Here is a 388,164-nt window from a genome sequence, read left to right as displayed (position 1 = left end):
GGCTCAGAAGTTTCCCGAGGCGGCCTCCTTCAGAATCAGCTTCTCCAAGGTCAGATCCGAGATTGCCCTACGAAGACGTTGGTTCTCGGTCTCCAGAGATTTCAGCCGCTCGACCTGATCACCCTTCAAGCCGCCGTACTCGGACCGCCAGCGGTAGTATGTGACCTCGGTCACCTCGATTGACCGGATTGCTTCGGCAACCTTGCGACCCTGCGAGATCAAGACATCGACCTGCCGCAGCTTAGCAACGATCTCTTCAGCCGTATGCTTCTTCCGTCCCATGACGACATCCTCCACATGGCTCAAAGCCATACCTCAGGGAGGACCACTTTTCAGGGGGCAGGCCAAGAGCGAAATCTGCAAAAATCGCTCTGAGATGCAAGTATCGTTGATTCCTCGATTTCAGTGGTGGGTTTCGGCGGCGGACTGACGAGCCCCTGGACCAAGAGAAGACATGGAGGACGCCAGACCGGCGTCCCCCCCGGTGTATGGAGAACAAATCGCGTACATGTTACTGTGACGCGACAGTGGTATCTGTCGCCCGTGATCGAGGTCGGATTTCGGGAGTGACATCATGAAGGTGACGACGACCCGTCTTCAGGTCGGCAACGGCGCCATGACCCTCATCACGTGGGAGAGTGGCCGCCGCATCGTCATCGCCCGCAAGATCGCGCTGTGTGCGGAATATCCCAACGACAAGACGGCCGATCTCCGCACCTCAACCTCAACGACGTTGGGACAGAGACTTCAGTCGCACAACGAGTTGCCCTTCGAGGAGCAGAGCCGACCCGTGATGAAATTCGGGGTCGAACCCATGTTTTGCGTTCATCACCGACGATGCGCTCTGCATCGCGATCAGGCGACCGGCCTCGTCGAACAGACCTGAACCGGAGCCGCCATAACCATCATTGCAATCGTGGCGAGCGCGGCGGATCGCGTCCTCGCTCGGAGGGTCGATCCGCCGGATCGTGCAATGCTCCAGGCTGCTGGGCCCGCGGTAATTTGCGTGTCCCGCCGGTGAGACCATCGTCACCCGCACGGAGACCTCCCCGGTTGGCAGGTCCGGCGGCTCGGGCAACGATTGCGGGACGGCATCGGCCGGACTCGTCAGGCGCAGGATCGCCCAATCATCGGTGATGTGCAGGGCCTCGGCGTCGGGGGCCGTCCCGAGTTGAAGGCTGTCCGGCGCGAACGCGTAGTTGCGGCCAGCAATCTGAAAATAGCAGTCGGAGACCGGTCGTGTCTGCTCCAGGCGCCGATCGCGGAAGTTGTGCGCGTTGAGCACGACCAGGGTCGGATCCGCCACCAGCCACGCGGCCGCCGCCTTTTGCGGAACGCCGTCCGGCCGGCGGCACCAGAGCACGCCCGCCCCCTTGTAACGGCCGAGGTCGGCGCCGGTCAGGTCCCGGCGCCCATCCTGGGGATAGAGCGCGGCTGTCGCAACGGCAGCTCCGCCGAAGAGCGGCACGGCCAGCAGGCATAGGTGCCACGCCCATCCGCGTCCCATCCCACCTCCCTCTCGATCTGCGTTGATCTTGCCACCATGAGTGAGCGCGCTCGCCAACCCCGTCAAGCAGTACGAGCACATTCCACACTATCCGTCGCCGCTTGCCACTTCATCCCGGTAACAAATAACCAAGATCCTGGAGACATCCGTGGTTGTATCTTTGTAGAAACGGGAGGCGATAGCGGTCGTAATAAGTCTTTCATAAGAGATCAACAGCGTAGATATCTTACGATCGACGAATGATCATCGAGATCGACTGACGGTTTATCTTGCGTCGCACAATCATCAGCCGCGAGGCCACAGGGCGCGGCGGCCCGGCGAGGAGATGCACAATGAGAGTCGGACAATTCGCGCGCTCGGTGTCGATGCTGGCCATAGTCGCGGTCGCACCGCTCGGCCTGGCCGGGACCACCTTCGCCAACGACAAGCTCGGCGACCTGGCCAAGAGCGACGACAATTGGGTGATGCCCGGCAAGAACTACGATTCCAACAACTTCAGCGACCTGACGCAGATCAACAAATCGAACGTCAAGCAGCTGAAACCGGCCTGGACCTTCTCAACCGGTTTGCTCAACGGCCATGAGGGTGCGCCGCTGGTCGTAGACGGCAAGATGTTCGTCCACACCTCGTTCCCGAACTACACCTTCGCCCTCGATCTCGACGATCCGGGCCACATCCTGTGGCAGGACAAGCCGAAGCAGAACCCGGCCGCGCGTTCGGTCGCCTGCTGCGATCTCGTCAACCGCGGGCTCGCCTACTGGCCGGGTGATGGCAAGACGCCGCCACTGATTCTGAAGACCCAGCTCGACGGCCACGTCGCGGCACTCAACGCCAATACGGGCGAGACCGTGTGGAAGATCGAGAATTCCGATATCAAAGTCGGTTCGACACTGACCATCGCCCCCTACGTGGTGAAGGACAAGGTGATCGTCGGCTCCTCAGGCGCCGAACTCGGTGTGCGCGGCTACCTGACCGCCTACGACGTGAAGACCGGCGCGCAGGTCTGGCGGGCCTATGCCACCGGCCCGGACCAGGACCTGCTGCTCGCCGACGACTTCAACATCAAGAACGCCCATTACGGCCGGAAGGGCCTCGGCACGGCCACCTGGGAGGGCGATGCCTGGAAGATCGGCGGCGGCACCAACTGGGGCTGGTACGCCTACGACCCCGGCACGAACATGATCTACTTCGGCACCGGCAACCCGGCGCCGTGGAACGAGACCATGCGGCCGGGCGACAACAAGTGGACCATGACCATCTTCGGCCGCGACGCCGATACCGGCCAAGCCCATTTCGGCTACCAGAAGACGCCGCACGACGAGTGGGACTATGCCGGCGTCAACGTGATGATGCTGTCCGAGCAGAAGGACAAGGACGGGAAGCTGAGGAAGCTCCTCACCCACCCGGACCGCAACGGCATCGTCTACACCCTCGACCGGACCGACGGCTCGCTGGTCTCGGCCAACAAGATCGACGACACGGTGAACGTGTTCAAGTCGGTGGACCTGAAGTCCGGCACCCCGGTCCGCGATCCGGAATACGGCACCCGGATGGACCACCTCGCGAAGGACATCTGTCCCTCGGCGATGGGCTACCACAACCAGGGCCACGATTCGTACGATCCGAAGCGTCAGGCCTTCTTCATGGGCATCAACCACATCTGCATGGATTGGGAGCCCTTCATGCTGCCCTACCGGGCGGGCCAGTTCTTCGTCGGTGCGACGCTGAACATGTATCCTGGCCCGAAGGGTGATCGGCAGAACTACGAAGGTCTTGGCCAGATCAAGAGCTACAACGCCATCACCGGCAAGTTCAACTGGGAGAAGATGGAGCGCTTCGCGGTCTGGGGCGGCACTACCGCCACCGCCGGGAACATCGTGCTCTACGGGACGCTCGACGGCTTCATCAAGGCGCGGGACTCCGACAACGGTGACCTGCTCTGGAAGTTCAAGCTGCCGTCGGGTGCGATCGGCTACCCGATCACCTACACCCACAAGGGCACGCAATACATCGCCATCAACTATGGCGTCGGCGGGTGGCCGGGTGTGGGCCTCGTCTTCGACCTTCAGGATCCGACGGCCGGCCTCGGCGCGGTGGGCGCGTTCAAGAAGCTCGCCAACTACACCCAGATGGGCGGCGGCGTGATCGTGTTCTCGCTGGACGGCAAGGGCCCCTACGACGATCCGAATGTCGGCGAGTACCAGCAGGCGGCCGTGAAGTAACCACGACGAACGCCCCCGCCGGCCCCCGGGCCGGCGGGGGCTACGGGGCGGGGCCTGCCCCGGGGGACATGACCTGTCACGGGCGACGCGCCGACCATCAGAACAGTTCAGGGATCAACGCACATGCCGCTCCTCGGCGGATCCATTCGTGCGGCCACCTGCGCCGCCGCCCTCCTCGCCCTGCTGCCCTTCGGCGGGCAGGCGCGGGCTCAGGAATCTGAGGCCCAGGCCGTCCAGTCGGATGCCGCGAAAGCTCCCGTGGCGCCGGCCGCCGATCCCTCGACGCTCCGGATCTGCGCGTCCGAGAAGCAGCCGCCCCTGTCGATGAAGGACGGGTCGGGTCTGGAGAACCGCATCGCGGTGGCGGTGGCCGAGGCGATGGGTCGGAAGCCGGTCTTCGTCTGGCTGGCCAAGCCGGCGATCTACCTCGTCCGGGACGGGCTGGAGAAGCGCCTCTGCGACGTGGTGGTCGGCCTCGACAGCGACGACCCGCGGGTACTGACCACCAAGCCCTATTACCGTGCCGGCTACGTCTTCCTCACGAAGGCCGACAGCACCCTCGACATCACCTCCTGGAAGGACCCCCGTCTCAAGACCATCGACCACATGGTGGTGCCCTTCGGCTCCCCCGGCGAGGCGATGCTCAAGGATATCGGCCGCTACGAGGAGGACATGGCCTACCTCTATTCGCTGGTCGGCTTCCGCGCTCCGCGCAACCAGTACACGCAGATCGACCCCGACCGCCTCGTGAGCGAGGTCGCGCAGGGCAAGGCGGCGGTGGGTGTCGCCTTCGCTCCCGACATTGCCCGCTACGTGAAGGACTCGACTGTGCCCCTGCGCATGGCCCCGGTCCCGAACGACACGGTGACCAGCGACGGCCGCAGGATGCCGCAGGATTTCGACCAGTCCATGGGCGTGCGCAAGGACGATGCCGCCCTGAAGGATGCCCTCGACGCGGCGATCACGACGGCCAAGCCGCGGATCGATGCCATCCTGAAGCACGACGGCGTGCCGGTCATCGCCACCAACTGAACGCTCGTCACAGATCTCTCAAGAGAATTGCGAAGTCTTCGTATGACCGTTTCCAAGCGCATCCTGAGCCTGTCAGCCGTTCTGGCGCTGGGCTCCGCGGCCCTGGCGGGGGCGGTGCGGGCCCAACCGCAAGCCGGTCCGCAAGAGACCGGCATCGTCTTCCGCAACACCATCACGGGCGAGGCGATGGACCTCAACGAGGGCAAGCCCGGCGGGCGGGATACCCCGGCGGTGAAGACGTTCTTCCAGACCGGCAAGAACATCTACATCGACGACAAGTCCTGCCTGCGCAACGGTGAGAGCCTGTTCCTCACCTCCTGCTCGGGCTGCCATGGGCACCTCGCAGAAGGCAAGGTCGGGCCGGGCCTCAACGACAATTACTGGACCTATCCGGCCAACACCGAAGATGTCGGGCTGTTCTCGACCCTCTGGGGCGGTGCCAACGGCATGATGGGCCCGCACAACGAAGACCTGAACCCGGACGAGATGCTGCAGGTGATCGCCTGGATCCGGCATCTCTACACGGGCCCGGTCAAGGATGCCCTCTGGCTGAACGACGCGCAGAAGAAGACCTACACGCCGTTCAAGGAAGGCGAGCACTTCGCCAAGGACACGCCCGGCCAGTGCAAGCCCCTGGCGGAGTGAGCGGTCCAGCGAGGAAAGGCCCCGGCTAAGGGGGCGAAGAAGCGAGGAGACGGCAGATGCGCAAGACGATTGGTGTGGCCATGCTGTTCGCGGCGGCCTTCGCGGGCCCGGCGCTCGCCTATGACGGGCAGACCTGCAAGGCGCCCGGCAATTGCTGGGAGCCGAAACCGGGCTTCCCGGAGAAGGTTGCGGGCACGAAGTACGACCCGAAGCACGACCCGAGGGAAATCTCCAAGCAGGCCGAATCCATCAAGCAGATGGAGGAGCGCAACAGGAAGCGCGTCGAGAACTTCAAGAAGACCGGCAAGTTCGAATACGACGTCGCCAAGATCTCGAACTGAGCGTCACGGGACGCCGGGGCACCGCCGCGGCGTCCCTGCGAACCCGCACCGTCATGGCGCGCGCGAAGCGACTTGGGGCAGCCGGCAGGCGACCTACCCTCGCAGGTCCCTGGATGCGGCACATCGTTCGAGATGACCGCGGCGCTCGATGCACTGAACCGAACCCTCTGAGCACCCCATGAACCCTCCGCGCCCCGGCGACGCGATGCTGACCGACTGGCGCGATGCGGCCGGCCGGTTCGAGGCCGAGATCGCCAAGGCGGTGGTGGGTCAGGGCCGCGCCATCCGCCTCGTCACCATCGCGATCTTCGCCCGTGGTCACGTGATGTTGGAGGGTGATGTCGGGACCGGCAAGACGACCCTGCTGCGGGCCGTCGCCCGCGCCCTCGGGGGCGCCTACGAGCGGATCGAAGGCACGGTCGACCTGATGCCGACCGACCTGATCTACCACACCTTCCTCGGGGCCGACGGCCGCCCCCGGGTCGAGCCCGGCCCGGTGCTGCGGCAGGCGGACGACCTGTCGGTGTTCTTCTTCAACGAGATCAACCGCGCCCGACCACAAGTCCATGCGCTGCTGCTGCGCTTGATGGCCGAGCGGACGGTGACCGCCTTCGAGCGGGAATGGCGCTTCCCGAACCTGCAGGTCTTCGCCGATCGCAACCGGGTCGAGCGCGAGGAGACGTTCGAACTACCCGCCGCCGCCCGCGATCGCTTCCTGATGGAAATCGGCATGGAGGCGCCCCGCGATGCGGAAACCCGGCGCGCGCTCGCCTTCGATCCGCGCTTCCACGACACAGACCGGCTGATCGCCGAAGTGGCGCCGGCGGTGCTCGACCATCGAAGCATCGGCGGGATCAGTAACGCGATCCAGCGCGCGGTCGCGGCGGCCCCGGAGATCGAAACCTACGTCGTCGCCCTGTGGGACGCACTGCTGCGCCCGGCGGAGGCCGGCATCCGCCTGCCCGGAATCGACATGGGCCACCTCGTCCAGGGGGGCGCCTCGCCGCGCGGCCTCGCCTTCCTCGTCCGCGCCGCCCGCGTCCGGGCGTGGCTCGAGGGGCGCGACTGGCTCGTGCCGGAGGATATCCGCGCGATCTTTCCCGACGTGATGGCCCACCGGATCTTCCTCGAACCGGTCCACGAGATGCGCCGGGCCGAGATCGTTCCGGCCCTCTGCCGGGCGGTGTTCGATACGGTGCCGGCCCCATGACGGGTGGCCCGCCTTCCGCCGAGATCGTCTACCTGCCGCGCTGGCGTCCACGCGGGAGCCGCCCCGGCGCCCATCGCGGGCGGGATGCGGGCGGGCTCGGCACCTTTCGCGCGTCCGTGCCCTTCCTGAGCCTGCCGGATGCGCGGCGGATCGACCTACGCGCCACCCTGCGCGACCCGTTCGAGGGTGTCCATGTCCGCCGCTTCGAAACCCGCGTGCCGGTCGAGATCTACGCCCTCGTGGATCTCTCGGCCTCCATGCGCTACCGGGGCGAGGCCGACCGTATGGCGCTGGCCGCCGAACTCTGCGCCGGGCTCGCGGCGTCCGCGACGCGGATCGGCGACGGGTTCGGGCTGATCGCGGCCGACCGGGCGATCCGCGGCGACTTGACCCTGCTGGCGACCCGCCATCGAAGCGCGGCCCTGACCCTCGCGGGCAAGCTTGCGGGCGCCTCCTGCCGTGAGGGCAGCGCCGAGGGGATGATCGAGGGGGCGCATCGCCTCCTCGGGCGGCCCAAGATGGTCTTCGTCGTCTCGGATTTCCGCTGGCCGGCGGATCTCATCCGCCGGGTGTTCGACGCCCTGGCGCTGCACGACACCGTGCCGGTGCTCCTCGCCGACAGTGCAGAGGACGTGGGCCTGCCGGATTGGGGCCTCGCCGAGCTGGAGGATCTCGAAGGGGCCGGGCGCCGGCTCGTGTTCCTACGGCCGTCCCTGCGCCGCCGCTGGATCGCCCGCGAGCGGGAGCGGCGCGAGGCGCTCGCCACGGCTGCCGCCGCGTCAGGGGCGCGCCGACCCTTCGCCCTCATCGACCGGTTCGATGCGCAGGCGCTGAGCCGTCACCTGTTGACGGGTTGAGATGCGCATCCTCGCGATCCTGTTCCTCATCCTTCCGGCCGGCGTGGCCACCGCGCAGGTACGCTCGGTCGAGCTGCGCGTGCCGAGGAGCTTCGGCTATTTCCTCGGAGACCTGCTGCACGTCCGCGCCGACATCGCCCTGGAACCCGGTCTCACCGTGCAACGAGCCTCCCTGCCGAAGCCGGGCCCCATCACCTACTGGCTCGACCTGCGTGACGTCGCCGTCGAGCCCGTTCCCAGCGGCCTCCGTCTGCGCCTGACCTATCAGAGCTTCTACGCTGCCCTCGACCCGCGGCGGCTCGAGGTGCCGGGCTTCACGATCGCCCTCGCGGACAAGAGCCCCGGCGGCACCACCACCGCTCAGGCCGAGATCCCGCCCTGGTCCTTCGGCGTGTCGCCCCTGCGTGAAATCCAGCCGGAGAAGCGGGACGATCCGGCCGATTACCTCCAGCCGGATGGCCGCATCCGGCGGCTCGATCCGGCGCCGGCGGCGACGACAGCGCTCACCCTGGCGGGGTTCGGCCTCCTGGCGTTCGGCCTCCTCGCCTATGATCGCGCGTGGTTCGGGCGCCGCAGGGGGCGCCCCTTCGCCACCGCCGCGAAGCGCCTGCGCCACCTCGTCGGGACCGAACCGGACGGCTACCGGGAGGCGCTGCGCCTGATCCACCGCAGCCTCGACGAGACGGACGGGCGACGGCTCCTGGCCGACGATCTCCCCGCCTTCCTCGACCGCCACCCGGCCTTCCGGCGAGAGAGCGAGGCCTTGAGTCGCTTCTTCGAGGCGTCCCGCCGGACCTTCTTCGGCCGCGAGGTGCAGGCGGCGCGGGAGTTCTGGCCCTGGCCCGACGTGCAGGCGGCCTTGCGCCGCCTCGCCGCCGCCGAGAGGGCCGCCTGACATGCCGGGCTTTCTCGCCTCCTACGGCGTCGCGAGCCCCGGGGTGCTGTGGCTCCTGCCCCTCGCCCTCCTGCCGCTGGTCGCCTCCGGGCGGCGGCGCAAAGCCGTGCCGGCCATCGCGGCGGCGCCTGACGATCCGCTCTCCCGCTGGATCGGCCTCGTTCTGACGCTTGCCGGCATCGCCGCCCTCGGCGGGCTTCTGGTCGGGCTGTCCGGTCCCTACCGGGTGGGGGAGCGGATCACGCGGATCGGCATCGGCGCGCAAGTGTCGATGCTCATCGATCGGTCGGGCAGTATGAACGAGACCTTCGCCGGCAAGCAGCCTTCGGGCGCGGAGGAATCGAAGGCGGCGGCCTCCCGGCGCCTGCTCTCGGGCTTCGTCGGCGAGCGGGCGCACGATCTCTTTGCCGTGACGGCCTTCTCGACCGCGCCGATGCTCGTCCTGCCGATGACCGACCGGCACGACGCCGTGCGCGCGGCCATCGCGGCCATCGATCGGCCCGGCCTCGACTACACCAACGTGGCCCGCGGCCTCGCCATGGCGCTGTCGCAGTTCGGGTCGGACCAGGGCATCTCGCGGGTGCTGCTTTTCATCTCCGACGGGGCGGCGGTGATCGACCCGCGGGTGCAGGACCAACTCCGCGCCGCGTTCGCCAAGGTGCGGCCGAACCTCTACTGGCTGTTCCTGCGCACCAAGGGCTCGCCCTCGATCCACGACCGGCCCGAGGGCGAAGATACGCCCCAGGCCGCGCCGGAGCGCCATCTCGACCTGTTCTTCAAGAGCCTGACCATTCCCTACCGCGCCTTCGAGGCCGAGGGGCCGCAGGCCGTGGCCGACGCCATCGCGCAGATCGAGGCACTGGAACGCGATCCCATCCCCTACACGGAAATCCGCCCCCGCCACGATCTTGGCGGATGGGCCTACGGCGTGGCGGCCCTCGGCCTCCTCCTGCTGGCGCTCGCGGCGCTTGCCGAGGCGGATGTCTCCGCCCGCCGGGCCGCGCGGCGGGTTGCGGCAGCTGAGCCCCTGCGGAGGGCGGCATGAGGCGCTTGTGGGGCCGTCTGCGCCCGAGCCTGATCGTGGCGCTGCCCGTCCTTCTGCTCGCGACGGCGGCCGCCTTCGGCATCGAGGCGTGGCGCATGGAGCGGGCGAACCGGACCATCGCCGCCCTGGAAGCCGGAACCGATGCGGCGGTCTCCCCCGGCGCGCCGCCTCCGGTCCTGGCCGCGCGGGTGGCCTTCCTCGCCAAGCGCGGACGGTTGGATGAGGCCGAGCCGCTGCTCTCGGTCCTTGAGGCCGGCGACGACCGGGGGGACCTTGCCCGTGCCCGCTACGCCCTCGCCAACGCCCGGATGCGCGAGGCCTTCGGCCTCCTCGCCCGGGGCGAGTTGGACAAGGCCGGGCCGCTCGTGACCCTCTCCCGCCAGGACTACCGCCGGGCGCTGCGCGAACGCCCGGACTTCTGGGACGCCAAGTTCAACCTCGACGTCGCCTCGCGGCTGATCCGCGACTATCCGGAACTCGACCGCACGGATGGCGACGAACTCCGAGCGGAGCCGAAGAAGATCTGGACCGACATTCCCGGCCAGCCGCGGGGCGGGCCGTGAGCGCCGCCTTGCCTATTCCCTTGCCCGTCGCCCGAAACCTGCGGGGCTGGCGCTTCCTCGCCCTCGCCCTGGCGCTCGCCCTGACGCTCGCCGCCCTCGTCGTGCCGGCGCTGCCGGTCACGCGGACCGGCGCCGAGATCCTGTTGGTGGTGGACATCACCGGCTCGATGAACGTCCGCGACTACGCGCAGGAGGGCAAGCCGGCGAGCCGCCTCGACATGGCGAAGGCGGCGCTGCGCCGGCTCGTGGCCGACCTCCCCTGCGGCTCGCGGGTGGCGCTTGCCTTGTTCACCGAGCGGCGGCCCTTCCTGCTGTTCGCCCCCATCGAGGTCTGCGCCGACTTCGCCCCGCTCGACGGGGCGCTTGCCGCCCTCGATTGGCGCATGGCCTGGGAGGGCGACAGCCGCATCGCCGCTGGCCTCCATCGCGCGATCGCGATGGCGGCGGGGCTCGGCACCGATCTCGTCTTCGTCACCGATGGCCAGGAAACCCCGCCCTTGTCGGGGGGCGAACCCCCGGCCTTCGACGGCCGGCCCGGCGCTGTGCGTGGGCTCGTCGTCGGCGCGGGCGGCTACGCCCTGTCGCCGATCCCGCGCTACGACGAACGCGGCCGGGAGAAGGGCTTCTACGGCGAGGCCGACGTGGCGCAGGAGAACCGCTTCGGCCCGCCGCCGAGCGATGCCGAGAGCCGCGAGGGCTACAACCCGCGCAACGCCCCCTTCGGCGCCGCCGCTGCGCAGGGCACCGAGCACCTGTCCTCCGTGCGCGAGCCCTATCTGAAGCGCCTCGCGGGGGCGACGGGCCTCGCCTACGCCCATCTCGACGGGCCGGGCGGGCTCGACGATCCCGTCCGCGCGGCGGTGACGCCCCGCGCCTTGAAGGGCTCCCTCGATCCGCGGCCGATCCTCGGCGCCCTGGCCTTCGCCCTGGTACTCGCCACCCTGTGCGCGGGCCTGCCGCTCTCCCTCACCCCCTCAGCGAGATTGCGATGATCCGTACCCTGGCCACCCTGGCCCTGTTCCTCACTGCGGGCACGGCCCTGGCCCACGGCCCGACGCCGCAGAAGGTCGTGCAGACCGTGACGATCAAGGCGAAGCCCGACGCCGTCTGGAAGGTCGTGGGCGATTTCGGCGGCATCGCCGCCTGGCACCCGGATGTGGCCAAGGCCGCGTGGACGGGCGGCAATACCGCGGGCGCCACCCGCGCATTGACGCTCAAGTCCGGCGGCACCCTGGTCGAGGGGCTCGACGAGTGGAAGGGGCCGGAGCACACCTATTCCTACCGGATGTCCGACCCGGACCTGACGGCGCTGCCGGTCTCCTCCTACTCCGCGACGCTGACCGTCACCCCGGACGGGGACGGCTCCAAGGTCGAGTGGATGGGCCGCTTCTACCGGGGCGATACGGGCAACGAGCCACCGGAGAACCTGAGCGACGAAGCCGGGCGCGAGGCGATGAACCGCTATCTCGGCGACGGCCTCAAAGGGCTGAAGGCCAAGGTGGAGGGCGGGCCGACGCAATGACGGGATGCGTGCGCCTGATGGGGCTCCTCGTCCTGCTGGCGGCGTGGCCGGCGGCGGGCGGGGGCCTGTTCGTCGTGAGCCAGCAGGGCGCGAAGGTCACGCGGATCGAGGCGGGTGGGGTGGCCGGCGCCATTGCGGTGCTGCCAGCGCCGGCCGTAGTCGCGGCGGATGCGGGTGGGCGTCTCTACCTCAGCCATCCCGATGGGAAGGCCGTATCGGTGGTAGCTCCGGGCGGGGCCGTGCGCAGCCTGTCCCTCAAGGCCCAGCCCTTCGGCCTCGCCGTCGAGCCGGATGGCGGGCGGATCTATGTCGGCGACTGGTCGGGCAACCGGGTGCTCGCCCTCTCGGCCGAGGGTGCGGTCGCGGGCGCGGCCGAGACCGGCCCCGACCCGGCGCATCTCGTCCTCGGGCCGCCCGGACGGCTCTACGTCGCCGAGCGAGAGGGCCACTCGGTCGGGGTGATCGACACGGGCGCGATGCGGCGCGTCGGCAGCTTCCCCGTGGGCGATGGGCCCTTCGCCCTGGCCTATGATCCGGCCCGCGGCCGCCTCTATGTGGCGAACGTCCGCAGCAACGACATGACGGTGATCGACACCCAGGCTGGCCGCGTGGTGGCGACGGTTCCGGCGGGCGCGAGCCCCTACGGCATCGCGGTCACTGCGGACGGGCGGCGCGTGGTCGTCAGCGACCAGCACGCGGCCAAGGTCTCGGTGATCGACGCGGACACCCTCGCGGTGACGGCGACGGTGACAGTCGGCCCCTATCCGGAGGGGGTGGCGATCCTTGGCGGCTTCGCCTACGTCGCCAACTGGTTCTCGGATAACGTATCCGTGATCGACCTCGCCACCTTACGGGAGGTGAACCGCATTCCCGTCGCAGAGGGGCCGCGCAGCCTCGCCGTGGCGCCCGACGCACCGGAGGCGTCACGATGAGGAGGCGTGTCGTTCTGCCCGCTCTGGCCCTGCTGATGCCGCTCGCCGCGTGCGATCGCGGCGAAGACGACGCGAAGACGGAGGACACGGTGGTGTCCCGCACCGCCGAAACGGAGTTGGCTCCCTGGCTTTCCCCCAAGGATGGGACCGATCCGGCACGCTGGCTCGCCGGCCGTGAAGCGGGGCATCCGCTCGCCAACGACGCGCCGCCCGTCCAGGCAATGCGCACGAGCCTCGCCCGCGCCGCCGAGGGCTTCATCGAGGACCGGCGGATGATCGCCAACCGCACGGTCCAGCTCGGCCAGATGCTGGCCGAGAGCGGCAAGGCCGAGGGCTACCGCGACCTCCTCGACGGGCTCGGGCGGATCGCCGCCGCGCGGGGCCGGCACAAGAGCCTCTACGGCGAGATGTGCCAGCATTACGTCAATATCCGCAACCGGGGCCTCGGCCACGAGGCGGCGCTCGCCGAACTCTCCGAGAACGAGGTGAGGCCGCTCACCCGGAGCGCTCCGTGAGCGCGGGCCTGGCCATCACGCAGCGCCGCGCAGCAGCCTCGGCCAGGGGCGGGATCCTGATCGTCGACGACCATCCGGTCGTGCTGCAGGGCTTCCGGCAGCTCGTGGAGGTGGAAGGCGTCGCCGAGGTCTTCGAGGCAGGCGACATCGTGTCGGGTTACCGGGTGTTCCACCGCCACCGGCCGGGCGTCGTGGTGACGGATCTCTCCTTCGGGGAGGACGGGCTGTCGGGCCTGTCGCTGATCCGACGGGTCCGGGCGCTGGAGCCCGCGACCCGCATCCTGGCCTTCAGCATGTATGACGATCCCGTCATCGCTGCCCGCGTCCTCGAGGCCGGGGCTTTGGGCTTCGTGATGAAGGACACCTCCGTGTCGGTGTTCCTCGAAGCCCTCGAGGCGGTGCGTGCAGGCCGTGGCTACCTGCCCCACGCGATCGCGACCAACATCGCGATCCTCGACCTCGTCGCCGACCGTTCGCCGCTGTCGCGCCTGAACGCGCGGGAGCTTCAGATTCTGGCGCTGCTCGGCAAGGGCAAGACCTATACCGAGATCGCGCGCATCCTGACGCTGAACTACCGCAGTGTCGTGAGTACCACATCGGCCATGCGGCTTAAGCTCGGTGTCGGGAGTCTTGCGGAACTGATCCACATCGCCCTGTCCCAGCCGGGGGATCGCTCCGGGCTCCCAGACGGCTCTAAGCCTTTGTTTTGACGCGGGCTCTTGCGCCGAACCGGTGCCCTCTTCGGCAGAGTGCGCACTCGCGACGGAACGGGGAAGCGGGAGCGCTCCCTGACTTGGCCTTCGGCGCCAATGGCGAGGCGCGGGGAGAAGCGGCGCCGGGACCCATCCCTTTACCGACGCAGGCGTCAACGCCAGGAAGCCACCAGGATGAGACGTGATCCAGGGTACCGGGTACGCAGGCCCGTTTTGGTACTGATCGCCTCGCTGGCGATCGCGAACGGATCCGCACGGTGTCAAACCGTCGAAGATGGATCCGAAGCGACGATCGGCGCGCCCGACACAAGAATCGTCCTGGACCTGATCCGGCAGGATCTCGACAGTCCGGACGCTAAAGTCACGGCGCTGCGCCGGAGCGGACGTACGCACATCTGCGGATCCGTGAACGTCAAGAACCGCGACGGCCTCTATACCGGCGAGCGGGGCTTCGTGATCGATCTGGACGCCCGGCGGTTCGGCCGGGTCCCGGATGGACCAGAGCTTCTCAACCCGCGCTCGGTCGGTTTCGAGGAGAAGGAGGCCATTCGGCGGAGCTACTTCCGCCTCTGTCTCGACGACTGAGGCCGAGACAGAGGCGACATCCCCGGCCTCGGCCGTCTTGGCGCTTGCAGGTCACCGGGCGAGGAACACACCGGGGATGATCCTGCCGCTCCGGCCGAACAACTCATCCGCCTTCTGGCAACTGCCGGGTACATCCTTCTGATACGCAGCCAGATAGGATTGAGCCTGCAGCAGCAGAGCATCGCGGTCCAATTCGTCAGGGTCCACGCCCATCGATCGAATGACGCTTTTGAAGCGATCCTGATCGGTGCGCAGCTTGTCGCAATTGATGTTCACGAAGCCCACCAACCCTGCCAGCTTGGCGGCATTCCGCTTCGGTGCCGGAACGTCCGGAGCCTCTTGGCCCTGGGCGGTCGCTGCGACCAGAACGATCACGGCTGCCGCCCAGAGGCTCGCTGCGTGCCGCGTCGTGACATTCCGTCGATGGTGCATCGGCTTACTTCTCCGCACAGGTCTCGTTGAAGAGCGCCCTGGTGTGCTCCACGCCATTGTCACCCGCGACGCTCGCCGGATCACGCAAGTCCGGGCCTTCGGGCAGCCGCCCGAGGAAACCTGTGCCCGGGTCGAACAGCCCTGTAAACGCGGGCCTGTAAACAAGGTAGCCGAGCGACATCGTCAAACATTGTCTCTCAGACGTGTTTAAGTCATCTAAGATCGCTCTGATCCTGGGCATACCGGAGAACGCCCCACCAGCGTTCAAGATGGCGCAGCCACGCTTGCGGCCGCGCTCGCCGGGGATACCTTGTTTCCCCCACACAGATACGCACACGCTGCCATAGCCGATACGCCAACGGATGAAGCCAACCATCCCCCAGCATTGGCTGGCGCGTCAGGTGCGGCTGAGCGCTGGCTCTTGCAGGAGCAGCGCCCGCGAGGGGTGGGATGCTGACGCAGTCCATCATGGGGATGTTACGGCGGCCCGAGTGGAAAGACCGCTTGGGATGGCTTTCCGCCGCTCGCTTTGATTTTGGCGATGGGTTTTGCCAGCCCGGCCCTGGCTAAAAAAGGACAAGCCGGGGGCAGACTGGATCCCGGCTGAGCAGGTGAAGCAGACATTGATAATGCCGGCTACTCCAGCATCACCGAACTTGAGGCCGATGATGGGCACTGGGAGGGCGAGGGATTGAAGAACGGCGTGAAGATGGAATTCCACGTGGATCCCAAGACGGGCGCCATCACCAAGGAAAAGCCCGATCAGGACTGATGGCCAAGGCCGCGTTATTCGCCTCTGCGCAGGCGCCGATCGCGCCGACGAGGGTCTCGGCCTGCCGCGTCTTGCCAGTCTCCGTGACGGCGCGACCGGCGACCTCGACCGTACCGTGCCGATCGCCGGCCGTCTTTTTGGTGATGTGGTGCATCGTCGGATCTCCTGCTGTCAGGGACCCGGATGTCGTGCGGCCTGTCTCCGGAGTGCGCTCAGGACGACACCAACCATGTGAGGGCGGAGCGTTGGCCCGCATCGCAGGTGAACAGGGCGCTGCAACCACAACCCGCCACTCACTTTCGTGATCCGGCCGCAGGTCAAGCCTCACCATCAACGGTGTGCGGCACCGCCCGGGGCGGCGACCTCCGCGGCAGCGCGCGCGTAATCCGCTTGAAAGCGCGGGTCCTTGAACAGCGTCTCCGCGATCACGGCCGCTGCGATTTTGCCGGCTTCGAGGTCGGACGGGAAATGCGTCCCGGCGATCATGCGGTTGGCCCCGTAGGAGGCCGCGAACGCATACAGCGCCCGGCGCTTGTCCGGCACGAGCTGCCCCAGCACCGCCGCCGCGAGATATCCGAACGTGGCGTGACCGCTCGGGTAGGACGCGCTGGCGGATCGATGCCCGAACGTAGCGAGGTCGGGCTTGAGCGTGTAGGGGCGCGGTCGATCGATCACGGCCTTGGCGGCCAGCACGGCAAGTTCGCCGTCTTGGAACACACGCGCGATCAAGGCGGCGGTGACCGGCATGGCCTCCACGGTGAAGCGCGGACCAAGGACCTCGGTGAACCGGTCGAGGGTGCAGGGCAGGTTCGCGGTGATGCGCTGCTGATCCTCGGGGGTGCGCGCATGGACGGCGGTTTCTACCGCTCGCATGTCCGCTCCGGCCGCCTCCGAACCAGGTGCCGGCGGCGGTGGCAGGACGCGTTGCAGCGCCATCGCGGACGGATCGATATAGGTGCTGTGCAGCGTGCCGGCGGCGGCCGGCAGGGCAGCGAACAATAGCATGGCCAGCGGTGCGGCCCGCCAGCGGCGGCCCATGCCTGATACGGGATGTTCCACGCTTCCTCCTTACGCTGCGGCCGGCCGTAGCGCCCGGAACCAGGCCCATGGGCCACCGCGCGGTTTCTCGGGCGCCGTCTCCGGCATCAGCGTCACGAGCACCCCGAGCGCAGCGACGGCCACGGCCGCGCAGGCGAGATAGGCCGCATCGAACCCCACCAACTGGACCAGGGTTCCGGCGATGACGAAAGACAGGGATGCGCCCGCGCCCTGCACGGTTCCGATCAGGCCATGGGCCGCGTTGTAGCGGCCGGTCCCCCGGGTGATGTCGGCAAGCACCAGAGGCTTGACCGCACTGAGCAGGCCGGCGCCGATGCCGTCGAGGCACTGGACCGCGATCAACCAGAAGGGGTCCCGCCAGACGAGGTAGAGCAGGGCCCGCACCGGCAGTGCGGCGAAGCCGATCACGAGGAGCGGCTTTCGACCCCAGCGCTCGGCCCGGCGGCCGACGATGAGCCCCATCGGCACCATCACCGCCTGCGCACCGATAATGCAGACGGACACGATGATGGACGACCAATCCGGTCGCGCCTTCCCGATCTCCTGCGCGACCAGGGTCAGCAGCGGTGCGTTGGCGAAGTGGAAGAGCGCCACGCAGGCGGCGAAGACCATGAGCGGGCGGCACGTCAGCAGCGTCCGCCACTTGGCGGGGGCCTGATCGCCGTCGCCGTCGCCGCCGCCGCGGGCCCGACGCGCATCGATGGCGCGGCGCGGGATGGCGTAGAGGGCCGCCGCCGAGACGATGGCGCAGACCGGGACCAGTAGGAAGACCGCACGGTCCGGGAACAGCCAACCGACGAGGCCGATCAGAGCCGCGATGGCGACGTTCCCGGTCCGCTCCAGCGCGGCATTGCGCCCGAACCGGCGGGCGAGGCTTTCGGCGGGAAACAGGCCAAGCGTCAACGTTGCGATCGCCGGGCTGAGCATGCCGCCAACGGCGGCCAGCACGCAGGAGGCGATGAGCACGGGCCAGAACTGCGGAAACAGTGCGATCAGGAGGGTCGCCAGCGACAGCGCGATCAGGGCGCCGAGCAGGATCACGCGCTTATCGCGAACCGCGTCGATGGCGGTGCCGATGGGCGTCTGTGCCGCGATGCCGACGATGCCCGACACCGTGCTGACGAGACCGACGGAGGCATCATCCCATCCGCGATGCACATAGAGGTAGACGTTGAGATAGGGCTTGATCGCCCCGTTCACGTCGATCAGCAGAACATTCAAAAGGTCGAGCGGTTTGGAAAACGACCTCTGCCTCGCAGCAGACGACCCCTCGTCTCTTTCTCCGATGTCCTGATCAGCGCGCTCGGTTCCCATAACGGGTAACCTAGGGCGCTGGTGGGCAGAGCCGAAGCCGGCCAAGCTACATTGGCCATGACGGTTTTGGGCAACGCCTCGCCGCTGGGCCGTATGACCGGTTTGGGGCGGTCGCAGGTGGTCCGCTTCTGCGGCTGCCCTCCCCAAAGCGGACCATCTGCTTACGGCCGAATTCGGTCGTCCAGAAAGCTACGTCAGTGAATTTAGAAAAATACCTATGAGATCGGCAATATTTTTGCTATAAATTGTCAATTATTTAAATGTTAGTAAATTATTGGTTATGAAATCGGTGTTTTTTAGCAAGAGCCTGCCAGCTTGTGGGTTCGCTGATCGATGCAACTAATAAAATTATACTGGAAGATTCTTCTCACCGTAGATGATACGAGGGGCAAGACCGGCACGGCTCGTCAAAGCGAGCGCCAGCGCAGCTGAATTGACAGAGATGATCCGCCAGTCTTCCACCTAATCATTGCAGCACATAACCGTTGGTGGACTCAAATCGATCGCATTTCACATCGTCCGACAAGCCAGATTGCGCCGTTCGAGATTATACCTTTCCAACAGTCCGATACGGCCACAGATCGCCCGATCCCGATTTGGGTTTTGGCAATCGGGGGCCTGCGCGCCCAACCAGCTCGCCACAGCCAATCAGTGGCCTTTCCTGATCCCGGACGGCGGCGATCCGGTCCAGCTCTTGTAGGCGCGCCAGAACACTGTCGCGTCTGCATAGCCGAGGGCGTGAGCGATCGCCGCGTGCGAATGGGTCCGCTCTTCAAGCATCGCCTGTGCGACTCGGTGCCGATGCTGCTGCACCAAAGTGCGTAGCGACGTCCCCTCGTCCGTCAGGGCGCGTTGCAGTGAGCGCGCGCTCCAGCCGATCTCCCCGGCGACCCGGGCCAGCGTCGGAACGCCGTGAGGCAGCAGCAGAGCGATCACGGCATCGACCCGCTCGGCGGTGGACCGGTGGGAGCCCTTCTCCTGGATCAAGTCCAGCACGTGGCGCTCCAGAAACGTTCGTAGGTCCGGCTGCGCGTTCAGCGGCGCGAGCGCGAGGTCGGCGGAGCGGAGAACGATGCTGTTCAGTGAGTTCCCGAAGACCACCGGAGCGCCGATGGTCTGCTGCGCAATCGCGGTGGTCTGAGGTGCCGGGTGACGGAGATGAAGCTCGATGGGCGACCAGTGCGAACCGATGAGACTGCGGATGACGTTGCAGGTTGCAGATAGGGTGAACTCGGCATCCTGGATCGCCGGCCCGACAGTCGGATCGGTGATCCTGTAGGTGAGATGTGTTTGCGCCCCCCGGCGGTGGATAGAGAACGCTGTCGCACTCTGCAGAGCCTCGATATGGCGGCAGAGATCGTCGAGGCCTTGTGAAAGCGTGGAGGCATTCGACATCAATGCCCCGATCGGACCGAGGTCGACCGGCCGGATCTCCGTGCCGAGCCGAAGGCCGAACCAGCGGTCGCCGAGTTCGGCGGCCGCGCGATCGAAGAAGCGCGCATAGCTTTTCAGCGATACGAGAGAATAGTCGTCGCTGATCAGGCCGCGATTGAGGCCTACCTCGTGAAGCAAAGCGTCCGCTTGGCCGGAGCGCGCGTCGAGGTTCCGAACGACGCGTGCAAGCACGGTTGCCCGGATGGTCCCGACCGTCATCGCCCTTCGCAGCGCCTCCGGCATCGACTGTCAAAAGCTGAGTATGATGTCCATCGCAGCGGTGAGCGCATTGCGGTCGCGCTGCCGATTGAACGCCCGGGCGCCATCGACATGATCATAGCGCAGTTCCGGACGAACCGCGAAGGCGACTGGCCCCTCAACCTTGGGCTTGTAGGTCACGCCGACGGTGACCTCGCTATAGGTGACCGGTCCGGGCGCATCAAGGACGAAGGCCGTATTCGGCAGCCCGACGAGGGCCCGGAGCGGATCGAGGCTATTCGGGAACCCAGCCACGAAGTAACCCTTCTCATCGCGCCAGACTTCACCGCGCAGGTTGAACGTAACGTCCGGATTGATCACCCAGGACATGTAGTTGGCGATGCCATAGGCCTGGGCGTTGATCGCGGTATCGCGCACGTAGTTGAGCTCACTGACGAAACTCAAGGTGTCGCTGGCTTTGTAGCTCAGCACGAGGTCGTTGTAGTAGCGCGTATCCCGGTCGGCCGTGACACTGAACCGGGTCGGCGTCTCCGAGCCGATATGGCTGATCGCCAGCACCGTCAGCTTGCCGTCGAGCAGGCCGTTCAGGCCGATGCCGACGACGCCGGCGCCCGACCGGTTGTTGTCGCCGAGCCTATAGCCCAGGCCCGTATTGGCGCCGGTATCGACCCCCGCCCAGAAATCGAGCGTCGCGTTGACGTGGAGGGTGCTGAGAAGACCTGTATGGAACCCTGGCACACCCCAGGCAAAGATGTAGGAGTGGGAGAAGAACGGGCTGAGCGCCGGATCGTAGGCCTCGTAGCCGACCGGGGACCCGTATTCGCCCGCCTTCACGTCCAGGCCCCCGTCGGTGAGCCAGGGCAGATGAGCCGACACGGTGGCGGTTCGGACCACCAGCTGGTTCCGGTCTCCGAGAAGGCGATCGAACTGCCCCGGATAGTGCAGGTAGCGGGCATCGCTGCCGTACAGGGCCTGGAAGCTGAAGCCGAAATCGTAGTCGGTCTGCGCGGGATCGATCACCCGCTCGACCGTCACTTGGAGCTGATTCAACAGCGGGATGTTGGCGCGGTCTGTCATCAACTGACCGAACTGCAGAGAATTTCCAGATTGCTGGGGATTCAGGACGAAGCCACCGACAACCTGCGTCCCGAAATGAATCGTGTCGTACCACGCCGCGCTGAACGGTGCCGGCAGGGTTGGCACCGGTGTCGTGGCGCTCGGTGTCGGGCCGGGCGGATTGCTCTTCTGCCCGCCGACCGGCAGATCCGGGGCGCTGCTGGGCGGATCGGCCTTGGCAATTTGCGGACAGGCGCCGATCAACAGTGCAAGGCCAAGCGCGGACAGTCGAGACCCGGTGCGACAATGAATATGACGGAAGAGCATGGGACTTTCCGGTTGGAAATACAGACGACAGCTTGGTCAGATGGACGAGCGCCGGCCCACGCCATGGCCGCAGGGCATCGCGTGTTGGTCGCCGGACGTGGGGCTTCCGGGCACTGGCTTGCCCGAGGGGCCGCAGAGCGTCTGGGTGGCCGGAGCGCTCGTGAGCGCGAGGGTCACCGTGATCCAGGGCAGAAGGAAGCAGCAGGCAGGTTGAAGAAAAGGACGCCTGATGTCCTTCCGCGTTTCGCGATGATCGGCCATGAGAATGTTCCGGCAAGATGAATTCCCCGGATACGGCGTGCGTCTCCGAAGCATGGCTTGGCTAAAGGTGCTCAGGCGGTCGTGCCGCAGCAGCCGGATTTAGCTTTTTCGACCTTGCCGTCGTGACGGCAGCTCGCGGCATTGCTTTTGCCCGGCAGATCCATGGCCGGGTTGCCGGAGAAGAAGTTATTCGGCTTCAGGATGAACCCGGCATATTCGACCGGCATGACCGGCATGTCCTCCGGTTTACAGACATGCGTGTGACCGAAGGTGTGCCAGAGGACGAGATCGGTGTTGTCGATGGAGCGGTTCTGCTGGATGTAGGCCGGCAATCCGCCGCCGCCCGCATGCTGGTTCGGGTAGTCTCCGCTGGCGTAACGCTCCCGCGGGTCGAACGGCGTCACCCAGACGTGCTTGGTGGCGAAACCACCGCGCTGACGCACGAAGCTGTCGGGCTGCGCCAGCATCAGCGGGCTCGGATTCACCACCAGCTTGTAGCCGGGATGTGCGCCGAGTGCGTTTTTCGTGTTGGGATTAAACACCTTCCAGTAGCGGCCGGTGGCCCCGTCGGCCTCCCGCGCGGCCTCGCTCTCGTTCATGAGCTGCCGCGTGCGAATGTCGAATACGTTGCCATAGGGATTGTCCGCACCGACGGGACGCGGGTGGAATTCGCTCTCGGAGATTGAATTACACTCGCCGTCCACCATCATGTGCAGGCGAACATTGAAGAAGTGCTGGTGGGTCGGTCCGCCCAGGCCCTCCGAGACCATCCCACCCCAGGGATAGGATTCGCCCGGCATGATCGCTGAGGTCTGGATGATGCCGGTCAGCTTGGTTTCGAGCTGGATCGTCCCGTCTTGGTAGAGATACCAGTAAAACCCGTAATCGTAATTCCCCACTGTCGCGAAGAAGCTGATCACCAGCCGCCGCGACCGCCGCATCTCGAACACCCCGGTTCGGATCTCGTAGTGTTTCCAGAGCGTGCCGTAATCCTCCTCGTGCATGCAGATTGCGTTCTTCATCAGGAACGGCGCGCCGAAATCGTCGAGGCTTGGGACGTCGAAGTAATGGATCAGGCCGAGACAGTCGCATCCAAGTTCGAGCGTATTGGCGAGGCGGCCGAGGCCGTACTCACCCGCATCGAAGGCACTCTTCCAGTAATGGTTTGTGCTTGGATCGGCGTAGGGGACGACCATCTCGGTGACGCTCGCCCGGTAGAGGATCGGCCGGCTGCCCGTGCCGTCGTCCCAGCCGAGGCGGTGGAGCACCAGCCCCTCGCGCGGGGTGAAGCCGATGCGGAACGTCCAGTTCTGCCAGCGCACGTGCCAGCCCTCGACGGTGAAGCTCGGCCCCTCGGGCTGTACGATGTCGAGCGGCTTCAGGGTCTGCCGGGCTGGGCCGAGGCTCGGTGTGTCGTAGTTCAGCTTGCGGCGGGGCACCGGGATGATGCGGCCGTCGTCGATCAGTTCGAGAACCACCTGGGCCGTCAGATCGACCACCGCAACGACGCCCTCGATCGGGTGCGCGTAGGCGTTGTCGGTGAGCGCCTCGCGCCAGTAACTCACGGCACGCACGAGGCGTCGGCCCTTTTCGCCATCCCGGTCGAAATACCCCGCCGAGAACGGATCGACCTGGACGCGTTCGATCTCCGCATCCGTCAAACCGCGCCGCCGGATCGCCGCGCGCCAAGCCGAATCAGCCTTCACGACGCGCTCGGCGGTCAGGAAGTCGTCGAACAGGATCGGCGCTTGACCGTAGGGCGTCTCACCGAACGGCATCGTCTGCCAAGTCAGGACACGTTCCCCGACGAGATCGACCGTCGCCTCGCAGACCTCGCCACGCGGTCCATCGATCACCACCAGGAAGGCCACGCGGGGGAAGGTCGCTGGCGGCGTACTGCCGGTCCAGACGGACTCGTCGAAATCCAGGACGACGGATTTGTCCGGCTCGCGCAGTTCGGCGATGGCGAACCGGGCCTGGGCGTCGAGGGCCTTTTCGCGAACCAGGATGTCCCGGGCGCGCGTCAGTTCGGCGAGGCTCAGCGGATCGAGCGGATGTAGGGGAAGCTCAGACATGGCGAACACGTTGCGAGGGTGAACCGGGGGGTGACGAAGGTCCGGGCGGGCCGGCGGTGCGTCGTCAGGAGGTCGCGCCGCCGAGGCCGACCGGGGCGGCCCGAAGGCGGCTGGCGACGATGCCGATGAGCAGAAGGGCCAGCATCGCGACCGGCAGGAGGTTGAGATACGGGCTGTCGGAGCCGCTGAGCGCCGGCAGGTTGGCGATCAGCAGGCAGAGCACACCGAACAGGCCCACCCCGCTCAGGAGCGGCGCGACCACGGTCGTCCAGATCGGCTTCGGCCCCGCGGCGCGGCGGAAGTACAGGAGCACGCTGAGGCTCACGAGCAGCTGGAGGCCGAGGATGCCGAGTGTCGCGAACGCCGACATCCACGAGAACACGACCGCGTAGGGATCGCATCCGCTCACCGCGAACAGGAGGATGCCGAGCAGGGCCGATCCGGTTTGCGTGAAGCTGGCGTTGCGCGGCGCGCGGTACGTCGGATCGATCTCGGCCAGGACTGGGGGCAGCCAGCCGTCCCGGCCGAGGGCGACGAAGTAACGGCTGAGCGCGTTATGGAAGGCCAGGATGCTGGCGAAGATGCTCGACAGCAGCAGCACGCTCATCGTGAGCGTCGCGGACGGTCCGAGATGAATCGCGGCCTGCTTGAACCAGAAGTTCGCCGGATCGTTGGTCGCCTCCGCAACGGCGGCTTCGGATCCGTAGGCGCAGACGATGCTCCAAGTGACGAACGTGAAGAAGACCGCGATCAGGATCACCGCTGTGTAGGTGGCCCGCGGGATGGTCCGCTCCGGGTCCCGACAATCCTGCGCGTAGATGGCCGTCGCCTCGAAGCCGAGGAAGCTCGCCATCGCGAACATGACGGCGATACCGAGATGGCCGCCGAACACCTCGGACGGCAGGAACGGCTTGAGGGTGAGCCCCTCCGGGCCGCCGCCATGGAGAACGACCGCACCGGCCAGGACGACGAGGATGCCCATTTCCAGGGTCATCAGGATGCCGAGCAGCCGACTGTTGAGGTCGAGGTTGCGCAATCCCAGGAACTGGACGACGGCGAGCGCCGCGAGCGCATACACGAACCACGGGACGGCATCGCTGATGACGCTGCCGCAGAAGAAGCCGAACAGCGCGTAAAGAGCGATCTGCACGGCCGTGTACGAGGCGAGCGCGACCAGCGCCGATCCGAAGCCCATCGACGCGCCGAAGCCCTTGCCGATATAGGCGTAGAATGCCCCGGCCTCGACCACGTGCCGGCTCATCGCGGTGAAGCCGGCGCTGAACAGAAGCAGGATGATGCCTGCCAGCAGGTAGGCGCCGGGCAGACCCGCGCCGTTTCCCATCGTGATGGCAGCCGGAACCGCGCCGAGCATCCCCGTCAGCGGCGCGGCCGCCGAAACAACCAGGAAGACAACGCGCCAGGAACCAAGCATCCGGTTCCGACTTTGGTCAGAAAGGTTCGTCATGTCGGTGCCCTCTTCAAGACCACCGCAGTTCATGTCGGAGCGCCGAAGCCATCAACGGCAGAATGCGCCACGATTCGATGATACGCGCCAGTTGCTGCCAGATTGCGCAGGTTGACGATATTTTTCCTTCGCCTTGCTCTTTACAAGGACACTGATTTTCCTTTCACACACGAGGTGGAAGCGTTTCCCGCACGGACCGGATCGCGCCGCACGACCTGATCTGTTCTTACAGGCGTGGACACCCCTGCGCGACGGATGCGATCGAGGGACCGCGGCGTGCCCTGAAATCAGCTTCGAATGAAAGCTGGCTCCGCGTCCGCACAGAGTTCGGGACAATCGACGTGGCGTCCGGCGAGATCGTGGCGATCCCCCGGGGTGTGAAGATCGCGGTCGAACTGCTCGACGGCCCGGCCCGGGGCTGTTGCTGCGAGAATTACGGCGGCGCCTTCACGCGGCCGGAACGTGGGCCGATCGGCGCTAACTGCCTCGCCAACCAAAGCAACTTCCTGACCCCTGTGGCGGCTTACGTCGACCCCGAGGACGAATCCCTGGTCAGCCGTGACGAGATCTTCGGCCCCGTCCTGAAGATCCACGCCATCGAAGAGGCTGAGGAGGCCGTGCGGCGGGCGAACGGCACGGATTTCGGTCTCGGCGCCAGTCTCTGGACGCGCGACCTCGACCACGGGATGAACCTGTCCCGCCGGATCAAGGCGGGAACCGTCTGGATCAACGCCCACGTGGTGATTGATCTGGCGATGCCGTTCGGGGCGTCAAGCAATCCGGGATCGGCCGCGACTTCGGCATCGTTTGGCTCGATGCCTATACGGAAACCAAGTCCGTCTGCATCAGTCACTGACGCACGGTGAGACGACGGGGCGTCCGACCGTCAAAGCCGGTTGCGGTAGGCCAGTGGCGTCATCCCGGTTCGCGCCTTAAAGGCGCGCCAGAATGCGGTGCCGTCGGAATAGCCCAGATTTCGCGCGACATCGGCGATCGCCAGATTGCCTTCGCTGAGAAGGGCGCGGGATGCCTCGAGGCGAACGCCGATGACCAATTCGCGGAGCGACGTGTTTCGCTCCGCGAGCCGGCGCTGCAGCGTGCGCGGCGTCATGCCGAGCTTGGCGGCGACATCCTCCAGCGTCGTGCGGTGCGTCGGCAGGGCGGCGCAGACGGCGTTCCGCACCCGCATGATCAGATCGTCGGCCTCCGTACGCGCCTTCGCGAGGTCGCGAATGTGCCGCTCCAGCATCGCGGTCAGGTTACCGTCCTCGATCCGGACGACGCGATCCGCCGCATCCGCCGCGAAGAACAACCGGTTGGCCGATTGGCCAAAAAGCGGGCGCATACCGAAATAGCGGGCGTAGAACGCAGCATCGCCTCGGGCCGGATGGGCGAAGTGCACCTCGACCGGCCGCCCGCCGGTCCCGAACGTCGCCTTGGCGATGGCCGCGGTGGCGAAGATCGCGCTCTCATCGTCCTGGCGATGCGGGCCGATCCCGGCATCCACGAGGCGGTAGCTCCAGGAAAGGCGCCCGGCCTCGTCTTCGCGCAGGTCGATGTGTGTTGCGTCCTGCCAGACTGCGAGCGTGCGCGCCAAACGGTTGAGGCCGGCGCGCAGCGTCCCGGACGCTGCGAACAGCATGCCGACGGGTCCCAGATCGGATGGGCGAGTGCCCATTCCGATCTTCGCACCGAGCATCGGATCAGCGGCGAACCGCGCGGCATACTCCAGGATACCGACATAGTCGGAAACCGGAATGCGTCGGTAGGGGTCGTCGAGATCGTGGACCTGCAGGCCATGCCGCGCCAGCAGTTGATCAGGGGACAATCCGGTTCGGGTGAATTCCCGAACCAATGCACAGAGCGAGGACACGCAGACGAAAGACGAGACGCGCGCCATCGCTTCGTGATGCCCCCACCGTCAAATCACTCCGTCCCGGATTTGTCGTGAAATATCGGTTCCTGGCATCTGGCGCAATCGCGCCGCGGCTTTCTCCTTCGTAAGATCGACCCGTCGCTGCAGATCACAGGGACCAAGCCGGCGCTCTACGGTTCGCGCGGCCGAACTCGCAACGAAGTCTGATCGCGACTGGCCGATTTCCGCACAGCGCGATGTCGACCGGCTCCGATCGATCGGAGCTGTCCAGCAGGCGATCTCCGCATCGCCTAGGGAGAACTCGGATGGCCTACGACATCCAGGCACACATTACCTCGCAGACCTATATTCCCGCGAGTGACTGGCCGAGCCTGACGGAAATGGCGGCTGGCTTCGGCGAACACAGCTATCCCCGGTCGGACGCGCTGGCCGGTCGGACCCTGCCCGTCCGTTTCTCCAACGGCTCGATCATCGAGCATCGCTTTCACGACGGCGAGCGGCTGACTTGGACCGTCCGCGAAGGGCAGGATGCCGGCCGGACCGGGAACGGGGCCTATCACGCCGTCGAGGCGCGTCCGGGACTTCTGTTCGTGGACTTCTTCAAGCAAGATGACGAAGCGGTCGTAACTTTGGTCATCCGGGAGGAAACGGGCGATCTCTTCGCGGCAATCTCCTCCTATCATGAAGTGAACGGGGCACGCCGGACCCGCACGCAATTCGTCAACGGCCTCATCGACGGCGCGCCCGGGGGCCGCCCGATCGCGCAATCCTCATCGCTCGTCGGCAAGCGGATCCTGTATCGGTACAGTTCGGACGACTGGTACGAGCACGTCTACTTTAACCGCGAATGCATGGCCTGGCACTGTGTAAACGGCGCCGAGAAGGGCATCGCCGACGTGGAACGATGCGCCTATTTCGATGTCGAGGATGATCTTCACATCCTGTTCTGGACAGAGACAGTGCTGCCCCTGGAATCGATCGTACTGATCGATCTGGCGAAGATGCGGTCGACCGGGCGCTTCTTCGGCTGGGATCCGAAGCCGCAAACGATGATTCATCTGACTTTCGGCTCGTTCGCGACGCAGTTGAATGAAACCACATTCCCGACACTTTGAGAGGGACGGTTTGACGGCGGAAGCGCCCCGCATCCTCGACGGTCGGGTCGCCCTTGCCGGACACGCACCGTGACTTCCGGTCGGCGCCGGATCAGACCATTCCGGACGGGTCGTGCGCCGGGAACCAGTTGCCGTGAAAGCCCGGCGGGATCCGGTGCCCGAGGTGGACCGCGGCGACGGGTGGCGCCTCGAACGCGCGCGCGTCGAGGACGGTGAAGTCCGTCGTGTCCCGCGCGGTGTCGATCACGAGCCCGACGAGCCAGCCTTCGTCCTCATCGGCCCCGGCCTGTGCCGGCACGAAGCCGAACTCCCCGGGGATGCGGTCGGGACCGAAGTCGTGCACGTGGCGCGCACCCGTCTCCATGTCGTGCTTGTAGAGCTGTGTCGCACCGGCAAGCTGCGTGTTGCCGTCGGCCGGGACGCTCACCGTGTAGAGGTAGCGGTGGCGTTGCCCGAGGCACCGCTCATCGATGCGGGGGAACTCCTGCGCCGCGGGATCGAGCACCCGTCGCGCGACACGCCCCGTCGTGGGATCGACCGTCCAGCGTTCGAGGCGGCCCGGCTTGTCGAGCCCGCCCCGATAGCGGTGAATACCGTCGCGTAGGCGATCACGTCGAGGATCACCCGCCCGTCCGCGTCCTCGTAGGCGTTGGCTATGTGGAACACGAAGCAGGGATCGACCTCGCACCAGAGGATGTCGGCGCCGTCGCCTTGCCGAGGCAGGAGGCCCACCCGGGCCCCGTGGCGGGGGTTCCATCGGAACGGGAAGCGGTACCCGGCTAGCAGGGCCCGGAACGAGAAGGTGACGGGCAGATCGAGCACGATCACGAAACGCGCCGTGAACGCGCAGTCATGGATGCAGGGGCCATGCGCGACCGGGATCGCCACGTCCCGCACGACCTGCCCGGTCGGCGCGACGACGACGTGGCGGACGCTGTCCCAGACGCGGCCGTCGTAGGCGATCGCGTGGGTCTCGCCGGTCCGCGGGTCGCGATGCGGGTGCCCGGTGAAGGACCCGGTCAGGGTGCCGTCGAACGGATTGTAGCGCTGCGCCTCAAGGTCCCAGGCAAGTTCGACGGGGAAGCTGCCGGCCTCCACGACGGCGAAGATCCGGCCGCCGATCGCGACGACGTTGGTGTTGACGGTGTCGTTGCCGCCCCGCCGCGGCCCGGGCGCCGCAGGCCGCTTGAGCGCTGCGGCGGCCGTGCGTGAACCGATCCAACGGTTGCGGTACCACAGCGCCTTGCCGGCCTCGATCGCGAGGCCGTGCACCATGCCGTCGCCGAGGAACCAGTCATGGCCCCGCGTCGCGGCGCGGACGGGGTTGGCCCCCATCTTGAGGTAGAGGCCGTCGAGGCCCGGCGGGATCGCCCCGGTGACCGGCAGGTTTTCCAGCGTCAGCTCCGCGCGCATCGGTTCGTGGACACCGACGACGAAGGGATTTGCCGTTCCGGGCAGGCGCAGCCGGTTGCAGGCCGCCCAGAAGCCGACGCCGGCCTCGGCAGCGGCGCGGAAGGCGGCCTGGATTCGGTTCGGCATCGGTTCTCCGATCAGGTCGCGGGCTGGGCCATCATCGTGGCGCAAACGCCCCGATCCCGGCTGCGGATGGCGGTTGCGGGAGCAACGATCTGCTGCTTCGACGGACCGTGTGCGCGAAGGCGTGCGGCGCTGCGCTCACGAAAGGACGGTCTGGCCCGACCTGGCATCGCGCATCGAACCTATGGCTCCACGGTGTCCCCGGCGAACTCGGGATCGATGATGCGCAGGAACCGGGGTCTCTCATCGCGATTGGCTTGCCGAACCGGCGACCACGCCGGCCGGGAGATTGACATGTCCGAGGATACCGAAAAGCACCGGGCGTTGCTCAGTGCTCTCAAGGCCGCACAGGGGATGGGCGATGGCTCCTTCGAGCAGGCTGTCACGGAGGCCTTCGAGCACGTCTTCAACCATCTCGGACGCCTCAACGATCACGTCTCCCTCGGTGGCCCCGATGGCGAAGACCGCCATCTGAAACCCGGCGAGTCGCCGACCCTGCGATAGGCACGGGAGGGCCCGTCCTGGCACTCTGATGAGGTGCGCGCGACGATCACGCCGTCTGCGAGGCCGATCGGCGGACAGCTGGCCGATGCGGCCGGTACAAGCCCCGGTTCGGTCGCGGGTGACGCGCCTGCCCACCCGGTGCCGTCAGGTGCAGACGTCGCCCGTGTGAAGCCAGACATCGTCGGGCCGCGCCGCCTGGGTCTCGCCGGCCGTGTTTTAGGTCCGGACGGCGAAGTCCTGCTGCTTGGCGGACGGTGCAGATTGGAGGTTCACGCGAACGGCGCGTCGGGCTCAAGCGTCGGCTGGATCCAGTTCCGCCCGCCATTGCCTGAGGCATCGATGCGGATGACGGCCCCGCCGCCCGCGATTGCGTGCCCGGCCCGCTCCGGCCGCTATTCGGATGAGGCGATCCGGCGCGACGAATGGACGAGCGCAGCGCGCGGCCAGCGAGGCTTTCTGGCCGGACCGTTCGACGCGCGTGGGTCTGGAGGCACCAGTGCGATTACCGTCGTCACCTTCCTATAGTGCCGTTTAGACGTTCCGAGCAGGCGGACGACCGCGCAATCGTCGGCGGAGTCCGTGCCATCGATCCGTGTGGCGCTCAGGTCCGCGCGAAGGCGTTGTCGTCGGCCGCTCGGGCGGACAGGTTGGATCGAGGGTACTGTCCGCTTCTCCACGAGCTGATTTGGGAGACCGACGGGCTGCTTACCGCCAGCACCGGTCGCATCCGCCGGCTCTGAGCCTTTGTATTCTCGCGCGCTCTTTGGCCGAACGAGTATCCACTTCAGCGGAAAGCGCTGTGATAACGTCTGGCTGGGGTGGATTTCTGCTGTTCCGGTTCCCGGCATGGGTCCGAAGATAGCGGACGCTCGGCGATTGGCCTGAACGGGTTGACTATGGCCTGTCGGTTCGGAGCAAGACCGTAGAACAGCGGACCACCTATCCTCGCCGTCATGCAATCAGGACACGTCGTCTCGCGCGAAGCGGAGGCGGACAATGTCTGGGATGAACACCATCGCCGACGCAACGCAGGGGCGAAGGCCCGGTGGTCGGACGTTACGCCTGTAACCCGATCGCCCACAGGCGAAACGCTGCGGTCATGCGCGGGGGCCAAACACCCGGTCAGGGGCAGAGACGGTCCTTCACCGCCGAGCACGGAACAGTGCAGCGCGTGTGACCGACCAGACGCTGTTCCGTTGCCGTCACGGGGCCCGCATGAAGATCCTCTTTGCCGCTACACCGGCCGCCGGTCATCTGAATCCGCTGCTGGCCATCGCGCGCATGGCCTTGGCCCGCGGCGACGAAGCGCTGGTGGCCACGGCCGGGCATCTCCGCCCGTCCGTCGAAAGATCCGGTGCCCGCTTCCTGCCCCTCGCCCCCGGCGCTGACATCGACTTCAGGCGGATCGAGGACGTGATGCCTGAGCGCGCGAGCCTCCCCCCGGGCCCGGAGCAGCTGCGCTACAATTTCGAGCGTATCTTCCTCGACCCGATGCCAGCGCAGGCTGAGACCCTGCGCGGGATCCTGGCGTCCGAACGTCCCGACATCATCGTCGTCGACGATCTGTTCTTCGGCGCGACGGCCCTGTTCCTAGACGAGGCGACGCCCCGGCCACCCATCGTCGCCTGCAGCATCACGATCATGGTGGCCGACAGGCCGGACGGCGCTCCGACCATGATCGGGTTGCCCCCGGCACGCGACGAGGCCGCCCGCGCGATGTACGCGGCCATCGCGCTCGAAGCCGAACGGGCGTTCGGTGCGCCGGTCCGCGCTTACGCGGATGCCAAACTCGCCGCGATGGGACTGCCGCCGTTGCCGTGTGCGGTGCTGCATTCGCGCCATCTCATGGCCGACGCCTTTCTCCAGACGACCGTGCCGGCGTTCGAGTACGATTTCGGTGGCCTGCCCGACCACGTCCGTTTCGTCGGCGCGCTGCCCCCTCCTCCTCAGCGGGACGCCGCCCTGCCGGACTGGTGGGGCGACCTCGACGGGTCCAAACGGGTCGTGCTGGTAACCCAGGGAACAGTCGCCAACGCCGATCTGGGCGAACTGATCGAGCCGACCCTATCGGCGCTCGGCACGCGCGACGACCTCCTGGTGCTCGTCACCACCGGCCTTCGGCCGATCGGGAACGTGCGCGGACCGATCCCGAAGAACGCGCGTCTTGCCGAGTTCCTCGATTTTGCGGCGCTCCTGCCCAAGGTCGATGTGCTGGTCACCAACGGTGGCTACGGGACTGTGCAGCTGGCTCTGCAAGCCGGCATACCGATCGTGGCGGCTGGACGCACCGAGGACAAGGCCGAGGTCGGCGCCCGTGTGGCATGGTCGGGCGTAGGCATCGAGATCCCATCGCAGAGGCCAGAGGTTCAAGCCCTGCGCGCGGCGGTGGATCGGGTCCTGAGCGAGCCGTCCTTCGGCGAGCGCGCGTGCTCGATCGCGGCGGATATGGCGGCGATCGACACGCCCGCGGCGATCCTTGGAACGCTCGACCGTCTCGTCGCTCAAGCCCGCGCGGCCTGATCCGGTCCAGGATTCCGGGCATCGCGCGAGATCTGCCCGCGGTCCGACGGAGGCGTACCCAGCATCGCGGTATGCAGCCTGCCCCACAACCCGAGGATGCGACGGCAGCCCCGGTTGGCGACGGGTAGCCCCGTTTCCGGTTTCGCATCGTCGGCCGCCTCGGCCGAGACGACGCGCCTGCTCCAGGGCGGGGCGCTGCTGGACCGCCATGACGCGCCGGGCCGACGAGCCGTGGCACGTTTTCGGCTATGCGGAAGATCGGGTCTTCCGACTTCCATCGGGGAGGCCTCGCCCGTATCGGCCAATGGGACGCTCTGGGCGTTGTCTCAACGCCCAGAGCGTACCGGCGTCGATCGGCCTGCGCAGTGCCCGGCGATGGCTCAACGGAAAGCCCGATGTTCCTGAGTATCTTCGATATCTTCAAGATCGGCGTCGGACCGTCGAGCTCGCACACCATGGGGCCGATGCTTGCCTCTGCGCGCTTCCTGGATGCTCTGCGCCAGCGGATCCTCCGCGCAGGCAATACGATTGCGCTGCTGCGCATCGAGGCCGTCCTGCACGGAAGCCTGGCCTTTACCGGCCGCGGACACGCCACCGACCGGGCGGTGATTCTCGGCCTGCTCGGTTTCCGGCCGGATACGCTTGATCCCGACGCGGCCGTGCGTCGCGAGACCGAGCTGCGGGAGAAGGGGCGGATCGACGTCGCTGGGCTACCTCCGATCGCCTTCGATACCGAAGCCGGAGTGGTCTTCGATTACGGGCCGCCCCTGCCGGGCCACGCCAACGGGCTCATCTTCCGCGCGTTCGACGCGACGGGGGATCTGTATCTTTCGGAAACCTACTATTCGGTCGGCGGCGGCTTCGTTCTGACCGCGGACGAGCTGTCGGGGGGCGACATCAAGGCCGTCGATGCCTCCGTGCTGCGCCCCTATCCCTTCGGAAGTGCCGCCGAGATGCTCGCGATGGGCGCGGCGGCGCGGCGCAGCATCGCGGCCATGAAGCGGGCGAACGAAACGGTCAGTCGCAGCGACGCGGAACTCGACGCCGGGCTCGATCGCATATGGGCCGTCATGGACACATGCATCGATCGCGGTCTGTTGAGGGATGGAACTCTGCCGGGTGGCCTGAACGTCCGCCGTCGCGCCCGGCACATCCATCAGGCCCTCCTGTCGGAACGTGGCAGCAACCGCGTCCAGCCGCACGTCGCCAACGATTGGCTGTCGGTCTACGCGATGGCGATCAACGAGGAGAATGCCGGCGGGGGACAGGTCGTGACCGCACCCACGAACGGGGCCGCCGGAGTTGTCCCCGCGGTCATGCGCTACTATCGCGACCACTGCATCGGCGCGAACCAAGCCGGCATCCGCGATTTTCTCCTGGTGGCCGCAGCGATCGGCGGCCTCATCAAGACCAACGCCTCGATCTCCGGTGCCGAAGTCGGGTGTCAGGGCGAGGTTGGCTCCGCCGCCGCGATGGCGGCGGCCGGCTTTTGTGCCGCGCTCGGCGGCACCAACGCGCAGGTCGAGAACGCCGCGGAGATCGCCCTGGAGCATCATCTCGGCCTCACCTGTGATCCGATCCGCGGACTGGTGCAGGTGCCGTGCATCGAGCGGAACGGCCTCGGAGCGATCAAGGCCGTCGCCGCCGCGTCGCTGGCGTTGCGCGGCGACGGCAGTCACATCATGCCGCTCGACAATTGCATCGAGGCCATGAAGCAAACGGGTCGCGACATGAGCGTCCGGTACAAGGAAACCTCGACAGGCGGTCTCGCCGTGAATCTTCCGGAATGCTGACGGGTCGCGCCTGAAGGCGACCGCGCGGTATCCTTCGATGGGCGCCTGTCGACGGTCCCAGCGCTGGCTCTGGGCAATCGATTTGACGCTGGCGCTCGAACGGTCAGTCTCTGCCTTCACGGGCGGCCCGCAATGACAATCAGCAACCCGCGCACCTTGCCGGAGGTACGGTCGCGCGTGGCGACGTCAGTGCGCCGGCCGCTATAGAGGCAGAGGGATGGCGAACAGGCGCAGGACGGCACGCGCCCCGCGTACGGGCTGAACGGCAACGATCCGCGCCGCGCCGGACGTCGCAGACCGCACCACGGCTTCCGAAGCGATGCAGTCGCAGGATGTTGAGCGGGTCATCTGCTCCAGCCGCCGGGCCACGTTGACGGTGTCGCCCACCGCGGTGAACTCGAGGCGTTCCGCCCCGATGGCGCCGACGAAGACCGGGCCGCGATGGAGGCCGATGCCGATCCGGACCGGCGGCAGACCCGCCCGCGCCCGCTCGAGACTCCAAGCCAGCATCGCGGCTGCCAGAGCGCGGGCCGCCGCGACGGCGCGATCCGTATCGTCCGGTGCCGCGCGCGGCACGCCGAAGACGGCCATGACCTCGTCGCCGACGAACTTGTCGACGAGGCCGCCCGCGGCCTCGATCGCCCCCGCGGCGCGGCGGCGGAATTCAGCGAGGAACGCCGCCACATGGCCCGGCGCCAGGGTTTCACAGAGTCCGGTGAAGTCGCGGATGTCAGCGAACAGCACCGTCGCCTGCTGCTCCCAGCCCGCGCGCAGGGTGACGGCATCGGTTTCCGCAACCAACCGGGCCACCTCCGGCGCCGCCAGACGCGCGAGGTTGTCCCGATGTCGGGCCGCGATCCGCGCGGCGGACCGCAGGCGCCGCACCTGCAGCGCGAGCGCCGTAAGGGCAAGCCCGGCGAGGCCGAGGGTGATGGGCTCCGACCCGCTCGCGGATGCGAATCCCATCAGCAGCGGCGCCGGCGCCGCGGCGAGGAGCGCGTTGCCGCAGGCCCCGGTTGCGCGACGGCGGACAGCCTGCGCCAGTTCCGCCGCACGGCGCGGGCGGTTGAGCCAGAACGCCGGGGCTGCCACCGCGGCGGCGACCTCGGGGCGTATCGTCGACATTAGCAGCCCGAGCAGACACGGCCGATGATGCGTTGCGCCCGGAGGTGCTCGCGCTCGACCGTGGGCGAGCGGACGTCCCGGAACGTCCGGTATGGGAGTTGGCGCGACCCTCCGGCGAGGCTCGGCACATCTGGCTGCGCGAAGCGCGGAACCGGTTGTGACCGCACGACGGTCGTGCCCGTGAGGGTCATGAGAAGGGCTACCGCCGCCGCGCCTGCAAGAGGTTTTGTCCGTTTGTAGATCATGATCGTCTGCTCCGGTGCGTGGAGCTTCAGGTTTGAGTTTCCGCAATTGCAAGGTGATTTCAGAAAGACGAAACCCGATGACAGTGGACATGTGGTCTTCTGGTCCGATCACTTGCCGTTCCCGACAGAAAACCTGATTTTCCGTCGGAAGCGATGCGCAGCTGTTCGAGCGGCGCCCGGTCGTTGGGGGCCGAGTGCTACCAGATGAGCTGTGAAGCGGCGGGTCCTGGGTAGATCCGGCGCCCGATCAGGCGGCGACCTGCAGCGGACCGATGCGCCGGATGCAGGCGTGGCCGTGGAGGACCGGCATCGCCCCCGTCAGGCGCAGTCCCGGAGCGAGGCGCATCAGGGCGCCGAGCCCCTCCTCCAGCTCGATCCGGGCCAGGGCCTCGCCGATGCACCGGTGGGCGCCGCCGCCGAAGATCGGCTGCAGGCGTGGAAGATCGGCGCGGCGGATGTCGAACGTGTCGGCATCCCGAAAGGCCGCCTCGTCCCGCAGCGCCGACAGCGTCGAGAGCATGATCATGCTTCCAGCCGGTATGACGATCCCGTCGAGGTCGATCGCCTCCCGGGCGACCCGCCCCGCGGAGCCGACGCTCGGCTCGTAGCGGAGGGATTCTGCCACGGCGGCCGGGATCAGGCCCGGCTCGCAGCGCACCGCGGCCCATTGCTCCGGATGCTGCAGCAGCAGCGCCGCCTGCATGGCGCCGGCGACCCGGGTCGTGTCCGTGCCGCCGATGATCATCTGAACGAGTTGAACAACCACCTCCTCGGCGGTGAGATCGCCCGCCGCCTCGGCCTCCGCGAGGAAGCGCGTCAGGAAATCGTCGCGCGGCGCCGCCCGGCGCAATTCGAGGCCCGTGACGACGTAATCCTGCAGCGCGCTGGCCGCCGCTTCGAGACCGGGGATGTCCTCCGGTTCGAAGGTGAAGCTCAGCACGCGGGAAACCTCGTAGGCGAGGCGCGTGAAGAGGGGGATGTCGTCGTGCGGCAAGCCGAGGATGTCGGCGATGGTCTGGGCCGGGATCAGCGCAGTGTAGCGCGCGACGAGGTCGACCTCCCGGTCTGGCAGCCAGTCCCGGACGAGGCTCTCCGCGGCCGCGCGGATCCGGGGGCGCAGGCCTTCGATCATCCGGGCCGCGAAGGTCCGGGTGAAGGGCGAGCGGCGTCGGCGATGGACCGCGCCGTTGGCGGTGAGCATCCCGTGCGCGAAGATGTCGAACAGCCGCCCCACCGGGATCCCGCGCATCTCGGGGTAGAGCGTCTCCGTCGCCTGCACGCGCGGATCGCGCATCAGCCGGTCGACGTCCCCGGCCCGCAGGACGACGCAGCCCGCGACCTCGTGGCCGACGACGGGCCATTGGCGCCGCCAGGTGCGGAATGTCCCGTGCGGATCGGCCTCCAGTTCGGCCACCGTCAAGGTCGGGACCCCGTCCGGCCACCGGGGCATGCCGGCGCGTTGCGTCGTCTCGTCGGTTCCGTCCATGGACAAGCCTCGCTGCTGTGATGCGCGAGGAGTCTCGGGCGCCCGGGCTACAGGCTGATTTCGTCAGCCCGGCCTATGGTTACAGGCATAATATTCGGCGCGTCCGCGCGTCCGATGTGTGTGCAAGGACACGTCCAAAGCGCCCTGTCGCTCGCCTCGGGCGTCCTGAAATCATGCCGTAACCTGCCCCTCCGAGAACCGCCCCGTGTCACGGGAGACATCCTCATGTGGGCCGAACGAGCGGACGATGACATCTTCGAGGCGTTGCTGAGGCGCACGATCACCGAGACGGTGCTCGCTGGCCTGGATCACGAGAGCCCCGGCGCGACGGACCTCATCACGCGCCTGCGGCACTACGCGTGGCGGGCCTCCCAGGAGCAGCTGAGCCCCCAGACCCTTCAGGTCATCGCGTCGGCCAGACGCCTCCTCGGCGACCGGCCGGGGGCGCGGCTCGACGCGTGACGCGGCGCCGGGCGGCCCCGATACGGGAGGCCGCCCCGGACCCATCCGGCCCGTTCGGACCGCGTGCGCGTCCTAGCGGCCCCGGGCCCTCAGACCCACGGCCAGGAACCGCTCGATCATGGCGTTGACCTGATCGGCCACCTCGATCGTGTTGAAATGCCCCGCGAGCAGCGTCTTGGCGGTGACGAGCTGCGGGCAGAGCGCGCGCAACCGGTCGAGATCCCGCGCCATCTCCACCAGGGGCACGTCCGCCGAGATGTACGCAATGGGGATCCGGCAGGCGCGCGCGGCCGGGACGGGGTCGTGCTGCCGCACCATGCTGCGCAACGCCGCGTGGGCCACGTGCTGCGGCGTCCGCTCGGCCGGGCCGCGGATGAAGGTGTCGAAGAGCGCCTGCCGCCGCGCCGGATGGTCGTAGTCGCACCCGATCGCCCAGGCCGCATCGCGCACCACGGTCCGGTAGTCCGGGCCGCCCACGCCCGCCAGCAGAGCCTCGATCGCCGCGCTGCCCGCCGCGTCGGGCGAGGGCAGGACGATCGTGTCGATCATGACGAGACCGGCGGCGAGCCCGGAATGGCGACCGCACAGCTCCAGGGCCACCGCGCCGCCGAGGCTGTGACCGATGACGACCGGCTTCGCCAGGCCCAGGGTCCGGCACTGCCACGCGATGTCGTCGGCGAAGCCTTCCATCGTGTAGTCCCCCTCGGGCGCATCGCTGGCGCCATGGCCGCGCAGGTTGACCGCCACGACGCGCCGCGTCCGGGCGAAATGCGCGATCTGCGGCGTGAAGACGCCGTGATCGCCGGTCCAGCCGTTGATCAGGAGCAGGGGATGCCCCTCCGGCGTAATTGGACCGGCCTCGATATGGGCGAGCCGGGTGCCGTCGCGGGTGAGGTGGACGGGCTGCCACGGGGGTGGGTTGAAGGCCATGCGGCTTCTCCATGTCGCTGGGAGGGGGAGCGGGACGAGGACGGTCGGACGGCCGGGCGGGCGAGGCCGGCGAAGGCCGCGACCGCCGCGAGGCAGCCGCCGAGCATCACGGCGGCCATCGACTGAGCGGAGCGCCCGTCGAAGAATTGGGCGACGCTATCGCTGGCGACGGCCGCCCCGGCCATCTGCAGGCCGATCGCGACGGCACCGGCGGTGCCGGCGGCCTCAGGCGCCGCCTCCGTGGTGCCGTGGAGGGCGTTCGGCGAGACGAGGCCGAAGGCCAGGCCCATGCCGGCCATGGCGGCGATCACCGGTGCCGCCGCGGGCGGACAGGCCAGCGTATCGGCGAGGAGCAGCGCCGCCAGGAGGGTCGCTCCGGCGAGCCCGGCGCCGATCACCCGGCCGGGGCCGATGCCCCGGGCGGCGAGGCGGCCGTTCAGGGCGGCGCCGGCCATCACAGACAGGGAACTCGCCCCGAAGACGAGCCCGTAGGCCGACGGGCTGAAGCCGAGGGTGCCGATGAACACCAGCGCGGAGCCCGTGATGTATGCGAAGACCGCGCCCGCCGCCGCGGCGTTGCAGAGGGCGTGGCCGAGGAAGGCGCGGCGCGCCAGGATTTCGCGGTACGGGCGCAGGATCCCGACTGGTGCAGGGCCGGACGCGGGGGGCAGGGTTTCCGCGATATGCGGGATCAGCGCCAGGACCGTCAGGGCCGCCACGAGCGGCGCGGCGTGGATCAGGCGCCAGCCGCCGAGATCCATCAGGCCGGCCCCCAGCGTCGGCGCCACCATCGGCACGATGTTGATGGTCAGGACGACGAACGACATCCGGGCGCGTGCCGCCTCCCCGGCGAACACGTCGCGCACCATCGCCAGGGCCGCCATGCCGGGACCGGCCGCCCCGATCCCCTGGACGGCCCGGAACAGCAGGAACTGCGGCAGCGTCCGCGCCGCGGCGCAGCCGATGCTGCCGCCGATCAGGAGGAGGCAGCCGAAGACGATGGCCGGCCGGCGTCCGAGACGGTCCGAGACCGGCCCGTAGACCAGCAGCGCGGCCCCGAGGCCGAGCAGGTAGACCGCCATGGCCGTGCCCATCACGGCGACCGGAACGTGCAGCGCGGCCGCCGTCGCCGACAGGCTCGGCAGGATCATGTCGATCCCGAAGGTCGGGAGTGCCGCGAGCAGCCCGAGCAGCACCGAGAAGGCGCGCGAGTCGGGGCGGATGCGGGGCCGCGCCGGCACGGCGGCTACGCGCGTCACGCCCAAAGCCGGCCTCCGTCGCGGGACGCGGCAACCCGATGCGCGGCGACCATCGCGGCGACCTCGCGGACGAGGCCGCCCGCGTCGAGGTCGGCCCGCACGGCGGCGCCGAGGGTCCCGGCAGCCGTGCGGAAGCCCGGTTCCGCCAGGAGACGGTGGACCGACGCCGCGATCGCGTCCGCGCCAGCCGTCGCGGGCAGGCGCAGGCCGGCGCCGCGCAGCGCGATCCGGGCGGCGTTGTCGGCCTGGTCGCGGGCGAGCGGGATCACCAGCAGCGGCACGCCGTGCAGCAGCGCGCGGCTGACTGTACCGTGACCACCCTGGCAAATCACCAAGTCGGCCTCGGTCATGAGGGCCTCGTGGGAGGCGGTCGCCACCACGCGGAGGGTGTCGGGGGCGTCCAGGGCGTCGGCCTCGACGTTCGGGCCGGTGGTCACGATGGTCTCGGCCTCGACCATACCGACGGCGCGCACGATCCGCCGGAGGAGGTCGGTCTGGTTCTGGGCGCCGGTGCTGCCGGCGACGAGGATGCGCGGCTGGCCTGTTCCGGACCATGTTGTCCGGGCGCCCTGCGACCAGACCGGCTCGTCGAGCAACGGGCCGATGTAGCGGTAATTGGCCGGGAGCATCGCCGTATCGAAATCGAAGGCTTGGCTGATCGCCAGCAGGACCCGCTCGGCCCGCTCGAAATGCGCGAAGGCGCTGGCGACCGGCGGCAGCCCGAAAGCGCGCCGGGCGGCGTTGAGCGCCGGCCGGCCGCTCTCCATCGCCGAGACGATCGCGTCGGTCGCCGCCTGCACTGCGACCCGCTCCGCCTCGGTCCGCGGCGGCGTCAGGCCACTCGCGGCGGGGGGCATGCCGGGCAGCGGACGGATGCTGATATGCGGCGACAGGATCGCATGCGGAAGACCGGCCGCCTCGGCGGCGAGGGCGCAGCCGACCAGCAGGTCGATGCTGAGGACCGCGTCGGTCGGCAGCCGCCGGATCTCGTCGAGCGTGTCCGCGGCGTAGGCGCCCGCCGGGGCGAACATGGCTTGGCGCAGCCAGTCGGCGAGATCCGAGAAGTCGACCGGATCGGCCGCGATCCCGGTCGGAGCCCGGCGCCATCCGACGAAGGGGAAGCGGGCGGCCTCGACCTCGCCGCTCATGGCGGGATCGGCCATGATGCGCGGACGGTGCCCCGCCCGGCGCAGCTGCCGGGCCGCGGTGAGCACGGGACTGAGATTGCCCGTGGTTCCCCACGAGATACATAAGATGTCGAGCGACATGTTCGTGTGTCCTGATCGGTGCGTGCGAGCCGGGCCGGGACGTCAGCCCCGAAGTTCAGCCGCGGATGGACGGATATTCTTGATGTTTACTGCGTCGATCTGCCTTAAAAGACCGTGCGGTCGCTCTGAAGAGTGTGCTAGCGCGAATTTTTTTCGTTGAGATCGCGCAATAAATCGACATAATCCGGATGAATATTGTGAATGCAGCCGCCATGGGCGAAACTGATCACCAGGACATCGAGCAGCCATCGCAGTAAGCTGACGGGCGCCGATCGACGGACTGCGCCCGGCGATGAGGCCAAGCCATCCAGCGCCAGAGACTGGCGCGATCGGTGCCCGATCGGCTTGCCACCGCCCCCCACGTTCGGCCCGTATCGCGACGCAGGCTCCTGCGCCGAACCGGCATCCGCCGCGGCGGAGCGCGCGCGGAGCCGCAACCCGGCAAGGTCAGCGACAGAATCCCTGAGATCAGACCCGGATATGCGGGACTGTATCCGCCTGGATGTGCGGATCTCCGAAATCTTGGCGTCCATCACGATCAGCCCTCCGATGGGAGGAGTTGATCGTGGTATTTGCCAGTTACATCGCCATGTCGGTCCATAAGCGATCTTGTTACACTTGTAACACGGCCGATATTCGCGCGAGAGATACAGCTATGTCCGGCGCGAATGCTCAGGTTGTGCTGCCACGCACATTATGAAGGGCGCAATCTTTTAGGGCTCATGCTATCAACTCAGCCGTGCAGGACCCGATATCTGGACGCGCTCTGATAGGCCGCCGGACAGGGTCGGCGGCGGACGCGACGGGCTCCCGATCCGGGCGGCTGTCCCGATTTCCGGCCGGCCCGTCGAGACCGCGCCAGGGCGGCAGGCTGCCGCGGGATGGAGTTGGCAATGATCGAACCCAGTCTGGGCCGGGGTCAGGGTCGAAGCGCGCGGGCCGGAACGACGCGCATCCTGCTCATCGAGGACGATGCCGGCATGCAGCGTATCGTCTCCGAGCATTTCGCCGACCACGATGTCGACGTCACACCGGCGACCGACCGGAGGGAGGCGGAGCGACGGCTCGCGGAGGACGCGTTCGACCTCGTGGTGCTCGACCTGCGCCTGGGGTCGGAGAACGGCCTCGACCTGCTGCGCGATCTGCGCGCCAAGAGCGACCTGCCGGTGATCATTACCACCGGCCATCGCCGGGATGAGATCGACCGGGTGATCGGCCTGGAACTCGGGGCCGACGATTACATCGTCAAACCCTACGGCCTGCGCGAGCTGCTGGCGCGGGTGCGCGTCATCCTGCGACGGGCCGAAGTCGCACCGGCTCCGGCGCGGGTTCAGGAGTCCCATCGCAGCGGCTTCGTCGGCTGGGTGCTCGACCGCCGCCGCCGGCGCCTGACCGATCCCGCCGGGGCGGACGTCGCCCTCAGCAAGGGCGAGTACGCGCTGCTGGTGGCCTTCCTCGATGCCCCCCAGCGCCCGCTGAGCCGCGAACAGCTCCTGCAGGCCACGCGCGTCCACGAGGACGTGTTCGACCGTAGCATCGACGTGCAGATCCTGCGGCTGCGCCGGAAACTGGAGGCGGATCCGAGCGCGCCGCGCCTGATCGTGACCGAGCGCGGCATCGGCTACGTCTTCGCCGTACCCGTCGAGAAGCTGTGAGCGTGGCGCCGCTGCGCCTAGTCCGGGTCCGTTTGGCTCGGTCCCATTTGGCAGCCCCCGCGATCGCCCTGATCGGCGGTGCGCTCGCCATCCTGCCGCCGGCTGCCGGCGAAGGCCCGCCCAGCCACGGCCCCCTGCCGGCCGAGGCCGTGGATGCCCAGGACGTCATCACGCCGGTCCCGAGCAGCCTGGGGGCCGATCCGGATCGGGTCGCCCTTGGCCGGATGCTGTTTTCCGACCCAAGGCTGTCGCGTGGGGGCGACCGGGCCTGCATCACCTGCCACGACATCCGCACGAATGGCGCCAGCGCGGTCGCCCGGAATCTCACTGCCGACGGCACGCCGGCGCCGCGCAACACCCCCACCGCCTTCAACGCGGCGCTGAGCTTCCGCCTGGGCTGGGCGGGCGACATCCCGAGCCTGCCGGCCCAGGCCGAGATCGCCCTGACGAAAGCGGAGTTCCTGGGCGGATCCTGGCCCAGCATCCTCGCCGTCGTCCGAGGCGATCCGGCGCTCGCCGGCCCGTTCCAGGCGGCCTACGGTCGGGAGGCCGACCAAGCGGCGGTCATCGACGCGATCAACAGCTTCGAGCGCAGCCTTCTTACCCCCGACAGCCGCTTCGATCGTTGGCTGCGCGGCGACGTCCGGGCGCTCACCGAGGCCGAGCGGGCCGGCTACGCCCTGTTCCAGGGCATCGGCTGCGCGGCCTGCCACCAGGGCGTCAACGTCGGTGGGAACCTGTTCGAGAAGGTCGGGATCTTCGTCACCCTCCCGAATAAGACCGCCGCGGTGCTCCGGGTGCCGAGCCTGCGCAACGTCTCGGTCACGGCCCCCTACTTCGATGACGGCAGCGTCGCGACGCTCCCCGAGGCGGTGCGCCTCATGGCCCGGGCGCAGCTCGGCCGGGAGCTGACGGACCCGCAGACCGCCGCGATCGTGGCGTTCCTCGGCACGCTGACCGGCACCTACGAGGGGCGGCCCCTGACGCCGGCCGCCGCCGCGCCGCAGCCATGAGGCAGCCATGAGGTTGACCGCACAGGCCGCCATCCTCGGCGCGTTACTGGCCGCGCTGCTCACGTGGCTGATGATCAACGGCAAGGGCGAGATGGATGCCGCCTACGCGCAGACCCAGCGCACCGTCGATGCCATCGCCCTCGCCGAGTCGCGGATGCAGCACGACGTGCTCCGGGCGCGGACCGGGCTCCTGCGCAACTACGATCCGATCGTCGCCCACCTCCGGGAGATGCAGGCGGCGCTGGCCGGGTTGCAGGCGGCAAGCGGACCGGACGCCGACGAGATGCGCAACCTGGCCGTGGTGATAACCCGGGAGGCGCAGATGGTCGAACGCTTCAAGACCGGCAATGCCCTCGTCCAGAACTCGATCGCGTATTTCGACTCCCTGAGCGACCGCCTGTCCGAACCCGATATCGATCCCAACCTCGCCCGCGCGATCGCCGCGCTACAGATCCGGGTCTCCGAACTCGCCCGGGACGCGAGTCCGAAGCACCTGGACGACATCCGCGCCCGGCTCGACGCCCTGGCGGGCGCACCTTCGAACCGCAGGGCGGATATCGCGGCCATCGTCCTGCACGGGCACCAGCTTCTGGAGCTGCTGCCGCAGGTCGATACCGTCACGCGCTCCCTCCCGAGCGCGTCGAGCGATGCGGCGCGCCAAGCCCTGTTGGAGGCTCGCCGTGCCCTACGGGATCAGCGGCAGGCCCGCGCGGACGGCTTCCGTCTGGCCCTCTATGCGGCTGCCTTGTGCTTGGTGGCCCTGGTGGTGCGCGTGGGCCTGCTGATGCGGGCGGGGACCCTCGTCCTGCGCCGGACGATCGCCTTCCAATCCGTCGTGGCCCAGGCTGCCAACCACTTCTCAGCAAGCCAGCCCGACGAGATCGCAGCGCGCATCGTCGACGTCATGGCGATGGTGGGTACGGGTGCCTGCACCGACCATTGCTATATCCTGATGCTTGATGGTTCCGATGCGGTGCATCTGTGGAACCGGCCGGGGCTGCTGGAGCCCCGCGGGTGGCCGCTCGCGCAACGCGTCCTGGTGCCCGACATCGTCGCCGCGGCGGAAGACTACATCTTCGTCGAGACGGCGGACGCCATCGGGCCCTCGGCCCTGGTTCGCCCCCTGGCGGAGCGGGGAGTCGCGACGTTCACCTGTGCGCGGCTGCGGCGCGGGGGGCGGATTGTCGGCGTGCTATGCTTCGAACGCACCGTCAGCGTCCTGCCGCCGTGGATGCGACACTCGCGCGGGCTCCTGCACGTCGTGGCGGAAAGCTTCGGCGCGGCGCTGGAGCGCCAGCACGTCTGGGAGGAGCGCCGCGAGATCGAGGCGACCCTCCGGCGCGCGCAGCGGCTCGAAGCGATCGGCATCTTCGCCAGCGGCGTGGCCCACAACATCAACAACGTGCTCAACGTGATGCTCGGGCATGCCGAGATCGCCGCCGATGCCCTGCCGGCCGATCCGAACCGGGCGGGCGAGCATATCGGGCTGCTGGTCCAGGCGGGCGGCCGGGCTCACGAGATTGCGGGGCAGATCCTCGATTACGGGCGGCGGGGCTGCGCAACGCAGGCCACGAGCGCCGTCGACGCGATCGTGGCCGAGACGGTGGACCTGATCCGCACATCGACCGCCGACCCGACCGCAATCCGCCTGACCGGGACCGCCGACGGCGCGGTCGTCGACGGCGAGCCGGCGCAACTGCAGCAGGTGATCCACAACCTGATCCGCAATGCCATCCAGGCCTCCGAGCCGGGCGCGGCGGTCGACGTGCAGCTCGAACGCGTCTGGGTCTCGGCGCGACAGACCCTCTCGCACGGCGAGCTGCCCTCCGGCGTCTATGCCCGCATCCGCGTGTCCGATACGGGCCGCGGGATGGACGAGGCCACGCGCGCCCGGATCTTCGAGCCGTTCTTCACCACCCGCCCGGCGGGAACCGGCCTCGGGCTTGCTACGGCCTTCGAATTTGTACAGGAACAGGCCGGCGCCTTCGATGTCCTGAGTGCGGCGGGCGTCGGCAGCACGTTCGAGGTGTGGCTGCCCGCACGCCCGGAGGCTGAGCCCGGCATCATTTCCGCCAGCGGCACCGTGATGATCGTCGGAGCCGCCCGCTCCGCACTGCACGACGATGAGGAGATCCTCGCGGCCCTGGGTTACGAGCCGATCGGCTACACAGACCCGGACGTGGCGCTGACTGCCCTGCGGGCCGAGTCGGAGCGCTTTGACCTGCTGATCGTCGAAAACCGGCCGTCGGATAGCCTCGGCCTCGCCTTCGCCCGCCGCGCCGCGCGGATCGTGGATCGTCCCATCGTGCTCTCGCTCTCGACGACGGACACGGTGCGACCGGACGTTCTCTCGGCGATTCCGATCGTCGACGTCGTGCACCGGCCCTGGCGTTCGAACGCGCTCGCGCTCACGCTGCGACGCCACCTCGGGTCGGAAACCCGGAGCGCGCCGCCCCGGCGCAGGGTCGTCGGGGAACGGATGGCGGCGAAGTAGCCCGTCATCGCGAAGCCCGCGACATGCAGCGGTCGCTTCGGACCCTGCGCGAAACCTCGGCCGATCGGTATCACTGGGACGAGCGCCGCATGGCCGCCATCGACCACGATGTAGACGATCCGGGGGAGGCCATCGCCGCGGCGAACGATACACGCAGGCCAGCCGCCTTCATGCCGCCTGTCTGGTACAGGAGGAACGGCTACAAGCCAGACTTTGCCGGGCAAGCCGCGCGCATCGCGGGGCAACTGACGACGAAGCGCATCGACCGTTTCGTCAGCTGATCGGGCGCGAAAGAAGCGGGATCGGGCCCGCTTCGCTCGCCCGGGTTCCGTTTTGCCTCCGCGCGCGGACGGCGTTTCAGTCGCTCGCGATTAAATCCCGGCCAATCTTGATGTTTGTTGGTTTCCACGCGGGCAACAAGCGCATGCCCTATCGCAACGGATCGGATCGAGGCCGATAGCAGCGCGAAGCAACGATCGTCAGAACGGCCGCTTCAATGGACGTCACCGAAACGAACTGCGTTCGTACTGAGCGGCATCAAACCCGCATCTCTACTTTACAATCTCGTCATAAAACGTTGTTGTCTGTCATCAAAGGTAATCTCGCGTCAATGCGCGGGGCATCTCATGCCACAGGGTCGTTGAGGTTGATCCTGGAAAAATTTGATGCTGCGGCCGATCCAGATACTGATGCCGAACAGGTATTGCGTGTATGCGAAAGTCTGCCGAGCATCATGGAAGAGCTCGCGCACCAAGCTTGCATAGCGGGGATTTCTTGGGAGGAGGATCACATCACGTTTTGCGATGTGACCGCTCGCGTTGCACATTTGCAGATGATCACGCGTCAGGTGTCCTCGAAACTGGAGCACACGTTTCGCCAAACCGGGCCTAGTATTCTGCTCACGCCATGCCCTCATGAAACGCATCTCTTCGGCTTGCAACTTCTGGATCTGGCCTTCCGCGAGGCAGGCTGGGCGGTCACGAGGTCCGGTTCGAAGGGCGAATGGCCGGGCGACCTCCTCGCGCAGGCTCATTATGATGTCGTCGGTCTGTCTCTGAGCAGCGACGGCCTTGTTCCTCATCTGCGCGACGAGATCACCCGTCTGCGCCGCGTGTCGCGCAACCAATCCTTGCGCGTGCTGGTTGGCGGACCGTGCTTTGATCGGGGTGATGCGGACATAGGGTCCGTGGGGGCGGACGCGTACGCTCCGGATGCCTGGAGTGCCCCGACGGTCGCCGAGGAGATCGTCCATGAGGAAAAGTTAATTTGCGCCGGGATCTCGATCTCGTAGAACCTCGAATGGGCGAGCGATATGCAAAGGTTCTATTTTGACGTTCAGAATGGTCAGGCCGAGACTGATCATGTTGGCGTATTGTGTCGTGATATCGAAGAGGTTCATGCCTGTGCAGTTCGCACGGCGGCGAGCATCGCCGTGGAAGAGGCTGTGATCCGGGATCCCTACGACATCATCATTATAGCCCGAAATGAAGACGGTCAGACAGTTCTGAAGACATCACTTCACATCGCGAGCATGTGATCAATCGACGGCAGGGGGACCGCGTGAAATCCGATGACACGTCTGTCATGGAAATGTTTCTTGGCAAACTGGAGCGCGTTTCGGATCTCGGCGAAGAGGATCGGGCAGCGCTCCTCGCGTTGCCCTACACGATACGACGCTTCGGTGCCCGGGAAGATATCTTCAGTTATGGGGAGAAACCGGCCTATTGCTGCCTTGTCCTCGATGGGTGGGTCCACCGGTACGGTATTATCGGCGATGGCGATCGGCAGATTCTGCTGTTCTACATCCCCGGAGATGTTCCAGACCTGCAGCACCTGTTCCTGCCCATGCTCGATCATACGCTCGCGAGCATCACGGCGAGCACGCTGGCCTTCATTCCGCACCGCGCCCTCTACGGGCTGGTCGAGCGGCGCCCCCGCGTGATGGCGGCCCTATGGCGGGACACGCTCATCGACACGTCGATGTACCGCGAGCGTGTGATGTGTCTCGGGCGCAGATCGTCGATCGGCCGCACCGCGCACTTCTTCTGCGAGATGTATCTCCGGCAGGAGCTGGCCGGCCTCGCCGGCGACTTACGCTGCTCCATCCCCATCACGCAGGGTGAGATCGCGGATGTTCTCGGCATCACGCCGGTCCATCTCAACCGCTCCCTGCGCGCGCTGCGGTCGCGCCAGGTGATCGATTTGAACGGTGGATACCTGACGATTCTGGATCGGGCAGCGCTCATCAAGACGGCGGAATTCGATCCTACCTATCTTCACATGGGCGCTGACCTGAAATCCGACCTGATCTCCACGCGCAAGGTCTTGGTAAGTTGAGGGCAGCAGGACGTAGCCCCTGTCGCTGCACGCCGAGCTTGCCGCTCGGTTCGAGAATCGGTGTTTCTGCCATCCCGACATTTTTCGGGTTGGGTTGCCGCAAGGCTTCACCAGATCCGACGCGGTGACACCGTGATGGAGGCGCGGCCCTCGCGGACCGCCCCATCCCGTACGATGACGGCGGGACGGCCTTCGAAGTGGCGCGCCAAGCGCGGCGATCGCGCTGCGGCCTCAGCGGCAAGCCAGCGCAACGGCAGCAGGACGGTGCAGGCCGGCAATGCGCCGGTGAACGCCCCCGGTCAGCACCCGGCTCGGGGATGAGCAGAGGATGCCCGAGACCACGATGTCGAGGGCCGATGAATTGCCGAAGGTCCTTCGCCCCGACATCCGCACCCGCCCCAGCCCGTTGGCGAAGATCAGGGCGGCGCGGGCGGATTGATGCTTAACGCTCAGGTCGCGCCCGGCGCCAAAGACGGCCGCGAGCTCAGTCATCCGCCCCCGTCACGCGGCGCGCGCCGCCGCGATCGGCACATCCGCCTGCATCGTCGTGTCGATTTGCATGTCGTGGAAGCGGCTCAGCTGCCGGCTGAGCCGCGAGCCGAGGACCGCGGCGTCGCTCAGTCCGCGCAACATCGGGATCGGGTGGGCGAGGTTCGCACCGCGGACATGAGGCCAGAGCTTGGCGAAGCCGATCCCGCCGCCATCTCGGATCTCGAGGGCGATGTCGCCCGAGCCGTCCGCCCGGTGCCGCACGGCAACGCTCCGCAGGGCGCGCAGGGGTATGTCGACCGTCCCCTGCAAGGCAATGCCGTGGTGTATGACGAGGCGCAGGCTGGTCAGCGTGTAGGTCGTGTTACGGGCGAGCGCCCAGGCGAAGTAGGTCAGGATCAGGCCGAGGGCGGTCCCCTGGATGACGAGGGCCGCGACATCGGAGACTTCCTGCGGGCGCAGGCCACGGACCCACACGATCAAGGCGAGTTTCCAGGCGATCAGGCCACAGACATACGCCATGACCCATCGCACCTTCAGGAGGTGCCGCCGGAGGGCCTGCGCCTGAGGTCGGCCCTGCCACAGGATCTGCTCACCGGGTTCGAGGGTGAAGCCGACCGCGCCGGGTTCGTCCATCCGTGTCGTGATCTCGCTCATGCGGACCTCCTGATGAAGAGTCGCTTCACGCCCCCTGCGCCGTCGCCGCGCCGCAGGTCCTCCGGCGGCTGGCCGTACCGCCCCCGGCGAACACCCTCGGCGAACATCTTGCCGCCGGCAAAGTAGGCGCAGATCCGGTCCTCCTCCCGGGCCGTGATCTGGTCCGGATGACGCGTCTCGGGGACCGCCGCGAACTGCTCGCTGAAGATCGACCGGGTTTTCACCCGCCGGAACTTCGGGTTCACATCGGCGAAGAAGATCGGCATCAGCCGTCGCCCCCCGCCGGTCAGCTCGATTTCCAGGTAGCGCAGCAGCTTCGTGCCTCGATCGACCCAGAGGTCGCGCACATGCCCGGCGACTCCGTCGTCGCGCCCGACCACCGGCATCCCGACCGGGTCGGAATCACCCCCCTGGACGTGCCACGCGTCGCCGACCACGCGCAGGGGGACGAGCTGCAGCCTCTCGCCCTCCTGCAGGAGGGGCTCGTCCTCGCGCAGCGCGTAGGCGGCGGGCCCGACCGGATCGCGCATCGGGTTGGCGCCGGTCGGCACCCAGGCCGAGCCGGGAAACGGATGTAGGTGGCGCGCCGGCACCTCGGGAGGCGAGTTGAAGTGCGGCATCGTGGCCGTCCCGCCCTTCATCAGCGTGTAGGTCTTCGGCGGCGGCGGTGGGGGGAACCCGAGTAGCGGGTGCGCGCGCTCGGGTTGCGTCGGGTCCTCCATCGGATAGCCCTCGCGCTTGTCCTCGGCCCGCAGGTACCAGACCAGCGTGCCGAAGAAGAGCGCGAAGGCCCAGAACAGCACGACCACGCCATCGACGTGCTGCGTGATCGCGCCGAGATGGAAGCCCCAAGCCCCGACCGTTTCGCTCGCGGTCGTGCTTCCGACCATCCCGGTGGCGGGATCGATGCCGTGCCCGGCCGCGCGCGCAGCCTGGCCGGCGATCTGACTCACTCCCTCATTCACCGCTGATCTCCCTGGCTCGCAGCCGTGAGGCCTCCGGATGTGCCGGTCGTGGGGCCGGCATCGGCGTGCGCGCGGCCGGGTCCCTTCAGCCCTGGAAAGTCCTTCAGCAGGTCCGCGGCGTGGTCGTCGGGCTTGGGTAGACCGTAGTGGCAGCTGGCGCAGAGGACGAAGCCGTTGCCCTGCTGCGGGCCGCGCATGCGCTCGGGCAGGACGATGTCGTGGGGGGTGTCCGCGGTGTCCCGGATCTGCGGCATGCGCGCCGCCAGTGGCAGCAGCACGTTGCGGTTGATGTCGCGGGTCATCTGGATGCCGGAATAGCCGGTCCAGCGCGCCGGCAGGCTCTGGCCCCAGTCGAAGAAGGCGCGCGAGTTGTGGCAGTAGGTGCAGTTGACGCCGATGCCGGACGTCATCTGCATCATGTACTCGTACAGACGCTTGACCACGACCTGATCAGCAGCCTGGCCACTGGGCAAGGCCGTGTAGGACTGGGCGAGACCCGGCGTATCCTGCAGGATGTACAGCTCGTAGCCGTCGTTGGGGAAGAACTGGCGCACGCTGTCGCCGGCCTCGTTCCAGTTCTCCGGCTTGTCCATATGGGCACCCTCCGGATGGGGTGGGCGCGTGAACCAGACCTCCGCCGGGACCGGCTGGCCCCGGTGGCAGGACCAGCAGGTCACGCCGGCCTCGCCGACATGCTCCTTCCAGTCGGCATTGAGGTGGCGGACCATGCGCATCATGTCGCGCGCGGCCCCCTTGGTGGGCTTCGCGTCCGAGGCGAAGTCGGCGCCTGCATGGCAGAAGTTGCAGCCCTGCTGCGGGGCGACCCAGTTGGTGATCGCCTGCTGCAACTGCATGAACTGGCCGGCATTCAGGTCGGTCAGCACCGTGACGTTCTTGTAGACCTCCGTGGCTGGACGCGTGTCGGCGATCAGCGGCGGGTTCGCCGGCGGCGGGCCATTCCGGGTCTGGAAGATCGGGCTGCCGGTCGGGGCGTACTGCACCAGGGAGGGGCCGTTCGGACCGAGCTGGGTACCCTTCGTGGGCAGGTTCCAGGTCGGCACGAACACAGCGAACAGTCCGGCGCAGGCCGCACCGACGGCGAGCAGGGGAGGCCCGATCCTCATCGTCCGAGCACCTTGTCCTGCATGTGCTTCAGGGCTTCGGGCGGCGGCGCGGCGGGCAGGCCCGGCGCGGGCCGATATTGCGGCGCGAGCCCGTTCTTGACGCCCCAGAGGTACCAGTTGTCGACGAGGGTGCCGGTGGCCAGGATGCCGATGCCGCCGGTCAGCGTGACCAGGGTGGCGAACCAGTACAGCCAGCGGTGGATCGACTCGTAGGTGGCGTTGAAGCCCATGGTCCAGCGCCAGAACAGCGCCGCGCGCTCGGCCGCCGTGCCGCGATCGACGATCTGGTGTGTCTCCCGCTCGCCGCCGAGCGGCGTCACCGCCAGGATCGTGCCGGCATGCATCGCAAACAGCATCGTCGATCCATAGAGGAACGAGATCGAGAGCATGTGGAACGGGTTGTAGAAGAGGTTGCCGTACCGGACCGACAGCGTCGCCGTCCAGTTGAGGTGCGGGATGACCCCGAACGGCACCGCCTCCGACCACGAGCCCATGGCGATCGGCCGGAAGAAGCCGAGGACGAGGTAGAGCCAGATCGCGCTCGCGAAGCACCACGGGATGTGGGTGCCCATGCCGAGCGCCCGGGCGCGGCGGTACATCTTCACCCACCACAGCAGGATCGCGGCGGTGAGGAAGAACCCGGCCATCAGCCACCAGCCGCCCTCGCGCAGGGGCGGGAACGGATCGAGCCCGTATTTGGCCGGGGGTGGGCGGAGGGACAGGAACGGCAGCAGGCGGATGAACCGGATCGGATTCCAATCCACCGAGGCCAGCATGTTCAGGCCGATGATCTCGATGGCGATGAAGCCGCAGAGGAGCGAGGCGACGCCTGTCGGCCCGAGATGGGTCGGCAGCACCTGCATCTCGCCGATGCGGCCGAGCCATTGCGAGTGGAACGGCTTCCCGATCCGGCCGGGGGAACCGATCTGCAGCGGGGGGCCCGCCTCATCGGGACCGCGCAGCTCGATATGCGTCCACAGAGTGTGGAACTGCGGCATCCAAGTGGTCTCCGAAGGGGTGTCGTGCGGGCGAGGCTGGGCGGCGTCCGGCGCGGCTAGAGCTGGCCGCCGGTGCTCCAGATCGGCAGGTTCAGGTACCAATCCCACCAGTAGGGCCAGCCCTGGGTCCAGAACGGCCCCGAGATGATCATGCAGATCGCACTCCACAGCCCGGCATTCAGGGCGAGGAAGTAGCCGAGCCGGTGGATGCCGATCTCGCCGATCGAGTACGTGATCGTATCGCGGAAGTAGGCGCTCTCGTACGCGCCGTATTTGACGGGCTTTCCCTTGCCGGGATTGGCCGCCGACAGGATCTCGCCGGCATGAAGGCCGAGCGCGAAGGTCGTGGTGAAGAAGCAGGTCACCGCGATCATGTGCGCGGGATTGTAGTGGAAATGGAGGTGCTGGTAGCCGACGTTCGAAACCCAATCGAGATGGCTCATGATCCCGTACGGGAAACCGTAACCCCAGGCGCCGAGCAGAATCGGCCGGAAGACGTTGAGCGCCGCGTAGGCGAGGATCGCGAAGGAGAAGGCTGCCGGCACGTGGTAGCCGATGCCGAGTTTCCGGCAGATCTCGACCTGTCGGAGCGCCCAGGAGATGAACGCCCCCAGCGCGCAGATCGTGATGATCTGCCAGAGGCCGCCATGCTTCAGCGGTGCGAAGGCGAGCCCGTCGGCGATCGGCGGCGGATCGATGCTGATCTGGAACAGCGCCCAGGTCGGACCGATGGCGGCCCCGTAGATGATGAGCAACGTGCCGAGGAGGGCGAAGATCGCCGTCGTGACGCCGAAAAAGCCGACATAGAACGGCCCGACCCAGAAATCGAACAGGCTGCCGCCCACCAGCGTACCGCCGGCGATCCGGTATTTTCGCTCGAACGAGAGCATCGCCATGCAGCCATCCCCAGCCACCGATGTGTCAATCCAAATTGACGCTTTGATCTGCCAACGAGCATTAACAATTATCAATGCCGCAGTGGCGAGGCGCGCTATCTTGGTTCAGGCGCAACACTTCCCAGCACCGCGGATCGAGTCATCGCATGACGCTCTGTCAAAAAGGGCTCGTTTCCTTCGCCCTTCTGGTAAGCCTCATGGATTCGACTTGCGCGGAGCCGGCAAAGGCCAGGTTCGACACGTATTTCTATCAGGCCCCTCGGTATACGGCCCGCGTTCTCGATGAGGTGCAGACTCAGGCGAGTCTCGACGTGCTCTCGTGCGACGGACAATGGTGTCGGGTCCGCTACAGCGGTGCCGAGGGTTACGTGCGGGACTTGGTCGTTCACGGTCCTCAGATCGACATCTCGCATAAGGACAGGCCCAAACTCACGGATTGCTTCAGGGCCGACCAGCCCGGGGGGATCGGTTGGCAAGTCGAACGCTTCTGCCACTGAACGCAGCAGATCTTTGACCGCATCGGTGTTGGACACCTGAACCCTCACGCCACGCTCGTGTGCGTGAATCTCAGCGGAGTGCCCAATCGGGCGGCGCGCTGCACGCCTTCCCCGCGGACAGGCTGATCACGGCATCCATGTCGCGCAAAGCCGCTCGCCGATGCGTAATCAGCACCGTCGTCCGCCCGACCATCAGCGCGCGAAGCCCGTCGAGAACGGCCTGCTCGGAATCCGCATCGAGACCCTCGGTCGGTTCGTCGAGGAGCAGGATGGGCGCGTCCCTCAGGAAGGCGCGGGCGATCGCGAGGCGCCGGGCTTGGCCGCCCGACAGGCGTGCGCCGTTCTCGCCGACCATCGTGTCGAGGTCGTCGTCGAACGCCGCGACCGTGTCGGCGAGATGGGCCCGACGGAGCGCCGCGTGGAGTTCGGCGGGGCTCGCCTCCGGGCGGGCGATCCGGAGGTTGTCGCGGATGCTGGCGTTGAACAGGTGGGTGTGCTGGGCGACGACGCTGTAGAGCCCGCGCGCCGTGTCGCCGTCGAGGTCCCGCAGCGGCACGCCGCCGATCGTGACGTTGCCCGCCTGATAGTCCCAGAACCGGAGCAGCACGTTGAACAGGCTCGTCTTGCCGGCGCCGCTCGCCCCGACGATGCCCAGCCGGCCGCCCTCCGGCACGTCGAGGTCGAGGCCGTCAAGCGCCCAGGGCGCCGTCTCGGCGTACCGCAGCCGGAGTCCGCGGATGGCGATGTCGAAGCGCGACGGCAGCGGCGCGCCCTGCCGCGGCTCGGTGACGGCGGGCGCCGCATCGACCAGCGCGAAGATGCGCCGGGCGGCCGCCAGCGTCTCGCCGAGGGCTTGGAACGCCGCCGGCAGGGGCGCCACCGCCTCGAAGGCGGCGAGCACGAGGAAGGCCGCCATGGCCAGTTCCGGGCCGGTGAGCGTCGCCGCGCGCAGGGCCGGCACCATGAGGCACAGCGCCCCCGCCAGCGTCAGCGTCGCGGTCGCGCCCGACAGGCCGCCGCCGAGGATGCCGAGCCGGGCCTGGCGGCGCTGGGCGGCGGTCAGAGCCTGCCCGCGCGCGCGGATCGCGGCGGCGCGGTCCTCCACGCCGCCGCAGACCGTGAGATCGCCGAGGCCGCGGAGCAGGTCGGTCATGTCGCTGCGCAGGTCGGCGCGGACCGCGACGGCCCGGCGTCCAGGGGCGCGGCCCATGCGCTCGGACGCCACCGGGATGCAGAGGCCGGCGATGGTCAAGCCGAGTGCCAGCGCGACGGCGGCCGGGGGATCGTACAGGGCGAGGAACGCGACCAGGAGCAGCCCGCTCAGCACGGCCGCGACGGTCGGCGCCAGTACGCGCAGGTAGAAGTTCTCGAGGCTGTCGACGTCGCTGCGGAGCCGGCTCAGGAGGTCGCCGCCGCGATGCGTCTGCAGCCGGGCCGGCGCCAGCGGCTCCAGGCGCCGGTAGAGCCAGACCCGCAGGGTCGCCAGCAGGTGGAACGTCGCCTCGTGCGTCACCAGGCGCTCGAGATACCGGCCGCCGGTCCGCAGCAGGGCGAGGCCGCGGATCGCCGCCGCGGGCGCGAAATACTCGATCGGGGCGAGTCCCTGGCCGGCCAGCGCCATCGCCGTGATGAACCAGCCGGCCAGGGCCAAGAGCCCGACATTGGCCAGGACCACGCCGACGTTCAGCGCGATGCCCGCCAGGAGCAGGGGGAGGTGCGGCCGGCAGAGCGCGAGCAGGCGCCACGCGGTCCTCATGGCAGCGCCGCCGCGTGGTGTGCGGGGGTCGGCGGAGCCGCGGCGCCCGTCGCGTCACCGGGGCGAGTGACCGGCACGAGACGGCCATCCGTCAACCGGAAGACGGCGTCGGCGCCGCGTACCGACAGGGTGTCGTGCGCGATCACCAGCACGGCGCAGTCTGCGCAGAGCGCCCGGACGCTCGCGGCGATCAGGGCCGCGTTGGCGGCGTCGAGACCGGTGGCCGGCTCGTCGAGCACGAGGAGGTCCGCCCCGCGCAGGAAGGCCCGCGCCAGGGCGACCCGCTGGATCTCCCCGCCGGAGAGATCCTGCCCCCGATCGCCCACGACGGTGTCGTACCCGTCGGGAAGTTCTGCGATCAGCCCCTCGGCGCCGGCCCGCGCGACGGCCTGCCGGAGGGCCGCCTCGTCCGCATCGGGTCGGCCGAGCCGGATGTTGTCGCGGATCGTGCCGTGGAACAGAACCGGTCGCTGCGGCAGCCACGCGATCCGCGCCCGCCAGGATTCCGGGCGGATGGCGGCGAGGTCGAGGCCATCGACGGTGATGCGCCCCGAATCGGGGGCGAGGAAGCCGAGCAGGAGATCGGCCATCGTCGTCTTGCCCGCGCCCGAGGCGCCGACGATGGCGACGCAGCGCCCGCGCGCCAGAGCAAGGTCGACGCCGCGCAGGACCGGCGCTGCCCCGTGGCCGAACCAGACCTGCTCGAACCGTACCGTGCGGACCGGCCCCGGCAGGTCCCGCGTGCCGGCGGGGGCCGGTGGCGGCGGCGTCTCCAGCAGCGCCAGGATCGCCTCCCCGGCGGCGACCGCCTCCATGCGCGCATGGTATTGCGACCCCAGGGCGCGCAGCACGCGAAAGAATTCCGGCGCGATCATCAGCACCGCCAAGCCAGGAAGCAGGTGCATCGCGCCGTAATAGAGCCGGAAGCCGATATAGACGGCGACCATGGCGATCGAGAGCGTCGCGAGGAATTCCAGCACCAGCGAGGAGAGGAAGGCGACGCGCAGCACCGCCATCGTGGCGCGCCGGTAGGTGTCGGAAAGAGTCGCCACCGCGTCCGCCTCGGCGCGGCTCGCACCGAACAGCTTGAGCGTCGTCAGCCCCTCGACGGCGTCGAACAGGTGGCCGCCGAGATGCGCGAGTCGCCGCCACTGCGCCTGGTTCAGGGCCTCCGTCCCCTTGCCGATCAGGATCATGAACAGCGGCACGAGCGGCGCCGACAGCGCCATGATCAGGCCCGACACCCAGTCGGTCGGGATGACGAAGGCCAGGATGGCCAGCGGGATCAGGGCGGCGAGCGCCGCCTGGGGCAGGTAGCCTGAGCAATACCGTCCGACGCTCTCCGTGGCGTCGAGCCAGGTCCCCACGACCTCCCCGGCGCGGTGCGTGCGCGCCCAGGTAGGACCCAGTGTGGCGGCGTGCGCGACGAGCCGCTCGCGCAACGAGTCCCGCATCCGAGCGCCGGCCTCGAAGGCGGCTCGCTCCGCCACGACGGTCGCGGCCACGCGGAGCCCGACGGTGAGCAGCAACAGGTATAGGCACGGAGCAATCTCGGAGAGCCCGCCGTGGTCGAGCGCCAGCGCATCCACGATCCGCGCGAGCAGCCAGCATTGCCCGATCAGCGCGACACCGCCTGCCAGACCCGCGGCGACCGAGACGCGGAGCGGGACGCGGGCACAGCGCGATTCCCCCCGCAGCCAGCCATCGAGCCGCCGCCGCATTGCCGGCCGGATGGGGGCGGCGCGCTTCATGCCCGGTGTCGCCCCGCCGCGGCGGACAGGCGGCGCCACTCCCCTCGCGCCAGCAGGGCGAACAGGGCGAGGGTGAGCCCGAACATTCCTGCAGCCGCCCCGTAGAGGTGCGGCGCGAGGCCGAAGATCGCGTCGACGAGGGCGACGCCGAGCCCGGGACCGACGAGGAACAGGCCGAGCATCCGGAGATTCCAGAGGACCCGCCCCAGGATCCGCAGCCGGTCGGCACCATGCGGATCGGTCGAGCCCGGCGGCCGCTCACCCATGGTAGGAGGCGAGCTTCGCGACGCGCGCCCGGAAGACCCAGATCTGGTACCAATTGTACATCAGGGTCACGGGGAACAGGAACGCCAGCGTCAGGTAGAAGCGCAGGAGCGTGATCTCCCGGCTCGCCCCGGAGTCGATCGTCCAGGTGCCCGGCACGATGGCGGGCCAGAGGGTGGCGATCAGGCCGGCGGCCATGATCACGATGGTCGCGTCGAGCCACAGCAGGGCGGCGAGGTTCCGGTCGCGCCGGTTGGCCCGGCGCATCAGGAAGGTCGTGCCGATCGCGGCGAGCGGGATCAGCGCCCAGAGCCAGATATCGGGCCCGAACCACGTCTGCCGCGCCCAGGGGAAGGTCACCATCATGAGGACCACCGAGATCGGCACCGCGCCCAGCGCGAGGTAGAAGACGATCTCGGTCCAGGCCTCGGCGCGCTGGCGCACGCGCTCGCGGGGCTCGAAGCGGGCCCGCACGAACAGCCCGCCGGCGAGCGACACGACGATCACCGCGGCGATGCCGGTCCACACGCTGAAGGGACTGATGAACCGGAAGGCGCCGCCGACATAGGTCGGCACGGTGTTGGGGGTGTCGGTGAGCGGGAAGCCGTGCAGCACGGCACCGACCGCGACGCCGCCGAAGAACGTGACCACGAGGCTCGACAGGCCAAAGGCCCGGTCGGTGAGCGGCTTCCAGCGCGGCTCGGCGAGGTGGCGGAACTCGAGCGCCACCGCGCGGGTCAGGATGCCCCATAGGATGAAGACGAACGGGATCAGCAGGTAGCTCAGCACCGAACCGTAGATGAACGGGAAGGACCCGAACAGGACGCCGCCGGCGACCACGAGCCAGGTCTCGTTCGCGTCCCAGGTCCCGGCCATGGCCTGCATGATCGCACCGCGCTCATCGGGATCGGGGATGAACAGGGAGAAGATCCCGGCCCCAAGATCCGCGCCGTCGAGGACGACGTAGAGCACGAGGCAGAAGGCGGCGGCGACCCACCAGCCCGTGGCGAGGACGTGCTGGATGTGCGTCAGCGGACCCATGGTCTTACCTCGCCCCTGACGCGTGGATGCCGCCGGGCGGGGCCGGCCATTCGGCCTTGGGCGTCTCCCGCACACCGCCAGCGCCGGCCCGCTCGGGCTCCGGATCCACCCCGCCGAAGACCGGGATCGGCGCGTCCAGGTCCGGCCCCTGGCGGACGAGCTTGGCGAGGTACCACCAGACGGCGCCCCACACCGTCAGCTCGAACGCCATGTAGCCGCCGAGCCAGAGGACCTCCTCGATGACGCTCATGTGGCTCACGCCCTCAGCGGTGCGCATGATCTTGAACACCACCCACGGTTGGCGTCCGACCTCCCGCGTCCACCAGCCGACCCAGATGCCGAGATACGGCAGGGCGGCCGCCGCGACGGCGGCGCGCAGGAACCAGACGGTGCCCCCGGCGCGCGCGTCGAGCTTGCGGCGATAGACCAGCCAAGCCCCCCAGAACGCGACCAGGACCATCCCGAGACCGCAGGCGACCATGACGCGGAAGCCGTAGAAGGGGATCAGCATCGGCGGCCGCTCGTCGGCGGGGAATTCGTTCAGCCCGATAACCTTGCCGCTCCACGTGTGGGTCTCGAGCAGGCTCAGCATGTGCGGGATCGAGATCGACCAGACGGTGCCGTCATTCTGCGCGTTGGGCCAGGCGAGCAGCTTCCAACTGGTGTTGACGCTGCCGTCCGGGTTGTAGGTGTCGTAATGGCCCTCCATCGCGGCGAGCACGGTGGGCTGGTGCCGGGCTACCGTGAGGCCGAGCGAGTCGCCGAGCCAGACCTGCAGCGGCGCCACGAAGACGAGCGCGAGGATCACCAGGCGCAGGGAGCGCCGGAACATCGCGACGTGGCGTCCCTTGAGGATGTACCAGGCCGAGATCGCGCCCACGAGGGCCAGCGCCAGCTCGTAGGAGGCCACGAGCATGTGCGGGAAGGCGTAGAGCACGTCGGGGTTGAGCAGCGCCTTCGCGAGGCTCGTGATGTGGAAGACGCCGTTGCGCAATTCGACGCCGGTCGGCGTCTGCATCCACGAATTCGCGTCGAGGATCCACATCGCCGACAGGGCCGACGACAGCGCGACGTTGAAGGTCGCGAACAGGTGCATCTTGCGGCCGATCTTGCCCCAGCCGAAGATCATCAGCCCGATGAATCCCGCCTCGTACATGAACGCGGTGATGGTCTCGTAGCCGAGAACCTGACCGAAGAACGGGCCGGCCGCCTGCGAGAACGGCCCGTACAGGATGCCGAACGCCATCTCCATGGTGACGCCGGTCGCCACGCCCGCCGCGAAGTTGACGATCAGCAGCCGCTCGAAGAATCGCGTGAGCCGGTACCAGTATTCGTCATCGGTGCGCATCCACAGCGCCTCGCCGACGAACAGCATGCCGGCCAGCCCGATCGTGAGGGGCGGGTACAGGATGTGGAACGTCGTGATCCAGGCGAAATCCAGCCGGGCGAGCAGGACGGGGAGCGTATTCTCAAGCATCGGACGTCCTGTATCCCCACCTCATCGTCTTTTGCCGACCGTCCTTCGATAGGAAACCGCGGCGGGTTCACGCGCCTCGAACCCTGGAGCGCGCCGGACAATACTGTTCTGGACGAACAGCCCGCCGCGCCGGCATCCCGCCCGGCCGTCAGAGAAACGGCGATCCCGCCGCGCCTTCGAGCGCGTCGGCAATCCATGTCAGAAGGCCGCGCCGGACGCCGAGCACCTCGAACTGGTGCCGCCGGTACAGCAGGGCGTGCAGCACGCGGGCCGTGAGCCCGCGCATGGCGCCGCCGAACTGGTAACGCCCGAGCGTGCCCCAGCCGTTGTAATCGCCAAGCGCGACGATCGCGCCCCTGTCGCGGTACCGGAAGGCCGGCACACGCTCTCCCGCCAACGCGCCGTCGAGGTGGCGCGCGAGGTAGATCGCCTGCTCCCGCGCGGCCTGCGCGGTCGCCGGGACGGCGTGGCCCGCCCCGTCCGTGCAGCGCGCGCAATCGCCGAGGGCGAAGATCGCGGGATCACCGGTCGCGCGCAGGTCGGAGCCGACCTCGATCTGGCCCGTCTTCGAGTGCGGGAGCCCGAGGCCGTCCAAGACACCGGGGGCCTTCACCCCCGCCGCCCAGACCGGCAGGGTCGCGTCGATCCGGTCGCCGCCCTCGATCGTGAAGCTCTGCGCGTCCGCCGAGACGACCTTCGTCTTCGTGCGGACCGCGACGCCGAGGGCGGTCAGCGTCCGCGTCGCCGAGGTCGAGATCGATGCGGGGAAGTGCGGCAGCAGGCGGTCACCGGTCTCGATCAGCGACAGCGTGACCGGGGCGCCCTGGCGCAGGGCCGAGAGGCGGTCGGCCGCCCGCTTGATCTCGGCCGCCAGCTCCACGCCGGTCGCACCGCCGCCCACGATGGCGACATGCACCGGCTTGCCGGTCGCGTGCGCCTCGATGAGCGTGTCGCGGAACCGGACGTGGAACGCCTCCGCGTCCGCGAGGTCGTCGATCGTGGCGCAGTATCGGGCGACGCCGGGCGTCCCGAAATCGTTGACCCGGCTGCCGACGGCGAGCACCAGCGTGTCGTAGGCGATCGCGACCCGCTCCGGCCGGCCGGCAAGGGGCGCCAGCGTGGCTTCCCGCGCCGTGCGATCGAGCGCAACCAACGCGCCCGGCACGAAGCGATAGCCGTTCTCCGCCGCATGCGCGCGGAAGCCGACCTCCTGCCGGCCGAGGCGGGCCATGCCGGTGGCGAAGGTGTGCAGCATCGGTTTCCAGATGTGCACGAGGTTGCGGTCGGCGAGCGTCACGTCGAGCGCGTTGCGCCGACGCGCCCGGCCGAGCCGCGTGGCCAGCTCGAGGCCGGCGATCCCCCCGCCGAGGATGAGGATGCGGTGTCGCCGGTCGCTCATCCGCCGGTCGCGAAGCCGGGGTAGAGGGTCATGCCGCCATCCACGAACAGGGTGGCGCCGGTCACGTAGTCGGCGGCGTCGGAGGCCAGCCAGACGGCGGCCTGGGCGATGTCGTCCGGCTCGCCGATGCGCTTGTAGGGGACGAGGGTCATCAGCGCCCTGTAGGCGTCCGGGGTGTTCCAGGCCGCGGTGTTGATCGGCGTGCGGATGGCGCCGGGGCCGATCGCGTTGACGCGCACGAAGTGCGGCCCGAGTTCCTGGGCCATGCTCTCCATCAGCATCTTGATGCCGCCTTTGGACGACGCATAGTTCACGTGGCCCGCCCAGGGTACTTCCTGGTGGACGGAGCTCATGCAGATGATCTTGCCGGCCGCCTTGGAGACCGACGGGACGACGCCGCGCTTCAGGAATTCGCGCGCCGCCGCGCGCTGGCAGAGGAACTGGCCGGTGAGATTGACGCCGATGACCGTGTTCCACTGCTCCAGGGTCATGTCGACGAAGGCCGAATCCCGCTGCAGGCCCGCGTTGCTCACCGAGATGTGGAGCGTGCCGAACTCGGTGATGGCCTTGGCGTACATCGCCTCGACCTCGTCCTCCCGGCTCACATCCGCCTTCAGGGTGATGGCCCGGCGCCCGAGCTTGGTGATCGTGTGGGCGACCTCCTCGGCGACCTCGGGGTGGGTCACGTAGTTGATCGCGACGTCGGCACCGGCCTTGGCGAGGCCGATCGCCACCGCCTCGCCGATCCCGGAATTGGCGCCGGTGACGAGGGCGGGCTGCCCCGCCAGGACCGGATGATAGGGCGCATTCGGCAACCGCGCCGCGTCGGGCAGGGCCTCGCCATCCGGTTCGGTCGTCTGTTTGTCGGCCATCGGCTCGCGCCTCCTTGATTGCACGTCGCGACGTGCGCGCTCGAAAAAACGTGAAGACCTCGCGGCGGTCGGCCGCTCAGGCGCCCCGCTGCAGGACGGGGCCGGACAGGGACAGGGCGGTGTTGACGAGCCCGAGATGCGTCAGCGCCTGGGGCGTGTTGCCGATCAGGCGGCGCGAGGGCACGTGGTACTCCTCGCTCAGCAGGCCGACATCGTTCGAGAGCGCGATCACCCGTTCGAGGAGCGCCCGCGACTCCGCCGCGCGGCCCTGCAGCTTCATGCAGTCCGCCAGCCAGAACGAGCAGGCGAGGAAGGCGCCCTCGTCGCGTCCGTCACCCTTGGCCGGCATGCGGCGGACGAGGCCGCCCTCCATGAGCTGCGTCTCGACCGCCCGGATCGTCCCGGCCATGCGGGGGTCGTCCGCGGGCAGGAAGCCGACGAGCGGCAGGATCAGGAGCGAGGCGTCGAGCGCGCTGCCACCGAAGTCGCGCACGAAATGCCCGTGCTCCGCGTCGTAGCCACGGGCGCAGATCGCGTCGTGCATCGTCTGGCGCAGGGGGCCGAGGCGCTGCACCAGGGCGGGGTCGGCGTGCCCGTGCTTCCTGGCGGCCGCCAGGAACCGGTCGATGCCGACCCAGGCCATGACCTGCGAGTAGACGTAGCGCTTCGGGTCGCCGCGCGTCTCCCAGATGTCGGCGGAGGGCTTGTCCCAGATCCCCTCGAGGTATTCGATGAGCGCCGTCTCGACCTCGATGCAGCGCGGCTCGCGGTCGATGCCGGCGCGATCCGCTACGTGGAAGCCGTCGAGCAGCTCGCCGTAGACGTCGAGTTGGATCTGGTTTGAGGCGGCATTGCCGACCAGGACGGGCCGCGCGCCCTCGTAGCCGGGCAGCCACGTTGCCTCGTATTCCGGCAGGCGGCGCGTGCCGTCGAGCCGGTACATGATTTGCATCCGCTCCGGGCTGCCGGCGATCGCCCGGAGGATCCAGTCCCGCCACTTGCGGGCCTCCTCGGTGTAGCCGGCATTCAGGAGCGCGGTCAGCGTGAAGGTGGCATCACGCAGCCAGCAATAGCGATAGTCCCAGTTCATGCTGCCGCCGGGCTGCTCCGGCAGGCCGAGCGTCGCGGCGGCGAGCAGGCCGCCGGTATGCTTGTGGATCAGGGCGCGCAGGGTGATCAGCGAGCGCTTGACCGGCCCCGGCCAGTGGCACGGCTTGTCGAACCGGCCGATCCAATCGGACCATTCGCGCTCGGTCTCGGCGAGCGCCCGCTCCGCATCGGGCTCCGCGCGCAGCGGGTCCGTCGCGTCGGTGTAGACCAGCGCGAAGGGAAGACGTTGCCCGGCGGCGACCTCGAACCGCGCGGTGCCGGAGGCCCTCTCATGCGCGACCGGAATGGGGGCAAAGAGCGCGACGCGGTCGGGCCCCACCTCGGCGAGAAAGCCGTTGCCCTGCTGTTGCGACCAGGGCGGCATGTCGCCGTAGTCGAAGCGCAGGCGGATCGTGCAGTCCATCCGGACGGTGCCGCGAACACCTTCGACGATCCGGATCAGCGCGGAGCCCGGCATGTCGTCGCGCGGCATGAAGTCGATGACGCGGACCGCGCCGTGCTCGGTCGTGAATTCGGTTTCCAGCACCAGGGTGTCGCCGCGGTAGCGCCGGGTCGTCGCCGTGACGAAGCCCTCTGGCGCGAGGCGCCAGTGCCCATGGCTGTCGTCGCCCAGCATGGCGGCGAAGCACGCGCCGCTGTCGAAGCGCGGCCAACATAGGAAATCGACAGATCCCGTGCGCGCTATCAACGCACAAGTCTTTCCGTCGCCTACTAAAGCGTAGTCAGCGATCGACGCGGGCATTCCGAATTCGTTTGATCGAGGTTCTCGAGTGCCGATTTAGAAACAATCTGTCTGCAGGCAACTGAATTTTTGGTAATACAAGTTTTTGTGATCGATCGTGAGAGCTCTGCGGCATTTTCTCTACGATCGGATATCCTAGATTTCAGAGGCATGAAGCAGACGCGTGGGCGCCCGTTGTCGGACGTCCCACCGGGCGCATCGCCCAATTCGGCGCCCCCACCTACCACGCGGGCTTACCGCCGCTCCGCACCCAGGACGGCTCAGCTCTTCGAGTTTTCATAACGCGCGGCAATTCGGAAACTATTATCGATGGCCAACTTTGTCTGATCTACTCCAGCTAGAAACGATGTTCTCGCGGTCGTAATACAAATGTTGCTGAGTATGGCGATACATCTTTTCGTTACGCGGGAACTTCGCGGTGTCGATCCTGTTGGAGGGCGGTCAGACGCTCCGGAGACTGCCACGTGACCTCTGCCGGCATCGCCACCCTGATCGTCCGCTACGGTCTCGTCGTTCTCTTCTTTCCGGCGAGTGCGCTCGATAAGACCCTCAATTTCAAGGGTGCCGTCGCGCAGGCGCGCGAGGTGTTTCCCGGCGTGTTCGGCACGCTCACGATCCTCGCAGGCCTCTTTATCGAGATCGTGATGCCCCTGGGCATCTTGACCGGCACTGCGGATCGCCTCGCGGCCCTGATCATGGCCGGATACTGTGCGGCCACGGCGGTGCTGTTCAAGCGCTTCTGGCAGCCTGGAGACTTCTTCAAATCCGGTGACAGCAAAGCGCGGACCCTGTTCTGGGATTTCCTGAAGAACCTGTCGCTCGCCTCAGGCTTCCTCCTGATCACGGTCGGCTTGGCCGGGCACGGGCTCGACGCCTTCCTGGCGCAGCCGTTCGGATCCTCGCATCCCTACGGCGGCTGAGCCTCGCCCTGCCCGTGTTTTCGTTGCCCTTTGCCGCCGTGGGCCGAGCGATGAGCCCGCGCAGAGGTGTCCGGGAGGGCGGTCGCGTCGCCTGCTTACCCCGAAGGATGCGCAGGCCGGTTCCGTCCGCGCCGAGGACTTGTTCGGCCAATCGGGCCGGATCATCCCGGGCATCGTCTGTCGGCGATGACGGCGGAGGCCTAGGCATTGTCCGCTGACCCATACAAGAGGCCGACCGGCACGGCGTGACAGGCTGGTGATACGGACTGAGCGAGGATCAGCGGGGCGGTCCGGCCTCCGTATGCGATGCGAAGATCCGGTTCTCGGCCGCTGCGTTAAGGATGACCGCGACATCCTCGGGCAGCAGGAAGCCGTCCGCCTCCAAAGTCCGCGCGGCAATGCCGACCCGGTTCACGTAATCCTGTTGATCCTTGTATCGCTCCGCGAGAGAAGGTCTGCCGCCCTTCGCTTCGTCGGGGGTGCGTGGGAAGGGCCGGTAGGTCCCCACCAGCGAGCACGTGAAGGTCGTCAACGGCGCGTTCTGGCCGCCATGCACCCCAAGCGGCACCGCGATATCCGGTAGTCTGACGCCGCCGATCGGATTGCCGTCGGCATCACGCTGCGGCACCTGGACGATCGCCTCCGGAAGCGCCTTGGGCGCCTGCAGAACGGTCGGGTCGTCGGGGGCCGGCTGGAGCGGCATCAACCGGGTTGCGGGAGGCGCAGCGTTGCGCACCACCCAGCCATCCAGACGCTGCAGCGTGGCGCGGGCCACCGGCGCCCAGTCGAGCCGCCCCGGCGCACTTTGACAGGCTGGCGCCTTGATGACTGTGACATGCGAGGCCCCGGCGACGTCGTACATCCGCACGGTGCTAGGCAGCGGCAAGTCGATGGTGCCGTGCGCACCCGTCCGCCCCAGAGAGGCGCGCAGCGAGGCGTAATCGACCGTCGCGTTGAGCAGCATCATCTTGGGCGGCACTTCCCCCCTCGCCTCAACCCTGGCGACGATCTCGCCGATCGTGAGCGGCCCGTCATTGACGCCCGGGAAGTCCGGATCCGCGAAATTAGGCGTCTTGTCGCCGCTCGAATGCGGTCCGGTGCCCGATTGCAGGATCGGCAGCAGCCCGGCCCCGGAGACGAAGACGTGCATGCCGTCGAAAACGCGCCGACCCTGCGCGACGTTGAATCCCTGCAGCAGAAACGTCTTGAGGAACCGGCCATCCTGCGATTTGCCGGTGGCGATGGTCCGGCTGATGGTTCCGGCCAGGGGGTTCGGTGTTCCGCCGGCATCGGCTGCCGCATGCGCCAGGAAGTCCGCCGTGTCGCGCACGATGGCAAAGCCGACGCCCTCGACGAAGCGCTGCCGACCGTCTGCGTCGGTGAAGCTGGGCAAGTCCGCGCCGCGGCCGAGCTCCCAGTACACCTCCGCCACCGCGTATCCGCGATCTTCCAGGAAGCCCGTCCCGGGCTCGGTGTTCCCCGAAGCCATCGGGAGGGAGCGGGGGCTGTTGTAGAGGGCGTTCGCGTAGGCGTTACCCCGGTTTGGGACATCGACGAGAAGCGCTCCGTTGCCAGCCGTAGGATCGGCCGGGATGAACAGGATGACGCGCGCGCTGTAGGTGACTTTCCCTTGAGCATCGCGCACCGCCCGGGCGAGGTCTGGAATACCGGGCTCGTCCGGCGCGAGCCGTCCGGTGACGCGGCCCTCCAGGCGGACATACGCGCCGGCCCTGAACGATCCGTAGGCCTGCCGGTCCGCGATCTCCAACCGCGTGACTTCGGCCTGGGCAGCACGTCCGGTTAAGGCGATGAGGAGCAGCGCAGCCGCCCGCAGCATGTGTCGCATAGCGTTTCCTCTGCCGGCGCGGCCGAATGCGGGCCTGGGCAAGCGAGACAATCGCTTTCCACCGGCACCCGCACAAGCTGTTAGACGCGCCATCGAGGTTGTTGCCGCGAGGCCGCCCCGGGCTCCATCACATGGCCCGACCGACGAGGCTACCGATCCCGGCCGTCGCCGCCATGGCGAGGGCGCCCCAGAACGTCACGCGGGCCGTGGCGCGAAAGAGCGGTGCGCCCCCTGCCCTCGCGCCGAGTGCGCCGAGGCCGGCCAGGAACACGAGCGATGTACCCGACACCGTTGCGACCGCGATCGCGCCCGGCGAGAGTACCGCCACGAGCAACGGCAGTGCGGCACCGGCCGAAAAGGTGGCCGCCGAGGTCAGCGCTGCCTGGACGGGGCGCGCCGACGTGACCTCCGAGATACCAAGCTCGTCGCGCGCATGGGCGCCGAGCGCGTCCCGGGCCATGAGCTGCTCGGCGACCTGCAGGGCCAGCGCGTCATCAAGGCCGCGTTCGACGTAGATACGCGCAAGTTCCTCCTGCTCCGCCTTGGGATCGGCCTGCAACTCGGCCCGCTCGCGGGCAAGGTCGGCATGTTCGGTATCGGCCTGCGAACTGACCGAGACATACTCGCCGGCCGCCATGGACATGGCTCCCGCAACCAGCCCGGCGCACCCGGCAACAAGTACCTCGCCAGCGCCGGCCGCGGAGGCCGCGACGCCCACGATGAGGCTGGCGGTCGAGACCAGACCGTCATTGGCTCCCAGCACGGCTGCCCGGAGCCAACCGATCCGGTCGATGAGGTGACGTTCGACGTGGACGAGGCGCATGGCGGTCAGAAGCTCCGGGCTGGCGCAGGCTGCGGAATCTGGTCCGACGCCCCGGTTTGGGCTGTATCGGGCTCGCGCGGCACGAGCCGGCTCCCCTTCGCCGTCAGGAACCAGAGGCCAGCGCTCGTGCTGCCGGGCACCCTCGGTTTGACGAGCCCGCGGGCGAGCAGGGATCGTACAGTCCGCATTTCCCACGGTTTGGGCGCCTGAAGCGCCCCATCCCGATGGAGACGGCGCATCATGATCTGCTGGCCCGGCGTGAGGGCGCGCCATGCGGGCAGCGTTTCGCGGTCGGTCGTCACAGATTAGAGCTAATCCAAACTGCGACGGCGACGCAAGCGATCGAGGGTTCACATTGCGGTTCATCCGCTGCGTGGCGCGGCTCGGTCCGCGACATCGGCGCCGAGCCGTATCCTCGGCACCGGGGCGACCGGTCAGTTGGCGTAGAGGCTCAGGGCAGCTCAGGCGTGCGCCGATACGAGGCAGGTCACCACGACACCGCGCCTTCCGGCATGCCGGCATCGGCCAGGATGCTGGAGTTCATGACAACGTTACAGACCGTCGTCGGGGCGGTCGCCGAGTCGGTCATCACGTGGGTACACGCGTCGGTGCAACGCTCCGCGATCTAAGCGATAAGCTCAAGGCCGCCATGCGCGATGGCGGCACCACGGCAACGTATTTCGCATCCATCAGGGATGATCGTCCGGGCTGGCGGCGACGGCCCGATAGATTCTGTCCGGCGCGAACGGTGTCGCGGTCAGCCGGACCCCCGTCGCGTCCCGGATCGCGTTGCCGAGCGCCGCGGCGACCGGATTGTAGGGCGATTCGCTCATCGATTTCGCACCGAGCGGCCCGACACGGTCATGTGTTTCCGCGAACAGGACCTCGGTGTCCGGCACGTCGGCGCAGGTGGGGATGTGATAGTTGCGGAACGTCTGCGTGGCGACCCGGCCGTCGGCCTCGATGCGGAAATCCTCGTAGAGCGCGGCGCCGATCGCCTGCGCGACCCCACCTTCGATCTGCCCCCGGCACTGCATCGGGTTGATCACCCGGCCGGCATCGGCAGCGTGGACGCTGCGCAGGATGCGCACCTCGCCCGTCACGGGATGCACCGCGACCCGGAACGCATGGACGTTGAACGACACTGAGCGCGGGCTGCCGTCCGCGCGCCCGCCTGCCTCCAGGGGGCCGAGTGCAACGAGCGCGAGCGGACCGTACGGGGTCTCGACTACGTCGCCTGCGAGTCGACACACCTCGGCCGCCGAGCCGGACAATTCGGCTGCCCGTGCGCGGATCCGCTCGGCGAGCGCTTCGGCGGCACGCAGCACCGCCAGGCCTCCCACCACCGTTCCGGTGCTGCCATAGGCACCGGTATCGTGGCCGACCGAATCCGTATCGGCGCCAACGATCTCCACCTGCGCAGGGTTGGCCCGCAACGCGGACGCCGCAATCTGGCGATGCACCGTACTGGTGCCGTTGCCGAACTCGGCCGTGCCGACCCGGACACTGTATCGGCCGTCCGCCTCCAGGCATACCTGGGCGTCGGCATGATGGCCGCGGGGTGGGATCGTGTCGATCATCGCCATCGCCATGCCGGTGCCGGCGCGCCAACCGGGCTCCGGTTCCGCCCCCGGATCGGCTTCGAGCGCCGCTTCCACCCGATCCAGGCACTGGTCGAGCCCATAGCTGCCGAACACCACGTCGTGCGGCTCCAGGCTGTTCGACACCATGGCGTCGCCTGGTCTCACGGCGTTGCTGCGGCGCAGGTCGAACGGATCGAGGCCGAGGCGCCGCGCGACCTCGTCCAGGGCGGATTCGAGGGCGAAGATCGTCTGGCTGAGGCCGTAGCCCCGAAAGGCGCCGGCCGGGACCGTATGTGTGTAGACCGCGTGGCCCGCGACTCGCTTGTTCGGGCAGGTGTAGGCCGCCAGCACCTCGTTGCAGCCGTGGTGGATCACACCACCCGCATGATTGCCATACGCACCCGTGTCCGACAGGACATCGAGGCCGATCGCCGTGAGCGTGCCGTCCCGGCGGGCGCCGACTGTCACGGCGACGCGCATCGCGTGGCGGGTCGTGGTCGCGACGAACTGCTCCTGCCGTGTGAGTTCCCAGCGCACCGGGCGGCCGGTGCGCTGCACGGCCAGGGCGATGAGATCCTCGGTCAGCATCTCCTGCTTGCCGCCGAAGCCGCCGCCGACCCGACCGCAGATCACCCGGACCTCATCCCGCTCCAGACCGAACAGGTCGCACAGGGCGTCACGGGTGAGGAACGGCACTTGGCTGCTGGTGCGCAGCGTCAGGCGGCCGTCCGAAGCGCGCCAGCCGGTACAACCATGGGTTTCCAGGGCCGCATGTTGAACCCGCTGGGACAGGAAGGTCTCCGTATAGACGAGGTCGGCCTCTGCGAGCCCCGCTGCGACGTCGCCGACCTCACCATGGACCTCGGCGGCGAGATTCGGATGGCCATCGAGCGGCGGGGCATCCCAGCCGGGCTCATCACGCGAATCGTGGACCCGCGGGGCGTCGGGTTCGAGGGCCCGTTCCGGATCAAGGAGGGCCGGGCGAACCTCGTAGGTCACGCGCAGCGCCCGGCAGCCGGCCTCTGCGGCGACCTCGGTCTCCGCCACCACGGCGGCGACCCGCTGGCCAATGAAGCGCAGGATCGGATCGAGCACGCGGGTGTCGGCGGCATCGTCCCTCGGGTCTTCGTGGCGGCCGGTGGAGAAGCGGCGCCTCGGTGCATCCACGTGGGTCAGGATCGCGACGACGCCCGGGATCGCGCGTGCAGCCGCATCGTCGATCGCGACGATGCGGGCATGGGCGTGCGGTGAACGCAGGACCTTGAGGTGAAGCGCGTCGCCGGGTGGGACGTCGAGGGTGAACCGGGCTCGGCCCGATACAACCAGCGGCGCGGACGGCGCGGGACAGTTCCGACCCACCGGATCGCCGCCGCCCTCATCGGCTGTGTGGCCGATGCCCGCGATGGCGTCCCGGATGGCGCGATAGCCGGTGCAGCGGCAGAGATTGCCCTTCAGCGCCGTACCGAGGTCCTGCCGTTGCCCCTGGTTGAGGGCGGCCGCCGTCATGATCATGCCCGGCGTGCAGAAGCCGCACTGGAAGCCCTGGGCGGCCAGGAACGCGGCCTGCATCGGATGGACGTGCTTCGGCCCCGGGTCGTCCTCACGGCAGGGGCCGGCCAGACCCTCGATGGTGGTCACGCTGCGACCTTCGGCACGGAATGCGGGGATCAGGCAGCTATGCACCGGCTCACCGTCGAGATGGACCGTGCAGGCGCCGCAATCGCCCGCATCGCAGCCCTTCTTGACGCCGAACCAGCCGGCTTCGCGCAGAAGCGTGCGTAGGCACTGGCCCGGCCGCGCCTCGACCTCGTGCGGCGTGTCGTTGACCGTCAGCCGCATCGGCTGCCCTCCCCCGCCAGGACGTCGCGGACCTCCCCGGCGAGGTAACGCGTGACGTGACGGCGCCAGTCGGGCCGGCCATGGACGTCGTCGTAGTAGAGCGTTTCGGGAATCGCGTCGTCGATGGCCGCGATGAGCGTTGTGCGGCTGGGCAACGTCGCGAAGGCCAGGCGCCGGGGGCGTTGCAGGGACGCCGTCACGGTCAACGCAAAACCGCCTTGTGGATCGCGCGACCCGATCACCAGCGCGCCGGATCGGCCGTTCGGGCTCAGGCTGATACGCCGGAACGCGGTCCGGTACGCCAGGGCGGCGGCCGGAAACCACAAGCTGCGCAGAATCTCACCCGGACGCAGGGCGTTGCGCTGCGGTCCGAGCACGAAGTCCGCCGCGCGCAAGCGCCGCTCGGTGCCATCGGTCGACCAGATCGTGCACCGGGCGTCCAGCGCGGTGGCCAGGGCAATCAGCGGGCCAGCCGGGAGGGCGAGGCAGAGATTGCCGCCGACGGTGGCGGTGTTCCAGATCTTGAATGAGCCGAGCAGGGCACGGCAGCATTGGCCGATCAGGGGGGCTGCGCTCCAGGATGGTGGGAGGTCGAGGCGGTCGAGTTGCGCGATGGTGCAGGTGGCCGCGAGGGTCAGACCATCGGATCCAACATGATGCGGGGGCCAGCCGAGCGCCGCCAGATCGACCAAGCGTCGCGTGTCAGGCTGAGGCTCGGAGAACAGCCATGTTCCCCCGGCGAGGCAGGCGTCGCCGTCCTGCCAGGCTGGCAAGTCTGACCGGCTGTGCGGCCGGATCACCGTATCGATGGTGTTAAGGTCCATACCGGCTCGTTGCCCGGCCACGGGAAGACCCCGGCCTTGCACACTGCGTGCCGGCCCAGGGTTCCGGTCAAGTGACAAGGTTCTTGCGCGCGTCCGCGCAACTGTCCGCCTCAAGCTTCGTGCGCGGCTGCCTATCTCGAGGACCGGCATGCCCCCGACCGCCACGCGTTACGCATGGGATGGGCACGGTCGACCGGATTGCCCCCACTAGAATGAACGCACTGTGGTTCAAATCTGCGCTGCTGCCGAGGACGGTCTCGTGAATGCCGCAAGCGCGGCGATCCTGCCAAGCGTCTTAGCAAAGACGGTCAGCCGGGAAATTCCGGCCGGCCTGTACAGGGAAGGGCGAAGCCGCGGTCGCGGGCTTCGCAGACCACGCCGATTTTTCGTCGCGGTGTCGAACAAACAGGCTCCGCCCGTTGACCGGAAGCCGCTCGCGCCGGACGCTGCAGACACGGTCTCCTCACGCCCAAGTAGCAAATGACGGTATCATGCAATCTGTGTGCGAATTACTCGGTGTGATATTGTCTCCGATACAGATTAGTCGTTAAATTTCGCCCTTTAACCGTCAGGTCATATTTGTTCGACCATATCAATGAGCTGAAAAAATCTGTTCTCGGCCCGAATGCGCCGGTCCGGCGCGCGCCGCTTCCTGACAGTGAGAGACAACCATGTTTGCGCGGCTGCAGGGTCGACGGGAGCAGTCTGCCAAGCTCGCAGCGCTGAGCCGCGCGCTGGCCACGATCGAGTTCGCGCTCGACGGCACCATTCTGGATGCCAATTCGAACTTCCTCGCCGCCATGGGTTACACGCTCGCGGAGATCCAGGGCCGCCACCACAGCCTCTTCGTGGATCAGGCGCATCGGGACAGCCCGACCTACCGCCAATTCTGGGAGCAACTCCGGCGCGGCGAGTTCCAGACCGCGGAATACAGGCGCATCGCGAAGGGCGGCCGCGAGGTCTGGATCCAGGCGACCTACAATCCCGTGTTCAATACTGCGGGCAAGCCGACCAAGATCGTCAAGTTCGCCACCGAGATCACCGCCGACAAGCTGCGCACTCTTGATCTCGAAGGGCAGATCAAGGCGCTGCACCGTTCCCAAGCGGTGATCGCCTTCTCCCTCGACGGGACGATCCTGAGCGCCAACCAGAACTTCCTGGACGCAGTCGGCTACCGGCTGGACGAGATCGTCGGCCGTCACCACAGCCTGTTCGTCAGCGAACCCGAGCGTTCGGGGGAGGCCTACCGCACCTTCTGGGCGGCGTTGGCCCGCGGTGAGTACCAGTCCGGCGCGTTCAAGCGCACCGCCAAGGGCGGCCGCGCGATCTGGATTCAGGCGACCTACAACCCGATCACTGACGCGGACGGGCGCCTGGTGCGGGTCGTCAAGTTCGCCACCGACATCACCGCGCAGATGGACGCGCGCGAGCGTCGGGCCGAGGTCCAGAAGACCGTCGGCGAAGAACTCGACGCGATCAGCGACGCCGTGGCCGACGTGACCCGTCAGACCGGTGAGGCTGCAGGGACGGTGGGCCGGGTCTCGGAGGACATCGCCACGTTGTCGACCGGCGCGGAGCAACTGTCCCTCTCGGTCAACGAGATCAGCGAGCAGGTGACACAGGCTGCCGGAATCGCCGGACAAGCCGTGGAGCAAGCCCAGCACACCGGCCGGATCGTCGCCGGCCTGAGCGAGCAGGCGACGCAGATCGGCGATGTCGTCGGCCTCATCTCCGGGATCGCCGCCCAGACCAACCTGCTCGCCCTGAATGCCACGATCGAGGCCGCCCGCGCCGGTGAGGCCGGACGCGGTTTCGCGGTCGTCGCCAGCGAGGTGAAGACGCTTGCCCTGCAGACGGCGCGCGCGACCGACCAGATTCGAACTCAGATCGCCGCGACCCAGGCGACCACGCGCACGGCAGTGGATGCGATCGGGGCGATTCGGGATACGATCGGCACCTTGAGCGCCGTCTCCTCCACCATTGCTTCGGCCGTCGAGGAGCAATCCGTCGTGACGCGTGAGATGTCGGGAAGCCTCAGGACCGCGTCCGGCGGCGTCTCGGCGATCGCATCCGGTATGGACACGATCGCCCAGGCCAGCACACGGCTCGACGCGGCGACCCGTCAGGTGCGGGAAGCCTCCCGGTCCATGGGTTGATTCAACGCCAGGCCCTTCCTTCAAGCCGGCTCGCCGACCTCTTCGGATCCGGCCTCGTCGACGACGTGCCCGACCCGCGGCGCCAGCGGCCATCGTATCGTGCAGCGCAGGCCATCGGCCTCGAAAGCAAGATCGATGTGGGCGTTGAGCTCGTAGCGCAGCATCTCGGTCAGGACCTGCATGCCGAACCCCCGCCGCGTCGGGGCGGCGACGTCTGAGCCGCCCGTTTCCTTCCAGACCAAGGTGAGCGTGTCCGGCGCCGCCCCGACGCGATCGTCGATCGACCAGATCACGGCCACCTTACCCCGGGATAGCCCAAGTACGCCGTGCTCGATGGCGTTGCTACAGAGCTCATGCACCGCGAGCGCCATCACCTGAGCGGCCTTCGGCCGGAGCCTGACCGCCGGGCCGGCGAGTTCCGCCTGATCGCCCTCGCGGATCAGGTGGATCATCAGTTCGTCCGAGATCAGGCTGTGCAGGCTGATCTCGCCGAACATATCGACGCTGACGCGCACCCGGGCGATCGCGTCGAGCCGGCCTTCGAGATGCGTGGCATAGCTTTCGACGCTTTCGGCGGTGTCGGCCGAGAGACGCAGCACCGCGCGAAGCATCGCCATGGTGTCGCGCAGGCCGTGACGCAGCCCGTCCGGGACGCCACCCGCATCCAGGAGCCGCCGCAGCCTGGCATTGTCCGCCTCCAGTTTTGCCAGACGCGGGTCAGTCTCGTGGTCCTGTGCCATGCAGGCCCTCTCCGCGCGAAAAGCCTCGATGATGCGTTGGGCTCGGATCACGGGCGCTTTGCCTTGCGCGACCATCATGCGTTCAAAATTGGCGGTCAACCACTGCAGCCAGATCTAGTGTCGCCCCCGGATGCGGAAGCGGTGCGACCTTTTTGACCGCATCGTCAGGTTCTCGCTGCCCTCCTCAGAGACAAGCGCCGCCGTCGTTCGGTACCGGCCCCATCATCCTGAGCTACAGCCAGCGGCAGCGCAGCCGAACCGGTATCGCTGAGCTGTTTGCGGGCTTCATGTTACAAGAGGATCAACACGGCAGTTTGGGATGGTAAATAATTCGATATTATAAGTAATCATCAATATTATTCTGCTAAAGCTTTACATATGATAAGAAATTCATGTCATCGTTTGTGAGAAAAAAATAAATTTATTCCGCCTTAGCGCAAACAACTCAAGCGAAGCGTCTTTGCCAAACATACATTTGCGCGTTATGGGACGCCTGCGGGCGATGGTTCTCGTGAAGGCCATGGCAAGAGGCGTTTGATCATGAAATCGTCAAACCAGACGATATGTCTTTCGATGATCGTCAAGAACGAGGCGCACGTTATACGCCGATGCTTGAATTCGGTGAGACCGATTATTGATCACTGGATCATCGTCGATACGGGATCGACGGACGGCACTCAGGACGTCATCCGTGCCGCGATGGCGGATATGCCGGGTAAGCTGGTGGAGCGCCCATGGGTCGATTTCGCCCATAACCGCAGTGAGGCCCGGCGTCTGGCCCGCCCGCATGGGAACTATTCGTTGATCATCGACGCGGATGACGAATTGGTGATCCCGGCGGGCTTCACAATGCCAAAGCTCGAAGCCTCGGCCTACTATTTCACAATTCTGGATACCACTACCCGATACGACCGCTTGCAATTGGTCAGCAACGCCTTCCCCTGGCGCTATCGAGGTGTGGTGCACGAATTTCTGGCGTGCGATGGCGCGCCTTGGCGCGAGTCGCTGCCGCTGGCGATGCGTCGCGGCGAGGACGGCGCCCGGCATCAGGACAAGGATACCTATAAGCGTGATGCTATTCTTCTGGAAAAGGCCCTGAAGAAAGAAAAAGATCCGTTCTTGATTTCACGATATATATTCTATCTGGCGCAGAGTTACCGAGACGCCGGGGATATCTTAAAGGCTCTCGAATACTACCGCAAACGCGCTGAGCTCGGATTCTGGGAGGAGGAGGTCTATGTCAGCCTTCTGAGCATCGCCTATATCATGGAAGCTTTCGGCGAACCCTTTGACACGGTGCTCGCCGTATATGACCGCGCGATCGCCCTCGTTCCTGGACGTGCGGAGGCACGCCATGGCGCCAGCCGCTTGTGCAGACGGAAGGGCAAGTACGTCGAAGGATACTACTACGCCGAGGCCGCACTTCCTCTGTCCATGCCCAGCGGTGCCCTGTTCATTCAGCCGTGGATATATCAGTACGCATTACGGCACGAGTTTGCCGTGAATGCTTATAATACGGGGCAGTACCGGGCATGCTTGTCGAGTTGCATCGATATCCTCGAAAAGTCGGACCTGCCCGCCACGACGCGCGAGACCGTCACGAAGCTGTCGCGGGAAGCGCTCCTTAAAATGCTCGATCCGGTCTGGGGGTGCGCGCCTTCACCCTACCGAACCGAATTCATGCCGCACTGGCAGATGTGAACCCGCGGGCCTGACAGCCTGCCGTTCCCGCTCGGGCCCACGACGATCTGCTCATCGCGTCGGCCCGCACAGGATCAGCCGCGATCTTCTTAAGACGCAACGCTGCTTTTCTGCCGAGAAAGCAGCGTTTAGCTCAACGAAGATCTTGGCCTGTTCGCTGCGCAGGGCGATCGAAAAAGTATAGAAAAACTGTCTCGCGATGTTTCCGGCCATGTGGGCTGGCTCGGGTCATCAAATTGCCCTATTGGGAGATGCATTCATAATACGAAACGCCGGTTGCGAAACCCGCTCCGCCGGCATCCCCAGATCGCGACGCGGACAAATCTCCGACGATGGCCGCAATCGTACGCCTCGCTCTCCTGCGTCCCTATACCTTCGTCGTGATGTCGATCCTGATCCTGATCTTCGGGATCCTGTCGATCTTCAGAACACCGACCGACATCTTTCCCAGTATCGGCATCCCGGTCATCAGCGTTGTTTGGCAGTATACCGGTCTGCCGCCCGAGGACATGTCGGGCCGCATCGTCTCGGTGTTCGAGCGCTCGCTGACGACGACGGTCAACGACATCGAGCATATCGAGTCGCAGTCGGTGCCGGGCTACGGGATCATCAAGATCTTCTTCCAGCCGAGCGTCAACATTACCGCGGCGCAGGCGCAGGTCACTGCCATCGCGCAGACGCAGCTCAAGCAGCTGCCACCGGGCATCACCCCGCCGCTGATGCTCGCCTACAACGCGTCGAGCGTGCCGATCATCCAGCTCGCGCTGTCGAGCGATACGCTCTCCCAGACGGCCCTCAACGACCTGGCCATGAATTTCATCCGGCCCCAGCTGGCAACGGTGCCGGGGGCCCAGCTCCCCTACGCCTATGGCGGCGCCGCCCGTCAGGTTCAGATCGATCTCGATCAATCGGCGCTTCATGCGCACGGTCTCTCGGCGGCCGATGTCGGCGCGGCGCTCGCCCGGCAGAACCTGATCACGCCGGTCGGGACCCAGAAAATCGGTTCCTATGAGTGGATCGTCGATCTGAACGATTCGCCGAAGACCGTGGACGCGTTCAACGACCTGCCCGTGAAGGTCGTCAACGGAGCGGTCGTGTTCATGCGCGATGTCGCCCATGTCCATGCCGGCTCGCCGCCCCAGACCAACGTCGTCCAGCTCGACGGCAAGAAGGGCGTGCTGATGTCGGTCCTCAAGATCGGCAATGCCTCGACGCTGGACATCATCGCCGGCGTGAAGGCGCGGCTGCCGGCGATCCAGGCCACACTCCCCCCTGGGGTCGATCTGAAATATGTGGCCGATCAATCCGGCTTCGTGAAGGATTCGGTGGTCGCGGTGGTGCGCGAGGGCGTCATCGCGGCCGCACTGACCGGGTTCATGATCCTGGTCTTCCTCGGCAGCTGGCGCTCGACGCTGATCATCACCGTGTCGATCCCCCTGGCGGTCCTGTGTTCGCTGATCGCTCTGTCGGCGCTCGGCCAGACCATCAACGTCATGACGCTCGGCGGCCTCGCGCTGGCCGTGGGCATCTTGGTCGATGATGCGACCGTGACCATCGAGAACATCAACCGGCACATGGAGGAGTTCGGCGAGGATATCGTCACCGCCATCACCCTCGGGGCGCAGGAGATCATGCCACCGGCAACGATCGCGCTGTTCTGCATCTGCATCGCCTTCGCGCCGCTGCTGGCGCTCGGCGGTGTCGCGGGCTTCCTGTTCCGGCCGCTCGCCATGGCGGTGGTGTTCGCCATGATCGCGTCCTACGTGCTGACCTACACGGTAGTGCCAACGCTGGCGCGCTACCTGCTGGCCAACCATGACAACGTGCATGGGGACGGTCACGGGGTGCAGGTTGCCACCGGTTTCTTCGGCCGGTTCCAGCGAGGTTTCGAACGGCGCTTCGAGAACCTGCGGCGCGGCTACCTCGGGCTGCTCGCGCTCGCCCTGGCGTACCGGCGGGTGTTTGCCGGCGGCTTCCTCCTTGCTATCGGCCTGTCCTTCGGGCTGCTCCCCTATCTCGGCCGGGATTTCTTCCCGTCGATCGAATCCGACGCCCTCCGTCTCCACGTCCGCGCTCCGACCGGCACGCGCATCGAGGAGATAACGGCCCTGACAGGGCGGATCGAGACGCGCATCCGCAGCCTGATGCCGCCCGGCCGCGTCTTGAGCGTCGTCAACAACATCGGCCTGCCGATCAGCGGCATCAACATCTCGTACGGCAACAGCGGAACGATCGGAACGTTCGACGCCGACATGCTGGTGACCCTGGCCGAGGGTGAAGGCTCGCCCGCGGATTTCACCCGTGAGCTGCGCGCACGCCTGCCGCAGGATTTCCCCGGCGTGACCTTCTCGTTCCTGCCGGCCGACATCGTCAGCCAGATACTCAATTTCGGCTCGCCCGCGGCCCTGGACGTCCAAATCGCCGGCCCCAACATCGAGGCCAGCCGCGCCTACGCCTACACGTTGCTATCGCGGATCCGGCGTGTGGCCGGCGTGGCCGATGCCCGGATCCAGGAGCAGTCCCGGAATCCCGCCCTGCGGGTCGACTTCAACCGGGCACTCGCCGGCGTTGTCGGTCTGACCGAGGGCGACGCGGCGACCAGCATCCAGGCGAGCCTCTCGGGCAGCACCCAGACGGCGCCGACCTACTGGCTCGACCCGAACAACGGCGTCTCCTATCCGGTCTCGGTTCAGACGCCCCAATACGCCATCGACACGCTCGGCGACCTGAACAACCTGCCGATCACGGCCGCACGCTCGACGCAGCTCCTCGGCGGCCTGTCGACGATCGCCCCCGAACCCCTCAGCGCCGTGGTGACCCACTACAACGTCAGGAGTACGGTCAACATCCTGGCCGCCGCGCAGAGCCGCGACCTCGGCGGCACCGCCGCCGACATCCAGGCGATCATCGACGCGACCAAGGACGCGCTGCCGAAGGGCACCATTGTGTCGGTCCGCGGCCAGGTGGTCACGATGGAGAACGCCTATCGGGATCTGCTGATCGGGCTCGGATTCTCGATCGTGCTGATCTACCTGCTGATCGTCATCAACTTCCAATCCTGGGTCGATCCGTTCGTGATCATCATGGCGCTGCCCGCGGCGCTCGCCGGGATCGTCTGGATGCTGTTCGTGACGCAGACGCATGTCTCCGTTCCAGCGCTGACCGGCGCGATCATGTGCATGGGCGTGGCGACCGCCAACTCGATCCTCGTGATCAGCTTCGCCCGCGAGCAGCTCGCCGCAGGTCTGGACGCGCGCGAAGCCGCCCTGGCCGCGGGGGCGACCCGGCTGCGGCCGGTCATCATGACGGCGCTCGCCATGGTGATCGGCATGTTGCCCATGGCGATCGAGCCGGGCCAGAACGCGCCGCTCGGCCGCGCCGTGATCGGTGGCCTGCTCTTTGCCACGACGGCGACGCTGTTCTTCGTCCCCGTGGTCTTCAGCCTCGTGCATGGCCGCGCCCGCGCCCGGTCCGACGACCCTCTCTCCGGTGCGCTCCCCTCTCCGTCCGTCTGAGCTGGATCACCCATGGACCCCGTTGAGAAGCCTGAAGCGCGCTCCGCCGCGGCGGATGCCGGCTCGGCGCCTGAGAGCATGTCACGAGAAGAGCTGGCGGCCATGCCCGATCGCGCCGCGACCGGGCGCGGCCAGAAACCCGCCACAGCCAAGGTCGTCGTGGTCCTGTTCGGCGTCGTGGCGGGAGCCGCAGCTTTGGCCGGTCTCGGTATCACCGAGCGCGCGAAGGGAATGCAGGAGATCGCGGACTGGACCGAGAAGCAGGCTGTCCCGACGGTTCGAACCGTCCAGGCGCAACGGGGTCCCCAGGACCAGGATCTGACGCTGCCCGGCACGCTCAACGCGTTCTACACCGGCTCGCTCTATGCGCGGGCCAGCGGTTACGTGACGGCCTGGCACAGGGATATCGGCGCGCGGGTGCGCAAGGATGAGGTTCTCGTCGAGATTTCGGCCCCCGACCTCGACCAGCAACTCTTGGAAGCCCGGGCCACGCTGGTGCAGCTTCAGGCTGGGGTGCAGCAGGCCCAGGCGAATGCCGATCTCGGCGAGGCCACGAATAAGCGCACCGCCCGGCTCGTGACCCAGGGATGGTCCAGCGAGGAGCGGGGCGACACCGACCGGTTCACCGCGGCCTCGCGGACAGCGGCCCTGGCGGTCGCAAAGGCCAACCTCGTGGCCCAGCAGGCGGTGGTCAGCCGCCTGGAGGAGCTGACCCGCTTCAAGCAGATCAAGGCGCCCTTCGACGGGGTGGTCACCGCCCGCGCGGTGGATCTCGGCGACCTGCTGACCGCCGGCGGAACTGCGGGCCGGCCGCTCTACCGGGTCTCGGACATCCACCGGATGCGCGTCTTCGTGAACGTGCCGCAGGCGTTTCTGGCCGTGATGAAGCCCGGCCTGAAGGCCTCCCTGCACGTTCCCGGGCAGGAGGCCTCATTCACCGCCGAACTCACCGCGACCGCGAATGCCGTAACGGAGGAATCGCGGCAGGGTCTGGTTGAGCTGCAGGCCGAGAATCCCGACGGCGCCCTCTGGCCCGGCGCCTTCGTCGAGGTTCAGTTCCACATCCCCTCCAACCCCGACACCTTGCGGATCCCCGCCACGGCGCTGCTCTTCAATCGGGACGGGACGCAGGTGGCGGAGGTTCAGGGGGACCACACGATCGTCTTGCGCACGGTCAAGCTCGGGCGGAATCTCGGCAACGATGTCGAGATCCGGAGCGGCGTGACCCTCGCTCAGCGGCTGGTCGACAACCCGTTGGAGTTCCTGAAATCAGGCGATGTCGTCCGGATCGCAGGCGAGTCCACCGTGCCGCACACCGCCTCCGCGGAGTGAGGCGGCATCGCGGCCCGCCGGCCCGCCGGCAGCCTGTGCGTGCAGTCCGACCGGGTTGACCGCTTCGCCCTTTGGGCCGGCGCTGCGGCAACCGGCCCTCAGGCCGAGCACCCCAGCCGCCCAGGGGCGGATGCAGACCGCTGGCGCCGGCATGACCGGATTTCTGTCCCGGATCCTCTCACCGGACCTGCCGCCCTCGCTTGCCCGTGGGCGTGCATCGTTCGGGGAGGGACAGGCGTTGCGGATCGAACCCTACGGGAGGCCGGACGCCTGAGCAGGCTTTGGCCGGTTCGGGCTGCAGCACGTCCACTGGCACCGCACTCCCTCCAGCCAACGACGCGGTGGCGCCGTTGCCGTCGCGCGGTCTCACAGTGCGCGAGCGGATCGCCATGGCGCGGCAGGCCCGGGTGGCCTTTAAGCTTCGGGATCCGCCGCAGCCGACCGACGTTTCCAAACGGATACGCGCTTTGCCGGGAGCTTGGTTGTGGGGCTACTCGCGTTCATCCTGTTCGTCTGCCCGTGGATGGGGCTCGCGGGCCTGCTGTGGCTGAAGGAGCGGCGGTCGCGGCCGCTCTGACCTGACGGCACCTGATATCCGTCCAGCACCGGCGAAACGCGGACTGCTCGACACGCATGTCGGGACGATCGGCATACCTGTCGCATGGCATCGACGTACGGGCAGCGGCGATCACGGCCTGCCTGGCCGCTGGCTCGACGCATTCGCCATATTAGGCTGCGTCGTCGTGGCAAGCCGTTGTCAATACTGATGCAGCCGAGTCAAACCTTCAGCCTGAGCGATCGTTTTGATCCGTAGTTGTTCTTTTACTCAAGTCGTTAGGCGGCGCATTTGAGTAAAGGTGATGACCATTTGATTTCCTGGCATCATCGCGCTAAGCGAAGACATGACGATTTTCGGAAAATAGGTGGATGGTGTCTTCCGAGCGCAGTCGCGCGAAACAATCTCCGATCAATCTACGGTCGATCATCATTGGTTCAGCGGTTGTGCTGTTCCTGATTGCGATCGGAATAGGGGGTTTCTCCGTGTTCCGCATCGGCCTCATCAACGAGGCCAATCGCTCGATTGCCGGCGAGATTCGGGCCGTGACGATCCTCGGGACGATGAAACAGGTCTCCCAGGAGCTGCGCGCCCTCGACGTTCTGGCTCACAACGCGCAGTCCGACGCGGCGCGGAGCGACTATCTCGCCCGGGTCGCCAAGGCACAGGAGGCGTTCTCCAGCGCCTGGAGCGCCTATGCGCCGACCATCGCCGGAGCGGACGAACAACGCCTCGCCCATGCCCTGCGGGAGGCGTGGCAGCACTTTCTGGCGGTCGAGTCCGAGGCGACGGCGCTTGAGAGGGCCGGCGAACGCGAACTGGCCGATACGGTGTTCGCAGTCGCCCTTCAGAGCGAGGCAGCGACCTTCGCGCAGGCGGTCGATACGGTGCTCAATTACCGCCAGGATCGGGCCTTCGCGCAGACGGCGGCGGCTGATTCGGTCGGAAGCGCCTCGCGTACGGCGGTGACCGTCGCGGTCGCCCTGGCCGCGATCCTGACGATCGGCATCATCTGGTTCATCCTGCGCCGGGTCGCGGCGCCGATCGCGGGGATGACCCGTGCCATGGAGCTGCTCGCCGAAGACGATCTCACCGTCGCGGTTCCGTCGGTTGAGCGGAATGACGAACTTGGCGCCATGGCGGCTGCCCTGCAGGTGTTCAAGGACAACATGGAGCGTGCCAAGGCCATCGAGTCGGAGGCCGCACAGGTGCGGGCCGAGGCGGAACAGCAGCGGCGCACGGCCATGCAGGAGATGGCGCGCGGTTTCGAGGCCTCCGTCGGCGGCATCGTCGGCACAGTGGCGACGGCGGCCATCGAACTCCGTGGCACCGCTGACTTGATGAGCAGGGTTGCCGGAGAGACGGCAGATCAATCGACCACGGTGGCCGCAGCGGCCGAGCAGGCCCGCTCCAACGTCCAGTCGATCGCGGCGGCGGCCGACGAACTTGGGACGTCCATCCAGGAGGTCGGGCGTCAGGCCGAGGTGACAGCCGAGAAGGCGAGCGGCGCCGCCGCGGAGGCCGCGCAGACGGCGGCCCTGGTCAAGGCGCTCACCGGCGCGGCCGATCAGATCGGCGACGTGGTGGGCTTGATCGCCAAGATCGCCGCACAGACGAACCTGCTCGCGCTCAACGCCACCATCGAGGCGGCCCGGGCTGGAGATGCGGGGCGCGGCTTCGCCGTGGTCGCCGCCGAGGTGAAGGTGCTGGCGGGCCAGACCAAGCAGGCGACCGACGATATCGCGCGCCACGTCGGAGTCATCCAAGGCTCCACCAATGAGGCTGTCGCCGCGATCACAGGTATCACCAACCGCGTCGAGGACATGAGTCGCGCGGTGGCCTCCATCGCGGCGGCCGTCGAGGAGCAGGGGGCCGCCACGCAGGAGATCGTGCAGAGCATCACGCGGGCCGTCGACGGGACGAGCGACGTCAGCGCACACATCGCGGGCGTCGCCGGCACCGCCGAGAAGACGGGCGCGACGGCAGGTGGCGTGCTGAATGCCGCGAGCGCGCTCTCGCGCGACGCCGAGCGCCTGGGTGCCGAAGTCGCTCGCTTCCTTCACGAGATCCGCGCGGCGTAAGGCCGTGTCGGATCGCATATGCCGGACCCCAGCCATGGACCGATCATCCTGCGCGCATGCCATGACGCGCATGTGCCAAGTTTCAATCGCCGGGCTGCGCGGCAGCTGGCGGCGGGTCGCTGGGGGCGTCGCCGTCATGCTCGTCGCCCTTTCGGCGAGCGCCACGGTGTCCTGCGCGGCGACCATTGGGATCTCGATGATCCCCCCGGTGGCGTTCACGCAGATGCTGCACGACCGGATCGCGGAGCACGCCAAGTCGCGCGGCGTCGATACGCAATTCGTCTACGCGCCCGAGGGAGCCGGCGCGCAGCAGGTCGCACAGATCCGCGCCTTCATCGCCGCGAAGGTCGATGCGCTTCTGGTGATGCCGGTCGATGCGGCGGCGAACGCCACCATCACCCGCCTCGCCCAGGAGGCCGACATCCCCCTGGTCTACATCAATTCCGGCCCGCGGGAGGATTGGTTTGCCGGGCGCGTCGCCTTCGTCCTGCCCAACGATCTCGTCGCGGGACGGCTGCAGATGCGAAAGCTCGCCCAGATGCTGGACGGGACCGGCTCGGTCGCGATCGTGTCGGGCCACCCCACGCATGACGGATCCATACTCCGCACGCAGGGCGTGAAGGAGGTCATGAAGGAGTTTCCGGACCTGCGCATCGTCGCGGAGGGCAACGCGGACTGGGACCGGGTGAAGGCCCGCAACCTGGTCGCCGGGTGGCTCGCCCAGGGGCTATCGATCACGGCCATCGCGGCCAACAACGACGAGATGGCGATCGGAGCCGCAGAGGCGGTGGAGGCAGCTGGCATTCCGGCGGGACGCATCCTCATCGGCGGCGTCGACGCCACTGCGGATGGGATCGAGGCGATGCAGCGGAAACGCCTGGCCGTGACCATCCACCAGGATGCAGCGATCCAGGGCCGTCGGGCAGTGGATGACGCCCTGGCGCTGGCAAGGCACGAAGCCGTGACGCAATACGACTGGGCGCCGTTCGAACTGGTCACCGACCGCATGTCCACCGCGCACTTCGCGCGATAGTTCCTCAGGCGTCCCGCCAACAATCCGACGGCGGCGGGACGCCTGTTCGCCGGACTGGGCCCGCGCATGACGAACGGGTTTTCGGACGCGTCGCGATGCGTCGAGGTCCGAACGCTCTTGGTCTCCAGGCACTCGCGGATCGCTTCGATAACGCTCTCCCGGCCGATGCCGGACCGCTTCATGCCCCCGAACGGGATCATGTAGCGCCCGGCCCGATCGGTGTTCACCGAGACGGTGCCGGCCCGCAGCCTGATCGACAGGCGCATGGCCCGCCCTGCGCGGGGATTCCGGGCCCAGGGCTCACCTCGATAGGGATCGATCGACCCCAACCACGAGCCCTCGACCGGGTCGACATCCTGACCGTCGATGTAGAGCTGTCAGGTCTCCACGGCGCGCTTCTTCCGGTGGGATGCGCGCCCTATGGACCTGCGGGGGCCTGACGGCGGGCCCGGTTCACACGCCGGTCCGGGCGTGTCCCTACGGAAAACACCTCTACATTATCGGTGTGAGGTGGTGAAGTTCAATGACGGCAGGCATGCATCTGCGGTCTCGGCAAGTTTTGTGGCAGTTACGGTTGCGCCAACCAAGACTTGACGCCATCGATCGACCGGAACTCCTCCAATGCGTGAACCCGGGCCTCCGGGAGCGCGGAGCGGGCCATCGTGGCGAGGGCGTGGCCGGGGCCGAGTTCCAGGACCCGGTCGGCACCGTACTCACGGCAGGCCTCCAGGCAGGCGGCCCAGTCGAGGGTGCGCGCGATCTGCCCCGCCAGCTTCTCAAGCCCGTCCTTGCTGCGGAAGACGGTCGTGCCGTCCAGCCCGCTCACGAGGCGCGGCGCCCCGGGCGGCGGGTGATGCGCCGTCGTCTGGTCTAGGGCCGACCGGAACGCCTCCGCGGCCGCCGTAAGCAGGGGCGTGTGCGACGGCGTATGGACGGGCAGGATCACCGCACGCTGCGCACCGCGCTCAAGGGCCTCGCGACACAGGGCTTCGAGGCCGTCGCGGGCGCCTCCGACCACCCCGCTATCAGCGGCGTTGCGGATCGCGAGATGGCATCCGTGCCGGGCCGCCAGAGCGGCGAGCGCGTCGAGACTGAGGCCCCGGATGCCGGCCAGCCCGAACCCAGCGCCCGTGGCGGCATCCATGGCCTCGGCCCGGCATGCGGCGAGCTTCAAGACATCCTCGGGTGGGAACCGCCCGGCGACCCCCCAGGCCGCGAGGTCGCCGATGCTGTAACCCGCCACGATGGAACGGCCCACGCCGCTGAGCGTCCGCCACGCGGCCAGCGCCGCCACGCAGCACAGGATCTGGCCTGTGCGGTTCCCGTGCAGGTTCTCGCCGCCCGCGCGGACCAGATCGCGCGGGTCGCAACCCTGCAGGAGCGGCTTGGCGGCGGCGAAGATGGGCTGCGCCTCCGGGTGGTCGGCCGTCATGGCGAACATCGCGGGATGTTGTCCGCCTTGACCGGACAGGAGGATGGCCAGGGTCATGCGGTCGCCGGTTCGCGCAGGGCGGCCACGAACCGGAGCGTCACCTCGTCCAGGCTCTTGGCGAGGACCGAGCCACCCTCCGGCGCGTCGCGCAGCTCGCGCCAGTGCAAGCCGGTACCGTCGGCAAGCAGGATCTCACCGTCGAGGCGCATCGGTGCCGTTCGCGCGACGGCATCGAGCCCGGCAAGCAGTCCGGCAGGGACCGGCGTGGGGCACGGCCACAGCAGATCGAGATCGGAGGTCGCGGTGAGATAGGTGAGGCCAGTCACGGCCTCCCAGAGCAGGCTGCCGAACGGCCGCGGAGCGGCGCCGTGATCGCGTCCGAGGGCGACCAGGGCAGCGATGGTCGGGTGCCACGCTGAAGGGGCGCGATCGGCTGCCTCCGCCAAGCCGGGCGCTGCCATCCGTGCGAGAGCAGCGCCCGGCAGGGCGAGACCGATCCGCCGCTTGCCGTCGACGGGCGGCAGCGGCAGCCCGAGTGGGATCGCCTCGCCGCCCTCCCCCGGTACCCGCCGCCGCACGATCAGCGGGCGGCCCATCTCGGCCCATCGGGCGAGATGCCGGACATCCCTGAGATCCGGCCGGGTCTCAAGCCATGCCGCCCAGGCCGCCGGCTCGACGCGAACGAGATCGTGGCGGCGGAAGGACTGTGCCAAGGCCTGCCTCAGCCGCTTCGCGCCTGATCGATGACCGCGTCCGCAATCGCTTGCGCCATCGGTCGGCCGCCGCGCTCGGCGCCGAGGCGGTCGCGCGCATCGCCGGGTTCCAACCCGGCGATCAGATCGCGGATCTGCCCATGCAGGGGTTGTTCCGGGTCAAGGACCGCGTGGACCGCACCGGTCGCCACCATGTTGTCGAGGCCGGGCGCGAAGACCGGCGTCGACCGCGCCATCTCCGTGAGCCGGTCGAGGGGCAGCTTCGTCACCCGGGCAACCGAGGGCAGATCCATCACGCTCGGGTCGGCCCCGGGCAGAGCCGCGAGAACCCGGGTCGCCAGCGCCGTCGCGATGAAAGCACCAGCCGCCGAGTGGCCGTAGATCAATCCGATGGTCGGATGGCCCGAACGATCCGCCAGCAACAGAGCCTTGGCGAGGTGAGCCAGGCCCTCGTTCAGCCCGAGCAACTCGTCCCGGCGGCTCATGCGCTGGCTGTCGGAGTCGACCACCACCAGGATCGGCGTCCGACCGCCCGCCCGCACGGTGTCGAGCACCGAGCGGGCCAGGGTGAGTGCCCCGTCGATCCCGAGCGGGGTGTCGCCATCGACGCCGACGATCGCCAAGCTATTCCCTGCAAACGGCCCCGACCCGCCCACCAGCCCTTCGCGGACCGTGACGGAATGACCATCGGGAAACAGAGAGCCGAGAATCTCAGCGAGCGTCATGGTCGGCCTCCCTGACCCGGGCGACGGTCGCCGTGAAGGCATCCGTGTCCATCGCCGGCACCGTCTCCGGATCGTTGACGCCGAGTCGCCTCCAAACATCGGTCGCATCGCGGCAATCGCCGAAGCGCGCGACGCGGGCTTCGAGGCGCGCCTGCTCGGCCTCGAGCGTTTCGAGATCGAAGGACGGTGCCCGCCCGATCAGATCCAGGGCCGCCCGCCGGAACGCCGAGACCGTGTCGGCGCAGAACGCGTCGGCGCCCCCGGTCAGGCGACGGTGCTTCCCGCCCATGGTGCGCCAGACCAATGCCCGGTCGCGGGAGTCGAATTCTTCTGCGCCTTTGTTGGTCTCGATCACCTCCGGCCCCGACACCGAGATGCGGCCCCCCTCGGAGACGGCGAGACGCGAGCAGGTGCCGGCGATGAGGCCGCCGCCGCCGTAGCAGCCGGCCCGGCCACCGATCAGCCCGATGACCGGGATGCCGGCCGCGCGGACATCGACGATGGCCCGCATGGTCTCGGCGATGGCGGTCTCGCCGGCATTGGCTTCCTGCAGGCGGACGCCGCCGGTATCGAACAGGATGAGCACGGCCCTCGGCGTCAGCTCCAGGGCTGCCCGGAGCAGGCCGACCAGCTTGGCCCCGTGCACTTCCCCGAAGGCGCCACCCATGAAGCGACCCTCCTGGGCAGCGATCAGAATCGGGCTTCCGTCGAGCGTCGCGCGGCCGACCACGATGCCGTCATCGAAGGCGCGCGGGAGATCGAACAGCGGCAGATGCGGACTCATCCGACGCTCGGTCGGCGGCAGGAATTCGCGGAAACTGCCCGGATCGGCGAGCGCCACTACGCGCTGACGGGCGGTCGCCTCGTACCAGCTCAGGGCGTCCGGATCGGTGCTCGCGGCGCGCTCGCCAGCCATCGTCAGACCTCCATCAGCCGGGCGCCCTGAAGCAGGCGCAGCGATACGGTATCGGGGCGGGCGCCGCCGTCGTTGATGCTGATCCGGAGGCCTCCGGGCTGCGCCCGGGCAACGAAATCCGCCACCACCGCCTCCCAGACATCGCCGTAGCCGGCGATCGGCGTCTCGATGGCCACCTCGCAGGCATCCGGGGGCAGTACACGCTCCAGCAGGATCTCAAGGTTGCCGGAGGCCACCACGCCGGTAATCGCGTTCGGCAGCGAGCCGGCCAGCGGCTTTTTTGTGGTGTGGCGGAAGGTCAGGGATTCCATGGCCGGGTTCCGTGCAAGAGGATCCTTGATCCAAACCGGACACCTCGTCCTGAGACGCCGGAGCGAAGCGGAGGGTTCGAAGGAGCCCTCCTCACGAGGCCCGCTCACGCGGGTGCCTCAAGACGAGGGCGGGCATTGGCGCAGCGTGTACGGCTTCTCGTTTACCAGTTCCGGAACTTGGCCGGCGGCTCGTAGAGACCGCCGGACCAGTGGACCAAATCCTTGATCGACTTCGCCGCGAGCAACGCCCGGTCGGCGTCCAGCGGCTCGATGCCGAGATCCTCCGGCCGGCGGATGACGCCCCGGGCGCGCAGCTCTTCGACCTTCGCCCGATCGCGCCCCCGGCCGACCGCCGTGTAGCCGGCAACGCCGCGAATGGCCTGCTCGCGCTCGTCCGCATCCCGGCAGAGCAGGAGGTTGGCGATGCCCTCCTCGGTGACGATGTGGGTCACGTCGTCGGCGTAGATCATGACCGGCGCCAGTTCGAGACCGATCTTCTTGGCCAGATCGAGCGCGTCGAGCTTCTCCACGAAGGTCGGGACCAACTTGTCGCCGAAGGTCTCGACCAATTGTACCACGAGCTTGCGCCCGCGCATCAGCGCCGGGTCGCCGACGATCTGGCCCTCGCGGCCCGCCTTCATCCAGGCATCCGAGGGGTGACGGCGACCGTGTGGGTCCGAGCCCATGTTGGGGGCGCCACCGAAGCCCGCGACCCGCGACTGGGTGATCGTGGAGGAATGGCCCATCAGGTCGATTTGGAGCGTCGCCCCGATGAACATGTCGCAGGCGTAGAGACCGGCTGTCTGGCAGAAGGCCCGGTTCGAGCGCAGGCTTCCGTCCGCGCCGGTAAAGAAGATGTCGGGCCGCGCACGGATATAGCGATCCATACCGACCTCCGAGCCGAAGCAGTGGATCTGCTTCACCCAACCGGATTCGATCGCCGGGATCAGGGTCGGGTGCGGGTTGAGCGCCCAATGGGTCGCGATCCGGCCCTTGAGGCCGAGCTTCTCGCCGTAGGTCGGCAGGAGCAGCTCGATCGCCGCCGTTCCGAACCCAATACCGTGGTTCAGGCGCTTGATGCCGTATTCAGCGTAGATCCCCTTGATCGCCATCATGGCGATCAGGATCTGCGTCTCGGTCATGGCGGCCGGGTCGCGGGTGAACAGCGGCTCGACGTAGAACGGCGTGTCGGCCTCGACCACGAAGTCCACGCAATCGCCGGGGATGTCGACCCGCGGGACGGTGTCGACGATCTCGTTCACCTGTGCGACCACGACCCCGTTCTTGAAGGCGGTCGCCTCCACGACGGTGGGCGTGTCCTCGGTGTTGGGCCCGGTATAGAGGTTCCCCGCCCGGTCGGCCGAGACGCCCGCGATCAGCGCAACGTTGGGCGTCAGATCGACGAAATAGCGGGCGAACAGCTCCAGATAGGTGTGGACCGCCCCGAGCTCGATCTGGCCGCCATAGAGCATCTTGGCGATGCGTGCGCCCTGCGGTCCGGAGTAGGAATAGTCGAGTCGTTTGGCGATCCCGGTCTCGAACACGTCGAGATGCTCGGGCAGCACGATGCCGGACTGCACCATGTGGAGATCATGCACCTTGCCGGGATCGCAGGCGCTGAGACCGCGGGCCAGGCAATCGGCCTGCTTTTGGTTGTCGCCTTCCAGGCAAACGCGATCCCCGGGGCGCAAGATCGCTTCGAGCAGGTCGATCACTGCGGCGGCGGGTACGACCTTGCCGTCGGCATGGGCGCGCCCGGCTTCGATACGGGCGTCGCGGAGCTGCCGCTCACCGCGCCATTCGGTCATCTGCGCGCTCCCACTCGATATACGTCAGCCGACATAGCCTGCCACGTTGCATTTTCAAACCGGTCTTTATCACGGTTTCGTATACCGCATTGTTAATCTGTCAGCATTCTGCATATTTGCGCAAACGGCCAACGAGTCGGAACGGGAAGGTTCGCCCCATGCGGGACGCGTCGAGAGGGTCGCTGGGGGGCGGACGGTTTCCGGCCGGTCTGAAGGGTCAACGCCGATGATCGTGCTCGGTGTCGCCCTTCTGGCTGCCTGTACGCTGATCGGCGTCTATCTCGGTGACCTGCTCGGTCTCCTGCTTGGCGTGAAGGCCAATGTCGGTGGCGTCGGCATCGCGATGATCCTGCTCATCGCGGCGCGTCTTTGGTTGTCCCGGCGCGGAAGCTTGACCAAGGGCATTCAGTTCGGCGTCGAGTTCTGGGCCGGCATGTACATCCCGATCGTGGTCGCCATGGCGGCCCAACAGAACGTGGTCGCCGCCATGAGCGGCGGGCCGATCGTGCTGATCGCCGCGACGGGCTCCCTGGCCCTGTGCTTCGGCGCCGTGGCGCTCCTCAGCCGGATCGGCCGTCGCGACCCGGGCAGCGCCACGGTGGAGCATGGCGGATCGGTCATCGATGGCGGGACCGACCCGGTCGCGTCCGGCTCCGTCGCCCGGAAGGACTGACCGCTATGGAACACGCGATCTGGCACGGTCTCGAGCATGTCTTCGTCGAGCAGAGCCTCGTGGCCGCCTTCGCGGTGGTCGGCGCACTGATCCTCGTGTCGAACTTTGCAGCCAAGCACCTCACCAACGGGCGGGTCCACGGCTCGGCCATCGCCATCGTCCTGGGTCTGGTGCTGGCCTATGTCGGCGGCCTCTATACCGGTGGGAAGAAGGGCCTTGCGGACATCCCGGTCCTGGCCGGCATCGGTCTCATGGGCGGGGCGATGCTGCGCGACTTCGCCATCGTCGCCACCGCCTTCGAGGTGGACGTGATCGAGGCGCGCCGCGCCGGCCTGCTCGGCGTGCTGGCCCTCGCCCTCGGCACGATCCTGCCCTTCATCGTCGGCACCCTGACGGCCGTCGCCTTCGGCTATCACGACGCGGTCTCGATCACGACGATCGGTGCTGGCGCGATCACCTATATCGTGGGCCCCGTCACCGGCGCCGCGATCGGCGCGGATTCGACCGTGATGGCGCTTTCCATCGCCACGGGGGTGACCAAGGCCGTGATGGTGATGGTCGGAACCCCGTTGGTGGCGCGGCTGATCGGCCTCGACAACCCGCGCTCGGCCATGGCGTATGGCGGCCTGATGGGGACGGTTAGCGGCGTCGCCGGGGGGCTGGCCGCGACCGATCCCAAGCTGGTGCCCTACGGGGCGCTGACGGCCACGTTTCACACCGGCATCGGCTGCTTGGTCGGCCCGTCGATCCTGTTCCTGGCCGTGCGCGCCCTCGTCGGATGAGCGATCTACCGAGCGTTTCGGCCGCATTCATCACTGTGGATGAAGAGTCAGGACTTCGTCGTTTGCCCTAGGGACTGGAAGCCGCAGCAGGCAGATTGGTCTAGGATCAAAGGATGCACGGCGAATTTCAGAAAATCGATTCCGGGTTGCTGTCGGACCGGATTCGCGACGCGCTGACGGACGCCATCGCGTCAGGGTCGATCGCGGCGGGCACCGCGCTTGACGAGCAGAATCTCGCGCAGCGCTACGGGGCGTCGCGTACGCCCGTCCGGGAGGCTTTGCGGCAACTCGCGGCCTCGGGGCTCGTGGAGATACGGCCGCGCCGGGGCGTCGTCGTCGCCCGTCTGACGCCTCAGCGCATCGCCGACATGTTCGAGACCACCGCCGAGATCGAGGCGATGTGCGCCCGGCTTGCCACCTACCGGATGACACCGCTCGAACGGGGTCAGCTGATGGAGTTGCACGCGGATTCGGCCATGGCCGTATCGAGCGGCGACATCGATGCGTATGACCGATTCAACAGAGCCTTCCATGAAGCGCTCTACACCGCGACCCATAACGGCTACATGGCCGAGCAGGCGCTGGCGATCCGGGAGCGTCTCGCGGCCTTCCGGCGAACGCAGCTGCGCCATGCCGACCGGATCCGCCACTCCCACGACGAGCACGGCGAGATCCTCGCCGCCATCGCGGAAGGCGACGGCGAGACGGCGGCCCGGCGAATGCGGGCGCACATGCTGCGCGCGGCGGCGGCTTTGGGCCGCTACATTGCCGAGACCGGATGACTGAGGTTGCGCGCGGTCCGGGTGTCAGCCTCATCCCCGCGTGGCGGATCCCCCGAGGGCCTCGGCGAGCCTGCTGATCCGCTCGGCCGCGCGGCCGATTCCGGCCGCAGCCCGCTCCGCATCATCGTTCCGCCCCCGCTCGGCCGCTTCGGTGGCGCTGCGCAGCGCAGCGACCTCCGCTTCCAGGGTCTTGAACCGCCCGCGCAGCTCCGCCAGCTCGTCCGCGATCGTCAACGCCGCCATCACCTGCAGGCGCATGTCGCCGATCTCGCCGAAGCTCTTGCGCATCTCGCCGATGCGGCCATCAAGGCTCGCGGCGAGATCGGTCAGATGCGCCTCCTCGCCCTCCCCGCAAGCCATGCGGTAGTTGCGGCCATCGATGGTCACGTTGATCTGCGGCAAGGGTGGCTCCGGTAGACACGCCTGATGGCGCGGAGATCGGTCTCAGCGACGGCCGAGCACATCCTGGACGGTCTCGATCGCCCGGTCGAGCCGGTGCCCGACTTGGCCGGTCGTGGCGGTGACCTCCGCCAGCCGGGCGCTCGCCGCGTCCAGGGCGGCGGCGAGGCGGGCGCGGTCTTCGTCCATCAGCGCCAGCTCGGCATCCCGGTCGTCGGGCTCGGCGGCAGTCTCAAGGCGGTGCTGGACGACGGCGTCGATGCGGTTCACGGCCGCTTCCAGCCGGGCGAGTGCGGCGTCGATCACGCTGATCTCGGTCTCTTCCATGGTGTTTGGTCCGTCCCGGGCGGAAGCTTTCCGTCGAATGCAGTGGGAATTCCAGCGCAAAATAACCTCCGAACCCGGCATCCCCCGGCCCGGCCAATCGAACGCACGCATCGCTGCTTATTCGTCGGTGAATCCAAGGTCTTTGTCACGGCTTCGCGTTTGACAGGTCGGGGCGCCATGCTAGACAGCCGCGCGCTCCCGTGAGGGATTGCGCCCGACAGGCCGGATGGCCGGTTCGTGACAGTTCCGAGGCCTCCGCCGGGACCGTACGCTGCGACGGTCACAGGTGGCGAAGCCCGGCCTCTCCCGGCTCGGTTCATCGCCGGTTCAAGCCCGCCCGCCCAGATCCGCCCGGCCCGGACGGCAGAGAGGCGGGACGCCGAGATTCCCCGCGGGCCACCCCCACGGGCGGTGACGCGCGGCGGGAGCCGCATCAGGTAAGGAGTGACGCCGTGACGAAGGTTGCCATCAACGGGTTCGGACGCATCGGCCGCAACGTCCTGCGCGCGATCGCGGAAGCCGGCCGCAGCGACATCGAGGTCGTGGCGATCAACGATCTCGGCCCGGTGGAGACCAATGCCCACCTGCTCCGCTACGATTCCGTGCATGGCCGCTTCCCCGGCGAGGTCGCCGTCGATGGCGAGTTCTTGGTGGTAAACGGCAAGCGCATCAAGGTCACGGCCGTGCGCAACCCGGCCGAGCTGCCCCACCGGGACCTCGGCGTCGACATCGCGCTCGAGTGCACCGGGATCTTCACCTCGAAGGACAAGGCCAAGGCCCATCTCGACGCCGGCGCCAAGCGCGTCCTCGTCTCGGCGCCCGCCGACGGCGCCGACCTGACGGTGGTTTACGGTGTGAACCACGACAAGCTCACGCGCGAACACGTCGTGGTCTCGAACGCCTCTTGCACCACGAACTGCCTCGCGCCGGTGGCCCAGGTGCTGGACGCGGCGGTGGGCATCGAGCGTGGCTTCATGACCACGATCCACTCCTACACCAACGACCAGCCGTCGCTGGACCAGATGCACAAGGATCTCTACCGGGCCCGCGCCGCAGCCCTCTCGATGATCCCGACCTCGACCGGCGCCGCCAAGGCGGTCGGCCTCGTGCTGCCGGAGCTGAAGGGTAAGCTCGACGGCACCGCGATCCGCGTGCCGACCCCGAACGTCTCGGCGGTGGACCTCGTCTTCACGGCCAAGCGTGCCACCTCGGTCCAGGAGATCAACGACGCGATCAAGGCCGCCGCCGCTGGCCCGCTCAAGGGCGTGCTCGGCGTCACCGACCGGCCGAACGTGTCGATCGACTTTAACCACGACCCGCATTCCTCGACCTTCCACCTCGACCAGACCAAGGTGATGGACGGCGTGCTGGTGCGGATCCTGACGTGGTACGACAACGAGTGGGGCTTCTCGAACCGCATGGCCGACACGGCCGTGGCGATGGCCAAGCTCATCTGAGCTGCGCATCGGCGGCCGCCGCGTCCTGACGGGCCGGCGGCCGTTCCACTCTTCGGACGGCCTCTCTTCGAACCAGGGACTCTCCAGGGATGACCGACGCTTCGCAGGGCTCGTCGAGCGGGCCGGCTACCGTGCCGCCCGCCCCCAGGCCAGTGTCGCCTCCGCCTGTGGCGGCCGGCGCACCCACCGCCGCCGCCGGGCCTTCACACGCGCTTCCGGCGAACCAACTTTTCGATCAGCTCGCGCGGATCGAAGACAAATGCTCGCGTATCGAGGACAAGTACGCTCGTTCGGAGTCTTTGTTGTCCCGCGTCGAGGACAAGGTCGAGAACGCGGCGAACCGGATGAACGAATCCGCGCGCCAGTCCGACCTCGCGGCGCTCCGGACCGAGATGCGCGGTCTCGCCGAGCGGACCCGGCGCCTGCCCGGGACCGGCGCTCTGGTCCTGACGGCAGTCATCACGGCGATCCTCACCGTGGTCCTGATGGTCGCCGTCCAGCGCCTCAACCTCGACCGCCTGCTGCCGCAGCGGACCACCATCGGAACCACCGTCCAGTAAGCCCCCTCTCCTGCACAGGACCTCACCAGACCGCATGAGCGCCTTCCGCACCCTCGACGATGCCGGCTCCCTGACGGGCAAGCGGGTCCTCATGCGCGTCGATCTGAACGTGCCCATGGAGAACGGGCGCGTCACGGACGCGACCCGCATCGAGCGCGTTGCCCCGACAATCCGTGAGGTCGCGGAGCGCGGCGCCAAGGTGATCCTGCTCGCCCATTTCGGCCGGCCGAAGGGCAAGCGGGAGCCGAAGGATTCCCTGGAGCCGGTGGTGCCGGCGCTCGGGACCGCCCTGGGGCGGAACGTAGCCTTCGCGCCCGACTGCATCGGCGAGGAGGCCGCCAAGGCGGTGGCGGCGCTCAAAGACGGCGACGTGCTGCTCCTCGAGAACACCCGCTATCACGCGGGCGAGGAAAAGAATGACTCGGCCTTCGCCGATGCGCTCGCGGCCAACGGCGATGTCTACGTCAACGAGGCGTTCTCGGCGGCCCACCGGGCCCATGCCTCCACGGAGGGGCTGGCGCACCGGCTGCCGGCCTATGCCGGCCGCGAGATGCAGGCCGAGCTCGACGCTTTGACCAAGGGCCTGGAATCGCCACAGCGCCCGGTGATCGCGCTCGTCGGCGGCGCCAAGGTCTCGTCCAAGATTGACCTCCTCGAAAACCTCGTCGCCAAGGTCGACATGCTGGTGATCGGCGGCGGCATGGCCAATACGTTCCTGCACGCGCAGGGCAAGGCGGTCGGCAAGTCGCTCTGCGAGAAGGACCTCGCCGAAACCGCCACCCGGATCCTGGCGGCGGCCGAGAAGGCCGGTTGCCGGATCATTCTGCCGGTGGACGCAGTCGCCGCCTCGGAGTTCAAGGCTCAGGCGCCGCATGAGACCGTGCCGGTCGACGCCGTGCCCGAGGCGAGCATGATCCTCGATGCCGGCCCGCGCTCGGTGGCCGAGATCAACGCTGCCATCGACGATGCGAAGACCCTGGTGTGGAACGGCCCGCTGGGCGCGTTCGAATTGGCCCCCTTCGACGCCGCCACCGTTGCCGCCGCCAAACACGCGGCCGCGCGGACGAAGGACGGGCACCTCGTCTCGGTGGCGGGTGGCGGCGATACCGTGGCCGCCCTCAATCACGCGGGTGTGGCGCAGGCCTTCACCTACGTCTCGACAGCGGGCGGTGCCTTTCTCGAATGGTTGGAAGGCAAGGCGCTGCCGGGCGTCGAGGCTCTGCGCGCCGGGAACTGAGCTGGCGCCTTGCTCCCTCCCCCGGTCGACGCTGACCCCATCTGCACGACCGATCGGTGCCAGCCGGGCGGCGAGGCGATGGGACACGACCTCGAAAACGCGACTGACGAGATCCTGAACCGCATCCAGGCAACCCTTGCAGAGCTCGGGGTGCGGGCGATCTCGCATGTCGAGAGGCTTGACGGTCGGATCGATCGTCTCGATCTCAAGAGGCGCTGAGATTCAGGATTGGCGCCAGGTCGCGGGCATGCTGAAGATGCCCGGCAGGGCGGGCGGTTTCGACGCACGGGTCAACGCAGTCGGGCAACGCGTTGCGGCTCTAGAGAGCTGGGCAGGTGAGATTTATCCGGTGTGAAATGCTCAGTTCGGCTGCGGAGATTGACCGAAAGCGAAGCTCTCGGCAGACCGGGGCGATACAGCTCAGCTGAGAGCTCCGCGCCACGACCGGCGATCGGGCAGACGGCCACACGGAAACGGGAAGACAGGCACGATGGCACGCATCACCCTCCGGCAACTCCTCGATCACGCCGCTGAGCACGAGTACGGCGTGCCCGCCTTCAACCTGAACAACATGGAGCAGGGGCTCGCCATCATGGCGGCCGCCGATGCTACCGATTCGCCGGTGATCCTTCAGGCAAGCCGCGGCGCCCGCGCCTACGCCAACGACGTCGTGCTGGCCAAGCTGATCGACGGCCTCGTCGAGATCTACCCGCACATCCCGGTCTGCATGCACCTCGACCACGGCAACAACGAAGCGACCTGCGCCACGGCGATCCAGTACGGATTTACCTCGGTGATGATGGACGGCTCGCTGAAGGCCGACGGCAAGACCCCGGCTGACTACAACTACAACGTCGAGATCACCCGCAACGTCACCAAGATGGCCCATTGGGCCGGCGTTTCGGTGGAGGGCGAGTTGGGCGTGCTCGGCTCGCTGGAGAGCGGCCAGGGCGAGGCTGAGGATGGTCATGGCGCCGAGGGCACCTTGAGCCACGATCAGCTCCTGACCGACCCGGACGAGGCGGTGAAGTTCGTCGAGGCCACCAAGGTCGATGCGCTCGCGGTGGCGATGGGCACAAGCCACGGCGCCTACAAGTTCACGCGCAAGCCCGACGGCGAGGTGCTGGCGATGAACGTGATCGAGGAGATCCACCGCCGCCTGCCGACGACCCACCTCGTGATGCACGGCTCCTCCTCGGTGCCGCAGGATCTGCAGGACATCATCAACCAGTATGGCGGCCAGATGAAGCCGACCTGGGGTGTGCCGGTCGAGGAGATCCAGCGCGGCATCAAGCACGGTGTGCGGAAGATCAACATCGACACCGACAACCGCATGGCGATGACCGGTCAGATCCGGAAGGTCCTCACCGAGAACCCGTCCGAGTTCGATCCGCGCAAGTATCTCAAGCCCGCCATGGAAGCGATGACGAAGCTGTGCAAGCAGCGCTTCGAGGAGTTCGGCACGGCCGGCAAGGGGTCGAAGATCCGGCCGATCTCGGTGGCCGAGATGGCCAAGCGCTATGCGAGCGGCGCCCTCGATCCGAAGATCGGCGCTCGCTGAGCAGGCGTTCCCGTCGCGATGAGTAACAGAGCTCGCCTCGCCCTGATCGGGCCCCACGGCCTCGATGCGGAGGGCATGGACGGTTTCGTCACGGCCCTTAGGGCTGCCTGCGGCATCGGGGATGTCGCGGCCGTCATCCTGCGCCTTGCGGCCACCGACGAGCGCGGGCTGACTGCGCGCGTCAAGCAGGTCGCGCCGGTGGCGCAGGAGCATGGGGCGGCGCTGGTTGTGGCCTGCCCGGGCTTCACCGGCGATCTGGCTGCGGTGGCGATCCGCGGGGGCGCCGACGGCGTCCACATCGATAAGCCCCGCGATCTGAAAGACATGCGGGAGCGGCTGCGTGATGGCCGTATCCTGGGCGCGGGGGGCGTGGAGACGAAGCACGCCGCCATGGAGGCCGGCGAGGCGGGCATCGACTACCTGATGTTCGGCGGCCTCTATCCGGACGGCGTCGCGCCCGAGGCCGACACGGTTTTGGCGCGTGTCTCGTGGTGGGTCGAGATCTTCGAGACTCCCTGCATCGCCGTCGCGACGAGCGCCGAAGCGGTCGAGCCTCTGGTTGCGACGGGGGCGGAATTCATCGGCCTCGAGAGCACGCTGTGGCTGGCCGATAGTGCGGCCGTCGAGCAGGTGCAGAAGGCCCTCCAGCAGGCGCCGGTGCGATGAAGCGGATCGCCTACCCGGCCCTCGCTTTCGCGCTCCTGGCGCTGCCGGCCTGGGGGGCGGCGGGACCGTTCGATCCCGCCAAAAGCCCTGTGCCACCGTCCGACGGAACCAGCACCACGCCCGGCAAGAAGCCGATGCCGGAGCTGCCGAGCCCGTATACCAAGAACTACACACGCGGCGCCGTACCGCCGGCCAACGGGCAACCGGTCGATCTCGCCTACGGTGCCTATCAGCGGGGCCAATACGTCACGGCCTTCCGGGAGGCGACCAAACGCATCGAGGCGAACCCGAAGGACGCCGCCGCAATGACGCTCCTCGGTGAACTCTATAACCAGGGCCTCGGCGTCAAACAGGACCCGGTTAAGGCCGCCGAGTGGTACCGGCTGGCCGCGGCCCAGAACGACGCCGCCGCCATGTCGTCCCTGGGCCTCATGGCCCTCGACGGCCGCGGCGTGCCGAAGGATGCGAAGGCGGGCCGACGCTGGCTGGAGCAGGCCACGGCCCACGGCTCGCCGACGGCCGCCTACAATCTCGGCCTGATCCTGATCGGCACCGGCAACGCGGCCGACGAGGCGGCAGCCGCCGCGCAGTTCCGCAAGGCCGCCGATGCCGAGATCGGGCCGGCCCAGCATGACCTCGGCGTGCTCTACCTTCAGGGGCGCGGCGTACCCAAGGATCCGTCCAAGGCCGCGGAACTGTTCCGCCGCGGCGCCGACAACGGCGATCTCGCCAGCGAGGTCGAGTACGCGATCCTGCTGTTCAACGGCATTGGCGTGACCAAGGACGAGCGCTCGGCGGCCCGCTACTTCCTGCACTCGGCGTCGCGGGGTAACGCGATCGCACAGAATCGGATCGCGCGGCTCTACGCGGTCGGCCGCGGCGTTGCGAAGAACCCGGTGGAGGCCGCGGCCTGGAATCTTGCTGCCGCCGGCCAGGGCCTGTCGGATGCGTGGCTCGACCAGACACTCTCCGGCCTCTCCGCCGACGAACGGACCCGTGCCGAACGATTGGCCAACGAACGGATCGAGCAGCGCTGAGTCGCTAGCCCTCGGCCTTCGACCAATCGACTCCGGCTTCCAGCTCCGGCAGGAGGACGACGCTCTCCTGCTCGTTCGGGTCGGTGCGGGCGATGACCGCGGTGACCGGCTCCGTGCGGCTGCGGTTATAGGGCAGGTGCGGCACGTCGGCGGCGATGTAGACGAACTCGCCGGCACCCGCGATGGCGTGGTGTTCCAGGCGCTCGCCCCAGAAGCAGCCCGACACGCCCGACAGGACATAGATCGCCGTCTCGTGCGATTCGTGCTTGTGCGCGTGGGCCCGCTCGCCGGGCGGGATTTCCAGAAGTTGCATGTGCAGGGCCTTGGCGCCGACGGCCTCGGCCGAGATCGCCGGGCGGTAGAGGTGCCCCTGCTTGCCGCGGAACGGTGCACTCTCGTGCACCACCCGCAGACCGGGTTTCTGCATCTCGGATCCGGAGCTCATGAACCCTCCTCCACTCTGAAGGCCGGATCGACGGGGATCTGCATGCCGTTGACCAGCGCGTTCGTCTGGTTCGCCATGCCGACGATCGCCAGGAACTCGCCATGCTGTTCCGGCGTCAAGCCCTTCGCCCGCGCCGCGGCCGTGTGCGAGTGAATGCAGTAAGGGCAGCCGTTGGCGATCGAAACCGCGATGTAGACCAGTTCCTTGGTCAGCGGATCGAGCGTGCCCGGCCCCATGACGACCTTGAGACTGCTCCAAGTCCGCTCCAACAGGGTGGGATCGTTGGCGAGTCCGCGCCAGAAGTTGTTGATGAAGTCCGAGCCGCGGGTCGCCCGGATATCCGCGAAGACCGCCCGCACCCGCGGATCCGCCTCGGCCTCGGCATCGCTCCAGAGCCTCACGGTCGCCATGGCGGAGTGTCCCTCAGAGTTTGCAGGCGCCGTCGAGGGCGCGATTCTCGGCATCCGAGAAGAGCCGGGAGCGGATGTGGAAGCGCTTCTCGCGGCCGTTCTCCAGTGAGAACATGCCGCCGCGCCCCGGCACCACATCGAGGATCAGGTGAGTGTGCTTCCAAACCGCGAATTGCGATCGGCTGATGAAGAAATCCGCGCCGCCGACCGTGCCCAGGTGGACGTCGCCGTCGCTCACCAGGAAATCACCGACGGGATAGCACATCGGCGAGGAGCCGTCGCAGCAGCCGCCCGACTGGTGGAACATGACGGGGCCGTATTCCGATCGAAGCTCCTCGATGAGTTCCAGGGCCTTCGGCGTCGCGGTCACCCGCAGCGGCGTGCCGTCAGCGCCGACCTGCTCCGCAGTCGACACTTCAACCATCGCGTCCAAGCTCATGCTGCCCTCCCGTTCTTTGAAGGGATATGCTGTTCCCCCGTGGGATTTCCACATTCACGCCCGGCTACCGGCCAAGCTGGTGCCGGATCGCCCTCTGCCGCGTTGCTCGCCCAGAACGCCCCTCTCGGGCGAAACGGAGAGCCCACTGGGCTGATCGACGCCATGATCTCACGCAGAACCTTACCCTGCCTCGCCCTCTTGCTGGCCACCTTCGCGGCGAGCCCGGCCGGGGCCGACCCGCTGACGCTGCGGGTGCAGCCGCACAACCAGCCACTGTTCATGCAGCATGCCTGGCGCGTGGCCGGCAATCCGAACGTCACCCCCGACAACCCGATGGGCGTCGTCGGCTGGGACGGGCCGCCCGACGATATCCCGTCCGTCAGCGCCGATGCTGGCCCCATGCCACCCGGCTCCATCGCGAACGTGCCCTACGAGGGTTTCGGGTACGGCGTCTATTGAGCCGCCGGTTCGTCGTCCTGCTGCTCGCCATCATGGCGAGCGCCCCTGTTGTGGCGCGTGAGGATGTCAACGCGCCGGCGCGGGAGGCTGAGCTGCGCACCTGCCTGAACCACACCGACTGGATCGCTCCGCCCGATGCCACGATCGCGGATAAGGCCGCGTTCTGTAACTGCTACGCCGACGGAGCTGTGAAAGACCGGCTCTGGGAACTCGAAAGGGCGGAAGCCAACGAGGGCGAGGAGGTTCGGCGGAGCGTGGCGGACCGCACCATCAGCCTCCACGACCGGAAATCCGCTGCGATCGCCGCGTCCTGCCTGAAGCACTGACCCCGATATCCAAAAAGCCCCGGCCGTGAGGCCGGGGCTAAGTTGTCTCGGGGGGTTTAACCCGGGCAGAAGCTCAGAAGAAACCGAGCTTCTTGGCCGAGTAGCTGACCAGCATGTTCTTGGTCTGCTGGTAGTGATCGAGCATCATCTTGTGCGTCTCGCGGCCGATGCCGGACTGCTTGTAGCCGCCGAAGGCCGCGTGGGCCGGATAGGCGTGGTAGCAGTTCGTCCAGACGCGGCCGGCCTGGATCGCCCGGCCGAAGCGGTAGGCGCGGGTCCCGTCACGGGTCCAGACGCCGGCGCCGAGGCCGTAGAGCGTGTCGTTGGCGATCGAGAGCGCCTCGGCATCGTCCTTGAAGGTCGTGACCGACAGGACCGGCCCGAAGATCTCTTCCTGGAAGATACGCATCTTGTTGTGGCCGCGGAACACCGTCGGCTTCACGTAGAAGCCCTCGGCGAACTCGCCGTCCTTCACGTTCCGCTCACCACCGGTGAGCAGCTGTGCACCCTCCTGCCGGCCGATGTCGATGTAGGAGAGGATCTTCTCCATCTGCTCGCCCGAGGCCTGGGCGCCGATCATCGTGGCCGGATCCAGCGGCGAGCCCTGTGTGATCGCCTCGACGCGCTTCACCGCGCGCTCCATGAAGCGATCGTAGATCGACTCGTGAACCAGTGCCCGGCTCGGGCAGGTGCAGACCTCGCCCTGGTTCAGGGCGAACATCGTGAAGCCTTCAAGCGCCTTATCGAAGAAGTCGTCGTCCTCGTTGGCGACGTCGGCGAAGAAGATGTTCGGCGACTTGCCGCCGAGCTCCAGCGTCACCGGGATCAGGTTCTGCGATGCGTACTGCATGATCAGGCGGCCGGTGGTCGTCTCACCCGTGAAGGCGATCTTGGCGATCCGCGGCGACGACGCCAGCGGCTTGCCGGCCTCCAGGCCGAAGCCGTTGACAACGTTGAGGACGCCCGGGGGCAGCAGGTCGCCGATGATCTCCATCAGCACCAGCACGGAGGCCGGGGTCTGCTCGGCGGGCTTCAGCACCACGCAATTGCCGGCGGCGAGCGCGGGCGCCAGCTTCCACACCGCCATCAGGATCGGGAAGTTCCACGGGATGATCTGGCCGACGACGCCCAGCGGCTCGTGGAAGTGGTAGGCGACCGTGTCGTGGTCGATCTCGGAGATCGAGCCTTCCTGCGCGCGCACGCAGCCGGCGAAGTAGCGGAAATGATCGATGGCGAGGGGGATGTCGGCGTGGGTCGTCTCGCGGATCGGCTTGCCGTTGTCCCAGGTCTCGGCGAGGGCGATGAGATCGAGGTTTTCCTCCATCCGGTCGGCCATCTTGAGGAGGATCCGGGCGCGCTCGGCCGGTGCGGTGCGGCCCCAGGCTTCCTTGGCGGCGTGGGCGGCGTCGAGCGCCTTCTCGACGTCCTGCGCGTCGGAGCGGGCGACCTCGCACACCACCTTGCCGGTGATCGGCGAGGTGTTCTCGAAGTAGCGACCGGCCACGGGGGCGACCCACTGGCCGCCGATGAAGTTCTCGTAGCGGGCCGAGAAGGGCGACCGGATCTTGGAGTCGCCGAGGAATTCCGGCTTGTTCATCGCTCTGTTCCCTCCATTGGCCCCGGCCTCGCGAACCGCGGCTCTTGGGCGTTAGCCGGGAGCGCGACCGCCCGGCGCATTGGGGGCCCTCGCTTCCGCTCTGTTCACAGCCAATGGCTTTTGGCCCGTCGAATCAAGGTGGACTTTTGGCCAGTGCGCGAGAGGCCTGATCCTACGCCCTTCCGGTTTCGACCGCGAGGGGGACAATGCTGGCGCAGTAAAATAGTCCGTATCAGCCGGATTTCGCAAGCTGTGCAGGGTGATTTAGAGCCAAGACATCACGTTCAGTGCGCCGGGTGACCGATCGAACGAGGGCTGCACGTCTCCGGCGGCCTTCCTATCCCGGGAGAGCAAGCGGCAGGGTCAGGGCGGCGAGAGGAAGGGCCGCCAGGGCGGCCGTCCGAAGCCAGGTCGGCCGGTAGGCGATCAGGCCGACCACAGCGAGGGCCGAGCCGGTGAGCGAGCCGACCCACTGAACCGGGCCGAAACTCCATCCGGCGCAGGCGACGGCGGCGGCGAACGAGAGGGCTAGCCCCGCCGAGCCAACGGCGCGCAGTCCCCCGCGCCGTGATCGGGGGACGGGGCTACGGAACACCGCGCGGTGGTGTCGTTCCAGACTCAGGGCCAGGGCGGAGAAGCCCGAGAAGGCCAGGAGCAGGCTCAAGGCGAGGGCTGGAACGGTCACGCTTGCGCAGTCCTGTGGAGGATCGTCTCGGCCCGCTGCTGGACCTGCCTGCGCCGGCTCGCCAACCGGGCCCCGACGAGGAGCAGCCCGCCCAGGAGTGCCATCGCCGCATCAAAGCCCAGGAACCGAGCCTCGCCGACAGTCACCGCATCGACCACGGGGATCGCAAGGAAGGCGATTCCAGGGATCGCGAGGGCGAGCGGCCAAGCCCGGTTGCGCCGAGAGAGTGCTGCGGCGAGGGCTGCCGCGACCCAGGCGATGAAGAACGTGCGCACCTCCCAGTCCGCGCGGCCGGGGAGATCCACCGGCAACAGCCGGTTGGCGAGGAAATAGGCGGCCAAGCCGGCGGGAAGGCCGCCGATCGTGCCGAGATTCAGGAGCCGGACGAGACGCAGGCCGACGCCCTCGGGATCGGCACCCTTTGGCGTCCGGGCGACGGTCCAGAGAACGAGGCCGCTCGCCACCGTGGCGGCACCAAGAAAGCCACACAGGAAGAACAGGAGCCGCAGGGGCGCCGCCGCGAAATGCGCTTCGTGGATGCCGACCATCACGGCCCCGGTCCGAGTCGCGGGCCCGGCTTCGCCAACACGACCGATCTCTGCGCCCGTCGAGGCGTCGTAGGCGATCTGCGGGTGAAGGTGGGCAAGGCCCGGCGGCTCCTCGAAATAGGTATTGACCGTCGCCGCCGCGTCCCCGGGATTGGAGACCACCACCAATTCGGGCGTCTGACCCTGCGCGGCGATCGCCCGCGTCACGATCTCACCGAGGGGCAAGGCCTCGCCCGGTCGGCCCGCCGGGGGGCGGCCGGGTATCGTGATCCCGGCTTCAGCATAGTAGCGCAGAAGCTCACCGCGATACGCCGTCATCTCTGCCCACGGCATCAGCATCGACGACAGGGTCACGAGGCCCGTGTAGACGATCATCAGGTGGAACGGCAGCGCCAGCACGCCGGCCACGTTGTGCGCGTCAAGCCAGCCGCGCTGCGCCGAGCGGTCCCGCCGGAAGGTGAAGAAGTCGACGAAGATTCGCCGATGCGTGACGATGCCGGAGATCAGGGCGATCAACAGGATCATGGCGCAGGCGGAGACGATCCATCGCCCCCAGATCGGCGGCAAATTCAACTCGAAATGGAACCGGTAGAGAAAGTCGCCGCCCTGCGTGTCCCGGACCTTCGCGGGTTCGCCGGTGGCGGGATCGAGCAGAGCGTGGTGATACGGGCCGCCGGGATTGCGCCACCAATAGACCTCGACCTCCGGATCCTTCGTGCTCGGCAGCCTGATGGACCAGGCCATGGCATTGGGCATCGTCGTCTGCAGGAACGCCCCGGCATGGGTGGCTGTGGCGGCTGGGTCGAAGGCCGAATCCGTCAGTTCAGGGCGCATCCAGCGCGAGATCTCGGAGCGGTAGTAGCTGGCGGTCCCGGTCACGAACACCGCGAACAGCACCCAGCCGACCACGAGGCCGGACCATGTGTGCAGCCATGCCATCGATTGTCGGAAGCCCTTGGGCCGGCTCACGCCGCGGCTCCAGGCTGGAAGGCCCCGGCCAGCCATAGGCCGACGGTGAGCAGGGCTGCGACGAGGCTCAGACCCAGCACGGCGCGGCTGAGTGTCCGCGCCGCGAAGACCCAGACCGCTGCCGCTGCCATGATGGCGAAGCTCGCGATCGTCGCCGCCGACACGGCTTCTGCCCTGGCGCCGGGCAGGACGAGGGCGAGCCATCCGCTGGCTAGGGCGGCGACCGTGTAGCCCCCGGCCGCTGCCAGAATCACCCGGGTTGCGACCGCCAGTCGATAGGTTTGCGCCGCCCATCCTCGGGCGCTCTCCACGCGCGCGCTCATGGTGCGACCTCTCGTACCCGTGATCTCATGCCGGGAGCTAACCGCGGCCACCGGGTGGACGCAACGGCTATGTTCCGGAACGATTCTAGCGAGCGGAGAGAGACTTAGAACGTGTCTTAACAAGCGAAGCGGCGCGGCCACATTCTGCGATGGCCGTCGGGCGATACGCGGGGTGCAGGTCTCAGACTTGCGCGCAGACTGTCCCTAGCCGGATGTCGCGAATCGACGAACGAACAGGCAGCTCACCGGCCCGCTGGCACGCCGGAACCATGCGAGTCGAGCCGGCGCAGTGTCAGCGCAGCGTCCCGGGCGCTGGGCGGTAGGTCCGCCCCGGGCTTCGCGACGGGCGACAGCGTCCCGTCTGCGGCGGTCGTCCGCTCATCCGCGTGACCCCGCGCATAGCCGGCATTGATGCCGGCATAGAAGCCGGTGAAATCTTCCGCGTGAGCGCTGCCGGCAAAGAGGAGAACGACGGTCGGGAGCAGGACGCAACGCATGACGGACCCGGAACGAGAAAGGCGGCGGCTCCGCTCGGAACCGCCGCCTTCCAATAACTCCGAAGATCACGGCGGCAAAGCGGCCGCCGCGGAACCCTCAATCCTCGACGTTGATGCTCTGGGCCTCGCGACCCTTCTGGCCTTCGACCACACCCAGGGTGACCTGCTGGCCCTCGGCGAGCGAATCGAGGCCGGCGCGGGACAATGCCGAGCGGTGGACGAACACGTCCTTGCCGCCATCATTGACCGAAACGAAGCCGAAGCCCTTGGCTGGGTCATACCACTTCACGGTGCCGCTCATCTCCACGGAGGGGCCACCAGCGAATCGGCCGCCACCGCCGCCACCGCCGCCAGCGCCGTAACCACCGCCGCCGCCTGCACCGTAACCGCCGCCGCCATAGCCGCCGCCAGCACCACCGGCGCCACCGTAGCCGCCGGTGCGCGGGCGCAGCTCGCGCCGGGGCGCAGGTGCTTCAGCCGTGGACGTGTCGACGCTGGTCACGCTGGTGACCTGCGGGCCCTTCTGACCCTGAGCCGTGGTCACCGTCAGGCGGGTACCCGGCATAAGGTCAGCATGGCCCGCCGCCTCGACGGCGCGGATGTGGAGGAAGGCATCGCCCGAGCCATCGCCCAGCTCGACGAAACCGAAGCCCTTCTCCTTGTTGAACCACTTGACCGTAGCGTCACGCTCCGGCCCGGTCGCGACCGGGGCCGCGCCGCGGGCCGGGCCGCGGTCGAAGCCGCCGCCACCGCCGCCGTAGCCGCCACCACCGCCACCGAACCCGCCGCCGCCACCGCCGTAGCCGCCGCCGTATCCGCCGCTCGGGGGAGCTTGGTCAGGCCATCTCGGCTCGCCACCCTCGTCAAAGCCGCGCTTCTGCGGCCCCCTGAAATCACGACCACGTCCCATCGAAAGCTCGCAAAAACCGTCCGCCGCCCTTGTCTCGAATACCGCGTGCGCGCCATCCCAGACAGCCCACGCCCCGCACTATCATTACCCCAGGTCGCGGTAACCAAGAATAACGCCCCAGTCCTGACGCAATCGGGCCTTGACCGCAAGGACCTTCTTGGCTCAGACGCGCCCGTTTCGTTACTTTCTTGCGGCAAACAACGCAGACGTGCGGGGCATCCGGCTGAACCCTTCACATCCGCGGGATCGCGTTAGCGAAACGCAAACGCTGCCCGGCTAAGGTCGCTGCTGCGCCCCGCATCGACCCGGCCATGATCGCGACTCCGACCTTTCCCGATCTCTCGGCCCTCGTCGTGGACGAGAGCCTCTACATCCGTCGAATCGTGCGCGACATGCTGATGCGCGTCGGCATCAAGCGGGTCCTCGAGGCACCGGACGGCGCGGAGGCCCTGGGCGTCCTGGCCGAGAGCAAGCCCGATATCAGCATCATCGACTGGGACCTGTCGATCCTGTCGGGTGAGGAGTTCATCCGGCTCGCCCGCACGCCGACGACTTCGCCCTGCCCGACCATCCCGATCATCCTGATGCTGGCCCAGCCGCGCCGGAACGTGGTGGACCGTGCGGTGGCGCTCGGCGTCAACGAGATCATCGCCAAACCCTTCTCGCCGAAGACCCTGTGGTCCCGCCTCGACGAGGTCATCAACCGCCCCCGGCCCTACTCGCAGGTGAAGAGCTTGTTGCGGCCGATCCCCCGCCGGGCCGGCATGTTGAAGGCCGTCGCCTGATCACGGCGGCGATCGGACGTTGCAGTTCCCCGCCGAGCCTGTAGGGTCGCAGTTCAGTTGAGGCCGGGTGCAACGCTCCCGGCCGACCCGAAGGATCGACGGCCGCGCCGATGAGGGACGAGACCGCCGCGGCCGCGCCGTCCCGAATCCAGATCGGCGCAGCGCCGCACCAGCCGCCGACGCCGCTGCCGGGCCGCGAGCGCCGTCGCCCCGCCTACGCGGCGCTGGATCTCGGCACCAACAATTGCCGCCTGCTGATCGCTGAGCCGACCTTCAACGGCTTCCGGGTGATCGACGCGTTCTCGCGCATCGTCCGGCTCGGCGAGGGTCTCGGGACGTCCGACCGGCTCAACGAGGCTGCGATCGAGCGGACCGTGGAGGCGCTGCGCATCTGCCGCACCAAGATGCAGACCCGTGGCGTCCAGCGCGCCAAGATCATCGCCACGGAGGCGTGCCGGCTGGCGGTGAACGGGGCCGCCTTCGTCGAGCGCGTCCGCCGGGGCGTGGGCCTCGACCTCGAGATCGTCGACCGCCAGACCGAGGCCTATCTGGCCGTGACCGGTTGCGCGGCCCTGGCGGATCCGCTGGCGGAATCGGTCGTGATCTTCGATATCGGCGGCGGCTCGACCGAGATCGCCTGGTTGGACGGCGCGGCCGCGAACCCCTCCACCGATCCGACGTTGCGGATCCGCGCCTGGGATTCCCTGCCGGTGGGCGTCGTGACCCTCGCCGAGCGGCATGGCGGTGCCGAAGTGACCCGCCGCATGTTCGAGGGCATGGTCGAGGAGGTGGCCGCGAAGCTCGCGCCCTTCGCGCTCCGGGCCGCCGCCGCCGCGACGGCACCCCATTTCCACCTGCTCGGCACCTCGGGCACGGTCACGACCATCGCGGCGATGCATCTGCGACTTGCGCGCTACGAGCGGCGGCGTGTCGATGGTCTGTGGATGGCCGATGCCGCGGTCACCACCGCCATCGACGACCTGCTCGACACGCGGCTGGAGCAGCGGGCCGACAACCCTTGCATCGGCCGGGACCGGGCCGATCTGGTTCTGGCCGGCTGCGCCATCCTGGAGGCGATCCGCCGGGCCTTCCCATCCGAGCGCCTGCGCATCGCCGACCGGGGCCTGCGCGAAGGGTTGCTCATGAACATGATGCGGGAGGACGGGGTCTGGACCCGGAAAGCGGTCCGATGAGGAACATGCGATGAGTGACCGGCGCGGCGGCGCGAGTTCGGGCGGCGGCGTGCGCGGGGATCTGAAGCAGCGGGTGAAGACCGGCCGCGGACGGACCCTGTCGCAGAAGCGCTGGCTGGAGCGCCAACTCAACGACCCCTACGTGGCCCGGGCCAAGCGCGAGGGCTATCGCTCGCGGGCGGCCTACAAGCTCATCGAGATCGACGAGCGCTACAAGCTTCTGCGGCCCGGCCAGAAGATCGTCGATCTCGGTGCCGCGCCCGGCGGCTGGTCCCAGGTCGCGGCCCGGGTGGTCGGCCCCTCCGGCCGGATCGTCGGCATCGATCTCCTGGAGATCGAGCCGATGGCCGGCGTCGATTTCATCACCCTGGACTTCCTCGATCCCGAGGCGCCATCCAAGCTCACCTCTATGCTGGGCGGGCCGGCCGACCTCGTGATGTCGGACATGGCGGCCAACGCCACCGGCCACAAGAAGACCGATCACCTGCGCATCATCGGCTTGGCCGAGACCGCCGCCGAGTTCGCCCGGGAAGTCCTGGGTCCGGGTGGAGCTTATCTCGCCAAGGTGCTCCAGGGCGGCACCGAGGGAGCGCTGCTCACCGACCTGAAGCGCGACTTCGCGGCTGTCCGCCATGTGAAGCCGGCGGCGAGCCGGGCTGATTCGAGCGAGCTCTACGTGCTGGCGACCGGGTATCGCGGCGCGCCGGGTGCTGCCGTCGCGGCCGACGGGGACTGAGCGGACGGCGATGCTGTTCGCCCAGGCGCTCGAGCCCGTGGCGCTGCGCCGGCGCCGGCTCGGCTTTGTCCGACAGAGCGGACTGCTCCAGGCGCGGTCGCGGCCCGGCCGCTCCACCTGGACACCGCACGGAAACGCGCCCGCAGATCCATCGTGCCCTTCGGCGAGTTCGGCCGGTCTCGTCGCCTAGCCTCGGACATGGAAAAGGCCGCTCCGGTTCCCCGGAGCGGACCCTTTCAAATCAGCGCGCGCGCGATCTCACTCGGTCGGCGCGTCCTCGGTCGGCGTGCGGGTCTCGCCCTCTTCCGCGACGCTTTCGAAGCGCGGGCGGCGGCGGCGGCGCGGCTTGGCTGGCACCTCCTCGGCAACAGCGTCCGGTTCCGGGATGGCCGGGGCCTCGACCGGAGCCGGAGCCGGCCGTGCAGGGGCCATCAGGAAGGCCGGCAGACCGGCCGGATCCTCGGCGGCGGCGACGGGCGCGGCCTCGCGACGGCGCTCGCGCCGCGGCGCGGTCTCACTGCGCGGCGCACGCTCCTGCCGAACCTCGGTCCGGGGTTCCTGGCGGCTCTCGGACCGTGGCTCCGACCGTGTCTCGGCCCGAGCCGCGTCGCCGCGGCCGTTGTCGTACCGGTTCTGATCGGCGCGGGCATCCTGCCGGGGCTCTTGGTAACCCTCTTGCCGGTTGTCCTGACGATTATCCTGCCGATCCTGGCGGAAGTCCTGCCGGCCGTAATCCTGGCGGTCCTGCCGGTTGGCCTGACGGTCCTGCCGGTAATCCGGACGCTGGTAATCCTGCCGCTGATAGTCTTGCCGGGGCTGATCCTGCCGCTGCTGGTCCTGCCGCCGATAATCCTGCCGGCCGTTGTTATCGAAGCGGCGCTGATCCCGGTTCTGAAACCGGTCCCGGTTCTGGCGACCGTCCTGATTCAGATCGGTTCGGCTTTCATAGGGCTGCGGCTGCTGGCCGGGATCGCCGTCGTCGTAGCCGTTATAGGCGTGGCCGTTCTGCGAGGCGCCGTTCCCCTGCCCGTCCTCGTCGCCCTCGTCCATCTCGTCGTCGTAGGGGCGACTCGCATAGCCACCAGTATTGACTGGACGGTTCTGCTCTTGAGCGCCGGATACGATCCGGAAATAGTGCTCGCCATGCTGGAAATAGTTTTCTGCAGCGACCGGATCGCCAGCGGCCAGCGCGTCTCGCGCGAGCTGGGCGTATTTGTCGGCGATGTGCTGCGCGGTGCCGCGAATTTTGACGTCGGGACCGTTGGATTCGTACGAGCGCGTCAGTGGATTCGGACCTTTCGGCCGATTCCGGCCGCGCATCCGTCGATTCTGGTTTGGTCTCATCGGTCTATAATGACCCTCGTTCACGCAAACGACTGTCTTCGGGAGCGCCCGACGCAGTTATGCAGTTGTTAGGACGCAGACCGGTCAAGCGCACCCGGCGGCGCCGCGCGTACGGTCGCGTCGCGACCTTCGCGTCTATCTGACCATCTCTCGCACCGTGCGCCCGGGCCAGGCACCGGAAACCAGCTGATTGTCAGGTTCGAGCGCTGCCGGACCGCCGCGCTGTCGCACGCGCGTTCTGGTTCAGCGTTTGTTGGGGATCAGCGAACCCTCGGCGACCTTAGGTCGTCGCCGACCTTATCGGAGTCCGTCTTAACGAACCGTTCGCGATCTTCAAGCCGACACTAGCGTTCCCCAGCTGAGGCAACAAGCATTTTTTCTATGGAGCAGCGTCGCCCCTGATTTAGACACCCCCATGGCCATTGTGAAGACCAAAGCACAGAACCCGATCGTGACCCGCAAGATCACGGGTCAGGCCCCGATGGCTGAAGCCGGCCGCTTTGGCCAGATCGCTCACGGTGTCAGCCTGATCGTAGCCGATTTCGAGGGCGAGCGTCCCACCGGCAGCCAACAGGCCGCGGCTGCGGACGCCGTCGAAGATGCGCCTGTAAGCGTCCAGGCCGTCGATGCCGCCGTCGAGAGCCCTCACCGGATCGTGCACGCGCACCTCGCGATCGAGGGTCGGGATGACGGCGCGCGCAATGTAGGGCGGGTTCGACACGATCAGATCGAAGTGTCCGCGGAGCGCATCGCACCAATCCGAGATCACGACAGCCGCCCGCCCGCCAAAGCCATTGGCGACGAGGTTGTGGCGCGCCATCGCGAGGGCGGCGGTCGAGCGGTCGAGGCCGATTCCGAATGCCCGTGGAAGCTCACTCAGCAGCGCCGCCAGGATGCAGCCCGACCCCGTTCCGAGATCGAGGCAGCGCAGGATCGCGTTCCGGTTCGGCAGGGCCGCAAGTGCGGCTTCGACCAGGATCTCGGTATCCGGCCGCGGGACGAGGGTCTCGGCCGTCAGCCGGATGGGCAGCCCCCAGAACTCCCAGGCCCCGAGGATGCGGGCCACGGGCTCGCCGGATAGCCGCCGGGCCAGGGCTGCATCGAGGGACGCAGCCTCTTCCGGACTAAGCGGCATCTCCCCCGCGAGCAGGAGGTCGCTCGCCTCCAGCCCAAGGGTTCCAAGTAGGAGGAAGCGGGCATCGCCGGCGGCTCCGTTGAAGCCGGCGGCCTCGAGCGCACCCGAGCAATGCCGCAGGGCGGCGCGGCGGGACAAGCCGTGGCTCGATCCGGGTGCCATGGTCCTGCTCAGGCCATGCCCTCGGCGGCGAGGAGTTCCGCCTGATGCTCGGTGATGAGGGCATCCACGACCTCATCAAGGGCTGTGCCGGCCATCACCTCTTCCAGCTTGTAGAGCGTCAGGTTGATCCGGTGATCGGTCACACGGCCTTGTGGGAAATTGTAAGTCCGGATCCGCTCGCTGCGGTCACCGGACCCGACCTGCGCCTTGCGGTCGGCGGCGCGGGCGGAATCCTTGGCAGTTCGCTCGGCCTCGTAGAGGCGGGCGCGCAGGAGTGCCATGGCGCGAGCCCGATTCTTGTGCTGCGACCGCTCCTCCTGAACGAACACGACGATGCCGGTTGGCAGATGGGTGATGCGGATCGCCGACTCCGTCTTGTTGACGTGCTGGCCGCCTGCGCCCTGGGCCCGCATCGTGTCGATCTTCAGATCCGCGTCGTTGACGTGGATATCGACCTCCTCGGCCTCTGGCAGCACAGCCACGGTGGCGGCGGAGGTGTGGATGCGTCCCTGGGTCTCGGTGTCGGGCACGCGCTGCACCCGATGAGCGCCGCTCTCGAATTTGAGGCGCGCGAACACCCCCCGGCCCTTCACCTCGGCCACGATTTCGCGAAAGCCGCCGACCGTGCCCTCGCTCTCGGAGATCACCTCCACGCGCCAGCCTTTCGACTCGGCGTATTTGGCATACATCCGGAACAGGTCGCCCGCGAACAGGGCCGCTTCGTCGCCGCCGGTACCGGCGCGGACTTCGAGGATGGCGCTCTTCTCGTCGGCCGCGTCCTTGGGCAGCAGCAGGAGCTGGAGGTCGCGATGCGCGGCCTCCAGCTGAGCCTGCGCTTCCGGTTTCTCCTCGGCGGCGAGCGCCCGCATGTCGGGGTCGGTGCCGGGCTCATCGATCAAGGCCTCGACACCGGCGAGGTTCGCGAGAGCCGCCCGGTACAGGCGGATCGCCGCCACGACGGGATCGAGGTCGGACAGCTCCCGCGAGAGCTGGACCACGGTGTCGGGATCGCCCTCGCCGGAGGCGAGCTGTGCGGTGACGATATCGTGCCGCGCCAAGATGGCGTCGAGGCGCTCGGTGGGAAAGGGGATCATCGCCCGTGTTTCTGCAGGTCTGTGCGCGGCGTTCCGGCCGGGGCGCGAATCACGCTTCGGGCGTGAGAGGGCTTGGCCCGCAGGGTCTTCGACCCGGCGCGATGTCCTCCCTTCCCACACCTCTCCCGTTCGAGAGCGGAAGCCGCGGCGCGTCGCCCGAAAGCGTCGTGGCGTTGCCGTACAACCCCGGCCGAATGTTCGGCAAGGGTTGAAGCCCTAGATAGGGACGCCGTGGGCGTGCGCGAAGGCGGTGAGCGCCGGGCGCAGGGAATCGCCGTCGTGCATCCGTGCCATCTCGGCATCGATCAACTCGGCGATAGCCTTGGCGTCGAGGCTCAGCACCATCGCCTTAACCGGGCCGATGGCCGCCGGCGACATCGACAGGTTGCGATATCCGAGGCCGATCAACGCCATGGCGTCTAGGGGGCGGCCACCGATCTCACCACAGACCGTCACCGGGCAGGCAGCCGCGTTGGCCCGGTCGGCAATCAGCCGGAAGGCGCGGAGCGCCGCGACGCTCAGCGGATCGAACCGGTCGGCGACCCGGCGGTTCTCCCGGTCCACCGCGAAGAGGAACTGCATCAGGTCGTTCGAGCCCACCGACAGGAAGTCGGCCTCCTGGGCGATCTCGTCGATCTGGAACAGCAGCGAGGGCACCTCGATCATCGCGCCGAGCCGGCAATCGGCGGGCAATCGGTAGCCGTGGCGCTTCAGATAAGCCTTCTCGCGCTCGACGATCCCGCGGGCGCGGACGAATTCGTCCACCGTCGCGACCATCGGAAACATGATCTTCAGCGGATCGCCGTCGGCGGCCTTCAGGAGCGCGCGCAGCTGCATGCGCAGCAGGGCCGGCCGGTCGAGACCGATGCGGATCGCCCGCCAGCCCAGCGCCGGGTTCTCCTCCTCGAGCTTGGCCATGTAGGGCAGGATCTTGTCGCCACCGATATCGAGGGTGCGCACGGTGACGGATTTGCCCGCCGATGCAGCGAACACCTTGCGATAGAGTTCCTCCTGCTCGGCCGCCGACGGCATGCGCTGAGCGACCATGAATTGCAGCTCGGTGCGGAACAGGCCGACGCCTTCGGCGCCGGTCTCGTGCAGATGGCTGAAATCCACCAGCAGCCCGGCATTGAGGTGCAGGCCGACCCGCACGCCGTCGCGGGTCTGGGCCGGCACGTCGCGCAGCGCCCGGTACTGCTCCTGCCGGCGCGCGCGCAGCCGCACCATCTCGGCATAGGCGGCCTCGACCTCGGGGCCGGGCCGGACATGGATCTCGCCCGCGACACCGTCGACGATGATGGCATCGCCCGCGTCACACAGTGCCGTGGCGTTCTCCACTTCGCCCACGGCCGGGATTCCCAGCGCCCGGGCGACGATCGCCACGTGGCTGGTGGGGCCGCCCTCCTCCAGCACGATGCCGCGCAGCGTCGAAGCCTCGTAGTCGAGGAGCGCGGCGGGACCCATGGTCCGCGCCACCAGGATGGCGTTCTCCGGCAGCACGACCACCCCGGCGGCCTCAGGGCCGATCAGGGCGCGCAGAAGGCGGTTGGCGAGGTCGTCGAGATCGTGCAGCCGCTCGCGCAGATACGGGTCGGACTGGCGGATCATCTTCGCGCGGTTGTCCGACTGGACACGCTCGACGGCCGCTTCGGCGGTCAGGCCGGAGGCTACCGCCTCGCGCATGCGCCGGAGCCAGCCCTTGTCGTGGGCGAACATCCGGACGGTCTCAAGGACCTCGCGGGATTCTGCCGTGCCGATCCGGTCGCCCCGCTCCACCAGGGCGTCGATCGCCGAGCGTACCTCCTCGATCGCCGCGTCGAGGCGGCCGACCTCGCGCTCGACGTTTTCGGCGATCAGCGTCTTCACGACCACGCGGGGCTCGTGCAGGACCACGTAGCCGAGACCGATCCCATCGGCGAGGGCGATGCCCCGGGCCAGGACCGGCCGGCGCGCGGCCGTGCCGGCATCGGGCGCCAGACCCTCCAGCTCGCCCGAGGCGATCATCTCCGAGAGCACCATGGCGGTGGTCTGGAGTGCCTCGATCTCCTCCTCGGAATAGACCCGGTAGGTCTTGTTCTGGACGGTCAGGACGCCAAGCGTGTTGCCCGCACGCAGGAGCGGCACCCCGAGGAAGGCATGATAGGCCTCCTCCCCCGTCTCGGGGCGATACGAGAAGGCTGGATGATTCTGCGCGTCGGACAGCGAGAGGGGTTCGGCCGTGCGGGCGATGAGGCCCACGAGACCCTCATCGGTGCGCATCCGGGTCTGGTGGACCGCCTCGCGGTTCAGGCCCTCGGTGGCGAACAACTCCAAGGTGTTGTCATCGCGCAGCACGTAGACCGAGCAGACCTCGGCCACCACGTTGGCGGCAATCAGAACGACGATGCGGTCGAGGCGTGCCTGGGGGCTGACCGGCTCCGCCATCGCTTCGCGGAGGCGGCGCAGCAGCAGGCGCGGGCCTCCGGGCGCAGCGGGCATCGGTTCGTCGTTCCAGTGTCGGTGAGCGGCCTTGGCGTCGACCACCCTGCAACCTTGGCGCCAAGCACGCGACGGCCGGCACCGGATGGATCGTACCGCTCTCCAGACGTGATCTGGGATCAGCGAAACGGCCCGCGACTGTTCAGCTCACACCACGCGCCTTGATCGAAACCGCGTCGTCCCAGGCTCAGGCCTGATCCAGGCCGTATAGCGAGTGGAGCGTGCGCACGGCAAGCTCTGTGTAGGCGGCTTCGATCAGCACGGAGAACTTGATCTCTGACGTGGTGATCGCGCGGATGTTGATTCCCTTCTCGGCGAGCGCCCGGAAGGCCTTGGCGGCGACGCCCGCGTGGCTGCGCATACCGACGCCGATCGCGGAGACCTTCACCACATCGGTCGCGCCCTCGATCTGAGCGTATCCGATCTGCGTCCGCGCCTCGTCGAGGATTGCGCGCGAGCGCTCGTAATCCGAAGCCGGCACCGTGAACGTCATGTCGGTGGTCGACTGGTCGCCCGACACGGTCTGGATGATCATGTCGACGTTGATGTTGGCGTCGGCCAGCGGTCCGAAGATCGCGGCGGCGACGCCGGGGCTGTCCTTGACCTGGCGCAGGGTGATCTGCGCCTCGTCCCGGGAGAAGGCGATCCCGGTGATGATCTGCTGTTCCACGATGTCGTCCTCGTCGCAGATGAGGGTGCCGGGGCGCGCGGCGTCCGGCGGATCGAAGGAGGAGCGGACCGTGGTCGGCACCCGGTGGACCATGGCGAGTTCCACCGAGCGGACCTGCAGCACCTTGGCGCCCAGCGAGGCCATCTCCAGCATTTCCTCGAAGGTCACGCGCTCCATGCGGCGGGCCTTCGGCACGATGCGGGGATCGGTGGTGTAGACCCCGTCCACATCCGTGTAGATGTCGCAGCGCTCAGCCCCGATGGCGGCCGCCACCGCCACCGCCGAGGTGTCGGAGCCGCCGCGGCCCAGCGTCGTCACCCGGCCGGTCTCGGCATGGACGCCCTGGAAGCCCGCGATCACCGCGACCTCGCCCTTGGCGAAGCCGGCTTCGAGGTTCTTCGGGTCGATCTCGGCGATGCGTGCCGAGCCGTGGGCGTCCGAGGTCACGACGGGGATCTGCCACCCCTGCCAGGAGCGCGCCTTGATCCCGTCCTTCTGGAGCGCGATCGCCAGGAGGCCGGCGGTCACGAGCTCGCCCGAAGCGACCACCGCGTCGTACTCCCGGGGATCGTAGAGCGGGTTGGCATCCTTGACCCAGTCGACCAATTCATTGGTCTTGCCCGACATGGCCGAGACGATGACGGCGACGTCGTAGCCGGCCGCCACCTCGCGGGCGACGTGGCGCGCCACATTCCGGATGCGATCGACGGTAGCGACGGAGGTGCCGCCGAATTTCATCACCAGACGGGGCATGGTCTCTCGATCGCGGGTTCCCGATGGCGCGGGTTTTCGTTAGCGACGGGGCAGGACCGAAGCAGGCCGGTCCGAAGGGTGCCCGGCGGGTACAAGCGGCCCGGTTGGGTGTCAACAACCGGCCAAGCATGGCCCGAGCATGGCCCCGGCATGGCGCCCCCGCGCCGCGGCGACTTTCCGGGCCGCCGCGTGTTAAGGCGCGGGCCCAGATTTCTCGGACGGATCGCGGATGGACAGGGCAGCCAAGGAAGCAGCCAAGGACGACGGCTCGCAGGGCTTCGTCGACCGCGGCGAGGTCGCCCGCTTCGACGCGCTCGCCGCCACGTGGTGGGACGAGACCGGACCGATGCGGGTTCTGCACCGGTTCAACCCGGTGCGGCTCGCCTATATCCGCGATGCCCTGTGCCGCCATCACGGGCGCGATCCGAACGCGCCTTTCCCCCTCGATGGCCTCACGATCTGCGATGTCGGCTGCGGCGGCGGCGTCCTGTCGGAGCCGTTGGCCCGGCTCGGCGCCAGGGTGACGGGAATCGACCCGGCCGAGCAGAACATCGCGGTCGCCCGGGCCCATGCGCAGGCCGCGGGCGTGCCGGTGGATTTCCGCGGCGAAACGATCGAGGCGGTCGTGGCCGCCGGGCAGCGCTTCGATGCCGTGCTGATCATGGAGGTGGTCGAGCACGTCTCGGACATGCCGGCCTTCGTGCGCACGGCCTGCGCGGCCGTGAAACCGGACGGGATGCTGTTCGCCGCGACCCTCAATCGGACGCTGCGCTCCTTCGCCCTTGCCATCGTCGGGGCCGAGTACGTGCTGGGCTGGCTGCCGCGGGGCACCCACGACTGGGAGAAATTCGTGAGGCCGGACGAACTCGGTCGGGCGATCCAGGCGGGTGGCCTGTCGGTGACCGACACGATTGGCGTTGTCTATAACCCGCTCACCGATGGCTGGCGTACCGGCCGGGACACGGCGGTGAACTACATGGTCGCGGCCGAGCGTCGAAACTGAACCCGCCGGCCCCTTCGCCGTTGGGATCGCAGCGGAGATGGTGGCGATGCTCGAAAAGATACCCAGTGCGGTGGGCGCGGCCCTGTCAGGGCTTAAGGCTGGCACCGAGAAGACGGCGTGTCACACGGCGTTTCGGGACATCCCGGCGTCCCTGACGCTGACCAGCCCCGCCTTCGCCGACGGGGCTGATATGCCGGCCCGCTTTACCGCGGATGGCGAAGGGCTCTCGCCGCCTCTGGCCTGGGGCAGCCTGCCCCCCGGAACCGCGTCCTTAGTCGTTCTCGTCGAAGATGCCGGCAGCCCGACGCCGCAGCCATTGGTTCACCTCATCGCCTGGAATCTACCGTCGGATCGGACTGGGCTTCAGGAGGGTGAGGTCTCGAACCCCGAGGCCGGTCAGGGTCTGCCGCTCGGCCGGAACAGCTTCCTGCATGCCGGCTGGCTGCCGCCGGATCCGCCGAGCGGCCATGGGCGACACGATTACGTCTTCCAGGTCTATGCCCTCAAGCACCCCCTCGAGCTTCCCGAAACTCCCGGCCGGAGTGCGCTCCTCAAGGCGATGGAGGGGCTGGTGCTCGGCAAGGGCGTTCTCGTCGGCGGCTACACCCGTCGTTGAAGGCCACGTGAGAGGACGGGCGGTCGCGTTGTGCCGTATCGAGCGCCGCATTAAGACGCCTCGCACCCTCCCCGTGCCGGGCAGCACCTCTGACGTTTGACTGGAGAGCGGTCCTGTGGGGGTCGACGCGCGAACGAAGCGGCGGGGCAGCGAGAGCATGGCGCGCGCCCTCGCCGCGTCGGATGTCGGCACCTGGGAATGGCATGGCGTCGATGATGTTCTGCGCTGCGACGCCGCAGCGGCGGCCATGCTGGGAGTCCCGCGGGCCCGGGCGGATCGGGGGACGACCTTCGCTCTGCTCCTGAGCCGGGTTCATCCGGAGGATCAGCGGCGGATCGGCTCGCTCATTGAGGATCTCAAACAGCGGGGCGGGCTTTTCGTAGCGCAGTTCCGTGCCGTCCCTGAGCTGGGCGACGTCAGGTGGATCCTGGCGCGAGGCCGCTTCAGCCGGGGCGTAAGTGGCGTCGCCAGCGAAGCGCGCGGGATCGTCATCGATGTGACAGCCAGCAGCGAGGACGGCTATCTCGATGAACATGCGTTCTGTGCCGCGGAGGTGACGGCAGGCGGGATCGACCGGGTTGCCGAACTGGCGCTATCCCTGTTCGAAACCGCCGAAGCGGGTTTACGGAGACCGGACTTCGAGCGCCTGAAGCCGCTGCTGGATGTGCTGCTCCACGAGATTGGGCGCCAGATGGTCGAGACACCGCCGGTGACGGATCTGGACGTCATCCATTGAGGTGACCGCGCCTTGCCTTGACGGGGCGAATCCTGATATGGCGGCGCCATCCCGCGATGCGTGAGCCGTGATCGCCGGACGCGAACCCGCGTCCAGCTTCGTGACCACGTTCCCGATTCCCCATTGATGGACGGCCTTAGGGCTCGAGAGACCGATGAAGATCCGCAACTCCCTCAAGTCCCTGCGCGGTCGCCACCGCGACAACCAGCTCGTGCGTCGCAAGGGCCGGGTCTACGTGATCAACAAGACTCAGAAGCGCTTCAAGGCCCGCCAGGGCTGAAGCCCAACGGCCCGATTGCAGTCGCGTTAGCGCAGCCGGACCCGGCCAGGGCCGGCTGTTTTCGCGTGCGCGGCACCGCGGCACGTTGACGATCCGGCAGGCGACCCACACTCTGGCATCATGATGCCGAGCCGCCTCCTCGTCGCCCTGCTCTGCCTTCCGGCTCTGGCGGCCGTTTCGCCGGCGTCCTGGGCGGCTTCCGAACCCGCGCGGCCTGGCCGCGTGGCACCGGACACGAAGCCGGCACCGAAGATGCCGAGTCTCGATGATCTGTTCGCTCGCTTGCGCGCCAGCGAGGACCCGGCCGAGGCCAAGGGCGTCGCGCGGCTGATCGAGCGGCGGCTCGCCGGCTCCGGGAGCCCCACCGCGGATCTGCTGACCGATCGGGCCCGCCAGGCCGTCACGGCTCATGACTTCCCTCTGGCGGCCGAGCTGATGGACCGGGTCACGGCCCTGGAGCCGGATTGGTCCGAGGGGTGGAACCGTCGCGCCACGGTCTTCTGGCTTCTGACCGACAAGGATGACGCCATCGCCGATCTGAAACGGGCGCTGGTGCTGGAGCCGCGCCATTTCGAGGCCTGGGCGGCGCTGGGGCGGATCTACGAATCGCAGGACGACAAAGGGCATGCGCTGGCGGCTTTCCGCCGGGCGCGCGCGCTTTATCCGCAGATGGACAAGATCGGCGAGGCGATCGATCGCCTTACGCCGGAGGTGGACGGTCGCGACCTGTGACGCGGATGCTCGGCATCCTCCTCGCGATCCTGGCGCTGCCCGTCGCGCTGACGAGCCTCGTTCTGCTGGTCGGTGCGGCGGCGAGCCTCTGGATCACGCTTCGGGTGGGCGCGGCCTATCCAACGGCCGGGCCCTTCGTGGCGGTCACCGGCGGTCGCCTCGCGACGATTCAAGACGGGCCTGCGGCCGGTCCGCCGATCGTTCTGCTGCACGGTGCGTCCGCCAACGCGTCTGATCCGATGGAAGGCGTGGGCCGCCGGCTTGCTGCACGCGGCTTCCGGGTCATCGCTTTCGATCGCCCCGGCTTCGGATGGAGCGACCGGATCGCCGGTGCCGACGCGGCCGCGCCCGCCGTCCAGGCGCGCCTGATCGCGGAGGCGCTGGAGCGCATGGGCATCGGCCCGGCAATCGTGTTCGGCCATTCATGGTCCGGTGCGCTGGCCCTCGCGCTCGCCCTCGATCACCCGGAACGGGTGGCGGGCCTCGTCCTTGCGGCGCCTGTAGCGCTGCCTATGCCGGATCGGCGACAGGATCTGCCCTTCTACTGGCGGATTGCCGTCGCGCCGCCCGTGGCATGGCTGCTCAGCCGCACGATCGGGCCGCCGCTCGCGCAGTATTTCTTGCCCGAGGCGGCGCGCCGGGTCTTCACGCCTCAGGCGGCGAATCCGGACTACCCGGCGCTGGCTCGGGCCGATCTGGTCCTGCGGCCTGGGACACTGCTCGCCAACGTGCAGGATCTCCTCGGCCTCTCGGAGGCGCTCTCCGCACAGAGCCCGCGCTACGGCACGCTTCGCGTTCCGACCCTGGTGATCTCCGGCGAGGCGGACCCGATCGTCCGCAGCGACCTGCAGGCGGTGCCGTTGGCGCGGGCGATTCCCGGGGCGCGGCTCGTGCTGCTGCCGGGGATCGGCCACATGCTTCAGTACGTGGCGTCCGAGCGCGTGGTGGAGGAGATCGCGCGTCTGTCAGACGACCTGAAGGGGGCGTCGACGGCCCTGCCAGCCGCGACCCGCTGAGCGACAGAGCCTTATCCGTGACCGGCCCGTGCCCTCCCCCCCGTGTCGGGAGGCGTTGACGATGGCGGTGGTGCAGACGGCACGGGAACGTCTGAACCCGTCCCACCCCCGGCCCCTCCCCACACGGGGAGGGAAACCGCGCTTGTTTCTCACGCCTTTCGTGTTCAGCGAAGACATGTGAGCCCATGGGCCCGCACAGGGGGAGGGTTCCGGTGCGCCGACAGCCCTTCACCATGAAGGGATCCGAGCACCGTCGCCTCTGAGCCGCGCCTCTCGAACCGCGCTTACGGCATCACGCCTTCTCGGCGTGTTCGCGGGTAATGAAGGTGAGACGCACGAGATTCGTGGCGCCGGGCGTGCCGAAGGGCAGGCCCGCCACGACGATGACCCGATCGCCAACCGCAGCAAATTTTTCCCGCACCGCAAACTTGGCGGCGCGGAACGACATGTCGTCCACGTCGCTGGCATCTTTGGTGACGATCGGATGCGTACCCCAGGCCAGGGCAAGACGGCGCGCGGTCTCGCGCCGGGGCGTCAGGGCAATCACGGTTGCGTTCGGGCGCTCCCGGGAGAGGCGCAGCGCCGTCGAGCCGGAATTCGTCCAGGCCATGATCGCATCGAGATTCAGGGCGTCGACCATCTGGTGCGCGGCCGCCGCGATGGCGTCCGCCGCCGTCTCGTCCGGCGTCGCGTTCTGGGCCCGGATGATCGACCAGTAGACCTGGTCCCGCTCCACCTGCTCGGCAATGCGGTTCATGGTCTCCACGGCACCGATCGGATGGGCGCCCGAGGCGCTCTCGGCCGAGAGCATCACGGCGTCGGCGCCCTCGTAGACCGCGGTGGCGACGTCCGAGACCTCGGCGCGGGTGGGCACCGGCGCGGTGATCATCGATTCGAGCATCTGGGTGGCGACGACCACCGGCTTGCCATAGCGCCGTGCCGCCCGGGTGATGCGCTTCTGCACACCAGGCACCTGCTCAAGCGGCATCTCCACGCCGAGATCGCCGCGGGCAACCATCAGCCCATCGGAAATCTCCAGGATCTCGTCGAGGCGGGTCAGCGCCTGCGGCTTCTCGATCTTGGCCATCACCAGGGCGCGGCCAGCGCAGACCTTCTTCACCTCGGCCACGTCCTCGGGCCGCTGGACGAAGGATACGGCGATCCAGTCCGCGCCGGCATTCAGGCCGGCATCGAGATCCGCCCGGTCCTTGTCGGTCATGGCCGGAACCGGGATCACGGTGTGTGGCAGCGACACGCCCTTCCGGTTGGAGATCCGCCCGCCGACCTCGACGCGGGTCACCGCACGGTTGTGCGATGTCTCGACCACCGAGAGCCGCAGCTTGCCGTCATCGAGCAGGATCGCGTGGCCCGGCTCCAGCGCTTCCAGAATCTCGGGATGCGGGAGGTGGCAGCGCGCGGCATCACCCGGCGTCGGATCGCCATCGAGCACGAAGGTCGCGCCGGCCTCGATCATCGCGGCGCCCTCCGCGAAGGTGCCGAGCCGCAGCTTCGGCCCCTGCAGATCGACCAGGATCCCGATCGGCCGCTTGGCCTCGCGCTCGATGGTGCGGATCACCTCGACCTTCTCGGGCAGCTTCTCCCGCGGAAGGTGGCTCATGTTGAGCCGGAACACGTCCACGCCCGCGCGGAACAGCCGCTCGATCATCTCCGGCGAATCGGATGCCGGACCCAGAGTGGCGACGATCTTCGTGCGGCGTGAGCGTTTCAAGATGAATCCTCCCGGTGGTGTTGTGGCGTGCCGTCCGGCGTCGCCAAATTCGTCTGCTGCTTGCCGGGGTGCATACCCCTGCGGGACGGCGTCAGGGCGCCGTCTTGGCGTCACGGTTTCACGGAGGTGTCGGCGCGGTTTGGGTCGGTGAGCTGGATCGTCCAGCTCTTCTGCTCCCCGGTATCGACCTCGAAGAAGCCGTTGCGGTCATAGCCCCGGGCCAGACAATCCTCGATCCCGCGGATCGTGAATTCCGAATCGCGGGTGCACATCAGGGACCGCCCGTTCCACTCGCCGCCGCGCGTGTAATCGACCGCGAAGACGTAATAGAACCGCGCCGCCAGCGCACCCTTGAGCAACGTCTCGCACGCCTTGGGCGCGAGGTCCCACCACCCCTCCGTGACCCAGCCCTGCGGATCACGGTAGCCCAGCGAAATGCCAACCTTGCTCCCGGTCTGGTTACACAGGCGCAGGTCGGCCTTTGCGGGACTCGCGCAGAGCAGCGCGAGCCCGACCGCCGTGAATGCAGGGATGACCTGTGCCGCGGGAACGCGAAGCCGGGAGAACCACCTCGGATACCGAGACCGGGACGATGCTCCAGGCCGCTGGTCTTGCATCATCCGTCGCCGGACGCTGAAGCCCACCTTTCGAGTTGATGCTTCAATTGACGAGGATGATGCGGCAGTCGTTGACATTGGTACAGGTCGGGCCGGGGTTCACGAGGTCGCCGAGGGCCGCGAAGAACGCGGTCGAGTCGTTCTGGTCCAGCATCGCGGCCGGGTCGAGGCCAGCAGCGCGGGCCCGCGCAAGGGTCGTGGGATCGACGATGCCGCCCGCCGGGTCGGTGGCGTGCCCGCGGCCGCCATCCGTGCCGTCTGTATCGGCGCTGATACCGGAGATGCCCGGCTCCCCGGCCAACGCCAAGGCGAGGGCCATCGCGTATTCCTGGTTGGGGCCGCCATTGCCCTCCCCCCGGATCGTCACGGTGAGTTCACCGCCCGAGATCAGCGCCACCCGTTGGCCGGCTTGCCGGTAGCGCTTGGCCGCGACGGCGTGCTCGGCCGCGACTTCGCGGGCCTCACCCTCCAGATCGGCTCCCAGCATCACCGGCTCGTAACCCGCCGCGCGAGCCCCCGCCGCCGCCGCATTCAGGGCGTCGATAGGGCGGGCGATGATGCGGTATTCTGCCCGGGCGAAGGCCGGATCGCCCGCCTTCGGGGTCTCGTTGTTGGGATCATTGAGCAGGCGGACCGCCTCTTCCGGCAGCGGGATGCCGCGGCGCTCGCAGATCGCGCGGGCGTCGGCCAGGGTGGACGGATCGGGCACGGTCGGACCCGAGGCGATCACCGCCGGATCGTCGAAGGGCACGTCCGAGATCGCCAGCGTGAGGATCCGCCTTGCGTTGCGCGCCGCGAGGGCAAGCCGCCCCCCCTTGATCCGGGAGATATGCTTGCGCACCGTGTTGATCTCGCCGATCGGGGCACCGGAGCGCAGCATCGCGCGGGTGATCGCCTGCTTCTCGGCAAGTGTCAGGTCGCCGGCCGGGGCGATCCAGTTGGCCGAGCCGCCGCCGGAGAGCAGCACCAAGACCTCGTCGTCCGGGCCGGCTTCGGTGGCGAGCCGCAGGGCCTCCTTGGTCGCCGCGATGCCGGCTTCGTCGGGAACGGGGTGGCCTGCCTCGACCATATGGATCCCCGGCGCGTCCTGCCCGTAGCCGTGCCGTGCCACCGCAAGCCCCACGATCCGGTCGTCGCCGAGCCCGTGCTGCTGCCGATAGAACCGGCTCGCCACCGCGCTCATGCTGCCCGCGGCCTTGCCTGCGCCTAGGATGATCAGCCGGCCCGGACTCGGCTCAGGCAGGTGCGGCGGCAGGGCGAGATCGGGATGCGCCGCCCGGATCGCCGCCGTGAGGAGGCTGTCGAGCAGCGCGCGCTGCGCCAGGATGGCGGGATCGGCGGCGGGCGGGACGGTCTCGGTCATGGCGTCGGACGGGCTCCTCTCTGCCGATCGCACGATCCCCGCCCGTTCTTTCGCAGGCGGCGGGCCCGTTTCTTGCCGTGAGCGCACGATCCTTGATAGGTGATCTGCCCGAGCGGCCGCGCCACGGCAAGCGCCATCGACATCCCCGCACAGAGTTGAAGACCTGGAGCCCCGTGACCTGCCCGGAGACTGAAGCCGCCACCGCTCCGCATCCCTGCGAGATCATACCGGGCGATCCGGCTTGTGGCCTCGTCATCGCCTGCGACCACGCCTCGAACCACGTCCCACCGGATATCGCGCTGGGGCTGCCGGCCTCCGAATTTGCCCGGCACATCGCCTACGATATCGGCGCCGCGGCGGTGACCCGGAGCCTGGCGGCGCAACTCGGCGCGCCCGCGATCCTGACGAACTTCTCCCGCCTGATCATCGACCCGAACCGGGGCCGCGCAGACCCGACGCTGGTGATGCGCCTCTCCGACGGGGCCGTGGTGCCGGGCAACGCCGGGATCGACGAGGCTGGTAAGCAGGAGCGGATCGCCCGCTTCTACGCGCCGTTCGATGCTGCCCTCGACGGGGCGATCGCTGCCGCCGTCGCGACCGGCCGGCCGCCCGCGCTCCTGACCATGCACAGTTTCACGCCGTACTGGCGCGGCATCCCGCGGCCATGGCAGGTCGGCATCCTGTACGATCGGGACGAGCGCTTCGCCCGCCCGCTGATCCAGGCGCTCCAGGCCGATCCGGCCGGGCTGAATGTCGGCGACAACCAGCCCTACGGCGGCGGCCTGCCGGGCGACACGATCGACCGCCACGCCACCGCGCGAGGTCTGCCGAACGCCCTGGTGGAGATCCGCCAGGATCTGATCGCCGGCGAGGCCGGTCAGGCGGAATGGGCTGCGCGCTTCGCCCGGATCCTGCGGCCGCTGATGGTGGCTTGATCCGGACGCCCCGGGTACCGAAATCCGGGGCCGTACGCGAAGAAGGCAGGCGATTGATGAATGATCTCGAAGCACGCACGCAGGTCGAACTCGAAGCAGCCGTCTTCCGGCGGCTGGTGGCCCATCTGCGGACGCGGACCGATGTGCAAAACATCGATTTGATGAATCTGGCTGGCTTCTGCCGGAACTGCCTGTCCAATTGGCTGAAGGACGCCGCTGACGAGAAGGGCGTGGTGCTAACCAAGGACGAAAGCCGCAAGGCGGTCTACGGCATGCCGTATGACGAATGGAAGGCGAAGTTCCAGACCGAGGCCAGCGTCGATCAGCAGGCCGGCTTCGCGGCCAACCAGGCCAAGGGGCATTGAAGCGCCGCGAATCGGTTCAGCTTCCGGTAAGTTCGGCCCGTTAACCACGGGTCAGGGCGCAACTGCGCCGTGTAGTCCGGAGAGCCCCATGAACGCCCATTCGATGCCCACCGCCGCTGCGCAGCGGCCTGGCGGCGACGTCTCCTCGGCCGAAGGCGTGGCCGCCGACGAGCTCAAGCAGTTCATCGAGCGGCTGGAGCGGCTGGAGGAAGAGAAGGCCGGCATCATGGGCGACATCAAGGAGGTGTTCGCCGAACTGAAGGGCCGGGGCTTCGACGCCAAGGCGGTGCGCACCATCCTGCGGATCCGCAAGCAGGATCACAGCGAGCGCCAGGAGCAGGAGGCCATCCTCGAGCTCTACATGCAGGCCCTCGGCATGGCGTAGGCCGTTTTGCCCGTGCCGGATATCGCGTCCGGCACGGCAGGAGGCGTCACCGGGGCCGTCAGTGAGCCTCGGTTGCCACCGGATGGGCGTCGTCGATCAGACCCAGCGTCCGTCCTGGATACCCCGCGGTGTCGAAATAGCGAGTCTCGCCAACCGTCTGATAGCGCAGGATCGTCGTCAGGCCCGTAGCGTCCGGCTGCGAGCGCAGGACGTGCGTCTCGGCCTTCGGCGTCGCGCCGTTCGCCATCGCCTCCGTGAGCACCCGGCCGACCAGCGTGCCCTTGGCGGGGATGGTGAGATCGAGGATCCGCGCGATGGTCTTGCCGAGATCGGCGTTGCTCGCCGGCACCGGACTTTCGAGGCCGGCTCGGAAGCTCGGGCCCATCGCACCCATCACGTTGCGCGTATCGGCGCGCGAGAAGCTCCCGTGCATGCCCTGACCCTGTTGCAGCACGGTGTCGGACACCTCGACCCCACAGGTGGTCGGATCAGCGCAGCCGGTCGAAAAACTCCGGAAGTTGACCACGAGGGCGGGCATCGGCGTCAGGGCCGAGCCGTCCAGGGCGATGGCCGCGAGCGGTAGGGTGCCCGGGATCGCACCCAGGGCGGCGCTGACGAACAGGCCGCTGACGTAATCCTGCTTCGACAGGGCCTCGACCACGCGCTGCGCCAGGGCCCGGTCGCCGTTCGGGATGTAGACGAGATCGGAGCCGCCATTGGCTGCCACCACCACGTCCGGTTTGGCCGGATCCGTGCCGATCAGGCCGTTCGCCCGGCTCGGAAAGCTGTCGGCCCCGAGCTTTGCGCCCTTGGCGTCCGGATCGAACAGGGTCAGGCCCAGAGCGTGCGCGATGTCGATGGCGACGAAGCCCGGCGGAAGTTGATGGCTCGGCACGCCCTTGTAGCTCTGGGTCGCGGAAAAGCTCGTCGCGCTCTCCTTGGAGATGGTCGAGAAACCGTGATCCGAGGTGAGGATCACGTCGGTCGTCTCGGCGAGACCCTGGTCCTTGAGGGCGGCGAGCAGCGTGGCGAGGTTGGTGTCGGCGTTGCGGATGGCGGCGAGGCTGGTCGGACCGTTGATGCCCGGGACCAACCGGCCAAGACTGTCGCCTTGGTTGTGCTGCGTTCCGTCCGGATCGCGCGACCAGAAGACCAGCACGAACGGATTCTTGCGCTCCTTGAACAGCGGCAGCACCGCCTTGGTGGCGACATCCGCGAAATAGGCCTGCTGATCGATGTTGGCGGAGAGGGTGCCGGGCGTCTCGGCATTGCCAGCCGGTCCGTTGGCACCGCGGGTCGGTGCCTGCACGGGCAGGCCGACGGCGGCGAGGCGGGTCTTGAGGGCGTCGCTCAGCGGGATGCCACCGGCGCGGCCGGTGCTGTCGTCGATCAGGATCGTGTCCTGGCCCGAGCGGGCGGTGTGATCGAAGACCAGGGACGGCCCGAGCTTGCCGATGCTGGCGGTCGACATCCCCTTCGCGTGCGCCGCCCGCAGGATCGTCTCCTCGTTCAGGTAATTGCCGGCAAAATGCTCATCGACATCGCCGAGCACCGGGTCGTTCTCCAGGAACGGCGTCAGGCTCTCGCCCGCGCCGGGCACCGGGAAGGCGGTGTAGATCGTGTTCCCGTACTGGCCGGTATCGCCGAGCATGTGCCCGGTCGCCATCGCGGTGGCGTTGGGCATCGTGAAGGTCGGGAACAGGGAGTGGGTGTTGGTGAACCGCACGCCGGACTTCATCAGCCGGTCCATGGTCGGGGCGTTGGCGGCGTTCACCATGCCGTAGCGCAGCCCGTCGGCGATGAAGAGCACGACGTTGCGGGGCTCGGCCCGCGCCCCGGATGCAGCCAGGAGCCCCAATCCGATCAGACAGGAAGTGAGTGCGCGCCGCACGACGAATCTCCGATGGTTCCGGAGAGCGGCGTGAGCGGAGACCGTGACAGGCGCGTGACAGGAGGTGTCGTGGGTTCAGATCATCCAGACGGAGATGCGGGCGTCCGCCCGCATCTCCGTCGCGTCCGACCTCAGGCGGCGCGCTTGGCCCGGTTCAGCAGCTTCCGGTTCACCAGCACCTCGGCGATCTGAACGGTGTTCAGCGCCGCGCCCTTGCGCAGGTTGTCCGAGACGCACCAGAAGTTCAGGCCGTTCTCGATGGTCGCGTCCTCGCGGATGCGCGAGATGTAGGTCGCGTCCTCGCCGGCCGCCTCGTGGGGCGTCATGTAGCCGCCGTTCTCGCGCTTATCGATCACCAGCACGCCGGGGGCGGCGCGCAGGATCTCGGTCGCCTTCTCGGGCGAGAGGGGCCGCTCGAACTCGACGTTCACCGCCTCGGCATGCCCGATGAAGACCGGGACGCGGACGGCGGTCGCCGTCAGCTTGATCTTCGGGTCGAGCATCTTCTTGGTCTCGGCGACCATCTTCCACTCTTCCTTCGTGTAGCCATCCTCCATGAACACATCGATGTGGGGGATGACGTTGAAGGCGATGCGCTTGGTGAACTTGCCGCCCTGCTTGATCTCGCCGGCGGTGAACACCGCGCGGGTCTGGTTGAACAGCTCGTCCATCGCCTCCTTGCCGGCGCCGGACACCGACTGGTAGGTCGAGACCACCACGCGCTTGATGGTTGCCGCCTCGTGCAGCGGCTTGAGCGCGACGACCAGCTGCGCGGTCGAGCAGTTCGGGTTGGCGATGATGTTGCGCTTGGTGAAGCCCACGATGGCGTCGGCGTTCACCTCTGGCACGATCAGCGGCACGTCGGCGTCGTAGCGGAACGCCGAGGAATTATCGATGACGACGCAGCCCTGCTGGCCGATCCGCGGCGACCACTCCTTCGAGGTCTCGCCACCGGCCGACATCAGGCAGATGTCCGTGTCGGAGAAATCGTAGGCGTCGAGCGTTTTGACCTTGAGCGTCTTGTCGCCGAAGGAGACCTCCTGCCCCTGGCTGCGGCGCGAAGCCAGAGCCACGACCTCGTCGGCGGGGAAAGCCCGCTCGGCCAGGATATCGAGCATCTCGCGGCCCACGTTGCCCGTGGCGCCGACGACGGCGACCTTGTAACCCATCTCTCGTCTCCGCGCGGAAAACCCCGACCGATCCGGGTGCCGCGCTCCTGCCAGACATATCGGCCGAAGGATCGTTCGAGCCGGACAGCGCCCGCCAAACGGGCGCGGCCGCAGACCTCATCCTGAGCGGAGGTGGGATCGACGGCCTGTCCGAGCAAGGCGCGCATGAGCGAGCACTGTCAAGGCCGTTCGCTGCGCAAGGATCGATTCACCTTAAGTCGGGGAACCCGGTGACGATTTTGGGACCGCCAGGGGAATTCAATCCTTTGCCCTGACGATCGCGGACGAACCATGAGGTTCTCTGTCCGCGGGGTATCAGGATGGCTGGATCGGGGGAGGCACGGGACGGGCGCGGCTCCGCCGGTCCCGCGGCGGGTCTGGCGGGTTGGGTTACGTTGTCGCCCGGCGCCCTCGGCCTGCGCCTCGTCGCGGCCTCGGCCCTGATCGCCCTGTTGTGCGTGTGCGCCTGGCGACCGGGCGGACGGATCCCGTCCGCTGCAATGCCGTTTGAAGCCCGCTCCCAGCCCACGGCGCCGGCCCCGCCGGCTTCGCCGCCGGTCGCCCTCGCCTTGTTCGACCTCGCGGAGCCCGGAATCGATCCGGTGCGTGTGACCGCTGGGATCGACCCCCGCACGGGTTTGCGCGAGGACGTGCTGAGCCGCGGGAATGTCGCCGCCAGCGCGGCCCCGGCACTGTGGGTGACCCTCACGCGCGGCAAGGATACGGGCCCGGCGCCGACGCTGTTCGTCCTGATGGCCCGCCGCGCTGCCACCGGGCCGGCGCTCGCGGTGATCAAGACCGGATCGCGCGACCAGATCCGGACCAAGTTCGGCGTGGTCGAAACCCTGGAGATCACGTTCGGCGGTCCCGCAACGCGGACCTGCCTCGGCTTCGTCACCCGGGAAGCCGCGTTCCGCCTCGACGGATGGACCTGCGCACCGCTCGGACACCCACCCGCAACTCAGGCCTTGGCCTGCTCGCTCGATGCGTTGAGTCTCGTCGATCTCGCCGATCCCGAAACGACGGCCGCCTTCTCGGCTCCGCCCCCCGCGTCGCGATCCTGTCCGCTGACTAAGGTCGCAGACGTATCCGGCCGGATCGGGCCGACCGGGCAACGATCGCGAAATAAAAAATGAGGCATGAGTGTGGCAAATCGCACAAGCTCAGCCATAAGAGTGGAACAACAGCTTCGCCCAAGCGTCTTATCGTCAAAGGCGCCGAACTGTTAAGCTTCGGTCGCCATACTGGTGGCACTCACACGCAAGGTTAGCCATGCGCTCGCTCAGGATCGCACTTCTCGGTGTCATTGCCGCTGCCGGCTTCGGCGCCTCCGCTCCGGCTCAAGCGCAGGACGGTTTCATCCCCGGCCCGGTCTACCGCGTCAGCCGCCCGCTCCCGATCCGGGTGCGTCCGCGGAGCTGGCTTGATGCTGGCAACGTGCCGCTGACCTCGAACGTTCCGGGCGCCGGCGGTTCGCGCAACCCGGCCCTGAACCCCTACCTGATCGCTGCCGGCAATGCGGTGCTCCCGCCCTACGGCCCGACCGATCGCTTCGGCCGCGGCATCCTGCCGGATCCGATCACCAATGGTCCGTTCATCGGCGCCCGGTCGTCGGCGATCCGCAACGTCGATCTGTCCTTCGTCGATCGGCTGGACCCGACCTCGCCGCTCTACGGCCGGCCCTACTAAGCCGATTCACCCAGACGGCTGGAATGCAACAGCGCGGGCCTTCGGGTCCGCGCTTTTCGTTTGCGCCCGCACCGCTTCGACTCTTCACCGGCGCCGGTTATCCTGTATGCCACGAAGCGCAGGCGCCGTGAGGCTGCCGAGGCCGGGATCTGAGCCATGAAGCCGTTCGATTGGGCGACCGGGTATCCGTCGCTGCGCATGCCGATGTTCGGGCGCAACTGCGTGGCGACGTCCCACGCGCTCGCGGCCCAGGCCGGGATCCAGATGCTCCAAGCCGGTGGCAATGCCGTGGATGCCGCCATTGCCACGGCCGCTGCCAAGACTTTGACGGAGCCGTGCAGCAACGGGCTCGGTTCCGACGCCTTCTGCATCCTGTGGGATGGACAGCAGCTGCACGGCCTCAACGCCTCGGGTGGAGCGCCGGCCGCGTGGACGCGGGACTACTTCCTCAAGAAGTACGGGCCGGCCGAGCGGCCGCCGATGCGCGGTTGGGACTCCGTGACGGTTCCGGGCGCGGTCGCGGCCTGGGTCGCGCTGAGCGAGCGTTTCGGCCGCTTGCCCTTCGCCGACCTGATGCAGCCGGCGATCCGCATCGCCGAGCGGGGCTATCTGGCCCCCGTCGTCGTGCAGCAGAAATGGGCGGCCGCCGCCCGGGTCGAGGCGATTACCCGCCAGCCGGGCTTTTCCGAGTTCTTCCTGCCGAAGGGCCGCGCACCGGATGTCGGCGAGCTGGTGACCTTCCCCGGCGCCGAGAAGACCCTTCGGCTGATCGGTGAGACCAAGGGCGAGGCCTTCTACCGGGGCGAGATCGCCGCGGCGATCGCCGCGCATGCGCAAGCCAATGGCGGCGCCATGACGGCAGACGACCTCGCCGCCTACAAGCCCGAATGGGTGACGCCGACCGCACAGGACTACCGCGGCTACACGCTGCACGAGATCCCGCCGAACGGACAAGGCATCGCGGCGCAGATCGCGCTGGGTATCCTCCAGCATTTCGACCTCGCCGGCCTCCCCGTGGACGGCCCGGAGGCACAGCACCTCCAGATCGAGGCGATGAAGCTCGCCTTCAGCGATACGTATCGCTACGTCGCCGATCCGCGCGGGATGGAGCTGACGCCGGAGGCGATGCTCGACCCCGCCTACCTCGCGAGCCGCGCCAAGCTGATCGACCGCAACCGCGCCCAGGTGTTCGGCCCCGGCAAGCCGCCCTCCGGTGGCACGATCTACCTCACCGCCGCCGATGAATCCGGCATGATGGTGAGCTTCATCCAGTCGAACTACATGGGCTTCGGCTCCGGCGTGGTGGTGCCCGGCTGGGGCATCTCCCTGCAGAACCGCGGCTACGGCTTCGTGCTCGATCCGGAGAGCCCCAACGTCGTCGCGCCCGGAAAGCGGCCGTTCCACACCATCATCCCGGGCTTCCTCACGCGGGACGGCGCGCCGATCATGAGCTTCGGCGTGATGGGCGGCAACATGCAGCCGCAGGGGCATGTCCAGACCCTGGTGCGCATGATCGACCACGGTCAGAATCCGCAGGCCGCCTGCGACGCGCCGCGCTGGCGCGTGAGCGATGGGCTCGACATCAACGTGGAATCGGCCATGCCGGCCGCGACCGTCGACCGGCTGAAGGCTCTGGACCACCGGCTGGAGGTGATCGAGGACAGCTACCAGGATTTCGGTGCCGGCCAGTTCATCTGGCGGATGGGCGATCCGGGGGTCGAGGGCTACGTCGCGGCGAGCGACCCGCGCCGGGACGGGCAGGCCGTGGTGTGGTGAGGCGCTACTTCAGCTGCACGCTGTCGACCAGTTGGCGGAACTTCGCGAGCACGCCGGCCCGCTGATCCTCGCGCACGACACCGAGCGCACGCAGATAGCCGTCCGGGTTGAAGCGGATGGTCTGCGAGACCACCACCGGCTGGTTGGTGGGTTGATCGACGGCGCGGGCCACGATCTCGTGCCAGTCCACGCCGTTCGAGCGGTAGCTCTGCGCCCGCTCGATCACGAAATCCTTCAGCGTCTGGTTCGACGCGAGCGCCGCGCGGGCGAAGCCGTCGCGCTGCTCGGCGGTGGGCGGCTGCTGCACAGCCTGGGCGAGCACCAGGATCGGCTGCTCCAGATTCTGCATCTGATCCTTGGGGCCCTGCGTCAGCAGCACTGAATTCCCAGCCAGCACCCGGACCGGGCGAAAGCCCGCCATGTCGCCGATCCGGAAGGGCAGCGCATCGACCTGTTGGGTCAGCGATAGCGCGGGCCGGAGGGTGACGCCGGTTACCATCCGGCGCATCGTCTCCTCGGTCTCGGCGTCGGGCAGCGCCTGGGCGATGACGAGGCCGGTCACGCCGGGCGCACCGATGACGAGAATCCACTTTCGGATCGCCGGCGCGGAGGCGTTGGGATCGGCGGGCTGCTCGCCGGTGTAGAGCATGCCCTCGTTGTCGCCGACCTTGACCTCCTCGCGCTTCTCGACCGCGAAGCCCTGGCTCAACAGGTTGGCATCGGTGAAGCCGCTGACCATCTCGGCGAAGGCATTCGGCGGCAGCTCCACGACCGACACGGTCGCGCCGCCCTCCTTGCGCTCGAACCCCGTGAAGCGGCGCGACAGCGTCATGTCGGCGGGGGGTTCGAAGCCGAAGCGGGAGCCCGGCGGGTAGACCGGCTCCCCGGCCCACGCCGCGGTGCCGACGACCAGACTCGTCAGCGTGAGGAGCCGCCCGAGACGCAGCGACAGGTTACGCACCAGCATGAGCCTTCGTGTCTCCCGGGTAGCCCGTCGGGCGCCACCTCCTGCGATGCGTCAACTGCCGGGCCGCCCCTGTCAAGCGCCTGAGCAATCAGGACATTGAGAGGCCCCGTCAGCCCCACCTGCCGGTTGTCGCGCTCACCCGGCGCAGCGTGAGGTTGCACCGGCCACCGGCTGGCAAGAGCCCTGGGAGAGGGGCCTCGGTCAGCAGATCGGCGGACGGGTAGAGGCGGTCAATCCCGTGGAAGATCAGCCGCGAGACACCGCCGATCACTACGGCATCTCCGTCACTCAGACGGATCGAGCGGGTCGGATCGGCGCGCCCCAGGCCGCCGTAGCGGAACAGGGCCGGCGCCCCGAGCGAGAGCGAGACCACCGGGGCCGAGAAATCCGTCTCGTCCTTGTCCTGGTGCAGGCCCATGCGGGCGGCCGGATCGTAGAGGTTGATCAGGCAGGCCTCCGGCGGGGCCGGGTATTGCGCCAGCGCCTCCCAGGCTGCGAGCGCGGTCTCGGGGATCGCGGGCCAGGGCTGGCCGGTCTTGGGATGTGTCGGCTGGTAGCGATAGCCGTCCCGGTCCGAAACCCAGCCGAGCGGCCCGGCATTCGACATCCGCACCGAGAGGGCTCTTCCGGTGCGTGGCATCCGCGGGATGACGGGCGGGGCCGCATCGAGGACCGCGGCGACCTCGTCGGCCAGGCGGCGACGGGCCACCGGATCGAGGAAGCCCGGGTGATGGATCAGGCCCGGGGCGAGTTCCGTCGCCACTCAGCCGCCCGCATCGTCCCGGGGGAGCACGCGCTTCTCCGCGACCGTCGTGTCCGCGGCGAGCCGGTAGACCAGCGGCTCGCCGGTCTTGATCTCCAAGGTCGCGACCGCATCGCTGTCGAGGCGGTCGAGCACCATCACCAGGGCGCGCAGCGAATTGCCGTGGGCCGCCACCAGCACCCGCTCCCCGCGCATCACCCGGGGCAGGATCGCCGTGACGTAGAAGGGCAGCACCCGCGCGACCGTGTCCTTCAGGCTTTCACCGCCGGGTGGGCGCACCTCGTAGGACCGGCGCCATTGATGGACCTGTTCGTCGCCCCAGCGCTTGCGGGCCTCGTCCTTATCGAGGCCGGCGAGGTCGCCGTAATCGCGCTCGTTCAACGCGATGTCCCGCACCACCGGGATGCCGGTGAGCTCCATCGCGTCGAGCATGAGCGCAGCGGTGTGCTGGGCCCGCACCAGTCCGGAGGTGAACGCCACGTCGAACGACAGGCCCTCCCGCTTCAACAGGCGGCCGGCGGCTTCGGCCTCCGCGATACCGCGCTCGGTCAGGTCCGGATCGCGCCAGCCCGTGAACAGATTCTGACGGTTGAATGCGCTCTGACCGTGCCGGGTGAGGACCAGGACGCGTTCCATGGGATCTCCGTCAGAAGCCGAGCACGTCCGCCATGGTGTAGAGCCCCGGGGGCTTCGGATGCGCCCAGAGCGCGGCCTTGACCGCCCCCGTGGCGAACAGGCCCCGGTCGGCGGCGTGGTGGCTGATCGTCAGGCTCTCGCCCGCACCAGCGAAGATCACGCTGTGATCCCCCACCACCGTGCCGCCCCGCAGGGTCGCGAAGCCGATATCGCCGGTTTTGCGCGCACCGGTATGACCGTCCCGCGTCGAGACGCGGACCGCCTTCAGATCCACACCCCGGCCCTCGGCGGCGGCCTCGCCCAGCATCAAAGCCGTGCCGGAGGGGGCATCCACCTTCATACGGTGGTGCATCTCGCAGATCTCGATATCGAACTCGTCGCCGAGCGATTTCGCGACGCGGCGCACCAGCTCGGCCATCAGGTTGATGCCGAGCGACATGTTGCCCGACTGCACGATCCGCGCGTGATAAGAGGCCGCCTTCAGCTTCTCGCGGTCGTCCTCCGACAGGCCCGTGGTCCCCACCACGTGGACGATGCGGGCCTGGGCGGCCAGCTCGGCAAAGTGAATGGTGGCCGCGGGCGTCGTGAAGTCGAGCACGCCGTCGGCGGCGGCGAACGCTTCGAGGGGGTTGTCGGTCACGGCTACGTTCAGAGGGGGGAGGCCTGCGAGGCTTCCCGCATCCTGGCCCAGGGCGGGTGAGCCCGGCCGCTCGATCGCCGCGGAGAGCGTGCAGCCCTCCGCTTCCGCTACGGCCCGCACCAGCATCCGCCCCATGCGCCCATCGGCGCCCACCACGACGAGCCGCATCCCGGTTTTCGCCCTCGTATCTCGATAAAGGGCGCCAGCTCGGCGCCCTCCCCTCTGCCTAGCGGATCCATGCGTTTCGGTCGAACTTCAAGAGCTCGAGTTGCATGCGCATTTCCCCTCCCCCTTGTGGGGAAGGGGCCAGGGTTGGGTGTGGTTCAGCATAAGGCGCAGCGGTGCCATCTGCACCACCCCCACCTCCAATGCCTCCCCACAGGGGGAGGAGAGAGTGCCTGGGCCCGCGAAATTTGAATAACGGAGCCCGAACTGGGTCAATCCTTCTCGGGGGCGATCGGCTCGAGCCCGCCGATGTGGCGTTGGGCGTAAAGCGGCAGGCCGATCTGCTTGATCAGGTCGAGCTGCGTCTCAAGGAAGTCGATGTGCCCCTCCTCGTCCTCGGCCAGCTCCTCGAACAGGCGCATGGACACGCGATCGTTGATCGAATCACAGTACTGCGCGGCTTCGAGATAGAGGTTGCGCGCGCCGTGCTCGGCGGCGAGATCGCACTCGATCACCTCCTGGACGTTCTGGCCGATCCGCAGAGGCTCCAGCTCTTGCAGGTTCGGGAAACCTTCGAGGAACAGGATCCGATCGATGAACCGATCGGCATGATTCATCTCCTCGATCGACTCTTTGCGCCAGAATTTGGCGAGGTCGATGTAACCCCAGTTGTTCAGCATGCGGAAGTGCAGCCAGTACTGGCTGACGGCCGTCAACTCGCTGCGCAGGCCACGGTTGAGATACTCGATAACCTTGGTGTCGCCCTTCATGGCCCCCGAACTCCTTACCGTCTACTCAGGCGGGGGCAGTCACGTCAGACGGCGACTCCCTCATCCGCAGTTTGGAATAAAACCAAACTGCAAGCTTGAGCGCAAGCCGCGGAGCAGGAATGGCTGTCGTCCGGGGCGTCGTCCTGGCCGAGCGCGCTGCGCATGATCGCCCGGATGGTCCGCGCGCAGCGTCCGCATTTCGGGCTGCATCCGAGGCAGGCATAGACCTGCGCGGGCGTTCGTGGACAACCCGGCCCCGGGCTCAGACAGGACCGAACGGCGCCGTCGGAAATGACATTGCAAGAACAGACGATCATGCGCCCAGCAGATCCCGCCTTCTTCCAGCGCGACCCGAGTCTGCGGGCCGAGCCACGTCCTCCGCCAGTTTAGAAAAATTGAAAAGTGGCGTCTTTTCAATATCTTACCGGTCTTCCTCGGAGATGGCACCCGGCGGTCGCTCGGTCAAGGGAAGGGTTTTGCCTTCTAGGGACTGCTGCGCGCGCGGACACGGCGCGTGCTGTCAGCGCGCGAGTTCACGCAACCCCAAGCGAATCAGCACCTTCGCTTCGGCATCGGGGCCGGCCTCCTTCAAGGCGGCGGCGATCGCCGTCGCGGCCTGGACTTGCGGGTAGCCGAGATTGACCAGGGCCGACACCGCATCGCCCACGGGACCGGAGGTGGTGCTGGTCTCGTCGGCGCCGGTCAGGGCGACCAGGGCCGGGTCGATCGGGGCGAAGGCGGGGGCCTTGTCCTTCAGCTCGGCCGCCAGCCGGGCGGCGAGTCGCGGGCCGACCCCGGGGGCGCGGCTGATCGCGCCCTTATCCCCCGTCGCGATGGCACCGGCCAGCGCCTCGGGCTCCAGCACCGAGAGGACGCCGAGGGCTACCCGGGCGCCGACGCCCTGCACGGTCTGGAGCAGGCGGAACCATTCCCGTTCCGCATCGGATCGGAAGCCGTACAGGCGGATCATGTCCTCGCGGACATGGGTCTCGATGGAGAGATCCGCCGGCTCGCCGACCTTCGGCATGCGCTGGAGAGTCCGCGCCGAGCAATGCACGACGTATCCGACCCCCGAGACATCGAGGATCACGAAATCCTCGCCGAACGAATCCACGATGCCCTTCAGTTTTCCGATCATTTTCACGCCTGCCCGCTGGTGCGGATTGCCTACAGAAGCGCGCGCAGGTCCGCCAGACGCGCTTGAGCCTGCCTGGACTTCGTGAAATCAGGGGCGCCCCGACGACCGAGCTTGGCCGGCCATCCGGGGACAACGCTGGGGGGACGACCATGCGCGCGCCACTTCTTGCCCTGTTGGGCCTTCTGTCCCTCGCCCCGGCGCGGGCGGCGGACGATCCCGCTCCGGTCGCACCGAGCGCCGACCCCACGCAGGTGCGGCCGGGGGCCTACGTGCTTGATCCCGATCACGGCAAGATCACGTGGTCGGTCTCGCATCTCGGCTACTCGACCTATTACGGTCAGTTCACCGGCCTGACCGGCACGCTCACCCTCGATCCGAAGGCGCCGGAGAAGAGCCAGCTCTCGGTCAGCGTGCCGCTTGGCGGCGTCATCACCGGCAGCACCCGCCTGAACGAGCGGCTCGCGACGCCGGACTTCTTCGACACGGCCAAGTTCCCTTCGGCGAGCTTCACCGCCACCAAGGTGGAACCGACCAGCCCGACCACGGCGCGCATCACCGGCGACCTGAACCTGCGGGGCACGGTGCGGCCGTTCGCGATCGACGCGACCTTCAATCAGGCCGGGATCCATCCGGTGGACCAGCGCTATACAGTCGGGTTCGACGGGCGGGCGGTGATCAAGCGCTCCGATTTCGGCATCAACGCCTACCTGCCGCAACTTGGCGACGAGGTGGCGTTGCGGATCGAGGGCGAGTTCAAGGCAGCGCCGTAGCGCCAGGCAGGTCGTGTTTCTCTCAGAGGAGAGAACGGCACCGGGCGTTTCCCTCCCTCTGTGGGGGGTGGGAGACCTGCGGCAGGTTCGGATTATCAGACCTGTCGATCGGACGCGGATCGCAAACCCCGATTGCGGAGACTTCCACGATGCGGATGGCCTCGATTCTCCTGGCTCTTCTCCTCGCCGGCCCGGCCGTCGCGCAGGTGCCTGCCGCCCCGGCGCCCGCCCCGGCTTCGCCCCTCGACAGCTACGCCGACGCCGCAACGACGACGATCATCGCCGAGCAATCCTGCCCCGGCGTGCAGATGAAAGCCGGCCAGCTCACGAACCTGCGCCTGGCGGCCCGGGTCAATACCGGACAGGAACCAGCGCTTCAGGAGAAGCTGCGGACACGCGCGACGCAGGTTCGCCAGCAGCTCGCCGAGGTCGGCCGGGATGCCTGGTGTGCGAACGCGCTGGCGGCCTTCGGGCCGGATGGGACCGTCGCCAGGGGTGTCCTGGTGCCGAACGCACGCATCCGCTGAGGATTGACACGCGGCTGCCCCGCCCCTACTGACCCCGCATGGCGCGCGGCCTCACAAGGGGTCCGCGCGTTTCGCGTTGTCCGGGCTCAAGCCCGTTCAATGACTTCAAACAAGAAGCCGGTCCAGGGGCAGCCGCCCCGGAGGCCGTTCGAGAACACGAGAGAACGATGTTCGCAGTCATCAAGACGGGCGGTAAGCAGTACCGCGTCGCCGCCAACGACACCATCACCATCGCGTCGCTCGCGGGCGAGGCCGGCGAGGCCGTGACCTTCGGCGAGGTCCTCCTGTTCGCCGACGGCGCGGGCGCCACCCAGGTCGGCGCCCCGACCCTGTCGGGCATCAGCGTCACCGGCGAGATCGTGCGCCACGGCCGCGACAAGAAGGTTATCGCCTTCAAGAAGCGCCGCCGGCAGAACTCGCGCCGCAAGCGCGGTCACCGGCAGGACCACACGGTGGTGCGCATCACCGGCATCTCGGCCTGAGGTCGATCAAACGCTGGGCGCGTAACGGTCCCTGAGGACCCGATCCGCGACCGCATCGCAGCAGATCAGAATTCGGAGCTCATCCCATGGCACACAAAAAGGCTGGCGGCTCGTCCCGCAACGGTCGCGACTCGGAAGGCCGGCGCCTCGGCGTCAAGAAGTTCGGCTCGGAGGCCGTCATTCCGGGCAACATTATCGTGCGTCAGCGCGGCACCAAATGGCATCCCGGCGCCAATGTCGGCATGGGCAAGGACCACACGATCTTCGCGCTGGTACCGGGCCATGTCCGCTTCGAGACGCGCCGCGGGCGCGCCTTCGTAGGTGTTACCCCGCTGGCCGAGGCCGCGGAATAAGAGGCGGGCGCCCAGAGTGGCGAAGCTGGCGTCCCGCCCGGTGTCCCACACCGGACCGGAGACGTCGTAGCCGAGCCCCTGGACGGGTCGGATCGGACGGAACCCCGGGGAGGATGGGACGCCATCCTCCCCTTCGTCGTCTTGAGGCGGTGCCCCGGAGCCGGGCGCATCGCCCTGCGAGGGCACGATGTTCCCCGATCTGACCCGTGACGATGTTTTCCGAATCGAGACGCGGCGGCTGTGGCTGCGTTGGCCGACCGCAAAGGACATCCCCGCCATCGTGACGCTCGCGGGCGAGCGCGACGTGGCCGAAATGACGGCCCACATCCCGCACCCGCTGACGCGGTCCGACGTCGATGAGTTCCTCATCAAGGTCCGCGGCGCCAACAGCGCCGGTACGGGGTTGACCCTCGCCCTCGCACGTCGCGAGAGCCCCTGCAGCCTGATCGGCCTGATCGGGATCGCGGCCGCCGACGGTACGCCGCATCTCGGCTACTGGCTCGGCCGGCCCTGGTGGGGGAACGGGCTGATGAGCGAGGCCGCGTCAGGTCTGGTCCATGCCTTCTTCGCGTATACCGGCGGGGACAGGCTGACGGTCGGTGCCCTGCCCGAGAATCGCGCCTCGCAGCGGGTGATCGCGAAGACCGGGTTCGGCTGGACGGAACGCCGTTCGACACCGTGCCCGGCACGGGGCGGTCCACGGCAGCTGGACTGGTTCGCCCTGGACCGCGCTGGGTGGGCCGGGCACCAGACGGTGACCGCACCGGTTCCGGATCTGGCTCTGGCCTCCTGAACGAGGGGATCGGCGCGGATCGGTGCCGCATCTTATATTGAGCGCGGGGCCGCTTCCGAGCGGCCCGCAGGCATGAGAGACGACCCGTGAAATTCCTCGACGAAGCCAAGGTCTATGTCCGCTCCGGCGACGGCGGTCCCGGCTGCGTCTCGTTCCGCCGGGAAAAGTTCATCGAGTTCGGGGGGCCGAACGGGGGCGATGGCGGCCGCGGCGGCGATGTCTGGGTGGAGTGCGTCGAGGGGCTCAACACCCTGATCGACTACCGCTACCAGCAGCACTTCAAGGCCAAGAAAGGCGAGCACGGCATGGGCTCGAACTGCCACGGCGCCAATGGCGCCGACACGGTGCTGAAGGTCCCGGCCGGCACGCAGATCTTCTCGGAGGACGGCGAGACCCTTCTCGCCGATCTGACCGAGGTCGGTCAGCGGATCCGGCTGGCCAAGGGTGGCAACGGCGGTTTCGGCAACGCCTACTTCACCACCTCGACGAACCGCGCCCCGAAGCACGCTAATCCGGGCCTGGAAGGCCAGGAGATGTGGATCTGGCTGCGGCTGAAGCTGATCGCCGATGCCGGCCTCGTGGGCCTGCCCAATGCGGGTAAGTCCACCTTTCTGGCCAGCGTCACGGCCGCCAAGCCGAAGATCGCCGATTATCCGTTCACGACGCTGCATCCGGGCCTCGGCGTGGTCCGCTCGGACGGGCGCGAATTCGTGCTCGCCGACATCCCCGGCCTGATCGAGGGTGCGCACGAGGGCGTCGGCCTCGGCGACCGGTTCCTGGCCCATGTCGAGCGCTGCCGGGTGCTGCTGCATCTCGTCGACGGCACGAGCGAGCATGCCGGCAAGACCTACAAGCTGGTGCGTGGCGAGATCGAGGCCTACGGCAACGGCCTGGCGGAGAAGCCCGAGATCGTGGCGCTCTCCAAGGCCGACGCGCTCGATGCCGAGACGCTCAAGAGCCAGGTCGCCAAGCTGAAGCGCGCCGCCGGCCGCGCGCCGCTGGTCCTGTCCTCGGCGAGCAGGAAGGGCGTGCCGGAAGCGCTTCGGGCGCTCCAGGCCGAGATCGACGCCAGTGCTGAGGCGGACAAGGAGCCTGTGGCCGCTTGGCAGCCGTGAGAGGCGGAAGCCATCGACATCCGTGTTGAGCCGGGAGGGGCCGCCTTGAAGGTCCCTGCCGGCCTTTCGATTTGCTACGCGATCAACCCTGCTTCAGCTTGGCGATCGTCTCCGCGGGCACCCCGGCGAAGTTGTTGGCCACGAGGTAGTTCGGGCTCGCCTTGATCCAGGCATCGAGGTCGATCTCCTCGAACTTGCCGTTGTCCCAGGTCTGGATGATCTCCAGATCCTCGTCGCCGACATTCTTGATCGCGTGGCCGAAGCCCATCGGGATGTAGGCCACGTCGCCGGGCACAAAGTCCGCCACCTTGCCGCGACCGCCCGAGCCGAACAAAGCCACCTGGCCCTTCCCCTTCAGGTAAAAGTGCCACTCGTTAGCATTCACGTTCCAATGGAACTTGCGCATCTGGCCGGGACGGATCGTCATCACGCCACCCGACATCGACTTGGAGACCGGCCACTCATCGACCGTCGCCAGCCGGAAGGTGCCGCCATCGAAGTCTCGCACCGCCCGCGGATCTTTCAGCAGCCGGAACTTGTGCGTGGATTCCTTAGGCCAGGGCGCGTCGAGGGCCTGCGAGATCGGGATCACCGGGCCGGCCTGAATGTAGGCCTCACCCTTGGGGAAGGCGTTGAGGGCTTCCTTCGGCAGGCCGAAGTCGAGCGCCAGCATGTCCTTCGGCGACACGTCGATCCAATCGGTGATTGAGAAGGTGCCGTGCTCAGAGAAGGCGCCGTTGTCGAACGACAGGATGAAGTGGCAGGGCTTGTCGCCGATCGTCTGGATCGAGTGGCCGTGGCCCTTGGGGAAGAACCAGAGGTCACCCGGCTCGTAGTTGTTGATCTCGCTGGCCCCCGACGGGTCGAGGACCACGGTCTGGCAGCGTCCGTCGATCACGTAGGCCCATTCGGCCGCGATCGCGTGCCAGTGCAGTTCGCGGGACGCGCCCGGATCGAGGAACATGTGGACGCCCGCGATCCCCTTGCTGATGGGGAACTGGTGAACGGTGGCCTCCTTGGCCCAGCCGCCGGACGTGATCTTGGGCACGTTGCCGTCGAGGGAGAAACGGAAGTCGGGCATGGCGCCGACATCCTTGGGGTCATGGTAGGCGACCTGCGCCCCCGGAGGCAGCTGCTGGACGTCGCGGCCGAAGCCGCCGGCTCCCGCTGGCCCATGATCGGTGGCACCGCCGGCTGCGGCAGCCTGTTGCGTGAGGGCGACGAGACCACCGGCTCCGAGAGCCGCAGTCCCGAGAAACGCGCGTCGATTCGCGTCCATCGTAAAGGTGTCCTGTGTGGGGTCTGGCCGGAACGCCCATTGCGTTCCCACAGCGCTGCAGCGTGCCATGCACGGTGCTCGCTCTTGCGCTGCAATAAAGATATTTTGCATACCACATACTCACGAGGTCGTGAGGGATGAGGACGCTGTTTCGAACGTGTCAGCTGCAATCGGTTGCGTGGCGAAGACGGCTGTGCAACGGGGCGCACTTCGTCCAAACCGCGCGGACGCCGCCCTGTTCGCCAGAAACATGATCCCGTCTCTCGAAGATTTCCGCCGCATCGTCATCAAGGTCGGATCGGCGCTGCTGGTCGACCGCAACGCCGGCCGTCTTCGGCATGCTTGGCTCGCGGCCCTCGCTGAAGACATCGCCGAGCTGCACGCCCGCGGGGTCGACGTGCTGGTCGTGTCCTCCGGCAGCATCGCCCTCGGGCGTACGGTGCTGGGGCTGCCCCCCGGTCCGCTGCGGCTGGAGGAGAGCCAGGGCGCGGCTTCCGTGGGACAGATCACCCTGGCCCGGCATTGGGCCGAGGCGCTCGGCCATCACGGCATCGTGGCCGGCCAGATCCTCGTGACGCCGCAGGATACGGAGGAGCGGCGCCGCTACCTCAACGCCCGCGCGACCGTGCTGAAGCTCCTTGAAATGCGCGCCGTGCCGGTCGTCAACGAGAACGACACGGTGGCGACCTCCGAGATCCGCTACGGCGACAACGACCGCTTGGCCGCCCGGGTCGCCACGATGATCGACGCCGACGTGCTGGTCCTGTTCTCCGATATCGACGGCCTTTACACCGCGCCGCCGAAGAGTGATCCGCATGCGCGCCATCTAGCGACCGTCGAGCGGATCACTGCGGAGATCGAGGCCATGGCGGGTGGGCCGGCCTCCGAGCTGTCGCGGGGCGGTATGCGCACCAAGGTCGAGGCGGCCAAGATCGCCGTCTCGGGCGGCACCCATCTGGTGATCGCAGACGGACGGGCTAAGAACCCGTTGAAGGCGGTCCGCGAGGGTGCGCGCTGCACGTGGTTCCTGTCCGGGTCCACGCCGACGGCGGCGCGCAAGACGTGGATCGCCGGGTCCCTCGAAACCCGGGGCTCTCTCACGATCGATTCCGGCGCCTTGCAGGCGCTGCGGGGCGGCGCCAGCCTTCTGCCGGTGGGTGTCCGGGCCATCGAGGGCAGCTTCTCCCGCGGCGATGCCGTGGAGATCCGCGATCCAGAGGGTCGTGCCCTGGGGCGCGGCCTCGTCGCCTACGACAATGCTGAGGCCGCGCTGATCATTGGACATCCGAGCGCCCGGATCCCGGACCTGCTCAATTATCCCGGGCGTGCCTGGATGGTGCATCGCGATGACTTAGCGTTGTTCTAAGAATGCTGTGATCGATCTGCATTGAGGTCGCCCGATCCGCGCTCAGTATTGTTGTCCCGGGTGCCGCGGCGCACTTGTCGGCGCGCGGCGCGTTGTGCAAAGACGGCCGCCTGCCCTGTCGCGCCGATGAACGGCCGTCGCGAACCGAGGACGCCAGCGTGCCCGTCCTGAACCTGAGATCGGACTTCGCCGAGGGCGACACGCTGCCGGAGCAGATGGCGGCGATCGGCCGCCGCGCCCGGGCCGCTGCGCGGCAGATGGCTCTGGCCTCTGCCCAGGCCAAGGATATCGCCCTGAAGGCGATCGCCGAGCGGCTGCGGGCGAACCGGGACGAGATCCTGGCCGAGAACGCCCGCGACGTGGCGGCAGCCCGCAACGCCGGCCAGAGTGCAGCGCTGATCGACCGTCTGACCCTCGATCCCGGCCGCCTCGCCGCCATGGCGGATGCGGTGGAGAAGATCGGCTCGCTGGCCGATCCGGTCGGGCGCCAGCTCGCCGCCATCGAGCGGCCGAACGGCCTCCTGATCGAGCGGATCGCGGTGCCCCTCGGCGTGATCGGCGTGATCTTCGAGAGCCGCCCCAACGTCACGGCCGATGCCGGGGCCCTATGCCTGAAGGCCGGCAACGCCGCGATCCTGCGGGCTGGCTCGGACAGTCACCGCAGCGCGATGGCGATCGCCCGGGCGATGAGCCAGGGGCTAGCCGATGCCGGTCTGCCCGCCGACGCGATCCAGCTCGTGCCGACCCGCGACCGGACGGCGGTGGGCCTGATGCTGTCCGGCCTCGACGGCTGCGTCGATGTGATCGTGCCCCGGGGCGGCCGCGGCCTCGTGGCCCGCGTCCAGCAGGAGGCGCGGGTGCCGGTCTTCGCCCATCTCGACGGGATCAACCACGTCTACGTCGCGGCCGGGGCCGATCTCGACATGGCGCGGACCGTGCTGCTCAACAGCAAGATGCGCCGCACCAGCGTCTGCGGGGCCGCCGAGACCTTGCTGGTCGATCGCGCCTGCGCCGGCACGCATCTGGCGCCGCTGGTCTCCGCCCTGCTCGAAGCGGGCTGTGCCGTGCGGGGCGACGCCGCCGCGCAGGCGGTCGATCCCCGGGTGGCGGCCGCCTCCGAGGAGGACTGGCACACCGAGTATCTGGATGCCGTCATCGCGGTCCGGGTGGTCGATGGGATCGGCGCGGCGATCGAGCATATCGAGACCTACGGCTCGCATCATACCGACGCGATCATCACCCAGGACGATGCGGAGGCGACCCGCTTCCTCGCGGAGGTCGATTCCGCGATCGTGACCCACAACGCCTCCACGCAATTCGCTGATGGCGGCGAGTTCGGGTTCGGCGCCGAGATCGGCATCGCCACGGGGCGGATGCATGCCCGCGGCCCGGTGGGCGTCGAGCAGCTCACGACCTTCAAATACCGGGTTCACGGCACCGGCCAGATCCGTCCATGAGGACAGCCGAAAGCCCGGCGTGCGGCTGAGCCTGCCGCCGAGCGCCCCCGGCATGCGGATCGGCCTCTACGGCGGATCGTTCAATCCAGCGCATTTGGGCCATCGTCACGTCACCCTGATGGCGATGCGCCGGCTCGGGCTGGATCGTGTCTGGTGGCTGGTGAGCCCCGGCAATCCGCTGAAGAGCCGCAAGGCCCTCCCCACCGTCGCGGAGCGCTGCGCGCAGGCGCGCCGGATCGCCCGGCATCCGCGCATCGCCGTGACCGGAATAGAGGCGGCGCTCGGTGTGCGCTTCACCGTCCAGACCCTGCGCTTCCTCACCCGCCGATGCCCCGGTGTCCATTTCGTCTGGATTATGGGGGCCGATTCGCTCGGCACGTTCCACCGCTGGAAGGGATCCTCGGAGATCGCCCGGCTCGTGCCGATCGCGATCATAGACCGACCCGGCTCGACCATGACGCCGCTCAGCGCCCGGGCCGCCCGGCGGATGGCGCAGGCGCGCATCCCCGAGGAAGCCGCCGCGACGCTTGCGCTGCGCCGGCCGCCGGCCTGGACCTTCCTGCATGGGCCCCGTTCCAGCCTGTCCTCGACAGAGATCCGTAACGGTATGCAACGGCCTAGCGAGGTCGCGGCGTCAGCGCAGTTGCAATCGCCGCCCGATGCCGCCAATTTCATGCCAGCCCGCGAGGTGTGACACTGCCCCGCGGCACCACGAGGAATCAGGACGCTGCCCGAGACCATTCATACGGAGACGATCCGCACCGCCGCCCTCGATCCGGACGAGCCCGGCCGCGCGTACGCGGACAATCTCAAGGCCCTCGCTCTCGAATGCCTCGATGAGATGAAGGCTGAGGAGACGATCGCCATCGATCTGGCCGGAAAGACCTCGCTGGCTGACACGATGATCATCGCGTCGGGCCGGTCGCAGCGGCATGTTGGTTCGATCGCCGATAAGATTATCCAGGAGATGAAGAACCGGGGGTTCGGCAACGCCCGGGTGGAGGGCTTGCCGGCCTGCGACTGGGTCCTGATCGACGCGGGCGACGTGCTGGTTCATATCTTCCGGCCCGAGGTGCGGGGCTTCTACAACCTCGAGAAGATGTGGGGTGCCGATCGACCGCTCGGCGTGGCGCTCGGCTAAGCCGCTTGCGCCTCCTGCTGACGGCTGTCGGGCGGCTGAAGGCTGGCCCGGAGCGCGAACTGGCGTCACGATATCGCGACCGCGCCGCCCAATTGGGCCGCGGGCTTGGCTTCCCGTCCTGCGATAGTATCGAGCTTTCGGAATCGCGGGCACGGCGCGCCGTCGATCGCTGCGCCGAGGAGGCGGCGGCGCTCAGCGCGAATTTTCCGTCCGGCGGCGTGCTGATCGCCTACGATGAGCGGGGCCGCGCCGATATAGCCAGCGAGGCCCTGGCCGAGCGCTTGGCCGGATGGCGTGACGTGGGTCGGCCGGGGCTTACCGTGGTGATCGGTGGACCGGACGGTCTCGACGCCTCAATTCGGACGAAGGCGGAGCTGATCCTGTCGTTCGGGGCAGCCACCTTGCCCCACGGACTCGTGCGCGTGCTGGCCTTCGAACAGATCTATCGCAGCCTGACCATCCTGGCCGGTCATCCCTATCACCGGGGCGAGGCGGGCTGACCGACCGTGGCCCTCGTCGCGATGGGATCTGTGCTTCCCGCTGAGCACGATGAGGGGCCGGCAGGTCATCCGCGGGCCGGGCGGCGTCCGCGCCGCAGACGGCATGCGCTCGTGATGCTGGCCGCGGCCTGCGTGGCGGTGCCTGTCCGCGCCGAGACTCCCTCGCCTGCCGATGCAGCGGCCGCGCAGCGCGCCAGCGAGGAGCGTGACCGGCGCGCCGAGAACCTCAAGCGGGTGCAGGACGCGATCGCCGCCAGCTCCAGCCAGCGTGCCCAGTTCGAGGCCGAGATCGCCGCCATCGGATCGGACCGCTCCAAGCTGGACGCCGCCCTCCTCGACGCCAGCCGGCAGACCCAGGCGACCGAGGAACGGCTGAGCCGCTTGGAAGAGCGGCTGGCCTCCATGGGCGACAGCGAAGCCGCCATCCGGCACTCGCTCCAGGCCCGCCGGGGCGTCGTCGCCGAGATTCTGGCCGCGCTGCAACGCATGGGCCGGCGTCCGCCCCCGGCGGTGCTGGTGAGCCCGGAGGACATGCTGGCGGCCATCCGGACCTCGATGCTGCTTGGCGCCGTGGTGCCGGAACTGCGCGGCGAGGTCGATACGCTCGCCGCCGATCTCGGGGAGATGATCCGCCTGCGCGGCTTGATCGCCCAGGACAAGGAAGGTCTGACCAACGACCTTGCGGGTTGGGCGCGGGAGCGACAGCGCCTGGAGGCCCTGGTGGCTGCGCGGCGTGCCCGGCAGGCGGAGGTCGAGAGCGGCCTGAATGCCGAGCGCCGGCGTGCCGCGGAACTCGGCGCGCAGGCAAAGAACCTCAAGGACCTGATGGACCGGACGGAGGCGGCCGACGCCGCGGCCAAACGTTCGGCCGAGGAGGCCAAGGCCGCCGCGGAGCGCGAGGCGAGGGCGACGCAGGAACGATTTGCCGCGGCCGGGTTCCGTGATCCGGCCCGCTTGGCCCCGAAGGTGCATTTCGCCGAGGCGCGGGGCGAAGTGCCGCGGCCGGTCAGCGGGAAGGTCGCCCGGAGCTTCAACCAGCCCGACGGCAATGGCGGAACCACCCGCGGCGTGTCGTTTTCGACCCGTCCGAAGGCGGCGGTCTCGTCGCCGGCCGATGGTTGGGTGCAGTTTGCGGGGCCGTTCCGGTCTTATGGCCAACTCTTGATCATCAACGCGGGCGACGGCTACTATCTTTTGCTCGCGGGGATGGATCAGATCAACGTGGAGGTCGGCCAGTTCGTGCTTGCGGGCGAGCCGGTCGGCAATATGGGCGAGAAGGGCGCGGGCCCCAACGGGTCCGAGGGCGATCCCACCCTGTACGTCGAGTTCAAGAAGGACGGCGGCTCCATCGATCCGGAGCCGTGGTGGGCAAAGAGCCCGAATAATACGGTAGTTGGCGAGAAGGTTCGCGGCTGATGCGCAAGACTTCCCTGATCATGCTTGGCGCCTTCCTGGGTGCCGGCACCTCCATGCTGGCCACCCAGACCGATTTCCTCTCCGGGCCTCGGGCCGTGGCCGCGTCGGCCGAGACCTATCGCCAGCTCAGCCTGTTCGGCGACGTCTTCGAGAAGGTCCGTACGGACTACGTCGAGAAGCCCGACGAGTCGAAGATGATCGAGGCAGCCGTCAACGGCATGCTGACCTCCCTCGACCCGCATTCGAGCTACATGGACGCGAAGGCGTTCCGCGACATGCAGACCACGACCCGCGGCGAGTTCGGCGGGCTCGGTATCGAGGTCACGATGGAGGACGGCCTGATCAAGGTCGTCACGCCGATCGACGACACGCCGGCCGCCAAGGCGGGGTTGCTTGCCAACGACGTCATCACGCAGATCGACGACGACCAGGTCCAGGGCCTCACCCTGAACCAGGCGGTCGACAAGATGCGCGGCCCGGTGAACTCCACCGTGAAGCTCAAGATCTCGCGCAAGGAGTCGAAGGACCCGATCGACGTCACGCTCACCCGCGACGTGATCAAGATCAAGCCGGTGCGCTCCAAGGTCGAGGGCGGCGACGTCGCCTATATCCGCCTGACGCAGTTCAACGAGCAGACCTTCGACGGCATGCGCGCCGCCATCGACAAGCTGTCGAGCGAGATCGGGCCGGACAAGATCAAGGGTTACGTCATCGACCTGCGCAACAACCCGGGCGGCCTGCTCGACCAGGCCGTGATGGTGTCGGACGCGTTCCTCGACCGCGGCGAGATCGTCTCGACCCGCGGCCGCAACCCGGACGAGACGCAACGCTTCTCGGCCAAGGCCGGCGACCTGACCAAGGGCAAGCCGGTCGTGGTGCTGGTGAATGGCGGCTCGGCCTCGGCCTCCGAGATCGTGGCCGGTGCGCTGCAGGATCACAAGCGCGCGACCATCCTGGGTACGCGCTCCTTCGGTAAGGGCTCGGTCCAGTCGATCATACCGCTCGGCGGCTCCGGCGCCCTGCGGTTGACCACGGCGCGCTACTACACCCCGTCCGGCCGCTCGATCCAGGCGAAGGGCATCGAGCCCGACGTCGAGGTGACGCAGGACGTGCCGGACGAGCTGAAGGGCAAGGACGAAACGAAGGGCGAGGCCGGGCTGAAGGGCCACCTGAAGCAGAAGGATACCGACGAGCGCGGCGGCTCCTCCGCCTACGTCCCGCCGGATCCGGCCAAGGACAAGCAGCTGATCGCCGCCGTCGATTTCCTCCACGGCATCCAGAAGGGCGCCGCCAACGGTACCCCGGCCGCGCAGCAGCAGAAGCCGAGCGTGCCGAACTGACCGGCTCCGGCTCCGGCACGCTACGACCCGATCCCGCCCGGCACCCCGCCGGGCGGGATTTTTTTGCCCGAATCCAAACCTTAGCGGATCGTTAACCATACAGGCGCGCAATGGGAGGCAGGAGTCGCGCCGCGTCCGGCGCGATGAGGATCGCGATTCCGCATCGAGAGCCGCTTGACCGAGCCCACCGACGATATCCTCACACGCCCCCTCGGGGTGTCGGAGGCGAAGGCGCCGGAGCAGCCCAGCGGGCCGCTTGGACGGGTTCTCGCCGCTGCACGCCGGCCGAAGGTGGCGGCGGGCGCCATCGCGGCCGGGCTCATCCTGTCCCTTGGCCTCGTCGTCGCCCTCGGCGATCCGCATGGCGGCGAGCCCCATGCGGAGGCATTGATCACGATCCGCGAACCCGTCGCGCGACCCATTGCAGCCGCGCCGGCCGCGGAGCCCCCGGTCGCCACGATGTCCCCGGGTCCGTCACAGCTGCAGCGCAGTGCGGAGGAGATCGAATCCGCCTCCGGCGTCACCGTCGTGCGGCCGCTCGGCTCGGCGCCGACGGACGCCGTCGTGATCCGAGTCCCGCCCCCGAGTGCGCCTCGTCTCGCCCCAGCGCCCGATCGGCGCATCAGCGAGGCCGGACGTCACGGGCTCATGCCGAAGCTCGGCGAGGGGCAGGTGCGTGCCCTCGACGTCTATGCCCGTGCTGAGGAGCCCGGCACCGGCCCGCGTATCGCCATCGTGATCACCGGCCTCGGCGTCGGGCAGGCGGCGACCGCCGGCGCCACCGCGCGTTTGCCGGCCACCGTCAGCCTCGCCTTCCTGCCCTATGGCAATGAGGTCGAGCGTGCCGTCGCCCGGGCGCGCGACGCCGGGCACGAAGTGTTCCTCCAGCTGCCGATGGAGCCGTTCGACTATCCCGACAGCGATCCCGGCCCGCAGAGCCTGCTCACCGCTCTGAAGGGGCCCGAGAATGCCGACCGGCTCGCCTGGGCGCTGGCCCGCTTCCCGGGCTATGTCGGCATCGTGAACTACATGGGGTCGAAGCTGATGGCCGATGCGGCGTTCGAGCCGGTCCTCCGCGAGATCGGCAGCCGCGGCCTCGGCTTCCTCGACGACGGCACCGGTCCGAAGCCGGCGGCTGCCCCCGCCAACAAGACCCGGACCCCAATCGCCCGCGCCGAGCTCGTCCTCGACGCGACGCCGCGGGCCGATGCCATCGATGCCGCCCTGGCCCAGGCCGAGGCCCGCGCCAAGGCCAACGGGTTCGCCCTGGTTTCCGCCAGCGGCGCAGCCCTCACCGTCGATCGAATCGCGCGCTGGGCGCGGGATCTCGAATCCCACGGCGTGCGGCTCGTTCCGGCGAGCGTGGCGTTACGTGGCGCCCGCGATAAACGGGTCTCCACGGCCGATTGAGCGTCCATGCGATCAACGCCCGCACAGGTAGGCAGAGCCCGCGTGCAAACGGCGCGAGGCCCGGATGGCGTTGCCGCGACCCGCGCCGCTGACCTATGGTCCGGCCGATGACGACACATTCGGATACAGGCGGCGCCCTGCCCTATCGCCCCTGCGTCGGCGTTGCGCTGATCGCCCCCTCGGGCGGCGTCTTCGTCGGTCGCAGGACCAAGGATGCCGGACCGGAGCACGTCGCCGGTCCGCATATGTGGCAGATGCCGCAGGGAGGCGTCGATCCAGGCGAGGATCCGGAGGCAGCCGCGCGTCGAGAACTCTATGAGGAAACCAACGTCCCGCCGGAGGCGCTCCGCAAGCTCGCCGAGATTCCGGACTGGCTTCCCTACGACTTGCCGCCCGAGATCATCAAGCAGGCATGGAAGGGACGCTACCGAGGGCAGACCCAGAAATGGTTCGCCTTCGGTTTCATGGGCAGCGAGGACCTGATCGATGTACTCCGACCGGGCGGCGGTGCCCACAAGGCGGAGTTCGATGCGTGGCGCTGGGCGCGGTTCTCCGAGCTGCCGGACCTGATCGTGCCGTTCAAGCGTCCGGTCTACGAGCGGGTCGTGGCGGCTTTCTCAAGCCTCGAACACTGGGCGGACGCACCGTGACGCTGCGTCTGGAGGCCTGAGGTGCGCTGGCTCGCGGTCCTCCTCGGGCTTGCCCTGGCGTGGCTCGCGTTCACGATGAGCCCGCTCTGGTCGCTCTACGATCTCGCGCAGGCAGTGCGCCGGCACGACACGGCCTATATCGAGACGCACGTGAACTTCCGGACGCTCCGCCTATCCCTGGTGCGTCAGATCACGGCGGCGATGCGAACCGCTTCGGAGAGCGATCCGGACATCGAACCGCGCGACCGCCAGCGCCTCGGCGACGCCGCCTACGGGCTGGCCCTGGCGCTGTCCGAGACGATGATCACCCCCGATACGGTGATCGACCTCCTCGCCAACGGCTGGCCCGACAAGCTCGATCTGGAGCGACCGGCCGGCAAGCGTCCGGAAGGGTTGGCGATCCGGAGTTTCGGGCGCCTTCTGCCGTACTACACGGCTCTCGAAATGCGGGGTTTCCGCGCGGTGGTGATCCCGATCCCGCCCGATGCGCCGCGTGGTCAGCGCACCCGCATCCGCTTGCGGCTGCGTGGGCTCGGCTGGCGGCTGGTCGATATCGAGATGGCCGACATGCTGCGCGACCAGATCGCGGCGAAGCTCGGCCGGGCGTTGGCGCGGGCGAAGATCGGGGCGAGCGCCGACGAGGAGCGCTGAGCGCCCTTTGCCCAGGTGACGGCGGGTGCTGCGCAAGATGACGGGTCAACAGGAAGGTTGGACGCCGAACCGGATTGCACGGCGCACGCGACACCTCACTGGCACGATCTGCGCCGGACGAGACGCCTATCCTCGCTCCCGTTCGCCTTAGGACGCTGACACATCGGCCGAAGCGGCGCGACCCCTCACCGTCGCCGGGGTGTCGGCGGTTGGGGGCTGCAGGAGGCACCGTCACGCGCGATCTCGAGCGTTGGTGTTCGTGGGGGATGTCTGAGTCGACAAGGCCACGGGGAAGAAGGGCCGCAGTGCGGTCAACGAAATCTCTGGCACCGTGCCGTTGTGTACCGCCGGCGAAGCGATCAACCGCGGCGCTGGGGTGCTGACCGGGGCCTCACTTCTCCTTCGGCGTGCCGGCACTCTTCGGCTCCCGCGCCTCGCTGAGGCTCTCGGCCTTGTCCTCGTCCGTGTCGCCGCCCTGCTCGATGGTCTTGGCGGGATTGGCGAGCAGCGACTTGGCGATCCCGAGTAAGACCTCACACTCGCCGGGAAATTTGTACGTCTCCAGAACGATCGCGGCGTCCCGCAGGGTGCGCAGATCCCGCACAAGCTGGGCGTTCGCATCCGCGCGCAGCTCGCCCTTGGCGGCGATCGCCTCCTCGATCTGCGCCCCCGTCACGTCGCAGGCGGCGCCGGCCGGTGATGCCGACAGAGCCAGGGCGAGGCCGAGTGCGGGAAGGAAGCGCAACATGGTGGAAGGTCCCCGACAGTCCAGGTCAAGCGTGATGAGGAAGCGCCGCGCTCAGCGCGTCGCGGGTGAGCGCCACGAGCTGGCTCGGGCGGTACGGCTTCGGGACGAACACCGATCCGGGGACGGTCTCGCGATCCGACAGGCCGTCGCGGCCCCCGGAGGTGTAGACCACCGGAAGATCAGGGCAGAGCATGCGGGCCCGGCGTGCCAGGGCGAGGCCGTTCGTGTTGCGGGCGAGGTCGATATCGGTGAAGAGCATGTCGACGCTCTCGCTCGCGAGGATTGCCTCGGCCTGCTTGGCATCCGAAGCGGTGAGCACGCGATAGCCCGCATCGAGGAGCGTTTCGGCGGCCAGTTCACAAACGGTCGGCTCATCCTCGACCACGAGGATCGTGGTGGCGGCCGAGTCCGGAACGGGGATGGACGGGCAGACGAACGCAGCGGCGAACGGAACCATGACGCAACTCCCACTCACCCTGTCGGGGTATCGCAGCCCCCGACCGGATCGCAGGGGCAACGGCCCCTTCCGACACGGCGTTCACCCTGTATCGATCGAATTGCATGCGTTTGGTGAGTGGCGCGTTAACCGCCCTCCGACAGATCTGAACGAGGCGGTGAGTTCAGTTAACGGAAGGTTACCGGGCCGGAACCGGGGGGCCGAAACGTGAGCCGAACCTTACAATTGGGTCTCGGTCTGCTGCTGACGGGCTTGGCCGGATACGTGGATGCCCTCGGCTTCGTGCGCTTGGGTGGGCTCTACACATCGTTCATGAGCGGCAACACCACGCAGCTCGCGGTCTTCGGCGCGGCGGCCGAGCTGCACCGGATGGTGCTGCCCGCAACCCTCCTGTTCGCCTTCCTGTTTGGCTCCGTCTTGGGAAGCGGCCTCGCGATCCTCGTGCCGCCCCGCTGGACGACACCGGTCGTGCTCGCCTACGAATCGCTGTTGATCCTCGGCGGACTAGGCCTGGGGCTCGAATCGCCGGAGCTCGGCCTTGCCGCTTTCTTCGTCGCCGTGGCGATGGGGTCGCAGAACGCCGTCCTGTCACAGGTCACGGGATTTCGCGCCGGCACGACCTTCGTCACGGGTGCACTGTTCAGCCTCGGCCAAAAGATAGCCCAGGCGCTGACACGGACCGGCGACCCCTTGGGCTGGATCGGCGATGGGCTGGTCTGGTTGTCCCTGTTGCTGGGCGCCTATCTCGGCGCACATGCCTACGCGCTCTTCGCACTCTACGCCCTGATCGCGCCGGCGGCACTTTCCGGCGGCCTGGCGCTCCTGACCGCGCTCGTGGTCTTGCGCGCCGGGCCGCCTGCCGCGAAGGTCCCCGCCCCATGAGCATTCCCCGATGAGCAGCCCAATCAGCAACCCATCCCTGACCCAGCACGTCGCCACGTTCGAGCCCGGCGCCCACGTGGTCGCGGCGCATTTCCTGAGGGAAGTCCCGGCCCTGGCGCTCAGCGACGGCACCGTCGCGCTGGTGCGGGGTGAGACGCTGACTCAACTCACCGCCCATTCCGAGGCCGGGATCCTGGTGGCGGCCGGCGGTGGCGAGCGCCTGCTCACCGGCGGCGATGACGGTCGCATCGTCGAGATCCGGGCGGATGGCACGATGGAGCAGCGCGGAACCGCCAAGGGCGGCGCCTGGATCGATGCGCTCGCCCTTCACCCGGACGGCGCGGTGGCGTGGTCGGCCGGGCGAAACGTGGTCGCCCGGGATACCAAGGGCCGCGAGCGCAGTTTCCTGGCGCCCTCGACCGCCCGTGGCCTCGTCTTCGCGCCCAAGGGCTACCGGCTCGGCATCGCCCACTACAACGGCGTCAGCCTCTGGTACCCCAACCTTGAGACCCCGGCCGAGGTGATCGAGTGGAAGGGCTCGCATATCGACGTGACGTGGTCGCCGGATGGCCGGTTCGTGGTCTCGACCATGCAGGAGAATGCCCTGCATGGTTGGCGGCTCCAGCCGGATCGCGGCCACATGCGCATGTCGGGCTATCCCGGCAAGGTCCGCTCGGTCTCATGGTCCTCGGACGGGCACTGGCTCGCCACCAGCGGCGCCGAGGCCGCGATCGTGTGGCCGTTCGATTCCAAGGAGGGGCCGACCGGCAAGCCACCGCGGGAATGCGGGGTCCGGCCTGCCCGGGTGTCCCGGGTGGCGTTCCACCCGAAGGCGCCGGTGCTGGCCGTGGGCTATGAGGACGGGTGCATCCTGTTGGTCCGCTTCACCGATGCCTCGGAACTCCTCGTGCGGCCCTCCGTGCCCGGCAGCGGCGTGACGGCGCTCGCCTGGGACGGCCGGGGCGGGAAGCTGTTGTTCGGCTGCGGCGACGGACAGGCGGGCCTGCTGACGTTGCCGGCATGAGGGCGGCTGGAACCGCGACCCACGGCATGCTCTTTGTCGGTGGTCGAATCCCCACGCTGGAGGCCTGACGTGTTCCGCGTGTTTCGCACCCTCGGTGTCGCGCTCGGCCTGCTCGGCGGCGGGATCGCCGCACAGGCCCCCGAATTCGCGCAGCAATACGCCCAGCGGATCGGGGGCGCCGCCGACGAACTGCGCCGGCAGGTGGCGGTGCTCGAATCGGACGCGCAGGCGACCGGCGAGACGCGCGAGGGCGCCATCGACCGGCTGCGCAGCAATCCCGATCAGCTCGTTGCCCGGCGCGGGGCGGCGGCGCAGGCCGACATCGCGCGCCTCGCCCGGCTGAGCGCCCAGCAGCAGGCGCTCGCCTCGGCGACGAGCCCCCTCGGCCGGGTCGTCGCGATGCTGCGCGATCCCGACGTTCCCGTCGCCGAGGCCGCCTACCGGGACTTCAGCCCGGCAATCCCGACCACCGCCGATGGCCTGGCGGCCGGGTTGATCGGCTTCTTCGCCGCCTGGGGCGGCTGGCGGGTGGTCTCGGACCTCGGCCGGCGGACACTTCGGCGGCGCCCGCGGGCAACGGCAACCGCGACCTGAGGGCGCGTCCGGCGCGAGGTGTGGCGCCGCGTCTACAGCGGCTTGCGCGAGCCTTGCGTATCGAACACAGATCCGGCCATTCCGGTCCGGAAGAAGGCGCAGGATGCCGCGCGCGTCGACTCCAACCGTTGCCGACCCGGCGCTCGACGCCGCCGCCCTGCTGCGGCGCCTCGGCTTCTTCGGCCTGTTCGTCGTGCTGCCGGTCCTGGCCCAGGTCGCCCGCCGCGCCTCCGTGATCCTGGCACCGATCGCCGTCATCCTGCTGATCATCGCCAGCGTGATCGACCGGCGGCAGCGGCCGGTGCGCCCGGCCGCCTCCCGGCTCCTGACCGCGCCGGCCTTCCTGGCGGGGATGCTCGTGGTCCTCTGGTCGGCCCTATCCCTGACGTGGACGCCGTTCTTGGGGCCGGCCCTGGAGCGCCTCGTCAACCTCGCGGCCACGATCGGGCTCGCCCTCCTGGGCTATCTCGCCCTGCCCGACCGGATGCGCTCGGCCAACCTCTACCTGTTGCCGCTCGGCATCGTGGCGGGGGCGATCGTGGCGATCGTGCTCGGCCTGTTCGGCGCCCACATGGCGCCCGCCGGCACCGAGGATGACGGGGCGCTGGACCGCGGTCTCGTGCTGCTGATCCTTCTGGTCTGGCCGGCACTGGCGTGGCTCCGGTCCCGCCGCCGCGACCGCGAGGCCCTCGGGCTCGCCCTCTTGGTCGCGCTGGCGCTCACCGTGCAGCCGGATGCTACGCAGATCGCAGCCCTGGCGGTGGGCGCCGTCGCCTTCGCGGTGACGAGCTACCGGCCTAAGGTTGGCGTGGCGCTGACTGCGACCCTGTCGGCGGTCCTGCTCGCGGTGGCGCCGCTGCTCCCCTTCCTGGCCCGGCCCGTGGGAGCAGCCGTGCTGGGTCCGCTCGCCCCGGCGGTGCTGTCGCTGAAGAGCTGGCAGAAGGTGGTGACGATCGATCCGGTGCGGCTCATCACCGGCCACGGCTTCGAGACCGCGCTGCGCGGGCGTCTGGTGGGCCTTCTGCCGCTGAACGCGCCGACCACGGCGCTGTTTGAATTCTGGTACGAGCTCGGAATCGTGGGCGCCCTCGCCGCGGCCTTCGCCCTCTACGCCTCGATCCGCCGGGCCGGGCGCGATGGTCCGGCCCTGGTGCCGGGCGCCATGGGCTGCTTCGCGGCGGCGTTCACGGTGGCATGCCTCAGCGTCGGGCTGACATCGATCTGGTGGCTGACGACGCTCGCCATCGCTGCGGTGGTGTTCGTCTCCGTCGAGCGCGGCCAGTTCCGCACCAGCCGGCCGAAGGTCGCCAAGCTGCACCGCGTGATCGCCGGCCAAAGCTGAGGCGTCAGCGCCGCAAAAAGTCGTGGAGGCGGATCCAGGCCAGGAACAGGCCGGACCACGCCGCCGCCGGCGTGCCGGGCAATCCGAGCCCGAATCCGTGGCCGCCGCGCTCGAACAGGTGCAGTTCGGCCGGAACCCGGGCCTTGCGCAGGGCCGCGAACATCAGGAGCGGATGGTCGGCCACCGCCACGGGATCGTCGATCGCCTGGGCCAGGAAGGTCGGCGGCGTCTCCGGGCCGACCTGTAGATCGACCGAGTAGGTCTTCATCTCGGCCTCGGTGACCTCGTCGCCGACGAGGATCCGGCGGGTGTGGGTTCGGTCGAAGGGCTTGCGCATCGTGATGACCGGATAGATCAATCCGGCGAGCGCCGGCCGCACGGGCTGCGCATCCGTGGCGTCCACCGGGTCATAGAGGTTCCGGGCGCTGCCGACCGCGGTCTCCCCCATCAGGTGGCCCCCGGCGGAGAACCCGAGGACGCCGACCCGGGCCGGGTCGATGCCGAACTCCGTGCCCCGGGCCCGGACCAGCCGGATCGCGCGCTGGGCGTCCTGACGCGGCGCGTCGGGGCCGGAGCCCCAGCCCTCGGCGGGGAGCCGGTAGATCAGCAGAAAGACCGTGATGCCGGCGGCTTTCAGGACGCGGCCCACGGGCACGCCCTCGTTGCCGATGGCGATGAACTCGTAGCCGCCGCCGGCCGCCACGATCATCGCGGCGCCGTTGGCGTTGACCGGCCGCATGACCAGCAGGCACGGGCGCGCGACCCGGGTGATGTCACCCACCGCGCCCTCGACATAGCGGAAGCCCTCCGCGTCGGGTCCGCTGCCGCCACCTGGCGGCTCGCCCGGCCAGAGGTCGATCACCTGAAGGTCGGCGCCGGGCAGCGTACGCGGTAGGGCGCGGATCGCCTCGTGCGGGGCGGGTTCCGGCGGCCCCTCGGCGACGGCCCTAGCGGGACGAAGGCCGAGAAGGCTCCCGAGACCGGCGAGCAGGAGGCGGCGGTCCAGGCGCAAGGGTGACTCCTGGTTGTGGTATCCGGGGCTGGCGATCCAACGCGGCCGCGGTAACGGGGCTCCCGGCGATTCGCCGCTCAACCGTGCCGGGCGATCACCGCGACGTAGAAGCCGTCCGTCCCGGTCCGGAATGGGCTCATCTGGATCCCGTGGCGCGTGGTCCGCACAGCCGTGCGGAGCGAGGCCGGGCCTGCTGCCAGGACCTCGTCGGGCGGGACCACGGCGAACCGCCCGCGCCAGCGCGACAGCAGCCCGGCCACGGCCGTTTCGTTCTCGGCCGGCAGGAGCGAGCAGGTGACGTAGACGATCCGTCCCCCCGGCTTCACCAGCCGCGCGGCGCGGTCGAGAACCTGGGTCTGTTCGGCTGTCCGCAGGGCGAGGCTGTTGGGGCGCAGGCGCCACTTCGCGTCCGGATTGCGGCGCCATGTGCCCGAGCCGGTGCAGGGCGCATCCACGAGCACGCGATCGACGCGCCCGTCGAGATCTTCGAGTACGTCGGCCCGAGCCCTGCCGGTCCGCGGCGTGCGCACGTCGGCGAGGGCGCCGGAGCGTCGCAGGCGCTCGTGGATCGGCGCGAGGCGGCGCGGATCGCCGTCGGTGGCGATCAGGCGGGCGCCGTTCGCGGTCTCTGCCGCGAGCGCTAGGGTCTTGCCGCCACCGCCGGCGCAGAGATCGACGATGGTCTCGCCGGGTTGCGGGGCAGCCAGGAGCGCCGCGAGCTGCGAGCCCTCATCCTGGATCTCATACCAGCCGTCGAGAAACTCCGCCTCCACATGGAGCGCCGGGCCGCGCCCGTCGGCGCCGATCGGGATTCGCAGACCGTTGGGTGCGTGTGGTGTCGGCGCCGCGTCGAACGCGGCGAGCGCCGGCATGACGTCTTCGCGGCGGCCGCGCAGGGCGTTGACACGGATATCTAGGGGCGCCCGCCGGGCCAGCGCCTTCAGCTCCGGCAGGAGGTCGTCACCCAGGGCTGCGGCGAGCTCAGGCATCGCGAAGGCCGGGGCATCGCCCGCGACCTCGGGGGGCGCATCCTCCAGTGTGGCGGTCTCGAGGCGCGTCCGCTCCTCGGCGCTCAGCGGCGCGGGCGCGAAACGCTCCCCGGAGAACAAGGCGGACACCGAGGCCGCAGCGAGACCCTGCTGGAGCCGCAGCGCGCCGATCAGGACGGCGCGCGGGGCCTCCGAGCCCATGATCCAGGACGCGGAGGCGCGGCGGCGCAGGGCGTCGTAGACAAGGCTGGCGATGCCGGCCCGGTCGCCCGAGCCCGCGAACCGGTGCGCAAGGCCCCAATCCTTCAGGGCGTCGGCGGCCGGTCGGCGCCGCTCCGCGATGTCGGTGAGCACTTCGATGGCGGCTGAGCAGCGGGCGGCGGGGGTCAGGGATCTGTTCCTTCACGTCGATCGGCGGCGTCGCGAAACGGCCACGCCAGGCCCGCGATACCGCCCCATTTGCGGCCGAGCTTCAGGCACGATCCCGGCTCAGACCGGTATCCGCGCGGGCCGCCGCGTGTCGTATGGCATCCTTCGGCGGCCGACCAGAGTGGTTGGCAGCCGGGTGCATTCCGGGAGACTTTCAGCCTATGCAGTCTGCGCCCATCTCGTCCGCTGTCCGTATCACGCTGGCGGCGCTGGTCGCCGCCTCGCTGGCCGCCTGTGCAAGCGCGCCTGCCGCCCAGCCCGACTTCTCGCCGCCGCCGCGCCGGCCGGTCGATGCCAAGACGCAGCTCGAATACGGCAATCCGCCCGCGCCGCCGCCCGGCCGCTACTAAGACGCGACTCCGGCCGTCTCCCGCGCCCGCCGGCCCTCGTAGGCCTTGAGGCCGGTATAGACCAGCGTCAGCAGCGGGAAGCCCGCCACGGGCGCGAGGCGACGGCCGCGGGCGATCAAGTCGCCGATCACGTGATCGGCCTCGATCCGCCCGCCATTCTCGATGTCGCGCAGCATCGAGGCCGTAAAGGTCGAGCCTGCGGCCGTCAGCTGCGCCCGCGCCCGCTCGGCCACGATATCCCGCGGCGCGTATCCGCTCGCCGCGGCAATCGCCGTGCACTCGGCGTGAAGGGCTACCATCAGCTCCTTGCCGCCCGGCGCACCCACGATGTCGCCGACTGCGGCGCGCATCAGGGTCGTGGCCCCCGCGAGCGTCGCGAGGAACACCCACTTCTCCCACATCTCCAGCAGGATCGCCTCACTCAGCCGTGGCTGGAACTTCAGCCCGCGCATGAGGGCGTCGACCGCCTCGATCCGGGCCGACCGCGACCCGTCCCGCTCGCCGTAGGTGATGCTGCACAACTCGCTCATGTGGCGGATCGTGCCGTCCGGTGCCAGCGTCGCCGCGATGGCGCAGGAGCCGCCAAGCACCCGCTCGGCGCCGAACCGGGCATCGAGCGCGTCGAGATGCGCGAGGCCGTTGAGCACGGGCAGGATCGCCGTCTCCGCGCCGACCGCCGGAGCCAGATCCGCGATGGCGCTGTCGAGATCGTAGGCCTTGCACGACAGGAGGATCAGGTCGAACCGGCCGGCCTCGGCCAGCCGGTCGGCCGTGACGGTCGGCGGGTTCGGGATGTGCAGGTCGCCGAGCGGCGAGCGCAGGTTCAGCCCGTCCGCCGCAAGCTTCGCCGCCCGCGCCGGCCGGACCAGGAAGGTCACGTCGGCGCCGGATTCGGCCAGCCGCGCGCCGTAATAGCCTCCGGTCGCGCCGGCTCCGACGATCAGCGTGCGCATGGCCTCCCTCCAAGTTGATCCCGTTTCGGCGATAGGCTGTCTGCGTTCCTGAACAACGGCACATCAACTGCCGAGAAGACGGAGGTCGCCGCTCCATCCTGCTGCGCACAGTTGCCGCGCCAGCTTGGCGTCCGCAGTGACCAGCGCCGCGCCCCATCGCTCGCTGGCGGCCACGTAGAGGGCGTCATAATTCGTGCATCCCACGGCGTTGGCGAGTTGGAGGGCAGGATCCGCGATCTCTCGAACCGGGCGAAGTTGTATCAGCCTGCCCAAAGCCGCAACCGCATCACGCGCGTGGTCCAGCGTGATGGCTCGAGCCCGATGGGCTTTCAGCAAGGTATTTCCGACTTCCACCAGAATATGCTCTGGCGCAATCCGGACCTCGTCCTCCAGCAGGATGCTCTCCGCTAGGTCACTGAGCGGTTCCGGAAGGAACCACTTCACCGCTACACAGGCATCAACGACGATCATCGCCCGTCGCGATCGGCACGGATCATCACCGTACTATCCGGGAGCGCATTTTGCAGCGCCCGGGCCCGGATGCTGCGTACGAGAGACACGGCATCCGAACCCGACAGATCGTTCGCGTCCCGAAGCTGATCCTCGCGGCGGTGCCGTGCACTGGCCTCCGCCCGTGCGCCAGCTTCCTCCCTCGGCGCGTCGAAAACGGCCGCATGCCGGTTTAGAGGCCAAGGTGCGAGCATCGTCGTCTCCAGATCCTCAGGTCCGCGACGGATAATTCGGGCTCTCCCGCGTGATCGTCACGTCGTGGACGTGGCTCTCGCGCAGGCCGGCATTGGTGATGCGGATGAAGCGCGCGCGCTCCTGGAACTCCGGGATCGTCGCGCCGCCGACATAGCCCATCGCGGCGCGCAGGCCGCCGGCGAGCTGGTGCAGGACGTTGCCCACCGGGCCCTTGTAGGGCACCTGCCCCTCGATGCCCTCCGGCACGAGCTTGTGGGTGTCGCTGACCTCGGCCTGGAAGTAGCGGTCGGCCGAGCCGCGGGCCATGGCGCCGACCGAGCCCATGCCCCGGTATGACTTGTACGAGCGGCCTTGATACAAAAAGACCTCGCCCGGCGCCTCGTCGGTGCCGGCGAGCAGCGAGCCGAGCATGGCCACCGAGGCGCCCGCCGCGATCGCCTTGGCGAGGTCGCCGGAATACTTGATGCCGCCGTCGGCGATGACCGGGATGTCGGCGTCAGCGGCGGCCTCGACGGCCTCCATCAGCGCGGTGAGCTGGGGCACGCCCACGCCCGCCACGATACGGGTGGTGCAGATCGAACCCGGGCCGATGCCCACCTTGATGGCGTCCGCACCGGCATCGATCAGCGCCTGCGCACCCTCGCGGGTGGCGACGTTGCCGGCCACCACCTGCACGGCGTTCGAGAGCTGCTTCACCCGGGCGACCGCGTCGAGCACCTTGATCGAGTGGCCGTGGGCGGTGTCGACCACGATCACGTCGCAGCCGGCATCGATCAGGCGCTCGGCCCGCTCGAAGCCGCTGTCACCCGTGGTCGTGGCGGCCGCGACGCGCAGGCGGCCCTGCTCGTCCTTCACGGCGAACGGATAGGTGACGCGCTTCTCGATGTCCTTGACGGTGATCAGGCCGATGCAGCGGTAATGGTCGTCGACAACCAGCAGCTTCTCGATCCGGAACTGGTGCAGGAGACGCTTGGCCTCGTCCTGGGTCACGCCCTCGCGGACCGTGATCAGGCGGTCCCGGGTCATCAATTCGGCGACCGGCTGTGCCGAGTTGGTGGCGAAGCGCACATCCCGGTTGGTCAGGATGCCGACGAGCTTGCCCCGCGAGCCGTTCGGCCCGCGCTCGACCACCGGGATACCGGAGATCCGGTTCGCCTTCATCAGCTCGAAGGCGTCGGCCAGGGTCTCGTCCGGGTGGATGGTGATCGGGTTCATCACCATGCCCGACTCGTACTTCTTGACGAGGCGGACCTGCTCGGCCTGCTCCGGCGGCTCGAGGTTGCGGTGGATGACGCCCATGCCGCCGCTGGCCGCCATGGCGATGGCCATCGGCGCCTCGGTCACCGTGTCCATCGCGGAGGCTAGGATCGGCAGGTTCAGCGGGATGGAGCGGGTCAGCCGGGAGGCGACGCTGACCTCGGTCGGCATGACCGAGGAGGCGGCTGGCCGCAGGAGCACGTCGTCGAAGGTTAGGCCCTCGATGATCGATGCGGTTTCTACTCGGGCCATGTGCCAACTTTCCTCGGACGGCGGCGCGTTTGGGGGTCGCGCAGCGGGATCGGGTTGGCAAGTGCCAGTATCACGGTGCCCACGATGGCGCCAATGCGCGCATGCCGCGGCGCAACGCGAAAACACGCATGGCTCACGGGTATTTTTCGGCTCGGCGGATCAGCGCAAAGCGGGCGCTCCCGGTCCCTTGTCGGTGTATTCGGGCGGCAGCCCGATATAGTCGCCGAGGATGCCATCGATTCCGGGCGCCCGGCCGAAGGCCTCGCAATCCGGATCGAGGGGCGCCTCGCCCAGCGTCGTGATGCGGATGCGGTCCCAGGTCGGCAGGGTGTTGGGCGCCGTGAACGGGTCGTCGCCGGTGGCCAGCATGTAGCCGAAATCCTGGCCGAACTCGCCCGCGAGGTCATAGGCGTCGCTGGCGCGGGAGAAGCGCGGCTGGCTGGTGAAGGAGTTCGCGGCCCCGCCCCACACCATGGCGGCCCGCTGCTCGCGGCGGCGGTCCAGCGCCTCAGCTTCCACGGTGAGGCTGCCGAGCCCGATCGGGATCCGCGGGATCGGGATGCGGCCGACGCCCTCGGCCGCGCTCAGTCCGAATTGCGAGGCGACCGTGACGCCGGCCGAGCCCGCGATGGTCGCGCCGGCCCCGAGCAGATCCGTCGGATCAACGCGCGTCACCTGCGCCCGGACGGTGAGGTCAGCGTCGCGCCCCGACACGATGTCGTACTTGAGGGACAGATCGTAGCAGAGCGCCCGGTCGGCGGCATTGGCGATCAGGCGCCGCTCGGCCGGGGTGAGCGGGCCCGCGCCGGCCACGTCAGCGTGGAACGCCGTCGGGATGATGCGCACCGTGTGGGCTCTCGCAAGCGCCGGTCGGTCCACGTAGATCCGGGACGCGGAGGCGACCTGATCGCTGGCCTTCAGGCGGTCGTAGCGCGTCAGCGAGCCGCGATCGTTGAGCAGGACGGTGCCGCAGGCCGCCACCATCGAGAACAGGGCGACGCCGGCGGCGATCCGCGGCAGGAAACGGGCCTTGTTGGGGCTGAACGGCATCGAACTCCTCGCGGCCCGTCCGTTCGGATGGACCCTTGCCACAGGCCGAACTCACGGCCGCGTGAGGCAAACGTAGCCATTGGACCTCCCGTACAAAAGGTGCCGCCGCTTACAGGCACAACTTCTGTGGCAAGATAGATACATTCGCGAAACACGCCGGTGCGAGTCCGCTCCGACGCCGTGCAACCGACACGGCGCCATGCGCGTCTGCACCGTGATGCCTGCCCCCGCTCAAAGACCGTTCTGGATCGTCCCCCTGACGGTCGCCACAGCCCTGTTCATGGAGAACACCGATTCCACGGTGATCGCCACGGCGCTGCCGAGCATCGCGGCGAGCCTCCACGAGGATCCGATTGCGCTGAAGCTCGCCCTGACCTCGTATCTGGTCAGCCTCGCGATCTTCATCCCGGTCAGCGGATGGATGGCCGACCGCTACGGCGCGCGCACCGTCTTCCGCGTGGCGCTGGTGGTGTTCATGGCCGGTTCGCTCGCGTGCGCGGCCGCCAACGGGCTGGCGTGGTTCGTCGCTGCGCGGTTCCTCCAGGGCATGGGTGGCGCCATGATGGTCCCGGTCGGGCGGCTCGTCGTGCTGCGCAGCGTGCCGAAATCCCAGCTCGTCACGGCGCTCGCCTACCTCACATTCCCGGCCCTCGTGGGTCCGGTGCTCGGGCCGCCGGTGGGGGGCCTGATCACCACATGGTTCGACTGGCGCTGGATCTTCTTCATCAACCTGCCGATCGGCTGCGCCGGGATCGTGCTGGCGACCCTGTTCTTCGAGGATGTCCGCGAGGCGGAACGGCCGCCATTGGACGTCCTGGGCTTCCTGCTGCTCGGTGCCGGGCTCGCCGCCCTGATGCTCGGGCTTGCGTCGTTAGGGCGACACCTGCTGCCGGCTTCGGTCTCCTGGGGCTGCCTCGCCGGCGGTGCGATCCTGCTGCCGCTCTATTGGGCCCATGCACGGCGGGTCGCCCACCCGATCGTGCGGCTCGACCTGATGGAGCGCCCGACCTTCCGGGTCGCGGTGCTCGGCGGGAGCCTGTTCCGGATCGGCACCGGGGCGATCCCATTCCTGCTGCCGCTGATGCTGCAAGTCGGATTCGGGCTCGACGCCCTGCATTCTGGGCTCATCACCTTCGCGGCGGCGGCGGGCGCCATGTTCGTGAAGACCCTGGCGCCGAAGATCCTGCGCCGCACGGGGTTCCGGACGCTGATGACGTGGAACGCGCTTCTGGCCTCGGCCTTCCTGGCGGTGAACGGCTTCTACACGGCGCAAACCTCCCACTGGATCATGGTGGCCCTGCTGTTCGTCGGCGGCTGCTCGCGGTCGATCCAGTTCACCTGCGTGAATGCCATCGCGTATGCCGATCTCGAATCCCGCGAGATGAGCGCGGCGACGAGTTTCGCGAGTGTCTGCCAGCAGCTCTCGTTGAGCCTCGGCGTGACGCTGGGGGCTCTGGCGCTCGAGGGGACCGCCGGCCTGCATGGCCGCACGCAGATCGAGGCGGGCGATTTCGGGCCGGCCTTCTTCGCCGTGGCGGTGATCTCGGCGGCCTCCGTGCTGGCCTTCCGCAAGCTGTCGCCGGATGCCGGAGCCGAGATTTCCGGCCGCCGGATGGTCGCCCAGACGCCGCCGGCCACCCCGGAGATGCGGCCGCGGCACGGTTGACGGGCGTTCCGCCGATCAGGCCGCAGCGCGAGCGGGCGCACGGCCAGCGGAACGCTTGCCGCTGCCCCGCGCCGCCGAGGCTTTGGGAGCAGCCTTTCCGGCGGCGGCCTTGGCCTTCGGCGCTTCTGCCACCATCCCGGCCCGCCAGCCCTGCCAGCTCCAGGCGCCGGGGCCTGACAGGGCGTACATGAGAAAACCGCCCGCAAGGCCGAGATCGGCCAGCAAAAGCGTGCGCTCGGCCATGGCCGCCGGACCAACATAGTGCCAGAACGCGTGGAGCACGAAGGCCGTCAGTGTCGCGAAGGCGGCGAGCGCCAGTCCGGTGAGCCGCGGCAGCACGCCGAGGATCAGCGCCAGCGGCCCGAAGACCTGCACCACCACCGCCCCCGTCGCCACGGCGTTCGGGAACGGCACGCCGCCGCCCGCGAGCGTCAGGGCGAAGCCCGAAACGTTGAGCGCCCGCGCGATCCCGGTGGGCAGGAGCGCGGCGGCGAGCAGCAGCCGCGCGGCGAGAAGCGTTCCGTTCTGGGCGCGGTCGATCATCGGGGGTCCGGGCAGTTGGGAGAACACCTGGAGATTGGCCGCCGCCGCTGAAGACCCGGTTAAATCTGGCGCTCAGCCGGCAACGCCACCCCGGAACAACCGTCCGCGCTCGGTCCAGGCGACGACGATCAGCGCGAGGCCGCCGAGGGCCGCGTAGCCGATCCCGACCGGCAGCACGGTCCCGTCAAACGCCTGGCCGATCACGAAGCCGCAGAAAGCGCCGAGGATCGTCGTATAGAACCCCAGGAACGAGGAGGCCGTGCCGGCAATCGCGCCGAGCGGTTCCAGCGCCAGGGCGTTGAAGTTCGGCATGGCGAAGCTGATCAGGAACTGGTTCAGCGCCAGGATCGCCAGGAACAGGGCCAGCGGCGGGCGCCCGCCATACGCCAGCCCGACGCCGACCTGGAGGAGGCCGACCAGCGTGAACGCGATGACGCCGCTGTGCGACATCGTCCGCATCCCGAGCCGCCGCACGAGCCGGGCATTGATCAGCGTCGCCGTGCCCATCGCGCCCGCCACCAGCCCAAAGGCCAGGGGGAAGAGCGGGCCGAGATGGTACAGGCCGGTGTCGAAGACCTGCTGGGCCGAGCCGACATAGCCCATGATGCAGCCGGTCAGCAGCCCGAGTGCCGTGGTGTAGCCGATGGCGACACGGGTCCTCAGCGTCAGGCGGATCGCCGCCCAGGTCGCGGCCGGCGAAAGCGGGCGGCGGTATTCCGGATGCAGCGTCTCCGGCATGCGCCAGGAGAACCAGACGGTCAGCCAGAAGGCCAGGACCAGCATCGAGACGAAAACGTAGACCCAGGAGCCCAGCGCCAGCATCATGCCGCCGATCGCCGGCGCGATCATCGGCACGATCAGGAACACCATCATGGTGAGCGACATCACGCTCGCCATCTCGCGGCCGGAGAAGCGGTCGCGCACGATCGCCACTGAGAGGACACGCCCGCCGGCCGCGCCGATGCCCTGGATGATCCGCGCCGCCAGCAGCCAACCGAAGCTCGGCGCCACCATGGCGAGCCCGCAGCCGACGACGTAGATCGCGAGGCTCCCCAGCAGCACCGGCCGGCGCCCGATCGTATCCGAGACCGGCCCGTACACGATCTGCGCGACGCCGAAGCCGATCATGTAGACGTAGACGAGGAGCTGAAGCCGGTTCGGATCCGCAACGGCGAAGCGCGCTTCGATCGCCGGGAAGGCCGGCAGCAGATTGTCGATCGAAATCGCCGTTACCGCCATCATCAGGGCGATGATGGCGACGAACTCGGCGAAGCCCGGGCCCGACCAGGGGCGCGGCGGGCGCGCTTCCTGGGCCGGCGGGACGGGCCGGACTGCGATGGTCAAGGCGGGCCTCAGGCTGCGTGAGATCGGTCCGTTCAGGGCGCTCCCATCGCGGCACGCTTATGGCAACCGAGGCCGCCCGGTGCAGTTCAGGCCGGCAGCGGGCGCAGGGCCGGCTCCTGCGGCCGGCGTCCGACGAAGGTCGCCATCAGCGCCGCCACGAGGCACAGCAGACCGGCCGAGACGAAGGCGCCGAGATAGGAGCCGGTGTCGGTCCGGACCATGCCGGCGATCCAGGCCGCTGAAGCCGCGCCGATCTGGTGCGCCGCGGCGATCCAGCCGAACATCAGCGCGGCGTTCTCCTCGCCGAAGGACTTTCCGGCGAGCTGGACGGTCGGCGGCACGGTGGCGATCCAGTCGAGCCCGTAGAACACCGCGAACAGTGACAGGCCGTAAAAGCTGAGATCGAACGAATAGGGCAGGAAGATCAGCGAGAGGCCGCGCAGCCCGTAATACCACATCAGGAGCTTGCGCGAATCGAACCGGTCGGTGAGCCAGCCCGACGCCGTGGTGCCGATCAGGTCGCAGATGCCCATGAGGGCCAGCAGACCCGCGGCCGTCACCTCGGCGATGCCGTGATCGATGCAGGCGGGGATCAGGTGGGTGCCGATCAGCCCATTGGTGGAGGCGCCGCAGATGAAGAAGGTGCCGGCGAGCAGCCAGAAATCCTTGGAGCGCAGGCCGGTCCGCAGCCCGCGCAGCGCCCGGACCGCCGGGTTCTCGGTCAGGACCGGATTCGGTGTGACCGCCGTCTCGCCGTAGCGGGGCAAGCCAAGATCGGCCGGCCGGTCGCGCAGCAGCAGGGCCGCGAGCGGGATCAGCGCCAGCGTCACGGCCGCCACCACCAGCGAAACCGAGCGCCAGCCCTGCCCGACCGCGAGCGAAGCCAGCATCGGCAGGAAGACGAGCTGCCCGGTGGCGCTGCTCGCGGTGAGCATCCCGAGCACCAGCCCGCGCCGCTGGCCGAACCAGCGCCCGGCCACCGTGGCGCCGAGCACGTTCGCCACCATGCCGGAGCCCGACCCGACCACGATGCCCCAGAGCAGCACCATCTGCCATGGCGCGGTCATCAGGCTGGTGGCTGCGGTGCCGATCGCCAGGATCAGGAGCGCTGTACAGACCGAGCGCCGCAGGCCGAACCGCTCGATGATCGCCACCGCGAACGGGCCGATCATCCCGTACAGGAAGATGTTGAGGGCGATCCCGACACCGATCGTCGCCGCGGTCCAGCCGAACTCGCGCTCCCAGGGCACGATCAGCACGCTCGGCGTGGCGCGCACGCCCGCGCCGACGAGCAGGACCAGGAAGGTCACCGCCGCGACGATCCAGGCATAGTGCAGGCGCGGCGCGGGGTTCTTCGCGGTTTGGGCTGACATGGGCGGGCTCCGGCGGCGGAAACGGATCGATCAGGAGGCGGCGATCAGGGCCTCCGCCACGGCCGAGACCGTCGCGGGATCGACCCGGGCGTTGATGCGGGCCTGCGCCGCGCGCCAATAGGGCGTGGCCGCCACGATGGCCTCGCGGCCGGCGTCGGTCAGCGACACGATGCGCGCCCGCGGATCCTCCGCGCTGGGCGTGATGGCCACGAGCCCGCGCCGCTTGAGCGGGTCGAGGTTCCGGCCCATCGTGGTCCGCTCCAGGGCTGCCTCGGCGGCGAGTCGAGAGACCGGAATCGGACCGAGGCGGTCCAGGTATCGCAGGAGCGCGAACTGCGTCACCCGCAGGCCGACCGGCTTCAGCGCGGCGTCATAGGACGCCGTCAGCGCCCGCGTCGCACGGCGCAGGGCGGAACAGGTACAGGGCTCGGCCGGGCCATCGCTCATCGGATAGGTGTATATGCACCTATGTCGCGGTGGGCAAGCCGGGTCTGACGGTTCGCGCGGATCGACATGCCTTGGCCGGCAAACCCGGGGGCGTGTCATCGACATGGCGGATCACGCTGCTATCGCTTGGGCGATTGACCCGGTTCGGGAGGAGCGCGATGACACTCGAGACCGCGACGGCCCTATCGTCCTCCGAGCAGAAGACCGCCCGCACGGGGTTGATCGAGGCGGCCGCCGAGATCGTCGGGCAGCAGGGCGGACCGGGCGGCTTCGTGCGCGACCTGTTCGGGCGCGTCACGCCGGAGGATCTGGCCCCCTACCCCGCCGATGCCCTGGCCGACCTCGCCGTTCGGGCCCGGGCGTTCCTGGCCGATCCGCGCCGGCCGGGCGACCCTGCCCGTATGCGCCTGAGCGACGCCGAACTTGTCCGGGACGGGCGGCGCCGTGAGGTGACCATCCTCGAGGTCATCAACGACAACCGCGCGTTTCTCCTCGATTCGACCCTGGCCGAACTGGCCGAGCGGGGCTTGTCGCCGGACCTCGTGGCGCACCCGATCCTGGGCGTCGAGCGGGATGCCGGCGGCGCCCTGATCCGCGTGGTCGGCGAGACCACGGCGGATGCCCATGGCAGCCTCGCCCGCGAGAGCTTCATCCACATCCACCTCGATCGTCTGGATACCGAGACCGGCGAACGGCTGCTGGAGGCCCTGGCAGCGGTCTACCGTGACGTCGCCCTGGCGAGCGACGACCACGACGCCATGCTGGCGCGCCTGAAGGATCTTGTCGCGCAACTCGGCCGTTCGCCCAGCCCGATGCCGGAGGACGAAAGCGCGGAGGCGCGCGCCTTCCTGGAATGGCTGATCGATGGCCAGTTCCTGCTGCTCGGGATGCAGGAGCATGGGATCGACGGCGAGGCCCACCCCCTGGTGCCGGGATCGAGCCTTGGCGTGCTGCGCAACCCCGGAGCCACGCCGCTTCGACGGGGCCGGACGCCGGTGGATTACACGCCGGAGATCCTGGCCTTCCTGGAGGAGCCGCAGCCGCTCATCATCACCAAGGCGAGCGTAAAATCTCGCGTCCACCGCTCCGCCTATCTCGATTACGTCGGCGTCAAGCTGTTCTCGGGGACGGGCAAGCTCTCGGGCGAGGTGCGGATCGTCGGCCTGTTCACCGCCGCCGCCTACACGAGCCCCGCCCGCGAGGTGCCGGTGCTGCGCCGGAAGGTCGAGGCCGTCGTCGCCCGCGCCGGGCTCGATCCGACCAGTCATGCCGGCCGCAGCCTGCTGGCGGTGCTGGAGAGCTATCCGCGCGACGAGCTGTTCCAGATCGACGGCGAGCGGCTGTATCGGTTCACCCTGGCCATCGCCAACCTCGCCGACCGGCCTCGGATCCGCGTTCTGTCACGGCCGGACCGGTTCGGCCGCTTCGTCTCGCTCCTCGTCTACGTGCCGAAGGACCGCTACGACTCGACGGTGCGGGCGCGGATCGGCGCCTACCTCGCCGAGACCTATGGCGGACGGCTGAGCGCCGCCTATCCGGACTTTCCGGAGGGCCCCCTCGCCCGAACCCACTACATCGTCGGACTGCCCGATCAGGGCGCTCCCGAGATTGATCCGGCGAGCCTTGAAGCTGGCATCGCCGCGCTCATCCGGACCTGGGGCGATGCCCTGCGCAACGCCCTTGCGGAGCGCCACGGTGGCGACCGGGCACGCCTCCTCGCTGGCCGGTACGCGGAGGCGTTCTCGGCCGCCTACCGCGACACCTTCCAGCCGGATGTCGCCGTCGAGGACGTTGCGATCCTGGAGGGCCTGAGCGCAACGCAGCCGCGCGCCGTGCATCTCGGCCGCCGCGGGTCGGATGCCGCCGCGCAGGTTCGCATGAAAGTCTTCTCGCGTGGGACCGCGATCGCCCTCTCGGACCGGGTGCCCGCCCTGGAGAATTTCGGGTTCCGCGTCATCAACGAGCGCACCTATCGGATCGTGCCGGCGGGCGCCACCGAGGCCGATCGGGTCTGGCTGCACGACATGCTGCTCGAACGCGCGAGCGGCGCCCCGATCGAACTGGCCGATCTGGAGCAACCCCTCGAAGCCGCGCTGCTTGCGATCGCGGAGGGCCTGGCCGAATCCGACGGCTACAACCGACTCATCCTGGAAGCGGCATTGGATTGGCGGGAGGCCGCGCTCCTGCGGGCCTTCGGGCGCTACCTGCGCCAGCTGCGCATCCGCTACGGCCAGGATTACCTCGCCGGAACCCTGAGCCGGCAGCCCGGCATCGCCCGGGCGCTGGTGGACCTCTTTCGGATCCGGTTCGACCCCGCCGCCGAGGGCGATCGCACCGCCCGCTCGGCGGAGGTGCGTGCCGGCATCGAGGACGCGCTCGCGGACGTCACCAGCCTCGACGACGACCGGATCCTGCGCCGGTTCGTCAACCTCGTTGAGGCGGCGGTGCGGACCAACTTCTTCCAGAAAGGTGCAGACGGGAAGCCGCGGGAGACGATCAGCTTCAAATTCGCCTGCGCGAAGGTGGCGGCGATGCCGCTGCCGCGGCCGCTGTTCGAGATCTTCGTCTACTCGCCCCGTGTGGAGGGCGTGCATCTGCGCTTCGGCTACGTCGCCCGCGGCGGCCTGCGCTGGTCCGACCGGCCGGAGGATTTCCGCACGGAGATTCTGGGGCTCGTGAAGGCCCAGCAGGTGAAGAACGCCGTGATCGTGCCGGTCGGCGCCAAGGGCGGCTTCTTTCCGAAGCGCTTGCCGCCGCCCACAGACCGCGCCGCCTGGATGCAGGAGGGCACTGAGAGCTACCGGATCTTCATCCGCACGCTCCTCGAACTCACCGACAACATCGTCGACAACGCCATCGTGCCCCCGCCCGACACGGTGCGGCACGACCCCGACGACGCCTATCTCGTGGTCGCCGCCGACAAGGGCACCGCGACGTTTTCCGACATCGCCAACGCGCTGTCGCTGGAGAAGGGTCATTGGCTCGGCGACGCCTTCGCGTCCGGCGGCAGCCAGGGCTACGACCACAAGGGCATGGGCATCACGGCCCGCGGCGCCTGGGAGGCGGTGCGCCGCCACTTCCGCGAGATCGACGTCGATGTGCAGATCGACCCGATCACCGTGGTCGGCGTCGGCGACATGTCGGGCGACGTGTTTGGCAACGGCATGCTGCTCTCAGAGAGCATCCGGCTGATCGCGGCCTTCGACCACCGGGACATCTTCCTCGATCCGAACCCCGATGCGGCGCGGAGCTTCGTTGAGCGGCGGCGGCTGTTCGATCTCGGCCGCTCCTCCTGGGCGGATTACGACCGGGGCCTGCTCTCCCAGGGCGGCGGCGTCTTTTCGCGTAGCCTGAAGACCATCCCGCTCTCCGCGGAGGTTCGGGCCGCCCTGGGCTTCGATCGCGCCGAGGCCACGCCCGCCGAGCTGATGCAGGCGATCCTGAAGGCGCCGGCCGACCTGCTGTGGTTCGGCGGCATCGGCACCTATGTCCGCGCCACCACCGAGACCGACGACGATGCCGGCGACCGGGCCAACGACGCCGTGCGCATCACCGGGCCTGAGCTGCGGGCGAAGGTGATCGGCGAGGGCGCCAATCTCGGCCTGACCCAGCGCGGGCGCATCGAAGCGGCGCGGGCGGGCGTCCGGCTCAACACCGACGCGATCGACAACTCGGCCGGCGTCAACACCTCGGACGTCGAGGTGAACATCAAGATCGCCCTGATGACGCCCGAACGCGACGGGCGCCTCAGCTGCGAGGCCCGCAACACGCTGCTGGCCGCCATGACCGAGGAGGTCGGCCGCCTCGTCCTGCGCAACAACGCATTGCAGACGCTCGCGCTGTCGCTGGCCCAGCGCGGCGGCCTCGGCGAGACCGGCTTCGCCATGCGGACCATGCAGGCGCTGGAGGCGGAAGGACGCCTCGACCGGGCGGTCGAGTTCCTACCGGACGACGCCGCGCTGACCGAGCGCCTGCGCCGCAACGAGGGGCTGACCCGTCCGGAATACGCCGTGCTGCTGGCCTACGCGAAGCTGTCGCTGCACGACGCGATCCTCGACAGCGCCGTGCCGAACGACCCGTATTTCGAGCGGGAATTGCAGCGCTACTTCCCGAAAGCCCTGCGCGAGCAGTTCCCCGACGCCGTGAAGGGGCATCGGCTGCGCCGTGAGATCATTTCGACCGCGCTCGCCAACATCATCGTCAACCGCGGCGGCCCATCCCTGGTGACTCGACTCGTGGACGGGACCGGCGCCGACGCCGCGACCATCGCCAAGGCCTACGCGGTCACCCGCGATGCGTTCGGCCTGATGGAACTCAACCGCGCCATCGACGGCTTGGCGGGTCGGATTTCGGGTCAGGGTCAGCTCGGCCTCTACGCCGAGGTGCAGGATCTGCTGATGAACCGGATCGTCTGGTTCATCCGCAACCTCGATCTCACCGGCGGCCTGGCCCCGGTGGTGGCGCGTTACCGCGACGGCATCGCGGCGGTGGAGGCGGCCTTGCCGAAGGCCCTCGACGAGACCGCGCGGTCGGCGATCGATGCGCGCACGGACGAACTCGCCGGCCTCGGCATGGCCCCGGCCCAGGCCCGGCGGCTCGCCTCGCTCACCGCCCTCGTCTCCGCGCCGGATATCGTGCGGGTGGCCGAAGCGAGCGGCCGGCCGGTGGAGGAGGTCGCGGCGACGCATTTCGCCCTCGAACACGCCTTCCGCCTCGACGACTTGGCCGCGGCGGCGCGCAAGGTCCCCGTGGCGGACACGTTCGATCGCGTCGCCTTGGAGCGCGCCGCGGCCGGGATCGCCGTCGCCCATCGCAAGATGACCGCGGAGGTCGTGGCGGATCTCGGCGCCGGGCCGGAGGCGGTGGAGGCCTGGGCGAAGGCCCGGGGCGCCGCACTCACCCGCATCCGCGATGCGGTGGACGCGATCCGCGCCTCGGGCCTGACGGTGTCCAAGGCGACCGTCGCGGCGAGTCTGCTCGGCGATCTCGCGCGGTCCGGCTAGCGTACAAGCACAGACCGGACCGCTTCATGACCAGGCGGCGTGCTGATACGTCGACGACGCAGACTCAATCTGCGATTCGCGCCGGCAGCAATCACCATGGCACGCATGATCGCAATGGTTCTACTTGTCGTATCCTTGTGCTTGCTGATTTGGTCGATCACAGATCACATCGACAGCTGCGTGTCTGACCCGAATCGGACGGCTGACCCGACTCAGTGCTGAACACGGGCGGGATCGGTCTCGACGAGCTCAGGCCCCCGGCGCAGAGGTGGAGATCATGCGCCGCCCGGAGCGGCTGACCGCCGTCAGGGTCAGGCCGAGGCCGATCAGCGACACGGCCGCCGCGATCAGCGGCAGTTCCCCGTAGCCGATGCCGAACGTCAGGGCGGTGCCGCCGATCCAGGCGCCCGTGGCGTTGCCCAGGTTGAACGCCCCCTGGTTCAACGTGGAAGCGAGGTTCGGCGCGTCACTCGCCGCTTCGACCACCCAGATCTGCAGCGGCGAGACCAGCGCGAAGACGAGGCCGGACCAGAGGACCAACACCGCGATCGTCGCGATCGGATGGTGCGCCACGCCCACGAGCACCAGCAGCACGGCCACGATGCCGAGGAAGCTGCCGATGATGGTGGCCATCTGCCCCCGATCAGCGAAGCGGCCGCCCGCGAGGTTCCCGATGGTCAGGCCGGTGCCGGCGGCGAAGAGGACGCCGGTCACGCCCTGCGGCGAGAACCCGCTGACATTGATCAGGAACGGCGTGATGTAGGTGAACACCGTGAAAAAGCTCACGGAGGATAGCGTCGAGATCAGCATCGGCCGCAGTACCGGCCAGCGCCCGAGGGCCCGGAATTCGCTGAGGAGACGTCCGCGCGTGCCGGGCAGGCCGGCAGGCACGCAGAGCTGGATCGCAAGGCCCGCCGCCAGCCCGATCACCACCACCGCCCAGAAGGTCGAACGCCAGCCCGCCTGCTGCCCGAGGGCCGTGCCGAGGGGTACGCCGAGGACGTTCGCAAGGGTAAGCCCTGCGAACATCAGGGCGACGGCCTGTGTCCGCTTCTCCCGCGGCACCAGATCCCGCGCCACGACGGCCCCGATCCCGAAGAAGGCCCCATGGGCGAAGGCCGTGAGAATCCGCGCCGCCATCAGCAGGTTGTAGGTCGGCGCCAGGGCGCAGCCGAGGTTGCCGGCCAGGAACACGCCGATCAAAGCGAGCAACGCGGTCTTGCGGGGGAGGCGCGCGGTGGCGATCGCCACGACAGGCGCGCCCACGACCACCCCCATCGCGTAGCCCGAAACGAGATAGCCCGCCTGCGGGATGGTGACGCCGAAACTGTGCGCCACCTCCGGGAGCAGGCCCATGATCACGAATTCGGTGGTGCCGATCCCGAAGGAGGCGACGGCAAGGGCAAGGATTGGCAGGGGCGGCAAGGCCAGGCTCTCGGGCGCAGGGGGTTCGCTCGATGGTGCGAAGCAACATGCGCAGGATGGCAGCCTTCAGCTGCCTGCCAAGCCGCGGGCACGCGGCGCACGGTTGCGCGACGCGCAGGCGCCTGGAACAACACCCGGGAGACGCGGAAGCGCGGCCGCGTCGCTATTCCGCCGAGGCCTTCTTCCGGCCGCGCGCCTTCGTCGGTGCTGCGGGCGGTGCGTCTTTCGGTGCCTCGCGAGAGGTCGTCTCCGGCGCACCGTTATATTTGCGTCGCTGCTGACCCAGCCCGAGGGCCCGGGCCAGCTCCGAGCGCTGCGCCGAGTAGCTCTCCGCGGTCATGGGGTAATCCCGCGGCAGGCCCCATTTGGCGCGGTAGGCCTCGGGCGACAGCCCGCGCAAGGTGAGATGTCGACGCAAAGTCTTGTAGGGCTTTCCGTCTTCGAAGCTGACGAGATGGTCCTTCGTAATCGACTTTCGGATTTGCGCCGGGGTTATTTTCTCGACCGGCGCGTTCGAGCCCTGACCCGTATCGGCAAGCTGGTTCAGAGCCCCGTGAACGACCCCGATCAACCCAGGAAGATCGGTCGAGGGCACCGAATTGTTCGACACATAGGCCGCGACGATATCAACCGCCAGCTCTACGCGGCCCGAATGTTCGCTTTCTACATTCCCGATCATGGTCGACCCCTATCATCGTGAATATCCGGATCGATCAATCCCTACTGGATGCGATCGAAATCTGTCTGATCCTAGCGGATCCAGGTGCGAAGCTCAATCGGATCGTTGCTGCGACCAAACGAGCGCCTCGCAACTTTCGAATGCTGGTCCAATCCCCCGTTGACGCGACATTAACCACGGCAAGCTAGCTTGCATTAACCATACCGATGACCCGTCTTGGTTGCGGCGTGGACTATGAATCCCAGCAATTGCCGCCGGGATATTGGTGGAGACCGGGATCAAGTGCGGACGGCGCGGACTGATCGGCGGGGCCGGCATGAGAAGCGATTGGCCTACGCGGCCCTCGCGCTGGCGTTCGCGACCTCGCCGACCGCGGCGCAGCGCTTCGACGCGATCAGCCCCGTCACCGGCCAGCCGGACAATCCGGGCTCCGGCCTCGATACGGCGCCGAACGGACTTCCGGCCCTGAGGCGACGCCTGCCGGACGGGGGGTCGCTTGACGGCGGCCGGGCCTCGCCCAGCGGGGATACAGCGGGCGGCGACCAGATTGGGGGGGATAGCCTCCGCTCGCCGCTCTCGCCCCCGATCCCGGCGCAGGGACAGACGCAGCCAGGCACCTCGCAGCTCGACACGCGCGCCACCAGCGGCGGCCAGCGCACCGGCGGCAGCTCGACGGCGCCGAGCAACCTCGCGCCTTCGGCCCTGCTGCGGAACCGAGCCGCGCCGCCGCGTCGGCTCGGCTCGGCGACCCGCAGGATCACCCAGGAGATCACCCAGGTCCCGCCCCCGGCCATCGGGCTCACGCCGATCATCCAGCAGCCGGTCGTCGGCGTTCCGCTGCCGCCACAGGCCGCCCCGCAATTCCGGCCGATCCTGCCGCTCCTCGCCAACACCCCGGCTCTGGGGCTCCTGACGCCGGGCTTCATCCTCGGGACAGATCTCGCGCGGCCGATCCCGACAGATCCCGCCTATGCGCCGATCGGCTATCAGGTCGGCAGCTTCACGATCCTGCCGAGCTTCGCGCAGAGCCTTGGATACGACTCGAACCCGGACCAGACGTCCCGGCAATACGCCAAGGGATCGGTGGCCCTGCGCACCGATGCGGCGGTCGATTTCCAGAGCAACTGGGCGTCCAGTTCGTTGCAGGGCTCCCTGCGCGGCGCGTATCTGGAGACGCCGCAGAATGAGGCGGCGAGCCGGCCCGCCGCAGATGGCGTGGTGCGGTATCGGCTCGACGCGGATCGCGATCTCCACATCGACGCCGAGGGCCGGTTCCTGGTCGATACCCAGCGCACCGGGAACCCCAATCTTCAGGTCGCCAATCTGCAGGCCGCCACGGCCACCGGTCGGCCGCTGCTCGCCGTCTACGGCGCGTCGCTCGGCGCCACCGAGACCTTCAACCGCCTGTCCGTTACCCTCCGCGGCTCGATCGACCGCTCGGAATTCGACAATGCCCGGCTGTCCGACGGGACGATCATCAACCAGGCCGACCGTAACCTCAACCAATACAGCTTGCAGTTGCGCACGGCCTACGAGGTCAATCCGGATTTCAGTCCCTTCATCGACATCCTCGGCGATACGCGGGTCTACGATCTGAGGCGCGATCAGAACGGCATACGGCGCGACTCGGACGGGATCTCACTGCTGGTCGGCGCGAGCTTCGGCCTGCTGCGCACGCTGACCGGCGAGATCTCGGCGGGCGTGCAGCACCGCGAATACGTCGATCCCAGTTTGCGCAGCATCGACGCGCCGCTGATCAACGCCGCCCTGGTCTGGTCGATGAGCCCGCTCACGACCGTCCGCCTCACCGCAGCCACGGGCATCACCGAGACGACGATCCCAGGATCCAGCGGCATCCTCACCGATGTCGCGACGCTGGAGGTTCAGCACGATCTGTTCCGCAACCTCTCGATCGTGCTCGGCGGCTCGTTCCTGCGGAACGATTACCAGGGCAGCACGATCCGCGAGAACGGAGTCTCGGCCACGGCACGCCTCGACTACCATCTCACCCGGTGGCTCACCCTGCGGGGGACCTACATCTACCAGGAGATCCACAGCACGGTCGCCGGGGCGAGCTTCAGCGACAACACACTGCTGTTCGGCGTGCGGGTGAATCCGTAGGCGCGCTCAGAACCGCTCCACCCAGGGACGCAACTCCATTTCCGTCGACCAGGCGCTGCGGTCCTGCCGCAGCAAGTCCCGGTAGGACCGGGCGATGGCATCCGGATCGAGATGGCTGTCGGGCGCGTCCGTGGGCTCGCCGCCGCGGGTCGGATTCCGGATGGCGCCGTCGATGACGATGTGCGCCACGTGGATCCCCTGCGGCTGCAATTCGCGCGCGAGACTCTGACCGAGCCCGCGCAGGGCGAACTTACCCATTGCGAAGGGTGCCGAGCCGGCAAACCCCTTCACGCTGGCCGAGGCGCCGGTCAGGAGGATCGCTCCGTGGCGATGCGGCAGCATACGCCGAGCGGCGGCCTGCGCCACCAGGAACCCGCCGTAGGCCGTCACCATGAGCGCGTCCGCGACGGCCGCCGGATCGAGGTCGGCGACAGCGCCGCGTAGCCGGCCGCTGGCGTTGTAGACGACCACATCGGGCGTGCCCCCGAGCGCCGGCTCCAGGCGTGCGAACAACGCCTCGACCGCCTCCGGGCGGCTCGCATCGCAGGCGTGGACGATGGCGCCGGTCTCAGCGGCCAGGGACGCGAGCTTGCCGACGTTGCGCGCGGCGAGACCCACCTTGAGGCCATCCGCGGCGAGGAGCCGAGCCAGAGATGCGCTGAGGCCGGAGCCGGCACCGACGATCAAGGCACGGGAATAGCTCGGTATCATGATCGAATCCCCTCAAACACGTCTGGCCGCGAAGAAGACCCGGAGAAGCTCCGCTGCTTCACGCTCGCGGAAACCACCATAAACCTCCGGCGCGTGATGGCAGGTCGGCTGATTGAAGACGCGTGGCCCATGCTCGACGCCGCCGCCCTTCGGATCGGAAGCGCCATAATAGAGGCGCCGGATCCGCGCGAACGAGATGGCCCCCGCGCACATCGGGCAGGGTTCCAGGGTCACGTAGAGATCGCAGCCGGTCAGGCGCTCATCGCCGATCGCCACGCAGGCCGCGCGGATCGCCAGGATCTCCGCGTGCGCAGTCGGATCGTGCAGGGTCCGCGGCAGGTTGTGGGCGACGGCCAGGACGGATCCGTCCCGGACCACGACGGCCCCCACGGGGACCTCGCCAGCTGCCGCCGCCCGGCGGGCCGCCGCGAAGGCCTGATCGAAGGCGCTGGTCGCGCCCAGCCGAGAGGCCGAATCAGGCGCCATCGTGCGGACAGCCATCCCGACGGGACCAACGGACCGGGCTCAAACAGTTGATCCAGAGCAATGTTAAGGGCTGGAACATTCGCGCGACCGTGACCGTTTTAAGCATCTCGTGCGGCGCCGCCGCAGGAATACAAGAAAGACAACGCCATGAGCAGCACCACCGACAAGATCAAGGGCGCCGCCAACGAGGCCCTCGGCAAGGCCAAGCAGGGTCTCGGCGACGTGACCGGCAACGACAAGATGAAGGCGGAAGGTGCGGCTCAGGAGCTCAAGGGCAAGACCCAGAGCACGGTGGGAGATGCCAAGGACACCGTGAAGTCGGCGACCGACAAGCTCTGATCGACGCAGGACGTTCGGAACGGGACCCGCCGCTGGCGGGTTCCCACCCATGACCGGCTTGAACAACGCGAGGATGCCATGATCGGTTGGGCTGTCACATTTCTCGTCGTCGCGCTCATCGCGGCTCTGCTCGGCTTCGGCGGCATCGCCGGCACTGCCATGGAGGCTGCCAAGGTCGTCTTCTTCGTGGCGATCGCGCTGTTCCTCATCTCCGCCGTGTTCGGCGTGATGCGCGGCCGCTCGCCCAGACTCTAGGACAGCGGGTTCGGCGCCAGGGACACACACGCGGTGTTCCTTTGCGACCTGAAGCTGCGGATCGATGGCGCAATACGGGGTGGCTCCGGCGGAGCCGCCCCGTATTGCGTGGGCGGTTTCCCGGGCACGGTCCGGAAAGTCCTGTCTCGCCTGTCGTAAGCGGCTCTGGTAAGGGCCGGGCATGAGCGACATGCCGAACGACGACAAACCGGAGGATCACACCCGTCCGGACACGGAAACCGCACAATCGAAGGCCTGGACCCCGGCAACGGATGCCGGCAGCGCCATCGATCCGGCGGAGATCGTGGCGAAGCCTGTGCCCGAGAAGCGGCGACAGAAGCAGCCGGCCTCCGATCCTGTGGCCGACGGCCCGCCAGCCGATCTTGCCGACACCGTCACGCCTCCGGGGGAGCGTATCGCCAAGGCGATGGCGCGGGCCGGCATTGCGTCACGGCGCGATGCCGAAGCCATGATTCTGGCGGGCCGGGTCTTGGTCAATGGCGAGACCCTGAGCTCACCGGCCCGCAACATCACGGAGGACGACACGATCCTGATCGACGGCGAGCCGATGCCGTCGCGGGAACGCAGTCGCCTGTGGATCTTCCACAAGCCGCGCGGCGTCGTGACGACGGCCCGCGATCCGGAGGGACGCCAGACGGTGTTCGACGTCCTCCCCGAGGATCTGCCCCGGGTCGTGGCGGTCGGGCGTCTCGACATCAACACAGAGGGGCTTCTGCTCCTCACCAACGACGGTGGCCTGGCGAAGGTGATCGCCCATCCGGACACGGGCTGGCTGCGGCGCTACCGGGTCCGGGCCCATGGCGACACCGATCAGGCCCAGCTCGACAAGCTTGCCAAGGGTGTGACGATCGACGGCATGGAGTACGGCCCGGTGGAGGCCACCCTGGACCGTGTGCAGGGCGACAACGTCTGGCTGACGCTCGGCCTGCGTGAAGGCAAGAACCGCGAGGTCAAGCGGATCCTCGAACATCTCGGCCTTTCGGTGAACCGGCTGATCCGGTTGTCCTTCGGTCCGTTCCAGCTCGGCGATCTCGAAGTCGGCCTCGTGGAGGAGGTCCGCACCCGGGTTCTCAAGGATCAGCTGGGCAAATCGCTGGCCGAGCAGGCCGGCGTCGATTTCGACAGTCCGGTGCGTGAGCCGATCCCGCCGTTCGGCGGGCCCAAGGTGGCCGAGCGCGGTTCGCCGCCGGCTCAACCGGGTGGCGGGACCCGGCGCAACGCCGCGCGGCCCGCCCCGACACCACGCGTCTCGACCGGCGGGTCTGGTTCCGGTCCGCGCAAGGCCGCGTGGCGCGACGAGGAGGCCGACAAGCCGCGAGGCACCCGCATTCCCCGCCGCGGAGCAGATCCGCGGGTTGCACAGGCGGCCGCCGCCGAGCGTGGTCGTGAGCGCGTCGGCTCGATCAAAGCCGGGGATCGCCGGGTCGTGGTAGAGCGCCTGGCCGCGACCCCCGTCGAGGCCCCGCCGGCGGAGAAGCCGCGCCGCCGCTACGCTGATCAGGGCCCGTCCGAGCGCCCCCAGCGCGGCTCCGGTGCGCGGCCTGCCGGTCGTGCGGATGGGGCCCGGTCCGAGCGCGGATCCGCCCGCGACGGCGAGCGGAATTCGACGTTCCGGGGTGCGCGCGATGGCGGCGATCGTCCGAACCGGCCGCCAACGCGCGCGTCCGATTTCCAGCGGGGCGATGCCCGCCAGGACGAGCGACGGGGTCCGAGGGGTGCGTCAGGCGCGGGGGCGCGGCGGGACCAGGGCGCCGACGATGCTGCGGGCGCTTCGCGCGGCAAAGGCGGCTTCCGCGCTCAGCGGTCTGGACCGGAAAGCGGTAGACCGGGCTTCGGTGGGCCAAAACCTGGCGGCTCGCGACCGGGCGGTAAGCCCGGCGGTTTCGCCGGGAAGGGACCGGGCCGCGGCGGCCCCGGCGGCAGCGGTAAACCCGGTGGACGCCCTGGCGGCGCACGGGGTGGTCAGAAGCCCGCTGGTGGGCGCCCGCCACGCGGAACGCGATGAGGATCGTCGGCGGCACGTGGCGCGGCCGCACGCTTGCGGCTCCGCGCACCGATTCCATCCGCCCGACCTCGGATCGTCTCCGCGAATCCCTGTTCAACATACTGACGCACGCCTACGACGCCGCCTTCGCGGGGGCCCGGGTGCTGGACCTCTTTGCCGGGACCGGGGCGCTGGGCTTCGAGGCGCTCTCGCGGGGCGCGACCTACGCGCTGCTGGTTGATGAAGGCGCTGAGGCCCGCGCCGTGATCCGGTCGAACATCGAGACGCTTGGTGCGGAGGGCGTGACGCGGTTGTTCCGCCGCGACGCGACCCGGCTCGGTCCGGCCGGAACGGCAGGGCAATTCTCACTGGTGTTCTGCGATCCACCCTATGAACGCGATCTCGCACCCCGGGCGCTCGCGAGCGCAGCTGCAGGTGCATGGCTCGCACCCGGTGCCCTCGTGGTTGTCGAGGAAGCCGAGACCGTGCAGCTTGTCTTGCCTGAAGGATTCGCGGTGCTCGAGCGTCGCGTCTACGGCGACACCGCCATCACCCTCGCGCGCTTCGCCGCCTGACTGCGCTTCAGCCGGCCTTCAGCAACTCTACCCCGGGACCGAAATGGATCGCGAGCCAGACAGTCGGCGACTCCGTGCGTTCGACCCGGTGGCGACGATGCGGCGCGATCAACAGGGCATCACCCGCGACGAGCCGACGAGGCACAGCCTCGTCCGCGAAACGCAAGTCGGCGGAGCCCGAAAGGACCGCGACCCACTCGGTATGTGGCTGATCGTAGTGAAAGCCCGGCGGACTTGCTTGTCCGGTTGAGACGACCCGTTCCACACGCAAGCTTGGTGCGGCAAGCAGGACGGACACCACTTCCTCCGCGGCGTCGCAGGGAAGATCGGCGAAGAGGTTGATGATATCCGTCGGAGGTCGGTTCATCGTCTCCTCATAGCGGGCCGCAGTCCGAAAGTCGGCTGCGGCCTCGTCGGCGGCTGGAAGTCTTCAGGCGCTCGGTGCGGTACCGCGCGCCGCGGCCTCCTCCGGTGCCGACCCGTCATGAGTCCGGTTAAAGCCGATTCGTGCGGCGGATTTCACGAGGCTCAAGACGTCGCGGCGCATCTGATCGTCGCCAATCTGGTTGTAGGCGCGCAGAAGCTCGACGGCCCCAGAGATCCGGAGAAGCGACGGGCCATTTTCGGTCGCGCTCGCGGGTTCGGGCTCGAAGAAGCTCGACACCGGAACGCCAAGCCGCTCGGCGATCGCCTGCAGGCGGCCGGCGCCGACGCGGTTCTTGCCAGTCTCGTACTTCTGGACCTGCTGGAAGCTCACACCTAGAGCGCTGGCGAGGGCCGACTGGCTTAACCCGTTCGCCGCGCGCAGGAACGCGATGCGGCTGCCGACGCCGTGATCGATGGCCGTGGTCTGCTTCGGCTTAGGACTTGGCTTGGCCATAGGTGGGTGTCCGAACGTCGTCTCAGTTGGCGGGCATGGGCAGGTCAGACCCGCACCGCCGACTACAACGCTTAGCTGCTACATCGCGCGGCACAGATTCTGGCCTCGACGCAGTAGATGCCACAGCCAAGCCCGACGTGCAACGAAAGGTCACGCTTGCGACATCTAAGATACCCAAGATGCGGCGTTGGTAGGCGAAATGCCTGTGCGCGCGCTGCCAAATCAGGGTGAACGAACTTATTATACACTCACGAATCTACGTAGGACACGACCATCGAATATTTGCTGTCACGCGAAATGGTTGGCACATGCCCGTCCCTTCGTAGGAGTTCGACTGGCGAGCATCCGGCTCCTGATAGGGCATTTCGGTAACGCGCAGGTGGCCCGGCCTCACGCGGCCGGACCAAGCCAATCGGTCACGATCGCAAGTTGGTGGTCGTCGAGGAGGGCGGGGGCGTGGCCGCAATCCGGAATCTCGATGCGCTCGGTCGGCGGTCCCCTCCCGGTCATCTCGTCGGCGGTCGAGGCGAGTAGCAGATCCGAATGCGCGCCGCGCAGCAGTAAGACCGGGCAGGTGATCGCATCCCAGTCGCGCCACATGCTGACGCTGTAGACCCGGCCGGGCCGGAAGGCGTCGCCGATGCCGGGATCATAGTGCGGCCGCCAACCGCCGTTCGGCTCCTGGAAGAAGCTGTGCTTCGCGATATGACGCCACTGCTCGTCGGTCAGCGGCCCGAACGACGCGAGCACCGTGCGCAGGCGCGACTCCCCCGATGCGAGGTTATGGTGCAGCCGCGGCGCGTCCCGCAGGCGCGAACCGATATGGCGGATCGGCGCCCAGGGCAGGAACGGGCCGATGTCGTTGATCACCATGCGGCGGATCGGCGTGTTGGCCGACGCGGCCAGGACCATGCCGGTCAGACCGCCGAGGGACGTGCCGACCCAATCGATCTTCCCGGTGATCTGCAGATGCGCGATGAGCGCCGCCATATCGGCGGCGTATTGTGGCAGGCCGTAGAGTTCCGGATCCTTGAGCCACCCGCTGAGACCCCGGCCTGGCAGGTCCGGGCAGACAACCCGGTAGCCCATCTTGGCCAGTCGGTAGCCGAGCGGATCGAAATCGCGGCCCTGGCGACTGAGCCCGTGGACGCACACAACCACGTGCGGCGAATCGGGCTCGCCCCACTCGACATACGCGATGCGATGAAAGTCGCGGGGCGCGTAGGCAAGGAAGTGACCGGTCCGGAACGGTACGTCGGCGCGGCTGAGATCGTCGAGCCGCGGCATCGACGGCGTCGAGGCGGTCAGGGACGCTGCTTCGAGGCTCACGGCTTTTCGGTGCGTGCGGCAGCCTCGCGGGCGAGTCGGCCAGTGGTCTGATGGAGATCGACCATCTGGTCGGTAAGCCGGCGTGACTGTTCCTGAAGGAAGGCCATGTTCAGGGCTGCGGCTTCCCGCGCATCGGCGGCCTTCGCGACGCGCTCGGCGAAGTCCAAGCTGGCTCGGACATTCGTATCGGTGGCGATCAGCATCCGGTGTCCGATCTCGCGCATCGCCGCCAAGGTGTGGACGGCATTGTCCTCGAAGGCGTTGTAGAGCCGAGCACCCGCCGCGTCCCATTGCTCGCGCATCCGGCGCGCCCCGGCAACGTTGCTGTCCGTGAGCTGGTGCGCCGTCTCGCGGCTGGAGCCCATCACCGAACGCCAGCCCTCAAAACTCTGCGCCATCGAAGTCTCGAAGGCATTCAAGGCCATTTCGCCGGCCTCAGCGAAGCGCTCGTAGGCTTCCCGGGCCCGCGCCACGCCGTTCTCGGCCAAGGCGCGTTGCGCCTGCGCGGAGACCATCGGCAGGTTGTCGTTCGCCACGCTTGCCATCCCTCCGTCGATGACTCGGGATAGCCCGGTCCTCAACCTCAGGGCATCCGCCAGCCCCGTCGCGCCGTCAACCATGCGTCGTGACAGAATCGGACCGCGACATCGGCCCGGTCCGCCAGGGCGATTGACAGCCAGGCCGGGCGCGAAATCATCGGCGGGCGGAGCGAACGCCACGCCCGCCGCCCGACCAGAAGGCAGACCGATGACGGAGAGCGATTCTCACCCCGGGCCGTCCGGCCATGCCGCATGCCACCCGTTCGAGACCGATCTCGATCGCAACCCGGCCAATCACGTCGCCTTGACACCGGCGAGCCTGCTGGCGCGCGCCGCCGCAGCCGCCGGCGCCAGAATCGCGGTCATCGAAGGCGACCGGCACATCACGTATGCGCAGCTCTATGCGCGCTGCCGCCGACTCGCCTCCGGCCTCGCCGCCCTCGGGATCGGGCGCCTCGATACCGTAGCCATCCTGTCCCCGAACGTCCCCGAGATGGTCGAGGCCCATTTCGCCGTCCCGATGCTCGGCGCCGTCCTCAACCCGCTGAATACGCGCCTCGACCCGGCGACGATCGCGTTCTCGCTGGCCCATGGGCGAGCCCGGGTGCTGATCGTGGAGGCCGAATGCGCATCCCTGGCGACGCGGGCGCTGGCGGCGTTCGATCGGCCCATTCTGGTTGTGGCGATCGGTGAGACCGGCATCGTCGATGCGCTTCCCTACGAGGCGCTCATCGACGCGGGCGATCCGGATTACGCCTGGGTCGGCCCGGCGGATGAGTGGCAGTCGCTGTGCCTGCTCTACACGTCGGGGACCACCGGGGATCCGAAGGGGGCGGTCTACAGCCATCGCGGCGCGTACCTTCAGGCGCTCGGCAACGCCGTCACCTTCGGGCTGACGGATGAGAGCGTATATCTCTGGACGCTGCCGATGTTCCATTGCAGCGGCTGGTCCTATCCCTGGGCCTGCGTGGCGGCGTGCGCGACCCAGATTTGCCTGCGCAAGGTCGATCCGGCGGCGATCTTCCGGTTGATCGCCGAACACGGCGTCACGCATCTCTGCGGTGCCCCGATCGTACTCTCGATGATCGCCCATGCGCCGGTCGCGGACCGGGTCGCCATCCCGCAGCGGGTTCGCTGCGCGGTCGGCGGGGCGGCCCCGTCCTCGACGATCATCCGCACCATGGAGGAGCTGGGCTTTCAGGTGCTGCACCTCTACGGCGCGACCGAGAGCTACGGTCCGGCGACCGTCTGCCTCCCGCAGCCCGATTGGGCCGACCTGTCCGCGGACGACCGCTACGCCCGCATGGCGCGCCAGGGTGTCCCCCTGGCGACGCTCGAAGGCGTTGCGGTGATCGACCCCACGACGGATCGACCGGTCCCACGGGACGGCGCGGTGGTCGGTGAGATCGCCTTACGCGGCAACACCGTGATGAAGGGCTATCTCGGTAATCCCGGCGCCACCGCGCAGGCGCTGGCCGGGGGCTGGTACCGGACCGGGGATCTCGGGGTTTGGCATCCGGACGGATCCGTGGAGATCAAGGACCGCGCCAAGGACATCATCATCTCCGGGGGCGAGAACATCTCGAGCCTGGAGGTCGAGGAGGTGCTGATGCGTCATCCCGCGGTGATGCTGGCGGCCGTGGTGGCGCGGCCCGATCCGACCTGGGGCGAGAGTCCCTGCGCGTTCCTGGAGGTGAAGCCCGGTGCGGAGCCGCCGTCCGATCAGGAGGTGATCGCCTTCTGCCGCGAGCGGATGGCGCGCTTCAAGGTGCCGAAGACCGTGGTGTTCGGGGCGCTCCCGAAGACCTCGACGGGGAAGATCCAGAAATTCGTGCTGCGGGATCGCGCCCGGGGGCTCTGAAAGACGACCCAGGAAATTTCCAACACACCTCCTCATCCTGGGGTGACCGCGTCAGCGGGCCTCGAAGGAGCCCTCCAGCGATCGCAGCGGCTTCTGGAAGGCTCCTGCGAGGCCTGCGCTGCGCTTCGGCACCTCAGGATGAGGTTGAGAATGGGAATTCCGGAGGCCCGTGCATCCGGTAAACGCTCATCCGCTGGGGGAAGCCGGCTTCCAAACCTGCCCAGCCAAAGCCGCGGCCGCCTCCAGGGCCGCGTGCAGGTTCGGTTCGGCATCGCGCGCGCCGGCGCGGATCGCGGCGACCAGGGACTCGACGGGTTCGCCCGCCAGGACGTCCGCGCTCGCCGCGTGCAGGCGGTCGGCCTCAGCGATCTCGCGGGACGCGATGCCGATGGCGTTCGCCACCATCAGCGCGACGTAGCGCGGGCGGCCGGTCAGGCCGGGCACGACCTCCTCGATCAGCGCCCGGCGCGCGGCGTCGAGGAGGGCGGCGCCGGAGGGTTCGTCCTGCATGCTCAACTCCACGAAGCGGGGGCCGTCGCCCGCAGGATCGCCCGTTCGAGCTCGGGCACCATCCGGCCGGTGAGCGCCAGTTCGAGGGAGAACTCGCGGCCGGAGACGTGGCGCGTGCCCTGCTCCAGGGCGATCACCGCCCAGCGCAGATGCGCCATCACCTCCCAGTAGGCGACGCTTTCGGGATCGATCGGCCGCCCGCCCGCCTCCACGTAGCCCCGATAGAAGGCCGCGCGCGAGCCTATGCCGCCGGCCTCCAGCTCGGGTCGGCCGAAGCGCCAGCAGGCGGCGCAGAACCAGCCGAGATCCTGCGCGGGATCGCCCCAGCCGGCGAATTCCCAATCCAGCACGGCCGTGAGGCCGTTTGCGTCGACCATGTAATTGCCGGTGCGGAAATCCCGGTGGACGAGGGTCGGCGCCGGGCAGGCGGGCGCCCGGAGCTCGCCCCAGCGCAGGCCCCACTCGATCGCCGGGCGTAAGGCACCGATCCCGTCGAGGCTGGCGCGTAGCCGCGCGACCTCGGCCCGCGCCGGGTTTGGTTCCGGCGCGCCCAGGAAGGCGAGCGATGCGGGAGGCGTCCCGGGGTCGAGGGCCGCGTGGATCTTGGCGAGTTCGCGGCCTAGGGCTTCCGTCAAATGCTCACGGTCACCGCCCAGCGTCAGATCCTTGGCAATGCGTGGCCCCAGCCCGACGCCCTCGACGAGCCCCATCAGCGCGAAAGGCGCGCCGATCACCGCAGGATCGTTGCAGAAGCCCACAGGCTCCGGCACGCGCACGCCCGCTTTCCAGACGGTCTCAAGGATGCAGAACTCCTCGGCGCGGGACCGGCTCGACGCGATCGTGGCGGGGGCGTCCATGCGCAGCACGAAGCCGCGCTCTTCGCCTGCGATTCGGCAGCGGACGAGGCGATTCTCCTGAATCGAACCGCCGCCGAGCGCCCGGACGTCTTCGATGACGAGATCCGGACGGCCGAGATGCGCGGCAATCCATTCGCGCAGCCGTTCCTGATCCATCCGCTACAGACCCGAAACGAGGTGGCCGCCATCGACCGCGACGACGCTGCCGGTCATGTAGGCGCCGGCCTTGGAGGCGAGGAGCAGGAGCGGCCCGTCGAGCTCGGCCGCCTCGCCAAGCCGGCGCTGCGGCACACGCTTGATCAACGCCTTCCCGGGCTCGGAGTCGAAGAACGCGTCGTTCAACTCGGTCTTGATGTAGCCGGGCGCCAGGGCGTTCACCCGGATCCCGTGGCGCGCCCATTCGAGGGCGAGGCTCTTGGTGAGCTGGATGACCCCGGCCTTCGAGGTGGCATAGGGGGCGAGCCCGCCGGTGACGCGCAACCCTAAGATCGACGCGATGTTGACGATGCTGCCGCCCGCGCCGCGCTGAACCATGCGCTTGCCGGTGGCCTGAGCCACAAGCCAGACGCCCTTGAGATTCGTATCGAGCACGGCGTCCCAATCCGCCTCGTCGAGGTCGAGGGCGGGCTTGGTAGCCGTGACGCCGGCGTTGTTGATGAGGACCTGAACAGGCCCGAACCGGGCCTCGGCCCCATCCAGCGCCCGTGCGATGCTGCCGGACTCGGTCACATCCATCACGACGGCATGAGCTTGCCCGCCTGCCGCGGTGACGCTGTCGACGGTCTCGGCGAGAGCGTCGGCCCGCCGCGCGCACAGGGTCAGCCGCGCCCCGGCCCGGGCCAGCGTCCCGGCGAAGTGGCGGCCTAGACCGCTTGAGGCACCGGTCACCAGCACATGTTGGCCGGTGAGGTCGAACAGATCCGCCATCTCAGTGCAGCCGCTCGAAGGCGACCGCGATGCCCTGCCCGCCACCGATGCACATGGTTGCCAGCCCGTAGCGTCCGCCGGTTCGGGCCAGTTCGTAGAGCGTCTTCACCGCGATGATCGCCCCCGAGGCGCCGATCGGATGGCCCAGCGCGATGGCGCCGCCGTTCGGATTAACCCGGGCAGAGTCGAGGTCGAGTTCGCGGGAGACCGCGCAGGCCTGGGCCGCGAACGCCTCGTTCGATTCGATCACGTCGAAATCCCCCGCGCGCAGGCCGGTTCGGTCGAGCAGGCGACGTACGGCTGGGACCGGTCCCATGCCCATCTCGGACGGATCGACACCCGCATGGGCGTAGCCGACGATCCGGGCCATCGGTTTCGCGCCCGAACGCTCGGCTTGCGCCGCACTCGACAGGACGAGGGCGGCGGCGCCATCGTTCAGGCCCGAGGCGTTGCCGGCGGTGACGCTGCCGGTCTTGGAGAAGGCCGGGCGCAGCTTGGCCAGATCCTCGACGCTGGTCGCCTTCGGATGTTCATCCGTGTCGAACGCAACCGTCTCGCGCTTGCGCTGGACCGAGACGGGCAGGATCTGATCGCGGAAGACGTCCTCCCGGATCGCCCGGGCTGCGCGTGCCTGGCTCTCGGCCGCGAAGGCGTCCTGCTGGTCGCGGGAGATGCCGTAGCGCTCGGCGATATTCTCGGCGGTGACGCCCATATGGCCGTTGCCGAACGGATCGCTCAGCGCGCCGATCATGTAGTCGACGAGTGTGGCATCGCCCATGCGCTGGCCGGTGCGGCCGGTCGTGAGAATGTGCGGCGACCGGCTCATATTCTCAGCGCCGCCCGCGACCGCGATCTCGGCATCGCCGAGCAGGATGGATTGCGCCGCCGAGACGATCGCCTGAAGGCCGCTGCCGCAGAGTCGGTTGACGGTCATCGCCGGCACCTCCTTGGGCACCCCACCCTCGATGGCGGCGACGCGGGCGATGTAGGCGTCCCGCGGCTCGGTCGGGATCACGTGGCCGAACACCACGTGGCCGACGCGCTCCGGCGCCGTGCCGGAACGCTTCAGCGCCTCGGCCACGCAAAGCGCTCCCAGCGTCGAGGGCGGCGTACCGGCGAGCGCGCCGCCGAAGGTGCCGATCGCGGTCCGCACCGCGCCTGTGATCACGACATCGGTCATCGTCATACGCTCCGACTCACGCGCCCACCGGCCAGGACCAGAACGCGTCGCCCTCGGCCTCCAGGTTGCGGTTGAGCACCATCTTGTGGACCTCGTCGGCCCCGTCCACCAGCCGCGCCTGCCTTGCGTAGCGGTAGATCCATTCGAGCGGCGTGTCGGTGGAGTAGCCCCGGGCGCCGTTGATCTGAATCGCCACGTCGGCGGCCGCGTGGATCAGATTGGCCACGTGGACCTTGGCCATCGAGACCTCCTTGCGGGCAAAGCTCCCCTGGTCGAGCGCCCAGGCGGCCTTCATCACCAGCAAGCGGCCGATCTCGATCCTCATGGCCAGATCGCCCAGCATGAGCTGGATGCTCTCGCGGTCGGCCAGACGGATGCCGAAGCCGTGACGCTTGGAAGCGTAGCCCCGGGCGATCTCGACGCAGCGCTTCGACAGGCCGAGCCAGCGCATGCAATGGGTCAGCCGCGCCGGGCCGAGGCGGATCTGCGTGAGCTTCAGCCCGTCGCCCTCGTTCATCAGGACGTTCTCGGCCGGGATTTCCAAACCGTCGAACAATAGCTCGCAATGCCCGCCATGCTCCTCCGGCCCCATGATCGGGATGCGCCGCAGGATCTCCCAGCCGGGTTGGTCCTTGTGGAACAGGAAGGCGGTCAGGCCCTTGCGCGCATCGTCAGAAGTGCGGGCCATTAGGATGAAATGCGCGGCCTCCTCGGCGCCGGTGATGTACCATTTGCGGCCGGTGACCACGTAGGTGTCGCCCCGCCGCTCGGCCCGTGTCTGGATCATGCCGGGATCGGACCCGCCGCCGGGATGCGGCTCGGTCATGGCGAAGGCGGAGCGGACCTCGCCGCGCACGATCGGATCGAGCCAGCGCTCCTTCTGGGCCGGGGTGGCGACCTTCTCCAGCACCATCATGTTGCCGTCGTCGGGCGCGGCCGAGTTGAACACGACCGGCCCGAAGATCGAGCGGTTCATCGCCTCGTAGCAGACCGCCATGCCGACCTTGTCGAGCCCGGCCCCGCCGGTCTCAGGCCTGAGCTGGAGGCACCAGAGCCCCTGCTCCCGCGCGAGACCGCGCAGGCGGGCCAGCTCCGGCAGGGCGATGTTGCCGTGGCCGTCATAGGCGGACGGGTCGGATTCGAGCGGCACGATATGCGCCTCGACGAAGGCCGCGATCCGGGCGCGATACTCCTCGACGCGGGGCGAGATGGTGAAATCCATGGATCGCGGGCTCCGGCGAAGGCCTGTGCTCGGTCTTGAGCATCGCTCGTCAGCGCGAGGATGACGCTCTGACCTGTTTTCTCAACGATCACGGCGCGCACACGCAACCGCAATGCGAAACGATGTGCGGCGGCTGTTCGGCGCGCCGGGCCGCCGAAGAGGGCCTTTCACCGCCGGCCGAACAGCCGCTCGATGTCGGAGAGCTTCAGCTCGATCGAGGTCGGGCGGCCGTGGTTGCATTGGCCGGAATTGGGCGTCGCCTCCATCTCGCGCAGGAGGGCGTTCATCTCCTCGGGCCGTAGGCGCCGGCCGGCACGGACCGAGCCGTGGCAGCTCATGCGCGAGAGCACCGCGTCGAGCCGCCGGCCCAGCGGGCCGCCCTCCGTAGCCGCGGCGCCGCCCTCCTCGTCGCCGCTGGATTCCAGGGCGTCGAGGATGTCGGTGACGAGATCGCGGGTCGAAGCGCCGATGAGCGCGGCCGGGACCTCGCGCACCAGCACGGCCCCGGGTCCGAACGCCTCGATGGTCAGGCCGAGCCGGTCAAGGTCCGGCGCGGCGGCGACGAGCCGGTCGGCTTCCTCGGGGCTCATCTCGACCACGTCGGGGATCAGGAGCCCCTGCCGGGCGATGCCGCCGGCGGCCCGCTCGGCCTTCATCCGCTCGTAGACGAGGCGCTCATGGGCGGCGTGCTGATCGACGATGACGAGGCCGTCGCGGGTCTGGGCGAGGATGTAGGTTTCGTGGATCTGGGCACGCGCCGCGCCGAGGGGATGATCGATCGCCTCCGGGGCCTCGGCGAGCGGCCGGACATCGGCTTGAGGCGGGGCTGCCAGTTCCGAACCCACGAAGGCGGCCTGGGCCGATTCCGCGAAGCCGCCCTCCCCCGACAGCGCGTAAGCCGGCTCCGCGGGGCGCGGCATCGGGGCGGGCCGCCAAGTCGGTGAGCTCCGGTAGCCCGAAGGCGCCGCCACCGAGGGCGCGCTGGATGGGAACGGGCCCGGCCGCGTCGGCTGGAACAGACTCGGCGTAGCCGCCCCCGTGTGGATCGCGAGGGCCGGCCCGGCCGGGCGCAGGGCGTCGAGGGTCCGGGCGGCGCCGGTCGTGGCCGAGCGGACGCCGCCCTGGCGCAGGGCCTCGTGGATGGCGCTGACGATCAGTGCCCGGACCAGGCCCGGCTCGCGGAACCGTACCTCGGTCTTGGCCGGATGAACGTTCACATCGACCAGTTCGGGATCGCAGGTGATCGTCAGCCCGAGCACCGGATGGCGGTCCGAGGCCAGGGTGTCGGCATAGGCGCCGCGCACCGCCCCGAGGAGCAGCCGGTCGCGCACCGGGCGGCCGTTGACGGCGAGATGGATATGGGTCGCCGCGCCCCGGTGATAGGTCGGCAGGCCGACATGGCCGGTCACCGCGAACCCCTCCCGGGCGAGCGAGACCGGCAGGGCGTTGGCGGCGAAATCCGGTCCGAGCACTGCGGTGAGCCGGCGCAGATCCGCCTCCGACCCGGTCTCGGCCGGCAGAACCAGGGGCTGGCCGGCATCGGCGCGCAGGGTGAAGCGGATCCCCGCTTGCGTGACCGCGAGCCGGCGCAGGGTCTCGGCGATGGCCGCATTCTCAGCCCGGTCGGATTTCAGGAACTTCAGCCGGGCCGGCGTGGCGGCGAACAGCTCGGTCACCTCGATCCGCGTGCCGCGCTGGGCCGGCGCCGGCCGAACCGGACCTTTGAGGCCCGCCTCCACGGTCAGGCTCGCCCCGGCCTCGGCCTCCGGCGTGCGGGTGACGATGGCGAGCCGCGACACCGCCCCGATCGAGGGCAACGCCTCGCCGCGGAAACCCAGCGTGTCGATCGCCGTGAGATCGCCCCCGGGGAGCTTGGAGGTGGCGTGGCGCTCGACGGCGAGGTCGAGATCCTCCGGCGTCATGCCGCGCCCGTCATCGACCACGCGGATCAGCCGGCGGCCGCCCGCCTCAACGGTCACCTCAACGGACCGGGCCCCGGCATCGATGGCGTTCTCGACCAGTTCCTTCACGGCCGAGGCCGGGCGCTCCACCACCTCGCCCGCGGCGATGCGGTCGACGAGGATAGGGTCGAGACGGCGGACGGATGACGCTGACGGGAAAACGGACATTGCCCGGACGATAGCCCCTCCCCGACGACGTTCCAATCGCCGGAGCCGACGGGCGCGCCGTTCAGGCCCGCCGCTGGGACCCGCCGAGGGAGATGCGGTTCGCGCCGGCCCGTGTCCCGTGGCTCGGCGCTGCGTAGGGGCGGCGGGACAGGTCGTACAGGACGTTGCCGACGATCCCGGCCGTCCGGCGCAGGGTCGTGCCGTCACAGGTCGCCGCCACCCGGACGCCGATCTCGTGGGTGTGGCTGCGGCCGTAGAGCCAGACCGCGAGGCGCGCCCGGGTCGCCTCCGGGATCCCGTCCAGGAGGTAGGCGGCGCCCTCCGGGTCGGCCTTGATCAGACGGCCGACCGTCTCCGGTGGGACCGGGCAGTCGACCGCGGGGTCGTCGATGCTGAGCGAACCGGCGTTCATCATGGCGAGCCTGAAGTCTGTGGAACTCCAGGTTGAGACGGTTTGGTTAACGGCGCCTTACCGTCACTTGCCCGCGATCCAATAAGCGGCCCGGTTCACAAAGGCCGGCGCACCACCCGGGCGATGAGCCCGACGATCCCCTCCCGGAACAGCAGCACGCACAGCACGAACACGCAGCCCTGGATGATCGTCACCCAGGCGCCGAATTGGGCGAGGTAGGTCTCCATGGTGACGATCACCAAAGCGCCGACGATCGGCCCGAACACGGTCCCCATGCCACCGACCAGCGTCATCAGTACCACCTCACCCGACATCGACCAGTGGACGTCGGTCAGCGAGGCGAGCTGGAACACGATCGCCTTGGTGGAGCCGGCAAGCCCCGCCAGCGTTGCCGAGAGCACGAACACCGCGAGCTTGTACTGGCTCGCCCGGTAGCCCAGTGAGATCGCCCGCGGCTCGTTGTCCCGGATCGCCTTCAGCACCTGCCCGAAGGGCGAGTGGATGATGCGGTAGATCAGCAGCATTCCCGCCATGAAGATCACGCAGACGACGCCGTACATCGCCCGATCGTCGGCGAGGCTGATCACCCCGAACAGGTTGCCGCGGGGCACCGCCTGGATGCCGTCCTCGCCGCCGGTGAACTTGGCCTGCAGCGAGAAGAAGAACGCCATCTGGGCGAGCGCCAGGGTGATCATCGAGAAGTAGATGCCCTGCCGGCGGATCGCCAGCGCGCCGAAGACGAGGCCCAGCAGCGCCGCGGTGCCGGTGCCGGCGAGGATCGCGAGTTCCGGCGTGAAGCCAAGCTGCTTGGCCGTGTAGGCGCAGAGGTAGCTCGCCATGCCGAAATAGGCGGCGTGGCCGAAGGAGAGCAGGCCGCCGTAGCCGAGCAGCAGGTTGAAGGCGAGCGCGAACAGCGCGAAGCACAAAACCTTCATCAGGTAGACGGGGTAGAGCACCAGCGGCGCCACGATCAGCAGCACGGCGATGCCCACGAAGATCAGGCGATGGAGCGCCTTGTCGTCCCGGCCGGTCGCGGGCGCGGCAGCGATCGGGGCGGCGTCGATGGTGGCGGTGTCGGCCATATGTGTCGAGCCTCAGTTCGCGGTCAGGCCGTACGCCCGAACAGGCCAGCGGGTTTGACGAGCAGCACCAGCACCATGATCACGAAGATCACGGTCGCTGACGCCTCCGGATAAAACACCTTTGTCAGCCCCTCGACGAGGCCGAGGGTGAAGCCCGTGATCACCGAACCGATGATCGAGCCCATGCCGCCGATCACCACCACGGCGAAGACCACGATGATGATGTCGGCGCCCATATTGGGATTCACCGAGTAGATCGGCGCGGCGAGCACCCCGGCGAAGCCCGCGAGCGCGACGCCGAACCCGTAGGTCAGCGTCAGGAACAGCGGCACGTTGACCCCGAAGGCCTGGACGAGGGTCGGGTTCTCGGTGGCGGCACGGAGATAGGCGCCGAGTTTGGTCTTCTCGATCACGAGCCAGGTGGCGATGCAGACAGTGAGCGAGGCGACCACCACCCAGGCTCGGTAGTTCGGCAGGAACATGAAGGGCAGCCGCTGGCCGCCCGACAGCTCCGTCGGGATCGCGTAGGGGAGCCCGGAGACGCCGTACTGGTTACGGAACAGGCCCTGGATGATCAGCGCCAGCCCGAAGGTCAGCAGCAGGCCGTAGAGGTGGTCGAGCTTGTAGAGCCGGGCGATCAGCACCCGCTCCAGCACGATCCCGAAGGCGCCGACCACGAGTGGCGCCAGCCCCAAGGCCCACCAGTAGCCGAGGCCCACGTAGGTGAGCAGCATCCAGGCCACGAACGCGCCCATCATGTAGAGCGCGCCGTGGGCGAAGTTGATGATGTTGAGGAGCCCGAAGATGATCGCGAGCCCCAGCGACAGGATCGCGTAGAACGAGCCGTTGATCAGGCCGAGCAGCAATTGCCCGAACAGGGCCTGCATCGGCACGCCGAAGATCGTGGTCATGGCCGGTCTCCGCGCCCCGCTACCCAGCTCAGCCCTTCACGAGGGGGCAATTGCCCTCGTTGAGCGGGCGGAAGACCTGATCGCCCGGGATGGTCTCGAGCTTCTTGTAGAGGTCCCACTCGCCCTTCGACTCAGCGGGCTTCTTGACCTCAAACAGGTACATGTCGTGGATCTTGCGCCCGTCGGCGCGGATCACGCCCTTGCCGAACAGCGGATCATCGGTCGGCATCGCTTTCATCTTGGCGACGGTGGCGGCGCCGTCGGTGGTCGATTTCAGCTCCGCCACCGCCTTCAGGTAATGCAGCACGTCCGAGTAGACGCCGGCATGGTTGGCAGTCGGCTTGGAGCCGTTCTTCATCTGCTTGGCGAACCGGTCCGAGAAGGCCCGGGTCTGGTCGTTCAGGTCCCAGTAGAACGGCTCGGTCAGCACCAACCCTTGCGCGACCTTGGTGCCGAGGGAATGCACGTCCGACGAGAAGACCAGCAGGCCGGCCAAAGCCTGCCCGCCCTCGGTTATGCCGAACTCGCCGGCCTGCTTGATCGAGTTGATCGTGTCGGTGCCGGCATTGGCGAGCCCGATCACCTTGGCGCCCGAGCCCTGCGCCTGGAGCAGGAAGGACGAGAAGTCCGAGGTCGGGAACGGGGTCTTCACCGAACCCACGACCTTGCCGCCGTTCTTGGTGATGACCGCCGAGGTATCGCGCTGGAGGGTCTGGCCGAACACGTAATCGGCGGTGAGGAAGAACCACGTGTCGCCGCCGCGCTTGACCATGGCGCCGCCGGTGCCGTTGGCGAGCGCCACCGTGTCGTAGACCCAGTGGATCGTGTTCGGCGTGCATTGCGGGCCGGTGAGATCGGCCGTGCCGGCGCCGGTGTCGATGAAGACCTTGTTCTTCTCCTTGGTGACCTGGCTGATGGCGAGCGCCACCGAGGACGTCACCCCGTCGGTGATCATGTCGACGGCGTCGCGGTCGTACCATTGCCGGGCGATGGCGGCGCCGACATCCGGCTTGTTCTGGTGGTCGGCCGAGACGATCTCGACCTTCAGCCCGTGCTGCTCCGGCTTGAAATCCTCGACCGCGAGCTTGGCGGCCACGACCGAGCCCTCGCCGCTGATGTCGGAATAAGCGCCCGAACGGTCGCCGAGGATGCCGATCTTCACGTTGGTCTGTGCCGCTGCGGTGCCCATCATCAGGGCGCCCGCGAGGGCGGCAAGGGTCACGGGCCGGGCGATACGTCCGAACATACGCGTTTCCATCCACTATCGGCGCGGCGTTCTTCCGCCGGCCGGGATTCGGGACGCCGATTCCGGCGCTTCGACAGTATTCTTGGACGCGCTTCAGACGCCGAGATAGGCGTGAAGCTTGTCGATATTGGCGTCTAGCTCGGCGTTGGGGATCATGTCGACCACCCGGCCCTGCTCGATCACGAAATGCCGGTCCGCCAGGGTCTGGGCGAAGCGGAAGTTCTGTTCCACCAAGATGATCGTGTAGCCTTGCGCCTTCAACTGCTGGATGGTTCGCCCGATCTGCTGAACGATGACCGGGGCGAGACCTTCGGTCGGCTCGTCGAGCAGGATCAGCTTGGCGCCGGTGCGCAGGATCCGGCCGATCGCCAGCATCTGCTGCTCGCCGCCCGAGAGCTTAGTGCCCTGGCTGCCGGCCCGCTCCTTCAGGTTCGGGAAGAGCGTGTGGATCTCGGCCACCGACATCCCGCCCGGCTTCACCCGCGGCGGCAGCATCAGGTTCTCGTGGACCGTGAGGCTCGCGAAGATGCCGCGCTCCTCCGGGACGTAGCCGATGCCCAGCCGGGCGATGTTGCGCGAGGCCATCCGGATCGTCTCGACACCGTCATAGACGATCGAGCCCGCGCGCTTGCCCAGGATACCGATGATCGCCCGGAGTGTCGTGGTCTTGCCGGCGCCGTTGCGGCCGAGCAGCGTGATCACCTCGCCGGTCCGGACGTCGATGTCGATGCCGTGGAGCACGTGGCTCTCGCCGTACCAGCCCTCCAGGCCGCGGACGGTGAGGAGCGCGCCGGTCGCCGCAGCGGGCGTGACAGTCTTCACCGCGGCCTCAGGCATGTCCCGCCCCGATATAGGCTTCGACCACGCGCGGATCCTTGGAGACGGTGGCGTAATCGCCCTCGGCCAGCACTTGGCCGCGCGCCAGGACGGTGATGCGGTCCGACAGGGACGCGACGACGGAAAGATTGTGCTCCACCATCAGGATGGTCCGGCTTTTGGACACCCGGCGGATGAGCTGCGCCGTGCGCTCGACGTCCTCGTGGCCCATGCCGGCCATCGGCTCGTCGAGGAGCAGCATCTCGGGATCGAGGGCGAGCGTCGTGGCAATCTCCAGCGCGCGCTTGCGGCCGTAGGACAGTTCTACCGCCGGCACATCCGCGAACTCGGTCAGGCCGACGTCCTCGACCAGCGCCAGCGCCTCGCCGTTCAGCGCCCGCAGCACCCGTTCGGGACGCCAGAAATCGAAGGAATCGCCGCGCCGCCGCCGCTGCAGGGCGATGCGGACATTCTCCATCACGGTCAGGTGTGGAAACACCGCCGAGATCTGGAAGGAGCGCACGAGGCCGAGCCGGGCCACATCGGCGGCCTTCAGGCCGGTAATGTCGCGGTCCTTGTAGCGGATGGTGCCCGCGCTCGGGATCAGGAACTTGGTCAGCAGGTTGAAGCAGGTGGTCTTGCCGGCTCCGTTGGGCCCGATCAGCGCGTGGATCGTCCCGCGCTCGACCTGAAGCGCCACGCCGTTCACGGCGCGGAACCCGCGGAATTCCATCGTCAGGCCGTCGGTCGCCAGGATCACGTCCCGTGCCAAGCACTGTCCTCCCGAATTTTGATTCTTGTCGCCATATCGCCGAACCGCCCGGCTTTCGTCCATCGCTAACGCGCGGCGCAGCGCGACAATCCCCGGCTGGTGATATCCGCTGTCCGTGGCCAGCGCGGGCAATCGCCGACGCTTGACCCGACCGAACGCCGCCCTTAACTCAGACAAATAAGCTGTCGGGGGGGTCCATGGGCGGTGGTGCGGCCTACATCGCCGTTGATTGGGGCACGACCAACCGTCGCGTCTTCGCGATGGCATCCGACGGCACGGTGATCGAGTCGCTGCAGGATGCCCGCGGCGTCCTGAGCCTAACGCAGGACGCCTATCCGGCCGAGATCTCAGCGCTGCGCTCACGCTTCGGTGCGGAGGACGTCATCGCGGTCGGAATGGTGGGGTCGAGCCGGGGGTGGCTCGAGGCGCCCTACGTCGATGTGCCTGCCACCCTGGAGCGCCTGACCGACGCCTGCCGGGTGGCCGCGCCGGGTGTGCGCATCGTTCCGGGCGTCGCCCTGCGGAACGGCCGCAGGCCGGACGTGATGCGCGGCGAGGAGATCCAGGTGCTGGGCGCGATCCATGCGGGCGCGGCGCCCGCGACTGCATTATTCTGCCAGCCCGGTACCCACAACAAGTGGGTCGAGACCGTTGATGGCGCGATCACGACCTTCACCACCGTCATGACCGGCGAACTCTTCGCGCTGCTGCGCGGCCACGGCATCATGGCCGGGATGCTCGATGGCGCGGTATCGGACGGAGCACCGTTCCGGCGCGGGCTTCGCCGTGGAATCGCGTCCTCCAACATCGCCGCGACGCTGTTCGAGGTTCGGGCCGGCCTGCTGCTCGACCGGCTGGCCCCATCCGAGGCGGCTGCCTATGCCAGCGGCGTGCTGATCGGCGCCGATGTCGCGACCCAGGAGGATCTCAAACGCCGCCCCGTGCACCTGCTGGGGGGCGGCTCCCTGAGCGCCCTTTACGCCGTTGCGATCACCGAACTGGGCGGGACCCCCGTCATCGTGCCGGACGGCGCGACCACGGCCGGCATCCACGCCATCTGGAGCCTGAGCGCATGACCATTCTCGCCCGGTTCGAGGCGGCCTTCGCGGCTTGCCCCCTCGTCGCGATCCTGCGGGGCCTGACGCCGGATGAGGCGCCTGCGGTGGGCGACGCCCTCGTGGGCGCCGGATTCAGCCTGATCGAGGTGCCGCTCAATTCTCCCGAGCCCCTGCGCAGCATCGCGATCCTGGCCGAGCGCCTGTCCGGGCGTGCCCTGGTCGGCGCCGGCACGGTCCTCGACACGGCGCAGGTCGCCGCGGTTGCCAAGGCGGGCGGGACCCTGGTGGTCTCGCCCAACACGGATGCCGCCGTGATCGGCGCGACCCGGGCGGCAGGATTGATCTCGCTCCCCGGATACCAGACGCCGACCGAGGCCTTCGCGGCCTTGGCAGCCGGGGCGACCGCGCTGAAACTTTTCCCGGCGGACGTGGCTTCGCCGGCGGCGCTGAAGGCGCACAGGGCCGTGCTGCCTCCGGGGACGCGGGTGCTCGCCGTTGGCGGCGTCACGCCGGACGGGATCGCCGGATGGCGCGCGGCGAGCGCCGACGGTTTCGGCCTCGGATCCAACCTCTATCGACCCGGCAAGGCCGCCGTCGAGGTCGCCCGCGATGCGGCCATCTACGTGGAGGCGATGCGGAGATCCGCATAGCGGTTTCCCGAGCCGGTCCGGACGAGGCACGCTTCTTGGACCCGCGCCGCCGAACGCCTATCAGGCAGCTGCCCTTGGACAGTTGGAGCGGCCGGATGGCGGAAGAGACGATCATGTCGGCCGAGGACAGCGGGCTCGATGCCCTCGAAACCCCGTGCCTCCTGCTCGATGCCGACCGGTTGCAGGCGAACGTCGCCACGATGCGGGCACGGCTCGACGCGCACGGCGTGGTGCTGCGCCCGCATCTCAAAACCGCCAAGTCCCTCGACGTCGCCCGGGTCGCCATGGCGAGCGCGGCCGGGCCCGCCACTGTCTCGACCCTGCGCGAAGCCGAATATTTCGCCGCGGGCGGCGTCCGCGACATCATCTACGCGGTCGGCATCGCGCCGCAGAAGCTTGAGCGCGTCGGTCGGATCCGGCGCCTGTGGCCGGTCGATCTGGCGATCGTGCTGGATTCGCTCGAACAGGCGGAGGCGGTGGCGGCGTGGGGCCGTCATTCGGGGGACCGGCTGCCGGTTCTGATCGAGGTCGATGCGGACGGGCACCGCTCCGGCGTGAACCCTGCGGATGCCGCGCGGCTCGCCGCCATCGGCCGCATTCTCGATGCGGGCGCGATCTTGCGCGGCGTGCTCCTCCATGCCGGCGACAGCTACGGTTTGAACGAGCCGAACGCGCTTCGCGCGGCCGCTGAGGCCGAGCGCGTAGCGGCGGTGACGGCCGCCGCCGCACTCAGATCCGCCGGTCTTCCCTGCCCCGTGGTGAGCGTCGGCTCGACCCCGACGGCGCGCTACGCCGAGACGTTGGACGGCATCACCGAGGTCCGCGCCGGCGTCTTCATGATCGGTGATCTGTTCCAGGCGGGTGTTGGCTCCTGCGCGGTGGATGACATCGCGCTGACCGTCCTGACGACAGTGATCGGCCATCAACGCGAGAAGGGCTGGATCATCACCGATGCCGGCTGGATGGCGCTCTCGCGGGACCGGGGCACGGCGCGGCAGCCTGTCGATCAGGGATACGGCTTGGCCTGCGATCGGGATGGCATTCCCTATCCGGACCTGATCGTGTCCGATGCCAATCAGGAGCACGGCATCCTGGCGCTGCGGAAAGGAGCCAAGGCCCGCCTGCCCGAACTTTCGATCGGAACGCGCCTGCGCATCCTGCCCAACCATGCCTGCGCCACCGGTGCCCAGCACGACCGCTACCACGTGATCGCCGGAGGTCGACTCACGGGCGCCGTGTGGCCGCGCATCAATGGGTGGTGAGATGCCGCGTCGACACGAATGCAGGGCGTGAGGGCAGGCGCGTCTCAGGGGCGCGCCGGCGCGATGGCGCCCGTGACGATCGGTTCACCCGCGACCACACCAACCACCGGTTGCGCTCGCTGACGGTCGAGCTTGTCCGCCGACACGAGCGCGGCGGCGATCAGGGCCGCCACGGCTAGCGTCGCCTTCAGCACGTCCCAAACCCGCCCGAGCATGGCTTGACCCAACGGTGACAGGAAGCGAGGCGCCGGCGCGTCGGGCCCTCGCAGTTCCCGCACAGTGGGTTGCAGGGCTTGCGTAAACCTTACCAAGTCCTCGGACATTGACCGCGCGTCGAACACTGATGCCGCAGCGCATCATCGCCCGGACCGGACGCGATCCGGCCGTGGTGTCGAACCACGCGCCGCCTCCGCAGCCAGCGCCTCGAACACCAGCGCGTGCCGCCGCGCGAGGGCGTCCACATCGCTCGCGTATCCGCCACCGATCACCGCAACGAGCGGGATCCCACGGGCCCTGGCCTGCGCCACCACGAAGCGGTCACGCGCCAGCAAGCCGGCATCCGTCAGGCAGAGCCGGCCGAGACGGTCGTCCCGGTGCGGGTCGACGCCAGCATTGTAGAAGACGAGATCTGGGGCGAGCGCGTCGAGGAGCGGCGGAAGGCGGGCGCGCAGCACGTCGAGGTAGCCTGCGTCGTCCAGCCGGTCGGGCAGGCCGATATCCAGATCACCGGCTATCTTCTGAGCCGGGTAGTTGTTCTCGCAGTGGATCGAAAGCGTGAACAGGTCGGGGCATAAAGCGAGGCAATCCGCGGTCCCGTCGCCCTGATGCACGTCGAGATCGACGACCAGCGCACGCCGCACTTGCCCCTCGGCCTGCAGCGTGCGCGCTGCCACAGCCACATCGTTCAGGACGCAGAAGCCCGCCCCCTGGTGCCGACGGGCATGATGGCTGCCCCCGGCGGCGCTGCCGGCGAGGCCCTCGGCGAGCGCCAGCCGCGCCGCAAGCAGCGTCCCGCCCACGGAGCTGCGCGAGCGCCGGATCACCGCAGCATCGACCGGCAGGCCGATGGCCCGCTCGATCTCCCGAGACACGGTGCCGCGTAGCACCGCCTCCACGTAGGCTGGATCGTGGGCGCGCACGAGGATCTCCGCGGAGGCCGGCTCGGGGGTTACGAACCCGAGCGGCGCGAGGCCCTTGGCGATCAGCGTCTCGGCCAGCAGGCCGTATTTCCGCATCGGAAAGCGATGCCCCGCCGGCAGGCTGGCCTCATAGGCGGGATGGAAAGCGATCGGCGGGATCATGTGGCGCACAGATCCGCCAGGATTGCACCGGCGAGGGCCGAGCCGCTGTCATAGGCGGCCTCGATCCGGGCTCCGAGGCACCAATCGCCGGCCGCACCGAGCCGGAATGCCGGATCGTACAGGTGGGGCACCTCCAGGGCGCGCTCGACCTGCGCGTAGCGCCACCGGTGAGCCTCTGCGTAGATCGGTTGGAGCGCCGTGCCAAGTAGGCGCTCCGCGGCGGTGAGCAGCGCCGAAACGATCGCCTCATGCGGCTCGTCGAGGTGGTCGCGCGACCAAGTCGGCGTCGCATGAAGGGTCAATCGTACGCCCGCGGGTCGGCCCGGCTTCGCCGCATCGAAGGCAATGAGGCCGATTGGCTCGTTGCGCGGCTCGACCAGGGGAACGCGGACCTCACAACGGGCCGCAACCATCAGCGACCAGCAGGGCGCGTAGGACGCCCGCGCGACACCGGCAAGCGTGTACCCGGACGCGTCGAGCAGCGCCGTCACCTGCGGCGCGGGACAGGTGAGCGCCACGGCATCGAACGGACCGTGCGACACGCCCGAGGCATCGTGGAGATGCCAAGCGTCGCCTTCCCGGCAGATGCGTGAGATCGTGACGGCACTCGCGATCGATAGGCCATCTAGGAGATCGCGGACCGGCGCGGTCATATCGGGCATGCCGACGCGCCGTCCCGATCCCGCCCAGGGCGCCACGATGCCGTGCCGCTCCCAATGCGCGAGCTGCGCCGCGAAAGCCGGTCCATGCGCCCGCATGAACTGCGCGCCGTGGTCGAACTGCATCGATCCGTGTCGACGGGTCGCCATCCGGCCGCCTACGGTACGGCCCTTGTCGAACACCTCGACCGTCATGCCGGAATCCGCGAGTTTGCGGGCGGCTGCCGCGCCGGCCATGCCGGCCCCCAGGATCCCCACCCTCCGACGCTCGCCCATGGTCAGACCCTGTTTCAGGTGCGGCCGACCGGGCCGCGTATCGGCCAAGATAGGGGCGTCGGGGGCCGCGTTCAGCGCGACCCTCTGCCGTCCACGGTGGCCGGCCTGATGCGATGTCCGCGCGTCGCAGGGGGCGTGCAGTGATCTGCGCGTCCGAGCACTTCGACGTCGTCCAGCGGAGCCCGAAGACCGTGACCGGGTCGTGCTTCAGTTCCACAACCATCAGGGAGCGCAGCCCCTCGACCGTCGGCGCGCGCCCGGGATCGATTTTGCGCAGCGCAGGGTCCATCTGCCCGAAGCGGATGGCGATTTTCGAGGTTGCGATCCTGGGGCTGCGGACCGAGCCGAACACGGCTGACCCGCTTCTCTGATCGACGCGCCGGTCGTGCGCGGCAATGCCTGGGGCGTTCCGTCCGCCCGCCTTGAAACCCGATGGACGGAATGGCCGATGGCTGTCGATCGGCACCGGTGGGGTGCGCTTGGTGCGGGTAGAGGGAATCGAACCCCCACGCCTTGCGGCTGGCGATTTTGAGTCGCCCGCGTCTACCAGTTCCGCCATACCCGCGTACCCGGCGCTCTTCGCACAGGTCGCCTGCGCCGGCCAAGCGTATTTTTCGACCGTCCGGTCGATCTGGCCAAGGCGCGGCACCTATGCTCAATGGGCGACCGCACCGTAATCCAGGAAACCGAATGCTCCGCCGGCTCTACGCGTGGATCCTGGCCCTCAGCGTCAGGCCCTCCGCGCCCTATGCGCTCGGCGCTGTGGCCTTTGCCGAGAGCTCCTTCTTCCCGGTGCCGCCGGACGCGATGTTGGTACCCATGGCGGTGAGCAGGCCGGATCGGGTTTGGCTCTACGCCACCATCGCGACCGTCGCGTCGGTCCTCGGAGGCCTCGTCGGCTACGCCATCGGGGCCCTGCTGTTCGATTCGGTCGGCGAATGGCTGATCCGCCTCTACGGACTGCAGAATTCCGCGGCGACCTTTCAGGATTCCTATGCCCGGTACGGCCACTGGGTGATCCTCCTGAAGGGGCTCACGCCGATCCCCTACAAGCTGGTCACCATCACGTCGGGCTTCGCCCACTACAGCCTGTTCTGGTTCACCGTCCTTTCGGTGGTGACCCGCGGCGCCCGGTTCTTCATTTTGGCCGGCCTCCTCGGCCGCTACGGTGTCCAGATCCGGGGCGTCCTCGACCGGCACCTCAACGCCGTGGTGGCGATCTCCGTCGCGGTGATCGTCCTCGGCTTCCTGCTCTTCAAGGTGATCCTATAGCGATGAACACGCAGGCAGCGCTCCGTCTCAAAACCGCCGGGCTGTGGCTGGCGATCTTCTCCGCCGCGACGATCGGAGCCGTGCTGGTCATGCAGTACGGATACGGCTACGCCCCGTGCAAACTCTGCCTGACAGAGCGTCTGCCCTATTATGCGGCCATTCCGCTCGGCCTGATCGCCCTGTTCGTTCCGGAGCGCATCGCCCGGATCGCTCTCGGATTGGCGGCCCTCGGCCTGCTCTACGGAGCCGGCGTCGGCGTCTACCATGCGGGTGCCGAATGGGGCTTCTGGCCCGGGCCGAGTGATTGCGGGGGTGGTACGGGCACCAATCCCGGGCAGGTCGCGGATTTCATGAACGCCCTGCAATCGACCAAGGTGGTGGATTGCTCGGTCGCTGCCCTGCGGATCCTCGGCGTGTCGTTGGCCGGCTGGAACGCTGTACTCGCCTTCGCGCTGGCCGCCCTGGCCGGCACAGCGGCGGTGCGACGCTGAAAATCGGGCGGATCGCGGTGCCGTCTCGTCTCGGCCCGCGGTTCTAGGACCGCCCTAGCGAGCACGCGCGGCTCTAATGTCCCGGAGAGCCATCCACGGATTCCCTCAGTTGTGCCTCCAAGTGCGCGCGGAGGATCGAATACTGCTGCACGACCTTATCGAGTTCAGCGGCGTTCGCTCGCCGGATCTGCTCGGAGCCGAGATCGGGCCGGTAGCGCAACGCGTAATGGGCGGCATGCGCCTTCAGCTTCGTCGCCACGAAGGCCATGTCGGCTGTCCAGTGGACTTCAGCGCGCACCAGTTGGAGCCGCCGTGAGATCGCCAGCCATTGCAAGTCGAGCGCGATGCCGCCGCCCATCTGCTTGAACAGATCGAAGGTCGAATCGAGGATGGCTAAGGCGGAAGCTGCGGACACGGGAGCCTCCGGTCAGGACTGCGCGACGAGATCGGGACGCGCGTACCAATCGTCGAACAGCGAGAATTGCCGGAATCGCGGTCGGTAGCCGACCGCGGTCAGCAGGTCGTAGATCTTTTCGCGACTATCCGAGAAATTGTGCTCGACGCTGATCAGCGCGATATCGTGGCTGGCGAAATCAAAGCTCTGCAAAACATCGAATTCACCCCCCTCCACGTCGATGCTCATGTAGTCGATGCGCTTGGGTGCCCGCGCCTCCGCAAGGAAGCGGCGCAGGGAGATCGTTTCCACCGCATATTGCCGGCCCTCCTGCCGGAACTGAGCGTGGAAATCGCTCGCGACGAAGTCTTTCATTCCCGACAATTCGCCGATCTCGACTTCATTGAATAGAACTTCGATACCGTCCGTGCTGTAGACGCACTGATCGCTGATGTAGCAATCGCGGTTGCTGTAGAGCGCCTCGTGCCATGCGCGGCTCGGCTCGGCCAGGGCACCCTGCCAGGCAAATGCCTTCTCCAACAGGAGCGTGTTGCTGAGGCTCACGCCGTCGCAGGCGCCGAACTCCACGAAGTAGCCGTTCCGCTTCTCCTTGAGCTCGTACAGGACCCAAAGATCCTGGAGCAGCTGCGCGTTGGACAAGGGTGCCATCCGGGTGGCGAAGGCCAGGAAGTCGATTTCGGACCGCAAGATGTGAGGCCCGGAATCGAGATTGTCCCGGAAGGAGACGATGGCGTTGAACATCGTCAGGAGTTCGACGTCCATGATCCTCGATTCCAGCTTCTGAAGGGGATTGGATCGGCCGTGTGGGCCGCGGTCAGGCCTGCGCCGTCAGCGACGCGTCCGTGCGCTTGAGAATCCGGTTCGATCCTTCGAACAGGACTTCATGCTGAAGGGCAGCGGGGCCATGGTTTGGAACGGCGTTCGCCGCCTTGCGGATGGTCATCAGGAAACGCTTGCGGGCAAATCCATAGGGTCGCAGGCTGCGCGCGAGGGCATCGATCAGTATGCGCATCGCCGCGGACCGCGCCTGAGCGACATCGCGGTCACGCACGGCCGCATCACGCTCGGCTTTGAGCAACGCCAATTCGATCTGCTGCTGCTGGATCTGGCGGATGTATTTCACTTCGATGGTATGGGCAGGGTTCTTGATCATACGCGCGCCGTGAGCCTTCAATGCCTCGTCAGCCGGCCGATCGACACCTCGGGCAAAGCGAGGTTCTCGGACCCCTTATTCACGCCCCAGTGTCTTCGTGTCCATCGAACTCTGCCGGCCAGCGCGAATTCCGTTCGTGTTCGCCACGGGCTGCTGCAGCTGAGCGGTTGCGCCGACGGCGGCCGGCACGAATCTCAGGATCCAGGTTGCGCTTGAGACCAGGCTTACGGTCGCTGTTGCTTCGGGGCGCAGCAGGCGTTTGTCCGGCTGGTTTCCGGACCCCGAGCCCCTCCGCGCGGCATCGCACCGCGTCAGGCCACGCAATGTCCCGCCAGGTCCGATGCCTCTAGTTGCAGTCGTCCGGGAGAACCGGAATAGCCGCGACCTCGATACCTTCCTCCACCAGCGCGCGCGCCTCCGCCGGGCTGGCCTCGCCGTAGATCGCGCGGCCTTCCGCCTCGCCATAGTGGATCTTGCGCGCCTCCTCGGGAAACCGCGCGCCGACATGCTCGGCGCTCGCCACCATGTGGTCCCGCAGGGCGCGGAGCATGGTCCGAAGCTGCCGCTCGGGCTCGGCGATCAACGTCGTCGGCGTATCGGGCGGCGCCGGCGACGCCGCGGGCGTTGGCTTGCCCCGCGCGATGCTCGGCACCATCAGCGCCTTGCCGACCGAAGCGCTGTTGCAGATCGGGCACGTCACGAGCCCGCCCGCCACCTGCGTGTCGAAGGAATCGGAGGACGGAAACCAGCTCTCGAAGCCGTGCCCCGCCTCGCAGACGAGACTGTACCGGATCATTCTGTTGCTATGGATGCCTATTGCGCGGGCTCGGCCCGCTTGCCGACGTGCTCGACGGTGAACGCCCGCCCATGCTGCAGGGACGGGATGCGTCCTCGCGCATCGGCGACCTGAGCGAGATCGATCTCCGCCACGATGATCCCCGGCTCGTCCCCGCCCGCATCAGCCAGAACACGCCCCCAGGGATCGACAATGATCGAATGCCCGAAGGTCTCGCGCCCGTCTTCGTGGACTCCGCCCTGCGCCGCCGAGATCACGAAGGCACCGTTCTCGATCGCCCGTGCCCGCTGAAGCACATGCCAATGCGCTGTGCCCGTCTGACGGGTGAAGCAGGCCGGCGCGGTCAGCACCTCGGCGCCCGCTTCAGCGAGGGCGCGATACAGTCCAGGAAAGCGGATATCGTAGCAGATCGTCAGGCCGATCTGAGCGAGCGCCGTCATCGCGACCACCGCGCAGGCGCCGCCGGTATAGGTCGCCGATTCGCGCCAGCGCTCCCCGCTTGGAAGATCGACATCGAAAAGATGCAACTTGTCATAAGCGGTGACGATGTCGCCCCCGGCATCGATCAGGTAGGCCCGGTTGGCAATCTTGTCGCCGGCGCGCACCGCGATGGAGCCGACATGCACGACCGTGCCGGTTTCCCGCGCCACATCCCGGAGAGCCGCGAGCGTTGGCTCGCGATCTTCGGTGGTTACGTGCGAGAACAGGCTTTCGCGGTTTCGCTCGACCAGGGAGGTCATCTCGGGCGTCTGCACGTAGGCGGCACCCTGGGCCGCAGCCGCACGTATGCCGGCCACGGCCGCATCGCGATTCGCGCTCGGATCTCGGCCCGAGCGCATCTGTACGCAGGCGGCCGTGAAGCGCGCCTCACGCATCGGCTGTATCGCTCAGAAGTCGGTCGAGCTTGCCCGCCCGGTCCAGCGCGTAGAGATCGTCGCAACCACCGACATGCGTGGCGCCGATGAAGATCTGCGGGACACTCGTGCGGCCGCCGGCCTTCCCGACCATGGCGGCCCGGGCACCCTGCACGCGCTCAACGTCGACCTCCTGGAAGGCCACACCCTTCTCCTTCAGCAGGCTCTTGGCCGCCGAGCAATAGGGGCACCACGCCGTGGTGTAGATCGTGACCGGCTGCATGACGTTCGATGTCCCGCGCGTGACCTCCCGTCATATAGGAGCGCGCAGGTCACCTTGCCTATGCCCGTGCAGTCACAGGCCGGCTCAACTCAACCGAAGGCTGGATCGGACGGCGGACCGCTCAGGCGGCGAGCAGTTTCTCGACCTCGTTGACGAGATCGCGCAGGTGGAACGGCTTCGACAACACCTTCGCGTCTTTCGGTGCTTTGGAGTCGGGGTTGAGCGCCACGGCCGCGAAGCCCGTGATGAACATGACCTTGATGTCGGGATCCAGTTCGGTCGCGCGCCGCGCCAGCTCGATCCCGTCCATCTCAGGCATCACGATATCGGTGAGCAGAAGCTCGAATGGCTCCTCCCGCAACCGATTGTACGCGGAGAGGCCGTTGTCGAAGGACAGGACGTCGTAGCCCGCGTTCTGCAGCGCCTTGGCCAGGAACCGGCGCATGTCGTTGTCGTCTTCCGCCAGCAGGATTTTCATCGGCCGGTTCCGAGCCTTCGCGTCACGTTGTTGATCCCATAAAGGGACCGGATGGTAAACAAGGTGTTAGGATCGCGGTCGCCGCGCGCGCCATGCGTGTTCTGGACGGCGGGACCGACGCGCATCGCGGAGTGGACAGGCCGACGATCGCACACCACACTGCGCCTGTGCCGAGCTTTTTCCATCGCCGGGTTGTCCACGCATCGATGAGCGCTCCCGATTCGGTCAAGCCAGACGCGTTCGGATTCGCACCGCCTTACGCGGTCGACGAACCCGCGACGCACACCCTGCCCTTCGTCTTCAATACCGGTCATTCCGGGGCCGTCTACCCCCCGCATTTCATCGCGTCCTCGCGGCTGGATGCCCTGACCCTGCGCCGATCGGAGGATGCACATGTCGAGCGGCTCTTCGCGCCGGTGGTCGAACTCGGCGCGCCGCTCCTGCGGGCGAATTTTCCCCGCGCATTCCTGGACGTCAACCGGGAGCCCTTCGAACTCGATCCGCGCATGTTCGAGGGCCGGCTGCCGCCCTTCGCCAACACGCGGTCGATGCGCGTGGCCGGCGGCCTCGGGACGGTGCCGCGCGTGGTCGCCGATGGTCAGGAGATCTACGCCCGCCGGCTGCCGGTCGAGGAAGCGGCCGCGCGGATCGAGGGGCTCTACAAGCCGTATCATCGCGTGCTGCGCGGACTGATCCAGCGCACCGCCAAGCGCCATGGGCATTGCGTGCTGATCGATTGCCATTCGATGCCGTCGTCGAGCCTCGGCCGCGACGCGGAGGTCAAGGCCGATGTCGTGCTCGGAGATCGGTTCGGAACGGCCTGCGCGCCGAGCCTGATCGAGGGGTTCGAAGCGGCCTTCCGGGCCCGGGGCTTCCGCGTGGTGCGCAACAAGCCCTATGCCGGCGGTTTCATCACCGAGCATTACGGCGAGCCCAACCTCGGACGTCACGCCCTGCAGATCGAGATCAATCGCGCTCTGTACATGAACGAGGCCAGCCTTGCGATGAGCAGCGGCTTTGTCGGGCTCGTGGATGCGCTGCGCGCCATCATCGCCGAGGTAACTTCCGGGCTCGGCGATCTTGCACCGCGCCGGATTGCCGCCGAGTAGCAGGCATGCGGAGACAAAAAAGGCCACTCCCGAAGGAGCGGCCCGAAGTCTAGGGAGGAAACGCCCAAGAAGGGCTACGCGATCGCGACGCCATCGCGATCTCGCAACGCACAAAATAAAGTGCGGCGCACAAGACGCAAGGGCAAAATTGCGCGTGGTGCCTCGCCGGATGCATAGCTGCACCGCGCCCAGGACCGGTGCCGCGCGCGCGAGCCGTTCGCCAGCTCACGCGGTCATGATCCCGGTGGACGCTCAGCCGTGTTCCTTGAGCAGCTTGGCGATCTCCGCCTTGAGCGGGCCTGCCAGATCCTCGCGCTCCAAAGCATAGGCGAGGTTCGCGGTGAGAAATCCCAGCTTGGATCCGGTGTCGTAGGTCCGGCCCTCGTACCGCATGCCGAAGAAATCCTGCGTCTCCATCAGGTCAATCATGGCGTCCGTGAGCTGGATCTCGCCGCCTGCGCCCTTCTTGCCGTGCTCCAGGATGCCGAAAATCTCGGGTTGCAGGATGTACCGTCCGGAGATGATGAAGTTCGACGGTGCCGTTCCCTGCTTCGGCTTCTCGACCATGCCCGTAATTCGGAAGGATTGACCGTAGGTCTCGCCGACGCTGACGATACCGTACTGGTGTGTCTCCTCGGGCGGCACTTCCTCGACCGCGATGATGTTGCCGCCATGGCGCTCGTAGCTCGCGAGCATCTGCTGCATGCAGCCGCGGCTCAGCATGTCGGGAAGCAGTACCGCGAAGGGCTCGTCACCGATGATCTCGCGGGCGCACCACACGGCGTGCCCAAGCCCGAGGGGCGCCTGCTGACGGGTGAAGCTCGTCTGCCCGGCCTTCGGCAGATCCTTCTTGAGCGCCTCATAGGCAGCTGTCTTGCCGCGCTCCTGCAGGGTGTGATCGAGTTCGAACGCGATGTCGAAATGGTCCTCGATCACCGCCTTGCCGCGTCCGGTTACGAAGACGAAGTGCTCGATCCCGGCTTCCCGGGCCTCGTCGACGACGTGTTGCACTACGGGCCGGTCGACGACCGTGAGCATTTCCTTCGGGACCGCCTTGGTCGCGGGCAGGAAGCGCGTGCCCAGGCCCGCGACGGGCAGGACGGCCTTGCGGATCGGTTTCATCGATCGGTAACCCCAAGGACTGAATGAAACGACTTGGTCGATGACGTGGACGACGGCGCAACACGCACCGTCACGGAGCGCGGCCCAAGCTGGCGGCAGGCGCGTCAGTGAGACAGGCTTCCGCCCCGCGTCGCAAGAGCCGGATGTGGATAGTATGCGGCAGCATGCCGTAAATATACCGTCTGCAACCACGTAAGGGAGCTTAATGGCGGCGACCTCAAGGGGAATGACATGGCGGTCCTAGTTACGGGCGGTGCCGGCTATATCGGCAGCCACATGGTTCTGGCGCTGCTCGACGCCGGCCACGAGGAGGTCGTCGTTCTGGACGATCTCTCCACAGGGTTCGACTGGGCCGTCCCGGAGGGCGTCAAGCTCGTCGTCGGTGACGTCGCCGACCAAGCTCTGGTGACCCAGACGATCCTGCAGCACCGGATCGATGCGCTGGCCCACTTCGCCGCCAAGATCGTCGTTCCCGAATCCGTCTCCGATCCGCTTGGCTACTACCTCGCCAACACGGTCAAGACCCGTTCGCTGATCGAGGCCGCGACCCGCGCGGGCGTGCGACACGTGATCTTTTCCTCCACGGCGGCGGTGTACGGCGAGCCGGAGGTCGTGCCGGTGCCCGAAGATCTGCCCCTGAAGCCGATCAATCCCTACGGCCGCTCCAAGCTCATGAGCGAGTGGATGATCGCCGACGCGGCGGCCGCGCACGGCTTTACGTACGTGATCCTCCGCTACTTCAACGTCGCCGGCGCCGATCCGGGGGGCCGGTCCGGCCAGTCGACGCCGAACGCGACCCATCTGATCAAGGTCGCCACGCAGGCGGCCCTGGGCCAGCGTGAGCGGCTCGACGTCTACGGCACGGACTATCCAACGCCGGACGGGTCGTGCCTGCGTGACTACATTCAGGTCTCCGACCTTGCCGAGGCCCACCGCGTCGCGCTCGACCACCTGCGAGGCGGGGGCGAGAGCCTGACCCTGAATTGCGGTTATGGACGCGGCTACTCCGTGCTGGAGGTCATCGAGGTGGTGAAGCGGATCGCGGGCCGGGACTTCGCCGTGCAGCTCTGTCCCCGGCGGGCAGGCGATCCGGCGCAGATCGTGGCCGAGGCGGGGCTGATCCGTGAACGGCTGGGCTGGAAGCCTCGTCACGACGACCTCGACGCCATCGTGACGCAGGCGCTCGCCTGGGAGGAGCGCCTCGGCAAGCGCAACCGGATCTGACCGGATGCCATCGCGCAGGGCCCTGCTCGCAGCCATCCTGTGCCTTCCGGGCGCAACCGCGCGTGCGAAGGAGGAGGCGCACACCGATGACGCCTTCCGGGCTTTCATCGAAGGTCTACGCCCGGCCGCGGTCGCCCGGGGTGTCTCCGCGAGCACCTTCGACGCCGCGTTCGCAGGGATCAGCGCGCCCGACCCGCGCGTGCTGGCCAGGACCCGCCGCCAGAGCGAGTTCGTCCGCCCGGTCTGGGACTATCTGGTCGGTGCGGTGTCCAAAGACCGGATCGCCCGTGGACGGGCGCGTGCTGCGGCTCTGGCTCCGACGCTCCGGAGCATCGCCGGCCGCTTCGGCGTGCCGAGCCAGGTGGCGCTGGCCATCTGGGGTGTCGAGTCCGATTTCGGCGCCAGCGCTGGCGATGTCCCCACCATCCGGGCGCTGGCGACCCTCGCCGCCGCGCACCACAGGGGTATCCTGTTCCGGGACGAGTTGCTGGCGGCTCTGGCCATCCTGCAGCGGGGTGATGTTGCCCGGGACCGGATGAGCGGCAGCTGGGCGGGTGCGATGGGTCAGGTCCAGTTCCTGCCCTCCACCTACTTGGCACACGCCGTCGATTTCGATGGCGACGGCCGGCGGGACATCTGGTCCAGCGAAACGGATTCGCTGGCCTCGATCGCCAGCTATCTCAAGGATCTGGGTTGGGATCCGTCGCTGTCGTGGGGATATGAGGTGCTTCTGCCGGCGGGCTTCGATCTGTCGCGCTACATCGGCGACCTCTCGGATTTCTCCGGACGCGGGGTCCGGCGTGCGGACGGTGCTCCGCTGCCCCAGCGCGGGCGCGCCAGCCTGTTCCTACCCGGAGGGTTGGGCGCGCCGGCCTTCCTGATCACCGACAACTTCGAGGTTCTGCGGGGCTACAACACGTCGGATTCCTACGCGCTGGCGGTGGGGCACCTCGCCGACCGGCTCGGCGGCGGGCCACCCTTGGCTGCGGCTTGGCCGAAGGGCGCGGGCCTCGACGGAGCAGCCCTGCGGGCTCTGCAGACCGGGCTCGCGGCGGCCGGTTTCTACGACGGGCCAACCGATGGCCGGGCCGGACCGAAGCTGCGGGAGGCGGTGCGACGTTACCAGATCAGCGTCGGCCAGCCGGCCGACGGCTACGCGTCCTCGGCACTGCTTGCGCGGGTCACGGGTTCATCAGCGCCTAAGCCCTGACGCGCGTGCACTTAGACGCGCCGACAACTTCGCCTATAGTGCTTCGGTTTCGGGAGGCTCCGTTCGACGTGAAGAGTGCGGGATGCGCATGAAAGTCGCTGCTGGGCGCGGCTCGATACGGCCCCTGCATCTGGGCTTAGCCGGCGCGCTGTGGCTGGTCGGCCTTCCGCTGATCGGCGGCGGGCAGGCCTGGGCGCAATGGGGCGACGGCTATCAGCAGCCCGGCAACGGTACCTATTACGAGGCACCGCCGCGGCGCCGGTCCCGGGACGCCTATTACCGGGACGATGGCAGCTATGGACGTCAGCCCCGCTACGCCCCGCCGCAGGAGGCGCCGCGCCAGTTCTACTGGCCCTGGGAAGACCGGCCGCAGCCTGTCGCACCGGCACCCGAGCGGAGCTATCGGGCGCCGGTCCCGCGGCGCAGCTACGCACCGACCGAAGCGCAGCGGCCGGCGCCCGCGATCAAGCGGCGGGTCCGCCCCGCCCGGGCCCCGACGCCGCCGAAGCCCGCACTCGCCAAGACGGAGCCGCACGTCCAGATCGCGGTGTTCGGCGATTCACTGGCGGATCATCTCGCCAAGGGCCTGGACGACGTCTTCGAGGACAATGCCGACGTCGCCGTGATCGACCGCGCCAAGGGGGATAGCGGGCTGGTGCGGAAGGACGTGGTCGATTGGCCCAAGGCGGCGCAGGATTACCTTCAGGCAAACCCGAAGGTCCGTTACGCCCTGGTCATGCTCGGGGCCAACGACCGGCAGCCTATTCGCGACGGCGACGAGACGGTCGATCCCCTGACTGAGCGCTGGCGGAGCTTGTACCGCGCCCGGATCGAGGCGCTCGTCAAGGTCTTCACCGATCGGAAGATACCGCTGATCTGGGTCGGCCTTCCACCGGTGCAGAGCGAAACGCTGAGTCGCGACCTCGCCTCCCTCAATGACATCGCGCGCGACGCCGTGACCAAGGCTGGCGGCACCTATGTCGATATCTGGCCGGGCTTCGTCGATGACCGGGATCGATATGCCGCCTCGGGCCCGGACCCGGAGGGCCAAATCGCAAAGCTCCGGACCGCGGACGGAATCCATTTCACGAAGGCTGGCGACCGGAAGCTGGCGCATTTCGCGGATGTCGAGCTCAAGCGCCTGATGGGCACGGCGCCCGCGCAGGCCGATCAGCCCTCCGCCGCGGTGGCGCCGAATTCCACCCCCCCTGCGGCCCCCCCGAGTCTCGATGGGACCGGACAGCCGACCGACACGGCAGCCGTCGACCGGCAGATCACCGCTATGCTGCCGAGCCTGCCCGAGCCGCCGGGCGTCCCGGCGCTTCCGGTGAAGCCCGCAGCCGGTCCGGTCGTACCGCTGAGCCGGACCGAGGTCTCGCCCGGCGGCGCCCTGTTGAACGGCCGGCCCCGGGACACGGACAATTTCGGCACGGTGGAGCGGACGCTGCTGCGCGGGAACGCTCCGATGCCGCAGCCGGGCCGGGCCGACGATTTCCGCTGGCCACCGGGCTGACGTTAAGGCTCGTCAGCGCGCCCGCCCGCGCGCCGGAAGGCTCACCTCCGACGGACGGGCGGTCAAAGCGTCGCTATCGCGGCAAAACGCTCGAGCCCATCAACATCTCGTCGATGGCGCGGGCCGCCTGCCGCCCCTCACGGATCGCCCACACCACCAGGGACTGACCCCGGCGCATGTCGCCAGCCGCCCAGATCTTCGCGTCCGAAGTGCGGTAATCCTCGTCGTTAGCCTCGACGTTGCCGCGCCTATCCACGCCGACCCCGGATTGCTCCAGCAGACCCTTCTGGACCGAACCCGCGAAGCCGATGGCCATGAAGACAAGGTCGGCCGGTAAGACGAATTCCGAGCCCTCGATCGGCTGCCGCTTGGCATCGACCCGGGCGCAGACCACGCCGGTGAGCTGTCCCTTCTTGTTGCCTTCGAGCCGGAGCGTCGCAGCCTGGAACTCCCGCTCCGCGCCCTCGGCCTGGCTGGAGGAGGTGCGCATCTTCGTGGGCCAGTAGGGCCACACGGTCAGCTTGTCCTCGCGCTCCGGCGGCCGCGGGCGGATATCGAGCTGCGTCACCGACAGGGCGCCCTGGCGGAAGGCAGTGCCGACGCAATCCGAGGCGGTGTCGCCGCCGCCGATGACGACCACGTTCTTGCCCGAGGCCAGAATCGGCTGCTCGCCGTTGCCCCGCATCGGCTCATTGTTCACCCGTCGGTTGGACTGGACGAGGTAGGGCATCGCGTAGTGGACGCCGTCCAGGTCCTGGCCGGGAAGCTGCGGGTTGCGCGGATCCTCGGCGCCACCGCAGAACATCACGGCGTCGAACTCGGCCTTCAACTCATCCACCGGCTTCGTGACGCCGATGTTCTGGTTGTAGTGGAAGACGACGCCCTCGGCCTCCATCTGGCGCACGCGCCGGTCGATGTGGCGCTTCTCCATCTTGAAGTCCGGGATGCCGTAGCGCAGCAGACCGCCGGCCTTCGGCTCGCGCTCGAACACGTGGACGTCGTGGCCGACCCGTGCGAGCTGCTGGGCCGCCGCCATGCCGGCGGGACCCGAACCCACGACCGCGACGCGCTTGCCGGTGCGAACCTGCGCCGGTTCAGGCTTCACCCAGCCCATGTTCCAGGCGCGATCGGCGATTGCCTGCTCGATCGTCTTGATGGCGACCGGCTGGTTCTCGAGATTCAGCGTGCAGGCTTCCTCGCAGGGCGCGGGGCAGATGCGGCCGGTGAACTCCGGAAAATTGTTCGTGGAGTGGAGGTTGCGCGAAGCCTCCTCCCAATCCGACTGGAACACGAGGTCGTTCCAATCCGGGATCTGGTTGTGGACCGGGCAGCCGGTCGGCCCGTGGCAGAACGGGATGCCGCAATCCATGCAACGCGCGGCCTGTTTGGTCAGGTCGTGCTCGTCAAGCGGCAGCGTGAACTCACGGAAATGCCGGACCCGGTCGGCGGCGAGCTGATACTTCTGCTCCTGCCGGTCGAATTCGAGGAAGCCTGTGATCTTGCCCATTGGTCAGCCCCTGGGCCGGCCAGTCCTTGACTGCGCTGCCCGCGTCGTCTCGTATTGTGTGTGCGTGACCGGGCGGAGAACCGCCCGGCTTCAGACGGGTGGCTACTCCGCCGCCACCGGCATGCGCGCCATTTCCATCTCGCGCAGCGCCCGGCGGTACTCCACCGGCATCACCTTCACGAACTTGGTGCGGTAGCTGCTCCAGTCGTCAAGGATCGCCTTGGCGCGCGGGCTGCCCGTGTACTTGAGATGGTTGGTGATGAGCTGCGTCAGCCGCTCCTCGTCGTGGCCGGACATGTCGGCCAGGATGTCGACCCGCCCCTTCGTCTCAAGGTCGCCGTCCTGGTGGAAGCGACGCATCAGGTCGTCCTCCTCCTCGACCGGCTCCAGATCGACCATCGACAGGTTGCAGCGCGCCGAGAACGAGCCGTCCTCGTCGAGCACGTAGGCGATGCCGCCCGACATGCCGGCCGCGAAGTTGCGCCCGGTCTCGCCGATCGACACGACCACGCCGCCGGTCATGTACTCGCAGCCATGGTCGCCCATGCCCTCGACTACCGTGATCGCGCCCGAATTGCGCACCGCGAAGCGCTCGCCCGCGGAACCGCGGATGTAGCACTCGCCCGCGATCGCCCCGTACAGCACGGTGTTGCCGACCATGATGGTCCGGTCCGGGGGCGACTTCAGCGCGTCGCTCGGCCGGATGATCAGCTTGCCGCCCGACAGGCCCTTGCCGACATAGTCGTTGCCGTGGCCGGTCAGCTCGATGGTCACACCCGCCGCCGCCCAGGCGCCAAAGCTCTGGCCGGCCGTGCCTGCGAGCTTCACCACGATGGTGTCGTCGGGCAGGCCCTCGTGGCCATGCGCCTTGGCGACCATGCCGGAGAGCATCGCGCCGGCGGCCCGGTCCGAGTTCCGGATCGTCTCGGTGATGACCACCGGCTCGCCGGTCTCGATGGCGTGCTGCGCCTTCTCGATCAGGCGACGGTCGAGGACCGTATCGATCGGGTGGTGCTGCACATCCACGTGGCGGATCGCCGTGCCCTCAGCCACCTTCGGCCGATAAAACAGCTTGGTGAAGTCGAGCCCGCGCGCCTTCCAGTGGGCGATGGCCTCGACCTTGTCGAGCACGTCGGAGCGGCCGACCGCCTCCTCCAGCTTCGTGAAGCCGAGCGAGGCCAGGATCTCCCGCACCTCCTCGGCGACGAAGAAGAAGTAGTTCACCACGTGCTCGGGCGTGCCCTTGAAGCGCTTGCGCAGCACCGGATCCTGAGTGGCGACGCCGACCGGGCAGGTGTTCAGGTGGCACTTGCGCATCATGATGCAGCCGGCCGCAATCAGCGGGGCGGTCGAGAAGCCCATCTGGTCGGCACCGAGGAGCGCCGCGATGATCACGTCCCGCCCGGTGCGGATGCCGCCATCCGCCTGCAGGGCGACACGGCCGCGCAGGTTGTTGAGCACCAGCGTCTGCTGCGTCTCGGCAAGCCCCGTCTCCCAGGGACCACCCGCGTGCTTCAGCGAGGTCAGCGGCGCGGCGCCGGTGCCGCCGTCGTAGCCCGAGATCGTGATGTGGTCGGCCCGCGCCTTGGCGACGCCGGCCGCAACCGTGCCGACGCCGACCTCGGAGACGAGCTTCACCGACACGTCCGCCGACGGGTTCACGTTCTTCAGGTCGAAGATCAGCTGGGCCAGATCTTCGATCGAGTAGATGTCGTGGTGCGGCGGCGGGGAGATCAGGCCGACGCCCGGGGTGGCGTAGCGCACCTTGGCGATCTTGGCGTCGACCTTGTGGCCGGGCAGCTGGCCGCCCTCGCCGGGCTTGGCACCCTGCGCGACCTTGATCTGCATCATGTCGGAGTTGACGAGGTATTCCGTCGTGACGCCGAAGCGGCCCGAGGCGACCTGCTTGATCGCGGAGCGGCGAGAGCGTCCATCCGGTAGCGGCTTGAACCGCTCGACCTCTTCGCCGCCCTCACCCGAGTTCGAGCGGCCGCCGAAGGAGTTCAGCGCGATGGCGAGCGTCTCGTGCGCCTCCTTGGAGATGGAGCCGTACGACATGGCGCCGGTGGCGAAGCGCTTCACGATCTCGGAGGCGGGCTCGACCGACTCGAGCGGCACCGGCGCGCGGCCGATCTCGGAGGCCGACTTGATCCGGAACAGGCCGCGCAGGGTCTTGAGCTGGTTCTCCTGCCGGTTCACCAGCTGCGCGTATTCCCGGTAGCGCTCGGGCACGTTGAGGCGCACCGCGTGCTGCAGCGTCGCCACCGTGTCGGGCGTCCACGTATGGGTCTCGCCGCGGAGCCGATAGGCGTACTCACCGCCGACATCGAGCGCGTTCCGGTAGACCGGGGCGTCGCCGAAGGCGTCGCGGTGACGGCGGACCGTCTCCTCGGCGACCTCGGCCATGCCGACGCCCTCGATGGTCGTCGCCGTGCCGAAGAAGTCCCGGCCCACGAAGGTCGAGTTCAGGCCGACCGCATCGAAGATCTGGGCGCCGCAATAGGACTGATAGGTGGAGATGCCCATCTTGGACATCACCTTCAGCAGGCCCTTATCGATCGCCTTGATGTAGCGGTAGATGATCTCGTCGTCGGTGAGATCCGGCGGGAACTCGTCCTTCATCGCCAGAAGCGTCTCGAAGGCGAGGTACGGGTTGATCGCCTCGGCGCCGTAGCCAGCCAGGCACGCGAAGTGATGCACCTCGCGCGGCTCACCCGACTCGACGACAAGGCCGACCGAGGTCCGAAGACCCTTGCGGATCAGGTAATTGTGCACCGAGGCCGTGGCGAGCAGAGCGGGGATCGGGATCCGGTCCGGCCCGACCGCCCGATCGGTCAGCACGATGATGTTGTAGCCGCCGCGCACCGCCGCCTCGGCCCGGTCGCAGAGGCGATCGAGCGCCCCATCCATGGCCGCCGCGCCGGTCTCGGCCGGGTAGGTCATGTCGAGGGTCTTGGTGTCGAACCGGTCCTCGAAATGGCCGATCGAGCGGATCTTCTCGAGATCCGCGTTGGTCAGGATCGGCTGGCGGACCTCCAGACGCTTGCGCCGGGAGGCGCCTTCCATGTCGAGCAGGTTCGGCCGAGGCCCGATGAACGAGACGAGGCTCATCACGGCCTCCTCGCGGATCGGATCGATCGGAGGGTTCGTGACCTGCGCGAAGTTCTGCTTGAAGTAGGTGTAGAGCAGCTTCGACTTCTCGGAGAGAGCCGAGAGCGGCGTGTCGGTGCCCATGGAGCCGACCGCCTCTTGGCCGGTGACGGCCATGGGCTGCATCAGCAGCTTGAGGTCTTCCTGCGTGTAGCCGAAGGCCTGCTGACGATCGAGCAGGTTCACGTCGCCGCGCGACTCGCGCGGCTGAACCGGACGCAGGTCCTCCAGCACGATCTGGGTGTTCTTCACCCAATCGGCGTAAGGGTGCGCGGCGGCGAGCTCGCCCTTGATCTCCTCATCGGAGACGATGCGGCCCTTCTGCAGGTCGATCAGCAGCATGCGGCCCGGCTGGAGGCGCCAGGATTGCACGATCTTCTCGTCCGGGATCGGCAGGGTGCCCATCTCTGAGGCCAGCACCACGAGGCCGTCGTCGGTGACGATGTAGCGGGCCGGGCGCAGGCCGTTGCGGTCGAGGGTCGCGCCGATCTGGCGGCCGTCCGTGAAGGCCACGGCGGCCGGCCCGTCCCACGGCTCCATCAGGGCGGCGTGGTACTCGTAGAAGGCGCGCCGCTCCTCGCTCATCAGCGGATTGCCGGCCCAGGCCTCCGGGATGAGCATCATCATCGCGTGGGCGAGCGGGTAGCCGCCCTGCACGAGGAATTCGAGGGCGTTGTCGAAGCAGGCGGTGTCGGACTGACCCTCATAGGAGATCGGCCACAGCTTCGAGATGTCGTTGCCGAACAGGTCCGAATCGACGCTCGCCTGGCGGGCCGCCATCCAGTTGACGTTGCCGCGCAGCGTGTTGATCTCGCCGTTATGCGCGACCATCCGGTACGGGTGCGACAGCCGCCAGGTCGGGAAGGTGTTGGTCGCGAAACGCTGGTGCACGAGGGCGATCGCCGAGACGAAGCGCTCGTCCTTCAGGTCGAGGAAGTAGTTCCCGAGCTGCGTGACCAGCACCATGCCCTTGTAGACGATGGTCCGGGTCGACACGGAGACCGGGTAGAACTCCTTCACCCGCGGATCGTCGAGGCCATAGACCTGGTTGGAGATCACCTTGCGGGCGACGTAGACCCGGCGCTCGAACGTATCCTGGTCGGTGACCGAGGCGGGGCGCCCGATGAAGACCTGCCGGTGGTGCGGCTCTGTCGCCTTCACGGCGTCGCCCAGATCCTCCGGGTCGACGGGCACGTCGCGCCAGCCGAGCAGGGGCAGGCCCTCGGCGGCGAGCGCCGACTCGACGATCTCCTGAATGATGGCCCGGGGCTCCTCGGCCTTGGGCATGAAGAACTGGCCGATCGCGTACGAACCCGCGGGCGGCAACTCGAAGCCCAGGCGCGAGCATTCCTCGGCGAAGAAGCCGTGCGGAATCTGCGTGAGGATGCCGCAGCCGTCGCCCATCTTTGGGTCGGCACCGACGGCGCCCCGGTGATCGAGGTTCTCGAGGATCTTCAGACCCTGCTGGACGATGGCATGGGTGCGGCGGTCGTGCATGTCGGCGATGAAGCCGACGCCGCAGGCATCCCGCTCCTGGGCCGGATCATAGGCCCCCTGCTGTTTCGGCAGCGCCGGATCACGGACGATGAGCGGCATCGCGCCGCCGCGGGGGGCGGCAGCCTGAATCGTGGAAGCGGCAAACGCGTCGGCGGGTCTGCGCTGTGACATGCTTCGATTCGTCCTTCCCTCGACACCGTCCGCCCAGGAGCGCCCCCGCCCATGGACTTGCGAGCATGTTTCGTGCCCGCGAGCCGTCGGCGCCAGCGCCTCCGACCTCGTGTCGCAGGCCATCCGGCCGGTCCGCGGGGACACGTCCTTAGGCTTGCGTTCGTCGAGGACCCGGACCGCTCGGGGAGCGGTGCGCTGGCGCGCCCGTATCCGTCTGCCGAAAAACTCGCCCGCGCGCGAGACGGCGACGGCCGGTGCACGGCCGATGGGACAGTTGTGCTGTCCTAAGTCGCGAAATTGCCAGATTGAAATGCTTTCAGCAAGAGACCGCCGACGCGGCCCATTGCACCGCTTCGGTTGCCCGCCGAACGGTTGCGGGAAGTCTCCGTAATCTCGCCAGAATCTGGCGGTCTATCCCAGGGGCCGAGCACAAGCGGCATGCGGGGCAACGACCCTGCCGGCATGGTCGAGGTCCGGGTTTCACCGGCCCGGACCATGCCGGAACCGGATACTCTGCCGGGTCTCCAGCACGGGAACGCACCAGAGTGATGATCACGAGCAGGACGGCCGCGCGCCTTCGGACGACGACGACCCGGGCCCTCTGCGCCGCGCTTTTGTCCGGCGGGGCCCTCATGGGGTTGTGCCGGGGCGCCAGCGCGCAATTCATCTTCGAGGAAGAGGTCGTGCCCCCGCGCGTTGTGGCGTGGCGCCTGGCCGACCAAGGCTTCACCGGATTGAGTCGGCCGCGCTTCAACGGGCGCGTCTACGTGGTCGATGCGGTGAGCCCGGCCGGCATGCCGACGCGGCTGTTCGTCGATCCCGCATCGGGTGGAATCATCGGCCGCCAGCGCCTCGGCGCGTCCGACACCTACGCGCGACTGGAGCGGCCCGCCCCGGGCTTCGGCTGGACCGAGGATGATACCGGACCCCGGCACGGTCTTCGGCCCGTACCCGGAGCGGAGGGCCCGGCCCTGCGGCTCGATCGACGCGCGACCGCACGGCCCGAAGGCAGTCCCGACGGCCTCAATCCAGACAGTGCGGGTCGAAGCGCTGCGCCGCGCAAGGTCGCCCGCGCCGCCCCGGCGCGAACCCCCGAGCAGCGCGCGACGCACCGGGTCTCACCGGAGGCGCCGGCCCCGAAGATCGCCCCGGCCGACGCCGCCAAGCTCGAACCGAAGACGGAGCCGAGCCCCGAGACCAAGTCCGCCTCGATCGAGAAGGTGCCGGCCGCCAGTCCCGCCCCGGCTCCTGACGTGGCGCCCAAGCCGGCTGCCCCCGCCATCGCCGAGGCCGCTAAGCCGGCCGCCAAGGAGTGGAAGGATCCGCCTGCCGACAGGAAGCCCGTCCGGGTGATCGGCGGCGCGACCATCGTCCCGGGCCCCTCGGAGAAGGAACCGGCAGCCGCGCAGTAGCGCGCTAAGCCGCGGCGAGCCGTTCCGCGCCGGTGAACACCGTGACCGAGTCGGCGCGCGCGATGGCGCAGAGCGTGATGCCGTGGGCCCGGGCGCGGTCCAGCGCCAGGGAGGTCGGGGCGGAGATCGCCACGATCACGGCGGCGCCGAGACGCGCGGCTTTCTCGACCATCTCGAACGAGCAGCGGCTGGTGATCACCAGGAATCCCTGATCAGCGGCCGTTCCGGCGCGCATCAGGGCGCCGATCAGTTTGTCGAGGGCGTTGTGGCGACCGACATCCTCACGCACGGCTGAAAGCGTGCCGTCGAGCGCCGCCCAGGCCGCGGCATGGACCGCCCTTGTCTCGACCCCGAGGCGCTGCGCCGCGTCCAGGCCCGCAAGTGCCCGGGCGATCGCGGGCAGAGAAACCCGCAAATCCGCAACCGTGCGCATCTCGGCCCTCGGTAACTCCGCCAGATCCTCGATGCCGCAGACGCCGCATCCCGTGCGGCCGCTGATCGCGCGCTTGCGGGCGAGGTGCTCGCGCAATCGCCCCGGAGCCAGCTCCACATGCAGCCGAATGCCGTCCGGGGCGGACTCGATCCGCGTTCCGCGAATCTCGGCGGACTCCTCGATGATGCCCTCAGTGAGACTGAACCCGTAGGCGAAATCCTCGAGATCGGCCGGGGTCGCCATCATCACCGCGTGCGGCACGGAGCCGTAGATGAGGTTGATCGGGGTCTCGATCGCGAGCGCTCTTTCCCCGGGGCGCGCTTCGTCGCCCGTATAGGCGAGGACCCGCATCGGGACCTTGGCCGAGCAGGGCGCCCGACCGATGGGATCTGTCCCGGCATCCTTCGACATTCAGAGCTCCGGCGGTGTGGCTTCTATGTATCGATCACGCTGCGCGCGGCATAGGTGGAGCGGCAAACCTACGCGCCGCCGAGGTTAGACGCTCACAACGAGCCGGAAAGCGCGCGATGCGACGCTTGTGCGGTTGCGCGTTATCGGCCCTTGTGGTCTGAAGCCCCGGTCGGATAATGCCGGGTAACACAACCGGTACTCCGTCACGTCGGCACAATCTCACCTGCGGGTTACGGTGGGGGCCGACGGGAGCCTAGCAGCCAGGGGAGCCACGAGAGGCAGATGCGGACGGTGCGGACGATCAACCGGTCACTCTGGAGCCTCGCCACGCTCGGCGCCCTGCTCTTCCCGACAGCACACGCGCAGGCCGGTGGCTTCGGCCAGCCGATCCCGTGGGAGATGAGCCGGCAGATCCCGGTCACAGAGAACGCCAAGGACATTCTGAGCTTCGAGATCGGCCTGCACTGGCTGTCGCTGGCCATTTCGGTCTTCGTGCTGGGCCTGATCCTGTGGTGCATCTTCCGCTTCGGCGAGAAGCGGAACCCGACGCCTTCGCGCACCACCCACAACACCGCCATCGAGGTGGCTTGGACCATCGTGCCAGTGCTGATCCTCGTCGCTGTCGCGATCCCCTCCTTCCGCCTGCTGCGCACGCAGCTCTCGGATCCGAAGGCCGACATGATCGTCAAGGTCATCGGCCACGCGTGGTACTGGTCCTACGAGTACCCGCAGACCGAGGCCGGCGGCGGCTTCACCTTCGATGCCAACATCGACGAGGACAAGCAGCCGCGTCTGCTCCAGACCGACAACGAGATGGTCGTTCCGGTCGGCAAGATCGTAAAGATTCAGGTCACCGCCGCGGATGTGCTGCATTCCTGGGCGATGCCGTCCTTCGGCTTCAAGATCGACGCCGTCCCCGGCCGCCTGAACCAGATGTGGTTCAAGGCCGACAAGGAAGGCACCTTCCACGGCCAGTGCTCCGAGCTGTGCGGCCAGCGCCACGCCTACATGCCGATCGTGGTCCGCGTGGTCAGCGAGCAGACCTATGCCGACTGGCTGAAGGAAGCGAAGACCAAGTACGCCCGCATCGACACCGGCACGAGCTTCGCCGAGGCGCGCTGAGCCCCGGCTGACCCCGCACCCATCCGATTCACAAGGCACCCGAATCCATGGCTACAGCCGCAGCCCATGCCGAGGCCCACGAGGTCCACGACCACAAGCCCTCGTTCTTCGCCCGGTGGTTCCTGTCGACGAACCACAAGGACATCGGCACCCTCTATCTGCTCTTCGCCTTCTGCGCCGGCATGATCGGCGCCTTCCTCTCCTTCGGCATCCGGATGGAGATGGAGCAGCCCGGCCTGCAGTACTTCTCGAACCCCGCGACCTACAACGTGTTCGTCACGGGCCACGGCCTCATCATGGTGTTCTTCATGGTGATGCCGGCGCTGATCGGTGGCTTCGGCAACTGGTTCGTGCCCCTCATGATCGGCGCGCCCGACATGGCATTCCCGCGCATGAACAACATCTCGTTCTGGCTGACGGTTGCGGGCTTCTGCTCCCTGCTGTGCTCACTGTTCGTCGAAGGCGCGCCCGGCGCGTCCGGCGCCGGCACGGGCTGGACCGTCTACCCGCCGCTCTCGACCGCCGGCCATCCCGGCCCGGCCGTCGATTTCGCGATCTTCGCCCTGCACCTCTCCGGCGCGGGCTCGATCCTGGGCGCGATCAACTTCATCACCACCATCCTGAACATGCGCGCCCCGGGCATGACGCTGCACAAGATGCCGCTCTTCGCCTGGGCCGAGCTGGTCACCGCCTTCCTGCTGCTGCTCTCGCTGCCGGTTCTGGCGGGCGCCATCACGATGCTGCTGACCGACCGCAACTTCGGCACGACCTTCTTCGACCCGGCCGGCGGCGGTGATCCGATCCTGTACCAGCACCTGTTCTGGTTCTTCGGTCACCCCGAAGTGTACATCATGATCCTGCCGGCCTTCGGCATCGTGTCGCACATCATCGCCACGTTCTCGCGCAAGCCCGTCTTCGGCTACCTTGCGATGGCCTACGCCATGGTGGCGATCGGCGTGGTGGGCTTCGTCGTGTGGGCCCACCACATGTACACGGTCGGTCTGTCGCTCCAGACGCAGTCCTACTTCGTGTTCGCCACCATGGTGATCGCGGTGCCGACCGGCGTGAAGATCTTCTCGTGGATTGCCACGATGTGGGGCGGCTCCATCCGCTTCACGGCGGCGATGCACTGGGCGGTGGGCTTCATCTTCCTGTTCACCGTCGGTGGCGTGACCGGCGTCGTGCTGGCCAACTCAGCGGTCGATAAGTACTTGCACGACACCTACTACGTGGTCGCGCACTTCCACTACGTGCTGTCGCTGGGCGCGGTGTTCATCATCTTCGCCGGTGTCTACTACTGGTTCCCGAAGATGACCGGCCGGATCATCCCGGAATGGGCAGGCAAGCTGCACTTCTGGCTGGCCTTCATCGGCGCGAACATCCTGTTCTTCCCGATGCACTTCCTGGGCCTCGCCGGGATGCCGCGACGCTACGCCGACTATCCGGACGCCTTCGCCGGCTGGCACAAGGTCTCGACCTACGGTGGTCACATCTTCGGCCTCGGCATGTTTGTGTTCGTGATCGGCGTGGTCCTGGCCTTCCGCTCGAAGGAGCGGGCCGCGGACAACCCGTGGGGCGAAGGCGCCACCACCCTCGAGTGGACGCTGCCCTCCCCGCCGCCCTTCCACCAGTTCGAGACGCTGCCCCGCATCGTCGACGAGCCGGGCGTGCACTGATAGACATCCCGCGAGGGCCGCATCAGCGGCCCTCGCCCTTCCCCGGAGGCCGGTTCACCCGACCTCCCGGCAAGGGCGAGCGTCGAGGGCGATCCGCACGGGCCAAGGGAGCATTCCCGGGCCCCGCTCACGCCGGCACTTGGAACACGTCGAATTCGAAACACGACTCGGCCGTGACGCGCGTGGCCGGGCGCCGGCACAGCAGCGGCAGACGCGATGACGAGCCTGACGAACAGCATCGGACGCGAAGGTCCGGCCCCCGCCCTCTCGGCGGCCGGCGGCGACGTCCCGGACTACTTCGCGCTCCTCAAGCCGCGGGTGATGGTCCTCGTGATCTTCACAGCGCTTGTCGGCATGGTCGTGTCGCAGGGCCACGTGCAGCCCATGATCGGCGCCATCTCGCTGCTCGCCATCGCGGTGGGTGCGGGCGCATCGGGCTGCCTCAACATGTGGTGGGATGCCGACATCGACGCCGTGATGAGCCGCACGGCGACCCGGCCCATTCCCTCGGGCCGGATCACCTCCGAGGAAGCTTTGGGCTTCGGCCTGTTCCTCTCCGTGGCCTCCGTGGTCGTGCTCGGCCTTGCCGCCAATGTCCTCGCCGCGGCGCTGCTGGCCTTCACCATCGTGTTCTACGCGGTGGTCTATTCAATGTGGCTGAAGCGGGCGACCGCGCAGAACATCGTCATCGGCGGCGCTGCGGGCGCCCTGCCCCCGGTCATCGGCCAGGCGGTGGTCACCGGCTCGGTCGGGATCGAGTCGCTGGTCCTGTTCGCCATCATATTCATCTGGACCCCGCCGCATTTCTGGGCGCTGGCCCTGATCAAGGCCGATGAATACGCCCGGGCCGGCATTCCGATGATGCCGAACGTCGCCGGCCCCGCTTCAACCCGTCGCCAGATCGTCTGGTACTCGCTGTTGCTCGCCCCCCTTGGGCTCGTGCCCGTAGCCCTGGGCTTCGGCGGCCTCCTCTACGCGGTGATCGGCGTCGTTGGCGGCCTCGGCATGGTGGCCTTCAGCATCCGCGTGCTGCGCAACCGTGAGGGTGAGGCGGAGCGCCGGGCCGCGATGGGCATGTTCGGCTTCTCGATCCTCTACCTGTTCGCGCTGTTCTCGGCGCTGCTGGCCGAGCAGAGCTTCGGCCTGTTCCGTCCGGTGCTCGGCTGATCGCCATGCCCGAGCCCGAGATTCAGTACCGTCCGCTCACCCCCGAACAGGAGGCCCGCCGCCGGAAGCGTTCCATCGCGATCGCCCTGGCGCTTGGGGCCTGGGTCCTGCTGTTCTTCGTGCTGACGATCGTCAAGCTCGGGCCGCAGATCCTGAGCCGGCCGCTCTGAGGAGACACGCCATGGCCGCACCGCATCCGAATCCGGGCCGCGGCGCCAACCGCACGGCGCTGGCCTGCGCGGGCCTCGCGGTGGGCATGGTCGGCCTCGCCTTCGCGTCGGTCCCCCTCTACGACGCTTTCTGCAAGGCGACGGGTTACGACGGCACGCCCCGCCAGGGTCCGGCGCTCGCCGCCTCCGCGGCCCGGACCAACGACAGCATGGTTGTCCATTTCGACACCAACGTTGCCCCGGGGCTGCCGTGGAAGTTCGCCCCCGAGACGAACAGCGTCGAGGCGAAGCTCGGCGAGACCAAGACGGTCTTCTTCCGGGTTCAGAACACCGGGACGAAGCCCTCGACCGGTGTCGCCACCTTCAACGTCCAGCCCGGCCTGATGGGCGGCTACTTCGTGAAGATCGCCTGCTTCTGCTTCAACGCGCAGACGCTCCAGCCCGGCGAGACCCTCGACGTGCCGGTGGTCTTCTATGTGGATCCGGCGGTGCGCGACGATTCGAACACGGCCCATCTGACCGAGATGACGCTGTCCTACACCTACTTCGCCAGCAAGAACGGCGAGCCGGTGACAGCCGCCGCGGCCAACACGGCAACCGTTGGGCAGAAGCGGGAATTCTGATCGCGGGCGCGTGACAACACGAGCCCGCACAGACTAAACGTGCAGACAAGCTTGGGCGTGGTGTGTGCCGCGCCCGGCCAAGAGCAAACAGCCAGCAGCGTCAGACCGGATGCCGGGAATGGCACAGGGCGGCGGGTGAGGAGCGACGGGACGATGGCCGAGGCGCACGCCAAGAATCACGACTTTCACATCCTGAGCCCGAGTCCGTGGCCACTGATCGGCGCCTTCTCGGGCTTCCTGATGGCGTTCGGCGCCGTCTTCTGGATGAAGAGCCTGCAGATCGGCACCCTGACGCCGGGCCCCTACATCTTCGGCGCCGGCGCGATCGGCGTCCTCTACACGATGTTCTCGTGGTGGAAGGACGTGGCGCATGAGGCCAATTCCGGCGATCACACCCGCGTCGTCCAGCTGCATCACCGCTACGGCATGATGATGTTCATCGCCTCCGAGGTGATGTTCTTCGTCGCGTGGTTCTGGGCCTACTTCGAGGCCGCCCTCTACACCGCCGATCCGATCCAGATCTCCCGGGTCGAGTTCACCGGCGGTGTCTGGCCGCCGAAGGGCATCGAGGCCTTCGACCCCTGGCATTTGCCGCTCCTCAACACCCTGATCCTGCTGACCTCCGGCACCACTGTCACCTGGGCGCATCATGCGATGCTCGAAGGCGACCGCAAGGGCCTGAAGTACGGCCTGTGGCTGACCATCATCCTGGGCGTGCTGTTCACCGCCTGCCAGGCCTACGAGTACAGCCACGCCGAGTTCGGCTTCTCGGGCAGCATCTACTCGTCGACCTTCTTCATGGCGACGGGCTTCCACGGTGCCCACGTGATCATCGGCACGATCTTCCTAGCCGTGTGCCTGTTCCGCGCCTATGCGGGTCAGTTCACCCCGCGCCAGCACCTCGGCTTCGAGTTCGCCGCCTGGTACTGGCACTTCGTCGATGTCGTGTGGCTGTTCCTGTTCGCCGCCATCTACGTGTGGGGCTCGGGTGTCTTCCACGGCGGCGCCCATTGAGATCCATCCCGCCTCTGCATGGCGGGTCTGCGAAGGGCGGCTCCGGCCGCCCTTTTTCGTGTGCGGAACCGGCGAATCCCCATATCGAGGTGGACGATCCGGAGGCGGCGCGGTCACGTGCGCCTCGGATCGGTCTGGAGTGACCCCGTGGACCAACGCACCTTCTCGCCGCCGCCCCCGATCCCGACAGGTCTGCGCGGTCGCTGCCCACGCTGCGGCGAGGGCCACCTATTCAACGGTTTTCTAGCCCTCCGCCCCTCCTGCGAAGCCTGCGGCCTCGACTATTCGCATTTCGATTCGGCCGACGGCCCGGCCTTCTTCGTCATGTCGATCGTCGGCCTCGTCGTGGTCGGTCTCGCCCTGTGGCTTGAGATCACCTACGAGCCGCCGATCTGGGTCCATGCCCTGGTGGCGGTCACGATGTCGGTCGGGCTCAGCCTGATGCTCGTCCGGCCGCTGAAGGGCCTGCTGATTGCGCTCCAGTACAGCAACAAGGCCGAGCAGGGACGCTTCGAATCGTGAGTGAAACGACCGCCCGGGCTGCCTGGCGCGATCTCGTCGCGCCGGGACTCGCTGCGCTGATCGCGCTGGCGATCCTCCTCAGCCTCGGAACGTGGCAGATCGAGCGCAGGGCCTGGAAGGAGGATCTGATCGCCCGCATCGTCCGGCAGACCAGGGCAGAGCCTGTCGCGCCGCCGAAGGCGGCGGATTGGGATCCCGCCCGGGACGAGTTCCGCCACGTGCGCGTCTCCGGCCATTTCCTCAACGACAAGGAGACGCTCGTCCATGGGCTCGCCCCCGGCGAGACGCCGGGCCGGGCCCTGCAGGGCTACTACGTGCTGACGCCCCTCGTGCGCGACGACGGCGACGTGGTGCTGATCAATCGCGGCTTCGTGCCCACCGAGCTCAAGGCCCAGTCCGATCGGCCCGACGGTCTGATCGAGGGACCGACGACGGTCACCGGTATCCTGCGCACCAGCGAGCCCCGCGGCCTGTTCGTGCCTGAGCCGGATCCGGCGCGGGGCGAGTGGTTCAACCGGGACATCGCCGGCATCGCGTCGGCCCGCAATCTCCCGAAGGTCGCGCCCTACCTGATCGAGGCGGATGCGGTCCCCGGCCAGACCTCATGGCCCCGGGGCGGTCAGCTGCGGGTCGATCTGCCCAACAACCATCTGCAATACGCGTTCACGTGGTTCGGTCTGGCCGCCTGCCTTATCGCGGTCTTCTCCGTGTTCGCTTGGCGGCGCCTACATGAGACGGATACGCCCCACACAGCCTAGCACAAATTCGCTGTCGTTCGGCCGGCCAGAAGAACAGGCTCATCTAAGATAGCTTGAAAAAAGCAACACGTTCCTTTGACCAACGGCACTTCTGCCGGAATACTTCCCCTCGTCTTGAGAGATCGGCCGCCTTCTGAATTGTGTATTCAGTTTGCGGCGATCCATCGAAGGGAACGCGGCGGCCCGCGCCGCGCGGTTCAGGGAGCGCCGGATGACCAGCCATCATATCGCGACGACGGAGCGTGAGCCGATCCGTTTCGCCTACTGGGTGCCCAACGTCTCGGGCGGCCTCGTCATTAGCAAGATCCCGCAGCGGACGAGCTGGGATGCGGAGTACAATCGGAAGCTGGCACAGATCGCGGAGGAAGCAGGCTTCGACTATGCGCTGACGCAGATCCGCTTCACCGCCGGCTACGGCGCCGAGTACCAGCACGAATCGGTGGCATTCAGCCACGCCCTGCTGGCCGCTACCACCAAGCTCAAGGTGATCGCCGCAATCCTGCCCGGGCCCTGGAACCCCACGCTCGCCGCCAAGCAGATCGCCACAATCGCGCAGCTCACCGAGAACCGCGTCGCGGTGAACATCGTGTCGGGCTGGTTCTCGGGCGAGTTCCGGGCGATCGGCGAGCCCTGGCTCGACCACGACGAGCGCTATCGCCGCTCGGAGGAATTTATCCGCAGCCTGCGGGGGATCTGGACCCAGGACAACTTCACCTTCCGCGGCGATTTCTACCGCTACAGCGACTACACGCTGAAGCCGAAGCCGGGGCAGCCGCTGCCCGAGATCTTCCAGGGTGGCTCGTCCCGGGCGGCGCGCGACATGGCGGCCCGGGTGTCCGACTGGTACTTCACCAACGGCAATACGCCCGAGAACATCCGCGCCCAGGTCGACGATATCCGCGCCAAGGCGGCGCAGAGCGGCAACAGCCCGCGCATCGGCGTCAACGCCTTCGTGATCGCCCGCGATACCGAGGAAGAGGCCCGTGCCGTCCTTCAGGAGATCATCGACCACGCCGACGCGGAGGCCGTGAAGGCCTTCGGCCACGAGGTGAAGAACGCCGGCAAGGCCTCACCCGAAGGCGAAGGCAACTGGGCGAAATCTACCTTCGAGGATCTGGTTCAGTACAATGACGGCTTCCGGAGCAACCTGATCGGGACGCCCGATCAGATTGCCGAGCGGATCCTGGATCTCAAGGATGCGGGCGCGGATCTCGCGCTGCTGGGCTTCCTGCATTTCCAGGAGGAGGTCGCGTATTTCGGCACGCACGTGATCCCGCGGGTGCGCGCCCTGGAGGCCGCCCGCGCCCAGCGTGCCAAAGCCGCCTGATCGTCCCGTTCCTCTGTCCATCCGGAGTTTGTCATGAACATCGCCGTCGATGCACGGACCCTCGAACCCCAGGGCGCCCGGGGCGTGCCCGGTCCTCAACGGCCGCCGACCCAGGCCCACGTCATCGGCGGCGATTCGGAGGCGCTCGACATCGCCCGCCGGCTCGCGGCCGAGTTCCGCGCCGGCGCCTCTGAGCGCGACCGCAACGCCGTGCGACCGCTCGCCGAGCTTGACGCCTTCTCTCAGAGTGGGCTGTGGTCGATCAACGTGCCGCGGGCCTTCGGCGGGCCCGAGGTGTCCTATCGAACGCTGGCGCAGGTCATTGCCATCATCGCGGCCGCGGACCCCGCCATCGCGCAGATCGCGCAGAACCACCTCGGCATCATCGCGGCGATCCGGACCGTGTCGGACGACGCGCAGAAGCGTCTGCTGTTCGGGGAAGTCCTGCGCGGCACCCGGTTCGGCAACGCCTTCTCCGAGCGCGGCACCAAGCGGGCGGCCGATTTCGCCACGCGCTTCACCGATGCCGGCGACCATGTCGTGGTGCGGGGTCAGAAGTTCTACGCCACCGGCGCGCTCCTCGCCCACCTCGTGCCGATCGTCGCCCTCGATGACGAGGGCCGGGCTTGGTACGCCATCGCCGAGCGGGACGCGCCGGGCCTGACCGTCATCGACGATTGGTCGAGCTTCGGCCAGCGCGGCACTGCGAGCGGCACCGTTCTGATCGACGATGTCCGGGTGCCCAAGACGCATCTGGTCCCGGCCTGGAAGGGCTACGAGGCGCCGACCGCGGACGGCGCCGTGTTCCAGATCATCCAGGCGGCGGTCGATGCCGGAATCGCCCGGGAGGCGCTGGACGACACGATCCGGTTCGTGCGCGAGAAGGCCCGGCCGTGGATCGATAGCGGGCAGGAGCGCGCAACTGACGATCCCTACACGATCCAGGCGATCGGCGACCTGACCATCCGCCAGCACGCCGCCGAAGCGCTCCTCGACCGGGCCGGGCTCGTCCTCGACGAGGCGGTGGCCCGGCCGGATGCCGAGGGCGTGGCGGCCGCGCAGCTCGCCGTCGCCGAGGCGAAGGTGCTGACCACCGAGGTCGCCCTGGCCGCCACCAACAAGCTGTTCGAGCTCTCGGGCACCCGCTCCACCCTGGCGGCCGAGAATCTCGACCGGCACTGGCGCAATGCCCGGACCCACACGCTGCACGACCCGGTCCGGTGGAAATATGCCATCGTCGGCAACCACGCGCTGAACGGCGTCAACCCGCCGCTCCACGCCTGGAGCTGACCGCCCGATCAGAGCACCGGAACCCCGCGCGCCTTGGCCTGCTCGCCGGGCTCGACATGGATCGTCACCACCGCCCCGGGGATGGTCGTCTCCAGGGCATTTTCCAGCCGGTCGCAGATTGCGTGAGACTCCTCGACGCTCATGATGCCGGGGACGACGAGGTGGAAGTCGATGAACGTCGCCTGTCCGGCCGCGCGGGTGCGCACATCGTGGGCCTCAAGGGCCCCCTCCCCGTGCTCCGAGATCAGCGTGCGGATCTGCGCCACCATCTCGTGCGGGGCCGCGCGGTCCATCAGGCCGTCGACCGATTCGCGCACCATGCGGAAGCCGGACCAGAGGATGTTGAGCGCCACCAGCCCGGCCACGATCGGATCGAGGATCGGATAACCCGACACCAGAACGGCGCCGACCCCGATAAGGACGCCGCAGGACGTGACGACATCGGCAAAGACGTGCCGCGCATCGGCGATCAGGGCCGGCGAGCGCCACCGCTGACCCCAGCGCATCAAGGCCATGGCCCAGGCCGCGTTGATGATGCCGGCCCCGAAATTGATCGCCACACCGATGGCCGGAGCGTCGAGGGGTTTGGGGGCGAAGAGGCCGTAATACGATTCGCGCAGGATCATCAGCGCCGCCACGATGATCAGCGCGCCCTCGATCACCGCGGAGAAGAACTCGGCCTTGTGGTGGCCGTAGGGGTGGTCCTCGTCGGCGGGTCGGGCTGCGACGCGCAGGGCGATGAAGGCGCCGATCGCCGCCACCACGTTGATGATGCTCTCCAGGGCATCCGAATACAGCGCGAGGCTGCCGGTGAGCCACGCGGCGTAGAACTTCAACGCCGTGACGGCGAGGCCGATGCCGGCGCTGAAGAGGGCAGCTTTCTGGGTGCGGTCCATGGGTCGGCGCCGAAATGGGATTGGCGCGCCCATACGGCATCAAGCTTGGCCCAGGCCACTGCAAAGGTTCGAGGCTTCCGAAAAGATTATAGCCCCAGCTAAATCTCCGAGGGCTCGATCTCCTGCCCGCGCGCTACTTCCCGTTGGCGGCTGATCGCGGCCTTGGCGCGGGCCGCCGCAGCCTTCCGCAGGAGCCGACGGCGTTGCCACGCGAATGAGGCGGCGGCTGCCAGAACTTTCAGGCGCGCGGCCTCGCGCTCCCAGTATCCGAGAAGCTGCCCATCCAGGGTCACCCGTCGGGGTCGGCCGAGGGTCGCCATAGATTCTAACCGCGGTCTGCGGGCGGCTCGCCCGTTTCGGTGACGATGAGCGCGTCCGGCTCCAGGCGGAATCCCCCAAGCCCGGCATCCGGGACCGGCACGGCTGGACTGCCGAAGGGCTGACTCGGATAGGCCTCCTCGAATCGCGCCCGGGCCTGATCCGGGTCCTGAGCCTTGAGGACGATCTCCGGCTTGCCCGGCAGCGGCCAGCGCGGGTCGGCTTCGTCACGGGGGCGCACGGCGTACCAGGGCATTGGATCAGGCTTTCGCGTCTCGGTGACGCGGAAAACGACCGCGCCTTCCGAGGGTTCCGCGGTTGAAACCACGGGCGGTTCGGTGCAGGCAGCCGGCCATGCGGGTGGACCTGTTCGATTTCGATCTCCCGGAGACCAGCATCGCGCTGCGCCCGGCCGAGCCGCGGGATGCGGGGCGGCTGCTCGTGGTGCGACCGGGCGCGGCCTTGGCCGACCGGACCGTGCGCGACCTGCCCGCCGCCCTGCGGGAAGGCGATGCCCTGGTCTTCAACGACACGCGGGTGATCCCGGCGCGGCTTCACGGGATACGGATGCGCCCGGGTGCCCCGGGGCAGCGCGCCGAGGCGATGCTGCACCTGCGCGAAGGGCCTGCGCGCTGGCGCGCCTTCGCCCGCCCAGCCAAACGGCTCGCCGTGGGCGACACGCTACGCTTCGGCGAGCTGACGGCGATCGTGGCCGGGAAGGGCGAGGCCGGCGAGATCGTCCTCGATTTCGACCGGGCGGGTCCTGAACTCGACGCGGCCATCGCGGCCGAGGGAGCGCTACCGCTGCCACCCTATATCGCCGGCAAGCGCGCCACCGACGCGCGGGACGTCACCGACTATCAGACGATCTACGCCCGGCACCCGGGGGCTGTCGCGGCGCCCACGGCCGGGCTGCATTTCTCCGAGGCGCTGCTCGCGGACCTGGATGCGGCCGGACTGCAGCGCCACCACGTGACCCTGCATGTCGGGGCGGGCACCTTCCTGCCGGTGAAGGCTGAGGATACGGACGGCCACCGCATGCACGCCGAGATCGGCATCCTGGACGCGACGACCGCTGACGCGCTCAACGCGGCCCGGGCCGCCGGGGGCCGGATCGTTGCGGTCGGGACGACCGCCCTGCGCCTGCTGGAGAGCGCCGCGAGTGCAGACGGCACGCTCTCGGCCTTCTCGGGGCCGACCGACATCTTCATCACGCCGGGCTACCGGTTCCGGGCGGTCGACGCGCTCGTGACGAACTTCCATCTGCCGCGTTCGACGCTGTTCATGCTGGTCTCGGCCTTCTCGGGCCTTGAAACGATGCGCGCGGCCTACGCGCATGCGATCCGCACCGGCTACCGATTCTACTCCTACGGCGACGCCAGCCTGATCTTTCCGGGCCCGCGCGCGGACCTCCCATGACTGATCCCGTTCCCTTCGGCTTCACCCTGCTGGCGCAGGACGGCACCGCCCGATCCGGCACGATCTCGACGCCCCGGGGGGAGATCCGGACGCCGGCCTTCATGCCGGTGGGCACGGCCGCGACCGTCAAGGCGATGTATCCGCAGCAGGTCCGCGACCTCGGCGCCGACGTGGTGCTGGGCAACACCTACCACCTGATGCTGCGCCCCGGCCCCGAACGCATGGCGCGCCTCGGCGGGCTCCACCGCTTCATGAACTGGGACCGGCCGATCCTGACCGATTCGGGCGGTTTCCAGGTGATGTCGCTCTCGGCGCTCCGGAAGATCGACGAGCAGGGCGTGACCTTCCGCTCGCATATCGACGGGACCGCCCACCATATGAGCCCGGAGCGCTCCATCGAGATCCAGGGCCTGCTGGGCTCCGATATCCAGATGCAGCTCGACGAGTGCGTGCGCCTGCCGGCCGACCACGCGGCAATCGAGAAGGCGATGCAGCTGTCCCTGCGCTGGGCCGAGCGATGCCGTGTCGCCTTCGGCGAGCAGCCCGGCCGGGCCCTGTTCGGCATCGTCCAGGGCGGCGACGTCCCGGCGCTCCGGGTTGAGAGCTCCCGCGCCCTGACGGATTTGGGCCTGAAGGGCTACGCAATCGGCGGTCTCGCGGTCGGCGAGCCGCAGGCGGTGATGTTCTCCATGATCGAGACCGTTGAGCCGCACCTGCCGCCAACCAAGCCCCGCTACCTGATGGGCGTCGGCACGCCGGACGACATCCTGGGGGCGGTCGCTCGCGGCGTCGACATGTTCGACTGCGTGATGCCGACCCGGGCTGGCCGACACGGGCTCGCCTATACGCGCCACGGGCGGGTCAACCTGCGCAACGCCCGCCATGCCGAGAACACGGCGCCGTTGGACGAAGCCTCGGCTTGCCCGGCGGCACGGGATTATTCCCGGGCCTATCTGCACCATCTGGTCCGGTCGAACGAGATCCTGGGGATGATGCTGCTGACCTGGAACAACCTCGCCTACTATCAGGATCTCATGGCGGGTGCCCGGGCGGCGATCCGGGAGGGCCGGTTCGCGGATTATTGCTGTGCCACCCGGGAGGGCTGGGCTCAGGCGGAGCGCGCATCCGCGTGAGACCGCGTCACGGGTGTGCCAGCACCCGGTAAACGCCCGCCGGGTCATCCGCGCCCGTCGCCACCGCGGCCTTCAGGTCCGCGACGAGCTGAGCTGCCACTGGCACGCGGTAATGCAGGGCGTCCCAGTAATTGGCGTCCTGGCTGGTGAGTGGCGAGGCGATGCGGAAATCCACCACCGTGGCTCCGTGTGCGGCTCCGATCGCGGCCACGCGTCTCTTGCAGGCTGCCTCGCGTCGTCCCGCCGCCGTCCCGGCAGCCCCCTGCGCCGCCACATGGATCGGCGTGAACACGAGGAGCTTCAGCGCCCCCTCGGGGATCGTGCCGAGGAACTCATCCAGCCGTGTGAGCGCCGGCATCGGCGCGTCCTCCGGGTCGGCGGCCGTCGTCCGTTCGGCGGCGTTGGCACGGATATGAGCCTGGGCGCGTCCGAGATCGTAGCGGTCTTCCGGCGGGGTGAAGACCGCATACCCGTCCCGCCGGATGCGAGGGCGCGCCAGACCGAGCCGGGCGAGCCCCACCTGGGCCGCCGCAGTCACGGAGCGCAGGTTCATCTGCCGCAGCAAACCCCAGGGGGCACCCTCCGCGTACAGCCAGTCCGGAAAGGCGTTGGCCGTCCGCGCGGGCGGATCGGCTGCACACCACGTGTCGTCGAGTCCGAACAGGATCGCGCGGATGGGGCGATGCGCGCGGAACAGCGCAGCCAGACGGATCTGCTCGTCGGGGGTCGCGGCGTTCATGGCCAGATTGGCGAAGCGCGCGCCGAAGGCCGCGTCGAGGGCAGTGGGATCGAGCAGCCGGGCGGTCGAGGTGCCGAAGACCGCCGCGTCGAATGCGCCGCCGCGGGCGATCTGCGGATAGGCGAGCCGCTGGTTGGCGTCCATGATCGGTCCGGGCGGGCGCCCCGGCGCCGCGCGCAGGCCATAGGGATCGAGGAGCGCCACGAAGCCGATGACCGCCATCCCGATAAGCGCGGCGGCCCCGATGAGGCTGCGCGCGAAGCCGGGCCAAGCTTGTGCCGCGTGAGGCGGCTGGCCTGCCAATCGTACTGCCTCGGATGACATCCTCACCCGCTCTGGCTGACCATGCCAACGACCCAACGCCTCGGTGCGGCAGGCCGGTTGGGCTGACTGTGGGAAAGCGGTCATTCTTGATCGGAGTGGCAGGACTTGAACCTGCGACCTCGACGTCGCGAACGGGGGTCCGTACGAGTACGCCGCGCCCTGGTACGCCGGTCTTCTCTGCGGAACAAGCTGGTCCGCCGTCGTCGCCCATCGTCCGCAATCCGTGGCCCGCAGGGTCGATCCTGTGGCCGGGGAGCGATCCACGAACGCCCTCCGGGGCCAACGCTGGGGGGGCCATAACGGTCTCCTCTCGATTCAACCCGGTCGAAAAGCTGGATTCGCTTCGGCCGCGAAAGCAGATCCGGCATGCCGTGTGTCAGCGTCGACCTGCGGCCTCCAAGCTCGTGCGGTCGACGATCTCGATTGCGCCCCGGCGGAGTTCGATCAGACCCGCCTCAGCCCATTGCGCCAGGATGCGGCTCACAACCTCGCGCACGCTGCCAACGTCATCCGCGAGCTTCTGATGGGTCACGGCGGCAACACCCCGCGGATCGGCCTCGGCCAAGAGCCGTTGCGCGAGGCGCTGCTTCAACGGCGCGAACGCGACCTCGTCGATCAGCGTGAACAGGCCGGACATCAGCCGCGTGTAGTCGTCCATGACGAAGCTGCGGAAGGCGGCACTCTCGCCCATCAGGTGCTGGAACGTGCCCACCGGTAGCGCCGCAAGTTCCGTCCGTTCCTCAGCCACGCTCTGCGCCGGGAAGGTGCCGCCGGACAGGAGGCACTGCGTGGTCAGGGCACAGGTGCCGCCCGGGCCAACCTTGTAGATCAGCACCTCGCGTCCGCCCTCCGACATGCGAAAGACGCGCGTGCGGCCCCGCAGGCACATCAGGTAGTTGGCGCACTCGCCATCGAGTTCGTAGGCGATGGCGCCCGCGTCCAGCACCGGGAAGTGCACGGTTCCCCGGGCGATCTGGAGGTGCGCCGGGCTCAGCGCCTGAAGCAGCGGGAACCGGTCGATCCAACGTTCGACCTTCTGGGCATCCGTCATGGCTGGCGTCGTCCCCCGGCCACGACGACGGGTTGATCGTCCGGCTTGCGTTGCGTTTTTCTCCCGCCGCGGCGGACTTGTGTGACCTGGGTCACCGACCGGGTGCAGCGACCCGGCATAGCATCCGTTCACAACGAACACGATAAGGGGGCCGGCCCTGTGCGGTGGCCACCGGGAGTGAACCGATGCGCTGCTTCGCCCTGAGCTTCATGCTCGCCGTCCTCGCTGCCGGCCCCGCCGCAGCCGAACAGGACCTCCTGCTCGGGGCCGACATGTCCTCGCCCGCCATGACCAAGGCCGAGATGAGCCGCGGCGACGTTGAGGCGCTGATCAAGGCCGCGGACGGCAAGCCGGTCGACCTACACGACAAGTCCTTGTCCGGCCTCGACCTATCTGGGCTGAACCTCCGGGGCGCCAACCTGCGAACCGCGCGGCTGAACAAGGCCAACCTGCGCGGCGCCGACCTCAGCGGCGCGAACCTCGAACAGGCGTGGTTCCTGAAGGCAGACTTGTCCGGCGCCAAACTGGCGGACGCGAAGATGTTCGGCATCACGGCACGGGACGCCAACCTCAGCGGCGCCGACCTCAGCCGGTCCATGCCGATTGGCGACTTCAAGGGCGCCAACATGAGCGGCGCTACGCTGGTCGACCTCAAGGGCGGGGCGGACATCAAGAACCAGTCCATGGGTCTGATGCGCGCCGTGTTCGTGTCGGTGAACCTGTCGGGCGCGCACCTCAAAGGGGCCAATCTCGGGCGGTCACGCCTGGAGTATGCCAACCTCAAGGATGCCGATCTCACCGACGTGGTGCTGATGGGTTCGGACCTGTCGGGGGCCAACCTCACCGGCGCTACGGTCACCGGAGCCGATTTCAAGAACGTCGACGTCAGCGGCACCCGGCTGATCGACCTCAAAGGGCAGACGGAGGCCAAGGATTGGGCCGAGCGCGTGAACGTCGACCGCGCGGTCACACAGGCGTCCAACTGAACGGTTGGTCCGCCTCGACCCATCACCAAGGAGACAGTCAGCCCATGGCCACCCGTCGCGTCCTGCTCGGCGCCTTGGCCGCCGCTCCCCTGCTGTTCGGCACAGGCGCGAATGCCGCTGAGGCCGTCTTCACCCCAGCCGCCTTCGAGGCGGCCCAGAAGGCAGGTAAGCCGATCCTCGTCCATGTCACCGCGCCGTGGTGCACCGTCTGCGCGGCGCAGAAGCCGATCCTGGCCAAGCTGGAAGCCCAGCCCCGGTTCAAGGACCTACAGGTGTTCGACGTCGACTTCGACACCCGCAAGGATGTGTTGAAGCGGTTCGGCGTGACGATGCAGAGCACCCTGATCACCTTCAGGGGCGAGAAGGAGACGGGGCGCTCGGTCGGCGAAACCCAGCCGGAGTGGATCGAGGGCGCCGTCGAGAAGGCATTGTAGCTCGGTCACCGGGCAAGGCCGACGACCTGCTTCAGCTGACAACGAACGTCGAACGGGACCGCAGGCACCCGCCACCAGGACCCCGCTCAAAATGGCGGGCCTCTGGGCATTCATCCATCACTTGTCAGGTATCGGACATCTTTGCGCCGGAAAGATCGCTATCGGACCATCCAATTGTCGACGGCGTGACGATTTCCTTGAGCTCCTCCCCCCTCCGATCCGTCGACGGCAACCTGCTGCTCGAAGCCCTCGATGCGTCCGACCGGGCGCTTCTGGCGCCCCATACCGAACGACGAGAGGTCCGCCGCGGCGAGGTCCTGTTCCGGGCTGGCGACGAAGTCAGCCATGTGACTTTCCCGGCCTATGGCTGCGTCGTCACGCTGGTGGTTCCGCTCAGGGACGGCAAGTCGGTCGAGACCGCCACGATCGGTCGCGAGGGAGCCGTCGGCGGCGTGGTCAGCCACGGCTATCTCCCTGCCTTCGGGCAGGCGGTGGTGCAGGTGGGCGGGCCGGTCATCCGCATCGACGCCGCCCGGTTGTCCGAGGCCAAGCACAAATCGAAGACGGTGCGCGACCTGTTCGTGCGCTACGCCGACTGCCTCCTGGCGCAGGTTCTGCAGTCGGTCGCCTGCAACGCGGCCCACACGATCGAGCGACGCTGCCTGCGCTGGCTCCTGACGTTGCAGGACCGGATTGGCACGCCCGACCTTCCCGTCACCCACGAAGTCCTCGCGGACATGCTCGGTGTGCGCCGCGCTTACCTGACGGAGGTGCTCGGACGCCTACGTCGGGAGGGGCTGATCGAGATCGGCCATGGGCGCCTGAGGCTGCTGGACCGAAAGCGCGCCGAGAACGCCGCGTGCGAATGCCACGCCGCCGTGCGTCACCACTTCGCTGACGTCCTCGGCGCCGTCTACGCACCGAGCGGCCGGATGGTCGCGCTCGACGCGAGCGAGACCGACAAGCTCAAGCCGCCATCGGCAGCGGTTACGCTTCGGGAGCTTGCTCCGTGATCGGCGAGGTCATTGGCTTACCCATCGGGGACGAAGCCCGCCTCAACGCGCTCGATGCCTTCGCGATCCTCGACACGCCGCCGGAGCGCGGCTTCGACGACATCGTCCATCTCGCCCGCCGGCTCTGCGACGTGCCGGTGGCACTGGTCAGCCTCGTCGATCGCGACCGGCAATGGTTCAAGGCCCGCGCCGGCTTCCCGCCCTGCGAGACCGACCTCGACCGCTCGGTCTGCAAGTTCGCCCTCGCCGAGCCCGGCCTGCTGCAGATCCCCGACCTGACCCGGGACGCCCGCACACGCGACAACCCGCTGGTGACGGGCGAACCGTACTTGCGCTTCTATGCGGGGGCACCGCTACGCACGCCCGAAGGCCATGCCCTCGGCAGCCTGTGCGTGATCGACCATGCCCCGCGTCCCGGTGGCCTGACGCCCGCCCAGGCCGAGGACCTGACGGCATTGGCGCGGCAGGTCATGGACCAGCTGCTCCTGCGCCGGTCACTGGTCGAGCGGGACGCGATGATCCGCGAGCGGCGCGCCTCCCAACATGAGCGCGACGTCCTCGGCGCGACCCAGGCGGACGTGGCGGGTGCCGGGGGCGAGCAGGACGTGGTCCTCGGCAAGCTGCTCGAAGGTGCCATGGGGGCAGTGCCGGCCGCGGACGGCGCGGCGCTCGAACTCGTCGACGGCCAGGCGCTGGAGTATCGCGCGGTCCGGGGAAGCCTCACGGAGCACAAGGGCCTGCACGTGCCGTTGGCCGACAGCTCGTCAGGCCGGACCTTCACGACCAACAGCCCGTTGCTCGTGACCGACGCCCGGGCTGACACGGATGTCCGGCAGGACACGGCCGCGTCGCTCGATATCGGCTCGGCCATCCATGTGCCCGTCACCCGGGGCGACGCCGTGCTCGGCGTCCTGAAGCTGCAGTCGCGCCATGCCGATGCGTTCGGAGAGCGCGATCTCGCGCTGCTGCGGATGTTCGCGGCCACGGCCACGTCCGCCCTGACGCAGGTCAGCGAGGCGGCGGCGCAGGCCGCGGTGCGGGCGGGCGAGGCGCGCTACCGCGCAGTGTTCGAGAGTATCGTCGACTACGCCATCGTAGTCATGGACCCTGACGGTCGCGTCACGGACTGGAACGCGGGCGCGGAGAAGATCCTGGGCTGGACCGCCGACGAGATGCAGGGACGTCCGGCGGACGTGTTCTTCACGCCGGAGGACCGGGACGCGGGCATCGCCGAGCGGGAGATGCAGACCGCGATGACGGAGGGCACCGGCAACGACGAGCGCTGGCATCTGCGCAAGGGCGGCGAGCGCTTCTTCGCGCTGGGCGTGATGATGGTCCTGCGCGACGACGCGGGCACGGCCACCGGTTTCGTGAAGGTCCTGCGTGACCGCACCGATCAGCGGCTTGCCGAGGAGAAGCTGCGGCAGAGCGACGAGCGCCTGCAGATGGCGCTGACCGCCTCGGGCGGCGTCGGACTGTGGGACTGGGTGGTGGAGAGCGACCTGCTGCACGGGGATGCGCAGTTCGCGCGCCTGTATGGACTCGACGCCGACGAGGTCGCCGCCGGCGTCACGATGGAGCGATACCAGACGTTCGTCGTCCCCGACGACATCGCGCCCCTGCGGGCGGCCATCCGGAACACCTTCGATTACGGCGCGGACTTCCTCGTCGAGTACCGGCTCGCGGTACCGGGACGACCCCTGCGGTGGGTCGAATGCAGGGGCAGCCTGATCCACGACGAGGCGGGCGTGCCGCTGCGCTTCTCGGGAACGGCGGTGGACATCAGCGCCCGCAAGGCGGCGGAGGAAGAAGTGAGCAAGCTCGCCGCCATCGTCGCACAGTCAAGGGACTTCGTCGGCTTCGCCACGCCGGACGGCCGGGCGGACTTCGTCAACGAGGCCGGCCGCCGCCTCGTCGGGCTGCCGGACCTCGCCGCCGCCAGGGCCACGCGCATCCTCGACTACTTCGTGCCGGAGGAACGCCAGCGGCTCGTCGTGGAGGTGCTCCCAGCCGCCCAGCGCGACAACTTCTGGGAGGGCGAACTGCACTTCCGGAACTTCGCCACCGGCGCCGCCGTGCCGGTGCATTACAACGTCTTCCCCGTGCGAGACGCGGCGGGCGACCTCCTCGGTTACGGCACGGTCACCCGCGACCTGACGGAGGAGCGCCGGAATCGGGAGAGCCTGCGTGCGAGTGAGACCTCGCTCCGGGCGGTGCTCGACACCGTGCCGGTCGGCATCCTGTTCGCCGAGGCCCCGTCCGGCCGCATCGTCGGCGGCAACAAGCGATTGGAGGAGATCTTCCGCCATCCGGTCCTGCCATCGCCGGACGCGGAGAGCTACGGCGAGTGGGTCGCCTTCCACGAGGACGGACGGCGGGTCGAGCCGCACGAGTACCCGCTGAGCCGGATCATTCGCGATGGCGCGGAGCAGGCTGCGCTCGAATGCCAATACCAGCGCGGTGACGGCACCCGGGTCTGGATCGAGATCGTCGGCGTGCCGATGCGGGATGCCGACGGCGCGATGACCGGAGGCGTGGTCGCCGTCGCGGACGTCGACGACCGGCGCAAGGCTCAGGCACACCAGGACCTGCTCAACCACGAACTGTCCCACCGGATGAAGAACCTCCTGGCGATGGTGCAGGCCATCGCCGCCTCGACCCTGCGCGGCGCCACGGACATCGATGCGGCCCGCGACGTACTCGGGAGCCGCCTCGTGGCCCTCGGCAAGGCGCACGATATGCTCCTGGGCGGGGCTGCGGAGAGCGCGCCGCTGGCCGCGGTCGTGCGGGAGGGCGTCGGCGTGCAGGAAGCCGCCGGTGCGCGGGTCTCGTTCACCGGACCGAATGTCGAGATCGGAGGCAAGGCCGCCCTGTCCCTGGCCTTGACGCTGCACGAGCTCACGACGAACGCGGTCAAGTACGGCGCTCTCTCGGTGCCCGAGGGGCGCGTCTCGCTGACGGCATCGTTGATTCAGGCGGAGGACGGGCCAGACTTGCGCCTCGCCTGGACGGAGAGCGGCGGGCCGCCGGTCGTCCCGCCCTCGCGGAAGGGGTTCGGGTCGCGCCTGATCGAGCGTGGGCTCACCGCGCAGGTCGGCGCCAGGCTCGCCCTGGCCTATCCCCGCGCGGGTGCGACCTGCGTCATCGAGGCGCCGCTGGCGAATTTCCAGTCGATGCAGTGACGGTCGGGCGCAACGATGCGCCCGTCGCATCGTTTCCGCTCGCCATGCCCAATGTCGCCCCTGAGAAGACGGCCCTGGTGGTCGAAGACGAGATGCTGTTCCGCCTGGAGGTCCGCGATCTCCTGGAGGCGGAGGGCTATGCCGTGGTCGAGGCCGGTTCCGCCGCGCAGGCCCTGGCACGCCTCGACGACTCCATGTCCCTGATGGTCACCGACATCCGCATGCCGGGTGCGATGGACGGTCTCGCGCTCGTCCGGGAGGTGGCGCGGCGCCGGCCGGACCTAGCCGTCGTCGTGGTCTCGGCCCAGGTGACACCGAAGCCCGAGGAGTTGCCCGCGGGCATCCCCTTCGTCGGCCGACCGTTCCTGGAAAGCAGCCTCCGGGCCGCCATGCGCGACGCCGTCTCCGACCGCGGCACGACACCGCCCTGACGCCATCGATGACCCTCCGGCTCCGCAGCCACCGTGCAATCGCCCGCCGATAGGGACGCGGACCCGCCTTTCGGCCCCTATTCCGCTCCGCCCCCGCGTCGGCCCGGGATAGCGCGGAATGCCGCGGCGACCTCGGCGGCGGAGTATGGCTTGCGCACGAGATCGAAGCCGTGCGTGCCCTCGCGCGCCAGCACGTCGCTGTAGCCGGACGTCAGGATGATGGGCAGGTCGGGCACGAGCGCCCGGAGGCGTCGCGCGAGCGCGACCCCGCCCATGCCGGGCATCACCACGTCGGAGAACACCGCGTCGAACCGGTCCGGTTCGCGCTCGACCACCGCGAGGGCCTCCTCGCCGTTCTTCGCCCAGACCGTGGAATGCCCGAGCTCTTCAAGGATCTGCGTGCAGAACCGCCCGACATCGAGATTGTCCTCGACGACGAGGATACGCAGCGCATGACCGTCACCGACGGCCCGGCCTGGGGCCTCGGTCTCCGCAGCGGGCGCGTCGACCTGGGGTAGGTAGAGGGTGAAGGTCGTCCCCTGGCCGAGGGTGCTGGCCACGTCGACGTCGCCGCCCGACTGCTTCGCAAAGCCGATGACCTGGCTGAGGCCCAGCCCGGTGCCCTTGCCGACTTCCTTGGTCGTGAAGAACGGCTCGAAGATGTGCGGCAGTTCCGCAGGCCGGATGCCCGTGCCCTCGTCGATGACCGAGACCGCGATGAACGGACCAGTCGTGCCGGCATGGCCGCGGATCTCCGGCAGGCCGCGCCGGCATGCGAGCCTGAGGACGATAGTCCCCTGTCCGTCCATCGCGTCCCGGGCGTTGACCGCCATGTTGATGAGCGCGGTGTCGAACTGGGTCGGGTCGGCGAGGACGTGGCAGGCGGTCGGCGGCGCCTCGACCACGAGCCGGATGCGGGCGCCCGTGACTGAGGCCAGCATGTCCGCGGTCGAAGCGATGCGGGCGCCGACGTCGAACACCTCCGGCATGAGGGACTGGCGGCGTGCGAAGGCGAGGAGCTGGCCGGTGAGCTTGGCGGCCCGGTCGACCGTGTCGGAAACCGCGTCGATATAGCGGCGGCGCCGTTCCTCCGGCAGGTCGGGCTTGCGCAGCAGGTCCATCGACGAGCGGATGATGGTCAGCAGGTTGTTGAAGTCGTGCGCCACGCCCCCGGTCAGTTGCCCGACCGCCTCCATCTTCTGGGCTTGGCGCAGGGCTTCCTCGGCCTTGGCGAGTTGCTCCAGCTCGCGCAGCCGCTGGGTTACGTCGGTCGCGTACTGGAAGGCGCCGATCCGTCGGCCGTCGGCGTCGCGCAGCGGGGTGAAGGCCAATTCATAATAGGGGCGCCTGCGGTCGGGGTCGCCGAACGCCTCGACCAGCGTGAACGCCTCACCCGTGAGCGCCCGGGCCCAGACGGCACTCACCTGGGCCTGCTCGTCCGGCACGTGGGAGAGCAGCGCGACGAGGTCGTCGCCGACCCGAGGGCGGGTGCCATAGAGCGTCTCGAACCCATCGGCATAGGCCCTGTTGAGGGCCAGCAGCCGGAAGTCCGTGTCGAGGGCGCAGACGAGTGCGTCGGTGACTTCGAACACGTCGGCCCAGAGCTTGCGCTGGGCAAGCGCCTCGGCGACGCGCCGCTCCAAGTGGACGTTGAGGTCGCGCAACTCTCGCTCGGCGAGCTTGCGGTCGTGGATGTCCTCGACGACGCCGTACCACGCGACGATGGCGCCGGTCCCGTCCCGGCGCGGCTGGGCCCGGGCGCGCATCCAGTGGTGCTCGCCGGTCGCGGCCACGTACAGGCGGTAGTCGACGTCGACGGGGTCACCCGATGCGAGGCAGGCCGTGAAGGTGGTCACCGTATGCGGGACGTCGTCGGGGTGGAGCGCCTTGATCCAGCCGGACCCGTAGGGCTCGCGGGGGCCTTGGCCGGTCAGCGTCAGCCAACGGTTCGAGAAGGAGGTGATGTTGCCCTGCGGATCGCATGTCCAGGGCACCTGCGGGTTGAGCTCGACCGTGTGCCGGTAGTGATCCTCGCTCTCGCGTAACGCCGCCTCGCTCAGGACATGCGCGGTGGTCTCGGCGGTCACGCAAAACAGGCCGGCGATCTGCCCGGCCTCGTCGATAGCCGGTGAGTAGGTGAAGGACCACCAGCCCCGCTCGGGCGTGCCGTCGCGCGACAGGTCGAGCGGCATGTTTGTGAGGGTCTTGCTCTCGCCGGCCAGTGTCGCGTCGACGAGCGGTCCGATATCGTCCCAGATGCTGGCCCAGACCTCGCGGAAGGGGCGCCCCAAAGCGGTATCAAGACGGTGGCCGAGGAAGGGGCGGTAGGCGTCGTTGTAGAAGCAGAGCAGGTCCGGTCCCCAGGCGAGGAACATCGCCGTGGGGCATGCGAGCATCAGCGCGGCGGTGCTCCTCAGCGCTGGCGACCACGTCTCAGGCGGCCCGAGGGAGGTATCGGACCAGTCGCGCGCTCGGATCTCGGCGCCGGTCGCGCCGCCCGGGGGCAGGAACGAGAATGGGTCGCTCACGCCGGACCGGACCCCGTGTTCGGGGCGCGAGCGATGCGTCCGGGGACAACAGCCCGCAGAAGAAAGGTTCGGTCGTCGTTCGGATTGGGAGAGCGGGAGACGAGTGGTCGTGCCAACATGAGGCGGCTATCGCCCGCACCGGCGGAACGGGCAAGCGGACCACCTGTCACGCTTTGCCTCCATCTGGAGGAGCGGGTTCGTTGCGGTCGCTGCCGGTTTCCGCAGCATCCGGCTCGGGCGGCGGCAGGTGTGGTGGGGGCAGGCGACCGGGGCTTGGCGGGGTCGGCAAGCCGATATCTTCGGTGACCACAGGAACCGCCTCGGGATTCGTCTCGCCTTCCATCTCGATGCCCCCCGCGCGACGTTGGGAATAACGCACATCTGGCCGGTCCGTGACACGACGGTCCGCCGTTCCGCCAGCCGGTCTAGCCGCACCGCCACCGTCTCTCATTCGCCGCCGGGCAAGAAATCCGTCATCGCAAAGCTCGAAGGATCGAACGCGGGAGGCGCGTACGTCGGAGGGAAACGTCAGCTTTCGCGGCACTCGGATCGAGAAGCGGACTGGCAGAGAGCCACCCCAAGCGGTCACTCCGCAACCGATCCAGGCCATTAGCTTTGGCGAGCAACCGGGCTTCCCGAATGCGGCCGAACGTCGACCACTATTGGCTGTCAGTGCAGGGTGACGAAGATCACTCAGTCCGTCGATTGCAACCGGAGTGCCTCGGGACGATTGCCTCCCACATGACGGCCTCGGTCCTGTCGGTTCACAGGAGCATCACGACATCAATGACATCGGAGCAGGAAACTCCCATAGGGGTGGGTCTACAGTCCGGCCGCTTCACCAGCACCGGCGGAGTGGTGCAGGCCGCCGGTCGGCCGATCATGCGCTTAGCGTGTGGCAGCGAACAATTCGGTCCGGCCCCCCTCTCGATCCGGCGGGTGTAGGTCCTTGCCTCAGCAGGAAAGCCAAGCTCCGGCTCAACCACAGGAAGCTATGCTCGGCCTCAGCGGTCACGCGCTTTTCACCGCGGCTCCGGCTCCCATGTTGGTTGTCGCTGTGGACGCGCCGCATTTCACTATTGTCGACGTGAACGATGCCTATCTCACAGCGACCCTGACGACCCGTGACGATCTCGTAGGCCGTGGTCTGTTCGAGGCAATGCCCGACAATCCCGAGGATACCGGAGCGACGGGTGTCACAAATCTGCGCGCCTCGATCGAGCGCGCGATCGCCACCGGGCGGCCGGACCGAATGCCGGTCCAGAAGTATGACATCCCCCATCCCGGCGGCGGGTTTGAAGAACGCTGTTGGGAGCCGGTCAATACCCCTGCCTTCGGCGAGGGCGGCGAGGTCGCGGCGGTCATCCATCACGTCATCGATGCGACCGACCGGGTGCGGAGCGACGAGGCGCTTCGGCGATTGAACGAGACGCTCGAAAGTCAGGTCGCGGCGCGTACCGCCGAGCGCGACCGCTCGTGGCAACTCGCGCAGGAACTCCTGGTCGTCGCCGCCCCCGACGGGACCCTGGAAGCGGTCAACCCGATCTGGACCGAACTGCTCGGTTGGTCCGCAGCCGAGCTGATCGGTAGCCTGTTCATCGCCTACACGCACCCGGACGATGCCGAGGCGACGCTCGCCGCCTTTGCAGACATCTTCGAGCGCCCGTTGGTCACGCCCTACGAGTACCGCTTCCGGCACAAGGACGGCTCGTATCGCTGGTTCGCCTGGACCGGGACCTTCGAGAACGGGCGCGTCTACGCCTCCGGCCGGCATATCACGGTCGAGCGGGAGCAGGCCGAAGCGCTCCGGCAATCGCAGAAGATGGAGGCGGTGGGCCAGCTCACTGGTGGGCTCGCGCACGACTTCAACAATCTGCTCGCCGGGATATCCGGATCGCTCGAACTGATGCAGGCCCGCATCCAGCAAGGACGGTTGAACGACGTCGAACGGTACATGGCGGCAGCCCAGGGAGCGGCGAAGCGCGCCGCGGCACTGACCCATCGCCTGCTCGCCTTCTCCCGCCGTCAAACACTCGATCCCAAGCCGACCGACGTGAACCGCCTCGTCGTCGGGATGCAGGAGATGATCCAGCGCACGGTCGGTCCGGGCATCCCCGTCGAGGTTGTGGGCATGTCCGGCCTCTGGCCCGCGCTGGTCGACGCTCCGCAGTTGGAAAACGCCCTGCTGAACCTCTGCATCAACGCCCGCGACGCCATGCCGGAGGGCGGGCGCATCACCGTCGAGACCGCCAACAAGTGGCTGGACGATCGCGCCGCACGCGCCCTCGATATGCCCGAAGGCCAGTACCTGTCGCTGTGTGTGACCGACACCGGCAGCGGCATGTCGGCTGAAGTGATCTCCCGGGTGTTCGAGCCGTTCTTCACGACGAAGCCCATCGGCGAGGGCACCGGCCTTGGTCTGTCGATGATCTACGGCTTCGCCAAGCAGTCGGGCGGGCAGGTGCGCATCTACTCCGAGGTGGGCCAGGGCACGACGGTGTGCCTCTATCTGCCGCGCCACTACGGGGAGACCGTCGACGAAGTCGAAGAAGCCAAGATCCTGGAACTCTCGCGGTCGGAGCAAGGCGAGGCCGTGCTCATCGTCGACGACGAGCCCACCGTGCGCATGCTGGTCGCCGACATCCTCAATGAGCTCGGCTTCACGGCGATCGAGGTCGGCGACAGCGCCGCCGGTTTACGGGTGCTTCAGTCGGACGTCCGCATCGACCTGCTGATCACCGATGTCGGGCTGCCCGGTGGCATGAACGGACGCCAGATGGCCGATGCCGCGCGGGTCACCCGGCCAGACCTGAGGGTGTTGTTCATCACCGGCTATGCGGAGAACGCCGTCGTGGGCAACGGCCATCTCGCACCCGGCATGGAGGTGCTGACCAAGCCCTTCGCCATCGAGACGATGGCCGCGCGTATCCGCTCGATGATCGAGGCGGTGAGGGAAGCGCGCCTTCGTGGCTAAGACCGTGAGACATGCGCGAAAGCGCTCACTGGCCACCGGCAATGCTTCCTGTAAAAGCGTATCTGTGGGCGCGCCTGAGCCCCACCGGCTCATGGAATGAATTCTCTGCTCACCGATCGGGCCGTCAGTCACCCTGACCGCCTCGCCGCGCTCGATGCCCTAGCGATCCTCGATACGCCGGCCGAGCCGGGTTTCGACGACGTCGTGCGCCTCGCGACCCGGCTGTGCTCGGTGCCGGTGGCGCTCGTCAGCTTGGTCAGTCGTGAGCGGCAATGGTTCAAGGCCCGGGTCGGTTTCGACGCGAGCGAGACCGACCTCGACCGCTCGGTGTGCAAGCTTGCCTTGACCGCCCCCGACCTCCTCACGATCCCGGATCTCGCCGCCGACCCGCGCACGGCCGGCAACCCGCTCGTAAGTGGCGATCCACACATCCGCTTCTATGCCGGCGCGCCGCTCCGGCTCGACGGCGGCCTTGTGATCGGCTCGCTCTGCGTCATCGACACCGTGCCCCGTCCCGAGGGACTGACCCCCGAGCAGGCTGACGATCTGCGGGCGCTGGCTCGGCAGGTCGTGGCGCAATTGGACTTGCGCATCGCGCTGCGCACCCGGAACGCCGCGCTCGCGGCGGAGGTGCGTCTCAAAGGCGATGTTCTCCGAAGTGAGAGCCGCTACCGGTCGCTGTTCGAAAAGCTCGATACCGGCTTCTGCGTCATTGAGATGCGCTTCGAGGACGAGGACGGCGGTCTCCGGGCCGTCGACTACCGGTTCCTCGAGGTCAACCCTGCCTTCGCCGCCCAGACAGGGCTCGCTGATGCCGCCGGGTGCTGGATGCGCGATCTCGCACCCGATCATGAGCAGCATTGGTTCGATCTCTACGGACATGTCGCCCTTACCGGCGAGGCGGTCCGCCTGGAGAACGGAGCCGCCTCCCTCGACCGTTGGTACGACGTCCAGGCTTTCCGCGTCGGCGCGCCGGAGGAGCGGCACGTCGCCATCTTGTTCAACGACATCTCAGACCGCCGCGCGGCCGAGGTGGCGCTCCGCGCCAGCGACACGCGCTCGCGGCTCGCCCAGGAGGCCGGACAGGTTGGCACCTTCGAGCTCGACGTCGCCACCGACGAGATCGTGGTTTCGGCCGAATACTGCCGCCTGCACGGCTTGCCGGTCGCGCCCGTCTACACGCTCGATGCCGTGACCGCCCCAGTCCTCATGGCGGATCGCGCCACGCTCTCCACCGCGGCGTCGCGCGCGGACGGCAGCGCAGCCGAACCCATCGAGTACCGCATCCGGCGCGCCGACGACGGTGCGCTGCGCTGGATCGCCCGCCAGTGGCAACCGACGCGCGACGAGAGGGGCACGATCGTCCGCTGGTTCGGCACGGTCCGCGACGTCACCGAGCGGCACGTCGCGCAGGAGAGCCTTCGGGTCAGCGAGGAACGGTTGAGCCTCGCCTTCGAGGCGTCGGGCTCCCTGGGGTGGTGGGACTGGGACATCCCGAACGACCGGCTGTACGCGGGCGAGCACTTCGCCCGGATGTACGGGGTCGATCCCGCGCTCGCCGTCGGAGGCGCGCCGCTCACGGCCTTCGTCGACGGTATCCATCCCGACGACCGCGGGTGGGTGGGCGAGCGCATCCAGCAGGCGCTCGACACAGGCGGCGAGTTCACCGAGGAGTACCGCCTCCTCGCCCCCGACGGCACGGTGACCTGGGTCTACGCGCGCGGGCGCTGCTACCACGATGCCGCGGGCCGGCCGCTGCGTTTCCCGGGCGTGGTGACCGACATCACGGAGGCCAAACATGCGGGCCTGCGCCAGGAGGCGCTGCTCAAGCTCGGCGACCACTTGCGCGACCTCGATACCGTAGCCGACTTCGTGCAAGCCGCCGCCAAGACCATGGCGGAGGTCCTCGGGGCAACGCGGGCCGGCTACGGCTTGGTGAACCCCGTCGACGAGACGATCGACATCCCGACGGACTGGTGCGCCCCGACGGTCGGCTCCCTCAGTGGGGCCCACGCCTTTCGCGATTACGGCAGCTACATCGACAACCTCAAGCGGGGTGAGATCGTCGTCATCGAGGACGTCACGCAGGACCCGCGGTGCCAGGCGATGGCGGACATGTTCGTCGCCATCGGCGTCCGCTCACTGATCGACGTGCCGGTGATGGAGCGGGACCGGCTCGTCGGCGTCGGCTTTGTCCATTACGCCCGGGCCCGGAGTTTCAGGCCGGAAGAGATCGCCTTCATCCGTACGGTCACCGACCGGGTGCAAGTGGCGGTGGCGCGGGTTCAGGCCGAGCAGCAGCGCGTGCTCCTCAACGGCGAGCTGTCCCACCGGCTCAAGAACACCCTGGCGATGGTCCAGGGGATTGCTGGCCAGACGCTCCGGGCGGTGCCGGACCAAGCGCCGGTCAAGGCCTTCACCGAGCGGCTCATCGCTTTGTCGCGCGCCCACGACGTACTGATGCAGGACAGTTGGGCGGCGGCCCCCATCCGGTCGATCGTCGAGAAGGTCTTGGCCCTGCAGACCACCCTCACCCGCTTCCGGATCGCGGGGCCGACCCTCGCCCTGGCTCCGCAGGCGACACTGTCCCTGTCCCTGCTGCTGCACGAATTGGCCACCAACGCGATCAAGTACGGCGCACTCTCAGTCGAGGGCGGCATTGTGCATGTGGCTTGGCGGATCGAGGAGGGTGCCGAGCGCACGGTCGTGCTGGAATGGCGGGAGCGCGGCGGCCCACCCGCCACCGCGCCCACGCGGCGCGGCTTTGGGGCGCGGCTCATTCAGACCGGCCTTTTGGGAACGCGGGACACACACCTGGATTATACCCCCACGGGCCTGGACGCGGAGTTCCGCGCGCCCATCTCGCAAGTCGTGGCATCGTGATCGGGGCAGACGCTGGTCCTCGAAGGGAAACTTCGTGACCGCATCGAGTGACCGCCGGCCCATCGTCCTCCTCATCGAGAACGAGCCGATTCAGATGATGGTGTTGTCCGACCTCATCGAGGAGGCGGGCTGCGACGTCGTCGAGGCGACAACGACGGCCAAGGCCATCCAGATCCTCGAACATCGGGGCGACATCCGCGTCGTGGTTGCCGATCTCGATGTGCACGGGTCGGTTCTCGGATTGCAACTGGCCGCGATGATCCGCGACCGCTGGCCGCCGGTCGAGTTGATCCTAACCGGGGCGGTGAAGCCTGACCTGTCGAGCATCCCGGCCCGGGGCGTGTTTTATGACAAGCCGTTCGACCAGGGCAGGCTCGTCCAGAGCATCCGGTCCTTCGTGTCGGCGAACCAGTGAGCGGTTACTTGTAACGCTTTTCAAGCGACGCACGCGGGCGACACAGTTGTCTGCTTAATTTACTTCCTGCTCGTTAGCAGACGGTCTCAAAACCACCCGACCCCGCGTTCAGAAGTGCCAATCGGCGGGACTGGACATGGCGAATAGCAGCTGATCCGCTATCAGCCTGCGACAGCCCTGAAATAGACATTCGTAGCTCGGCTCGATTGGACGGGAAACGTCGGACCCGTGGGTCTGTCTGTTTGGGAGCCTACGCGCCGGCATCGACACACGGCAACACTGTCGACCTGGACGGCAACCTCATCCACTGCGAGCACGGCTAACGCCGCCTATCTCAGACGGCGCCGGATGGGACCCACACCGCCCTGATGGGACCAACACCGCCCTGGTGGAAACCAATGAGGGGCGCCGCTTCAACGCGCCGAACGATTTCGTTTGCGCGAACGACGGGGCACTTTTGTTCAGCGAGCCCGTTCGCGGAGACGCCAGCCTTGGGGAACGCCGGGTCTTCGCGCAGGTCGAGCCCGGCGTGCCGGATGGCTTCCGCGTGGACCGCAGCGGCTGGATCTGGACGCGTTCCGAAGACGGTGTGCAAGTCTACTCGGCCGAGGGGCACCGGCTGGGCCTGATCCCGACGCCGCAACTCTGCTCCAACGGCTGCTTCGGCCCCGGCGAGGAACGGCTTTTCGTGACCTCGAAACAGCATCTCTACGCCCTCGACCTCGCGGGCGGCTGAGCGCGAGGGCCGGCGGAACGGCTCACCGGAACGTGACAACCCCTGCCTCCTCGGCTGGAACGCTCCCTAGGACCGCCGGTTAGCCCGACAGACGCTGCGCGATCGACCGCGCGTCAAATCAGGATTTCCGTCGCAGCTTTCGATGCGCCGCCCCGGAACGGGGCTGCGCGACCGCGCAGATTCGAGGAGTGCGTTCCATGGCCGAAGCCGTTGCCGACTTCTTCTGGAAGCGCCTCGCCGAGTGGGGGGTGAAGACGATCTTCGGCTACCCCGGGGACGGGATCAACGGGCTCCTCGGCGCGCTCCAGCGCAACGACCTGCCCTTCGAGTTCATCCAGGTCCGGCACGAGGAGATGGCGGCCTTCATGGCGACCGCCTACGCCAAGTTCACCGGCGAGGTCGGCGTCTGCCTCGCCACCTCGGGCCCCGGCGCGACGCACCTGCTCACCGGCATGTACGACGCCTACTCGGACCACGTGCCGCTGCTCGCAATCGCGGGGCAGCAGGCGCGCAACGTCAACGGGGCGCATTACCAGCAGGAGCTCGATCTCACGAGCGTCTATAAGGATGTCGCAGCCTACGTGCAGCAGGCCGCGAGCCCGGCCTCGGTCCGCCACATCGTCGACCGCGCCATGCGCATCGCGAAGGCGGAGCGGAAGGTCGCGGCGATCATCCTGCCGAACGACCTGCAGGACGTCCCCTACGAGGCGCCCGTGCGCAAGCACGGCAACACCTTCTCGGGGGTGGGCTACACCGCCCCGAAGGTCGTGCCCTTCGACGCCGATCTGCGCCGGGCCGCCGACGTGCTCAACGCCGGCAAGAAGGTCGCGATCCTGGTGGGCGCGGGCGCGCTGCACGCCACCGACGAGGTGATCGCGGTCGCCAACAAGCTCCAGGCCGGCGTCGCCAAGGCGCTGCTCGGCAAGGCGGCGCTTCCGGACGACCTGCCCTTCGTCACCGGCACGATCGGGCTTCTCGGCTCCAAGCCCTCCTCCGACATGATGGCCGAGTGTGACACGCTGCTGATGATCGGCTCCGGCTTCCCCTGGGCCGAGTTCCTCCCCGAGGAAGGGCAGGCCCGCGGCGTGCAGATCGACATCGCGCCGGAGATGCTGTCCCTGCGCTATCCCATGGAAGTGCCGCTCTGCGGCGAGTCCGCCGAGACGCTGACCGCCCTGCTGCCCCTGCTGGAGCAGAAGAAGGAGGGCGGCTCCTGGCGTACCGGCATCGAGAAGGGCGTCGCCTCCTGGTGGAAGGAGGCCGAGGATCGGGCCATGGCCAAGGCCAACCCGGTCAACCCGCAGCGCGTCACCTGGGAACTCTCCCCGCGCCTCCCCGAGCGGGTGATCGTCACCTCGGATTCCGGTTCCTGCGCCAACTGGTACGCCCGCGACCTGAAGATGCGCCGGGGGCAGATGTGCTCGCTTTCCGGCGGCCTCGCCTCCATGGGCGCGGCGGTGCCCTACGCCATCGCCGCCAAGGTTGCCCATCCCGACCGGCCGGTGATCGCGCTGGTCGGCGACGGCGCCATGCAGATGAACAACATGGCCGAGCTGATCACGGTGGCGAAGTATAGGCACCGCTGGTCGAACAAGACCTGGATCTGCTGCGTGTTCAACAACGAGGACCTGAACCAGGTCACCTGGGAGCAGCGGGTGATGGAGGGCAACCCGAAATTCGAGGCGAGCCAGACCATCCCGAACGTGCCCTATCACAAGTTCGCCGAGCTGATCGGCCTGAAGGGCATCTATGTCGATGACCCCGCCAAGATCGGCCCAGCCTGGGACGAGGCGCTGGCGAGCCCGGTTCCGGTGGTGCTGGAGGTGAAGACCGATCCCGAGGTGCCGCCGCTGCCGCCGTTCTTCACGCTCCAGCAGGTTCAGAACTTCATGTCGATGCTGGGCAAGGGCGATCCGAAGGAGCGCCATCTGCTCGTCGACACCGCCCGCCAGGTGCTGAGCTCTGTGTTACCCGGCGACCGGAAGTAGGGCCGGGATCCGGCTCCGATCATGCGCACGGATCCGATGATCGGGACGGTGCGGGCGCGGGCCTTCACCGTTCCCACCGACGCACCCGAGGCGGATGGCACCTTCGCTTGGGACACGACCACCCTGGTGGTCGCCGAGATCGAGGCCGGGGGCGAGACCGGCCTCGGCTACAGTTACACCGACGCCAGCATCGTGCCTCTCATTACCAAGACTCTGGCCGCGCGCCTCTCCGGGCTCCCGGCCCTCGACATCCCGCGGGCGAACGCGGTGCTGTGGGGTGCGGTGCGCAACCTCGGCCGCTCCGGGCTCGCGGCCACCGCGATCTCGGCCCTCGACACGGCGCTGTGGGACCTGAAGGCGCGCCTCCTCGGCCTGCCGCTGGCGAGCCTGTTCGGGCGGGCGCGGGAGCGGGCCGAGATCTACGGCAGCGGCGGCTTCACGAGCTACGACGATCGGCAGTTGCGCGAGCAGCTCGCCGGCTGGGTCGAGCAGGACGGCTGCCGCGCTGTGAAGATGAAGATCGGCAGGCAGCCCGAGCGCGATCCGGCCCGCATGGCCGCCGCGAAGGCGGCGATCGGCGCCGCGCACTTGTTCATCGATGCCAACGGTGCGTTCACGCCGAAGCGTGCCGTCGCGGTCGCGCGGGCGGCCGAACCGTTCGGCGTGGCGTGGTTCGAGGAGCCGGTGACAAGCGACGATCCCGCCGGGATGGCCTCCGTCCGCGCGGCGGCGCCCGCCGGCATGGAGATCGCGGCGGGGGAATATGCCTACACCCTTGACGACCTACGTGGCCTGCTTGCGGCCGGTGCGGTCGACGTCGCGCAGGCCGACGTGACCCGCTGCGGCGGCTACAGCGGCTTCCTCAAGATCGCGGCCCTCTGCGAGGCGGCCCATATCGACCTCTCCGGCCATTGCGCCCCGGCCCTGCACCTGCCCGTCGCGGTGGCGGCGCCGCACTTCCGGCACCTCGAATGGTTCCACGATCACGTCCGCATCGAGCGGATGCTGTTCGACGGCGCGCCCAAAGCCCGGGACGGGGCGATAGCCCCCGACCTGACCCGGCCGGGCCACGGCCTCATCCTCAAGACCCCGGACGCCGATGCCTACGCTGTCTGACCGCGGTCCCCGCCCGCCGGAACGCCACCGCGGCGCGCAGGGATTGTCCGGGCCTGCCCTGAAACGGCGCGTCGCCCCGGTGCGGGCCGAGGCGGCGGTGCACCCGGTGGTGGTCCTCGCCGCGGCTGCCATCGGCGCCGGCCTGCTGACGTGGTTCGCCTCCGGCCGCTCGAAGCGCCTCGGTCCGGCGGGCTCGGAGGGGCGCCGCTACGCGCGACGCGGAAGCGCGGTGACCGCGAGCGCGGCGCAGCGCCTCAATCACGCCTCGACGATGCTCGCGGCCTCGGTTCTGTTCGATTCCGGTCTGGAGCATTATCGCGGCCAGTTCTTCAACCGGGCGATGTACACGCCGATTATCGTGTCGAGCGTCACCCTGGCGGCGTCCCTGCACGGGGCCGGCGATACCGACCCCGGCAGCTCCCGCGTCCGGCACGGGGTGCAGGCGCTGGCCGGGCTGACCGGCCTGATCGGTTTTGGCTTCCACGCTTACAACGTCGGTAAGCGCGAGGGCGGCTATTCCTTCCAGAACCTGTTCTACTCCGCCCCCATCGGCGCACCGATGGCGCTGACGCTCGCCGGCATCCTGGGCGTCATCGCCGAGCATGTTCGCGACGCCGATCCCGACGCCCCCCGGCTCGTCGGCCTGCCGGCCGGGCCGGCGCTGGCTCTGGCGACCGCGGGCATGCTCGCCGGCACGACCCTGGAGGCCGGGCTGCTACATTTCCGCGGCGCCTTCCAGAACCCGGCCATGTACATCCCCGTGAGCCTGCCGCCGCTCGCCGCCGCCCTGCTCGCCCGCGCCGCCGCCAAGCCGGCGGGTGCGAACCAGGCCGGGGCCAAGTGGGGAATGTGGGCAGTCTCGGCGATGGGGGTCGGCGGCGTCGCCTTCCACGCCTACGGCGTCGCCCGGATGATGGGCGGCTGGGACAACTGGCGCCAGAACCTCATCGACGGGCCGCCGCTCCCAGCCCCGCCGTCCTTCTCCGGCGTCGCGCTTGGGGGCCTCGCCGCCCTCGAACTGCTCGAACACCGACCCTTTCGCTTCTGAGCCGGGTGTCCCATGCTGCCGAGACGTGACCTCTATCCGGGCTACGACGTGCTGGCGAAGCGCGACAGCCCTTCTTGGAACGCCAAGACCCGCGCGGTTCTCGACGAGCGCCTTAGGATCGGCCCTGAGACGCGCCGCTTCTTCGACGAAGCCGAATGGCCGACGATAAAGGCCATCGCCGACCGAATCGTGCCGCAGCCGGTGGACCGGGCTGACCCGGTTCCGGTGGCAGCCCTTGTGGACCACAAGCTCGCCACAGACACGCGCGACGGTTACCGCAACCCCGAGCTGCCCGAGGAGCGCGAGGCGTGGCGCCTGGGGCTGACGGCCCTCGACGCCGAGGCGCAGGCGCGGTTCGGCGCGCGCTTCCATGAACTCGGCACCTGGGCGCAGGACGCGCTGCTGAAGAGCGCCGAAGTGGGCGAACTCACCGACGCCGCCTGGGCGGGCATGCCGTCCAATCTGTTCTTCCACAAGCGCGTCCTGCCCGACGTCGTGAAGGCCTACTACGCCCACCCGACCGCCTGGAACGAGATCGGCTGGGGCGGCCCAGCGAGCCCGCGGGGCTACGTGCGCATGGATTTCGACCGCCGCGACCCCTGGGAGGCGGCCGAGGCCAAGCCCGGCCGCGAGGACGAGGCCTACGAAGATAACCTCCTGGTCGGCCGGTAAGGATTGTCCCACCCATGCGCATCCCCGGCCTCGGCAACGCCGCCGACAACCCCAAGCACGCCATCCCCGGCAACGACCCGGAGCACCAGCCCCGCGCCCGCGACGGTCGCGCGCCCAACGTCATGCGGATTGGCGAATGGGTTCCGATGCGCCAGCACCGGGACGACGAGGAAGTCGATTTCGCCATCGTTGGCACCGGCGCGGGCGGCGGAACCCTCGCCTGCCGGCTCGCCGAGCGCGGCTTCTCGGTGGTCGCCTTCGATGCCGGCCCGTATTTCCGGCCGCTCGAGGATTTCGCCTCGGACGAGAGCCATCAGTCCAAGCTCTACTGGACGGATGAGCGCATCGTCGACGGCGAGAACCCGCTGCAGATGGGCTCGAACAATTCCGGCAAGGCGGTGGGCGGCTCCACCGTCCACTACGCGATGGTAGCCCTGCGATTCCGACCGGAATGGTTCAAGGCCCGCACCCTGATGGGCTACGGCGCCGACTGGCCGATCGATTGGCGTGAGATGTGGCACTATTACGATCAGGTCGAGGACGACCTGAAGATCTCCGGCCCGGTCTCCTACCCCTGGGGACCGCACCGGCGCCGCTATCACCGCCGCGCGCACGAGATCAACGCCGCCGCCAAGGTGCTGGCCCGGGGGGCCGAGGCAATGGGCATCGGCTGGACGCCGACGCCGCTTGCCACGGTCTCGGCCCCGCACGGCGATGCGCCGCCCTGCGTCTACCGCGGCTTCTGTACCCTGGGGTGCTCCACGAACGCCAAGCAGAGCGTGCTCGTGAGCTACCTGCCGCGCGCCTTGAAGGCCGGCGCCGAGATCCGCGACCTCGCCATGGTCGGCCGGATCGAGACGAAGAACGGCCGCGCCAGTGGCGTCCACTACTTCCGCGAGGGGAAATGGCGGTTCCAGCGCGCGAAGAACGTCGTGGTGGCGGGATACGCCATTGAGACGCCGCGCCTGCTCCTCAACTCGGCGAACCAGGAGTTCCCGGACGGGCTTGCCAATTCCTCGGGCCTCGTCGGCAAGAACCTGATGGTCCAGGGCAACCAGGCGGTCTGGGGCGTCTTCGACGAGGAGATCCGCAGCTACAAGGGGCCGCCCTCGCTCGCCATCAGCGAGCACTGGAACTACGACGACAGGGGTCACGGCCCCTTCGCCAAGGATTTCTTCGGCGGCTATTCCTACATGAGCCAGGGCCCGCTGCCCCAGCTCTGGGCCAATACGCAGGCCTCCGCCCACGGCCTGTGGGGCGAGGCGCTGGTGGCCGAGATGCAGCGCTACAACCACGTCGCCGGGCTGAAGGTCGTCTCCGAATACATGCCGCAGGAGCGCAATCGGGTGACGCTCTCCGACGTGAAGGACCAGTACGGGCTGCCGGTGGCGCGCATCACCTATTCGTGGTGCGACAACGACAAGGCGCTGAACCGCCACGCGCTCAAGTTCCTGCGCGAAGCCCTCGTCGCGGCAGGCGGTCGCGAGGTCTGGGACCAGGGCGACGACACCTGCCACCTCAACGGCACCGCCCGCATGGGCGCTGACCCACGCACCTCCGTCGTCGATGCCGATTGCCGCTCCTGGGATATCCCGAACCTGTACGTTTGCGACGGCTCGGTCTTCCCGACGGTCGGTGGGGTCAACCCGTCGCTCACCATTCAAGCGATCGCGCTGCGTACGGCAGACCGAATTTCGTCCCGTGAGAGGTGATACACGCGCAGCGCTGTAGGACGGCGCAACGATCGGCATCTTCTGAATAAAGGTGCGCAAGTCGACGAGAGTGACAAAAGCGCGAAATCATGGGTCGGATCTGGTCGAAATCTGGGTACCTGCTTAAGCGAAAGCCAGCTGGAAAAGCAGACGACCTCCTATCGACCCAACCCGTTTGTTTAGGATCGACGCAGCTGTCTTCAAGAGCGGAGGTGGCAGGCCCCCGGAGGCTACAGCGCGTCGTCCTCTGCGTGCTACCCTCCACAGGCACGACGACCCTGGAAGACCCTCGCGGCCACGGTTCCGACCCTTCTCGTCGCTCAGCCCACCGCCGCCAAGCCGTTCGGAAGCCCGCTCGCGGCGTTCTCCGCCAAAGCCCTCCCGACGAGCTAAGCCCGGTACCGCCGCTTCGGTCATCGCCCCCATCGCTACGGCCGCCATGACGGCTACCGCAAGGGGCCTGATGTCGGTGCGGCCGTCGGCGCCGGTATCGGCGGCTTGGCCGCCGGGGCGCTCATGGGCGGCGCCTTCGCCTACGCGCAGGCGCAGGCCGCCCGGGGCGCGGCGGACGGCGAGACGGTCGCCGCCTGGGCTCGTCGGTTCCGCTCCTACGACGCGGCCAGCGGTACGTATCTGGGCAACGACGGCGCACGCCATCCTTGTCCTGATTGTTCGGACCGCTTCGGCGAGGACGCGTCGCAGCCGGTGACGTGGGCGGTCTCCAGCTTGACCCCGAACTGGACGAGATGAATGCAACCGAGAACGGTCAGGGTCGGACGAAACCAGAACAGGTCGCCGAGGATGTCGATCCACGCGTGCAGCGGCACCTTCAGGACCGCTCCTCCGCCCGGCGGTCGGTAGCGTCGTCCTCCCGCAGCACGCGCCACCGGGCACGCGGCGGACTCTTCCCGGCGGGCCACCCCTCGCGCTGCCGGGAGCGGTCGCCGTCGGTCTCCTCGGTCTGGTCGTGGAACAGGATCTGGCTTGTCGGGTACGGCAGGTCGATGCCGGCGGCGGTAAGCGCCTCCTTCACGTTGGCGATGGCGTGGTCGAGCGCGTCGACGGCGTCTCGGCGCCGGGGCGGGTCGACCCACAACCGGGCCGTCATGTCGACGCCGGCTGCGCCGAGCCCGGTCACCAGTGCCTCCGGCGGTGGCTCGGCGAGCACGCCGTCGGTGCCGCGCAGGGCCTCGACGATGACCCGGCGCGCCTCGCGGATATCGTCGCCGTTGCCGATGGTCAGCGGGAAGGCGAGCCGTCGCTTGTCGTGGGCGGTGATGACCGTGATCTTGTCGACGAACAGCGTGGCATTGGGGATAAGCACGCGCTGGTTGTCGTAGGTCCTTAGCACCGTCGCCCGCACCCAGACGTCCTCGACGGTGCCCTCGTGCGAGCCGGCGCGGATCTGGTCGCCGATGACGAAGGGACGGGTCAGCAGGATCAGGATGCCGGCGAGCAGGTTCTGGAGGACGTCGCGGAAGGCGAACCCGATGGCCACGCCGCCGATGCCCAGGAGGTTGAACAGGTCGGCGGCGGACACCGATGGGAACGCCACCGAGGCGGCTACCAAGAACGAGACCAGGACCGTCACACCACCGGCGATGCGGCCAAGGACGGAGGCCGAGCCCGGAGAGGCGTCCCGAAGTTCCGCCGCGCGCCGGACGGCGGCGCGCACGCCCTTGGCAATCAGCAGACCGATGCCGAACAGGACGAGCGCGATGGCCAGTCCCGGCAAGAGGGCCACGGCCGAGCGACCGAGTTCTTCGAGCCGCCCGAGCGCTTCGGAGAAGATCATTGGGTACCGGAGATCATGAGAAAGCCGCCGGAGGCAGTGGTGCCATCCGGCGGCGCATGGTCACCCGCGGCAGCTTCGAGAAGCCGCGGGGCGGGCGGGTCTTAAGCAGGTTGCGCAACAATGGCGACTGCTTTTGCGACGAAAACCTGCGCCATACCAAAGACCTAAGCAGGCGAAGCGTGGGCCTGCCGACGCAAGTCTGCTTGGGGTCAGCGCCGCGGGCCGCCGGTGGTCCCACCGTACTGCTGTCCGCGGGCGCCGCGCGAGGGCATGCCGGCGTTGCCATGGCTGGCCGAGCCCTGGCGCATCCGGTGGCGCCGGTGCATGCGCACCTGCACGAGGTCGGCGTTGGCCGGGGCGGTGACGCCGGCCGCGTTCATCGGCAGGGCCGCGGACGGCAGGGTCGTGGCGGCAATGCCGATGCCGGCCAGGCCGGTGACGACGAATGCGGCGAGGAAGGTCTTCTTCACGCTGGAACTCCTTGTACCATGCTTTCGCCGACCAATCCTGGGCCTCCGGCCAAGGACAGCGGCGCGCCGCCTCGGACGCGTGATCGCCGTCGGTAACGTGCAGTGCCGGAAACCGTTCAGCAAAAGCTGTTTTGCGTGGGATCCGCGCCGGACGAGCGTGGTTGGATCGGCGCCTCCGGCAGGCCGGCATTCACTTCGGATCCCGCCAGGAACCAAGCCGCGTGGGGGGACTTGCGTTTCGGCATGCCCATCGCCCGGGCTCATGAAATGGAGCGCAGTATCATGGTGATCGCCCGTCGTCGTCTCCGCTCCGGTCGTGTCGCGGCCATGCTGCTCACCGGCGCCGTCGCCCTGCTTTCGGGGGCCATGGCGTCGGCGCTGCCCGCAACCGCGCAGTCGGCCGGTAGCGCCATCGACCAGCCTACGGCCGGTACGCTCCCGCCCGGAACGTCGACGGTGAAGGGTAGCGGTGCCGCGCCACGCAATCAGGCCACCGGCCAGGTCGCACCGCCCAGCGCCATCCAAGCGTCGACGGACGTGATGCAGTCCGACGGATCAGTCCAGGGCAAAGAGCAGGGGGGGCGGACGGATCCGATCAAGCATCTGCCCAAGGATATGCGTCGATAACGCGTGCTTGCGCCTGGGTTCGCCCAGGGTCACGGCAATGATCAAGGCGGAACCGACCCTGCTCGTCCACGGTGAGCGCCTGGTCGAGGGTGCGATGCGCCGTCAGCGCAAGACGCGGGACGATGTCCTCGCGGCCTTGCGCTCCGAGGGGCTCGACGACCTCTCGCAGGCTGCGGCGGTCGTGCTCAAGACGGACAGGTCGATCAGCGTGCTGAAGGCGCTGTCCGGGCGCTGGGATGGATTGACCGGCATCGCGCGCCGAAGACACGCTCCGATTTGAAACCGAAGTTACGCCTGTGGGGCGCCACCCCGATATGGCCTGCGCGGGATCGCCGGGGTCGATGGGAAAGCTGCGGCGTGCCGAACGGAACGGCCTCCGACATTCGATTTCTACACGCACGTCGTGGCGCTGACGACCGAGCCCGACGCCGCCCTGCGGTCCTAGTGCCAGGCGCCGCGCTCGAAGGTGGATCCCCGGGCTGTGTGGGGAGCCAAGCACCACCACCAGGAGCCCTCGTGGGACTGGATCGCGTGACACGCCGAGTCCGCCAGCGCGCCCCTGAGATCGTCACAGGCAGCCGACCCATTCATCTGCACCCTCCCCCGAGACGCAGAGTAGTCCACGACCAACCGGGCCCTATTCTACAAGATCGACAGAGAGATTCGCAGGACGCGCATCCATGGCGTGCCCGGAATTGATGGAGGCTGAGCGGCACCGGCGCAGTGTGGCGAATGGATCGAAGCTTCGCAGATACGCGAATGCGCGCAGTGGCACGACAACCTGGCCGGACCTGTGGCCGGGCCGAATTCAGTAGATACCGGGATGACCTCCCCCAGAGGGGAAAACTGGTCGGAGTGGCAGGATTTGAACCTGCGACCCCCACGTCCCGAACGGGGGCGTGGATCCCTCTATAACGGCCGTTCCCCTCCTTGCACAGAGGGGAGCGGCCGTTCTCGTTTCATCGCCGTCATCGCCAATTCGCCGTCCTGCGCGCCCATTCTTTGGTCGATCTTTGGTCGGTGCACCCTCTGTTCCATGCCCGGCGTGGCCCGTGCGAGGGCACGCTAACCGGGCGGTAACCGGTCCTGTGAACGGGGATGAAACGGCCCCCGTGCCAGCCTGCCGGCATGCCAGAGCTTTTCGACCTCAGCATCCCCATCGACGGCCAGGCGTTCGTCTGGGCGACTAGGCGCCGGAACATCCTGACCCAGGACCTGGCGCGGTTCGGCCGGCATTGGGCCCTCACGCACATGCGGGCAGACGGGCACCGGCCCCACGGGTTCGAGATCCGGTCGGCCGCCGACACCCTGGTGGGGCTGGTCGTCCACTGCCGTCGCGACCGGCGCGGGAGCGGCGGCCCCGGGGACGTGACGACGTCGCGTGACTGGATCGTCCTGCCGGCGCGGGGGCCGACGCCGAAGCGTGTGACGCGGGGCAGCCACTTCGCCGTCTGGCGCTGCGCCTTGCTGTATGCCCAGGCACCCATGCTCGAAGCCCGGCGGATCCGCGAAGCGGCCCGACGCGAGGAGGCACGACGGCCATGGCCGGTGGACCCATTCGACGCCGAGGCCATGGACGGCTTGACGCCCGCCATCCCGTGACCCAGGTACCACTCTCCGCTGCATAAGCGGTTCCCCGGCCCAGCCGGGCGTAAGAGCCTCCGGCAACCCCGGGGGCCCTTCGCGTTTACCGGACGCGTCAACCGCCGCGAAACTCGGGCGTGCCACGGTCCGGGCATGAGACCCACCGATGACCTCGCCGGCCGCCTGCGCTGGCTCGACAAGGTAGCCACCCACGCCCGTGGGTTGCCGGACGTCCCCGCCCCGCGGGCCGCGCTCCTCCAGGCCATCATCGAGTGGGCGCGCTCGCACGACCACGGCACCCAGGTCCTCCCCCGCGAGGGCACGCGACCGGCGGACACCATCGACCGTGAGCTCCGCGCCCTGCAAGAGTATGTCGAGCAGGACCGCCGCGCCCGGCAGCAGTACAGCGACCTCCCCCAGAACACGCGCGCGGATGGTTCAGGGGAGCCTGTCGGACCGGACTGGCCATTCTACGAGTAGCGACGTCCGCATTTGCGGACGGTTGGATAGCGACTGAGCCAAACCTCCCCCGGCCTGCCGGGCGGCCTCTCGAATTGGGGGGTCATACGACAGCCGGGGCTTTTCCCCTCAACCCCTGACGGGGTCCTCCACGCTGTTTCGGCGCTTCGCGTGCGGGTCGCCCTCGTCCGTCTCCAGGCCCTCCCATCGAGGCCGCGCAGGGCGGCCGAGGGAGACGACCATGGCCCAGTTCGACATCCACCAGACCGTCACCAACTCGATCATCGCGACCCTGGAGGCGGGCGAGGCCGGGCAGTGGACCTGCCCCTGGCACCGGCGCGGCGGCGGGCTCCCCCGGAACGCACTCACCGGCAAGGCCTACCGCGGCATCAACACGCTCAGCCTCTGGGTAGGCGCGCAGGCCGCCGGCTACAGCGACGACCGCTGGGCGACGTACCGCCAGTGGGGCGAGCTCGGGGCGCAGGTCCGAAAGGGCGAGAAAAGCACCCTGGTGGTGTTCTGGAAGGACCTCGGCAAGGACGAGGAGGACCGCCCTCGGTTCGTGGCGCGGGCGAGCTACGCCTTCAACGCCAGCCAGGTCGAGGGCGCGCCCGAGGCCGGGGAGCCCCTGCCCCCGAGCGAGTGGGTCATCCCCGAGGTTTTCGAGGGCTTCGTCGACCGGACGAATGCGACGATCATCCGGGGCGGCGAGATGGCTTGCTACATACCCAGCCAGGATCTCATCCGGATCCCGTCGCAGTCCCGGTTCCCAGAGGCACACGGCTACGCCTCAACCATGCTCCACGAGCTCGTACACTGGAGCGGGGCCAAGGGGCGCCTCGACCGCGACCTCTCCGGCAGGTTCAAGACGCAGGCATACGCCGCCGAAGAGCTCATCGCCGAGCTCGGGTCGGCGTTCCTTTGCGCGGAGCTCGGGCTCGAAGCGACCCCGCACCCCACCCACGCCAGCTACCTGGCTTCCTGGCTGACCCTCCTGAGGAGCGACCCCAAGGCCATCTTCACCGCCGCCAGCGCGGCGTCCCGGGCGGCCTCCTACCTGACCGCCCTCCAGAGCCAGATGGCTGAAGCCGCCTAAGCACTCGGGCCCCGGGCAACTGGGGCCCTCGATTCCATATCCGGACCTGGAGACCTCCGATGCGCCGCGCAGCCCTCGTCACCCTCGCGATCCTCGCCATCCCGACCGCCGCAGATGCCCGGCGATATCCCCCTCCACCGCCGAACCCCCCGGAGGCCCTCTATCTCCAGGCATGGCGCCGAGCAGCCGATCTGCCGCCGTCGAATGTTCTCTGCCGCCACCGCATGCCCCGGCGTCTCATGAAGGCACTGCACGACAGGTGCCTGTACCTGACCGCCGGCATGACGGCTCAAAACTGCGGCGTCGAAGACACATGCGCGCGCACACTGGAGGAGCTTCAGGCCTGGTGCGGCAAGGGCGACCGCCACGAGGTTCCGTGTTCGGACGCGTCGCTCGCGGGCGCTCAGTAGCGCCCCTCAGAACCAGGCCGGCCGCCCTCTCGCGGTCGGTCATGACCCCCCCTGCCAACGGCACTCGCCATTCAGCCTGCGGAATAGCTCGTCCGGCATGGTGGGCAGGTCGCGGTGGTCCCCCATCTCGCCGCCCAGTTCCTTCCCGTTCGGGTCAGTCCAGTCCCAGGCCTCGATGCCCTCCTCCTCGGGCCACCAGGTAGCGGCCTCGACGGTGTAGCCCTCGTGCAGCGCCCAGGCCGTCACGATGGCCCGGCGCAGCGGCGTGTCCTCGCGGTCGGTCATGCCATCCTCTTGAAGCGGTACTTGCTGGCCTCGGCGAGCCTGCCGGCCTTGACGGCGAGGTGGTCTCGCCAGGCCTGCCGGTGGACGTCCGCCGGCGTGATGCCGAGCTCGGGATCCGCCGCGTCGGCCGGCACGCTGGCGAGGGACGGGGGCATGTCGCCGAGGTTCGCGACCAGCCGCTCGACCTCGTAGTGCAGCAGGCAGGACCGCTCGCTGGGGAAGTAGTCGCGGGCCCGGAGGTAGGTCTCCCGGCTGCCGGCGAAAGCGGCGGCCGCCACGATCATCGTCCAGAAGGCATCCTCGGCCGGCCGGTTCCGCATGAGCACGGGGCCGGTCGGCTGCGTGATCGTCAGCGGCTCCGGCGGCATGAGGTGCCTCCGCTCGGCGAGGAAGAACAGGCCGGCGATGCCCTCCGCGTGTTCCAGCAGGAGGTCGGCGGCCTTCTCCAGGGCCTCGCAGGCGGCTTCGTGCTTTTCGGCTTGCGTGGGCTCAGCCATGGAACGACCCCGTCGCCGGGAGCGCGGCCGCCTTCGCCCGGGGCGGCCATGGAAGGTATGGGCGACCATCCCGCACGGGATCGAAACCGGGCGAGTTACCCGCTCGCGCGACCTTCTCCTCGGCCGACAGCCTTTCGTCGTAGAGGATGTCCAGGACGAGCCGGAGCATGCGCTCGTGGTCGTCTTGGATGTGCGCAGTGGCCGCCTTCGGCATGGCCGGCTGAGGCCTCGACGTCAGCACCGTTTCGGTGCCGTCGGCGCGGGTGATCGTCTTCACGACCGGGAAGCGGCCGGCGAACGGGTTGACCCGCTCCGTCTCCGCCGCGGCGCCCCAGACCGGGTGGCGGGTGAGGTCCTTCTCCGCGGTCATGCCGCCCTCCGGTGCTCGGCCGGGGCGAGCTCGATGGCGGCCGCGGGGTCCTCGCCGGCGACGTCGAGGTAGACGGACAGCAGGCTGTGCCGCGTCGTCAGGACATTGCCGTCATACCGCTCGACGATAGCCAGGTGACGTTCGCCGAGCTTGATGGGCCGCCGGGTCCAGTGGCAGGTCCACGGCTTGCGCGCCCGGACGACCTGGCGCCGGAGCTCTTCGGCGCCGTCCTGATCGCCCTCGAACGGCGAGGCCGTCAGGATCAGGTCATCGGTCATGGCCTCCGCCTGGACGAGGAGCCATTCGAGATCGGCGGGGCCGGCCTTGTGGTTGTTGATGCGCCTGACGATGCGCGCCAGCCGGCTGGCGTTCTGCGTCTCGACCTCCTCGAAGACCTCGTCGCAGAGGCGCACGACCTCAGCCACGCTCGCCTCTCCGAACAGGGCGGATACAGCGACGGCCTTGCGCGCGAGGTCAGCGCCGCGGCAGCCGCGCCCGATGCCGACGGCCACCGCGTCGAACAGGTCGGCCGGCGGCGCGCCCCAGTAGCTGCCGCCGAGGACGGTGAAGTGGTCCTGCGCCGCGCGGTCGCCGTGCATGGCGGCCTCCCGCTGCGCGAGCAGTTGGGCGCGGGCTTCTAGGGAGAGCTCGTCAATGTACCGCATGGAGGCCTCGGAGTGAGTGAGGCCGTGATCGTCATCCCCGCGGACGCCTGTCACCAGAGCCCGACGTGCGGCTCACTGCGTCCCGCGTCGGCCTACGTGCGCCCACCGTAGGCCGACGTGGCAAGGATCAAGCGCAATCGCGCATGCGCCGACCGATTCGTCGCCGAAACCCCGAATTCGGTCCCCGGAGGCCCTGTTTGGGCGGGTCCGGGGCGCGTGGCCGGGGCGGGGCAACGGGGGGCCTAGAGGGAGCCAGCCGGCGGCGCGCGATTGCCCCTGGCGGCAGGCGATTTGAGCCGGACAATCCATGGGCGTCGGACATCGACAGCCCATTCGGAGCCGCCGCCCATGCTCAAGTCCATCCTCGCGTTCGCCGGCCTGACCCCGGCCCCCACGCCGAAGCGCCCGCCCTCGGCGCGTCGGACGCCGGCCAGCGCTACGCGTCCGACGCCCGCCCCCGTGTCGGACACCGTGTCGGACGCCGCGCGCACGGCCGACCTGAAGGCCCGCGCCGCCGCCCTCCGGACGGACCCGAACGTGCGGTTCGTCGAGGCCGTCGCGACGGTCGTGAGGACGTACGACAGGCACTCCACGCAGCCCAGCGCGGAGCAGCTGCACATCGCCATCAACCGCCTTGGCGAGGCCGCGGAGTACATCCGGGCCGTCTACGCCGGCGGTGGCCGCGTCGCCGTCCTGCCCCTGTCGCAGCACGCGGAGAGGCGCCGGACGGCTGCCTATCGCGAGCACATCCAGCACCTCGTTCGGACCGACCTGGATAGGTGGGAAGCCGGGGCTCAGGCTGTCGATAAGGCGGCCGCCGCCGCGAAGAAGTTCGGTGATGACGCGCAGCCGCCCATCGCGCTGCCTGACGACGTCCGGGAGAAGCTCGACCAGCGTGCCCTGGAGAAGCTCCGGCGCATCAACGAGGCGGCCGCCCGGCGTAGCGGCGGCGGCCAGGGCGGCACGGACGGATCTTCCGGCCCCCAGGGTGGCGCCGCGCCCGCCACGCCCCCCGTCCCCCCTGTCGCTCCCAAGGGCGATGACGAGCCGGAGGGCCACGAGCCCCCGGCCGGTCCGAAGCGGTGAAGGGGGAGGCAGACATGCAGACGTCCGACGTGCAGTCGTCCGACACGATGGAAAAGGTTGGAGTTAAGCCAGCCATGGCGGTCGGACATGCTCCGCATGCCGCCCCCCAGTCGCCCCCCGCCTCGGGTGGCTCGCTGCCAGGGGCGTTGCCCCGTGGACCCCAGCCTGCGGCGCCTGATTACCGCAAGCTCGCCAGCAAGGTCGACGTCAGGCTCACCGCCCCCCTGCGGGCAGCCCTGACGGCTGCGGCGAAGGCCGAGGGCGTCACGGATGGCGCGCTCATCCGGCGGTGGGTGGCCGACGCCCTCGGACTGGACGCCGAGGCGGACCGCGCCTCCGCCCCCCGGGTGCGGATCCCGCCGGAGGAGCAGGCCGTCCTCGCCGGGGCGCTGCGCGACCTCGGCGCGCTCTACGAGCCCCTGTCGCGGCCCTCAGTGCCCGCGGACGAGGTCAAGGCCGGCCTCGACCGGATCAGGTCGGCCGTCATGCCAATCGTCATCGGCCTGGGGAGGTCCGCATGAGCCCGCTGGAGCGCAGCATCGACCGGGAGCTCCGGCGCAACCGCCTCCCTGTCCACGTCCGCCGGCGGCAGGCACGGCGGCTCACCGCAGCCGTCGAGGCCGCCGGCTACGCCGTCCCCGGGCCGCTCGTCCCGGGCGACCCTGTCCTGAACCAGGCCGCCCTTAGTGGCGCACAGGTCGCCATCGGCTTCGTCCAGGCGGCGAGGCAGCTGAGCGCCGGCGTCGAGGAGATCGTCCGCAGGCTCCAGGGGAGGCTCTGATGGTGGACGAGTGGGACGTCATCCACGCCGCGATCCTGCGCCTCCGCGCACGGGCCGGCGACGCCCGGGAGACGGCCGCCGACGTCGAGGAGTGGCAGGCCGACGTCCGGCACCGTGTCGAGGTCATCCTCGGCGACGCCGGGCACCCGAGCCAGGATCGGCTCGACGACGCCCGCGAGGTCCGGTTCGAGATGACCCGGCCAATGTTCGGGGCCTCGCGATGATCTCGGGCGCCGAGCGCGGCAAGGGCGGCGATGCCTTGGCCCGCCACCTCCTCAAGCCGGAGAACGACACGGTCGAGGTCCTCGTCCCGCGGGGCCTCGGCAGCCGGGATCTGATCGGGCAGGTGCGCGAGCTCGTCGCCCTGTCGCTGGGCGGCCGAACGGACCGGCCGGTCTACCACGTGCACTGCGACCCTGATCCCGCGATCCAGGACAATGACGGCGCGAGGGCCCGGTTCTGGGCGCTCTTCGAGGCCGAGTTCCGACTGGGCGGCCAGCCCTTCGCGGGGGCCGTCCACGTCAAGCACGGCAGGCGCCACGAGCACCGCGTCTACAGCCTCGTCCGCCAGTCCGGCGCCGTCGTCGACCTGGCTTGGGACTTCTTGCGCAGGGAGCGGTGCGGCCGGATCGTGGAGTACGAGTTCGGCATGCCCTCGCCAACGCCGAGCAAGCACTCGCGGGCCATCGTCTCCGCGCTGCGCCAGGCCGGCCGGGACGACGTCGCCGCGTGGATGGAGGCCTCCGGGACGACCGATGCGGCCCGGCCGGTGGCCCGCCTGAGCCCTCAGGAGCGCCTGATCGAAACCCGCACCGGCGTCCCCCTCGACGACCTGCGCGCGGCCGCCCTGGCGGCCTGGACCGCGTCCACCGACGGCGCCGCGTTCCTAGCCGCTCTGCGCGAGCGCGGTCTCGACCTCCGGCAGGGGCGGTCCGGGCCGGTCGTCGTGGACCGCACCGGCACGGCCCACCTCGCTACCCGCCTCGTCGGCGCCGCAGCCCGGCGCGCGGACGGCACACGCATTCCCGCCGCCGAGGTCAAAGCCCGGCTGGCGGGCCTCACCCTTCAGAACCACGGAGAGACACATGGACAGGATCGACGAGCTCACGACCGAAGTGCGGTCGCTCAGGCGCCTGGTGGAGGCCCTCGTGACGGCGCTGGCGCCGGAGGAAACCCCGGCCGAGAAGTCGCTCATCGAGGCGCTGGGGGAACTGACGCAGACGGTGGACGATCAGACAGGCGTAGTGTCGAGCATGCACTCAGCCGTCTCGTCGCTCGCCCGCGCGAGGCCCGTCTCCGAGGCCGCCTGAGGCTCATGGCGCCGGGGCGCAATCGCGAGCTCGCGTACGCCCTCGATGGGATCCGCCGCAGGGACTGGGTGTGGGTGCCCGGGATGACGGACATCTGGGGCCTGCCGATCACGCCGGACGGCAGGCCCAGGTTGGGCTAGGCGGCCTTCCGGGGCCGCTTCTCCTGCGCCGCCGGCGGCGTCCGTCCGATACGGGCCCAGCCGGCGGGCGTCAGCCTCTCGTACGTGAACCCTTTCTTAGGCCGGTACCATCCTTTCTCCAGCCCGTGCACCGCCCACCATGCGCCCCTCGGGCTGCACGAGATGCCTCCGCATGGCGAGGGCGTGATGCTGTCCCACTCGGCCTTGCTGTCGCCCTCGACGGACCCGACCGCCGCGAGCAGGGCCCGGGCGTTCGCCAGAGACAGGTCCCCCCAGGTCAGATGCAGGCCGACCGCGCACTCGACGTACCCGCGGTCCGTGTGGCCCATGCTCCCGGCAAGGCTGCGCCAGCCTTCGTCGGTCGCGAGGTCGACGGCGTGGTGCCACTGCCCGTTTCTGGCGTTCGGGTGCCACACAGCCCGCAGGCCGGTGGCGGCCTCGACGCGCATGACGAAGGGGAGGTCGGCGCAGGCCGGGGTGTTGAGGTACAACCCTGGCTCCGTGGCGAACCAGGGCTGGGTGTAGGCGACCGGGAAGGCGACGGACCGCGGGTGGAACGGCGCGTCCTTGTCCCGGATGAGCCCCCCGAAACCGGGCTCGTGGATGGAGCGGATGATCCCAGCCTCGACGAGGGCCTCCAGCGGCGACAGGATCGGCGCCGGGACGAGCGTGAGGTCGAGGAGGTCGGCGAAGGACGCCTGGCGGGGGTCAGGGCGGCGGGCCATCAGAGCAGCCCTCCCTGCGCCGGCAGGCCGAACTCCTTCGCGATATGGGCCTTCATCTCGGCGCTCCCCCAGTCCGGCCCGCGGGCCCAGGCGTTGGTCGCGTCGTCCCAGTAGATGTACGGCTCCGGCCGCCCAGGCGCGGCGCTGGCGAACCCGAGGGCCTCGCCCTGGAGGTCGTCGGTGCGGTCGCAGTCCAGCAGCTGGTGGGACCAGTCGAACAGCACGACCTCGGCGGTCCAGTGCCTGCCCCGGGGCGGACGCCTCGCGGACAGGATCACGCGGATCGGCGTCGGCCTGTTATCCCTGCAGGCGAAGTGGTCGATGAACCAGGCCGCGTCCTCAGGCTTCACGCCGGGCGCGAGGATGACCTCGGGCGCCGGCTGGGGTGGCGGCGGGGCCGGGGCGGTCGCCCAGCCCCTCTCCTCCCGGAACTCGTCGAGGGCTTCCAGCGCCTCACGCAGCTTGCCGATCCTGCGCTCGACTTCGCCCCGCAGGAACGCCGTTGCCCCCTTGCCGGGGCCATTGCCCTCGCCAGCCGCCCACCGGCGCACCGCACGCGGGTCCTCCCCGCACGCGCGCGCCAGGTCAGTCGTGTGGCGGTCGCCGAACAGGTGCTGCCCGATGCTCAGGACAAGGGCGGCGCCCGGCTTGAGCGCGATGGGCTCGACGAGGGGCGGGCCGCCGTTGCCGCCGCCGGCGTGGCGGCGCTGCTCCGGGCTGAGGGCGTAGCGGTACTCCCGCTCCGGCGACGGTTCGATGCCGGCGGCGGCGTCGGCCTCGCGCTTGGCCTCGGCCTCCTCGTTGGCGATGCGCGTGTTCGCGGCGATGCGCGCGAAATGCTCGGCGAGCGTCTCTGCCATTGTCAGGACCTCCAGGACAGGATGAGATCGGCCAGAGCGCGGCCGGTGGCGGTGGGCTTGATCCAGGGGACGCCGTCCGGGTCCTGGACCTCGGCGAGGTCGCGGCGGGCGAGCGCCTTGCCGATGGCAAGGACCTCGGGCCTGGACCAGTCCGTGACGCCGGCGATGCTCCAGACCGGATACCCCCAGCCGAGCCACTGATCGCAGGCGATGAGGAGGACGCGGCTCAGGCGGTACGGCAGGGCGGCCGCCGTCGCGACGGGGTCGACGGGAGCGTAGCGGGCGATGTGGGCTTCGCGGATGGAAGCGACCCGGATGGGCGACGGGTGGGCCCAGTTGTCGTCGCGGAGTTCGGGGGGCAGGTCGAACACGGGGGAGGCCTCCGGGGCGGCGGGTGGCCGGGGCGCGGGGCCCCGGCCGGCGGGGTCAGGCGTTCTCCGCGAGCTCGGCGAGGTGGGCGGCCTGCGCTTTGGCGAGCCGGGGCCGGAGGATGTCGGCGGCCATCACCGACGCGATGACCGGGACATTGTCGTCCCCGCAGTACGTGCTGACGGCCTCGTCCGCGTCCCAGTCGTAGTCGCTGCCGTTCAGCGTGACGTTCTCGTCGACGCCCGTGAACGCCTCCTCCGCGACCTCCTCGGCACGCTCGGCGTGGCGCTCCAGGTCCTGGCGCAGCAGGTCAAGGGCGGCGAAAACCGGGCTCCGCCGGGCGTGGGCGACCGTCAGCGCCTGGCGGTCCGGCTCGCCCGGCTCGTCCGAGATCGAGTAGGCGATGCCGCCCTCCCAGATGTAGCTCAGGTCGACGGTGCCCTTCCGGGCCTCGACTTCGAGGATGAGGCGCGGCTTGATCCGCAGCGCCTCGGCGTCCGCCTTGTCGAGGATGATGGCGAACCGCTTGCGGGCCGCGGCCATGCCGAGCTTGCAGGAGGCACGGGCCTCGGCGGCCTCGATGAGGGCGGGGATGGAGGCGGTGTCGGTAATCTTCTTCGTGTCGGTCACCGTGTCGTTCCTTCGATCTGTGCCGGTGGGCACCGGCGGGTTGTGATGCCCCTCAGGGGGTACGGGTGGGTGGCCTTGGCGGCCCCCGGCCAGCGTCCGCATTTGCGGCGGCGGCTGGCGGGAGGTCGGGGTGTGCCCGGCGGCGGACACACCCGCGGCTGTCAATGATCGAGCGTGTCGGCGAGGCGGTCGCGCATGTCGGTGAAGTCGCCCTGCCGCACGATGTGATCGCCCCCCGCCATCAGGGCCCAGGTCCGTCCGATGCGCTGAATAAAGGGGGGCCGGGCGAGATCGGCGGTCAGGAGGTCGGCGAGCCGGTTGGCAATTGTCGCGTTCGGGGCGCGGCGGATGCGCTCGCAGATGTTCTCACGGTCGGTCATGGCTGGTCCTCTGTGGGGTGGTGTCAGTCGGGTTGCGGGAGGCTGTCGCGGTCGCGCTGCCAGTAGCCCGTGAGAAGGATGCGGATGCCGCGGGTCCGGTCGTGGAGCTCCACGAGCCCCTCCTCGGCGACGCGCAGAGCGGCATCGTCGACCCATTCTGGGATGCTGCGAGGGCCTTTGACCCACATGACGACGTGCGAGGGGGCGACCTTGTTGGTCGTGTGCCGCGCCAGCGCCTCGGCGAGGGACGTCGCGTAGCGGGGCCCGTAGAGCATGCGCCCGAGGGCACTCAGGACATCGCGCCTGACCTGCATTCTGTATTCGCTCATGGCGTTCTGCCTGTCGTGGGGTGGGCGGATCAGGCGACCGAGATGTCGAAGAACAGCGCCTCGCAGGCGTCGCGGTGGGACACGACATGCGTCCACTCCTCGTCGAATAGGCCACCGCAGGGGCGGTCCAGATCCAGCGTGCCCCAGTACGGGACCTGCGCGGCGAGCAGGCTCCAGAATGCCGGGCTCATGAGCCAGGCGTACTCCGCGCGTTCCTGGTGGCGGATGGCGATGAGGGGGCGCCTGTCATTCATGGCGACCGTGACACTGACCATGTCGGTGGCGTGCATGGCCTGCCCGGTGCGCATGATGTCGGTCAGGTAGCCGGCGATGCCGCCGGCAGCCTGCCTAGCCGCCGCGAGAACGTTGCCCTCCCGGGCGTCGACGATGGTCTCAATGCAGTCGCCGGCGTTCATGGCCTGCACGAGCAACGAGTGGATGGCGGAGCCCTGCGGGGCCGTCATGCAGACCGCCCTGTAGGAGTGGCGGCGCAAGACGGCATCGAGGCCGTCCGACAGGGCGTCGCCGTCGAAGAGGCCCGAGGTGTCGAGGCCGGCGAGCGGGTTGAAGGGCTCAGCCGGGGCGCTGGGGGCAGGCATCGGCTCGGCGTTCTCGACGACACCGGCGAGAACCCAGGAGGTCTGCGGGGCGGGGGTGTGGGGCTGGGTCATCGGTGGTCTCCGGGGAGGACCGCCCTCCCTGGTAAAGAAGATTACCACTCGGCCTTTCCGGTGCAAGGGGGTCGTGTGCATATTTTTTACCACTGGGCGTCCGGGTTATCCCTGGCCTCCGGCGCCCGTGGGGGATTCGCCGCCCCGCGACCCTTGCTAGACTCCCGTCCGGACTGGTGTTTTGCGTTGGAGGCGGTCGTGTACGCGGAGAGCAGGGGCCTCGACTTCGAGGGGATGGGCATGGCGCTCGCGTACGGGCGGTCCATCCGGCAAGCCCGTCAGGCTGCGTGGTCCTGGCAGGATCGGGCCGAAGCCCTGGAAGCCGAGCTCGCGACCGCCCGGGCAGAGCTCGACGCGCACGACGCCGGCCGCCGGGCGCAGCTACGGTCCCTCCGCGTCGCGTTGGACGCGTGCGCTCCCCTCGATCCTATCCTCAAGCGGACCGGGCGAACGTACGATGGCGGGGACGCCGAGAGGGTGTGGGAAGCGACGTACGGCGACGCCTACGATGCCGTCGCGCGCGAGCGGGGCATCGCGCCGACGAGGCGTCCCATGACGCCGTCGGAGCGTGCCGAGGCGGCCGAGGCGGAGGTCCTGGCAGAGCCGATCACCGCGCGCCGTTTCCTCGGTATCCTGCACCAGCGCTTCTTCTGGCGGGGCGAGGAGCACCGGACCCTCGCGGGCGCCAAGCGGGCAAGAGAAAGGGCCGCCCGAGAAGCCCGGGCGGCCCTGACGTAGCCAAGCGTCGTTCGCTACGGATTACCCTCAGAGGTCGAGAGTGGCCTGCGCGCGCACGACCAGCGCCACGCGGGCGTCCGTCGCGACCTTGTCGGCCCACCGGCGCCGCAGGTATTCGAGCCCGCGCGGCGTCACGTAGGTCTGGGGCAGGATCATGCCGCCGACCTCGCGCGTCCGGATCTCGAAGACGCCCATCTTCCGGAACTGCGCCCGGGGCATCAGGGCGCCGCCCTCGTGGAACAGGTAGACCTCGCGCAGCCACCTGAACCAGGGCTCGTGGTCGGCGCCGATGGCGCGGCCGGCGTTCGAGAGGGTCAGCAGGCCCTCGGCCGCCATCAGGGCGTCGAACGCCTCGACTTTGGGCTCGGCCACCGCGAGGGCTTCGGCCTGGCGCTCGACGACGCCGGCGAGGCGCATGTTGTCCGAGGCGTAATGGCCGAGGACTTCCATGACCGCGGACGGGTTCTTGAGGAACTCGACCATCGCCGGCATCGAGGGCGCGGCCGGGCGGCCATACGAGCCCGTCTTCCGGATGGTCGGCAGGACCTTGTGGAACACCCAAGGCTGGAACCGCTGGACGCGGTCGCTCATGGCGACGCCGAGGGTGGTGACCTGGCGGCGGGAGGCGATGGCCCGGTACAGGCCCGGCTCCGTCACGACGGAGACCTCCTGCATCCCGCCAGGGGTCTGCACCGAGTGCAGACCCTTCTCGTCGGGGTCGAGGCGCCGGGTCAGGGCGGCCGCCTCGGAGTAGCCGAGCTCGCGGTAGACGTCGCGGGCGTCGAACACGGGCTCGCCGTCCTCGCGGATGTAGACGCGGAGCCAGCGGCCGTCGAAGCGGAAGGCGGGGCCGGCCGGGCCCTCGTGGGCGACGAGCGCGGGGAGCGTGGTAGAGTGGGTGTCAGCCATGGTGTCGGGTCCATCCGATCCTGGTCAGGCTCCCCGTCCGAGGCGTTCGCTGCGCCTCCGGGGAGCCGCCCCGTGGGGCTGACAACTGAGTGTAGCGATTCGTTCTGAGCCTGCCGGGACGGCCCCTGCGTCGACGCAATCCTGCGTTCACGTGGGGTCCGCGCTCAGTGCAGACCCTTATCCGGGCGGCTCGGCCTGAGGGGCACGATCTTACCGGTGGTGACCCGAACCTCCTCCTCCTCCGGGGGCTCAGCCTCAGGCGGCGCAGCCCAGGGGCGCCACACGACACCCACCAGGACGAGGAACAGGGCGAACCAGCCCACGCTCGCCAGCATCCACGCAAGGGCCTGCCGGGCAGCGGAGGCCTCCTCGGGCGCGGTCAGGCATCCGACGATCACGGACACGAGCGCCAGCCACGGGCCATTCTCCGGCAGCCAGACGTCGAGGGTGTACTCGCGACGCGTCATGGCGTGGTCTCCGGCGCGAGGGCCTCGACGGCTGCCCTCACGAGCGCGTCGACCTCGGACGTCGACAGGATCGGCCTCGGCGTCTCCGCCACGAGGTCGACGAGCGTCACCTCTCGGCCGCTGGCGAGCACGCCGGCGACGCGTGTGACCTCCCCGGCGCCATCCCAGTCGACCAGGATGCCCATGAGCCCGTTCGACGGGCACTCGGCCATGGCGGGGTGCTCGGCAGCGTACGTGGACCAGGGGATCAGGCGGCCCGACATTCGGTCTCTCCGGGGATCGAGGCGATGACGCCGTAGCGCCGGTCCATGCGGTCCAGCTTGACGCGCATGTCATTCGACAGGCCGTCGGCGGGGTCGTGCTGCCGGCGGACGGCGCGGCGGTCGCCGGACGCGCGGGCCCTGACGACGACCATCGTCACGCTCCGCCAGCGCATGCCCAGGGCAGCCCCGATGGTTGGAGCGTCGAGGCCGGCCGCCCATGCATCGAGGATCGCGGACCGGCGCGCCCGTTGCGGGACGGCGGCCTCCGCCGCGGCCCGGGCGGCGCGCACCAGGGCGGCCCGCGGGACGTCGACCACGATGGGCTCCGGGGCGGGCGGAGGCGCCGGCGCGGCGCTCAGGCGTACGCGGCCGGCGACGGCGTACCGGAACCCGGCCCGCGGATCCCCGCGCCGGCGGGCCTCATGGAGGATCGCGGAGACGTGCGGCGGGTTCAGGCCGAGCGCCGAGGTGATGAGCGTGCCGGACACGCCGGCCGCCCACCTGTCCAGGACGGCGTCGTGCAGCACGGTCGTCTCCGCCCGTGTCCGGCGCACCTTCATGGTCAGGCGGCCTTGGCCTTGGAGACGTCGTCGGTCAGGTCACGCCCGAAGTGGACGCATTGCTCCTTCGAGCGACCGTACATGCAGCTGGCATGTCGCGAGCAGGACCCAGGCTTCAGGCATCCGTTCGGCCAGGCCGGTTCGGTCTGTGCGGTCGCGCGGTGGAGCCGGATCTCGTGGAGGCGCCACCGGTGGACGTTCACCAGAGGCCGGTCACCCGACGCACTGACGATAGTCTCCTCCAGGCCCTCGTAGCCGATCCCTACGGCGCTGATGAGGCCGGATGCGATGGCACCCCGCATGGGGCCTTCGAGGTGCAGGCGCACGCGTATCTCGACGCCTTGGTCCGTCGCGGTGCTGCCAACGACCAAGCCACACCGGGGCCAGTCCCTATACGGGTCCGTCGCATCCTCGACCGTCACCGTCGCCAGTTCATCCCCGTCCCGCTCCAGGCCATGCGGGTTCAAGGCCTCGTCGACCTCGATGTCACCGTCGGCCTTTGCCTTGACCTTCCGCCAGGACCGCGCCGGCGTGCACGGCACCCAGACCGTGAACTGACCCGTCTCCGGATCCCACGAGTTCGGGCTGAGGAAGGCGTGCTTGGGGCCGGGGTCGACCTCGGGCAGCGCGTCGCCGGGGAACGTCACTCCAAGCTCACGGAGGCGGGCCTCGCTCACGCCTGCCCGGCGGCGGAGTTCGCCCGCCAGGGCCATCCGGAGGACGTCCTCCATCTCCAGGTCGAACTTGTGCCCGAACAGGAAGGCGGCCTCGGCGCCGCGCGTCTCGACGTCGTCGGCCTCATGGAGGAGCTCGGCCCGGCGGGCGGCGAGTTCGGTCACTTCCTTCACATCTTCCAGCGTCATGGGGTCCCCCTATGGCAGGACCCGATCGTCAGCTGCCGGGCCGCCTGTCACCAGCGCCTTCCGAGACGAGCTCGGGGAACAGCGCGTCCGCCGCCAACACGACGAACACGGCCATCATGGCTGCGTCCGCGTCGGCCGGGCGGGACCAAGCCGCGCGGGCCGCCCGGAGCGCGTCGCGGGCAAACAGGCGCGCTTCCTCGGTCGGCGTCAGCGCCCTGCGGCAGGGATCCGCCTCACTCACGGTCGGCCTCCGCGGCATCGAGGGCGGCCAGCGCGCGTTCCAGGGCGGCCGCGAGGCGGTCCGGCAGGTCGCGGTCGTCGGGCAGGCCGAGGTACCAGCGGCGCGACTTCACCAGCTCGCGGGCGGCCTCGATGACCTCTTCGGCGGCGTCGATCACGATGCTCTCCGGGGCGGGGGGACGAGGCAGAGGGCGAGCGCCATGCCGACGAGGAACGTGGTCACCGGGGCCTCCGGCGGAGAGGCGCGAGGGCTTGGAGGGCCGCCGCGACGTCCGCCTTTGCGGCGCCCTTGGCCGGCATTGGCTCGCCCATGAGGGCGGCCATGACGGGCGCGTCGACGGCCGGCGCCGGGGGTGGCGTCCAGCACACTAGGGCGGCGGCGAGGGCGAGATCGGCGGGGGTCACTCGTCGCCCTTGCGAGACGGCCGCATGGCCTTCACGACCTCGGTGAGGGCGTTCCGGATCGAGTGCTCGACGGTGTCCATCTTGGTGGTCAGCCGCTTCTCGATGTCCTTGAGGTCCTCCTTCTTCACGCACGTCTCCGAGACGTGCAGGCGGAGCTCGGCCAGGGCCGTCCCGTAGGCCTCGACGGCCTTGTCGGTGTCCCGGGCGCGGCCCTCGACCTCGGTGACCTTGTTCTTGACGGTGACGTAGCCGGCGTACCCGGCGAGCGCGGCCAGGAACAGCGTCACTCCGATGGCCAGCAAGGCGCCGAGCGAGACGGTGGGATCGAGGGTCACAGCGTGGATCTCCCGAACTCGGCCGTGACCGCGTTCATCCATAGAAGGGCGCGCTCGCCGCAGGCGGTCTTGGCGCGGTCGAGCAGCTTGGCGTCGGCGATGATCCCGACGGCCTCGCGCCGGCCGAAGGCGCGGGCGGGGATCTCCGGGAAGGTGCGGTGGATGCAGGCCTCCAGGTCCGCCGGGACCGGGGGCAGCGCGGCGCGGCCGGTCAGGTCGAGGGCCGCCTTGTCGGGGCAGCCTCCCAGCGCGACGGCGAGGCCAACGACGGCGGCGAGCGTCAGGACGCGGCGCATCACAGCCCCCTTAGCCGGCGGGCGTCATCGCCCGTCACGCACCCGGCGTCGGGCGTGCGGGCGAGGTGGGCCTTCAGGTCCCGGAGGCGCGAGGCCGCCGCCTTTGCGGACGCCTCGGCCGCCTCGGCGCGGGCCCTGTCGCCGGCCGATATGGCGGTGGCGGCCGCTACCTGGCGGTCGACCTCGGCGAGGGCGTCGCGGGCGCGCTGGAGATCGGTCTTCGCCTGGAGGGCGAACGCCTCGTGGGCGCCGCGGGCCTGCCCGGCCTGGTAAAGGGCGGCGCCGATCAGGAGGACGAGGCCGGCGGCGACGAGGGCGTGGCGAAGGACGGCAGGCAGGTAGGCCGCGGCCAGAAGGGCCACCGCGATCAGCCCGACGCCCCCGAGGCCGGCGAGCGTCGCGACGATGGAGAACGCGGCCCAACCGTGGGAGAGGAGCGTGAGGGCGGAGGCGATGTGATCGTGCATCACAGGCCCTTCCGGCAAAGGACCTGTTCGTCGTTCCGGCGGATGGCCAGGCCGTTGACGCGGCGGCCGCCGGCCTTGTCCCACATGTCGAAGGCGTCGCAGGACCCGGCGATGTCGCCGGCGTTGTAGCGGCGGGCGACCGTCGACTTGCAGTAGGCCCCGGCGCCGATGTTGTACGCCAAGGACACGTGGGCCACTAGGCGCTCGTCGGGGGCGCTGGCGAGGCCCGGGACGCATTTGAGGACGTCCACCTCGAACTCGCCGAGGCCCTTGAGGAGCATCGCCTGGCACTCCTCCTTGGTGGTCGTCATGCCCATCGTGACACCCCGGGTCTCCCCGTTGCAGATCGTCGGCACGCCCACGATGTCCCGGTAGGCCTTGAGCTTGGTGCCCTCGCACGTCCCGACGAACGTGACCGCCAGCGCGGCCGCGGCGGTGCCGGCGACCATGCGCCTGCGGAGCGTGCCCCTGGCGGCCGGGGCCTTGAGGGGCACGGACGGCACCCTGCCGGCAGGCAGCGGCGCTGCGACCGCGGCCGGGCGGGGACGGAACAGGGCGGAGAGGGAGAAAGCCATCAGGCGTCTCCCTTCGGGGCCGGGGCGGTGACGCCCTGCTGGGCGACGCACCGGGCGAACAGGGCGGCCAGGGCCAGGCCCATGTTGAGGAGGCTCAGCGTTGGCGCGGAGACGAGCTCGGAGCCGGAGAAGCAGCTGACCGACGCCTGCGCGGCATCGAGGAGGGTCGCGAGGGCCAGGAACCGGATGGACCAGGCGCGCTTGAGCACGTCCTCCAGGTTGTGGACGAGGGTGAGCTTCACGACAGGGCCTCCTGCGCCTCGATGGCGGCGTCGAGCTCGGCCAGCGTCGCGTCGAGGACACCCACCATCCCGCAGCGCGGGCACAGCGCGGTCAGGACGTCGCCGACCGTGACCTCCGCGACGGACAGGCAGGCCGCGGGATCCGCGCAGGGGGCGCGCAGGGCCGGCTCGGGAAAGGGGATGATCTTGGCGGTCACGGGGACGGTCTCACGACCGCCAGGTGACTGCCTATCGAGAGCCAGCGGACCCGGCGCGCCGTGGCCCGCGCAAGGTCGCGCGGCGCGCCGGAGGGGAGCGCGGCCGCGGCGGCCGGCCGTCCGCAAAGGCGGCGTGACGATGGTCACCACCGCGCCCCGGGCGACGCGCACGGTCATGCCTTCGAGGGGCACCACGACCGCCCCGTCCCGCATGCCGGTGGCGACGACGATGCCACCGAGCTCGGCCAGCCTGCGCCGGATCCAGCCACAGTCGATCCCCTGCGCCTGCGCGCGCGCGAGTGCCTGGCGGTCATCGAGGCCCTCGGCATCGAGGCCCAGGACGCGCTCCGCGTACCGGCGGACGGCGTGATCGGTGGGGTGGGCGCGGTACTCGGGCGAGACGTGGGACACGGGGGGCTACTGCGGCTGGACTCCTAGGCTCCCCGCGTCGGCCCCTCCCCGCCAGCCATCGAGCTCAAGTCGTTCCCCCGCAGTGGCCGGGGTCTCCTCAGATCTGAGCAGACCCCGAAAATCGCCATGGCCGATTCGTCAGGCCCCATGGGGCTTCATGGGGCTGCCATGGGCCTACATGGGGAAGAGATGGGCCTGAGCCCCTGACCCTGCACAAAAATATGCATGGCCCGGGAAGGCGCCTGGATGCCCGCCACGGCCCTTCGAGGCTCGCCAGGTCTCAGGACGCCACTCGCCAGGAACTCATGGGCTTCTCATGGGCGATTATGGACCTCTTATGGGGACCTCATGGGGCTCGGGGGGAGCATGGGGTCGGCTAACGCGGCCATTAAGGCTAGGCCCTTGGAGTGACTAGCGGTTTTCCAGCGACGCGCTCACGTTTGTGGGTGCGCGGACCGTCGTGGTGCCGGTTCTGAGCGCGCTCCTCCTGCCCCCATGCGATGATGAGCCATCATGACAGGACTGAGGGGGATCGTGCCCTCGGATATCATTGGCGGGTCTCCCCGGAGCTCGTCGAGAAGCTCGGCCTCGACCCTGGCGGCCGGGTGGCCGCCCAGCGGGCCCGCCGCAGCATCGTCGCTGCCCTCGCGCTGGCGGCGGAGACGGACAGGCCCTGGATCTCCTACTCCCGCACGCGGGACTGGTACGCCGGCGGCGAGCACTACCCGGGCTGCGACTACACGTACGACACCGTCGTCCCGGCCGCGAACGACCTCATCAAGGCCGGGCTGGTCGACGAGGTGCGCGGCCTCGTCCGCGACGGCGGCAGCGGGGTCCAATCCCGCATGAGGGCCTCGTACCTGTTCCTGGAGTGCCTCGGCGCCGACCCTGCGGTGAAGCACGTCGGGCCCGGGTCCTTCCTCCTCATGAAGGACGAGGACGGGCGGCTGATGCCGCTTCCCCGCACCGAGGCCGTGGCGCGGATGGTCCGGGGGATGGACGCGGTGAACGCAGGCGTTCGCAACCTCCGCCTCACCGTCGACCCCAAGGCCGACCAGTCGAACTGGCGGTGCGGCACCCGGCAGTGGGCGGCGCGCAAGGTCTGCAAGGACGGGACGGAACGGTGGGCTTACGTGCTGCCCACGCCGCATCACTACCTCGTCAGGATCCTCGGCCGTGGCCGCCTGGACTGCCACGGCAGGCTATACGGGTGGCATCTCGGCCTGCCCCGGCTCCGCCGGCAGGAGCTCCTCCTGAATGGCGACCCAGTCGCGGAACCGGACTTCGAGCACCTCCACCCCACGCTCCTGTACGCCATCGCCGGCGTCTCGTTGACGTGGGATCCGTACCTGACAGGTGTCATCGAGCGCGATCATGCGAAGCTGGCCCTGAACATCGCCATCAACGCCAAGGGCGGCCGCGGCGGCGCCATCCAGGCCATCGCCGACCATCCGAAGTGGCGGAAGGAGTGGAAGCTGACGCACGCGGACGCCAAGAGGGCCTATGACGAGGTCGCGAAGCTCAACAAGCCCATCTCCCATCTCCTCGGGTCCGATGCCGGCGTCCGCCTCATGGGGTTCGACAGCCACATGTGCCTGAGCGTCCTCAAGGGGTGCCGGGAAGCCGGGATCGCGGCCCTGCCGGTGCACGACAGCTTCATCGTGCCGTCCGCGAAGGAGGGCGAGGTTCAGGCGATCATGGACGAGGCGCTGCACGCGGTCCGCGTCGAGATTTCGCCAGGGACGTCAAGCACTTCGGTCAAATCCATTCTACAAGTGCCTTTCGCGCCGCGCGCCGCCGCCTCCCGGCCCTCCTCCTCGCGCGAGGCGAAGCCGAAGAAGTCCGCCGTCCCTTCTAAGAAGCGCCCCGCCAAGGCCGTTTCCATGGCCGTACAGGCCGTCGAGGCGGAAACGGCTCCCGAGCCCATCCCCGCCGACTTCGACCTCGCAGAGCGCTCCCTCGCCCTCCGGGACCGGTACGAGGCCCAGGCTCGCGCGAAGCTCCGCAAGTTCCGTCTCGCCGCTCAGTCAGGTTGGGGTGTCGCCCCCGGCTGGGATGAGAAGCGGGCCGAGATGGCCGAGGCCAAGAGGCGGGCCGAGACGACCGCCAGGCAGGAGCGAGAGACCGGCCTCAGGATCGACCTGGACGTGCCCTACAGGCTGTCGGAGGATGCCAAGGCGAAGCGGGTCAAGCGCCTCGCCCCCAAGCCCCGCAGGCCGTTCCCGGCGCCCTGGAGCCGGCGGTCCTCGGCCCGCTGGGCGAAGCCTGAGGCGACCCTGCCCAAGGGCGAGGCGAAGCCCCGGGCGACCCTATTCTCCTAGACAGGGCCGTAGGCTTCCCGAGACCCCTTTCCCCTTGTGGGAGGCAGGGGTCGCCGCTACCTTCGGATCGTCCTCGCATGGGACGGGCGTGCACCACACTCCCGGAGCCTCCCGCCGGCCCAGCCGCGGGGGGCTCCTTCGTTTCAGGCCCTCGCGACCCCACAGGGCCTGTCCACGCGGTCCTGCGGCACAGGATGACCGCCGGTACCCGGAAGGGCACGTGGCGACCGCCCAGGACCGTCCCCGTGCCCTTGGGCTGGCCACGCGAGATCCGCCATCGTTGGCTGATGGCCCGGCCCCCCTCATTCGGATCCCTCGTCCAGGACCTCACCGGCGCCCTCGCGGCGTGGGAGGATCAGTACGTGTCGGAGGTCTCGTTCAAGAAGTACCAACGGGCCTGCGCGTGGGTCGTCGACCAGTCCGCCAAGGCGGTCGCGGTCGATATGCGGGGCGCGACCGACAGCCATTTTCGCGACCCCACGCCGTGGATGCGCAACGCCTGGCAGTACCGGCGCACACTGGGCAAGGGCCGCACGGTCTACGACGAGGTCCAGGCCGAGGCCTACGTCCTCGACGACCAGAGCAGCGTCCTCAAGTAAAGCATGGGCGACCAGCGGAACACGCGCTACCCGGGCGACGTCGGCCTCGCCCAAGACCGCATCCTGGTGCCCAACTGGCGCAACTTGACCCTCACCCAAGGGGTCAGGCCGACCGCCTCGCACGACCTGCCGGGGGCGACGATGGCGCGCCTCATCCGGAACAGCCAGGGCCAGTACGCGAGGCGCAGCGTCCCGGGCAGGTGGGGCGTGTACAAGGGCGAGATCACGGTCAACGGCAGCCGGCTGATGGGCTACATCGCCCGGCCGCCCAGGGCCCGTGTGCCTGCCACAGACGCCGGCACCGAGCGGTCGATATTCGTCAACTCCAAGGGCAAGGTGAAGTCGCCCACCAGGGTCGTGAACCTCGGCCGACCGCGGATCCTGCTCGTCAGCATCCCCAAGGCCGAGTACCGGCCCATCCTCCAGGACCCGTTCGAGGCCGCCGTCGCCAGCGCCCGCAGGAACGTCGCCGACCTCATGGCCAGCCAGTTGGCGGAGAACATCCGCCACCAGGGCTACAGCCCCTCTGGCCGCCTGGAGACCATCATCGGGCAGATGCAGGCCGCGTCAGCCCGAGGCGAGTACAAACAGGGGGGCCGGGCCTGTCCCGGGGCCGTGCCCTCATGACCGAGGCCAAGCGCCTCCTCGACGTCCTCGGCAAGGGCCGCTGAGGTCATCGATCGACCACGCCGATGGGGCGTCGGCCCGACGTGCGTCCCCTGTGCGCCCACGAATATGAACAAACGTTCAGGTATACCAGGTGCCCCCTCACCCCATGGGGGCATGGGCGTGCCCTTGTGCGGGCCACGCCCCCCGGCCTCCCCTGGCAGGGACACAGGAGGCGTGCCGTGCCTCCCTCACGAGCACCAGACCGTGAGGCCACGGCGCCATCCCCAGGCCGGGAGCGGGGCATGTAGAGGGCGGCGCGGTGCGCGAGCGGGGATCGGGCGGCCGTCGGGCGCGCCACAGCCCATCCCGGACCCCCGGGGGGTGGGCGTCGAGACCCCGGCCGGGGAGTGGGGTCGATGGAGACCCCAGAGGGGTGGTGGAGCGTGCGGGGAGGCATTCGCCCGCGGAGGCTTACTGCCTCAGAAATTTTTCAAATGGGCCCAGCATTCCGCATTCGGAAACGGGCCGAGCCACTGATGCCGCCGGGAAATCGCCCCAGCGGAATGCGGAGACGAGGATCCCATGGACCAGACCGGACCCGGCATTGCCCCCTGATCCCAAGACCTCGTCCGCAAATGCGGACGGTCCGCGCGGCGAGGTTGTGTCCTTCACCCGGCTAGCAGTACTCATCGGGCCACCCTATTCGACGGGGTCAAGCGCCGCTGCCTGCACGTGGTCCGGGGTGGGCGAAAACCATTGTCCGCAAAAGCGGACAACCGCTGTCGAACGCAGATTTTTGGTCGAGTTAGCCCTCGCCCCGAGGCATCGTCCGCAAATGCGGCCCTCACTCGCCACGAAGTCGTGTCCCCATGGTGCCTCTCCGGGACATGGCGTCCGCAAAAGCGGACAGACCTCTATCGACCCAACTCGGCCGCACCAACGTACACCGGGGCATTCTGGAAGCAGCCATCCATCAGCCGTTCAGCGGCCTTGATGTATGATTGTAATCCCCCGCAACGCGCTGATCGGAAAGCCGCAGTGACGATGTGACGGTGCTTCGCTATCAGCACGGCAAAAGGACCACGTCGGTCGCCGGGGGGCGGGCTTATTTTAGATGGATAACGATCTGGGTCGCCTCTCCCGTGAGGAACTTGAGGCAGAGGTCCTGCGCCTGCGGGCGGATCAGGATGAGCGGCCCGGTCGAGGTGCAGAAGCGTTCAGCAGGCGTGACCGCTCACACGCATCTGATGCCAACGTTTTGCGCTCTGCCATCGACAGGACCAGCCTGCCGATGATCCTCACGGATCCCAATCAGGACGACGACCCGATCGTCTTCACCAACCGCGCTTTCCTCGACCTCACCGGCTACGGCATTGACGAAGTCGTCGGTCGCAACTGCCGTTTCCTCCAAGGGCCAGATACCGAGCCCGACTGCATCGATCAGATCCGCGCCGCGCTGCGCGACAACCGTGACCTCACCATCGAGATCACCAACCACCGCCGTGACGGGACGCCCTTCGTCAATGCCTTGTTCGTCGGCCCCGTCTTCGATGGGGAGGGACGGCTGCGCTACCGCTTCGGCAGCCAGATCGACGTCACTGAGGCGCACCGCAACCGGCGGCGGCTGGCCGAGAGCGAGGAGCGGCAGCGTGCAATCTTCAATAGCGCTAGCGAGATGGCAATCATCGTCACGGACACCGAGGGCTGGGTGACCGACTGGAACGTGGGGGCCGAACGCATCCTGGGCTGGTCGGCCGAGGAGATGCGTGGGCAGACTGTCGAGCAGATTTTTACGCCTGAGGATCGCGCCAACGATCGCGCGCGAAAGGAGATGGAAGGCGTTCTCCAAGCCGGGCATGCCGAGGACGAGCGGTGGCACCTGCGTAAGGATGGCCGCCGGTTTTACGCGGTGGGTGACATGACCTCGCTCCGTGGGGTGGATGGGACCCACCAGGGGTTCGTCAAGGCGATAAGCGATCGGACGCAGGAGCGCGTCGCCGCCACCAAGCAGCAGGCCGACGCCGAGTTCATGCGCAGCGTGCTGGCTTCCTCGGCCGACTGCATCAAGGTGCTCGATCTCGACGGCAGCCTAAGCTTCATGAGCGAGGGCGGCATGCGAGTGATGGAGGTCAGCGACTTCAACAACGTGAAGGGCTGTCCGTGGCCCAGCTTTTGGCAGAACAAGGGTCATACCGACGCCCTCGCGGCGCTTGAGGTGGCCAGGGCCGGTGGCATCGGCCACTTCCAGGGCGGGGCTGACACCTATCGCGGTACGCCGAAGTGGTGGGACGTGCAGGTCACGCCGATCCTGGGAGCGGATGGACAGCCGGAGAAGATCCTCTCCATCTCCCGCGACATCACCGATCAGAAGTCAGTCGAGCAGCAGCTCGCGGTCAGTGAGAAACGCTGGCGCGGCCTGTTTGCCGATATGCAAGAGGGCTTCATGACCGCCGAACTGATCCGCGACGCGGACGGCCGGGCAGTGGACTTTCGGTTCCTTGAAGTGAACCCAGCCTTTGCCGGGCTGACGGGGCTACCGGCTAACACCGCCGGGCAGACGATGCGCGAACTCGTGCCGGACATCTCGCAATGGCTGATCGACACCTACGCTCGCGTGGTCAAAAGCGGCGAGCCCGAAAGCTTCGAGATCCACGTCCCGGAGCTGAGCCGGACGTTCGAGGTGCGGGCGAGCAAGCAGGATGACCGGCGGTTCGTCGCGCTGTTCCTAGAGATTTCGGAACGCAAAAGAGCAGAGGTCCGCCGTGCGGCGACAACCGAACTCGGTGACCGGTTGCGCGATGTGACGGACAGGGGGGAGATCAGCCGGATCGCCGCCGAGGTCATGGGGCGCACGCTCGACCTTAGCCACGCAGGCTACGGGCAGGTCGATCCCGATGCTGAAACGATCCTCGTGGACAACGATTGGACGGCGCCGAACCTCCCCAGCATCGCCGGGTTGCATCGCTTTCGGACCTACGGCTCGTACATCAAGGACCTCAAGGCAGGGCGCAACGTTGCCATCGAGGACGTAAGCCGTGACCCTCGAACGGCGGAGGTCGCCGACGCCCTCGCTGCAATCAACGCCCGCAGCCTCTTCAACCTGCCAGTCCTGGAGCACGGACGGTTCGTGGCCCTATTCTATGGGCTTAGGTCCGAGCCTGGCCCGTGGCCGCCGGAAGATATCGCCTTCGTGCGCAACGTGGTCGATCGAACCCGATCGGCCATCGCGCGCGTCGAAGCAGAGGCACAGCAGAAGCTGCTCAACCACGAGCTGAGCCACCGCATGAAGAACATGCTGGCGATGGTGCAGTCGATCGCTACGCAGACGATGCGGGGAGCCAGCGACCTGGATACCGCCAGGGACGTGCTGGCCAATCGTCTGATCGCGCTAGGCAAGTCCCATGACCTGCTGCTGGGCGGTACCCTGTCACAAGCTCCTATGAAGAGCGTGATCGAGGGTGCGCTTGAGATACACCGCGACCGACCGGACAGGTTCATCCTGGAAGGCCCCACCGTCATGGTCGGCTCCAAGGCGGCGCTGTCACTTTCGCTGATGCTGCACGAGCTGGCGACCAATGCCGCGAAGTACGGCGCGCTCTCAAGCGCCAGCGGTCAAGTCACTATCGCCTGGCGGATCGACGGCGATGGGGAGGATGCTCAGGTCACTTTACGTTGGGCTGAGGCAGGCGGCCCGCCGGTCGTGGCGCCCAAGCGTACCGGGTTCGGCACACGGCTGATCGCGCGCGGTCTTGCCGGGAGCTTCGATGGAGAGGTCGATTTGAGCTACCCTGAAACGGGTGTTGTCTGCACGATCGTCGCGCCGCAGCGCGGCTTTATGGCAAGCTGAGTTTCCGCTCCTTGACGTTGGCGCGGACTGAAGGGTCAGTCCGCTGCGCAGGCTGCATCCAATTGAGCGAGAAGCTGGTTCAGCCGGTCCGGCAATGGGGTGGCCGGGATGTGAGCATACATGCCCTGCAACTTGCGGCCGAGATGGTGCTGGATTGCATGGGGCGCTCCGGGGCGCATCCATGTGGAAGCTCCCTCTGCCAAAGGTCGCTCGCTCCCATGGTCGGTTTGACCAGACACAGGACCAGGGGCACGTTCGCCCATCACGACAGCCTCTTTGCCTCGAAATCACGCGACGGAAGAGTCCAACCACCCTATCACGATTAAGTTCTCTCTAAAGCGCGCAAGGGTCAGCGCAGTGCTTTTGACGCAACACCGATGGCCCGCGCCGTTGCATCCTTCCTCATATCGGAAAATCCACACCTGCACCCGAAGGCGGAACAGCAGAGATCCCCCAATTAGTCAAAAAAATACGGTTTTGGCCGCTGGGCCAAAGGCCGGCCGCCTCTTTCAATCGCAGTTGTCTAACGACCGCTTTGGAGACGCGTTGATGATAGTTTGGTCGGCTGGGTTGGGTCGCAACCGGGCTCCTAAGCGTCCACATGTCTTGAGTTTCGCACCAACCCTTTCAGCCATCGGGGATATGCGCCGCTACGCTCGCGCCAGCGCGTGCTCCTCGCGAGCGGCCGACCATACTTCGCGCGCCGCGTCCGCGTTCATGGCCGCGATCCCGAGGCCGACGATCAGGTCAGGCCATGCCGACCGCCAGAGAAAGGCCGTCACGAGGCCCGCCGCCATGATGGCGATGTTGGCCAGCACGTCGTTCCGCGACGACAGGAAGGCCGCGCGAGTGAGACTGCCGCCATGCGTCCGGTAGCGGGCCAGCATGTAGGCGCAGGCGAAATTCACGATACACGCGCCCGCGCCAGTGAGGGTCAGCAGTCCCGGCTCCGGCGCGACCGGCACGTTGAACTTCTCCCAGGCGGTCCAGAGCGTCGCTATGGCCGGGATCAGCAGAATGCCCGCCAGGGCCATGCCGACCCGCGCCCGGTTCTTCAGCGACCAACCGAGGGCCGCGAGGATCAGGAGGTTGACCGAGGCGTCCTCCAGGAAATCGACGCTGTCCGCGAACAGCGATACCGAGCCGATGGCGAGGGCGACCGCGAACTCGATCCCGAAATACGCGAGGTTGAGGAAGGCAACCAGGCGGACAACCCGGCGCAGTCCGGGATTTACGACAGCCGCATCCATCACGCCGCCTCCTCTTCGATCTCGATCTGGGCCACGGCCTGCGCTCCGTCGTTGAAGCGGGCAGCGATGAAGTGACCGAGGGCGACGGCCGCGATGCACAGAACGACGGACAAGCCGATGTTGAGCGCGGCTCGTGTCATGGCCCCGTTCCGCATGAGATCGAGCGTCTGCAAGCTGAATGAAGAGAAGGTGGTGTAGCCGCCGCTTACCCCGATCATCACGAACAGCCGCCAGTTCTCGGAAACGGGGAAGCGGCCGGTGGCGAGCGTCAGCGTGCCGAAGAAGCCGATGACGAACGATCCGGTGATGTTGATGAGGATGGTCCCCCAGGGCAGCTCGCGGCTGATCGGCTGGGCAAGGACGGAGACAGCGTAGCGGAGGAAGGTGCCGATGGCACCGCCCAGGATCACGACGAGGCAACTGGCAAACGACATGGGCGCTCCTATCAGCGCGGCACAAATCCTCCGGTGAGCCGGATGGGTGCCGCATCTTCGATAGGAGTCATCAGCCCACGGCGGGCGGTTTCGGGGGAACCCCATCCCCATCGGCCGCAGCCTAACATACCGCGCCGCAGCGCAACATATGTAGGGCGACCATTTCCGGTCAGGCGTGCCGCCAGATCTTTACCGACGATATGAGAAGGATGCAGGCGAGCACCGGCAGCAGCACCGCGCCCGGGACCAGGCCGAGCAACTGGCCGCCGATGAATGTGCCGATGACGGACCCGGCCGCCATGGTCAGCAGGAACAACCGGTTCCTGCCAAGCACGGCAAAGCTCCGATCCTGGCTGTAGCGGGCGAACCCGACCAGCATCGTCGGCAGGCTCACCGCCAGCGAAAGGCTCCCCGCGAGCTTGATGTCGGCCCCGAACAGCAGCACCAGAGTGGGGATCAGCAACTCCCCTCCGGCGACACCGAGGAGCGCCGCCACCACGCCGATACCGAAGCCGGCGACCACCCCGGCAATGATCCGAGCCGGTCCGGCAACGAGGGCCGCTCCTGCCTGCGTGTCGTGGCCGAGCAGCAGCATCCCCGCTATGGCGACCAGCATCACGGCGATCACGCGGTGCAGCGTCTCCGAACGCAGGCGGGTCACCCAGCCCGCGCCGAACCACGCGCCAACGAGGCTTCCGGCCAGCAGGTTGAGGATGATCGGCCAATGCGCCGCGACCTCGGCAAACGGCACGGTCTGCGCCCGGAACGGGAGCGCGGCAGCGACCACGACCAGGCTCATGGCCTTGTTGAGGATCACCGCTTCCAGTGCGCCGAAGCGGAACAGGCCGATCAGGAGCGGCAGGCGGAACTCCGCGCCGCCCAGGCCGATCAGGCCGCCGAGCGCCCCGATGACGGCCCCGCCGCCGAACGCGGACACAGCATGGCGCGGCGCGTCCTGGGTCGTCATGACGTTTCCTCTTCGGTCAGATCGAGGGCGTGCCGCACCCGCGGGCTCGCCGGGGCCGAAAGCACGTCGGCCGGACGCCCGGTTTGAAGGGTTTCCCCGGCATCGAGCACGCAGAGCCGGTCCGCCAGAGCCGCCGCCTCATCGAGGTCATGCGTGACCAGGACGATCGGCACGGCCAAGGTGCCGCGCAGTTCGCGTAGTTCATCGTGCAGCCGACGCCGCGTTCGCCGATCGACCGCCGAGAACGGCTCATCGAGCAGCAGCACCGCAGGCTCGCGGGCGAGCGCCCGCGCCACCGCGACACGCTGTTGCTGCCCGCCGGACAGGGAGGACGGCCGTCTGTCCTCCAATCCTTCGAGTTGGACCAGCCGGAGCAGCGCCCTCGCGCGCGTTACGCGCTCCCCCTTCGGCCGATGCGCCAGCGCCGCCATGACGTTGCCGAGCGCCGTCATGTGCGGGAACAGCGCATAGGACTGGAACACCAGGCCCGCCTGCCGCCTGTACGCAGGCACGGCAAGGCCGGACGCGGTATCGAGCCACACGGCCGTGCCGCACGCCACCCGCCCATGCTGCGGCCGATACAGCCCGGCGATCGTCCGCAGGATCGTGCTTTTGCCGCTGCCGGATGGCCCGACCAGGGCCAGCAGCTCCCCGGCCCCGCAGACGAAATCGACCGCGAGAGGGATCGGTCCGGCCTGCCTGAGTTGGACGTGAAGGCCAGCCGGGTCAGACACGGCGACCGACCCGGCCGGAAAGGCCATAGGTGATGCCGAGCGCGATCAGCGAAAGCAGCAGCAGCAGGGCCGACATGATCCCGGCCGATGCCGTGTCGAACGCCTGCACCCGGTCGTAGATCGCAATGGCGATCGTCCGGGTCTCACCCGGGATCGAGCCACCCACCATCAGCACCACGCCGAACTCGCCCAGCGTATGGGCGAAGGTCAGCACCAGGCCGGTGACGATGCCCGGCCACGCCAGCGGCAGGTCGATGCGCCAGAGCACCCGCCAGGGCGAGAAGCCCGACACGGCAGCCGCTTCGCGTATATCGGCCGGGATGGCCTCGAAGCCGCGCTGCATCGGCTGGACCGCGAACGGCAGGTTGACCAGCAGCGAGGCGAGCAGCAGCCCCTCGAAGCTGAACAGCAAGGGATGCCCGAACAGCGTCCGCCAGCCCTGCCCGAGTGGCGAACCGCCGCCGAACGCGGCCAGCAGGTAATAGCCGAGCACGGTCGGCGGCAGCACGAGCGGCAATGCCAGCAGCGCCTCGACCACGGGGCGGCCCGGCACCCGCCGGAACGCCAGCCAGCGGCCGAGCAGCACACCGAGCGGCAGCAGGATCAGGACGGTCGCCGTCCCCAGGCGCAGCGAAAGCGAGAGAGCGGTCCAGTCCATGCGGTCACGGCTCTTCGCCGGGCAGCACGAACCCGAACCTGCGCAACACCGTCCGGGCAGACGGCGTCTGCATGTAGGCGTAGAACACCCGTGCCGTGTCGCCCGCGCCCTTCATCAGCACCATGCGCTGCCGCAGCGGCTTGTGCCAGGCGGTTGAGATCAGGGCAAAGGTGCCAAGCCTGCCGACGTCGGGAGACAGCGCCAGCGAATAGGCGAAGATGCCGCCCTGCGTGCTCCCCGAGGTGGCGAACTGCGCCGCCTGCGCGACGTTTTCTCCGAGCACCAGCCTGGGCTGAATGGCGGCCCACAGACCTTGCGACTGCAACGCCTGTTCGGCGGCCACGCCGTAAGGGGCGTGCTCCGGGTTGGCGATCGCGAATTTCTGCACCCGGCCGTCGCCCAGGGCAGCTTTCAGGTCCGTCAGCGTGTCGTCGGGCTTGAGGGCCGAGCCATGCGGGGCGAACAGCACCACGCGGCCCTCCGCGTAGAGCGTTCCCCGATCGACCGTCTTGCCCGCATCCGCCAGCTTGAACACGAAGCCCTCATCCGCCGACAGGAACAGCTCGAAGGGAGCATCCTGCTGGAGCTGCCGCGCGAAATTGCCCGACGAGCCATAGGTGATGGTCAGGTCATGGCCGGTATCGGCCTTGAACTGCGCGGCAACGGCATCGAGCGCGAATTTCAGGTCGGCCGCAGCCGCGATCGGAGCTTTGTCGGCCGCATACGCAGCAGGGGCGACGCCGAACCCAAGGGCTGCGGCCAGCAGAAGCGAACGGAGGAAAACCAGCGTGGTCATGCGTATGGCGATATAGCGGAGCGGCTATATCGACAAGTCAAACTGGGGGCTTGAGCAGGCCGGTGAGCTGCGCCAGGTCGTCCGTGACGGCCTTGGTCGCAGCCGTCTCCATTCGCCGGTATGCGTCCAGCACCGCGTCCCCCATGGGCGTGAGCTGTGCCCCGCCGCCGGTCCGGCCGCCTTTGTTCGCCGTGACGAGCGGGTCACGAAACGCGCCGTTCAGCGTGTCGATGAGATACCAAGCCCGCTTGTAGCTCATGCCCATGCGCCGCCCGGCGGCAGCGATCGAGCCGGTTTCCCGGATGCCTTGCAGGAGGTCAGCCTTGCCCGGTCCGAGCAAGATGTCAGTCCGCAGCTCGACGCGCAGACGGATATTGGGTTCGTCCAATCGCCAATCCCCTTGATGCCGACTGTCCAAGCGGCCTCTCCCAGGGGTGTCATAGTTGCGACCGCAGCGGGCGTGAAAGGGTTCGGTTCTGGCTGCAGTGTCGAAGATCGGCCGCGATACCGGACTGAAGTTGCCCGACGGCCGCTTTGGAGACACGCCGATGACAGTCTGGGCGACTTGGTTGGGTCGATGACGGGAGGTCTGCTCGGGGTGGCTTTCTGCCGGTCTGCTTCCAGGCAGCGATGCACAAGAGCGGGCGTTGCCGCTGAACCCGCCGATATGACATCGATCTCGGAGGCAGGCGTCCTACCGTTTTGCGAACCCGATGTCGGCGGCGACAGCCTGAAGGCGTGCCGGTTCGCGCTCCTTCCGCTCGCTGTATCGGTCGACGAGGTAGTCGGCCCGCCCACGTGTCAGCAGCGTGAACTTCATCAGCTCCTCGCAGACGTCGACGACACGGTCGTAGAGCGGGCCCGGTTTCATCCGACCGGCATCGTCGAATTCCTTGTAGGCCATCGGCACCGAGGACTGGTTCGGGATGGTGATCATCCGCATCCAGCGGCCGAGCACCCGCAGGGAGTTCACGGCGTTGAAGCTCTGCGAGCCGCCCGAGACCTGCATGACGGCCAGCGTGCGCCCCTGCGTCGGACGGACCGAACCCTCGCTGAGCGGCAGCCAGTCGACTTGGGCTTTCATCACGCCGGTCATGTTGCCGTGCCGCTCCGGGGATACCCAGACTTGGCCCTCGGACCAGATCGAGAGGTTGCGCAGCTCCTGAACCTTGGGGTGGTCGGCGGTGGTGTCGTCCGGCAAGGGCAGCCCGTCCGCGTGGAAGATGCGCACGTCGCCGCCCATCGCTTCCAGCAGGCGTGCCGCCTCGTAGGCGAGGAAGCGGCTGAACGACCGCTCCCGAAGCGACCCGTAGAGGATCAGGAAGCGCGGCGCGTGGGCGGGCGGGGCCGTCGCCGCCATCCGCTCCGCGGTCGGCACCTCGAAGTGCGCCTCGCTGAGGTTCGGCATCCCGTCGGTGAAGGATGGGGTGGGCTTGTCCACGGATCTTCATTCCTGTACATTCAAAAGGTAATTTGATAGTTGTACCGAAGATGGACGAGACGCAAGCCCTCGCAGCCTTCCTGGCCCTCGGGCAGGAACACCGCCTCCGCCTGGTGCGGGCGCTCGTGACCGCCGGGCCCGCGGGTCGGGCCTCCGGTGTCCTGGCCGACGCGGTCGGCGTGTCCCCGGCGACAGTGTCCCATCACCTTAAGGAACTGAGCCACGCGGGGCTGGTCACCTCCCGCCGCGAGGGCCGCTCGATCATCTACAGCGCCGCCTATCCGGCGCTGTCGGACTTGGTCCAGTTCCTGATGCGCGACTGCTGCCAGGGCCATCCGGAGGTCTGCGCCCCGGCCGTGGCCGCGCTCGCCGCCTGCGATTGCACCACCGGAGCCGCCGTCCATGCCTGAGCCCACCTACAACGTCCTATTCCTCTGCACCGGCAACTCGGCCCGCTCGATCCTGGCCGAGGCGATGCTCAACAAGGATGGCGGCGGCCGTTTCCGGGCCTTCTCGGCCGGGAGCCATCCGAAGGGCGAGCCGCATCCGCTCGCGCTCCAGGTGCTGCGGGAGAACGACTACCCGACCGAGGGCCTGCGCTCGAAGTCCTGGGACGAGTTCGCTGCCCCCGGCGCCCCGGTCCTCGATTTCGTCTTCACCGTCTGTGACAACGCCGCCGGCGAGGCCTGCCCACTCTGGCCCAGCCAACCGGTGACCGCCCACTGGGGCATCGAAGACCCCGCCGCGGCGGAAGGCTCGGAGATGGAGCGCAAGCGCGCGTTCGTCACCGCACAGCGCTACCTGAAGAACCGCATCACCGCCCTCGTCGCGCTGCCGCTCGGCAGCCTCGACCAGGTCGCCCTGTCGTCGAAGGTCCGGGAGATCGGCCAGATGGCCGGCGCGACCTCGGCCCGCCCGGAGGTCGCGTGATGGACGTCGTCATCTACCATAACCCGGATTGTGGCACGTCGCGCAACACCCTCGCGATGATCCGCAACGCCGGCATCGAGCCGCACGTGGTCGAGTACCTGAAGACCCCGCCGAACAGGACGCTCATCAAGCGCATGCTGGACCGCGCCGGCCTGTCGGTGCGTGACGCCCTGCGCGCGAAGGGCACGCCGTTCGCCGAACTCGGGGACCCTGCGCTGACCGACGAGCAACTCCTGGACGCGATCGAGGCGCATCCGATCCTGCTCAACCGGCCGCTCGTGGTCACGCCCAAGGGCGTGCGCCTGTGCCGCCCGTCCGAGGCCGTGCTGGACCTCTTGCCGGTGCAGCGGGGCGAGTTCGTCAAAGAGGACGGCGAGCGGGTCGTGGACGAACACGGCCGCCGCATCGGCACCGCCTGATCGTCACGCAAACCAAGAAGAAGAAAACGCCCGGATGCTCGCGCTCGCCATCTTCCTCGTCACCCTCGTCTTCGTCATCTGGCAGCCGAAGGGGCTGGGGATCGGGTGGAGCGCCCTCGCCGGCGCCGGCGTCGCGCTGATCACCGGGGTGATCCATCTCGGCGACATCCCGATCGTCTGGCACATCGTCTGGGACGCCACCTTCACCTTCGTGGCGCTCATCATCATCTCGCTCCTGCTCGACGAGGCCGGGTTCTTCCATTGGGCGGCCCTGCACATCGCCCGGTGGGGCGGCGGCCGGGGCCGGCGGCTGTTCCCGCTGGTGATCCTGCTGGGTGCCGCGATCGCGGCGTTCTTCGCCAATGACGGAGCGGCGCTGCTGCTGACGCCGATCGTGCTGGCGATCCTGCTGCGCCTCGACTTCAAGCCGGCGGCGGCGCTCGCCTTCATCGTCGCCTGCGGGTTCGTGGCGGATTCGACCTCCCTGCCGCTGGTGATCTCGAACCTCGTCAACATCGTCTCGGCCAACTTCTTCGACGTGACGTTCGGCCGGTACGCCGCCGTGATGGTGCCCGTGGACCTCGTGTCCCTGGCGGCGACCCTGCTGGTGCTGTGGGCCTATTTCCGGCGGGACGTGCCGGCGTCCTACCCGGTCGATGCGCTCGAACGCCCGGCCGCGGCGATCCGCGACCCGCTGGTGTTCCGGGCGGCCTTCCCGCTCCTGGGCGTCCTGCTGCTCGCCTACTTCGTCACCGCCCCGTTCGGGGTGCCGGTGTCGGCGGTCACCTGTGCCGGCGCCGCGGTGCTGCTGCTGCTCGCGAACCGGGGCGGCATCATCCCGATCCGCAAGGTGCTGACCGGCGCACCCTGGCAGATCGTCCTGTTCAGCCTCGGCATGTACCTCGTGGTCTACGGCCTGCGGAACGCCGGGCTGACCGACGAGCTCGCCAGGGGGCTGGTCTGGCTCGCCGGGCACGGCCCGTGGGTCGCCACGGTCGGCACCGGCTTCGCCGCCGCGATCCTGTCGTCCGTCATGAACAACATGCCGAGCGTGCTGATCGGGGCGCTCTCGATCCAGCAGGCGCCGGACCTGTCGCCGCTGACACGCGAGCTCATGGTCTACGCCAACGTGATCGGCTGCGACCTTGGGCCCAAGTTCACGCCCATCGGAAGCCTCGCCACGCTGCTGTGGCTGCACGTCCTCGACAGCAAGGGCCAGAGGATCACCTGGGGCCAGTACATGAAGGTCGGACTGGTCATCACCCCGCCCGTGCTGCTGGTCACGCTTCTGGCGCTGGCGGCCTGGCTGCCGCTGCTCGGCACGCGGTAATGGCCCCCCGATACGTCGCTAATTCGGCAATCGTCGAAATAGTGTCTTGACCGGTCATAGGTCATCGGCCAGCTTATTTCCATGAACCTCGAACAAGCCGCCAAGCAGCTTGAGGCCCTCGGCAACCCGACCCGCCTCGCCATCTACCGGACCCTGGTCCGGGCGGGTCATGCGGGCCTGCCGGTGGGCCAGGTTCAGGACCGGCTGGGCATCGCGGCCTCGACGCTGTCCCACCACCTTCACCGCCTGATCCTCACCGGCTTGGTCACGCAGGAGCGTCACGCCACCTCCCTCATCTGCCGGGCGGTCTATCCCGCGATGAACGATCTCGTCGGCTTCCTCGTGAATGAGTGCTGCGCGGACGCGGGCTGCGTCGGCACGAGCACGGCCGCCTGATTTTTTCGGTCCGTTAATTCGATATTTCTGGAAATAATGGAGGAAGCGATGATCGAGAGCTTGTCCCGTCTGCCGGTCGCGGTGATCGGCGCCGGCCCCGTGGGCCTGGCGACCGCGGCGCACTGCCTGGAACGCGGCCTGCCCGTAAAGGTCTACGAGGCGGGGGCGGCCGTCGCCGCGAACGTACGCGACTGGGGCCACGTCCGGCTGTTCTCGCCGTGGGAGTTCAACATCGACCCGGCGGCGCGGCGGATCCTGCTGGCGACAGGGTGGTCGGAGCCGCCCGCGGATGGCTATCCGACCGGGCATGAGTTGGTGGAGGCCTATCTCGCACCCCTCGCCGCCGCACCGGAGGTGGCCGCCATTGTCGAGACCGGCGTCCGCGTCCACGCCATCGGCCGCCACGGCATCGATAAGGTGATCTCCCGGGGCCGCGAGACGCGGCCCTTCGTGCTCGCGGCGACGGATGGGCAAGGCCGAGCGAGGCGCGACCTCGCCCGCGCGGTGATCGACGCCTCCGGGACTTGGGCGAGCCCGAACCCTGCCGGGGCCAACGGCCTTCCCGCCGCGGGCGAAGCCGACTTGGAGGATCGGATCACCTACCGCGTCCCGGATGTCCTGGAACGGGAACGGGGCGTCTATGCCGGCAAGACGACGCTCGTCGTCGGAGGGGGGCATTCGGCGGCCAACGTGCTGCTGGACCTCGCCCGGCTGGCCGAGGATGCCGAGGGCACCGTAATCCTGTGGGCGACCCGCGGCTCGGATCTGACGCGGCTTTACGGCGGGGGCGCGAACGACAAACTCGCCGCGCGTGGCGCGCTCGGCAGCAACCTGCGCGCCCTCGTCGAGGGCGGCCGCGTCCGACTGACCAAGGGGTTCGCGGTGACGGGGGTGAAGCCCGAAGGGGGGAAGCTTTTGGTCGAAGGCGAGACGTGCTGCGGGCCACGCGTGCTCGGCCCGGTCGACAACCTTGTGGCCGCGACCGGCCAGCGGCCCGATCTGGCGCTCACCCGGGACCTCCGCCTCGACCTTGATCCTTGGCTTGAGGGCGCCCGCGCGCTCGCGCCGCTGATCGATCCGAACCTGCATTCATGCGGAACGGTCTATCCTCACGGCCATCGCGAGCTCGCGCACCCCGAACCGGGGTTCTACACGGCCGGCATCAAGAGCTACGGCCGTGCGCCGACGTTTCTGATGATGACGGGCTACGAGCAGGTGCGCTCGATCGTGGCTGCGCTGGACGGCGATTTGGCCGCCGCCGATGCCGTGCAGTTGACCCTCCCGGAAACGGGCGTGTGCTCGACGTCGCGCAGGGAATATGGCTGTTGTGGCGAGCCGGCCCCCGATCCTCGGACGGCGTCCTGCTGCGGGCAGGCGGCGTGAGCGAGGGTCGACGCTGGCCGGTGATCTCCGCCCTGGGGGTGATCGAGATCCTCGCCTGGGGGTCCTCGTTCTACCTGCCGGCGGTGCTCGCCGGGCCGGTGGCGGACGGCACCGGCTGGTCCCTGGCCTGGGTGGTCGGTGGGCTATCGCTCGGCCTGCTGGTCGCCGCGTTCGCCTCGCCGCACGTCGGGGCGGCGATCCATCGCCACGGCGGTCGCCCCGTCCTGGCGATGGCCGCGCTTCTGCTGACGGTCGGGCTCACCACGCTGGCCCTCGCGCCCGTTCTGCCGGTCTACCTCGCCGGCTGGCTGCTCCTCGGCCTTGGCATGGGCTGCGGGCTGTATGACCCGGCCTTCGCGACCCTCGGCCGGCTCTACGGCGCGGAGGCGCGGCCGGCGATCACGACGCTGACCCTGTGGGGCGGGTTCGCCAGCACCGTGTGCTGGCCGCTCTCCGCGTTCCTGGTCGCGCATGTCGGCTGGCGGGGGGCCTGCCTGGCCTACGCAGGCCTGCACCTCACGGTCACCCTGCCGCTTGTGCTCCTGCTGATCCCGAAGGCCCAGGCGCTGCCGGCTGGCACGGGGCATCGCCAGGCCGACACCGGACCGCTATCCGCGCCGGAGCGGCGTGCGTTCCTCCTGTTCGCGGGGGTGCTGATCCTCGGCGGCGCGATCATGTCGTTGGTGTCGGTCCACCTGCTGACGCTCCTGCAGGCGCGGGGCGTCGCGCTTGCGTCGGCGGTGTCCTACGGGGCGCTGATCGGCCCGGCGCAGGTCGGCGCCCGCATCGTGGAGATGTCGTTCAAGGGCCGCCACCACCCGCTCTGGACCCTAACCGCGGCCCTGGCGCTGGTCGCCCTCGGCCTGGTGCTGCTCGCCCTGGGCCTGCCCGGCGTCGGGGTCTGGCTCGTCCTCTACGGCGGCGGCAACGGGATCTACTCGATCGCCCGGGGAACGGTGCCTCTGGCCCTGTTCGGACCCGCACGCTACCCGCTGGTCGTCGGGCGCTTGGCGCGGCCGGGTCTAGTCGCGCAGGCGCTCGCCCCGCCGGCCGGCGCGTTCGTCCTGACCCACGCAAGCCCGGATGCCCTGTGGTGGATCCTGCTTGCGCTGGGCCTAGCCAACGTCGGCCTCGTAGGGGCTCTGTGGCGTTCACGGTAGCCTGATCTCACCGCATCGCTCTTCTCGACCCCTGGTTCGAACCTTCCCGCGGCGATCAGCGTACGACCGCTTACGGGAGGGGCCAATACCGCTCTGTTGGTCCGGGTTGGGTCGCCAGTGGAACGTCCGCTTCCCCAATACCTCACCCGAAGCGGTCATGCGGCTACCGACCCAACTGCGCCGTAGAAGCAGTCCGACGTCGTTCTCGAAAGCAGACATCGAAACTGGGCTCGCGCCGCCAAGGTACTCTTATGAGTGTTCGCCTTCCGAACTAGCGCCCCCCACTCGATCAATCCACAGTCTGCATCTGGACGACACTGCCGAGTTCACCGGGCTTGCCCGAGACCACCACGAGGTAGCGCCGGCTAGCGCCGGCATCCGTGCGGGTGACCTGTCGGATCGGGCCGATCGCGTTGACGATGGCCGCGCCGGCCGGGTTGGTCATGAAGGCGGCGAGCGGCTCCAGGCCGGTCGCTCCCTTCGGATTGGCGGCGAGCGCCAGCACGAAGGGCATTTTCGCGGGCAGTCCTGTGACCGCGGCCTGTAGCGTTTGCAGCACGCCTTGGTCGAACAGGGTGACCTGCGTCGCCGGCTTGTCATCGGAACCGGTGAGCGTCAGCGCGCTGGTCTTGCCGGCAGCACCCAGCGGCTGGAGGTTCTGCTTTCCGTCGCCCTCCGGCACGGCGTTCGGGACGTAGGCGACGCCCTGCGGACCCTGCCCGATCGGCACCTCAGCGATCACCGTGTTCGACGCCGTGTCGATCACCGCCGCCATGTCGGCGTTCTCCAGGCCGACATAGACGCGGCTGCCGTCGCCCGAGGGCCAGAGCCCGTGCGGCAGGGCGCCGGTCGCGATGGTGGCGACCTGAGAGAAGTCGTCGGTGCGGAACACCTTGAGCTGGTTCAGGCCGCCGATCGTCACGTAGGCGAACTGGCCGGCCTTGGTCGAGACGATGTTGACGTGGTTGGTGATCGGCCCGGTCTCGATCGTCTTCAGCGGCGCGAAGGGCGGACGCGCCGAAAACACTTGGGTGCGGCCGACATCCTTAAGGGTGAACCACACCTGCTTGCCGTCCGGCGTCGCGGCGATGTCGGGGCAGAACGGGCTCTCTTGCTTCACGCGGCCGACGATGGTGTGGGTCTTGGTGTCGATGACGACGGTCTCGGGGCTGAAGCTGGAGCAGACGTAGCCGTAGGCGCCGTCCGGCGAGAAGATCGTCATGCCGGGCCCGTTCGGTACGGTGATCCGGCGGCTCTCCTTGGCGGTGGCGGCATCGAGCACCGCGATATGGTCCTCGCCGCGCACGCTCACCCAAACCTCTCGGCCGTCCGGCGTGAAGAAGGCTTCGTGCGGCGAGCGGCCGACATAGGCGGTGTGGCGGACCGCGTTGGTCGCCGTGTCTATGAAGCTCACGGAGTTCGAACCGATCGAGACCGCGAGCAGGGTCCTGTGGTCCGGCGAGAAGCCCATGCCGTGAACCAGAAGCTGCCCGCGATAGAGCGGGCTCAGGTTCATCGGCGTCGGGTCGCCGAGCCGGATCACCCCGAGCAGGGTGTTGGCGGCGGGATCGACCACCGAGACCGTGTTGGAGAACTGGTCGGAGGTGTAGAACCGATCCTTGCCGCTAACCGGCACGTCCGGGGCGGAAGCTGCGCCCGGGGCCTGCCCGGCGAGCGCCGGGCCGGAGAGCAGCGCGAGGGCGAGGATAGTCAGGGCGGTCTTCATCGGCGGGTCTCCGAGGGCATGGCGGCGGGGGCTGCACTGTGGTCGTGGGAATGGGCCGCACCAGTCGATGGCTGCGGCGCTTTAGGAAGACTGGCGAGCGCACGGCGCATCACATCGATCTCCTGGCCCTGCTCGACGACGATTCCCTGCGCGAGGCGACGCAGGACCGGATCCTTGCCGTAGAGCAGCTCCGCCTTGGCCATCGCGATCGCGCCCTCGTGGTGGGGGATCATCATCGCGGCGAAATCGCGGTCGGGATCGCCCGAGGGCGGGACCATCATGTCGGCGTGCATCCGCGTCATCGACTGCGCCATCATCGCGTCGAACGACGTTGACGACGCGGCCGGAGGCTCGCTGGCGGCCAGCGTCGGGCGCATCATCATCCGGCCGCCGACGAGGCCGCTCGCCATCAGCGCCGCCGTCACGGCAAATCCCAGTGCTCCGCGCATGCGGCCTCCTTGCGATCCGGTATCAATGGAAGGGATGCCAGAGGACCGGCTTTATTCCGCGGCGGGGCCGAAAAAGCGTTCGCGCCGATGGGATCGCCTTTTTTCGTGTGTCAGCGGAATAAAGGCGCCCGTTTCGCATCCCTCCCGATGCGGTCATGCTCGACCGCGGGAGACTTCACCCATGCGCAATCTGCTGATCCGCACCGCCTTCGCGGCTATCGCCTTCTCCGCCGTGGCCGCCCAGGCCGCCGCGCCCGCCATGACGGCCGAGACCGCCAAGGGGCCGGCGCTCGTGGATGCCAAGAGCATGACCCTCTACACCTTTGACAAGGACATGGGCGGCAAGTCGATGTGCAACGGCCCCTGCGCCGCCAACTGGCCGGCCCTGACGGCTGCCTCCGGATCGGCGGCCTCCGGCGATTGGACGACGGTGACCCGGGACGACGGCACGATGCAGTGGGCCTACAAGGGCAAGCCGCTCTACACCTTCGCCAAGGACACCAAGCCGGGCGACACCACCGGTGACGGCTTCCTCAACGGTGCGTGGCACATCGCAAAGCCCTGATCGGTGAATGCCCGGATCGGCTCCCTCTGATTGGGACACGTCGTTGGACGAGATCGCCCCCCTGATCGAACCGCAGATCCCGGCCCTGCGGCGCTACGCGGTCGCGCTTCTTCGGGATCGCGAAGCGGCGGACGACCTCGTCCAGGACACCCTGGAGCGGGCATTGTCCGCCTGGTCCGGGCGTCGCCGCGACGGCGACCTGCGGGCGTGGTTGTTCACGATCGAGCGCAACCTGTTCCTCGCCGCCGTCCGACGCCGGGGCCGGCGCGGCGCCGATCTCGGCGCGGAAGCGTTGGAGCAGGTGCCCGATCCGAGCGCCGACCCGGGGGCAGCTTTGGGAGCCCGTGACGTACTCGCCGGGCTCGACACCCTGCCCGAGGAGCAGCGCTCGGTGTTGCTCCTCGTGGCGGTGGAGGACCTGTCCTATGCCGAAGCGGCACAGGTGCTCGGGGTGCCGCTCGGCACGGTGATGTCACGATTGAGCCGGGCGCGCACGCGGATGCGCGGATTTGTGGAGACGGGCCGGACAGGCCTGCTGAGGAGGGTTAAATGAGCGGGGATCCGCGCCCGGTCGGCGAGGACGATCTGCACGGCCTGATCGACGGCCGCCTTGAACCGGAGCGGCAGGCGCTGGTCGAGGCGTGGCTCGTGGGGAACCCCGCGCGTGCGGCTGAAGTCTCGACGGACCGAGTTCTGCGCGAGCGCCTGCGCGCCCGCCTCGCGCCGATCGCCGAGGAGGCGATCCCGGCGCGACTGCGGGTGGCCAACATCCGCTCGCGACACCTGTACCCTGGCGCACGCTGGTTCCCCATGGCGGCTGCGGCCGTGCTCTGCCTCGCGCTCGGCAGTGCCGGCGGCTGGGTTGGCCATGCCCTGCACGGTGTGCCCGCGGCGGCGGCGGTGGCGGAGGCACCGGCGACGCAGGACGCGGTCGCAGCCTTCCGCACCTTCGTGGTCGAGGCGGTGCATCCGGTGGAGGTGCGCGCCGACGAGAAGCCCCACCTCGTGACGTGGCTCTCGAAGCGTCTCGGTCACGCGGTCGCGGCCCCCGACCTCTCGGCGCAGGGCTTCCGGCTGATGGGCGGGCGCCTGTTGCCGGCCGGCACCGAGCCCGCGGCGATGTTGATGTACGACGACGACCGCGGCACCCGGCTGACGCTCTACAGCCGCGTCGGTGACGGCGACGGCCGCACGCTCTTCCGCTTCGCCCGCGAGGGCGACATCGCTGCCTTCTCCTGGGTCGATGGTGGCATGTCATACGTCGTCACCGGCCGCACCGACGAGGCCCGGCTGCTCTCCGTCGCGCAGGCGGTCGATGCGCACGTCCGCGGCCTCGCGCCGGATCGTCGGCAGCCATGACCCTCGATCAGCTTCGCATCTTCGTGGCGGTGGCCGAGCGACAGCACGTGACGCGGGCCGCCGAGGCGCTGAACCTCGTCCAGTCGGCGGTCAGCACGGCGATCGCCAACATCGAGGGGCGGCACGCGACGAAGCTGTTTCACCGGGTTGGCCGCGGGATCGAGCTGACCGAAGCAGGGCGCGTGTTCCTCGTCGAGGCCCGCGCCGTGCTCGCCCGGGCCGAGGCCGCCGAACTTGTGCTCGCCGACCTCAGCGGCCTACGACGCGGGACGCTGGCGCTTTTTGCCAGCCAGACCATCGCCAGCGACTGGCTGCCTCGCCACCTCGTCGCCTTCCGCCGGGCCTACCCTGAGATCGCTATCCGGTTGGCGGTGGGCAACACCACCGACGCCGCCGACGCGGTGCGCGCGGGGCAGGCCGAACTCGGCTTCGTCGAGGGGGCGCTGGACGATTCGACGCTCGCAAGCACGACCATCGCCCAGGACAAACTCGTCCTCGTGGTCGCCCCAAACCATCCCTTCGCCGGGGCGGCTGCACTCGCACCCGAAGACCTCGCCGGGGCCGACTGGGTGCTGCGCGAAGCGGGATCGGGAACCCGCTCGGCCTTCGAGGCGACCCTGGGTGCGGCCGGCCTTGCCGCGGCCCAGCTCCGGGTCATGCTCGAACTGCCCTCGAACGAGGCAGTGCGCGCCGCCGTCGAGGCCGGGGGCGGGGCCGCCGTCCTGTCCGAGACCGTGGTCGCCGCAGCGCTTCGAACCGGGACCCTGGTGCGGGCGGCGTTCGACTTACCGAGCCGGCCGTTCCGGGTGCTGCGCCACAAGGAGCGCTACCGCAGCCGGGCCGCCGACGCGCTTCTCGACCTGATCGCGACGGCGAACATCAAATGAGCGAGCCCGCGAAACCAGTGCCCCCCGACGACCCGCGGGTGAGGCTCGCCGAGGACCGGACGGTGCTGGCAGCCGAGCGTACGTTCGTGGCGTGGCTTCGAACCGGGCTCGCCTTTCTGGGCGTCGGCTTGGCCGCGCAGCGCTTCCTGCGGGAGGTGCTGGCGGTCTGGCCGCTGAAGGTGCTGTCGCTCACGTTGATCGGCTGCGCGCTTGCCTCGTTCGCCGGCGCCGCATGGCGGGACCGGGCGATCCGGGCGCGTCTCGCCCATGCCGAGATCCCGATGATGCCGCGCATCCTCACCATCGGGATCGCGGCCTTGCTGATCGCGATCTCGGGCCTCGCGGCCACCGCCTTGCTCTGGGCGTGATGATCAGGCCACGGTGACCCGCACCCGGTGCCATGCGGCGCTAAGGTAGCCCTTGTAGTTCCAGGTGTCGTCGGGGGCGGCCGGCTGGGTCTGGCCGGCGGAGTCCCAGGCCCGCACCGCAAGTTCGTGCTCGCCGGCCGTCAGCTCGCGCTCGATCTCCCAGAATGTCCACGCGTAGGGCGCGTCGGCATCGCGGTCGATCCGGGCCTGCGCCCAGCTGCGGCCGCCATCCGTCGAGACGTCGACGCGGGCGACCGCGCGGTCGCTGGCGATGGCATAGCCGCGGATCGCGTGCCGGCCGGCCTTCAACGCCGCGCCGCGGGCGGGCTCGCAGATCGCGCTGTTGAGCGGCATCGCCTCGATGGTGATGCCGTGGGCGGGGTCCGCGGTCTCGGCCGTCACGTCGGGCGGAAACAGCTTGTAGTCGTCGGCCTGCATCGGGTTGTCGGAGGGCCGGTCCTGCACCGTGATCCGGGCGAGCCATTTCGGGCTGCGGATGCCGGCAAATCCCGGCACCACCACGCGCAACGGATGGCCGTGCTCGGGGGCGAGAGGCTCGCCGTTCATCGCGAAGGCAAGCAGCGTCTCGGGCGCCAGCGCCTTGGCGAGAGGGATCGAGGCGCCGAAGCGCGTGTCCGTGTCCGCGATCCGGTCGTGGCTCTCGAAGGCGACGTAGCGCTCTTCATCTGCATCGATGCCGGCCGCGCGCAGCACCTCGGCGAGCCGCACGCCGGTCCATTCCGCGTTGCCGATGGCACCGGGCGCCCACGGGTCACCGGAGACCGGCGCCACCGCCAGCATGTCGGCCCGTCTGTTGCCGGCGCATTGCATCACCGCCGTGACGGTGGCGTGCGCAAAGCGCGCCTTGAGTTCCGCGAGGGAGAGTTCGAGCGGCATGGTGACCATGCCATCTACCGTCAGGCGGTAGCTGTCGGCGTCGAGGTCCGGGATGTCGCCGTGGCTGCGGACGTAGAAGTCGGCCTGTTCGGTGAGGAACGCCGCCCGCAGGCGATCGAGCGGCGGCTCGGCGTTGTAGGGCGCCTTTCCGTGGACGATGAGGCGGTCCTTGCGCTGGAACAGGCGGAGCATGGGGTCTTTGTCCTGCGTACTTGACATGTCGACGACGAGAACGCGCCGGGGGCGATAAGGCCCCCGGCGCGCGTCGCCTCAGGGCTTCATTGTCGAGACCACCGCATTCTTCGCGCGATCGACCACGGCGACGCTGAGATCGCGGTTGAGGACGTAGGCGCGGGCGTTGTCGGCCGAGAACGCGATCGCTTGGCGCGGCTCGTTCAGGCCGGTCACCGTGGCGACGACCTTGAGGGTGCCGGTGTCGATCACTGAGAGTGAGTTGTCCTTGAGGTTGCCGGAATAGACGAAGCGACCGTCCGGTGTCAGTGCGGCTCCGTAGGGGTCCTTGCCCACCTCCACCTCGGAGGTGACTTTGCGGGCGGCGATATCGACCACGCCGATGGTATTGCGGCCGCTGTTGGCGGCAAACAGCGTCTTGCCGTCCTTGGTGATCGAGATGGCGCGCAGCTTGTCGAACCCAGCGATCTCGCCGGTGATCTTGTTGGTGGCGGTATCGACCAACGTGATTTTGTCGCCGAGGAAGTTCGTCACGAACACGGTCTTGCCGTCGGGCGACAGCTTCACGCCCTGGCGCGGCTGCGCGAAGCCGGGAATCACGGCATCTGCCAGCATAGTCTTGGTGTCGAACACGGTCAGCGTGCTCGCGGCCTCGTTGTTGACGTAGAGCTTGCCCCCGTCGGCCGAGAGCACGGTGCCGAAGACCCCGGGCCCGGCGGCGAGAACGCCGGCTTCCTTGCCGGTGGCGGTCTCGTAGACCGTGATCCGGCCGGTGCCGCTGTCGGAGACGTAGAAGCGGGCGCCGTCCGGCGCGAACACGATGTTGCGCGGCGTGACGAAGCCGTCGAGGCGGCGCAGCACCGTGCCCTTGGCGACGTCGTAGACGACGACGGCGCTCTCCTCGCTGTTCGATACAGCGGCGACGGTCCCGGCAGCGTTCAGCGCCAAGGCGTTGTTCTTGATCGCGCCGTCGAAACCAGCGGCGGACCCGGGCTGGCCCTGGGCGAGAAGCAAGGCAGCTCCGGCGAGGAAGGCGCGGAGACTGGTGCGGATATGGGTCATGAAGCGGGTCTCTTGGGCATGCGCGCTCGTTCGGCGGCCGGGGCCAGCCGTGCGGGCGGGTTCGAAATCGGATTGCGTCGTGCGGGACCGGTCCGGCCATGCATCGCCTTAAGGAGATGCCAGCGAGGGCGGTCTATTCCCCGAGGCCGGCGAAAAAACGCGGCGGCCTCGGGATTCGGGAGTTCAGGGGGTCGGCTTCAACGCCGTGAGGTAGTCGACGATGGTCTGCACGTCGGCCTGATCGACCGGAGCCTTGTAGATGTGGACCATCTTGTTCACGGTCTCGGTCCACTGCGCCTTCGTGAGCTTGGGCTGGGTCAACACCATCCCGGCCGAATGGCAGGCGAGGCAGTTGTTGTTGACCGCCTCGGCCCCGGGCCCGTCGGGGAAGATCCGGTCGGAGGTCGGCATCTCGATCGATTGCGAGGTGAAGCGCATCGGCTCGGGAGCCGGGGCGGCGAGCGCCACCAGGGGAGACAGTATGAGCGCGACGCTGAGGGCTGCAGAGCGGATCGGGGTCATGGCTGTTCTCCTCAAGCGGCCTGGAAGGACACGGTTTCTATACCGTTCTGCATGAAGCCGGCCCCGTTCCAGACCCGGTCCGTGGGCTGCGCGACGCCGTTGGTGTTGGTGCAGCGGACCTTCACCGTGTGGGTGCCGGCGGCCAACGCCGGCAGGCTGCCCTCGAAGCGGCGGAAGCTGTAGGGGCCCTCGTCCGCGCCGAGCTGTGCTGGAAACCACGTCGCGCCGCCGTCGCCGGAGAAGTCGACCGCCTTCACCCCGCAATCGCCGCCGAAAGCGATGCCGCGCAACGCCACCGGCGCGCCGGCCGTCACCTTGGCGCCATCCTGCAGGTTGGTGACGAACGAGCGCGGTACCATCTTGTTGATCGGCACCGTCTTGAAGCCGGTCTGGCCGGGCTTGATGTTGGCGCCCGGCACGTCCGGGATGCGGTAGGCGGTCTTCATCCAGTACTGGTCGTCGGGCTTGTCCAGCACCTCGATCTCCGACAACATCTTGACCCAGTAGGTCGAGTACCAGCCCGGCACCACGAGGCGAAGCGGGAAGCCGTTGAGAAGCGGCAATTGCTCGCCGTTCATCGCGTAGGCGATCATCACCTCACCGTCGTTGGCGTGGTCGAGATCGAGCGACTTCTTGAAGTCCGGCGCGTCGTCCACGACCGGCTCATCGAGGCCGCTGAAGCGCACCTGCACGGCACCGGCCTTCACCCCGGCCTTTTCGAGCACGTCCTTGAGGCGCACCCCGGTCCAGCGGGCGTTTCCCATCGAGCCGTTGGCCCATTGCGCGCCGGGAACCCGCGGCTCGAACAGCCCGCGGGAGTTGCCCGAGCACTGGTTGACCGCGGCGATCTCGAAGCGCGGCAGGCCGGCGATGGCATCGAGGGAGAGCGAGAGCTCCTTCTCGACATGACCGTGGACCTTGAGACGGAAGGTGCCGGCATCAACCTCGGTTGGGATCGAGGCCCAGTGCCAGCGCACGTAGAAGCGGTCGTTGGGGGTGAACACGCCCTCATCGAACACCGCAAACGGCGTCTCCAGCAGCGGCGGATGGGTACGCTGGAGGATCATCTCGCCCTTGCCGGGAAAGGCCGTCGTGAGATCCCGCACATCCGGGCCGCCGGGTAGCGGCAGCTTCACCGAGCCCGCGGCCCAGGCCGGCATCGCGGCGGCAAGGCTGCCGAGCCCGAGCCCGCCCAACAGGAGGCGGCGGTTCGTCGGTCTTTCCAATCCGTGCATCGTCTCTCCCTTCAAAGTTCGTCGGCGTCGATGCGTTCGAGGGCACCGGACCCGTGGCGATTCCTTGCGACTAGGGAGATGCTACGGGATGCGTTTAATTCCCACCAACGGTCTTTCGCGATGCGAACGATCTCCCAATGCGATGATTTGAGAATTTTGGATCTCCGCGCCGGTGGTGCCAGATATCGTCTCGACGTCAGACCGCCGGTGCTTCGACAGGCGCGGTCCTGCGACACCCGAACAAGGCGTGACGCTCGGCGAAACCGCGAAGGGCGACAATGCCGAGCGGTTCGAGGGCATGCGCCAGGCCGTGGAGGAAGGTGTCGGTGGCGATCAGCGGCGTGTCGTAGGTCTTGCACAGGCGCTCGACGCGAGCGAGCACGTTGAGATCGCGGCCGATCGCCGTGAAGTCGACCCGGTCGCCGCCGCCGATATTGCCGTAGGCGACCTCCCCAACATGAAGTGCGACGCCGACCTCAAAGGCAGCCCTGTCACCGTCGCGCAGGGTCGCAAGCGCATCGAGTGCGGCCTCGGCGGCACGCAAGGCGGCACGGCGCGCCTCGGCCTCGTCGCGATCGGCATCGAACACGGCCAACAGCCCGTCACCAATATACTTTAGCACCTCGCCGCCTTCCGCCTCGACGGCCGGCACGATGGCATCGAACATCCGGTTGAGGGCGGCCACGACATGGTCGGGGCTTTGCCGGTCGGACAGTTCACCGAACCCGCGCAGATCGGTCAGCATCATCGCGGCCCGCATGAGGCGTACGTCGCCGCGCCGCACTGTGCCGGCCAGGATTTGCCGCGCCGGGTCGCGCCCGACATAGGCGCTCAGGACCGCGCCAAGCATGTCGTCGAGCGCCTTGATTTCGAACAGCAGCGAGAACGGCTCGACCAGCGCTAGCAACGTCTCGATCTCGATCGGCGTGAAGCCGCCCGGTCTCGCCGTGGCCCAGGAGGCGGCACCCATGCGTCCACGCGCGGCGTGCAGCGGCGCGATGAGGTAGTCGGTCAGACCCTCGTTGCGAAGCTCGCCAAGCACGGGAAACGGCAGCGGCCCATCCCCGTCGAGACGGCATTGGAGTGGGGTCCGCGTCTCGACCACGTGCTCGACGGTGTTGCCGTGGAAGGTCGGCGTGCCCTCGATGCCGTGGCGGCGACGCAGGGCTAGGCTCGACGTTCCTGGATGCCAGACGCGCATCACCCACCGGAACGACGGATGCAGGGTCGGCGCGTGGGTGGTGGCGCGGGCCAGCGGCAGGCCGAGCCCCGAGAGGCACGCACTGAACCCATCGAGAAGGGCTGCCGCGTCCACCGCTTCGCGACCCGGCCCCATCAACCATCCCGTCGCCTGCGCGACTGCCTCGGATGAAGATTGGGACGAACGTGTCACGGCAATTCTTCCATCAAGGGGTCGGATCGATGCCATAGCGCGGATCAGACGAGGCCGAGCACATGGATCAGGCCGAGGCTGACGGCGCCGAGGGCAAGGAGCGAGACGACCACAGCGAGGGTCACCCGCGCCCCGGCCTTGGCGACGCTGCGCACGTCGACCCCGAGGCCGAGTGCCGCCATCGAGACTACGGTCAGCACGTTGGCGGTCTCCGACATCGGCGCGAGCGCGACTTGCGGGATCAGCCCGGCCGAGCGGAGTCCCGCGAGCGCCAGGAAGGCGAGGATGAACCACGGCACCAGGCGGTGGATCGCGAGGCCGCCGGGGGCCGGGCGGTCGCCGGTTGTGACGCCGGGGGCGGCCTCGTCGGTCTCCTCGCGCAGCCGGCTCGCGCCGAGGGAGAGCATCAGAACGACCGGCCCGAGCATCAGCACCCGGACGAGCTTCACCAGGGTTCCGACCTGGACGCTGAGCGCCGCGACCGGCGCGGTGGCGGCGAGGACCTGCGGCACGGCGTAGACGGTGAGGCCGGCGAGCACGCCGTACTGCATCGGCGACAGGCCGAGCAGCGGCACCAGCAGCGGCAGGCCGAGCACCACCAGCACGCCCAGCACCGCGGTGAAGGCGATGGAGGCGGCGACGTCCTCGCCGTCGGCGCCGATCACCGGGGCGGTGGCGGCGATCGCCGAGTTGCCGCAGATCGAGTTGCCGCAGGCGACGAGGATCGCCATGCGCGAATGCAGTCCGAGCGCCCGGCCGATGCCGTAGCTCGACAGGATCGCGACCACGACGACGCCCGCGATGCCGAAGAGCAGGCCCGGGCCGGCGGCGAGGATCGTCGCGAGGCTGAGCGACGCGCCTAGCATTACGACCGCGATCTCCAGCACGGTCTTGGCCCCGAAGGCGATGCCGGGAAAGAAACGCTGCGACGGGGTCCAGGCGGTGCGGATCGCGCTCCCGAGGAGGATCGCCAGCACCAGGGCTTCGAGCCAAGCGCGACCGAACAGGTGCGTCTCGACGGCTTCGAAGCCGACCGCTGCGGCGGTAACTGCCACGCAGAGGCCCAGTCCTGGAAGGATGGCTCTCGTGCCGGCCAGGGCACGCATCGATCGAGGGTGGGAGACAAGTCTGGGGGCGGACATGGGTGGCTCCGATGTGATGCCGGAGAATCCCACTTCCCTTTCATTCACTCCAACGGAATGATTAGATAATTCCCATCACTTAATTAGATCAAATGGGGATCCCTTCGAAGCGTGAGGCGACCCATTCTTGGGGGCCTACAGGCGGATTCAACCGTCGATCCAGCGGGCCTCGATCGTCGTGTCCGCAGCAAACTCATAGATCCTGACGGAGCCCGTCGCGAGTTCGAGTTGCTCGACCTCCGCCGGGCTGAGGTCGTCGAGCGCCATAACGAGCGCCCGCAGGCAATTACCGTGGGCGACGACGAGCACGTCCCCGCCCATGACCGCCGGTAGGATGGATCGGAGGTAGCATGGCACGATGCGGGCGACGGTATCGCGCAGGCTCTCACCGTTCGGCGGCGCCTCGGCGTAGGAGCGCCGCCAGGTCTCGATCCGCTCCGCCCCCCAGCGCGCATCGGCGGCGGTCTTGTCGAGCCCGCTGAGGTCGCCGTAGTCTCGCTCGTCGAGCGCGGCGAAGCGTTGAGGGATTAATCCGGGTTGCCCGAGCGTATCGAGGATAAGCCGGCCGCTCACGACGGCCCGCGTCAGCGTCGAGGTGAAGGCATCGGAAAAGCGCCAGCTGCGCTCGGCCAAACGCCGCCCGGCTGCCACGGCTTCTATCCGACCCTGCTCGGTCAAGGGCGAGTCCAGCAATCCCGTGAACAGACCGGATCGGTTGGCTACGCTCTGGCCATGCCGGACCAGCACGAGACGTCGCGTGATTGGGGCTTTGCGATCGTGAATCACTCTGTCTCCCAAGGCAACGCACTTTCGCGTCGGTCGCATCGCCTCTGATGAAAACGGCATCCGGCTTTTACGAACTTCGACCCTGAGATGGGTTGGACCGTCCATCCGGAGACGGCGATTCATCCTAGGTCCGCTTTAGAACGTCTTGCGACCGAAAGCAGCCAAGCTGCTTCCCACCCGATCCGGCCGTTCATCAGCGGAAGTCAGCGTACTCAGAACTGGCCAAAAGCGTCCGGTCCGGGCTGCTTGGGGACGGCAAGCCTAGCATCGTCCCCATTTGCGGAAACGGGCGCCTGGGCGTCCCCACTGGATCCGCGCCATCCGCGAGGGGTTACTACCCAGGCTGTGGTCGTTTCGCCACTGGGTTGTAAATCCAACCGCTCCGTAACTCAGCGGCATTGTGACCGGTTGGCGACCCTCGTATCGTTCACGGAAACGGGAGACGGGTCTACGGCGGCCCCAAAATTCCCTGCTACCAAGCGGGTTGTGCCACCGTGAACCTGATTGCACGCATGCCGGGGTTAGCAGAGGCGTCGGTTACCTCAACCGCCGAAATCTTTCTCGACTCGAACGCCACCACGCAGCCATCACCCGGAGTGGTGGCAACTGTTGTGACAGCCATGGCAGCGGGGCCACTCAACTCGGCGAGCGTGCACGGAAGGGGCGTCCAGGCGCGTGACCTAGGCATCGCCGCTAGGGATGCCATCACGCTTCTCGTCGGGGGCTGTTACCCAGAAGGCGTCTGCTTCACGTCGGGGGCGACGGAGGCGAACAACATCGTTCTCGGGCCGATCCACTGCGATGAGGAGACAACCCTGCTTGTTTCATCGGTAGAGCATGCTTCGGTCTTGCGACCGGCTGAGCAGGCACGACGCCGTGGTTGCGACGTACGCATCTTGCCCGTCGACGGGAACGGCTTGGTCGATCCTGACGCGGTGCGCGTCGAGGCGGGCACCGCGCGGGAACGCCTCGTCGTGTCTATCCAGTGGGCCAATAGCGAGACCGGCATCGTCCAGGCGTTGGCGGAGATTGCGCGCGAGGTGCGACTGGCGCGCGAGACGTTCTTCCACTCCGATGCGGTGCAGGCCCTGGGGAGGGTGCCCGTCAACCTTACGGCGGTGGACGTCGACGCGATCTCAGTGACCGCACACAAGATGCATGGGCCGCAGGGCATCGGTGCCCTGATCATGCGGGATCGGGATGAAAAAGTCCCTCCGCCGCTGATGTTCGGGGGGGACCATCAGGCAGGCCTCCGCCCCGGAACGGAGCCGGTCCAACTCGCCGCCGGCTTCGGATCCGCGGCAAGCGAACGGGCGGGGCGCCTCGACATTCATGCGTCCAGGCTTTTGTTCCTGAGGAACCTCTTCGAATCCGCCGTTAAAGAGATGATGCCTGACACCGAGATCAACGGATCAGGCGTCGCGCGCGTGCCCAATACTTCCAACATCCGGTTCCGCGGCGTCGACGGGGGCGCGCTCGTCGCCCAGCTCGACGACGCAGGAATACGTTGCTCGCAGGGAAGCGCCTGTTCGAGCGGCAGGCCGCAGCCCTCTCACGTCCTCCTGGCGATGGGGTTGCCGGACCGGCACGCCAACGAGAGTGTAAGGTTCTCGTTCTCGATCATGAACACCGAGGAAGAAGCGTTGCGGGCGGCCGAGGTCGTCGCAACGACCGCCAAGTCCATGCAGGGCCGCATGTCATGGTGAGCCCGGCGACCGTTCGTTACCGGTACGGCAGGCACGAGACCTTCGCGGTCCGGTATGGCTGGCTGACGAAGGCGGCGTATCAGGTCGAAGAGCAAGGCGGCCTCGATGCCTCGCTTGAGACCGCGGACGAGCTCGGCCTCGGCAGCAAGATGATCCAGTCGCTCCAGTTCTGGGTCGAGGCCATGGGCTTGGTCCAGACGCAGGAGCGTGCCGCCGGCGCTACCGAACGACAGCGGTTGACAGACCTGGGCGCACTCGTCTGGCGGCATGACCGCTACCTTGAGTACCCTGCGACGTGGTGGTTCCTGCACATGGAGCTTTGCTCTGCGCCCGGGACCGTCTGGTCGTGGTTCTTCAACGAGTTCGAAGAGCGCCACTTCGACCGCAATGCATGCGTCGACGCTTTCCTGCGCCATACCCGAGAAAAGGCACAGAACCCGGCCACCCCGGCGGTCGCGCAGAAGGACGTGGCGTGCCTTCTCGCAGCGTACGCGGCCCCCATGGCCGCCGAGACCGCCGATCCCGAGGACGGGGTCGCATCGCCACTCAGGGAGCTCGGCCTGATTCTGCGGCACGACCAGGTGCACCGGTTCGAGCGCGTGCGTGCGCCCTTCAGGCTACCTCCGGAAGCCTTCCTTGCCGCGGCCTCTAAGCTCGCGAGCGTCCTCGGAAAGGGATCGCTCTCGCTTGAGGAGCTTGCCCGCAGGCCAAAAGGTCCCGGTCGGCTGCTCTGCCTTGGCTTCGAAAGCCTGGACGCAGCCGTCGAGGCCGCCTGCGACACCTATTGGAAGCAAGGGGTGAGGACCGAGCTCCTCGGCGCCGAACGGCATCTGCTCTTGCCGGCCAAGGCGCCGGTCCACTGGCTCAAGGACCATTATCGTCGCCTGGGGCTGGTGAAATGAGATCTGCCACGTTTCTCCGCTCGATCAGGCTCCGTGACGACCTGACGGAGCCGCAAAGGCTCGCCCACTACCGCCCAACCCGGAAATCCGCTTCGGTGATCGACGCCGTGGCGAGGCCCGGGGGGGTGTCCATGGTGGTCGCCGCCTACGGAAGTGGGAAATCCCTCGCCGCCGGCGTCGGGGCGCTCGTGGTCAGGAACGACGCCGAGGCGCGGGGGATCGTTCGCCCTCTCCTGGAACGGCTGGGCACCGTCGACCGCTCCTTGGCTGACCGTGCGTCCATCCGGCTGAGCGCGAAGGGTGCCGGGCTCGTCATCGCTCTCTCCGGCTTCGTCGACCACTTGATCAAGGAGATCGCGGACCAGGCCGACATCGAGGGCGAGTACCGTACGCTCGACAAGCTGCTGACGGCCATCGCGCGCAAGCCGGGGATCGATCACGTCGCCATCGTCTGGGACGAGTTCGGTCGCCACCTGGAGAGCCTCGTCGATCACGGCCGGTCGCGTGAGCTCGACCATATCCAGACCCTGGCGGAATGGGCGGCTCGGGCGTCGCGACCGACGGCAAGCCTCACCGTGCTCATGCACCAGAACCTGCTCAGCTATGCGGGAAGGCTGAACCAGTCCTCCCGTAACGAGTGGCGCAAGGTCGAGGGGCGCTTCACGCCCATCCGCTTCCTTGAGGACAGCTTCGAGATCTTCGAGCTGCTGGCCGAGGTGATCGCGGAGGAGGGCGACGACGTCTCGATGCCCTACGAGGCAGCCACTGTTGCGGCAGACGCCATCGAGGCTGGCTGGTTCGGCGGCGAGCGCGACGAGCGTCGTGTCGCGGAGCTGGTCCGGAAGGCATGGCCGGTCACCGCGGGGGCGCTCCACGCGTTGCCGTCCCTCGTCGCACGGGTGGGGCAGAACGAACGCAGCCTGTTCGGCTTCCTGGCCGAGCGCGAGGTCGGAAGGCCCATCGGCTTCGAGGAGATCTACTCGGCGTTCTCGGACGCGATGAGGTCGGACGTGGGCATCGGCGGCACCTATCGCCGCTGGATCGAGACGGAAAGCGCTCGCGCACGGGCGCAGGACGAGCTTGAGCGAGAGGTTCTGGCCGCTACGTGCATCCTTCAGCTGGGTCGTGACGGCGAGCGGCGAAGGTTGCGTCGCTCGACGCTTGAGCTCGCCCTGCGGTGCCGCGGGACGGTTCCCGCGGCGGTGACTTCGGCCGTAGAGGCTCTAATCGGCAGGTCCCTTCTCCTCTGGCGGAAGAAGAACGACGACGTGTCCGTCTGGCACGGCACAGACGTCGACGTCTCCGGCCGGGTCCGGGAAGAGCGGGAACGCCGTTCCGAGACCTTCGACCTCTCGGAGTACGTACGGTCCCGGATGGTGGCGCCATTCGTGCGGCCCGTGTCGCACAACGTGAGGCTTGGCGTCACCCGCCATCTCAAGGGACTCTTCCTGACGGCCCGGGAGCTCGCCGCCTGCAAGGGCGATCTTCCGGCTGAGGCCCTTCCGGCGGACGACGAGGATGGCCGCGTCGTCTACGTGCTGGCGGAGAGCGTCGAGGATCTCGTCGCCGCCCGAAAGGTCGTCCAGGGCGCTGCCTCACAGAAGGGCAGGACCGTGTTCGTCGTCCCGGACGAGCCATGCGAGTTGCGCGAGGCCGCCTTGGAGATCCTGTCTCTCGAAGCGCTGCGTGAAGACGTGGCCTTCGTGTCGATGGACCCTCACGTCGCTTCGGAGCTCGACGAACTCCTGAACGTCGCGAGGACGCATCTCGATACGCTCGTTCGCCGGCTCGTCGATCCCCGCCCACATGGCACGAAATGGTACCATGGCGGGCAGCCGCTCGACGTCACGTCGGACAGGCCCGCGTCGGTCGTTGCGTCCATCTTGATGGACAAGTGGTTCGAGGAGACCCCCCGGATCTCGAACGACGGCATCGTGCGCGACCGCATATCGCGGCAGATGAGGACGGCTCGCGTCAGGGTGATGCGCAACACGCTCGAACGGGTCGGGCGTCCCCATCTCGGTTACGCTCCCGAGGACCGTAGCGCCGAAAGTTCGATTTTCCGGACAGTCCTTGAGAAGTCCGGCCTTTACAGGACCGAGGGCGATGGCGGCCGCTTCGCCGACGCGGAAGAGCTGCCTGACCGGCATCTCGCCGCTGTCTGGCGCAAGATCGGCACCTTCTTCGGGACGGCGGCGCCTGCTCCCAAGCCCGTGACTGAGCTAGTCGGCCTGCTCGCGGGAGCGCCTCACGGTCTGCCAAAGGGGCTCATCCCGATCATCGCCACCGCCGGGTACGTAAGGTTCGCGCGTGCGGTGGCCCTGACACGGGACGGGCAATACCTGCCCGACATCCTGGGCTTCGACATCGAGCAGATCTTCGAGGATCCGGGTCCATTCGCCGTCACCGTCGTGGACCAGGGGGCGTCGACGGCCGAATACCTCGAAGAGGTGGCCTACGTCTTCTCGCACCGTAGGCCTGAGCCAGGCAGGGAGTTGGCGCGCTTCGCCTTCGATGCCGTCTGCCTGTGGCGTTCATCCGTGCCGGACGCGGCAAGGAGGACGCTGAGGCTGAGCGAGGGAGCGCGTGAGCTCGTTCGGCTCACCGCCGCCATGACCGACCCCCTCGATCTCCTGCTCGGCGGCTTCACGAGACTGGGCAGAGCTGGCGTCGGCAGCGGGGATGGTCGTCACGCGATCATCCGCCGGCTCGAAAGCCTTCGCAACGAGGTGGACGGCTTGGTCGACGGTTACACCGCAGAGGCCGTGACGGCCCTGTCGGACACCCTGAGCTTGAACGGCCCGGGATGCGACCCCGTCGACGGGGTTCGTGACTGGGTGAACTGCTTCAGCGTCGACGCCTTGCTCGCCAGGACCGATCTCCGCGTCACCGACAAGGCGATCCTGCGCACCGCGCGGGAGACCTCCAACGGGCGGTTCTCGCCGCAGAGTCTGGCCCGCACCATGAGCTCGGTGCTCCTCCAGAAGGGCCTCGACCAATGGGGCGATGCCACAGTCGACCAGTTCCGGGCCACGCTTCGGGAGGCAAAATCCCGCATCGAGGACGCGGCTCTCGACGCGCATGATCCGCCGGCCTCGCTCCGGCCGGTCGTCGAGGCCAGGATCAGGAACCTGGAAGGCCTCCTCGAAAAGTGGGGTGACACCGGCTCCGCAGAACGAAACGTCCTCGCACTCCGTCGGAAAGCATAGATCCATGAGCGTCCAGCCGGCGACGGTCGACGAGGCGGCAGCGGACCACGAGGCGCGGCACGTGGTTCCCCTGTCCGGTGGCAAGGACTCGACCGCGCTCGCGGTCTACCTGTCGCAGCACTACCCGCACCTGCCCTTCGAGTATGTCTTCGCCGACACCGGCGCGGAGCTGCCCGAGACCTACGAATATTTCGACCGCCTGCAGCATGTCTTGGGCGTCGAGGTCACCCGCGTCTCGGCCCTCGACCTGTTCGATGTCGGCCACAAGCCCGGCCGGTCCGCGTTCGACGTGGCCCTGTACGAGCACTTCGCGGGCTTCCTTCCGGGCCCTCGCTCCCGCTGGTGCACGCGCATCCTGAAGATCGCGCCGTTCGAGCGGCACATAGGCTCGGCCCGCGCCTACTCCTACATCGCGATCCGCGGGGACGAGAACCGTGCCGGTTACCTCGGGACGGGGACGAAGCCCGTCGTCATGTCGGAGCAGCCGAACATCACGCCGGTCTACCCGTTCAAGGACGACGGCATTACCCTGGCCGACGTCCAGAACATCCTGGAGGCGTCCGGGCTGGGCTTCCCGGGATACTACGAGTGGCGCAGCCGCAGCGGGTGCTTCTTCTGCTTCTACCAGCAGATCGGCGAGTGGCAGGGCCTTCGCGAACGGCATCCGGCCCTGTTCGAGCGGGCCAAGGAGTACGAGGTCGTCAAGAACGGCAAGAAGTTCACCTGGGTCGACGGAAGGACCCTGGACGACGTCTCGCGCATGCCCAGGCGCACGCTGAAGCCCAAGGCCGACGCCGACGGCTGCGCCATCTGCCACCTCTGACGTGCGGACACCATGGACAATCCCCTGGTCAACTTCCTGCGCAGCTATGGCCCGAGCGCGGCATCCGACGCCCTGTATGACGAGCTCGTCCGCGGCGAGATCGACCGCCTGGGCGTCGACGAGATCGTCATTCCCTCGCCGCTCGTCGATGAGGTCGGACAGATCCTGACGGGCGCGGATCCCGTCAACGTCGTGCTGACGGGCACCGCCGGCGACGGCAAGACCTACAACATCCGCAAGGTCTTCCTCGACTTCCTGAAGGGGCCGGCAAGCGCCTGGCCCGGGTCGGACGTCCTGGTCACCCACACGTTACCGAACGGCCGGGAGCTGCGCATCATTCGTGACCTCAGCGAGGTGCCCGCGGCGCGAAAGGCCGAGGAGATCGGACGCATCACGAACGCCCTTCTCGGGCACGACACCTCGGCGGTGTATCTCGTCGCTGCGAATGACGGTCAGTTGCTGAAGCTATGGCGCGACGCGGCGGACGGGGGCGGCCCCGATGCGGAGCGGCATCGGCAGGTCTACGACATCCTGTCCGAGATGATGCTCCATGAGGTCGAGAAGGACCCCACTGGCAAGCTTGGCCTGAGACTGTTCAACCTCAGCCGCAGGCTGACCGGCACGACCCTCGACAGCGTCATCGACGCCATTCTCGACCACCCTGGTTGGGAGACCGGATGTTCCGGTTGCCAGATCGCGGCCGATGCCGAACGCCCTTGTCCGATCCGGCTGAACAGGGCGCTTCTGCACGGCGGCGTCGACGGACGGTCGGACAGGCTTTTCCGCACGCGGCTGCGCGAGCTGTTCGAGGTGGCATCGGCGAACGACAAGCATGTGCCCCTTCGCCAGGTCCTGGCCCTCGTCGTCAACGTCGTGCTCGGCGACGCCAAGGATCCCGATGTCCCGCTACTCACCTGCGGCGAGGCTCGTATAAGGGCCCAGGAAAACGCCTACTCACTGACCAATCCATACGACAACGCGGTCGGCGGGAACCTTCGGTCCGAGCGGCGGCAAAACAACAGCATGTTCGCGGTGCTCGACGCATTCGGTCTCGGCCAAGAGACGAACAACGCCGTGGACGACCTGCTCCTTCACGGCCGGCCCGAGCCTGTTAGGGCGGCGGTGAACGACCCCGACCCGCACTACGGTGAGCGCCTGTTCGAGACGCAGCGCAACGCCTACGTCAGGGGCGGTCCCCAAGGGTTCAACAGGGCCGAGTTTCACAAGGCTATTGATGCCCAGCGGCGACGCCTTTTCTTCCGGCTGCCGACCAACGGCATCGAGCCGGCCGCGCCTGGACTGGCGCCCTGGGTGCTGACCGTGTTCCACCACGGAGGCGCGTATCTCCGCTTCCGCGAAGCCGTGAGAACAGGGGGCGATCAGGCGGCTGTGAAGAGCGCCACCCGCGATCTCATCAGAGGTCTCAACCGGACGCTCACCGGCATGATGTCCGACGATTCCGACCAGCTCTGGCTCGCCGGCACTCTCGGCCGGACGGACGACCCCACCGGCCGCATCGTCACGGTCGACCCGATACCGCTCGCTGGCGGGCACTCGTTCCTGCACGTCGCCGTGTCGCACGACAAGTCGAGGCGGCGGCCACGGCTCTCCGTGCAAACGAGTCTCAAGGGCATGCAGCTGCCTGAAATGCCGGCCCTCGACCTCCGGCCAATCCTGTTCGAGTACCTTGTCAGGGTCGCGCACGGCAGCCTGCCGTCCAGCTTCTCGCGGCAGTGCCACCAGGAGACGCGGCGGTTCGCGACCCTCCTGACGCAGCACGTCCTGCGCTTCGTGAACGGCGGATCCAGCTCCGCCGCCACCAGTCTCGGGCTCCTGCACATCACCGAGGCGGGCAAGATCCAGAGGGAAGGCATCGAGGTGTCCGCGTCATGAGCACGGCCAATGCCCGCGACCGGGTGTTCCTCCCCCACGGTGCCCTGCGCCCGCACACCGAAACCCAGCTCTCAAGCGTCACCAACTGGTGCGAGTACGGGGTATGGGGACTGACGCTCCACGACGGTCAGCCGCCGTGGTTCGTCCTGATCGAGTGCTTCCAAATCCTGCACTCGCTCGCCAAATCGTCGACGCCGCTTTTCCAGGGCATCACCCTGCCGGACGGCACCCAGCAGCATGAACACGTGGAATACACAGTCCCCGTGAACCTCAACCTGAGGCACCTCCTGTTCCGGGACCAAGAAGTCTCGAAGATCGCGAGCAAACGGTCATTCGACACTCAGGCGCTATGGGAGGAGTTGACCAAGCGCACCAAGGAAGTCGACAAGCGCAACAGCATCGATCTGAAATACTTATCGTCAGCTTTTGACGATTTCGATAAATTCGCCAAGTCTCTTGAAATCCTGCGGTCGGTTGAAGTCGAAAGTTTCAACGTCAGTAGATGGACGTCGCGGCATCTCCTGCCGCTCGGACCGTCGATGCTGTTCGCCGACGTCGACGACACGTCGCTTTCTGCCGACAAACGCATCTTCCGGCGGACGGGGGAGATGCTCTATCTCATGCTCAATCGCTCGTCCGATGCCATTCGCAAGGATTTGGAGGAACGCGTCCGCACTCGGATCGTGGACTTGCAGCATCCACTGAACAACCTTGCCCAAACCTTGGCAGGACCCAAGTTCGGCGAGAGCACGGCCAAGAAGCCCATCTCGTTCTCGACCGGCTACCTTCCGATGCCACACATGGCCGTCTACGACAGGTTGGCCGAGGATTGGTGCTCCCTCCTCTGGCTGAACTCGGTCCAGCTGGAGATCCTGCTGGATCCGCTGATGCGCCTGTCGGCGTTCCACCAGATAACCTACACGATCAGGCGCGCGTGGGACGAAGCGGGTGGCCTGGGAGAGCCGCCGCCGGTCGTCTTCGATCTCTCGGGCTCGGCCCGAAAGAACCCAGTCCAGCGGCTCGCCGCCGATCAATACGAGAACCACCGCGTCCTGCCGCGGCGGGCGGTCGAGCATCTCCTGGATCGAGTTCCCGAAAGTGATGAGTGGAAGGAACTGCTCCAGAAGTCCGAGCTCCCCCGCAAGGAGCTGGCCTGGACCCACCTCAAGGAGCGCTTCCTCTGGCCCAAGCAGAAGACCATGGGCCTCGCGACGCAAACGCTTGAGCCGGAAGGACAACGGCAGGAGCTGCTCGCGGCGTTCCAGTCAGCCACGAGCCACACCGTCTGGACGTTCATGGCCGCGCACGCGAAACGCGCCGGGCTGGTCCTCGCCCGCCAGAAGGCGGGAACATGGTACTCGCCCAGCGAGAGCTTTCTCGAAGCCCTCGTGCTCGCGAACGTGACCACGCCCCTGGAGTTCGGAAGGTTCCTCGACCGGCTCCGCAAGCGCTACGGGATCGTCGTCGGCCCCGAGCAGGCACGCCAGGCATTCGAAGGCAGCCTTATGTCCTTCGAACCCTTCAAGGCAAACCAGGTTCGCCTTGAGGAACGACTGGCGGTGCTCGGCTACATCGACCGCAAGTCAGACGACTGCGCCTTCGTCATCAACCCCTTCCACGATCGCATTGGCGACCAGCGGGAGGCTCGCCCCAATGGGATCGCGGCATGAGCGGCGCAAAACTTGTCGGTCGCATCGTCGGCGCACGCGTAGGCGAACTGATCGCCCGGGAGCGGGGCGCGCGCGTGATGTTCGCGGTCATCGACCTTTCACGGGAGGTCACGAGCGCCATCGCGACCGCCGTGGGAGCGATCATGCCGGTGGCTGGCCGCGTGCAGGTCGGAATACATCCGGACCTGGCGACGCCTGACGTCGACAAGGCATTCGTCTCGTCGGACGTCGCGGTGAAGTTCCGCAACAACAAGCCTGCCGACGTCGTTGCCACCGTGTTCTCCGTGCCGATTTCCGAGATGGAGCTCGTGATCCAGAGCCTCGGTAGCGTCGAGCGGATCAACGAGGCCTGGCTGTTGGAGGGCAAGGAGTTCAGGCGTTGGGCCGACATGGGCCTTAGCAACGCCGATCCGAGCACCCGTGAACACCTGCACGGCTTTCTAAAGGGACTCCTCGCCTCGGAGGTAAGGATCTCTATCGAGACGCTCGCGGACTTCGTGACCGAGGTCGATAGGCTGATGTCAGGTCAAGAGGGCCTGGGCTTGGTCAACGCGATCAACCAGGCGCTGCCCATCCTGCACCTGCCGCGGGAGAGCCTGGATCCGACGTCGACGCCTGAGAACCTCGCCAAAACGGCCGAGAGCCAACTGCGGCGGGCAGCGGAGATCGTTAGGCTTCACTTCCATCTCCAGGGAGCGAAGGGGGACTACCGTCCATCTTCCGAACTGCGCGCGAACGTCGACGCGCTGGTCGCGGCAGGCAGCCTCGATGATGAGGCAGCCAGTGCGCTCCGGGGCCTGATCTCCGACCGGTCGATGTTCGGGGGCAGGTGGACGGATAGCCAGGCGCGGATGGCCAGGATCCCGTGGCCGAAACTGCGCTCGTTCTTTGAGGAGCCCAAGGCGAAGGCTCGGCCGAACCTCGGTGGTGAGACGCTCGGGTTCCTCGAAACGCAGGTCAAAAAAAAGGAGATAGACAAGGAGGACCGGGCGACGCTGGGGGACGTGCGGAGCGAGGCTGCCGGCTCGAACGAGCGGCGCGAGGCCTTCTTCCTCAAGTGGCGGCCGCATCTCGCCAAGGATGCCAAGCTCTTCAAGCGCTGGGAACGACTCGTCTTCAACGTACCCATTGAGGCGGACGACCTCCTAGTCGGCCTCGTCCAACTCGCGGCACAGGCATTCAGGCAAGTCGACGACGAGGAGAGTGGCGGGCAGGTGGGGGAGAAGGCCCTACTCGTTCGGTTGCGCGACGCGTGGCAACTGGATTTCTGGACCGAGAAGAAAAACACCCAACTTCTCCGGTTCCTTCGGGACCGTTATCGCGGCCTCGACAAGCTGCTCGCGCCGACCGTGAGCCTTCAGCTCGGCCTGTGCTGGTCGGACTGGGAGACCAAGATCCCGAATGCCACGATCAACTACCGCGGCAGCAAGGCAGCGGAATTCGACTTCGAAGCGTTCGTCGTTCCGGCGTCCCTGATCGCCGATGGTCGCAGCCCGGCGGACGCCGAACTCAAGGGGATGCCGAAGGCGCAGATGACGTGGAAGCCCGCCCATCGTGGGCTGCACGTCGGCTTTTCGGACGATCTCGCCAACCTAGTTCCGGCCGCACCGAGCCTGACGCATCTACTGTCTTCGTGGGTCAAGCAGGCACGTCACGGCAAGAGTGGCTCCCTGCAAGCTGTCGATCTATCTCAGGTCGAGACGCTGACGGACACACGCGGGACGAACCGCGGCATCCTGACCGATCCGGACAAGGAGGAGTTGCACGTCGAGACGCTTTGGTCGGCCAACCTCAGCAAGTTGGTCGAACAGGATATCGTCAAGCCGGCAAACGCGGATTCGCTGCGCGAGCTGTTCGCGCAATTCCACACTCTTTACGACCTTGCCTTACGAGGCTTCCGTGACGGACACGGCCTCTCCGACGATGCGGTGATCGAGCAGGCAGAGGCCTACGGCCGGCTGTTGGCGGAACTGCAGGTGAAGGCCCCAGAGGAACGGTCCATCGGGGAGCTGTGGGATCCGCTGCTTCGCATCGGAACGGCCCCTGTGGAAGGCGAGCGTCGGTCGCTCATAGTCGCCCCCTGGCATCCGCTTCGCCTCGCGGAAGTCGGCGTCAAGGCTCGCCAAGCGGTCGAAGCCATAAACACCGTGGTGTCGAGCCCCGAGCGCGCCGCACCCGGGGTCGAGGACTTCGTGAAGGATCGTGTCCGGGCCCTTTCGTCACCCTACTACGTCGATGTGGGTGTTCTGCCGGGCGCGCCGCGCACCTTCGTCGTCGAGACCTCGCGTCTCGGTGATTACGGCCTGTTGGAGCCGCCGAGCATCGAGGGCAACGACCAGCTTGCCGACGAGCCGGCCCGCGAGACGGTCAAGGCATTCGGAACGATCGCCAAGCAGTACCTCGACCTCAGGCCCCACGAGGCCGCGAACTTCTCCGCCGTGATCCTCGACGCGGAGTCAGAGGACCTTCCGGTCCTGATGGCCAGCCACCTCGCCCGGCAGATCGAGGGTGAGGCCGACCTCCGCTGCGATCTCACGGTCACCCATGCCGATCCGGTGAAGCTGCGCGCCATTTACGAGCGGCAGAACCGTCGCATTGGTCACGAGATAGACTCCTCGCTAACCAGTGAGGCCGCCAAGACTTTCCTTTCGCGCCTGCGGGTGGGTATCGCCAGCCCCGCGAATTTCGGGAATGGCGGCCTCGTCCGGCAGAACGACATCGTGCTGCTGCACAACGTGATCGCGCGTCATGCCACCGTTTCCTGGGCGTTGGTCCCGCAGCCGAAGCGCGACGTGGCTTTCGTAACCCACCGGCCCTGCGACCTGTCCCGGCGCCGTCCTTACAACAAGGGCAACGTCACCGCGGGCGTCTACCTGACCGCTCCCGTACAGCCGGCCGCCTGCAGAGCCTACATCGATGCGGTTCACGACGTGCTGATCGGACATGCCCTCAAGGTCGGCATGCACCGATTGCCCATGCAGCAGGTCGATTTCGCCTCGCCGACCGTGCAGGCGCAACTGAAACTGGCGCACGGCCTGGGCAACTGGGTGATGACCTATGATCGCTTGGCTGACCGTCGCCTCATTGCGGCGACGGACAGCCTGCGCGTCCTGCGCTACTTCAGCCTGCCCCGGGCGGTTCACAACGTCATCGTGTCGACCGAGATCACCCGCGAGAGCTTCCGCGAGCGCCTGCGCAGTGACATCGCTCGCATACTCCCGGGCAGCGCCGACGAGGCGCTCGACGCGCTGATCGACTGCGTGCGCCGCAGGTCCGCCAGCCTGTCAGGCGGCATCGTGATGCGCGGGGCGCAGTGGGAGAACTACGCCAAGGAGCTGATCGGGGTCGTCGTGGCCCAGCGCCAGCTCGAACTCCTGTTCGACAATGCGGGGCCGAACCGGACCGCTTGGTTCTTCCTCGACGAGTTCAAAGGCTGGCTCGATCTCTCGGGCGAGATCGCAGACATCCTCGCCGTGAACCTGGTCGAGGTCGCGGGGAAGCCCCGTGTCCGGCTCTCCATCGTCGAGGCGAAGTGCGTCGGTTCGTTCGGTCTGGGCGAAACGCAGGCACGCAGCATGCGACAGCTTGAGGCGACGTACGCCGCCCTGCACGGGCGTTTCCTGGATGACCGCATGACGGTCGATCCGGCGATCTGGCGCAATCGGCTGGCCGACATGCTTCTCGAACACATCGATCCCTTCGAGAGGGTCGAGGACGTGACGTTCGAGGAGTGGATCGAGGGCATACGGCATGGAGGATTGCCCATCGAGCTCAGCGGGCATTCCGTCGTCGTTGTCCATGACGCGGCTGCGGTCCCCGACCCTGGGCCGACGGTTCCGGACGAGGCAAAGGACAGGGATGACCGCCGGAGATTGGCTCAGTGGACGTTCGGCGAGGATGTTATTCGGCGCACCCTGGCCGAGATCGACACGAAGAATGCCGGCGACGTCAAGCGCTTCATGGCCGAGCCGTCGCTCTGGCCGAGCGGGCAACCGGCCGATGTCCGCGAGGACTTGATCGACCAAGTCTCCGCTGCCTCCGCCGGATCCGGCGAGACGAATGCGGCGCCAGCCGCGCCGCAGGACCAATCCTCGCCGGAACCTGTTCAGGTCATCCAGGAGGTGGCCGGACCAGCGGAGGCTCCCCCGGCAGCAGATCAATCACCCGCTGGCTGGCTGCCGGAGGTTCACGCCGCTGTGCGCGCCATGGGGAAGACCCAAGGCGGTGCAGATGACGAGACCTGGCTCGCGGATGAGGTGGCCAAGCTCAAGCGCAGCCTGCAGGCACAGGGCTTCGACGCCAAGGTCCTGGACGCCCGCCTGACCCCTAACTCGGGTCTCATCCAGCTCGATGGACGGGGCGTGACGTTCAAGTGGCTGGATGCGAACCAAGAGCTGCTTTCGACGAAGTACGAGCTGGACATCATCCGGATAACCCCGAAGGTCGGTCGGATCGCCATCGCCATCCGGCGGCCGAAAAGGGCGACGCTGCACCTGTCCGAGGCATGGCTTCGCCGTCGCCTCGGGCCGAACGCGCCCTGGTCGAGCCTGGCGCCCCTGATCGGTGAGCGCGAGGAGGACGGCAGCCTGCTCTACCTGCCGCTGGCAGGTCCATTCGGGGACCAGGAGCGGGCGGCGCCCCATACCATCGTCTCGGGGGCCACCGGGAGCGGCAAGGGCATCCTGGCGTCGAGCCTGATCCTGGACATCTGTGCCTTCAATGCGCCTGGGATGGTCGAGCTTCATCTCATCGATCCCAAGCGTGGGGTCGACTATGCCTGGGTGAGACGCCTGCCGCATCTCAAGGGCGGCATCGTCGACACGAAGGATGCCGCGCTCGATCTCCTGCGTGACCTCGTTGGCGAGATGGAGCGGCGGTACGCCCGGTTGGGCGAGGCCGAGTGCGCAAACATCGACCAGTACAATCGAAGCCCGCGTCAGGGCGGCCCGATGCCCCGCATCGTCGTCTTCTTTGACGAGGTCGCCAACTGGATGCAGGACGATGAGTTCAAGGATGGCGCGGAGCCCCTCTTGAACGAGATCGCGACCAAGTCACGTGCGGCCGGCATCCATCTGACGATGATCTACCAGCGGGCCGACAATCAGGTCATGACGATGCAGTTGCGGACCAACCTGGGCAATAAGTTGGTTCTGCGGCTCAGCGACGAGGGCTCGTCCAAAATCGTCCTCAACGAGAAGGGGGCAGAGAAGCTTCTCGGTCGCGGGCACGTCATCGCGGTGCTTGACGGTGGCGATAAGGTGTTTGGCCAAGTTCCCTACCTCGACGAGGACGAGGTCCGGGACCTTGCCCGGGCTATCGAGGCCGGTTGGTTGAACCCGCCTCGTGCTCAGGTGAGCGAGGCCGCGGAGTGACCCGCGCGGCCTCGGGGCCGCGCGTCGGCAAGAGGGTCGGGGGAGCCCTCTATTTCCATCGTTCCGCGCTGGACCTGCTGGACGCCGAAACGAACCGGAAGGTTTCTTCGGCGTCGGAGCGCTCAGACGTGCCCTGGAACGTCGCGAAGGTCGAGGGGGAAGCCGTGTCGCTTCTCCGGTACGAGGATTTCGACGACCACGCATTTCCCTGCCTTCTGGAAAGCGTGCGGATCGACGGCGAACGGGTCGTCCGAAGCGACTATTCCAATCGTGAGAACCCGCCCGTCCTCCACCGGAAGGAGCTGCTCCTTCGTCCCGATGACGACCGGATCCCGGTTTTCGCCGCCCTGACCGCGGCGGCGGAGGGGCACGGACTGTTCGCCGCCTCGCACCGGATCGGGACGAAGCAGGCCTGGACCCGGCGGGTCACCGAGGCCGGCCTGACGGTCGAGGGGCATGCATTGGTGTCCCTGCCGCCGCCGTCGTTGGAGATAGCCCGCCATCGGACCGCCATCGCGCGAAATCGATTGTCCGCCCCGATGCAGTCGCTGGTGCGGCACGAGTTCGTCTCCCCTGGCACGACGGTCCTGGACTACGGTTGCGGCCAGGGCGACGACGTTCGCGCGTTGGTCGAAGGCGGCGTCGAGGCGTTCGGCTGGGACCCCCACTTCCTGCCCGACGGGACGTTGGCGCAGGCTGACGCGGTGAACCTGGGGTTTGTCCTCAACGTCATCGAGGAGCCTGTCGAGCGCCTCGAAACGCTCAGGCGGGCATGGTCCTATTGCCGCCGGGTCCTCGCCGTCGCCGTGATGATCTCGGGGCACCGTCCGACCGCCGGATTGCGTCCCTACCGAGATGGCTTCGTCACGTCCCGAGGGACTTTCCAGCGGTATTTCACACCCGATGAGCTGAAGGAGATGGTCCGCGAGGCGCTGGGCGTCGAAGGCTTCGCGGTCGGGCTGGGGGTAGTCTTCGCGTTCAGGGATCCGGCGGACGAGCGCGCATTCCTCTATCGCCGGCAGGTCCGGAGGGCGGAGCGCGTGGTATCGTACCGGCCTCCACCGAGGGAGCGCGCGATACAGCCACGCGAACCGCTCGCAGAACGGATGCGCCCCACGCTCGACGCGCTCTGGGCCACGCTCATGGCAGTGGGACGCGTGCCGTCGTTCGACGAACTTCCCACGGACGTCGGACATGCGCTCAGAAAGTCGAACGTCTCGATTTCCCGGGCCATCGGTTGGTGTGAGGGCATCTTCGACCGGGACGAATTTGAGAGGGCTGCAGCGGCCAGAAAGGAGGATCTGGTGCTCTACTTCGCGCTGGGTGCCTTCACCCAGTCCGTGGCACTGAGCGATCTTGCGGCCCGTCTCCAGCGAGATGCGAGAGCCTTTTTCGGCGGTGTGGGCAAGGCCAAGGAGGCGGCGATGGCCTTCCTGTTCTCCCTGCGTGCCTCGGACCACATACGCTTCGCCAGCAAGCAAGCCATCGGCGCCGGTATTGCCCACGAGGATGGACGGGGCGGGATCCACTTCCGGCGCGAGAAGAAGGACGACCTGCCGCTCGCCTTACGCGGGGTCGTTGGTTGCGCCAGCGTCCTCTATGGCGACCTCGATGACGTTGAAGTTGTCCGGATAGATATGGAGAAAATGGCAGTCTCGCTGCTGTACATCACGGATTTCGAAGCGAAGCTCCCCCTGATCGTACGGGATGTGAGGATCAACCTGAGGAATCAAGCTATCTCCGACAAGATCTTTGACGAGGACGGGCGCCGCGTTTTTCTGGCGCGTTCGGCATACGCGACGGACGAGCGGGAGAGGGTTCAGCGCGAAGCCATTGAGACCAGGGTCAGGCGCTTGCTGGCGCTGCAGGGCACCGCGCAAACCGTCAGGCATGCGAACATCGTTCGTGCATTGAAAGACGCTGCGGGAAAGCAATTAGAGCGTTCCTCTTAACTTCGAGGAGCCCCGGAGTCCTTCTCAACCTATTAAGCCCCACCGTTGTCATTTTACTCTGAAATACCAGACCAAGTATTCTTCGGACGTCGCACATAATCAATGCGTGGTGGCATCCTGGCCCCACGGGTACGACATCATTGAACGGTATGATGCCCCGGCCGGGGCCCGCGCCGCCTAGGAGCGTGAGGCCGAGCTAGCCGGGTGGCTCGACCGCCACGTGGCCGCCTGGCCAGGCACGCTGGAGCGCGTACGTAAGCGGGTGCCTTCGGCGCCGAGCGAGATGAGCAGGGGCGTGAAGCACCCCCAGATCAGATCCCAGATCAGGAGGGAGAGGTCCGAGGGCTGGGGGATGGAGCGCTTGCTCGCCGCCCTCGATGCCTGCGGCTACGAGGCCGTCATCAGCGTCAGGCCGAAGGCCTCCGCCTAGAACAGCGGCACCTGGTTCTCGCTGACCGCCAGCCGCCGCCCCGTGGGGTGCCTGGGCCGGACGATCATGTTCGTGTTCGCCGCCTTCACGGCCGCCGGCGACAGCCACAGGACCTCCTGCCGCCACATGCGCGCGTGGTCCGTAACCTCCCGCGTCACCCGCTGCCACCCGGCCAGCGCCTCGTCGTACAGCGGGCACGCGTAGCCGCTCAGGACGACCATGCCCTTGAGGGACAGCAGGCAGTCGAGGAGCTCGGCGTGATCGGCGTCCGCGAGCTCGTGCGCGTACCCCTTGCGGACCTCCGACCGCGTGGCGTGGACGTACGGCGGGTCGACGTAGTGGAGGGCCTCCGGGCGGTCGTGCCGGCGCATCGTCTCGACCGCGGGGCCGCGCTCGATGACGACGCCTCGGAGCCGGGCATGGATCGCGGGGATGGCGTCCGGGTAGGACGTCCAGTCGACGCTCGCGACCCGGCGGACTTGGGCCGTGTAGCGCCTGAACCCAGTGCCTTGCGTCTCGCCCCGGACGTCGGGGGAGACTTGCATAGCGTGGCGGACGACCATCCTCCTCGCCCGCTCCACGGGATCCGCGTCGGGCCCGAGGCGCTGCATGGCGAGCCTGAATTCCGCGTCCGAGTACAGCGTGAGCTCGCACGCCGTCCGGAGGCGGGCGGCCAGGTCGGGGTCGCGAAGGACGCCGTAGAGGCAGAGGAGCTCGTCGTCGCGGTCGCCGAGGACCTCGATGGGGGCCCGCGGCTTCCGGAGCAGGACCGAGGCGCTGCCGCCGTACGGCTCGCAGTAGAGCTCGTGCGGGGGTAGCTGGGAGATGATCCAGGGAGCCAGCCTCCACTTGGAGCCCAGCCACCGGACCATCGGCCTCTCGACGACGTCGCTCACAGGGTGAGCTCCCCGCCGGCGCCGGCGAACAGGATCGTCCGGATATGCGGCGGCAGTTGCCGCCTGTGCTTGTGGACGAGCTCCAGCCCGTAGACCGTCTCGCGCAGGCCGATCTCCTCCCTCGCCATGCCGGCGAGCAGGTGCCCGGCGAACGTCGTCGTGGTCGACCAGCCGCGCCGGTTGCGGTCCTGCGCCCGGTCCGCATCGAGTGCCGTCAGGAACTGGCAGGCCTCGTGGACGGCGGCCGGCACGCCGGGCATCTCGGCCCGCGCGACGTACGCCGCGCCCAGCGGCCACTCCCGCATGCGGCGGCACTGGGAGAAGTAGACCCCGGCCGCGTGCCGGGCGATCTCATGGACGGCATCGGGTGTGTGGGGGCCGAGGTTGCCGGCCGCCGCGATAGCCTCGGCCGCGTCGCGGTCCTTGGCGAACGCCCACGCGTGCTTCGCCAGCCCGTCTCGGATCCGCTTCAGGGCTTCTGCCTGGAGCCTGATATCCACCCGGTCCCTCGCCGGCCTCGGATTGTCGTGCGTGTACTCCACCGTGGTTCCCCGGTTCGCGAATTTGAGAACCAGTATGAGCGGGGCGGCGGCCCCAGCAATTCATATTTTCTAAGCAAGCCGCCCGCCGCCGGAGATCTATTCCAACCACGATTTCAACAACAGGCTGTTGGTTAAACCGTTGTTGAAATCGTACCCCCCTGTTGTGAATGAAGCCTCGCCCTCCTGTCCTGGCGTCAACTCTGGATTTATTTCGGGTGGCTCCGTTCGAGACGCTTGAATTCCTGAAATCGCTGGCGATCATATTCCCGAATTCGCTTATCGGGGATGCCGGCGCATGCGTCAGTTGGATCTGTTCAGGGACTGGCGGCCGCCGCCCGCGCCCCTGCCGGCGCCGCCCCGGACTGTCCGCCGGGACGAGGCCGAGCGGGCGATGGACGTGGCGCTCCACGTCTCCCCTGACCCCAGGAAGGTCTACCAAATCGCCGTCTCCCACGGCTTCGAGGCGGCGGCCGGGCGCTGGTACTGGCTTGCCCGCGGGACCGTCGGTCGCCTCATCTCGCAGGGCCGCGCCCTGGAGGTCGGAGCCCGGTCCGCCAAGGCGCGCCGCCCCCTCGACGACGCCCAGGAACGGGCCGTCGTGGCGGCCGCGCTGGAGCTCGGCGGCGTCGCCTACGCGGCTCAGGCCTGCGGCGTCTCGGAGAGCATCGTCAGGACGATCCTCCGCGAGCGCGGCGTCGACTACCCCCGCGCCTCCGGCCGCCGCCAGGACGCCGCGGCCGCCCGGGTCCGCGTCGCCGAGTACATGGCAAGGAGGGCTGCCTGATGGAGCTCACAGCAGACGACGTCCGCGCCCGCCTGTCGGCCGCCGTCCGGGAGCTCGGCTCCCAGCGCGCCCTCGCCCGGCGGGCGGGCGTGTCGGAGCCGTACTTGTGCGACGTGCTCCACGGCCGCCGGAGCGCCGGTGACCGCCTCCTCGCGGCCATCGACCTGATCCGCGTCGAGCGATTCGTCAGCATCCGCGGGGGGCTGTGATGGCCCGCGAGGCGAACGTCGACCTCGACGTCTACCAGGACCCGGACCCCGTCGTGGTCCACCGCATCATCGCCCAGTACGGCGCCGAGGCGGCGGCCGAGCGGTGGCACTGGATGTCCACCCGGCGGCTCGCGTCCATCGCCGCCCGTGGCCGGGCCCGGGATGGCGCCCTCGCCCGCCTGCGCCGGACCAGCGCCTACGAGCCGCTCACCGTCGCCGTCGCCATCGAGACGGCGTTCGCGCTGGGCTCCGGGACGGCCGGCGAGCGTGCCGCCGGCATGCACAAGGGCAACCTCCTCAACTACCTCGCCCAGCGCGGCCTCGATAACCCGGCCATCACCCCGGAGGAGCGGGGCCGGGTCTCCCGGGACGGGGCCCGCGCCCTCCGGGGCGACGTCGAGGCCGCCGCCCGCGTCGAGGCCCGGCACGCCTACGAGCGCGCCGTCGCTGGTGTCCTCCGCGTCGCCATCCCCATGATCGACCCGCAGCCCCGCGTCGGGCGCTACCGCCTGCCGGAGCCGTCGCCCGAGCTCGCGGCCGCCCTTGCCGGGCACGACCCGGTCGCGGTCGCCACGGTGTTCCCGGGGCTGGTCCTGCCGGCCGCGCCGTCGCCGGCGGACGCCGAATGGGAGGCGGCCGCCCCTCCCGCCGTCGCCACACCCGTCACCCCCGCCAGCAAGGAGCCCACCATGCCGTTCGCCTCCAAGGTCCCGTCCGACGACGTCATCCGCGCCCACCACGCCGAGACCCCGCGTGCCCTCGCCCTCGCCAAGCGGTGGGGCGTCACCGACGTGACCGTCTACAAGCACCTCGCCCGCCTCGGGCTCACCAACCGCCGGGCCAAGGGGGAGCCGCTGGCGCTCCCGGCCCCGACGCCGGCGGCCGCCCCGGAGCACGAGCCCTCGAACGTCGTCCCGTTCGAGGCGCCGCATGCGGAGCCAGCCCCGGCCCGGGCCGCGCTCCAGTGGGACCTCGCGTTCCCGAGCCGCCTCGGCCTGGAGGACCTGGTGCTCGCGGTCGCCCTGGCGCAGCGCACCGGGCTCGTGGCGGATGATGCGGTCAGGTTCGTCCGGGCTGACGCGGCCGCCGCGAGGCCTGCGTGACCGAGGCCGAGGTCCACGTCCGCGCCGCCCGGCTCGCGGACGCCCTCCTGGACACCGACCCGGCGGCGATCCGAGCCGCCCTCGCGGGCATCACACCCCTTCAGGCCAACCGCGTCGTCAGGGCGGCCGCCGCCCTGAACGGCGGGCGCCTTCGAATCGGATGAGGAGGACCCCATGGCTCGGTACAACCGCCACGCCCGTCATGACTACGGCTACCTCCGCGACGTGACGCCGTCGCGTGCCTTCGAGGAGGCCTACTCCACCTTGCCGTACGGCAACCGGCGCGCTTGGCCCCTCTCGGTCAACCGGCTCCTCATCGACGCCTTCGCCGGGCGGGAGACCCTCAGCCGGGCCGACGCCGTCGACGCGATCATGGCCGCATCCGTTACCGTGACCGGCAAGGTGTCGGAGGAGTTCCGGTCGAGCCGCGCCGGCAACGCCCTCGGCTGGGGCGTGAAGCTGGGGTTCCTCCACGTGGACGTGGTCGACGGCCAGCGCGTCTGGACGATGCCCGACCGCGAGGAGTGGTTCGAGCTCGACGCCAAGGGCAAGGCGCGCCAGATCCGCGGGCTCACGGACGCCCAGCAGGCGGACATCAACCGGAAGGCCGCCGCGCAGGAGAAGGCGCGGCTCACCCTCCAGGCCAAGGAGGCGGAGCGCGTCGGCCCCCTGGTCGAGGCGGCCCTTCACAGCCTCCTCAGGCACGATCCCGGCTACGTCATCCCTGCCGGCAGGCCTCATGGCCCTTACCCGGAATACGACCTCGCGCTCTACCTGCCGACGGTCACCGCCCCGGTCCCGCTCGTGGAGGTCCTGCCCATCGTCGCGGAAGCACACCGCGACATGGAGGTGAGGCGCCAGCGGACGTGGCTTCGAGCCGTCGAGGAGCGAGCCCACCTCGCGAAGCGCCGGGCGGAGATCGCGGCCATCGACGCGATGCATGCCGCCCGGGCGGCTGAGCAGGCCGTGGACGACGCCGCCCTGGAGGATCTGTGAGCGCCGCCCCCGCCGCATATGCGGACGACTGGACCGGCGCCGCCCTCGCGACGCGCCGGCTTCCGAACCCCGTCCTCGCCGTCGAGGTGTCCCCCGCCGCCGACGCCCTCGCCGTCCGGCTTCGCGACGGGACGACGTGCGTCCTGCGTGCGCCCGACATCGGGCCCCTGGCGCCGGGCGGCGACGCCCGGGACGCTATCCGACAGGCCGTCGTTCGGGCGTGCCAGCAACACCAGAGGACCGCAGCGTGACGCAGGACCGTCCCCCCGCCGGGCTCGCCGGCACCGTCGATCACGTCGACGCCGGCGACGGCTGGCTCGTTGTCCGCCTCATGACCCGCCAGGCCCTCGTCCGCGAGGGCGAGCACATGCAGCACTGCCTCCGCCACGGGAGCTACTCCCACCTCGCCGGCGAGGAGGAGATGACCGGCGACGCGATCTGGTCCTTGCGGGATCCGCGCGGCATGTCCCGGGCGACGCTCGATGTCCGGTCCCGCAACGTCGTCATGGCCAAGGGCAAGGGCAACAGCGACGTCGGCGCGAAGGCCGCCCGGCGGCTCAAGGCGCTCGTCGCCGCGTTCCGCGCGGCCGGCGCCGACCTGGACTTCGCCGGCGAGACGGGCCTGATCGTCGCGCCGAACGGGTACGTTTGCCGGGAGGAGCATGCGCCGCCCGAGGTTATCGAGGCCGTGCGGGCCAAGCACAGGGCGGCCGTGGAGGCGCGGCGCGAGCGTCCGCTCTTCTTCCAGAACGGCCGCCCACTGACCCTCACCGAGGGCGACGAGGACACGTGGGCGTCCAGCGTCACTTTCTTCCAGGGCAGGCACGGCGTGGTGGTAAGGCCGCGCCTCAGGCCGCTGCCTTCCGAGAACGTCCCTGTCCACTCCCAGGCCGTGTTCGAGCGGACCGCGCACATGGCGGATCCCATCCTCCAGATCGAGCAGGAACGCACCGACATCTCGGACGTCATCAACGTCACCCTGCGGAGCGGGGCACAGTTCCACCTGAGGGGCGCCGAGGTCATGCGGGGCGTCCGCCCGGGTGAGGATCCGCAGGCCTACCTCGACATCGCCATCGTGGCCGAGGCCCTGCGCCGCCAGCCGCAGCCGCTCCGGACCATCACCGTCTCGGGCATCCGGGCCGGTGAGATCTATTACCTGGAGACCCATCCCGTCACCGACGTCACGGTCTCGGTCGACGGAGCGGACCTGCGCGCCGGCGACGACTATCACCTCGGCCGCGCGGGCTTGCTCCAGTTCATGCGCGACGTCCCCGGGGAGGCGACGGTGACCTTCCGCGAGGACAGGTCAGTCCGTGTGGAGCGGATGACCTTCGGGTTGGACACCATGGTCATCCGTCAGGACGAGAACCCCCACCGGTCAATCCTGCCACCCGTCTACGACCCGATCCTGACCGTCCCGGAGTGGTGTGAGCGCGAGCTCCTCATCCCGTCCCCCAGGTATCGGTTAGTCCAGAGCCTGTCAGGCCGGCCGGTGGTGCTCAGGGGCGGGCCGCTAGGCTGAGCCCACTGCGGGGGAACTCGATTAACGATCGCGGCGGATACCGATTGCTCACGACCAAAGGTTGGCTGATTCTCCCTTCGATGACCGCGACTTACACGATGATCGTCTCCCTGGACTTGTCTGAGGGCCTCGCCGACCTGGCGGAGCTCGCGGGCGAGGACGCCCCCCTCGACCTGGAGACCGCCCGCTGGGCGCCCGAGATCCAGGGCCCGGCCGGGCTGCCGGCGTACAGCGTCGCCGACCTGCGCGGCGCCATCCGTCGGGGCGAGCTTCCGGTGAACCGTCGCGGTCGTCTCATCGAAGTGTCGCGGCGTCAGCTGCGCGCGTGGAGGGACGGATGGCAGTCAGGAAGCGGAAGGGCCCCCGCAAGCTTGGGGTCGGCAGGAGAGGCGAGCCGTACCTGTGGTACCGGCCCGGCCGCGTCGGGAGCGACGGCATCGAGCGCGGCGGCGTCTGGATCGTCATGCACGCCGGTCGGCAAGTCCTTAGCACTGACTGCGGCCTTGGCGAGGGCCCGGAACGCGACGCGCTCAAGCGCCTAGCGGACTACAAGGACAGCCTCGCCATCGCGGCTGTCGACGCCGCCCCGCAGGCCAAGGGCCGCCCGGCCCACGAGGTGACGCTGGCCGAGGTCCTCAGCCGGTACCTGGAGGCCAAGCGGGGCATCGCCGATCCGAAGACAGGCGAGTTCAGGGGCGGTGTCGCCCGCCACCACGAGCTCGCCCAGCGCGTCGTCGCCCTCCTCGAATGGTGGGGCGAGCGGACCCTGGCGGACGTCGACACCGTCTCTTGCGCCGCCTACGTCGCGAGCCGCGTCGGGACGCCGTGGAAGACGCACGCGAGGCTCGGGACCGGCCGCGACGGCAAGCCCGCCCGGACCGGCTACAGCAAGCCAACCCGGGAGCGCGTGGTCACCGCCGGCGGCGCCCGCCGGGAGCTTGAGGATCTCCGGGCGGCGGTCAACGTCGCCATCGCCGACAACCTGACCCGCGACGCGGTCCGCGTGACCCTCCCCCCCAAGGGCCAGGAGCGCGACCGGTGGCTCACCCGCAACGAGGCGGCCCGCCTCCTCCTGCGCGCCTGGCGGAAGCGCGAGGTCCAGACGATCCGGTCCGGCCCCCGGAAGGGCGAGACCTACGTCATGCCCCGGCGGCCGGCGCGTCACCTGGCGAGGTTCATCTTGGTGGCGTTGCGGACCGGCACCCGGTCGGGCCCGGTGTGCGGCGCCTCGTTCGTGCGCGAGATCGGCAAGCCGTGGATGGAGCTCAAGACGGAGACGTCGACGGAGGAGCGCGTCGAGACCCGGACCATCGACGGCGAGACGTTCGAGCGCAGGGTGCAGGTCCCCGTCATCAAGCGCGTGGCGATCTTCCACCGCAAGGCGCTCGGGACGAAGGAGGCCGAGAACAAGAAGGCGCCGACCGTGCGCATGCCCGACAGCCTCGTCGCCCATCTGTGGCGCTGGCACCACGTCCTCGGGCACCGGCACGTCGTGGAGTTCGAGGGCCGGCCGGTGGGCAGCACGAAGAAGAGCTTCGCCAACCTCGTCCACGAGGAGGGCCTCGGGGACGACGTCGTGCGGCACTCGCTCCGGCATACCGCGGTCACGTGGGGCATGCAGGCCGGCGTCGATATCTGGGAGCTCGCCGGCTACGTCGGCATGACCGTGGAGATGATCGAGCGACGGTACGGACACCACAGCCAGGCACACATGGAGGGCGCGCGGGCGGCGCTGGGCGGTCGCGGCGGGAAGCGGAAGGCGGCCTAGGCCGCGACCAAAGAACCGGTCCGATCTTTGGTCGAACCTTTGGTCGGGATTTGCTCTCTGAGCCGGGAAGACCGGTTTCCCTAAGGAAACAGTGGTCGGAGTGGCAGGATTTGAACCTGCGACCCCCACGTCCCGAACGTGGTGCGCTACCAGACTGCGCTACACTCCGAAGGCCGGTCCGCATCGCTGTCGGTGCCGGCGAGCGGGCTTATAGCTGTGCCTTCGCCGCGCCGCAAGCGTGGTCTTGCGGGTTCAGCCGAGATGATCGGGCCAATCTGTCGGCAGCGTATGGTGCCGGAGCGTAACCCCGGTCGCCGGCACGGCCACGGTGGCGGCATAATCCGCCCCGGCCTCTATCGTGGCGAGCGTCCAGGCCTCCCCGCCCCGCAGCATGCGCGGCGGCGCCGGAGGCACCGTCACGCTGAACCGGTCGAGCGGGAGGGACAGACCCGCGCCGAGCGCCTTCACCACAGCCTCCTTCCGAGTCCAGAGGTCGAAGAACGCCGACGCGCGAGCCTCCAGCGGTAGGTCCGCGAGCGCCGCGGTTTCGTCCCCCGCGAAATGCCCATGCGCGATCCGCAGGGCGTCGGGGATCGGCCGCAGGGCCTCGATATCGACGCCGATAGAAGGGGCTTCGGCCAGCCCGATGAGGGCGCGGGCTCCGGAATGCGAGAGGTTGAACGCGATCGCGCCCTCGCCGGGATCGGCGAGCCGAGGCTTGCCGAACGCATCGGCCGTGATGCGGATGGATGAGGGCCTACAGGCGAGCGCCCCGGACAGGACGAGCCGGAGTGCCGCGTGGCTCATGATGAAGCGCGCGCGATCCACGGGGCGCAGGAACCTCTCGGCGCGTTCGCGCTCCGACGCGTCGAGAACGTGCGCGCAGCGCTCGATCTGAACAGGCGGCAGGGCGAGATCGACGAGCCAGATGTCCGCCGCGCTCATGCGATCCCTCGCAGTCTCTTCGAGTTAGGCCTAGAGTTGTAGGCTGGCATGGGCACGGCACGAAGCGGATGAGGGCGACATGAGAATCCTCGCGCCCTTGCTCGGGGCGGGCAAGGGCCGATGCTCCTGAGCGGCCCCACGCTGGCGCCCGCGGTGATCGCCCCACGAACGCCGCCGAGCCTCGCCGGCCGTCGCACCCGCTATCTCGTCTTCTGCGCCACCTATTTCTACCAGGGTCTAATCGCCGGCTTCTCGCTGACCGCCTTGGCCAACCATCTCACGGCTCGGGGTGTCTCGGCCGCGGAAATCGGCTTCCATTTCGCCCTCGCCGGTCTGCCCTGGACCCTGCAGCCGATCCTATGGGGGCCGGTGGTCGACCGGGCCGGCGACTTTCGGATGGGCCGACGTCGGTACTTCGCGGTTGCGGCGCTGCTCGGCTGTCACGTCACGCTGGCGCTGCTGTTGTGGGGATCAGAGGATCGGCTCGGCTGGCTCGGGCTGATCTTCCTGGTGCACAGCCTGTGCGCGGCGCTCCTCGATACCGCCTGCGACCGGATGATCATGGACCACGTTCCGGAGACCGAACTCGGCCGGATCAGCGGTTGCACGCGGGCGGGCTTCGTCACTGGGAGCAGCCTCAGCGCAGCCGTCTTCGCGTGGATGCTGACGGCATACGGGTTGGCCGTGAGTGCCCGCTGGCTCCTCGCCGCTGCCGTCCTGGCGAGCCTGCCGATCCTGCTGGTCCGCGAGGCACCCGGAGACGCGCTCGCGACCCTGACCCGGCGCGGGCCGGTGCCGCGCCGCTTGCCGTTCCGCCGATTCCTGCGCCGTCTCCTGATCGGCCTGAAGCGGCCGCGGGCCCTGTGGCTGCTGGCCCTGTGCTTCGGCCTCGACGGCGCCCTCGGTCTGTTCGAATTGCCCTTCTCGGTGGACCTGCTTCAGCGCCAGGCCTGGGATCCAGCCGCCCTGTCTCGCCTGCAAGCCGGGCTGGCGCTCGCGAGCGGCACCGCGGGAGCACTGGTGGTCGGCTTCTGGTCCGACAGGGTGGGCCCGATCCGGCCGCTGCGGGCTCTCCTGCTCGCCAGCGCCGCCACCTTCCTGTCGGCCGGCGCCCTGATCGCCGTAGGGCTTGTCGGGCCCGCCGGGCCGGTGATCCTGGCGCTGACCAACATGTTGCCAGGCCTGCTGATCGTGGCGCTCATGCCGGCGCTGCTGCAGGCGAGCCGCGGACGCGCGGGCGCGGCGACGCAATTCGAGGTCTACATGGCGGCGATGAACCTCGGCTCCGTCGCCGGCACCGCCTTGGCCGGGTGGCTCGCACCGGTTCTGCCGCTGGCGATGGTCGCGGTGTTTGTCGCGGCGGTCTTTCTGGGCGCGCTCCGGATCGCCGGCCGCGGCAATCTGCTCGCCGCCCGAGCATGAGGGAAAGCGGGGACGTCGCGCGCGCGCGACTCCCGGCCGGCCGGCGATGCGCTAGAACCCCGCCATGGCCGCTGCGAAAACCGACACGCCCGATCTCGACCTGACTGCCGAGGAGGCACGCGCCGAATATGCGCGCCTCTCGGCGGCGATCCTGGAAGCCGACAGGCTCTATCATCAGGAGGACGCGCCGGAGATTTCCGATGCGGAATACGATCGCCTGCGCCGACGCCTGGAGGCGCTGGAGAGCCGCTTCCCCGATCTCGCCGGTACAGGCGCCGCCAGCACCTCGGTCGGAGCCAAGCCCTCGGAAAAATTCGCCAAGGTGCGGCACGCCGTGCCGATGCTGTCGCTCGGCAACGCCTTCGACGATGCCGAGGTGGCCGAGTTCGTGGCCCGGGTGCGCCGCTTCCTGGGCTGGCCGGAGGACGCGCCGCTCGCCTTCACGGCCGAGCCGAAGATCGACGGCCTGTCGCTGTCGCTACGCTACACGAACGGCCGGCTCGACACCGCCGCGACCCGCGGCGACGGCGAGGTGGGCGAGAACGTCACCGCCAATGCCCAGACGGTCGGAGACATACCGGCGGTGCTCGAAGGTACCGGCTGGCCGGAGATCTGCGAGGTGCGCGGCGAAGTCTACCTCTCCCACGCCGATTTTGCCGCCATCAACGCGCGTCAGGAGGCGGCCGGCAAACCGCTCTTCGCCAATCCCCGCAACGCCGCGGCGGGCAGTCTGCGCCAGCTCGATCCCGCGATAACGGCGTCCCGGCCGCTCAAGTTCTTCGCCTATGCCTGGGGCGAACTCTCAAACCCAATCGCCGAGACACAGACCGGGGCCCTACAGCGCTTCGCGGACTGGGGCCTGCCCGTGAACCCGCTGACCCAGACCTTCACCGATCTCGACGCGATGCTCGCGCATTACCGGCGGATCGAGGCCGACAGGGCCGGGCTCGGCTACGACATCGACGGCGTGGTCTACAAGGTCGACGACCTCGCGCTCCAGAAGCGGCTCGGGTTCGTCTCGCGTTCGCCCCGCTGGGCGCTCGCCCACAAATTCGCCGCCCAGGAGGCGACGACGATCGTGGAGGACATCGTCATCAATGTCGGCCGCACCGGCTCTCTGAACCCCCTGGCGAAGCTGCGGCCGGTGACGGTCGGCGGCGTCGTCGTTTCCAACGCGACCCTGCACAACGAGGGCTACGTGAAGGGCGTCGGCGCTGACGGCGAGCCGATCCGCGACGGCCGCGACATCCGCGTGGGCGACACGGTGACGGTGGTCCGGGCCGGCGACGTCATCCCGAAGGTCATGGATGTCGATCTCACCAAGCGCCCGGCGGAATCGAAGCCCTTCGCCTTTCCGGACACCTGCCCGGCCTGCGGAAGCCGCGCCGTACGGGCGATCAACGCCCGCACCGGCCGCGCCGACGCGGTGCGCCGCTGCACCGGCGGCCTGATCTGTCCGGCGCAGGGGGTCGAACGGCTGAAGCATTTCGTCTCGCGCAACGGCTTCGACATCGAGGGCTTCGGCGAAACCTATATCGAGGTCCTGTTCGAGGCCGGGTTGGTGCGCCAGCCGGCCGACCTGTTCCGGCTCGACTTCGACACGCTGAAGGCCGCCATCGTGGCCCGGCGCGAGGCGCTCTCGGCCGAGCGGCGAGCGGAATCCGGGGCGGCCGAGCCGCCCAAGAAGGCGACCAAGAAGAAGGGCGAGGAAGACGATAAGGCGATCAAGAACCTGCTCGCCGGCGTCGAGGCGCGCCGCCGCATACCGATGAATCGTCTGCTCTTTGCCCTCGGTATCCCGCAGATCGGCGAATCGACCGCCAAGGCTTTGGCCAAGCGTTTTCCGGACATGCCGTCGCTGATCGCGGCGATCCGCGAGGCCGCCGCGGCGCAGCCCGGTCCCGACTGGGTCGAGCTGACAGCCGTCCCACGGGTCGGAGGCACGACTCGCGACCGGCTGCTCGACCTTGGCTTCCCGGAGGACGAGGCGAGCCCCGGCACTGAGCGGGCGCGCTTGAGCGCGGTCCAGCGCGCCAACCTCCTGGCCCATTACGGCGACGCCGACGCGGTCCGCGCCGCGATCGCCCGGGCCGCACTACAATGCCCTGGGGATGCCTACCGGTTCTTCGCCGATGACGGCGAGATCGGGCCGGTGGCGACCGACGCGCTGATTCTGTTCTTCGCCGAGCCGCACAACGCGGAGGCCGTCGCGGCCCTGCTCGACGAGATCGACGTCGAACCGATGGAGCAGGCGGCTTCGGCCGCGGCCTTCGCGGGCAAGACCGTGGTGTTCACCGGCACCCTGGAGAAGATGACCCGTAACGAGGCCAAGGCGGTGGCCGAGCGTTTAGGTGCGAAGGTGTCAGGCTCCGTTTCGGCCAAGACCGACCTTGTCGTGGCCGGCCCGGGAGCAGGCTCCAAGCTGAAGGACGCCCAGAAGCACGGCGTCCGGGTCGTTTCGGAAGACGACTGGCTCGCGATGGTCGCGCAGACTTGAAGCCGGAGTCCGGGCAGCCTAAACCAGCGGGAGAACACCCCGCGAACGCGCGCCCGGTATGGTCGATCCCCGATGACGGTCCTGGCCCTCGACTTCGAGACGGCCAATGAGCGGCGTGACAGCGCCTGCGCGGTTGGGCTCGCCTGGATCGCGGATGGCCGGGTCGTGCGCCGGGAAAGCCACCTGATCCGCCCGCCCGAGATGCGGTTCGCGCCGGGCAACATCCGGGTCCACGGTATCCTTCCGGCGAACGTCGCGGACGCGCCCGACTTCGCCACCGCGATGGCGCCCTATCTGGGCGATCTCAGCCGTGGGCTCATCCTGGCCCATAACGCCAGCTTCGATATCGGCGTCCTGCGCGCCGGACTCGCGCGGGCCGGTCTGCCGGTGCCGGACCTCGCCTATCTGTGCACGGTGCAGGTCGCGCGGCGGGTGTTCCCGGCGCCGGAGGGCTGTGGGCTGGGGAAGGTGGCTCGGCGCCTCGGGATCCGTTTCGAGCACCACGATGCCGGCGAGGATGCCTATGCCTGCGCGGAGATCGCGCTGGCGGCGATGCGCGAGCGGGACGCTGCGGACGTGCACGCTCTGGCCGCCGCGCTGGGTCTGCCGATCACGCGGGCGGCCGGCGGCCCGCCCCGTCGGGCGCTGGGGGCGATCAGCGGGCGCGCGATGGCGGCGTTTCCGGCCGAACCCGCCGCCCTGCGCTTCACCATGCTGGGATCAACCGGCAACCGCTACACCGTGGCGCTCGAGGAACGGCCAGGGGGCCCACAATTGCGGTGTACTTGCACGGCCGGCCGCTACGGCGTGCGCTGCCGCCACGTGAAGGCTCTCGAGGTCGGCGATATCACTCACCTGATATCGGACAACGCCTCCGATGTCGTGCTCCTCGCCCGTATGCTCGGCGCGAAAATGCGGGTCGCCGGCGCGGCCTGATCCCGCTCAGGCCGCGATGAGGCAGGTCCGGAAAGCCGCCACCGTGCGTTCGACATCCCCGGCCGTGATGTGCCGGTGTGTCACCAGCCGGAGCCGCCTTTCGCCGAGCGGGCGCGTACGGATGCCGAGCGCCTCGAGATCGCCCACCCAGCGCTCGCTGTCGCGTCGGGTTCGCGCAAGATCGACCTGCACGATGTTGGTCTGGGGGACATTTGCCGAGAGGGTGGGCCGCAGGGCGTTCAGCCCGTCGCTGAGTTGCCGGGCCCGGTCATGATCCTCGGCGAGCCGTGCGCCCATGGTGGTGATCGCTTCAAGGCCCGCCGCCGCCACCACGCCGACCTGACGCTGGGTGCCGCCGATCATCTTCCTCAGCCGCCGTGCCGTCGCGATCACCGGCCCGCTGCCGGCCAGCACCGCGCCAACGGGCGCACTCAAACCCTTCGACAGGCAGAGCGACACCGTATCGACATGCCGGGTGAGATCAGCCGGCTCGACGCCGAGATGCGTGGCGGCGTTGAACAGGCGGGCGCCGTCGAGATGGACAGGGATGCCGTGCGCACGGGCGAGATCCGCCACCGCCGCCATGTGGGCCAACGGGGGAACGGTGCCGCCCGCGGCGTTATGGGATGTCTCGAGCGCGATCATGGCGGTCCGGAGCGGGCTCGCGGCCGGGCGTAGCGCATCCCCCAACCGTTCGAGGTCCATGGCGCCGTCTGCGCCGGGTATGCCGAGCAGGAACGCCCCCGTCAGGGTAGCGGCACCGCGCTCGGTGTTGATCATGTGGGCCTGCGTTTCGAGCAGGACCTGCTCGCTACGCTGGACCTGCGCGAGGATCGCCAGGAGGTTGCCCATCGTGCAGCTCGGCACGAACAGGCCGGCCGCCTTGCCGAGCATTGCAGCCGCCGTCTCCTCCAGCGCCCGTGCGGTCGGGTCGGCGTCGAGCCCGTCGTCGCCGAGGGGCGCAACCCGCATCCGGGCGTACATCGCCTCGGTCGGTCGGGTCACCGTGTCGCTGCGCAGGTCAACCACGGTGGGGGCTTCGGCGACAACAGCCATATCGCTCTGCATCTCGAATGCACCGGCCGCCCTAGCGGTAGGCCGCCTCATCACCGGAATCGGTCGGGTTGGCCAAGGCACGCTTGAGCACGTCGCTCATCGGCAATTCGAGATTGATGCCTCTTGGCGGGATCGGCTGCTCGAAGTAGCGGCTGTAGAGGCGCGCCACGGTGCCGTCCTGGATCAGCTCGATCACGGCCTTGTCGACGGCCGCCTTGAAGGCCGGATCGTCCTTCGGCTCCAGAATTCCGTAAGGCGCGAATTCGAGGCCCTTGGTGCCGATCTTGTAATCGCCCGGCTGCTTCGCGCCCGCCACCGTTGCGTGCGCAAGGGCATCGTCGTTGATCGTCCCCGCGGCGCGGCCGGTCTCCAACAGCAGGAAGACCTCAGCGGTGTCCTTGGCGGGCATCACTTGGATATTGAGCTTGTCGCGGACGTTGATCCGCGTCGCGACGCGCTGGGTCTCGCCGCCCGCCTGAGCCGAGATGGCCTTGCCGCGAAACGAGGCGATGTCGTTCACGTCGACCGGCGAGTCCTTCTTGGCCGTCAGCACAACCTGCGCCACGAAGGTGGTCGGCGCGAACGCGATCAGCTTGTGCCGCTCCGGCAGATTGCTGGCGGTGCCGCATTCGAGATCAATGGTGCCGTTGTTGATCAGGGGGATTCGCGTGGCCGACATGACCGGTACCCGGCGGATGTCGAGCTTGGGCAGGCCGAGCGCGGTCTTGAGCTTTTCGGCCGCGTGCTCGCATATCTCAAGCGAATAGCCGACCGGCTTGGCATTCTGGTCGAGGAAGCCGAAGGGCGGTGACGCGTCCGGGAAGCCGAGGCTGATCTGGCCCGTCGCGCGGATCTTGTCGAGGCGCCCCTCTGCGGCCGACGGTGCGGCGAGCCCGACCCAGCACGACGCGGCCACGATGAGCGAAAGCATCCTCGACACGATCCGAACCCCCCGGTTATGCCAAACTCTGCATCCCAAGCTTTGCCGGCTGATCCTAGGAGCGGCCGCGCACCGGCGTCCAATGCCGATTGATGGCCCGAGCATACGGATCTGATATGGCCCAACGGCGGATGACCTTCCGGCACATCGAGGCCTTCCGGGCTGTGGTGGCCACAGGCTCCATGACCGAGGCGAGCCGGCAGCTCCACACCTCGCAGCCGCAGGTGAGCCGCCTGATCGCGCAGCTGGAGGCGATCACGGGTCTACCCCTGTTCGACCGCAGCGGCAGCCGGGTCGTGCCCTCCCTGGACGGCACGCGCTTTCACGCCGAGGTGGAGCGGGCCTTCATGGGAATCACCAGCCTGGAGGCGGCGGCTGCGCGGATCCGGGCCTTCGGCGCCGAGCGCCTGCGGGTGGCCGCCATGCCACGGCTGGCCGGGAGCCTGCTGGCACGGGCGGTTGTGCGCTTCCGCGCCGCGCATCCGGACGTGATCGTGGCGATCCATTCCGGTGACGACGAGACCGTGAACCATTGGATCGCGACCGGATCCTGCGATGCCGCACTCACGATGCTGTACGGCGACCTGCCCAAAGCGAGGCTCGATCATGTCGAGACACGGGCTTGCGTGGCGGTGCTTCCGCAGGATCATCCGCTGTCGGCGCGTGCAGCGCTCGGCCCGGAGGATTTGCGCGATGTGCCCTTCGTCGCGGCCTCGCTCGGCAGTGCCCTGCGCGATCGGACCGAGGCCGTCTTCGAGACGGCGGGCGTTACGCTCAGCATCACCGCCGAAGCCGGTCTTGGCGCCTCGATCTGCACCCTCGTCTCGGCCGGGCTCGGGGTCAGCATCATGAACCCGCTGGCCGCCTACGAAGAGGCAAAGGTCTCACCAATCGCGATCCGGCCCTTCGCCCCTGCCCTGCCGGTGCATTTCGCCCTGCTGTTCCCACCCGATCACGCGCGGGGACGCCTCATGCGGGCCTTCGGCGCCTGCGCCCGGGCGGTCCTGCTGGAGGAACTCGCCGACCTGCCGGACGCCGCGATCGGGCGCCCGGCCGGCTGAACTCAGGCGGCGCGCTTCTGGGCCTCTCCGTAGAAGGTGCCGCCTCGCTCAGCCATAACGGCGAGGATGTCGGGCAGGTGGAACCGCGGGCCGTGCTTGGCTTCCAGCTTTCGGGCCAGATCGACGAAGGCTGCCGCGCCCATGAAGTCGATATAGGACAACGCCCCCCCGGTGAACGGCGCGAAGCCGAAGCCGAGGATCGAGCCCACATCCGCCTCGCGGGGATCCGTCACCACGCCCTCGCCCACCGTGCGGGCGGCCTCCAGCGCCTGCACGACCAGGAGCCGCTGCTTCAGCTCGTTGAAATCGACGGATTCTGGGTCCTGGCGGTTAGGCTGGAGATCCTTCAGGCCGGGCCAGAGGCGCTTCGGGGCGCCCTCGGGGTAATCGTAAAACCCCTTGCGATTCTTCCGGCCGAGGCGGCCCTGCTTCTCCACCAGCTCGGACAGGATCGCCTTCTGGGCTGGATCGACGGCCCCCGCCCCGACCTGCGCCTCGGTGGCCTTGGCGATCTTCAGCACGAGATCGAGGGCGACCTCGTCGTTGAGCGAGAGCGGCCCGACCGGCATGCCGGCCTGACGGCCGGCGCTCTCGATCATGGCGGGCGGTACGCCCTCGGCCAGCATCTTGTGGCCTTCGAGGATGTAGGCGCCGACGCAGCGGTTGGCGAAGAAGCCGCGGGCGTCGTTGACGACGATCGGGGTCTTCTTGATCAGTCGCACGTAGTCGAGGGCCGTGGCGAGCGCCGCGTCGCCGGTGGCTTCGCCCTTGATGATCTCGACCAGCATCATCTTCTCGACCGGCGAGAAGAAGTGGATGCCGACGAACTGATCGGGCCGCTGCGAACTCATGGCGAGCCCGGTGATCGGCAGCGTCGAGGTGTTGGAGGCGAAGATCGCGTCCGGGCGGATCACCGCCTCGACCTTCCGGATCACCTCGGCCTTCACCTTCGGATCCTCGAACACCGCCTCGATCACGAGGTCGCACCCGGCCAGCGCGGCGTAGTCGTCTGTCGCCTGGATACGACCGAGCAGGGCGTCCCGGTCCGCGGTCTTGGCGCGGCCCTTGTTGATCTGGCCGGTGATCAGCGTGTGGGCGTAGGCCTTGCCCTTCTCGGCGGCCTCCACCGACTGATCGACCAGCACCACCTCGATACCGGCCTGGGCCGTCACATAGGCCACGCCGGCGCCCATGAAGCCCGCGCCGATCACGCCGACCTTCAGCAGATTCGTGGCCGGCACATCCTTCGGCCGGCGCGCGCCCTTGTTCAGCTCGCCCATGGAGATGAACAGCGTGCGAATCATCGCCGCCGCTTCCTTGCTGCGCAGGATATGCGCGAAGTACCGGCTCTCCACCCGCAGGGCGAGATCCATCGGCAGCTGCAGGCCCTCGTACACGGAGGCCAGGATCGCCTTGGCGGCGGGGTAGTTGTCGTGCGTCTCGCGCCGGTAGATCGCGTTGGCCGGCGGCCAGATCATCATGCCGGCGGGCGAGTAGACCTTGCCGGAAGGGGCCTTGAATTTCGGCACGTCCCAGGGCGCCACCGCCGAGCCGCCCTCGCGGATCCAGGCCTTGGCGCGTTCGACGATCTCGGCCTGCGGTGCCACCGCGTGGATCAGGCCCATGCCCTTCGCCATCGGCGCGCGGATCTGCTCGCCCTTGAACAGCATCTGGAGGGCGTCGCCGGTCTGCATCAGCCGGGCGACGCGCTGCGTGCCGCCGCCGCCCGGGAACAGGCCGACCTTGATCTCCGGCAGGCCGACTCGGGTCTTCGCGTCGTCGGAGGCAACCCGGTGGTGGCACGACAGGGCCAGCTCGAAGGCGCCGCCGAGGCACAGGCCCTGGATCGCCGCCGCGAAGGGCTTGCCGCAGGTCTCCAGCCGCCGGAACAGCAGCGACAGGCGCCGGGACGCCTCGAAGAAGTAGCGCATGGCCGCCTCCTCGCCCTGCTCGGCCTTGAGCGTCTCGTAGGCGCTGCGATGGCCCTGTAGCATGGTGAGGTCGGCGCCGGCGGAGAAATTGTCCTTGCCGGTGGCGATAACGCAGCCCTTGATGGCGGCATCGGAGGCGACCTGCTCGATGATCTGCTCGAGCTGGTCCATCACGGCTTCGGTGATGACGTTCATCGACCGGCCGGGCATGTCCCAGGTCGCCAGGGCGATGCCGTCGGCATCGGTCTCGAACCGGAAATCGGTCAGCGTCATGGTGCCGTCCTCCCAGGAAAGCGTCGGAAAGATACCAAAGCGGTCACGTTAAGGTTGTGTAGAGCGCAGTCAGGCACATACGGCGAGTCGGGGGGCACCGACGGACGCCGATCATGACGAAGGAAACCGGGTGCCGCGCCTGCCGCGCGGGTTCCGCCCTCGACTTCGATTTCTCGATGGCGTTCCAGCCCATCGTGGACGTCGGCACGGGGTCGATCTGGGCCTACGAGGCCCTGGTGCGCGGCCCCAACGGGGAGCCGGCTCCGACGATCCTCAGCCGGGTGACGGACGAGAACCGCTACCAGTTCGATCAAGCCGCCCGCGTTCGGGCGATCGAGCTCGCCGGCCGGCTCTTCCCGCGGGACAGCGACACGCGGCTCTCGATCAACTTCATGCCGAACGCCGTCTACGAGCCGGTCGCCTGCATCCGCGCCTCCCTGGAGGCGGCGCGACGCGTCGACTTCGCCCACCAGCGCCTGATGTTCGAGTTCACCGAGCAGGAGCGCTTCCGCGACATCGCGCATGTCCAGCGCATCGTCACCGCCTATCGCAAACAGGGCTTCCTGACCGCCCTCGACGATTTCGGCGCTGGCTTCGCCGGCCTGAGCCTGCTGGCGAATTTCCGCCCCGACCTGATCAAGGTCGACATGGATCTGCTGCGTGGCCTCGACACAGACGCCGGACGCCATGCCATCGTGTCGGGGGTCGTCGCGATCGCCCGGGCGCTCGGCGTGACGGTTCTGGCCGAGGGGATCGAGACCGCGGCGGAACGCGAGGCCCTGCGCGCCCTCGGGATCGACCTGATGCAGGGCTATCATTTCGCCAAGCCGATGCTGGAGGCGCTGCCCCCAGTCGCCGGCTTCGCGCCGAAGGAAGCCGCGCGCGCGGCCTGAGGCCAGCCGGGAGCGCGCGGCAACCATCGCTTATTTCGCCGGAACGGGCGCCGCGGCGGGCGGCATCGGCGCCGTGCCGGGCTTCGGCGTATTGTCGGTCGCCGAGGCCACCGCCAGCATGTTGAGCAGCTTGGTGACCGAGTTCTGTGAGATCGCCGTAACCGAGGAGTTCGGATCGGCGTTCATCGTCTGGAACTTGAGGTAGGTCGGATCGGAATAGATCTCGTCGAGATGCTTCAGCTCCGCGAGGCTGAACTTCTCGGCGTATTCCTTCGACAGTCCCTCGACCATGATCTTGCGCTGCTTCTCGAACTCGTCGGTGAGTTCCTTGCGCACGGCCTCGGCGCGGGCCTCCGGCATAGGCGCGACGGTCTTCTCCAGCGCGACGTTGAAACCGGTCTGCAGATTCTTGATGAGGGTCTTGTTCACGAGGGTCGTGGCCGTGGCGACGCGGTCCGCCGCCTCGTCGGCGTGGGCGGCGAGCGGCAGGCTCAGGGTGACGCCGAGGCACAGCGTCGCGATCAGGCGGTTCAAGGGCTTGTCTCCCGTAGATTTTCTCGGCTGGCCCAGGTTCGGGCCAGTCGTCGCCCGCGCCTCTAGCAGCGTTCCCGGACTTTTGGGAGCGGCGGCACAACGTTCCGGGGCCGCACCCTGGATCAAACCCGCTCGATGATCGTCGCCGTCCCCATGCCGGCGCCGATGCACAGCGTGATCAGCGCCCGCTCCTTGCCGGTCCGCTCCAGCTCGTCCAGCGCCGTGCCGAGGATCATCGCGCCCGTCGCACCGAGGGGGTGGCCGAGCGCGATGGCGCCGCCGTTCACGTTGACGACGTCGGGGTCGAGGTCGAAGGCTTGGCAGAAGCGCAGGACCACCGCCGCGAAGGCCTCGTTCACCTCGAACAGGTCGATGTCCGACAGGCTCATCCCGGACTTGGCCAGGACCTTCCGGGTGACGTCCACCGGGCCGGTGAGCATCAGCGCCGGGTCAGAGCCGATATTGGCAAACGCCCGGATGCGCGCGCGCGGGCGCAGGCCCGCAGCCTCGCCGGCTGCCTTCGAGCCGACCAGCACGGCGGCCGCGCCGTCCACGATGCCCGAGGAATTGCCGGCGTGATGGACGTGGTCCACCGCCTCGACATCGGGATGCGCATCGGTGGCCACGGCGTCGAAACCGCCCATCTGGCCCATCTGCACGAAGGAGGCCTTCAGCGCGGCGAGCGACTGCATGTCGGTGCCGGGACGCATGTGCTCATCGCGGTCGAGCAGGGTGATACCGTTCACGTCGCGCACCGGAACCACGGAGCCGTTGAACCTGCCCTCGCCCCAGGACTTCGCCGACCGCTCCTGCGAGCGGACCGCGTAGGCGTCGCACTCCGCCCGGGTGAAGCCGTACTTGGTGGCGATCAGGTCGGCCGAGACGCCCTGCGGCATGAAGTAGGATTTGATCGCGATTGCGGGATCCACCGGCCAGGCGCCCCCCGACGCGCCGATGCCGATGCGGCTCATCGATTCGACGCCGCCGCCGACCGCCATCTCGTGCTGCCCGCTCATCACCTGCGCGGCCGCGAAGTTCACCGCATCGAGGCCGGAGGCGCAGAACCGGTTGATCTGCACACCGGGCACGTGGGCGCCGTAATCCGCCACCAGGGCCGCCGCCCGGGCGATGTCGCCACCCGCCTCGCCGACCGGGTCGACGCAGCCCAGAATCACGTCGTCAACGAGGCCGGTGTCGAGCCCGGTGCGATCCTTGAGGGCGCGGAGCGCCGTCTCGGCGAGGCGCAGGGCCGTGACCTCGTGCAGGGAGCCATCCGCCTTGCCGCGCCCGCGGGGCGTGCGCACGTGGTCGTAGATGAAGGCGTCCGTCATCAGCACTCCCCGGGGTGTCCGTCCTCGCCTCGCGGCGACGCGGCCTTACAGGGCCGTCTCGGTTCGCGCCAGTCTGCCACGGCGCGCGCGCCCTCGACCAGCCCCAACTGCATGGTGCCGGCGGAGGACGCGTGACAGGGCGGAGAATTTGGCGGCGATCGTCCCGAAGGCATCGCCGATCCCCGGCCAGTTAAAGTCCGGCCGGGACTTGTGGGTCGGTTAGTCCTGCAGCATCCGCTTCAGCAACTCGACTTCATCGCCGAGCACCGAATCTTCGCCGATCTGCTTCTCGATCTTGCGGACCGCGTGCAGCACCGTCGTATGGTCGCGCCCGCCGAAGCGCCGGCCGATCTCGGGCAGCGAGCGTAGCGTCAGTACCTTCGAGAGGTACATGGCGATCTGGCGCGGCTTGACCACGGCGGCGGTGCGGCGCTCCGACAGGATGTCCGACCGCGAGACGTTGTAGCGCGAGGCTACCAGCTTCTGGATGTCCTCGATCTTGATGCGCTTCGGCTCGCGATTCTTCACGAGGTCGCGGATCGCGGCCTCCGCCGTCTCCATCGTCACCGCGGTGCCGGTGAGCGTGGCGTGCGCCAGCAGGCGGTTCACGGCGCCTTCCAGGTCGCGGCCGTTGGCGGTGATCGCCCGGGCTACGTAGGACGCCACCTGCGGCGAGACATCGAAGCCCGGGTGCGAGGCCCGCACGGCGGCGAGCCGCGCCGACAGGATCGAGACCCGCAGGGCCTCGTCGAGGGAGGTGATCTCGACCACGAGGCCGCCGCCGAGGCGCGAGCGGACCCGCTCGTCCAGCGCCTCCAGCTCGGTCGGCGGCCGGTCGGAGGCGACTACAACCTGCCGGCCGGCATCGATCAGGGCGTTGATCGTGTGGCCGAACTCGGCCTGGATCGACTTGCCCTGGATGAACTGCACATCGTCAAGGATGAGCAGGTCGATCCCGCGCAGGCGTTCCTTGTAGGCCAGGGCGGACTGCGTCTTCAGGGCGTTGACGAAGCCGTACATGAACCGGTCAGCCGTCAGGTAGATCACCCGGCGCCCCGCCTCTCGGGCGGCGTGGCCGATCCCGTGGAGCAGGTGCGTCTTGCCGAGGCCGACGCCAGCATGGAGGTAGAGCGGGTTGTAGAGCGCCCCCTCCCCCTGGTGGGCGGCCACCCGCTCGGCGGCGGCGTGCGCCAGGGCGTTGGAGCGACCGATCACGAAGCTCGCGAAGGTCAGCCGTGCATCAAGCGGCGTGCCGCTCAGATCGCCCCCGGCTTCCGTGGCCGGGCGGAGCTCCGGCGCAACCGCGGCCACGGGAACCGGGGTACCGGCCGCGTGCAGACGGGCGAGCGGACCGCTGGCGGGGCCGGCCTTCGGTGCGCCCGTCGCGACCGTGCGGACCGGGGCGCCGGAGCCGCGCACGCCGACCTCGATGCGCGCGATCTCCTCGACTTCTGCCTTGAAGGTGCCGAGCACGCGGTCGAGATAGTGTGACTCGATCCAGCTCTTGAGGAAGCGGGTCGGCACCGTAAGGCGGGCCGTACCGCCCGAGACCGCCTCCAGTTCGAGGCGGGCGAACCAGCTCGCGAAGACATCCTCGCCCAGCTCGGCGCGCAGACGGCGCTTCACGCGGGCCCAGGCGGATCCGTAATCCATGGTGCCGCCGCCGTTGCGGCTGCCCTCGTCGTCGCTCGCCACCGTTCCGTCGACACGCATCATTGGCTCTCCCGACGCTGCCCCGGAATCCCGCAGGCCGCGCCTACGCACGATTTACGCCCTCAGAGTCCCGCGCGGACGGGCGGGACCGAGTTCCTCGAACAGAGTCAAGCCCTTCACGAGGAACTTTTGCTGATTGGAAGAGCCTATCAACAATTACCTACGGTTCCTTTAACAGTGGGACTTGTGGGGATGGCGTAGACTCCCCTCCGAAAGTCTTCCGGCCGGCGCCAAGCGGTCCCGCTAGAGTCTTGGCGAATCAGAACGATTCGCCAGAAACCCGGACGTGCCGCGTTTTGCTTGATCGGTGTCAGGTTTTGTTAAGCTACACGGCGCGCCGAGACTCTGCAATGTCGCCGATTCTTGAACAGGGTTAATGGTTCCCGACCTTTCAGCTCCAGCTTCGATCGGCGGGCCGCGATGCAGGCAAGGAACCGGGCAACAAAAAAGCCCGGCTCATGGAGCCGGGCTTCAAACCGTCTGAAAGAGGCGGTGGTTTAGGCGGCGAGCGCCTTCACCCGAGCGGCCAGCCGCGAGACCTTCCGCGAGGCATTGTTCTTATGAACGATGCCGTGCTGGGCGGCACGCATCATCTCGGGCTCGGCGGCGCGGAGCGCGGCGAGCGCGTCCTGCTGGTTGCCGGTGGCGATGGCCTCCTCGACCTTGCGGACGAAGGTGCGCATGCGCGAGCGGCGCGAGCGGTTGATCGCCGTGCGCTTGGCGATCTTGCGGGTCATCTTCTTGGCCGAAGCGGTGTTGGCCATGGAATCCTCGTTCTCTTCGTCGGGCGATGCCGACGGGCCGGCTGGGCCGGAGATCGGTCGTCGCGTCAGGTTGTCTGGCGATGGCCGAGACGCAGCGCGCGCGAAAACGCGGCCCCTCGGCGAAGCGGTCTCTATAGTGAGGGGTGCGCGCTGCGTCAACGCGGAACAAACCGCACGCACCCGGGCGAGCCACATGTCTTAGATCTTGACATTTTTCCTATGTTCTTGTTTTGTTCCAGACGGGTCGCATTAGGGCGGAACGGCGGGGCGACGATGCGTGACGAGTCTCAAGCGCACGGCGAGGCGATCGTGCTGCGCAACGTTCTTGCCGGCCTCTCCCTGGAGACCAAGCTGATCCGCCTGCAGCGGCAACTCCAAGCCAAAGGTTGGGAGACGCAGCCGCGCGCTCCAGCAGGACAGCCAAACGGCGGCGAGTGGGTGCAGGGACCGAGCAGCGGCCAATGGACCTCGCTTCAAGGAGATCGGCCCGAGGGGGCGTTGTCTCAGGATCCGCCCCCTCTCACGGAGAGCACCACGCTGGAGGATGGGACGCACGTCCTGTCGATCCGAATACACGCCGGGCGAAAGCCGTTCGACGAACAGCACACGGTTATCGCCCCGGACGGCGAAAGCCGGATCTTCGAGACATCCGGCGCGACGCAGACGATTCGGGATGGTCAGACCGGTGATGTGCTCTCGCGCAGTACTTTCACTGCAACTGACCTCGTCTCGGAACCGCTCGTACAGCCGGCCTTTCTGCCGGCTGTCCCGCTGGCAATCGAAGGTGCGCTCGCCGCTGTTGAAGCGGTGCGGACCCTTGAACTCGCCCTGTCACTCTTGGCGGTCCTGTCGGCTCAGGACGATGGCTTTGGAACGGTTTTAGGCCTGACCGCACACGAATTCGATCCCGGCACAGCTACCCAACCGGCTCTAACGCCCTGGGTTGGAAAGCTTAATTAGCAGGCTCTCGACGGCGCATGCCCGCGCAATGGAGAAATCTTAGCCATTGTCAATGATGTTACCAAGTCAGTCCGCGCGTCAGGGAATTTTCGAGACGCGAAGGATTTTGGCAACAAAGTACATATTGAGGTCGCGAGACGGGTAAACTCCCAGGAAGATCCCGACTTTAAGGCAGAAATCCTGCTCGATCCAAGAGGAGGAACGCCAAACCCCTACAAGCCAGGCAATGTCCGACTTGATCTTTTGGAAAATGTGAAGGCGACACAGACTGTCTGCGTCTATGATCATAAGACTGGGAATGAAGGGATCTCAATGGCGCGGGCAGCACAACTCGCTGCAGCCACCATCAGGAATTATCCTTACCTTCGGCGAATCATCATCATTCAGGTACGACCGCAGACATGAGCTCGGCTCCCCAGATCAAGAGGCTGGCCAAACCTCTGCTCCAACGACACAACAACCTCATCATGGCCACCGGCAATATAATAGTCTATCTTCCGGTCACTCACTGGAGTCGTTATATCCGTATTCACAATAGACCAAAAAGGGGGTATTTTACAGTCGATTGGTGGATAGATACTCGGTTCGAGCCGGGACACTATGCGTTTATCAGTCGGAGTGGAGCGTATTCGCTAATAGGCCGATCACTGCAATACAAGCCCAAGGGGCAAACCGGGCTGTTCGAATGAGATGATCCCACCATGCCGGGCGACTTTATCGATCAAGTCGAAGCCAGAATCCTGCCGGTATTCTCCTCTCTCGATACATTGGAGAAGACGATCGCCCACCTTCGTTCACATCAGCACAATTCCTTTGCCCAGTATCCGCCTTGGAAGGCGCTGATGCATGTCGCGCTTGGCGAAATTCCGGCCGCACAAGCCCAGTGGCAATCTGTGATGCACAAGTATGTACCGCGCACGACCGTTTCAGATGATTCGGACGATTACGTCTACGACCAGTTTTGTCTGTTAACCGAACCGCTGATGGCTGGGGACCGCGCAGCGCTGGCGCGGTTGCTGCACGGCTGGGAGGCCTCGAACATGATCGGCACGAAGCTTGAGCCTTACTGGCGTTCAACGCCATTTCCCTTAGAGCACACTCTTTGAGGCAGATTCGGCTAAATCATCTATCACCCCGATGGGAATCAATCGATCAAAACAATTTATTACGCGCCTGAAATACATATATAACACATCGATACCGCCATTATTTGGCTCGATATCTCAGCAATGAGCTTTGGATATGGAAAACATCAGGGTTTTCGACGTGCTGAAGAGGCTGGAGGAAGCCAAAATTTCCTTCCGGCTTGCGCGGGATCGGCCGGATACGATCAGGGTCGACGCAACGCTCTACGGGTTGCGCCTCGAGATCGAATGCTTTGACGACAACCACGTCGAGGTATCGACCTTCCGAGGGACCGAAGACATCGATGGAGAGTATGATTATCTGCTGAAGATACTGGCCGAGAATCCGATGGATTAGGTTCGGCAATGCGCTATTGCGGCCGTCGGCAGGACGCAACGTTCGATCGTCAAGCCTCATTCCGGCCAGCGCAAAGCCGCCGCCGCCGCCAGCGTCCCGACCACGGCGGCGATCAGCGTCAGCGCGGCCAGCACGGCCAGGGGCACGAGGAACGGCACCGTCCCCCCGCTCGCCGCCTGGGCGGCCGAGACGCCGAAGATCAGCGTCGGGATCATCAGCGGCAGCACCAGCACAGCCAGAATCAGCCCACCCCGGCGGATCGAGGCCGTCAGCGCCGCGCCCACCGCGCCGATGAAGCTGAGCGCCGGCGTCCCGGCGAGCAGCGTCAGGGCCGTGGCGCTCATGGCGGTGCCGTCGAGGGCGACGAGCAGGCCGAAGAGCGGCGCGGCCAGCGCAAGGGGCAGGCCGGTGGTCAGCCAGTGTGCCGTCACCTTGCCCAGCACCACCAGTTCGAGCGGCACCGGCGCGGCGGTCATCAGGTCGAGGGAGCCGTCCTCCTCGTCGGCCTGGAACAGGCGGTCGAGGCCGATCAACGTCGCCAGCACGGCGGCGAGCCATAGGATTGCAGGTCCGATCCGCGAGAGCAGATTCAGATCGGGGCCCAGGGCGAAGGGCACCAGGGCGACGATCATCAGGAAGAAGACCAGCGATAGGGCGCCGGACCCGCCGACCCGACCGGACAGGCGCAGGTCGCGGGCGATGAGGGCGAGGAATGCGCGGATCACGCCCACTCCTCCGACACGTCCAGGACGGCGTCAGCGGCGGCCGTCTCGATGCGCAGCTCGGCGGCGTCCGTAAGACCAAGCGTCTGGTGCGTTGCCGCGATCACGAGCCCGCCCTCGGCCCGGTGTGCCGCCATCAGGCCGGCGAGGACCGCCTGCGAGGCCGTATCGAGGGCCGCCGTCGGCTCGTCGAGTAGCCAGAGCGGCCGGGCGCAGACGAGGAGCCGCGCCAGCGCCACACGCCGCCGCTGACCGGCCGAGAGATAAGCCACCGGCAAATCGTGGGCATGGCCGAGGCCGAGCCGCTCCAGGGCGTCACCGGGCGACAGGCGCGGCGCCCCCAGGAGACGCTGGGCGAACAGCAGATTTTCCCCCGCGGTGAGCGAACTCTTCAGGCCGTCGCGATGGCCGACCGCGTGCAGGCATTCCGGCAGGCTGGCCTCCCCAACATCGGTGATCGTGATCCGCCCGGCATCCGGCCGCAACCGTCCGGTGAGAATGGCGAGCAGGCTCGACTTGCCGGCGCCGTTCCGCCCGGTGACCGCGAGGGCGTCGCCGGGCCCGAGGGCGAAGGACAGGTTGGCGAAGATGCGGCGCCCGGAGCGGCGGCAGGCCAGATTGTCCACGCTGAGCCGCACCCGATCCCCCGCCCCGTCCCGTTCCGCCCTCCATGCCCGATTGCGCCGTGGAACGGAACCGCACGGCCGAGCTGAGCTTTCGTCCCGAAACGGAGGTTTGCCGATGGCCGAGGCGAGGAACCCGAGCGAGGCGGATGTCGCCGCGACGCCCGACGCGGTGGCCGGCCGCGCCAAGGTCGAGGCGCGCATAGCCGCCTGTACTCCGGAGGAGCAGGCCGCGTTCTGGGACGCGGTCGGGCGCTGCTTCGGTGGCGGCAAGCCGCCGGAGATAGAGCCGGCCGGCGAGTAATCAGGTGCCCTTGCGGGTGAGCGCCCGCAGCGCGCCGCGAAAGGTCCGGACATCCTGCTCGGTCAGGCTCATGCGGTGGAGCATGTCGCGCATGTTGCGGGCGATGATGTCGCGCTTCTCCGGCGGATAGAAGCCGGCGGTGTCGAGGGCTGCCTCCAGGTTCCCGAACAGCGCGACCAGCGCCTCGCGGGTCGCCGGCGGCGAGAGCAGCTCGCCCGAGAACGGCAGGTGCGCCCGCCCGCTCGCCTGGCGCCATGCGTAGCCGACAAGCAGCACCGCCTGGGCAAGGTTGAGCGAGGGGAAATCCGGCGAGACCGGAAAGGTCACGATGGCGTCAGCCAGCGACACCTCGTCGTTGGTGAGCCCGACCCGCTCGCGGCCGAACATCACCGCGGTCCGCTGGCCCTCCCGGGCGACCAGCTCGGCCATGGCGTCATCGGGCGAAAACACCCGCTTCATCTGTCCGCGCTCGCGCGCCGTGGTGGCGAGCACATAGTGGCAATCGGCGATCGCCTCGGCGACGCTGCCGAAGAGCGTCGCGCGGTCGAGGACGTGGGTCGCGCCCGAGGCCGCCTCGCGCACGCCCTTCTTGGGCCAGCCGTTCTTCGGATTGACGAGGCGCAGGTCCGACAGGCCGAAATTCGCCATGGCGCGGGCCGTCATGCCGATATTCTCGGCGAGTTGCGGCTCGACCAGGATCACCGTGGGGGCGATCCCCAGCGGCAGTTCAGTGACCTTCCTGGGGGCGTCGCCCTGTGCGTCTCGGCTCGTCATGCGGGCGGTCTGGCATGGCCGGCCCTCGCCCGTCGAGGCCCGGGTGACGAAGCCGCCCGGATGACAGCCCGCGCCTTCCGTCGCCGGAAAGGCCGCGCTATGTCGCGGGGCGAATTTCCGTCCGACCCGTCCGGGCGGGCGACCGCACGGCCCTTGCATGCCGTGCGCAGGGACAACGCGGAAGGCATCGTTCCATGGCGAAGATCAAGGTTGCGAACCCGGTCGTCGAGCTCGACGGCGACGAGATGACCCGGATCATCTGGGCCGAGATCAAGAACAAGCTGATCCACCCCTATCTCGATGTCGATCTCGAATATTACGACCTCGGCGTCGAGCACCGCGATGCCACCAACGACAAGGTGACGGTCGATGCCGCCGAGGCGATCAAGCGCCACGGCGTCGGCGTGAAATGCGCCACCATCACGCCGGACGAGGCCCGCGTGAAGGAGTTCAACCTGAAGGAGATGTGGCGGTCGCCGAACGGCACGATCCGCAACATCCTGGGCGGCGTGATCTTCCGCGAGCCGATCATCTGCAAGAACGTGCCGCGGCTCGTGCCCGGCTGGACCCAGCCCTTCGTGATCGGCCGCCACGCCTACGGCGACCAGTACCGCGCCACGGACTTCAAGGTGCCCGGCAAGGGCCGCCTCACCATCAAGTTCGAGGGCGATGACGGCACGGTCATCGAGAAGGAGGTGTTCAAGTTCCCCGAGGCCGGCGTCGCCATGTCGATGTACAACCTCGACCAGTCGATCATCGACTTCGCCCGCGCCTCGCTGAACTACGGCCTCGCCCGCAAGTACCCGGTCTACCTGTCGACCAAGAACACCATCCTCAAGGCCTATGACGGCCGGTTCAAGGACCTGTTCCAGAAGGTCTACGAGGAGGAGTTCGAGGCGAAGTTCAAGCCGCTCGGCATCACCTACGAGCACCGCCTGATCGACGACATGGTGGCCTCGTGCCTCAAGTGGTCGGGCGGCTACGTCTGGGCCTGCAAGAACTACGACGGCGACGTGCAGTCGGATACCGCCGCGCAGGGCTTCGGCTCGCTCGGCCTCATGACCTCCGTGCTGATGACGCCGGACGGCCAGACCGTGGAGGCCGAGGCCGCCCACGGCACGGTCACCCGCCACTTCCGCGAGCACCAGAAGGGCCGCGAGACCTCGACCAACTCGATTGCCTCGATCTTCGCCTGGACCCGCGGCCTGTCGCACCGCGCCAAGCTTGACGGCAACGACGATCTGGCGAAGTTCTCTGCCACCCTTGAGAAGGTCTGCGTCGATACGGTCGAGGCGGGCTACATGACCAAGGATCTGGCGCTCCTCGTCGGGCCCGACCAGAAGTGGCTTTCGACCACGGGCTTCCTCGACAAGGTCGATCAGAACCTCAAGACCGCCATGGGTGCGTGAGGTGTACAGGCCTCCGGTCTGACTGAATGCGGCGGGCGTCCTTGCGGCGCCCGCCGTTTCGTTGCGTGGACGGCCTTGCGCACGCAGCGGGATGGCGCGCTGACGCAATCGGAACAGGTGAACCGCGCGAGCCCCGCGCGCATACGTCCGTGTGTTGCGGCGAGTGGCTGCTAACGACGCCCGTCAGACCTATCCAGAGTTACCGGCGCTTCCCAAACGCGGTCATCGCCGCGCATTGGCAATCTCGGAGCGCTCCCGCCTCAATCGCGCACGCGTTCGACGAGGGACAATAAGCACCCGGGTCGTGCTGTATGGATGTTCACGAACCGCGTGCGCAGGTCTGTGAGAGCACGTTGCAGAGGATCACCGACATCCTCCCCCGAACAAACCCGTCCAAGGTCGTAGAGGCATTGATGCTCTGCATCATACGCTCTGACTGAAACGAGTGGGTTCGCTCGCACGATGGGAGCGATCTCGTTGATGACCTCGTGACGGGGGCAATCGGCCTCGTGAAGAAAAATGGGACTGGGCGTCCAATAAATGCCACGTGGCTGAGGTAAATCGTAGGATCCGAGCAGCATCGTCTCTCCTGGAACAGCGAGTTGCAGGCAATGCCTGCATGGAAATCCGCCACTCGCTGTTGCGACGACCTTACGAACGCGATTGCCGCGATCATCTATTCCACTGTCTCGAAATCGATCGGCTGTCTCTGTCGCAATCGCAACGCATCGAAACCTCGTCATGTGCGCACCTCCGGAGCGCGTCCGTAAAACCCGGTGCCGTGGGTCGCATCCCGCTTCTTGCTATCCAATCGCCGCAACCATTCGCGATGTGGACTGCCGCTACGTATCGGTGCAGAGCGAGACGCCGACATCCCTCGCTTGCCATTTCACTCAGAAACGGACCGGCCAGAAACCACCCTGCGTGGACGAACGGTGAGCAGGAGGCGGAAACTCCTTGTGCCTATCCGGTTCTCCGACCCGCCGGCAGTGATCGCTCAGCGTCCTTGGGCTTCGGCATGCGGCAAATATCCGGTGTCGTTTCTCCATGTTTCTTAGCCATAGCCCGACTAAGTTGAGCGCGAAATCGCCAGGAAAAACTTCATGAAAGCATAAGCTCCAGCAGGTACGAGTCGACCCAGGAGTTTGACATGCGTGCCATTCTAACCTGCGTTACGCAGCAGCACGATGAACGGTTGCTGCTATTGGCGGCGCTCGTCTGCATCGTCGGCATCTATGCGACCTCCGCCATTGCCTCTCACGCAGCCCGTTCCGAAGGGCTGCTCCGAAGGAAATGGGGTATCGTCAGCATCGTCGCCGGTGGATGTACGGCGTGGGCGACGCACATGATCGCGCTGCTGGCTTTCCAGCCCGGCATGGCGGCAGGCTTCGAGCCAATCCTGACCGCAGCATCCCTGCTCTTGGTGATCGGCGGCATCGGTTTGGGGGTTTGGCTGTCCATTGGAGCGCAACGCCGCCAGCGTCGCTTCCTGGCCGGCGTCATCATCGGACTGGGTGTGACGGCCCTTCATTACGTGGGGCAAGCCTCCTACCGGGTCACGGGACATGTCCTCTGGGACATGGGCGTGGTCCCCCCGACCATCCTAGCCAGCCTCAGCCTGTCGGGCTTGGCCTTGATCCTCGCGGGTGAACGCGAGCGCGCCGTGCGCCGCCTTGCTGGCCCCTTGCTCCTGTTGGCCATCGTCGTTCTCCACCTCGGGGGGATGACCGCGATGACCCTCACCTTCGATCCAGCCGTACCGTTGCCGGATACCGCGATCGCGCCATCGACCATCGCACCCGTGATCGCCGCTGTCTCCTTCGGTCTGATGACGCTCGCCTTCTTCGGGCTGCGCATGACCCTCAACGCACGGGCGCAGATCCGCCGCGATCGCGAACGTCTGCGCGAGTTGGCCAGCGTAGCGCTCGAAGGCTTGGCCGTGTGCGACGGCGAGTACATCACCACCGCCAACCGCAGCCTCGAACGCCTGTCGGGCATGTCGCAGGCCCAGCTCGTCAATTGCCGCCTGACGCGGCTTCTGCCGGGTCTCATCGCGTCCGACATCCCGGAACAGGAGGAGCGCGAAGCCGAACTAATCGGTGCCGATGGTCAGTCCGTTCCGGTTCGCGTGCTGCGGAAGGAGATCTCCCTCGGTCACAAGCGGCAGACGGTCATCGCCTTCCGCGATCAGCGGGAGCGTTTGCGTTCGGAAGCCCGCCTGCGCACCCTGGCTTTCACGGACGCCGTGACGGGGCTGCCGAACCGGGCGCGGTTCGGCGATCTGCTGGCGCACCGCGTCGCCGCCCAGCGTGAGCAGGAAGATGGCTTCGCCGTCTTGATGCTCGACCTCGATCGCTTCAAGTTCGTGAACGATACCCTCGGCCACGCAATGGGCGACGAGTTGTTGCGCAAGGTCGCCGCCCGTCTGCAATCCGCCCTCGCCGAAGGGGACATCGTCGCGCGTTTCGGCGGCGACGAGTTCGCGATCCTCCTGCTCGATAGAACCGCCGTTTCGGATCCTGGGGCGGTCGCCGCGCGGCTCGTTGCGGCGATGAATCGGGTTTTCCTGCTCGATACTCAGCTCGTCCATGTCGGCGCGAGTGTCGGCATCGCAATCGGCCATCAGGACGGACATCACGGCGACGAATTGTTGCGGAACGCCGATCTCGCCCTGTACAAGGCGAAAGCGGAGGGCAAGGGAACGTTCAGGTTGTTCGAGCCGGCCATGGCAGCACAGATGTTGCTGCGCAGCCGCCTAGAGGCTGACATGCGTCGCGCCCTGACCGCCGGTGAGTTCGAAGTCCACTATCAGCCATTGGTCGATGCCCAGACTGGAGCGGTGACGGCAGCGGAGGCCCTGGTCCGCTGGCGTCATCCGGAGCAGGGCCTCATCCCGCCTGCGGACTTCATCCCCCTCGCGGAAGAGACAGGCCTGATCGCGCAACTCGGCGCCTGGGTGCTGCGCACCGCATGCAGCGACGCGGCAGCGTGGCCGAGCACGATCACGCTCGCGGTAAACCTGTCGCCGGTGCAGTTCCGCGACGACCATCTTCCGGACTTGGTGGCGTCGATCCTGGATGCCACTGGGTTCGCCGCCCACCGGCTCGAACTCGAGATCACCGAGGGCGTGATGCTCGAGGATGAGGCCCGCACGCTCGCGCTGCTGACCAAGCTCAAGGCGATCGGTGTGTCCCTCGCCATGGACGATTTCGGAACCGGCTACTCGTCGCTCAGCTACCTGCGCCGCTTTCCTTTCTCGAAGATCAAAATCGATCGGTCCTTCATCCGCATGCTCCCGGAGGACAGCGAGAGCGCTGCCATCGTCCGGGCCATCATCACGATGGGGGCCTGCCTCGGCATGGCGACGACGGTCGAAGGGGTCGAAACCGCCGAGCAATATGCCTTCGTCGCCGCCGAGCAATGCGGGCAGGTTCAAGGATACCATGTCAGCCGGCCGTTACCGTTCGCCGATTTCTTGACCTTCCTTAACCTTTCGGCGATGGCCGCCTGATTGTCTCGGCGCTACGTCGGGAAATTCATCGAGCAAAGTCTACAAAATCAGGCACGCCCTGTCCGAAGACGTGGCTGGAGACGCCCGGCCTCAAGCCGCCACCAGCAGCGCAGCCCCGGCAACACCGGACAGGACCAGCCGCAGCCGGCCGAGCCAGAGCGGCGCGAGGCCCCGGCGGGGCAGATCCTGGTCGATCAGGCCCCAGGCGAGCACGAGGACACCGAGAATGCGCAGATCCCAGGGTGCCGGTGCCGCCATCGCGGCCCAGGCCACCAGGGAGGGGATGATCGCCACGAGGTAATCGGCATTGCCGGCATTGCGCGCGGCGGCAGCGCCCCAGCGGATGCCGCCCAGGAACGAGGCGATCACCGCGCCGTAGGCCGACAGGATCGTCCGCGGCGCCAATCCGAGACTGCTCAGACCGCCGTCACTGCCCGAAACCGCCAGAGCCGCGAAGCCCAGGAACGGGATAAGACCGGCCACGCCGAGCACGAGGGCGCCGATCGGGATGGTGTTCCGGCGCGGCATCCATCCTCCGAGCAACCGCAAGAGCTGGCAACCCGCGCGGCACAACCGCCGGTCCATCGCCGCCCAGGCGGAGCGTTCCCGCATCGCGGGAGCGCGGTCAAGCTCGGATCGTCCGGCACCGCGCTCCTGTAAACCGTCGCTAGGATCGCTTCGGACCGCCGGTGAAAGCTACCGGGCTGGGCGCAGGAGCGCCGAGCAAGGACATCGGGGCCGTGGCACCGGCCTTCGGGCTCGGCGGCTCGTTGACCGCCGCGTCAATCTTTCGCGGCTTGAACGAGGCCGCGAGGGACTTCGCACGGGCGAGTTCGGTCGTGCTCAGCTTGTTGGCCACGTCGTCGCGCTTCTTGGCAGCGTCGTCGTCGCCCTGGCCGGCGGCGGCCGCGAACCAGGCGTAGGACTGCACCAAATCCTGGGTCAGACCCATGCCGCGGGCGTACAAGACGCCGAGGTTGTACTGGCTGTCGCGGACCCCGAACTCCGCGCCCTGACGGAACCACGAGGCCGCAGAGGCGAAATCCGGCTTTCCGTTGGCGGCCGGATTCTCGGCAAAGATTACCGCGAGGTTGTGCATCGACCGGGCGTGACCCTGCTCGGCGGCGCGGCCATACCATTGCTTGGCCTTGTCGAGATCGCGGACCACGCCGGCGCCCTTCTCGTACTGGCCCGCGATCTTGTATTGCGCCGGCGCGTAGCCCGCGGAAGCCAGCTTCTCGAAGAGCTTGGCGGCCACCGCGAGGTTGCGGGGCATGCCACGGCCATCGGCTTCCCGGGTGGCCAGGTCCCAGACTGCCGTGCCGTCGCCTTCGAGGGCCGCGGACTTCACCGCGGCGAGGCCGGGCGGCACGCTGCCGAGATCTGCTTGAAGGGTGTTCATCCCCGCAACCTGCGGCAGGGGGGCTTTTACGGCGCCCGCGTGGGCTTCGGCAGGCACCGGGTTCGGCAGGGCCTGAGTGGTCGTCGGATCGGTGACCAGCGGCTTTGCACCGGGCGCATCCTTCCAGCCCTCGGCCCCGGCAACCTTGGCGACGTCCTTCGCGGCGTCCTTCGCGGCGTCCTTGGCAACCCCCTCGGTCTGGGATCCGGCCGCGACCTTCGTGGGATCGCCAGCCACCTCGCTGTTGGTTGGCGCGGCTTGGCCCGCGGCGACGACCGGGCGGGGCTCGACCGGGGCGCGCAGCTTGACCGTCTGCAGGGCACCGAGCGCCAGGATGATCGCGGCCAGCCCGAGCAGCAACGGCCGACGGCGGCGGTCCATCTCGCTCCGCAGCTGGCTGAGGCGACCCGGCTCGCCCGCCGCCTCCGGGGACGCGGGCTTGGCGGCGCGGGTGTCCCGACGGTCGGTCGGCGCCTCGGCTGCCAGTTCCGCCTGGGCGGCCTGCGCGGCACGGCGCGCCGCCGCGATGAAGCTCGTCTTGATATCGCCCTCGGCGCCGGGCTCGACCGGCAGCCGGACGCGGGCCGATTCGGCCTGCGGATCCTGGGCAGACCGGCGGCTTGCCGCACCACGGTCGCCACGCGGCGCGCGCGCCGGGCGCCCACTGCCGGGTTCCAGAAGGTCCGCGGCCAGTACGGGGGCCTCGGCCCTCACAGGCCGGCCGGACGGGTTCATGTCTGCGGCGGCGAGCGCCACCTCCGGGCTCGTCGAGGACATCAGGCGCTCGCCGAGGGAGGGCGCCCGCGGATCCACCGTCTCCGAGGGGCCTAGCCGCACGAGGAGGCGTTCAAGAGCCGTCTGGACACCCTCCAGCGTAGCGCCAAGGCGCTGGTCCGAGGCGGCCTGCCGCGCCTGCATGTCGGCGAGGCTCGCACGCAGAAGGCCGATCTCGCCCGAATCCGCGGCGATGCCGGCTCCGCTGAGGGTCTGCGCGACCGCGTTGCGGGCGGCACGCTCGACCACGGCCTCGCTCGGCGCCGCGTCCCGAAGAGCCGCGACCTGCGCGATCAGATCGCCCATGGTGCGCTCAAGTCCTGCCAGCGCCGGATCGCCGCCATGGGGCGTGTCCAGCCGGTCGGCGAGGGTCATCACCTGCTTCTCGAGGGCGTCGAGGCCGTCGCGCTCGCCGGCTTCGTCCACCTTCTCGGCCAAGGTGTGGAGCATTGCCTGGATCGAGGCCATCTCGCCGGGCTGAGGCTGGGCCACCGCGTCGACCGCCTCGGACAGCCCCTGCCGCGCGCAGAGGTGATCGACCTTCTCGGCCAAAGTCTCGATCTGCTCCGCCAGCACTGCGGGTGCCGCGATCTTCACCTCGCCGCGGATCTCCTCCAGCAGAGGGCGCAGGTCGGAGCCAGCCCCAAGGCGCTGCAGCTGCGCCACCTGGGCGCTGACGACCTGCAGGCTGTTCGCGAGGCTCTGGATCCGCTCCGGATCGGCCAGCGCCGTGATCAGCTGCCGGATCGCGTCGAGTTCAGCGAACAGCGCAGCCAGCGTCTGCCCCTCAGGATCGGTCGGGCCGGTCGCGGCCACATCGTCGAGGCGCTCGGCCAAGCGGCGGACATCCTCCGCGACGCGGGCATGGACATTGTCGGCGACCTCTTCGGCCAGACGTTCGATCTGGAGCCGGATCTCCTCGATCGGCGCCGCGATCGCGGTGAGGTCGGTGCCGACCCGGGCGCGCTCAAGACCGCTCGTCAACGCGGTGACGGCCTGCTCCAAAGCACCGATGTCGCGGCTCGTTGCCAGCTGATCGATGGCTTGGCGCAGGCGCACGGTCTCCAGCTGAAGCTCGGAGAGGGCAGCCGAGGTCGCGGTGCCATCCTCGGTCCGCGCCTCCAAGCGGCGGGCGAGGTCGAGGCGCATGCTCGCAACCACGCCACCATCCGCGGCGGCCCGCGACGCGGCATCGCCCGGAACGTCCTGCGACAACTCCTGCTGACGCTGGCGGATATCCTGGACCGCGTTGCGGATGTCGGCGGCGGCCGGGCGCGTGCGGCGGCCAAGCTGACGCTTGGAAGCGACCTGCTCGCCGAGCTGCGACATCCGGCGCTCGATATCGCTCAAGCGCTCTGTCACTTGGTGGACCGGTGCCGCCTTCAAGGCGTGCTCAATCCGGGCCTCGATCTGGGCGAGCCTCTGCGACTCGGCGATCAGCGCCTCCCGCCGATCCGCATCCAGGGCGCGGTCGATGCCGTCGAGCCGGTCCATCAGAGCGGCGATGCCGTCGTTGTAGGTCTCGGCGATGGGTGTCGGACGAACGGCCGGGATACCATCGGCCGGGACCGCCGCCTGGCGCGCTTCGGGCCGATCGGCGATCACCTCCGGGCGGAGTGCCGATTCTGGTCGGGCAGTCGGCCGGTCGAGCTGCTCGGCGCGCAGACGGCGACGCTGGCGGCGGTTGCCCGGAGCTCCCGATTGCGATTGCGGCACCACTGACGCGATCCAGGTTTCCAGCGGAACCCCCGCCCGAGCAGCAACGTCGCGGGCGGCGTCGAGCACCTCAGGATCGAAACTGTCCAGCTGCGGCATCGCGGTGCGGGTCATCGGTGGCCTGTGGTCGGCAGCGTTCGGCGTTCGCTCCTGGGCGCGGCTGCGGTTTCCCCAGCTGGGTATCCACGGAACGCGCCTAGGATCGTTCGAACGTGACCATTAACTTTCTTGGTAAACACGAGGTTAAGGGTCTGATGCTCTGGTAATCGTGCTGGCGGAGACGCCGCCGTAAAGTTCGAGGCCTGTCACGGCGTTGCGCTATCAAGCCGTTGCTCCGGAGGCGGCCGGGCCGTTACATTCCGTGTGGAGAGCGGATCCAACCGAGAGGTCCGCGCGCAGGGGGAGGCCCGAAAATGCCGCAGTACCGCGCACCGGTCGACGACACGCTGTTCCTGCTCAGCGACGTGCTGGGCTTTCACGCCCGGGATAACCTCGCGGGTTTCGCCGACGCATCCCCCGATGTCGTCGAAGCGGTGCTGCGCGAGGGCGCCAAGCTCGCCGAGGAGGTGCTGGCTCCGCTGAACCGGACGGGCGACATCGAGGGCTGCCGCCGGGAGGCCGATGGCACCGTGCGCACCCCCACCGGCTTCAAGGCGGCGTACGACACTTACGCGCAGGGCGGCTGGATGGGCCTCTCGGTTCCCGAGGCCTATGGCGGCCAGGGCCTGCCGCATACCCTCAACACGGCGATCCAAGAGTTCGCCTCGGGGGCGAATCTCGCCTTCGGGATGTATCCGGGCCTGACCCAAGGTGCGATGGCGGCCCTGCTGGTTCACGGGACCGACGACCAGAAGGCGCTTTACCTGCCGAAGATGGTCGAGGGCGCTTGGACCGGCACCATGAACCTGACCGAGCCGCATTGCGGCACGGATCTCGGTCTTCTCAAGACCAAGGCGGTGCCGAATGGCGACGGCTCCTACAGCCTCACCGGCACCAAGATCTTCATCTCGGCCGGCGAGCACGACTTAGCCGAGAACATCGTCCACCTCGTCCTGGCCCGGATCGAGGGCGCGCCTGCCGGCACGAAGGGCATCTCGCTGTTCGTGGTGCCGAAATTCTTGGTGAACCCGGACGGATCGCTCGGCGCCCGCAACGGCGTGTCCTGCGGCTCCCTGGAGCACAAGATGGGCATCCACGGGAATGCCACCTGCGTCATGAATTACGACGGGGCGACGGGCTGGCTGGTCGGCCAGGAGAATCGCGGCCTCAACGCCATGTTCGTGATGATGAACGAGGCGCGGCTCGCGGTGGGCGTGCAGGGCCTGGGGCAATCCGAGGTCGCCTACCAGAACGCCGCCGCCTACGCACGGGACCGACTCCAGGGCCGTGCGCTGACCGGCGCCAAGGCGCCCGACAAGGTTGCAGACCCGATCATCGTGCATCCGGACGTGCGCCGGACTCTCCTGCAGATCCGCGCCTTCAACGAGGCGGCCCGCGCGCTGATGCTCTGGACGGCGCTGCAGGCCGATATCCTGCACCGCTCGGAGGATGCCAAGGAGCGGCAGGCGGCCGACGACTACCTCGGCCTGATGACCCCCGTGGTGAAGGGCGTCCTCACCGATCGCGGTTTCGCGAATGCCGTCGAGGCGCAGCAGCTGCTGGGCGGGCACGGCTACATCGAGGAATGGGGCATGTCGCAGTTCGTGCGGGATGCGCGCATCGCGATGATCTACGAGGGCGCCAACGGCATCCAGGCGATGGACCTGATCGGCCGCAAGCTGCCGAAAGACGGCGGCCGGGCGATGATGGCCTTCCTCGGTGAGATCCAGACCTTCCTGAAGGACCACGGGGAGGATCCCACGATGGCGCCGTTCGTCAAGCCACTCCAGGCCGGGGTGAACGATCTCCAGGCCGCCGTGATGTGGTTGATGCAGAACGCGTTCAGCAAACCCGACAATGCAGGAGCGGGCGCTACCGACTTCATGCACCTCTTCGGGCTCGTTGCGCTGGGCTACATGTGGGGCCGGATCGCCAAGGCGGCGCTTGCCGAGCAGGACGAGGCGCCCTCCCCGCGCTGGGAGTCGAAGCTCACGGGCGGCCGGTTCTTCATGGAGCGGATGCTGCCGGAGACGGGTCTGCGGCTGGCGCGGATCAAGGCCGGGGCGGAGAGCACCATGGCGCTGGAGGCGGAGGCGTTCTGAGGGCGACAGAGGCCCATCACCGGCAGTCTTGTTCCGGTTTTAGAAGCTGGGACAAGGCACGCGGTGCACGGGTGCGCACGGACCGGCCACACGCGCCTTGATTCTTATCGTCGATGAACTGATTGCGACTCAGACACCGAGTTCGGCGTGAGATCCGATGCGGACCAACTGGATCGTCGCGGCATCGGGACGCCGAGAGATCAGCTCGAAATCCGGTTTGACGTCACAGTCCCGAGGGTCCTGCCAATCGCCGACCAGGGCATGCTCCGGACGTCGCGCCTCGAGCGGGAGATCGGCCGCAAGCGTGGCGCGGTGGCGACCCGTCATCTCTGATTCAGGGGCGCGTGTGAACTCGCCGGTGTGCTCAATCGTCCGTATTCAGGATGGCCACCGGCGAGACCTCGTCGTGGAAACGCGGCAGACCTCCCTGGCGCGCTTCACGCATGGCGGCAATCAACGTCTCGATGGGCGCGAACGGTCACGCCTTTTCGCGGGCAACACGCGTCAGCAGCAGCCTTACGGCATCGGACACCGTGAAACCGAGGCCGGCCAGAACGGCGGCAGCCTCTTCCTGCGTGACGGGATCAACGTCGGTTTCGCTCGCGACATTCGCCATCGTGACACCCTTTGGACGGGCCGCCCGCTCAAACAACACAGAGATTCGAAAACCGGACCGCCGGTGCAGCCTGTTCGTCGAAACCGACGGTGCACGCTCAAGCGCTGAGCGCCCCATCCAGATCCTCGATCAGATCCGCCGGATCCTCCAGCCCGATCGACAGCCGCACCACGTCCGGCCCCGCCCCCGCGGCCGTCTTCTGCGCGTCAGTGAGCTGCCGGTGGGTTGTCGAAGCCGGGTGAATGACCAGCGAGCGCGTGTCGCCGATATTGGCGAGGTGCGAGAACAGCTGGAGGTTCGAGACTAGGTTCACCCCCGCCTCGTAGCCGCCCTCCAGCCCGAAGGTGAAGACCGCCCCCGCGCCATTCGGCGTGTAGCGCTTCGCGAGCTGATGGTAGCGGTCGGTCTCCAGGCCCGGGTAGCTGACCCACGACACCGCCGGGTGTTGCGACAGGTGTTTGGCGACCGTCAACGCGTTGTCGGAGTGGCGCTGCATCCGCAGCGGCAGGGTCTCGATCCCGTTGAGGATCAGGAAGGCGTTGAACGGCGACAACGCCGGCCCGAGATCGCGCAGGCCCAGCACCCGGCAGGCGATGGCGAAGCCGAAATTGCCAAACGTCTCGGCCAGCACCATGCCGGAATATTCCGGCCGCGGCTCGCTCATCATCGGATAGCGGGGATCCCCCGCCCATTGAAACGTGCCGCCATCGACGATCAGCCCGCCGATCGAATTTCCGTGGCCGCCGAGGAACTTCGTCGCCGAATGCACCACGATGTCGGCCCCGTGCTCGAAGGGCCGGATCAGGTACGGCGTCGCCATGGTGTTGTCGACGACGAGCGGGATGTTGTGCTTCTTGGCGATCTGCGAGAGCGCCGCCAGATCGGTGATCACGCCGCCCGGATTGGCAATCGACTCACAAAAAATCGCCTTGGTGCGTGGCGTGATCGCCGCTTCGAAGGCGGCCGGATCGTCGTTGTCGGCCCAGGCCACCGACCAGCCGAAGTTCTTGTACGAGTGATTGAACTGGTTGATCGAGCCCCCATAGAGCTTGTTGGAGGCCACGAACTCGTCGCCCGGCTGCATCAGGGCGTGCATCGTCAGGAATTCGGCGGCATGACCCGAGGCGACTGCCAGCGCGGCGGTTCCGCCTTCAAGGGCGGCGATGCGTTCCTCCAGCACGGCGTTCGTTGGGTTGGTGATCCGCGTGTAGATGTTGCCGAAGGCCTGGAGCCCGAACAGGGAGGCCGCGTGGTCGACATCGTCGAACACGAAGCTCGTCGTCTGGTAGATCGGTGTCGCCCGCGCGCCCGTAGCGGCGTCGGGGGCAGCGCCCGCGTGGATCGCCAGGGTGTTGAAGCCGGGCAGGCGGTCGGTCATCGTCGCGTCTCCTCGGAACGTGCGGACTTGTAGGCCCCGGTGGGCACGGCTCGCGAAAGTCTGCTCGCCTTGGGCTTCAACGCTCGGGCGGCTGCGCGTCCTGCCCCGGCCCGATATCGACATGCGGCTGACCGGCTTCGACCAGCGCCCGGTCCACGGCCTCGATGGCGACGAGCGTGCGGGTCAGATCCTCCGACATGGAGATGGGTGCCACGTCGAGGCCGCCGATCCGGCGGGCGATGGCATTGCGCTGCCGTGCCAGTGCGGCTCGGGCGCGGTTCAGGTCCTGGATCTCGTCCGCTGTCATTCGCGCTCCCTCTCCGATCCGGCGCCGCTCAATTTCCGGGCATCCAGTCGATGTTCGGCCGCTGCGCCAGGATGCGCTCGAAATAGTCGGCCACCGCCTGAGCCCCATCCGTGTGCATCATCGCGACGGGATGCGCGAGGTAGGCGCGGGCCAGATCGATAGGGATCGCGCCGGATTGAAGGGCACCCAGCACCTCGTCGATGAAAGCGTCGTTCGCTTCGTTGAAATCGTTCGACAGCTTCTTCCGGTCGTTCAAGGCCTTAATCGCCATTCCGCATCCTTGCTTCTCACCTGGGCTCAGGTTGGCCCCTCCGACCTTCCGAACCGGATACGGCATCCCGCGTTCCCGCAACAGGGTCCAATCCGGAACGGACGCGGCGCGCCTCGGTAACTCTGCGCTCGCCTCCATGGGAGCGAAAGCGCGCGCCCGGACGTTGATTGGGCATGTCGATGCATTCCTCAGACGCTTCACAGGGCCATACGGTCGAGATCGTTCCCTGCGCGGACGGTTTTCGGTGGGTCATCCGTGCACGTGGCGGAGCCGTCGTCGAATCCTCGCCCTATGCGTTCGTCTCCTCAAATGGAGCGCGCATCTCCGGCGAATGCTGGAAGCGTGAGCATTTCAACGACGGCGAGAATCTGTAGCGCGCCCTCCAGCGACCTGAACTCCGGTCCCGATCGCGAAGACGGCGGGACTGGGCTCGATGCGTGCCGCAGACGGGCCACCGCAAACAATTCGCCCGGCGCCACCGACTGATCATACTGATGCTTCCGAGCACGTCACGCGCACAACTTTTGCGCGCATAGACGCTGCGATACCGCGCTTAACGTGTATCGATTTTGTGTGTATGCCGGCCGACTTCGGAAGCAGGTAAGCAATATTGTACATCTCAAGTTGCGCGGATAATCAGAGAAGAAACGATTAATCATCGTCTGTTCAAAAGCCTGGCTTTGTCGGAATTTTAAGCGACAGCGCCCATCCTCGAGCCACCTTGGATAAGCAGGCTCGAGAACACGCGATGCTGGACGGTGACACAAGCGATCGGAACGAAATTTCCACGACACGGATGGGCTCGGTAACCTCGATCGATGGGTCCAAGGTTCATCTCGAACTCGCCGCGCAGAACGGCCGGCCCCACGTTCGGGCGACAGTCGGAAATTTCGTCCGGATCGAAGCCGGTCCGACCCTTCTAATCGGCATTATCACGACACTCTCGTCCGGCGGCGACCGCGCCCTTCGGCCCGGCGCCTATGCCAGCATCGACCTTCTCGGAGAGATCCTGTCCCAGGATGGGGTGAAGCGGTTTCGCCGGGGCGTGACCTGCTATCCCGCCATCGGGGATGCCGTGGATCTGCTGCCTCCGGGCGATCTCCGGATCCTCTATCAGGTCTCGGCCGCGAACATGGCCACGGTCGGCGCGCTGTATCAGGACCCGGATACGCCGGCCTGCATCAAGGTCGAGGATCTCCTGACGAAACACTTCGCGGTGCTGGGCACGACTGGCGTCGGCAAATCCAGCGGTGTCGCCGTCATCCTCGATCAGGTGATGCGTGCGCAGCAGGCGGTGCGTATCTTCTTGCTCGACGTGCACAACGAATATGCGTCCTGCTTCGGCGACCAAGCGAGCGTCATCAGCCCACGCAATCTGAAGCTGCCGTTCTGGCTCTTCAACCTGGAGGAGTTCGCCGACGTCGTCTACGGCGGCCGTTCCCCGGTCGACGAGGAGATCGAGATCCTCGCGGAGGTCATCCCGCTCGCGAAGAGCAAGTACGCGCAGTACAAGGAGGCGAGTGACCGGCAGGTCGTGAAGCGCACGATCGGCAAAAGTGCCGGCTTCACCGTCGATACGCCCGTTCCCTACATGTTGCAGGACCTGATCTCGCTGATCGACGAGCGGATGGGGCGCCTGGAGAACCGTGTCGGCCGGATGCATTATCACCGGCTGATCACCCGGATCGAGGCGCTGCGCAACGATCCGCGCTACGGCTTCATGTTCGAGAACGCCAATGTCGGCGGCGACATGATGGGCGAGATCCTGGGGCACCTGTTCCGGCTCGACCCGGACGGCCGACCGATGACGATCATGCAGCTCGCGGGTCTGCCCATGGAGGTCGTGGACGCCGTCGTCTGCGTCCTGTGCCGTCTCGCGTTCGAGTTCGGCATCTGGAGTGAGGGCGCGATCCCGTTGCTGTTCGTCTGCGAGGAGGCCCATCGTTACGCCTCGGCCGACCGTTCCATCGGGTTCACACCGACCCGGCGCGCCCTGTCGCGAATCGCCCGCGAGGGCCGCAAGCACGGCATCTATCTCGGGCTCGTCACGCAGCGGCCGGCGGAACTCGATGCGACGATCATGTCGCAATGCAGCACCCTTTTCGCCATGCGGATGACCAACGACCGCGACCAGGCTTTCCTGGCGGCGGCGGTCTCGGATGCCGTGAACCTGCTGACCTTCGTGCCGTCGCTCGGCACAGGCGAAGTCATCGCCTTCGGCGAGGGTGTGCCGATGCCGGTGCGGATGAAGTTCACCCCCCTGCCCCCGGAACGTCAGCCGCGCAACGACGTGAGCGGTCGCGTCTCCGAGCACGGCGACACGATCGCCGGCGCAGCCTTCGTGGGCGCGGTGGTCGAGCGCTGGCGCGGTGCGACCATGAGCAAAGTCAGCGGCCTCGAATCCGAGCAATCCGCGGGCGTGCGGCTGACTCGGGAGCCGGGCGCCGAGGGCGGGCACGGCGCCGCGCTCGACCAAGTGCATCGCCGCCTACTCCGGCGCCCCCTCGAAGCCGGCGACAACTCCGGTGAGGGGACCCTGCGCGCCGCCAAGACGCTCTGGCAGCAGGGCTGACGTGAGCACGCCCGCGTCCAGACATCGGCAGAGCCTCCTCGAAGCCGCCCTCCAAGCGCTTCCGGTCGGCGTCGTGGTCCACGACGAGCAGGGCCTATGCATCCTCGCCAATACGGCGGCCCGGGCCCTTGGGCCCCGGGCTGTCAACGACCTGCCGGCCAGCGCCCTTGAAAATCCCGCCGTCGCCGTCGTGACGGCGATTGGCGAACACGTCATCGAAGCCCAGGCTTCTACGGTCGTCACCGAATCGGACTTCTATACGCTCACGACCCTCACCGACGTCACGCACCACCATGCGATCCAGCGCGACCTGATCGCGCGGGCCTTCATCGATGCGCTAACGGGCCTGCCCAACCGGACGATGTTCGAGCAAAGCATCGAGGATCTGATCGCGACCGCGGGGCCAGACGATCGCTTCGCCGTGGCCTTCATCGATCTCGACAACTTCAAGCACATCAACGATTATTATAGTCATGCCGCGGGCGATGCTCTTCTGCGCAAGGTCTCGGATCGTATCCGCGGGGCCCTGCGGCCGAGCGACATGCTCGCCCGCATCGGCGGCGACGAGTTCGTGTTGCTGCTCCATCCGGTCGTGGACCGCGATGCAACCCTGGCGGCCGTCCAGGACATCTCGAAGCGCCTGAAACAGCCGTTCTTCATCGACGACCACGAAATCTTCGCCTCGGCCTCCATGGGCCTCAGTCTGTTTCCAGACCATGGAACCACCTACGAGGTGCTTCGTCGTCAGGCGGACAACGCCATGTACCGGGTGAAGGGCGGCGTCAAAGGCGGCGTCAGCGTCTTCGAGGAGACGATGAGCCACGCGGCCACCGCCCGGATGGCCGTGGAGCAGCGGCTTCGGCTCGCGATTCGCGACCGTTGCTTCTGCTGCGCGTTCCAACCCAAGGTCGACATGCGTACCCACGCGGTGACGGGTGTCGAGGTGCTCTTGCGCTGGCGGGACGAGTTGGGCGTGATCCAAGCCCCCGGCGATTTCATCGGGCTCGCCATCGAACTCGGGCTGATCAACGAGATCACGCTTCAGGTCCTCAGCGAAACCGTGCGGACCATGCCCGATATTGACGACGTGTTCGGGCCGCACGTGACCGTGAGCCTGAACATCGCCGCCAAACAGGCCTGCGACGTTCCGTTCATGTCGGCCTTCTGTGACGCCCTCGGGGCGACCGGCATGGCCAAGCGCTTCGTGCTCGAACTCACCGAGGAGGCGTTCTTCACCAAAGGTCGGTTCCAGCGCGAGGTGCTGCCCCGCATCAGGGCCATCGGGGCGCGGGTCTCCATCGATGATTTCGGCGTTGGCTACTCGTCACTGGCCGCGCTGGCGGAGATCACCGCGGACGAATTGAAGATCGACCGATCCTTCATCACGGACATCGACAAGCGGCCGCGCAGCCAGATCGTCCTCAAGGCGATCGAATCGCTCGGGATGGCGCTCGGAATGTCGGTGGTGGCCGAGGGTGTCGAGACCTTCGAGGAGGTCGCCTATCTCCTGGGGGCGACCCAGATTCGCTGCGCACAGGGCTACTATTACGCAAAGCCGCTGCTGATCGAGCAGATCCGGCAGGGGGATGCACGCACGGCCGTCCCGCGGGCGCCGGTCGCGCACAGCCGGACGTCGGACTTTCGGTCGCCAAGCAGCCTGAGGCGCGCTTAGGCGCGCCGCTGAAGTGGATGCCGGTTCGGCTGAGAAAGCGCTTCGGAACGTCAGTTTGTCGCCGAGGCGGATCGCACCACGATCGGTGGCGGCCGCGAGAAGCGCACGGATCATGCCGCGGGACCTCGCGCGAGACTTTATCCGTCGCCGGCCTGCGCAGGTTGAAAGGCGGAAACCGCGAAAACGAAAAAGGAGCCGCAGAGAAGCGGCTCCTCATGAGTCTATTCTACCGATCTGGTCAGTACTTGCGGATGATCGGCTCCGGCGACATCGGCACAGGATCGGCGCCGAAGCGGTAGGTCAGCCCCGCATAGATCGAGAGCGGTTGGGCCAAAGTGGTGGTCCGCGGATCGTTGATCGAGAGATTGCCGGCCACCGCCCCAGGCTCCACGAAAGTCCCGAACGTGGCGTAGCGGTTGTTGGTGAGGTTGGTGATGAGCCCGAAGATCTCCAAGTTCTTGGTCACCTGATACTTCGTCGTCAGGTTCATGACGTAATAGGCCGGCAGCTTGCGGTTCAGGTTCGATTCGTCGCCGCGGAAGTAGGACGAGGAGAATGCCGAGACGTTGAGGCCGAAGCGCCAGTTCGGCGTGATGTTATACTCGAACCCGGCTTTGATCTGATGATCCGGGATCAGCGGGATCTTGTCACCCGGCCGCACGCGGATACCGCCGTTTGGGATCACGTCGCCGCCTGTCGCGCCACCGGCCGCACCGGCGCCGGCCAGCGGGTTGTTGGGCGACGAGAGAGTGGCGTTGAACTGGAAGGTGGCATCGATCAAAGCGTAATTGGCGTAGATCAGCAGATCGGGCGTGACGACGTACTCGGCGCTCACCTCGATGCCCTGGCGACGCGTCGCCGGCACGTTGATGTAGTAGGCGCGGGCCGCGTTGCCGGCGACGGCGATCTGATAGAGATCGTTCGTCAGGTCGGTGCGGAACACACCGGCCTTGTAGGTCAGGGCGCCGCCCGAGAGGAAGCTCGGGATCACACCGCGGAAGCCGGCCTCGTAGGTCTGCCCGATGACCTGCTTGAGCGGCGGGTCTGCGACCAGCGAGTTCGGCAGCAGGCAGGGCTGGGTCGGGCTGGAGCAGGACAGCTCCAGCGGCGTCGGCGCGCGGTTCGATTCCGAGTAGCTGCCGTAGAGGTTGAGCGCCGGGTCGAACTGATAGGTCAGGCCCGCCAGCGGATTGACCTTGGTGTACTCGTTCACACCCGTGACGTCGGGCGAGAACCCGGTCTGATCGCGCGTCTGGATACGGGCGTAGTTGAGCCGGAAGCCGGCGGTGAGCGACAAGCGGTCGGTCACGTCCAGCGTGTCGGTGGCGTAGAGGCCGAGATATAGCGTCGATCCACTGACATTGGTCGGCGCGATGCCAAGCGCAGCGAGGGTCCGGATATCCGGCGTGCCCAGCCCTGGGATGTTGCCATAATACGGGCTGTTGGGATCGATCGAGACAGAGAGGTTCGGGTTGATGACTCCCAGCGTGCTCGACGACTTGAACGAGAAGTTCGAGGCGTCGACGCTGCCGCCGACCACAAAGGTGTTGGGCAGGCCGAAGACGCGGTCGCGGTTGGCGGCCTGCAACGAGCCGCCATAGGCCTCCGACTGTGTCAGGGTCGTATCGATCGTGCCGTACGGGACGTTCCGGAAAGGAATCGGCTGACCGTTCAGGCCCAGGATCGTGAACTGGTTGGCATAGGCCCGGCGCGCTGCCACCTGGCTGGTTGGCGGCGCATTCACGTTGAACGCATCGTCCTGATAGCAGAGGAAACCGCGGAAGCTGCCGCGCTTGCTGCACTGCTCGAAATTGCCGTCGTTGCCGTCGACGTAGTTTTCGCCGAAGCGCCGGTAATAGGCGTTGCCGGCGAGATCCCAGGTCGGCGAGATGTCCACCCGACCGGTGAGCTGAAGCGAGCCGACCTGTGTGGTCTGCGTCTGCGGGTACGTGAAGATCGCCCGCGGATCGACATGGGTGAAGTCCACCGGCGTCGCGGCCGCCGCCCCGTAGAAGCTGCGGGCGGCCAGACCGATCAGGTGGAACTCGGAATCCTGCGAGCGGTAGCCCAGATCCGCATAAAGCCGGCCGATCGTGCTCGGGTTCTCGTAGCGCCAGCCGCGGTCGTTCAGCCCGTCGCCGGTGAAGTAGAAGCTCCAGTTGTCCGCCACCTTGCCGTATTCGAGGTAGCCGGCGGTGCGGCCGTCCGAGCCGCCCCAGGCCGAGATCTCGGTGCCCTGCCAGGTGAAGCCGTTCTTCATCTGGATGTTGACCGCGCCGCCGATGGCGTTGAGGCCGAAGACGGGGTTGCCGGTGACCACGTCGATGCGCTGGATGGCCTGCGGCGGGATCAGGTCGAAGTTGACGACGTCGCCGAAGGCCTCGTTGATGCG

General features: G+C 68.3%; 378 protein-coding genes, 2 tRNA genes, 6 pseudogenes and 1 riboswitch. Of the genes and pseudogenes, 189 read left to right on the top strand and 197 right to left on the bottom strand.

Annotation, left to right across the window (positions count from 1 at the left end; all coding sequences use genetic code 11):
* Positions 1-12: 12 nt before the first annotated feature.
* Positions 13-282 (bottom strand): annotated as a pseudogene (locus BLQ49_RS07090) (transposase); the annotation flags it as partial.
* Positions 283-724: 442 nt separating this feature from the next.
* Positions 725-1,507: a S1 family peptidase gene (locus tag BLQ49_RS07085; RefSeq protein ID WP_244507483.1), complete on the bottom strand. Its 783-nt coding sequence runs from the start codon at positions 1,505-1,507 to the stop codon at positions 725-727.
* A 332-nt stretch (positions 1,508-1,839) separates the two neighbouring features.
* On the opposite strand from BLQ49_RS07085, the gene BLQ49_RS07080 reads away from it, so the two are divergent.
* From BLQ49_RS07080 to BLQ49_RS07010, 15 genes are all read left to right on the top strand, one after another.
* Positions 1,840-3,729 (top strand): methanol/ethanol family PQQ-dependent dehydrogenase, encoded by a 1,890-nt coding sequence (locus BLQ49_RS07080; protein ID WP_208859019.1) that lies wholly within the window; start codon positions 1,840-1,842, stop codon positions 3,727-3,729.
* Between the two features lie 123 nt (positions 3,730-3,852).
* A complete protein-coding gene (gene moxJ / locus BLQ49_RS07075; RefSeq protein ID WP_091714491.1) occupies positions 3,853-4,761 on the top strand; it encodes a methanol oxidation system protein MoxJ in 909 nt (302 codons plus the stop codon).
* Positions 4,762-4,803: 42 nt separating this feature from the next.
* Positions 4,804-5,406 (top strand): cytochrome c(L), periplasmic, encoded by a 603-nt coding sequence (gene moxG / locus BLQ49_RS07070; RefSeq protein ID WP_091714490.1) that lies wholly within the window; start codon positions 4,804-4,806, stop codon positions 5,404-5,406.
* A 56-nt stretch (positions 5,407-5,462) separates the two neighbouring features.
* Positions 5,463-5,747: a methanol dehydrogenase [cytochrome c] subunit gene (locus BLQ49_RS07065; protein WP_091714488.1), complete on the top strand. Its 285-nt coding sequence runs from the start codon at positions 5,463-5,465 to the stop codon at positions 5,745-5,747.
* 178 nt (positions 5,748-5,925) lie between these two features.
* Complete coding sequence (locus BLQ49_RS07060) at positions 5,926-6,957, top strand: AAA family ATPase (RefSeq protein WP_091714487.1); 1,032 nt, start codon at positions 5,926-5,928, stop codon at positions 6,955-6,957.
* Positions 6,954-7,814 (top strand): DUF58 domain-containing protein, encoded by an 861-nt coding sequence (locus tag BLQ49_RS07055; protein ID WP_091714485.1) that lies wholly within the window; start codon positions 6,954-6,956, stop codon positions 7,812-7,814. Before BLQ49_RS07060 ends, BLQ49_RS07055 begins: the two co-directional genes overlap by 4 nt.
* 1 nt (position 7,815) lies before the next feature.
* Positions 7,816-8,709 carry a nonribosomal peptide synthetase MxaA gene (locus tag BLQ49_RS07050; protein ID WP_091714484.1) on the top strand — a complete coding sequence of 298 codons (894 nt, stop codon included), beginning with the start codon at positions 7,816-7,818 and terminating at the stop codon, positions 8,707-8,709.
* Between the two features lies 1 nt (position 8,710).
* Positions 8,711-9,754 (top strand): vWA domain-containing protein, encoded by a 1,044-nt coding sequence (locus tag BLQ49_RS07045; protein ID WP_091714482.1) that lies wholly within the window; start codon positions 8,711-8,713, stop codon positions 9,752-9,754.
* The gene (locus tag BLQ49_RS07040; protein WP_091714480.1) at positions 9,751-10,317 is read left to right on the top strand and encodes an MxaK protein; all 567 of its coding nucleotides are present in this window, start codon (positions 9,751-9,753) and stop codon (positions 10,315-10,317) included. Before BLQ49_RS07045 ends, BLQ49_RS07040 begins: the two co-directional genes overlap by 4 nt.
* A gap of 8 nt (positions 10,318-10,325) precedes the next feature.
* Complete coding sequence (locus BLQ49_RS07035) at positions 10,326-11,309, top strand: vWA domain-containing protein (RefSeq protein WP_244507482.1); 984 nt, start codon at positions 10,326-10,328, stop codon at positions 11,307-11,309.
* Positions 11,306-11,839, top strand: coding sequence for an SRPBCC family protein (locus BLQ49_RS07030; protein ID WP_091714476.1), 534 nt, complete (start codon positions 11,306-11,308; stop codon positions 11,837-11,839). Before BLQ49_RS07035 ends, BLQ49_RS07030 begins: the two co-directional genes overlap by 4 nt.
* A 17-nt stretch (positions 11,840-11,856) precedes the next feature.
* Positions 11,857-12,771, top strand: coding sequence for a YncE family protein (locus BLQ49_RS07025; RefSeq protein ID WP_244507481.1), 915 nt, complete (start codon positions 11,857-11,859; stop codon positions 12,769-12,771).
* Entirely contained in the window at positions 12,768-13,286 is a 519-nt protein-coding gene (locus tag BLQ49_RS07020; RefSeq protein WP_091714473.1) for an MxaH protein, read from the top strand. Before BLQ49_RS07025 ends, BLQ49_RS07020 begins: the two co-directional genes overlap by 4 nt.
* Entirely contained in the window at positions 13,283-13,996 is a 714-nt protein-coding gene (locus BLQ49_RS07015; protein WP_091714471.1) for a response regulator transcription factor, read from the top strand. The genes BLQ49_RS07020 and BLQ49_RS07015 overlap by 4 nt, the downstream gene beginning before the upstream one ends.
* Positions 13,997-14,173: 177 nt before the next feature.
* Positions 14,174-14,584: a hypothetical protein gene (locus tag BLQ49_RS07010; protein WP_091714470.1), complete on the top strand. Its 411-nt coding sequence runs from the start codon at positions 14,174-14,176 to the stop codon at positions 14,582-14,584.
* Between the two features lie 51 nt (positions 14,585-14,635).
* Here the strand turns inward: BLQ49_RS07010 and BLQ49_RS07005 are convergent, their stop codons facing one another.
* Positions 14,636-14,959, bottom strand: a complete 324-nt coding sequence (locus BLQ49_RS07005; RefSeq protein WP_244507480.1) for a hypothetical protein — start codon at positions 14,957-14,959, stop codon at positions 14,636-14,638.
* Between the two features lie 61 nt (positions 14,960-15,020).
* A complete protein-coding gene (locus BLQ49_RS28870; protein ID WP_143012221.1) occupies positions 15,021-15,203 on the bottom strand; it encodes a hypothetical protein in 183 nt (60 codons plus the stop codon).
* A gap of 435 nt (positions 15,204-15,638) precedes the next feature.
* Between BLQ49_RS28870 and BLQ49_RS30745 the strand changes: the two genes are divergently transcribed.
* The gene (locus BLQ49_RS30745) at positions 15,639-15,788 is read left to right on the top strand and encodes a PepSY domain-containing protein (protein WP_342028160.1); all 150 of its coding nucleotides are present in this window, start codon (positions 15,639-15,641) and stop codon (positions 15,786-15,788) included.
* Here the strand turns inward: BLQ49_RS30745 and BLQ49_RS06995 are convergent.
* From BLQ49_RS06995 to BLQ49_RS06965, 7 genes are all read right to left on the bottom strand, one after another.
* Positions 15,760-15,942: a hypothetical protein gene (locus BLQ49_RS06995; protein ID WP_091714467.1), complete on the bottom strand. Its 183-nt coding sequence runs from the start codon at positions 15,940-15,942 to the stop codon at positions 15,760-15,762. The two genes, BLQ49_RS30745 and BLQ49_RS06995, sit on opposite strands and share 29 nt — an antisense overlap.
* Positions 15,943-16,118: 176 nt before the next feature.
* Positions 16,119-16,847: a phosphatase PAP2 family protein gene (locus BLQ49_RS06990; RefSeq protein ID WP_091714465.1), complete on the bottom strand. Its 729-nt coding sequence runs from the start codon at positions 16,845-16,847 to the stop codon at positions 16,119-16,121.
* Between the two features lie 9 nt (positions 16,848-16,856).
* A complete protein-coding gene (locus BLQ49_RS06985) occupies positions 16,857-18,068 on the bottom strand; it encodes an MFS transporter (RefSeq protein WP_244507479.1) in 1,212 nt (403 codons plus the stop codon).
* Between the two features lie 741 nt (positions 18,069-18,809).
* Entirely contained in the window at positions 18,810-19,838 is a 1,029-nt protein-coding gene (locus BLQ49_RS06980; RefSeq protein WP_091714462.1) for an AraC family transcriptional regulator, read from the bottom strand.
* A gap of 6 nt (positions 19,839-19,844) precedes the next feature.
* The gene (locus BLQ49_RS06975; RefSeq protein ID WP_091714460.1) at positions 19,845-21,197 is read right to left on the bottom strand and encodes an outer membrane beta-barrel protein; all 1,353 of its coding nucleotides are present in this window, start codon (positions 21,195-21,197) and stop codon (positions 19,845-19,847) included.
* 332 nt (positions 21,198-21,529) lie between these two features.
* A complete protein-coding gene (locus BLQ49_RS06970; protein WP_091714459.1) occupies positions 21,530-23,533 on the bottom strand; it encodes a primary-amine oxidase in 2,004 nt (667 codons plus the stop codon).
* A 64-nt stretch (positions 23,534-23,597) separates the two neighbouring features.
* Entirely contained in the window at positions 23,598-24,998 is a 1,401-nt protein-coding gene (locus BLQ49_RS06965; protein WP_167627652.1) for an APC family permease, read from the bottom strand.
* A gap of 308 nt (positions 24,999-25,306) precedes the next feature.
* On the opposite strand from BLQ49_RS06965, the pseudogene BLQ49_RS30870 reads away from it, so the two are divergent.
* Positions 25,307-25,531, top strand: a pseudogene (locus tag BLQ49_RS30870) (homogentisate 1,2-dioxygenase); the annotation flags it as partial.
* Positions 25,514-25,864 (top strand): aldehyde dehydrogenase family protein, encoded by a 351-nt coding sequence (locus tag BLQ49_RS30865; RefSeq protein WP_244507487.1) that lies wholly within the window; start codon positions 25,514-25,516, stop codon positions 25,862-25,864. The pseudogene BLQ49_RS30870 and the gene BLQ49_RS30865, both read left to right, overlap by 18 nt.
* Before the next feature lie 20 nt (positions 25,865-25,884).
* On the opposite strand, the gene BLQ49_RS06955 is transcribed toward BLQ49_RS30865, so the two are convergent.
* Entirely contained in the window at positions 25,885-26,898 is a 1,014-nt protein-coding gene (locus BLQ49_RS06955; protein ID WP_091714455.1) for an AraC family transcriptional regulator, read from the bottom strand.
* Positions 26,899-27,179: 281 nt separating this feature from the next.
* Here BLQ49_RS06955 and BLQ49_RS06950 point away from each other — a divergent pair, with 281 nt between their 5' ends.
* The gene (locus tag BLQ49_RS06950) at positions 27,180-27,989 is read left to right on the top strand and encodes a molybdenum cofactor biosynthesis F family protein (RefSeq protein ID WP_167627651.1); all 810 of its coding nucleotides are present in this window, start codon (positions 27,180-27,182) and stop codon (positions 27,987-27,989) included.
* Between the two features lie 91 nt (positions 27,990-28,080).
* Here BLQ49_RS06950 and BLQ49_RS30740 read toward each other — a convergent pair whose 3' ends face one another.
* Together BLQ49_RS30740 and BLQ49_RS30735 are read right to left on the bottom strand one after the other, a co-directional pair.
* On the bottom strand, positions 28,081-28,746 hold the full coding sequence (locus BLQ49_RS30740) for a carotenoid oxygenase family protein (protein ID WP_342028159.1): 666 nt from the start codon (positions 28,744-28,746) through the stop codon (positions 28,081-28,083).
* Positions 28,632-29,402, bottom strand: a pseudogene (locus BLQ49_RS30735) (carotenoid oxygenase family protein); the annotation flags it as partial. The gene BLQ49_RS30740 and the pseudogene BLQ49_RS30735, both read right to left, overlap by 115 nt.
* Before the next feature lie 417 nt (positions 29,403-29,819).
* Here BLQ49_RS30735 and BLQ49_RS06940 point away from each other — a divergent pair.
* The 3 genes from BLQ49_RS06940 to BLQ49_RS06930 all read left to right on the top strand — a co-directional run bounded on the left by BLQ49_RS06940 (position 29,820) and on the right by BLQ49_RS06930 (position 34,342).
* Positions 29,820-30,029 (top strand): hypothetical protein, encoded by a 210-nt coding sequence (locus tag BLQ49_RS06940; RefSeq protein ID WP_091714452.1) that lies wholly within the window; start codon positions 29,820-29,822, stop codon positions 30,027-30,029.
* Positions 30,030-31,244: 1,215 nt separating this feature from the next.
* A complete protein-coding gene (locus BLQ49_RS06935) occupies positions 31,245-32,549 on the top strand; it encodes a glycosyltransferase (RefSeq protein ID WP_091714549.1) in 1,305 nt (434 codons plus the stop codon).
* 395 nt (positions 32,550-32,944) lie between these two features.
* Entirely contained in the window at positions 32,945-34,342 is a 1,398-nt protein-coding gene (locus tag BLQ49_RS06930) for an L-serine ammonia-lyase (RefSeq protein ID WP_091714450.1), read from the top strand.
* Between the two features lie 201 nt (positions 34,343-34,543).
* On the opposite strand, the gene BLQ49_RS06925 is transcribed toward BLQ49_RS06930, so the two are convergent.
* A complete protein-coding gene (locus BLQ49_RS06925) occupies positions 34,544-35,467 on the bottom strand; it encodes an adenylate/guanylate cyclase domain-containing protein (RefSeq protein ID WP_091714449.1) in 924 nt (307 codons plus the stop codon).
* 492 nt (positions 35,468-35,959) lie between these two features.
* The gene (locus BLQ49_RS06915) at positions 35,960-37,198 is read right to left on the bottom strand and encodes a cytochrome P450 (RefSeq protein ID WP_091714445.1); all 1,239 of its coding nucleotides are present in this window, start codon (positions 37,196-37,198) and stop codon (positions 35,960-35,962) included.
* A gap of 225 nt (positions 37,199-37,423) precedes the next feature.
* Here BLQ49_RS06915 and BLQ49_RS06910 point away from each other — a divergent pair, with 225 nt between their 5' ends.
* The gene (locus BLQ49_RS06910) at positions 37,424-37,660 is read left to right on the top strand and encodes a hypothetical protein (RefSeq protein WP_091714444.1); all 237 of its coding nucleotides are present in this window, start codon (positions 37,424-37,426) and stop codon (positions 37,658-37,660) included.
* Positions 37,661-37,732: 72 nt separating this feature from the next.
* On the opposite strand, the gene BLQ49_RS06905 is transcribed toward BLQ49_RS06910, so the two are convergent.
* The 4 genes from BLQ49_RS06905 to BLQ49_RS28865 all read right to left on the bottom strand — a co-directional run bounded on the left by BLQ49_RS06905 (position 37,733) and on the right by BLQ49_RS28865 (position 41,650).
* The gene (locus BLQ49_RS06905) at positions 37,733-38,590 is read right to left on the bottom strand and encodes an alpha/beta fold hydrolase (RefSeq protein WP_091714442.1); all 858 of its coding nucleotides are present in this window, start codon (positions 38,588-38,590) and stop codon (positions 37,733-37,735) included.
* Positions 38,479-39,849, bottom strand: coding sequence for an MFS transporter (locus tag BLQ49_RS06900; RefSeq protein WP_244507478.1), 1,371 nt, complete (start codon positions 39,847-39,849; stop codon positions 38,479-38,481). The genes BLQ49_RS06905 and BLQ49_RS06900 overlap by 112 nt, the downstream gene beginning before the upstream one ends.
* Positions 39,846-41,117 carry a glycosyltransferase gene (locus BLQ49_RS06895; RefSeq protein ID WP_091714439.1) on the bottom strand — a complete coding sequence of 424 codons (1,272 nt, stop codon included), beginning with the start codon at positions 41,115-41,117 and terminating at the stop codon, positions 39,846-39,848. The genes BLQ49_RS06900 and BLQ49_RS06895 overlap by 4 nt, the downstream gene beginning before the upstream one ends.
* A gap of 137 nt (positions 41,118-41,254) precedes the next feature.
* Entirely contained in the window at positions 41,255-41,650 is a 396-nt protein-coding gene (locus tag BLQ49_RS28865) for a hypothetical protein (protein WP_143012219.1), read from the bottom strand.
* A gap of 360 nt (positions 41,651-42,010) precedes the next feature.
* Between BLQ49_RS28865 and BLQ49_RS06890 the strand changes: the two genes are divergently transcribed.
* The 7 genes from BLQ49_RS06890 (at position 42,011) to BLQ49_RS06865 (ending at position 48,616) form a co-directional block, all read left to right on the top strand.
* Positions 42,011-42,772 carry a response regulator gene (locus BLQ49_RS06890; RefSeq protein ID WP_091714437.1) on the top strand — a complete coding sequence of 254 codons (762 nt, stop codon included), beginning with the start codon at positions 42,011-42,013 and terminating at the stop codon, positions 42,770-42,772.
* 47 nt (positions 42,773-42,819) lie between these two features.
* Entirely contained in the window at positions 42,820-43,785 is a 966-nt protein-coding gene (locus BLQ49_RS06885) for a cytochrome-c peroxidase (RefSeq protein WP_244507477.1), read from the top strand.
* A gap of 7 nt (positions 43,786-43,792) precedes the next feature.
* Positions 43,793-46,279 carry a two-component system VirA-like sensor kinase gene (locus tag BLQ49_RS06880; protein WP_091714436.1) on the top strand — a complete coding sequence of 829 codons (2,487 nt, stop codon included), beginning with the start codon at positions 43,793-43,795 and terminating at the stop codon, positions 46,277-46,279.
* A gap of 89 nt (positions 46,280-46,368) precedes the next feature.
* The gene (locus BLQ49_RS06875) at positions 46,369-46,560 is read left to right on the top strand and encodes a hypothetical protein (RefSeq protein ID WP_143012218.1); all 192 of its coding nucleotides are present in this window, start codon (positions 46,369-46,371) and stop codon (positions 46,558-46,560) included.
* Between the two features lie 215 nt (positions 46,561-46,775).
* Positions 46,776-47,570, top strand: coding sequence for a cobalamin B12-binding domain-containing protein (locus tag BLQ49_RS06870; protein ID WP_143012217.1), 795 nt, complete (start codon positions 46,776-46,778; stop codon positions 47,568-47,570).
* 21 nt (positions 47,571-47,591) lie between these two features.
* Positions 47,592-47,816 (top strand): DUF6894 family protein, encoded by a 225-nt coding sequence (locus BLQ49_RS28860; RefSeq protein ID WP_143012216.1) that lies wholly within the window; start codon positions 47,592-47,594, stop codon positions 47,814-47,816.
* A 23-nt stretch (positions 47,817-47,839) separates the two neighbouring features.
* Positions 47,840-48,616 carry a Crp/Fnr family transcriptional regulator gene (locus tag BLQ49_RS06865; protein ID WP_244507476.1) on the top strand — a complete coding sequence of 259 codons (777 nt, stop codon included), beginning with the start codon at positions 47,840-47,842 and terminating at the stop codon, positions 48,614-48,616.
* Between the two features lie 231 nt (positions 48,617-48,847).
* Here the strand turns inward: BLQ49_RS06865 and BLQ49_RS06860 are convergent, their stop codons facing one another.
* Genes BLQ49_RS06860 through pufL form a run of 6 tightly spaced genes read right to left on the bottom strand, consistent with a single transcriptional unit; the run spans position 48,848 to position 53,745 of the window.
* Entirely contained in the window at positions 48,848-49,108 is a 261-nt protein-coding gene (locus BLQ49_RS06860) for a hypothetical protein (protein WP_091714428.1), read from the bottom strand.
* Positions 49,109-49,117: 9 nt separating this feature from the next.
* Positions 49,118-49,762 (bottom strand): photosynthetic complex putative assembly protein PuhB, encoded by a 645-nt coding sequence (gene puhB, locus BLQ49_RS06855; RefSeq protein WP_091714426.1) that lies wholly within the window; start codon positions 49,760-49,762, stop codon positions 49,118-49,120.
* Positions 49,759-50,727 carry a photosynthetic reaction center subunit H gene (gene puhA, locus BLQ49_RS06850; RefSeq protein WP_091714425.1) on the bottom strand — a complete coding sequence of 323 codons (969 nt, stop codon included), beginning with the start codon at positions 50,725-50,727 and terminating at the stop codon, positions 49,759-49,761. Before puhA ends, puhB begins: the two co-directional genes overlap by 4 nt.
* On the bottom strand, positions 50,724-51,851 hold the full coding sequence (pufC, locus tag BLQ49_RS06845) for a photosynthetic reaction center cytochrome PufC (RefSeq protein WP_091714423.1): 1,128 nt from the start codon (positions 51,849-51,851) through the stop codon (positions 50,724-50,726). The genes puhA and pufC overlap by 4 nt, the downstream gene beginning before the upstream one ends.
* Positions 51,848-52,849 (bottom strand): photosynthetic reaction center subunit M, encoded by a 1,002-nt coding sequence (pufM, locus tag BLQ49_RS06840; protein WP_091714421.1) that lies wholly within the window; start codon positions 52,847-52,849, stop codon positions 51,848-51,850. The genes pufC and pufM overlap by 4 nt, the downstream gene beginning before the upstream one ends.
* 56 nt (positions 52,850-52,905) lie before the next feature.
* A complete protein-coding gene (gene pufL, locus BLQ49_RS06835) occupies positions 52,906-53,745 on the bottom strand; it encodes a photosynthetic reaction center subunit L (RefSeq protein ID WP_091714419.1) in 840 nt (279 codons plus the stop codon).
* Between the two features lie 74 nt (positions 53,746-53,819).
* Between pufL and BLQ49_RS30860 the strand changes: the two genes are divergently transcribed.
* Positions 53,820-54,242 carry an SH3 domain-containing protein gene (locus BLQ49_RS30860; protein WP_091714418.1) on the top strand — a complete coding sequence of 141 codons (423 nt, stop codon included), beginning with the start codon at positions 53,820-53,822 and terminating at the stop codon, positions 54,240-54,242.
* A gap of 70 nt (positions 54,243-54,312) precedes the next feature.
* Here BLQ49_RS30860 and cydC read toward each other — a convergent pair whose 3' ends face one another.
* From cydC to BLQ49_RS06790, 8 genes are all read right to left on the bottom strand, one after another.
* A complete protein-coding gene (gene cydC, locus BLQ49_RS06825; RefSeq protein ID WP_091714416.1) occupies positions 54,313-55,998 on the bottom strand; it encodes a thiol reductant ABC exporter subunit CydC in 1,686 nt (561 codons plus the stop codon).
* Positions 55,995-57,749: a thiol reductant ABC exporter subunit CydD gene (gene cydD / locus BLQ49_RS06820; RefSeq protein WP_091714414.1), complete on the bottom strand. Its 1,755-nt coding sequence runs from the start codon at positions 57,747-57,749 to the stop codon at positions 55,995-55,997. Before cydD ends, cydC begins: the two co-directional genes overlap by 4 nt.
* Positions 57,746-58,015: a hypothetical protein gene (locus tag BLQ49_RS06815; RefSeq protein WP_091714412.1), complete on the bottom strand. Its 270-nt coding sequence runs from the start codon at positions 58,013-58,015 to the stop codon at positions 57,746-57,748. The genes cydD and BLQ49_RS06815 overlap by 4 nt, the downstream gene beginning before the upstream one ends.
* The gene (cydB, locus tag BLQ49_RS06810; protein WP_091714411.1) at positions 58,008-59,054 is read right to left on the bottom strand and encodes a cytochrome d ubiquinol oxidase subunit II; all 1,047 of its coding nucleotides are present in this window, start codon (positions 59,052-59,054) and stop codon (positions 58,008-58,010) included. Before cydB ends, BLQ49_RS06815 begins: the two co-directional genes overlap by 8 nt.
* Before the next feature lie 4 nt (positions 59,055-59,058).
* Positions 59,059-60,531 (bottom strand): cytochrome ubiquinol oxidase subunit I, encoded by a 1,473-nt coding sequence (locus BLQ49_RS06805; RefSeq protein WP_091714409.1) that lies wholly within the window; start codon positions 60,529-60,531, stop codon positions 59,059-59,061.
* 148 nt (positions 60,532-60,679) lie between these two features.
* Positions 60,680-61,930, bottom strand: coding sequence for an NAD(P)/FAD-dependent oxidoreductase (locus tag BLQ49_RS06800; protein ID WP_091714408.1), 1,251 nt, complete (start codon positions 61,928-61,930; stop codon positions 60,680-60,682).
* Positions 61,927-62,802: an SDR family oxidoreductase gene (locus tag BLQ49_RS06795; RefSeq protein ID WP_091714406.1), complete on the bottom strand. Its 876-nt coding sequence runs from the start codon at positions 62,800-62,802 to the stop codon at positions 61,927-61,929. Before BLQ49_RS06795 ends, BLQ49_RS06800 begins: the two co-directional genes overlap by 4 nt.
* Before the next feature lie 76 nt (positions 62,803-62,878).
* Complete coding sequence (locus BLQ49_RS06790) at positions 62,879-64,654, bottom strand: glycoside hydrolase family 15 protein (RefSeq protein WP_091714404.1); 1,776 nt, start codon at positions 64,652-64,654, stop codon at positions 62,879-62,881.
* Positions 64,655-65,118: 464 nt separating this feature from the next.
* On the opposite strand from BLQ49_RS06790, the gene BLQ49_RS06785 reads away from it, so the two are divergent.
* The gene (locus tag BLQ49_RS06785; protein ID WP_091714403.1) at positions 65,119-65,574 is read left to right on the top strand and encodes a DoxX family membrane protein; all 456 of its coding nucleotides are present in this window, start codon (positions 65,119-65,121) and stop codon (positions 65,572-65,574) included.
* A gap of 277 nt (positions 65,575-65,851) precedes the next feature.
* Here the strand turns inward: BLQ49_RS06785 and BLQ49_RS06780 are convergent, their stop codons facing one another.
* The 4 genes from BLQ49_RS06780 to BLQ49_RS06760 form a co-directional block, all read right to left on the bottom strand.
* Positions 65,852-67,420, bottom strand: coding sequence for an alpha/beta hydrolase domain-containing protein (locus BLQ49_RS06780; protein WP_143012215.1), 1,569 nt, complete (start codon positions 67,418-67,420; stop codon positions 65,852-65,854).
* 127 nt (positions 67,421-67,547) lie between these two features.
* Positions 67,548-68,243: a VIT1/CCC1 transporter family protein gene (locus tag BLQ49_RS06775; RefSeq protein WP_091714399.1), complete on the bottom strand. Its 696-nt coding sequence runs from the start codon at positions 68,241-68,243 to the stop codon at positions 67,548-67,550.
* A 689-nt stretch (positions 68,244-68,932) separates the two neighbouring features.
* Positions 68,933-71,665 carry a molybdopterin-dependent oxidoreductase gene (locus BLQ49_RS06765; RefSeq protein WP_091714396.1) on the bottom strand — a complete coding sequence of 911 codons (2,733 nt, stop codon included), beginning with the start codon at positions 71,663-71,665 and terminating at the stop codon, positions 68,933-68,935.
* Positions 71,656-72,489, bottom strand: a complete 834-nt coding sequence (locus BLQ49_RS06760) for an FAD binding domain-containing protein (RefSeq protein ID WP_091714394.1) — start codon at positions 72,487-72,489, stop codon at positions 71,656-71,658. The genes BLQ49_RS06765 and BLQ49_RS06760 overlap by 10 nt, the downstream gene beginning before the upstream one ends.
* A gap of 671 nt (positions 72,490-73,160) precedes the next feature.
* Here BLQ49_RS06760 and BLQ49_RS06755 point away from each other — a divergent pair.
* Positions 73,161-74,645: a methyl-accepting chemotaxis protein gene (locus BLQ49_RS06755; protein WP_091714392.1), complete on the top strand. Its 1,485-nt coding sequence runs from the start codon at positions 73,161-73,163 to the stop codon at positions 74,643-74,645.
* 20 nt (positions 74,646-74,665) lie between these two features.
* Here BLQ49_RS06755 and BLQ49_RS06750 read toward each other — a convergent pair whose 3' ends face one another.
* Positions 74,666-75,385, bottom strand: a complete 720-nt coding sequence (locus BLQ49_RS06750; protein ID WP_091714546.1) for a sensor histidine kinase — start codon at positions 75,383-75,385, stop codon at positions 74,666-74,668.
* A gap of 573 nt (positions 75,386-75,958) precedes the next feature.
* On the opposite strand from BLQ49_RS06750, the gene BLQ49_RS06745 reads away from it, so the two are divergent.
* Positions 75,959-77,086: a glycosyltransferase gene (locus tag BLQ49_RS06745; protein ID WP_244507475.1), complete on the top strand. Its 1,128-nt coding sequence runs from the start codon at positions 75,959-75,961 to the stop codon at positions 77,084-77,086.
* A gap of 51 nt (positions 77,087-77,137) precedes the next feature.
* Here the strand turns inward: BLQ49_RS06745 and BLQ49_RS29575 are convergent, their stop codons facing one another.
* A complete protein-coding gene (locus BLQ49_RS29575) occupies positions 77,138-77,299 on the bottom strand; it encodes a hypothetical protein (protein WP_167627649.1) in 162 nt (53 codons plus the stop codon).
* A 119-nt stretch (positions 77,300-77,418) separates the two neighbouring features.
* Between BLQ49_RS29575 and BLQ49_RS06740 the strand changes: the two genes are divergently transcribed.
* From BLQ49_RS06740 to BLQ49_RS06725, 4 genes are all read left to right on the top strand, one after another.
* Positions 77,419-80,601 carry an efflux RND transporter permease subunit gene (locus BLQ49_RS06740; RefSeq protein WP_091714389.1) on the top strand — a complete coding sequence of 1,061 codons (3,183 nt, stop codon included), beginning with the start codon at positions 77,419-77,421 and terminating at the stop codon, positions 80,599-80,601.
* A 12-nt stretch (positions 80,602-80,613) separates the two neighbouring features.
* The gene (locus BLQ49_RS06735) at positions 80,614-81,933 is read left to right on the top strand and encodes an efflux RND transporter periplasmic adaptor subunit (RefSeq protein ID WP_244507474.1); all 1,320 of its coding nucleotides are present in this window, start codon (positions 80,614-80,616) and stop codon (positions 81,931-81,933) included.
* A gap of 927 nt (positions 81,934-82,860) precedes the next feature.
* Positions 82,861-84,570, top strand: coding sequence for a methyl-accepting chemotaxis protein (locus BLQ49_RS06730; RefSeq protein ID WP_091714388.1), 1,710 nt, complete (start codon positions 82,861-82,863; stop codon positions 84,568-84,570).
* Between the two features lie 34 nt (positions 84,571-84,604).
* Entirely contained in the window at positions 84,605-85,603 is a 999-nt protein-coding gene (locus tag BLQ49_RS06725; protein WP_244507472.1) for a substrate-binding domain-containing protein, read from the top strand.
* 62 nt (positions 85,604-85,665) lie between these two features.
* On the opposite strand, the pseudogene BLQ49_RS06720 reads toward BLQ49_RS06725, so the two are convergent.
* The 7 genes and pseudogenes from BLQ49_RS06720 to mdcA form a co-directional block, all read right to left on the bottom strand.
* Positions 85,666-85,878, bottom strand: a pseudogene (locus BLQ49_RS06720) (aldehyde dehydrogenase family protein); the annotation flags it as partial.
* Positions 85,879-86,171: 293 nt separating this feature from the next.
* The gene (locus BLQ49_RS06715; protein ID WP_091714384.1) at positions 86,172-87,092 is read right to left on the bottom strand and encodes an acyltransferase domain-containing protein; all 921 of its coding nucleotides are present in this window, start codon (positions 87,090-87,092) and stop codon (positions 86,172-86,174) included.
* Positions 87,089-87,748, bottom strand: coding sequence for a malonate decarboxylase holo-[acyl-carrier-protein] synthase (mdcG, locus tag BLQ49_RS06710; RefSeq protein WP_091714383.1), 660 nt, complete (start codon positions 87,746-87,748; stop codon positions 87,089-87,091). The genes BLQ49_RS06715 and mdcG overlap by 4 nt, the downstream gene beginning before the upstream one ends.
* An 8-nt stretch (positions 87,749-87,756) precedes the next feature.
* A complete protein-coding gene (gene mdcE, locus BLQ49_RS06705; RefSeq protein WP_091714381.1) occupies positions 87,757-88,473 on the bottom strand; it encodes a biotin-independent malonate decarboxylase subunit gamma in 717 nt (238 codons plus the stop codon).
* A complete protein-coding gene (locus BLQ49_RS06700) occupies positions 88,460-89,389 on the bottom strand; it encodes a biotin-independent malonate decarboxylase subunit beta (RefSeq protein WP_091714380.1) in 930 nt (309 codons plus the stop codon). Before BLQ49_RS06700 ends, mdcE begins: the two co-directional genes overlap by 14 nt.
* Before the next feature lie 2 nt (positions 89,390-89,391).
* Positions 89,392-89,700 carry a malonate decarboxylase acyl carrier protein gene (gene mdcC, locus BLQ49_RS06695; RefSeq protein ID WP_091714378.1) on the bottom strand — a complete coding sequence of 103 codons (309 nt, stop codon included), beginning with the start codon at positions 89,698-89,700 and terminating at the stop codon, positions 89,392-89,394.
* A 161-nt stretch (positions 89,701-89,861) separates the two neighbouring features.
* Positions 89,862-91,508, bottom strand: coding sequence for a malonate decarboxylase subunit alpha (gene mdcA, locus BLQ49_RS06690; protein ID WP_091714370.1), 1,647 nt, complete (start codon positions 91,506-91,508; stop codon positions 89,862-89,864).
* 226 nt (positions 91,509-91,734) lie between these two features.
* Here mdcA and madL point away from each other — a divergent pair, with 226 nt between their 5' ends.
* The 3 genes from madL to BLQ49_RS06675 all read left to right on the top strand — a co-directional run bounded on the left by madL (position 91,735) and on the right by BLQ49_RS06675 (position 93,745).
* A complete protein-coding gene (gene madL, locus BLQ49_RS06685) occupies positions 91,735-92,181 on the top strand; it encodes a malonate transporter subunit MadL (protein ID WP_091714369.1) in 447 nt (148 codons plus the stop codon).
* Positions 92,182-92,198: 17 nt separating this feature from the next.
* Positions 92,199-92,963: a malonate transporter subunit MadM gene (gene madM, locus BLQ49_RS06680; RefSeq protein WP_091714541.1), complete on the top strand. Its 765-nt coding sequence runs from the start codon at positions 92,199-92,201 to the stop codon at positions 92,961-92,963.
* Between the two features lie 113 nt (positions 92,964-93,076).
* On the top strand, positions 93,077-93,745 hold the full coding sequence (locus tag BLQ49_RS06675; RefSeq protein WP_091714367.1) for a GntR family transcriptional regulator: 669 nt from the start codon (positions 93,077-93,079) through the stop codon (positions 93,743-93,745).
* A gap of 30 nt (positions 93,746-93,775) precedes the next feature.
* On the opposite strand, the gene BLQ49_RS06670 is transcribed toward BLQ49_RS06675, so the two are convergent.
* Positions 93,776-94,147, bottom strand: a complete 372-nt coding sequence (locus BLQ49_RS06670) for a cell division protein ZapA (protein ID WP_091714366.1) — start codon at positions 94,145-94,147, stop codon at positions 93,776-93,778.
* 42 nt (positions 94,148-94,189) lie between these two features.
* On the bottom strand, positions 94,190-94,471 hold the full coding sequence (locus BLQ49_RS06665) for a DUF4164 family protein (RefSeq protein WP_091714364.1): 282 nt from the start codon (positions 94,469-94,471) through the stop codon (positions 94,190-94,192).
* Between the two features lie 452 nt (positions 94,472-94,923).
* On the opposite strand from BLQ49_RS06665, the gene gap reads away from it, so the two are divergent.
* The 7 genes from gap to BLQ49_RS06635 all read left to right on the top strand — a co-directional run bounded on the left by gap (position 94,924) and on the right by BLQ49_RS06635 (position 100,989).
* Positions 94,924-95,928 (top strand): type I glyceraldehyde-3-phosphate dehydrogenase, encoded by a 1,005-nt coding sequence (gene gap / locus BLQ49_RS06660; protein ID WP_091714363.1) that lies wholly within the window; start codon positions 94,924-94,926, stop codon positions 95,926-95,928.
* An 89-nt stretch (positions 95,929-96,017) separates the two neighbouring features.
* Complete coding sequence (locus BLQ49_RS06655; RefSeq protein WP_091714361.1) at positions 96,018-96,488, top strand: hypothetical protein; 471 nt, start codon at positions 96,018-96,020, stop codon at positions 96,486-96,488.
* Positions 96,489-96,522: 34 nt separating this feature from the next.
* Positions 96,523-97,725 carry a phosphoglycerate kinase gene (locus BLQ49_RS06650; RefSeq protein WP_091714360.1) on the top strand — a complete coding sequence of 401 codons (1,203 nt, stop codon included), beginning with the start codon at positions 96,523-96,525 and terminating at the stop codon, positions 97,723-97,725.
* Positions 97,726-97,734: 9 nt separating this feature from the next.
* On the top strand, positions 97,735-97,944 hold the full coding sequence (locus BLQ49_RS28855) for a hypothetical protein (protein ID WP_143012214.1): 210 nt from the start codon (positions 97,735-97,737) through the stop codon (positions 97,942-97,944).
* Between the two features lie 271 nt (positions 97,945-98,215).
* Entirely contained in the window at positions 98,216-99,286 is a 1,071-nt protein-coding gene (fba, locus tag BLQ49_RS06645) for a class II fructose-bisphosphate aldolase (RefSeq protein ID WP_091714358.1), read from the top strand.
* An 18-nt stretch (positions 99,287-99,304) separates the two neighbouring features.
* Positions 99,305-99,952 carry a thiamine phosphate synthase gene (locus tag BLQ49_RS06640; RefSeq protein WP_091714357.1) on the top strand — a complete coding sequence of 216 codons (648 nt, stop codon included), beginning with the start codon at positions 99,305-99,307 and terminating at the stop codon, positions 99,950-99,952.
* Entirely contained in the window at positions 99,949-100,989 is a 1,041-nt protein-coding gene (locus BLQ49_RS06635; protein WP_091714355.1) for a tetratricopeptide repeat protein, read from the top strand. Before BLQ49_RS06640 ends, BLQ49_RS06635 begins: the two co-directional genes overlap by 4 nt.
* Positions 100,990-100,993: 4 nt before the next feature.
* On the opposite strand, the gene BLQ49_RS06630 is transcribed toward BLQ49_RS06635, so the two are convergent.
* The 3 genes from BLQ49_RS06630 to BLQ49_RS06620 are packed head-to-tail and all read right to left on the bottom strand — an operon-like array spanning position 100,994 to position 102,283.
* A complete protein-coding gene (locus BLQ49_RS06630; protein ID WP_091714353.1) occupies positions 100,994-101,434 on the bottom strand; it encodes a cupin domain-containing protein in 441 nt (146 codons plus the stop codon).
* On the bottom strand, positions 101,431-101,844 hold the full coding sequence (locus tag BLQ49_RS06625) for a carboxymuconolactone decarboxylase family protein (RefSeq protein ID WP_091714351.1): 414 nt from the start codon (positions 101,842-101,844) through the stop codon (positions 101,431-101,433). Before BLQ49_RS06625 ends, BLQ49_RS06630 begins: the two co-directional genes overlap by 4 nt.
* Before the next feature lie 13 nt (positions 101,845-101,857).
* Positions 101,858-102,283: a DUF779 domain-containing protein gene (locus BLQ49_RS06620; protein ID WP_091714349.1), complete on the bottom strand. Its 426-nt coding sequence runs from the start codon at positions 102,281-102,283 to the stop codon at positions 101,858-101,860.
* Positions 102,284-102,445: 162 nt separating this feature from the next.
* Here BLQ49_RS06620 and BLQ49_RS06615 point away from each other — a divergent pair, with 162 nt between their 5' ends.
* Positions 102,446-102,742 carry a hypothetical protein gene (locus BLQ49_RS06615; protein WP_091714347.1) on the top strand — a complete coding sequence of 99 codons (297 nt, stop codon included), beginning with the start codon at positions 102,446-102,448 and terminating at the stop codon, positions 102,740-102,742.
* Positions 102,739-103,068, top strand: coding sequence for a hypothetical protein (locus BLQ49_RS06610; protein WP_091714346.1), 330 nt, complete (start codon positions 102,739-102,741; stop codon positions 103,066-103,068). Before BLQ49_RS06615 ends, BLQ49_RS06610 begins: the two co-directional genes overlap by 4 nt.
* A gap of 73 nt (positions 103,069-103,141) precedes the next feature.
* Here BLQ49_RS06610 and adh read toward each other — a convergent pair whose 3' ends face one another.
* From adh to BLQ49_RS30570, 5 genes are all read right to left on the bottom strand, one after another.
* Entirely contained in the window at positions 103,142-104,665 is a 1,524-nt protein-coding gene (adh, locus tag BLQ49_RS06605) for an aldehyde dehydrogenase (protein ID WP_091714344.1), read from the bottom strand.
* A gap of 337 nt (positions 104,666-105,002) precedes the next feature.
* Positions 105,003-105,350, bottom strand: coding sequence for a DUF3325 domain-containing protein (locus BLQ49_RS06600; protein WP_091714342.1), 348 nt, complete (start codon positions 105,348-105,350; stop codon positions 105,003-105,005).
* Positions 105,347-106,867: a PepSY-associated TM helix domain-containing protein gene (locus tag BLQ49_RS06595; protein ID WP_425283979.1), complete on the bottom strand. Its 1,521-nt coding sequence runs from the start codon at positions 106,865-106,867 to the stop codon at positions 105,347-105,349. The genes BLQ49_RS06600 and BLQ49_RS06595 overlap by 4 nt, the downstream gene beginning before the upstream one ends.
* A complete protein-coding gene (locus tag BLQ49_RS06590) occupies positions 106,864-107,190 on the bottom strand; it encodes an iron transporter (protein WP_091714340.1) in 327 nt (108 codons plus the stop codon). Before BLQ49_RS06590 ends, BLQ49_RS06595 begins: the two co-directional genes overlap by 4 nt.
* A 594-nt stretch (positions 107,191-107,784) precedes the next feature.
* Entirely contained in the window at positions 107,785-108,597 is an 813-nt protein-coding gene (locus BLQ49_RS30570; RefSeq protein ID WP_091714337.1) for a cold-shock protein, read from the bottom strand.
* 311 nt (positions 108,598-108,908) lie between these two features.
* Here BLQ49_RS30570 and BLQ49_RS06575 point away from each other — a divergent pair, with 311 nt between their 5' ends.
* The 3 genes from BLQ49_RS06575 (at position 108,909) to BLQ49_RS06565 (ending at position 111,311) form a co-directional block, all read left to right on the top strand.
* The gene (locus BLQ49_RS06575) at positions 108,909-109,382 is read left to right on the top strand and encodes a response regulator (RefSeq protein WP_091714336.1); all 474 of its coding nucleotides are present in this window, start codon (positions 108,909-108,911) and stop codon (positions 109,380-109,382) included.
* A gap of 110 nt (positions 109,383-109,492) precedes the next feature.
* Positions 109,493-110,575, top strand: a complete 1,083-nt coding sequence (locus BLQ49_RS06570) for a Ppx/GppA phosphatase family protein (RefSeq protein ID WP_091714334.1) — start codon at positions 109,493-109,495, stop codon at positions 110,573-110,575.
* Positions 110,576-110,585: 10 nt separating this feature from the next.
* On the top strand, positions 110,586-111,311 hold the full coding sequence (locus BLQ49_RS06565; protein ID WP_091714333.1) for an RlmE family RNA methyltransferase: 726 nt from the start codon (positions 110,586-110,588) through the stop codon (positions 111,309-111,311).
* Between the two features lie 258 nt (positions 111,312-111,569).
* Here the strand turns inward: BLQ49_RS06565 and BLQ49_RS06560 are convergent, their stop codons facing one another.
* The 5 genes from BLQ49_RS06560 to BLQ49_RS06540 form a co-directional block, all read right to left on the bottom strand.
* Positions 111,570-112,631 (bottom strand): DUF4167 domain-containing protein, encoded by a 1,062-nt coding sequence (locus BLQ49_RS06560; protein WP_091714331.1) that lies wholly within the window; start codon positions 112,629-112,631, stop codon positions 111,570-111,572.
* A gap of 427 nt (positions 112,632-113,058) precedes the next feature.
* A complete protein-coding gene (prmC, locus tag BLQ49_RS06555) occupies positions 113,059-113,952 on the bottom strand; it encodes a peptide chain release factor N(5)-glutamine methyltransferase (protein WP_091714329.1) in 894 nt (297 codons plus the stop codon).
* An 8-nt stretch (positions 113,953-113,960) separates the two neighbouring features.
* The gene (gene prfA, locus BLQ49_RS06550; protein ID WP_091714326.1) at positions 113,961-115,046 is read right to left on the bottom strand and encodes a peptide chain release factor 1; all 1,086 of its coding nucleotides are present in this window, start codon (positions 115,044-115,046) and stop codon (positions 113,961-113,963) included.
* Between the two features lie 216 nt (positions 115,047-115,262).
* Positions 115,263-117,524, bottom strand: coding sequence for a phosphoenolpyruvate--protein phosphotransferase (gene ptsP / locus BLQ49_RS06545; protein WP_091714325.1), 2,262 nt, complete (start codon positions 117,522-117,524; stop codon positions 115,263-115,265).
* 187 nt (positions 117,525-117,711) lie between these two features.
* Positions 117,712-118,947: an aspartate kinase gene (locus tag BLQ49_RS06540; protein ID WP_091714323.1), complete on the bottom strand. Its 1,236-nt coding sequence runs from the start codon at positions 118,945-118,947 to the stop codon at positions 117,712-117,714.
* A gap of 229 nt (positions 118,948-119,176) precedes the next feature.
* On the opposite strand from BLQ49_RS06540, the gene ubiG reads away from it, so the two are divergent.
* From ubiG to BLQ49_RS06510, 6 genes are all read left to right on the top strand, one after another.
* Entirely contained in the window at positions 119,177-119,950 is a 774-nt protein-coding gene (ubiG, locus tag BLQ49_RS06535; RefSeq protein WP_091714321.1) for a bifunctional 2-polyprenyl-6-hydroxyphenol methylase/3-demethylubiquinol 3-O-methyltransferase UbiG, read from the top strand.
* Positions 119,951-119,996: 46 nt separating this feature from the next.
* Positions 119,997-120,566: a YbhB/YbcL family Raf kinase inhibitor-like protein gene (locus BLQ49_RS06530; protein ID WP_091714538.1), complete on the top strand. Its 570-nt coding sequence runs from the start codon at positions 119,997-119,999 to the stop codon at positions 120,564-120,566.
* 157 nt (positions 120,567-120,723) lie between these two features.
* Positions 120,724-121,302, top strand: coding sequence for a PAS domain-containing protein (locus BLQ49_RS06525; RefSeq protein ID WP_244507471.1), 579 nt, complete (start codon positions 120,724-120,726; stop codon positions 121,300-121,302).
* A gap of 154 nt (positions 121,303-121,456) precedes the next feature.
* Positions 121,457-121,582: a type B 50S ribosomal protein L36 gene (ykgO, locus tag BLQ49_RS06520; RefSeq protein ID WP_003601867.1), complete on the top strand. Its 126-nt coding sequence runs from the start codon at positions 121,457-121,459 to the stop codon at positions 121,580-121,582.
* Between the two features lie 120 nt (positions 121,583-121,702).
* Positions 121,703-122,314, top strand: a complete 612-nt coding sequence (locus tag BLQ49_RS06515; protein WP_091714317.1) for a tetratricopeptide repeat protein — start codon at positions 121,703-121,705, stop codon at positions 122,312-122,314.
* Positions 122,315-122,319: 5 nt separating this feature from the next.
* Positions 122,320-123,330, top strand: coding sequence for an alpha/beta fold hydrolase (locus tag BLQ49_RS06510; RefSeq protein WP_208859018.1), 1,011 nt, complete (start codon positions 122,320-122,322; stop codon positions 123,328-123,330).
* A gap of 292 nt (positions 123,331-123,622) precedes the next feature.
* On the opposite strand, the gene pyk is transcribed toward BLQ49_RS06510, so the two are convergent.
* The 3 genes from pyk to BLQ49_RS06495 form a co-directional block, all read right to left on the bottom strand.
* Complete coding sequence (gene pyk / locus BLQ49_RS06505) at positions 123,623-125,059, bottom strand: pyruvate kinase (protein WP_091714314.1); 1,437 nt, start codon at positions 125,057-125,059, stop codon at positions 123,623-123,625.
* Positions 125,060-125,169: 110 nt separating this feature from the next.
* Positions 125,170-125,676: a DUF1036 domain-containing protein gene (locus BLQ49_RS06500; RefSeq protein ID WP_244507470.1), complete on the bottom strand. Its 507-nt coding sequence runs from the start codon at positions 125,674-125,676 to the stop codon at positions 125,170-125,172.
* Between the two features lie 43 nt (positions 125,677-125,719).
* Positions 125,720-127,039, bottom strand: a complete 1,320-nt coding sequence (locus tag BLQ49_RS06495) for a glycerate kinase type-2 family protein (RefSeq protein ID WP_091714313.1) — start codon at positions 127,037-127,039, stop codon at positions 125,720-125,722.
* 173 nt (positions 127,040-127,212) lie between these two features.
* Here BLQ49_RS06495 and BLQ49_RS06490 point away from each other — a divergent pair, with 173 nt between their 5' ends.
* The 3 genes from BLQ49_RS06490 (at position 127,213) to BLQ49_RS06480 (ending at position 128,724) form a co-directional block, all read left to right on the top strand.
* Entirely contained in the window at positions 127,213-127,974 is a 762-nt protein-coding gene (locus BLQ49_RS06490; RefSeq protein WP_091714311.1) for an N-formylglutamate amidohydrolase, read from the top strand.
* Positions 127,975-128,030: 56 nt separating this feature from the next.
* The gene (locus BLQ49_RS06485; protein WP_091714309.1) at positions 128,031-128,339 is read left to right on the top strand and encodes a DUF1244 domain-containing protein; all 309 of its coding nucleotides are present in this window, start codon (positions 128,031-128,033) and stop codon (positions 128,337-128,339) included.
* A gap of 103 nt (positions 128,340-128,442) precedes the next feature.
* A complete protein-coding gene (locus tag BLQ49_RS06480) occupies positions 128,443-128,724 on the top strand; it encodes a DUF2312 domain-containing protein (protein WP_091714535.1) in 282 nt (93 codons plus the stop codon).
* Positions 128,725-128,782: 58 nt separating this feature from the next.
* On the opposite strand, the gene BLQ49_RS06475 is transcribed toward BLQ49_RS06480, so the two are convergent.
* Both BLQ49_RS06475 and BLQ49_RS06470 read right to left on the bottom strand, forming a co-directional pair.
* Entirely contained in the window at positions 128,783-130,615 is a 1,833-nt protein-coding gene (locus BLQ49_RS06475; protein WP_091714308.1) for an alkaline phosphatase family protein, read from the bottom strand.
* A gap of 131 nt (positions 130,616-130,746) precedes the next feature.
* A complete protein-coding gene (locus BLQ49_RS06470) occupies positions 130,747-131,784 on the bottom strand; it encodes an aspartate-semialdehyde dehydrogenase (protein ID WP_091714306.1) in 1,038 nt (345 codons plus the stop codon).
* A gap of 320 nt (positions 131,785-132,104) precedes the next feature.
* On the opposite strand from BLQ49_RS06470, the gene BLQ49_RS06465 reads away from it, so the two are divergent.
* The 3 genes from BLQ49_RS06465 (at position 132,105) to BLQ49_RS06455 (ending at position 135,249) form a co-directional block, all read left to right on the top strand.
* On the top strand, positions 132,105-132,920 hold the full coding sequence (locus BLQ49_RS06465; RefSeq protein ID WP_244507469.1) for a hypothetical protein: 816 nt from the start codon (positions 132,105-132,107) through the stop codon (positions 132,918-132,920).
* Positions 132,921-133,056: 136 nt separating this feature from the next.
* Complete coding sequence (locus tag BLQ49_RS06460) at positions 133,057-133,473, top strand: hypothetical protein (protein WP_091714304.1); 417 nt, start codon at positions 133,057-133,059, stop codon at positions 133,471-133,473.
* A 156-nt stretch (positions 133,474-133,629) separates the two neighbouring features.
* Positions 133,630-135,249: a gamma-glutamyltransferase family protein gene (locus BLQ49_RS06455; protein WP_091714302.1), complete on the top strand. Its 1,620-nt coding sequence runs from the start codon at positions 133,630-133,632 to the stop codon at positions 135,247-135,249.
* A 4-nt stretch (positions 135,250-135,253) separates the two neighbouring features.
* Here the strand turns inward: BLQ49_RS06455 and BLQ49_RS06450 are convergent, their stop codons facing one another.
* The 7 genes from BLQ49_RS06450 to ruvA form a co-directional block, all read right to left on the bottom strand.
* Entirely contained in the window at positions 135,254-136,216 is a 963-nt protein-coding gene (locus BLQ49_RS06450; RefSeq protein ID WP_091714301.1) for a hypothetical protein, read from the bottom strand.
* Positions 136,217-136,325: 109 nt separating this feature from the next.
* Positions 136,326-136,979 (bottom strand): alpha-ketoglutarate-dependent dioxygenase AlkB, encoded by a 654-nt coding sequence (locus BLQ49_RS06445; protein WP_091714299.1) that lies wholly within the window; start codon positions 136,977-136,979, stop codon positions 136,326-136,328.
* Positions 136,980-137,615, bottom strand: a complete 636-nt coding sequence (locus BLQ49_RS06440; protein WP_091714297.1) for a 2,3-bisphosphoglycerate-dependent phosphoglycerate mutase — start codon at positions 137,613-137,615, stop codon at positions 136,980-136,982.
* 10 nt (positions 137,616-137,625) lie between these two features.
* Complete coding sequence (gene dapB / locus BLQ49_RS06435; RefSeq protein WP_091714296.1) at positions 137,626-138,423, bottom strand: 4-hydroxy-tetrahydrodipicolinate reductase; 798 nt, start codon at positions 138,421-138,423, stop codon at positions 137,626-137,628.
* Positions 138,424-138,692: 269 nt separating this feature from the next.
* Positions 138,693-139,190 carry a bacterioferritin gene (bfr, locus tag BLQ49_RS06430; RefSeq protein ID WP_091714294.1) on the bottom strand — a complete coding sequence of 166 codons (498 nt, stop codon included), beginning with the start codon at positions 139,188-139,190 and terminating at the stop codon, positions 138,693-138,695.
* Positions 139,191-139,234: 44 nt separating this feature from the next.
* Entirely contained in the window at positions 139,235-139,507 is a 273-nt protein-coding gene (locus BLQ49_RS30185) for a (2Fe-2S)-binding protein (RefSeq protein ID WP_091714292.1), read from the bottom strand.
* A 203-nt stretch (positions 139,508-139,710) separates the two neighbouring features.
* Positions 139,711-140,328 (bottom strand): Holliday junction branch migration protein RuvA, encoded by a 618-nt coding sequence (gene ruvA / locus BLQ49_RS06420; protein WP_091714290.1) that lies wholly within the window; start codon positions 140,326-140,328, stop codon positions 139,711-139,713.
* Positions 140,329-140,477: 149 nt separating this feature from the next.
* Between ruvA and BLQ49_RS06415 the strand changes: the two genes are divergently transcribed.
* The 6 genes from BLQ49_RS06415 (at position 140,478) to obgE (ending at position 144,368) form a co-directional block, all read left to right on the top strand.
* Positions 140,478-141,098: a YceI family protein gene (locus BLQ49_RS06415; protein ID WP_091714289.1), complete on the top strand. Its 621-nt coding sequence runs from the start codon at positions 140,478-140,480 to the stop codon at positions 141,096-141,098.
* 155 nt (positions 141,099-141,253) lie between these two features.
* The gene (locus BLQ49_RS06410) at positions 141,254-141,625 is read left to right on the top strand and encodes a hypothetical protein (protein ID WP_244507468.1); all 372 of its coding nucleotides are present in this window, start codon (positions 141,254-141,256) and stop codon (positions 141,623-141,625) included.
* A 167-nt stretch (positions 141,626-141,792) separates the two neighbouring features.
* Positions 141,793-142,107, top strand: coding sequence for a 50S ribosomal protein L21 (rplU, locus tag BLQ49_RS06405; protein ID WP_010683509.1), 315 nt, complete (start codon positions 141,793-141,795; stop codon positions 142,105-142,107).
* 86 nt (positions 142,108-142,193) lie between these two features.
* On the top strand, positions 142,194-142,460 hold the full coding sequence (gene rpmA / locus BLQ49_RS06400; RefSeq protein ID WP_012317134.1) for a 50S ribosomal protein L27: 267 nt from the start codon (positions 142,194-142,196) through the stop codon (positions 142,458-142,460).
* A 187-nt stretch (positions 142,461-142,647) separates the two neighbouring features.
* Positions 142,648-143,253 carry a GNAT family N-acetyltransferase gene (locus BLQ49_RS06395; protein ID WP_091714286.1) on the top strand — a complete coding sequence of 202 codons (606 nt, stop codon included), beginning with the start codon at positions 142,648-142,650 and terminating at the stop codon, positions 143,251-143,253.
* A gap of 86 nt (positions 143,254-143,339) precedes the next feature.
* Positions 143,340-144,368 (top strand): GTPase ObgE, encoded by a 1,029-nt coding sequence (obgE, locus tag BLQ49_RS06390; RefSeq protein ID WP_091714284.1) that lies wholly within the window; start codon positions 143,340-143,342, stop codon positions 144,366-144,368.
* Between the two features lie 82 nt (positions 144,369-144,450).
* On the opposite strand, the gene BLQ49_RS06385 is transcribed toward obgE, so the two are convergent.
* Positions 144,451-145,647 carry a cupin domain-containing protein gene (locus BLQ49_RS06385; protein WP_091714282.1) on the bottom strand — a complete coding sequence of 399 codons (1,197 nt, stop codon included), beginning with the start codon at positions 145,645-145,647 and terminating at the stop codon, positions 144,451-144,453.
* Positions 145,648-145,897: 250 nt separating this feature from the next.
* Between BLQ49_RS06385 and proB the strand changes: the two genes are divergently transcribed.
* From proB to BLQ49_RS06335, 10 genes are all read left to right on the top strand, one after another.
* On the top strand, positions 145,898-147,013 hold the full coding sequence (proB, locus tag BLQ49_RS06380) for a glutamate 5-kinase (protein ID WP_091714280.1): 1,116 nt from the start codon (positions 145,898-145,900) through the stop codon (positions 147,011-147,013).
* A 158-nt stretch (positions 147,014-147,171) separates the two neighbouring features.
* Complete coding sequence (locus BLQ49_RS06375; protein ID WP_091714279.1) at positions 147,172-148,470, top strand: glutamate-5-semialdehyde dehydrogenase; 1,299 nt, start codon at positions 147,172-147,174, stop codon at positions 148,468-148,470.
* Positions 148,471-148,489: 19 nt separating this feature from the next.
* A complete protein-coding gene (locus BLQ49_RS06370; protein WP_280140946.1) occupies positions 148,490-149,164 on the top strand; it encodes a nicotinate-nucleotide adenylyltransferase in 675 nt (224 codons plus the stop codon).
* A gap of 60 nt (positions 149,165-149,224) precedes the next feature.
* Positions 149,225-149,611: a ribosome silencing factor gene (gene rsfS, locus BLQ49_RS06365; protein WP_244507485.1), complete on the top strand. Its 387-nt coding sequence runs from the start codon at positions 149,225-149,227 to the stop codon at positions 149,609-149,611.
* Positions 149,612-149,616: 5 nt separating this feature from the next.
* On the top strand, positions 149,617-150,111 hold the full coding sequence (gene rlmH, locus BLQ49_RS06360) for a 23S rRNA (pseudouridine(1915)-N(3))-methyltransferase RlmH (RefSeq protein WP_091714274.1): 495 nt from the start codon (positions 149,617-149,619) through the stop codon (positions 150,109-150,111).
* Between the two features lie 114 nt (positions 150,112-150,225).
* Complete coding sequence (locus tag BLQ49_RS06355; protein ID WP_244507467.1) at positions 150,226-151,527, top strand: murein hydrolase activator EnvC family protein; 1,302 nt, start codon at positions 150,226-150,228, stop codon at positions 151,525-151,527.
* Complete coding sequence (locus BLQ49_RS06350) at positions 151,527-152,867, top strand: S41 family peptidase (protein ID WP_091714272.1); 1,341 nt, start codon at positions 151,527-151,529, stop codon at positions 152,865-152,867. The genes BLQ49_RS06355 and BLQ49_RS06350 overlap by 1 nt, the downstream gene beginning before the upstream one ends.
* 174 nt (positions 152,868-153,041) lie before the next feature.
* A complete protein-coding gene (locus BLQ49_RS06345) occupies positions 153,042-154,277 on the top strand; it encodes a divergent polysaccharide deacetylase family protein (protein ID WP_091714270.1) in 1,236 nt (411 codons plus the stop codon).
* A gap of 95 nt (positions 154,278-154,372) precedes the next feature.
* Positions 154,373-154,927, top strand: a complete 555-nt coding sequence (locus tag BLQ49_RS06340) for an RNA pyrophosphohydrolase (RefSeq protein WP_091714268.1) — start codon at positions 154,373-154,375, stop codon at positions 154,925-154,927.
* Positions 154,928-154,948: 21 nt separating this feature from the next.
* The gene (locus BLQ49_RS06335) at positions 154,949-155,578 is read left to right on the top strand and encodes a DUF2939 domain-containing protein (protein ID WP_091714267.1); all 630 of its coding nucleotides are present in this window, start codon (positions 154,949-154,951) and stop codon (positions 155,576-155,578) included.
* Positions 155,579-155,969: 391 nt separating this feature from the next.
* Here BLQ49_RS06335 and BLQ49_RS06330 read toward each other — a convergent pair whose 3' ends face one another.
* Both BLQ49_RS06330 and BLQ49_RS06325 read right to left on the bottom strand, forming a co-directional pair.
* Positions 155,970-156,326, bottom strand: a complete 357-nt coding sequence (locus BLQ49_RS06330; protein WP_091714265.1) for a photosystem reaction center subunit H — start codon at positions 156,324-156,326, stop codon at positions 155,970-155,972.
* Between the two features lie 25 nt (positions 156,327-156,351).
* Complete coding sequence (locus BLQ49_RS06325; RefSeq protein ID WP_091714263.1) at positions 156,352-156,783, bottom strand: response regulator; 432 nt, start codon at positions 156,781-156,783, stop codon at positions 156,352-156,354.
* Between the two features lie 207 nt (positions 156,784-156,990).
* Between BLQ49_RS06325 and BLQ49_RS06320 the strand changes: the two genes are divergently transcribed.
* The 4 genes from BLQ49_RS06320 to BLQ49_RS06305 all read left to right on the top strand — a co-directional run bounded on the left by BLQ49_RS06320 (position 156,991) and on the right by BLQ49_RS06305 (position 160,625).
* Positions 156,991-157,665, top strand: a complete 675-nt coding sequence (locus tag BLQ49_RS06320; protein ID WP_091714262.1) for a YoaK family protein — start codon at positions 156,991-156,993, stop codon at positions 157,663-157,665.
* Positions 157,666-157,675: 10 nt separating this feature from the next.
* Positions 157,676-158,689, top strand: a complete 1,014-nt coding sequence (locus BLQ49_RS06315; RefSeq protein WP_091714260.1) for a WD40 repeat domain-containing protein — start codon at positions 157,676-157,678, stop codon at positions 158,687-158,689.
* Between the two features lie 69 nt (positions 158,690-158,758).
* Complete coding sequence (locus BLQ49_RS06310; RefSeq protein ID WP_091714259.1) at positions 158,759-159,283, top strand: DUF2937 family protein; 525 nt, start codon at positions 158,759-158,761, stop codon at positions 159,281-159,283.
* A gap of 103 nt (positions 159,284-159,386) precedes the next feature.
* Complete coding sequence (locus BLQ49_RS06305; RefSeq protein ID WP_091714257.1) at positions 159,387-160,625, top strand: peptide ABC transporter permease; 1,239 nt, start codon at positions 159,387-159,389, stop codon at positions 160,623-160,625.
* Positions 160,626-160,629: 4 nt separating this feature from the next.
* On the opposite strand, the gene BLQ49_RS06300 is transcribed toward BLQ49_RS06305, so the two are convergent.
* Positions 160,630-161,637: an alpha/beta hydrolase gene (locus BLQ49_RS06300; RefSeq protein ID WP_091714255.1), complete on the bottom strand. Its 1,008-nt coding sequence runs from the start codon at positions 161,635-161,637 to the stop codon at positions 160,630-160,632.
* A gap of 77 nt (positions 161,638-161,714) precedes the next feature.
* Positions 161,715-163,016 (bottom strand): RsmB/NOP family class I SAM-dependent RNA methyltransferase, encoded by a 1,302-nt coding sequence (locus BLQ49_RS06295; RefSeq protein WP_091714253.1) that lies wholly within the window; start codon positions 163,014-163,016, stop codon positions 161,715-161,717.
* Positions 163,017-163,216: 200 nt separating this feature from the next.
* Between BLQ49_RS06295 and BLQ49_RS06290 the strand changes: the two genes are divergently transcribed.
* Entirely contained in the window at positions 163,217-163,405 is a 189-nt protein-coding gene (locus BLQ49_RS06290) for a hypothetical protein (protein WP_091714252.1), read from the top strand.
* Here BLQ49_RS06290 and panE read toward each other — a convergent pair.
* From panE to BLQ49_RS06270, 4 genes are all read right to left on the bottom strand, one after another.
* Positions 163,402-164,358, bottom strand: a complete 957-nt coding sequence (gene panE / locus BLQ49_RS06285; RefSeq protein ID WP_091714250.1) for a 2-dehydropantoate 2-reductase — start codon at positions 164,356-164,358, stop codon at positions 163,402-163,404. The genes BLQ49_RS06290 and panE overlap by 4 nt on opposite strands.
* 63 nt (positions 164,359-164,421) lie before the next feature.
* Positions 164,422-164,829: a type II toxin-antitoxin system VapC family toxin gene (locus tag BLQ49_RS06280; RefSeq protein ID WP_091714249.1), complete on the bottom strand. Its 408-nt coding sequence runs from the start codon at positions 164,827-164,829 to the stop codon at positions 164,422-164,424.
* A gap of 249 nt (positions 164,830-165,078) precedes the next feature.
* Positions 165,079-166,572 (bottom strand): IMP dehydrogenase, encoded by a 1,494-nt coding sequence (gene guaB / locus BLQ49_RS06275; RefSeq protein WP_091714247.1) that lies wholly within the window; start codon positions 166,570-166,572, stop codon positions 165,079-165,081.
* Between the two features lie 159 nt (positions 166,573-166,731).
* Positions 166,732-167,622, bottom strand: a complete 891-nt coding sequence (locus BLQ49_RS06270) for a DUF3313 domain-containing protein (protein ID WP_091714245.1) — start codon at positions 167,620-167,622, stop codon at positions 166,732-166,734.
* Between the two features lie 217 nt (positions 167,623-167,839).
* On the opposite strand from BLQ49_RS06270, the gene BLQ49_RS06265 reads away from it, so the two are divergent.
* Entirely contained in the window at positions 167,840-169,288 is a 1,449-nt protein-coding gene (locus BLQ49_RS06265) for an MDR family MFS transporter (RefSeq protein ID WP_091714530.1), read from the top strand.
* Positions 169,289-169,303: 15 nt separating this feature from the next.
* Here the strand turns inward: BLQ49_RS06265 and BLQ49_RS06260 are convergent, their stop codons facing one another.
* The 4 genes from BLQ49_RS06260 to BLQ49_RS06245 all read right to left on the bottom strand — a co-directional run bounded on the left by BLQ49_RS06260 (position 169,304) and on the right by BLQ49_RS06245 (position 172,995).
* On the bottom strand, positions 169,304-169,831 hold the full coding sequence (locus BLQ49_RS06260; RefSeq protein ID WP_091714243.1) for a DoxX family protein: 528 nt from the start codon (positions 169,829-169,831) through the stop codon (positions 169,304-169,306).
* Positions 169,832-169,903: 72 nt separating this feature from the next.
* The gene (locus tag BLQ49_RS06255) at positions 169,904-171,070 is read right to left on the bottom strand and encodes a multidrug effflux MFS transporter (protein WP_091714528.1); all 1,167 of its coding nucleotides are present in this window, start codon (positions 171,068-171,070) and stop codon (positions 169,904-169,906) included.
* Positions 171,071-171,261: 191 nt separating this feature from the next.
* Complete coding sequence (locus tag BLQ49_RS06250; protein WP_091714241.1) at positions 171,262-172,548, bottom strand: MFS transporter; 1,287 nt, start codon at positions 172,546-172,548, stop codon at positions 171,262-171,264.
* A gap of 30 nt (positions 172,549-172,578) precedes the next feature.
* Positions 172,579-172,995, bottom strand: a complete 417-nt coding sequence (locus BLQ49_RS06245; protein WP_091714240.1) for a MarR family winged helix-turn-helix transcriptional regulator — start codon at positions 172,993-172,995, stop codon at positions 172,579-172,581.
* A 158-nt stretch (positions 172,996-173,153) separates the two neighbouring features.
* Between BLQ49_RS06245 and BLQ49_RS06240 the strand changes: the two genes are divergently transcribed.
* Complete coding sequence (locus BLQ49_RS06240; protein ID WP_091714238.1) at positions 173,154-177,998, top strand: NAD-glutamate dehydrogenase; 4,845 nt, start codon at positions 173,154-173,156, stop codon at positions 177,996-177,998.
* Positions 177,999-178,247: 249 nt separating this feature from the next.
* Here BLQ49_RS06240 and BLQ49_RS06235 read toward each other — a convergent pair whose 3' ends face one another.
* The gene (locus tag BLQ49_RS06235; RefSeq protein ID WP_091714237.1) at positions 178,248-179,423 is read right to left on the bottom strand and encodes an MFS transporter; all 1,176 of its coding nucleotides are present in this window, start codon (positions 179,421-179,423) and stop codon (positions 178,248-178,250) included.
* 163 nt (positions 179,424-179,586) lie between these two features.
* Complete coding sequence (locus tag BLQ49_RS06230) at positions 179,587-180,102, bottom strand: Ros/MucR family transcriptional regulator (protein WP_091714235.1); 516 nt, start codon at positions 180,100-180,102, stop codon at positions 179,587-179,589.
* Positions 180,103-180,336: 234 nt separating this feature from the next.
* On the opposite strand from BLQ49_RS06230, the gene BLQ49_RS06225 reads away from it, so the two are divergent.
* Entirely contained in the window at positions 180,337-182,223 is a 1,887-nt protein-coding gene (locus BLQ49_RS06225; protein ID WP_091714234.1) for an outer membrane beta-barrel protein, read from the top strand.
* 6 nt (positions 182,224-182,229) lie between these two features.
* Here the strand turns inward: BLQ49_RS06225 and BLQ49_RS06220 are convergent, their stop codons facing one another.
* Both BLQ49_RS06220 and BLQ49_RS06215 read right to left on the bottom strand, forming a co-directional pair.
* Positions 182,230-182,934: an SDR family NAD(P)-dependent oxidoreductase gene (locus BLQ49_RS06220; protein WP_091714232.1), complete on the bottom strand. Its 705-nt coding sequence runs from the start codon at positions 182,932-182,934 to the stop codon at positions 182,230-182,232.
* A gap of 12 nt (positions 182,935-182,946) precedes the next feature.
* Positions 182,947-183,420, bottom strand: coding sequence for a nucleoside deaminase (locus BLQ49_RS06215; protein ID WP_091714526.1), 474 nt, complete (start codon positions 183,418-183,420; stop codon positions 182,947-182,949).
* 147 nt (positions 183,421-183,567) lie between these two features.
* Between BLQ49_RS06215 and BLQ49_RS06210 the strand changes: the two genes are divergently transcribed.
* From BLQ49_RS06210 to rsmD, 4 genes are all read left to right on the top strand, one after another.
* Positions 183,568-183,759, top strand: coding sequence for a CsbD family protein (locus BLQ49_RS06210; RefSeq protein WP_091714230.1), 192 nt, complete (start codon positions 183,568-183,570; stop codon positions 183,757-183,759).
* A 78-nt stretch (positions 183,760-183,837) separates the two neighbouring features.
* Entirely contained in the window at positions 183,838-184,014 is a 177-nt protein-coding gene (locus BLQ49_RS06205) for a DUF1328 domain-containing protein (RefSeq protein WP_091714228.1), read from the top strand.
* 181 nt (positions 184,015-184,195) lie between these two features.
* Entirely contained in the window at positions 184,196-186,040 is a 1,845-nt protein-coding gene (locus BLQ49_RS06200) for a pseudouridine synthase (RefSeq protein ID WP_091714226.1), read from the top strand.
* Positions 186,037-186,594, top strand: coding sequence for a 16S rRNA (guanine(966)-N(2))-methyltransferase RsmD (gene rsmD, locus BLQ49_RS06195; RefSeq protein WP_091714224.1), 558 nt, complete (start codon positions 186,037-186,039; stop codon positions 186,592-186,594). Before BLQ49_RS06200 ends, rsmD begins: the two co-directional genes overlap by 4 nt.
* A 7-nt stretch (positions 186,595-186,601) precedes the next feature.
* Here rsmD and BLQ49_RS06190 read toward each other — a convergent pair whose 3' ends face one another.
* The 4 genes from BLQ49_RS06190 to BLQ49_RS06175 all read right to left on the bottom strand — a co-directional run bounded on the left by BLQ49_RS06190 (position 186,602) and on the right by BLQ49_RS06175 (position 189,348).
* A complete protein-coding gene (locus tag BLQ49_RS06190; protein WP_091714222.1) occupies positions 186,602-186,961 on the bottom strand; it encodes a cupin domain-containing protein in 360 nt (119 codons plus the stop codon).
* A gap of 63 nt (positions 186,962-187,024) precedes the next feature.
* Complete coding sequence (locus tag BLQ49_RS06185) at positions 187,025-187,474, bottom strand: helix-turn-helix domain-containing protein (protein ID WP_091714221.1); 450 nt, start codon at positions 187,472-187,474, stop codon at positions 187,025-187,027.
* Between the two features lie 390 nt (positions 187,475-187,864).
* A complete protein-coding gene (locus BLQ49_RS06180; RefSeq protein ID WP_244507464.1) occupies positions 187,865-188,803 on the bottom strand; it encodes an alpha/beta fold hydrolase in 939 nt (312 codons plus the stop codon).
* Positions 188,800-189,348 (bottom strand): phasin family protein, encoded by a 549-nt coding sequence (locus BLQ49_RS06175; protein WP_244507463.1) that lies wholly within the window; start codon positions 189,346-189,348, stop codon positions 188,800-188,802. Before BLQ49_RS06175 ends, BLQ49_RS06180 begins: the two co-directional genes overlap by 4 nt.
* 202 nt (positions 189,349-189,550) lie before the next feature.
* Between BLQ49_RS06175 and BLQ49_RS06170 the strand changes: the two genes are divergently transcribed.
* On the top strand, positions 189,551-191,203 hold the full coding sequence (locus BLQ49_RS06170; RefSeq protein ID WP_091714219.1) for an AMP-binding protein: 1,653 nt from the start codon (positions 189,551-189,553) through the stop codon (positions 191,201-191,203).
* A 186-nt stretch (positions 191,204-191,389) separates the two neighbouring features.
* Here the strand turns inward: BLQ49_RS06170 and BLQ49_RS06165 are convergent, their stop codons facing one another.
* The 12 genes from BLQ49_RS06165 to BLQ49_RS06110 form a co-directional block, all read right to left on the bottom strand.
* Positions 191,390-191,713 (bottom strand): DUF6285 domain-containing protein, encoded by a 324-nt coding sequence (locus BLQ49_RS06165; protein ID WP_091714218.1) that lies wholly within the window; start codon positions 191,711-191,713, stop codon positions 191,390-191,392.
* Positions 191,714-191,715: 2 nt separating this feature from the next.
* Positions 191,716-192,726: a phosphotransferase family protein gene (locus BLQ49_RS06160; protein WP_091714216.1), complete on the bottom strand. Its 1,011-nt coding sequence runs from the start codon at positions 192,724-192,726 to the stop codon at positions 191,716-191,718.
* 3 nt (positions 192,727-192,729) lie between these two features.
* A complete protein-coding gene (locus tag BLQ49_RS06155) occupies positions 192,730-193,497 on the bottom strand; it encodes an SDR family NAD(P)-dependent oxidoreductase (RefSeq protein ID WP_091714215.1) in 768 nt (255 codons plus the stop codon).
* A 1-nt stretch (position 193,498) separates the two neighbouring features.
* Positions 193,499-194,677 (bottom strand): acetyl-CoA C-acyltransferase family protein, encoded by a 1,179-nt coding sequence (locus tag BLQ49_RS06150; protein ID WP_091714522.1) that lies wholly within the window; start codon positions 194,675-194,677, stop codon positions 193,499-193,501.
* Between the two features lie 16 nt (positions 194,678-194,693).
* Positions 194,694-195,899, bottom strand: coding sequence for an acyl-CoA dehydrogenase family protein (locus BLQ49_RS06145; RefSeq protein WP_091714213.1), 1,206 nt, complete (start codon positions 195,897-195,899; stop codon positions 194,694-194,696).
* 167 nt (positions 195,900-196,066) lie between these two features.
* On the bottom strand, positions 196,067-198,028 hold the full coding sequence (gene mutL, locus BLQ49_RS06140; protein ID WP_091714211.1) for a DNA mismatch repair endonuclease MutL: 1,962 nt from the start codon (positions 198,026-198,028) through the stop codon (positions 196,067-196,069).
* A 61-nt stretch (positions 198,029-198,089) separates the two neighbouring features.
* The gene (locus tag BLQ49_RS06135) at positions 198,090-198,440 is read right to left on the bottom strand and encodes a hypothetical protein (protein WP_244507462.1); all 351 of its coding nucleotides are present in this window, start codon (positions 198,438-198,440) and stop codon (positions 198,090-198,092) included.
* A 95-nt stretch (positions 198,441-198,535) separates the two neighbouring features.
* Positions 198,536-199,522 (bottom strand): branched-chain amino acid ABC transporter permease, encoded by a 987-nt coding sequence (locus BLQ49_RS06130; protein ID WP_091714207.1) that lies wholly within the window; start codon positions 199,520-199,522, stop codon positions 198,536-198,538.
* 23 nt (positions 199,523-199,545) lie between these two features.
* Positions 199,546-200,433 carry a branched-chain amino acid ABC transporter permease gene (locus tag BLQ49_RS06125; protein ID WP_091714206.1) on the bottom strand — a complete coding sequence of 296 codons (888 nt, stop codon included), beginning with the start codon at positions 200,431-200,433 and terminating at the stop codon, positions 199,546-199,548.
* Between the two features lie 28 nt (positions 200,434-200,461).
* Positions 200,462-201,679 (bottom strand): ABC transporter substrate-binding protein, encoded by a 1,218-nt coding sequence (locus BLQ49_RS06120; protein WP_091714204.1) that lies wholly within the window; start codon positions 201,677-201,679, stop codon positions 200,462-200,464.
* A gap of 93 nt (positions 201,680-201,772) precedes the next feature.
* Positions 201,773-202,516 carry an ABC transporter ATP-binding protein gene (locus tag BLQ49_RS06115; protein ID WP_091714202.1) on the bottom strand — a complete coding sequence of 248 codons (744 nt, stop codon included), beginning with the start codon at positions 202,514-202,516 and terminating at the stop codon, positions 201,773-201,775.
* Complete coding sequence (locus tag BLQ49_RS06110; protein WP_091714200.1) at positions 202,509-203,267, bottom strand: ABC transporter ATP-binding protein; 759 nt, start codon at positions 203,265-203,267, stop codon at positions 202,509-202,511. The genes BLQ49_RS06115 and BLQ49_RS06110 overlap by 8 nt, the downstream gene beginning before the upstream one ends.
* Before the next feature lie 197 nt (positions 203,268-203,464).
* Between BLQ49_RS06110 and BLQ49_RS06105 the strand changes: the two genes are divergently transcribed.
* The 3 genes from BLQ49_RS06105 (at position 203,465) to BLQ49_RS06095 (ending at position 206,237) form a co-directional block, all read left to right on the top strand.
* A complete protein-coding gene (locus BLQ49_RS06105) occupies positions 203,465-204,343 on the top strand; it encodes a 2-dehydro-3-deoxygalactonokinase (protein WP_091714198.1) in 879 nt (292 codons plus the stop codon).
* The gene (locus BLQ49_RS06100) at positions 204,340-204,975 is read left to right on the top strand and encodes a 2-dehydro-3-deoxy-6-phosphogalactonate aldolase (protein WP_091714196.1); all 636 of its coding nucleotides are present in this window, start codon (positions 204,340-204,342) and stop codon (positions 204,973-204,975) included. Before BLQ49_RS06105 ends, BLQ49_RS06100 begins: the two co-directional genes overlap by 4 nt.
* Positions 204,976-205,070: 95 nt before the next feature.
* Positions 205,071-206,237, top strand: a complete 1,167-nt coding sequence (locus BLQ49_RS06095) for an alanine racemase (protein ID WP_091714194.1) — start codon at positions 205,071-205,073, stop codon at positions 206,235-206,237.
* 44 nt (positions 206,238-206,281) lie between these two features.
* On the opposite strand, the gene BLQ49_RS29570 is transcribed toward BLQ49_RS06095, so the two are convergent.
* The 4 genes from BLQ49_RS29570 to BLQ49_RS06075 form a co-directional block, all read right to left on the bottom strand.
* The gene (locus BLQ49_RS29570; protein ID WP_167627635.1) at positions 206,282-206,431 is read right to left on the bottom strand and encodes a hypothetical protein; all 150 of its coding nucleotides are present in this window, start codon (positions 206,429-206,431) and stop codon (positions 206,282-206,284) included.
* A 162-nt stretch (positions 206,432-206,593) separates the two neighbouring features.
* Positions 206,594-207,538, bottom strand: coding sequence for a histone deacetylase family protein (locus tag BLQ49_RS06090; protein ID WP_208859016.1), 945 nt, complete (start codon positions 207,536-207,538; stop codon positions 206,594-206,596).
* Positions 207,535-208,521, bottom strand: a complete 987-nt coding sequence (locus BLQ49_RS06085) for an NAD(P)/FAD-dependent oxidoreductase (protein ID WP_244507461.1) — start codon at positions 208,519-208,521, stop codon at positions 207,535-207,537. Before BLQ49_RS06085 ends, BLQ49_RS06090 begins: the two co-directional genes overlap by 4 nt.
* A gap of 432 nt (positions 208,522-208,953) precedes the next feature.
* Positions 208,954-209,038, bottom strand: a tRNA-Leu gene (locus BLQ49_RS06075).
* A 125-nt stretch (positions 209,039-209,163) separates the two neighbouring features.
* Between BLQ49_RS06075 and BLQ49_RS06070 the strand changes: the two genes are divergently transcribed.
* Complete coding sequence (locus BLQ49_RS06070; RefSeq protein ID WP_091714189.1) at positions 209,164-209,745, top strand: YqaA family protein; 582 nt, start codon at positions 209,164-209,166, stop codon at positions 209,743-209,745.
* 2 nt (positions 209,746-209,747) lie between these two features.
* Entirely contained in the window at positions 209,748-210,236 is a 489-nt protein-coding gene (locus BLQ49_RS06065) for a disulfide bond formation protein B (protein ID WP_091714187.1), read from the top strand.
* Between the two features lie 73 nt (positions 210,237-210,309).
* Here the strand turns inward: BLQ49_RS06065 and BLQ49_RS06060 are convergent, their stop codons facing one another.
* The 7 genes from BLQ49_RS06060 to cpdR all read right to left on the bottom strand — a co-directional run bounded on the left by BLQ49_RS06060 (position 210,310) and on the right by cpdR (position 214,215).
* On the bottom strand, positions 210,310-210,651 hold the full coding sequence (locus BLQ49_RS06060; protein ID WP_091714185.1) for a hypothetical protein: 342 nt from the start codon (positions 210,649-210,651) through the stop codon (positions 210,310-210,312).
* A 12-nt stretch (positions 210,652-210,663) separates the two neighbouring features.
* The gene (locus BLQ49_RS06055) at positions 210,664-211,413 is read right to left on the bottom strand and encodes an FkbM family methyltransferase (RefSeq protein ID WP_091714184.1); all 750 of its coding nucleotides are present in this window, start codon (positions 211,411-211,413) and stop codon (positions 210,664-210,666) included.
* Between the two features lie 52 nt (positions 211,414-211,465).
* The gene (locus BLQ49_RS06050; RefSeq protein WP_091714182.1) at positions 211,466-211,804 is read right to left on the bottom strand and encodes a hypothetical protein; all 339 of its coding nucleotides are present in this window, start codon (positions 211,802-211,804) and stop codon (positions 211,466-211,468) included.
* A gap of 346 nt (positions 211,805-212,150) precedes the next feature.
* Positions 212,151-212,600 (bottom strand): DUF1178 family protein, encoded by a 450-nt coding sequence (locus BLQ49_RS06045; protein ID WP_091714180.1) that lies wholly within the window; start codon positions 212,598-212,600, stop codon positions 212,151-212,153.
* Positions 212,601-212,617: 17 nt separating this feature from the next.
* The gene (locus BLQ49_RS06040) at positions 212,618-213,475 is read right to left on the bottom strand and encodes a carbon-nitrogen hydrolase family protein (RefSeq protein ID WP_091714178.1); all 858 of its coding nucleotides are present in this window, start codon (positions 213,473-213,475) and stop codon (positions 212,618-212,620) included.
* Positions 213,468-213,737, bottom strand: coding sequence for a glutaredoxin 3 (grxC, locus tag BLQ49_RS06035; protein ID WP_091714176.1), 270 nt, complete (start codon positions 213,735-213,737; stop codon positions 213,468-213,470). Before grxC ends, BLQ49_RS06040 begins: the two co-directional genes overlap by 8 nt.
* 121 nt (positions 213,738-213,858) lie before the next feature.
* Complete coding sequence (gene cpdR / locus BLQ49_RS06030) at positions 213,859-214,215, bottom strand: cell cycle two-component system response regulator CpdR (protein WP_003603128.1); 357 nt, start codon at positions 214,213-214,215, stop codon at positions 213,859-213,861.
* Positions 214,216-214,421: 206 nt separating this feature from the next.
* Between cpdR and BLQ49_RS06025 the strand changes: the two genes are divergently transcribed.
* Positions 214,422-215,324, top strand: coding sequence for an N-formylglutamate amidohydrolase (locus tag BLQ49_RS06025; RefSeq protein WP_091714174.1), 903 nt, complete (start codon positions 214,422-214,424; stop codon positions 215,322-215,324).
* A gap of 252 nt (positions 215,325-215,576) precedes the next feature.
* Here the strand turns inward: BLQ49_RS06025 and galU are convergent, their stop codons facing one another.
* Complete coding sequence (galU, locus tag BLQ49_RS06020; protein WP_091714173.1) at positions 215,577-216,446, bottom strand: UTP--glucose-1-phosphate uridylyltransferase GalU; 870 nt, start codon at positions 216,444-216,446, stop codon at positions 215,577-215,579.
* 231 nt (positions 216,447-216,677) lie between these two features.
* On the opposite strand from galU, the gene galE reads away from it, so the two are divergent.
* The 3 genes from galE to BLQ49_RS06005 all read left to right on the top strand — a co-directional run bounded on the left by galE (position 216,678) and on the right by BLQ49_RS06005 (position 220,393).
* On the top strand, positions 216,678-217,670 hold the full coding sequence (galE, locus tag BLQ49_RS06015) for a UDP-glucose 4-epimerase GalE (protein ID WP_091714171.1): 993 nt from the start codon (positions 216,678-216,680) through the stop codon (positions 217,668-217,670).
* A gap of 4 nt (positions 217,671-217,674) precedes the next feature.
* A complete protein-coding gene (locus BLQ49_RS06010; protein WP_091714169.1) occupies positions 217,675-218,880 on the top strand; it encodes a lytic murein transglycosylase in 1,206 nt (401 codons plus the stop codon).
* Positions 218,881-218,962: 82 nt separating this feature from the next.
* Complete coding sequence (locus BLQ49_RS06005) at positions 218,963-220,393, top strand: SGNH/GDSL hydrolase family protein (protein WP_091714168.1); 1,431 nt, start codon at positions 218,963-218,965, stop codon at positions 220,391-220,393.
* Positions 220,394-220,466: 73 nt separating this feature from the next.
* Here BLQ49_RS06005 and BLQ49_RS06000 read toward each other — a convergent pair whose 3' ends face one another.
* Both BLQ49_RS06000 and gltB read right to left on the bottom strand, forming a co-directional pair.
* The gene (locus BLQ49_RS06000) at positions 220,467-221,900 is read right to left on the bottom strand and encodes a glutamate synthase subunit beta (RefSeq protein WP_091714166.1); all 1,434 of its coding nucleotides are present in this window, start codon (positions 221,898-221,900) and stop codon (positions 220,467-220,469) included.
* Positions 221,901-222,002: 102 nt separating this feature from the next.
* Positions 222,003-226,718, bottom strand: a complete 4,716-nt coding sequence (gltB, locus tag BLQ49_RS05995; RefSeq protein WP_091714164.1) for a glutamate synthase large subunit — start codon at positions 226,716-226,718, stop codon at positions 222,003-222,005.
* Between the two features lie 683 nt (positions 226,719-227,401).
* Between gltB and BLQ49_RS05990 the strand changes: the two genes are divergently transcribed.
* A complete protein-coding gene (locus BLQ49_RS05990; RefSeq protein ID WP_244507460.1) occupies positions 227,402-228,130 on the top strand; it encodes a hypothetical protein in 729 nt (242 codons plus the stop codon).
* A 4-nt stretch (positions 228,131-228,134) separates the two neighbouring features.
* On the opposite strand, the gene fdhD is transcribed toward BLQ49_RS05990, so the two are convergent.
* Positions 228,135-228,974 carry a formate dehydrogenase accessory sulfurtransferase FdhD gene (fdhD, locus tag BLQ49_RS05985; RefSeq protein ID WP_091714160.1) on the bottom strand — a complete coding sequence of 280 codons (840 nt, stop codon included), beginning with the start codon at positions 228,972-228,974 and terminating at the stop codon, positions 228,135-228,137.
* Between the two features lie 282 nt (positions 228,975-229,256).
* On the opposite strand from fdhD, the gene coxB reads away from it, so the two are divergent.
* From coxB to BLQ49_RS05940, 10 genes are all read left to right on the top strand, one after another.
* Entirely contained in the window at positions 229,257-230,096 is an 840-nt protein-coding gene (gene coxB, locus BLQ49_RS05980) for a cytochrome c oxidase subunit II (protein ID WP_091714158.1), read from the top strand.
* Between the two features lie 47 nt (positions 230,097-230,143).
* Positions 230,144-231,772 (top strand): cytochrome c oxidase subunit I, encoded by a 1,629-nt coding sequence (gene ctaD / locus BLQ49_RS05975; protein WP_091714156.1) that lies wholly within the window; start codon positions 230,144-230,146, stop codon positions 231,770-231,772.
* A 216-nt stretch (positions 231,773-231,988) separates the two neighbouring features.
* The gene (locus tag BLQ49_RS05970; RefSeq protein ID WP_091714154.1) at positions 231,989-232,939 is read left to right on the top strand and encodes a heme o synthase; all 951 of its coding nucleotides are present in this window, start codon (positions 231,989-231,991) and stop codon (positions 232,937-232,939) included.
* Between the two features lie 5 nt (positions 232,940-232,944).
* Entirely contained in the window at positions 232,945-233,109 is a 165-nt protein-coding gene (locus BLQ49_RS29565; protein WP_167627646.1) for a hypothetical protein, read from the top strand.
* Between the two features lie 11 nt (positions 233,110-233,120).
* A complete protein-coding gene (locus BLQ49_RS05965) occupies positions 233,121-233,732 on the top strand; it encodes a cytochrome c oxidase assembly protein (protein WP_091714152.1) in 612 nt (203 codons plus the stop codon).
* 153 nt (positions 233,733-233,885) lie between these two features.
* Positions 233,886-234,746, top strand: coding sequence for a cytochrome c oxidase subunit 3 (locus tag BLQ49_RS05960; RefSeq protein ID WP_091714150.1), 861 nt, complete (start codon positions 233,886-233,888; stop codon positions 234,744-234,746).
* A 147-nt stretch (positions 234,747-234,893) separates the two neighbouring features.
* On the top strand, positions 234,894-235,268 hold the full coding sequence (locus BLQ49_RS05955) for a DUF983 domain-containing protein (RefSeq protein ID WP_167627645.1): 375 nt from the start codon (positions 234,894-234,896) through the stop codon (positions 235,266-235,268).
* Positions 235,265-236,026 (top strand): SURF1 family protein, encoded by a 762-nt coding sequence (locus BLQ49_RS05950; RefSeq protein ID WP_208859015.1) that lies wholly within the window; start codon positions 235,265-235,267, stop codon positions 236,024-236,026. The genes BLQ49_RS05955 and BLQ49_RS05950 overlap by 4 nt, the downstream gene beginning before the upstream one ends.
* Positions 236,027-236,237: 211 nt before the next feature.
* Entirely contained in the window at positions 236,238-237,353 is a 1,116-nt protein-coding gene (sfnG, locus tag BLQ49_RS05945; RefSeq protein WP_091714146.1) for a dimethylsulfone monooxygenase SfnG, read from the top strand.
* 33 nt (positions 237,354-237,386) lie between these two features.
* The gene (locus BLQ49_RS05940) at positions 237,387-238,643 is read left to right on the top strand and encodes an SfnB family sulfur acquisition oxidoreductase (RefSeq protein WP_091714145.1); all 1,257 of its coding nucleotides are present in this window, start codon (positions 237,387-237,389) and stop codon (positions 238,641-238,643) included.
* An 8-nt stretch (positions 238,644-238,651) separates the two neighbouring features.
* On the opposite strand, the gene BLQ49_RS05935 is transcribed toward BLQ49_RS05940, so the two are convergent.
* The 3 genes from BLQ49_RS05935 to BLQ49_RS05925 all read right to left on the bottom strand — a co-directional run bounded on the left by BLQ49_RS05935 (position 238,652) and on the right by BLQ49_RS05925 (position 240,113).
* Positions 238,652-239,539: a cation diffusion facilitator family transporter gene (locus BLQ49_RS05935; RefSeq protein ID WP_091714143.1), complete on the bottom strand. Its 888-nt coding sequence runs from the start codon at positions 239,537-239,539 to the stop codon at positions 238,652-238,654.
* 98 nt (positions 239,540-239,637) lie between these two features.
* Positions 239,638-239,859 (bottom strand): hypothetical protein, encoded by a 222-nt coding sequence (locus BLQ49_RS30025; protein ID WP_091714142.1) that lies wholly within the window; start codon positions 239,857-239,859, stop codon positions 239,638-239,640.
* 5 nt (positions 239,860-239,864) lie between these two features.
* Positions 239,865-240,113 (bottom strand): hypothetical protein, encoded by a 249-nt coding sequence (locus tag BLQ49_RS05925; RefSeq protein WP_091714141.1) that lies wholly within the window; start codon positions 240,111-240,113, stop codon positions 239,865-239,867.
* A gap of 98 nt (positions 240,114-240,211) precedes the next feature.
* Here BLQ49_RS05925 and queA point away from each other — a divergent pair, with 98 nt between their 5' ends.
* Positions 240,212-241,276 (top strand): tRNA preQ1(34) S-adenosylmethionine ribosyltransferase-isomerase QueA, encoded by a 1,065-nt coding sequence (gene queA, locus BLQ49_RS05920; protein ID WP_091714139.1) that lies wholly within the window; start codon positions 240,212-240,214, stop codon positions 241,274-241,276.
* Positions 241,273-242,409, top strand: coding sequence for a tRNA guanosine(34) transglycosylase Tgt (gene tgt / locus BLQ49_RS05915; protein WP_091714138.1), 1,137 nt, complete (start codon positions 241,273-241,275; stop codon positions 242,407-242,409). The genes queA and tgt overlap by 4 nt, the downstream gene beginning before the upstream one ends.
* Before the next feature lie 7 nt (positions 242,410-242,416).
* On the opposite strand, the gene BLQ49_RS05910 is transcribed toward tgt, so the two are convergent.
* Positions 242,417-243,472, bottom strand: a complete 1,056-nt coding sequence (locus BLQ49_RS05910; RefSeq protein WP_244507459.1) for a hypothetical protein — start codon at positions 243,470-243,472, stop codon at positions 242,417-242,419.
* A 376-nt stretch (positions 243,473-243,848) separates the two neighbouring features.
* Positions 243,849-244,523: a Crp/Fnr family transcriptional regulator gene (locus BLQ49_RS05905; protein WP_091714136.1), complete on the bottom strand. Its 675-nt coding sequence runs from the start codon at positions 244,521-244,523 to the stop codon at positions 243,849-243,851.
* A gap of 185 nt (positions 244,524-244,708) precedes the next feature.
* On the opposite strand from BLQ49_RS05905, the gene BLQ49_RS05900 reads away from it, so the two are divergent.
* From BLQ49_RS05900 to BLQ49_RS05880, 5 genes are all read left to right on the top strand, one after another.
* Complete coding sequence (locus BLQ49_RS05900; protein ID WP_091714135.1) at positions 244,709-245,509, top strand: pentapeptide repeat-containing protein; 801 nt, start codon at positions 244,709-244,711, stop codon at positions 245,507-245,509.
* Between the two features lie 44 nt (positions 245,510-245,553).
* Positions 245,554-245,943: a thioredoxin family protein gene (locus tag BLQ49_RS05895; RefSeq protein ID WP_091714133.1), complete on the top strand. Its 390-nt coding sequence runs from the start codon at positions 245,554-245,556 to the stop codon at positions 245,941-245,943.
* Between the two features lie 197 nt (positions 245,944-246,140).
* Positions 246,141-246,956 (top strand): Crp/Fnr family transcriptional regulator, encoded by an 816-nt coding sequence (locus BLQ49_RS05890; RefSeq protein WP_091714516.1) that lies wholly within the window; start codon positions 246,141-246,143, stop codon positions 246,954-246,956.
* Positions 246,953-250,138, top strand: a complete 3,186-nt coding sequence (locus BLQ49_RS05885) for a PAS domain S-box protein (RefSeq protein WP_244507458.1) — start codon at positions 246,953-246,955, stop codon at positions 250,136-250,138. Before BLQ49_RS05890 ends, BLQ49_RS05885 begins: the two co-directional genes overlap by 4 nt.
* A gap of 44 nt (positions 250,139-250,182) precedes the next feature.
* Complete coding sequence (locus BLQ49_RS05880) at positions 250,183-250,569, top strand: response regulator (protein ID WP_091714513.1); 387 nt, start codon at positions 250,183-250,185, stop codon at positions 250,567-250,569.
* A 77-nt stretch (positions 250,570-250,646) separates the two neighbouring features.
* On the opposite strand, the gene BLQ49_RS05875 is transcribed toward BLQ49_RS05880, so the two are convergent.
* A complete protein-coding gene (locus BLQ49_RS05875) occupies positions 250,647-253,097 on the bottom strand; it encodes a PAS domain-containing protein (protein WP_167627644.1) in 2,451 nt (816 codons plus the stop codon).
* 1,042 nt (positions 253,098-254,139) lie between these two features.
* On the opposite strand from BLQ49_RS05875, the gene BLQ49_RS05870 reads away from it, so the two are divergent.
* From BLQ49_RS05870 to BLQ49_RS30180, 10 genes and pseudogenes are all read left to right on the top strand, one after another.
* Positions 254,140-256,071 (top strand): hybrid sensor histidine kinase/response regulator, encoded by a 1,932-nt coding sequence (locus BLQ49_RS05870; protein ID WP_167627643.1) that lies wholly within the window; start codon positions 254,140-254,142, stop codon positions 256,069-256,071.
* A gap of 96 nt (positions 256,072-256,167) precedes the next feature.
* A complete protein-coding gene (locus BLQ49_RS30020; RefSeq protein WP_091714130.1) occupies positions 256,168-258,954 on the top strand; it encodes a PAS domain-containing protein in 2,787 nt (928 codons plus the stop codon).
* Positions 258,955-258,988: 34 nt separating this feature from the next.
* Entirely contained in the window at positions 258,989-259,369 is a 381-nt protein-coding gene (locus tag BLQ49_RS30015) for a response regulator (protein WP_208859021.1), read from the top strand.
* A 388-nt stretch (positions 259,370-259,757) separates the two neighbouring features.
* Positions 259,758-260,105, top strand: a complete 348-nt coding sequence (locus BLQ49_RS05855; RefSeq protein WP_167627642.1) for an SMP-30/gluconolactonase/LRE family protein — start codon at positions 259,758-259,760, stop codon at positions 260,103-260,105.
* A gap of 197 nt (positions 260,106-260,302) precedes the next feature.
* On the top strand, positions 260,303-262,093 hold the full coding sequence (locus BLQ49_RS05850; RefSeq protein WP_091714125.1) for a thiamine pyrophosphate-requiring protein: 1,791 nt from the start codon (positions 260,303-260,305) through the stop codon (positions 262,091-262,093).
* A 21-nt stretch (positions 262,094-262,114) separates the two neighbouring features.
* Positions 262,115-263,209 (top strand): enolase C-terminal domain-like protein, encoded by a 1,095-nt coding sequence (locus BLQ49_RS05845; protein ID WP_091714123.1) that lies wholly within the window; start codon positions 262,115-262,117, stop codon positions 263,207-263,209.
* Positions 263,193-264,257, top strand: coding sequence for a hypothetical protein (locus BLQ49_RS05840; RefSeq protein ID WP_091714121.1), 1,065 nt, complete (start codon positions 263,193-263,195; stop codon positions 264,255-264,257). The genes BLQ49_RS05845 and BLQ49_RS05840 overlap by 17 nt, the downstream gene beginning before the upstream one ends.
* Before the next feature lie 12 nt (positions 264,258-264,269).
* On the top strand, positions 264,270-264,929 hold the full coding sequence (locus tag BLQ49_RS05835) for a gluconate 2-dehydrogenase subunit 3 family protein (protein WP_091714119.1): 660 nt from the start codon (positions 264,270-264,272) through the stop codon (positions 264,927-264,929).
* Between the two features lie 14 nt (positions 264,930-264,943).
* Positions 264,944-266,641: a GMC family oxidoreductase gene (locus BLQ49_RS05830; RefSeq protein WP_091714117.1), complete on the top strand. Its 1,698-nt coding sequence runs from the start codon at positions 264,944-264,946 to the stop codon at positions 266,639-266,641.
* Between the two features lie 285 nt (positions 266,642-266,926).
* Positions 266,927-267,307: pseudogene (locus tag BLQ49_RS30180) on the top strand (BA14K family protein); the annotation flags it as partial.
* 163 nt (positions 267,308-267,470) lie between these two features.
* Here BLQ49_RS30180 and BLQ49_RS05820 read toward each other — a convergent pair.
* Both BLQ49_RS05820 and BLQ49_RS05815 read right to left on the bottom strand, forming a co-directional pair.
* Positions 267,471-268,436 (bottom strand): mechanosensitive ion channel family protein, encoded by a 966-nt coding sequence (locus BLQ49_RS05820; RefSeq protein ID WP_091714113.1) that lies wholly within the window; start codon positions 268,434-268,436, stop codon positions 267,471-267,473.
* Positions 268,437-268,645: 209 nt separating this feature from the next.
* Positions 268,646-268,906 carry a hypothetical protein gene (locus BLQ49_RS05815; protein ID WP_091714111.1) on the bottom strand — a complete coding sequence of 87 codons (261 nt, stop codon included), beginning with the start codon at positions 268,904-268,906 and terminating at the stop codon, positions 268,646-268,648.
* 282 nt (positions 268,907-269,188) lie between these two features.
* Between BLQ49_RS05815 and BLQ49_RS05810 the strand changes: the two genes are divergently transcribed.
* From BLQ49_RS05810 to BLQ49_RS28845, 6 genes are all read left to right on the top strand, one after another.
* Complete coding sequence (locus BLQ49_RS05810; protein WP_244507457.1) at positions 269,189-269,533, top strand: hypothetical protein; 345 nt, start codon at positions 269,189-269,191, stop codon at positions 269,531-269,533.
* 7 nt (positions 269,534-269,540) lie between these two features.
* On the top strand, positions 269,541-269,813 hold the full coding sequence (locus tag BLQ49_RS05805; protein WP_342028157.1) for a YetF domain-containing protein: 273 nt from the start codon (positions 269,541-269,543) through the stop codon (positions 269,811-269,813).
* Between the two features lie 848 nt (positions 269,814-270,661).
* A complete protein-coding gene (locus BLQ49_RS05800; protein WP_091714109.1) occupies positions 270,662-271,135 on the top strand; it encodes a hypothetical protein in 474 nt (157 codons plus the stop codon).
* Between the two features lie 135 nt (positions 271,136-271,270).
* The gene (locus tag BLQ49_RS05795) at positions 271,271-271,597 is read left to right on the top strand and encodes a hypothetical protein (protein ID WP_091714108.1); all 327 of its coding nucleotides are present in this window, start codon (positions 271,271-271,273) and stop codon (positions 271,595-271,597) included.
* Between the two features lie 220 nt (positions 271,598-271,817).
* On the top strand, positions 271,818-272,672 hold the full coding sequence (locus BLQ49_RS05790; RefSeq protein WP_091714106.1) for an ArdC family protein: 855 nt from the start codon (positions 271,818-271,820) through the stop codon (positions 272,670-272,672).
* A gap of 59 nt (positions 272,673-272,731) precedes the next feature.
* Positions 272,732-273,082: a hypothetical protein gene (locus BLQ49_RS28845; RefSeq protein WP_143012213.1), complete on the top strand. Its 351-nt coding sequence runs from the start codon at positions 272,732-272,734 to the stop codon at positions 273,080-273,082.
* A 39-nt stretch (positions 273,083-273,121) separates the two neighbouring features.
* Here BLQ49_RS28845 and BLQ49_RS05780 read toward each other — a convergent pair whose 3' ends face one another.
* From BLQ49_RS05780 to BLQ49_RS05765, 4 genes are read right to left on the bottom strand one after another with little or no spacing between them, the layout of a single operon-like run.
* Positions 273,122-273,367, bottom strand: a complete 246-nt coding sequence (locus BLQ49_RS05780; RefSeq protein WP_091714103.1) for a hypothetical protein — start codon at positions 273,365-273,367, stop codon at positions 273,122-273,124.
* Positions 273,364-273,864: a hypothetical protein gene (locus BLQ49_RS05775; RefSeq protein WP_091714101.1), complete on the bottom strand. Its 501-nt coding sequence runs from the start codon at positions 273,862-273,864 to the stop codon at positions 273,364-273,366. Before BLQ49_RS05775 ends, BLQ49_RS05780 begins: the two co-directional genes overlap by 4 nt.
* Positions 273,857-274,234, bottom strand: a complete 378-nt coding sequence (locus tag BLQ49_RS05770) for a hypothetical protein (RefSeq protein WP_091714099.1) — start codon at positions 274,232-274,234, stop codon at positions 273,857-273,859. Before BLQ49_RS05770 ends, BLQ49_RS05775 begins: the two co-directional genes overlap by 8 nt.
* Positions 274,231-274,899, bottom strand: coding sequence for a hypothetical protein (locus BLQ49_RS05765; RefSeq protein ID WP_091714097.1), 669 nt, complete (start codon positions 274,897-274,899; stop codon positions 274,231-274,233). Before BLQ49_RS05765 ends, BLQ49_RS05770 begins: the two co-directional genes overlap by 4 nt.
* Before the next feature lie 348 nt (positions 274,900-275,247).
* On the opposite strand from BLQ49_RS05765, the gene BLQ49_RS05760 reads away from it, so the two are divergent.
* Genes BLQ49_RS05760 through BLQ49_RS29545 form a run of 5 tightly spaced genes read left to right on the top strand, consistent with a single transcriptional unit; the run spans position 275,248 to position 278,216 of the window.
* A complete protein-coding gene (locus BLQ49_RS05760; RefSeq protein ID WP_091714095.1) occupies positions 275,248-275,985 on the top strand; it encodes a hypothetical protein in 738 nt (245 codons plus the stop codon).
* A 14-nt stretch (positions 275,986-275,999) separates the two neighbouring features.
* Positions 276,000-276,506 carry a hypothetical protein gene (locus BLQ49_RS05755; RefSeq protein WP_143012212.1) on the top strand — a complete coding sequence of 169 codons (507 nt, stop codon included), beginning with the start codon at positions 276,000-276,002 and terminating at the stop codon, positions 276,504-276,506.
* Positions 276,503-276,766, top strand: coding sequence for a hypothetical protein (locus BLQ49_RS05750; RefSeq protein ID WP_091714091.1), 264 nt, complete (start codon positions 276,503-276,505; stop codon positions 276,764-276,766). The genes BLQ49_RS05755 and BLQ49_RS05750 overlap by 4 nt, the downstream gene beginning before the upstream one ends.
* On the top strand, positions 276,766-276,990 hold the full coding sequence (locus tag BLQ49_RS05745) for a hypothetical protein (RefSeq protein WP_091714089.1): 225 nt from the start codon (positions 276,766-276,768) through the stop codon (positions 276,988-276,990). The genes BLQ49_RS05750 and BLQ49_RS05745 overlap by 1 nt, the downstream gene beginning before the upstream one ends.
* Positions 276,987-278,216: a hypothetical protein gene (locus BLQ49_RS29545; RefSeq protein WP_167627641.1), complete on the top strand. Its 1,230-nt coding sequence runs from the start codon at positions 276,987-276,989 to the stop codon at positions 278,214-278,216. Before BLQ49_RS05745 ends, BLQ49_RS29545 begins: the two co-directional genes overlap by 4 nt.
* Here BLQ49_RS29545 and BLQ49_RS05730 read toward each other — a convergent pair.
* The 7 genes from BLQ49_RS05730 to BLQ49_RS05700 form a co-directional block, all read right to left on the bottom strand.
* Positions 278,213-278,941, bottom strand: a complete 729-nt coding sequence (locus BLQ49_RS05730; protein ID WP_091714085.1) for a hypothetical protein — start codon at positions 278,939-278,941, stop codon at positions 278,213-278,215. The two genes, BLQ49_RS29545 and BLQ49_RS05730, sit on opposite strands and share 4 nt — an antisense overlap.
* On the bottom strand, positions 278,941-279,801 hold the full coding sequence (locus BLQ49_RS05725) for a hypothetical protein (RefSeq protein WP_091714083.1): 861 nt from the start codon (positions 279,799-279,801) through the stop codon (positions 278,941-278,943). The genes BLQ49_RS05730 and BLQ49_RS05725 overlap by 1 nt, the downstream gene beginning before the upstream one ends.
* A 2-nt stretch (positions 279,802-279,803) precedes the next feature.
* Positions 279,804-280,172 carry a hypothetical protein gene (locus BLQ49_RS05720; protein ID WP_091714081.1) on the bottom strand — a complete coding sequence of 123 codons (369 nt, stop codon included), beginning with the start codon at positions 280,170-280,172 and terminating at the stop codon, positions 279,804-279,806.
* 55 nt (positions 280,173-280,227) lie between these two features.
* Positions 280,228-280,800 (bottom strand): hypothetical protein, encoded by a 573-nt coding sequence (locus BLQ49_RS05715; protein WP_091714080.1) that lies wholly within the window; start codon positions 280,798-280,800, stop codon positions 280,228-280,230.
* A 161-nt stretch (positions 280,801-280,961) separates the two neighbouring features.
* Positions 280,962-281,180 (bottom strand): hypothetical protein, encoded by a 219-nt coding sequence (locus tag BLQ49_RS05710; protein WP_091714078.1) that lies wholly within the window; start codon positions 281,178-281,180, stop codon positions 280,962-280,964.
* Between the two features lie 23 nt (positions 281,181-281,203).
* Positions 281,204-281,509 carry a hypothetical protein gene (locus BLQ49_RS05705; RefSeq protein WP_091714076.1) on the bottom strand — a complete coding sequence of 102 codons (306 nt, stop codon included), beginning with the start codon at positions 281,507-281,509 and terminating at the stop codon, positions 281,204-281,206.
* A gap of 29 nt (positions 281,510-281,538) precedes the next feature.
* Positions 281,539-282,180, bottom strand: a complete 642-nt coding sequence (locus tag BLQ49_RS05700) for a hypothetical protein (RefSeq protein WP_091714075.1) — start codon at positions 282,178-282,180, stop codon at positions 281,539-281,541.
* A 198-nt stretch (positions 282,181-282,378) separates the two neighbouring features.
* Between BLQ49_RS05700 and BLQ49_RS05695 the strand changes: the two genes are divergently transcribed.
* On the top strand, positions 282,379-282,918 hold the full coding sequence (locus BLQ49_RS05695; protein WP_244507455.1) for a hypothetical protein: 540 nt from the start codon (positions 282,379-282,381) through the stop codon (positions 282,916-282,918).
* Positions 282,919-282,945: 27 nt separating this feature from the next.
* Here BLQ49_RS05695 and BLQ49_RS30855 read toward each other — a convergent pair whose 3' ends face one another.
* From BLQ49_RS30855 to BLQ49_RS05630, 15 genes and pseudogenes are all read right to left on the bottom strand, one after another.
* Positions 282,946-283,461, bottom strand: a complete 516-nt coding sequence (locus tag BLQ49_RS30855) for a phage antirepressor KilAC domain-containing protein (protein ID WP_425283980.1) — start codon at positions 283,459-283,461, stop codon at positions 282,946-282,948.
* A 54-nt stretch (positions 283,462-283,515) separates the two neighbouring features.
* A pseudogene (locus BLQ49_RS30850) lies at positions 283,516-283,827 on the bottom strand (BRO-N domain-containing protein); the annotation flags it as partial.
* 164 nt (positions 283,828-283,991) lie between these two features.
* Positions 283,992-284,294: a hypothetical protein gene (locus BLQ49_RS05685; protein WP_091714072.1), complete on the bottom strand. Its 303-nt coding sequence runs from the start codon at positions 284,292-284,294 to the stop codon at positions 283,992-283,994.
* Entirely contained in the window at positions 284,291-284,506 is a 216-nt protein-coding gene (locus tag BLQ49_RS05680; RefSeq protein ID WP_244507454.1) for a hypothetical protein, read from the bottom strand. The genes BLQ49_RS05685 and BLQ49_RS05680 overlap by 4 nt, the downstream gene beginning before the upstream one ends.
* A gap of 35 nt (positions 284,507-284,541) precedes the next feature.
* Positions 284,542-285,084 carry a hypothetical protein gene (locus BLQ49_RS05675; RefSeq protein ID WP_143012211.1) on the bottom strand — a complete coding sequence of 181 codons (543 nt, stop codon included), beginning with the start codon at positions 285,082-285,084 and terminating at the stop codon, positions 284,542-284,544.
* Between the two features lie 35 nt (positions 285,085-285,119).
* Positions 285,120-285,980, bottom strand: a complete 861-nt coding sequence (locus BLQ49_RS05670) for a hypothetical protein (protein ID WP_091714066.1) — start codon at positions 285,978-285,980, stop codon at positions 285,120-285,122.
* A 28-nt stretch (positions 285,981-286,008) separates the two neighbouring features.
* Positions 286,009-286,221: a hypothetical protein gene (locus BLQ49_RS05665; protein ID WP_091714505.1), complete on the bottom strand. Its 213-nt coding sequence runs from the start codon at positions 286,219-286,221 to the stop codon at positions 286,009-286,011.
* Complete coding sequence (locus BLQ49_RS29540) at positions 286,214-286,378, bottom strand: hypothetical protein (RefSeq protein ID WP_167627640.1); 165 nt, start codon at positions 286,376-286,378, stop codon at positions 286,214-286,216. Before BLQ49_RS29540 ends, BLQ49_RS05665 begins: the two co-directional genes overlap by 8 nt.
* A 61-nt stretch (positions 286,379-286,439) precedes the next feature.
* Positions 286,440-286,625, bottom strand: coding sequence for a hypothetical protein (locus BLQ49_RS05660; RefSeq protein ID WP_091714064.1), 186 nt, complete (start codon positions 286,623-286,625; stop codon positions 286,440-286,442).
* Entirely contained in the window at positions 286,622-286,960 is a 339-nt protein-coding gene (locus BLQ49_RS05655) for a hypothetical protein (RefSeq protein ID WP_091714062.1), read from the bottom strand. The genes BLQ49_RS05660 and BLQ49_RS05655 overlap by 4 nt, the downstream gene beginning before the upstream one ends.
* A complete protein-coding gene (locus BLQ49_RS05650) occupies positions 286,957-287,256 on the bottom strand; it encodes a hypothetical protein (protein ID WP_091714061.1) in 300 nt (99 codons plus the stop codon). Before BLQ49_RS05650 ends, BLQ49_RS05655 begins: the two co-directional genes overlap by 4 nt.
* Entirely contained in the window at positions 287,256-287,723 is a 468-nt protein-coding gene (locus BLQ49_RS05645; protein ID WP_091714059.1) for a hypothetical protein, read from the bottom strand. Before BLQ49_RS05645 ends, BLQ49_RS05650 begins: the two co-directional genes overlap by 1 nt.
* A complete protein-coding gene (locus tag BLQ49_RS05640; RefSeq protein ID WP_091714057.1) occupies positions 287,723-288,298 on the bottom strand; it encodes a lysozyme in 576 nt (191 codons plus the stop codon). The genes BLQ49_RS05645 and BLQ49_RS05640 overlap by 1 nt, the downstream gene beginning before the upstream one ends.
* Positions 288,298-288,540 (bottom strand): DUF7940 domain-containing protein, encoded by a 243-nt coding sequence (locus BLQ49_RS05635; RefSeq protein ID WP_091714056.1) that lies wholly within the window; start codon positions 288,538-288,540, stop codon positions 288,298-288,300. Before BLQ49_RS05635 ends, BLQ49_RS05640 begins: the two co-directional genes overlap by 1 nt.
* Entirely contained in the window at positions 288,537-289,148 is a 612-nt protein-coding gene (locus BLQ49_RS05630) for a hypothetical protein (RefSeq protein ID WP_091714054.1), read from the bottom strand. Before BLQ49_RS05630 ends, BLQ49_RS05635 begins: the two co-directional genes overlap by 4 nt.
* 503 nt (positions 289,149-289,651) lie before the next feature.
* On the opposite strand from BLQ49_RS05630, the gene BLQ49_RS05625 reads away from it, so the two are divergent.
* From BLQ49_RS05625 to BLQ49_RS05610, 4 genes are all read left to right on the top strand, one after another.
* Positions 289,652-291,469 (top strand): hypothetical protein, encoded by a 1,818-nt coding sequence (locus BLQ49_RS05625; RefSeq protein WP_143012210.1) that lies wholly within the window; start codon positions 289,652-289,654, stop codon positions 291,467-291,469.
* Positions 291,470-291,756: 287 nt separating this feature from the next.
* Positions 291,757-292,068 (top strand): hypothetical protein, encoded by a 312-nt coding sequence (locus tag BLQ49_RS05620; protein WP_091714049.1) that lies wholly within the window; start codon positions 291,757-291,759, stop codon positions 292,066-292,068.
* Between the two features lie 3 nt (positions 292,069-292,071).
* Positions 292,072-292,695: a hypothetical protein gene (locus tag BLQ49_RS05615; RefSeq protein WP_091714048.1), complete on the top strand. Its 624-nt coding sequence runs from the start codon at positions 292,072-292,074 to the stop codon at positions 292,693-292,695.
* Between the two features lie 1,096 nt (positions 292,696-293,791).
* The gene (locus BLQ49_RS05610; RefSeq protein WP_091714046.1) at positions 293,792-296,524 is read left to right on the top strand and encodes a PAS domain S-box protein; all 2,733 of its coding nucleotides are present in this window, start codon (positions 293,792-293,794) and stop codon (positions 296,522-296,524) included.
* Between the two features lie 35 nt (positions 296,525-296,559).
* Here BLQ49_RS05610 and BLQ49_RS30565 read toward each other — a convergent pair whose 3' ends face one another.
* The 9 genes from BLQ49_RS30565 to arsH all read right to left on the bottom strand — a co-directional run bounded on the left by BLQ49_RS30565 (position 296,560) and on the right by arsH (position 302,804).
* On the bottom strand, positions 296,560-296,703 hold the full coding sequence (locus BLQ49_RS30565; protein ID WP_167627639.1) for a NepR family anti-sigma factor: 144 nt from the start codon (positions 296,701-296,703) through the stop codon (positions 296,560-296,562).
* Positions 296,704-297,174: 471 nt separating this feature from the next.
* A complete protein-coding gene (locus BLQ49_RS05605) occupies positions 297,175-297,774 on the bottom strand; it encodes a cation efflux transmembrane domain-containing protein (protein ID WP_091714045.1) in 600 nt (199 codons plus the stop codon).
* Positions 297,774-298,208, bottom strand: a complete 435-nt coding sequence (gene crcB, locus BLQ49_RS05600; protein ID WP_091714043.1) for a fluoride efflux transporter CrcB — start codon at positions 298,206-298,208, stop codon at positions 297,774-297,776. Before crcB ends, BLQ49_RS05605 begins: the two co-directional genes overlap by 1 nt.
* Before the next feature lie 54 nt (positions 298,209-298,262).
* A riboswitch (Fluoride riboswitch) is annotated at positions 298,263-298,326 on the bottom strand.
* A 51-nt stretch (positions 298,327-298,377) separates the two neighbouring features.
* Positions 298,378-299,175 carry a sulfite exporter TauE/SafE family protein gene (locus tag BLQ49_RS05595; RefSeq protein ID WP_091714042.1) on the bottom strand — a complete coding sequence of 266 codons (798 nt, stop codon included), beginning with the start codon at positions 299,173-299,175 and terminating at the stop codon, positions 298,378-298,380.
* A complete protein-coding gene (locus tag BLQ49_RS05590) occupies positions 299,172-299,936 on the bottom strand; it encodes an ABC transporter ATP-binding protein (protein WP_091714040.1) in 765 nt (254 codons plus the stop codon). Before BLQ49_RS05590 ends, BLQ49_RS05595 begins: the two co-directional genes overlap by 4 nt.
* Entirely contained in the window at positions 299,902-300,567 is a 666-nt protein-coding gene (modB, locus tag BLQ49_RS05585) for a molybdate ABC transporter permease subunit (RefSeq protein WP_091714039.1), read from the bottom strand. The genes BLQ49_RS05590 and modB overlap by 35 nt, the downstream gene beginning before the upstream one ends.
* Before the next feature lie 4 nt (positions 300,568-300,571).
* On the bottom strand, positions 300,572-301,363 hold the full coding sequence (modA, locus tag BLQ49_RS05580) for a molybdate ABC transporter substrate-binding protein (RefSeq protein ID WP_091714037.1): 792 nt from the start codon (positions 301,361-301,363) through the stop codon (positions 300,572-300,574).
* A gap of 37 nt (positions 301,364-301,400) precedes the next feature.
* Positions 301,401-301,751 (bottom strand): winged helix-turn-helix domain-containing protein, encoded by a 351-nt coding sequence (locus BLQ49_RS05575; protein ID WP_244507453.1) that lies wholly within the window; start codon positions 301,749-301,751, stop codon positions 301,401-301,403.
* Positions 301,752-302,057: 306 nt separating this feature from the next.
* A complete protein-coding gene (arsH, locus tag BLQ49_RS05570; RefSeq protein WP_091714035.1) occupies positions 302,058-302,804 on the bottom strand; it encodes an arsenical resistance protein ArsH in 747 nt (248 codons plus the stop codon).
* 50 nt (positions 302,805-302,854) lie between these two features.
* Between arsH and BLQ49_RS05565 the strand changes: the two genes are divergently transcribed.
* The 7 genes from BLQ49_RS05565 (at position 302,855) to BLQ49_RS05535 (ending at position 308,422) form a co-directional block, all read left to right on the top strand.
* Positions 302,855-303,214 carry an ArsR/SmtB family transcription factor gene (locus tag BLQ49_RS05565; RefSeq protein ID WP_091714033.1) on the top strand — a complete coding sequence of 120 codons (360 nt, stop codon included), beginning with the start codon at positions 302,855-302,857 and terminating at the stop codon, positions 303,212-303,214.
* Positions 303,207-303,734, top strand: coding sequence for an arsenate reductase ArsC (locus BLQ49_RS05560; protein WP_091714032.1), 528 nt, complete (start codon positions 303,207-303,209; stop codon positions 303,732-303,734). Before BLQ49_RS05565 ends, BLQ49_RS05560 begins: the two co-directional genes overlap by 8 nt.
* Positions 303,734-304,153 (top strand): arsenate reductase (glutaredoxin), encoded by a 420-nt coding sequence (arsC, locus tag BLQ49_RS05555; RefSeq protein ID WP_091714030.1) that lies wholly within the window; start codon positions 303,734-303,736, stop codon positions 304,151-304,153. The genes BLQ49_RS05560 and arsC overlap by 1 nt, the downstream gene beginning before the upstream one ends.
* A gap of 34 nt (positions 304,154-304,187) precedes the next feature.
* Positions 304,188-305,483 (top strand): arsenic transporter, encoded by a 1,296-nt coding sequence (locus BLQ49_RS05550; RefSeq protein WP_091714028.1) that lies wholly within the window; start codon positions 304,188-304,190, stop codon positions 305,481-305,483.
* An 81-nt stretch (positions 305,484-305,564) separates the two neighbouring features.
* Positions 305,565-305,879, top strand: coding sequence for an ArsR/SmtB family transcription factor (locus BLQ49_RS05545; RefSeq protein ID WP_020093900.1), 315 nt, complete (start codon positions 305,565-305,567; stop codon positions 305,877-305,879).
* A gap of 48 nt (positions 305,880-305,927) precedes the next feature.
* Positions 305,928-307,262 (top strand): NAD(P)-binding protein, encoded by a 1,335-nt coding sequence (locus BLQ49_RS29530; RefSeq protein WP_167627638.1) that lies wholly within the window; start codon positions 305,928-305,930, stop codon positions 307,260-307,262.
* Positions 307,259-308,422: an MFS transporter gene (locus BLQ49_RS05535; RefSeq protein ID WP_091714501.1), complete on the top strand. Its 1,164-nt coding sequence runs from the start codon at positions 307,259-307,261 to the stop codon at positions 308,420-308,422. Before BLQ49_RS29530 ends, BLQ49_RS05535 begins: the two co-directional genes overlap by 4 nt.
* 289 nt (positions 308,423-308,711) lie before the next feature.
* On the opposite strand, the gene BLQ49_RS05530 is transcribed toward BLQ49_RS05535, so the two are convergent.
* On the bottom strand, positions 308,712-310,148 hold the full coding sequence (locus BLQ49_RS05530) for a YncE family protein (protein WP_091714024.1): 1,437 nt from the start codon (positions 310,146-310,148) through the stop codon (positions 308,712-308,714).
* Complete coding sequence (gene copM / locus BLQ49_RS05525) at positions 310,145-310,597, bottom strand: CopM family metallochaperone (protein ID WP_091714023.1); 453 nt, start codon at positions 310,595-310,597, stop codon at positions 310,145-310,147. Before copM ends, BLQ49_RS05530 begins: the two co-directional genes overlap by 4 nt.
* Positions 310,598-310,778: 181 nt before the next feature.
* Here copM and BLQ49_RS05520 point away from each other — a divergent pair, with 181 nt between their 5' ends.
* The 5 genes from BLQ49_RS05520 to BLQ49_RS05500 are packed head-to-tail and all read left to right on the top strand — an operon-like array spanning position 310,779 to position 313,776.
* Positions 310,779-311,162 (top strand): COG4315 family predicted lipoprotein, encoded by a 384-nt coding sequence (locus tag BLQ49_RS05520; protein ID WP_007557741.1) that lies wholly within the window; start codon positions 310,779-310,781, stop codon positions 311,160-311,162.
* 43 nt (positions 311,163-311,205) lie between these two features.
* Positions 311,206-311,715: an RNA polymerase sigma factor gene (locus BLQ49_RS05515; RefSeq protein ID WP_007557743.1), complete on the top strand. Its 510-nt coding sequence runs from the start codon at positions 311,206-311,208 to the stop codon at positions 311,713-311,715.
* Positions 311,712-312,521, top strand: a complete 810-nt coding sequence (locus BLQ49_RS05510; RefSeq protein ID WP_007557745.1) for an anti-sigma factor family protein — start codon at positions 311,712-311,714, stop codon at positions 312,519-312,521. The genes BLQ49_RS05515 and BLQ49_RS05510 overlap by 4 nt, the downstream gene beginning before the upstream one ends.
* Positions 312,518-313,408, top strand: coding sequence for a LysR family transcriptional regulator (locus BLQ49_RS05505; RefSeq protein WP_091714021.1), 891 nt, complete (start codon positions 312,518-312,520; stop codon positions 313,406-313,408). Before BLQ49_RS05510 ends, BLQ49_RS05505 begins: the two co-directional genes overlap by 4 nt.
* A complete protein-coding gene (locus BLQ49_RS05500) occupies positions 313,405-313,776 on the top strand; it encodes a YidH family protein (RefSeq protein WP_007557749.1) in 372 nt (123 codons plus the stop codon). The genes BLQ49_RS05505 and BLQ49_RS05500 overlap by 4 nt, the downstream gene beginning before the upstream one ends.
* Positions 313,777-313,779: 3 nt before the next feature.
* Here BLQ49_RS05500 and BLQ49_RS05495 read toward each other — a convergent pair whose 3' ends face one another.
* The 7 genes from BLQ49_RS05495 to BLQ49_RS05465 all read right to left on the bottom strand — a co-directional run bounded on the left by BLQ49_RS05495 (position 313,780) and on the right by BLQ49_RS05465 (position 320,981).
* Positions 313,780-314,865, bottom strand: coding sequence for a sulfite oxidase (locus BLQ49_RS05495; RefSeq protein WP_007557751.1), 1,086 nt, complete (start codon positions 314,863-314,865; stop codon positions 313,780-313,782).
* A gap of 78 nt (positions 314,866-314,943) precedes the next feature.
* Positions 314,944-315,927 carry a beta-propeller fold lactonase family protein gene (locus BLQ49_RS05490; RefSeq protein WP_007557753.1) on the bottom strand — a complete coding sequence of 328 codons (984 nt, stop codon included), beginning with the start codon at positions 315,925-315,927 and terminating at the stop codon, positions 314,944-314,946.
* A gap of 183 nt (positions 315,928-316,110) precedes the next feature.
* Positions 316,111-316,449 (bottom strand): c-type cytochrome, encoded by a 339-nt coding sequence (locus BLQ49_RS05485; protein WP_007557755.1) that lies wholly within the window; start codon positions 316,447-316,449, stop codon positions 316,111-316,113.
* A gap of 11 nt (positions 316,450-316,460) precedes the next feature.
* Positions 316,461-317,684, bottom strand: a complete 1,224-nt coding sequence (locus tag BLQ49_RS05480) for a molybdopterin-dependent oxidoreductase (protein WP_007557757.1) — start codon at positions 317,682-317,684, stop codon at positions 316,461-316,463.
* Between the two features lie 196 nt (positions 317,685-317,880).
* Positions 317,881-319,020 carry an adenylate/guanylate cyclase domain-containing protein gene (locus BLQ49_RS05475; RefSeq protein ID WP_007557758.1) on the bottom strand — a complete coding sequence of 380 codons (1,140 nt, stop codon included), beginning with the start codon at positions 319,018-319,020 and terminating at the stop codon, positions 317,881-317,883.
* 101 nt (positions 319,021-319,121) lie between these two features.
* Positions 319,122-320,183, bottom strand: a complete 1,062-nt coding sequence (locus BLQ49_RS05470) for a YeiH family protein (RefSeq protein WP_091714018.1) — start codon at positions 320,181-320,183, stop codon at positions 319,122-319,124.
* Positions 320,184-320,366: 183 nt separating this feature from the next.
* Entirely contained in the window at positions 320,367-320,981 is a 615-nt protein-coding gene (locus tag BLQ49_RS05465) for a 2,3-bisphosphoglycerate-dependent phosphoglycerate mutase (RefSeq protein ID WP_193375331.1), read from the bottom strand.
* Positions 320,982-321,499: 518 nt separating this feature from the next.
* On the opposite strand from BLQ49_RS05465, the gene BLQ49_RS05460 reads away from it, so the two are divergent.
* From BLQ49_RS05460 to BLQ49_RS05425, 8 genes are all read left to right on the top strand, one after another.
* Positions 321,500-322,711 (top strand): cysteine desulfurase family protein, encoded by a 1,212-nt coding sequence (locus BLQ49_RS05460; protein ID WP_143012209.1) that lies wholly within the window; start codon positions 321,500-321,502, stop codon positions 322,709-322,711.
* Positions 322,705-323,613: a DUF4007 family protein gene (locus tag BLQ49_RS05455; protein WP_091714015.1), complete on the top strand. Its 909-nt coding sequence runs from the start codon at positions 322,705-322,707 to the stop codon at positions 323,611-323,613. The genes BLQ49_RS05460 and BLQ49_RS05455 overlap by 7 nt, the downstream gene beginning before the upstream one ends.
* A gap of 95 nt (positions 323,614-323,708) precedes the next feature.
* On the top strand, positions 323,709-326,822 hold the full coding sequence (locus BLQ49_RS05450) for a hypothetical protein (RefSeq protein ID WP_143012208.1): 3,114 nt from the start codon (positions 323,709-323,711) through the stop codon (positions 326,820-326,822).
* A 4-nt stretch (positions 326,823-326,826) separates the two neighbouring features.
* Positions 326,827-327,645, top strand: coding sequence for a phosphoadenosine phosphosulfate reductase family protein (locus BLQ49_RS05445; protein ID WP_091714012.1), 819 nt, complete (start codon positions 326,827-326,829; stop codon positions 327,643-327,645).
* Positions 327,646-327,657: 12 nt separating this feature from the next.
* A complete protein-coding gene (locus BLQ49_RS05440) occupies positions 327,658-329,538 on the top strand; it encodes a hypothetical protein (RefSeq protein ID WP_091714010.1) in 1,881 nt (626 codons plus the stop codon).
* Positions 329,535-331,208 (top strand): hypothetical protein, encoded by a 1,674-nt coding sequence (locus BLQ49_RS05435; protein ID WP_091714008.1) that lies wholly within the window; start codon positions 329,535-329,537, stop codon positions 331,206-331,208. Before BLQ49_RS05440 ends, BLQ49_RS05435 begins: the two co-directional genes overlap by 4 nt.
* Positions 331,205-336,580, top strand: a complete 5,376-nt coding sequence (locus BLQ49_RS05430) for an FtsK/SpoIIIE domain-containing protein (RefSeq protein ID WP_091714007.1) — start codon at positions 331,205-331,207, stop codon at positions 336,578-336,580. The genes BLQ49_RS05435 and BLQ49_RS05430 overlap by 4 nt, the downstream gene beginning before the upstream one ends.
* Positions 336,577-338,532: a DNA phosphorothioation-associated putative methyltransferase gene (locus BLQ49_RS05425; protein WP_167627637.1), complete on the top strand. Its 1,956-nt coding sequence runs from the start codon at positions 336,577-336,579 to the stop codon at positions 338,530-338,532. The genes BLQ49_RS05430 and BLQ49_RS05425 overlap by 4 nt, the downstream gene beginning before the upstream one ends.
* Positions 338,533-338,958: 426 nt before the next feature.
* On the opposite strand, the gene BLQ49_RS05420 is transcribed toward BLQ49_RS05425, so the two are convergent.
* Positions 338,959-339,834 (bottom strand): DNA adenine methylase, encoded by an 876-nt coding sequence (locus BLQ49_RS05420; protein ID WP_091714500.1) that lies wholly within the window; start codon positions 339,832-339,834, stop codon positions 338,959-338,961.
* 20 nt (positions 339,835-339,854) lie between these two features.
* Positions 339,855-340,358, bottom strand: a complete 504-nt coding sequence (locus BLQ49_RS05415) for a hypothetical protein (RefSeq protein ID WP_091714003.1) — start codon at positions 340,356-340,358, stop codon at positions 339,855-339,857.
* 337 nt (positions 340,359-340,695) lie between these two features.
* Here BLQ49_RS05415 and BLQ49_RS05410 point away from each other — a divergent pair, with 337 nt between their 5' ends.
* From BLQ49_RS05410 to BLQ49_RS05380, 8 genes are all read left to right on the top strand, one after another.
* Positions 340,696-341,184, top strand: coding sequence for a hypothetical protein (locus tag BLQ49_RS05410; protein ID WP_091714000.1), 489 nt, complete (start codon positions 340,696-340,698; stop codon positions 341,182-341,184).
* The gene (locus BLQ49_RS05405) at positions 341,184-341,393 is read left to right on the top strand and encodes a helix-turn-helix domain-containing protein (RefSeq protein WP_244507452.1); all 210 of its coding nucleotides are present in this window, start codon (positions 341,184-341,186) and stop codon (positions 341,391-341,393) included. The genes BLQ49_RS05410 and BLQ49_RS05405 overlap by 1 nt, the downstream gene beginning before the upstream one ends.
* Positions 341,393-342,496, top strand: a complete 1,104-nt coding sequence (locus BLQ49_RS05400; protein WP_091713997.1) for a hypothetical protein — start codon at positions 341,393-341,395, stop codon at positions 342,494-342,496. The genes BLQ49_RS05405 and BLQ49_RS05400 overlap by 1 nt, the downstream gene beginning before the upstream one ends.
* A complete protein-coding gene (locus BLQ49_RS29525) occupies positions 342,493-342,660 on the top strand; it encodes a hypothetical protein (protein WP_167627636.1) in 168 nt (55 codons plus the stop codon). The genes BLQ49_RS05400 and BLQ49_RS29525 overlap by 4 nt, the downstream gene beginning before the upstream one ends.
* Before the next feature lie 10 nt (positions 342,661-342,670).
* Positions 342,671-343,492 carry a hypothetical protein gene (locus BLQ49_RS05395; protein ID WP_091713995.1) on the top strand — a complete coding sequence of 274 codons (822 nt, stop codon included), beginning with the start codon at positions 342,671-342,673 and terminating at the stop codon, positions 343,490-343,492.
* On the top strand, positions 343,489-343,743 hold the full coding sequence (locus BLQ49_RS05390; RefSeq protein ID WP_091713994.1) for a hypothetical protein: 255 nt from the start codon (positions 343,489-343,491) through the stop codon (positions 343,741-343,743). The genes BLQ49_RS05395 and BLQ49_RS05390 overlap by 4 nt, the downstream gene beginning before the upstream one ends.
* On the top strand, positions 343,740-345,014 hold the full coding sequence (locus tag BLQ49_RS05385) for a hypothetical protein (protein WP_091713992.1): 1,275 nt from the start codon (positions 343,740-343,742) through the stop codon (positions 345,012-345,014). The genes BLQ49_RS05390 and BLQ49_RS05385 overlap by 4 nt, the downstream gene beginning before the upstream one ends.
* Before the next feature lie 337 nt (positions 345,015-345,351).
* Positions 345,352-346,782: a site-specific integrase gene (locus BLQ49_RS05380; protein WP_091713991.1), complete on the top strand. Its 1,431-nt coding sequence runs from the start codon at positions 345,352-345,354 to the stop codon at positions 346,780-346,782.
* Between the two features lie 92 nt (positions 346,783-346,874).
* Here the strand turns inward: BLQ49_RS05380 and BLQ49_RS05375 are convergent.
* Both BLQ49_RS05375 and BLQ49_RS05370 read right to left on the bottom strand, forming a co-directional pair.
* A tRNA-Pro gene (locus BLQ49_RS05375) sits at positions 346,875-346,951 on the bottom strand.
* Between the two features lie 83 nt (positions 346,952-347,034).
* On the bottom strand, positions 347,035-347,727 hold the full coding sequence (locus BLQ49_RS05370) for a 4'-phosphopantetheinyl transferase family protein (RefSeq protein WP_091713989.1): 693 nt from the start codon (positions 347,725-347,727) through the stop codon (positions 347,035-347,037).
* A gap of 120 nt (positions 347,728-347,847) precedes the next feature.
* Here BLQ49_RS05370 and BLQ49_RS05365 point away from each other — a divergent pair, with 120 nt between their 5' ends.
* The 3 genes from BLQ49_RS05365 to BLQ49_RS05355 all read left to right on the top strand — a co-directional run bounded on the left by BLQ49_RS05365 (position 347,848) and on the right by BLQ49_RS05355 (position 352,582).
* Entirely contained in the window at positions 347,848-349,149 is a 1,302-nt protein-coding gene (locus BLQ49_RS05365; RefSeq protein ID WP_091713987.1) for an MFS transporter, read from the top strand.
* Positions 349,150-349,213: 64 nt separating this feature from the next.
* On the top strand, positions 349,214-351,646 hold the full coding sequence (gene ligA / locus BLQ49_RS05360) for an NAD-dependent DNA ligase LigA (protein WP_091713986.1): 2,433 nt from the start codon (positions 349,214-349,216) through the stop codon (positions 351,644-351,646).
* A gap of 72 nt (positions 351,647-351,718) precedes the next feature.
* On the top strand, positions 351,719-352,582 hold the full coding sequence (locus BLQ49_RS05355) for a 3'-5' exonuclease (protein ID WP_091713984.1): 864 nt from the start codon (positions 351,719-351,721) through the stop codon (positions 352,580-352,582).
* Between the two features lie 6 nt (positions 352,583-352,588).
* Here the strand turns inward: BLQ49_RS05355 and BLQ49_RS05350 are convergent, their stop codons facing one another.
* Together BLQ49_RS05350 and BLQ49_RS05345 are read right to left on the bottom strand one after the other, a co-directional pair.
* Positions 352,589-353,638, bottom strand: a complete 1,050-nt coding sequence (locus BLQ49_RS05350) for a threonine aldolase family protein (protein ID WP_244507451.1) — start codon at positions 353,636-353,638, stop codon at positions 352,589-352,591.
* Positions 353,639-353,669: 31 nt separating this feature from the next.
* On the bottom strand, positions 353,670-354,569 hold the full coding sequence (locus BLQ49_RS05345; protein WP_091713981.1) for an amino acid ABC transporter substrate-binding protein: 900 nt from the start codon (positions 354,567-354,569) through the stop codon (positions 353,670-353,672).
* A gap of 125 nt (positions 354,570-354,694) precedes the next feature.
* Between BLQ49_RS05345 and BLQ49_RS05340 the strand changes: the two genes are divergently transcribed.
* A complete protein-coding gene (locus BLQ49_RS05340; protein WP_091713979.1) occupies positions 354,695-355,639 on the top strand; it encodes a LysR substrate-binding domain-containing protein in 945 nt (314 codons plus the stop codon).
* Positions 355,640-355,641: 2 nt separating this feature from the next.
* On the opposite strand, the gene BLQ49_RS05335 is transcribed toward BLQ49_RS05340, so the two are convergent.
* Positions 355,642-357,843: a 3-hydroxyacyl-CoA dehydrogenase NAD-binding domain-containing protein gene (locus BLQ49_RS05335; protein WP_091713977.1), complete on the bottom strand. Its 2,202-nt coding sequence runs from the start codon at positions 357,841-357,843 to the stop codon at positions 355,642-355,644.
* Positions 357,844-357,956: 113 nt separating this feature from the next.
* Between BLQ49_RS05335 and BLQ49_RS05330 the strand changes: the two genes are divergently transcribed.
* A complete protein-coding gene (locus BLQ49_RS05330) occupies positions 357,957-358,736 on the top strand; it encodes an EAL domain-containing protein (protein ID WP_091713976.1) in 780 nt (259 codons plus the stop codon).
* Positions 358,737-358,766: 30 nt separating this feature from the next.
* Here the strand turns inward: BLQ49_RS05330 and BLQ49_RS05325 are convergent, their stop codons facing one another.
* From BLQ49_RS05325 to rpsT, 4 genes are all read right to left on the bottom strand, one after another.
* A complete protein-coding gene (locus BLQ49_RS05325; protein WP_091713974.1) occupies positions 358,767-359,270 on the bottom strand; it encodes a DUF2059 domain-containing protein in 504 nt (167 codons plus the stop codon).
* A 122-nt stretch (positions 359,271-359,392) separates the two neighbouring features.
* Complete coding sequence (locus BLQ49_RS05320) at positions 359,393-360,601, bottom strand: acetyl-CoA C-acetyltransferase (protein WP_091714498.1); 1,209 nt, start codon at positions 360,599-360,601, stop codon at positions 359,393-359,395.
* A 219-nt stretch (positions 360,602-360,820) separates the two neighbouring features.
* Positions 360,821-362,314 (bottom strand): chromosomal replication initiator protein DnaA, encoded by a 1,494-nt coding sequence (dnaA, locus tag BLQ49_RS05315; RefSeq protein WP_091714496.1) that lies wholly within the window; start codon positions 362,312-362,314, stop codon positions 360,821-360,823.
* A 497-nt stretch (positions 362,315-362,811) separates the two neighbouring features.
* Positions 362,812-363,078, bottom strand: a complete 267-nt coding sequence (rpsT, locus tag BLQ49_RS05310) for a 30S ribosomal protein S20 (RefSeq protein WP_007561677.1) — start codon at positions 363,076-363,078, stop codon at positions 362,812-362,814.
* A 273-nt stretch (positions 363,079-363,351) separates the two neighbouring features.
* On the opposite strand from rpsT, the gene BLQ49_RS05305 reads away from it, so the two are divergent.
* From BLQ49_RS05305 to BLQ49_RS05295, 3 genes are all read left to right on the top strand, one after another.
* Complete coding sequence (locus BLQ49_RS05305) at positions 363,352-364,038, top strand: hypothetical protein (protein WP_091713973.1); 687 nt, start codon at positions 363,352-363,354, stop codon at positions 364,036-364,038.
* A 701-nt stretch (positions 364,039-364,739) separates the two neighbouring features.
* Positions 364,740-365,144: a hypothetical protein gene (locus BLQ49_RS05300; protein ID WP_091713971.1), complete on the top strand. Its 405-nt coding sequence runs from the start codon at positions 364,740-364,742 to the stop codon at positions 365,142-365,144.
* A 136-nt stretch (positions 365,145-365,280) separates the two neighbouring features.
* The gene (locus tag BLQ49_RS05295) at positions 365,281-365,520 is read left to right on the top strand and encodes a hypothetical protein (RefSeq protein WP_091713970.1); all 240 of its coding nucleotides are present in this window, start codon (positions 365,281-365,283) and stop codon (positions 365,518-365,520) included.
* Positions 365,521-365,576: 56 nt separating this feature from the next.
* On the opposite strand, the gene ccmB is transcribed toward BLQ49_RS05295, so the two are convergent.
* The gene (gene ccmB, locus BLQ49_RS05290) at positions 365,577-366,245 is read right to left on the bottom strand and encodes a heme exporter protein CcmB (protein ID WP_091714494.1); all 669 of its coding nucleotides are present in this window, start codon (positions 366,243-366,245) and stop codon (positions 365,577-365,579) included.
* Positions 366,242-366,880 carry a heme ABC exporter ATP-binding protein CcmA gene (gene ccmA, locus BLQ49_RS05285; RefSeq protein ID WP_091713968.1) on the bottom strand — a complete coding sequence of 213 codons (639 nt, stop codon included), beginning with the start codon at positions 366,878-366,880 and terminating at the stop codon, positions 366,242-366,244. Before ccmA ends, ccmB begins: the two co-directional genes overlap by 4 nt.
* 103 nt (positions 366,881-366,983) lie before the next feature.
* Between ccmA and BLQ49_RS05280 the strand changes: the two genes are divergently transcribed.
* On the top strand, positions 366,984-367,169 hold the full coding sequence (locus BLQ49_RS05280; protein ID WP_091713967.1) for a hypothetical protein: 186 nt from the start codon (positions 366,984-366,986) through the stop codon (positions 367,167-367,169).
* Here the strand turns inward: BLQ49_RS05280 and BLQ49_RS05275 are convergent, their stop codons facing one another.
* Positions 367,170-367,943: an RNA methyltransferase gene (locus tag BLQ49_RS05275; RefSeq protein ID WP_091713965.1), complete on the bottom strand. Its 774-nt coding sequence runs from the start codon at positions 367,941-367,943 to the stop codon at positions 367,170-367,172.
* A 194-nt stretch (positions 367,944-368,137) separates the two neighbouring features.
* Here BLQ49_RS05275 and BLQ49_RS05270 point away from each other — a divergent pair, with 194 nt between their 5' ends.
* A complete protein-coding gene (locus BLQ49_RS05270) occupies positions 368,138-369,352 on the top strand; it encodes an NADP-dependent isocitrate dehydrogenase (protein WP_091713963.1) in 1,215 nt (404 codons plus the stop codon).
* 260 nt (positions 369,353-369,612) lie between these two features.
* Here the strand turns inward: BLQ49_RS05270 and BLQ49_RS05265 are convergent, their stop codons facing one another.
* Positions 369,613-370,095, bottom strand: coding sequence for a DUF1203 domain-containing protein (locus BLQ49_RS05265; RefSeq protein WP_091713961.1), 483 nt, complete (start codon positions 370,093-370,095; stop codon positions 369,613-369,615).
* Positions 370,096-370,502: 407 nt separating this feature from the next.
* Between BLQ49_RS05265 and BLQ49_RS05260 the strand changes: the two genes are divergently transcribed.
* Positions 370,503-372,863 carry a bifunctional diguanylate cyclase/phosphodiesterase gene (locus BLQ49_RS05260; protein WP_091713960.1) on the top strand — a complete coding sequence of 787 codons (2,361 nt, stop codon included), beginning with the start codon at positions 370,503-370,505 and terminating at the stop codon, positions 372,861-372,863.
* A 90-nt stretch (positions 372,864-372,953) separates the two neighbouring features.
* Here the strand turns inward: BLQ49_RS05260 and BLQ49_RS05255 are convergent, their stop codons facing one another.
* Together BLQ49_RS05255 and BLQ49_RS05250 are read right to left on the bottom strand one after the other, a co-directional pair.
* Positions 372,954-373,391: a DUF3429 domain-containing protein gene (locus BLQ49_RS05255; RefSeq protein ID WP_091713958.1), complete on the bottom strand. Its 438-nt coding sequence runs from the start codon at positions 373,389-373,391 to the stop codon at positions 372,954-372,956.
* A 139-nt stretch (positions 373,392-373,530) separates the two neighbouring features.
* Positions 373,531-376,869 carry an SEL1-like repeat protein gene (locus BLQ49_RS05250; RefSeq protein ID WP_091713956.1) on the bottom strand — a complete coding sequence of 1,113 codons (3,339 nt, stop codon included), beginning with the start codon at positions 376,867-376,869 and terminating at the stop codon, positions 373,531-373,533.
* A 299-nt stretch (positions 376,870-377,168) separates the two neighbouring features.
* Between BLQ49_RS05250 and BLQ49_RS05245 the strand changes: the two genes are divergently transcribed.
* The gene (locus tag BLQ49_RS05245) at positions 377,169-378,956 is read left to right on the top strand and encodes an acyl-CoA dehydrogenase C-terminal domain-containing protein (RefSeq protein ID WP_091713954.1); all 1,788 of its coding nucleotides are present in this window, start codon (positions 377,169-377,171) and stop codon (positions 378,954-378,956) included.
* Positions 378,957-379,085: 129 nt separating this feature from the next.
* Here the strand turns inward: BLQ49_RS05245 and BLQ49_RS05240 are convergent, their stop codons facing one another.
* The 5 genes from BLQ49_RS05240 to BLQ49_RS05220 form a co-directional block, all read right to left on the bottom strand.
* A complete protein-coding gene (locus BLQ49_RS05240; RefSeq protein ID WP_244507449.1) occupies positions 379,086-379,283 on the bottom strand; it encodes a type II toxin-antitoxin system mRNA interferase toxin, RelE/StbE family in 198 nt (65 codons plus the stop codon).
* Between the two features lie 151 nt (positions 379,284-379,434).
* Entirely contained in the window at positions 379,435-379,572 is a 138-nt protein-coding gene (locus BLQ49_RS05235) for a type II toxin-antitoxin system RelB/DinJ family antitoxin (RefSeq protein ID WP_091713951.1), read from the bottom strand.
* A gap of 97 nt (positions 379,573-379,669) precedes the next feature.
* Positions 379,670-380,950: an O-acetylhomoserine aminocarboxypropyltransferase gene (locus BLQ49_RS05230; RefSeq protein ID WP_091713949.1), complete on the bottom strand. Its 1,281-nt coding sequence runs from the start codon at positions 380,948-380,950 to the stop codon at positions 379,670-379,672.
* A gap of 76 nt (positions 380,951-381,026) precedes the next feature.
* Positions 381,027-381,257, bottom strand: coding sequence for a hypothetical protein (locus tag BLQ49_RS05225; RefSeq protein ID WP_091713948.1), 231 nt, complete (start codon positions 381,255-381,257; stop codon positions 381,027-381,029).
* A 28-nt stretch (positions 381,258-381,285) separates the two neighbouring features.
* Positions 381,286-381,594 carry a hypothetical protein gene (locus tag BLQ49_RS05220; RefSeq protein ID WP_244507448.1) on the bottom strand — a complete coding sequence of 103 codons (309 nt, stop codon included), beginning with the start codon at positions 381,592-381,594 and terminating at the stop codon, positions 381,286-381,288.
* A 682-nt stretch (positions 381,595-382,276) separates the two neighbouring features.
* Between BLQ49_RS05220 and BLQ49_RS05210 the strand changes: the two genes are divergently transcribed.
* A complete protein-coding gene (locus BLQ49_RS05210) occupies positions 382,277-384,100 on the top strand; it encodes an ATP-binding protein (RefSeq protein WP_091713943.1) in 1,824 nt (607 codons plus the stop codon).
* Between the two features lies 1 nt (position 384,101).
* The gene (locus BLQ49_RS05205; protein ID WP_091713941.1) at positions 384,102-385,772 is read left to right on the top strand and encodes a putative bifunctional diguanylate cyclase/phosphodiesterase; all 1,671 of its coding nucleotides are present in this window, start codon (positions 384,102-384,104) and stop codon (positions 385,770-385,772) included.
* Between the two features lie 238 nt (positions 385,773-386,010).
* On the opposite strand, the gene BLQ49_RS05200 is transcribed toward BLQ49_RS05205, so the two are convergent.
* On the bottom strand, positions 386,011-388,164 hold a 2,154-nt coding region (locus BLQ49_RS05200), incomplete at its 5' end, for a TonB-dependent receptor domain-containing protein (protein ID WP_091713940.1).

The sequence above is a fragment of the Methylobacterium phyllostachyos genome (assembly GCF_900103445.1).
Classification (GTDB): domain Bacteria; phylum Pseudomonadota; class Alphaproteobacteria; order Rhizobiales; family Beijerinckiaceae; genus Methylobacterium; species Methylobacterium phyllostachyos.
The sequence above is the reverse complement of the archived record's forward strand: the minus strand, read 5'-3'. Positions and strand labels throughout refer to the sequence as shown.

What these genes read in the sequence shown, in the direction of transcription:
- cydC (WP_091714416.1), bottom strand. Translation starts at nt 55,998, where the DNA reads ATGAGGACCGCGTGGCGCCTGCTCGCGCTCTGCCGGCCGCACCTCCCC.
- BLQ49_RS06385 (WP_091714282.1), bottom strand. Translation starts at nt 145,647, where the DNA reads ATGGACGCGAATCGACGCGCGTTTCTCGGGACTGCGGCTCTCGGAGCC.
- gltB (WP_091714164.1), bottom strand. Translation starts at nt 226,718, where the DNA reads ATGTCACAGCGCAGACCCGCCGACGCGTTTGCCGCTTCCACGATTCAG.
- BLQ49_RS05560 (WP_091714032.1), top strand. Translation starts at nt 303,207, where the DNA reads ATGCCTGAGCCCACCTACAACGTCCTATTCCTCTGCACCGGCAACTCG.
- BLQ49_RS06145 (WP_091714213.1), bottom strand. Translation starts at nt 195,899, where the DNA reads ATGGATTTCACCATCTCGCCCCGCGTCGAGGAGTATCGCGCCCGGATC.
- BLQ49_RS06200 (WP_091714226.1), top strand. Translation starts at nt 184,196, where the DNA reads ATGAGCGACATGCCGAACGACGACAAACCGGAGGATCACACCCGTCCG.
- BLQ49_RS05275 (WP_091713965.1), bottom strand. Translation starts at nt 367,943, where the DNA reads ATGACGAGCCGAGACGCACAGGGCGACGCCCCCAGGAAGGTCACTGAA.
- BLQ49_RS05545 (WP_020093900.1), top strand. Translation starts at nt 305,565, where the DNA reads ATGAACCTCGAACAAGCCGCCAAGCAGCTTGAGGCCCTCGGCAACCCG.
- BLQ49_RS06005 (WP_091714168.1), top strand. Translation starts at nt 218,963, where the DNA reads ATGCGCATGAAAGTCGCTGCTGGGCGCGGCTCGATACGGCCCCTGCAT.
- BLQ49_RS05445 (WP_091714012.1), top strand. Translation starts at nt 326,827, where the DNA reads ATGAGCGTCCAGCCGGCGACGGTCGACGAGGCGGCAGCGGACCACGAG.
- BLQ49_RS06675 (WP_091714367.1), top strand. Translation starts at nt 93,077, where the DNA reads ATGCACGGCGAATTTCAGAAAATCGATTCCGGGTTGCTGTCGGACCGG.
- coxB (WP_091714158.1), top strand. Translation starts at nt 229,257, where the DNA reads ATGCGGACGGTGCGGACGATCAACCGGTCACTCTGGAGCCTCGCCACG.
- pufL (WP_091714419.1), bottom strand. Translation starts at nt 53,745, where the DNA reads ATGGCGATGCTCTCGTTCGAGCGAAAATACCGGATCGCCGGCGGTACG.
- BLQ49_RS06130 (WP_091714207.1), bottom strand. Translation starts at nt 199,522, where the DNA reads ATGGCCGACACCGCCACCATCGACGCCGCCCCGATCGCTGCCGCGCCC.
- BLQ49_RS06215 (WP_091714526.1), bottom strand. Translation starts at nt 183,420, where the DNA reads ATGGCGCCTGATTCGGCCTCTCGGCTGGGCGCGACCAGCGCCTTCGAT.
- BLQ49_RS06250 (WP_091714241.1), bottom strand. Translation starts at nt 172,548, where the DNA reads ATGTCAGCCCAAACCGCGAAGAACCCCGCGCCGCGCCTGCACTATGCC.
- BLQ49_RS06170 (WP_091714219.1), top strand. Translation starts at nt 189,551, where the DNA reads ATGACGGAGAGCGATTCTCACCCCGGGCCGTCCGGCCATGCCGCATGC.
- BLQ49_RS06715 (WP_091714384.1), bottom strand. Translation starts at nt 87,092, where the DNA reads ATGACCCTGGCCATCCTCCTGTCCGGTCAAGGCGGACAACATCCCGCG.
- BLQ49_RS06270 (WP_091714245.1), bottom strand. Translation starts at nt 167,622, where the DNA reads ATGCCGTTCAGCCCCAACAAGGCCCGTTTCCTGCCGCGGATCGCCGCC.
- BLQ49_RS06790 (WP_091714404.1), bottom strand. Translation starts at nt 64,654, where the DNA reads ATGCCCGCGTCGATCGCTGACTACGCTTTAGTAGGCGACGGAAAGACT.
- BLQ49_RS06350 (WP_091714272.1), top strand. Translation starts at nt 151,527, where the DNA reads ATGCGCAAGACTTCCCTGATCATGCTTGGCGCCTTCCTGGGTGCCGGC.
- BLQ49_RS07045 (WP_091714482.1), top strand. Translation starts at nt 8,711, where the DNA reads ATGCCGGGCTTTCTCGCCTCCTACGGCGTCGCGAGCCCCGGGGTGCTG.
- BLQ49_RS06625 (WP_091714351.1), bottom strand. Translation starts at nt 101,844, where the DNA reads ATGGCGACCGTGAGGCTCTGGAGCGATGCCGAGGCCGAGGCGGATCCG.
- BLQ49_RS28865 (WP_143012219.1), bottom strand. Translation starts at nt 41,650, where the DNA reads ATGGACGCCAAGATTTCGGAGATCCGCACATCCAGGCGGATACAGTCC.
- BLQ49_RS06800 (WP_091714408.1), bottom strand. Translation starts at nt 61,930, where the DNA reads ATGAGCGACCGGCGACACCGCATCCTCATCCTCGGCGGGGGGATCGCC.
- BLQ49_RS05960 (WP_091714150.1), top strand. Translation starts at nt 233,886, where the DNA reads ATGGCCGAGGCGCACGCCAAGAATCACGACTTTCACATCCTGAGCCCG.
- BLQ49_RS06495 (WP_091714313.1), bottom strand. Translation starts at nt 127,039, where the DNA reads ATGACCGAGACCGTCCCGCCCGCCGCCGATCCCGCCATCCTGGCGCAG.
- BLQ49_RS30020 (WP_091714130.1), top strand. Translation starts at nt 256,168, where the DNA reads ATGAATTCTCTGCTCACCGATCGGGCCGTCAGTCACCCTGACCGCCTC.
- BLQ49_RS29545 (WP_167627641.1), top strand. Translation starts at nt 276,987, where the DNA reads ATGATCTCGGGCGCCGAGCGCGGCAAGGGCGGCGATGCCTTGGCCCGC.
- BLQ49_RS05870 (WP_167627643.1), top strand. Translation starts at nt 254,140, where the DNA reads ATGTTGGTTGTCGCTGTGGACGCGCCGCATTTCACTATTGTCGACGTG.
- BLQ49_RS05300 (WP_091713971.1), top strand. Translation starts at nt 364,740, where the DNA reads ATGCCGGGCGACTTTATCGATCAAGTCGAAGCCAGAATCCTGCCGGTA.
- BLQ49_RS06485 (WP_091714309.1), top strand. Translation starts at nt 128,031, where the DNA reads ATGAATGATCTCGAAGCACGCACGCAGGTCGAACTCGAAGCAGCCGTC.
- BLQ49_RS06340 (WP_091714268.1), top strand. Translation starts at nt 154,373, where the DNA reads ATGGTCCGGCCGATGACGACACATTCGGATACAGGCGGCGCCCTGCCC.
- BLQ49_RS06120 (WP_091714204.1), bottom strand. Translation starts at nt 201,679, where the DNA reads ATGTTCGGACGTATCGCCCGGCCCGTGACCCTTGCCGCCCTCGCGGGC.
- BLQ49_RS06540 (WP_091714323.1), bottom strand. Translation starts at nt 118,947, where the DNA reads ATGCCCCGTCTGGTGATGAAATTCGGCGGCACCTCCGTCGCTACCGTC.
- BLQ49_RS05820 (WP_091714113.1), bottom strand. Translation starts at nt 268,436, where the DNA reads ATGATCTTCTCCGAAGCGCTCGGGCGGCTCGAAGAACTCGGTCGCTCG.
- ctaD (WP_091714156.1), top strand. Translation starts at nt 230,144, where the DNA reads ATGGCTACAGCCGCAGCCCATGCCGAGGCCCACGAGGTCCACGACCAC.
- BLQ49_RS05685 (WP_091714072.1), bottom strand. Translation starts at nt 284,294, where the DNA reads ATGACGCGTCGCGAGTACACCCTCGACGTCTGGCTGCCGGAGAATGGC.
- BLQ49_RS05430 (WP_091714007.1), top strand. Translation starts at nt 331,205, where the DNA reads ATGAGCGGCGCAAAACTTGTCGGTCGCATCGTCGGCGCACGCGTAGGC.
- BLQ49_RS05440 (WP_091714010.1), top strand. Translation starts at nt 327,658, where the DNA reads ATGGACAATCCCCTGGTCAACTTCCTGCGCAGCTATGGCCCGAGCGCG.
- BLQ49_RS06465 (WP_244507469.1), top strand. Translation starts at nt 132,105, where the DNA reads ATGGCTGGATCGGGGGAGGCACGGGACGGGCGCGGCTCCGCCGGTCCC.
- BLQ49_RS07025 (WP_244507481.1), top strand. Translation starts at nt 11,857, where the DNA reads ATGGGGCTCCTCGTCCTGCTGGCGGCGTGGCCGGCGGCGGGCGGGGGC.
- BLQ49_RS05320 (WP_091714498.1), bottom strand. Translation starts at nt 360,601, where the DNA reads ATGACGGACGCCTTCATCTACGACCACGTGCGCACGCCCCGCGGGCGC.
- BLQ49_RS06135 (WP_244507462.1), bottom strand. Translation starts at nt 198,440, where the DNA reads ATGAACGCCGGTTCGCTCAGCATCGACGACCCCGCGGTCGACTGCCCG.
- BLQ49_RS05625 (WP_143012210.1), top strand. Translation starts at nt 289,652, where the DNA reads ATGAGCCATCATGACAGGACTGAGGGGGATCGTGCCCTCGGATATCAT.
- BLQ49_RS05590 (WP_091714040.1), bottom strand. Translation starts at nt 299,936, where the DNA reads ATGGCCTTTCCGGCCGGGTCGGTCGCCGTGTCTGACCCGGCTGGCCTT.
- BLQ49_RS06870 (WP_143012217.1), top strand. Translation starts at nt 46,776, where the DNA reads ATGGACGTCACCGAAACGAACTGCGTTCGTACTGAGCGGCATCAAACC.
- ligA (WP_091713986.1), top strand. Translation starts at nt 349,214, where the DNA reads ATGGCCGCTGCGAAAACCGACACGCCCGATCTCGACCTGACTGCCGAG.
- BLQ49_RS06355 (WP_244507467.1), top strand. Translation starts at nt 150,226, where the DNA reads ATGCTGGCCGCGGCCTGCGTGGCGGTGCCTGTCCGCGCCGAGACTCCC.
- moxJ (WP_091714491.1), top strand. Translation starts at nt 3,853, where the DNA reads ATGCCGCTCCTCGGCGGATCCATTCGTGCGGCCACCTGCGCCGCCGCC.
- BLQ49_RS06410 (WP_244507468.1), top strand. Translation starts at nt 141,254, where the DNA reads ATGGCCTCGATTCTCCTGGCTCTTCTCCTCGCCGGCCCGGCCGTCGCG.
- BLQ49_RS06805 (WP_091714409.1), bottom strand. Translation starts at nt 60,531, where the DNA reads ATGCTTGAGAATACGCTCCCCGTCCTGCTCGCCCGGCTGGATTTCGCC.
- BLQ49_RS28845 (WP_143012213.1), top strand. Translation starts at nt 272,732, where the DNA reads ATGCGCCGCGCAGCCCTCGTCACCCTCGCGATCCTCGCCATCCCGACC.
- BLQ49_RS05225 (WP_091713948.1), bottom strand. Translation starts at nt 381,257, where the DNA reads ATGACAGCGGACGAGATCCAGGACCTGAACCGCGCCCGAGCCGCACTG.
- adh (WP_091714344.1), bottom strand. Translation starts at nt 104,665, where the DNA reads ATGAACAAGCCGGAATTCCTCGGCGACTCCAAGATCCGGTCGCCCTTC.
- BLQ49_RS06190 (WP_091714222.1), bottom strand. Translation starts at nt 186,961, where the DNA reads ATGAACCGACCTCCGACGGATATCATCAACCTCTTCGCCGATCTTCCC.
- BLQ49_RS06500 (WP_244507470.1), bottom strand. Translation starts at nt 125,676, where the DNA reads ATGCAAGACCAGCGGCCTGGAGCATCGTCCCGGTCTCGGTATCCGAGG.
- BLQ49_RS05420 (WP_091714500.1), bottom strand. Translation starts at nt 339,834, where the DNA reads ATGGTCCGGTGGCTGGGCTCCAAGTGGAGGCTGGCTCCCTGGATCATC.
- ykgO (WP_003601867.1), top strand. Translation starts at nt 121,457, where the DNA reads ATGAAGATCCGCAACTCCCTCAAGTCCCTGCGCGGTCGCCACCGCGAC.
- arsC (WP_091714030.1), top strand. Translation starts at nt 303,734, where the DNA reads ATGGACGTCGTCATCTACCATAACCCGGATTGTGGCACGTCGCGCAAC.
- BLQ49_RS07055 (WP_091714485.1), top strand. Translation starts at nt 6,954, where the DNA reads ATGACGGGTGGCCCGCCTTCCGCCGAGATCGTCTACCTGCCGCGCTGG.
- BLQ49_RS06415 (WP_091714289.1), top strand. Translation starts at nt 140,478, where the DNA reads ATGCGCGCGCCACTTCTTGCCCTGTTGGGCCTTCTGTCCCTCGCCCCG.
- dapB (WP_091714296.1), bottom strand. Translation starts at nt 138,423, where the DNA reads ATGCGGCTCGTCGTGGTGGGCGCCGATGGGCGCATGGGGCGGATGCTG.
- BLQ49_RS06070 (WP_091714189.1), top strand. Translation starts at nt 209,164, where the DNA reads ATGCTCCGCCGGCTCTACGCGTGGATCCTGGCCCTCAGCGTCAGGCCC.
- BLQ49_RS06325 (WP_091714263.1), bottom strand. Translation starts at nt 156,783, where the DNA reads ATGGTTCCGTTCGCCGCTGCGTTCGTCTGCCCGTCCATCCCCGTTCCG.
- BLQ49_RS05490 (WP_007557753.1), bottom strand. Translation starts at nt 315,927, where the DNA reads ATGACCCATATCCGCACCAGTCTCCGCGCCTTCCTCGCCGGAGCTGCC.
- BLQ49_RS06590 (WP_091714340.1), bottom strand. Translation starts at nt 107,190, where the DNA reads ATGAGCGCGCGCGTGGAGAGCGCCCGAGGATGGGCGGCGCAAACCTAT.
- BLQ49_RS05900 (WP_091714135.1), top strand. Translation starts at nt 244,709, where the DNA reads ATGCGCTGCTTCGCCCTGAGCTTCATGCTCGCCGTCCTCGCTGCCGGC.
- BLQ49_RS05800 (WP_091714109.1), top strand. Translation starts at nt 270,662, where the DNA reads ATGCCAGAGCTTTTCGACCTCAGCATCCCCATCGACGGCCAGGCGTTC.
- BLQ49_RS06240 (WP_091714238.1), top strand. Translation starts at nt 173,154, where the DNA reads ATGACACTCGAGACCGCGACGGCCCTATCGTCCTCCGAGCAGAAGACC.
- BLQ49_RS05725 (WP_091714083.1), bottom strand. Translation starts at nt 279,801, where the DNA reads ATGGCAGAGACGCTCGCCGAGCATTTCGCGCGCATCGCCGCGAACACG.
- BLQ49_RS06980 (WP_091714462.1), bottom strand. Translation starts at nt 19,838, where the DNA reads ATGCCGGAGGCGCTGCGAAGGGCGATGACGGTCGGGACCATCCGGGCA.
- BLQ49_RS05255 (WP_091713958.1), bottom strand. Translation starts at nt 373,391, where the DNA reads ATGCCGCGCCGGAACACCATCCCGATCGGCGCCCTCGTGCTCGGCGTG.
- BLQ49_RS05645 (WP_091714059.1), bottom strand. Translation starts at nt 287,723, where the DNA reads ATGCACGATCACATCGCCTCCGCCCTCACGCTCCTCTCCCACGGTTGG.
- BLQ49_RS05270 (WP_091713963.1), top strand. Translation starts at nt 368,138, where the DNA reads ATGGCGAAGATCAAGGTTGCGAACCCGGTCGTCGAGCTCGACGGCGAC.
- BLQ49_RS30185 (WP_091714292.1), bottom strand. Translation starts at nt 139,507, where the DNA reads ATGATCGTCTGTTCTTGCAATGTCATTTCCGACGGCGCCGTTCGGTCC.
- BLQ49_RS05680 (WP_244507454.1), bottom strand. Translation starts at nt 284,506, where the DNA reads ATGGCCGAGTGCCCGTCGAACGGGCTCATGGGCATCCTGGTCGACTGG.
- BLQ49_RS05895 (WP_091714133.1), top strand. Translation starts at nt 245,554, where the DNA reads ATGGCCACCCGTCGCGTCCTGCTCGGCGCCTTGGCCGCCGCTCCCCTG.
- BLQ49_RS06730 (WP_091714388.1), top strand. Translation starts at nt 82,861, where the DNA reads ATGGTGTCTTCCGAGCGCAGTCGCGCGAAACAATCTCCGATCAATCTA.
- BLQ49_RS06280 (WP_091714249.1), bottom strand. Translation starts at nt 164,829, where the DNA reads ATGATCGTCGTTGATGCCTGTGTAGCGGTGAAGTGGTTCCTTCCGGAA.
- BLQ49_RS05705 (WP_091714076.1), bottom strand. Translation starts at nt 281,509, where the DNA reads ATGAGCGAATACAGAATGCAGGTCAGGCGCGATGTCCTGAGTGCCCTC.
- BLQ49_RS06740 (WP_091714389.1), top strand. Translation starts at nt 77,419, where the DNA reads ATGGCCGCAATCGTACGCCTCGCTCTCCTGCGTCCCTATACCTTCGTC.
- pufM (WP_091714421.1), bottom strand. Translation starts at nt 52,849, where the DNA reads ATGCCGCAGTTCCACACTCTGTGGACGCATATCGAGCTGCGCGGTCCC.
- BLQ49_RS05260 (WP_091713960.1), top strand. Translation starts at nt 370,503, where the DNA reads ATGCGTGCCATTCTAACCTGCGTTACGCAGCAGCACGATGAACGGTTG.
- BLQ49_RS06995 (WP_091714467.1), bottom strand. Translation starts at nt 15,942, where the DNA reads ATGCACCACATCACCAAAAAGACGGCCGGCGATCGGCACGGTACGGTC.
- BLQ49_RS05640 (WP_091714057.1), bottom strand. Translation starts at nt 288,298, where the DNA reads ATGGCTTTCTCCCTCTCCGCCCTGTTCCGTCCCCGCCCGGCCGCGGTC.
- ubiG (WP_091714321.1), top strand. Translation starts at nt 119,177, where the DNA reads ATGGACAGGGCAGCCAAGGAAGCAGCCAAGGACGACGGCTCGCAGGGC.
- BLQ49_RS05765 (WP_091714097.1), bottom strand. Translation starts at nt 274,899, where the DNA reads ATGCGGTACATTGACGAGCTCTCCCTAGAAGCCCGCGCCCAACTGCTC.
- BLQ49_RS05340 (WP_091713979.1), top strand. Translation starts at nt 354,695, where the DNA reads ATGGCCCAACGGCGGATGACCTTCCGGCACATCGAGGCCTTCCGGGCT.
- BLQ49_RS06455 (WP_091714302.1), top strand. Translation starts at nt 133,630, where the DNA reads ATGAAGCCGTTCGATTGGGCGACCGGGTATCCGTCGCTGCGCATGCCG.
- BLQ49_RS06565 (WP_091714333.1), top strand. Translation starts at nt 110,586, where the DNA reads ATGAGTGACCGGCGCGGCGGCGCGAGTTCGGGCGGCGGCGTGCGCGGG.
- BLQ49_RS06955 (WP_091714455.1), bottom strand. Translation starts at nt 26,898, where the DNA reads ATGGCGCGCGTCTCGTCTTTCGTCTGCGTGTCCTCGCTCTGTGCATTG.
- BLQ49_RS05235 (WP_091713951.1), bottom strand. Translation starts at nt 379,572, where the DNA reads ATGGCGAATGTCGCGAGCGAAACCGACGTTGATCCCGTCACGCAGGAA.
- BLQ49_RS06815 (WP_091714412.1), bottom strand. Translation starts at nt 58,015, where the DNA reads ATGGGTGAGCGGCCGCCGGGCTCGACCGATCCGCATGGTGCCGACCGG.
- proB (WP_091714280.1), top strand. Translation starts at nt 145,898, where the DNA reads ATGATCCCGTCTCTCGAAGATTTCCGCCGCATCGTCATCAAGGTCGGA.
- BLQ49_RS06560 (WP_091714331.1), bottom strand. Translation starts at nt 112,631, where the DNA reads ATGCGCGGCCGGAATCGGCCGAAAGGTCCGAATCCACTGACGCGCTCG.
- BLQ49_RS05550 (WP_091714028.1), top strand. Translation starts at nt 304,188, where the DNA reads ATGCTCGCGCTCGCCATCTTCCTCGTCACCCTCGTCTTCGTCATCTGG.
- BLQ49_RS06265 (WP_091714530.1), top strand. Translation starts at nt 167,840, where the DNA reads ATGCCTGCCCCCGCTCAAAGACCGTTCTGGATCGTCCCCCTGACGGTC.
- BLQ49_RS06225 (WP_091714234.1), top strand. Translation starts at nt 180,337, where the DNA reads ATGAATCCCAGCAATTGCCGCCGGGATATTGGTGGAGACCGGGATCAA.
- dnaA (WP_091714496.1), bottom strand. Translation starts at nt 362,314, where the DNA reads ATGCGTGTCGACGGAACGGTGGCGAGCGACGACGAGGGCAGCCGCAAC.
- BLQ49_RS06305 (WP_091714257.1), top strand. Translation starts at nt 159,387, where the DNA reads ATGCCGCGCGCGTCGACTCCAACCGTTGCCGACCCGGCGCTCGACGCC.
- BLQ49_RS06255 (WP_091714528.1), bottom strand. Translation starts at nt 171,070, where the DNA reads ATGGCGGTAACGGCGATTTCGATCGACAATCTGCTGCCGGCCTTCCCG.
- BLQ49_RS06165 (WP_091714218.1), bottom strand. Translation starts at nt 191,713, where the DNA reads ATGCAGGACGAACCCTCCGGCGCCGCCCTCCTCGACGCCGCGCGCCGG.
- BLQ49_RS06780 (WP_143012215.1), bottom strand. Translation starts at nt 67,420, where the DNA reads ATGCGACACATGCTGCGGGCGGCTGCGCTGCTCCTCATCGCCTTAACC.
- BLQ49_RS06175 (WP_244507463.1), bottom strand. Translation starts at nt 189,348, where the DNA reads ATGGCAAGCGTGGCGAACGACAACCTGCCGATGGTCTCCGCGCAGGCG.
- sfnG (WP_091714146.1), top strand. Translation starts at nt 236,238, where the DNA reads ATGACCAGCCATCATATCGCGACGACGGAGCGTGAGCCGATCCGTTTC.
- panE (WP_091714250.1), bottom strand. Translation starts at nt 164,358, where the DNA reads ATGCGCACGCTGATCGTCGGAGCCGGCGCGACCGGAGGCTATTACGGC.
- BLQ49_RS06775 (WP_091714399.1), bottom strand. Translation starts at nt 68,243, where the DNA reads ATGCGCCTCGTCCACGTCGAACGTCACCTCATCGACCGGATCGGTTGG.
- modB (WP_091714039.1), bottom strand. Translation starts at nt 300,567, where the DNA reads ATGGACTGGACCGCTCTCTCGCTTTCGCTGCGCCTGGGGACGGCGACC.
- BLQ49_RS05395 (WP_091713995.1), top strand. Translation starts at nt 342,671, where the DNA reads ATGGCTCGGTACAACCGCCACGCCCGTCATGACTACGGCTACCTCCGC.
- BLQ49_RS05295 (WP_091713970.1), top strand. Translation starts at nt 365,281, where the DNA reads ATGGAAAACATCAGGGTTTTCGACGTGCTGAAGAGGCTGGAGGAAGCC.
- BLQ49_RS05480 (WP_007557757.1), bottom strand. Translation starts at nt 317,684, where the DNA reads ATGCACGGATTGGAAAGACCGACGAACCGCCGCCTCCTGTTGGGCGGG.
- BLQ49_RS05250 (WP_091713956.1), bottom strand. Translation starts at nt 376,869, where the DNA reads ATGACCCGCACCGCGATGCCGCAGCTGGACAGTTTCGATCCTGAGGTG.
- BLQ49_RS06860 (WP_091714428.1), bottom strand. Translation starts at nt 49,108, where the DNA reads ATGACTGAGCTCGCGGCCGTCTTTGGCGCCGGGCGCGACCTGAGCGTT.
- BLQ49_RS06050 (WP_091714182.1), bottom strand. Translation starts at nt 211,804, where the DNA reads ATGATCAAGAACCCTGCCCATACCATCGAAGTGAAATACATCCGCCAG.
- BLQ49_RS06655 (WP_091714361.1), top strand. Translation starts at nt 96,018, where the DNA reads ATGACCGACGCTTCGCAGGGCTCGTCGAGCGGGCCGGCTACCGTGCCG.
- BLQ49_RS06755 (WP_091714392.1), top strand. Translation starts at nt 73,161, where the DNA reads ATGTTTGCGCGGCTGCAGGGTCGACGGGAGCAGTCTGCCAAGCTCGCA.
- BLQ49_RS06315 (WP_091714260.1), top strand. Translation starts at nt 157,676, where the DNA reads ATGAGCAGCCCAATCAGCAACCCATCCCTGACCCAGCACGTCGCCACG.
- BLQ49_RS06090 (WP_208859016.1), bottom strand. Translation starts at nt 207,538, where the DNA reads ATGATCCCGCCGATCGCTTTCCATCCCGCCTATGAGGCCAGCCTGCCG.
- BLQ49_RS06045 (WP_091714180.1), bottom strand. Translation starts at nt 212,600, where the DNA reads ATGATCCGGTACAGTCTCGTCTGCGAGGCGGGGCACGGCTTCGAGAGC.
- BLQ49_RS05280 (WP_091713967.1), top strand. Translation starts at nt 366,984, where the DNA reads ATGGCCGAGGCGAGGAACCCGAGCGAGGCGGATGTCGCCGCGACGCCC.
- BLQ49_RS07010 (WP_091714470.1), top strand. Translation starts at nt 14,174, where the DNA reads ATGAGACGTGATCCAGGGTACCGGGTACGCAGGCCCGTTTTGGTACTG.
- BLQ49_RS06105 (WP_091714198.1), top strand. Translation starts at nt 203,465, where the DNA reads ATGGGCGGTGGTGCGGCCTACATCGCCGTTGATTGGGGCACGACCAAC.
- BLQ49_RS06065 (WP_091714187.1), top strand. Translation starts at nt 209,748, where the DNA reads ATGAACACGCAGGCAGCGCTCCGTCTCAAAACCGCCGGGCTGTGGCTG.
- BLQ49_RS06040 (WP_091714178.1), bottom strand. Translation starts at nt 213,475, where the DNA reads ATGCGTGAGGCGCGCTTCACGGCCGCCTGCGTACAGATGCGCTCGGGC.
- BLQ49_RS05500 (WP_007557749.1), top strand. Translation starts at nt 313,405, where the DNA reads ATGAGCGAGCCCGCGAAACCAGTGCCCCCCGACGACCCGCGGGTGAGG.
- BLQ49_RS06515 (WP_091714317.1), top strand. Translation starts at nt 121,703, where the DNA reads ATGATGCCGAGCCGCCTCCTCGTCGCCCTGCTCTGCCTTCCGGCTCTG.
- BLQ49_RS05345 (WP_091713981.1), bottom strand. Translation starts at nt 354,569, where the DNA reads ATGCTTTCGCTCATCGTGGCCGCGTCGTGCTGGGTCGGGCTCGCCGCA.
- BLQ49_RS05365 (WP_091713987.1), top strand. Translation starts at nt 347,848, where the DNA reads ATGCTCCTGAGCGGCCCCACGCTGGCGCCCGCGGTGATCGCCCCACGA.
- BLQ49_RS06510 (WP_208859018.1), top strand. Translation starts at nt 122,320, where the DNA reads ATGCTCGGCATCCTCCTCGCGATCCTGGCGCTGCCCGTCGCGCTGACG.
- BLQ49_RS05835 (WP_091714119.1), top strand. Translation starts at nt 264,270, where the DNA reads ATGCTGCCGAGACGTGACCTCTATCCGGGCTACGACGTGCTGGCGAAG.
- BLQ49_RS05230 (WP_091713949.1), bottom strand. Translation starts at nt 380,950, where the DNA reads ATGACCGACCGCCTGCCCGGCTTCAACACCCTGGCGATCCACGCGGGC.
- BLQ49_RS07030 (WP_091714476.1), top strand. Translation starts at nt 11,306, where the DNA reads ATGATCCGTACCCTGGCCACCCTGGCCCTGTTCCTCACTGCGGGCACG.
- BLQ49_RS07060 (WP_091714487.1), top strand. Translation starts at nt 5,926, where the DNA reads ATGAACCCTCCGCGCCCCGGCGACGCGATGCTGACCGACTGGCGCGAT.
- BLQ49_RS05210 (WP_091713943.1), top strand. Translation starts at nt 382,277, where the DNA reads ATGCTGGACGGTGACACAAGCGATCGGAACGAAATTTCCACGACACGG.
- BLQ49_RS06000 (WP_091714166.1), bottom strand. Translation starts at nt 221,900, where the DNA reads ATGGGCAAGATCACAGGCTTCCTCGAATTCGACCGGCAGGAGCAGAAG.
- copM (WP_091714023.1), bottom strand. Translation starts at nt 310,597, where the DNA reads ATGCGCGGAGCACTGGGATTTGCCGTGACGGCGGCGCTGATGGCGAGC.
- BLQ49_RS05910 (WP_244507459.1), bottom strand. Translation starts at nt 243,472, where the DNA reads ATGTCATCCGAGGCAGTACGATTGGCAGGCCAGCCGCCTCACGCGGCA.
- BLQ49_RS05330 (WP_091713976.1), top strand. Translation starts at nt 357,957, where the DNA reads ATGACGAAGGAAACCGGGTGCCGCGCCTGCCGCGCGGGTTCCGCCCTC.
- BLQ49_RS30565 (WP_167627639.1), bottom strand. Translation starts at nt 296,703, where the DNA reads ATGCGCCCCGGAGCGCCCCATGCAATCCAGCACCATCTCGGCCGCAAG.
- BLQ49_RS06880 (WP_091714436.1), top strand. Translation starts at nt 43,793, where the DNA reads ATGAGGTTGACCGCACAGGCCGCCATCCTCGGCGCGTTACTGGCCGCG.
- BLQ49_RS07080 (WP_208859019.1), top strand. Translation starts at nt 1,840, where the DNA reads ATGAGAGTCGGACAATTCGCGCGCTCGGTGTCGATGCTGGCCATAGTC.
- BLQ49_RS06025 (WP_091714174.1), top strand. Translation starts at nt 214,422, where the DNA reads ATGAGCGCTCCCGATTCGGTCAAGCCAGACGCGTTCGGATTCGCACCG.
- prmC (WP_091714329.1), bottom strand. Translation starts at nt 113,952, where the DNA reads ATGGCACCCGGATCGAGCCACGGCTTGTCCCGCCGCGCCGCCCTGCGG.
- ruvA (WP_091714290.1), bottom strand. Translation starts at nt 140,328, where the DNA reads ATGATCGGAAAACTGAAGGGCATCGTGGATTCGTTCGGCGAGGATTTC.
- BLQ49_RS06975 (WP_091714460.1), bottom strand. Translation starts at nt 21,197, where the DNA reads ATGCTCTTCCGTCATATTCATTGTCGCACCGGGTCTCGACTGTCCGCG.
- BLQ49_RS05940 (WP_091714145.1), top strand. Translation starts at nt 237,387, where the DNA reads ATGAACATCGCCGTCGATGCACGGACCCTCGAACCCCAGGGCGCCCGG.
- BLQ49_RS06970 (WP_091714459.1), bottom strand. Translation starts at nt 23,533, where the DNA reads ATGTCTGAGCTTCCCCTACATCCGCTCGATCCGCTGAGCCTCGCCGAA.
- BLQ49_RS28860 (WP_143012216.1), top strand. Translation starts at nt 47,592, where the DNA reads ATGCAAAGGTTCTATTTTGACGTTCAGAATGGTCAGGCCGAGACTGAT.
- BLQ49_RS05880 (WP_091714513.1), top strand. Translation starts at nt 250,183, where the DNA reads ATGCCCAATGTCGCCCCTGAGAAGACGGCCCTGGTGGTCGAAGACGAG.
- BLQ49_RS05745 (WP_091714089.1), top strand. Translation starts at nt 276,766, where the DNA reads ATGGTGGACGAGTGGGACGTCATCCACGCCGCGATCCTGCGCCTCCGC.
- BLQ49_RS06890 (WP_091714437.1), top strand. Translation starts at nt 42,011, where the DNA reads ATGATCGAACCCAGTCTGGGCCGGGGTCAGGGTCGAAGCGCGCGGGCC.
- BLQ49_RS07085 (WP_244507483.1), bottom strand. Translation starts at nt 1,507, where the DNA reads ATGGGACGCGGATGGGCGTGGCACCTATGCCTGCTGGCCGTGCCGCTC.
- BLQ49_RS06330 (WP_091714265.1), bottom strand. Translation starts at nt 156,326, where the DNA reads ATGTTGCGCTTCCTTCCCGCACTCGGCCTCGCCCTGGCTCTGTCGGCA.
- mutL (WP_091714211.1), bottom strand. Translation starts at nt 198,028, where the DNA reads ATGTCCGTTTTCCCGTCAGCGTCATCCGTCCGCCGTCTCGACCCTATC.
- BLQ49_RS06290 (WP_091714252.1), top strand. Translation starts at nt 163,217, where the DNA reads ATGCAGTCTGCGCCCATCTCGTCCGCTGTCCGTATCACGCTGGCGGCG.
- BLQ49_RS05245 (WP_091713954.1), top strand. Translation starts at nt 377,169, where the DNA reads ATGCCGCAGTACCGCGCACCGGTCGACGACACGCTGTTCCTGCTCAGC.
- BLQ49_RS05350 (WP_244507451.1), bottom strand. Translation starts at nt 353,638, where the DNA reads ATGGCTGTTGTCGCCGAAGCCCCCACCGTGGTTGACCTGCGCAGCGAC.
- madL (WP_091714369.1), top strand. Translation starts at nt 91,735, where the DNA reads ATGATCGTGCTCGGTGTCGCCCTTCTGGCTGCCTGTACGCTGATCGGC.
- crcB (WP_091714043.1), bottom strand. Translation starts at nt 298,208, where the DNA reads ATGTCGTTTGCCAGTTGCCTCGTCGTGATCCTGGGCGGTGCCATCGGC.
- BLQ49_RS06100 (WP_091714196.1), top strand. Translation starts at nt 204,340, where the DNA reads ATGACCATTCTCGCCCGGTTCGAGGCGGCCTTCGCGGCTTGCCCCCTC.
- BLQ49_RS06745 (WP_244507475.1), top strand. Translation starts at nt 75,959, where the DNA reads ATGATCGTCAAGAACGAGGCGCACGTTATACGCCGATGCTTGAATTCG.
- BLQ49_RS06160 (WP_091714216.1), bottom strand. Translation starts at nt 192,726, where the DNA reads ATGGATCAGGAACGGCTGCGCGAATGGATTGCCGCGCATCTCGGCCGT.
- bfr (WP_091714294.1), bottom strand. Translation starts at nt 139,190, where the DNA reads ATGAAGGGCGACACCAAGGTTATCGAGTATCTCAACCGTGGCCTGCGC.
- BLQ49_RS29530 (WP_167627638.1), top strand. Translation starts at nt 305,928, where the DNA reads ATGATCGAGAGCTTGTCCCGTCTGCCGGTCGCGGTGATCGGCGCCGGC.
- BLQ49_RS06760 (WP_091714394.1), bottom strand. Translation starts at nt 72,489, where the DNA reads ATGGACCTTAACACCATCGATACGGTGATCCGGCCGCACAGCCGGTCA.
- mdcC (WP_091714378.1), bottom strand. Translation starts at nt 89,700, where the DNA reads ATGGAATCCCTGACCTTCCGCCACACCACAAAAAAGCCGCTGGCCGGC.
- BLQ49_RS06095 (WP_091714194.1), top strand. Translation starts at nt 205,071, where the DNA reads ATGGCGGAAGAGACGATCATGTCGGCCGAGGACAGCGGGCTCGATGCC.
- BLQ49_RS07040 (WP_091714480.1), top strand. Translation starts at nt 9,751, where the DNA reads ATGAGGCGCTTGTGGGGCCGTCTGCGCCCGAGCCTGATCGTGGCGCTG.
- BLQ49_RS05265 (WP_091713961.1), bottom strand. Translation starts at nt 370,095, where the DNA reads ATGACGAGGTTTCGATGCGTTGCGATTGCGACAGAGACAGCCGATCGA.
- BLQ49_RS30025 (WP_091714142.1), bottom strand. Translation starts at nt 239,859, where the DNA reads ATGGCGACCCTCGGCCGACCCCGACGGGTGACCCTGGATGGGCAGCTT.
- BLQ49_RS06230 (WP_091714235.1), bottom strand. Translation starts at nt 180,102, where the DNA reads ATGATCGGGAATGTAGAAAGCGAACATTCGGGCCGCGTAGAGCTGGCG.
- BLQ49_RS05335 (WP_091713977.1), bottom strand. Translation starts at nt 357,843, where the DNA reads ATGACGCTGACCGATTTCCGGTTCGAGACCGATGCCGACGGCATCGCC.
- BLQ49_RS05850 (WP_091714125.1), top strand. Translation starts at nt 260,303, where the DNA reads ATGGCCGAAGCCGTTGCCGACTTCTTCTGGAAGCGCCTCGCCGAGTGG.
- BLQ49_RS06185 (WP_091714221.1), bottom strand. Translation starts at nt 187,474, where the DNA reads ATGGCCAAGCCAAGTCCTAAGCCGAAGCAGACCACGGCCATCGATCAC.
- BLQ49_RS05830 (WP_091714117.1), top strand. Translation starts at nt 264,944, where the DNA reads ATGCGCATCCCCGGCCTCGGCAACGCCGCCGACAACCCCAAGCACGCC.
- BLQ49_RS30860 (WP_091714418.1), top strand. Translation starts at nt 53,820, where the DNA reads ATGCCGCAGTGGCGAGGCGCGCTATCTTGGTTCAGGCGCAACACTTCC.
- BLQ49_RS06460 (WP_091714304.1), top strand. Translation starts at nt 133,057, where the DNA reads ATGCGCTCGCTCAGGATCGCACTTCTCGGTGTCATTGCCGCTGCCGGC.
- BLQ49_RS07020 (WP_091714473.1), top strand. Translation starts at nt 12,768, where the DNA reads ATGAGGAGGCGTGTCGTTCTGCCCGCTCTGGCCCTGCTGATGCCGCTC.
- BLQ49_RS06795 (WP_091714406.1), bottom strand. Translation starts at nt 62,802, where the DNA reads ATGGCCGACAAACAGACGACCGAACCGGATGGCGAGGCCCTGCCCGAC.
- BLQ49_RS06480 (WP_091714535.1), top strand. Translation starts at nt 128,443, where the DNA reads ATGCCCACCGCCGCTGCGCAGCGGCCTGGCGGCGACGTCTCCTCGGCC.
- BLQ49_RS05775 (WP_091714101.1), bottom strand. Translation starts at nt 273,864, where the DNA reads ATGGCTGAGCCCACGCAAGCCGAAAAGCACGAAGCCGCCTGCGAGGCC.
- modA (WP_091714037.1), bottom strand. Translation starts at nt 301,363, where the DNA reads ATGACCACGCTGGTTTTCCTCCGTTCGCTTCTGCTGGCCGCAGCCCTT.
- mdcE (WP_091714381.1), bottom strand. Translation starts at nt 88,473, where the DNA reads ATGACGCTCGCTGAGATTCTCGGCTCTCTGTTTCCCGATGGTCATTCC.
- BLQ49_RS06925 (WP_091714449.1), bottom strand. Translation starts at nt 35,467, where the DNA reads ATGTCGACGATACGCCCCGAGGTCGCCGCCGCGGTGGCAGCCCCGGCG.
- BLQ49_RS06205 (WP_091714228.1), top strand. Translation starts at nt 183,838, where the DNA reads ATGATCGGTTGGGCTGTCACATTTCTCGTCGTCGCGCTCATCGCGGCT.
- BLQ49_RS06575 (WP_091714336.1), top strand. Translation starts at nt 108,909, where the DNA reads ATGATCGCGACTCCGACCTTTCCCGATCTCTCGGCCCTCGTCGTGGAC.
- BLQ49_RS05790 (WP_091714106.1), top strand. Translation starts at nt 271,818, where the DNA reads ATGGCCCAGTTCGACATCCACCAGACCGTCACCAACTCGATCATCGCG.
- BLQ49_RS05240 (WP_244507449.1), bottom strand. Translation starts at nt 379,283, where the DNA reads ATGACGGGTCGCCACCGCGCCACGCTTGCGGCCGATCTCCCGCTCGAG.
- BLQ49_RS30570 (WP_091714337.1), bottom strand. Translation starts at nt 108,597, where the DNA reads ATGGGACGTGGTCGTGATTTCAGGGGGCCGCAGAAGCGCGGCTTTGAC.
- BLQ49_RS06750 (WP_091714546.1), bottom strand. Translation starts at nt 75,385, where the DNA reads ATGGCACAGGACCACGAGACTGACCCGCGTCTGGCAAAACTGGAGGCG.
- BLQ49_RS05760 (WP_091714095.1), top strand. Translation starts at nt 275,248, where the DNA reads ATGCTCAAGTCCATCCTCGCGTTCGCCGGCCTGACCCCGGCCCCCACG.
- BLQ49_RS06895 (WP_091714439.1), bottom strand. Translation starts at nt 41,117, where the DNA reads ATGTCGCTCGACATCTTATGTATCTCGTGGGGAACCACGGGCAATCTC.
- BLQ49_RS06155 (WP_091714215.1), bottom strand. Translation starts at nt 193,497, where the DNA reads ATGGCGGATCTGTTCGACCTCACCGGCCAACATGTGCTGGTGACCGGT.
- rplU (WP_010683509.1), top strand. Translation starts at nt 141,793, where the DNA reads ATGTTCGCAGTCATCAAGACGGGCGGTAAGCAGTACCGCGTCGCCGCC.
- BLQ49_RS05700 (WP_091714075.1), bottom strand. Translation starts at nt 282,180, where the DNA reads ATGACCCAGCCCCACACCCCCGCCCCGCAGACCTCCTGGGTTCTCGCC.
- cydD (WP_091714414.1), bottom strand. Translation starts at nt 57,749, where the DNA reads ATGAAGCGCGCCGCCCCCATCCGGCCGGCAATGCGGCGGCGGCTCGAT.
- BLQ49_RS06965 (WP_167627652.1), bottom strand. Translation starts at nt 24,998, where the DNA reads ATGACGAACCTTTCTGACCAAAGTCGGAACCGGATGCTTGGTTCCTGG.
- BLQ49_RS06940 (WP_091714452.1), top strand. Translation starts at nt 29,820, where the DNA reads ATGTCCGAGGATACCGAAAAGCACCGGGCGTTGCTCAGTGCTCTCAAG.
- rsmD (WP_091714224.1), top strand. Translation starts at nt 186,037, where the DNA reads ATGAGGATCGTCGGCGGCACGTGGCGCGGCCGCACGCTTGCGGCTCCG.
- rpsT (WP_007561677.1), bottom strand. Translation starts at nt 363,078, where the DNA reads ATGGCCAACACCGCTTCGGCCAAGAAGATGACCCGCAAGATCGCCAAG.
- BLQ49_RS06115 (WP_091714202.1), bottom strand. Translation starts at nt 202,516, where the DNA reads ATGCCTGAGGCCGCGGTGAAGACTGTCACGCCCGCTGCGGCGACCGGC.
- BLQ49_RS05355 (WP_091713984.1), top strand. Translation starts at nt 351,719, where the DNA reads ATGACGGTCCTGGCCCTCGACTTCGAGACGGCCAATGAGCGGCGTGAC.
- rpmA (WP_012317134.1), top strand. Translation starts at nt 142,194, where the DNA reads ATGGCACACAAAAAGGCTGGCGGCTCGTCCCGCAACGGTCGCGACTCG.
- BLQ49_RS06530 (WP_091714538.1), top strand. Translation starts at nt 119,997, where the DNA reads ATGCTCGAAAAGATACCCAGTGCGGTGGGCGCGGCCCTGTCAGGGCTT.
- BLQ49_RS06700 (WP_091714380.1), bottom strand. Translation starts at nt 89,389, where the DNA reads ATGGCTGGCGAGCGCGCCGCGAGCACCGATCCGGACGCCCTGAGCTGG.
- BLQ49_RS05520 (WP_007557741.1), top strand. Translation starts at nt 310,779, where the DNA reads ATGCGCAATCTGCTGATCCGCACCGCCTTCGCGGCTATCGCCTTCTCC.
- BLQ49_RS06470 (WP_091714306.1), bottom strand. Translation starts at nt 131,784, where the DNA reads ATGGGTTACAAGGTCGCCGTCGTCGGCGCCACGGGCAACGTGGGCCGC.
- BLQ49_RS06635 (WP_091714355.1), top strand. Translation starts at nt 99,949, where the DNA reads ATGAAGCGGATCGCCTACCCGGCCCTCGCTTTCGCGCTCCTGGCGCTG.
- BLQ49_RS05905 (WP_091714136.1), bottom strand. Translation starts at nt 244,523, where the DNA reads ATGACGGATGCCCAGAAGGTCGAACGTTGGATCGACCGGTTCCCGCTG.
- guaB (WP_091714247.1), bottom strand. Translation starts at nt 166,572, where the DNA reads ATGGCCCGAGTAGAAACCGCATCGATCATCGAGGGCCTAACCTTCGAC.
- BLQ49_RS05565 (WP_091714033.1), top strand. Translation starts at nt 302,855, where the DNA reads ATGGACGAGACGCAAGCCCTCGCAGCCTTCCTGGCCCTCGGGCAGGAA.
- BLQ49_RS06905 (WP_091714442.1), bottom strand. Translation starts at nt 38,590, where the DNA reads ATGGCCTTCAACCCACCCCCGTGGCAGCCCGTCCACCTCACCCGCGAC.
- BLQ49_RS05470 (WP_091714018.1), bottom strand. Translation starts at nt 320,183, where the DNA reads ATGCGTGCCCTGGCCGGCACGAGAGCCATCCTTCCAGGACTGGGCCTC.
- BLQ49_RS06735 (WP_244507474.1), top strand. Translation starts at nt 80,614, where the DNA reads ATGGACCCCGTTGAGAAGCCTGAAGCGCGCTCCGCCGCGGCGGATGCC.
- BLQ49_RS29565 (WP_167627646.1), top strand. Translation starts at nt 232,945, where the DNA reads ATGCCCGAGCCCGAGATTCAGTACCGTCCGCTCACCCCCGAACAGGAG.
- BLQ49_RS05795 (WP_091714108.1), top strand. Translation starts at nt 271,271, where the DNA reads ATGAGACCCACCGATGACCTCGCCGGCCGCCTGCGCTGGCTCGACAAG.
- BLQ49_RS06125 (WP_091714206.1), bottom strand. Translation starts at nt 200,433, where the DNA reads ATGACCACGATCTTCGGCGTGCCGATGCAGGCCCTGTTCGGGCAATTG.
- BLQ49_RS05845 (WP_091714123.1), top strand. Translation starts at nt 262,115, where the DNA reads ATGCGCACGGATCCGATGATCGGGACGGTGCGGGCGCGGGCCTTCACC.
- BLQ49_RS06210 (WP_091714230.1), top strand. Translation starts at nt 183,568, where the DNA reads ATGAGCAGCACCACCGACAAGATCAAGGGCGCCGCCAACGAGGCCCTC.
- BLQ49_RS05935 (WP_091714143.1), bottom strand. Translation starts at nt 239,539, where the DNA reads ATGGACCGCACCCAGAAAGCTGCCCTCTTCAGCGCCGGCATCGGCCTC.
- BLQ49_RS06570 (WP_091714334.1), top strand. Translation starts at nt 109,493, where the DNA reads ATGAGGGACGAGACCGCCGCGGCCGCGCCGTCCCGAATCCAGATCGGC.
- BLQ49_RS06150 (WP_091714522.1), bottom strand. Translation starts at nt 194,677, where the DNA reads ATGACCGATGTCGTGATCACAGGCGCGGTGCGGACCGCGATCGGCACC.
- BLQ49_RS06765 (WP_091714396.1), bottom strand. Translation starts at nt 71,665, where the DNA reads ATGCGGCTGACGGTCAACGACACGCCGCACGAGGTCGAGGCGCGGCCG.
- ptsP (WP_091714325.1), bottom strand. Translation starts at nt 117,524, where the DNA reads ATGCCCGCTGCGCCCGGAGGCCCGCGCCTGCTGCTGCGCCGCCTCCGC.
- BLQ49_RS06725 (WP_244507472.1), top strand. Translation starts at nt 84,605, where the DNA reads ATGGACCGATCATCCTGCGCGCATGCCATGACGCGCATGTGCCAAGTT.
- grxC (WP_091714176.1), bottom strand. Translation starts at nt 213,737, where the DNA reads ATGCAGCCGGTCACGATCTACACCACGGCGTGGTGCCCCTATTGCTCG.
- BLQ49_RS05610 (WP_091714046.1), top strand. Translation starts at nt 293,792, where the DNA reads ATGGATAACGATCTGGGTCGCCTCTCCCGTGAGGAACTTGAGGCAGAG.
- BLQ49_RS05505 (WP_091714021.1), top strand. Translation starts at nt 312,518, where the DNA reads ATGACCCTCGATCAGCTTCGCATCTTCGTGGCGGTGGCCGAGCGACAG.
- BLQ49_RS05530 (WP_091714024.1), bottom strand. Translation starts at nt 310,148, where the DNA reads ATGAAGACCGCCCTGACTATCCTCGCCCTCGCGCTGCTCTCCGGCCCG.
- BLQ49_RS06615 (WP_091714347.1), top strand. Translation starts at nt 102,446, where the DNA reads ATGATCTCACGCAGAACCTTACCCTGCCTCGCCCTCTTGCTGGCCACC.
- BLQ49_RS05220 (WP_244507448.1), bottom strand. Translation starts at nt 381,594, where the DNA reads ATGCCGTATCCGGTTCGGAAGGTCGGAGGGGCCAACCTGAGCCCAGGT.
- BLQ49_RS05840 (WP_091714121.1), top strand. Translation starts at nt 263,193, where the DNA reads ATGCCTACGCTGTCTGACCGCGGTCCCCGCCCGCCGGAACGCCACCGC.
- BLQ49_RS05750 (WP_091714091.1), top strand. Translation starts at nt 276,503, where the DNA reads ATGAGCCCGCTGGAGCGCAGCATCGACCGGGAGCTCCGGCGCAACCGC.
- BLQ49_RS06930 (WP_091714450.1), top strand. Translation starts at nt 32,945, where the DNA reads ATGTTCCTGAGTATCTTCGATATCTTCAAGATCGGCGTCGGACCGTCG.
- BLQ49_RS07050 (WP_091714484.1), top strand. Translation starts at nt 7,816, where the DNA reads ATGCGCATCCTCGCGATCCTGTTCCTCATCCTTCCGGCCGGCGTGGCC.
- fba (WP_091714358.1), top strand. Translation starts at nt 98,216, where the DNA reads ATGGCACGCATCACCCTCCGGCAACTCCTCGATCACGCCGCTGAGCAC.
- BLQ49_RS06440 (WP_091714297.1), bottom strand. Translation starts at nt 137,615, where the DNA reads ATGGAACGCGTCCTGGTCCTCACCCGGCACGGTCAGAGCGCATTCAAC.
- BLQ49_RS05810 (WP_244507457.1), top strand. Translation starts at nt 269,189, where the DNA reads ATGGTGATCGCCCGTCGTCGTCTCCGCTCCGGTCGTGTCGCGGCCATG.
- BLQ49_RS05435 (WP_091714008.1), top strand. Translation starts at nt 329,535, where the DNA reads ATGAGCACGGCCAATGCCCGCGACCGGGTGTTCCTCCCCCACGGTGCC.
- galE (WP_091714171.1), top strand. Translation starts at nt 216,678, where the DNA reads ATGGCGGTCCTAGTTACGGGCGGTGCCGGCTATATCGGCAGCCACATG.
- BLQ49_RS05405 (WP_244507452.1), top strand. Translation starts at nt 341,184, where the DNA reads ATGGAGCTCACAGCAGACGACGTCCGCGCCCGCCTGTCGGCCGCCGTC.
- BLQ49_RS06875 (WP_143012218.1), top strand. Translation starts at nt 46,369, where the DNA reads ATGGCCGCCATCGACCACGATGTAGACGATCCGGGGGAGGCCATCGCC.
- puhB (WP_091714426.1), bottom strand. Translation starts at nt 49,762, where the DNA reads ATGAGCGAGATCACGACACGGATGGACGAACCCGGCGCGGTCGGCTTC.
- BLQ49_RS05400 (WP_091713997.1), top strand. Translation starts at nt 341,393, where the DNA reads ATGGCCCGCGAGGCGAACGTCGACCTCGACGTCTACCAGGACCCGGAC.
- BLQ49_RS06915 (WP_091714445.1), bottom strand. Translation starts at nt 37,198, where the DNA reads ATGGACGGAACCGACGAGACGACGCAACGCGCCGGCATGCCCCGGTGG.
- BLQ49_RS06245 (WP_091714240.1), bottom strand. Translation starts at nt 172,995, where the DNA reads ATGAGCGATGGCCCGGCCGAGCCCTGTACCTGTTCCGCCCTGCGCCGT.
- pufC (WP_091714423.1), bottom strand. Translation starts at nt 51,851, where the DNA reads ATGAGGATCGGGCCTCCCCTGCTCGCCGTCGGTGCGGCCTGCGCCGGA.
- queA (WP_091714139.1), top strand. Translation starts at nt 240,212, where the DNA reads ATGCGGGTGGACCTGTTCGATTTCGATCTCCCGGAGACCAGCATCGCG.
- BLQ49_RS05620 (WP_091714049.1), top strand. Translation starts at nt 291,757, where the DNA reads ATGGCCCGGCCCCCCTCATTCGGATCCCTCGTCCAGGACCTCACCGGC.
- BLQ49_RS05455 (WP_091714015.1), top strand. Translation starts at nt 322,705, where the DNA reads ATGGTGAGCCCGGCGACCGTTCGTTACCGGTACGGCAGGCACGAGACC.
- galU (WP_091714173.1), bottom strand. Translation starts at nt 216,446, where the DNA reads ATGAAACCGATCCGCAAGGCCGTCCTGCCCGTCGCGGGCCTGGGCACG.
- BLQ49_RS05970 (WP_091714154.1), top strand. Translation starts at nt 231,989, where the DNA reads ATGACGAGCCTGACGAACAGCATCGGACGCGAAGGTCCGGCCCCCGCC.
- BLQ49_RS05605 (WP_091714045.1), bottom strand. Translation starts at nt 297,774, where the DNA reads ATGGATGCGGCTGTCGTAAATCCCGGACTGCGCCGGGTTGTCCGCCTG.
- BLQ49_RS06055 (WP_091714184.1), bottom strand. Translation starts at nt 211,413, where the DNA reads ATGGACGTCGAACTCCTGACGATGTTCAACGCCATCGTCTCCTTCCGG.
- BLQ49_RS06640 (WP_091714357.1), top strand. Translation starts at nt 99,305, where the DNA reads ATGAGTAACAGAGCTCGCCTCGCCCTGATCGGGCCCCACGGCCTCGAT.
- BLQ49_RS05755 (WP_143012212.1), top strand. Translation starts at nt 276,000, where the DNA reads ATGCAGACGTCCGACGTGCAGTCGTCCGACACGATGGAAAAGGTTGGA.
- BLQ49_RS06665 (WP_091714364.1), bottom strand. Translation starts at nt 94,471, where the DNA reads ATGGAAGAGACCGAGATCAGCGTGATCGACGCCGCACTCGCCCGGCTG.
- BLQ49_RS05925 (WP_091714141.1), bottom strand. Translation starts at nt 240,113, where the DNA reads ATGCCCTGGTACGCCGTGCGCCCCCGTGACGAAGCCGACCCGCGCTGG.
- BLQ49_RS05485 (WP_007557755.1), bottom strand. Translation starts at nt 316,449, where the DNA reads ATGACCCCGATCCGCTCTGCAGCCCTCAGCGTCGCGCTCATACTGTCT.
- BLQ49_RS06935 (WP_091714549.1), top strand. Translation starts at nt 31,245, where the DNA reads ATGAAGATCCTCTTTGCCGCTACACCGGCCGCCGGTCATCTGAATCCG.
- BLQ49_RS05495 (WP_007557751.1), bottom strand. Translation starts at nt 314,865, where the DNA reads ATGCTCCGCCTGTTCCAGCGCAAGGACCGCCTCATCGTCCACGGAAAG.
- BLQ49_RS05710 (WP_091714078.1), bottom strand. Translation starts at nt 281,180, where the DNA reads ATGACCGACCGTGAGAACATCTGCGAGCGCATCCGCCGCGCCCCGAAC.
- BLQ49_RS06650 (WP_091714360.1), top strand. Translation starts at nt 96,523, where the DNA reads ATGAGCGCCTTCCGCACCCTCGACGATGCCGGCTCCCTGACGGGCAAG.
- tgt (WP_091714138.1), top strand. Translation starts at nt 241,273, where the DNA reads ATGACTGATCCCGTTCCCTTCGGCTTCACCCTGCTGGCGCAGGACGGC.
- cydB (WP_091714411.1), bottom strand. Translation starts at nt 59,054, where the DNA reads ATGGGTCCGCTGACGCACATCCAGCACGTCCTCGCCACGGGCTGGTGG.
- BLQ49_RS05670 (WP_091714066.1), bottom strand. Translation starts at nt 285,980, where the DNA reads ATGACGCTGGAAGATGTGAAGGAAGTGACCGAACTCGCCGCCCGCCGG.
- BLQ49_RS29575 (WP_167627649.1), bottom strand. Translation starts at nt 77,299, where the DNA reads ATGGCCGGAAACATCGCGAGACAGTTTTTCTATACTTTTTCGATCGCC.
- fdhD (WP_091714160.1), bottom strand. Translation starts at nt 228,974, where the DNA reads ATGTCGAAGGATGCCGGGACAGATCCCATCGGTCGGGCGCCCTGCTCG.
- moxG (WP_091714490.1), top strand. Translation starts at nt 4,804, where the DNA reads ATGACCGTTTCCAAGCGCATCCTGAGCCTGTCAGCCGTTCTGGCGCTG.
- BLQ49_RS06010 (WP_091714169.1), top strand. Translation starts at nt 217,675, where the DNA reads ATGCCATCGCGCAGGGCCCTGCTCGCAGCCATCCTGTGCCTTCCGGGC.
- BLQ49_RS05770 (WP_091714099.1), bottom strand. Translation starts at nt 274,234, where the DNA reads ATGACCGCGGAGAAGGACCTCACCCGCCACCCGGTCTGGGGCGCCGCG.
- BLQ49_RS06525 (WP_244507471.1), top strand. Translation starts at nt 120,724, where the DNA reads ATGGCGCGCGCCCTCGCCGCGTCGGATGTCGGCACCTGGGAATGGCAT.
- BLQ49_RS06910 (WP_091714444.1), top strand. Translation starts at nt 37,424, where the DNA reads ATGTGGGCCGAACGAGCGGACGATGACATCTTCGAGGCGTTGCTGAGG.
- BLQ49_RS06450 (WP_091714301.1), bottom strand. Translation starts at nt 136,216, where the DNA reads ATGCTGGTGCGTAACCTGTCGCTGCGTCTCGGGCGGCTCCTCACGCTG.
- BLQ49_RS05595 (WP_091714042.1), bottom strand. Translation starts at nt 299,175, where the DNA reads ATGACGACCCAGGACGCGCCGCGCCATGCTGTGTCCGCGTTCGGCGGC.
- BLQ49_RS05305 (WP_091713973.1), top strand. Translation starts at nt 363,352, where the DNA reads ATGCGTGACGAGTCTCAAGCGCACGGCGAGGCGATCGTGCTGCGCAAC.
- BLQ49_RS06630 (WP_091714353.1), bottom strand. Translation starts at nt 101,434, where the DNA reads ATGAGCTCCGGATCCGAGATGCAGAAACCCGGTCTGCGGGTGGTGCAC.
- BLQ49_RS07065 (WP_091714488.1), top strand. Translation starts at nt 5,463, where the DNA reads ATGCGCAAGACGATTGGTGTGGCCATGCTGTTCGCGGCGGCCTTCGCG.
- BLQ49_RS05615 (WP_091714048.1), top strand. Translation starts at nt 292,072, where the DNA reads ATGGGCGACCAGCGGAACACGCGCTACCCGGGCGACGTCGGCCTCGCC.
- BLQ49_RS05965 (WP_091714152.1), top strand. Translation starts at nt 233,121, where the DNA reads ATGGCCGCACCGCATCCGAATCCGGGCCGCGGCGCCAACCGCACGGCG.
- BLQ49_RS05650 (WP_091714061.1), bottom strand. Translation starts at nt 287,256, where the DNA reads ATGCGCCGCGTCCTGACGCTCGCCGCCGTCGTTGGCCTCGCCGTCGCG.
- BLQ49_RS06220 (WP_091714232.1), bottom strand. Translation starts at nt 182,934, where the DNA reads ATGATACCGAGCTATTCCCGTGCCTTGATCGTCGGTGCCGGCTCCGGC.
- BLQ49_RS05780 (WP_091714103.1), bottom strand. Translation starts at nt 273,367, where the DNA reads ATGACCGACCGCGAGGACACGCCGCTGCGCCGGGCCATCGTGACGGCC.
- BLQ49_RS30740 (WP_342028159.1), bottom strand. Translation starts at nt 28,746, where the DNA reads ATGGAACCCCCGCCACGGGGCCCGGGTGGGCCTCCTGCCTCGGCAAGG.
- BLQ49_RS05370 (WP_091713989.1), bottom strand. Translation starts at nt 347,727, where the DNA reads ATGAGCGCGGCGGACATCTGGCTCGTCGATCTCGCCCTGCCGCCTGTT.
- BLQ49_RS06950 (WP_167627651.1), top strand. Translation starts at nt 27,180, where the DNA reads ATGGCCTACGACATCCAGGCACACATTACCTCGCAGACCTATATTCCC.
- BLQ49_RS05730 (WP_091714085.1), bottom strand. Translation starts at nt 278,941, where the DNA reads ATGGCCCGCCGCCCTGACCCCCGCCAGGCGTCCTTCGCCGACCTCCTC.
- BLQ49_RS06260 (WP_091714243.1), bottom strand. Translation starts at nt 169,831, where the DNA reads ATGATCGACCGCGCCCAGAACGGAACGCTTCTCGCCGCGCGGCTGCTG.
- BLQ49_RS06620 (WP_091714349.1), bottom strand. Translation starts at nt 102,283, where the DNA reads ATGAGCTTGGACGCGATGGTTGAAGTGTCGACTGCGGAGCAGGTCGGC.
- BLQ49_RS05510 (WP_007557745.1), top strand. Translation starts at nt 311,712, where the DNA reads ATGAGCGGGGATCCGCGCCCGGTCGGCGAGGACGATCTGCACGGCCTG.
- mdcA (WP_091714370.1), bottom strand. Translation starts at nt 91,508, where the DNA reads ATGACCGAATGGCGCGGTGAGCGGCAGCTCCGCGACGCCCGTATCGAA.
- BLQ49_RS05475 (WP_007557758.1), bottom strand. Translation starts at nt 319,020, where the DNA reads ATGGGGCCGGGTCGCGAAGCGGTGGACGCGGCAGCCCTTCTCGATGGG.
- BLQ49_RS05380 (WP_091713991.1), top strand. Translation starts at nt 345,352, where the DNA reads ATGGCAGTCAGGAAGCGGAAGGGCCCCCGCAAGCTTGGGGTCGGCAGG.
- cpdR (WP_003603128.1), bottom strand. Translation starts at nt 214,215, where the DNA reads ATGAAAATCCTGCTGGCGGAAGACGACAACGACATGCGCCGGTTCCTG.
- BLQ49_RS06395 (WP_091714286.1), top strand. Translation starts at nt 142,648, where the DNA reads ATGTTCCCCGATCTGACCCGTGACGATGTTTTCCGAATCGAGACGCGG.
- BLQ49_RS05410 (WP_091714000.1), top strand. Translation starts at nt 340,696, where the DNA reads ATGCGTCAGTTGGATCTGTTCAGGGACTGGCGGCCGCCGCCCGCGCCC.
- prfA (WP_091714326.1), bottom strand. Translation starts at nt 115,046, where the DNA reads ATGATCCCCTTTCCCACCGAGCGCCTCGACGCCATCTTGGCGCGGCAC.